The following is a 443,971-nucleotide window of genomic DNA, read 5'->3' as shown; positions in this document are numbered from 1 at the left end:
AAGCTGGCGAAGGCGTCGGCATTGAGCGCGCGGTCATGCCAGCGCACCAGGAAGGTGTCGTGCTGCCAGTGTTCGAGGGTGCCGACCAGGGCCGGCGTGTGCGCGAAGCGCATCACCAGCTTGCGGCCTTCCACGGAGAGTGTGACGTCGCCGTACCAGGCATCGCGATAGGTCGCTGCGTACGCTTCCAGCGGCAGCGAGGGCCGGCTGCGCCGGTCGCGCGCCGCCTGGTGTTTCGCCCAGGCTTCGTCGGCTTTGCCCTGCGATTTGGCGACGGAAGCGGCGTAGGCGGCCACCCAGTCGGTGTCCGGGGCCTGCAGGTAATGGTCCAGCGCCTCCAGCGTGACCGCCTGGAAAGCGGCGCCAACTTCCTGGTTGGTGAGAACCACGATGCCCAGGTCGAGCTGTGGCACGAGGGTGACCCGCGAAACCATGCCCGGCCAGCCGCCGGTGTGCCAGACCAGGCGATGCCCGCGGTATTCGCTGATCGACCAGCCTTCGCCATAGCCGGCGAACATCGGCAGCGCCGGCGCCAGTTCAGGCACCGTCGGTTCGGCGGGGATGCGGATGGGCGTCACCAGCTCCCACATGCCGCGATGGCGGGCGGCGCTGAACAGGCGGCGTTCGCTGCCGTCTTCATTCTTGCCCAGCACGCCGCCATCGAGCTGCAGCTGCATCCAGCGCGCCAGGTCGTCGACGCTGGCGTAGATGCCGCCGGCCGCCTGGTTGTTCGACCAGGTCATGGGCGGCACCGTCACCAGCTCGCCTACAAACCCCGGCTTGGCGTGGCCGGTGGCGACGTTGGCGTCCTGTGGCAGGTGGTCGCTGTTGATCACCGCGCCCTGCATGCCGACGGGCATGAAGATGCGTTCGCGCACGAAGTCGCCGTAAGACTGGCCGGACACGGTTTCGATCAGGCGCTGGGCCACCGCGTAGAGCACGTTGTCGTAGGCGTAATCGGCGCGGAAGCTGGTGGCCAGCGGCACGTGGGCCAGGCGGCGCACGATTTCTTCGGTCGAATGTTCGCTGGCCGGCCAGAACAGGAGGTCGCCGGCACCCAGGGCCAGGCCGCTTCGATGCGTGAGCAGGTCGCGCACGCGCATCTCGCGCGTGACGTAGGGATCGGACATGCGGAAGCCGGGCAGGTGGTCGATGACCCGGTCGTCCAACTCGAGTTTTCCCTCGTCGGCCAGGATCGACAGCGCCGCCGAAGTGAAGGCCTTGGTCTGCGACGCAATGGCGAAACGTGTCTGCGCGTCCACGGCCACGCCGGTGCGCTGGTCGCGTTCGCCGAAGCCGCGGGCCATCACCACCTGGCCGTCCTTGACGATGGCAATGGCGATGCCGGGTACGTCGAAGGTTTCGCGCGTGCGTTCGACGACCTCGTCCAGGGCGGGCGGGGCCGCCAGGGCCGCGGGGGCAATAAGGCAGAGGGCGAGGGCGGTCTTGCGCAAGCGGGCGGCTCCTTGGAAGGGTGCCGCCCGATTATGCCCAAGCACCTCAGTCGAGGGGCGGGAGGTCGAACACCAGCACTTCGGCGCCGCGTCCCGCGGCCACCTGCACCCGCGGCTCGTCGCGGAACTTCAGCGCGTCGCCGGCCTGCAGGCGCCGGCCATTGACCTCCAGCTCGCCGCGCACCAGGTGCACGTAGGCAAGCCGGCCCGGGGCGATCGCCAGCTCCGCGGCTTCGTCGCCGTCGAACAGACCCGCGTACAAGCGCGCATCCTGGTTGATGGTCACCGAACCGTCGGCGCCATCGGCGCTGACAATCAGGCGAAGGCGTCCGCGCTTGTCCGCCTCGGTGAAGGTCTTCTGCGCGTATCCGGGCTTCACGCCCAGGGTGCGCGGGATGATCCAGATCTGCAGGAAGTGGGTTTCACCGGCGGCGCTGTGGTTGTACTCGGAGTGGGTGACGCCGGTGCCGGCACTCATGCGCTGCACCTCGCCCGGCACGATGCTGGCGGCGTGGCCCATCGAGTCCTTGTGGCCCAGCGCGCCTTCGAGCACGTAGCTGATGATCTCCATGTCGCGGTGGCCGTGGGTGCCGAATCCCTGGCCCGGCGCCACGCGGTCTTCGTTGATCACGCGCAGCGGACCCCAGTGCACGTGCTCGGGGTCGTGGTAACCGGCGAAGGAAAAGCTGTGCCAGGAGTCCAGCCAGCCGTGGTTGGCGTGCCCGCGCTCGCGGGCCGGGCGCAGGCTGATCATCGGACACCCGCCCGGCGTTCGCCCAGCCAGCTGTCCGGCCCCAGCGAGCCGGCGAGGATGAAGATCAGGGCCAGGCCGAGCCGGGCGCCGAGGGTTGCCAGGGAAGTCATGCTGCCTCCGGGGTGGGGTAGGGGAGGCATTGTCGTTGGTGGCGATGATGGAACAAAGACATCAATTAGCAACCTATCGTTGCGAAAGCTGCACGAAATTATCGGGGCCGGCGGGACGCGACCGCGGCGTGAGGCGCGGCTTCGTCGGGTCCCGGCTTGCCCCGGCGTTTTGGCCGCCCGGGCGTGGGCGCCATCACGAAGGACAGGCTGAAGAGCTGGTCCTGGCCGGGTTGGCGCGGGCCCTGCAGCAGGGCCTGAAGGCGTTCCAGCAGCTCATTGGCTTCGCGCAGGCCGGCCTCGTCCAGCCAGCCGCGGCTGCGGCCGGCCCATAGCTCGCGATCGGGTCCGCCGGTACGCACGCCGGCCCGGGCTACGGCAGCGCGGAAGTCGCGGCCGGCGGCCTGGAGTTGCCTGGCGACGACGGCCTGCACGGCTTGAGCGCTTTCACCGCCAGGTTCATAAGCCAGGCGGAGCGCCGTGCCCGGCTGGGTGCCGATGCGGTAGCGGCGGGCGTCACCGTCGGTTTGGACGCGGGTGATCAGCCCCGCATCGGCCAGCCGTTCGAAGTGGTAATAAAGCCCGTCCGCCGCCCGCCCGAGTTCGCCGGCGACGGTTGCCACGTCCGCCTCTCCGTCCAGGGCGGCCAGGGTGTCGACGATGTCCTGGCGCACCGGGCTGGCCAGCAGGCCGATCCCGGCCGGGTCGGCCACGTCCTGGTAGCGGCGCTTTGCGGGCGGGCGGGGGAGTCGGGACCGTGCCATCGGTTGGCTTGCCTGTGTTGAAATAAAGGAGGAAATTTCAACGCACTTGCCGCGCCCTGGCAAGTGCCGGCCTTCGGTCCGGCCTTATTCGAGTCCTCGAGGTCGCCATGAACAAGCTCAAACCCTCCGCGCGCCGTACGGTTCTTGCGTGCCTGCTGGTCCTGCTGCTGCAGGGCCTGGCCGGCTGCAGCCAGACCGAAATGCTTCGCCTGTACTTCGCCAACTCGGGCACCCAGGCCCGCCTCGATCAGCCCTTGCCCCTGCGTATTCCGTTCCGCGAACACGAAGGCTGGGTGCTGGTGAAGGCCCGCATAAACGGCGCGCCGCCGCTGGACTTCGTGCTCGATACCGGCGCCGGCATGCTCACCGTGCTCACCGGGCCCAGGACCACATCGCTGCCCTTCGACATGAGCCAGGTGCGCAGGATCGGCGGCGACGGCGTGGCGGGCATCACCGCCGCCGTGCAGCGGGACCTGGACATCGATTTTGGTCCGGTGACCCTGCTGGGGCAGACCGCGCTGGCAGTGCCGCTCGAGACGGTGCTTTGCGACGCGTCGATCAAGGAGCCGCCGTTCCAGGGCGTGATCGGCCACGAGCTTTTCCATCGTTATGTCGTGGAGATCGACCACGCACGCGGCGAAGTGGTGCTGCACGATCCGGACACCTATCGCTACACGGGCAAGGGCCACGTGGTGCCGCTGGAGATCAGCAGCCGCCATGCCTACGCGAAGGCGCGGCTGCACGGCCCCGAGGGCGCGGGCTACGAAGCGCGACTGCATGTCGACAGTGGCGCCGGCATCGACCTGAGCCTGTTTCCGCAATCCCACGAGGACATCGAGGTGCCGGCGGGCGGCGAAGAGGTCGTGGCCTGTTTTGTTGGTGGCCTGGCGCGCTACCAGACGGGGAGTTCGGTGACCCTGGGGCTCGGCGACGCACCCGCTGTGGAAACACCGGCGCGCTATTCACTGGGCGACGAAATCATCGACAGCGGGCAGCACGGCCGGATCGGGGCGCGCTTCCTGAGCCGGTACAACGTGGTCTACGACTTTCCCGGTGAGCGCCTGTTCCTCTCGCCACGGGTGGCAGGCGAACGGGCAGGTCCCTAGCCGACGACTGTCAGCGCAGAAGCAGCACCGGCAGCAGGCAGCTGCGGAGCACCTGGGTGGTGGTGCTGCCCAGGATCAGGTTGCGGATGCGCGAATGGCCGTAGGCGCCCATCACCAGCAGGTCGCTGCCGCGGTCCCGGGCGACGTCGGCGATGACCGCGTCGGCAGCGCCGGCCTGGAACACCGCCCCGGGGCTGTAGCCAGCCTCGCGTAGCTTCGCCAGCGCCCAGTCCATGTGCTCCTGCGCCTCGGGGCTGGCTTCGCCGGCGGTCAGCACATCGCAGGCCAGGCCCTGCAGCAGCGGGCTGGCGCAGACCATCTCGACGCAGCGACGGGTGGTGGTGCTGCCGTCATAGGCGATCAGGAAACGCGCGGGCGCCTTGAAGGCGCGCGAGGCCACCAGCACCGGCCGGTGCACCGCGCGCACCACGCGTTCGAGGTTGCTGCCCAGGTGGCCGCTGGCGAAATCGGCGTGTTCGCCACGCTTGCCGACCACGAACAGGCGCACGCCGGCTTCGAGTTCGAGCAGGGCATCCACCAGCGAACCCTGGCGCTGGCGCGCCTGGGACGACAGGCCGAAGCCGTTTTGCACGCGCTCGCGCGCCTGGTCGAGCAGCAGGCGGCCGCGGGCCTGGTCGACGCGCCCACGCTGTTCGTCCAGGTCGGCCAGCTCCTGCAGCAGGTTCTCCTGTGCGCCCAGCGACAGGCTGCCGCTGAGGTTGGTGCCGGCGGCGGCGCCATGGCGGCGCTCGATCACGTGCACCAGTTCCAGCGGCGCCCCGAGCCGGGACGCGGCCCAGCCAGCGTGGTCGGCGACGGAATCGGCATACAGCGACGGGTCCAGCGCGGCCAGGACCTGGCCATCGGCGTGGATGAGCGGGCGGGTGTCGGTCATGGCCAGGCGTCTCCCTTAGTGGTCCATCAGCCGTTCGACGGCATCGGGCTTGTCGTGCACGCCGAGCTTGTCCACGAGCGTGGCGCTGGCCTGGTTCATGCCGATGATTTCAACCACGGTACCTTCGCGGCGGAACTTGAGCACCACCTTGTCCAGCGCGCCCACGGCGGTGAGGTCCCAGAAGTGCGCGCGACTGACGTCGATGCTTACCTGCCCGAGTACTTCCTTGAAGTCGAAGCCGGCGATGAAGCGCTCGGCCGAGGCGAAGAACACCTGGCCGGTGACCACGTAGTCGCGGCGGCCGCCGTCGGCGGAAAGGGTGGAACCCACGTGCAGCACGCGCCCGACCTTGCGCGCGAAGAACAGCGCCGACAGCAGCACGCCGGCGCCGACGCCCTTGGCCAGGTCGTGCGTGGCGACGGTGACCACGACGGTGGTGAGCATCACCAGGCTGGAACTGGTGGGGTGTTCGCGCAGGTTGCGGATCGAGCCCCAGTTGAAGGTGCCGATCGAGACCATGACCATTACCGCCACCAGCGCCGCCATCGGGATCTGTTTCACCCACGGGCCGGCGAAGACCACCAGCACCAGCAGCACGCTGCCGGCCACCAGCGCCGAGAGCCGGCCGCGACCGCCGGACTTAACGTTGATCACCGATTGGCCGATCATCGCGCAGCCGGCCATGCCGCCGACCAGGCCCGAAGCGATGTTGGCCACGCCCTGGCCCGCGGCTTCGCGGTTCTTGTTGCTGGGCGTGTCGGTCAGGTCATCGACGATCGCGGCGGTGAGCAGGGATTCGAGCAGGCCGACGATGGCCAGGGTCACCGACACCGGAAGGATGATCCACAGCGTTTCGAGTGTGAGCGGCACCTGCGGGAACAGGAACACCGGCAGGCTGTCGGGCAGTTCACCCATGTCGCCGACCGTGCGCACGTCCCATCCGAACCAGATGGCCAGGCCGGTCAGCAGCACGATGCAGACCAGCGGCGAGGGCACGATCCGGGTCAGGTAGGGCAGGCCGTAGATGATCACCAGGCCGGCGGCGACCAGGGCATAAACCAGCCAGGACACACCGATCAGCTCCGGCAACTGGGCCATGAAGATGAGGATGGCCAGCGCATTGACGAAGCCGGTGATCACCGAGCGCGAAACAAAGCGCATCAGCGAGCCGAGCTTGAACAGGCCGGCCACGATCTGCAGCACGCCGGTGAGCAGGGTGGCCGCCAGCAGGTATTGCAGGCCGTGGTCGGCCACCAGGTCCACCATCACCAGCGCCATGGCGCCGGTGGCGGCCGAGATCATGCCCGGCCGTCCGCCGGTGAAGGCAATCACCACCGCGATGCAGAACGAGGCATACAGGCCGACCTTGGGGTCGACGCCGGCAATGATGGAAAAGGCGATGGCCTCGGGGATCAGGGCCAGGGCCACGACCAGGCCGGCCAGCACGTCGCCCTTGACGTTGGCCAGCCAGTCGTCGCGAAAGTTCTTGAACATGGAGTGGGGTACATCGGACGCGGCTGCGGAGTATACCCGCCCGCCCCGGGCCGGCCCTGTCGCATGCCGGCGTCGAATCAGTCCCTGAGCCGCCTTTCGAACAGGTCCAGCGTCGCGTCCCAGGCCAGGCGCGCGGCATCTTCGTCGTAGCGTGGCGTGGTGTCGTTGTGGAAGCCATGCACGGTGCCGCCGGGCTGGAGCAGGGTGTAGTCGGTGCCGGCGGCTTCGAGGGCCGCCTGGTAAGCGGGCCAGCCGGCGTTGACGCGCGGATCGTCGGCGGCCAGCACCACCAGCAGTTCGGCCTTGATCGCCGGCACGTCGGCGACGTCGGGCGCACCGCCGTAGAACGGCGCCGCGGCCCGCAGCAAGGGCAGCTGCGTCGCGAGGAAGTTGGCGATCGCGCCGCCGTAGCAGAAGCCCACCACCCCCATCCGGCCATTACCCAGGGCATGGGCCTGCAGCCAGCGCGCGGCGGCGAGCATGTCCTGGCGGGTTTTCGCCTGGTCGAGTGTCTGGAACTTGGCGCGTGCGGCATCCTCGTCGCCCGGGTAGCCGCCAATCGGCAGCAACGCGTCGGGAGCGAAGGCCAGGAAGCCAGCGAGCGCCAGGCGTCGGGCCACGTCCTCGATGTGCGGGTTGAGGCCGCGATTTTCGTGCACGACCATGACCAATGGCAGGGGGCCAGCGTCGGCGGAGGGGTGGACCAGGTAGCCGCCGGCCTCGCCGTAACCGTGCGGTGATTCAAGGCGTGGCCGGCTGCTCACCAGGCGCGGGTCGTCGGGTTCGACCTGTCGCGCCTCGGCGAATTGCGGCGACAGCGCCGCCAGCAGCCCGGCGGCCCCGGAGGCGCCGGCGGCAAAGCCCGCGGCGGCCTGCAGGAAGCCGCGCCGGTCCAGTTGTCCGTGCACGTAGCGGTCGAACAGCCGCAGTACGTCGGGGTGGAAATCCTGGGTGGTCTTGCGGCTCATGGGTGGTTCCCCTGGTGGTTTCGGCGCTGTCCAGCCGGCAGCGTCGCAGCCGGGGCGAAAACTGGCGTGAATTCCGGATGTCACGTTTTGTTTCGTCGCGGCGTCTGAGGTTCTGTCCCTGCCGGAGAGGATTTCGTCCCAATCCGGGCCGGAGGGGTCGGCAATCGCCTACCATTCACGCTGCGATTCAAGGGGAGTCGCGGTTACACCAGCCAGGAGCCTTGCATGTCCCACCTGATCAACATCTTCCTCGAGCCGGCCAAGGTCTTCGCCGATTTGCGCGAAAAGCCCACGTTCTGGGCGCCGATGCTGTTGTTGGCACTCGCCACCGCCGTCTCGACCCTGCTGTACTTCATGACCGTCGACCCGGCCTGGTTCGCCGAACACCAGTCGGCGCAGATGCTGCTGCAGAACCCGGAAATGACCAGCGCGGAGCTGGCACAGGTCCAGTCGATCATGCCCGGCGCCCGCGCCATGGGCTGGTTCGCGGCGATCGGCGCGCTGGTGATGATCGTCGTCGTGTTCCTGGTGTATGGCGTGTATTACCTGCTGGCCGGCAAGGTCACCGGGCAGGCAGTGGGCTTCCGCCACGGCCTGGCCCTGGTCAGCTGGTCCTCCATGCCGATGGTGCTCGGCAGCCTGGTGGTGATCGGCGGCGTGTTGACCAGTTCCCCGCAGACGGCGCTCGAAAGCCTGCAGCTGACCAACATCGACCCGCTGCTGGTGCAGCTGCCGATGGACCACGACTGGTCCATGCTGGCCAAGAGCTTCAGCCTGCTCAATTTCTGGGTCTGGTTCCTGGCGGCGTTTGGCTGGAAGACCTGGTTCCGCACCGGCTGGGCCCAGGCGCTGGTCGTGGCGGTGCTGCCGTCGTTTGTCATCTTCGGCGCGATGGCGCTGTTCGCGATCCTCTGATTCGATTCCTGGAAACCTGTCCTGATGAAGCTCAACAAGAAGTGGCTGATCGGCGCCGCGATCATCGGCGCGATGGCCCTGCTGCTGGTGGTCAAGTCGCTGCGTGGCGAGTCCCGTACGGACGTCGAGGTGGTGCTGGCGTCCGAGCAGGACATCCGTCCCTCGATCCTGGCCTCGGGCCTGCTGGCATACCTGGACGAGGTCAACCTGACCGCCGAACTGGTGGCCAAGGTCGAGGAAATCCTGGTCAAGGAAGGCGACCGGGTGGAGAAGGGCCAGCTGCTGCTGCGCCTTGACCCCGAGACCTACCGCAACGCCATCGAGCGCGAGGAAGCCAGCCAGCGCCAGAGCAAGATCAGCATCGAACGCCAGCGGCTGGCGCTGGCGCTGGCCGAAACCCGGCTCAAGCGTGGCCAGGAACTGCTGGGCAGGCAGATGATCGGTCAGAGCGACTTCGACGACCTGCGCAACGCCCGCGACCTCGCGCGCGTCGAGCTTCGCAGCACGCAGGAGTCGCTGCGCCGGGCCGAGGCGATCCTGAGCGAGGCGCGCGAGCAGCTGCAGAAGACCGACATCCGCGCCCCGATCGGCGGCACCATCGTGGCCCTGCCGATCAAGGTCGGCGAGACCGCGATCCCGTCCACCATGTCCCTGGCCGGTGCCAGCCTGATGAAGATCGCCGATACCTCGGCGATCCAGGCCGAACTGAAGGTCGACGAAGCCGACATCGCGCGCATCCGCCTGGACCAGCAGGCCGAAGTGGTCGCCGCTGCGCACCAGGACACGCCGCTGGTCGGCAAGGTCGCTCAGATCGCGCTGGCCCCGAGCCTGGAGCCGGGCAGCCAGGGCCGGTCCTACCAGGTTGACGTGCTGCTGGAGGTGCCCGACGACCTGGGCCTGCGTTCGGGCATGAGCGCGCGCGCCGACATCTTCCTGGGCGATGGCGGCAAGACCCTGGCGGTGCCGGTCGAAGCCGTGGTCACCGAAGAATCGGAAGACGGGCAGGTGAAACGTTTCGTCTGGGTCGACCGCGACGCAAGCGCCCGCAAGGTCGAGATCGAAACCGGCCTGTCCGACGACCGCTGGGAAGCCGTCACGTCGGGCCTCGAGGCCGGTGACCGGGTCATCGTCGGACCGGCCAAGACCCTGCGCATCCTGCGCGAGGGTGCCGCCATCGACGCCGAGCTGCGCGACGACAAGGCCAAGGCCGACGCGGACGTCGACGAGGACGGGGACGCGTCGGAATGATCCGGCTCACCGGCATCGTCAAACGCTACATGATGGGCGAGGAAGAGGTTCTGGCACTCAACGGCGTCGACCTGTTCGTCGGCTCGAATGAATACGTCGCGCTGATCGGCCCGTCGGGCTCGGGCAAGTCGACGCTGATGAATCTCATCGGCTGCCTGGACTCGCCCTCCGAAGGTACCTACGAACTCAATGGCCGCGACACCTCGACGCTCGACGACAACGAGCTGGCGCAGGTGCGCAACAAGGAAATCGGCTTCGTGTTCCAGTCCTTCCACCTGCTGCCGCGCATGACCGTGCTCGAGAACGTGATGCAGCCACTCGTGTACCGGGGCATGCCGCGCGCCGAGCGCAAGGCGCTGGCCACCCGGGCCCTGGAGCAGGTGGGCCTGGGCAGCCGGATGGGCCACCGCCCGAACCAGCTTTCCGGCGGCCAGCGCCAGCGCGTGGCCGTGGCCCGGGCGCTCGTGGGCCGGCCGTCGATCCTGCTGGCCGACGAACCCACCGGCAACCTCGATTCCAAGACCTCGGCCGAGATCATGGCCCTGTTCGACGAGTTGCACCGCGCCGGCCAGACCGTCGTGGTGGTGACCCACGAGCCCGACATCGCCGCGCACTGCCGGCGCACCATTCGCGTCTCCGACGGCAAGATCGTCGAGGACACCGCCAATCCATCGCCCGCGCAGGTGGCCTGACATGTACGCCTTCCTCGAAGCCTTCCGCGCCGCGCTGACCAGCCTGATGGCGCACCGGATGCGCAGTTTCCTCACCACCCTGGGCATCCTGATCGGCACCGCCTCGGTGATCGCGGTGGTGTCGCTGGTACAGGGCTTCTCGCGCTCGATCTCCGACCAGTTTGCCGACCTGGGCAGCAATACGCTCACCCTGCAGGCCTACACGTCATTTTCCGACGCCAGCCTGGGCAAGGAGAACCGGCTGAGCTTCGACGACGTTGACCTGCTGCGTTATCGCATCGCGGGTGTCGGCGACGTGGTGCCGATGATGGCCGTGCCCAGCCAGGGCATCGGCTACCGCAGCCGGACCGCCATGCCACAGGTCATCGCCACGACCGCCGATTTCACCGTGGTCCGTGGCCTGTACCCGGAGGCGGGTCGGTTCATCGTCGACAGCGACGACCAGAGCCGGCGGCGCGTCGCCGTCGTCGGTGCCAAGGCGATCGAGGACCTCGAGCTGCCGGAAGACCCGGTCGGGGAATACATCCGCATCGGCACCGAATGGTTCAAGGTTGTCGGCGTGCTGGAAAAACGCGGCGAGCTGCTCGGCTTCAGCCAGGACAACCTGGTCATCATCCCCTTCGACGTGGGCCGCGCCATGACCGGAAACGAGGTGCGGCCGCGCATGAGCGTGTCCTTCACCGCGCAGGACATCGAGGACGTCGAACCCCTGCGCGAGCGGGTCAAGCGTGCCATCCGTGCATCGCACCGGATCAAGCCGGGCCAGGACGACGACTTCAAGGTCGAGGCGGCGGATTCGTTCGTCAAGCAGTTCGAACAGATAACCGGCACCGCCACGGCCGTGGTCGGCGGCGTCGTCAGCATCTCGCTGCTGGTCGGCGGCATCGGCATCATGAACATCATGCTGGTGTCGGTGACCGAACGAACCCGCGAGATCGGCATCCTCAAGGCGCTTGGCGCGACGCGGCGGGACATCCTGGTGCAGTTCCTGCTCGAAGCCGGCCTGCTGGCACTGCTCGGCGGCCTGATCGGCATCGCGCTCGGTTACGGGGCCGGCATCCTGGTGTCGTCGATGATCCCGAACTTCCCGCCGGCGCAGGTGCCGCTGTGGGTGGTGGCCGCAGCCGCGGGCTTTTCGGCGCTGGTTGGCGTGGTGTTCGGCATCATGCCGGCCTCGAAGGCCGCCGGCCTGGACCCGATCGAGGCGCTGCGCTACGAGTAGCGCAGCGCGTTACGGGCTCAGATGGCGGCCCGCGAAGGACCGTTGGGCTCGATCACGATCTTGCCGTCGCGGGCACCGGACGCCGCCGCCTGCACCGCCTCGCGTACGTGCTCGATGCCATAGCTGGCCTGGATGCGCGCGTGCAGGGTGCCATCGGCGACCAGGCCTGCGAGTTCGGCGAACAGCGCCTGGCGGCGCTCCGGCCGTGCCTTGCGGAACCACTGGGCCAGCCAGAACCCGCGCAGGCGGATGTCATTGAAGACCAGGTAGCGCGGCGACACCATGCAGCGGTCACCGCCCATGGCACCGTAGTTGACCACGGTGCCGCCGGGCACCAGGCAGCGCGCCAGGTGTTCGGTGTGCACGCCGCCGACGCAGTCGATGCCCAGTCGCACGTGCACGTCGCCGACGGCATCGCGCACCCGCTTGGGCAAGTCCTCGGCATCGACCAGCACGTGTTCGCCGCCGAGCTCCTGCACGGCCTGAATCGCCGAGCTGCGGCGCACCACGTTGATGACGTTGATGCCACGCCGGCGCGCCAGCTGCAGCAGGTAACCGCCGACGGCGGAGTTGGCGGCGTTCTGCACCACCCAGTCGCCCGGCTGCAGTTCGATGATGTCAGAGAGCATCAGCGCGGCCGTGGGCGGATTGACGGTGAGCATGGACAACTGCACCGGATCGACGTCGTGCGGCAGTTTCACCAGGGCCTTGGTCGGCAGGTTGAGGTGGGTGCTCCAGCTGCCGCAGCCCACCGGCAGCAGCACGATGTCGCCCTCGGCCAGGCCATGGGCCTCGCCCTGGATCTGTTCGACGCGACCCACGCCCTCGTTGCCGCCGACCGCGGGCAGGGGCGGCAGCTGCCCGTACTCGCCGGTCAGCGTCAGCACGTCGGACGGATTCACCGGCGCGGCCAACACCGCGACCCGGCATTCGCCGTCGGCCAGGGTCGGCAGTTCGAATTCCACCGCGTGGATCACCTCGTGCGGCACCGGGCCGCGGGACTCGTAGCGCGCTTGTTTGAGCGTGGACATGGTCAGGGTTTTTCCTGCTTGAGCCAAGTGAGGCGCCAGGAGGCACCGGATTCGCCCATGGCCTGGGCGAGGGGGCGCAGGGCCGGTTCGACCGTGCGCTCGAATTGCCAGGGCGGGTTGATCACGACCATGCCGCTGCCGTTCAGGCGCAGCGGCGAGTCGTCGGGGCGGACCAGCAGCTCGATCGCCAGCGCCGACTTCATCGGCAGGTTGGCCAGCTTGCGCATCAGCGGTTGCAGCGGCGCGCGCTGCTTGATCGGATACCACAGCGCGAAGATGCCCTGCGGGAAGCGCTCCAGGCCATCGCGCAGGGCCGCCGTGATCAGCGGGTACTCCTCGGCCTGCGACTCGTAGGGCGGATCCACCAGCACCAGTCCCCGCGCGAAGCGGGTGCTGCCTTCGCGCGGCGGCAGCAGGGCCTTGATGGCGGCATAACCGTCGCGCTGGTGCACGTGGCAGCGCGGATTGCCGGCCAGCAGCGACTTGAGGGCTTCGGCCTCCTCGGGCTGCAGTTCGCAGGCGGCCAGGCGGTCCTGCTCACGCAGGGCCCGGGCCACCAGCAGCGGCGAGCCGGGGTAGGTGTCGGCGCCGGGTGTCCAGCAGGCCGCCACCGCCGCGAGGTAGGCCGCCAGGGCAGGGGGTTCGGACGGCCGCGTGGCCCAGAGCCGGCGGATGCCGGCTTCGGCCTCGCCCGTACGCTGGGCCTGGCTGGCAGCCAGGTCGTACTGGCCCCTGCCGGCGTGGGTGTCGAGCACGAAAAAGGCTGCGTCCTTGCGCTTGAGCGCATCGAGCAGGGCCACCAGGACCAGGTGCTTGAGCACGTCGGCGTGGTTGCCCGCATGGAATCCATGGCGGTAGTTCATGGCGCCAGTGTAGCGCCCGGGAGCCCGCGTGGCGTGGCTCTGCTAAGGTTTCGGGCAGACACGGAGACCCTATGAAGACCCTGCTCAAGTTCCTCGCCTGGACCCTGCTGGCCTTGATCGCCGCCGCCACCGCCCTGGGCCTGCACACCGCCTACGGCAAGCCCCTGAAGATCAGCTGGTTCTACGAACGCGTGTTCATCGAATATGCGCTGGACGATCCGGAGATGCTGACCTCCCTGCGCATGCTGCCGCCGTGGCTGAACTGGTACGGCGACGACCTCACCGACCGTTCGCCGGCCCAGGCGCGTGCCATGCAGGAAAAACTCCGCGAGGACCTGGCCACCCTGCGCAGCTACGATCGCGCCGACCTGGACGAGTCGGGCCGGCTGTCCTACGACATCCTCGAGTATTTCCTGGCCGTGCAGCAGGACGGCGAGCGATTTGCCCAGCACGACTACCCGCTCAATCCCCTGTTCGGCGTCCAGAACGGCCTGCCCACCTTCCTGGCCGTGCAGCACGCGGTCAATTCGGCAGGTGATGGCGAGGATTATGTGGCGCGTCTGGAGAAGTTCCCGGGCATGGCCGCCCAGGTGCTCGAAGGCCTGCGCGAGCGCGAACAGGCCGGCATCCTGCCGCCCACCTTCGTGGTGGAAAAGGTGCTGGCGGAAATGCGCGCCTTCGAACAGACGCCGGCGACGCAGAACATCCTGTACACCTCCTTCGAGGAGAAGCTGGCGAAGATGCCCGAAGGCGGGATCGATGACCAGGCGCGCCAGGCCCTGCTCGACCAGGCGCAGGCCGCCATCACCGGCAAGGTGCAACCGGCCTATCGGCAGTTCATCGACTACTACGCGAAGCTGCTGCCCCAGACCCGGGGCAACCACGGCGCCTGGTCGTTGCCCGATGGCGAGGCGTATTACGCCTGGGCCGCGCGCATGCACACCAGCACCGACATGACGCCTGCGCAGATCCACCAGTTGGGCCTGGACGAGGTCGCCCGCATCGAGGCCGAGATGCACGCGATCCTGGTGGCCGAAGGGCTGGCCGAGGGCAGCATCGGCGAACGCGTGCAGGTGATCGCTTCGCGGCCCGAGCAGTTGTACCCGGATACCGACGAGGGCCGGGCGGCGATCATCGCCGACTTCACCGCCATCATCGAAGAGATCGACGCCGGGCTCGGCAGCGCATTCAACGTGCGTCCCAAGCAGGGCGTGGTGGTGGAGCGCGTGCCCGAGTTCCGCGAAAAAACGGCGCCGGGCGCCTATTACAACCCGCCGGCCTTCGATGGCTCGCGGCCCGGCATCTTCTCGATCAACCTGCGCAACACCGCCGAGGTGGCGAAGTTCGGCATGCGCACCCTGGCTTATCACGAGGCCATCCCCGGGCACCATTTCCAGACCACCATCCAGCAGGAACTGACCGGGGTGCCGACCTTCCGCAAGGTCCTGCCGTTCACCGCGTTTTCCGAAGGCTGGGCCCTGTACAGCGAACGCCTGGCCTGGGAGCTGGGTTTCCAGGACCAGCCGCTGGACAACCTGGGCCGGCTGCAGGGGGAAATGTTCCGCGCCGTGCGCCTGGTGGTGGACACCGGCATGCACGACAAACGCTGGACCCGCGAGCAGGCCATCGCCTACATGACCGAAAAAACCGGCATGCCGCAGACCGACGTGGTCGCGGAGATCGAGCGTTACCTGGTGATGCCCGGCCAGGCGCTGGCCTACAAGGTCGGGATGCAGAAGATCCTGGAGCTGCGCGCCCGCGCCAAGGCGGGCCTGGGCGAAAAATTCGACCTGGCGGCCTTCCACGACCTGGTGCTGACCGGCGGTGACCTGCCGCTGGCCCTGCTCGAGCAGCGCGTGGATGCCTGGATCGCGGAGCAGGGCGGTCAGTGAATCCCGGCATCACGGTCCGGCGCCTGTCGGGCGCCGGCATCGGTCCCTGGCTGGACGAAGTGGCGCGGCTGCGGGTGGCGGTGTTCCGCGACTGGCCCTACCTGTATGAAGGCGACCCGGCCTACGAACGCGAGTACCTGCAGGCCTACGCGAACTCGGCCGACAGCGTCGTGGTGCTCGCCTTCGACGGCGACAGGGTGGTCGGTGCCTCGACCGGCCTGCCGTTGGCCGACGACAGCGCGGAGTTCCGCAAGCCCTTCCAGGACGCGGGCCGCCCGGTGGACGAGGTGTTCTATTTCGGCGAGTCGGTGTTGCTGCCGGCGTTCCGGGGACAGGGGCTGGGCCACCGGTTTTTCGACGAGCGCGAGGCGCATGCGGCCTTGCTCGGTCGCTTCACGTGCACGGCCTTCTGCGCGGTGGATCGCGATCCGGCCGACCCGCGCCGGCCGCCCGGGCACCGGGGCAACGAGGCCTTCTGGGAAAAGCGCGGCTACGTGCGGCAGCCGGGACTCACGGTGCAACTGGCCTGGCGTGAAATCGGCGAAGACAAGCCGTCGGAAAAGCCCTTGACCTTCTGGCTGCGCCACATCCGCACCTGACACGGCTTTGTTGGAGGGACTTCAGTCCCGATGCCCTTGGCCTTTGGCCAAGCACCGCGTCGCCCTCGTTGGTTTCGCGAGTGGAGGCGCCGCGTCTTCGCCCCGACCGACACGCCGCAAGTACGTCCATGTAGGCTCCTCGTCGACATCCATGTCTCCGAGGGTCGGCCGGGGCGAAGGCGCGACACCTCCTCGATCTCCAATCGTGGCCGACGGGAAAGCCGTCGCTCGGCAAGTCGAAGCGTCAGCGCATTCGTTGCAGACAAGCGGCGCGCCTTTGATCTTCTGTCGGCCCCGACGTTCATTCCAGGAGGTAGCGTGCATCTGCCCAGGCCGACTCTCGGAGACATGGATGTCGACGAGAAGCCCCCATGGATGGGTTCACGGCGCGTCGGTCAGGGCAGATGCACGCTGCCTCCACCCGCGAAACGAGCGGCGGCGACACTTGGCCAAAGGCCAAGGGCATCGGGACTGAAGTCCCTCCCATGGACTCACACCGGAGCGACGATCCAAAGTGACAGGGAGCCCAGCGCCAGGCCGATGCCGGTGGCGGCAAGTACGTCGCTGGGGTAGTGCAGGCCCAGGACGATCCGCGAGGCGGCGACGCTGGCGGCGAAGGGCAGCAGCAGCGGCATCAGTCCCGGGTAGTGGGCGAGGGCGACCACGGAGAAGGCCACCGCGTGCAGCGTGTGGCCGGACGGAAAACTGAATTCGTCCAGCGGCACCACCCAGGGCCGGATGCGCACATCGGCGGCAAAGGGACGCGGGCGCCGTGTCCAGCGCTTGAGCTTGCGGTACATCAGCAGCGCCACCAGGCCGGTAGCGGCCAGCTGCGCCGACACGGCCAGGCCGCGCCAGCCGTCGAAGACGATCAGCGCGGCCATCAGCGCGTACCAGAAGGCGCCATCACCCAGGCGGCTGACGGCCCGGAAGTACGCCCGCACGATCGCGCGCGTGCCCCATCGGTTTGCCGCCAGGCACCAGGCTTGCTCGCGGTCCGACATGCGGCGGACCCGGGTGTTCATGCCGCTTGCTCCCGGCGACCGCCCAGCCCCCGGAGCAGCGAGGCGAAGTCGCGGGCAACCCGGCCGGGGTGGAGGTGCTGCACGGCACGCCGCGCCGCTTCCCCCTGGTGGCGCAGGCCGTCGCCGGCGGCGGTGTCCACCAGCGCCCTTACGAAGCCAGCCTCGTCGCCGAACGCCACCGCCGCGCCGTGCAGGCCGTTGCGCAGGTGTTCGCGGGCGGCACCGTAGTCGAAGGCCACCGTGGCGATGCCGCTGGCCATGGCTTCGAGCGTGACGTTGCCGAAGGTTTCCGAGAGGCTGGGGAAACAGAAGACATCGGCGCTGGCGAAATGCCGCGCCAGGTCTTCGCCGCGAAGCACGCCGGCGAACAGGAAGTCCGGGTTGGCCGCCTGCAGGCCGGCGCGGGCCGGGCCGTCGCCGACCCAGACGAAACGTGCGTCCGGGCGCCGCTTCTGCAGTTCGCGGTAGGCGCGCACGGCCAGCGGCAGGTTCTTCTCCGGGGCGATGCGGCCCACGTGTACCAGGACGGGTGCACCGTCGGCGGCACCCCAGCGGGCCCGCAGCGAAGGATCACGGAAATCCGGATGGAAGCCGTTGGTGTCCACCGCCCGGCCCAGGTGCGCCACCTGCCGGAAACCCTGCTGCGTGAGCTGGTCCCGAAGCTCCGCAGTCGGCACCAGGGTCGCGTCCGCACGGTTGTGGAAGCGCCGCAGCCAGGCGAACACCCAGGGGCTCAGGAAACCGGCCCCGTAGCGGCCCACGTAGTCATCGAAGCGGGTATGGAAGCCGGTGGCGACCGGGATGCCCAGCTGGCGGCAGGCGCGCAGCGCCGACCAGCCCAGCGGGCCTTCGGTGGCGATGTAGACCGCGTCGGGCCGCGACGCCTGCCAGCGCGCCAGCAGCCGGCGACCGGCGGGCAGGCCGAAACGCAGGCCCGGATAGCGCGGGATCGGCGCGCCCTCGACCAGCATCAGCATGGGGTCCCGGGACGGGCCGTCGTCTTCGCGTTCGGGCCGGACCACGCCCACCGCATGGCCCAGGTCGCGCAGGCCCTGTTCCAGCGCCTGCACGGTCAGGGCGACGCCGTTGACGTCGGGCGGGTAGGTTTCGGTCACCAGTTCGATGTGCAGGTGCTTGTCCATGCACCGCAGGTTGCCGCCGCCATGTGCCAGGACCGTGACCGGGGCATGACGCCGGCGTTACGGTGCTCAGGTCGTGCGCAGCACCAGCCGGTGGTCGTAGCCCGGCAGCAGTTCGCGTTCGGTTTCCAGGTCCAGCCGGGTCAGCGGGTGTCCTTCGAGCCAGCGCTTGGGCAGGCGCAGCAGCAACTGATTGCCGTCCACGTCCAGTTCGACCACCGGCAGCGGGTCGCGGTCGTGGCTGCGGTGCATCAGCACCGCCAGGCGCAGCAGCAGGGCGCAGCGCTGCACGTTGGCGACCAGGCGGTCGGGCACCTTGTCGAAACTGGCCGGGTTGGGGTTGCGGCGCTGGTTGCGCACCAGCGCCGCCAGGGTTTGCTGCTCGGTGCGCGAGAAGCCGGCGATGTCCGAGTTCTCGACCAGGTAGGCGCCGTGCTGGTGGTACTGGCTGTGCGCGATGACCAGGCCGATTTCGTGGATGCGCGCGGCCCATGCCAGCAGGCGGCGGTTGTCGGGGTCCAGGCGCCAGGGCAGCTCGGCCTGGTCGAACAGGCTCAGGGCCGTGGCTTCGACCCGCGCCGCCTGCTCGGTGTCCACTTCGTAGCGTGCCTGCAGGGCCCGGATGGATTCGTCGCGGGGGTCTTCCTGGCGGTCGCGGCCGAGCAGGTCGTAGAGCACGCCTTCGCGCATGGCGTGGTCGCTGACGTACATGCGTTCGATGCCCAGTGCGCCGAACGCCGCGTCGAGCACCAGCAGGCCGCCGGCGAAGATCGGCCGGCGCTCGCCCGACAGGCCGGGCAGCTTGATGCTCTCGAGGGTGTCGAAGTCGAGCAGCTTCTCGCGGATCGCCGCGAGGCTGTCCTGGGTGATCGAGACCTTGGTGAGCTTCATCTTCACCGAGACGTCGCAGATCGCCTTGATCGTGCCGGACGAACCCATGGCCTCGTGCCAGCCGCGGCGGCGGTAGGCCTCGGAAAACTGCTGGAACTCGGCGGCCAGTTCGGTGCGCGCTTCCTTCCAGCGTTTGCGGTTGATCCGGCCGTCGCCGAAGAAGCGCCGGGTGGTGGCGATGCAGCCCATCTGCAGGCTTTCGCGCTCCAGCGCCTCGAAACCCTCGCCGATGATGACCTCGGTGGAGCCGCCGCCGATGTCCATCACCAGCCGGCTGCGGCCCGGTTCAGGCGGGTTGCCGTGGGTCACGCCCAGGTAGATCAGGCGCGCCTCCTCACGGCCGGCCACGACTTCGATGCCATGGCCGAGCGCGGTTTCGGCCGGCATCAGGAAGGACTGGGGATTGGCCAGCTGGCGCACGGTATTGGTGGCGATGGCGCGTACACGCGGCGCCGGCAGGGTGCGGATGCGCTGGCCGAAGCGGGCAAGGCAGTCGAGCGCGCGCGGCATCACCGACGGGTCCAGCCCGCCGTGGCCATCGAGGCCTTCGGCCAGGCGTACGGTTTCCTTGATGCGGTCGACGATGCGCAGCTGGCCCATCAGGTAGCGGGCCACGACCATGTGGAAGCTGTTCGAGCCCAGGTCCACGGCCGCCAGCATGTCGCCGTCCTTGAGCGGTGGCGTGGCTTCAATCGGCATCAGGTCATCCGCAGAGTTTGGCCAGGAGCGCGCCCTGCGCAGAATAGGGCATCTCGCCCTCCGCCGGCGAGACGTGGTCGTAACTGCCGTCCTCGCGCAACTCCCAGGCCTGCTGGTTGTCGGCGAGGTAGTTGGCCAGCTCCTCGTCGTAAACGCGTTCGGCCAGGCGCGGGTCGATGATGGGGAAGCAGGTTTCGACGCGGCGTAGCAGGTTGCGCTCCATCCAGTCGGCGCTCGAGCAGAAGATCTCGGGCTTGCCGCCGTTGCCGAACCAGTACACGCGGCTGTGTTCGAGGAAGCGCCCGACCACCGAGCGCACGGTGATGTTTTCCGACACGCCCGGCACGCCCGGGCGCAGGCAGCAGGCGCCGCGCACGATGAGCTCGACCTTCACGCCGGCCTGCGAGGCCTCGTACAGCGCCCGGATGACGCTGGCTTCGTTGAGCGCATTCATCTTGGCGATGATGTGCCCGCCCTTGCCGGCGCGCGCCAGCTTCGCCTCGCGCTCGATGCGCATCAGGATGCCCTTGTGCAGGGTAAAGGGCGATTGCATCATTTTCCGCAGCTTGATCGACGGCGCCAGGCCGGACAGCTGCTGGAAGATGTCGTGCACGTCGGCGGCGATGTCCGGGTCCGAACTCATCAGGCCGATGTCGGTGTAGGCGCGGGCGGTGCCAGCGTGGTAGTTGCCGGTGCCCAGGTGCACGTAGCGCTGCAGCTTCTTGCCTTCGCGGCGCACGATCAACATCATCTTGGCGTGGGTCTTGTAGCCGACCACGCCGTACATCACCTGCACGCCGGCTTCCTGCAGCTGGTCGGCCAGGCGGATGTTGGCTTCTTCGTCGAAGCGCGCGCGCAGTTCCACCACCACCGTCACGTCCTTGCCGTTGCGGGCGGCCGTGATCAGGTGGTCGATGATCTTGCTGTCCTTGCCGGTGCGGTAGAGCGTCTGCTTGATCGCCAGTACGTCGGGGTCGTGCGCGGCGTGCTGGAGCAGGTCGAGCACCGACTGGAAGCTCTGGTAGGGATGGTGCAGCAGCACGTCGCGCTGGCGCAGCGTTTCGAACGGGGCATCGGCGTCGAGGGCCACGGCGCCGGGCTTGAACGCCGGGAACTTCAGGTCGGGGCGGTCCACCAGGTCGTAGACCTGGGTGACGCGGTTGATGTTGACCGGACCATTGATGCGGTAGACCGCGTTTTCGGTCAGGCCGAAGTTCTGCAGCAGGGTGCGCACGATCGGCTTGGGGCAGTGCTCGGCGATTTCCAGGCGCACCGCGGGCCGGAAGCCGCGACTGGCCAGTTCGTCCTTGAGCGCGCTGGCGAGGTTCTCGACTTCCTCCTCGTCGACGAACAGCTCCGAATTGCGGGTGACGCGGAACTGGTAGGCCCCCTTGACCCGCATGCCGGTGAACAGGTCGTCCACGAAGGCGGTGAGCACGGCCGAGAGCAGCACGAAGTCGTGCTCGCCGCCCGAAATCTCCGGCGGAAGCTGGATGATTCGCGGCAAGGAGCGCGGCGCCCGGACGATGGCCATGCCGCCGTTGCGCCCGAACGCGTCCTTGCCTTCCAGCACCACCACCACGTTGAGCGACTTGTTGAGGATGCGCGGGAACGGATGCACCGGGTCCAGGCCCAGGGGCGAGAGCACCGGCAGCAGCTCGTCGCGGAAGTAGCGGTGGAGCCATTTTCGCTGGCGCGCGTTCCAGGACGAGTGCGCCAGGATGCGGATGCCGGAAGCATTGAGCTCCGGACGCAGGGCTTCGTTCCAGTAGCGGTACTGCTCGGCCACCAGTTCGGCGGCCTTGTCGTGGATCAGCTCAAGCGCCCGCGACGGCGGGATGCCGTCGGGCGGCAGCGGTCCGCCGAACTGCAGGGCGGTGCGCACGGTGGCGGCACGGATCTCGAAGAACTCGTCGAGGTTGGTGCAGCTGATGCACAGGTAGCGCAGGCGCTCGAGCAGCGGCACCCGCGGGTCCTTGGCCTGGGCGAGGACCCGGAAATTGAACTCCAGCTGCGACAGTTCGCGGTTGAGATAGAGCTCTGGCGCGTGCAGGTCGGGCGTGCTGGCGCAGGCTTCGGGGCTGTCGGGACTCATGCCCCTAGCTTACGACGTCCGGGGCGTCGTCGGCGCCCCAGCCGCCCGCCTGGCCACGCATGCGCACCCGGGCCGGCCCGAACACGCAGGCGAAGGTGCTGCCGCGACCGACCTCGCTTTCCACCTCCAGCCGGGCCTGGTGCAGGCTGAGAACGTGCTTGACGATCGACAGGCCGAGGCCGGTGCCGCCGGACTCGCGCGAACGGCTGGTCGAGACCCGGTAAAACCGTTCGGTGATGCGCGGCAGGTGCTGTTCCGGAATGCCGTAGCCGGTGTCCTGCACGGCCAGGCGCACGCCCCCGCCGGCCGTGTGTTCGAAGCGGATGAGCACGTTGCCGCCGGTGGGCGTGTAGCGGATGGCGTTCGACACCAGGTTGGAGAAGGCGCTGTGCAGCTCCTTGGTCGAACCGGTGAGGTCGCAGCCGGCGCTGTCCTCGACCCGGACCGTGTGCCGGCCCTGGCTCAGGGCCTCGGCTTCGCGGCGGAGCGTGACCAGCATCGGCGCCATGGCCAGCGGCTCCTCGGGCAGGGATTCCTGGGCCTCCAGGCGTGAAAGCGTCAGCAGGTCCTCGACCAGCTGGGTCATGCGCTGCGACTGCCGGCGCATTTCCTCGACCATCACCGCCAGTTCGGGGTGCTCCTCCGGCTCGATCATGTCCAGGTAGCCGTGCACCACGGTCAACGGCGTGCGCAGTTCATGCGAGACGTTGGCGACGAAGTCCCGGCGCACCTGTTCGAGCCGCATCAACTTGGTGACGTCGCGAACGACCACCAGCCACTGCGAGCTGGAGTAGGGGATCAGGCGCAGGCTGATGCGCACCATCGGATCGGCGGGGCTGGACAGGTCGGTGAGCGGCTCGTCGGTCTCTCCGGCGGCCAGCCAGGCCTGGACGCGCGGCTGGGCCAGGAAGGTGTCGGCCAGCGGCTGGCCCAGGGCCTGCGGGTAGCGCAGGCCCAGCAGGTGCCGGGCGGTCTTGTTGAACCAGACCAGGCGGCCGTCGCGGCGGCCAATCACCAGCGCGCCATCGGGCATGGCGGTGGCGGCCTGCCGGTAGGCACGCAGCAGCTGCACCAGGCGGCGGCCCCGGCGGCGGTTTTCGGTCTGGCGACGGTGGATCAGTGTTTCCAGCGCCGCCCAGAGGCCCTGGCCATCGACGGTCTGCAGCTGCTTGCGCCAGTCCAGGAAGCGCAGCACCCGGTACAGGCGCCAGTAGGCCCGGGCGGCCACCACGGCGGTGGCCAGGCCCAGCGCCCACCAGGGCTCGCGCAGCCACAGGCCCAGCGCGATCGCCACGGCATAAAAAAGCAGCAGCCTTATCAGGGACTGACGCCAGGCCAGCCGCAGCAGCATCGATACGCTCATCCGCGCGCCCGGCCTCAGCCTGTCGCCGCGGAGAAGCGGTAGCCGGCGCCGCGTACGGTCTGGACCATGTTGTCCAGGCCGAAGGGTTCGAGCGCCTTGCGCAGGCGGCGGATGTGCACGTCCACGGTGCGTTCCTCCACGTAGACGTTGCCGCCCCAGACGTGGTCGAGCAGCTGCGTGCGGGTGTAGACGCGTTCGGCGTGGGTCATGAAGAAGTGGAGCAGGCGGTACTCCGTCGGGCCCACGTGCAGGGGCTGGTCGCTGGCGAAAACGCGGTGGGCGGCGCCGTCGATGCGCAGGCCACCCACTGCAACGGAACCGTCATCTTCGTCGTCCCGGGCCCGGCGCATGACGGCCCGGATGCGGGCCAGGAGTTCGCGGGCCGAAAAGGGCTTGACCACATAGTCGTCCACGCCCGACTCCAGGCCCGAGACCCGGTCGTTTTCCTCGCCGCGGGCGGTGAGCATGATGATCGGCACGTCGCGGGTCAGTTCGTCCTTGCGCCAGCGGCGGGCCAGCTCCAGGCCGGAGGTGCCAGGCAGCATCCAGTCGAGCAGGATCAGGTCGGGGACCTTTTCGGAAATGGCGACCTGGGCTTCGCGGGCATCGCCGGCGTGGGCGGGCTCGTAGTCGGCCTTGCGCAGGGCGTAGGCCACCATCTCGCGGATGGCGGGTTCGTCGTCGACGATGAGGATGCGTTTCTGCACTGGCGTACCGTGTCATCGGGTGGGGTCGGGTGCAAGTAGATAAAACTTTTGTGACCTCCCCGTGACACCCCCTGCCGGCGGCCCCCGCAGGCCCTAGCGCCGGTCGGGACGCTGTTCCTCGGCCCGGATGCCCTGGCGGCGCATCTCCAGCACCACCGGGGTGATCGCGGCCATGCGCGCCTCGATGCGGGCGCGCTGGTAATAGCTCAGGTCCTCGCGCTGCTTGAGGCGTTCGAGCTGGTTGAGCGCGTCCACCGCGCGGCCATTGAGGAAAGCCGCTTCGGCATAAGCCTCGCCGGCCCGGATCTCGTCGCCGGCCAGTTCACTCGCCCGGGCGAAGTTGCGCTGGAAAAGCGGGTCGTCGCCGGCGGTCGGCAGCAGCGGCCGCAGCACGTCCTGGGCCCGTCGGCCGGCGTCGGCGGTGGCCCGTTCGCCCAGGACCTCGGCATAGGCCAGGCGCACGGCCCGGCTTTCGGGGTGGCGCGAGAGCAGGGCTTCGAACAACGTCGTGACTTCGGCGTGCGGGCGGTGCAGGGCGGCGGTTTCGGCGCGCGCCAGCTCCAGCCACAGGTCGCCCGGATGTTTGGCCAGCAGGGCGTCGAGGGTGGCGGCAGCCTCGCGCGGCCGGCCGGCGCGCTGCTGGGCCAGGGCCAGGCCATAGCGCAGGGCGTCGTTGTCCTTCTGGCCGGGCGCCTTGGCCAGGGCTTCGTATTCGAGCAGCGACTGGCGCGGGCTGCTGGCGCTGAGTACGCGCAGGCGTTCGCGCGCCCAGGGGAAGATTTGATCGCGATCGAGCGCGGCGCCACCGTGGACGGCCAGGCTCAGCTCGCCGGGCAGCAGCAGCGATGTCCGCGCCGGTGCGGTCACCGGGGCGGGCACGTTCGCAGCCTGCATGCGGTTGGCCAGCTGGCGGGTTTCACTGATGCGCGTGGTGGTGACCGGGTGGGTGCGAAGGTACTCGGGGAGCTGGTAACCGCCGGAGTTGCCGCGGTTGACCCGCTGCATGCGCTCGAAGAAATCGGCCATGCCGTTGGGGTCGTAGCCGGCGCGGTCCAGGGTCTGGATGCCGATGCGGTCGGCTTCCGATTCGTTCGAACGGGTGTAGTCGATCTGGCGCTGCTGGATCAGGGCCATCGCACCGGCGACGGCAGCCATCGAGGCATTGCTGCTGGAGCTGTCGCGGCCGCCGCTGTCGCCCACGGCCTGGGCCGCGGCGATGGCGCCGAGCATGGCCAGCATGATCGGCACCTGGTCCTTGCTGGCGCGTTCGTAGGCGCGCAGTACGTGGCGCTGGGTGACGTGGGCGATTTCGTGCGCCATCACGCCGGCGACCTCGGCTTCGGTTTCGGCGGTGAGCACCAGGCCGGCGTTCATGCCGATGTAGCCGCCCAGCGTGGCGAAGGCGTTGATCTGCCGGTCGCGCATCATGAAGAAGTTGTATTCGTTCATGGGCACGTCGCTGGCGGCGGCCAGGCGGTAGCCCATGGACTGCAGCCAGTCGTCCACCAGCGGGTCTTCGACCAGCATGTTCAGCCGGCGCAGCTCGTAGCGCAGGTAAGCCCCGTATTCGGCTTCGGTGGCCGGGTCGATCATCTCGGCGGCCGACGAGCCAATGTCGGGCAGGGAGCTGTCCTGGGCACGGGCACCGCAGGCCAGGGTGATGGCCAGGCTGAGGGTGGCGGTGGCGAGGATGCGCAAGGCGGGCTCCGGACAGGGGTGGTCGAAGCATAGCGGCTGCGGGAGCCGGCGCGGGTGAACCGGTGGTTAACCCGCGCGCCGCGCGCCGCAGCGTTGCAGCCGCCGGCTGGAAAAGGCCGCCGCCCGGCCCCACACTGCGCACTGAACTCCCGGAGAGCCCCGTGTCCAAGGTCCTGATGTACACCACCGCCGTCTGCCCCTACTGCGTGGCAGCGAAGAACTTCCTGAAGTCGCGTGGCGCGCAGTGGGAGGAGGTCAGGGTGGACCTCGACCTCGAGCGCCGCCGCGAGATGATGACGCGCACCGAGCGCACCTCGGTGCCGCAGATATTCGTCGGTGACACGCACGTCGGCGGCTACGACGAGCTGGTGGCCCTGGACCGCGCCGGCGGCCTCAAGCCCCTGCTCGAGGGCCAGGCGTGAGCGCCGGCGAGGACAAGGAGGGCGGCGACCGCGTCGCCGAGTTCAGCGCCTTCCGCAAGCGCATGAACGAACGCATCCTGGCCGAGGACAACCAGGTCGTGCGCCGCTTCTTCGCGCTCGACACCCAGACCTATCGCGCCGGCGCCCTGGACGTGAAGACCAAGGAACTGATGGGTCTGACGGCCTCGATGGTGCTTCGCTGCGACGACTGCATCGCCTACCACGTGGCCCAGTGCAAGCAGGCCGGGGTCAGCCGGGACGAACTTTTCGAGGCCTTCAGCGTGGCCCTGGTGGTGGGCGGCTCGATCGTGATCCCGCACCTGCGAAGGGCGGTGGATTTCCTGGACCAGCTCGAAGGCGGCGAGGCCGGCGACGCCGCGGAGCCGGCTGGCCACGGCCACTGAACCGGGCTACGACCAAGGTCCAATCGGGCAGTGATGGGTTGATTGAGGCATAATATTGCGCCTTCGGCGGCCTGCTGGCCGCCAGAACCCTTTGGAAGAACAAGAACTTATGACCCAGACGATTGCGGTGATCCGTGGCGACGGCATTGGCCCGGAGATCATGGATGCCACCCTCAAGGTGCTCGATGCCCTCGACCTGGGCCTGTCCTACGACTTCGTCGAGGCCGGCCTGGTCGCCTACGAAAAGCAGGGCGAGCTGCTCCCCACGGCCACCATGGACGCCATCCGCAAGCATCGCGTGGCGCTCAAGAGCCCGCTGACCACGCCGGTGGGCGAGGGTTTTTCGTCGATCAACGTCGAGCTTCGCAAGCGCTTCGACCTGTACGCCAACGTGCGCCCGGCGATCAGCTTCCCGAACACGAAGTCGCGCTACGAGAACATCGACCTGATCACGGTGCGCGAGAACACCGAAGGCGCCTACATCGGCGAGGGCCAGAACCTCACCGCCGACGGCGAGACCGCCACGCTCACCCAGAAGATCACCCGTCGCGGCTCCGAGCGCATCGTGCGCTACGCCTTCGACCTGGCGCGCCGCATCGGCCGCAAGAAGGTGACGGTGGTGCACAAGGCCAACATCCTCAAGTCCACGTCCGGCCTGTTCCTGAAGGTCGCGCGCCAGGTGGCCACGGAATACCCGGACATCCAGTGCAACGACATGATCGTGGACAACACCTGCATGCAGCTGGTGATGCGTCCCGAACAGTTCGACGTGATCGTCACGACCAACCTCTTCGGCGACATCATTTCCGACCTGTGCGCCGGTCTCGTCGGCGGCCTGGGCCTGGCCCCGGGTGCGAACATCGGCACCGAAGCGGCGATCTTTGAAGCGGTGCACGGCTCGGCGCCCGACATCGCCGGCAAGGGCATCGCCAACCCGGTGGCGCTGCTGCTGGGCGCGGCCCAGATGCTCGACCACCTGGGCCACAACGACGCCGCCCGCCGCCTGCGCCAGGCCATCGTCGAGACCATGACCGCCAAGGACAACCTGACCCCCGACCTGGGCGGCAGCGGCACCACCGAGTCCTTCGCCCAGGCGATCGCGAACCGCGCCAAGGCCTGAAGACCCGGCCTTCGAGCGAGAAAAAAGAAGGGCGCCGACAGGCGCCCTTCTTGCGTCCATCCCTGGCGCGCGCGGCCAACCGCATCACAACAGATGCAGCACCCATCCGGCGACGTAGCACGAGAAGGCCAGCACGATTCCCCGAAAGGGCACGCTGAACCAATAGCGCTTGCCGAGGAATACGAAGCCGGCGAGAAAAACCAGTCCGATTCCCATCAGGTACAGCGACTCGAAAAGCAGCGCTGGCTGCATGGTTGCCAGGTAGCCGTAGACCAGGCCGAAGAGCATGGCGCCGCCGCTGTGGCTGGCATTGAAGCCGATCCAGGCCTTCCACATCGTCGTTTCGCGCGTGATGCCGGGCGAATCGGCTTCCATGCTTTGGCGCAGCGCCGGATCGCGCGGCAGGAGCTTGGGCCCGTGGAAGGTGTAGAGCAGGTGCACCGAGCCCAGCAGCAGCAGGATGGCGGCGCTGGCGATGACCAGACTAACGGCAAGGACTTCCATGGACACCCCTCCTGTGGCCACTCAGTCTGAAGCAGGCGTATCCCGGGAAGAAGGCGGCACGTAGATAGCCACCGCGCTCGCCTTCCTGCGGCTGGTGGGAATGCCCAGGCCGACGCCGACGGCGCCATGACTGCCGTAACTGGCGCCGCCCACGGACATGCCCACGGGCGAACGCGCCTGTCCCATGCCGACGATGATCAGGCCATTGGCGCCCAGCGCGGCGGCCTCGGCGCGCAGCCGGTCGATGACGGCACGCTCCTGGCCCGGGGTGCCGAATCCGATGCCACTGGCGGCCTCGAGTTGGGCCACGTCCACGGACCCGGGCGGCGCGGCGCGGTAGATGCGCACCTCGGAGGGGTCGATGGGCGCGCGAGCGGGTCCGAGCATCAAATGCTGGGTGCTGGCGCAGCCCGCCAGCACCAGGGCCGACAGCAGCAGGGCGGAAAGGAATCGTTTCATGGCGTGACTCCCGCAGGGTGGAAACCGCAGGCCTGAATGGTCGCACGGTTGGGGCTGGTCCTGGCGCGCCGGGCAAGACCCTGGGTCAGTCGGCGAAGGATGCCAAGGCGCGGAGTCGTACGACTTGGGCGGGAAGCTCCATGTGCAGCTCCGCATGGGCCAGTGCCAGCCGGGCCTGGGCGCGGGCCGCGGTGGCGAGTTCCTCGTTGCCCAGCGACGCCAGCGTGTTCAGGGTCTTCATCAGCCTCGTGCCGACCTCGATCGTACCGGCACCGTCGCGGGCGATCGCGGTAAAAGCATCCTCGACCAGGTCGGAGAGCGAAATTTCGGGAACCTGCACCAGCGGGTATTCCGGGCTGCCGGCTTCGGGCACGGTGCGCACCCATTCCACGAAGATCCTGACCAGGCGGCCGGTCACGTCAATGGCCGTGCCGGGGTCGTTCACCGCCGGCGAAAGCGCCCGGCCGGCGATCTCGGACAGCACGACCATGCCAAAGCGCGGGTCGCCGTCGAATTCACGGGTTTGCGAAATGCGAAACGCCGAGCGCAGCGTCCCGGCGACCTTCTCCGTCACTCCGGTCCGGGCGCCGTCGACCCGGACCAGCGCCCGGCCCGGGACCATGAAGGCGCCGGGCAGGGCCGTCACTTCGACCACCAGCTGGTTTTGCTTCGCACACTCCTGAAGGCAGGCCATGTCGATGGCGCAAACGAAGCCAACGTCGTCGGCCTCAACCGGCAGCGAGCCTGGCGGCAGCCCCGTCGCTGGCACCCCGCCGCGCAGCGGAGACCTGCGATAGCTTCGGATGGCGCCCGTTACCGCCTCTTCGGCGCGCTGGTTGGTATTTCCCTGGCGGCCCAGCCGGGCGATGCGGTCCACCCAGCGCACGAAGGTAAGGATCACCAGCGCGAAAACGACCGCCGTCTCGATGAACAGCACGAACCGCCCGACGGTCTCGAAACTGCTGTTTTCCAGCGCGACCAGGCCGACCACGCCGAAGATGAAGGCGCCGACGAAGATCGAATAGGCGTTCTGGGACGTGTCGTCGGCCAGTACCAGCGGAAAGGAGCGGGGCGAGGAGTGGTTGCTGGCCGAGGCATAGGCCGAAACCATCGCGCCGGCCGCGAAGATGGCGATCACCAGCATGCTCGAGGCCATGATCGACAACAGTGATTCGATCGAATCCGCCGAAACTTCCGGCGGATTCCGCATCAGCCACTCGCTGTCCAGCACCCAGGCCAGGCCCACGCCCAGCACCGACAGCAGGCAGGCGGCCAGCGGCTTGGCCCAGAGCCGCTGGCGCAGGTCCAGCAGGAGCGCGCGCAGCCGGGAGAGCAGCCGGCCGGCCATCACAGCGCGTCCCTGGCCGCCATGCCGGCGATCAGTCGCGCGACTGCAGCTTGGCCAGCAGGCGCAGGATTTCCAGGTACAGCCAGACCAGGGTGACCACCAGGCCGAAGGCGCCGTACCACTCCATGTACTTGGGCGCACCGGCTTCGGCGCCGGCTTCGATGAAGTCGAAGTCCAGCACCAGGTTCAGCGCGGCGATGACCACCACGAAGAGGCTGAAGGCGATGCCCATCGCACCCGACTCATGGATGAAGCCCATGCCCTCGAAGCCAAACATGCGCATGCCGATGTTGATCAGGTAGAGCAGGGCGATGCCACCCGTGGCGGCGACCACGCCCAGCTTGAAGTTTTCGGTGGCCTTGATCAGGCCCGACTTGTAGGCCATCAGCATCGCGGCCAGCACGCCCAGGGTCAGCATCACCGCCTGCATCACGATGCCGGGGAACTGGGCCTCGAAGAAGGCCGAGATGCCGCCCAGGAACAAACCCTCGAGCAGTGCGTAGATGGGTGCGCTGATGGGTGCCCAGGTCTTCTTGAAGACGGTGACGATGGCGACGATGAAGCCGCCGATGCCGCCCACCAGCAGCCAGGGCATCATCGCGCCCGGATTGGCGGGATCGAACAAGTTCCAGGTGTAGGCGGCCGTGGCCACGCACATCAGCAGCAGCAGGCCGGTCTTGTTGACCGTGCCGCCGAGGGTCATGACCTGGCTGGCGTCGCGGGAAACGACTTCGCCGCTGCCGACGTCGAGGAAGGTGTTCTGGTTGAGCGTGGGATTGCCGCTGCGCATGACTGGCTCCGGATGAGAGGCGGGACTGCCGCCGATGCTACCGGAGCGCAGGCCGGAACCGCCAGTTCAGGCGCCCGGGAGGTCTCCGCGACGTCGCCAGAAATGATCCAGCACGCAGGCCCCGCCCTTCCCGGGCCGGTAGGCGCCCAGCAAGGCCCCGTGCACGTAGTCGGTGGCGCTGGCGCAGGCCTCGCGCAGGTCCAGGCCGCGGCAGAGGTTGGCGGCAATGGCCGAGGCCAGGGTGCAGCCGGTGCCGTGGCCCTCGAGGTCAAGGCGGGGATGCTCGAACTCCAGCAGTGCCTCGCCGTCGTCGAAGCGGTCGACCATGGCACCGGTTCCGGGCAGGTGGCCGCCCTTGAGCAGGACGGCGCCACCACCCAGGGCGAGCAGCTCGACCAGCGCCGCCTCGGCGGCTTCGTCGTCGGGCACGGGGTGGCCAAGCAGCAGTTCGGCTTCGGGGATATTCGGGGTCAGCACCGTGGCCAGCGGGAGCAGGCGCCTGCGCAGTGCGTCCAGGGCGGCGTCCTCCAGCAGCTTCGCCCCGGACGTGGCGACCATCACCGGGTCCAGCACCACCGCGGCGGGCCGGTGCGCCTCGAGCGCGTCGGCCACCGCATTGATTATGCGGGCGTTGGCCAGCATGCCCAGCTTGACCGCCCCGATCTGGAAATCGGCGAAGCAGGCATCTATCTGCGCGCGCAGGAACCGCGCCGGCGGCACGTGCACGGCGGTTACGCCGCGGGTGTTCTGGGCGGTGAGCGCGGCGAGTGCGCTCAGGCCATGGACGCCATGGGCGGCAAAGGTCTTGAGGTCGGCCTGGATTCCCGCGCCGCCGCCGGAATCGGAGCCGGCGATGGTCAGCGCACAGACGGGGCGGTGGGTGCTCATGGGGGCATGGTCGCGGCAAGGCCGCGGCGCGTCCAGTGTCGTTTCAACGGCGCCGTCGCCACAGGCCGTAGGCCAGGCCGGTGCCGCCGGTCAGGGCGGCGGGCAGGTACAGCGCCGCATAGCCGGCGTGCGCAAACGCGAAGGCGCCGGCGACACCGCCGGCCAGGAAGGCGCTGATGATCACCAGGCACAGCCAGAGCCTTCGCCGGGCCAGCGGCAAGCCGCGCAGGGCATGGCCCAGCATGATGCCCAGGTCGGTGAACATGCCGCTGACATGCGAGGTGCGCACGACGGCGCCGCTGTAAGTGGTGGCCATGGCGTTCTGCAGGCCGATAGCGCCGGCGGCCAGCAGCGGGCCGGCGAACAGGCCGCGCTGGAACAGCGGCGCCGCCGCGGCCAGGAGCAGGGCTTCGAGGGTGAGCGCAATGCCGTAACGCCGACCCAGGCGCAGCACGCTGTCCTGGATCAGCAAGCCGCTGAGCGCGGCGCCGGCAACAAAGGCAAGCACCATGCCTGCCAGCTGCAGCGCGGCACCGCCGTCGCCGCCGGCCAGCGCCGCGCCGAGCAGGGTGGTGGTGCCGGTGAGGTGGGTGATGGCCTGGTGTTCGAAGCCCAGGTAGCCCACCACGTTCACCATGCCGGCGACAAAGGCCAGGGCGGCGGCGCCTGCCCAGACCCAGGTCGCCAGCCGTTCTGCCATGGGACTACAGGACCTCGGAGGCGTAGTCGGCCAGGCGTGAACGTTCGCCGCGGCGCAGGGTGATGTGGGCGCTGTGGCTCCAGTTCTTGAACCGGTCCACGGCGTAGGTCAGGCCCGAGGTGGTTTCGGTGAGGTAAGGCGTGTCGATCTGCTCGACGTTGCCCATGCAGATGATCTTGGTGCCGGGGCCGGCGCGGGTGACCAGGGTCTTCATCTGCTTGGGCGTGAGGTTCTGCGCCTCGTCGACGATGACCCAGCGGTTGAGGAAGGTGCGGCCGCGCATGAAGTTCATCGAGCGGATCTTGATCCGGCTGGCCAGCAGTTCGTTGGTGGCGCCGCGGCCCCAGCTGCCGTGGTCCTCGGTGTGGGTCAGCACTTCGAGGTTGTCGGTCAGCGCGCCCATCCAGGGCGTCATTTTTTCTTCCTCGGTGCCGGGCAGGAAACCGATGTCCTCGCCGACGCTGACCGTGGCGCGGGTCATGATGATCTCGCGATAGCGCTGCACGTCCATGGTCTGGGTCAGGCCAGCGGCCAGCGCCAGCAGCGTCTTGCCGGTGCCGGCGGTGCCGAGCAGGGTGACGAAATCGATTTCCGGGTCCATCAGCGCATTGAAGGCGAAGTTCTGCTCGCGGTTGCGCGCGTTGATGCCCCAGACCTGGTGCTGCGGGTTGCGGAAGTCGTCGACGATCTGCAGCACGGCCTTGTCGTCGTCCAGCCGGGCGACCTTCATCTCGACTTCGTCGTCGCCGGGCATGTACAGGAACTGGTTCGGATACCAGCCGTCGTCCTCCTTGCGCGCCACTTCGTAGAAGGTGCGGCCGCGGTCGGTCCAGCTGCGCAGGCTGCCTTCGTGCAGTTCCCAGAAATCCTCGGGAAGCTCCGTGGCGCCAGTGAAGAGCAGGTTGAAGTCGTCGATCGCGCGGTCGTTTTCGTAGTCCTCGGCCTTGACGCCGCAGATCGAGGCCTTGATGCGCAGGTTGATGTCCTTGGACACCAGGACCACCGGCACGCCGGGGTGGTCTTCGATCAGCTGCAGGATCGAACCGAGGATCTGGTTGTCCGGCAGCACGGTGCCAAAACGCTTGCCGACCTCGACCGGCTTGAGCTGGAACATCAGGCGGCCGATGGCTTCGGCCGAGCGCAGCTGCAGTCCCTGCGGGCGCACCAGCTTCACGCCTTCGTCGATGCTGTCGCTGCCGTGGGCGACGATGATCTCGTTGAGGAACCGGCTGACCTGGCGGGCGTTGCGGCTGGCTTCCGAGTGGCCCTTCTTGCCGTTGTCCAGCTCCTCCAGGACCATCATCGGGATGAAGACGTCGTGTTCCTCGAATTTGAACAGGGCGGTGGGGTCGTGCATCAGCACGTTGGTGTCCAGGACGTAGATTCGCTTGGATCGGGTCATGGGCTTCTCGGGCTAGGGGCGTGGGCCCCGGAAAGGACAGCGCCGCCGAAGCTCGCGGAGCGAGTCGGCAGCGGGGATGTTGGAGAGCAGGGTCACTTTGCCTTGGCGGCCTGCTGGTGCTGCTTGAGCGATTCGTACACGGCGTCGGCGTGGCCGGCCACCTTCACCTTGCGCCATGCGTCGGCGACGCGGCCCTGCGGGTCGAGCAGGAAGGTGCTGCGCTCGATGCCCAGCACCTTGCGGCCGTACATGTTCTTTTCCTTGATGACGTCGAAGGCCTTGCACAGGGCCTCGTCGGCGTCGGACACGAGGTCGAAGCGGAAACCCTGCTTTTCGCAGAAGTTGGCGTGCGACTTCACGGAATCACGCGACACGCCAAGCACCTCGGCCCCGGCGCGGCGGAATTTCGTGAGCAGGGCGTTGAAGTCGTTGCCCTCGGTGGTGCAGCCGGGCGTGGAGTCCTTCGGATAGAAGTACAGCACCAGCCACTTGCCGCGGTAGTCGGAGAGCCTGGCGGACTGGCCGCTGCCCAGGGTGAGCGGGAAATCGGAGGTCTTTTCGCCAATTCCGGTCATCGCGTCCTCAGAATTTCATCGGGTCCATGATGGCGTCGAGGTTGAGGTGGTCGCAGAACTCGAGGAAGTCGTCGCGCAGCGCCGCGATGTGCATGTTCGCGGGGATACCGATCGTGACCTGGGCGGAAAACATGTCGGCACCGGTCTGCATCGCGCGGTAGCGCGAACTGTGCAGGTTCTCGACGGTGATGCCCTGGCGGTCGAAGAAGTCCGCGAGCTGGAACAGGATGCCGGGTTTGTCGGCCGCCACCACCTCGACGATGTAGGGCAGCAGGTTCGACTGCGGGGCCTTGGGGCCAGTGCGGTACCAGACCAGCTTGTAGCCGTCTTCGCGCTCGAGCCGGCCGAGCATGGCCTCGAGCTTGGCCACCGCGTCCCAGGATCCCACCGCCAGCGCGGTGACCGAGACGTCGCGGCCAACGGTGGTGAGGCGGGCATCGACCAGATTGCAGCCGCTGTCCGAAATGCGGCGGCTGACCGACAACAGCGGCGACTGCGGATGCGTGGTGTACGCGCTTATCAGCAGATGGTTCTCGTTGGCGGTCGGGCGTGCGGCAGGGTCGGTCAAAGCGAAGGTCCAAGGGGGCGCGGCAGGGGGCGCGCCTGGATGTCCCGGCCAGCATACTTGCCGCCGCTTTGAGCCCGCAAGTAAGATCGCAGGCAGTCCCTGCAAGGCATTCATTTTGCAACTTTCCGGCAGCATCACCGCCCTGGCGACACCGTTCACGGCCGAGGGCGAACCCGATTTCGAGGCCTGGTCGCGGCTGATCGACCTCCAGCTCGACGCAGGCACCGCCGGCATCGTCGTCGCCGGCTCCACCGGCGAGGCCGCCGCGCTTACCGATGCCGAGTACATGGCGCTGCTTCGGGCCGCGGTCGCGCAGGTGGCGGGACGCATCCCGGTCCTGGCCGGCACGGGGCACTCCAACACCGCCAAGACCATCATCCAGACCCGCCTGGCCCGCGAGGGCGGGGCCGACATCGCGCTGGTGGTCACGCCGCCCTACGTGCGGCCGACGCCCGAGGGCCTGGTGGCCCACTACCGCGCCGTCGCCGACCAGGGCGGCCTGCCCGTGGTGCTCTACAACGTGCCTGGCCGCACCGGCTGCGACATGTCGCCGGACGTGGTCGCGCAGCTTTGCAGCCACGACAACATCATCGGCCTGAAGGAAGCGCGTGGCGACGAGGAGCGCTGGCAGGCCCTGCACCCGCTGGCGGGCAAGGGCTTCGCGCTGCTCAGCGGCGACGACCCGACCTTCGTGCGCGCGATGCTCGGAGGCGCCGCCGGCGTCATTTCCGTGGCATCGAACGTCGTGCCACGCGCCTTCGCCCGGCTCTGCCAGCTGGCCAGGTCCGGTGAGGCAGACCAGGCCCGGGCGCTGGACGCGCGCCTGGCCGGCCTGAACGACTTCCTCGGCGTCGAGCCCAACCCGATCCCGGTCAAGGCCATCCTGGCCCGCCAGGGCATCGGCCACGGGCTGCGCCTGCCGCTGCTGCCGCTTTCCCAGGCCCACGCCGCCGCCGCCGATGCGATGGCGGCGCTGTGCGAACAGATCGAATCCGAACTGAAGTAACCTTGCCGATTGAATCCCCGCGAGCGCGGACCACCGCGCCGCTCCCCAGGAGAACCCCATGACCGCCGCCACCCTTTCCTTCCGTCCGCTGATGGTCGCCACCCTGGCCGTGGCCGTGCTCGCCTCCAGCGGCTGCAGCTGGATCCGCAGCAAGTGGGGCAACGAGGCCGAATACCAGGCCAGCCGCCAGAACCAGCCGCTGGAAGTGCCGCCGGGCCTGGACGTGCCGTCCACCGCCGGTGCCGTCACCGTGCCCGCGGCCAACCCGAACGCGCCGCGCGCCGCGGTGGGCGAGGGCGTGCCCTCGGCCTCGGAGGGCCAGGCCTACGTCGAGGGCATCGAGTCCTTCATGCTGGCCGACTCCGTGAACAGCAGCTGGCGCCGCATTGGCATTGCCCTGGGCAAGATCGAGGGCGCCAGCATTGGCGAACGCGCGCAGCTGCTCAACAGCTACGAAGTCAGCTACAAGGGCGTCACGGTGCTGGTGCGGGCCGAAGCGGCCGATGGCCAGACCCGCGTCGTCGCCCTGGGTTCGGATGGCCAGCCGATTCGCAGCGGCGTCGCCACCGAACTGCTGGCGGTGCTCAAGGCCCGCCTGGGCTGAATCAGCGCTTGAGCTGGTCGAGCTTGCCCGTCTTGCCGTCCCACTCGGCGGCATCGGGCAGCGGATCCTTGCGGGTGGTGATCACCGGCCAGTCCGCGGACAGCTCGGCATTGAGCGCGATGTAGCCTTCCTGGCCGGCCGGCACGTCGTCTTCCGGGTAAATCGCCTTGGCCGGGCACTCAGGCTCGCACAGGGTGCAGTCGATGCACTCTTCGGGGTCGATCACCAGGAAGTTCGGGCCCTCGTGGAAACAGTCCACCGGGCAGACCTCGACGCAGTCGGTGTACTTGCAGCGGATGCAGTTCTCGGTGACGACGAAGGGCATTGGGTTTCCCGGTTCTGGCGAGTCTGGCCCGCCATTCTAGCGCCGGGGGCCGGCAACGAAGAAGGCCCGGCATGGCCGGGCCTTCGGAATGGGTGGCGCTCCCTAGGGGACTCGAACCCCTGTTCCAGCCTTGAGAGGGCCGTGTCCTAGGCCACTAGACGAAGGGAGCGCGGATGGCGAAGCGATGAAGCGGGCGTTAGTATAGCGGGCTTGATCGCCCGCGGGAAGCCAGATGGCCCCGGGGGTCCGCCCGCCGCGCAAGGATCCCGCGCCGCTTCCAGCCCATGACGGACACCGCCATTCCAAGCCTGAACCCGCCCCAGGTCGTGCCGCGCGCCGAGCACGGCATCTCCCGCAAGGACATCAGCCCCAACGCGCTGCGCGTGTTGTACCGGCTGCGTGACGGCGGCTTCCAGGGTTATCTGGTCGGCGGCGCCGTGCGCGACCTGCTCGCCGGCGGCCACCCCAAGGATTTCGACGTCGCCACCGACGCCACGCCCGAGCAGGTCAAGCAGTTGTTCCGCAACTGCCGCCTCATCGGCCGCCGCTTCCGGTTGGCGCACGTGGTTTATGGTCGCGAGATCATCGAGGTCGCCACCTTCCGGGCCAACAGCTCCAACGACACCGATGACCGCGAAACCGACGACGGTGGCCGCCTGCTGCGCGACAACGTCTACGGCACGATCGAAGACGACGCCGTGCGCCGCGATTTCACCGCCAACGCGCTGTATTACACGGTCGAGGATTTTTCGGTGCGCGATTACGTCGGCGGTTACGCCGACGTGCGCGACCGCGTGCTGCGGCTCATCGGCGACCCGGTCGAACGCTATCGCGAAGACCCCGTGCGCATGCTGCGTGCGGCGCGCCTTTCGGCGAAACTGGGGTTCACCATCGCGCCGGAAGCGGCGCAGCCGATCCCCGAACTGGCGGGGCTGCTGTCGTCGGCGCCGCCCGCGCGCCTGTTCGACGAGTGCCTGAAGATGTTCCTGGCCGGCCACGCCGAAAAGAGCTTCCTCACGCTCGAGCAGCTCGGCCTGATGCCGGCGCTGTTCCCTGAAACCGCCAAGGCCCTGGCCACCAACCGCAGCGGCGCGCTGCGCGCCATGGTGCTGCAGGCCCTTCGCAGCACCGACGCGCGCATCGCCCAGGACAAGCCGGTCACGCCGGCCTTCCTGTTCGCCGCGCTTCTGTGGCCGGCCTATTGCCGCGAGCTGGCCCTGCTGCAGGCCCAGGGCGTGGACAGCACCGTTGCCCAGCAGCGGGCCGCCGACCGCGTCACCCTGCACCAGGCCCAGCGCATCGCGCTGCCGCGGCGGTTCTCGCTGCCGATGCAGGAAATCTGGCTGCTGCAGACCCGCTTCACGCAGCGCGTGCGCAAGCGCGTGTTCCGCCTGCTGGCGCACCCGCGCTTCCGCGCCGCTTTCGATTTCCTCGAACTCCGCGCGAGTGCGGCACCGGACGTGGCCGAGGACCTGGCCTTCTGGCGGGATGCCCAGGCCCAGGCGCCCGAACAACTGGCCAGCCGTCTGTCGCCCAAGACGCTGCCGCGCGGCGCCCACGACGAAGTGGACGGGGAACCCGGCGACGCCGGGGATGACGACGACCGCGGGCCGCGCCGCCGGCCGCGCCGCCGCCGGCGCAAGCCCGCGGGCGGCAGTCCCGAGTGAATCCCGCCGCCCCGGTCCCGGCCTGGGTCGCCATCGGCGGCAACCAGGGCGAGGTCCGGACCACGCTGGAAGCCGCCATCGACGCCATCGACGCGCTTGCCGGCACGTGCGTGCTGCAGCGTTCGGCGCTTTACCGCACGCCGGCCTGGGGCCGGACCGACCAGCCGGACTTCATCAACGGCGTGATCGCGGTCGAAACCGTGCTCGCCGCCCCGGACTTGCTGGCGGAATTGCTGGGCATCGAGAGGCGGTTCGGTCGACGTCGCGACGAAGACGCCGGGCGCTGGGGGCCGCGCACGCTCGACCTCGACCTGCTGCTCTACGACGACCAGGTGCTTGAACTGCCTGGCCTGAGCCTGCCGCACCCGCGGCTGCACGAACGCGCCTTCGTGCTGGTGCCCCTGGCCGACATCGCGCCTGGCCTGGTGGTGCCGGGGCGGGGTCGGGTGGACGAGTTGCTCGCGAAGGTGGATGCGTCGGGCATTCAAGCGATACCTTAGACGTTCCCCACCCTGGACGCCGCCATGTACGCCAACGAGCAAAAGGCCGCGCCGCGCCCGCGGCTGACGGTACCCGGGCTGCGCCGCATGAAGGCCGAGGGCCGGCGCATCGCCTCGGTCACTGCCTACGACGCCGGTTTCGCGCGCTGCGTGGACAGCGCCGGCCTGGATTTCGTTCTGGTCGGCGATTCGCTGGGCATGGTCTGCCAGGGTCACGACAGCACCCTGCCGGTCACCGTCGCCGACATTGCCTACCACGTCACCTGCGTCGCACGCGGCCTGTCGTCGGCCTTGCTGGTGGCCGACCTGCCGTTCCAGGCCGATGCCACGCCCGGGCACGCGCTGGAAGCGTCCACGCGATTCCTGCAGGCCGGCGCGGCCATGGTCAAGCTCGAAGGGGCCGGACCGAAGCTCGAAGTGATCCGCTTCCTGTCCGAGCGTGAAATCCCGGTCTGTGCGCACCTGGGCCTGACGCCGCAGTCGGTGCTTCGCCTGGGCGGTTACAAAGTGCAGGGCCGCGAACAGGCCGCGGCCGATCGCCTTGCCGCCGACGCCCGCGCGGTCGCCGACGCCGGCGCCGACATGCTGGTGCTCGAATGCGTGCCTTCGCCCCTGGCAAAACGCATCACCGCCGACGTGGACATTCCCACCATCGGCATTGGTGCCGGCCCGGACTGCGACGGCCAGATCCTGGTGCTTCACGACCTGCTTGGCCTCAATAGCGGCCACCGGCGCCCGCGTTTCGTCAAGGATTTCCTGGCCGAAGGCGGCTCCATCGAAGGCGCCCTGCGCGCATATGCCGATGCGGTGCGCGACGGCAGCTTTCCCGCCCCCGAACACGGATACGCATGATGCAAACCCATGACACGCTGGCGTCCCTGCGCGCGCAGCTTCGCCAATGGCGTCGGGAAGGTGCCAGCGTCGGCTTCGTGCCGACCATGGGCAACCTGCATGCCGGGCACTTCGCCCTGGTCGAGCTTGCCCGCAGGCACGCCGACAAGGTGGTCGCCAGCATCTTCGTCAACCCCACGCAGTTCGGGCCAAACGAGGATTACGCGCTGTATCCACGCACCCCCCGGCACGACATCGACGCGCTGGCCGAGAACAAATGCGACGCGCTGTTCCTGCCCGACGTCGAGCAGATGTACCCCTTCGGCACCATGGGCTGCGTACAGATGCATGTGCCCGGCATCACCGACATCCTCTGCGGCGCGCACCGCCCCGGGCACTTCAACGGCGTTGCCCAGGTGGTGGCGCGGCTGTTCAACATGGTCCAGCCCGACCTGGCCGTGTTCGGCCGCAAGGACTACCAGCAGCTGCAGGTGATCCGCTACATGGCCCGCGAAATGAGTTTTCCGGTCGAGATCATTCCCGCGCCGACGCTTCGCGAGCCCGATGGACTGGCCATGAGCTCGCGCAACCAATACCTGCAGGGCGACCAGCGCCAGACCGCCACGCACATCCACCGCACGCTGCTGTTCATGCGCGACGCCGCCCGCCAGGGACTTCCGGTGCGCGGCATCGAGGACGAAGCCCTGTCGCGGCTCGAGGCCGCCGGCTTCGACGTCGACTACGTCGAGGTGCGGCGCGCCGACCTGTCGCGGCCACGTTCGCCGGACGAGCCGGGCCTGCTTGCGCTGGTCGCGGCGCGCCTGGGACGCACCCGGCTGATCGACAACCTCGCGTTCGACGACGAATGAACCGGCACGCCGCTTCCTGGAAACCCGCATGCTGAATGCCGATCACTGGCAGGCCCTGAAACAGCACGGCGAGCGCCTGGCCGCCAAGCCGCTGGCTGCGCTGATGGCCGAGGAGCCGGCGCGGGCCGGCACCTGGGCGCTGCGGGTTGGCCCGATCCACGCCTGCTTCGCGCGCCAGCGCATCGACGACGCGGCCTGGGCGCACCTGCAGTCGCTGGCCAACGCGGCGGGCCTGGGTCCGGCCCTGGTGGCCCTGTTCGACGGCGAGGTGGTCAATTCGACCGAAGGGCGTCCGGCCCTGCACAGCGCCCTGCGTGGCGACGTGGGGCAGGGCGCCGCCGCCCGCGCCGCGGCGGCGCAGGCGCGCGAGGCCCGTGATCGTGTCGACCAGCTGCATGCGCAGCTGGCCCAGGGTCCGGTGACCGACATCGTCAGCGTCGGCATCGGCGGCAGCGACCTCGGTCCCAGGCTGGCCGTGGACGCGCTGCGCGACTTCCACGACGGCCGCTTCCGCGTGCACTTCCTGACCAACGTGGACGGCAGCGCCGCCCGCCACCTGCTGGCCGACCTGGACCCGGCGCGCACGGCCGGCATCCTGGTTTCCAAGAGCTTCGGCACCCAGGAAACCCTGCTCAACGGCGCCATCCTGCGTGACTGGCTGGGCGGCGCCGACCGCCTGTACGCGGTCAGCGCCAACATCGCGCGCACGCAGGCGTTCGGCATCGCGCCGGACCGGGTGCTGCCGATGTGGGATTGGGTCGGTGGGCGGTATTCGCTGTGGTCGGCGGTGGGTTTCGCGCTGCAGCTGGCGATCGGCCACGACGGGTTTGCCCGCCTGCTCGAAGGCGCGGCGATGATGGACCGGCACGTGCGCGAAGCGCCGCCGGCACGCAACCTGGCGGCCTGGCACGGCCTGTTCGCGGTCTGGAACCGCAATGCGCTCGGCGCCGCCAGCCACGCGGTAATGCCCTACGACCAGCGGCTGGCCCTGCTGCCGGGTTTCCTCCAGCAGTTGGTGATGGAAAGCCTGGGCAAGTCGGTGCGGAAGGACGGCAGCCCGGTGCCCGTGCACACCGTTCCGGTGCTTTGGGGCGGCGCGGGCACCAATGCCCAGCACAGCTTTTTCCAGGCCCTGCACCAGGGCACGGACATCCTGCCGGCTGATTTCATCGGCGTGGTGCGGCCGGCACACGGATTCGACGACAGCCACCATGCGCTGCTGGCGAACCTGCTGGCGCAGTCCGAAGCGCTGGCCAACGGCTCGCCGTCGGACGATCCGCACAAACGTTATCCCGGCGGACGGCCGAACACGCTGCTGCTGCTCGACGAGCTGACGCCGTTTTCACTGGGCGCCCTGCTGGCGATGTACGAACACAGCGTCTATGTGCAGTCCGTGCTCTGGGGTATCAACGCCTTCGACCAGTGGGGCGTCGAGCTGGGCAAGAAGATCGCCGGCGAGCTGCTGCCGGCCGTGGCGGGCGACGCCGAGCCGGCGGACCCGGTCACCCGCGCGCTGGTCCACGAGATCCGCTCTCGGCGCTGAGGCTTCAGCTCTCGTGCCGGGCCAGGGCCCAGGCAACGTGTTCGCGAACGAGCGGGCTCGGGTGGTCCCGCCGCGAGGCCAGCGCCGAAAGCACGTCGGGTGTCGTCGGCGCATTTCCCAGGGCCACGGCGATGTTGCGCAGCCAGCCTTCGTGGCCGGTGCGACGGATCGCGGAGCCTTCGGTGCGCTGCAGGAATTCTTCTTCCTCCCACGCGAACAGCTCTGCCAGGCTGGCCTGGTCCAGGCCATTGCGGGCCCGGAAATCCGGTTCGTCGTGGCGCATGGCGAATTTGTTCCAGGGGCAGGCCAACTGGCAGTCATCGCAGCCGAAGATGCGGTTGCCGACCAGCGGGCGCAGCTCCTCGGGGATCGCCTCGCGCAGCTCGATGGTCAGGTAGCTGATGCAGCGGCGCGCATCCACCCGGTAAGGCGCGACGATGGCGCCGGTCGGGCAGACCTCGATGCAGCGGGTGCAGGTGCCGCAGTGCGCGCTGGCCGGTGCGTCCACCGGCAGCGGCAGGTCGGTGTAGATCTCGCCCAGGAAAAACCAGCTGCCGGCATTGCGGTTGATGAGGCAGCTGTGTTTTCCGATCCAGCCCAGGCCGGCGTCCCGGGCGAGCGCACGTTCAAGCACCGGTGCCGAATCAACGAAGGCGCGATAACCGAAAGGTCCAGTCTGCGCGGCGATGCGGTCGGCCAGTTTCTGCAGGCGGTTGCGCATCAGCTTGTGGTAGTCCCGGCCCAGGGCATATCGCGCCACGTAGGCGCGCTCACCGTCGGCCAGGGTCTCCCAGGCCGCCTCGTCCTCGTCGGTGCCGTAGTCGAGTCGCACCGACACCACGCGCACGGTGCCGGGCACCAGCTCGGCGGGCCGTGAGCGCTTGTCGCCGTGACGGGCCATGTACTCCATGCGGCCATGCTGGCCCTTGGCCAGCCAGTCGCGCAGGTGGCCGGCGTCCTGGTCCAGGGAAATGCCGGCGATGCCGACCTGCTGGAAGCCAAGCTCCGCGCCCCAGGCCTTGATGGCCTGGGCCAGTGCGAACATGTCGGACGGGTCGTGCATGCCGGCGAGTATAGAATCCCGGGATGGCCGACATGTTCCCCCTCTACCGCGCCGCCCAGGTGCGCGCGATGGACCGACGCGCGATCGAGCAGTGGGGCATCCCCGCGCTTGAACTGATGAATCGTGCCGGCGCCGCGGCCTGGGCGCTGCTGCAGGCCCGGTGGCCGCAGGCGCGTCGCATCGGCGTGGCCTGTGGCCCGGGCAACAACGGCGGCGATGGTTACGTGCTGGCGCGCCTGGCGCGCGAAGCCGGCTGCGTGGTGCACGCGCTGTCGGCGCCCGGCGGCCAGCCGCGCCGCAATCCGGCCCGGGCCGCGCTCGCGGCGTGGCGCGCGGCCGGCGGGCGCGTCGAGTCCTTCGACGGCATGCTGCCGGACGTGGATGTCTGGGTGGATGCGATTTACGGCATCGGCCTGTCGCGACCGCCATCGGAGGCCGTGCGCGCGCTCATCGAACGCATCAATGCCAGCCGCCGCCCGGTGCTGGCGCTGGACGTTCCCTCCGGCCTGGATGCCGACCGCGGCCATGCCGACGGGGTGGTGGTCGAGGCCCACCTGACCCTGTCCTTCATCGCAGCCAAGCAGGGCCTCTACACCGGGCAGGCACGCGACGTCGACGGCGACGTCCAGCTTGACCGGCTGGGCCTGCCGGCGATCGATACCGACCAGGACCCGCCTTCGGCCTGGCTGGTCCGGGACAGGGATCTGTCTGCCTGGCTGGCGCCGCGCCACGCCAATGCGCACAAGGGCGAACATGGCCACGTGCTGTGCGTCGGCGGCGAAGTGGGCATGGGCGGGGCGGTGCGACTGTGCGCCGAAGCCGCGCTGCGCACCGGCGTCGGCCTGGCCAGCGTCGCGACCCGCAGCGCTGGCGTCGCCGCGCTGGTGGCTGCCCGCCCCGAAGCGATGACCCATGCCGTCGAAGACGCCCAGGCGCTGGCGCCGCTGCTCGAACGCGCCAGCGTGCTGGCCGTGGGTCCGGGCCTGGGCCAGGGTGACTGGGGCCGGGAATTGCTCTCGGCCGCCCTCGCCACCGGCAAGCCGGCCGTGCTCGACGCCGATGCGCTGAACCTGCTGGCGGCCGTCCCGGAGGAGCTGCCCCAGGCGGTGCTCACCCCGCATCCCGGCGAGGCCGGCCGGCTGCTTGGCTGCAGCACCGCGGACGTCCAGGCCGACCGCTTCGCGGCCGCCGCCGCCATGGCGACGCGCTACCGCGCCGTGGTGGTGCTCAAGGGGGCCGGCAGCCTGGTCGCGGCCCCCGGCCGGGTGCCGGTGGTCATCGGCGCCGGCAATCCGGGCATGGCCACCGGCGGCATGGGCGACGTGCTTTCCGGCGTCATCGCCTCGCTGCTGGCGCAGGGGCTGCCCGCCTTCGAGGCCGCCGTGGCCGGGGCGCTGCTGCACGCGACCGCCGGCGACGCCGCCGCCGGCGTCGACGGCGAACGTGGCCTGCTGCCTTCCGACCTGTTCCCGCACCTGCGCCGCCTGGCCAACCCGGCATGAGCGAGCGCGACGTCCTCCTGGCCGACCCCGCGGCCACCGACGACCTGGCACGGCGACTGGCCGGCTGCCAGCCCGAGGGCGCGGTGGTTTTCCTCGATGGCCCGCTGGGGGCCGGCAAATCGAGCCTGGCCCGTGCCTGGCTGCGCGCCCTGGGCGTCACCGGCGCGGTGAAAAGCCCGACCTACACCCTGGTCGAGCGTTACCCGCTACCCGCCGGCGGGGAAGCGGCGCACCTGGACCTCTACCGGCTTGCCCAGGCCGACGAACTGGACTTCCTGGCCCTTGATGAACTGGCCGACGCCCGCCTGTGGCTGGTCGAATGGCCCGAACGGGGCGCGCTGGGCCTGCCGCCGCCCGACCTGCGCATCTGGCTGGCCATGGCCGGGGCCGGGCGCCAGGCCCGGCTGCAGGCCACCAGCGCCCGGGGCGAGGCCTGGCTGGCCGCGATCACCGGATAGTGTGTTTGGGAGCACCTTCTTACCCATTTCCTAGGAAGGTGGGGCAGGTCCCGGATTCCAAAGGAAAAAGTCCTTGCATTCCCTGGGGCGCGGTGCTTCAATCGGCCCCATGCGCCGGATCCGGGTCCTTGCCATCTCTTTCGCCGCCCTGCTGGGCGGCGCCGCCTCCGTGGCCCAGGCCGCGCAGCTGCGGGGCGTCACCCTGGTCGAAGGGGAAACCGGCACCCACGCCGTGCTCGATCTTTCGGCCCCGGCCGACTACAAGGTGTTCACCCTGGCCAACCCGCACCGCCTGGTGCTGGACCTCTCGGGCTCCTCGGTGGCCGGTGGTTTCCGGGTCCCGTCGCCCAATGGCCTGGTCTCGGGCGTTCGCACCGGCAAACCCGCCGAGGGTGACCTGCGCGTGGTGCTCGACCTGGGCAGCGCCGTGCAGCCTCGCAGCCGCATCGAACGCGAAGGGGACTCGGCCCGCCTGATCGTCGAACTGATTTCCAGCGAGCGCTCCAGCGGCACGCCCGCGGTCGCGCGCACGCTCGAGGACGTCATCGGCCCGGGCGAGCGCAAGCTCGTCATTGCCATCGATGCCGGCCACGGCGGCAAGGATCCGGGTGCGATCGGTCCGAGCCGCAAGTATGAGAAGGACATCACCCTGGCGATGGCGCGTGAACTCGCCCGCCAGGTGAATGCCGACCCGGGCATGGAAGCCTTCCTGGTGCGCGACGGCGACGTGTTCATCCCGCTGCACGAGCGCTACCAGAAGGCCCGCGAGGCCCAGGCCGACCTGTTCATTTCGGTGCACGCCGATGCCGCGCACAACAAAGCGGCCAGCGGCGCTTCGGTGTACGTGCTGTCGCTGCGCGGCGCCTCGTCGGAAGCCGCGCGCTGGCTGGCCGACCAGGAAAACGCCGCCGACCTGGTGGGCGGGGTTTCGCTCGACGCGCGCGACAAGAACCTGGCCGCCGTGCTGCTCGACCTCTCCCAGAACGCGACCATGCGCGTGTCCGACGACGTCGCCGACGAAGTGCTGTCGGCGCTCAAGGGCATGGGCAAGACCCACAAGAAGCAGATCGAACGCGCGAATTTCGTCGTGCTGCGTTCGCCTGACGTGCCCTCCATGCTGGTCGAGACCGGCTTCATCACCAACCCTGGTGAAGAAACCCGCCTTTCCGACCCGGCCTACCGCGGCCGCATGGCCAGCGCCATTGTTTCTGGCGTGCGCAGCTACTTTGCCAACCAGGCCCCCCCGGGGACCTGGTACGCCGCGCGCCAGGGCACGCTGGGCGGCAGCCGCCACCACGTGGTGAGCCGCGGCGAAACCCTGAGCCTGATCGCCCAGCGGCACGGCGTTCCGATGAATTCGATCCGCGCCGCCAACCGCCTGAAGGGCGACACCGTGAAGATCGGCGAGCGCCTGACCATTCCGGCGGCCAGCGCCACGCTGGCCGGTCTGCCGGAGTAAGCCGCGCCCCCGCTGTTATCATCGGGCCTGTTTCCGTACAGGCCCCACGCGACGTGCCGATCCAAGCCCTGCCCGACACCCTGGTGAACCAGATCGCCGCCGGCGAGGTGGTCGAACGCCCTGCGTCGGTGGTCAAGGAACTGGTGGAGAACGCACTCGACGCCGGCGCCAACCGCGTCGACATCGACCTGGAAGAAGGTGGCGTGCGCCTTATCCGCATCCGCGACGACGGCGGCGGCATCCCGGCCGCTGAACTGGCGCTGGCCATCTCGCGCCACGCGACCAGCAAGATCACGTCCATCGAAGACCTTGAGGAAGTCGCCACCCTGGGATTCCGCGGCGAAGCGCTGCCGTCGATCGCCTCGGTCAGCCGTTTCGCGATCAGCGCGCGGCCGCGCGGCGACGGCCAGGGTGCGCGCCTGGAGGTCGACGGTGGCAGGGTGGGCGAGGTGGTGCCGCATCCGCATCCGGAAGGCACCACGGTCGAGGTGCGCGACCTTTTCTTCAACGTGCCGGCGCGACGCAAGTTCCTGCGCGCCGAGCGCACCGAACTGGGCCACATCGAAGAGTGGCTGCGTTCGCTGGCGCTGGCGCGGCCAGCGGTGGAGCTGCGCATCAGCCACAACGGCCGTGCCAGCCGCCACTACAAGCCGGTGCGCGACGGCGGCGAGCGCCTGCGCCGCGTGGCCGAAGCCCTGGGCGAGGGTTTCACCCAGCAATGCCTGGCCGTCGAACATGCCGCCGCCGGCCTGCGCCTGCACGGTTGGGTCGGCTTGCCGACCGCGGCACGCTCCAGTGCCGACCAGCAGTACTTCTACGTCAATGGCCGCGCGGTGCGCGACCGCACCGTCGCGCACGCGGTGCGCCAGGCCTATGCGGACGTGCTGTTCCACGGCCGGCATCCGGCCTTCGTGCTGTTCCTCGAATGCGACCCGCGCCAGGTGGACGTCAACGTGCATCCGGCCAAACACGAGGTGCGTTTCCGCGAACAGCGCCTGGTGCATGAATTCATCTACCGCACGCTGCACGAAGCGCTGGCGACCACCCGCGCCGGCGTGGCCGAGTCCCCGGCCCTGGCCATGCCGGCCGGCCTGGCGGCGTCCTACGGCGGTGCCGGTGGCTCGCCGCGACAGGGCGGTCTGGGCCTGCCCGTGCGCGAGGCGATGTCGGCCTACGCGTCCCTGTACCGCGCGCCGGAGCCTGGCCAGGCGGGCGCGGCGATGGCGCCGTCGGCGGCCAACGAAGGCGAGGCGCCGCCGCTGGGTTATGCGCTGGCGCAGTTGCACGGCATCTTCGTGCTGGCGGAAAACGACCATGGCCTGGTGCTGGTGGACATGCACGCCGCCCATGAGCGCATCACCTACGAGCGCCTGAAGTCGGCGCTGGACGGCGAGGGCATCCGCAGCCAGCCGCTGCTTGTGCCGTTGTCGCTGGCGGTCAGCGAACGCGAAGCCGATGCCGCCGAGCAGCATGCCGAGGCCCTGGCCGAGTACGGTTTCGAGATTCGCCGCGCCGGGCCGCAGGCCCTGTCCATCCGGTCCGTGCCCAGCCTGCTGGCCGACCTGGATCCGCGCACCTTGGCCCTGGACGTGCTTGCCGACCTGCGCGAGCACGGCAGCAGCCGCAAGCTCGAAGAGGCAAGGAATGAACTTCTTTCCACCCTGGCCTGCCACACGTCGGTGCGCGCCAACCGGCGGCTGACCCTGCCGGAAATGAACGCCCTGCTGCGCGACATGGAAGCCACCGAACGCAGCGGGCAATGCAACCATGGCAGGCCGACCTGGGTGCAGTTGAGCAAGGCCGAACTCGACCGACTTTTCCTCAGGGGACGCTGATGCGTACGATCCTTCTGCCTGGACTGGCCCTTTTCGTTGCCCTCGCCGGCTGCGGAAGCGGGGACGGCGAAGCCACCACCGACGCCGCCGACCGTGCCGGACAAAGCGCGCGCAGCGCGTACGAGCGGGAAATCCGCACCTGGCGCGAGGAACGCGTCGAACGCCTGATGCGTCCCGATGGATTCCTTTCGCTGGTGGGGCTGCACTGGGTTGGCCCCGGCAGCACCTTCGTCGGCTCGGCCAAGGACAACGGCACCCGACTGGGCCTGGGTCCGCCGCAGGTCGGCATGCTGCACCTGGAGAAGAACGGCCGGGCCCGGCTGGACATCGCCGAAGGTGCCGAAATCTGGGTGGACGGCGAACCGGCCACCGGCAGCGTCGAACTGGTCTCCGACGCCCGCGGCAAACCCACCGTGGTCGCCTTCAACCGGGGCGACGCCAGCTTCGTGCTGATCGAACGTTCGGGCCGGCACGCCCTGCGCGTTCGCAACGCGATGGCGCGCACCCGAACTGGATTCCCGGGTATCGACTATTTCGACATCGAGCCGGGTTTCCGCTTCCAGTCGCGCTTCGAGGCGCACCCGCCCGGCAAGACCATGGACATCGTCAACATGCTGGGCATGGTCGAGCCGATGGCCAACCCGGGCCGGGTGGTCTTCGAGAAGGACGGGGTGCCCTATAGCCTGGAGGCCCTGGACGAAGGTGACGGCCGGCTGTTTTTCGTGTTCGCCGATCGCACCAGCGGCCATGAAACCTATTCGGCTTCGCGCTTCCTGTATGCGGACCCCGCCGGGCCTGATGGCACGACGGTGCTGGACTTCAACCGCGCCTACAACCCGCCCTGTGCCTTCACTGCGTACTCGACCTGCCCGATGCCGCCCCCGGAGAACCGCCTCGACCTGCGGATCGAGGCGGGCGAGAAGAAGCCCCTGCCATTTCCCCAATGAATCAAGGACCCCCGATGCGCCTGGCCTGGATCGCCTGCCTGCTGCTGCTCACCGTCACCGCCGGCTGCGCCCGCGCCGAACCGCCGCGGCCGCTGCTCTGGAAGGTCAGCGACGCCGACAACACCGTCTACCTGCTGGGTTCCTTCCACCTGCTGCGCCCGGGCGACTATCCGCTGGCGGCCAGCACCGAGCTGGCCTTCGAGGACGCCGAGTCGGTGGTGTTCGAGCTGTCGCCCCGGGAAATGAACGACCCGGCGCTCGGCCAGATGATGGGCGCGGCGGCGCGTCGTGACGACGGCAAGCGGCTTCAGGACACCATGTCGCCGGAAACCTGGGCGCGTCTTGAAGCCTGGTCGGCGCGCCGTGGCGTGCCGCTGGAGAACCTGCAGCCCTTCGAGGCCTGGTTCGTCAGCCTGACGGTGTCCCTGGTGGAAATGCAGGCCCTGGGCCTGGACCCGAAGCTCGGCCTGGACCGTCACTTCGCCCAGCGCGCCACCGAGGCCGGCAAGGCCACGGAAGGACTGGAAACAGGCGCCCAGCAGATCGCGCTGTTCGACGGGCTCGAGCCGCGCCTGCAGCAGCAGTCCCTTGAGGACGTGCTGCTGGACGCCGCGAAGATGGAAGAAAACATCAACCACCTGCACGACCTGTGGCGGCGCGGCGACGCCGAAGCCATGGAAGCGGAAACCAACCAGCGCATGCGCGATGAGTATCCCGAGCTTTACGCGCGCATCAACCGCGACCGCAACCTGGCCTGGCTGCCGGTGCTCAGGCGGCGCCTGGACCGCGGCGGCGAGGACGAGGACGTGCTGGTGGTCGTGGGCGCCCTGCACCTGCTGGGCGACGACGGCCTGGTCAGCCTGATGCGCGAAGCCGGCTACAGCGTCGAGCGGCTCTGAAGCGCGGGCCGGGGCCAGCGATATTCGCTGGCCCGTGGCGCCGGCGGCACCAGCTCGATGCAATCCACGGGGCAGGGCGGCAGGCACAGCTCGCAGCCCGTGCACAGCGCCGGGATCACCGTGTGCATTCGCTTGGGCGCGCCGATGATCGCGTCCACCGGGCAGGCCTGGATGCACTTGGTGCAGCCGATGCAGTCTTCTTCGATGATCAGCGCAAGCAGGGGCGGCTTGATGCTGCCGTTTTCCGGGTTCACCGGCTTGGGCTCGCGGCCCAGCAGTTGAGCCAGCGCCCGGACACCTGCCTCGCCGCCCGGCGGGCACTGGTCGATGTCTGCGTCGCCGCTTGCGATGGCCTGCGCGTAGGGCTTGCAGCCCGGGTAGCCGCACTGGCCACACTGGGTTTGCGGCAGCAGCCGGTCGATGCGTTCGACCATCGGGTCGGCTTCGACCCGGAAACGAACCGCGGCCCAGCCCAGCGCTGCGCCAAGAATGGCCGCCAGGCCCACGACCACCAGCACCGACAGCCCCATCAGGCCGGCACCATGCCGGTGAAGCCCATGAAGGCCAGCGACATCAGGCCGGCGGTGACCAGCGCGATCGGGGTGCCACGCCATGCGGCGGGCACGTCGGCGGATTCAAGACGCTCGCGCATCGACGAGAAGAGCACCAGCACCAGCCCGAAGCCGACAGCGGCGCCAAAGCCATAGAGCACGGCCTCGAAAAGGCCCCGGCGCGCCTGCACGTTCAGAAGGGTCACGCCCAGCACCGCGCAATTGGTGGTGATCAGCGGCAGGTACAGGCCCAGCACCCGGTACAGGCGCGGGCTCTGGCGGTTCATCACCGTTTCGGTGAACTGCACCACCGCGGCGATGACCAGGATGAAACCCAGGGTGCGCAGGTGTTCCAGGCCCAGTGGCAGCAGCAGCCAGTGGTGCACGCACCAGGCCAGGGCCGCCGACAGGGTGAGCACGAAGCCGGTGGCCAGGGCCATGCCGTAGGCGGCGTCCAACCGACGCGACACGCCCATGAAGGGGCACAGGCCCAGGAACTTCACCAGCACGAAGTTGTTCACGAACACCGCGCCGACCAGCAGCAGGGCGATGTCGTCCATGATGGCCTCAGCGCACCGGCATGCCGGCCTCGGCGCTGGCATCGGCGCCCAGCAGGGCCAGCGCGCCGCCGTCGTGGCCGGCCGAAAGGATCATGCCCTCGCTCAGCCCGAAGCGCATCTTGCGCGGCGCCAGGTTGGCGATGAACACCACGTGGCGGCCGACCAGGCTCTCGGGTTCACCGTAGCTGGCGCGGATGCCGCTGAAGATCTGCCGCTGGCCAAGTTCGCCGGCATCAAGCAGGAAGCGCAGCAGCTTGTCCGAGCCTTCGACGAAACCACATTCGATGACCTTGCCGATGCGCAGGTCGAGTTTGGCGAAGTCGTCGATGCCGATGGTGGCCGTGGCGCCGTCGGCCGGCTTGGCTTCCGCCTTGGGCGAGGGCACGGTGGCCTTGGCGACGGCCTTGGCCGGCTCCGCGGAGGGTTTGAGGTCTTCCTTGCTGGCGTCGGTCATGGCTTCGATGTTCTTGGGATCAATGCGGGTCATCAGGGCCTCGAAGGGCGCGATGGCGTGGTCGAGCAGCGGCGCGGCGACATCGTCCCAGCGCTCGGCCGGGGCGCGCAGGAAACCCTCGGCGCGCGCCACCGTGCCCGGCAGCACCGGCTTGAGCGCGGCCGCCAGCACGCGGAACAGGTTCAGGCCCTGGCTGCAGACCGCCTGCAGTTCGGCGTCGGCGCCTTCGCGCTTGGCAATGACCCAGGGCTTGTTCTCGTCGATGTAGCGGTTGGCTTCGTCCGCCAGCGCCATCACCTGGCGCATGGCCTGGCCGTATTCGTCGCGCGCGTAGCTGGCCGCGACCTCACGGGCACCGGCGACGAAACGCGCGTACATCGCCGGGTCCGGCAGCGCGGCGGCCAGTTGGCCATCAAAACGTTTGCTGATGAAACCGGCGCAGCGGCTGGCGATGTTGACGAACTTGCCGACCAGGTCGGCGTTGACGCGCGCGACGAAGTCTTCGAGGTTCAGGTCCAGGTCGACCACGCCGGCGCCGGTCTTGACCGCGAAGTAGTAACGCAGCGCCTCCGGGTCCAGGCCCTGGTCAAGGTAGGTGCGCGCCATCACGAAGGTGCCGCGCGACTTGCTCATCTTGGCGCCGTTGACGGTCAGGTAACCGTTGACGTGCAGCGCGGTGGGCGGCCGCAGCCCGGCGCCATGCAGCATCGCCGGCCAGAACAGGCCGTGGAAGTTGATGATGTCCTTGCCCAGGAAGTGGTGCATTTCCGTGGGCGCGGCGCCGGCCGGGTTGCGGGCCTCGTCGGTAAAGGCGCCGAAGTCCAGGCCGTTCTTCGCGCACAGGGCCTTGAACGAGGCCAGGTAACCGATGGGCGCATCGAGCCAGACGTAGAAATACTTGCTCGGCGCATCCGGGATGGGGAAGCCGAAGTAGGGGGCGTCGCGGCTGATGTCCCAGTCGCGCAGCCCGCCTTCAAGCCATTCCGCCAGCTTGGCCTTGACCGCGGGGTGGGCGACGTTGCCCGCCAGCCATTCGCGCAGGAAGGCCTCGAACTTGCCCAGCTCGAAGAAGTAGTGCTCCGAGTCGCGCAGCTCGGGGGTGGCCCCGGACACCACCGAGCGCGGGTTCTTCAGGTCGGTGGGCGCGTAGGCCTTGCCACAGACCTCGCAGTTGTCGCCGTACTGGTCGGCGGCGCCACAGTTCGGGCATTCGCCCTTGATGTAGCGGTCGGGCAGGAACATCTGTCGCTCGGGATCGAACAACTGCTGGATCGAGCGGCTGGCAATGGCCCGGGGGCCGTGGCTGCCGTCGCGCAGGCGCGTGTAGATGAGGCTGGCGAGCTCGCGGTTCTCTTCGGAATGGGTCGAATGGTAATGGTCGAATTCAACGCCGAAGCGCGCGAAGTCGTCTTCGTGGCCGGCCTGGATGCCGCGGATGAAGTCCTCCGGTGCCATGCCGGCCTTTTCGGCGGCCAGCATGATCGGGGTGCCGTGGGCGTCGTCGGCACAGACGAAGTGCACCTCGCCGCCGGCCATTCGCCGGGCCCTCACCCAGATGTCGGCCTGGATATAGCCCACCAGGTGGCCAAGGTGCAGGGGGCCGTTGGCATAGGGCAGGGCGGTGGTGACGAGGGCGGGGCGGGGCGTCATCGGCAGCGGTTTCGGGGCGAAGGAGGCCGGCATTATCCCATGAAAAAAGGGCCCGGCTTTCGCCGGGCCCTTGGTCATGCGACCAGTACAGCAGGTTTTACCAGTTGAACTCGGCGCGCACGAAGACTTCGCGGCCGATCGGGCTGTAGGCGCGCCAGAAGAACGGATAGCTGAAGAAGGTATCGTCCTTCGGGGCGAGCTTGTCGAGCACGTTGTTCACGACCAGGCTGGCGCGGAAGTTCTCAGTGAACTCGTAGCCAACGTTGAGGTTGTACACGTGGTAGGGCGCGATGCGACCGGTTTCGGCCCAGTTCGGCAGCGAACCGTAGCGGGTACCGAACACGGTGACGTCCAGGTCCTTGTACTTCCAGGACACGCTGCCACGCATGCGGCTGCGGAAGTCAAAGTTGGTCAGGTCGTCGCGGTAGCTGTCGCGCGGCTCACCGGCGAACTCGGCGAACTTCTGGTCCAGAACGTGCGACCAACCCAGCTGGAAGCCGAAGTTGCCCATCCGGTCGGTGTCCAGGGTGTAACGCAGGGTCGCGTCGATGCCCTCGTTGGACAGGTAGGAACGGTTGATCGGGCCGCGGTTGACCTGCTCGATGCGACCATCGTTCGGGCCACCAACGGTGCGGATCACGCTGTTGATGATGAACTGGCAGAAGGCCGAGCTGGTATCCACCGTATTGCCCTGGCGGTCCACGCCCAGGCGGCAGTCGGCTTCGTTCTGCAGGATGTAGGCCGAGCTGATGTCGCCGACCACGCCCTCGAGTTCGACCTTGTAGTAGTCAACCGTCAGCGACAGGTTGTCCACGACGTCCCAGACGAAACCGAAGGTGTAGGACTGGCCCTCTTCCTCTTCAAGCTCCGGATTACCCTGGCGGACACCAAAGGCCGTGTAGTTGTAGGCCGTCTGGTTGCCGCACTCGGTCACGGTGAAGCCGGCGTTGCGGCAGCTGAATTCGTCGAAGATGCCCGAGAAGAAGCCGCTCTCGTCCGCGAACACGAAGTGCATGTCCGGGGCGCGGAACGACGTGGAGTAGGCGCCGCGGATCAGCAGGCTGTCGATCGGACGCCACTCGAGGCCGGCATTCCAGGTGAACGCGTCGTCGACCTTGGTGATGTCGTCGTAGAGGTCGTAACGCGCCGCCAGGGTGGCCTTGAAGGTGTCGTGCAGCGGGATCGCGAACTCGGTGCCGAACGCGTAACGATCACGCTCGCCGCCGCCGCCGGTGCCCGTCAGGTTGTAGATGACGTTCTGGCCGGGGAGGATGCGCGGATCGGCGTTGAGTTCGTACTCCTGGCTGCCCACTTCAAGCACGGCGGCGAACGACAGCGGGCCGGCCGGCATGTCGAACAGGTCGCCGGAAACGACGAACTGGCCGGTGGTGGAGCTGGAGTCGGCGCGGGTCTTGACGATGGTCGACAGCGCGTTGAACTCGGCCGGGGTGATCGGGTTGAAATAACGATCCTGGTTCAGCTCATACACCGGGAAGGCGCCGAAGAACGGATCCAGGCCCGGCAGGCGCTGGCCCAGGAAGAAGTCTTCCAGGTTCTGGCGCAGGAAGCGGGGGCGGTCGTTGTCGGTCTCGTAGCGCGAATGGCTGACGGTCGCGTCCCAGGCGAAGCGGTTGTCCGCGAACGAACCACGCAGGCCCGCGGCGAACTCGATCGACTGCTCGTTGAAGATCGTGCGCTGGCCATCGAGACCGCCGGTTTCATTCGGGGTGAAGATGCGCTGGCCGTCGAGGATCGAGCCGAAGTTCGGGTCGTAGAACAGCGGCACCGACCAGAACTGGGTATTGGAGGCCGTGGAGGCTTCCGAGTCCCAGACGTTCAGGCTGATGAAGCCCTGGGTGTTGTCGGTGATGTCCAGGGTGCCGTAGATGTAAGCCGAGATGTTTTCGTCGGAGTTACGAATGGCCTGGGTCGCCGGGTAGCCGTAATAACCGCACCACGAGCCGGTCGGGCGGGCGTCGATCTCGAAGTCACCGCCCCAGCGGGCGCAGGTGGATTCGAGGTTCTGGCCCGGCTGCCAGACCTGGCTGCCGGCACCGGTGCCGACCAGGCGGTCACGCAGGCGGATGCCCTGCACGGCGGTGGCTTCCGACGGGTCGACCGTGGGGTCGTCGCGGTAGGAATCCATGAAGTCACGTTCGGACGCGAACATCTCGCCGCGGTCGTAGTACTCCACGGCGTAGGTCAGGCTCCAACGGTCGCCGGTATTGCCGCCCACCCACTGGATGTTGTTGGTCGGGGCGCCACCACGGGTCGGCCGGCCGGTCAGGTAGGACAGGTACTGGCCTTCGAAGTTGGTCTTGAGCACGATGTTGATCACGCCCGCGACCGCGTCGGAACCGTAGATGGCCGAGGCGCCGCCGGCGAGCAGTTCGATGCGCTCCACCGCCGCGGTCGGGACCGAGGCCAGGTTCACGAAGTTCGACTGGCCGTTGTAGGGCAGCGGATAGTCCGCGGCGCGACGGCCGTTGATCAGGGTCAGCACGCGGCCCGGGCCCAGGCCGCGCAGGTTCAGCACCTGGGCGTTCGGGGTGAAGCCGTTCTGGAAGAGCTCGTTCTGGAACGAACCCGTGGTCTGGGTCAGGGTGTTCAAGGCGTCATAGACGGTGTTGAAACCCTCGGCCTCGATCTGGGCGGCCGTGATGACCGTGACCGGGGACGGTCCTTCGATCTCGGCGCGCTTGATGCGCGAGCCCACCACCTCGACGGTGTCGAGCTGCGTGGTTTCCGCGGAACCCTCGTCTTCCTCATCAGCCGCTTCCTGGGCGAATGCTGCGCCGCAGGCGAACGGGATGGTCATGGCAAGGGCAAGGGAACGCGCAAGCACCGAACGACGGTAGCCGGCAATTGGAGCAGTAGTCATTGGACCCCCTAGAATGGACACGCTGTTATTTGGTTCTGGTGGTTGTTGCTGTAGGGCGGGCCCAACCCCGGCGCCGCCTTAACCGAAACGTAACACAGCGATGGGCCGAAATGCAGCATGACTTCCGGCCTATTCGCAAAGCTGAATCGCGGACCCGCGGACCCGCAACAAAGTGCCGTAAATCAGGAGTTTGAGATGCCGTTGAATGAAGAATCCGTCCGTGCCGCCCTGGCCGCCATCGTCGACCCCCATACCGGGCGCGACCTGGTCGCCCAGGGCAGCGTGCGGGGCATCGGCCTGGACGGCGACCGGGTGGCGGTGGAGCTGCTGCTTGGCTACCCGGCCGCCGGCTGGCACGACACCCTGGCCGGCCGGGTCCGCGGTGACCTGGAAGCCTTGCCCGGCGTGGCCCGGGCGACGGTGTCGGTGGCTTCCCGGGTCCAGGCCCACAAGGTGCAGAAGGACCTGACCCCGCTGCCCGGGGTGCGCAACATCATTGCCGTGGCCTCGGGCAAGGGCGGGGTGGGCAAGTCCACCACGGCGGTGAACCTGGCCCTGGCCCTTCAGGCCGAGGGCGCCGTGGTCGGCGTGCTCGACGCGGACATCTACGGCCCCTCGATCCCCAAGATGCTGGGGCTCCAGGGCCGCCCCGACAGCCCGGATGGCAAGTCCATCGAACCCAAGCGGAACCACGGGCTGCAGGCCATGTCCATCGGCCTGCTGGTCGGCGAGGACACCCCGATGATCTGGCGCGGCCCGATGGTCACCCAGGCGCTGCAGCAGCTGCTCAACGACACCCGCTGGGACGACCTCGACTACCTGGTCATCGACCTGCCGCCGGGCACCGGCGACATCCAGCTGACCCTGGCCCAGCGCGTGCCGGTCTCGGGCGCGGTCATCGTCACCACGCCGCAGGACATCGCCACCCTGGACGCCCGCAAGGCCCTGCAGATGTTCGCCAAGGTCGAGGTGCCGGTGCTGGGTATCGTCGAGAACATGGCCGTGCACACCTGCTCGAACTGCGGCCACAGCGAACACGTGTTTGGAGCCGGCGGCGGCGAACGCATGGCCGCCATGTACGACGTGCCGCTGCTGGGTGCGCTGCCGCTGGACATCCGCATCCGCGAACAGGCCGATTCGGGCACCCCCACCGTGGCCGCCGACCCGGAGTCCGCGCTGGCCCTGGTCTACCGGGACATTGCCCGGCGCACGGCGGCCAGGCTGTCGCTGGAGGCACGGAACAAGGCCATCGGCCTGCCCAATATCGTCATCCAGAACACCTGAGCGGCTAGAATCCCGCCTTTCGCCCAAGAGCCTCCCGAATGAGCATCAAGTCCGACAAGTGGATCCGACGCATGGTCGCCGAGCAGGGCATGATCGAGCCCTTCGAGCCCGGCCAGGTCAAGCATGCGGCCGACGGCCACCGTATCGTCAGCTACGGCACCTCGAGCTATGGCTACGACGTGCGCTGCGCCCGCGAGTTCAAGATCTTCACCAACATCAACTCGACGATCGTCGATCCGAAGAACTTCGACCCCTCGAGCTTCGTTGACGTGGAGTCCGACGTCTGCATCATCCCGCCCAACAGCTTCGCGCTGGCGCGCACGGTCGAATTCTTCCGCATCCCGCGCGACACCCTGGTGGTGTGCCTGGGCAAGAGCACCTATGCGCGCTGCGGCATCATCGTCAACGTCACGCCGCTCGAACCGGAGTGGGAAGGCCACGTGACCCTGGAGTTCAGCAATACCACGCCGCTGCCGGCCAAGATCTACGCCGGCGAAGGCGTGGCGCAGATGCTGTTCTTCCAGTCCGACGAAGTCTGTGAGACCAGCTACCGCGACCGCGGCGGCAAGTACCAGGGCCAGACCGGGGTCACGCTGCCGCGCACCTGAGCCCGGGCGTCGTCAGGTCTTCTTGACCAGCATGTTGATGCCCAGGGCAACCAGGACCAGCGGCCACCAGTCGAGCAGCATTTCCCAGACGCGGAAGTTGGGGACCAGGTTGTTGGCCAGGAGCAGGACGCCAAGCGCGATCAGGATGATGGCGGGGATGAGGTTGGCTTTCATGTGGGGTCCGGTTCAGCGGCCCGGGTCGTCCAGGCCTTTGCGCAGGAACGATACCAGTGCTTCGCGGGCCGCGTCCGGATAGGGCTGGCGCCGGCCACAGCCCCAGACCGGCCCCGGCCAGGCGGCGTCGCCCTCCTGGCGCGCCACCACGTGCACATGCAGCTGGCGCACGATATTGCCCAGGGCGCCGATGTTGAGCTTGTGCACCGGACCCAGGGCGCGCAGGGCGCGTCCTGCCAGGTTGATCTCGGCAAGCAGCAGGCGCTGGGCGTCGCCGTCCAGGTCCAGCCATTCCTCGGCGCCCGGAAGCCGCGGCACCAGCACCAGCCAGGGAAAGCGGGCATCGTCCATCAGCCGCAGCTGGGACAGCGGGCCGTCCGCGACCAGCACCGTGTCGCCCGCCAGCTGCGGGTCGAGGCTGAATCCGTCGGCCACGGTCAGCGCAGGTTCTTTTGCAGGAACAGCAGGGTGCGCTGCAGGGCCTGCTGGGACACTTCGGCGTTGTAGTCGGCGCGCTGGTTGCAGTCGAAGCCATGGCCGGCGCCCGGCCAGACGTGGATTTCAGCGTCCGGCAGCGCGTCGCGGTGTTTTTGCACGTCCTCGGGCGGGATGATCGGGTCGTCCTCGCCAAAGTGCAGCAGCAGCGGCGCCTTGGGCCGTTCACCGAGCAGGGGGACCGTGCGGCCGCCGTAATAGCTGACGGAGGGCAGGCCCAGGCGGGTATTGGCGAGGTAGGCGACGCTGCCGCCCCAGCAGTAGCCGATCACCGCGACCCGGTGTTCCGCCTCGAGCAGGTCGTAGGCGCCGCGCACGCCATCGAGGGCCCCGTTGAAACCCAGCTCCTCGGCGATCGCGCGGCCCTTGGCCACGGCCTCGTCGTCGTAGCCCAGCTCGGTGCCGGGATGCACGCGGTCGAACAGGGCCGGGGCGACGGTGACATAACCGTAGTTGGCGAAGCGGTCGGCCTGGGCGCGGATGTAGTGGTTCACGCCGAAGATCTCGTGCACCAGGATGATGGCGCCACGCGGCGACACGTGCGGTTTGGCCTGGTAGCCGGATATCCGCCCGTGGCGGGTGTTGATGGAGATCGATTGGGCCATCGCGGTTTCCCCCGGTTCAGCTGTCCCCGGCGCCTAGCGTACACCGGCCGGGGCGGCGGGGGAGGGTATACTCCGCGCCCCCGCCCCGCCCCGAACCCGCGCCCATGTCCGCCAGCCAGCCCAAGGTGGGCTTCGTCAGCCTCGGCTGCCCGAAAGCCCTCGTCGACTCCGAACGCATCCTCACCCAGCTCCGGGTCGAGGGTTACGACATCGTGCCCAGCTACGACGACGCCGACGTGGTGGTGGTCAATACCTGCGGTTTCATTGATTCGGCCGTGACCGAAAGCCTGGATGCCATCGGGGAGGCCCTGGCCGAGAACGGCAAGGTCATCGTCACCGGCTGCCTGGGCAAGCGCCCCGAGCAGATCCTGCAGGCGCATCCGGACGTACTGTCGATCAGCGGCCCGCAGGACTACGCCAGCGTGATGTCGGCCGTGCATGCGGCCCTGCCGCCCAAGCACGACCCCTTCGTGGACCTGGTGCCGGACTACGGTCTCAAGCTCACCCCCAAGCACTACGCCTACCTGAAGATTTCCGAGGGCTGCAATCACCGCTGCAGCTTCTGCATCATCCCCTCGATGCGCGGCGACCTGGTCTCGCGCCCGGTGGACGAGGTGCTGCGCGAGGCCGAGAAGCTGGCGCGCGGCGGGGTGAAGGAACTGCTGGTGGTGTCCCAGGACACCAGCGCCTACGGCGTCGACCTGCGCTACCCGGAGCGCGAATGGCGCGGCAAGGCCTACCAGACCCGCATGAAGGGCCTGTGCGAAGGCCTTTCCGAGCTGGGCCTTTGGACCCGCCTGCATTACGTCTACCCGTATCCGCACGTGGACGACATCATCCCGCTGATGGCCGAAGGCAAGGTCCTGCCGTACCTGGACATCCCGTTCCAGCACGCCAGCCCGCGCATCCTGAAGCTGATGAAGCGCCCCGGCGCCGTGGAAAAGACGCTCGAGCGCGTGCAGCGCTGGCGCGCCATCTGCCCGGAGCTGACGATCCGCAGCACCTTCATCGTGGGCTTCCCCGGCGAAACCGAGGAAGACTTCGAACAGCTGCTGGCCTTCATCGACCAGGCCGAACTCGACCGGGTCGGTGCCTTCGCCTACTCGCCGGTCGACGGCGCGGCGGCCAACGCCCTGCCGGACCCGGTGCCGGAAGAGGTCAAGCAGGAGCGGCTGGCCCGCTTCATGGCCCTGCAGGCCGAGATCAGCGCCGAGAAGCTCGAGCGCAAGGTCGGCACGGTGCAGCGCTGCCTGGTGGACGCCATCGACGGCGAGCTGGCCATTGCCCGATCCATGGCCGACGCGCCCGAGATCGACGGCCTGGTGCAGATCCAGGACGGCGAGGCCGCGGGCCTCAAGCCGGGCGACTTCTGCGACGTGCGCATCATGGGCAGCGACGAACACGACCTGTTCGGCCTGGTCGGCGACGGCGACGAGTGAACCGGTAGGGGCGCTTTCCGGGGCCCCTACGGAACGTCTTCGTAGATTACGGTGATGACCACGTAACGCGCCGGCCCCGCCGGCAGCTGCACTTCGAACTCATCGTCCACGCGCTTGCGCAGCGCCGCGCGCGCCAGCGGGGAATCGACGCTGATCCAGCCGGCCTTTGCGTCGGTTTCGTCCGGCCCGACGATGCGGTAACGCACGCTGTCGCCGCTTTCGACGTCCTCGATCTCGAACACCGCGCCGAAGAAGATCGCGCCCTGGTCCGAGGGCGGGCCTTCGGCGACCTTCAGCACCTCGATGCGTTTGGTCAGGTAGCGCACGCGGCGATCGATTTCGCCAAGCTGCTTCTTGCGATAGGTGTACTCGGCGTTTTCGCTGCGATCGCCCTCGGCCGCGGCCTCGGCCAGGGCCTTGACGACCGCCGGCCGCCGCACGCGCCAGAGCTCGTCGAGCTCGGCGCGCAGGCGGTCGAAGCCGGCGCGGGTGATGATCGCCGTGGATTTTTCGCCCGGCGGACGCCAGCGAGCCATGGCTCAGTTGGCGACGGGCGCGGCCGGGATGTAGGTCAGCGGTGAATCCGGACCGATCGGCAGCTCGAACCAGATCCAGATGCCGAACATGATGCTCCAGCCGATCAGGAACACGATCGAATACGGCAGCATCGTCGCCACCAGGGTGCCGATGCCGGCCTTGGGCTCGTAACGCTGGAAGAAGGCAATGATCAGCGCGAAGTAGCTCATCATCGGCGAGATGATGTTGGTGACGCTGTCGCCGACGCGGTAGGCCACCTGGGTCATCTCGGGCGAATAGCCCAGCAGCATGAACATCGGGATGAACACCGGCGCCATCAGCGCCCACTTGGCCGAGGCCGAGCCCATGAACAGGTTCACCACGGCGGTGAGCAGGATGAAACAGATGAACAGGGGGATCGTCGGCAGGCCGAGGGCCTTGAGGAAATCCGCTCCCTCGACGGCGAAGATCAGGCCCAGCTGGGTCCAGTTGAAAAACGCCACGAACTGGGCCGCGAAGAACACCAGCACCAGGTAGCCGCCAAGCGTGCTCATGCTGGCGGCCATGCCCTTGATGACGTCGCTGTCGGACTTGATGGTGCCGGCGCCGACGCCAAAAGAGATGCCCGCGATCACGCCGTAAAGGAAGATGATGACCACCACGCCGCTGAGGAAAGGCGAACGCAGAAGGTCGCCGGTCTGGGCGTCGCGCAGGAAGCCCGCGCCGGGAATCATTCCCTGTGGCAGCGCGGACCAGATCAGCAGCAGGGTGAACAGGCTGACGGCGATCGCCGCGTACCCCATGCCCCTCAGTTCGGCGGGGCTCAGGCGCTGCGACTCGGGTTCGACGTCGTCGGCCGTCTTGATGACCTGGGTCGGGGCATCGGTAAAGCGCGGCGCGACGATGCGTTCGGTGACGAACCAGCCCAGCAGCGTGATCACCGGCGTCGAGGCGATCATGAAGTACCAGTTCGCCAGCGGGCTGACCGTGTAGTTCGGGTCGACGATGCGCGCCGCTTCCTGCGACAGGCCCGACAGCAGCGGGTCGATGGTGCCGATCAGCAGGTTGGCCGAATAACCGCCGGATACGCCGGCGAACACGGCGGCCATGCCCAGGATCGGGTGCCGGCCGGCGGAGATGAAGATCAGCGCGCCCAGCGGCACCAGCAGCACGTAGCCGATTTCGCTGGCCATGTTCGACATCACGCCCGCGAACACCAGCACCGGCGTCAGCAGGAACCTTGGCGCCGCCAGCACCAGCATGCGCAGCGAGGCACCGATCAGGCCGCTGTGTTCGGCCACGCCGATGCCGATCAGCGCGACCAGGACCACGCCCAGGGGCGCGAAGCCGGTGAAGTTGGTGACCGCGCCGGTGAGCATGCGGTGCAGGCCCTCGATGCTCATCAGGTTCACGGGCGAAACAACGTCGCCGGTGGACGGGTGCGCCACGCTCAGGCCGGCCATCGACGCCACCCAGGACAGCACCACCACGCCCAGCGCCAGCAGGGCGAACAGGGTGGCGGGATGGGGCAGGGCATTGCCCCCGCGCTCGACGATGGTCAGGAAGCGGTCCATGAGGCTGCGCTTCTTGGTCGCGGAATCGGCCATTCAACTCTCCGGGGAACGTGGGTGGGCCGCCATGACCGGCCCGGGGCGCCCGACTATAACCGAGGGTGGGCAGGCATCGCCCGGGATGTGGATAATCGGCGAGGTCTCGCAGGGGGAACCGAACATGACGATGTTCCTGGCCATCGTTGGCCTGGTGCTGGTGCTCTGGGTCGTATTCACGTTCAACCGGCTGGTGCGCCTGCGCAACCAGGTGCGGGCCGGCTGGAGCGACATCGACGTACAGCTGATGCGCCGCCACGACCTGGTGCCGCGCCTGGTCGAGGCCGTGCGCGCCTACGCCGGGCACGAGAAGACCGTGCTCGAGAACGTCACCGAACTGCGCGCCCAGGCCATGCAGACCTCGTCGCCGGCGCGCCTGGCCGGGCTTGAGGGCCAGCTCGAGGCCGGGCTGGGCCGGCTGATGCTGCTCAAGGAGGCCTACCCGGACCTCAAGGCCAGCGAAAATTTCCTTAAGCTGCAGAACGACCTGGTCGAGGTCGAGGACCACCTGCAGTACGCCCGGCGCTTCTACAACGGCGCGGTGCGCGCCAACAACGACGCCGTGCAGCGTTTCCCCGACCTGGTGGTGGCACGCAGTTTCAGCTTCGGCGAGTCGGAGTTCTACGAAGCCGACGAAGGTTCGCGCGCGGCGCCGCGGGTGTCGGCATGAGCCGCCTGCTCGCGCTGGCCGCCTGCCTGCTGCTGGCGTGGGTGGCCCCGGCCGCCGCGCAGGAACGCATCAAGGCCTACCACGCCGACATCACCGTGCTGGCCGACGGATCGATGGAGGTCACCGAAAACATCACCGTGCGCGCCGAGGGCAACCGGATCCGGCGCGGCATCTACCGGGATTTCCCGACGCGCTACAAGGACCACCTTGGCAATCGCTACGTGGTGGATTTCGAGGTGCTCGGCGTCAAGCGCGACGGCGAGCCCGAGGCCTGGTTCACCGAAACCCGGTCCAATGGCGTACGGGTCAATACCGGTGGCGACAACTTCCTGCCGGTGCCCGCTGACTTCACGTTTTCGATCCGCTACCGGACCACGCGCCAGATCGGATTCTTCGACGAACACGACGAGCTGTACTGGAACGTCACCGGGCTTGGCTGGGACTTCAGCATCGAGCGCGCCAGCGCCACGGTGACGCTGCCGGCGCCGGTCGCGCCGGGAGACATGCGGCTCGAGGCCTACACCGGCCGCGGCGGCGAGCAGGGCAGTGACTACGTCGCCCGTGCAGCCAGTCCGGGCGTGGCCGAATTCGAAACCACGCGGACGCTGGGGAGCTACGAAGGACTGACCCTGGTGGTCGGGTTCCCCAAGGGCCTGGTCGAAGAGCCGTCGACGAGCCAGCGCCTGGCCTGGCTGCTGCGCGACAACGGCGGCATCCTGGTCGCGCTGGCCGGCCTGGGGCTGCTGCTGCCCTGGTACCTGCGCAGCTGGCACCGGGTTGGCCGCGACCCGGCGCCGGGCTCGATCTTCCCGCGCTACGAGGCACCGGAAGGCTTTACCCCCGGTGAACTGCGCTACCTGTGGAAGCAGGCCTACACCGACCGTTGTTTCGCCGCCGACATCGTCCACCTGGGTGTGCAAGGGCTGGTGCTTGTCCAGCAGGATGCCGCCAAGGACTGGGCGCTCGAACGCACCTCGAGCGCCGAGCCGGCCGCTTCGGAAGCGCAGCGACAGCTGCTGGAGAAGCTGTTCTCCAAGGGCAACCGGGTCGAGCTGGAAAACACCAACGCGTCGGTGATCGGCGGCGCACGCATGAAGCACCTCGCCGCGCTGGACAAGCGTTTGCACCCGGCCTACTTCAAGCGCAACGGCCTGCCGTTGCTGCTGGGCTGGCTGTTCTCCTTCGGCTACGGCGCCCTGGCCTTCCTGGTGGCCGGCGGCAGCGGTATTCCCTTCATCGTGCTGCTGCTGGTCCTGACCCTGGTGGCGCATCTGGTCTTCGGCTACCTGATGAAGGCGCCGACGCCGAAGGGCCGCGAACTGCTCGATGCCATCGAAGGCCTGCGCCTGTACCTGGGCGTGGCCGAACGCGACGAGCTGGCCCGCCTGGCCAAACCGGGTGGGCCGGAGGCGCCGTCCCCGGACCCTGCGCGTTACCAGGCCCTGCTGCCTTATGCGCTGGCGCTGGACGTCGAAGAGGCCTGGACCAAACACTTCACCGCGGCGGTGGGTGCGGCCCAGGCCGAGCAGACCGCGCGTTCGATGGGTTGGTACCGCGGTTCGACGGCGTCCATGGCCAGCCTGGGGGCCATGAGCAGTTCGCTGGGCAATGCGCTCAGTTCGCAGATCTCGTCCTCGGCCTCGCCGCCGGGTTCGAGTTCCGGCGGCGGCGGCGGCGGGTCGTCGGGCGGCGGCGGCGGCGGTGGCGGCGGTGGCGGGCGCTAGGCCCGGCTCAGCGCTTTTTCCCGCCCAGCAGTCCACCCAGCAAGCCGCGCAGGATCTGCCGGCCGATGCCGTTTGCCACCGTGCGCGTGGCCGATTTGGCCGCGGCTTCGACGGCGCCCTGGCGGCGTTTGGTGCCCCAGAGGAACTCGTCGAACTTCGAGCGTGGTTCCGGCTCGGCCTTGGCCGCCGGGCCACCCGCCTTCGCCGACGGCGCCTCGGTGGCCGCGGCCTGCTCGGCGCGCGCGGCCAGCATCTCGAAGGCCGACTCGCGGTTCACCGCCGTGTCGTATTTGCCGCCGACCGGGCTTCGCGAGCGCACCAGTGCACGCTCTTCATCGGTGATCGCGCCCATGCGGCAGCGCGGCGGGCAGATCAGCGCCCGTTCGACCGGCATCGGCACGGCCTTGGCCATCAGCATCGATACCAGGGCCTCGCCGACGCCGAGTTCGCCGATGGCCTTGGCCACGTCCACCTTCGGGTTTTGCACGAAGGTTTCCGCGGCCGCGCGCACGGCCTTCTGGTCGCGCGGGGTATAGGCGCGCAGGGCGTGCTGCACGCGGTTGCCCAGCTGGCCCAGCACTTCGTCGGGCACGTCGTCGGGATTCTGCGAGCAGAAATACACGCCCACGCCCTTGGAGCGGATGAGCCGCACGACCTGTTCCACGCGCTGGCGCAGCGCCGGCGGGCAGTCGTCGAACAGCAGGTGCGCTTCGTCGAAGAAGAACACCAGCTTGGGCACGTCCAGGTCGCCGACTTCCGGCAGGGTTTCGAACAGTTCGCTCAGCAGCCACAGCAGGAAGCTCGAATACAGACGCGGGCGCAGGATCAGCTGGTCGGCGGCGATCAAGTTGATGACGCCGCGGCCGGACATGTCCTGGCGCATCAGGTCGGCCAGCTGCACGGCTGGCTCGCCGAAGAACTGCTTGCCGCCGTCCTGCTCCAGGCGCAGCAGGGCGCGCTGGATCGCCCCCACCGACTGCGGGCTGACCAGGCCGTACTGCTTCGAGATGTCGGCCCGGTTTTCGGTGACGAAGTTCAGCAGGGCACGCAGGTCGTCCAGGTCGAGCAGCAGCAGGCCGTGGTCGTCGGCCAGCTTGAAGGCGATGTCCATCACGCCCGACTGGATGTCGTTGAGCTCGAGCATGCGCGACATCAGCGGCGGCCCGACTTCCGATACGGTGGTGCGCAGCGGGTGGCCGAGTTTGCCGTACAGGTCCCAGAACACCACCGGGCTGGCTTCGTTGGTGTATCCCTCGATGCCGATCTGCTGCACGCGCGCGGCGATCCGGTCGTTCATCGTGCCGGGCATGGCCAGGCCGGCGATGTCGCCCTTCACGTCGGCCATCACCACGGGCACGCCCAGGCGCGAAAAGCCTTCGGCCATCACCATCAGTGTTACCGACTTGCCGGTACCGGTGGCGCCGGCGACCAGGCCGTGGCGGTTGCCGTACTTGCCGAGAAGGTGCACGGGCAGCTCGCCCTTGCCGATCAGGAGGTCGCTCATCCGGGTGGAGCTCCGCTGGGGGTTGGCCTGATTCTAGCCGCTGACCGCGCCTTGCCGGCACCGCGCCCGGGCCGCTAGGCTGCGCGCCTTACCCGCCCTGTCCGTGAGCCCCGATGCCTCGTTTCCTGATCCTGGCGACCCTGCTGCTGTTGCTGTTCGCCAACGCCGAGACCGAGGCGAGGGGCACGCCCAAGCGTGTCGAGGTCCTCTACCAGGGCCTGGACCAGGCCAACGGGGCCTACCGGGCCGGGCTCGAGCAGCTGCGCGCCGGCGAGAGCGATGCGGGCCGCGAGGCCATGCGCCAGGCCGCCGCCGACCTGATGGACGGTGCCCGCCGCTGCCAGGACACCCGGGGCTGCGACGTCGAACGTTTCATTGGCGCCTACGACGCCCTGCTGCAGCACGGCGCCACCCAGCTGGCCGGCGACGGCGAAGGTTTCGGCGCCCCCCGCGAGGCTGGCGCCAGCCGGGGCGAAGGCGGCGTGCTGGCGACGATGCCGGCGTCCGGCCGTGCCGTGGCGATGCTCAACGGCCGCGACCTGCGCGAAGTGATCGAGCTCAACGAGCCGGTGCGCGCCGCCATGGCCGAGTGGCTGACCTGGATGCGCCCGCAGCTGATCACCAGCTGGGAAAACTACCAGCAGATGCGTTTCCTGATGTGGCCCGAATACGAACAGGCCGGCCTGCCCGAGGCGCTGTTGTTCGGCATCCTGGCCAAGGAGTCGAACGGCCGGGTGCACGCGGTGTCGCGTGCCGGCGCCGCCGGCCCGATGCAGTTCATGCCGGCCACCGGTGCGCGCTTCGGCCTGGGCTGGCGTGACGGGTTCGACACCCGCTACGACCCGCAGCTGGCCGCCCGCGCCAGCGTGCTCTATTTCAACGAGCGTTTCGCCGAACTCGGCGACGACCTGGCCTTCGCCGTGGCCGCCTACAACGGCGGCGAGGGCAGGGCGCTGCGGCTCAAGCGCGAAGCCGGCGACAAGTCCTTCTGGGATCCGCAGGTTTATGGCCAGCTTCCGCCGGAAACCCGCGACTACGTGCCCTACGTGCTGGCGGCGGCCTGGCTGTTCCTGCACCCGGAGGACTATGGCCTGGAGTTCCCGGCCGTGGACGGCGCCGCGACGGTGATGAAACTGCAGGCGCCGGCGTCGATCTACCAGCTCTCGATCTGCCTGGGTGGCCCGCGCGACGGCTATTTCCGCGCCCTGCGCAATCTCAATCCGCGCTACGAACCGCACGCCGCCATCGCGGCCGGGACCGAGCTGCGCGTGCCCGTGGTCGTGCCGCCCGAATACCAGGCCCACTGCGTGAGCGGTCCGCGCGCACAGATCGCCGCCAACCTGATGGCTGCCAGCAAGCCCACCGTGCTGGCCACGGCCACGCGCAAGCCGGCCAGGACCTACCGGGTCAAGTCCGGCGACACGCTGAGCGGCATCTCGCGCCGGCACGACTGCGAAGGCCCGGTGGCCCTGGCCAAGGCCAATGGCCTGCGGGCGCCCTACGTGATCCGCTCCGGGCAGCGCCTGCGGCTGGTCGGCTGCGGCTGAGCGGACGGCCTGCTTCACATCGCGGGCGGCCGACGGCGCTAGGATCGGCGGATCGACCCGTGGGAGCCGCCCATGAGCCAGCGCCAGGACCCGGACGGGCGCCGCCTGCCGATCAAGCTCGACAGCACCAGCAACGGCGAGTTCACGCCGGTTCCGCTGGCGCCGGAGCACCACCATGCCAATGCCCTGGCCCATGACCTGGCCGAGCTCAACGCGCGCCGGATGGGCGTGTCGCGGCGCGGTTTCCTGGTGTCGGCCTGCGGCGCCGCCAGCAGCCTGCTGGCGATGAACGCGGCCTACGCCGCCGCGGGCAAGCGCGGCGGGTTCTTCCAGGTCCCGGCCGAGGCGGCGCTGGAGCCCGCGGCCGCCGAAGCGGCGGTGTCGGGAAAGGAATTCATCTTCGACGTGCAGGGCCATTTCGTGAACCCGACCGGCGCCTGGACCCGGGCGCTGCCCGAGGCCGCCAGGCCGCTGTCGGGGTTCGGGACGCAGGGCTGCGCGGCGGCGGCCCTGGGTGGCCGGCTCGACCACCTGCAGTGTTTCGGTCCGGACGCGTTCCTGCGGGACATCTTCCTGGACTCGGACACCTCGCTGATGGTGCTGAGCTTCGTGCCGTCGACGCGCGAGGGCGAGCCGCTGACGATCGAGGAGGCGGCGGCGACCGCGGCGATCGTCGAGACGATGCAGGGCACGCACCGGTTGTTCCTGCACGGCCGGGTGAACCCGAACCAGGCCGGCGACCTGGAGGACATGGACCGGCTGGCGGCGACGTTCCCGATCAGCGCCTGGAAGACCTATACGCAGTGGGGTCCGAACGGCGAACGTGGCTTCTGGATGGACGACGAGGCGGGCCTGGCGATGATCGAAAAGGCGCGCAAGCTAAACGTGCGCAACATCGCGATCCACAAGGGGCTTCCGTTCGGCCCGCGGAGCTACGAATACAGCACCTGCGCGGACGTGGGGCGGGTGGGCAAGCGTTTCCCGGACGTGAACTTCCTGATCTACCACTCGGGTTTCGTGACCGACACGCCGGAGGGGCCCTACGACCCGACGCGCAAGGACGGCATCGACGCGCTGGTGACGTCGGTGCGCGAGGCGGGTCTGGGCAAGGGCAGCAACGTGTACGCGGAGCTGGGTTCGACCTGGCGTTTCCTGATGCGCGACCCGGACTCGGCGGCGCACGCCCTGGGCAAGCTGCTGTTGCACCTGGGCGAGGACAACATCCTGTGGGGCACCGATTCGATCTGGTACGGCAGTCCGCAGGACCAGATCCAGGCATTCCGGACGTTCCAGATCAGCGCGGAGCTGCGCGACGAGTTCGGTTACCCGGAGATCACGCCGACGATCCGGGCGAAGATCTTCGGGCTCAATGCCCTGAAGATCTATCCGGTGGCCCGCGATGTGCTCGACCAGCACCTGCGCGGCGACGCGGTGGCCCGGGCCCGCGAGAACTACCGCAACGACCCGGACCCCAGCTTCCTGACCCACGGCCCGCGCACCCGCCGCGAGTTCCTCAACTTCAAGGCCTGGGGCGGCTGAGCCCGCGTTTCTGCAGGAGCGTCTTCAGGCGCGAATCTCTTGCCCTTGGCCTTTGGCCAAGCAAATCGTTGCCACCGAGCGTGTCGCGAGTGGAGGCGCCGCGCATTCGCCCCGGCCGACACGCCGCAAGTACGTCCATGTAGGCTCATCGTCGACATCCATGTTTCCGATGGTCGGCCGGGGCGAACGCGCGACACCTCCTCAACGCCACGTCGTGGCCGATGGGAAAGCGGCTCCCCGGCAATCGGCGCGATGGCCGGAGCTTGCAGCGCGGGCGGGCGCTGCGTTCTTGATCTCCTGGCGGTCCCGACGCTGCCTCCACACGCGAGACGAGCGGGGGCGACACTTGGCCGAAGGCCAAGGGCAAGAGATTCGCGCCTGAAGGCGCTCCTGCAGGGAGGTGCAGGAGCGCCCGGGGGTCAGTCGGCGAGAGAGTCCCAGCCGGGGCGGGGGGTGAAGCGGTCGCCGTGTTTGGCGGCCAGTTCCTGCAGGCGGGCCTTGAGCTTGGCCGCGCCGACGGCGCGGATGTGCTGGATCGGGCCGCCGCGGAAGGGCGCGAAGCCCGTGCCGAAGATCACGCCGGCGTCCAGCAGGTCCGCGTCGGCCACCACCCCGTCGTGCAGGCAGCTCACCGCCTCGTTGAGCAGCGGCAGCAGCAGACGGTCCTCGAGGTCCTCGGGCGCCGTGTAGTCGGCCGGCACCGGCGGTTTCACCGGCTTGCCGTTTTCCCACGTGTACAGCCCCTGGCCGTCCTTCTTGCCGCGCTTGCCTTCTTCGACCTTGAACGCGTCCGGCAGCGCCTGGCCGTGGAAGTCGGCCATGATCTTGCCCACGCTCGCCGCCACGTCCAGGCCGACCGTGTCCACCAGCTCGATCGGACCCATCGGCATGCCGAACTTCAGTGCCGCCTTGTCGATCACCGGGCCCGGGATGCCCTCCGAGAAGGCGATGATGGCTTCCTGCATGTAGGGCGCCAGGATGCGGTTGACCAGGAAGCCCGGCGTGCCCGCCACCGGCACCGGCAGCTTGTCGATGGCGCGGCAGAAGGCGGCCAGTCGGCGCGCGGTTTCCTCGTCCATGGCGTCGTGCTGCACGATCTCCACCAGCGGCATCAGCGCCACCGGGTTGAAGTAGTGCAGGCCGGCGAAGCGCGAAGGATCCTTGCGGCCCTCGCGCAGCTGTTCCAGCGGGATCGACGAGGTATTGCTGACCAGCAATGCGCCCGGCTTCAGGGCTTCTTCGACTTTGGCGAACAGTGCCTGCTTGGCTTCCAGGTTCTCGAAGATGGCTTCGATCACAAGGTCGGCCTGGGCCACGCCGGCGCCTTCGACGTCGGCCTTCAGACGCTCGCTTGTTGCCTTGCGCTTGGCTTCGTCCTTGACCTTGCGCTCGAACAGCTTGGCGGCGCGATCGAGCGCCGGCTGCACGTATTTCATCTCGCGGTCCTGCAGCGTCACCTCGAAGCCGCGCAGCGCGCACCAGGCGGCGATGTCGCCGCCCATCACGCCGGCGCCGATGACGTGCACCTTCTGGATGCCGTGGTCTTTTCCGCCCAGGCTCTTGAGCCGGTCCATGAGGAAGAAGACCCGTACCAGGTTGTGCGCGGTCGGCGTGCCGGCCAGCTTCACCACCGACTTCGCCTCGGCCTTCAGCGCCGCGTGCACGCCCAGGCCGCCGCTGCGGCGCCAGGTGTCGATCAGTGCGTAGGGCGCCGGGTAGTGTTCCTTGCGCGCCTTGCGGGCGACCTGCTTGCGCATCTGCGGGGCAAGGATCGCGCGGGCCGGGCCGGTATTGGTCGCCCAGGCCAGGAAACGCTGCTTGAACGGGCGGGTGGTGCCGCGCTGCGCGAGCTTCACCGCTTCGTCGAGCAGCAGCGCCGGTTCAACGACCTTGTCGACCAGGCCCATGGCCTTGGCCGCGGACGCAGACAGGCTGCGGCCGGTGAGCATCAGGTCCATGGCCGCCGGGGCGCCGACCAGGCGCGGCGCGCGCACGCTGCCGCCCCAGCCCGGGTAGATGCCCAGTTTGATCTCGGGCAGGCCGATGCGGGTTTTTTCGTCGCGGCTGGCAACGCGGTAGCGGCAGGCCAGGGAAATCTCGGTGCCGCCGCCCATGCAGTGGCCGTGGATGGCCGCGACGGTGGGGCAGCGCAGCTCGGCCAGTTTCTGGAAGACCAACTGGCCATGGCGGATCCAGGCCTCGGTCTGGCCCTTGGCCGCGATGTCCTCGAAGCCCTTGATGTCGGCGCCGGGGATGAAGCCGGCGGCCTTGCCGGAAATGATGACCACGCCCTTGGGCGGCTCGAGCGCGATGCGCTCGACCATGGCCTCGAGTTCGTCGAGCACGGCGCGGCTGAGGGCATTGACGTTCTGGTCGGCGCGGTTGAGCGTCAGCACCAGGATGCCGTCGGGGCGAGGGTCGGCCTGCCAATGGGCAAGGCGAAGTCCGTCGAACATGGCGGGCTCCATACGTGGGGGTAGGGAAGGAAGACCGTATCATCCCGGTGGGACCCCGGGGGGTCAACGCCGGCCGCAGGCCCGGCGGAACTTTTCCGGGCCACGGATGTCCATGAAGCGGCCCGGATGGCCGCAGGAGCAGCGGCCCGGATGGGCGACAACGAACAGGACCTGGCCCTCGTCAAGCGTGTTCAGGCAGGCGACAACGCGGCTTTCGACCTGCTGGTGCGCAAGTACCAGCACCGGATCGGCGCCGTCATCTATCGCTTCGTGCCCGACCATGCCGAGGTCCAGGACATTGCCCAGGAGGCCTTCATCCGCGCCTATCGCGCGATGGCGGGCTTCCGTGGCGACGCCCAGTTCTATACCTGGCTCTACCGGATCGCCGTGAATACCGCCAAGAACCACCTCGCCGCCGCCAAGCGTCGCCCGCCCACCGCCGACATCGCCGCGGAAGACGCCGAGCACCACGCCAGCGCCGGCCGGCTGCACGACCACGACACGCCCGAGCACCAGCTGCTGCGCGGTGAAATCGAGCAGACCGTCACCGACACCGTTGCCGCGCTGCCCGAGGAATTGCGCCAGGCCATCACCCTGCGCGAGGTGGACGGCCTGAGCTACGAAGACATCGCGCAGCTGATGCAGTGCCCGATCGGCACCGTGAGATCCCGCATTTTCCGCGCCCGCGAGGCTATCGACGCCCGCTTGCGCCCCCTGATGGACACAGAGCGAGTCCGCCCATGACCCCGCCCGACCAGAAACTGCTTGAAGACCTCTGCGCCTGGATCGACGGCGAGCTGCCGCCCGACCAGGCGCGCTTCCTGGAGCGGCGCATCGGCAACGAGCCGGCGCTGCAGGCGCAGGTCGAACGCTGGCAGCTGGCCTCGGCGAGCCTGCGCGGCCAGCCGCTGCACCTGATGCCACATGGCCTGGCCGACCGGGTGGCGGCGGCCGTTCGCGCCGAGCCGGCGCCGCGCCCGCGCCATGGCTGGTCCTGGGCCGCGGGTATCGCCGCGGCGGTGCTGGGCCTGGCCTTGCTGCCGGGCCTGGTCGGGCAGGGTGGCTCGCCCGGCCTGCCGCCGGCGCCGGAGCTGGCGCGCAGCGAGGCCACCGTGCGGCCACCGCTGCTGGACCTGCCGACCACCCGCGTTTCGCCGGTGCCACGCGCGGACATTCGCGAGCTGGCGGCCGGACTGTCCGGCGAGCCCTCGGCGCGGCCCTGGCCGCGTTCGCCGCTGGGCCAGGACGATCGGGCGATGGAGGCCTACCTGGTCAGGCACAACGCGCTCATGGCCTCGGACGGCCTGGGCGGATTCATGCCGTACGTGGATGTCGTCGCACACGGCGAGCCGGGTGCCGGTGAACAGGCTGGGGAACAAGACCGCCCGTGAAACGCCTGCTGCTGATCGCCGCCCTGCTCCTGCTGGCCCCTGTCGCACTGGCGGCAACGGACGCGGCCGGCTGGCTGGCCAGGGTGGGTCCCGCGCTTCGCGGGCTGGACTACCAGGGCACCCTGGTGGTGGTGGCCGGTGGCCGCGTGGACACGCTGCGGGTGTTCCACCGGGTCGACGATGGCCGCGAACGCGAGCGCCTGGTGGCGCTGAGCGGCCCCGCGCGTGAAGTCATCCGCGACGGCAGCCGGGTGATGTGCATTGGCACCGGTGTGGCCCCGGTGGCCTATGACATGGGCCAGGCAGGCCGCTGGAGCGAAGCACTGGCGATCTCCGAAGCGGCGGGCCTGGACGGTTACCAGGCCCGGCTCGGGCAGCCCGGGCGCGTGGCTGGTCACGCCGTGCAACGCATCGAGGTGTTGGCGACCGACCCCTGGCGCTACGGTTATCGCCTGTGGCTGGAAAAACGCAGCGGGTTGCCGCTGCGCGTGGACCTGCTCGATGGCCAGGGCCGTTCCATCGAACAGGTGGCTTTCACCGACATCAGGCTCGACCAAGCGCCTGCCGACGCCGACCTGATGCCGTCGGCCCCGGCCGAACTCGAGCGGGTGTCGCCGCTGCCGCCGCACACCGGCAGCCAGGTGGGCTGGACCGTGCCGGCGCCGCCGGCCGGATTCCGGCTGCGGGCGACGCGGCCCTTGCCCGACGGGGGCGTGCATCTTCTCTACAGCGACGGGCTGGCCAGCGTGTCGGTGTACGTCGAGCGGGTCGGCGGGGGCCTGCGCGGCGACGCCCGCCGCCAGCGCGGCGCCGTGCATGCGCGTTCGTTCTGGCTCGATGGCTGGCAGGTACTGGCCATCGGCAAAGTGCCCGCGGCGACGGTGGATCGCTTCGCACGCACGGTCCGGGCGGTGACGGCGAGTGGCTGAGCGCGACGCAGAAGTCATCGGCGCGCACGGGCGGCGGCTGTCGCTGCGCTTGCTGGGCAGCGCCTGCGACGGTTGCGCCGGTGGCTGCGGCGGTCGCTGCAGCCTGTTTGCCGGCAGCGGCCGCGACGGATTCGAGCTCGAGGTGGACGACGCCGCCGATTTCCCGCCGGGCCGGCGCCTGCGGCTGCGGCTGGACGACCAGTCCCTGCGCCAGGCAGCCTGGCGTGGCTACGGGCGCGTGCTGCTGGGCCTGCTGGCCGGCGCGGCGGTCGGGCAGCTGGTGGGTCTGGCCTGGGGCCGCCACGTCGACGCGTTGACCCTTATCTGCCTATTGTCGGGAACTTTATTGGCGGCGCGCTTCTCCAAACCGCACCTGCCCGAGCCGGAGATCCTCCGGGTTGAGGCGGACACGAATACCGATCCACCAGGAGAAGCAAAGCGATGAAACCTTCCCTTTCCCGCATCCTCTTCCTGACGCTTTCGCTCGCTGCGGTTTCACCGGGCCTGCTTGCCCAGACGCGCGACACGGCACCGGCCGGGCAGACACTGCTGGAAACCCCCATCGTCAACCTGCCCGACTTCACCCGCATGGTCGAAGCCGTCGGCCCGGCGGTGGTCAACATCGAGGCCACCAGCGGCAACGAGGAGGAGCGCGACGCCGACGGCGCCCGCGGCGGCCCCCAGCCCATGCCCGAAGACATGCCCGAGTTCTTCCGCCGTTTCTTCGGCCAGCCTGGCCAGCCCGGCATGCCGGGCATGCCCGACCGCATGCCACGCGGCGGCACCTCGCAGGGCAGCGGTTTCATCATTTCCAGCGACGGTTACGTGCTGACCAACCACCACGTCGTCGCCGGCGCCGACCGCATCATCGTGCGCCTGAGCGACCGCAACGAGCTCGAGGCGACTCTGGTCGGTTCCGATCCGCTGTCCGACGTCGCACTGCTCAAGGTCGAGGGCCGCGGCCTGCCGGTGCTCAAGACCGGCGACTCGCGCAACCTCAAGGCCGGCCAGTGGGTGCTGGCTATCGGCTCGCCCTTCGGTTTCGAGCATTCGGTCACCGCCGGCATCGTCAGCGGCGTCGGCCGCCGCTCGCTCGACCCGAGCCAGCAATACGTGCCCTTCATCCAGACCGACGTGGCGATCAACCGCGGCAATTCAGGCGGTCCGCTGCTCAATACCCGCGGCGAGGTGGTGGGCATCAACTCCCAGATCTTCTCCAACTCCGGCGGCTACATGGGCGTGAGCTTCGCGATCCCGATCGAGGTGGCCATGAACGCCGTGCGCCAGCTGCGCGAAACCGGCACGGTCACGCGCGGCCAGCTTGGCGTGCGCATCCAGGACGTCGATCGCGACCGGCTGTCCGAGTTGGGCCTGGACCGGCCGACCGGTGCTTTCGTCGATTCCGTCGAGAACGGCAGCGCCGCCGACAAGGCCGGCATCCGCCCCGGTGACGTAATTACCGGCTTCAACGGTCGCGACGTGCTGCGCTCGTCCTCGCTGCCGCCGATGGTCGGCGCGCTGCCTCCGGGCAGTCGCGCCACCGTGACGGTGGTGCGCGAGGGCAGGGCCCGGGAACTGGTCGTCACCCTGTCGGCCCTGGACGTGGCCTCGGTGGGCCGGCCGGGCCGGACCGGCCGGCCGCCGACCCCGGACGCCACCCTCAATCCGCTGGGCCTGGAGGTCGCGGCCCTCGATGCATCGGCCCGTTCGGCCATGGGCCTGGGCGCCGGCGAAGGCGTGCTGGTGTCCCGGGTGACCGGGCTGGCGGCCCGCCAGGCCGGGCTGGCCCCGGGGGACGTGATCCTGAGCGTGGGCCAGGACGATGTGGGCTCGGTGGCCGAGTTCGAGGCCGCGACCGCCGACCTGGCTGCGGGTGACGAGGTCCGGCTTCTGGTCCGCAATGCCCGCAGTACGGGGTTCGTCAGCTTCGTCCTGCGCTGAACCCATGGCGTGCCCCGGTCGGCCCACGCGGGCCGGGCCGGGGGCGCTGTGCGATAATGGCGTGTTTATGGCCACGTACCGGTAACCCGACCGCCCCGCATGCAGCACATCCGCAATTTTTCCATCATCGCCCACGTGGACCACGGCAAGTCCACGCTTGCCGACCGCATCATCCAGCTTTGCGGCGGCCTGCAGGCGCGCGAGATGGAGGCCCAGGTGCTCGACTCGAACCCGATCGAGCGCGAGCGCGGCATCACGATCAAGGCGCAGTCCGTGTCCCTGCCGTACACCGCGAAGGACGGCGTCACCTACCAGCTCAACTTCATCGACACGCCGGGCCACGTCGACTTCAGCTATGAAGTCAGCCGCTCGCTGGCGGCCTGCGAAGGCGCGCTGCTGGTGGTGGACGCGGCCCAGGGCGTCGAGGCGCAATCGGTCGCCAACTGCTACACGGCGGTCGAGCAGGGCCTTGAGGTCGTGCCGGTGCTGAACAAGATCGACCTGCCCACGGCCGACATCGACAAGGTCAAGAAGGAGATCGAAGCCGTCATCGGCATCGACGCCGAGGACGCCATCGCCATCAGCGCCAAGACCGGGCTGAACGTGGTTGACGTGCTCGAGGCCATCGTCAAGCGCATCCCGCCGCCGAAGCCGCGCGAGACCAACAAGCTCCAGGCGCTGATCATCGACTCCTGGTTCGACAACTACCTGGGCGTGGTGTCGCTGGTGCGCGTCATGCAGGGCGAGATCAAGCCCGGTGACAAGATGCTGGTCATGTCCACCGGCCGCACCCACCTGGTCGACAAGGTCGGCGTGTTCACGCCCAAGCGCAAGGAGCTGGCCAAGCTCGGCGCCGGCGAGGTGGGCTGGATCAACGCGTCCATCAAGGACGTGCACGGCGCCCCGGTCGGCGACACCCTGACGCTGGCCAACGACCCGGCGCCGGGTCCGCTGCCGGGCTTCCAGGAAATGCAGCCGCGCGTCTTCGCCGGCCTGTTCCCCGTGGACGCCGACGACTACCCCGGCCTGCGCGAAGCGCTCGAGAAACTCAAGCTCAACGACGCCGCGCTGCGCTTCGAGCCCGAAAGCTCCGAGGCCATGGGCTTCGGCTTCCGCTGCGGATTCCTGGGCATGCTGCACATGGAGATCGTGCAGGAACGCCTGGAGCGCGAGTACGACCTGAACCTCATCACCACCGCGCCCACCGTCGTGTACGAAGTGCTGATGAACGACGGCAGCACGCTGCCGCTGGACAACCCGGCGAAGCTGCCGCCGCCGACCAAGGTGCAGGAGATCCGCGAGCCGATCATCCGCGCCAACATCCTCACGCCGCCCGACTACGTCGGCAACGTGATCAAGCTCTGCGAAGAGAAGCGCGGCCGCCAGGTCGGCATCAACTACCTCGGCTCCCAGGTCCAGATCAGCTACGAGCTGCCCATGGCCGAGGTGGTGCTGGACTTCTTCGACCGGCTCAAGTCGGTGTCGCGGGGTTATGCATCGCTCGACTACCACTTCGAACGTTTCGAGGCCGGCCCCTTCGTGCTGGTGGACACGCTGATCAACGGCGACAAGGTGGACGCGCTTTCCTCCATCGTGCACCGCAGCCACGCCGACCGCCGCGGCCGCGACATCTGCGAGAAGATGCGCGAGCTGATCCCGCGGCAGATGTTCGACGTCGCCATCCAGGCCGCCATCGGCTCGCAGATCATTTCGCGCTCCACGGTCAAGGCCATGCGCAAGAACGTGCTCGCCAAGTGTTACGGCGGCGACGCCACCCGCAAGAAGAAGCTCCTGGAGAAGCAGAAGGAAGGCAAGAAGCGCATGAAGCAGGTGGGCCGCGTGGAAATCCCGCAGGAAGCCTTCCTGGCCGTGCTCCAGGTGGACAACAAATAAGCGGCTCCGCCGCGAGGAAGCCACACGCGTGAAAATAGACCTAGCCCTGATCCTGACGTCCCTGGCCGCGCTGACCGGATTTGTCTGGCTCATCGACCGCCTGTTGTTCGCGCCCAAGCGCCGCCTGATGCAGGCCGAAGGCGAGGAGATCCACGAGCCGGTGGTGGTCGACTATGCCCGCCAGCTGTTCCCGATCATCTTCATCGTGCTGGTGCTGCGCAGTTTCCTGGCCGAGCCGTTCCGGATCCCGTCCAGTTCGATGATGCCGACCCTGCTCGTCGGCGACTTCATCCTGGTCAACAAGTTCGCCTACGGCATCCGCCTGCCGGTGATCAACACCAAGATCATCGACGTCGGCGCGCCCGAGCGCGGCGACGTGGTGGTGTTCCGCTACCCGGGCATGGGGCCGGACGATACCAATGCCGGTGCCGATTACATCAAGCGCATCGTTGGCCTGCCGGGCGACCAGATCACGTTTCGCGACCAGACGCTGCTGGTCAACGGCCAGCCGGTGCCCAAGCAGGCCGCCGGTGTCTACGTGGGCTCCGGCCAGGGCCGCGCCATGACCGGCGCCACCCGCTTTGAGGTCGACCTCGACGGCCGCGTGCACGCCACCCTGGAAACCAGCCCCTTCTCCAGCCCGCGCGCCGAAGGCGTGTGGGAAGTGCCGGCCGGACACTATTTCGCCATGGGCGACAACCGGGACCGCAGCGAGGACAGCCGCTACTGGGGTTTCGTCCCGGAGAAGAACCTGGTGGGCAAGGCCTTCGCCATCTGGCTCAACTGCGAGGGCTGGTTCTGCTCCGGGGCGTTTGACTACACCCGGATTGGCGATACCATCCGCTGAAAGGGGTGATCCCCGGGGGAGTGGACATGATTAGCAAGCCGCGTGGCATGACGTTGATGAGTTTCGTGATGGTCCTGGTGGTGGTCGGATTCTTCGCCTTGATCATCATGAAGCTGTTCCCGATGTACAGCGAGTACCTCAATCTCAAAGGGGTGATGGAGGAGTACGCGGCCCAGCCGAACTCCGCGTCCTCGCCACCGGCGAACATCTACCGCGACCTCGAGCGCCGCCTTGACATCGCCTACGTCAATTCGGTGAAGAAGGAGCACGTCAAGGTCTTCCGCGAGGGGGGCGTTGCCAAGCTCAATATCGCCTACGAAGTTCGCGTGCCGCTGTTCGGAAACCTCGACGTGATTGGCAAGTTCGACAATACCGTCGACCTGACCGGCCGTCCTCCGAGTGACTGACCCGATCACCCATCGATTCAGATCACCCGAACTGCTGCAACAGGCCCTCCGGCACCGCAGCGCCGGATCGCCGCACAACGAACGGCTTGAATTCCTCGGCGACGCCCTGGTCAACCTGGTCGTCGCCGAGGCGCTCTACGAACGCTGGCCCAAGGCCGACGAGGGCACCCTGACCCGCGCCCGCGCCAGCCTCGTCCGCGAATCTTCGCTGGCCGAACTGGCGCGGCGACTCCAGCTGGGCGAGCGGCTCGAACTCGGCCCCGGCGAAATGAAGAGCGGCGGCCACCGCCGCGACTCGATACTGGCCGACGCCGTCGAGGCGGTCATCGGTGCCGTGCATCTCGATGCCGGCTTCGAAGCCTGTCGCGGCATGGTGCTTGGCTGGTTCGAGGCCGCGCTGGACGACCTGCCCGCCGGCAAAGCCGAGAAGGATCCCAAGACCCGGCTGCAGGAATGGCTGCAGGGCCGCCAGCTGCCGCGTCCGACCTATCGCCTGCTCGAAACCACCGGCGACGACCACGCCCGCGTGTTCCACGTCGCCTGCGAAACCACCGATCCCCCGCTCGAGGAGCAGGCCGAAGCCAGCTCCCTGCGCGCCGCTGAACAACTCGCCGCCGAACGCGTGCTGGCGACGCTGGAGAAGAAGTGAATTCCCCCGAGTCCCCGCCCAACGCCTACCGCGCAGGCACCGTCGCCGTGCTGGGCCGCCCCAACGTCGGCAAGTCCACCCTGGTCAATGCCCTGGTCGGCGCCAAGGTGAGCATCGTGTCGCCGCGGCCGCAGACCACCCGCCACCGGCTGTTGGGCATCGCCAGCTTCGAAAACGGCCAGCTGCTGCTGGTGGACACGCCCGGCATCCATCGCGAACAGAAGCGGGCGATGAACCGCATGATGAACCGCGCCGCGCGTGGCGCCGTCGAGGGCGTGGACGCCGCCGCGCTGGTGATCGAAGCCGGCCGCTGGACCGAGGAGGACGCCCTGGCCTACGGCGCCCTGCACGCCGCCGGCGTGCCGGTGGCGCTGGTGGTGAACAAGATCGACAAGATGCCGGACAAGACCGCCCTGCTGCCCTTCATCGCCGAAGTCACCGGCGAACGCCTGTTCGCGTCGGTGCACCTGGTGTCGGCGCTCAAGTCCAAGGGGCTGGATGCCCTGGTCAAGGACCTGCTTTTCCTGATGCCGGAATCGGCACCGATCTACGGCGAAGACGAAATCACCGACCGTAGCGAACGTTTCCTGGCCGGCGAACTGGTTCGCGAACAGCTGATGCTGCGCCTGGGCGAGGAGTTGCCGTATTCGACCACCGTCGAGATCGAACGCTTCGAGGAGGATGGCGAGATGCTGCGCATCGCCGCCATCGTCTGGGTCGAGCGCGAAGGCCAGAAGCCCATCGTCATCGGCAAGGGCGGCGAACGCATGAAAGCCATCAGCACCGGTGCCCGCGTCGGCATGGAACGGCTGTTCGGCCGCAAGGTCTTCCTGGAAACCTGGTGCCGGGTGCGCGAGGGCTGGTCGGACGACGAGGCCGCGCTGCGGCGATTCGGTTATTCGGACTGAGCCATGCGCGTACTCGCGCAGCCGGCCTTCGTGCTGCACGCGCGCCCCTGGCGCGAGACCAGCCTGATCGTCGAACTGCTGACCCGTGATCATGGCCGGGTCGGCGTGGTCGCGCGTGGCGTGCAGGGCGCCAAGCGGCACCCGCTGCGCGCCGCCCTGCAGCCCTTGCAGCGGCTGCGCATCGACTTCCTGCCGCGCGGTGAACTGGCCCGGCTGCTGCAGGCCGAAGCCGTGGACGCGGCGCCGCGCCTGGCCGGCGAGGCGTTGATGGCGGCCTTCTACGTCAACGAACTGGTGCTGCGCCTGCTGCCGCGCAACGACCCGGCGCCGGAGTTGTTCGAGCGTTACGGCGAACTGCGCTCCCGGCTCGGCGACAATGCGGCACTGGCCTGGCAGCTGCGACGTTTCGAACGCGACCTGCTCGAACTGCTGGGTTACGGCCTGTCCTTCGAGGCAGGCGAGGACGGCGAGCCGCTCGACCCGGCCGCGCGCTACCTGCTCGACGCCGAACGCGGGGCGCTGCGCGACCGCAGCCATGCGCCCGGTTCCACGTCCGGGGCGGCGCTGCTGGCCCTGGCCCAGGACCGGCAGCCTCCACCCGAGCAACTGCAGGAATTGCGCGGCGCCCTGCGCGGCGTGCTGGCCACGCACCTGGGTCCGGCCGGGCTCAAGTCCTGGGGGCTGCTGTCGGAACTGGCACGGCTCGGCCGCGACTAGGGCATCGGGGCGCCTGCCAGCAGGCGCGCCGAACAGGCGTCAAATCGCTGTCGTGCGCCGGCATCCCCCGGCGTCGCGTACAGGGCCCGAACCGCTGCCAGCAGGGGCAGGGCGCCGACAAACCCGCAGCTCGCCTTGAGTCGGTGCAACTGGGCGCGCGCGGCGGTTTCGTCACCTGACTCGCAGGCGGCCAGAACCTGTCGCCGCTGCTCCGGCAACTCGTCCAGGAACAATCGGCGCAGTGTCTGCAGCGCCGTCGCCTGGCCAGCCACCGCGGCCAGGCCCGCGACCTCGTCCCAGGGGGGCAGCAGGTCCGGCGGCAGCACGGCCGCCACGGCCGCGCGCAGCTCGGACAGGGCCAGGGGCTTCGCGAGGACGCGAAGGAATCCCCGCGCGTCCGCGCCCGGGTCGGCGCTAAGCGCCAGGGCCGGCGTGGCCAGTCCGTCGGCGCGAAGCCGGGCCAGCAGCGCGTCGCCGCGGCCGTCGGGAAGCTGCAGGTCGAACAGCCAGAGCGCATGCCCGCCGCGGGCCGCCAGTGCGGCTGCCTCGGCGACGTTCGCCGCCTGGTCCACCCGGGCCGGCAGCGATTCAAGCCCCGCCCGCAGCGCGGCCGCGCTGGTGGGGTCGTCTTCGAGCAGCAGCAGGCGCGGGATCAAAGGCACTATGCTGGCCAGCATGCGGCGACCGATCCGACTCGGCAAGTTCCTCAGTGGCGCCCTGCTGGCGCTGGCGCTGCTGCCCGCGGCCGCTCGCGAATTGCAGCTGCAGGTCGGCGCCGTGCGCAACGACGTGGCCAGCCTGGAAAACGTCAGGGTGACGCTGGACTGGCCCGAGGGCGCCGCGACCGGGGAACTCGCGCTGGAAGCATCGCGCCTGCAGGTGCCGACGCTGGGACAGGATTTGCGCACGGTGCGCTGGCGCTGCCCGCTGTCGCGCGACCCGGACGGCCAGTGGCAATGCGAGGGCCCGGTCAGCGCGAAGGGCGGCAGCGGCTCGCTGGCCGTATCGCTGTCCGCGGCCCGCATCGACGCGCTGCTTGCCGCCCGCGGTAGCGGGATTGAATATGCCTGGCGCGCGGGCGCGCCCGATCGCCACCAGGTGGACCTGCGGGCGGTGCCGGTCGCCTGGCTTCGCGCTTTCCTGGCGACGCTCTGGAAGGACGGCCAATGGACCGGCGGCCAACTGGATGGCGCGGTTTCGCTGCGAACGGGCGAAGCCCTGTCCGTGGACGCGGACCTCGGGCTCGCGGACGTCGGGCTGGAAACGCCCGATGGCTGGCTTGCCGCCGCCGGCATGAAGGGCCGGCTGACGGTGGATTACCAGGGCGACGAACGCCGCCCGCGCACGGCCATTGGCTACACCGCGCGCGGCGGTGAATTCCTGGTCGGCAGCCTCTACGTGCCGCTGCCCGGGACGCCGGTGCAGGTGGAGGCCGAGGTATTTCCGCGCGAAGGCGGCGGCTGGGACCTGCCGGCCTTTTCCTGGCGCGACGGGCAGGTCTTGCAGGCCGCCGGTTCGGCGCGGCTCGATGCGGGCAATGCACTTAACGACATGGAGCTCAGGCTTTCCCTGGGCGACCTGGCGACAGCCCGTGACCGCTACTTGAGCGGTTTCCTGGCTCCCGCCAGCTTCGGCGACCTGGTACTGACAGGGGGGCTCGAAGCGCAACTGCGCCTGGACGGCGGCCAGTGGCGTTTCATGGCGCTGGGCCTGGAGCGCGTGAACGCCATCGACCCGCGCCAGCGATTCACCCTGGCCGGCATGCACGGAAACCTGCGCTGGAACGCCGGCGGCGCGCCAGAGGCAGGCGAACTTGCCTGGGACAGCGCGGCGCTATTTGGCATCGGCCTGGGCCATGCCCGGCTGGGTTTCACCAGCGCCGACGGCCAGCTGCAGCTGGCCTCGCCGGTATCGATCCCGGTGCTCGACGGTCGGGTACGCCTGGACCACCTGCACTGGCAGCCGCCCGGCGATGGCAAGGGCACCCGCTTTGCGCTGGGCGCGACGCTGCAGGACCTGGACCTGGGCAGCCTGTCCCAACGCCTGGGCTGGCCGGCCTTCGAGGGCAGCATCAGCGGCCGCATCCCGGCGGCGCGTTACCAGGACAACCGGCTGGCGCTCGACGGCGGCCTGACCATGGAGCTATTTGGCGGCTCCGTGGCGCTGTCGAGCCTGGAAATGGAGCGGCCGTTCGGCGTGGCACCGACCCTGTCGGCCGACGTGGTGATCGAGGACATCGACCTTGAACCGCTGACGGCGGCCTTTGGTTTTGGTTCCATCACCGGCCGGCTCGATGGCCGCATCGCCGACCTGCGCATGGTCAACTGGTCGCCGGTGGCCTTCGACGCGCGCCTGCAGTCGGATCCGGACTGGAAAGGCCGGCGCCGGATCAGCCAGCGCGCGGTCGAGGACATTTCCAAGGTCGGCGGCGGCGGCGGACTGATGGGCGGCCTGCAGGCGCAGGCGCTGCGCCTGTTCGACGACTTCCGCTATGCCCGCCTTGGGCTGGCCTGCCGGCTGCGCGACAACGTCTGCCAGATGGACGGCGTGGATTCAGCGGGTGATGGCTATACCATCGTGCAGGGAGCGGGCCTGCCGCGTATCCAGGTGGTGGGTTTCCGCCGCCGCGTCGACTGGCCCACGCTGGTGGACCGCCTCAAGGCGGCCACCGAAGGGCAAACCCCGGTCATCCAATAGAGGGCAAGACAATGGGCAAAAAAATCAAGCGGCTGCTGCTGGCCCCCACCGCGGCGCTGGCGATGTTCGCCCTGGGCGCCTGCGTCACCATCAACGTCTATTTCCCGGCGGCCGAAGCCCAGGAAGCGGCCGAGGAGTTTGTCGAAAAGGTGCTGGGCGAAGACGCCGCGGCCGCCGAAGGCGAACCGCAGGCGTTCGTGCCCGCCCGCCGCCCGGCTTGGAGCCCGATGTCGCTGCTCATTTCCTCGGCCCACGCCCAGCAAGCCGACATCACCATCCGCACGCCGGCCATCCAGGCCATCCAGGACCGCATGGCCGCACGCTTCCAGTCGGGCCTGCAGGCGCACTTCGATTCCGGCGCGCTGGGTTTTGGTAATGACGGCCTGGTCGTCCTGCGCGACCCGGCCAAGGTGCCGCTCAAGGACCGCGTGTCGGTGAACCAGCTGGTGGCCGAGGACAACCGCGACCGCAACGCGGTTTATCGCGAGATCGCCGTGGCCAACAACCACCCTGAGTGGGAAACCCAGATCCGCCAGACCTTCTCGCGCCAGTGGGTCGCCAGCGCCCGCGCCGGCTGGTGGTACCAGGCCGCCGACGGTTCCTGGAAGCAAAAATAAAGGCATCCGGGGCGCGGATTTGCGACAATCCGCGCCCCTTTGTTTCCGGCATCACCCGTGGCCCGTACCCGTTTCAAGCAGCGTCCGCCCTTCGACCTGGAAATCACCGACCTGAGCCACGACGGCCGCGGGGTGGGTCACCGCGAGGGCAAGGCGATCTTCGTCACCGGCGCGCTTCCCGGCGAAACCGTGCGGGTCGAACAGACCGGCCGCAACCGACACTTCGACGAAGGGCGCACCCTCGAGGTGCTGGTCGCCTCGCCGGACCGCATCGAGCCGCGCTGCCCGCACTTCGGCACCTGCGCCGGCTGCGTACTCCAGCACCTGGCCGAACCGCGCCAGATCGCCGCCAAACACGGCGTGCTCATGGACAACCTGCAGCGCATCGGCCACGTGGCCCCGGACAAGGAGCTTGAACCCCTGGTCGACGCGGCCTGGGGCTATCGGCGCAAGGGGCGCTTTTCGGTGCGTTTCGTCGAAAAGAAAGGCAAGACGGTGGTGGGCTTCCGGGAAACCAACCCGCGCTTCGTCGCCGACCTGTCGGTCTGCCACACCGTCATCCCGGAAATCGGCGAACGCCTGCCGGCGCTGTCGGCCCTGGTGGACAGCCTCGACGGCAAGCGCACGCTGCCGCAGATCGAATTCATCGCCGGCGAGCAGGGCGTGGCCCTGGTGTTCCGCCACCTCGAACCGCTGTCGGCCGACGACCAGGCGCGCCTGGTCGCCTTCGCGAGGGAAACGGGCTTCGCGGTGTTCCTGCAGCCCGGTGGCATCGAGACGGTGAAGCCGCTGTGGCCGGAACAGCTGGAGCTTTCGTTCGCGCTGCCCGACTTCGACCTGCACCTGGCGTTCCGGCCGCTGGACTTCATCCAGGTCAACGCCGGCCTGAACGACAAGATGATCCGACGTGCGCTGGAGCTGCTCGATCCGCAGCCACAAGACCGCGTGCTGGACCTGTTCTGCGGCCTGGGCAATTTCACCCTGCCGCTGGCGCGGCGATCCGGCCAAGTGGTCGGCGTCGAGGGTGACGCCGGGCTGGTGGCGCGGGCGCGGGAAAATGCCGCCCGCAACCAGGTCGACAACGTCGAGTTCCACGCTGCCGACCTGGCCAAGGACCTGGCCGGAGAACCGTGGATGAAGGCGGGCTTCGACAAGCTCCTGCTCGACCCGCCGCGTGCCGGCGCTGCCGAGGTGCTGGCCCAGCTTCCGCTCAAGGGCATCCGCCGCATCGTCTATGTGTCCTGCCACCCGGGTTCGCTGGCGCGCGACGCCGGTTTCCTTGTGCGCGAGCGCGGCTACCGCCTGGTGGCGGCGGGCGCGATGGACATGTTCCCGCAAACCGCGCACGTTGAATCGATCGCACTGTTCGAGAAATAGGGCATGGGCATCGAGATCGAACGCAAGTTCCTGGTCACCGACGAGCGCTGGCGCGAAAGCGTGCTCAAGTCGGTGCGCATGGCCCAGGGTTACATCAACGACATGGCCGCGCTGCGCGAGGCCAGGCAGAACGCCTCGGTGCGCGTGCGCATCGCCGGCGACGCCGCTTTCCTCAACATCAAGTCGCGCGAGCCCGGGCACACACGCCAGGAGTTCGACTACCCGATCCCGGTGGCCGACGCCGAAGCGCTGCTGGCACTGTGCGTGGGCGGTCGCATCCAGAAGGTCCGGCACTACGTCGAGCACGCTGGCCACACCTGGGAAGTGGATCAATTCGCCGACGACAACGCCGGCCTGGTGGTGGCCGAGCTCGAACTGGCCGCCGCCGACGAAGCCTTTGAACGCCCCGCCTGGCTGGGCCGGGAAGTCACCGACGAGACCCGTTGGTACAACCTGGCGCTGGCAGAGCGCCCGTATTCGCGCTGGAACGCGCAGGAGAAAACCTGATGCTGGTGATTGGAATCGGCGGCCTGGAACTTTCGGACGAAGAGCGTGGCTGGCTGCAGGACCCCCGGGTTTCGGGCGTGATCCTGTTCAAGCGCAATTTCGACTCGCGCAACCAGGCAGGCGAGCTGTGCCAGGCCATCCGCGAGGCCGCGCCGCGCCCGCAGCTGCTGTGCGTGGACCAGGAGGGCGGTCGCGTGCAGCGTTTCCGCGAGGGCTATTCCGAACTGCCGGCGCTGGAGGGTTTTGGCCACCTGTACGCCAGCGACCGCGACGACGCGCTGGCCCTGGCCCATGAACACGCCTGGCTGATGGCCAGCGAAATCCTGGCCACCGGCCTGGACCTGAGCTTCGCGCCGGTGGTGGACCTGGGCCGCGGCAACCTGGCGATCGGCAACCGTGCCTTCCACGCCGAACCGGTCATCGTCGCCGACTTCTGCCGCGCCTACGTCGCCGGCCTGCACGAGGCCGGCATGGCCGCGACCATCAAACATTTCCCGGGCCATGGCTCGGTGCTCGAGGACACCCACTTCGACGACGCCGTCGATCCGCGCCCGCTGGCCGAGCTGCAGGCGCTCGACCTGGTGCCCTTCGCCGCCGGCATCGAGGCCGGTGCCGAGGCGGTGATGATGGCGCACGTCAAATACCCGGCGGTGGCGCCCGAACCAGCGGGTTATTCGCTGCGCTGGATCCGCGACATCCTGCGCCGCGACATGGGCTTCGGCGGCATCGTCTTCAGCGACGACATCGGCATGGCCGCGGCTGAGTCCGCCGGCGGCGTGAAGGCGCGCATAGACGCCCACCTCGACGCCGGCTGCGACGCCGTCCTGGTCTGCGCACCGGCGCTGGTGGCCGATTCCTTGCGCGCGGTCGCCGACCGCGACCCGGCCCCGGCCGACCTGCTTGCGCCGCTCTTCGCACGCCGGTCGCCGGCCTGGGACGCGCTGCTGGCGCACGCACGTTACGATGGGGCCCGCGAAGCGCTCCGGCGCCTCGACCATGGAGTTGCCTGACATGTCCCACGATCTCGGGGCCGCGCTGGCCCGGTCCGACCTGCTGTTCGACCGCCAAACGCTGGAGGCCGGCATCCGCCGCATCGCCGGTGAAATCGACCAGGCCTACGCCGGCACCAGCGGCGAGCGACCGCTGCTGTTGACGATCATGCACGGTGGCCTGCCGTTTGCCGCCGCGTTGGCCATGGACATGAAAACCGACCTCCAGTTCGATTACCTGCACGCGACCCGCTACCGCGGCGCCACCCAGGGCAGCGGGCTGGAATGGCGGCATCGCCCAGCGACACCGTTGAAGGGGCGCCGGGTGCTGGTCGCCGACGACATCCTCGACGAAGGCCACACGCTCAAGGCCGTCCTCGGTTGGTGCCAGGAGCAGGGTGCGGCCGAAACCCGCGTCGCGGTGATGGCGCTCAAGCGGCATGATCGCCGCGTTGCCGGCGTGCAAGCCCAGCACATCGCCGTCGAAGTGCCCGATCGCTACGTATTCGGCTACGGCATGGACTATTACGAGCAGGGCCGTAACCTGCCGGGCATCTACGCGCTCAAGGAATGAACATGCCGGCAATCGACCTGGCCGTCATCGGTGGCACGGGCCTCTACCGGCTTGCGGCGCTTGCCGACGTGCAGGCGGTCGAGGGCGACACGCCCTACGGCGCGCCTTCCGGGCCGGTGCGCGTGGGCCGGCTGGCGGGTCGCCGCGTGGCCTTCCTGGCCCGGCACGGCGAAGGCCATTCACTGCCGCCGCACCGGGTGAACTATCGCGCCAACCTCTGGCGCCTGAAGGACCTAGGCGCCCGCCGCGTGCTGGCGTTGAACACCGTCGGCGGCATTACCGACGCTTATGGCCCGCAGGTGCTGGGGCTTCCGGACCAACTTATCGATTACACCTGGGGCCGTACGTCCAGCTTCTGGGACGGCGAAGGCGGCGAGGTGCTGCACGTGGACTTTGGCGAGCCCTACAGCCCTTCGCTGCGCGCCGACGTGCTGGCGGCCGCCAACAAGGCCGGCGTGGCGCTGGTGGACGGGGGCTGTTACGGCGCGACGCAGGGCCCGCGCCTGGAGACCCGTGCGGAAATCGCACGCCTGCGCCGCGATGGCTGCGACCTGGTCGGCATGACCGGCATGCCCGAGGCCGGCCTCGCCCGCGAACTGGGCCTGGACTACGCCTGCCTGGCCATCGTGGCCAACTGGGCGGCGGGTTGCGGCGACGCGGCGGAAATCACGCTCGACGAAGTGCTGGCCAACGTCGAGGTCGCCAGCGCCGGCCTGCCCGGCCTGTTTGAAGCCCTGCTGGGGTAATTGTCAGTCGTTTTGCTGTTGTTCATAATCGGGCCGTGCACGGGACCGAGGCATCGGCACGCGGAGCACGACAGTTCCTACAGCATGTGAGGGCAAGACATGAGTTTCGGTACCGTGAAGTGGTTCAACGACGCCAAGGGGTTTGGGTTCATCGCCCCCGAGGACGGCAGCGCCGACGTGTTCGTGCACTATTCGGCCATCAGTTCCCAGGGTTTCCGTTCCCTGCAGGAAGGCCAGCGGGTCAGCTTCGAAGTCGTCCAGGGGCCCAAGGGTTCCCAGGCGGCCAACGTCGTCCCGGCATGAAGCACGAGCCAGCGCTGCACCCGAAGCCCCGCCGCACGCGGGGCTTCTTTTTTTGCGGACGCCGATGAAGAACCTCGACATCGCCATCGTCGGTTACGGCAGCGGTGGCCAGGCCGCGGCGCTGGCGCTGTCTCGCGACGGCCACCGGGTCGAGGTATTCGAGCAGGCGCCTGCGCTGCGCCCCGTCGGTGCCGGCTTCCTGCTCCAGCCCACCGGCCTGTCGGCGCTGTGGCAACTGGGCCTGCTGGCGCCGGCCCTGGGCCTGGGTCGGCGGATTGATCGCCTCTACGGCGAAAACGAGGGCGGCCGGGCGGTCATGGACATGGCCTACGCCGGCCTCGATCCGCGCCTGTTTGGCCTGGGCCTGCAGCGCAACGCCCTGTTCGAATTGCTGCGCGACGCCTGGCCGGGCGCCGGCGGCGTGCGCGTCGGCACCCGCATCCAGGCACTGGCGCCCGGTGGCCGCGAACTGCTCGATTCGGCGGGCGGCCGGCACGGCCCCTACGACCTGATCGTGGCCGCCGACGGTGCGGCTTCCTGCCTGCGCGGCGCGGTCGGCGCACCCCGGCTGGACCGGCCTTATCCCTGGGGTGCGCTGTGGTGCCTGCTGCCCGAAGGCGAATGGCCCTGGCGCAACCAGCTTCGACAGCGCTACCGGCGGGCCCGCGAGATGGCGGGCATGCTGCCGGTCGGGGCGCGCCCGGGGGATGCGGCGCCGCGCCTGAGTTTCTTCTGGAGCCTGCCGGCCGCGGCCATGCCGGACTGGTCGCGTGAGGGCCTGCCGGCCTGGAAAATGCGGGCAAGCGCACTGTGGCCGGACCTGGCGCCGATGCTCGACGCGGTCGAAGACCCCGCGCAGCTCGCGCAGGCCCGCTACCGCGATGCCATCCCCGGCGCCTGGTTTCGCGGCCGCCTGGCCCTGCTGGGTGATTCCGCGCATGCGATGAGCCCGCAGCTGGGGCAGGGCGTGAACATGGCGCTGCTCGATGCCCTGGCCTTGCGCGACGCGCTGCGCGAATCAGCGCAGGTCGGACCTGCGCTGGCCGCCTACGGCGCCGCCCGGCGCCGGCACGTGGCGATCTACCAGTTCTGGAGCCGCTGGCTGACGCCGGTATTCCAGTCCGAGGCCGATAGCCTGGCCTGGCTGCGCGACCGGCTCTTCCTGCCCCTGGGACGTTTGCCCGGCGGACGCGGGCAGATGCTTCGGGTCCTGACCGGCACACAGCGTGGCTGGTGGGGCCGCTATGGCCTGCCGACGGCGTTCATGCAGACGCTGGAGCAGGCTCAGCCCGCGGCCGGCCCGTGGTCGAACTGAAGTCGCGCCAGGTCGGCGTATAGCCCGCCGCGCGCAAGCAGCTCGGCGTGCGTGCCCTGGGCGACGATGCGGCCCTGGTCCATCACCACGATGCGGTCGGCCTTGAGCACCGTCGCCAGGCGGTGGGCGATGACCAGGGTGGTGCGGCCGCGCATCAGGCGTTCCAGCGCCTGCTGCACGGCGCGTTCGCTCTGGGCGTCGAGTGCGCTGGTGGCTTCGTCGAGCAGCAGGACCGGCGCATCCTTGAGCAGGGCGCGGGCGATCGCGAGGCGCTGCTGCTGGCCGCCGGACAGGCGGGCGCCGCGTTCGCCCAGTTCGCTGTCGTAGCCCTGCGGCAGGCTGGCCAGGAAGTCGTGGGCCTCGGCGCTGCGGGCGGCGGCTTCGATCTGTTCGTCGGTGGCATCCAGGCGGCCGTAGCGGATGTTTTCGCGGGCGGTGGTGCCGAAGATGACCGGGTCCTGCGGCACCAGGGCGATCTGCGCCCGCAGCGCCACCGGGGCGATGCAGCGCAGGTCGTGGCCGTCGAGCGTGATGGAACCGGCCTCGGGGTCGTGGAATCGCAGCAGCAGCTGCAGCACCGTGCTCTTTCCGGCACCCGAGGGACCGACCAGGGCCACGGTTTCGCCGGGCTGCAGCTCCAGGCTGAAATCCTCCAGCGCCGGCGCGTCGGGGCGGGTGGGGTAGTGGAAACGCACACCGCGCAGCGAAAGGCGGCCCTGCACCGGCGTCGGCAGCGGTTCGGCCTGCTCCGGCACCGGCAGCAGGGAGCGTTCCCCCAGCAGTTCGGAGATGCGCGCCATGCCGCCGGCGGCGCGCTGCACCTCGGTCCACACCTCCGCCAGCGCGCCGACCGAACCCGCGCCAATAAGCGCGTACAGCACGAACTGGCCCAGGGTGCCGGCGGTCATGTCGCCGGCGATGACGTCGCGGGCGCCTACCCAAAGCACCGCGGTGATGGATCCGAACACCAGCACGATGACGATGGCCGTCAGCGCCGCCTGCAGGCGGATGCGCTTGCGCGCCACGCCCAGGGCCAGGCCCACGGCCTGGTCGAAGCGACCGGCTTCGTACGATTCGCGGGCATAACTTTGCACCGTATGCATCGCGCCCAGGGTTTCGCCGGCGCGGGCATTGGCGTCGGCGACGCGGTCCTGGGCAGCCTTGGCGACGCTGCGCACGCGCCGGCCGGAGAACGCCATCGGCAGGACGATCAGCGGGATGCCCAGAAGCACGAACAGCGCCAGACGCGGGCTGGTGACCGCCAGCATCACGGCGCTGCCCAGCACGGTGATGCCGCTGCGCAGCGCGACCGACATGCTCGAACCGACCACGCTGCGCAGCAGTTCGGCGTCGGCCGAGAGCCGCGAGAGCAGTTCGCCGGCGCGGGTGCGTTCGAAGAAGGCCTGGTCGAGCGAAAGCAGGTGCGCGTAAAGCGCCCGGCGCAGGTCGGCGACAACCCTCTCGCCCAGCAGGGTGACGAAATAAAAGCGCGCCGCCGTTGCCAGGCCCAGCGCGACCGCAACGCCGAACAGCAGCACGAACCAGCGATCGATCTGGCTGCCTGCGGCGAACCCCTGGTCGATCATGTATTTCACGGCCACCGGCAGCGCCAGCGTCGCGGTGGACGACAGCGCCAGCGCACCCAGCCAGGCCGCCACCAGGCCGCGGTGTGGGCGCACGAAGGGCAGCAGGTCGCGCAGCGAATTGACGGGCGGCTTTTCTGCCGGGGTGGCGGTCATGGGTGCGGGGTCTCGGCAGGACGCAGGCGGGCGGCGCCTCGACTGATGTCGCGCAGGCGCCGGGCCAGGGAGTCGATAGTGTAGTCGGGCAGGCGCACCCGCAGGCGCAGGCCGGCCTCATCGAACGCTTCGTCGAGCTTCTCGCCACCGAACTCGGCCAGCAGGCCGTGCACGGCATTGGCCAGTTCGAAGCCGCAGGCCAGGTCGGCCTCGACCCAGGGCACCAGGTCGCGGCGTGCGGCCGTGCGCAGGCATTCGGCGGCGGCGCCGCCGTAGGCGCGCACCAGGCCGCCAACGCCCAGGTTGGTGCCGCCATACCAGCGCGTGACCACCACCATCACCTGGTCGACGCCCTGGCCTTCGATGGCGGCGAGGATGGGCCGCCCGGCGCTGCCGCCGGGCTCACCGTCGTCGGATGACCGGTAATCGGCGCCGATGCGATAGGCCCAGCAGTTGTGCGTGGCCTGTGGGTCGGCGACCTCATGCAGGAAGGCCAGCGCGTCATCGGGCGACGCCACCGGCGCGGCCCTGGCCAGGAAACGGCTGCGTTTGGCCTCCAGCTCGAAGGTGGCCGGGCCGGCAAGCGTTTGTGCCACGGTCACGGCCGGAACGCGGCCAGGTCAGGCGGCAGCCTGAGGTCGGGGTGGGCGCGTTGGAAACGCTGCAGGCTTGCCTTGGCGCCGGCGCGGTCGCCTTGGCGAATGCGGTCGCGGATGCGTTCGAGCCAAGCGTCTGGGCTCAGGCGGGCGTCCTCGTCGACCGGCGGCAGCACGTCGTCGGCGCTGAAGGCCGGAGGCGACGCGGCTGCCGCCGCATCGGTGCTTTCCTGGAGGGGCGCGGACCCGGCGACGGGGGCCGCGGCAGGCGGCGTGACCGGCACGGCCGCGCGGCGGGCTTCCTGGCGACTTGTCTCCATCCGCGCGCGCTCGGCCAGGGCGGACGACTCGCGCGTCGTGACCTCATCGGCCAGGGATCGTGCGGCGGCGTCGGTGGCTTCGCGAAGTTGTTCGGTGGCAACGGCGCGCGGTGGAGCGGGTGGCGGCGGTGGCGGTGGCGGTGGGGCAAGGTCCACCACAACGGCGGGTGCAGGTTCGGGCGGCACGCTCTGTGGCCTGGCCAGCGCGGGGGCCGCGTCGGCTTCTTCGGTTTCGGTGCGCTTGAGGCGCGAACCGGTGACTTCGATCTGTTCCAGTTCGGCGTCCGTGGCCTTGGCCGACGCCGGCGCTTCCGCCATCACTCCGTCCGGCAGGGCATCACGCGCGGGCTGCAGCTGCAGGCCGATGCCAACCGCCAGCACCGCTGCGGCGGCGGTGCCCAATGCCCAGGTGGGAAGACCGCGGCGGCGGTGAGCATGCGATGGCCTCGCGGCGGTGGCATTGCGGGCAGCCGCCAGGATGGCGGCGTCCACTCCCGGCGACGGTTCGCCGCCCGGCAGGGCGCGCAAGACCCGTGCCAGGTCGACTTCGTCGTCCTGGAGCGGGTCCTTGCGCGGGTCCTGCGGGTGCTTCATCGCGATGGGTCAGTCCTGGCTGATGTGGGTGTCGGGGCCGGGCGCCGGCGCCAGAGAACGGGCCTGTGCCAGCAGCTGCAGGAACTCGCCGCGATAGCCCCAGGGGTCGTCGCCGCGGGCGCCACGCGCCAGGCTTTCCACCTGGTCCCAGCTGAAGCCCGACATGTTACGCCCCCCGCGCAGCAGGTCGGCATAGGCAGCGACCGCCGCCGCGAAACGCAGGCCTTCGCCGGCCTGCGCACGCAGATCCCGGCGACGGATGGGCTGCTCGACCAGCACGCTGCTTGCTTCGCCCGGCTGCTTGTAACGCAGCTTCAGGAAGGCGATCTCGCCGGTGCCGGCCGCCTGCGGCTTGGGCGCGCCGTAGCGCAGGGCATCGCTGGACTCGCAGCCATGGCCGACCAGGCAAAGTTCGTACAGCGCAGTGACGTCGTGGCCAGCGCCGATCTCACCGGCGTCCACCTGGTCGTTGTTGAAGTCCTCGCGCGCCAGCTGGCGGTTTTCGTAGCCAATCAGCCGGTATTCGGCGACCTGGGCCGGGTTGAACTCGACCTGGATCTTTACGTCGCTGGCGATGGTCAGCAGGGTCGAGCCCATTTCTTCGACCAGTACCTTGCGGCCTTCCATCAGGTTGTCGATGTAGGCGTGGTTGCCGTCTCCGACATCGGCGAGTTTTTCCGCCAGCGCGTCGTTGTAGTTGCCCTGGCCGAATCCCAGGGTGGTGAGCGCGACGCCGGCCTTGCGGCCCGCTTCGACTTTTGTTTCCAGTGCGCGGGGGTCGAAGATGCCAACGTTGAAGTCGCCGTCGGTAGCCAGGATGACGCGGTTGACGCCGCCTTCGACGTAGGCCTGGCGAGCCATCGCGTAGGCCAGGTCGATGCCTTCGCCGCCATTGGTCGAACCGCCGGCCTCGAGCTGGCCCAGCGCGGCCAGGATCTCGCCGTGGCGGTCGCCCGGGGTCGGCGGCAGCACCAGCCCGGCGCTGCCGGCATACACCACGATCGAAACCCGGTCCTGCTTGCGCAGGCGCGGCACCAGCTGGCGGAAACTTTCCTTGAGCAGGGGCAGTTTGTCGGGCGAACTCATCGAACCAGAGGTGTCGATAAGGAACACGAGGTTGCTGGCCGGGATCTGGTCGCGCGGCACTTCGTAGCCCTTCAGCCCCACCTGCATCAGCACGCGTTTGTCATCCCAGGGGGCCGGCGCGAGCTCGGTGCTGACGCGGAAGGGCTGGCGACGGTCGGCGGGCGCCGGGTAGCCGTAGTCGAAGTAGTTGATCATCTCCTCGACCCGCACCGCATCGCGTGGCGGCAGATTTCCCTGCGCCAGCATGCGGCGGACGTTGCTGTAGCTGCCGGTGTCGACGTCGATCGAGAAGGTGGATACGGGCTGTTCGGCGGTGCGCTGGATGCCGTTGTCGTCGAAGGCCGCGTAGTTTTCGGTATTGGGTTCGACCGCCGGCCGCGGCATCGGCATCGGCATGTAATGGGCCGGCGCGGGGGGCGGCGCGGCCGGCGCCGCGGCCGGTGAGGCCAGCAGGCGACTGCCGGTGACCTCCACGGTCTCGAGCTCGGCACGCTTCATGCGGCTGCGGTCCTCTTCGCGGCTATCGGCCAGGGCGTCGGCGCTGGCTGACTGGCGGGCGGTGCCGTCGTCGGCGCGATGGGCGCAGCCGGCGGCGATGGCGAGGGCAAGGGCGGTAACGGTGACGGTGATCTGGCGCATGGGGTGGCTCCGGTTGGGATAGGCAAACCTTCCAACGGCCCGGTGGCCGGAACGGGGTTGACCGGTCATGGCTTCAACCTCGCGCGCAGTTTGTCCATGGCGTAGCGCAGGCGGGATTTCACGGTTTCCCGGCCCACGCCCGTGATTTCGCCGATTTCCTCCAGGGTCAGTTCCTGTTCCAGCCGGAGCAGCAGAACCTCGCGCTGGTCCGGCGGCAGCTCCTCGAGCGCCAGCTGCAGGCGGCGGCGCTCCTCGAAAGCGGAAAGCTGGCGTTCCGGCGAATCTGGGTCGGGCAGCCGTTCGGCCAGTTCACGGGCCTCCTCCGGGGCGTCCGGCCGGTGCGACTTGGCGCGCCAGTGGTCGGCAAGCCGGTTGTGGGCGACCTGGTGCAGCCAGGTGCTGAACCTGGCCTCGGGCCGGTAGCGTTCGCGGGCGGCGATGACCCGCTGCCAGATGTCCTGGAACAGATCCTCGGCGAGGCTGGCATCGCGGACCTGGCGCTGCAGGTGCCGGAACAGGCGCAGCCGGTGCCGGGAATAGAGGGTTTCGAAGGCACCGGCGTCGCCGGCGCCAAAAGCCAGCATCAACTCCTCGTCGGTCGGCTCACCCTGCATCGCCTGAGGGTACGGTCTTTCCCCGGGCGGGTGAAGCACGCCCGCGCGGCCCCGGGGCAGGCGTTGTACATTGCCGGAATGGCTGGGCCCGATGCCACGACCGATTCGTTTCTCGCCGCCAGTGCCGACCCGGCGGGCGGCTGGCTGCGGCCGGGCAAACCGCTGTTCCTGGGCCTGCTGGTGCTGGCGCTGGGTACCTACCTGAGCATCAGCACGGCCCAGCTCGAGCGGGAGCGCTACCTGAGCGAACGGCAGTCGCGCGTCCAGCGCGAACTCTCCGACTTCCGTGCCCAGCTCGAGACCCAGGTGTATGCCCAGGTCGGGCTGGTGCGTGGCCTGGCCGTGCAGGTGGTTCGCCAGGAAGGCATTTCCGATGACGAGTTCAAGGCCATCGCCGCCGAGCTGATGCGAGGCCAGCCGCAGATCCGCGACCTCAGCCTCGCCCCCGGCTTCGTCATTTCCTCGGTTTACCCGGACGAAGGCAATGAAGCGGCCCTGGGCCTGGACCTGCTCGCGGACCCGGTGCAGAAACAGGCCACGCTGCGCGCCATCCGCGAGGACGGCCCGCTGCTGGCGGGACCCTTCGAGCTGCGCCAGGGAGGCCGCGCCCTGGCCATCCGCATACCGCTGTGGGTCGAGCGGGACGGGGTGCCGCGGCTGTGGGGCGCGGTGAGCCTGGTGCTCGACTACGAGCGGGTGATGCGCGACGCCGGCATCCTGGCGCTGGAAAAGGAACTGCACCTGAGTATCGTCGGCCGCGATGCCGCCGGCCCGGGTGGCGACATCATCCGCGGCGCGCGATTGTCGAGGTCGGCCAAGGCGGTGCGCGTGCCGGCCTTCCTGCCAGGCGGCAGCTGGCTGATTTCGGCGGTGCCGCTGGAGGGCTGGGACAACCGCGCCTGGTGGCAGACCCCAGGTTTCCCGACCCGCCTGGGCCTGAGCCTGCTGGCGGCGCTGGCGACCACGCGCATCCTTCACGACCGCCAGCGCATCCGCCGCCTCGCTGGCCGCGACGCGCTGACCAACCTGCCGAACCGCCGGCTTGCCCTGCACAACCTCGGCCGCCTGATCGCCCGTGGTCGCAGGGGCGATACGCGGTTCGCGCTGCTCAGTTTCGACCTCGACGGGTTCAAACCGGTCAACGACACCTACGGCCACGCCGCGGGCGACCTGCTGCTGGCCGAAATCGGCCGCCGTCTCAGCGATTCGGTGCGGCCGGGCGACCTGGTCGCGCGCATGGGCGGCGACGAATTCCTGGTGATCGTCACCGTCGAGAAGGGTGACGACGAACACTGGCTGCGTGCGGTTGCGGCGCGCGTGCAGGCCGCGATCAGCCGGCCGGTGCCGATCGACGGCCACTGGGTGGTGGTGGGGGCCAGCATCGGCATCGCCCGTTTCCCCGAGGACGGGGACGATTCGGAGAGCCTGCTCCGGCGCGCAGACGAGGCGATGTACCGGGCCAAGAACGGCCGCGCGGCCGGCGTCGAATTCGCACACTCGCTGCTCCTGGGCCATTCGTCCGAGCCCGGGGATTAGTCGCGCCGCGGCTCCACTTTCAGCGCCAGTTCGCCGTCGGCAAGCCGCGCCCGCAGCCGGTCGCCGTCGCGGGCATCGGCGGCCCGGCGAAGCACCTGGCCATCCTGGTCGAACACGATGGCGTAACCGCGGCCCAGGGTGGCCAGCGGGCTGACGCCCTCGAGCGCGCGAGCCAACCCAAGCAGCTGCAGGCGGCGCGGCTCGACCAGACGTGCCGGCAGCGCGGCCAGGGCGCGCTGGAGCAGGGCCAGGCGATGCCTGTGCGCTTCCAGGCGGCGACGTGGATGGGCCTGGTCCAGGCGCCTGAGCAGGCGCGCGAGTCGCTCGCTGCGACGGGACGCCGGGGCCTGCCAGGCCTGGCCGAGCCGGTGGCGCAGGGCGTCGAGACGGTGGCGTCCGCGTTCAAGCCTTAGCTGCGGGCGCAGGGCCTGCAGTTTGAGGAAGGCCTGGTCCACGCGCTGGGCCTGGGCGCCGAGCAGGCGGGCGAGCAGGGCATCGAAGCGCTGGCGGTCGCGGCGTAGGCGTTCGATCAGCTCGCCACGGTCGGGCACCAGCAGTTCGGCGGCGGCCGAAGGCGTAGGCGCGCGCAGGTCGGCGGCGAAGTCGGCCAGGCTGACATCCACCTCGTGGCCGATGGCGGCTACCACCGGCACCGGTGAGGCGGCGATGGCCCGGGCCAGCGCCTCGTCGTTGAAGGCCCACAGGTCTTCGAGCGAACCGCCGCCGCGGGTGAGCAGGATCAGGTCGTAACGACCGCTTCGCCCGGCGCGCTGGAGCATGTCCAGGATCTGCGCCGAGGCGCCGTCGCCCTGCACCGGCACCGGCAGCACCTCGGTGTCGAGCAGCGGGAATCGTCGCCCCAGCACGCTCAGTACGTCGCGCACGGCCGCCCCACGCGGAGACGTGATCACCGCCAGCCGGCGGATGTAGGCCGGTAGCGGCCGCTTGCGGGCGGTGTCGAACAGGCCTTCCGCAGCCAGGCGGGACTTGAGCTCCTCGAAGGCACGGCGCAGCGCGCCTTCCCCGGCTTCCTCCAGATGGTCGAGCACCAGCTGGTAGTCGCCGCGCGCTTCGTACAGGGTGAGCCGGCCGCGGGCCAAGACCTGCATGCCGTCGCGCGGCGCAAAACGCAGCCGGGCGGCATTGGACCGGAACAAGGCACAGCGCACCTGGGCGCGGGCATCCTTGAGCGTGAAGTAGGCGTGGCCCGAGGCCGGCCGGGAGAAGTTGCTGATTTCCCCCTCGACCCAGACCTGGGCAAAGCTGCCCTCGAGCAGGTCCCGCGCCAGCGCATTGAGCTGGGAAGGACGCAGGACCTGGCGTTCGCGGGCTAGGGTGGACATGGCTCGGGCCGGGGACGGCCCCACAGGATACCCGCTGCCGTTCAACGGGGGGTGGGGCCGGGCCGCGGCCCGGTCTAAACTGTGCCAGCCACGAGGAATCCGAATGAGCGAGAGCTACCGCCGACTGTGCCAGGACCTGCCGCCCCCCGTGGGTGGCGCCGTGCGCTTCCCGGCCGACCCGAAAAAGGTGAAGGCCTGGGTCGCCGGCCTGCCACGGGCCAACCCGCAGGCTGCCGAGCAGGAAATCGCCCGCGCCCTGGAGGGCCTGGCCGGCCAGCGCCTGGACGGCGGGCAACGGTTCGCCGCCCTGGAGGAGCTGCGTCCCACCGCGCTCGAAGCAATCGTCCTGCTCGAAAGCGGGTTCTCCAGCAGCTCCCTGCCGCTGCCACCGGACAAGGCCCGCGCGGCGGCGTCCGCCGGCAAGTTCCACCTCGACCTTGCGCTGGGCTATCGCCAGGCCGCCTGCGAACTGTGCGCGCCTTCGGGCAGCGTTCCCTTCCTGCGCGGCGGCAACGTGCTGTCCGCGCTTGAGCGGTCCGCCTGGCACTACGTTCGCGCACTGGCCATGGCTTGGCGCGTCTATCGTCCGGCGCCAGCGGGCGCCTGGCAGGGCCTGCACCGGCTGCATCGTTTCGCCAGCTCGCTCAAGCTCGAGCGCAAGTCGGTCGACGACCGCGCCGTCGGTGGCAGCCATGACGTGCACACGCTTTACCTGCAGGCGCTGCTGATGGCCTCGGTGAATCCCTATGCCTTTGCGCAGTCCGAACAGGACACGCTGTGGCCGGCCACCCGCGGTTACGCCGCGCGCTGCAACCTGCTCGACCGGGCCCCCGAAGGCATCGCCCCTGGGGTGCCCGAGGACGCCGACCGCGGCCCGGGTGGTGGCTCCGATCAAACGCCCTCTGCCTGGCTGGACCTGGCGCCGTTTGCGGACGACGTCGACCGCGCCCTCGAGCGTGTGCGCGATGGCCAGGGCCAGCTGTCGCCGACGCCGGGGTTGTCGGTCGCGGTCGGCAACGACCTGCTTATCCGGCTGCGCCGCGCCTTCGGCCAGATGGCGGCGCGTGGCCTGGTCCGCCTGCCGGCCGGTCACTCGCTCGATACCGTGCTTGGCCTGAGCGGCCTGCACTACCTGCTGGCCGGCCAGCGCGATTTCGATACCTTCATGCGCCAGTCCGCCCAGGGCACGGTGCATGTCATCGCCGGCGCGGCATGGACCCAGGGCAGTAACAGCATGACCCGCGTGCCGCGCTTCACCGCGCGTGTCCTCGACCAGAGCCTGGGCGGCTACCGCATGGCCTGGGACAGCGCCGAGCAGGCCCGCGCCAAGGTCGGTGAGCTGGTCGGCCTGGGGTTTGGCGAGGACGGCGATGACACCGGCTGGATGGTTGGCGTGATGCGCTGGCTGCGCTACGAAACCGATGGCAGCCTGTCGGCCGGCGTCGAACTGCTATCGCGACGATCCAGCCCCGTGGCCCTGCGCGCGGTCAGCGCCGACGGCGGCAGCCGCCAGGTGCAGCGAGCGGTCGAGGTGTTCCCGATCGACGGCACGGCCGGCCGGTGCTTCGTCTGCAGCGCGTCGATCGAATCGGGCAGCCGGGTCGAGGTGATCCATGACACCGCCGGTTATTTCCCCGAGGTCGGAGCGCAGGGACCCGACCTGCTCGAAGACGTCGAGGTGCTGCTCAACGCCGGTGACTACGTGCTGCTGGGGGAACGCCTGCCGTCGCCTGCCGGCGACGCCGACGTGGCAGAGGCCCGGGAAGGCGAGCCGGCATGAGTGAAGCGAAGGCCATGCCGCGGCGCGAAACGCGCGCCGTTGCGGTGGGTCAGGTTCGTATCGGCGGCGGTGCCCCGGTGGTCGTGCAGTCGATGACCAATACCGACACCGCCGACGTGTCCGCGACCGTGAAGCAGGTGGCGGCACTTTGGCGCGCCGGCTCCGAACTGGTGCGCGTGACGGTCAACAACCCCGAGTCCGCCGCCGCCGTGCCGCGCATCCGCGACAAGCTGGACATGATGAACGTGCCGGTGCCGATCGTCGGCGACTTCCACTACAACGGCGACCGCCTGCTGGCCGCCGAACCGGCCTGCGCCGAGGCCCTGGCCAAGTACCGCATCAACCCGGGCAATGTCGGCTTCGGAAAAAAGCGCGACACCCAGTTCGCGGCGATCGTTGAAAAGGCCATCGAGTTCGGAAAGCCGGTACGCATCGGCGTCAACTGGGGCTCGCTCGACCAGGCCCTGGCCGCCCGCCTGATGGACGAAAACGCCGCCCGCGCCGAACCCTGGGACGCTGCCCGGGTGCTGCGCGAAGCCTTGGTGGTTTCGGCCCTGGAGTCGGCCGAACGCGCCGTCGAGATCGGCCTGGCGCGCGAACGCATCGTGCTCTCGGCCAAGGTCAGCGGCGTGCAGGAGCTGATCGCCGTTTATCGCGACCTGGCCTCGCGTTCCGACTTCCCGCTGCACCTGGGCCTGACCGAGGCCGGCATGGGCAGCAAGGGCATCGTGGCGTCGAGCGCCGCGCTGGCGGTGCTGATGCAGGAAGGCATCGGTGACACCATCCGCATCTCGCTGACGCCCGAACCCGGCGCGGCGCGCACCCTGGAAGTCCAGGTGGCCCAGGAGTTGCTGCAGACGATGGGCCTGCGCGCCTTCACCCCGCTGGTCATCGCCTGCCCGGGCTGCGGCCGCACCACCAGTGAATTTTTCCAGGTGCTGGCGCAGCGGGTGCAGGAACATGTGCGTGGCCAGATGCCGGTCTGGAAGCTCAAGTACCCCGGTGTCGAAGACCTGTCGCTGGCGGTGATGGGCTGCGTGGTCAACGGCCCGGGCGAATCGCGCCATGCCGACATCGGCATCTCGCTGCCCGGCACCGGTGAAGCCCCTTCGGCGCCGGTGTTCATCGACGGACAGAAAGCCATGACCCTGCGCGGCGAAAACATCGCCGACGAATTCGTCGGCGTCATCGACCAGTACGTCGCCCGGCGCTACGGCGGGGAACAGGCCTGAACACACGCGCTCGCTTGCGTCACCACCGGTGGCTCCTGCCGGTGCCCCAGGCGGGAACCTAGGCTTCCACGCAGACCCGGTTGCGGCCTTCGTCCTTGGCCCGGTAGAGGGCCGCGTCGGCGGCTTTCATCAGCTCGGTGCGCTCCTCGCGGCCGGGCACCAGGCTGGCGATGCCGATGCTGATGGTCAGGCGGTGCGGCTCGCCGGCCAGCACGAAGGTGGCGCCGGCCACGGCCTCGCGCAGGCGGTCGGCGAAGCTGCGGGCAGCCTCGAGGTCGGTTTCGGGCAGCATCACCGCGAACTCTTCGCCGCCGATGCGCGCGGCGATGTCCTCACCGCGCACGAAGCCGCGCACGATCGCGGCCAGCTGGCGCAGCACGCCGTCGCCGGCGATATGGCCAAAGCGGTCGTTGACCGGCTTGAACAGGTCCACGTCGATGATGCACATCACCAGCGGACGGCCATGGCGGGTGGCGCGGGCGATTTCCTTGTCCACCAGCTCGACGAAGTGCCGGCGGTTGTAGAGTTCGGTCAGCGCGTCGTGCGTGGCCAGCTGGTAGACCTCTTCGTGGTAGCGGGCCTCGACGCTGGAATGGCTTATGAACTTGAGGATCGACTCGCCGAGGGTGACGTGGTCGCCGTCGGCAAGCAGCGATTCGGTGACGGGCTGGTCGTTGACCCGGGTGCGGTTGGTCGCGTCCAGGTCGCGGATGCGGTAGTCGTCGCCGTCGCGCCAGATCTCGCAGTGGTGCCGGGACACCGACTTGTGCGGGATGTGCAGGTCCGAATCCTGGGAGCGGCCGACGATGACGGGGTCATCGGCGATATCGGCCCGTTTGCCCAGGCCTTCACCGTGGATGATGACCACGCAGGCCGAGCGCGGCCCGGCGCGAAGCGGACCGTCGCTGAGCATCGTCAGTTGCGTGGTGATGGGGTCCTGGTCGTTCTGGCTCATCGTAGGCAGGCGAACGGGCGTGACAGTGAGTTTAACGGCAATTGCCGACGAAGTAGGGCGCCTCGGCCGGGCCCGGGCCGGCTGGGTTTCGCCATGCGTTAACATCGCTGACAGCGAGGGGGAGCAGGTATGACGGGTACCGAAGACGACGACCTGGCGCCAACCGAAGGCCTGCAGGCACGGGCCGCGGACCCGGGCGCGGACGCCGCGGGCGCCGCGCTGGCGCCGGGTGCCCGCCTCGGGCGTTACCGCATCGAAACCCTGCTGGGTCGGGGCGGCATGGGCGAGGTCTACCGCGCCGGCCAGCTCGAACCGGTGCGGCGCACCGTGGCGATCAAACTCCTGCATGCGCGGCGCCTGGATGCCCGCCACCTGGCGTATTTCGAAGTCGAGCGCCAGCTGCTGGCGCAAATGAAGCACCCGGCCATCGCCCAGGTTTACGACGCCGGCGCCACGCCCGGGGGTTTTCCCTACTTCGTGATGGAGTTCATCGAGGGCAGCCCGCTCACCAGCTTCTGCGAACAGCGTGGCCTGCCGCTGCGCGAGCGGCTGGCGCTCTTCATCCGGGTCTGCGAAGGCGTGCAGCACGCCCACCAGAAAGGCGTGATCCACCGCGACCTCAAGCCGGGCAACATCCTCGTGGCCGAGGTCGATGGCCGGCCGCTGCCCAAGATCATCGATTTCGGTATCGCCACCGCGGCCAGCCGTTCACTGGCCGCGGGTGAACGCGCCGGCGAACTCGAACGCGCCGGCACGCCCGATTACATGAGCCCGGAGCAGGCCGGGATGGAGGGCGTCGAGGTCGACACCCGGTCCGACGTCTATTCGCTGGGCGTCCTGCTGTATGAACTGCTGGTGGGACGTCGCCCCGGGGTCGGCGGCGACACCGCGGCGGCGGCGCACACCGCCAGCACGACAATCCGCCCGCCCTCGGCGCAGATCGAAACCCTGGCCCCGGGCAGTACCGCGGCCCGCGCGGTCCAGCTGGGCCTGAGCAAGCCGCGCCTGCGCGAGGTGCTGCGCTCCGAGCTCGACTGGGTGGTCCTGAAGGCCATGCGCCATGATCGCGCCGAACGCTACAGTTCAGCCGCGGAACTGGCCCAGGAACTGCAGCGCTTCCTCGACGACCAGCCGCTGCAGGCGGTGCCGCCCAGCCGCCGCTACGTATTGGGCAAATACCTGCGCCGCAACCGGCTGGCCGTGGCCGCCGCCGGCGCGGTGTCGCTGGCGGTGCTCGTGGGGCTGGGCCTGTCGCTTTATGGGCTGCAGCAGGCACGGGAACAGCGCGAACTGGCCGAAAGGCGCAGCGCCGAGCTTGAGCGCGTGGCGGCGTTCCAGCAGTCGATGCTCGAGGAAATCGACATCGAGGCCATGGGCGTGGAACTGGCCGCCGGCCTGCGCGATCAGCTGGGCGCGGCCAGCCCGGCCCAAGCCGCAGCCGTCGAACAGCTGCTTGCCCAGGCCAGCCCGCCCGACCTCGCGCGTCGGCTATTGGGCAGCCAGTTGCTGGCCGGGGCGGAGCAGGCGCTTGAGCGTGATTTCGCCGACCAGCCCCTGCTCGCGGCCGACCTGCGCGAATCGGTCGGCGACGTCTACGAGGCGCTGGCCCTGCACGCCGAAGCCGAAGAAGCCTTCAAGGCAGTGGCCCAGCGGCGCGCGCTGGAGCTGGGCGCCGACCATCCGGATACGGTCGACGCCCGCCGCAAGCAGGCCGCCGCCCAGGGCAACCGCGGCGACCTGGCCGGGGCGTTGGCCACGTTCGAGACCCTGGTCCCGAAAGTGGCCGGGATGAGTCCCAGCGCCGAGCTGCCGGCGGCCCTGGAGCTCAACATCGCTGGCGCGCTTGCGAGCCTTGGCCGGCTGCCGGAAGCCCGTGACCGCCAGCAGGCGCTCTACGACCGCCTGGTCGCGGCGAGGGGGGAGGACGATGCGCAGGCCCTGTCCGTGCTCAACAACCTTGCCATCACCCTCGCGCGCACCGGTGACCAGCCGCGATCCCGCGAGATCCTCGAGGGCCTGTACGCACGTCGTGCCCGCCTGCTGGGCGCCGAGCATGAAGACACGCTGGCGACGATGGCCAACCTGGCCATCCTGCGCGTGCTGTCGGGCGACATCGACGGCGCGCTGGAAATGCAGCGCGCACTGGCCGACATCTATTCGCGCAAGCTCGGCCGCGAACATCCATCCGCGCTCAACCAACGCAGCAACCTGGCCAACATGATCAACGACCTGGCCGGGCGCGAAGACGACCCGGCGCTGCGCGCCGAAGCGATCGCGATCACCCGTGAAGTGCTCGAAGCCCGCGGTAAGGTACTGGGGCCGGGCTCGCGCGACGTGCTGCGCTCGCGCCTGAACCTCTCGGCGATGCTGGCCCAGGACGGGAACCTGGACGAGGCCCTGGTGCTGGAGCGCGAGGTCATCGACGGTCGCCGCACCCTGCTGGGGCCGGATCATCCGGACACGCTGTTTATCGAGGTCAACCACCTGGGCACCTTGAACAAGGCCGGGCGCGCCGACGAGTCCTGGGCGCGGTTGCAGGAGCTCAAACCACGCATCCTGGCCGGGCTGGGCGAAAAACACCCCCAGTCACATGCGCTGCTGCGCATCGAAGGCGAACTGTTGGGCAAACAGGGCCGGCACGCGGCCGCGCGTGATGCCTACGCGGAAAGTTTCCGCATGCGCCGCGAGGCCCTGGGCGCCGAGCACCCGGAGACTTACATCGCCGCCTGGTTCCTGGCTCAGGCAGAACGGGCGGCCGGCAACCAGGCCGCCGCGGACGCGCTTCATGCCGAGCTCATCGATCCGCTGCTGGCCGTACCCGATGCCGACCTCGACCCACCGCGCCGCGGCGCCGCCACCCGCATCCGCCGCGCCATGGCCGGCGAAGACGACTGAACCCGCTCAGCGCGGTGCCGGCGTTTCCGGGTTGATCTCCGGGTCGGTCACCGCCTGCCGCGCCAGCTTGGCTTCGCGGCGGGCGATGTAGACGTTCGAACCGAAGATGATCGCGGCGCCGGCCACGGTCCAGCGGTCCAGGGTTTCACCGAACAGCCACCAGCCGAAGATGCCGACCACCAGGATCTGCAGGAAGCTGATCGGGGTCAGCATCGAGGCATCGCCCAGGCGCAGGGCGCGGGTCCAGAACATGTGCGCGATGCTTCCCAGCGAGCCGGCCAGCACGATCCACAGCCAGGTGATGCCCACCGGTGTTTCCCAGACCATCAGCGCCGGCACCAGCGACATCGGGATCCACAGCATCGTGGTCCAGATGACGATCGCATCCGGGTGTTCGGTGCGCGAGAGGAACTTGATGCTGATCGCGGCGCTGGCACTGGCCACCGCCGCAAGCACGGCTACCAGGCTGGCCGCGGTGAACGACTGGCCGAAGGGCTGCACGATCAGCATCACGCCAAGGAAACCGACGATGACCGCCGTCCACCGGCGTGCACGCACCACCTCACCCAGCACCAGCACCGCCGCGATGGTCACGAACAGCGGCGTCGAATACGACAGCGCGATGGCCTGCGCCAGCGGCAGGTTCACGATGGCCCAGAAGCCGGCCAGCATGGACACCATGCCGATGCTGCAGCGGCCGATGTAGAAGCCCAGCTTGTCGGTGCGCAGCAGCGAAGGGCCGTGCCGGAGCAGGATGGGCAGCAGGATGACGAAGCCGAAGAAGTTGCGGAAGAAGGCAATTTCGAAGGGGTGCAGCTGTTCGGAGGCCAGCCGGATGCAGACCGCCATCAGGCCGAACAGCACCGTCGACAGCGCCATCAGTCCCACGGCGCGGCCAACCTGCGAAGCCGGGGCGGCGAGGGTGTTCAAGCCGGGTCGAAGCGGGCGCCGATGATGCGTGGTTCCGGCTCGAGGCTGACGCCGAATCGTTCGCGGACCGAGCCGGCGATGCGGCGGGCCAGGTCGAGCAACTGCTGGCCGCTCGCGCTGCCGTGGTTCACGAGCACCAGGGCGTGCTGGTCGGCAACGCCGGCGTCACCTTCGCGCTTTCCCTTCCAGCCGCAGGCTTCGATCATCCAGGCGGCCGACAGCTTTTGGCCGCCGTCGGGACCGGCGAACACGGGCAGGGCGGGGTGTTCGGCCTTCAGTGCCGTGGCCGTCTTGGCGTCCACCACCGGATTCTTGAAGAAGCTGCCGGCATTGCCCAGCAGCGCCGGGTTGGGCAGCTTGCGGGTGCGGAGGCGGCTGATGGCCTCGGCCACGTGCACGGCGCGAGGGGTTTGCACGCCCATGGCCGCCAGCTCCTCGCGCACGCCGGCGTAATCGAGCCGCAGTTCGCGCTGGCGCGGCAGGCGCAGCTCCAGCGCGGTGACGACCCAGCGGTCGGGTTCGCGCTTGAACAGGCTGTCGCGGTAGCCAAAGCCGCAGTCCGCGGCCGCCAGGCGCTTGACCTGTCCGGTGTCGCGCTGGAAGGCCTCGACCGCCTCGACGAATTCGCCGACCTCGACGCCGTAGGCGCCGATGTTCTGGATCGGCGCGGCGCCGACCGTGCCCGGGATCAGGGCCATGTTCTCCAGCCCGCACAGCCCGCGGGCCAGGGTCCAGGCCACCAGGTCGTTCCAGTTCATGCCGGCTTCGGCGCGCACCACGGCGCTTTCGCCGTCGTCGCGGATGATCGCCACGCCGGCCAGGGTCAGGCAGATGGCCACGCCGGGGAAATCGCCGACGAACAACAGGTTGCTGCCTTCCCCCAGCACCAGCACCGGGCCTTCGCGCAGCATGGCGAATTCGAACACTTCGCCCAGCGCGTCGGCGCGCGAGACATCGGCCATCATCGCCGCGCGGGCGGCAACCCGGAAGGTGTTGCGGCCGGCCAGTGAAACGTTTTCGGCCAGCTGGTAACCCGTCACGCAACGCCCTCGCGGCGACGCCGGATCGACTGCACGCACTCGGCGATCAACTCCGGGCCGCGATACACCAGGCCGGTGTAGAACTGCACCATCAGCGCGCCCGCCGTGATCTTGCCGGCCGCGTCGGCGCCGCTGAGGATGCCGCCCACGCCGATGATCGGGATCGACTCGTCCAGGCGCCCGCGCAGCCGGCGCAGCACCGCGGTGGACTTGCCGTAGAGCGGCGCCCCCGAAAGGCCGCCGGCTTCGTTGGCCAGCTTGTGGCCCTCCACGGGCAGGCGGTCGAGCGTGGTGTTGGTGGCGATGACGCCGTCCACCTTCATGTCGCTCAGCACGCGCGCGCAAGCGTCGATGTCGTCGTCGGACAGGTCGGGCGCCACCTTCACGAGCATCGGGACCCGCTTGCCGTGCTGGGCGCCCAGCTTTTCCTGGGCTTCGCGCAGTTCGCCGACCAGGCGACGAAGCTGCTGTTCTTCCTGCAGTTCACGCAGGCCGGCGGTATTGGGCGAGGAGATGTTGATGGTGATGTAGTCGGCAAGCGGGTACACCCGTTCCAGGCAGTACAGGTAGTCGTCCGCCGCGTCGTCGTTGTGGGTGTCCTTGTTCTTGCCGATGTTGATGCCCAGCAGGCCATGCTTGCGGCGTGCCCGCGAGACATTCCTGACCAGCACGTCCACGCCCAGGTTGTTGAAGCCAAGGCGGTTGATCACCGCATTGTGCTCGGGCAGCCGGAACATGCGGGGGCGCGGGTTGCCTTCCTGCGGCCGCGGGGTGGTGGTGCCGACCTCGACGAAACCGAAGCCCAGGGCCAGCAGGGCATCGACGTGGGCCCCGTCCTTGTCCAGGCCGGCGGCGCAGCCGACCGGGTTCGGGAAGACCAGGCCGAAGGCCTTGGTCGGAAGCGGCTTCGGGCGGGCCGCCAGCAGCGGGCTGGTGCCCGTGCGGTAGGCGGCCTCGATGGCGCGCAGGCCCACGTCGTGGGCCCGTTCCGCATCAAGGTGGAACAGGAAGGGTCTTGCCAGCGAGTACATGGTGCTGGTCCGTCAGAGCTGGCCGCTGAGGCCCAGGAGGCCGAACAGCACCGCCAATCCGCCGAAGAAGAAAATGATGGCGAGGATCGTCAGCACCGAAATGGCGATGACCAGCCAGCCCAGCACCAGTCCGGCGATGGCCAGCCCGTCGCCGTCCAGCTGGCCGTTGCTGCGCTGGATCTCGGCACGGGCCATGTGGCCCGTGACGATGGCAACAAGGCTCCCCACCAGGGGCAGGAAGGTCCAGCCCAGCAGGCCGCTGACGAGGCTGGTGATCGCGAGGGCGCTGGTCTGGCGGGGAACCATGTTCATGGGGATAAGCCTCAGAGGTCGAACTTGATGCCCTGTGCCAGCGGCAGCGCGTCGGAGTAGTTGATGGTGTTGGTCTGGCGGCGCATGTAGACCTTCCACGCGTCGGAGCCGGATTCGCGGCCACCGCCGGTTTCCTTTTCGCCGCCGAAGGCGCCGCCGATCTCGGCGCCGGAGGTGCCGATGTTGACGTTGGCGATGCCGCAGTCCGAACCCCAGGCCGCCAGGAACTTCTCGGCCGCCTTCAGGTTCTGGGTGAAGATCGCCGACGACAGGCCCTGCGGCACGTCGTTCTGCATGGCGATGGCTTCGTCCAGGTCCGAGTAGGGCATGACGTACAGGATCGGCGCGAAGGTTTCGTGCTGGACGATGTCGTCGCTGTTCTTCAGGCCCGTGATGATGGTCGGCAGCACGAAGTTGCCCGGGCGGTCGATCGCGGCACCGCCGGTTTCAACCTTGCCGCCGGCGGCCTGGGCCTTCTTGACCGCGTCCAGGTAGGCCTGCACGCCGTCCTTGCTGTTGAGCGGGCCCATCAGGTTGGCCGGGTCGGTCGGGTCGCCGATCTTCTTCTCGACCTGCTTGTAGCCGGCGACCAGCTTGGCCAGCACGTCGTCGAAGATCGATTCGTGGATGAAGACACGGCGGGTGGAGGTGCAGCGCTGGCCGGCGGTGCCGACGGCGCCGAAGACGATGGCCGGGATGGCCAGCTTCAGGTCGGCGCTGGCGTCGACGATCATGGCGTTGTTGCCGCCCAGCTCGAGCAGGCTGCGGCCCATGCGGCGGGCGACGCGCTCGCCGACGTGGCGGCCGACCTTGGTCGAACCGGTGAAGCTGACCAGCGGGACGCGCTTGTCGTCGACGAAGGCCTGGGCCAGGTCGGTGCCACCATCATTGAACAGGAAGAAGATGTCCGGGAACCCGCCCTTGCGCAGCGCTTCGTTGCAGATCTTCATCGAGGCGATCGCCGACAGCGGGGTCTTGGGCGAGGGCTTCCAGATGCAGATGTCACCGCAGACGCCGGCCACGAAGGCGTTCCAGGCCCACACGGCAACGGGGAAGTTGAAGGCCGAGATGATGCCGACGATGCCCAGCGGGTGGTACTGCTCGTACATGCGGTGGCCCGGGCGCTCGGAGTGCATGGTCAGGCCGTAGAGCTGGCGGGAGAGACCGACGGCGAATTCGCCGATGTCGATCATTTCCTGGACTTCGCCGTCACCCTCGGGCTTGGACTTGCCCATCTCCAGCGCGACCAGCGAACCGAGCGCGTCCTTGTGGGTGCGCAGCGCGTCGGCGCACAGGCGGATGGCTTCGCCGCGGCGCGGCGCCGGGGTGCTGCGCCAGACCTTGAAGGCGGCCTGGGCGCGCTCGAGGATCTTCTCGTAATCGGCCTGCGAGGACGCATACACCTTGCCCAGCACCTCGCCGTTGCCCGGGTTCACCGGTTCGATGACGCCGGCATCGCGGGTCTGCGACCACTCGCCGTGGCCGAGGTAGGTGCCGGATTCCTGGCCGGTCAGGCCGAGGGAGGTGAGGACTGCATGGGTCATTGCTTGCTCCAGGTACTGGGGCCGCGGTGCGGCCTTGGGAATGGCGACCCCGACACGATTCGAACGTGTGACCTTCCCCTTAGGAGGGGGATGCTCTATCCAGCTGAGCTACGGGGCCTTGTGGCCTGCCGGGGGCGGGCCAGTGGCTTAACCCCGAGATTGTCTCACGGGCGACCGGGCCGGGGCCAACGGGCGGGCAAAAAGAAAGGGCCGGACGCGGGGTCCGGCCCTTTCAGGAATCGTGGTGGAGAGGATGGGGATCGAACCCACGACCTCATCGATGCGAACGATGCGCTCTCCCAGCTGAGCTACCCCCCCACGGAAGGTCCGGAAATTATAGGGGCATGTGGCGGCGAAGGCTAGCCATCGGCCAGCAGGGGGCCGAGTGCGGGTTCGAGCAGGCTCCGGCGCCAGCCTTCCAGTGCCGCCGGCCAGCCGCGGCCGGCCAGCAGCGCCTCGAGGTGCTTGCGCGCGCACAGCAGGCCCTCGGGCACGTCGTGTTCTGCGGCCACGGCAGCCACCGCCTGCTGCATGGCCTTGATGCGGGCCTTGTCCAGGCTGTCGCCTTCGGCCAGGGGCAGGTCGAGTTCGCCGTCGGCCAGGGGCGCCGAGAGCACGTCCCAGAGTTCGCCGCGCGCCTTGCGCGGGGCCTTGGGGTGGCGGTCGAGCACGGCGTGGAACTCCGAGAGGCTGCGCGGCGGGCGCCGCGACAGCGCCACGGCCAGTTCGTTGTCGAGCACCCAGGACTTGGGCTTGTCGCTGCGCCGTGCCTGCACCTCGCGCCAGCGCAGCAGCCGCGCCAGGCGGGCCTGGCCCTCCGCATCCAGGGTCTGGGCGCTGCGCAGCGCCAGGTGCGGGAACGGGTCGTCGGATTCGTCGGCGGCGTTGCGCAGGGCGCGCTCCGCATCCTGCTGCAGCCAGGCATGCCGGCCGCGCGCGGTCAGTTCGCGGTCGAGGAATTCGTGCAGGGCGTGCACATGGCGCACGTCGTCTGCGGCGTATTCCTTCTGCGACTCGCTCAGCGGCCGGCGCAGCCAGTCCGAGCGGGTCTCGCCCTTGGCCAGCTGCACGCCGGTGACCTGTTCCACCAGCTTCTGGTAGCCCAGGCCGGCCCCCAGCCCGCACAGCGCCGCCGCCACCTGGGTGTCGAACAGCGGTGCCGGCAGGGCCGCGCAACCGCGCTGGAGCGCCTGCAGGTCTTCACTGGCGCTGTGCATGACCTTGGTGATGGCCGGGTCCACCAGCAGGGGGCGAAGCGCCGCGTCCATGCCCGGGACCAGCGGGTCCACCAGCAGGATTTCACCCGGGACCGCCAGCTGCACCAGGGCAAGCTGCGGGTAGTAGGTGCGCTCGCGGATGAACTCGGTGTCCAGCGCCACCAGGGGCTGGCCGGTCCAGCGGGAGATTCGGTCGGACAGGTCGTCGGGGCGGTCGATCCAGGAAGTCACGGGGGTCCATTTGGTTGCCAGGAGCCGGCACCTTAGCCTAACTTCGGCTCGCCAGACCGAACCGAGGCCCCTGGGCGCCCGCGCCCGAGCACTGATGAGCAAGTACGCGAAAATCCTGCCGGTCGGGCTGCTGGCCGCCCTGCTGGTGGTGGCTTGTGGCGGTTCGCCGGAATCCGACGAGGCGGCCACCGGCGGCCCGGTGGCGCCGGTAACCGTCGACCCCGAGGACCTTGAGCGCGAGGTCGTGCTGGCGCCGCGGGCGGAAGAGGCCAGGGTGCCGGCGTGGACGCCGGAGATCACGCCGGTCCCGGCATCAGGCATCAGAAAGGCCCTGGCGGCCGCGGAAGACGCCGAAGAGGCGGGACGCCTGTTCGTGGAAGCCGTGGACGAGCCGGAACTGGCGCCGGTGGTCGCGGACGAGGCGGAGCCAAGCGGGGAAACCGATCAGGCGCCCCGTTCCCCGCCCGATCCCGGCGCGCTGGAGTTGCTGCTGGGCGTGCTGGCCACCGAAGGCGACAACGCCACTGCGCTGGCCGGCGTTGAACGCATCCTGGGCGAATTGATGCAGCGGGGCCGCATCGCCCTGACGGAGGGCCGCTTCGCCGACGCCGAACGTATTGAGCGCGTGGCCGCGCGGGCCCAGCCGCAGCATCCGGACCTGGCCGTCTACCGTGAAACCCTGGCCGCCGCGCGCCGCGCCCAGGACGCCGTGCGACTGGCCGAAGCCCGTGCTGTCGCCAACCGCATCTTCAAACCCGAAGGTGAAGGCGCGGTGGCGGCCTATCGCGAAGCGCTGCGCAGTTTTCCCGATTACCTGCCCGCCACCGACGGCATGGCGCGGCTGCAGGCCCGGCACCTCGACCGTGCGCTGGCCGCGGCGCAGGCGGGCGACTACCTGGCGTCCGAGCGGCTGCAGGCCGAAGCCGCCCGCATCGTTCCCGACTCGGCGGCGCTGCAGGACATGATCGCGCGCATCGTCGAGCTGCGGCAGGCGCGCACCGAAGCGCTTCTGGCCCAGGGCCACTCGGCCGTGGACGCCCTGGACCTCGAGCTGGCCGCGCGCCGCCTGGCCGAGGCCGAACAGGTTTCCCTGCAGGCCCAGGGCCTGGACGGTCTTCGCGAGCGCATCGAGCTGGCGCGCCATTACGGCCATTTCCGGCCAGGCCAGGTCTTCCGCGAGCCGCTGGCCGCCGGCGGCGAGGCGCCGGAAATGATCGTGCTCGCCTACGGCCGTTTTGGCATGGGCTCTCCCGAGGGCGAAACGGGCCGCCTGGAGAACGAAGGACCACGGCACGAGGTGGAATTCGAACGTGGCTTCGCCATCGCACGCAACGAAACCACGGTGGCCGAGTTCCGCGCCTTCGTCGAGGCCAGCGGGCACCGGTCGCTGGCCACGCGCCGCGGGCGCTCGACCGTCTACGACGAGAAGGGCGGCGTGATGGGCGAACACGGCCGCGTCGACTGGCGGCGCGACTACGCCGGTGCGCCAGCCACGCCGGACCTGCCGGTGGTGCATGTGTCCTTCGAGGACGCGCAGGCCTACGCCGCCTGGTTGTCGGCACAGACGGGCCAGCGCTACCGCCTGCCCAGCGAGGCCGAATTCGAATATGCCCTGCGTGCCGGCCGCAGCGAGCCCTGGCCCTGGGGAGTCGGCGCGCCGACGCGCGTGGTCGGCAACCTGACCGGCGACGGTGACCAATCCCGGCTCAAGCGGCGCTGGTCCAATGCCATCGAGGGTTACAGCGACGGCCACTGGGGCCCGGCCCCGGTGCGCAGTTTCCCGGCAGAAGCCTTCGGCACCTTCGACCTGGTCGGCAACGTCAGCGAATGGGTGCTCGATTGTTGGCACGACAGCTACCGGCGAGCGCCGCGCGATGGCAGTGCCTGGGTCAACCCGGGCTGCAGCGACCGGGTGATCCGGGGCGCGTCCTGGGCCAGCACGCTCGACCGCGCGCGCTCGGCTTACCGGCAGTCGACGCCCGCCGACACCACCAACGCCCGCGTCGGCTTCCGGGTCGTGCGCGAACTCTAGGGGGCGTCAGCGCCCGCGCGATTTCGGCGCGCGCTGCGATTTGCGGGGCGTGGGCGTGGTGCCAGTGCCGCCGCTGCCCAGACCCTGCTGGAACGAGCGCCACAGGTCCAGGTTGCGCTCGGCGAGTTGATTGAGCAGGGCCCAGGGCGCCTGGCCGACGATGCTGCCGATCTGGCCGCGGATCTGCTGCTGCTGTTCCAGGAAGAACTGCAGGCTGCGCTCGAGGAAATTGCCCAGGTGCCCCTGCATCGAATCGCCGCGGAAGCGAATGACCTGGGTCAGAAGTTCGGTGGTGAAGATCGGCTGCCCGTGCTCTTCATGCTCGGCGATGATCTGCATCAGCACCGACCGGGTGATGTCGTTCCCACTGCGCGCGTCGCGCACCACGAACGCCTCGCCGTCCACTATCAGCTGGCGGACATCCTCGAGCGTGATGTAGCTGGAAATCTCGGTGTCGTAAAGGCGGCGGTTCGGGTACTTCTTGATGATGCGGACATGCGACATGCAGGGCACCGGACGTTCGCGACGACGGACAGGTCACGGAGCATCCTCCACGTCACCCTGGGATGCAAGCAGCAGGCCAGTCCTTCACTTTTCCTGCACGGATTGCCAGCTGTTTTCACGTGGGGCGCGGTTCGGGTCGAACGCTGCGACGGCCGTCCGCAGCACCTGCTCGGGTGCGCCCGCGGCAGGCAGTTGGCCCGGGTCCTGGCCAAGGAATCGCCAGGCTGCGCGCAGCGCGGGCATCGGGTCCCGGCCATCCACCGGCAGGGACGCCAGAGATTTTCCAAGCTTGCGTCCGTCGCTGTCGCGAACCACGGGAAGGTGCGCGTAGTCGGGCGTCGGCAGGCCCATGCGGCCTTGCAGGTAAACCTGTCGAAGCGTCGAGTCGAGCAGGTCGGCGCCGCGCACCACGTGGGTGATGCCCTGGGCTGCGTCGTCCACGACCACCGCCAACTGGTAGGCCCAGTAACCGTCGGCGCGCCGGAGCACCACGTCGCCGACCTCGCGCCCCAGGTCCTGGCGGAATTCGCCCTGGATGCGGTCGAGGAAAGTCAGCTCGACATCGGGCATGCGCAGGCGCACCGCCGGCCGGCGGCCGGCACGCGCCTGGCCGACGCAGCGGCGGTGCACGCCGCCGCTGGCTTCGAGGTCGCTGCGGCTGCAGTGGCATTCGAAGGCGTCGCCCGAAGCCAGCAGGGCGTCGAGCGCGGTGGCATAGGCGTCGCCGCGGGCGGACTGGAACCAGGGCGCCTGGTCGGGCACCAGGCCGAAGTCGGCGAGGGTGCTCAGCTGCCCTTGGGCGGCGCCGGGAACTTCACGCGGCGGGTCTAGGTCCTCGATGCGGACCAGCCACTGTCCGCCGGCCTGGCGCGCGAACAGCCAGCTGCCCAGGGCCGCCACCAGGGAACCAAAATGCAGCGGGCCGGTGGGCGAGGGGGCGAAGCGGCCGCGGTAGGGGAGCTCGGTTTGCATCACCACTTGAATTTAACCGTCACTGCGTACATTTAACCCCAGAACGGCGGCCCCGCCGCCACCCCGCGAGAGAATCCCCATGTTCAAGCGAGTCGCCCTGTTCCTTGCCACCAACCTGGCGGTGCTGGTCCTGCTGGGCATCGTGATGAGCGTGCTGCAGAACGTGTTCGGCATCCGCCTGGGCAACAATGGTGTCCTGCTGATGTTCGCTGCTGCCTTTGGCTTCGGCGGCGCCTTCATATCCCTGGCCATTTCCAAGTGGATGGCCAAGCGCACCACCGGCCTGCATCTGATCACCGAGCCGCGCAGCGAAGGCGAGGCCTGGCTGCTGGCCACCGTGAAGCGGCAGTCGGAAGCCGCCGGCATCGCGATGCCGGAAGTGGGCATCTACGACGCGCCGGAAATCAACGCCTTCGCCACGGGCCCGAGCCGCAACAATTCGCTGGTGGCGGTCTCCACCGGCCTGCTGCGGGCGATGAGCCGGGACGAGGCCGAGGCGGTGCTCGCCCATGAGGTCAGCCACGTCGCCAACGGCGACATGGTGACCATGGCGCTCATCCAGGGCGTGCTCAACACCTTCGTGATCTTCCTCTCGCGCATCGTCGGCCGCGCCATCGACGCGGCGCTCAGCGGCAATCGCGACGGGGGTACCGGCCCGTTCTACTTCATCACGGTGCTGGTGCTGGACATCATCTTCGGCATGCTCGCCTCGGTGGTGGCGATGTGGTTCAGCCGCTGGCGCGAGTTCCGCGCCGACGAAGGCGGCGCCCGCCTGGCCGGCCGCGAGAAGATGATCGCCGCGCTCGAGCGCCTGTCGCAGACCTACGGTGAAAGCACCCTGCCCAAGGAGGTGCGCGCGTTCGGCATCTCCGGCGCCGTCGGCCACGGCCTGCGCAGGTTGTTCATGACCCATCCGCCGCTGGCCGAACGCATCAACGCCCTGCGCAACATGCCGGCGACGATCTGACCGGCGCTTAGCCGAAGTCGTAGTTCATCTGCGGACCGGGGGCGGCCAGGAAGTTGCCCTCGACGAAGTCCACGCCCATGCCGAACAGCACGCTCATGGTGCCCGCGTCGGACACGAACTCGGCCAGGGCCAGCTTGCCGGCGGCGTGGGCCTTCTCGACGATCTCGCGCACCTGTTTCTGCACGTCGGGATTCTTGCCCAGTTCGGTGATGAAGCTGCGGTCGATCTTCAGGATGGCCGGTTCGAAGTGGGTGAGCATCTGGAAGGAGTTCAGGCCGGTGCCGAACTGTTCCAGGGCAACCCGGCAGCCCAGGGCGGACACGGCCTTCTGGAAGGACTGCAGCGACTTGAGGTGGGTGAACACCTTCGACTCCGGGATCTGCAGCACCAGGCGCTCGCCGGCCACGCCGTGGGCCTTGAGCTGTTCGGCGATGTGGGCTTCCAGGCCGCCTTCGACCAGCGAGGCCGGCGTGATCTTGACGAAGAGGTTGGTGACCTTGCCTTCCTTGGCACGCTCGGCGATGACGCCGATGGCGTGGGTGATCACCCAGCGGTCGATGTCGTCGAGCAGGCCGTGCTCTTCGGCGATCGAGAGGTAGGTGACCGGCGGGATCACTTCACCGGCCGGACCCTTCATGCGCAGGTAGGCGTCGTAGTTTTCTTCCTCGGCACCGGTCAGGCTGATGATCGGCTGGTAGTGCAGCACGAACTGGTCGTTGGTCAGCGCCTCGCGGATGCGCTGCACCCAGGCCTGGATGCGCTCTTCCTCGGCGCGGTCGCGCGCGGCCGGGTCGAAGATCTCGGTGCGGTTGCCGCCCATGCCTTCGCAGGACGCCAGGCACTGGCTGGACTTGGCCATCACCTGGGTCACCGAGGCAATGCGTTCGCCGATCTGCACGCCGCCGACGCTGACGCTCAGGTTCACCGAACGTTCGCCCAGCTCCAGGATGTGGTCCTTGAAGGCTTCGCGGATGCGGTCGGCCTGGGCCTGGCTCTGGTTGTGGTCGTGGTCCTGGCAGAGCACGGCGAACCCATGGTCACTCATGCGCGCCACGAGGGTGTGCTCGTCCAGCGAGCCCTTGAGGCGGTCGGCCACGCCCTTGATCAGTTCGTCGGCGGTGGCAAGGCCAACCTCGGACAGCAGGTTTTCGTAGTGGTCGGGTTCGATCAGCAGCAGCGCCTGCTTGCCCTTGCCTTCGGTGGCCCGCATCACGGCGGACTCGAGTTCCGTCATGAAGTGCTGGCGGTTGAACAGGCCGGTGAGCTGGTCGCGCTGGCGCAGCGAATCGAGCTCGGCCACCATGTCCGCGTCCACCGTCTGCTGGCGGAAGACGATCTGCAGGCAGCTTTCACCTTCGTAGGTCGCCGGGGTGAATTCCATCACAGCGTCGAACACGCTGCCGTCGGTGCGCTGGGCCTGCAGCTCGAGCTGGCGCGGCGGAGCCTCGCCCTTGCTCATCTTCTTCAGGACCTGGCGGAAGTTGTCGGCATGCTGGGGCGCGATCAGGTCGAGAACGGTCAGGCCTTCGATCTCTTCGAAGTCCTCGAAACCGAACATTTCCAGGTAGGCGTCGTTGGCGCGGATGTGCATGCCTTCGTGCACGTAGGCGATCGGGTCGCGCGAAGAGGCGATGAGCGCGTCGCAGCGACGCTCGGTCTCGCGCAGCGCGGCCTCGAGGTGGCGCAGGCCGCGGCGTGCGTGCAGGGCGGAGAATTCCGAGCGCACCACCGCCTGCATGTGTTCGGCGCGGCCGCGGATGGCGACGTCGCGGGTGCCGGCGGCAAGTGCCGCCAGCGCGACCTTTTCATCCAGCGTGGTCACCGAAGCGATGACCGGGATGTCCTTGCCGGTTGCCGTGACGCGCTCGAGCACGGTGGCCAGCGGCAGGTAGTCGGCTTCGAACGCGGCGATGACGATGTCGATGCTCTGCTTGCCGAGCAGCTCGACCAGTTCGTCTTCTGATTCAGGGCGCTGCGGGCGCACTGCCATGCCGCCATTTCGCAGGTGGCTGATGATTTGCTCGGCGTCGTCCAGGCGGTCTTCCACCAGGAGCAAACGGATCACGGCATCCTGCTGTGCCATCCGGGGCACTCCTTTACGTATCAATGGCTTGCACGGGGGGATTGAGACAATACCAGAATGCCGGCGGGGGCAACATCCTGGACCTTCGGGCGGGACGGACTAAAGCGGGGTCTTGGCGGGCGCGCCGGCCACCTCGCGCACCAGCCGGGGCACCAGGTAGCCGGGCAGGCTGGCGGCAAGCTGGTCGTGCAGGGCCCTGGCGCGCTCGTCGGGCACCTCGAAATGGGCGGTGCCGGCCACGCGGTCGAGCTGGTGCAGGTAATAGGGTAGTGCGCCGGCGGCGAACAGCCGCTCGGACAAGTCGGCCAGCGCCGGCAGGGAGTCGTTGACCCCGCGCAGCAGCACGGCCTGGTTGAGCACCTGGGCGCCGCTGCCGCGCAGGCGCGCCAGGGCGTCGGCGACGGTGTCGTCTATCTCGTTGCCGTGGTTGGCATGGATGACCACCACCACCGGCCAGGGCAGTCCGGAAAGCCAGGCCAGCAGTTCGTCGTCCACGCGTTCGGGCAGTACCACCGGCAGGCGGGTATGCAGGCGCAGCCGGCGCACATGCGGCAGGGTGGCCAGGGCCTGGGTGAACTCGGCCAGCTTGGCCGTGGACAGCGACAGCGGGTCGCCGCCCGAGAGCAGGACCTCGCTGACGCTGGTGTCGCTGGCCAGGTAGTCCAGGGCCTCGCGCCAGCCGCCTGCGGCTGCGGTCTGTTCGGCATAGGGGTAATGCCTGCGGAAGCAGTAGCGGCAGTGGATGGCGCAGCTGCCGGTGGCCACCAGCAGTACCCGGCCTCGGTACTTGTGGATCACGCCGGTGCCGCCGCTGGCGGCCAGGTCGCCGACGGCGTCGAGGCCGAAGCCGGGGGCGGGGCGGTCTTCGTCGTCCAGGGGCAGGACCTGGCGAAGCAGCGGGTCGTTGGGGTCGCCGCGGCGCATGCGCCCGACGAAGCCGAGCGGCACCCGCAGCGGAAAGCCGGCCATGGCTGCAGGGGACAGGCGCCCGGCCAGTTCGGGCAGGTCCAGCAGCGCCAGCAGGCGGGCCGGGTCGCGGATCGCGTCGCGCCACAGCTGCTGCCACCGCGCGGGCGGTGCCGGCGAGGCGGGCTGCAGGGCAGGGGCGGGGGCGGTTATCATAGGCGGCTACACCTATTGTAACCGGGACTTCCAGGAGCAACGCATGGCCAGCTATGGCATGAACGACGTCAAGAACGGCATGAAGATCATCGTCAACGGCGAGCCGTGCGTGATCACCGACACCGAGTACGTCAAGCCGGGCAAGGGCCAGGCCTTCACCCGCATCAAGTACCGCTTCATCAAGTCCGGCCGCACGGTCGAGCTGACCATGAAGGCCACCGACAGCCTCGAGGCCGCCGACGTCGTCGATACCGACATGCGTTTCCTGTATGCGGACGGCGAGTTCTGGCACTTCATGGACCCCGATACCTTCGAGCAGGTGCAGTGCGACGAAGCCGGCATCGGCGAGACGAAGAATTACCTCAAGGGCGAGGAAGACTGCGTGGTCACGCTCTGGAACGGCACCCCGATCTCGGTGCAGGCGCCGAACTTCGTCGAGCTCAAGATCGTCGAAACCGATCCGGGCGTGCGCGGCGACACCTCGGGCGGCGGCGGCAAGCCGGCCAAGCTCGAAACCGGCGCCGTGGTGCGCGTGCCGCTGTTCGTGAACCAGGACGAGATCATCAAGGTGGACACCCGCTCCGGCGAGTACGTCTCCCGGGTCAAGTGACCTGATGACGACGAGCACCGCGCCGCAGGCCTGCGACCTGCTGATCGAAGCCGGCTGGGTGGTCCCGGTCGAGCCTGCCGGCGTGGTGCTTGAAGACCACGCCGTGGCCATCGCCGACGGCCGCATCCTGGCCGTGCTGCCGCGCGAGCAGGCGCGGGCGCGCTTCAGCGCCGGCGAGGTGGTGTCGCGGCCCGAAGCCGCGCTCATCCCCGGACTGGTCAACAGCCACTGCCACAACCCGATGACGCTGCTGCGCGGCGTCGCCGACGACCTGCCGCTGATGGTGTGGCTGCAGGAACACATCTGGCCGGTCGAAGGCCAGGTGATCGGCCCGGAGTTCGTGGCCGACGGCATCGAACTGGCCGTGGCCGAGATGCTGCGCGGCGGCACCACCGCCTGCGCCGAGAACTATTTCTTCCCGGACGTGCAGGCCAGCACCTATTCGCGCCTTGGCTTCCGCGCCCTGGTGGGCCTGCCTGTCATCGATTTCCCCACCGCCTGGGCCCGCACCCAGGACGAATATTTCGACAAGGGCCTGGAAGTGCACGACAACTGGCGGCGCGACCCGCTGGTGTCGCTGTGCTTCGTGCCGCATGCGCCGTACACCGTCAACGACGCGGGCTTCGAACGCATCCGCATGCTGGCCGACCAGCTCGACCTGGTCGTGCACTGCCACACCCACGAAACCGCGCAGGAAAACGCCGACGCCATGAAGGCCCACGGCATGCGCCAGCTGGCCCGGCTCGACCGCCTGGGCCTGGTCAACGACCGCCTGATGGCCGTGCACATGACCGACCTCACCGATGCCGAAATCGCCCTGTGCGCCGAACGCGGCGTGTCGGTGGTGCATTGCCCGGAGTCGAACCTCAAGCTGGCCTCGGGTTTCTGCCCGGTGGCCAAGCTGCAAAAGGCCGGCGTCAACCTCGGCATCGCCACCGACGGCTGCGCCAGCAACAACGACCTGGACATGTTCGGCGAAATGCGCACCGCGGCCTTGCTGGCCAAGGGCGTGTCGGGCGACCCGTCGGCGCTGGACGCGGCCAGCGCGCTGCGTGCGGCCACGCTGGGAAGCGCCCGCGCCATGGGGCTGGGCGACAGCATCGGATCGATCGAGCCGGGCAAGCTGGCCGACCTGGCCTGCGTGGACCTGTCGCCGCTGGAAACCCAGCCGCTGCACCACGTCATTTCCCAGCTGGTCTACGCCACCGGCCGCCAGCAGGTGTCCGACGTCTGGATCGCCGGCAAGGCGCGCCTGGCGGGCGGCAAGCTGCTGGACATGGACACCGACGCCATCCGCGCCAAGGCCCGGCGCTGGCGCGAGCGTATTGCCGGCCTGCGGGGGGGCGCATGAACACCGCCAGCGCCAACGTCAGCCAGGCCGAACTCGACAAGTTCGGCGCCCTGGCGCGCCGCTGGTGGGACCCGCAGGGCCCGCAGCGACCGCTGCATGAACTCAACCCGGCACGCCTGGGTTACGTCGGCAGTCACGTGGCGCTGGCCGGCGCCCGCGTGCTCGACGTCGGCTGTGGCGGCGGCCTGCTCAGCGAAGCCATGGCTGCGTCGGGCGCCCGCGTCACCGCGCTCGACCTGTCGCCGGAGCTGATCGAGGTCGCCCGCCTGCACCTGCTCGAGTCCGGCCTGGACGTCGATTACCGCCTTCAGTCGGTGGAATCGCTGGCCGACCAGGCGCCCGGCAGCTTCGACGCCGTCACCTGCATGGAAATGCTCGAGCACGTGCCCGATCCGGGTTCGGTGCTGCGCGCCTGCGCCCGGCTGCTCAAGCCCGGCGGCGTGCTGCTGCTGTCCACGCTCAACCGCACGCCGGCCGCATTCGCGCTGGCCATCGTCGGCGCCGAATACATCGCCCGGCTGCTGCCGCGCGGCACCCACGACTACAAACAGTTCATCAAGCCCTCCGAGCTGGGCGCCTGGCTGCGCGCGGCCGACCTGCAGCTCCAGGATGTTTCCGGCCTGGCCTACGACCCGCTGCGCCGCAAGGCCTGGGTGGGCGGCCCGACGGCGGTGAACTACCTCGCCAGCGCGGTGAAACCCGGATGAGCAACACGCCGGCGGTCGTCCTGTTCGACCTCGACGGCACCCTGGTGGACAGCGCCCCGGACCTGGCGCAGGCCGCCAACCGGGTGCTGGCCGAACACGGCCGCGCGCCGGTCGCCTACGAACGCCTGCGCCAGGTGGTTTCCAAGGGCGGCCGCGCCATGCTGGCGGTGTCCTTCCCCGACCTGTCCGACGCGCAGCGCGAGCCCCTGCTGCCGGTTTTCCTGCGTTATTACGGCGAGGCCCTGGCCGAGCAGAGCACGCTCTTCGACGGCGTCGACGCCCTGCTGGCGGCGCTCGACGTGCGCGGCGTGCGCTGGGGCATCGTCACCAACAAGCCCGAAGGCCTGGCCCGGGGCGTGGTCGAAGGCTTCGGCTGGCGCCAGCGCTGCGCGGTGCTGGTCGGGGGCGACACGCTGCCCACGCGCAAGCCCGATCCGGCGCCGCTGCTGCACGCCTGTCGCCAGTTGGGCATATCGCCCGGTGACGCCCTGTATGTCGGCGACGACCTGCGCGACGTGCAGGCGGCCAAAGCCGCCGGCATGCCCTGCGTGGCGGCCCTGTGGGGCTACCGCGAGGACGGCGACGACCCGCTGCGCTGGCAGGCCGAGTTCGTCGCCGCCCACGCCAGCGAGGTGCTGGAGCTGCTGCCATGAGCGCCCCCCGCGGCGAGGCCATCGAACACTTCGTGGCCAAGTGGCAGCGGCGCGAGCCCGAGATGGCCCAGGCCGAAGTGTTCTGTCCGCCGGCGCAACGCACGCGCTACCGCGCCTGGGGCAGCCTGTTGCATGAACTGCGCGAGGCCGCCTTCGAACTCAGCGACCCGCGCGTGGCGGAAGTCAAAAGCCAGTGGTGGGCCGAAGAGTTGCTGGGCCTGGCCGAGGGCCGCAGCCGGCACCCGGTGACGGCTCCGCTGGCCGGCACGCCGGCCGACTGGCCGGCCCTGGTGCATGCCCTGGTGGCGCTGCCGGCGATGCCGGTACGCCCGGGAGACACCGCGGCGGCGCTGGCGCGCTTCGCCGCCATCGCGGCCGCCATCGCCGACACCGAGGCGCGCCTGTTCGATGCGGTGCCGGGTCCGCGCGATGCCGACGCCGTGGCCGTGCACCTGTTGCTGCACCGCCTTCCCGAGGGCCTGGCCGCCGACGACCAGGCCGGCCTGCCGATGAACCTGCTGGCCCGGCATGGGCTGACCGCCGCCCAGGTCGCGTCCGGGCAGGGCGAGCCCCTGCTGCGCGACTGGGCCGGCGAGCTGCTGGCCGCGCTGCCGCCGGCGTCGGCCCATCCCGGCCTGTACCGCCGCCTGCGCGGCGGTTTCGACCGGGCGCGGCTGGCGCGCCTGGCCGCCGGGCGGGGTTTCGACCCTCCCGGGCCCTTTGCCACCCTGTTGCGCGCCTGGCGCCTGGCCCGGCGTGCCTGAGATGCAATGTTGCGTCCCGATGCGCCGACTGGCCGCGTGACTTGACGTAGCCTGCACTGCCCCCCACCTAGCTTGTCTGCGACACGAATCAGGAGAGCCACCTTGGCCCCGAGCAACTTCGAGAACACCGCCCGCGTCCTGCCCGACGTGGCCAATCAACCCCGGCTGGCCCTGGCGGGCGCGCTGGACTGGGTGGGCATGGGCGAGATCGAGATGCCGGTGAGCCTGCAGGGCGACAACGGCCGCCAGGCCAGCGCTGCGGCACGGGTCAACGCGTTCGTCAACCTGACCCAGCCGGACGTGCGCGGCATCCACATGTCGCGCCTGTACCTGCACGTGGACAAGATGCTCTCCAGCGAACCGGTGACGCCGGCCTCGCTGCGCCGGCTGCTCAAGGACTTCCTGGACTCGCACGCCGGCCTTTCCGACCGGGCGATGGTCAGCCTGCGCTTCGAACACCTGGTGCGCCGCGCGGCGCTGGCCAGCGACAACAGCGGCTGGAAGGCCTACCCGGTGAACATCACCGCGGTGATGGACCGCGGCCACTTCGCGCTCGAACTGGGTCTGTCGGTGGCGTATTCGAGCACCTGCCCGTGTTCGGCGGCGCTGGCGCGCCAGCTCATCCAGGAACAGTTCGACGCCGACTTCGCCGCCGGCAAGCCGCTCGACCGCGAGGCCGTGATGGCCTGGCTGGGCACCGAGCAGGGCATCCGTGCGACCCCGCACAGCCAGCGCAGCCACGCCGACGTGAAGCTGCGGCTGGTGCCTTCGTTCCAGGATTTCCCGATCATCGAGGTCATCGACCGCATCGAGGCGGCGCTCAAGACGCCCGTGCAAACGGCGGTGAAGCGGGTGGACGAGCAGGCCTTCGCCCTGCTCAACGGCCAGAACCTGATGTTCTGCGAGGACGCCGCCCGCCGCATCAAGACCGCCCTGCAGGATGACGAACGCATCGCCGACTTCTGGCTGCGCGCCTCGCACCTCGAAAGCCTGCACCCGCACGATGCCGTGGCCGTGGCCACCAAGGGTGTTGCGGGCGGCTATTCGGCCATGCCCGAAGGCCTGGCCTCGCGCTGAGGCCACGCCTGCCGCCGGCCCGGCGGCTAGTTGCAGTCCAGGCCCGTGGTGCGCCCCAGGCGCTCCAGCGTGAGCACCTGGACGCCGTCAGGGCCCTCCAGTTCGGCCACCGCGGTCTCGCAGCTCACCCAGGTGACCCGGGCCTCGCCCCAGGTCGGCCGCTGGATGGCGGCGGGGTCGAGGCCGTTGAAGCGCCCGCCCCGGGTTTCGTAGAGGTCGAACACCACTTCCTGGCCGAAGTCCCAGGCGCCGTCGCGCTGGCCGATCAGGAACATGTTGCTGCCGTCGTCGCGGTGGCCGTAGAAGAACAGCAGGGCGGTATTGCCGTTGATCCATTGCAGTTCGAAGCCCTGGCCGGAGGTCGCCGGTTCGTACCAGGCGCCGATCAGGCCGCGCATGTCAGCCACCGCGGTGGTGGTATCGCCGACCCGGAAAAAGTGCCGGTGGATCTTGTCCTGGTAGGTGGCCTCGTAGGTCCACAAGCCATGCGGCGCGTCGGCCGGCAGCACATTGGACCAGTACCAGTAGGCGGCGCTGTAATACTGCGGCGTGGCTCCCTGTTCGACCATGTCGAAGCTCCAGCTGGTGAACACGCTCTGGTCCGGGCGCAGCACCCGGAACTGCGTCACCTGGCCGCGGCCCTGGTCGCGGTAGGCGGCCATCAGGGTGATGGGGTCGCCGGGCAGGAAGGCGTCCTTGTAGCGCGGCTGGTCGGTGTTGCGCTGGATGGTACCGACGGCCGGGCAGCCGAGCAGCGTGGGCGCGGCCGAGTGGGTTGATAGCTGGTTGATGCTGGAGTCGCGGTAGGGGCGTTGTTCGACCCAGGCCGAGGCCAGGTTGTTGCAGGCGCCGGCATGCGGTTCGATCACCGCGGCGCCGGCGACTTCGCTGGCCCGGATCTCGACGTGCAGGTGCGGGCCGGTGGAAATGCCCGAGCTGCCGACCTTGCCGATGACCTGGCCGGCGGCGATCGCCGAGCCGATGGGCAGCGTGGTCACCGAATCCTTCTTGAAGTGCAGGTACCGCGCCACGGTGCCGTCGGCGTGGCGGATGATCACGTAGTTGGGGGTGTCGGGTGCGTTCATCGAACACGAGCGGTCGTCGTTGCCGTCGCCACGCGCGAGCAACGTGCCCGGGGCGACGGCGCGTACGTCCACGGTGCCCTGGTCCATCAGGTGCCAGGCGAAGGGCCAGATGAAGTAGTCGATGCCACGGTGGTTGTAGCCGCTGCTGGTGTCGTAGGTGCGGGTGCCGCAGGTGTAGTCGCGCAGGTAGCTCGGGAAGGCCTGGTCGAGGTCGACGTAGTTGGAAATGCCGTGCAGGTCGGTGCCGGCGCCATCCACGGGACCCAGGGGCCAGACCAGCCCGGAGACCTTGGCCTGCAGCGCCGGCAGCCGGCCCTCGCGGCGAAGCGCGGCGAGGTTGGCGATCGCTTCGTCGGCCAGGCGCTTGTCCAGCGCCGGCGTCAGGTGGTCTGAAAATCCGTCGTCGTCCAGGCCATGGCCACCATCGGGTGGCTCGGCGGAGGCGGGCAGGGCGAGCAGGGTGGCCAGGGCCAGCAGGGCGCAGGTGCGGAGCATGTGACGGGTCCTCCTGTGTTGCCGGCTGATGATACGCCTACTGGCAATCCAGGCCGTCGGTGCGGCCCAGTCGTTCGAGGTTCAACACCTGGGTGCCGTCCAGGCCGTCGAGCTCGGCCACCGCGGTGTCGCAGCTGACGAAGGTGATCCGGGCCTGGCCCCAGGCGGGCCGCTGGATCTGGTCCGGATCCAGGTCGTTGAAGCGGCCACCGAGCGTCTGGTAGAGCTCGAACACCACTTCCTGGCCGAAATCGAAGCGGCCGCTGCGCTGGCCAAGCACGAAGAAGTTGCTGCCGTCGTCGTGGTGGCCGTAAAAAAACAGCAGCGCCATGTTGTCGTTGATCCAGTGGAGTTCGAAGCCCTGGCCCGAGCTCGCCGGTTCGTACCAGGCGCCGACGAGGCCACGCATGTCGCCGATGGCGGTGGTGTTGCCGACGCGGAATTCATGGCGTCGGGTTTCGCCCTCGAAGTCCGCCTCGAAGGTCCACAGGCCCTGCGGTGCGTTGGCCGGCAGCGCGTGGGTCCAGGTCCAGTAGCCGCCGGACACGTAGTCGGTGGTGACCTCCGGGTCGTTGGCCGTGTCGAAGCTCCAGCTGGTGAAGACCGCGCCGTTGGCGTCGAGCACGCGGAACTGGCTGGCCTGGCCGCGCCGCACGTCGCGATACGAGGCCAGGAAGGTGGCCGACTGGCCGGGCTGGAAGCGGTCGCTGAAGCGCGGGATTTCGGTGGTGTCGGGGCAGGTCGGGTAATGCGGTTCGCCCGAATGCGTGGACAGGCGGGTCAGCAGCGGCTCGCGGTAGGGCCGCTGGCTGGCCCAGGTCGAGGCGCTGGCGTTGCAGGCGCCCTGGTGCGGCTCGATGACCGCCGCGTTGACGAGGTTGCTGGCGCGCAGTTCGAAGTGCAGGTGCGGCAGCTTGGAGATTCCCGAGCTGCCGACCTTGCCGATGACTTCGCCGGCGGCGATCTGGCTGCCGATGGGCCGGGCGGTGACGCTGCCGCGTTTCATGTGCAGGTAGCGGGCGATGCTGCCGTCGGCGTGTTGCACGATGACGTAGTTGGCGTTGTCCGGGCCGTCCCAGCTGCAGGCCCGGTCGTTGGCACCGTCGCGTTTTTCCACCAGCATGCCCGGTGCCGCCGCGCGCACGTCCACCGGCGCGGTGTCCATCAGGTACCAGGGAAAAGGCCAGGGCACGTAGTCGATGCCGCGGTGGTTGTAACCCGCGGCGGTGTCATAGGTGCGGGTGCCGCAGGTGTAGTCGCGCACCTGGCCGGGAAAGGCCGGGTTGAGGTCGACGAAGCCGGACGTGGCGTGCCATTCGGCGGCCTCGCCCCCGGTCGGACCCATCGGCCAGGACAGGCCCGACACCTTGGCCCCCACCTTCGGCGGCAGCCGGCCGTCCCGGCGCAGTAGCTCGAGGTTGCGGTCCACGGCCTCGACGATCTGGCGGTCGAGTTCCGGCGAGACCACGTCGGCAGCCACGTCATCAACCAGCAGGTGGCGCCCCTGGGGCGCGACCGCCAGTACGGGCAGGGCAGCCGCCAGGAAGACGGCGGCAAGGACCGGGCGGCAGGACGTCTGGAAGCGGGGGCTCATGCGCGGGCTCCATTGGCGAGCCAGTCCAGCATACGCCCGCCGCTGAGGCTGTCGCGGGCCGAAAGTAAGCTAGGGATCGGCGCTTGCCGGCCACTTCTCCAGCACCGCGCGCGGATCCACGCGGACCCCGAACCAGTTCATGCCCCAGTGCATGTGCGGCCCGGTGGCGCGGCCGGTGGCGCCGACCAGGCCGATCACCTGGCCGGCCTCGATCCGCTCGCCGACGGCGACGTCGAGCTGGCTCAGGTGCAGGAAATTCGAACTGACGCCGTGGCCGTGGTCGAGCAGCACGGTGCCACCGGTGAGGTACAGGCCGGCGTCGGCGAAGGTGACCACGCCGGCCGCCGGTGCGCGGATCGGCGTGCCCTCGGGCGCGGCCACGTCCAGTCCCGAGTGCGGCGAGCGCGGCGTGCCGTTGTAGATGCGCTGGCTGCCGTAGACGCCGCTGATGCGGCCCTGCAGCGGCCAGCGGAAGCCCGCAGCGAAGTCGCTGCGGTCGTCGTCGCGCTCCCGGGCGGCCACGACCCGGGCCTGCTCCCGGGCAATGCGGGCGGCGATCGCGGGATCGGGGGTCACCGTCTGCTGGGGCACGCCGTCGACGCGTTCGATCTTCCATTCGCGGCTGGCCACCGGGCGCTGCACCGTTTCCAGGCGGCCGTCGGGCAGCTTCACCAGCAGGTTGACGGGGCCGGCCTCGTCCCTGCCCAGGCCAAAGACGAAGTGGCCTTCCGGACCCACGCGCAGGCTGCGGTCGCCGTAGACCACCTCGCTGCCGGGCAGGGTGCGGCCCACCACCAGGTCGCCCTGGGCCAGGCTCTCGGGAAGCCGCACCGGCGTTTCGGCCGCGTTCGCTCCTGGCGGGAGCAACACCAGGCCCAGGCAAAACAGGCAGGTGGTGAGCAGTCGGTTCATTCGGGTCCTTTCTGGTTCCAGGTCTCGGGCACCGGGTCGGGCCCGCCGGGGTGCAGCGGGTGGCACTTGGCGATGCGCTTGGCGCCGAGCCAGCCGCCACGCAGCACGCCGAAGCGTTCGATCGCCTCCATCGTGTAGCTCGAGCAGCTGGGGTAAAAACGGCAGCGCTGGCCCAGCAGGGGGCTGATGGCCACCTTGTAGCCGCGAAGGAGGAGCAGGACGGGTTTTTTCACTGATTGCGCCGGCGGGGCCGTCGGCATAAGGTTGCCGCTGGAGAAGGACTAGGCTATAACACGCCGCCTTCGAGCCTCAAGGAAAGAGAGGAATCGCCCTAGTGGCCGCAAAGAAAACCACCAAGAAGGCCGGTAAGCCGGCCGCCAAGAAGCCCGCCAAGGCGGCCAAATCCGTAAAGCCCGCCAAGAAGACGGCGGCAAAGGCCAAAGCGCCTGCCAAACCCGCCAAGAAGGCGGCCAAGCCTGCTGCCAAGCCGGCGAAGAAGGCGGCTGCCAAGGCCAAGCCGGTCAAGAAGGCGGCCGCCAAGGTTGCCAAGAAGGCCGCCAAGGCCGTCAAGGCGGTCAAGAAGGTCGTCAAGGCGGCCAAGCCGTCCAAGCCGGTCAAGAAGGCGGCTGCGAAGCCGGCCGCCAAGCCGGCCAAACCGGCGAAGAAGCCGGCTGCCAAGCCCGCGGCCAAGCCGGTGGCAAAGCCCTCGGCCAAGCCGGCTGCGAAGCCGACTGCGAAGCCGGCCGCCAAGAGCAACGGCAAGGTTGCCGCCAAGGCTGCTGCGGCGCCCGCGCCGGTCGCCAAGCCGGTGGTCAAGCGCAACAGCGGCGTGGTGGCGGGTTACGTCAAGCCGACGACCCCGCGCCCCGAGCGCATCAAGCCGGCGACGGCGCGCACGGTGCGCGTGGACCTGCCGGCGGGCTACAAGCCCAGCGCGAAAGAGGAATACATGGGCCCGATGCACCTGGAATACTTCCGCCAGCGCCTGCTGCAGTGGAAGGAAGACCTGGTCGAAGAGTCCAAGCAGACCATCGAGAACCTCAAGGAAGAGGTGCGTGATGTCGGCGACGAAGCCGAGCGCGCCAGCCGCGAGTCCGAGAACAGCCTCGAGCTGCGCACCCGCGACCGCTACCGCAAGCTGATCAGCAAGATCGACAGCACGCTCAAGCGCATCGAGGACGGCAGCTACGGGTATTGCGTGGATACCGGCGAAGAAATCGGCCTCGAGCGTCTCGAAGCCCGCCTCACCGCCGAACGCACCATCGACGCGCAGGAACGCTGGGAACACCGCCAGAAGCAGATGGGCGAATAAGGCCCCCTGCGTCGTTCAGGAAGAAGGCCCCGGGAAACCGGGGCCTTCTTTTTGGCTGCGTGGCTCGGCGCCGAAGAACTAATTCCCGAAGTCGTAGAACTTCCAGTCGGCGCGCAGGTCCTGCACGGGCACATCACCCGAGAGGCGGGCGCGGACGGCGGCGACGGGCATGGGCCCGCCCATCAGGATGGCGTCGTGGAACTGGCGCTCGGTCATCTTGCCCGAGACGACGAATTCCTCGTGCAGGGCGCTGAACTGCAGGCCGCCGATCATGTAGGCGATCTGGTAGAGCGGGCCGTAGTCGCCGGCGAAGCTGCGTCGTACTTCGGCGCGGGCGTTCTCGCGTTCATGGCCGACGCGCTCGACCAGCAGGTCGACCGATTGCTCCGGCGTCATCTTGCCCAGGTGGAATCCCAGTGAGAACAGGATGCGGGCTGCGCGGTGGCTGCGCCAGAACAGCATGCCGATCTTGTCCTCGGGCGTTTTCGCGAAGCCGCGGTCCCAGAGACGGAACTCCCAATACAGCGCCCAGCCCTCGGTCCAGAACGGCGTGTCGAACAGCTCGCGGTGGGTCTGGTAGCGGTTGTTGTAGAAATATTGCAGGTGGTGGCCGGGGATGAGTTCGTGGTGCACCACCGCGCGCGAGAAGTGGCGGTTGTTGCCGCGCAGGGCCATCAGCTTTTTTTCGTGCGGCATGGTGTCGGTGGGGTAGGCCACCCACACGTCCTGGCCACCGAGGAAAAACGGCGCCTGCAGCTGGTATTCGGGCGAAAGCATGGTCATGCGCCAATCGCGCCTGGCCAGTTCGGGCACCGTCACCAGGTCGTTGCTGACGAGGTAGTCGATGGCTTCGTCGGCCAGCTCGACCACCAGCTTGGGCTGGTCGCCGGGCGCCGGGTGGCGTGCCTTCACCTGTTCAAGCGCGGCTTTCCAGTCCTTGGCGCCCATTTCGGCGGCGGCTTTGGCCAGCTCGGCCTCGCACCAGGCCAGCTCGCGTTCGGCCAGCGCCATCAGCTGTTCGGGTGTGTAGGGGATCAGCTCGTGCTGCAGCGCCGCCAGCAGGGCGTCGCGGCCAATCGGGTCGCCGATGATGGTTTCCGGGTCGCTGGCGCCGGCCAGCTTTTCGCGCAGCAGCTTGGCGTGGGCCTCGAGCTGCTTGTCCAGGGCTTCATAGGGCTGCCGCGTCCACCAGGTGAACTCCGGGTCGTAACCGGCATGGAAGCCGTGCCAGTCCTTCAGGTCCCGGCGCACGCCATCGAGCAGTCCGGCGGCGCGGTAGGCCAGGATGGGGGAGGTGCGCAGGGCCTTCGGGTCTTTTTCCAGTCGCGCCTGCAGCTCGGCCAGTTGCTGGCGGGTGCTGTCGAGCGTGGCGGCGCTGGCGCGCCCGTCCGGGTACTCGAGCGCGCGACGGGCTTCGGCCAGATCGACCAGTGCGGCGACGCCCGGCAGCAGTGGCGCCGCGTCGGTGAAGCGGCCGCGGCGGAAGTCCAGCTGTTCCAGGCGGTAGGCCAGGTCACGGCGGAACAGGGCGTGGTCGAGGCGGTCCTCGTCGGCCAGGCCGGCCGGATCGATCTGCCCAAGCCGCTGCTGCCAGTCGCCGTAGAGCCGCCTCAGCGCGGCTTCGCGGCGCGTGCCGGCGGTGGTGTCGTGCACCCGCTCAAGGCTGGCGAGGTCGGCCCGGAAGCGGGCCACCACCGGCGCCATCACCTGGGTCTGCACGGGCATGCGCGCCAGCGGCGGCGCCAGGCTGGGCAGCGCACCGGCCACGGCGGGGAAGGCGAGGGCGGCGGCCAGGCAGCTGGCGAGCAGTCGGCGGTGCGGCATGGAAACTCCTGGGGTCAGGCCGGCAGGTGCCGGCGGGCGGTGTCCTGGATGAACTGCAGCAGCGCGGCGAGGCCGTTGCTGCGCGTGGGCGAGAGGTGTTTGGCCAGGCCGATGTCGGCGATGTAGTCGGGCGAGGTGGCAAGGATTTCTTCGGCACTGCGCCCGGAGTACACACGCAGGGCGAGGTAGACCAGGCCCGAGACGATGCTCGAATCGCTGACGGCCTTGAACTCGAGGTCGTCGGCGCTGCCTTCGGCGACGATCCAGACCATCGACTGGCAGCCCTGCAGGCGGTTTTCCTCGGTTTTCCACTCTTCCGGGAAGGGCGGCAGCTTGCGGCCCAGGTCGATCAGGTACTGGTAGCGTTCCGACCAGTCGCCGAAAAAGGAAAATTCCTCGGCGATCGCGGCCTGCGCCTCGGCGGGGCTGGCTTCGGTCGGGCGCATCAGGCGCGCCTCCAGCGCACGCCCTGCGGCGTGTCCTCGAGCAGTACGCCTTCTTCGGCCAGCTGGCGGCGAATGGCGTCGGCGCGTACGAAATCGCGCGAGGCCTTGGCGGCGTTGCGTTCTTCGACCAGGGCCTGGATGCGGGCGTCGTCGCCCGCTTCGGTGCCGCGGTTGAACCAGGCTTCCGGCGACTGCTGCAGCAGGCCCAGCAGCAGGCCGGCGCCCAGCAGTTCGGCCTTGAGGCTGGCGCGGGCGATCGGCGACCCGGCCTTGCGGGCCTCGCCGGCAATGCGCGAAAGCTCGGCCAGGGCCGCCGGGGTATTCAGGTCGTCGCACAGGGCCGACTCCACTGCCACCGGCACGATCGGTTCGGTGGCCGGCACACCCGCCAGGTCACGCAGGGTGCCGTAGAGGCGGTCGAGCGTTCGCACGCTCTGTTCGATGACGGCGTCCGACCACTCCAGCGGCTGCCGGTAGTGCGCCGAGAGCAGTGCATAGCGCAGGGCCTCGGGCGGGTGCTGGGCCAGCAGGTCGTGCACCAGCGCCACGTTGCCCAGCGACTTGGACATCTTGGCGCCGCCGAAGTTGAGCAGGCCGTTGTGCAGCCAGTAGCGTGCGAATACCTGGCCACCGTGGGCGCAGGTGGACTGCGCCACTTCGTTTTCATGGTGCGGGAACTGCAGGTCGACGCCGCCGCCATGGATGTCGATGGTGTCGCCCAGGTGGGCCTCGGCCATGGCCGAGCACTCGATGTGCCATCCGGGGCGGCCCACGCCCCAGGGCGAATCCCAGCCGGGCAGGTCGGGCGTCGAGGGCTTCCAGAGCACGAAGTCGCCGGGGTCGCGCTTGTAGGGCGCCACGTCGACCCGTGCGCCTGCCAGCATTTCCTCGGGATCACGGCCCGACAGGCGGCCATAGTCGGCGTAGCTGGCCACCGAGAACAGCACGTGGCCTTCGGCGGCGTAGGCGTGGCCCGAGTCGATGAGCCGCTCGATCATGGCGATGATGTGCGGGATGTGCGCGGTGGCGTGCGGGGTCAGGTCGGGGGCTTCGACGCCCAGGCCGGCCATGTCCTGGGCGTAAGCCTCGGCAAAACGGTCGGTGATGACCGAGATCGGCACGCCCTGTTCCCGGGCGGCCTGGTTGATCTTGTCGTCCACGTCGGTGATGTTGCGGGCATACAGCAGGCGCGCGTAACGCCGGCGCAGCAGGTTGGCCAGCACGCCAAACACCACCGGTGGCCGGGCATTGCCAATATGCACGTAGTTGTAGACCGTGGGGCCGCAGACATACATCGTCACCCGGCTGGGGTCCTGGGGTTCGAAAACCTCCAGTTGGCGGGTCAGGGTGTTGTAAAGACGCAGTTCCATGGCGGGGCGGGCAGTCAAAGTCCGGAGTCTACCAACGGTTGCCCCCCGTTTAACGAAAATCTTAGGCCAGGGTTCAGCGTCAAGATGCTTGAATTCCCGGGTCCGTCCGGAGATCCACCATGTCGTTTGCCCTGCGCCTGTTCCCCCTGCTGGTCCTGGCCTCCGCGCCCGCGCTGGCCCAGTACCCGTCCGAGCCCTATCAGGAAGAGGGCTACGACCAGTACACGGCGCCCGCGGTGCCGGAAAACGTCAGCTATGGCTACGCCCAGGTGCTGCGCGCCGACGAGGTGACCGAAATCGTCCGCACCCGCACCCCGGAGGAGCGCTGCGACGGCGTCGAATACCGCCAGTCCGGCCAGACCACCGGCGGCACGATCATCGGCGCCCTGGTCGGTGCGGCCGTCGGCAACCAGGTTGGCAAGGGCAATGGCCGCAAGGCCGCGACCGTGGCCGGCGCCGTCGCCGGCGGCGCCATCGGCAACAACATCGCGCGCAACAAGGCCGAAGCCGAGGCCCGCGGCTGCCGCATCGTCGAGGTCGAGCGTGAAGAGACCCGGGTGGTCGGCTACGACGTCGAATACATGTACAAGGGCGAAAAATACATGTCGCGCCTGCCCTACGACCCCGGCAACCGCCTGCGCATCCGCGTGGCCGTGAGCCCGGACGACACCGGCTACGCCCGCTGAGTTGCGGCCGCCCCGGCCCCCCGGCATACTCCCACTCCATGACCTGCACCGTGCCCACCGCCGCCGTGATGACTTCCGCCTGGATGGCGGCGGGCATGACCTCGCGTGCGCGCCGACCGGAAGCCCACCTCTTCGCTGGGTAGCCGGGGGCGTTTGCCTGTCCGCTGATGAAAGCCCGGCCTAGTGCTGGGCTTTTTTGTTTTCCTTTTCCACAAAACCTTCTTCCTTCACGCCAGGACCCACCCCAATGAAGCATTTCCTGAACACCCAGGACTGGAGCCGTGCCGAACTCGACGCCACCCTGGCCCAGGCCGCCGCCTTCAAGCGCGGGGAGGCCGGGCGCCAGTTGGCCGGCAAGTCGATTGCGCTGGTGTTCTTCAATCCTTCGCTGCGCACGCGCACCAGCTTCGAGATCGGTGCCTTCCAGCTCGGCGGGCATGCCGTGGTGCTGCAGCCGGGCAAGGACGCCTGGCCGATCGAGTTCGAGCTGGGCACGGTGATGGATGGCGAGGCCGAGGAGCACATCGCCGAAGTGGCGCGGGTGCTTTCCCGCTACGTGGACCTAGTCGCCGTGCGGGCCTTCCCGAAGTTCCAGGACTGGGCGGTGGACCGCCAGGACCGGGTGCTGCGCAGCTTCGCCAGGTATTCGACGGTGCCGGTGATCAACCTCGAGACGATCACCCACCCCTGCCAGGAGCTGGCGCACGCGCTGGCGCTGCAGACCCACTTCGGAACCACCGACCTGCGCGGCAAGAAGTTCGTGCTGACCTGGACCTACCACCCGAAGCCGCTCAACACCGCCGTGGCCAACTCGGCCCTGACCATCGCCACGCGTCTGGGCATGGACGTGACCCTGCTGTGCCCGACCCCCGAATACGCGCTCGACGAGCGGTATCTGGGCTGGGCCCGCGACAACGTCGCCGAAAGCGGGGGCTCGTTCCGGATTGGCCATGACATCGAGTCTGCCTACACGGGCGCGGATGTCGTGTACGCCAAGAGCTGGGGCGCGATTCCGTACTTCGGCCGCTGGGACCAGGAAAAGCCCATCCGCGAGGCGCACAAGCACTTCATCGTGGACGAGGCCAAGATGGCGCTGACCAACAACGGCGTGTTCAGCCACTGCCTGCCGCTGCGCCGCAACGTGAAGGCGACCGACGCGGTGATGGATTCGCCGCAGTGCATCGCCATCGAAGAGGCCGAGAACCGGCTGCACGTGCAGAAGGCCGTGATGGCCAAGCTGGCCAACCAATAATCCCCCTGGATACGACCATGACCGACAAAAACATCGTCCTCGCCTTCTCCGGCGGCCTCGACACCAGCTTCTGCATTCCCTGGCTGCAGGAACGCGGCTGGGCCGTGCACACCGTCTTCGCCGATACCGGCGGCGTGGATGCCGAAGAACGCGCCACCATCGAGGCCCGCGCGGCCGAACTGGGCGCGGCCAGCCACGTCACCGTGGACGGTGGCCCGGCCATCTGGGACGGCTTCGTCAAACCCTTCGTGATGGCGGGCGAGGGTTACCAGGGCCAGTACCCGCTGCTGGTGTCGGACCGCTACCTGATCGTCGATGCTTCCCTGAAGCGGGCCGCCGAGCTGGGCACGCGCGCCATCGCCCACGGTTGCACCGGCATGGGCAACGACCAGGTGCGTTTCGACCTGGCGGTGAAGGCGGCGGGTGATTACCAGGTCATGGCGCCGATCCGCGAAATCCAGAAGGAACACACCCAGACCCGCGCCTACGAACAGGCCTACCTGGAAGAGCGCGGTTTCGAAGTGCGCGCCAAGCAAAAGAGTTACACGATCAACGAGAACCTGCTGGGCGTGACGCTGTCCGGCGGCGAAATCGACCGCTGGGAAGTGCCGGGCGAGGGCGCCCGTGGCTGGTGCGCGCCGCGCGCCGAGTGGCCGGCCGAGGCCCTGCGCGTGACGTTGACCTTCAAGGACGGCGAAGCCGTGGCCCTGGACGGCGAGGCCATGCCCGGCGCCAAGCTGCTGGCGAAGTTGAACGGCCTGTTCGCGAAATACGGCGTCGGCCGCGGCATGTACACCGGCGACACCACGATCGGCCTCAAGGGCCGGATCATCTACGAAGCCCCCGGACTGGCTGCACTGCTGGCCGCGCACCGCGCGCTGGAGGAAGCCGTGCTGACCAAGCACCAGAACCGCTTCAAGCCCGACGTCGCCCGCAAATGGGTGGAGCTGGTGTACGAAGGTTTCTACAACGACCCGCTGAAAACCGACCTGGAAGCCTTCCTGGCCTCCAGCCAGCGCTGCGTCAATGGCGAAGTGGTGATCGAAACCCAGGGCGGCAAGGTCGACGCCGTCGCCGTGCGCAGCCCGCACCTGCTGCACGCCAAGGGCGCCACCTACGCCCAGTCGGCCGACTGGGGCGTGGAAGAAGCCGAAGGGTTCATCCGCCTGTTCGGCATGTCCAGCACGCTGTGGGCCGAGGTCAACCGCAAGTGAGCGCGATGCTGCCCGACGTCCTCAAGCACCTTGAAGCCCTGGTCGGCTTCGACACCCGCAACCCGCCGCGCGCCATCGGCACCGGCGGCATCTTCGATTACCTGCGCAGCCAGCTGCCGGGTTTCGAGGTGCGGGTGACCGACCACGGCGCCGGCGCGGTATCCATGCTGGCCGTGCGCGGCAACCCGACGCGCGTGTTCAACGTGCACCTGGACACGGTGCCCAGCTCGCCGGACTGGAGCGCCGACCCGCACACCCTGCGGATCACGGCGGACAAGGCCATCGGCCTGGGCGCCTGCGACATCAAGGGCGCCGCGGCCGGCCTGGTGGCCGCCGCCAACGCCACCCAGGGCGACGCCGCTTTCCTGTTCAGCAGCGACGAAGAAGCCAACGACGCCCGCTGCATCGCCGCCTTCCTGGCCGGCGACCACGGCTTCAAGGAAGCGATCATCGCCGAACCGACGATGTGCGAAGCCGTGCTGGCCCACCGCGGCATCAGTTCGGTGCTGATGCGCTTCAAGGGCCAGGCCGGCCACGCCTCGGGTGCCGATGCCTTCGAACTGAGCGCCGTGCACCAGGCCATGCGCTGGGGCACCAGGGCCCTGGACCATGCCAAGGCGCAGTCGCATGCGCGCTTTGGCGGGCTGACCGGGCTGCGCTTCAACATCGGGCGCATTGAAGGCGGCATCAAGGCCAACATGATCGCGCCGGCCGCCGAGCTGCGCTTCGGCTTCCGGCCGCTGCCGTCGATGGACATGGACAGCATGCACGCCCAGTTCCGTGACATGGCCGATGCCAGGGCCCTGGCCCACTACGAAGAAACCTTCCGCGGCCCCTCGCTGCCGGCCGGCGACATCGCCCGCGCCGAAGAAAAGCGCCTGGCCGCCCGCGACCTCGCCGACGAACTGGGCCTGCCGATCGGCAACGCCGTCGATTTCTGGACCGAAGCCTCGCTGTTTTCCGCCGCCGGCCTGACCGCCTTCGTTTATGGCCCCGGCGACATCGCCCAGGCCCATACCGCCGACGAATGGGTGACGCTGGAGCAACTGGCCAACGCCGCCGCCAACTACACCCGCCTGCTGGAGCAAACCGCGTGACCGAGATGCGCACCACGATCGTCCGGCTGCTGTCGAACATGGCCAGCGCCAAGGAGATCCAGCAGTACCTCAAGCGTTTTTCCCAGGTGGACGCCGCGCGCTTCGCCGTGGTGAAGGTGGGCGGCGCGATCCTGCGCGACGAGCTCGACGCGCTGGTGTCCTCGCTGTCCTTCCTGCAGCAGGTGGGCCTGACGCCGATCGTCATCCACGGCGCCGGCCCGCAGCTGGACGAGGAAATGACAGCGGCCGGCATCGGCAAGAAGGTCGTCGACGGCCTTCGCGTCACCGACAGCGAAGGCCTTGCCATCGTGCGCCGGGTCGCCCAGCGCGAAAACCTGCGCCTGGTCGAGGCCCTGCAGGCCCAGGGCGTGCGCGCCACGTCCATCACCGCCGGCGTGTTCGAGTGCGACTACCTGGACCAGGCGAAGTTCGGCCTGGTCGGCCAGGTGCAGCGCGTGGACGACGCCGGCATCCAGGCGGCGATCAAGGTCGGCTCGATCCCGGTGATCGCCTCGCTGGGCGAAACCACCGGCGGCCAGATCCTCAACGTCAACGCCGACTGGGCCGCGAATGATCTTGTGAAGGCGCTGCAGCCCTACAAGATCATCTTCCTCACCGGCACCGGCGGCCTGCTCGACGGCGATGGCGACGTTATCGACTCGATCAACCTGAGCACCGAATACGAAGAACTTCTGGCCCAGCCCTGGCTGCACTCGGGCATGCGGGTGAAGATCCAGCAGATCCACGACCTGCTGATGCAGCTGCCGCTTTCGAGCTCGGTGTCGATCACCCGGCCCGACCAGCTGGCCAAGGAGCTGTTCACCCACCGTGGCTCGGGCACCCTGGTGCGCCGCGGCGAGCAGGTGCGCAAGGTCACGCGCTGGGACGAACTCGACCTCGAACGCGTGCGTGCGCTGGTGGAACGCGGCTTCGGCCGCAAGCTGGCGCCGGATTATTTCGAGAAGACCCCGCTGCTGAAAGCCTTCGTCAGCGAACACTACCGCGCCGCGCTGCTGATCACCGACGAAGACGGCCTGCCGCACCTGGACAAGTTCGCCGTCAGCGACGACGCCCAGGGCGAAGGCCTGGGCCGCGCCGCCTGGCAGGTGATGCGCGCCGACACGCCGCGGCTGTTCTGGCGCGCCCGCAACGGCAACCCGGTGAACGACTTCTACTTCGACGAAGCCGATGGCTGCCTGAAAGGCGAGCAGTGGAACGTGTTCTGGTACGGCCTGGAAGGCTGGGACCAGATACGCTACGCCGTGGACCATTGCCTGGCGCGTCCCGCCACCCTGAAGGGCTGACATGCAGAACCTGCACTGGACGATTCCCCCCATCCTCGAGGGCACCCACGTCAGCCTCGAGCCGCTGCAGCCGCACCACGGCGACGACCTGCTCGCCGCGGCCGCCGATGGCGAACTCTGGAACCTCTGGTACACCAGCGTGCCCAGCAGCGAGACCATTCGCGGCTACATGGCCAGGGCCATGGCCGACCGCGAAGCCGGCACCGCCATGCCCTTCCTGGTGCGCGACCCGGCGGGCGAGCCGGTGGGCTGCACGCGCTTTTTCCGCATGGACCCGGTGATCCCCAGCCTCGAGATCGGCTTCACCTGGTACTCGGCCCGCGTACAGCGCAGCGCCCTGAACACCGAGGCCAAGCGCCTGCTGCTGGGCCATGCGTTCGACGCCATGGGCTGCAGCGTGGTCGAACTGCGCACCCACGTGATGAACCACCGCTCGCGCGCGGCGATCGAGCGGCTGGGCGCGCACTTCGACGGCATCCTGCGCCGACAGATGCGCATGCCCGACGGCCACCTGCGCGACACCGCGGTGTATTCGATCCTGGACACCGAATGGCCGGTGGTGCGGCGCGGCCTTGATTTCAAGCTGGAGCACGGGGGCAGGGCGTGAGCGATCGTCTTTCCCTGGGACTGGTCGGTGCCCGCGGTTACGTCGGCGCCGAGCTGATCAAGCTGGTGGCCGCGCACCCGCGCTTCGAGCTGGCCTTCGTCTCATCGCGTGAACGCGATGGCCAGCGCCTGGCCGATCACGAAGCCGCGTACACCGGCGACCTGCATTACACCAACCTGGGCCCCGCGGCCGTGGCCGGGCAGGGCGTCGATGCCCTGGTGCTGGCGCTGCCCAACGGCATGGCCGCCGCCTTCACCGCCGCCCTGGACACGGCCGGCAAGGCCCCGGTGGTGGTGGACCTCTCCGCGGATTTCCGCTTCGACGACAGCTGGCACTACGGCCTGCCCGAGCTCACCCGCCACCATGCCGATGGCGCCCGCCGCATCAGCAACCCCGGCTGCTACGCCACCGCGATGCAGCTGGCCGTGGCGCCGATGCGCGACGTGCTGGCCGGGCCGGTGCAGTGTTTCGGCGTCTCGGGGTATTCCGGTGCCGGCACCAGTGCGTCGGACAAGAACAACCCGGAAAAGCTGCGCGACAACCTGATGCCCTATGCCTTGGTGAACCACATCCACGAACGCGAAGTGACCCGCCAGCTGGGCCACGCGGTGGAGTTCATGCCGCACGTGGCGCCACATTTCCGCGGCATCACCCTGACCGCCAACCTGCACCTGGAGCGCGCCTTCAGTCTCGACGACGTAACGCAGCGCTACCGCGACGCCTACGCCGGCGAGCCGCTGGTGACTGTGCTGGACGAGGCACCGTGGGTCAGCCGTATCGCCGGCCGCCACGGCGCCGAGGTTGGCGGCTTCACGCTGTCGGCCGACGGCCGGCGACTGGTGGTGGTGTCCACGCTGGACAACCTCCTCAAGGGGGCCGCCACCCAGGCCCTGCAAAACCTCAACCTGGCCTTCGGCCTGCCCGAAACCATGGGAATCCCGACATGAGCGACCTGCTGTGGCAAAAACCCGGCGTGCAAGTGGACCCACGCATCCAGGCCTTCCTGGCCGGCGACGACGTGGTGCTGGACCGCGAGTTCATCCAGGACGACATCACCGCCTCGGCCGCGCACGCCCGCGGGTTGGCGCGCATCGGCATCCTGACTTCTTCGGAACGTGATGATCTCTGCCGCGAGCTCGACGCCCTGTCGGAAGACCTGAAGTCCGGCGCCTTCGTGCTCGACGACCGCTTCGAGGATTGCCATTCGGCCATCGAATCACGCTTGATCGAACGGCTCGGCGATACCGGCCGCAAGATCCACACCGGCCGCAGCCGCAACGACCAGGTACTGGTGGCCACGCGCCTGTGGCTCAAGCGCAAGCTGCTTGAATTGCAGGCCCTGTGCCGCGAAACCGCCGAAGTCTGCCTGCAGCGCGCCGAGGCCGACACCATCCCGATGCCCGGCTACACCCACCTGCAGCGCGCCGTGGTGTCGTCCACCGCCATGTGGTGGGCCGGCTTCGCCGAAGCTTTCATCGACAACGCCGTGCGCGCCGGGCAGGCCCACGACTGGATCGACGGCAACCCCCTGGGCACCGCCGCCGGCTACGGCGTCAACCTGCCGCTGGACCGCGAGGGCAGTACGAAGGAACTGGGCTTCGCCCGCATGCAGGTCAGCCCGATCTACGCCCAGCTCAGCCGCGGCAAGTTCGAGATCGCCGCCGTCGACGCCCTGGGTGCAGCGGCCCTGGACCTGCGCCGGCTGGCCTGGGACCTGAGCCTGTTCACCACCGCCGAGTTCGGCTTCGTCAGCCTGCCGGCGCAGTACACCACCGGCAGTTCGATCATGCCCAACAAGCGCAATCCGGACCTGGTGGAACTGCTGCGGGCGACCTACGCCAGCATCGCCGCCAGCCGCACCGAGCTGGAACAGCTGCTGTCCTTGCCCAGTGGTTACCACCGCGACCTGCAGTTCACCAAGGGGGCGTTGTTCCATGCCTTCGGGCGTGGCCTGGGAGCGATGGCGCTGCTGCCGGACTTGCTGCGTGGCATGGCGTGGAAAGCCGACCGGCTTGCCGGTGCCTTCGACGCGGGCATGTATGCCACCGACAAGGCGGTCGAGTTGGCGGTGGCCGGCCTGCCGTTCCGTGAGGCCTACAAGCAGGCGGCCGCCGAGCCCTTGCCCAGGGCCGGAGCGGATCCGCAGGCGAGCCTGGATGCGCGGGTGTCGCCGGGTGGGGCAGGGGCATTGCAGTTGGCTGCGCTGAAGCAGCGCCTGCTGGCTATCCAGCCCTCTGCCTGAAGCCACCACCCCACGTTCCGGCGGAGCGCAAGCGGCTACTGCGCCACGCTGACGGGAGAGGTTCACTCCTTGGTCAGCGGCACGCCGCAGGGGGTCTCCCGGTACCTGCTACGCAATCGACCGGCTTATCCCATGCCGGTGGTCGGGTCGATGATCGCGCTCACGGGCGTGATCCTGTTCGCCGGGAAGCCCGACTTTTCCGCGTGCTCGCGGATCAGCTGTTCGCTCGGGGCGTTGTAGACGCAGTAGATCTTGTCGCCGGCCACGTAGCTGTGGACCCACTGGATGTCGGGGCTCATCTGAGCCAGCACGGCGTTGGAGTGTTTGGCGGCATCGCGGAGCGCATGTTCGTCCATGGCTCCCGCACCGGCGATCTCACGCTCGATCAGGTACTGCGTCATAAGGTTTCTCCAAGAAGGCGGGGCGGGCCCCGCCGGGGCTCGGTGAGCCCCTTCACGAGAGCAACGTCGCTTCCGGGGAAAGTCGGCCGCCTAGCCGTTCTTGGGGTGCCGCAGCACCTTCAGGGACACGGCCAGGACCAGGGCAGCACCCACCGCCAACACCGCCCACAACAGCCAGCGCTGCCAGTCCTCGCCCCGCTTGGGCGCCAGCGCCTGCTCGCCGCCGGCTTCCATCTTCGGGCCCAGCGTCGCGGGTTTGGGCGGCGCGCTCGAGGCCTCAAGCGCGGCCTTGACCGGGTAATCCTCGCGTTCGGCCCGCACGCTGCCGGCGACCAGGGTATAGGGAGCCGGGCCCTGGGCCAGCAGCACGAAACGTTCGGGACGGTAGCTCAGCAGCAGTTTCGGCGCCTTGCCGAGCGCGGGCTGGGTGGTCAGGCGCCATTCGCGGTCGCGGCGGGGCTGGATGCTGGGCGGGATGTGGCGGACTTCGTCCTCGCCACTACCCAGTCGAAAGGCGGCGAAGTTGGCGACGGGGCGCCACCAGTCTTCGCCGGGATTCCTGGCGCCGACCTGGGCGGCGGCCACGGAGTTGGCGTCGGCCAGGGTCAGGTCCACGCGTTCGACGGCGATCGGGCCCGGGGTGCTGAAGTCGTAAACACCGGCTTCTTCGCCGGCGTTGGTTCCGGTCAACTCGAGCTGCAGCCACTCGCGGCCGTCGCCGGCATCCACGCGGCGTTCGCCCTTGAGCGCGGCCAGCAACGGCCAGCTGCCATCCCCTTCGATGGCCAGGCGCAGGTAGCGCGCGCGCGTCGGCGGGAACGCCAGCTGCAGGCGCTCGATGCGCAGGCCGTTGTCGTCCAGGGCCACCAGCGGCAGCCCTGCGCCAATGCGCTGCCAGTCGGCCAGGTCGTCCGAGGCGCTGATGCGCACGCGCAGGTTCACCGGCAATTCGGCGGCCTCCGCCAGCTCGACGTGCAGCACGGAAACGGCCGGCGGGTCTTCGCCGCGGTCGAGCAGCAGGTCATGGCCTTCGGCGGGCGGCAGGGTGTCGTCGGTGGTGCGCAGGTCCAGGCCACGCAGCGTGCCGTCGGCGTCGCGCTCCAGGCGCAGGGCCAGGCTTTCGGGCTGGCCGGGGGCGGGCAGGGGCACGCGCAGCCACGGAATGGTGTCCAGCGCTTCCTCGTCCCGCGCCTTGGGTGGCCAGGGCGCGAAGGGCACAGGCTCGCCGTCGGCGTTGAATACGGCCAGGTCGCGCAGGTCGCCGCGGGTGACGTATTGCAGCACCTCGGCGTCGAGCTCCAGCACGTGCGCCGCACCGTCGCCTTCGGTCTGGATCGGCCACTGCCAGGCGTAGTCCTGAAGCGTCGCCGCCGGGGCGGGACCGGCCAGCACGGTGGCCAGGGCGGCGGTTAGCAGGAAGGAAGCACGCATGCGGTTACTCCGAACGACGGGGTGGGGTGGGGGCAATGCGGCCAACCACGATCAGCAGCAGGCCCACGACCACAAAGGAGACGATGCCGGCGATATTGCCGACGAACTGGCGATCAACGACCAGCAGCTTCAATAGCACCACGCCGAGCAGGCCGGCACCCAGCCACCACAGCGCGCGGTCGCCGCGGCGCGAGCCCAGGATCCAGACGGTCACGCCGGCCAGGCACCAGGCCACGGTCAGGCTGGCCTGGGCCAGGGTTTCGCCCAGGAGCACGGGCGACCAGGGCAGGTCGGCCAGCTGGTGGCAGGCACGCAGCACGCCCATGGACAGCGTGAACAGCGCCGCGCCGGCCCAGGCCAGCCAGCCCAGGCGGTGCGGATTGCTGAGTGAGCGCAGGAACTGCGCGGCGACGGCAAGGCCCAGCAGCAGGAACAGCTCCAGCGGATTCAGCACCGGCAGCCAGACCAAGGGTCGCGCGTCGCCGGGCAGGAAGTGGCCGAAGAGCCAGCCCATCGCCAGTCCGAAGCCGGCGATGGCAAGCCAGGCCGTGCGCCAGCGTGGGAACTCGCCCGCCACCGGCCAGGCGCCGATGTCCGGCCGCTTCCAGGTCAGGACGAACAGCACCGCCAGCGGCGCCAGCACTGCCGGCAGCAGCCAGCCATCGGCCAGGCCGGCCCGGTCATGCAGCACGCGCATCAGGGTGATGCCACCCGCCAACGCGACGGTGCCGAGCCAGGCGAGGTGGGCGAAGACCAGCCCCAGCGAGCGTGGCGTGCGCAGTGCGCGCAGCGTCACCAGTGCGCCGGCCAGCAGTGGCCACCACAGCAGCAGCGGCCAGTCGAACATCGTCGTGTCCCAGTGGTCCTGCGAAACCAGCGACAGGGGCAGCAGCAGCATCACCGAAGCCGCCACCGGCCACGACAGGCGCGGCCACACCATCGGCTTGCGCAGGGCCGCGGCCAGCGCCGCGGTCAGCAGGCAGAAGCCGGCGTAATACAGGGCGTCGAAGCGCGGCGACAGGTTGACTTCGATCTCGCGCACGCCAAGCACCACCCAGAAGCCCAGGCCGACCAGGAACAGCACGATCTGCAGCACCCGCGACGCGCCAGCGCGCATGTAGAAGAACGACGCGCCCAGCCAGCCCAGGGCCAGCAGGCCCAGGTTCATGGCGTGGCCGTTGATCACGAAGCGGTCTTCCCACTCCAGGTTCCACTCGAACAGGCTGATGAACCAGGCGCCGCTCGCCAGCACCAGCAGCACCAGGCCCGACCACCGGGTCAGGCGGCGGCCCTGGCGCAGGCCCAGCCAGACCATGCCCAGGCCCTGCAGTGCCCAGGCGGCGGACGTCCAGCGGGCATCGAGAGCCAGCGGGATCGCCAGCGTGGCGAACACCACGCCCATGCCCGCGGCGCTCTGCGCCAGGTCACGCAGGCGGGCATTGCGCGTGGCCCAGAGCGCCAGCCCGGCGAAGATCGCGGCCACCACCACCGCGCTGGTGGCCAGCCCGAAGCGGTCGCCTTCCAGCAGGCCCACCTGCATCGGGAAAGCCAGCAGCGGCGTGCCGAACAGCAGGGTGCCGTCGACCTTGCCGTTCTTCTGGCGCCCGGCCAGCGCGTAGAGCACCGGGATGGCGATATAGAACAGGAAGAACAGCACCAGGAAGGGTTCGACCGTGGCGAACAACTCCGGCCGGTAATACTTCGCGCCCCAGATGCCGCCGATGGCGAAGGTGAAGACGAAACCCACCAGGTTCAGCGCCCGCCAGGGTTTCTTCCAGGCGATGGCGAACACGGCGGCGTTGAGCACCGCGTAATAGCTGAAGAGCGCGACGTGGTTGCCACTGCCGGTGGAGAGCAGCACCGGCGCCAGGTAACCGCCGATGAAACCCAGCACGGCCAGCGCGGGGGCATCCTGCTTCACCGCCAGCACGCTGGCGCCGGCGACCAGGATCACCACCAGCACGAAGGCCGGCATGGCCGACAGCACGTGGTAGTTGCGGAAGGCCGCGAACACCACCAGCAGCAGGATGCCGATGGCGCCGCCCTGCAGGCTGAGCCCGAAGGCGGGCCGCTCGGCGGTGCTGCGCAGGCCCCAGACCAGCAGGGCGATGGCGGCGGCGGCGATGCCGGCCAGCCGCAGTTCGATCGGCACCACCAGCCAGCCGGCGTCGGCGGCGTACTTGATGGCGGCGGCAACGCCGAACATCAGAACCAGTACGCCCAGCTTGACCGGCACGTTGCCTTCGAACAGCCAGGCCTTGGCGGCGAGCAGGGCGCGCGTGACGGGGTCGGGTTCGGCCGGTTCGGCGGGCTCTGCCGGGGCCTCGATGCGCGGCGCGGGGGCGGTGGCGGCGACGGGGCGGACAGCGGCCGGCTCGGGCTGGGCGGGAACCGGCGGCGGCTGCGGCGCCGGGGACGGTGCGTCCACTTCGGGGCGCAGGCCCGGGGCGCCCACGTCCGCCTCGGGCATCGGCGCGGGCCGGGCCGGGGCCGCCGTTGAGGCCGCCTGGCCGCGCAGCGCGAGCACCTGCTGCTCGAGCGCGCCGACCCGGCGGCGCAGCCTCAGCAGGCCGCCTGTCAGCAGGCCCAGGCCTGCTCCGGCCAGGAAGCCGAAGAACATCCGGCTCTCGTCAGCAATCAGCGCACCCAGCAGCGCCCCAACAAACCCCAGGATCCAACTCATTCGCTTCCCCCAGCGACCAATCGGGCGAGTGTAACCAACCCCGTGGCCGCCGGTGCCGGGTCGGACTTTGCCAAACGCGTCACATTTTGACCCGGCTGCCCCCGCCCGGCTCCCGCGAACGCAGGCGTGCCGGCCATTTCCTCGCGCATTTCGAGCAATCCGGGTTGGCACGGAAATTGCTTCTGTTTTGACGACGTTTTTGGGGAACTCTCAATGTTGGATCAATCCCAGGCGCCCGCCCCTCTGGAGGGCGACGCCGGCGACATGCTGCTGGCCGACGATTCGATCGCGCGGCCCCGGCGCCAAGGCCTCTATCTGTCGGTGCCCACCAAGTTCGCCCTGGTGCTGGTGCTGGCCCTGGCATGGATGGCCGCCAGCGTCTGGCTGTCCCTTCCCTGGTTGCGCGAGCTCAGTCGCCTGGCGGGACTGCCGCTGGCGCTGGTCGCGATCGGCTTCATCGCCTACGTGCCCGGCTTCATGAATGCCTTCCTGGTCGGTTCGATCCTCAGCGACCGCCGCCCCAAACGACGCCTCGTGCTCCACTACCCCAAGGTGGACGTCCTGGTGGCCTGCTACAACGAACGCGACAACATCGCCGATACGCTGGCCAGCCTGGCCGCGCAGGACTACCCCGGGCTCATCCGCGTCACCCTGATCGACGACGGATCCACCGACGACACCCTGGCCCTGGCACGGGCCGAGACCCGGCACCTGGCCCAGCCTTCGGTGGAAATGCGGGTCATCGCGATGCCGTGCAACGGCGGCAAGGCCCGCGCCCTCAACCACGGGCTGGCACAAACCTCCGAGGCGCTGGTGATCACCGTTGACGGCGATTCCTACCTGCGCGCCGACGCCATCCGCAAGCTGGTCGAACGTTTCCTGTCCGACCCGCCCAACACCGTGGCGGTGGCCGGCGCCGTTTTGGTGCGCAACTCCCGCCGGAACTGGCTGACCCGGGCGCAGGAATGGGATTATTTCCACGGCATCGCGGCCGTCAAGCGCATGCAGAGCATGTACCACGGCACCCTGGTCGCGCAGGGCGCCTTCTCCCTGTATTCGCGGCCCGCGCTGGAGCAGGTGGGCGGTTGGCCCGAATGCGTGGGCGAAGACATCGTCGTCTCCTGGGCGCTGCTCGAGACCGGTGCTCGCCTGGGCTACTGCGAGGAGGCCTGCCTGTTCACCAAGGTGCCCGATCGCCTGGGCCAGTTCTCCCGCCAGCGCCAGCGCTGGTCACGCGGGCTGATGGAGGCGTTCGCGCGCCATGGCCGGCTCCTGTTCAAGCGGCGCCTGAGCACCCTGTTCATCTGGTGGAACCTGCTGTTCGTCCCGATGGACCTGGTCTATACGCTGGTCTTCATCCCGGGCGTGGTGGCGGCGTTCTTCGGCTACTACTGGATCGTCGGCATCATGACCCTGCTGGTCCTGCCGCTGGCGGCGATCTGGAACGCCATCATCTTCCGCGTCCAGCGCCGCATGTTGAACGGCCAGGGTATGAGCGTGCGCCGCAACATCCGTGGCTTCCTGGTCTACTCGCTGCTCTACACGGCCATTCTGCAGCCAGTCTGCGTCCTGGGCTATGCGGCCGAACTGCTGCGCCTGCGCAAGACCTGGGGCACCAAATGAGCGGCGGCGTCCACATGGTGCTGGCGGCGGCCCTGCTGGCCTCGTTTCCGGCGATGGTGCAGGCGTCGGACCCGGCGCTTCGGGCCGAGGGCTTCGTTTCCTCCGACTCCGATGGCAATGACGTGCAGCGCGCTTCGCTGGGCTGGGACTTCTCGCGCCGGGACATCGAACACTGGTGGGGCATGCGGGTGGAACACGCGCGCTATTCGGGCGATGGCTGGAGCCACGAGGAAGAACGCGTCTTCCTGCGTGCCGCCGGCGGTGAAGGCGGCTGGCGCTGGATGGGCGAGGCCGGCAGCAACGGCGACGACCTGCTGGGCAGCGCCAGCGTGTACAGCACCGACAAGCGCCGCAAGGAATTTTTCCTCGAGCGCGACGTGCTCGAAACCCGCCAGGGCGTTGAACGGGGCCTGGTCCACAGCTTTGCCGGCGCGGCCATCGACCTGCCGCTGTCCGAACGCTGGACCGCAACGGGCCTGGTCGGCCTGCAGGACTTCGGCGGCGACAACCTGCGCCGGCACCTGCGCGCCAACCTGATCTACGCGGTGGCGCCGGAGCAGGGCATCAGCTTGCAGCTGCGCCTGCGCCAGTTCAACGACAGCGACCCGAACGAAGCCGACTACTTCGCGCCCGGCCGCTACCGCCAGGCCCTGGGCGTGGTGTCCATGCGCCGGTTCTTCGGCGACGGCTACCAGCTGCGGGCCACGGCCGGCTACGGCCGCCAGGACTTCACCGGCCTTGGCAGCCAGCCTTCGCGGCTGCTGGAGCTGGATTTCCAGACCCCGAAGACCGGAGGCCACTTCCTGAGGGCCACCGCCGGTTACTCCGACGCGCCGGGCAACAACGCCAGCCAGGGCGCGGGCTACCGCTACCGCTACGTGAGGGTCGAGGGCGTCTGGGAGTTCTGATCCGGCGCAGCCCCGGGGCAGGGCGCCGGGCAAAAAAAAGGGGCTGCCTGCGGGCAGCCCTTTTTGCGATCGATGGTCGGGGAGACAGGATTTGAACCTGCGACTTCTACGTCCCGAACGTAGCGCTCTACCAGGCTGAGCTACACCCCGAGGGATCGAGCCGGCAATTCTAGGGACTCGGGCCGCTTTGGGCAAGCCCGGCGTGCCGGGCGGCAGCCCGGGGACGCGCCCCGACGGCCGCAGCCGCTAGAATGCGGGGGTTCGCCCTGGAGTCGCCCGCCTTGATCAAGCCCCGCACCACGCCCGGGGTCATGGAGCTGCTGCCCCGTGACCAGATTGCCTTCCAGCGCATGCTGGACGTCATCCGCCGCAACTACGAACGCTTCGGCTTCCTGCCGGTGGAAACGCCGGTGTTCGAGCTGTCCGAAGTGCTGCTGACCAAGACCGGCGGCGAAACCGAGCGGCAGGTGTATTTCGTGCAGTCCACCGGCGCCCTCAGCAATGCCGCCGAAAGCGGGGGAGGCCAGCCCGAGCTGGCCCTGCGCTTTGACCTGACCGTGCCGCTTGCCCGCTACGTGGCCCAGCACGAACACGACCTGGCCTTCCCGTTCCGGCGTTACCAGATCCAGCGCGTATACCGCGGTGAACGCGCCCAGCGCGGCCGCTTCCGCGAGTTCTACCAGTGCGACATCGACGTCATCGGAAAGGACGCGCTCAGCGTGCGCCACGACGCCGAGATGCCGGCCGTCATCCACGCCGTTTTCTCCGAGCTGGGCGTGGGTGATTTCACCATCCAATTGAACAACCGCAAGCTGCTGCGCGGCTTCTTCGAAAGCCTGGGCATCGCCGAGGGCGAGCGCCAGGCCCTGGTGCTGCGCGAGATCGACAAGCTCGACAAGCGCGGCGCCGACGCGGTGCGCGCGACGCTCACGGGTCCGGATTTCGGCCTGGCCGACGAGGTCGCAGACAGGATCATGGCCTTCGTGCAGGTGCGTTCGAGCTCGCACGACGATGCCCTGGCGCGCCTGGACGCGCTGGGCACCGGCAATGCCACCCTGGCCGAGGGCGTGGCCGAGCTGCGCGAGGTCATCGAGCTTCTCAAGGCCCAGGGCGTGCCGGACACCGACTACGCGGTCAACTTCTCCATTGCCCGCGGCCTCGATTACTACACCGGCACCGTCTACGAGACCACGCTAGACGACCATCCGCAGATCGGCTCGGTCTGTTCGGGCGGACGCTACGAAAACCTGGCCAGCCACTACACCAAGTCCAGGCTGCCGGGCGTGGGTATCTCCATCGGCGCCACGCGCCTGTTCTTCCAGCTGCGCGAGGCCGGCATCCTGTCCACCGCGGAAAGTTCGGTGGACGTCATGGTCGGCCTGATGGACGAAGTGCGCCTGGCCGATTCGCTCGACATCGCCCGCCAGCTGCGCGGCGCCGGCATCAATGCCGAAGTACAGATGGAAGGCAAGAAGCTGGCCAAGCAGTTCCAGTACGCCGACAAGGCCGGCATCCGCTTCGTGGTGCTGTACGGCGAAGACGAGGCCGCGCGCAACGTGGTCACGGTCAAGGACCTGCGCGCCAAGGAGCAGTTCGAGGTCGCCCGCGACGACCTGGCCAAGACCCTGCGCGTGGAAATCGAACAACAGCGCGCCATGGGAGGCGTCTGACATGAAGCCGATCACCCTCGACGGCCGCAGCCTCAACCGCGCCCAGGTCGCCGAAATCGCCCACGGCGCGCCGGTCACCCTCGATGCCGGGCAGATGCAGGCGGTGCAACGCGCCGCTGACTTCCTGGCCGACCAGGTCAAGAAGCAGGAACCGATCTACGGCGTCTCCACCGGCTTTGGTTCCAACGCCGACAAGCTGCTGGGTTCGCGCCGCGTGCGCCACGGCATGCCGGGCGCCGCCGAGACCGACGAAACCGTGCTCGAGGAGCTGCAGCGCAACCTCATCGTCACCCACGCCGTTTGCGTGGGCGAACCCTTCGCGCCCGACGTGGTGCGCGCCATGCTGGCGATCCGCATCAACACCCTGATGATGGGCCACTCGGGCATCCGCCCGCAGGTGCTCGAGGCCCTGGCCGCGATGCTCAACGCCGGCATCGTGCCGGTGGTGCCGCGCAAGGGCAGCGTCGGCGCCAGCGGCGACCTGGCGCCGCTGTCGCACCTGGCGATCGTGCTGCTCGGTGGCGGCGAGGCCTTCTACGACGGTGAACGTATTCCCGGCGCCGAGGCCCTGGCCCGCGCCGGCCTGGCGCCGGTGAAGCTGTCGCACAAGGAAGGCCTGGCACTGAACAACGGCACCGCCCAGATGCTGGCCACCGCCGTGCTGGCGATCGAAAAACTCGAAGACCTGCTCGACACCGCCGACCTGGCCGCGGCGATGACGCTCGACGCCTTCGCCGGTCGCCTGCGCGCCTTCGACCCGCACGTGCACGCGCTGCGCCCGCATCCGGGTCAGGTGCACGTGGCGCACCAGCTGCGCCGCCTGCTGGCCGGCTCCACGCTCTCGGACATCGCCTACCACCTGGTGCCGAAATTCCGCTCCTGGTTGCCCGAAAGCTGGTCCGATCCGGAGCAGCAGGCCCTGAGTTTCGACATCGGCTGGGACTGGGTGCCGCTGACCCAGCGCCACGGCCGCGAACGGTTCTACCAGCGCTTCCGGCCTTTCCGCGGCGGCAAGAAACACCAGCCCCAGGACAGCTACTCCCTGCGCTGCATCCCGCAGGTGCACGGCGCCGTGCGTGATGCGCTCGAACAGGCCAAGCGCGTGGTCGACATCGAGCTCAATGCCGTCACCGACAACCCGCTGCTGTTCCCGGGCCTGGAAGGCGCGAAGGAAATCGAGGACCAGGTGGTTTCCGCCGGCCACTTCCACGGCATGCCGCTGGCGCTGGCCATGAGCTATCTCAAGGCCGCCATCCCGGTGCTCGCATCGATTTCCGAGCGCCGACTCAACAAGCTGGTCGACCCGGCCACCAACGACGGCCTGCCGGCCTTCCTGATCGGCAACGAGGACGGCACCGAAAGCGGCTTCATGATCGTGCAGTACACCGCCGCCGCGCTGGTGAACGACCTGGCCAGCCGGGCACACCCGGCCAGCGTGTATTCCATCCCGACCTCGGCCAACGCCGAGGACCACGTGTCCATGGGTGCCAACGAAGGCCGGCACGTGCTGGAGATGGTGGAAGACCTTGCCCACGTGCTGGCGCTGGAGCTCTACACCGCCGCCCAGGCCCTGGACTATCGCCGCGACATGATCAACGCCGCCCGCGCCCTGGCGCGCGCCTCAGACGCCGAAGGGCTTGCGACCAAGGTGCAGGGCGCGCCCTTGCCCGGGCACGCCGACCGCGCGCCGTTCCTGGAAGAAGTCGAAGGCCTGCGCCGCGAGTTGGCCGAATCGGCCGAGTTCGAACCCGGTGTCGCCGTGCGCGCCGCCTGGGCCGCGCTGCGCGATGCCATCCCCTTCATGCCGCGTGACCGGGCGATGGATGGCGATGTGGCGACGGCGGTTCAGTTGGTGAAGCAGGGCAAGCTGCTCTCGGCGGCGCGCCACTCGCTCCTGTAACGGGGCGCTCGGGAATTTCCTAGGTCGTGACGTCCTCGGCCGCGTGCACGCAGTTGCGGCCGCGGTCCTTGGCGGCGTACAGGGCGTCGTCGGCACGGTGCAGGGCCTCGTCCACGCCGATGCCGGTGCCCGGGTGCAGCACGAAGGCGCCGATGCTGGCGCTGATGCCGATGTTGCTGCCGGCGTAGCGCACGGGTTCGCTGCAGATGCGCACGCGCAGCTGTTCGGCCAGGTGCAGCAGGCGGTCGCCCTGCATGTCGGGGATCACCGCCACGAACTCCTCGCCGCCAAAGCGCGCGGTCACCGCGCCGTGCACCGACAGCGTGTCGCCCAGGCAGCGGCCCAGCCAGCGCAGGCACTCGTCGCCGGCGAGGTGGCCGTAGGTGTCGTTGACGCGCTTGAAGTGGTCCAGGTCGATCAGCAGGACGCCCAGCGCCTGGCGGTGTTCGGCGGCATGGTGCATCTGGTGCTCGAAAACGTCGCGGAAATGCCGCCGGTTGAACAGGCCGGTGAGGGCGTCGCGCCGGTTCGATTCGCGCAGGCGCTGGTTGGCCTCGGCCAGTTGTTCGAGCGCGGTGCTCAACTCGGAGGTCCGGCGGGCGACGTGGCGTTCAAGCTGCTCGTTGTGTTCGCGCACCAGGGTTTCGTTTTCGCTGCGCAGGCGCGCGTAGCGGTAGGCCAGGGCGAAGGACAGCAGGATCATTTCCAGCGCCGAGCCGATCTGGATGCCGTATTCGGTGAAGAAGCCCTTCTGCAGCAGGCCGAACGACACCGAGGCATACAGCGCCGTACCCAGCAGCAGGCTTCCCCAGGCCATCAGGAAGATCTTGGCCGGTGCGTAGCCGCGGCGGATGGAGATGAAGGTCAGCACCAGGATGAACATGGCGCCCGGGAACACGGCCAGGGTCATCGGCAGGACCACGGTGCGGTATTCGAGCACCAACGAACCCAGGCCCATCAGCACGTAGAAGGCGATGATGGCCAGCGAGGCGCGGTTGGCCCAGGGCAGGCGGTCGCGCAGTTCCAGGAACACCCGGCAGAACTGGTGCATGGCGACCTGCGAGATCGCCATGGAAAGTGGTATCGAATGGTTGGCCAGCCAGGGGGAGTTCGGCCACAGGTATTCGAAGGACAGGCCATTCAGGCACAGCATGACCAGGCCGAAGCCGGCGACGTGGAACATGTACCAGAAATGGCTGGCGTCACGCAGCGACAGCCACAGCACCAGGTTGTAGAAGAACAGCGCCACCAGGATGCCGTAGAAAAGGCCGATGCCGAACTGCGAGTCGCGCTCCATCTCGGCGAAGGCGGTCGGCGTGTAGAGCACCAGCGGGACCTGCAGCGAGCTTCGGCTGGATACGCGCACCATCACTTCCACGCGGCTGCGCTGGGGCAGGTCGAGCCAGAAGTTGGGGTGCCGGTAGCGGATGCTGCGGGCCGAGAACGGCAGGCTGTCGCCCGACGCCATGTGCTCGACCCGGCCGTTGGGGTAGCGCAGGTACAGGTCGACGTTGTCGAGCAGCGGGTAGTGCAGCACCAGCAGCCAGCGCTGCAGGCTGGCGTGGCTGTTGAAGAGCTCGGCGTGGAACCAGTAAGCGCCTCCGGTGAAACCAAAGGTGCTGCTGCCGTCGGGCAGGGGTTCGAATTCGCCGCGCCCGGCGCGGGCGAACATGGCGGCGGCGTCGGCGCGGCCATCCGGGTCAACGGCATAGACCAGGTGCGGCGTCAGCCGGACGAGGTCGGTGTTCTCATCCAGCAGGGCAGGCTGGGCCCGGGCCGGGGAGGCCGCGGCGGCCAGCAGCAGCGCCAGGAACACCGTAATTAGACGCATAGCGGCTGAATTCCCCCGAGTCCGGGCCACTTTAGTCCCCGGGGGAGGGGATGACCAGCCGAAAGGGTCTCGTTTTCCTTCTTGACAATGTAATAGCGCGTTATTACATTAGCCCGACCATGAAACGCCGCGACCCCGCCACCCGCCCCGACGACGCCGACCTGGACGCCCTGGTCGGCGCCCTGCTCAGCCTGCGCGAGCCGGCGGAACTGCGCGCCTTCCTGGACGACCTGTGCACCCCCGCCGAGCTCGAGGCCCTGTGCGACCGCTGGCGGGTCATCCCGCTGCTGCAGCAGGGCGTGCCCTACCGGGAAATCCACGACCGCACCGGCGTCAGCGTCACCACCATCGGCCGCGTCGCGCGTTGCCTTGAACGCGGCGCCGGCGGCTACCGCCTGGCCGCGGAACGTCACGAACAAAACCTGCCGCACGACGCGGCGCACTGAATTTCCCTTTCAAGTAAACGGAGGCGTCATGAGGACGCACGACCGACTGCGCATTGCCATCCAGAAATCCGGCCGCCTGTCCGATCCTGCCCGCGACCTGCTCGCGCGGGCCGGCCTGGCGTTCCGGGAAAGCCGCGACCGCCTGTTCTGCTATGGCGAATCGCTGCCCATCGACCTGCTGCTGGTGCGTGACGACGACATCCCCGGCCTGATCGCCGAAGGGACCTGCGACCTGGGCGTGGTCGGCCAGAACGTACTTGAAGAGCAGGCGCTCGAGCGTGCCGCCAGTGGCCAGCCCGAGGCCTACCGGGCCATCCGCGACCTGGGTTTTGGCCGCTGCCGCCTGTCGGTGGCGGTGCCCAACGAGTGGCAATGGCCGGGCCCCGAACGCCTGGCCGGCCTGCGCATCGCCACCAGCTATCCCCAGCTGCTGGCGCGCTGGCTGCAGGGGCAGGGCGTGCAGGCCGACCCCGTGGTGCTGTCTGGCTCGGTCGAAATCGCCCCGCGCCTGGGCAAGGCCGAAGCCATCTGCGACCTGGTGTCCACCGGCGCCACGCTCATGGCCAACCAGCTCAAGGAAGCCGCCATCGTGTTCGAAAGCCAGGCGGTGCTGGCCGCACCCGCGCAGCCGTTTGGCGACGCGCGCGCGGAGCTGGCGGCGATGCTGCTGCGCCGCCTTGACGCGGTCTTGAGCGTGCGAGCCAGCAAACTGGTGCTGTTCCAGGCCGCGCGCGAGGCCGTGCCGGGCCTGCTCAAACTGCTGCCCGACGCCGAACCGCCCACCGTGATGGCCATCGAAGGCCAGCGCGACCAGGTGGCCCTGCAGGCCCTGTGCCGCAGCGCCATGACCTGGCAGCGACTGGAAGACATGAAACGCGCCGGGGCCACGGGCCTGCTGGTGCTGCCGGTGGAGCAGATGCTGCAATGAAACGACTGGACTGGACGGCCCTGGATCCACAAGCGCGCGCCCGCGCGCTCGAGCGCCCCGGCGGCGGCGAGCAGGACGACCTGGAGGCGGCCGTTCGCCGCATCTTCAACCAGGTGCGCGCCGACGGCGACGGTGCGCTGCGCGCGCTGACCCGGCGCTTCGACAATGTCGAGATCGCCGACTTCGCGGTCAGCGAGGCCGAGTTCGCCGAGGCCGAAGCCGGGCTCGACCCGGCGCTGCGTACGGCGATGCGCGATGCCATCGGCCGCCTGAAGGCCTGGCACAGCGCCGGCATGGGCAAGGGGTTTGAAGTGGAGACCGCGCCGGGGGTTTCCTGCGGACGCATGCTGCGGCCGATCGCGCGCGTTGGCCTGTACGTGCCCGCGGGCTCGGCGCCGCTGCCGTCCACCGCGCTGATGCTGGGCGTGCCGGCGTCGTTGGCGGGCTGCCCGCAGGTGGTGCTGTGCACGCCGCCGCGCGCCGACGGCCGGGCCGACCCGGCGGTGCTGGTGGCCGCGAAGCTGTGCGGCATCGGCCAGGTGTTCAAGCTCGGCGGCGCCCAGGCGATCGCCGCCATGGCCCTGGGCACCGACAGCGTGCCGCGCTGCGACAAGCTGTTCGGCCCGGGCAATCGCTACGTCACGGCCGCCAAGCAGTTCGCCGCCATGATGGCTGGCGGCCCGGCGATCGACATGCCCGCCGGCCCGTCAGAAGTCCTGGTGATCGCCGACGCCGGCGCGCTGCCGGAACACGTGGCTGCCGACCTGCTGTCCCAGGCCGAACACGGCCCGGATTCGCAGGTCATCCTGGCCACTGATTCGCCGGCCCTGCTCGACGCGGTCGGGCTCGAGGTCCGTCGCCAGCTGGCCGGCCTGCCGCGCCGGGACATCGCCGAGAGTGCCCTGCAGCACGCCCGCCTGGTCCTGGTCGACAATCTTGACGATGCCTTCTCGCTCTCGAACGACTACGCGCCGGAACACCTGATCCTGGCCCTGCGCGAACCCCGTGCCTGGCTGGAGAAAGTGCAAAGTGCCGGCTCGGTGTTCTTGGGCGACTACGCGCCCGAGGGCCTGGGCGACTATTGCTCGGGCACCAACCACGTGCTGCCGACCAATGGCGCCGCCCGCGCTTGGAGTGGCGTCAGCGTGGCCAGTTTCCAGAAGACGATCAGCTTCCAGGAGGTCAGCCGGGAAGGGCTGGCCGCCATCGGACCCTGTGCGGTGGTCATGGCGCGGGCCGAAGGCCTGGAGGCGCACGCGCAGTCGGTGCTCCGGCGCCTGGCGGGTGCGGCATGAACCCGCTGCTGGAACTGGTACGCGACGACCTGCGCGCCTTCGCCGGTTACGCCTCGGCGCGCCGCAGCGGCACCAGCGGCAGCATCTGGCTCAACGCCAACGAAAGCGCCTGGCGTAACCCGGCCGACGGCGGCCTCGGCGCGAACCGTTACCCCGATCCCCAGCCGGAGGCCCTGCGCGCCAGGCTGGGCGAGCTCTATGGTGTGCGCGCCGAGCAGGTGCTGGTGGGTCGCGGCAGCGACGAAGCCATCGACCTGCTGGTGCGCGCCCTGTGCCGCCCGGGCAAGGACGCCGTGGTGATCGCGCCGCCGGTGTTCGGCATGTACGCCGTCAGCGCGCGCCTGCAGGGCGCGCCCATGGTCGAAGTGCCGCTGCGCGACGGCGCCGATGGCTTTGAATGCGATCTCGACGCCCTGGCCAACGCCGCCATCGCCCATGGCGCCAAACTGGTGTTCGTGTGTTCGCCGGCCAACCCGACCGGCCAGGCCGTCGCCGCCGGCGACCTGCTCGATCTGGCGCGGCGACTGGCCGGGCGCGCGCTGGTGGTGGTGGACGAAGCCTATGGCGAATTCAGCGACCAGCCGTCGCTGGCCCGCGACATCGACGTCCAGCCGAACCTGGCCGTGCTGCGCACGCTGTCCAAGGCGCACGCACTGGCGGCGGCGCGCATCGGTTGCCTGCTGGCCGATGCGGGCCTGGTGCAGGTGCTGCGCAATTGCCAGGCGCCGTATCCGCTGCCTTCGCCCTGTGTGCAGCTGGCGCTGGCCGGACTGTCCGGGCAGGCGCTGGCATTGACCCGCCAGTACGTGCAGGCCGTTCGCGCCGAGCGCGAGCGCCTGCGCGTCGAGCTGGCGGCCTGTCCGGGCGTGCGCCGCGTGTATGCCTCGCAGGGCAATTACCTGCTGGCGCGGTTCGAGGACGCCGGGCTGGCCTTCGCCCGCCTGCTGGCGGCTGGCGTGGTGGTGCGCGACATGCGCGCCTCGCCGCAGCTGGCCGACGCATTGCGCATCAGCATCGGCAAGGCCGAGGAAAACGACGCGGTGCTTGCTGCCCTGCGGGCGGGGAGGGCAGCGGCATGAGCGGCCAGCGCATCCTGTTCGTCGACCGCGACGGAACGATCATCGAAGAGCCCTCCGACTTCCAGGTGGACGCCTTCGAGAAAGTGCGTTTCGTGGAGGGCGTGATCCCGGCCATGCTGCAGCTGCGCGACGCCGGCTGGCAGTTCGTCATGGTCACCAACCAGGACGGCCTGGGCACGCCGTCCTTCCCGCGCGAACAGTTCGAAGGCCCGCAGGCGCTTGTCATCCAGGTGCTGGCGTCGCAGGGCATCGTTTTCCGCGACGTGCTGGTGGACGAGAGCTTCGAACACGAGAACAAACCCACCCGCAAGCCCGAACTGGGCCTGCTGATGGACTACCTGCGCGACCGCTCCATCGACCTGGCCAACTCGGCCGTGGTCGGCGATCGCGACACCGACCTGCAGCTGGCGCGCAACCTGGGCTGCCGTGGATTCCGCCTGGCACCCGGGCCGGATACCTGGGCCGGCATCGCCCACGCGCTGGCCAACGCGCCCCGCACTGCGGTGGTGGAGCGCAACACCAAGGAAACCCGCGTCCGCGTTGCGGTGGACCTCGACCAGCCGGCCGACCCGAAGGTCAGCACCGGCCTGGGCTTTTTCGACCACATGCTCGAGCAGCTCGGTAAACACGGCGGCTTCGCGCTCGACCTGCGCTGCGAAGGTGACTTGCACATCGACGAACACCACACCGTAGAAGACTGCGCCCTGGCCCTGGGTCAGGCCCTGCGCGAAGCCCTGCAGGACAAACGCGGCGTCGGCCGTTATGGCGATTCGGTCGGCCGCGGTGCGATAACGCTTCCGATGGACGAAACCCTGGCCGGTGCGGCGGTGGATCTTTCCGGGCGGCCGTACTTCGTCTTCGAGGGCAGCTTCGCCCGCAGCGAGGTCGGCGGGCTGTCGACCGAACTGGTGCCGCACTTCTTCCGGTCGCTGGCCGACGAGGCGCGTGTGAGCCTGCACCTGCGCGTGCAGGGCGAGAACAGCCACCACCAGGTCGAGGCCTGCTTCAAGGCAGTCGCGCGTGCGCTGCGCAAGGCCATGCGTCGCGAGGGCCGCGAGCTGCCCACCACCAAGGGCGTGCTGTGAAGGTCGTGCTGGTCGATTCCGGCGGCGCCAACCTCGGCTCCGTGCGTTATGCCCTGGAACGCCTGGGCGTGGCGCCGGTGGTAAGCGGCGACGCCAAGGTCATCGCCGCCGCCGATCGCGTGATCCTGCCCGGTGTCGGCGCCGCCGCGCCCGGCATGGCCCGCCTGCGCGAGCTCGACCTGGTGCCGACCCTGCGCGCGCTGGAAAAGCCGCTGCTGGGCATCTGCCTGGGCATGCAGCTGCTGTTCGAGTCGTCCGAAGAAGGCGGGGTGGAGTGCCTGGGCCTGCTGCCCGGCCGCGTTCGCCGCATGCAGCCGGCCGCCGGCCTGCGGGTTCCGCACATGGGCTGGAACCGCCTGCGGCCGCGCGGCGACAGCCCGCTGCTTGATGGCATTCCCGACGGCGCCCAGGTGTACTTCGTGCACGGTTATGCCGCGCCCGTCGACGCCAACACCCTCGCCAGCAGCGAACACGGCGATGAATTCGCCGCCCTCGTGCAGTGCGGCCTGGTCGCCGGCGCCCAGTTCCACCCGGAGCGTTCGGCCGGCTTCGGTGCCCGCTTGCTGGCCAACTTCATCGAGCGGGGCCTGTGATGTCCGACTTCCTCCTTTACCCCGCCATCGACGTGCGCGACGGTCGCGTCGTGCGCCTGCGCCAGGGAGACTATGCGCAGGAAACCCGCTACCCGGCCGACCCCTTCGAGCTGGCGCGGCAGTACGCCCGGGACGGTGCCACCTGGCTGCACCTGGTGGACCTGGACGCCGCCCGCGCCGGGGGATACACGCTGGCGCCGCTGCTGCGCCGGCTGAAGGCCGAGACGCCGCTGAAGGTGCAAACCGGCGGCGGCGTGCGCGCCGAAGCCGACGTGGAATCGCTGCTCGAGGCCGGCGCCGATCGCGTCGTGGTGGGCTCGCTGGCCGTGCGCGAAACCGGGCGCGTGGCGTCCTGGGTGGCGCGTTACGGCGCCGCGCGCCTGACCCTGGCGCTCGATACCCGACGCGACGCCGAGGGTCGCTGGCGCCTGCCCGTGCATGGCTGGACCGAAGACGGCAGCAAGGAGCTGGACGTACTCGCCGCCGCCTACGACGAAGTCGGCCTGCGCCACCTGCTGTGCACCGACATCAGCCGCGACGGCATGCTGTCGGGCCCGAACATCGAGCTCTACCGCTACCTGTGCCTGCGTTTCCCGCGCCTGGCCGTGCAGGCATCGGGCGGCGCCCGCGACCTGGCCGACGTCGCCGCCGCCCGCGAGGCCGGCTGCAGCGGCATCGTGCTGGGCAAGGCCCTGCTGGACGGCAAGCTGGACCTGCGCGACGCGCTGGCGGAGGCCCCGCCATGCTGAGCCGCCGCATCATTCCCTGCCTGGACGTGCGCGACGGCGAGGTGGTCAAGGGCGTGCGCTTCCGCGACCACGTAGTCATGGGCGCCATCGAGGACCTGGCCCTGCGCTACCGTGACGAGGGCGCCGACGAGCTGGTGTTCTACGACATCACCGCCAGCCCGCAGGGCCGCGGCGTCGACGTCGGCTGGGTCGAACGCGTGGCCCGGCTGCTGGACATTCCGTTCTGCGTCGCCGGCGGCATCCGTTCGGTGCAGCAGGCGCGGGCCGTGCTGCATGCCGGCGCCGACAAGGTGTCGGTGAATACGCCGGCGCTGGACCACCCGGCGCTGGTGTCGGAACTTGCGGCCGAGTTCGGCGTCCAGTGCGTGGTGGTCGGCATCGACAGCCTGCGCGACGCCGACGGCGAATGGCGCGTCCGCGCCTACACCGGCGACCCCGACCGCACCCAGGCGCTGCCGCGCCGCACCCTGGACTGGGTGGACGAGGTGCAGGCCCTGGGCGCCGGCGAGATCGTGCTCAACTGCATGGGCGCCGACGGCGTGCGCGGTGGTTACGACATCGAGCAGCTGCAGGCGGTGCGGGCGATTTGCCGGGTGCCGCTGGTGGCCTCGGGCGGCGCCGGTGAAGCGGCGCACTTCGTCGCTGCCTTCGAACGGGCCGACGTCGACGCCGCCCTGGCGGCCAGCGTATTCCACGCCGGCAGCGTGCGGATCCGGGAACTCAAATCCACGCTGCGCACGCGCGGCATCGAGGTGCGTGATGACGCCTGAACAGATCGACGCCCTGGCCTGGGGCAAGCAGCAGGGCCTGCTGCCGGCCATCGTGCAGGACGCCAATGACCACCGGGTGCTGATGCTGGGTTACATGGACCGCGCCGCGCTCGACGCCACCCTGGCCACCGGCCGGGTCACCTTCTACAGCCGCAGCAAGCAGCGCCTGTGGATGAAGGGCGAGTCCACCGGCAACGTGCTGGCGCTGGTGTCGGTGCAGGCGGACTGCGACGCCGACACCCTGCTGGTGACGGCGCGTCCCGCCGGCCCGACCTGCCACCTGGACCGGGCCAGCTGTTTCCCCGATGCCCCCAGCGCCTTCCTGCCCCAGCTCGACAGCCTGGTCGCACGTCGCGAACGCGAGCGCCCGGCGGGCAGCTACAGCAGCCGGCTGTTCGCCGACGGTACCCGCCGGATCGCCCAGAAGGTGGGCGAGGAAGGCGTGGAAACCGCGCTGGCCGCCGTCGCCCAGGACGATGCGGCCTTGCTCGGCGAAGCCGCCGACCTGGCTTTCCACCTGCTGGTGCTGCTGCGTTCGCGCGGCTTGGGCCTGGCCGACGTGGAAGCCGTACTGCGCGATCGCCACGCCGCGGCGGGCTGAGGGCAGGGCGGCGGCGGATTGGCGATAATCGCGCTTCCTTTCCCGGGAGTCGTGCATGCGCCTGTTGATCCTTGCCTGGCTGTTGCCGTTGGCGGTCCTGTCCCCGGAGGCCATGGCACGCGCCTGCAATGCCGGCGTGGTGTTCGAGGACACGGACGGCGACGGCCGGCGTGACCGCGGCGAGCCGGCGCTGGCCGGCGTGCAGGTGTCCGACGGCCGCCGCATCGTGCGCACCGACGCCCTGGGTCGCTGGTCATTGCCGCCGTCGCCCGACCACACCGTGTTCGTGATCAAACCGGCCAGCCACCGGTTTCCGTCGGGCGCCGACGGCCTGCCGGTATTCTGGCGCCACGTCGTGCGCAGCCGGCAGCCGGCGCTGCGTTACGGCGGCCTGCCCAGGCAGGCAACGCGCTGCCACGATTTCGCGCTGTTGCCCGGGGCCGTGGCGGCCGCGGAGCCGCTGGAGGTGCTGGTGTTCGGCGACCCGCAGCCCAGGACCGCCATCGACGTCGACTACTACGCCCGCGACATCGTCGCGCCGATCGTGGGCGCGGCCAGGGGCGCGCCGGCGGCCGACCTGGGCCTGACCCTGGGCGACGTGGTCAGCGACGACCTGTCGCTTTACCCGGCCATGACCCGGCACACCGCGAGCCTGCGCACGCCCTGGCTGCACGCCGCCGGCAACCACGACCTGGACTTTGACGCGGCCGGCGACGAACGTTCGCTCGATACCTTCCGCCGCCACTTCGGGCCCGACACCTTTGCCTGGGAAGAAGCCCACGCGAGCTTCATCGTGCTCGACGACGTCATCTACCAGCCGGGCGCCGCCAGGCCCTATGTGGGCGGCCTGCGCGAAGACCAGTTCGCCTTCCTGGCGGCCTACCTGGACGGGCTGCCGCGCGATCGCCGCCTGGTGCTGGCCGCGCACATCCCGTTCTTCGACGAGCCGGGCCGCGAAACCTTCCGCCGCGCCGACCGCGAGCGCCTGTTCGCGCTGTTGAAGCCCTTCACCCGGGTGTTGTTGCTGACAGCCCACGGCCACGTGCAGCGCCACCACCGCCACGGCCCCGCCGACGGCTGGTCCGGCGCCGAGCCGCTGCACGAGTACAACGTCGGCGCCGCCTGCGGCGGTTACTGGAGCGGGCTGAAGGACGCCGATGGCATCCCGGATTCGCGCATGTCCGACGGCACGCCCAACGGCTACGCCAGCGCCAGGTTCGACGCCGACGGTGGCTATGCCCTGCGTTGGCACGTCGCCCGTGGCGGCGACGTGGCCATGCACCTGCACGCGCCGAAGGTGCTGCGCGCGGGCGCCTATCCGGGGGTGGGCGTCTACGCCAACGTCTACATGGGCGAACCCGACAGCCGCGTCGAATACCGCGTCAACGGCGGCGACTGGCGGGCCATGCGCCTGAGCGACCAGCCCGACCCGGCCCTGCGCACGCGGAACCTGCTCGACGATGCCGCCGGCCAGCTGCGCAGCTACGACCGCCTGCCGGAAGCGGTGGAAACGACCCATCTCTGGCGCGGCGCGCTGCCGACCGACCTGGGCCCGGGTGATTACCTGGTCGAGGTGCGCGCCTTCGACCGCTGGCGCGGCGAAATCAGGGCATCCACGTCCTACCGCCTGGAAACCGCGGCGCCCTGACCCCGGCTCAGGGGCTGATGGCGGAGAAGTCCTCGACCCGCGCGTGGCCATGCGTGGCCTCGCCGGTGCGCGCCGTCGGGTAGTCCTGGCGGCGATCCACCAGCACGGTGTCCAGGCCGGCCTGGCGGGCGGCGTCGAGCTCTTCGACCACGTCCGACAGGAACAGCACCTGCGCCGCAGGCACGCCCAGCGCCTGCACGATGCGCCGGTAGCTGTCGGCCTCGCGCTTGCCGCCGTATTCGGTGTCGAACCAGTCGGTGATCAGGCCGGTCAGGTCGCCGGCATCGGAGTGCCCGAAAAAAAGTTTCTGCGCCGGCACCGAGCCGGACGAATACACGCTGATCGAATGCCCGGCGGCATGCCAGGCACGCAGCGCCTGCACGGCGTCGGGGTAGATGTGGGCGGTGAAGTCGGCCTGGCCGTAGCCGTTCTTCCACATCATGCCCTGCAGGGCCTTGAGCGCGGTGTGCTTGCGGTCCTGGTCGATCCAGCCCTGCAGCGTCTCGACGATCATCTCGTCCTGGCAGACACCGCCGGTTTCCGCCGCCACCTGGTCCAGCCACCGGCGCACCTCCGGGTCCTTGCCCCGTGCCGCCACGAAGCCCGGCAGCGCGCGCCGCGCATAGGGAAACAGCACGTCCTTCACGAACGAGATGCTGGACGTGGTGCCTTCGATGTCGGTGAGGATGTGTTTCATCCGGCCTGCCCGGGCTCGTAGCGGGGGAAACGCCGGGCGATGTCGGTGCCGGTGAAGTGGCCGACCCAGCCGTCTGCTTCGGTGAAGAAGCGGATGGCGATGAAGCTCGGCTCCGGGCCCATGTCGAACCAGTGCGTGGTGCCGTCGGGCACGCCGACCAGGTCGCCGGCCTCGCAGCGGATTTCATAGACCCTGTCGCCCACGTGCAGCGAGAACAGGCCCGAGCCGGCGACGAAGAAACGCACCTCGTCTTCCTTGTGGTAGTGCTCGTCGAGGAACTTGGCGCGCGCCGCGTCCTTGGCCGGGTTGTCGGGCGAGATCGACACCACGTCCACGCTGTTGAAGCCGTTTTCCGCCACCAGCCGGTCGATGTCGGCGCGGTAGGCCGCCATCACGTCCTCGGGCGAAGCGCCGGGCTGCACGGGCGCGTTGGCCTGCCACTGCTCGAAGCGCACGCCGATGGGCTTCAGGCGCGCGGCGATCTCGGCAAGGTCCTCGGTGCTCGAGAGCGGGGCGGCGGGATCGTCGTGGTCAAAAATGCGAAGGCGGCTCATGCTTGCAGTCTCCGGAGGTCGAGTTCGCAGGACAGCAGGAATTCGAAGGCTTCCAGGTGCCGGCGGGCTTCGGCCATGTCCTTGCCCCAGGCGTAGAGCCCGTGGCCATTGATCAGGTAACCCCACATCGGCTGCTGGTCGAGCAGGGCGTCCACCCAACTGGCCAGTTCGTCCATGTCCTGGGTATTGGCCAGCACGGGCACGTCGACGGCCATTTCGTGGGTCTGGTTGCCGGCCAGGGCCTTGAGCAGCTCGTAGCCTTCCAGGTGCACGTGGCCCTGGGCGGCGTACAGGCGCGAGGCCACGGTCTGCACGTGCGAATGGGTGTGCAGCACGCAGCCAACGTCCGGGTAGCGGGCGTAGAGCTGGGTGTGCAGCAGGGTTTCGGCCGAGGGGCGGTGTTCGGTGGCCACGGCCTTGCCGGCCATGTCCACGACCATGATGTCCGTGGCCACCAGCCGGCCCTTGTCGCGGCCCGAGATGGTGATCGCGGCGTGGCGCTCGTCCAGGCGCATCGAAAAATTGCTGCTGGTCGCCGGCGTCCAGCCCAGGGCGGCGAGTTCGCGGGTGGCGGCGACGATTTCGTCGGCCCGGTTGGCCAGCTGGGCGGGGTCGTAGGGCAGGGTGTCCATGGGCCAAAGTCTAGCCGATGGGGCCGCGCCGGGTGGCCTTGACCTGCATCAACGTTGCGTTCACTCCAGATGGGTAAACTGCCGCCAGCCAACGGAAACCCTCCGTAGCCAAGGAGCACCCATGAACACCCCCAATACCTCCCGCCGTGGCTTCCTGGTCAAGGCCGCCCTGCTTGCCGCCGCCGTGCCCTTCGTGGCCCCGGCCCTGGTCGGCCAGGCCTGGGCGCAGGAACTCAAGCCGCTGCCGCTGGACAACCCGCAGGCCAAGGCGCTGGCCTACGCGCTTGATGCCACGACCGTTAAGCACCCGAGCTACAAGGCGGGCAGCAACTGCGGCAACTGCCAGTTCTTCACCGCCGCCACCGGCGCCTGCACGCTGTTCCCGGGCTTCTCGGTGCCCGCGGCCGCCTGGTGCAGCGCCTGGGCCAAGAAGGCCGCCTGAGGCCGCCCGGCCGGCCGTCTCGGCCGGTGAGACGCCCCGGAGGCTAGAATCCCCGGCATCCACTGATGCCGGGGTTTTCTTTTGTCCGCTACGCAGCTCGTTTTTCTCCTGATTGGCGTACTGGCCGGCGCCGTGCTGGCATTCCTGCTGGTTTCGGCCGGAAGCCGGCGCCAGCGTGAGGCCCAGCAGGCCGAACACCGCGAGGCCCAGGCCCGGCTCGACGCCGAGCTGCGTGAAAGCCGCGCCGCCCGCGACGCCAGCGAGGCCCGCGCCGCCGGCGCCGACACCCGCGCCGCCGCGCTCGAGGCCCGGCTGCAGGCCGAACAGGCCGCCGCCCACCAGCGCTACCAGGACCTCGAAAGCGCCCGCGAGCGCCTCAAGTCCGAATTCCAGGCCCTGGCCGCGGAAATCCTGGAAGACAAGTCGCGCCGCTTCGGCGAACAGAACGCCAACCAGCTGGGCCAGTTGCTCAACCCGCTGCGCGAGCAGCTGGTGGACTTCCGCAAGGTGGTTTCCGACACCTATGAAAAGGAAGGCCGCGAGCGCGTCACCCTGCAGGCCGAGCTCAAGCAGCTGCTTGAACTCAACCGCCAGCTCAGCGACGAGGCCGGCAGCCTTACCCGGGCCCTGACCACCGACAACCGCACCCAGGGTTACTGGGGCGAGCTCAAGCTCGAGCGCCTGCTCGAAAGCGCCGGCCTGGAAAAGGGCCAGCAGTACCTGACCCAGGAAAGTTTCAAGGACGACCAGGGCGACCGCTACCGCCCCGATGCGCTGCTGTTGCTGCCCGAGGACCGCCAGATCGTCATCGACGCCAAGGTGGCCCTGCTGGATTACCAGCGCGCCTGCGGCACCGAAGATTCAGACGAACGCGAGCGGCACCTGGGCAGCCACACCGCCGCGCTGAAGAACCACGTGCGCGAACTGGGCGAAAAGGATTACAGCCGCCTGCATGGCCTTTCCAGCCCGGACCTGGTGCTGATGTTCGTACCGGTCGAGGCTGCGTTCCTGGAAGCGCTGCGTCGCGATGCGTCGCTGTACGACTACGCCTTCGCCCGCAAGATCATCCTGGTGGGTCCGAGCAACCTGCTGGCCTCGCTGCGCCTGGTGGCGCAGATCTGGCGCACAGAAGCCCAGACCCGCAATGCCAAGGCCATCGCCGACCGCGGCGCGGCGCTGTACGACAAGTTCGTCGGTTTCACCGAGGACCTGGGTCGGGTGGGCGAACACCTCGAGCGTGCCCAGAAGGCCCAGCAGGACGCCCTGGGCAAACTGTCCCAGGGCCGTGGAAACCTGGTCCGCCAGGCCGAGATGCTGCGCCAGCTGGGCGTCGCGCCCTCGAAAAAGCTGCCGGCGGCCCTGCAGGACGCGTCCGCGCCGGATGAAGACGGCGTCGACGACGAGGCTGGCACTCCCGACGGTCCCGGTGGCTAGCTTCCGTCCCGCCGCCCGCCGCAGCCTTCACGGCCGGCTGTGGGCAGCAGGGCGCCGCTCGGGTTAGGCTGCGCGCTGGCTTGGGAGGAGCTGTAAAAATGCTGAATCGTCTTTTGATGGTCGCCCTGATGTGGCCGGCCGTGGGATCCGTGGCCGTCGCGCAGGAGGCCGTCGAGGGAACGGTCGCCGAGCAGACCACCGCCGAACGCATCGACGCGGCCGTGCGCCCGATCGCCGATACCGTTTCCGGCGGCATCTTCTATTCGGTGCCCATCGGTGGCGTCGAATTCCCGCTGATCGTGGGCTGGCTGATCCTGGCCGGTTTCATCTTCACGCTCTACTTCGGCTTCATCAACGTGCGCGGCTTCAAGCACGGCTTCGACCTTATCCGCGGCAAGTACAGCGACCCCAAGTCCAAGGACGCGGGCGAAGTCAGCCACTTCCGTGCGCTCACCTCGGCGGTGTCCGGCACGGTGGGCCTGGGCAACATCGCCGGCGTGGCCGTGGCCATCACCATCGGTGGCCCGGGCGCCACCTTCTGGATGGTGCTGGCCGGCCTGCTGGGCATGAGCACGAAGTTCGTCGAGTGCACCCTGGGCGTGATGTACCGGCTTGAAAAACCCGACGGCACGATCTCGGGCGGCCCGATGTACTACCTGAGCCGCGGCATCAGCGAGAACTACCCGAACCTGCGCCATTTCGGCAGCGCGCTGGCGATCATCTTCGCCCTGTGCGCCATGATGGGCGCGATCGGCGCCGGCGCGATGTTCCAGGCCAACCAGGCCTATGCGCAGATCGAAAACGTCACCGGCGGCATGAGCAACGGCAGCCTGTGGTTCGGCCTGGTGTACGCGGTGCTGGGCGGCGTGGTGGTCATCGGTGGCATCACCCGCATCGGTTCGGTGACGGCGCGCCTGGTGCCGGGCATGGCGGCGCTGTACATCCTTGGCGCGCTGTTCGTCATCTTCACGAACATCGGCCAGGTGCCGGCGGCCTTCGGCGCGATCATCGACGGTGCATTCACCGCGGAAGGCGTGACCGGCGGCGTGATCGGCGCGCTGATCCAGGGCTTCCGCCGCGCTGCGTTCTCGAACGAAGCCGGCCTGGGTTCGGCGGCGATCGCACACTCGGCGGTCAAGACCAAGGAGCCGCTGACGGAAGGTTTCGTCGCGCTCTGGGAACCGTTCATCGACACGGTGGTGATCTGCACGATGACGGCGCTGGTGATCATCATCACCAACCAGCACATCGTCGGCGGCGCCGACGGCGTGCAGCTGACGTCGAACGCATTCGCGACCATCGGCGACTGGACGCCTTATGCGCTGGCGGTGATCGTGCTGCTGTTCGCATTCTCGACCACGATCACCTGGGCCTACTACGGGGCCAAGGCCTGCAGCTTCCTGTTCAATGAATCGAAGGTGGCGCTGTACGGATTCAAGTTCTTCTACCTGGTGATGGCGGTGGTGGGCTGCACGATGCCGCTGGGCAGCATCGTCGACATCGCCGACGCACTGCTGTTCATCATGGCCATCCCCAACCTGATCGGCGTCTACCTGCTGATGCCGGTGGTGAAGAAGCACCTGGACTCGTACTGGTCCCGCCTCAGGTCCGGCGAGATCCGCAAGGTCGCCTGAGCACGCAACAGCAACGACAGGAGCGCCTCCAGGCGCGAAGGAACGGCCCGCGAGAGCGGGCCGTTTCCCTTTGATGCCGAAGGCAAGCCCCGCATCGATTTCGCTCATCCTCGTCGGCCCGTGACTTCCTGCCCGTGAGGGGGGTGCCAGACTCCGCTAGCCTGATCGGGCCGAATCTTCCGGAATGGCCTTAATCGATGCCTTGCCTTGGCTCGCCCGGCGCCCGCGCCCAGATCAGCGATTGCGAACTGCAACGGATGCAGGCGACCGTACCCGCGAAAGACGTCCAAGTGCATGAGCACGAGGAGGCGCACCTGGTCCTTGTCCTGCGCGGCACCTATGTGAGCGACGCCGTGGACATGCCCCCGGAGTGCGGCGAGCCGGCGCTTGTGTTCAACCCGCCCGGCACCCGGCATCGCGACCGGTTCGCACAGCCTGGCGGGTACTTTGTCTCCATCTCGCTGCCTCCTGCGGCCTGGGATCGCTACTGGCCGCATCAAGTGGCTTCGGTCCGAGCGCGACGACTTGGTATCGATGCCTTGGCCGCTGCACTTCGTCTTGCATCGACATTGGGCAGCTGTGATTCGGCAACGCTACTGGACAGGGAGGCGGACATGGACGCCTTGCTGCAGGTCGCTGCCTGGCGACCGCAGAAGCCGGTCCAGCGCGCACCCAAGTGGCTGGGTCGGGCACGCGATCGATTGCTCGCCGCGGACGAGCCATGCTCGCTGGGCGAGCTGGCGCTGGATTGCGGCGTTCAGCCCGCCCAGCTGTCGCGCGCCTTTCGAAGCTTCGAAGGCTGTACGCCGGGGCAATTCCTGAGGCGACACCGCCTCCAGCGTGTCATCACGCAGTGGACGCGCGAGGAATGGGGCTCGTTGACCGATGCGGCGCATGCTGCCGGGTTCTTCGACCATGCCCACATGATCCGGGCGATGCGCCAGGAAGTCGGCACCACGCCGTCCGAACTGCGATCAATGCTGTGGGCGGCCTGCGGCCCCTGAGGGCAGGCGAAGGCGTCAAATCTGTACAATTCCGCCCTTGAGGCCCTCGACTACCGTTCCGGCTTGCACAACGAACGGACAATCCAATGAAAACCTCACTTGCACTGGGCATCGCGCTTCTTTCTCTGCAATCCGCGAACGCGGCGCAGCCGCCTGACTTCGGCCCGCTGGACCAGGCCATCGAGGCCGGAGACTTCGGCAGCATTACGAGCCTGGTGGTCTCGCGCCACGGCGAAGTGGTTTTTGAGCGCTACTACGACGGGCTGGGCCCCGAGGCGCGCCGGAACACACGATCGGTAACCAAAACCGTTACTGGCATGCTGGTCGGCGCTGCGATCGCCGATGGGAAGATCAGTAGCGTGGACGACGCAGTCATGCCTTTTCTTGGGCGCGCCGAGCTTCCAGCCAATCCGGATCCGCGCAAGAGTGCGATGAGCTTCGATGCCCTGTTGAGTATGTCGGGGCCGCTGGAGTGTCATGACGAGAATTCGTTCTCGCGGGGCAACGAAGAGCGCATGTATCTCGTTGAAGACTGGGTGGGGTTTTTCCTAGACCTTCCGATCCAGGGTTATCCGGCGTGGATCCCTGCCCCGAAGGATTCACCGCACGGTCGGAATTTCCGTTACTGCACCGCGGGGGTGACCACGCTGGGTGCCGCGGTCCAGGGTGCGGTGGGGATGCCCCTGCAGCAGTACGCGCAGGAACGGTTGTTCGCCCCCATGGAAATCGAGGCGCCGGAGTGGCAGTTCTCGCCGCTGGGTCTTGCGCAGGGCGGGGGCGGCCTGTCCCTGCGTAGCCGGGACCTGCTCAAGCTGGGTGAAATCTATCTCAACGATGGACGCTACCAAGCTCAGCAGCTCCTGCCCGAGTCCTGGGTGGAGCTGTCTCGTAGCCCCAAGGCCGTCGTCGACCCCGAAGCCGGCATCGAATACGGCTATCTGTGGTGGCTGATGCAGTTTCCCGTGGAAGGCGGCGTGGTCAAGGCCTATTCGATGAACGGATCCGGCGGCAACAGTGTTCAGGTCGTCCCCGAATTTGATGCCGTCGTCGTGATTACCACGACCAATTTCAACGTGCCGCAGCCGCATCGAAATACGTTCCGCATCATGGCCGAGAAGGTCCTGCCCGCACTGCGTGGTGCCGGTGACCCGACGGTTGACTGATGACGGGCGGCAACTCCAAGGCCCCAAAGGTGGCGTCGTACGGTTTGAAGGTCCAAACCCCCGCCGCGGGGCGTTGGGGGGTTTCTGCTCCGCCTCCTCGATTGTCCGCTCCCGACCCGAAGCGGACATCGAATCCGGCGTACCGCGGCTTTTCCGGACGCGGATCTGGACGTTCCGAGACGAAATCCTGGAGCCAGCCGGCGTCCGGATTCTCGACGGATTGTTTACCGGACAAGGCCGGCCTAGACTTTCCGAGAATCATCGGCTTACCGGCCAAAAGCCCGAAGGCCGATCAGATGTATAACCGGACCCCGGGGGGTCCGCATATACGGTAGTCAGGCGCGAGGTTCTATGTCCGACCTTTTTGATGCCCTGGACCTATTCGTCAATCGGGCTTGGCGGATCACCACATCCGTTGCCGCCGGATCGGTTGCGGGCTTTATCGCGTACCTAGGAATTGGCGGAGGGACGGTGGCTCTCCTGGCTGCTGCTGCCATAGTCCTGGTGTCGACGACGCTAGGCATGCGCTGGCATAAACGAGCTTTTCCCCTGGAGTAGACCGCCATGCCTAAGCAATCATTCAAGCCGACGCCTTTGTCGTGGCTTGACTCAAGGTGTTAGAACGCGCGATCCGAGGGGGGAGGGCATGAAAGAGAGAATTTCTTGGTCGCGAGTGGCTGTCGAAGGTGTCGTGATCGTCGGGTCGATTCTGTTGGCGTTCGCCATTGACGCATGGTGGGACCAATTGGGAGAAGCCGAGGAAGAGCGGGCTGCCCTCGCGGGCCTTGAGTCCGACTTCTCGGGCTACATCGATGCGTTGGCTCGGATCCGAACAAAAAATGAGCGGCGCATTGACGCTGCGCGCCGGATAATGGCCGCGACCGGCTCGGCTCATGCACCACTCAGTGTGGCTGAATTCCAGTCGGACCTCGCGGTCGTGGTCACGTACAACCCGATCAGCCTTCAGCCGGGAACCCTTGGGTCGCTACTCGAGACCAACCGACTCTCCTGGATCAGCAACGCCCAGCTGCGCTCAAGGTTGGTGGACTGGGACCGGTACCAGCCTTTCGCGGGTGAGGGAAACCGATACATGGTGGAGCAGGCGAGCGGATTGGATGCCTTCCTGAAGCGCCGGTATCCGATGGAGGGGATTCTGCTCCTCACGCAGGACGCGCAACTTGACGCATCTGAGGCCAACTCCCGGTTTCCGGCGACGGCGGCGTCCCTCCTCACCGATGTCGAGTTTGCCAACCACATTGCGTACGCAGCAGATGCGTCCCGCATCGTTGTCAGGCGAGCCGAGATTCTCGAAGGGCAAGCCAACGAGATCCTGAATCTGTTGCGAACCGAGAACTCGGATTGAGGTGTCACCTCGGTGGCGCGGGTTCCAACGACGCTTTAGGGCGGACCGATAAGACGCGCTTTGGTGTTTCCTGAGATGGTATCGGCCAGCGGCCGCTCAATGCGGCCTTGAATGTCCGTACCTGGCCGAAGGCGGACGTCAGGGCCTTGGCATCCTTGCTGGCCAACAAGAAAACGGCCCGCTTTCGCGGGCCGCTATCGGGGTCGACGCCCCTCCCACAATGGGGCGACGTGTCAGCCCAGCAGCTTGGCCGCCAGCACGATCAGCACCAGCACCGGGGCGATGATGCAGATCAGGAAGCGCCATGCCTGGAAGCCGATGTTGCCGAGCTGCGACAGCTGGTCCTGGGTGATCTTGCGGCTGAGCACGTAGCCCGCGAACAGGGCGATCAGCAGGCCGCCGACCGGCAGCATGATGTCGGAGGCCACGAATTCGATGGCGCCCTGCAGGTCGCGGCCGAACACCCGCACGTTCTGCCAGACGTTGAAGCCCAGCGCCGTCACCAGGCCGATGGCCCAGATGACCAGGGCCGCGATGATCGCCGACTTCTTGCGCGACATCTTGCCCATTTCGACCAGGAAGGCCGTCGGCGGCTCCAGCAGCGAGATCGACGAGGTCCAGGCGGCCACGAACAGCAGGCCGAAGAAGGCCACCGCATAAGGAATGCCGAAGGGCATGTCGTTGAAGGCCAGCGGCAGCGAGGTGAAGATCAGGCCCGGGCCGCCGCCCGCCGGATCCAGGCCGAAGGCGAACAGCACCGGGAAGATCGCCAGGCCGGCAAGCAGCGCCACCGCCGTGTCCATGCCCGCCACCGTCACGGCGACGCGTGGAATGGAGATGTCGCGGGGCAGGTAGGCACCGTAGGTCATGATGCCGCACATGCCCAGGCTCAGCGAGAAGAAAGCCTGGCCCAGTGCGGCCAGCAGGGTGTCGCCGGTGACTTCGCTGAAGTCGGGCTTGAACAGGAACTCGAAGGCCTGGCCCACCTTGCCGGTGCTGATGCCGTAGGCCAGCAGGCCCAGCAGGATCAGGAACAGCAGCGGCATAAGGAACTTCACCGCGCGCTCCAGGCCCTTTTCCACGCCCATCGCCACCACGCCCACGGTCACCAGCATGAACAGGCTGTGCCAGAAGACCAGCGTCGTCGGGCTGGCGAGCATGGCGCCGAAGGTGGCGCCCGGGTCGCTGATCGGCGAGCCACCGAAGATCTGCGCCACGTAAAGCCAGACGTAGTGCAGGGTCCAGCCGCCGACCACGCTGTAGAAGCTCAGGATGGCGACCGCGGCGAGCATGCCGATCCAGCCGATCACGGTCCAGCCGCCGCTGTGGCCACCTTCGCGGGTGAGCTTGCGCAGCGTGTTCACCGGGCTCATGCGGCCTTCGCGGCCCATCAGGATCTCGGCGGCCATGATCGGCAGGCCGACAAGCAGGATGCAGCCCAGGTAGATCAGCACGAAGGCGCCGCCACCGTTGTCCGAGGCCAGGTAGGGGAAGCGCCAGATGTTGCCCAGGCCCACCGCCGAACCGCTGGCGGCCAGGATGAAGGCAAGGCGCGAGGACCACATGCCGTGGATTGAATTGGTGTCCATCAAGTTCGTCTTCCGGGTTGGATGGGGGGATCAGCCGGGGTGGCGATGTTCGACCACGACCTTCGGGCTGGTCTTGAGGATCTTGAAGCCGATGTAGGCAAAGATGCCGGCAAGGACCGGGTTCACCAGGTTGAACAGGGCGTAGGGCAGGTAGTCGAGCGTTGCCACGCCGAGGGTGGCGGCCATGTAGGCGCCGCAGGTGTTCCAGGGAATCAGCGGCGAGGTGATGGTGCCGGCGTCCTCGAGTGCGCGCGAAAGGTTCTCAGGCGCCAGGCCGCGCTTTTCGTATTCACTCTTGTAGATGCGGCCGGGCAGCACGATGGCCAGGTACTGGTCGGCGGCCAGGATATTGGTGCCGAAGGCGGTGACCAGGGTGGCGACGATCAGCGATCCGGTGGAGCGCGCCATCTTCAGCACGCTGCGGATAAGCCGCTCGAGCAGGCCGACCTTGTCCATCACCGCGCCGAAGGTCATGGCGCAGACGATCAGCCAGACGGTGTTGAGCATGCTCGACATGCCGCCGCGGTTGAGCAGGTCGTCGACGGCGGCATTGCCGCTCTCGCCCTTGTAGCCGTCGAACAGCGCCGTCCAGGCCCCCGAGAGCAGCGCCATCGGGCGGGACAGCGCCTCGTTGCCGGCCAGGGCCACGACCAGCTCGGGCTGGAAGACCACGGCGAACACGGCACCGAGCAGGGCACCGATGAAGATGGTCGGGAAGGCCGGGAAACGCCGGATGGCCAGCACGAACACCACCACCAGCGGAATCAGCAGGTGCGGGCCAAGCGCGAAGTGCTTTTGCAGCTCGTTCGACAGGTCGCCGAAACCCACCGCGGCGTCGCCGGCCGTGCTGCCCATGCTGAGGAAGGCGAAACCGACCAGGGCGATGGCCAGGCTGGGCAGCGTGGTCCAGGTCATGTGCCGCACGTGCGCGAACAGCTCGCCGCCGGCGGCCGCCGGGGCCAGGTTGGTGGTGTCGGACAGCGGCGAGAGCTTGTCGCCGAAATAGGCGCCGGAAATGATCGCGCCGGCGGTGATCGCCACGTCCAGGCCCAGGCCCTGGGCCACGCCGATAAGCGCCACGCCCAGGGTGCCGGCCACGGTCCAGGAGCTGCCGATGGTGATCGCGACGATGGCGCAGACCAGGCACACGGCCGGATAGAAGAACGACGGGTGCAGCACGGCCAGGCCGTAGTGGATCATCGTGGGCACGGCGCCGGAGAGGATCCAGGTGCCGATGAGCGCGCCGACGGCGAGCAGGATCAGGATGGCGGTGCCGGAAATGGCGATGCCGTGGATGATCGATCCCTGGATGTCGTCCCAGCGCATGCCGTTGCGCAAGCCGATGATGGCGGCGACGCCGGCCGCCAGCAGCAGCGAAATCTGGTTGGCGCCGTAGGACGAATTGTCGGCGTAGAGGTAAACCGCCAGCGGCAACAGGATGAACAGCACCAGCAGCGGCAACAGGGCCTGCAGCAGGCTCGGATCGCGACCCGGACGGGCCGGCGAGGTCTCGGACATGAACACTCTCTCCCCAGAGGTATCGCCCGAGTTTACCCGAGCGGGCGGGGCGTCGTGGGTAGACTGGGGGTCCTGTCCCCGCCCGTCCGTGTGCCATGCCCCCTGAATTCGACCTGGCCGCCGCCCTGGCCGACTACCGCCGGCACCATGCCGGGGAAACCGAGGTGGTGGACCTGTTCCAGGCCCTGCTCGCCGATCGCGGCCCGGTTTACGAACGGCGCCGGCTGGCCGGGCATTTCACCGGCTCGGCCTGGCTGGTGGACCTGGCCGGGCAGCGGGTGCTGCTGACCCACCACCGCAGGCTGGGCCGCTGGCTGCAGCTGGGCGGGCACGCCGACGGCGACCCGGACCTGGCGGCGGTGGCGCTCAAGGAAGCCGAAGAAGAATCGGGGCTGGGCGACCTGGCGGTCGAGCCGGTGATTTTCGACCTGGACCGGCACGCCATCCCCGCCCGCGGCGAGGAGCCGGAGCACTGGCACTACGACGTGCGTTTCGTGGTGCGGGCGACCGGCAGCGAAGATTTCGCGGTCGGCGAGGAGTCGCTGGACCTGGCGTGGAAGCCGATCAGCGAACTCGCGGCCGATCCGGCGGCGGATGAATCGCTGCGCCGGATGGCCGGGAAATGGCTCAGGCGCGACCGCCGAACTCACCCGTCGTCGTACTGACCAGGATCTTCTCGCCGTTGGAGATGTACTCCGGCACCATGATCTCGATGCCGGTGTTGAGCTTGGCCGGCTTCGGGCGCTTGGTCGCGGTGCCGCCCTTGAGCTCCGGCGGGGTGTCCACGACCTCCAGCACCACGCTCGGCGGCAGCTGCACGGCCACCGGGGCGTCTTCGATCAGCTGCACGTAGCAGCCTTCCAGGCCGTCGGTGATGTAACCGGCGTCGTCGCCGATGACGTCGGCGTCGAGCTGGTAGGGCGTGTAGTCCTCGGCGTCGAGGAACACGAACGCCTCGCCGTCCTTGTAGCTGAAGGTGCTGGCGCGACGGCTGAGCTCGACTTCACGCAGCTCGTCGTCGCCGCCGACGCTCAGGTCGAACTTCACGCCGCCGGGCACGCTGTACATGGTGAAGCGGAACTTGACGTTGCCACCGCGACCCTGCGGCGAGCTGCGCTCGATGTCGCGGATCTGGTAGACGGTGCCGTTGTGTTCGACGACGTTGCCTTTCTTGATGTCGGAAGCTTTCATGGGGTGGGCTCGGGGGTTACTTGGGGGCCAGGCGCACCGCGCCATCGAGGCGGATGGTTTCGCCGTTGAGGTAGCGGTTGCCGATGAGGTAGGCGACCAGGTCGGCGAACTCTTCCGGCCGGCCCAGGCGGGACGGGAAGGGGATCGAGGCCGAAAGCGACTGCTGCACCGCTTCGGGCATGCCATCGACCATCGGGGTCCAGAAGATGCCCGGCGCGACGGTGTTCACGCGGATGCCGAAACGCGCCAGCTCGCGGGCCATCGGCAGGGTCATGCCGACCACGCCGCCCTTGGACGCCGAATACGCCGCCTGGCCGATCTGGCCTTCGTAGGCGGCGACCGAGGCGGTGTTGACGATGATGCCGCGCTCGCCTTCGTCGGCCTCGTTGTGCTGCATCAGGTCGGCGGCGGCCTTGGCGACGTTGAAGCTGCCGACCAGGTTCACCATGACCGTGGTGGCGAAGTTCTTCAGCGGCATGGGCGCTTCCTTGCCCAGCACGCGGCCGGCGCCGAGGATGCCGGCGCAGTTCACGGCGGCGTTGAGCCCGCCCATGAAGTCCTTCGCGGCGGCCACGTTGGCGGCGACCTGGGCTTCGTCGGTGACGTCGGTGCGCCAGTAGCGGGCATTGGTTTCACCCAGCTCGGCAACGGCGGCCGCGCCCTTGTCGTCGTTGATGTCGAGCAGCGCGACCTTGCCGCCGGCGCCGACCAGGTGTTTGGCCACGGCCAGGCCCAGGCCGGAAACGCCGCCGGTGATGACGGCGCGGGTGTTCTTGATGTCCATCGAGGTCCCCAGGAATGCGGAAAGCCCGGCATTTTACCCGGTCAGCCGGTGGTCTGGCGCAGGTAGGCGGCGAAACCATCGGGATCCATCGGCGGACTGAACAGGAAGCCCTGGCCGGTGCGAACGCCCAGGCCCAGCAGGAAGTCGCGCTGGGCGCTGCTTTCCACGCCCTCGGCGACCAGGTCCAGGCCCAGGGCCTCGGCGATGCCGGCCACGGCCTGGCAAATGGCGGTGTCCGATTGGTTGCCGGGCACGCCCTGCAGGAAGGCCTGGGCCAGCTTCAGGCCGTGGATCGGCAGGCGACGCAGGTAGTTGAGTGCGCTGTAGCCCTCGCCGAAATCGTCGATGGTCAACACCACCCCGAGCTGGCGCAGGCCCTCGAAGGTGCGATGGGTGTCGGGGGCGTCCTCGATGAGCACGCGCTCGGTGAATTCCAGTTCCAGCACTTCGCCCGGCAGGTCGTTGTCCGCCAGGCACTGCGCCACCAGCGGGACCAGGTCTTCGGTGAGGAACTGGCGGTAGGACACGTTCACCGCCATGCGCGCCGGCGCCAGCCCGGCCTTGCGCCAGGCCGCCATCTGCCGGCAGGCCGACTGGATGACCCAGGCGCCAATGCGCACGATGTCGCCGGTGGTTTCGGCGTGGTTGATGAATAGGTCGGGGCTGAGTTCGCCCAGTGCCGGATTGCGCCAGCGGATAAGCGCCTCGGCCGAACGCACGCGGCCGTCGGCCAGGTTCACCAGCGGCTGGAACACCAGCCGGAACTCCTCGTTGTCCAGCGCCCGCCGCAGCTGCGCCTCGACCTGCACGCGGTCATGCTGCTGGCGGGCCAGTTCCGGCGTGAAGGTTTGCCAGGTGTTGCGGCCGCGGCGCTTGGCGTCGTACATGGCCGCGTCGGCGTTGTTCACCAGCTGCTGCACGGTGGCGCCGTGTTCGGGGTAGCGGGCCAGGCCGACGCTGGTGGTGATGGTGAATTCCTCGCCGGCGTAGCGGAAGCTGTCGCCGAAGGCGTGGGTGATGCGTGCGGCCAGGGCTTCGGCGGCACCGGGGTCGTCGCGGGTGTCGGCCAGCACCAGGAATTCGTCGCCGCCGAATCGCGACAGGATGTCGTTCTCGCCGATGCAGCCTTCCAGCCGCCGCGCGGCGTTCACCAGCAGCTGGTCGCCGGCGGCGTGGCCCAGCAGGTCGTTCACCAGCTTGAACCGGTCAAGGTCGATGTACACGACGGTCAGGCCGCCTTCGCCTTCCATCACCCGGCGCTCGAGTTCGGTCAACGCGCCATCGCGGTTGAACAGCCCGGTCAGGGCGTCGGTGCGGGCCTGGCTGCGCAGGGCTTCTTCGATCTGCCGTCGCTGGGTGATGTCGTGCAGGACGCCGGTGATGCGGGCGGTCATCGGTGCACGGCCCTCGGACTGGCCGATCAGGCGCGCCCAATGCGACTGGCCATCGGGCTGGCGCAGCCGGATTTCCATGTCGAAGGCGCCGCCGTCGCGCAGCACGCTCTGCAGCGCTTCCTCGACCCGCGGGCGGTCGGCGCCGTCGACCTGGGCCAGTGCGTCCTCGAGCGTGCGCGGCGGGTCCTCGCGACGGCCGATGATGCGCAGGGCCTCGTCGGTCAGGTAGAGGCGTTCCCGTCCCCCGTCCCACTCCCAGCCGCCGATCCGGGCCAGGGCCTGGGTGCGCAGGAACAGGGCGCTGTCGCGCTTGAGCTCGGTGACGTCGGAAAACAGGGAGATCACCCGCGAAGGCGAACTCTCGCCGGCGCGGAACTGGGGCACCGACGTGGCCGACAGCCAGGTGAGCTGCTTGCGGCCGGTGTGGTAAACGCCCATCAGCGTTGATTCGATGATGCGGCCGGTGCGTGCGGCCCGCTGCGGGGGCAGTTCGCCGAAGCGCAGCGGCCAGCCCCGGTGGTCCACCACCAGCCAGTCCTGCCAGCGCAGGCTGCTGGCGATGCCTTCGTCCTCTGGCAGCCCCAGGATGCGCATCGCCGCGGCGTTGGCGGAAAGGGCGTGGCCGTCCCGGTCCTGCACCAGGACGCCCTTGTCCATCACCGACAGCAGGGTGTTGAGGTTTTCTTCGGCTTCGCGGCGGCCGGTGAGGTCACGCGCCACGGCGATGACGAACTGCTGCGGGCCGTCCTCGAACCGCGCCGAGTGCACCTCGACCGGGAAGCGGCTGCCATCGGCGCGCTTGTTGTAGACCTCGACCACGTGGGTGCGTTTGCGCGCCAGGGTTTCCAGCACCGGCGCCATGTGGTCCGGCGGCAGGTCGGGATTGATGACGTGGATCAGGTTGCCGACGATCTGGTCGCGCGGCAGGCCGTAGGCGAGTTCACCGGCGGTGTTGAGGTCGACGACGCGGCCATCCGCGTCGATCAGGCTCACCGGATCGGGCACCGCGTTGAACAGCTTCTGGTAGCGCAGGCTGGCGATGTCGGCTTCCCGCCGCAGCCCGTGCAGCATGGCCAGCAGCTCGGAAAGCAGCACAGGATCTTCGCAGCCCCGGCCGTCGGCCAGCAGGGCCTCGAGCTGGGACAGCATCGCCTCGTCGTCGTGCCTTCCCTCATCCATGCCTTCGCGACTCGCGGCCCCCGAGCAATGAAGGCCGAGAATACACTGCCGGGCGTAATGCACTAGCCCGGAGCGGGCGGCTCAGGAGGTGGCGAGGGTGACCTTGCTGCCTGAGTTGCGCCCCAGCTTGCCGGCGAGCCAACGGCCCGTCTCCACAAGCTTCCCCAGGTCCACGCCGGTCTTCACGCCCAGGCCGTCGAGCATGTAGACCACATCCTCGGTCGCCACGTTGCCGCTGGCACCCGGGGCGTAGGGGCAGCCGCCGGTGCCGGACACGGATGAATCCACCACCGCCACGCCATCCTCCAGGCAGGCCAGGATGTTGGCCAGGGCCTGGCCACGGGTGTCGTGGAAATGCACGGCCAGGGCCGCCATGGGCACCTCGGCCGCGACGGCGCGCAGCATGGCCCGGGCCTTGCCGGGGGTGCCGATGCCGATCGTGTCGCCCAGCGATACCTCGTAGCAGCCGGCTTCGTGCAGGCGGCGGGCGACCCGCACCACGTCGGCCAACGGCACCTCGCCCTGGTAGGGGCAGCCCAGCACCGTGGACACGTAGCCGCGCACCTTCACGCCATCGGCGCCGGCGCGTTCGAGCACGGGCAGGAAACGTTCGATGCTCTCGTCGATCGAGGCATTGATGTTCTTGCGATTGAAGGCCTCGGACGCGGCGCTGAACACGGCCACTTCCCTGGCGCCGACGGCCAGGGCACGTTCGTAGCCCTGCAGGTTGGGCACCAGCACGGGGTAGGCCACGCCGGGGGCCTTGCTGATGCCGGTGAAAACCTCGGCGGCATCGGCCATCTGCGGCACCCACTTGGGGCTGACGAAGCTGGTGGCCTCGATGCAGCGCAGGCCGGTGGCCGACAGGCGGTCGATCAGCGCGATCTTGTCGGCCGTCGGGACCATGACCTTCTCGTTCTGGAGGCCGTCGCGCGGACCGACCTCGACGATGCGGACGTGGGTGGGCAGGCCTGTCACTGCTGGCTTCCCTCGCGGCTGAACTGTTTGGGGTCGGTGCCGAACAGGCCCTCGAGTTCCAGCAGTTCCGGGTTGGCCGGGCCGGTGATCCAGCGCAGCTGCTCGAATTCGTCCGGTTCCTCATGGCGACGCACCAGCTTGCCCTGGGCATGCAGCTGGTCCACCGCCTCGTCCTTGACCGGCCAGATCGTCAGCTGGTCACCGCTCAGGCTGTAGCGCACGACGACGACATCGCTGGGCGCCACGCGGGCGTCGGCCTTGCCGGCCTCAAGCAACCAGTTGGCCCCGAACCAGGCGTAATGTTTGCCGGCATGCTGGCCCAGGTGCAGCTGCACGGGGGCCATGGCGGTGACGTCCGCGTCGCGGATTTCCTCGACCACCAGCCGGCAGTCGGCGCCGATGCGCAGTCGGCTGCGCTCGCCCTCGCCATAGGAAGCATCCGGAACCGAGAGCCACGAGCCCACGGCCTGGGGGTCGCAGCCCCGGGAGGCCAGGGGCGGGGTTTCGAAGAACGTGGCGGTGCAAGCGGACAACAGCAGCACGGCGGGCAGGACGGTCAGGTTCTTCATGGCTCCTCCAGCGTTATCAGCACGGCGTCGGCTTCGACGAACTCGCCCTCGGCGGCCTGCACCTTGGCGATCGTGCCCGCACGCGGGGCGCGCAGGCTCAGCTCCATCTTCATGGCTTCCATCACGACCAGTTCCTGGGCTTCCTCGACGGCCTGGCCGGCCTTGGCCTTCACGACCACGATCCGGCCGGGCATGGGTGCGGTCAGGCGGTCGGCGCCAGCGGCAGCGTCGCCCTGGTCGAACAGGAAGGCCGGCACGCGTTCGAGCGTGAAGCGCTGCTCGCCGTCGTGCACCAGCACGTGCTTCTCGTCGGCCCGGGCGCGCACGCGCTGCTGCTGGTCGTCGATCCGCGCAACCAGCCGGCCTGCGACGTAGGCGGCAGCCTCGACGCGCAGCGTCACGCCGCCGCTTTCCAGGGTGTAGTCGCCGGCACTGCCGTGGGCGCGCAGTTCCAGGCGCTCGCCGCGGTAAACGAAACACAGCAGGCGTTCGCCGCCGTGGCCCAGGCGCCAGCCGTCGGCGATGCCCCAGGGCGAATGCGGGTCGCCGCTGGCGGCCGTGTTGGCGTGCGTGGCGTCTTCGTCGTGCAGCAGGCAGGCGGTGGCGGCCAGCGCCAGCAGGGCCGGCGGCAGCGGGTCTTCCTTGGGCAGGACGTCGTCCAGGTGGCGGTCGAGGTAGGCGGTATGGATGGTGCCCTCGACCACTTCCGGATGGCGCACCAGCTTTTCCAGGAAGGCGATGTTGGACTTGGGGCCGACCACTTCGCAGTCGGCCAGGGCGTCGCGCAGGCGGGCGAGGGCACGCGGGCGGTCGGCGTCGTGCACGATGAGCTTGGCGATCATCGGGTCGTAATGGATGGTGACCGTGTCGCCTTCGACCACGCCGGTGTCCAGGCGCACGTGCGCGCTGGCGGCCGGCAGGCGCAGCACCTCGAGCTTGCCCGAGCCGGGCAGGAAACCCTGCGAGGGGTCTTCGGCGTACAGGCGCACTTCGATGGCGTGGCCCTGGCGTTCGATGGCGTCCTGGGCCAGTGGCAGGGCGTCGCCCGCGGCCACGCGCAGCTGCCATTCCACCAGGTCCAGGCCCGTCACTAGCTCGGTGACCGGGTGTTCGACCTGCAGGCGGGTGTTGATTTCCATGAAGTAGAAATCGCCCTGGGGGCCGACGATGAACTCGACGGTGCCGGCGTTGACGTAGTCGATCGCGCGGGCGGCTTCGACGGCGGCCTGGCCCATGCGCTGGCGCAGGTCGGGGGTCACGAAGGGCGAGGGCGACTCCTCGACGACCTTCTGGTAGCGGCGCTGGGCCGAACATTCGCGTTCGCCCAGGTGGATGATCTGCCCGTGGCTATCGCCGAAGACCTGGATCTCGATGTGGCGCGGGGTTTCGACGAAACGCTCGAGCAGCACGCGGTCGCGGCCGAAGGCGCCGGTGGCTTCGCGCTGGCAGCTTTCCAGTGCGGCGGCGAAGTCTTCGCTGGCGCGCACGATGCGCATGCCCTTGCCGCCGCCGCCGTGGGCGGCCTTGATCATCAGCGGGTAGCCAATGCCGTCGGCCTCGATCTGCAGGCGGCCGGGGTCCTGGTCCTCGCCGGTGTAGCCGGGCACCACGGGCACGCCGCGGGCTTGCATCAGCTGCTTGGCGCCGGCCTTGCTGCCCATCTTGCGCATGGACGCGGCGCGCGGGCCGATGAACACCAGGCCGGCGGCTTCCACCGCTTCGGCGAAATCGGCGTTTTCGCTGAGGAAACCGTAGCCGGGGTGGATGGCCTGGGCGCCGGTCTTCTTTGCAACCTCGAGGATGGCGTCACCGCGCAGGTAGCTGTCCTGCGGCCGCGGTCCGCCAATCGGCCAGGCCTCGTCCGCCAGCCGCGCGTGCTGCGCACCGGCATCGGCTTCCGAATACACGGCCACCGTGCGGACACCCAGCTTGCGGCAGGTGCGGATGACCCGGCAGGCGATTTCGCCGCGGTTGGCGATCAGGATTTTATTGAACATTCTTTTTTGTTCGCGGATGGATACGGAGGCAGCGTCCGGAGTGTAACCGCCCGGTCACGACCACGAAGGCCGGCGCTTGTCGAGGAAGGCGGTCAGGCCTTCCTGGCCTTCGGGGGAAACCCGCAGGCGGGCGATGAGGGCGGCGTTTTCGATGTCGGTCGCGGCGGCCGATGCCAGGCTCATGCCGGCCATGCGCAGGGCCAGCTGCTTGGCCTCGCGCTGCGCTTCCGGGCCGCCCTTGAGCCAGAAGTGCAGGGTGCGGTCCAGGCGCTCGTCGAGCTGTGGCGGCGCGCAGGTTTCGTGCAGCAGGCCGATCGAAACGGCGTCCCGGGCGTCGATGACTTCGGCGCCGGTGAACAGGCGGCGGGCGTGGCGGCCGCCGATGGCCTGCACCACGTAGGGCGAGATCACCGCCGGCACCAGACCCAGCTTGACCTCCGACAGCGAGAACTTGGCCGTGTCCACGCCGATCGCGTAGTCGCAGCAGGCCACCAGGCCGACGCCACCCCCGTAGGCCGAGCCATTGACCCGGCAGAGCGTGGGCTTGGACAGGAAGTTGAGCGTGCGCATCAGCCTGGCCAGGCGCAGCGAATCGTCGCGGTTTTCTTCTTCGCTGGCCTGGGCCATGCGTCGCATCCAGCCCAGGTCGGCGCCGGCGGAGAAGGTGCTGCCGTCGCCGGTCAGCACCACGGCCCGAACGGCGGGGTCGGCGTCCAGGGCCTCCAGGGCCTCGGTCAGTTCGGCGATCAGGGCGTCGTCGAAGGCGTTGTGCAGGGACGGCCGGGCCAGGGCCAGGCGGGCGACGGGGCCGTCGCGGTCGAGTCGGATGGCGGAGGTCATGCGGTCTCCTTGGGGCAAGCGGCCATGATACCGGCTGGCCCGCGGGCGCCGGCACCCGCGGGCTATTGCGGCGCCCGGGACGGGTGTATAATGCGAATCATTCGCACCTAGGCCGCCACCCATGGTCCTCGCCGATCTGCCCACTGGCCACGAAGCCACCGTCTCGGACGTGCGCGATTCCAGTCCCGGCGACGCCGTCGCCCGGCGCCTGCGCGACATCGGCTTCGTGCCCGGTGAACGCGTGCGCCTGCTTACCCGCGGACCACTGGGCGGTGAACCGCTGCTGGTGCAGGTCGGTTTCACCCGGTTCGCCATGCGTCGCCAGGAGGCTGCACGCGTGAAGCTCGAGGTGCCGGCGGCCAAATGAGCGCGCTGAACATCGCCCTGGTGGGCAACCCGAACTGCGGCAAGACCGCGCTGTTCAATCGCCTCACCGGCAGCCGGCAGAAGGTCGCCAACTACGCCGGCGTTACCGTCGAGCGCAAGGAAGGCCTGTTCCGCACCCCGGGCGGCCGCAACGTGCGCGTGCTGGACCTGCCGGGCGCCTACAGCCTGGACGCCACGAGTCCCGACGAGGCGATCACCCGCGCCGCCTGCCATGGCGAACTGCCCGGCGAACCGGTGCCCGACCTGCTGGTCTGCGTCGCCGACGCCACCAACCTGCGCCTGCACCTGCGCTTCGTGCTGGAAGTGCGCCGCCTGGGCAAGCCGATGCTGCTGGCGCTCAACCAGATGGACCAGGCCAAGCGCCGGGGCATCACCATTGATGTGGCGGCGCTGCAGGCACGCCTGGGCATCCCGGTCATTGAAACGATCGCGGTCAGGCGCGAAGGCGCCAACGCCTTGCTGGCCCACCTGGACGATGCCGTGCCGGCGCCACCCGAACCCGGCGACGACCACGGCGACCTGCACGCCCAGGTTCAGGCGCTGCTGGCCGAAACCGTGTCCATGCCCGAACGCACCAGCCGCCTGGACGAACGCCTGGATCGCTGGCTGCTGCATCCGGTGTGGGGCCTGGTGATCCTGGCGGCGGTGCTGTTCCTGATGTTCCAGGCGGTTTTCAGCTGGGCCGGGCCGCTGCAGGACGCGCTGGCCGGCTGGATTTCCACGCTCGGCGGCATCGTCGGCGACCTGATGCCCGATGGGGCGCTGCGCAGCCTGGTGCAGGACGGGCTGTTTGCCGGCCTGGGCACAGTGATGGAGTTCCTGCCCCAGATCCTGCTGCTGTTTGCTTTCATCCTGGCGCTGGAGGAGTCGGGCTACCTGCCGCGTGCGGCCTTCCTGCTCGACAAGCCCATGCGCGCCGCCGGCCTGACCGGGCGCAGCTTCATTCCGCTGCTGTCGAGTTTCGCCTGCGCCATTCCCGGCATCATGGCCACGCGCTCGATCCAGGACCCGCGCGACCGCCTGGCCACGATCATGGTGGCACCGCTGATGACCTGCTCGGCGCGGCTGCCGGTGTATGCACTGCTCATCGGCGCCTTCATCCCGGACCAGACGGTGTGGGGCGTGTTCAACCTGCAGGGACTGGTGCTGTTCGGCCTTTACGCGGGCGGCATCGTCAGCGCCATGGCCGCGGCCTGGGTGATCAAGCACGTGCGCCGTACCGAAGGCGAACACGTGCTTCTGCTCGAGCTGCCCAGCTACCGCCTGCCCAACCCGATGGACCTGGCGATCGGCCTGTGGGAACGCGCCAGCATTTTCATGCGCCGGGTCACCGGCATCATCCTGTCGCTGACGGTGCTGCTGTGGTTCCTGGCCAGCTACCCGGCGCCACCGGAAGGCACCACGCTGCCGGCCATCGACTACAGCCTGGCCGGGCGCATCGGCCACTGGCTGGAACCCATCTTCGCGCCGATCGGTTTCAACTGGCAGATCTGCATTGCGCTGATTCCCGGCCTGGCCGCGCGCGAAGTAGCCGTGGCGGCCCTGGCGACGGTGTACGCGCTATCGGCCAGCAACGACAGCGAAGCCATCACCCAGCTCTCGCCGCTGATCGCCGCCGACTGGTCGCTGGCGACGGCGCTGTCGCTGCTGGTCTGGTACGTGTACGCGCCGCAGTGCCTGTCCACCATCGCGGTGATCAAGCGCGAGACCAACAGCTGGAAGCAGGCCGGCTACGCCACGGTGTACCTGTTCGCGCTGGCCTACCTGGCCTCGCTCATCACTTACCAGCTGACGATGTGGCTGACCTCATGAGTCCGCTGCTGCAATCGCTGCTGGTGCTGGCCATCGTGCTGGCCTGCAGTGTCTCGGTGCTGCGTCGGCTGGCGCCGCGGGTGGCCTGGCAGGCGCAGGCGCGGCTGTCGTACTTCCTTGAACGCCAGGGGCGGCCGACCTGGCTGCGCCGTCTCGGCCAGTCGCTGCGGCCCCCAATGCGAGCCGCGGCCAGCGCCTGCGGCACCGGCGGCTGCAACACCTGCAACGGCTGTAAATAGGCGAAAGGTCCGCTACGCCGGCGGTCAGGGCGCGAAGGTCTTCATCATGCCGAACACCCAGACGAGGCATAGCGGAGCACCCAAGGCCAGGGCTCGGATGAAACCTGCATCGTCGATCCGATCAGTGAGTGTGGTCAGAGGAGGGGGGCGCCAAAGGTTGGCCGCGCCCAGCACCAGGGCCGGGGCGAGCGCAGTCGCGAAGGCCACGGGCAGCGGCGCGAGACCCGGGCCATGCATCCACGCCAGCCATTCCGCTGCCGCGGCAACCAGCACCACGGCGCCGCTGATGAAAGGGCGAAAGCACCCGATCGCCGCCGACGCCGCCACGGCCATCAGCCACACAAAGAAGGATGGCTTGCCCGTGTCTGACGCCAGCTCGGCTGCGAAGCCAGCCACGACGATGAAGCCGAGCGTCCAGAGCCGGATCCGCCGGCGAAGGGCGGCCGGTTCGCGGGTGGAGTCGGTCGGATCAAGATCGGCCACGTAATCAGGTCCCGACCTGCGTTACATCCGGAAGACGCCGAAGCGGTCTTTTTCGATGGGGGCGTTGAGGCTGGCGGAGAGGGCCAGGCCCAGGACGCGGCGGGTGTCGGCGGGGTCGATGATGCCGTCGTCCCAGAGGCGGGCGCTGGCGTAGTAGGGATGGCCCTGGCGTTCGTACTGGTCGCGGATGGGCGACTTGAAGCCTTCCTCTTCCTCGGCGCTCCAGGTCTTGCCGGCGCCTTCGATGCCGTCGCGTTTCACCGTGGCCAGCACGCTGGCGGCCTGTTCGCCGCCCATCACGGAGATGCGGGCGTTGGGCCACATCCACAGGAAACGGCCGCCGTAGGCTCGGCCGCACATGGCGTAGTTGCCGGCGCCGAAGCTGCCGCCGATGACGACGGTGAACTTGGGTACGTGCGAACACGCCACAGCGGTGACCATCTTGGCGCCGTCCTTGGCGATGCCGGCGTTTTCATACTTCTTGCCGACCATGAAGCCGGTGATGTTCTGCAGGAACACCAGCGGGATGTCGCGCTGGTTGCACAGCTCGATGAAGTGCGCGCCCTTGAGCGCGCTTTCGGCGAACAGGATGCCGTTGTTGGCGATGATGCCCACCGGGTAGCCGTGGATATGCGCGAAACCGCAGACCAGCGTCTTGCCGTAGCGCGCCTTGAACTCCTGGAACTCGCTGCCGTCGACCACGCGGGCGATGACCTCGCGGATGTCGAAAGGCCGGCGCGTGTCCTTGGGAATGACGCCATAGAGCTGTTCGGCCGGGAACAAGGGTTCGCGCGGCGGCTGCACGGCCACCGGCAGCTGCTTGCGCCGGTTGAGGTGGCGCACCACGTCGCGGGCGATCTGCAGCGCATGGCGATCGTTTTCGGCGAAGTGGTCGGCGACGCCGCTGACGGAGGTATGCACGTCGGCGCCACCGAGGGATTCGGCATCCACCACCTCGCCGGTGGCGGCCTTCACCAGCGGCGGGCCGCCCAGGAAGATGGTGCCCTGTTCCTTCACGATGATCGATTCGTCGCACATGGCCGGCACGTAGGCGCCGCCGGCGGTGCAACTGCCCATCACCACGGCGATCTGCGGGATGTTCTTCGCGCTCAGCCGGGCCTGGTTGTAGAAGATGCGGCCGAAGTGTTCCTTGTCCGGGAAAACCTCGTCCTGCAGGGGAAGGAAGGCGCCACCGGAATCGACGAGGTAGATGCAGGGCAAGTGGTTTTCCAGCGCCACTTCCTGGGCCCGCAGGTGTTTTTTCACCGTCATCGGGAAGTAGGTGCCGCCTTTCACCGTGGCGTCGTTGGCGACCACCACCACCTCGATGCCGTGCACGCGGCCGATGCCGGTGATCACGCCCGCGGCGGGCGCGGCGTCGTCGTACATGCCGCCGGCGGCCAGCGCCGAGAGCTCCAGGAAGGGCGAGCCCGGGTCGAGCAGGGCGGCGACACGTTCGCGCGGCAGCAGCTTGCCGCGTTCGGTGTGTTTCTTGCGGGCTTTCTCGCCGCCGCCTTCAGCGACCTTGGCGAGGCGTGACTCGAGGTCCTGGACCGCGGCGCGCAGCTGCGCATCGTTTTCCTGGAACTGGGGGTCGCGGGGGTCGATGTGGCTGCTGAGGATGCTCATGCGCGGTAATCGGTGGGGTATCCCCCGGAGTTTAAGCGCCCGGGCGAAAAAAAACCGCCGGCACGGGGCCGGCGGTTTTGGGTGTTGCTGGCGCTGAGGCTTAGTTGGCCTCGTCGATCTCGCCTTCTTCGTCGGTGGTGATCGACTCGTCCACGGCCTCGGCGGCGTCGTTCACTGCTTCTTCGGCGGCGTCGCCGATGGCTTCACCGGCTTCCTGCATCTCGTTGCCGGCCTCTTCCATCGCGTCTTCGGTACGCTCGGCAGCGGCGTCCATGTCGGCGGCGGCTTCGTCGGCAGCGGCTTCCATCACGTCAGCGGATTCTTCGGCAGCGGCCTCGATGGCGGCGCCGGCTTCGTCGGCTTCCTGCTCGGTCTGCGGGCTGCAGGCGGCCAGGCCAAAGGCGAGGGCAATGGCGGTGGCCAGGGCAAAAGTCGGATTACGCATGGTGTATCTCCCCAATATTGGTGGTTGTCGCGACCTTCACGGCCGCCGTGGTGCAGCATACCCGTGTCAGCGGCCTTGGGCGCAACCGGGGCGAAAAAAAACGGGCGCGACCTGGGCCGCACCCGTTTCTTCAAAGCGACGAATGAGCCAGGCTCAGTACTCGTCAGCAGCCTCGTCGGCAGCCTCTTCGGCGGCGTCGGCGGCGTCTTCGGCCACTTCTTCAGCCTGGTCGGCCATGTCGGCGGCGGCGTCGGCCATTTCTTCGGTGCCAGCGGCAGCAGCGTCGAGGGCGGCGTCGGCGGCCACGTCGGCAGCGTCGGACGCGGCATCGGCCGAGTCAGCGGCAGCGTCGGCGGCGACGTCGGTGGCGGCGTCGGTGGCGGCAGCAGCAGCGTCGGCGGCGTCGGAGGCGGCAGCTTCGGCGGAGGCAGCGGCTTCTTCGGCCGAATCGGCCGCCTGCTCAGCCTGGTTGGAGCAGGCCGCCAGGGCCAGGCCCAGGGCCGTGGCGAGCAGGATCTTGTTCAGGGACATGGGTGAATTCCTCGTCTGGACATATGGGAAATCTGAAACGTGTCGATCAGCACATGAACACGCCGGCAAAATCATGTCAGGAACTGAAGGGGAGTCAAGCATTCGTTTGTTTTAACCAAATTTGAACGAATGGCTCGACCCCGTCCAAAGGCCGGTTGAGACCCGGTCCGGAGGGCGGGGAGGGGCCCGGCGCGGTGCTGCCCGGGCCCTCGGGCTCAGGCCAGCTCGATCGCCAGGGCCGTGGCCTCGCCGCCGCCAATGCACAGGGCGGCAACGCCGCGCTTGCCGCCGCGGCGCTTGAGCGCATTGACCAGGGTCACCACCAGGCGGGCACCGGAGGCGCCGATCGGGTGGCCCAGGGCGCAGGCGCCGCCGTGCACGTTGAGCTTGTCGTGGGCGATGCCCAGTTCCTTGATCGGCGCCATGGCGACGACCGCGAAGGCTTCGTTGACCTCGAACAGGTCGACGTCCCCGACCTTCCAGCCGGCCTTGTCGAGCACCTTCTGGATGGCCGACACCGGCGCGGTGGTGAACCACTCCGGGGCCTGGGAGTGGGTGGCGTGCGCAACGATCGTGGCGATCGGCGCCAGGCCCTGGGCCTTGGCGGCGTCTTCGGAGGCCAGCACCAGGGCGGCGGCACCGTCGTTGATCGACGACGACGCGGCGGCGGTGATGGTGCCGTCCTTCTTGAAGGCCGGGCGCAGGCTCGGGATCTTGTCGATGTTGCAGCGCCCCGGCTGTTCGTCGGTGTCGATCACGGTGTCGCCCTTGCGGCCGGCGACGGTGACCGGGGCGATTTCGTCCTTGAAGCTGCCGTCGGCCTGGGCGGCCAGGGCGCGGCGCACCGATTCGGCGGCGTAGGCGTCCTGCTGCTCGCGGCTGAAGCTGTACTTGTCGGCGCACATCTCGCCGAACACGCCCATGGCCTGCTTGTCGTAGGGATTGACCAGGCCGTCCCAGGCCATGTGGTCAAGCATCTCGGTGTTGCCGAACTTGGTGCCGGTGCGCGAGTTCATCAGCAGGTGCGGGGCATTGGTCATCGACTCCATGCCGCCGGCGACGACGACGCTGGCCGAACCGGCCTTGATCAGGTCGTGGCCCATCATGATCGCCTTCATGCCCGAACCGCAGACCTTGTTGATGGTGGTGCAGCCGGCCGACGTCGGCAGGCCGGCGCCCAGCGCCGCCTGGCGGGCCGGGGCCTGGCCCAGGCCGGCGGGCAGCACGCAGCCCATGATCACCTCGTCGACCTTGTCGCCGGCCACGCCGGCCTGTTCGACCGCCGCCTTGATGGCGGTGCTGCCGAGCTGGGTGGCGGGCACGCCGGTGAACTGGCCCAGCAGGGCCCCGAGGGCGGTGCGCTTGGCACCGGCGATGACGACCTTGGACATGGTGGCTCCGGATAACGTGGGAATCCCCCATTATAAACCGGGCCGCGATGTACCGAAGGTCACCGGCACTTTCGGGAGCGGCGCCGGGCCCGCCGGGTGCGCTTGAATACGCATCCCCCCAAAGCCAGGAAGCCCCCCCATGACGGCCCTCGACTCCCTCGGCCACCCTCTGTCCGGCGCCTCGCCCCGGGCGGCGGAGCTCTACGACACTGCCCTGGCGCAGCTTCAGTGTTATCGCGGTGATCCGGTCGCAACGGCCACCGAGGCGGTGCAGGACAGCCCGGGCTTCGTGATGGGCCATGCGCTGCTGGCCTGGCTGTATCTCACGGCTTCCGAGACGGCGCCGCTGGCCCTGGCGCAGCAGTCCCTGCAGACCGCCCGGGACCTGCCGGCGACGCCGCGCGAACAGGCCCACCTGCAGGCTGCCGGTGACTGGCTGGAAGGGTCCTGGCACCTGGCCTCGCGCCGCCTGGAAGAGCTGAGCATCGCCCACCCCCGCGACGCGCTGGCGCTGCAGATCGGCCACCTGCTCGACTTCTACAACGGCGATTCGCGCCTGCTGCGCGACCGCATCAGCCGCGCGATGCCAGCCTGGTCGGAGGCGATGCCGGGTTACCACGCGGTGCTGGGCATGCATGCCTTCGGCTTCGAGGAAGCTGGCCAGTACGACAAGGCCGAAGCCGCCGGCCGCCGCGCCGTCGAGCTCAACCGCCACGATGGCTGGGCCTGGCATGCGGTGGCGCACGTCATGGAAATGCAGGACCGGGTGGACGAGGGCATTGCCTGGCTGCGCCACGATTCCCCGGCCTGGTCGGAGGAAAGTTTTTTCGCCGTGCACAACTGGTGGCACCTGGCGCTTTATTACCTCGAACGCGATGAAACCGAACGCGTGCTGGAACTCTTCGATGGCCCCATCTTCGGCCATGGTCCGGCGACGGCGCTGGAGCTGGTGGACGCCTCGGCCCTGCTGTGGCGTCTGCACCTTCGCGGTGTCGACCTGGGCGACCGCTGGGCGAAAGTGGCGGAGGCCTGGGCGCCACAGGCCGGTGCCGGCTGGTACGCCTTCAATGACGTGCATGCCGCGCTTGCCTTCATCTGTGCCGGCCGCGACGACCTGCTGGAGCTGGTGCGTGAGGGCCAGCGCCGGGCGATGGCCGGCAAGGGCGACAACGTGATGTTCACCGCCGAGGTGGGCAGCCCGCTGCTCGAATCCCTGCTGTGCCTGGCCCGCGGTGAGCACCGCGCCGCGGCCCGCGGCCTGCGCGACGTCCGCCGCATTGCCCACCACTTCGGTGGTAGCCACGCCCAGCGCGACCTGATCGAACTGAGTCTGGTCGAAGCTTCGCTGGGCAGCGGTGACCGTGCCCTGGCCGAAGCCGTCGTCGCCGAACGTGCGGCGCTGAAGCCGGGCCGCGCGAGCACGGCCGGATTCCTAAACCGGGTGTGGAACCAGTCGGCTTAGCCGCGGTCTTCGAACAGTTCGCGGCCGATCAGCATGCGGCGGATTTCGTTGGTGCCGGCGCCGATGGCGTAGAGCTTGGCGTCGCGCAGGATCCGGCCGGTGGCGTATTCGTTGATGTAGCCGTTGCCGCCCAGGGCCTGGATGCCTTCCAGGGCCACCTGCACGGCCGATTCGCTGGCGTGCAGCAGGCAGCTGGCGGAATCGACCCGGCTGGCGTGGCCGGCGTCGAAGTCGCGGGCCACCTGGTAGGCGAAGGCGCGGGACGACTGCAGGGCCGTGTACATGTCGGCGATCTTGCCCTGCATCAGGCCGAAGGTGCCGATGGCCTGGTCGAACTGCTTGCGCTCGCGCACGTAGGGCAGGGCGATGTCTAGCGCGGCCTGCATCAGGCCCAGCGGGCCGCCGGTCAGCACCAGGCGTTCGGTGTTGAGGCCGCTCATCAGGACCTTGACGCCCTGGTTGACCTCGCCCAGGACGTTTTCCGCGGGGATTTCGCAGTCTTCGAACACCAGCTCGCAGGTGTTGGAGCCGCGCATGCCCAGCTTGTCGAGCTTCTGGGCGGTGGAGAAACCCTTCATGCCCTTCTCGACGATGAAGGCGGTCATGCAGCGCGAGCCCGCCTCCTTGCCGGCGGTGCGCATGTAGACGATCAGCACGTCGGCTTCGGGGCCGTTGGTGATCCACATCTTGTTGCCGTTGGCGACCCAGACGCCGTCGCGCAGTTCGGCGCGGCAGCTCATCGAGCCCACCACGTCGGAGCCGGCGCCGGGCTCGGACATCGCCAGCGCGCCCTTGGCTTCGCCGCTGCACAGCGCGGGCAGGTACTTGCGGCGCTGCTCGTCGCTGCCGTTGGCGTACAGGTTGGCCACGCACAGGTTGCTGTGCGCGCCGTAGCTGAGGCCGACCGAACCGGAGGCACGGGAGATTTCCTCCATCGCCACCAGATGGGCCAGGTAGCCCATGTCCGAACCGCCGAATTCCGACGGCACGGTCATGCCCAGCAGGCCCATTTCGCCCAGCTTGGGCCACAGGTCCTGCGGGAAGACGTTGTCATGGTCTATCTGGGCCGCCCGCGGGGCGATCTCGCTGTCCGCGAAGCGCCGGACGGCGTCGCGCAGGGCGTCGAGGTCTTCACCGAGGGGGAACGTGCGCATGGGATCTCCAGCTGGAACCGGGGTCAGGATCGACCTTCACGGGTGATGATGCGGCAGGGCGGGGCCAGGGTCTGTGAACGTCGACCCTGGTCCCGGTTTTCAGCCAGTGCGGCTTAGTTGCCGCGGCGGCCCTGGAAGCGCGGGGCGGCGGCGCCCAGGTGCGGCAGGCGCAGCTTGCCGATGGCGGTGATGCGCTCTTCGGCCATGCGGTCGGCGGCCTTGTAGGTCGGGATCTTGTCGCGGTTGGCGATTTCGAAGATGCGGCCAAGGTTGTAGTAGATGGTGCGCATCATGCGCATGGCGCGCTCGCGGTTGTAGCCGTCGATTTCCAGCGACACGTTCATCAGGCCGCCGGCGTTCACGGCGTAGTCCGGGGCGTACAGCATGCCGCGCTTCTCGAGCTCGACGCCGATCTCGTCGTTGGCCAGCTGGTTGTTGGCGGCGCCGCAGATGACCTTGCACTTCAGGCGCGGCAGGGTCTGCTCGTTCACCGTGCCACCCAGGGCGGTCGGGGAGTAGACGTCCGCATCCACGTCGTAGATGTCGTCCAGGGCCACGGCCTCGCAGCCGTATTCGTCGACGGCGCGCTGCACGGCAGCCTTGTTGATGTCGGTGACGAAGACCTTGGCGCCGCGCTCACGCAGCAGCTTCACGAATTCCATGCCGACGTGGCCGACGCCCTGCACGGCGTAGGAGTAGTTGCCCACTTCCTCGTTGCCGAACTTGACCTGCAGCGCGGCCATCAGGCCCTGCAGCGTGCCGTAGGCGGTGAACGGCGACGGGTCGCCCGAGCCACCGTGCACCTGGTGCACGCCGGTGACGTAGTCGGTTTCGCGCAGCACGTATTCCATGTCGTTGACGTCGATGCCGACGTCCTCGGCGGTGATGTAGCGGCCGCCCAGCGAGTTGACGAAACGGCCGAAGGCGCGGAACAGCGCTTCGGACTTGTCCTTGTTCGGGTCGCCCCAGATCACCGCCTTGCCGCCGCCCAGGTTCAGGCCCGACACGGCCGCCTTGTAGGTCATGCCGCGGCTCAGGCGCAGCACGTCCTTCAGGGCCTCTTCCTCGCTGGCATACGGCCACATGCGCGTACCGCCCAGGGCCGGGCCCAGCACGGTGTTGTGGATCGCGATGATGGCCTTCAGGCCCGCGTCCTTGTTGTGGCAGAACACCACTTCCTCGTGGTTCGAGGTCGAGATGGTTTCGAAGATCATGGAAGGCTCCGGTCTGGCGGACTGCGCGGGGCCGGCTTCGGCGCCTCGTGCGAGATTGGATTAACAAGCGTCCGCAAGTTATTGATTTGAATGGCCTGCGTATTTGGAGTGCAGGGCCTCGCCGGTTTCCGGCGCGGCGTAGTGTAAAGCAAACGCTCTAGTCGGGCAGGGCCCGCCGTCACGCCCCGGCGGCCCACGCCCGTCGGCCGGGAAAGGCCGTCCGGCGGGTGCGCGGGCCGGGATGGCCGGTCGGCCACGGGGCCGGCGTTGGTAATAGTGCTTGGCGGTTTTATCTCTCCCCGGAGAACCGCCAGCCTCCAACCCTTAGAGCAGGGTTCATTGGGCGACCACCGCGTGGTCGCCCTTTTTTTGTCCGCGGCATTCACGCTCCCTGCAACCCCGGCAGCGGTAAATGGTGGCGAATTCGCCGCGGACCCGCCATGCCCCACCTGCAAAGCCCCACACGCCAGCAGGTCCGCTGCGACGAAGCCGCGCTCGTGGCCCTGCTGGGCCGCATCCGCTTCGGCGACGCCGAGGCCCTGGGCCAGCTTTATGACCAGGCGCTGGGCCAGGTCCACGGCCTGGCGCTGCGCGTGCTCGGCAATCCCCAGGACGCCGAGGAAGTGGTTTCCGACGTCTTCCTGCAGGTCTGGGACCGGGCGGTCAGCTACTGCCCGCAGCGCGGCGCGGTCATGGCCTGGCTGCAGACCCTCGCCTGGAGCCGGGCCATCGACCACCGGCGCAAGCGTGCCCGCCGCGCGCCACCGGGGCTGCATCCAGACGACGCCGCCCTGGCGTATAGAGAAAGTGAAGACCCGGCCCCGGAGCATCTGGCGGAAAGCCACGCCCTGGCCACCCGGGTCCATCAGGCACTGGACGCCTTGGCCCCCGGCCAGCGCCGCGTGCTTGAACTTGCTTTCTACGAGGACCTTTCCCACGCTGAAATCGCCGAACGCACCGGTATGCCCCTGGGCACCGTGAAGTCGCACGCCCGTCGCGGGCTGGCGAACCTGCGTTCGGCGATGGACGGCGAGGGCCACGCACCATGAGCCGTCCCGACATCGACGACACGACGCTGCTTGCGGCCGCCCTGGCCGGCATGCTGCCCGACGACCCGCCCGAGCCTGCGCGGGCCGCGTCGCTGCGCGCGCGCATCCTCGACAGCGCCCGTCGCAGCCGGACCCAGGTGGTGCGTGCCGACGAAGGCGACTGGACGCCGTTCCTGCCGGGCATCCATATCAAGACGCTGCGCAGGGATGCGCATACGTGCACCCAGACCAGCCTTTGGCGCATCGATCCGGGCGCGGTGATCCCACCGCATCCGCACACCAGCGAAGAAGAGTGCCTGGTGCTGTCGGGCTCCGTGGTTCACGACAGCATCGAATACTGCGCCGGCGACTATCTGCTGGCGGCCCCGGGCGAACGTCACCAGGCCTTCACTTCGCCGGCGGGGGCATTGCTGCTGATCCGCGGCGAACTGCTGCCCGATCCGGCGCGTGTCCGGGCCCTGCTGGAAACGCCGCCGGACGCCTGATGCATCCAGTCGCTGCCCCGGCGGCGTAAGCAGACAAGTACGCAAACCGCGTACGCCTCACCGGCGATGCCATGAAGCCCCTGTTCCACGTCTTTTCCGCTTGCCTGCTTGGCTGCCTGTTGCCGGTCGCCGCCGCAGCGCAGGTGACACCGGCCGCCAAGCCGGCCGCCACGCCTGCCGCCACGCCTGCCGCGGCCCCGATCGTCGAGACCCCCGCGCGGCTTTCCCCGCGCGAGGTCGCGCTCAACAGCCCGGTGCCGATCTGGCAGCGGCGCGGCATCCTGGTCGAGCAGGGCGGCCGAGCGCTCTACATCTTCACCGAGGACGTACCGGGGCAGAGCCGCTGCGACCCGAAGTGCGAACGCCTGTGGCCGCCGCTGTTCGCCGAAGCCACCGCCCGCCCGCACGGTCCCTTCACCATCGCCCGCAGCTACGACGGCCGGCCGATGTGGGCCTGGGAAGGCAAACCCCTGTACCGCTGGCTCTCGGATCGCAAGCGCGGTTCCGCCGGCGGCGACGGCGTCGCCGACGTCTGGTTCCTGGTGCAGGTGCCACCCGAACTCGACGGTTACGTCGTGCCGTATTTCCCGATGCCCATGCCCCGGCGCAGCGCCGATGCACCCGCCACTTTGCCCCGACCGAGGACACCCTAGATGACCGCCAAACCACACTCCCTGCCACGCTCCGCCCTGGCGCTGGCCCTGTGCTTGCCGCTGGGCCTGGCCCATGCCCAGTCGGATGACGACGAGACCGATATCAGCGGCAAGCTGCTGCTCACCGGCGGCGTCAGCCAGGTGGAAGGCTCCGCCGGAGGCGGCCTGACGCCCTGGGCCGTGATCGGCGGCTACGGCACCCGCGACCAGATCGGCGGCAATGCCTACTTCACCCGCGTCGACGTGGACGATTATTCGCTCGACAGCTACGGCGTGCTGGTTGGCCTGTACGACCGGGTCGAACTGAGTTTCTCGCGCCAGGAATTCGACACCCAGGCCATCGGCGGGGCCTTGGGCCTGGGCAACGGATTCACCTTCACCCAGGACACGATCGGCGTGAAGGTGAAGGTGTTCGGCGATGCAGTGCTTGAACAGGACACCTGGCTGCCGCAGGTGGCCATCGGCGCCCAGTACAAGAAAAACGACCAGCCCGGCGTGCTCGCCTTCGTCGGCGCCCGCGACGACAGCGGCGTGGACTATTACGTCAGCGCCACCAAGCTGTACCTGGACAAGAGCCTGCTGCTCAACACCACGCTGCGCCTGACCAAGGCCAACCAGTTCGGCATCCTGGGTTTCGGCGGCGACCTCAACGACGACTACGAAGCCCAGCTCGAGGGTTCCTTCGCCTACCTGCTGACGCGCAACCTGGCGATCGGCGGCGAGTACCGCATGAAGCCCGACAACCTGGGCATCGCCGAGGAAAACGACGCCTGGGACCTGTTCGTCGCCTGGGCGCCGGTCAAGAACGTATCGCTGACCCTGGCCTACGTGGACCTGGGCAACATCGTCATCGCCGACAACCAGCGCGGCGTCTACGCCTCGCTGCAGGTGGGCTTCTGAGCCATGGAGATCAAAATGAATACGACCAAGACCCTGGCCCTGGCCTGCCTGCTGGCCTTCACCGCACCCGTGTGGGCCCAGCAAGCCGTCAGCGCCGAAGAGCAGGCGATGCTCGATGAAGAAGCCCGCCTGGAAGCCGAGGAAGCCGCGCTCGATGCCGGCCCACGGCTTGACCCGAACGCGCCCGACCCGGCGCCGGAATTCCCGGAGCTTCGCCCCGTGCTGGACGACTTCGGCGGCCGCGAAGGCCTGGACCGCCTGATGGACACCTTCATGGCCGGCCTGCTGGCCGACGAGCGCATGGGTCCATTCTTCGCCAACTCCGACCAGGAGCGGGTGAAGCGCCAGCTGGCCGAACAGTTCTGCGCCATCCTCGGTGGCGGCTGTGCCTACAGCGGCCGCGACATGAAGTCGTCGCACGCCGGCCTGGGCATTGACCGTGCCGACTTCAACCGCCTGGTGGAAGTGCTGCAGGTGGCGATGAACCAGCACGAGGTGCCGTTCCGCGCCCAGAACAAGCTGCTGGCCAAGCTGGCGCCGATGCACCGCGAGGTGGTCACCGAATAAGCCGGTTCATTTCATCCCGGCGCCCGGCCCCTCGTCGGCCGGGCCCAGCCGGCCCTGGCGGAGCAGGGCCGGCACGTCGGCGGCAGGCACCGGCCGGCTGAACAGATAACCCTGCAGTTCCCCGCAGCCCGCCGCCGCCGCCAGGCGGGCCTGTTCCTCGGTTTCCACGCCCTCGGCGACCACCTGGCAATCAAAGGCGCGGGCCATGCCGGTGACCGCGCGCACGATCGCCAGGTTCTTGCGGCCTTCGCCAAGCGGGGCCACCAGGCTGCGGTCGATCTTGATGGTGTCGAAGCCGAAGTGCTGCAGGTTGCCGATGCTCGAATACCCCGTGCCGAAATCGTCCATCGCCACCCGCACGCCCATCTCGCGCAGGGCCTCGAGCACCTCGCGGGTCAGGCGGGTGTCCTTCATGGCCTGCGATTCGGTGATCTCGACCGACAGGTAGCCCGGGTCGAGCTCGGTTTCGAGCAAGGTTTCGCGGATCAGCGACAGCAGGTTTTCGCCGTCGAAGCGCGCCAGCGACAGGTTCACCGCCACCGGCACCGCCAGCAGGCCCTCGTCCTGCCACTGCCGGCACTGGTGGCAGGCGGCGCGCAGCATGGCGGCGTCGATCTGGTCGACCAGGCCGCATTCTTCCGCCGTCGGGATGAATTCCCCCGGCGGCACCATCGGCCCCTCCGGCGGCTGCCAGCGCGCCAGTACTTCCAGCCCGGTGATCCAGCGGCTGTGGGCGTCCACCTTCGGCTGGAACCAGGGCAGCAGTTCGTTCGCCTTCAGGGCCCGCCGCAGGCGCCGGTCCATGTCCAGGCGGCGTTCGGCCTTTTCGCTCATCACGTTGGTGTAGTACTCGTAGCGACCGCGGCCCTGTTCCTTGGCGTGGTAAAGCGCCGCGTCGGCGCGCTTCATCAGCAGGCTGGCCTCGTCGCCGTCCTCCGGGAACAGGCTGATGCCGATGCTGGCGCCCACCTCCAGGTCGTGGCCCTGCACGTGATACGGCTGGGACACTTCGTCGATGAGTTTTTCCGCCACCCAGGCGGCGTCGCGCGGGTCGGCCAGGCGCGGCATCAGGATCACGAACTCATCGCCGCCCTGGCGGCTGACGGTGTCGTCCTCGCGCACGTTGGCCTGCAGGCGACGCGCCACCGCCTGCAGCAGCAGGTCGCCTACCTCGTGGCCGAGGGTGTCGTTGATGTTCTTGAAATGGTCCAGGTCCAGGAAGATCAGGCCGCCGCGGCGACCCTGCGGCAGTCCGGCCAGGGCCTGCGAGAGCCGGTCCTGCAGCAGCACGCGGTTGGGCAGGTCGGTCAGGTAGTCGTGCTGGGCCAGGTGCGACATGCGCAGGGCCATGGCGCGCGATTCACTGACGTCGTGGAAGACGATGACCCCACCGATGACCTCGTCGTCCATGCCGATGATGGGCGCGGCCGAATCCTCGATGGGCAGCTCGCGCCCGTCCCGGTTCACCAGCACGGTGTTGAGCGCCAGCCCCACCGCGCGGCGCTCGCGCATCGCGATGTCCAGCGGCGCCAGCCCCTGCTTGCGCGTTTCCGCATCCAGCAGCGGCATCACTTCGTTGATGGGCCGGGCCAGGGCATCCGCCAGCGGCCAGCCGGTCATTTCCTCGGCCACGCGGTTCATGTAGATGATCTTCGAGTCCGGATCCACGGTGATGACGGCGTCGCCAATGGAGCCCAGCGTGGTTTCGGCCAGCTGCTTTTCCTCGTACAGCGCCTGGCGGCTGTGGTGCAGGGCCTGGATGGCATTGCGCCGCTGCGAGGACAGCACCGACACCACCAGCGGCATGGCCACCGCCAGCGTGGCGTAGAAATTGAAGCTGATGCTGTCGAGCTGGTCCCGGGTGATGCCGCCGCCGCGGGCGCCCACCAGTTCGTTGGCGTCGAAGTAGAGCCGCAGCCCCACGACCAGCGCCAGGTTGGCGCTGCACAGCACGGTGGTGCCCAGGCGGCCGATCTGCAGGGCCGCGACCAGCAGCAGCAGGCTGGCCGGCAGGAAGGGCTGGCTGAGGTAACCCGCGCACAGGGCGGTGACCGCGAGCGTGGCCAGCGCGATGACGCCCAGCCCGGCCAGGCCCACGCCGTCGACCAGTCGCCGCCAGCCGGCGTGGTCCGCGACCAGCAGGGGCGGCGAGACCGCGACGGCGCCGAAGAAAGCCGCCACGACCCAGGTGGACCACACCGTGCCGAAAATGCCGGTGCCCATGAGGTGGTGCATGGTCGCCGGCACCAGGCCGCCCAGGGCCGGCCCCAGGAAACCCACCAGGACGATCGGCCAGGCCAGGGACGGCACGTCCGGCAAGCCCAGGGGGCGCACGTCCAGCCATCGCAGGCCGAAGCAGGCCAGGCCCACGGCCAGGGTGCTGGCGGTGGCGTGGGCCAGGATCAGGGGCAGGGGATCGCCGGCCAGCGCGCCGACGGCCAGCCGGCCGGCAAAACCGATGGCTAGGTAGATGCCGGTAAAGGCGCCACGCCGGCACATGACGGCCAGCAACATCGCGCTCGACATCCACGCGCTGGCGACATTGCCCGGTTGCCGGGTCAATTCGACGGCCAGCCAGCCCAGTGCGACGTAGGCGAGCCAGGTGCCTGCAAAGAAGGGTATTTCACGCGCCCACTTGGTGCCTGAGGCCATGCATTGTCCTGTTGGCTGTCGTGGCGTGTTCCGACTGTAGGCAATTCAGGCAGGGCCCGCCAAGCCCACGCCCGGTCACGGGCCGTTGAGGTGGGCGCAGTACACTTGCCCGCATGGCTGACACCACGCGCGTGGACGACCTTCCGGGCAGCTTCGGCTACGGTGCCGGCGTCCTGTATGGGTTGCCGCAGCCGCCGCGCTGGATGGGCGAGGTGGCGCCGGACCTGCACAAGGTCTTGCTGCTGATGGCCGGCGGCGAAATCCTCTACGGCCACCTGATCGGCCTGGATTGGGAAGGCGGCAACGTCATCCTGCGGGCCGAGGACGAAACCCTGTCAAACCCGCTGTCCGACCTGCGGGCGATCCTGCTCAGCGGTGATGCGCGCCTGGGGCGGGCGCCGGTCGCGCCCGCCGGCACGGTGGCCAGCACGCTGCGCTACCGCGACGGCGCGGACTGGATGCTGCAGGCGCACGCGGTGCACGTGGACCTGTTCGGCGCGGGTTTCTTCACCATCGACGGTGAGCAGCTGCATGCGCTGTTCGTGCCCTGGCGGGTGCTGGCGGACAACGAGCTGAACCTGCGTTCGGGACTGTCCGACCACCAGCGCGCCCGCATCCAGCGCGAGGTCGCCTTCCGCCGCGGTGCCGACATCGACCGCCTGGAAAAGGCCAGCCTGCGCCGGGTGCCGGGCGACACCCGCGACGACGCCGACATCCGCCGCAGCGCCTTCGCCAAGGCCTTCTGCAAGGCCCTGGGCGGCTAGCGCCCGGCGCCGCGGCGATTGCCAGCGCGCCCGTCGCTGGCCGACACTGCAGGCATGACCGCCGACGACGCACTGGCCACCTGGCAGGCCGCCGAGACCTTCCGCAGCCGTGGCCAGCTGCCCGAGGCCGGCGCTGCTTACGCCCGCCTGGCCGCCCACGCCGACTGGGTAGCCCCGGCCCGGCTGCGCCTGGCGCAGCTGGCGCTGGGCAAGGGCGACCTGCGCGATGGCGTCGCCCAGGCATTGCTGGCCCGTGACGCCGACGAAACCGACCCGGTGGTGCTCGAAGCCGTGCTGGAGCTGCTGTGCCAGGTGGGTGAACTCGAGGCCGCCCTGGCGCTTGCCCAATCGCGGGCCCTGTCCGAAGCACCGGACCCGGCCGTGCAACTGGGCGTGGGCCAGCGCCTGCAGGACCAGAGTTTTCCGGCCGAGGCCCGCGTATTCCTGAAACGCGCGCGCGCCCTGGGTGCCGACAACCCGGGCCTGCACTACCAGCTGGGCCTGTCGGCGCTGTATGCCGGCGACCACGACGACGCCGAATCCGCGTTCGAGGCCTGCCTGGCACGCCAGCCGCTGCACGGCGCCGCCCACCGGCAGCTGGCCAAGCTGCGCCGCGCCACGCCCGACGCCAACCACGTCACCCGCCTGCGCGCCGCCATCGCGTCCGTGCCGGCTGACTATCCCGACGCGCCGCCGCTGCATTACGCGCTCTTCAAGGAACTCGACGACCTGGGCGATACCGACGCCGCCTGGGCCGCGCTGGAAGCCGGCATGCAAGCGCGCCGACGGCAGGTCAGTTTCGACCCGGCGCAGGAACAGGCCGTGTTCGAACGCCTGATGCAGATGGACGGGCAGGACGCCAACACGCGGGCGCAGGGTGGGCCGGCGCCGGTATTCATCCTGGGCCAGCCGCGCTCGGGCACCACGCTGTTGGAGCGCATCCTGGGCGGTGCAGACGACGTGGCCGACGCTGGCGAGCTGCGCGACTTCGGCTTCCAGGTGCGCTGGTGCGCCAACCTCATGGGCCGGCCGGGACCGGACCTGGCGCTGCTGGATGCCGCGGAAGACATCGACCCCGCTGAGCTCGGCCAGCGCTACCTCAGCCACACCCAATGGCATGCGCGCGGCAAGCGCCTGTACACCGACAAGCTGCCGGCCAACTTCCTGTGGCTGGGCCATATCGCCCGCGCGCTGCCGCAGGCGCGTTTCCTGCACCTGGTGCGCGACCCGATGGACGTGGGCTTCTCCAACCTCAAGGAACTGTTCGCCGACGCCTACCCGCACAGCTACGACCAGGCCGAGATGGCCGGCCACCTGCGCCGCTACCAGGCGCTGATGGCGCACTGGCACGCGGCCTTCCCGGGCCGGATCCTGGACGTGCCCTACGATGAGCTGGTCACCGCGCCCGAGGCCACGGCCCAGCGTGTGCTCGATTTCCTGGGCCTGCCGCGCCAGGCCGGCCTGGCCGAGATCGCCGGGCGTGAAGGCGCCGTGGCCACGGCCAGCGCGGTGCAGCTGCGCGAGCCGGTGCATGCCCGCTTCCTGGGGCAGTGGCGGCGCTACGAGGGCCAGCTGCAGCCCATGCGCCAGGCGCTGGAGGCGCCGCCCGGCTGAGCCCGGGGCCGGGGTAGGGCAGACCATACGGTCGGCGCTACAATCGGGCGATTCCGTCTTTGCTGTAAGAGACCGCCCATGAGCACCCCCGCCAACCAGCTTCCCGATCGCGACCCCGAGCGCAGCCCGCTGCGCTTCGTCACCGCCGCCAGCCTGTTCGACGGCCACGACGCCGCGATCAACATCATGCGCCGCCTTATCCAGTCGCAAGGCGTCGAGGTGGTGCACCTGGGCCACAACCGCAGCGTCGAGGACGTGGTGCGGGCGGCCCTGCAGGAAGACGCCGACGGCATCGCGCTGTCGAGCTACCAGGGCGGCCACACCGAATACTTCAAGTACATGGTGGATATGCTGCGCGAGCGCGGCGCCGGCCACATCCGCGTGTTCGGCGGCGGCGGCGGCACCATCACGCCCGAAGAGATCCGGGAACTGCAGCAGTACGGCGTCGAGCGCATCTACCACCCCAACGACGGCATGCAGATGGGCCTGGTGGCGATGATCGAGGACCTGGTGCGCCGCACGAACGAGCACCGCGTGCCCGCCGGCAAGCCCGACACGGTCGACCCCAGCGACGAGATCAGCATCGGCAAGATGCTCACGGCCATCGAAGAAGGCCTGCTGGAAGAGAAGCAGCTCGAGGCCCTGCGCAAGGAATGGCAACTGGCCGGCGGCAAGACCCCGGTGGTGGGCCTGACCGGCACCGGCGGCGCCGGCAAGTCGTCGGTCACCGACGAGCTGATGAACCGCTTCCTGCAGCATTTCCCCGAGATGCGCATCGCCGTGATTTCGGTCGACCCGACCCGCCGCCGCACCGGCGGCGCCCTGCTGGGCGACCGCATCCGCATGAACTCCCTGCGCAGCCCGCGCGTGTTCATGCGCTCCATGGCCACCCGCCGCCAGCACGTTGCGACCAATGCCGTGCTCAAGGACTGCATCGCCTTCCTGCGCGCCCAGGGCTACGACCTGGTGATGGTGGAAACCGCCGGCATCGGCCAGTCCGATTCGGAAATCGTCGACCTGGTCGATTTCCCGATGTACGTGATGACCAGCGACTTTGGCGCGCCCAGCCAGCTCGAGAAGATCGACATGATCGACTTCGCCGAGCTCATCGTGCTCAACAAGTTCGACAAGCGCGGCGCCGAAGACGCCCTGCGCGACGTGCGCAAGCAGTGGAAGCGCAACCGCACCGCCTTCAAGCTGGCCGACGAAGACGTGCCGGTGTACCCGACGATCGCTTCCCAGTTCAATGACCCCGGCGTCACCTGGATGTTCGCCAACCTCTGCCGCCTGCTGCGCGAGAAGGTGTCGGCCAAGTCGCCGGGCTGCGATTTCGAGCCGGACATCGAAGAGGGCGAGAAGTCCCCGCGCGCCACCATCCTGATTCCCGGCAACCGCACCCGCTACCTGGCCGAGATCGCCGAGCAGGGCCGGCAGGTCAACACCAGCATCGAAAAGCAGGCCGACGCCGCCGAGCGCGCCCAGCACTACTGGGAATCGCTGCGCGAACTGGGCGACCCGGACATGCCCAAGGCCCTGGGCCTGTACGACCCGCACCACCTGGTGCTGCCGAGCCCCGGTTCGGCGGGCAGCACGCGCGACGCCGCCCCGTGGCCCGACTGCGGTGAGCGCCGCCAGGGCATTCCCGACCGCCGCAAGATGGTGTTCCAGTGGGAGCGCCGCCAGGGCGCCGCCGCCGGCGACAACCCGCAGGCGGCGCAGGTGGCCGTGGACCGCAGCCTGATCACCCTGCGCCAGCGCTACAACGACGCGGTGAAGGCGCTCAGCGCCCAGTCGGTGAACCTGCTGCGTGAATGGCCCGACCGCCTGAAGTCGGTCACCGACGACGTCACCGAATATTCGGTGCGCGGCAAGGCCATCAAGGTCGAGAACTACCGCGAGTCCCTGAGCCACCAGAAGATCCCCAAGATCGCCGCGCCCAAGTTCAAGAGCTGGGGCGAACTGCTGGTCTTCCTGGGCAAGGAAAACTTGCCCGGCCATTACCCCTACACCGGCGGCGTCTACCCCTACCGCCGCACCGGCGAAGACCCCATCCGCATGTTCGCCGGCGAGGGCACGCCCGAGCGCACCAACCGGCGCTTCCATTACCTGAGCAAGGGCCAGCCGGCCGCGCGCCTGTCCACCGCCTTCGACTCGGTCACGCTCTACGGCGAAGACCCGGCCGAGCGTCCGGACATCTACGGCAAGATCGGCAATTCCGGCGTGTCCATCGCCACGCTGGACGACATGAAGAAGCTGTATTCGGGCTTCGACCTGTGCGCGCCGACCACCAGCGTTTCCATGACCATCAACGGCCCGGCGCCGATGATCCTGGCGATGTTCATGAACACCGCCATCGACCAGCAGGTGGAAAAGTACCTGCGCGAAGACCAGAAGCGCTGGGACGAAGCGCACGCCAAGATCGAGAAGTTCTTCGAAGGCAAGAAGCGCCCCGAATACGGCGGCGAAGTGCCCGAGGGCAACGAAGGCCTGGGCCTGGGCCTGCTGGGCGTCACCGGCGACCAGCTGGTGGACGCCGAGACCTACGAGCGCATCAAGACCCACACCCTGGCCACCGTGCGCGGCACCGTGCAGGCCGACATTCTGAAGGAAGACCAGGCGCAGAACACCTGCATCTTCAGCACCGAGTTCGCCCTGCGCATGATGGGCGACATCCAGCAGTACTTCGTGGACAACAAGGTCCGCAACTTCTATTCGGTGTCGATCTCCGGCTACCACATCGCCGAAGCCGGGGCGAACCCGATTTCGCAGCTGGCCTTCACCCTGAGCAACGGCTTCACCATCGTCGAGTACTACCTGGCGCGCGGCATGCACATCGACGACTTCGCGCCCAACCTGAGCTTCTTCTTCAGCAACGGCATGGACCCGGAGTACACGGTGATCGGCCGCGTCGCCCGCCGCATCTGGGCCCGCGCCATGCGCGAACGCTACGGCGCCAACGAGCGCAGCCAGATGCTGAAGTACCACATCCAGACGTCCGGCCGCAGCCTGCACGCCCAGGAAATCCAGTTCAACGACATCCGCACGACCCTGCAGGCCCTGTACGCGCTGTTCGACAACTGCAACAGCCTGCACACCAACGCCTACGACGAAGCCATCACCACGCCGACCGAAGAAAGCGTGCGCCGGGCCGTGGCCATCCAGATGATCATCAACAAGGAGCTGGGGCTGAACTTCAACGAAAACCCCTGGCAGGGCAGCTTCGCCGTCGAGCAGCTGACCGACCTGGTGGAAGAGGCCGTCTACAAGGAGTTCGAAGCCCTAAGCGAGCGCGGCGGCGTGCTGGGCGCCATGGACACCATGTACCAGCGCGGCAAGATCCAGGAAGAAAGCCTGTACTACGAACACAAGAAACACGACGGCAGCCTGCCCCTGGTCGGCGTCAACACCTTCCTGCCCAAGGACCACGCCGGCGAGGTGATGACCGAGATCGAGCTGATCCGCTCGACCCCGGAAGAGAAGGGCGCCCAGATCGCCAATGTCCGGACCTTCCAGGGAGTGCGTAACCCGGCCGGGGCCGATTCCCTGAGACATCTTCAGCACACCGCCCGTGACCGCCAGAACATCTTCGCCGCGTTGATGGAGGCAGTGAAGACCCACAGCCTCGGCCAGATCAGCCATGCACTGTACGAGGTGGGTGGGGAGTACAGGCGAAATATGTAGCAGCGTGGCCACGCTGCCCATGGTTTCGCCGGCGGGGCCGTCGCCGCGGAGAATTGGCAGGTCAACCTCCAGAAGCCTGCACTCAGGGTGTCGGCGCCACAACCTCGCGAAGGGCGTTGAAGTCCTCGGGGCTCGAGATCGGGATGAGGATCGTGCCGTAGAATTTGTCCGGCGCGGTGTAGAAGGTGAAGCAGGTAAACGGCCTGCCCGGCGTGGAGCACTCGCTCCCCGCCATCAGGGTCATGCCTGCCTCGAAGCGTTTTTGCTGGGGCGTCTCGGCAGCGCCCACCGTCCGGTCCGCCTGATACCAGTGGCCAGGCTTGGGCAGGTCCACGGGGACATCCGTCCAGCCAGGCGGCTTGCCCATCTTCGCCAGCAGCATTCGTCGGATTTCCTTTCGAGCCGGCTGTGAGCCGATCCGGGCGGCGTCAAGCAGGCTGGCGCCGTCATCCCGGCGCACCGAGGTGTCCGCGCCCAATTCCAGCAGCGCGCGCACGGCCTCGGCATTGTCGTAGGCGATGGCATTGAACAGCAGCGTGGTGGTCGCCCGGTCTCCCGAATCGAATGTGACGCCGAACGAGCTCAACTTCCGCAGATCACTGGCCGTGATGAATCCAGCCGCCGTGCCCAATGCCTCGGGCACGATGCGGTCCCAATGCTGTTCGCGCATCGGTCCAGCGAACATCGCGTAGACCGCCGGGAACGTGGTTGCCAGTTCAGCCATTCGGTTCACGTGGGCCGTCGGGTCCGGGTCGTACTGAAGCATCGCGTCGAGATGGCGCGCAGCGGCGGCATGGCGGCCGCTTTTCATGGCCAGCCCGGCTTTGAGCAAGTGGGCGTCAGCCAGGGTGTGGGCGGCGACCGGGAAGCGCATTATTTCCAGGGCGGCCTGGCTGTCCTCGAGCGCGGCATCGACCCGGCCAGCATCGAGCTGGATGCGCGCGCGGGCTTCCAGCGTGAAGGCCAGATTGCGACCTTGAAAGCCGTCGATCGCCTGGGTGAGGTAGGCAATGGCCTTCTTGTCATCGCCCATGGCCGCCCAGGTTTCTCCGATTTGCCGCAGTGCTATGAATTCTTCCTCGCTGTCGATGGGTGCCTGCAGGACGAGTTCGTATTCCTTCAGGGCCAGGGGCAAGTGGGCTTCATCGCCGGTATAGGCCGCCATGGCTCGAAGCGAGTTGCCCTTGGCTAGGCGCAGATCCACGCTGGTCGGGTCAAGGGCTTCTGCGCGTTCTAGCATTTCAAGGCTCTTGCGCACCTCCGAGCGCGCCAGCGACACCTGGGCGCTGATGAGCCACGCTTCGAACAACTCCGGATCTGCGGCGACGGCCTGGGTTGCCCAGCGTCGGGCGGCGTCCATCTCGGCCTGGTCGAAGTTCATGAGCAGTTTGTCCCGCGGCTGCGCACGCCCGGCCATGGCCCGGTTGTATTCGAGCCGGGCCAGGTGGGCGAGAATCCTGGCGTTGGCGGGGAACTGCTCATTGAGTTTGCGCAGCCTGGCTTCGATGCGGTCGCCCCGGTACTGGCGGAGGGCTTCGGCAATGGCCTGCATGTCTTCCTCGGGCGGCTCGCCGACGTGCACCGGCGCAGTGGCCACCGGGGCGGGCAGGGCGGCAGGGCGGAGTGCCGGGGCAGGGCCCGTGTATCGCGGCGGCTTCGTCGCTTGCTGGTAGGCAAACACACCCGAGGCCAGAGCCAGGACAAGCAGCAGGGCGATTCGGGAGCGCATCGGCGCATTCCTCGGGGATTGGTGGGTCGTCGTTAGCCTACTGAGGAACCAGAAAATCGGAAAGCTCGGTTGGAGCTTCCGCAGAAGCCCAGCTAGCGCAGTCGCCTTATCCGCTCCCGATACGCCCGCACTTCAAGGCACACGCCCCGACTGACGGCCGGAGTGGCAGCCCTCCTGCGTTGCTTCTGCCATCGGCGAGCTACCGACGGAGTCAATGGATGCGTGCCAGGGTGATCTGCGTGTTGCTGGTGACCGGGATGTTGTCCGGCTGTTCTCCCGAAGCGCCGGAGACGCCCGCGGTCGCGCCCTCGGTTCCAGTCGTTTCGGTACCCCCCGGCGACCCGGTGGAGGGCCTGCGAATCGCCACGCGCGTCGGCTGCAACGGCTGCCACGGCGCCGACGCCGCTGGCCGCGTATTCGTTGAGGACCCGGCGCAGGGCCTCATCGTCGCGCCCAACCTCACTGAACGGCGCCACCTCTACACCGACGAAGGCCTGGCGGCCCTGCTGCACGAGGGCCGCACCCACGATGGCCACGTGCCCTGGGGCATGCCCATCCAGATGTTCCAGCACCTCAGCCACCAGGAAGTGCGGGACATCACCGCCTGGCTGCGGGCCTTGCCCGAGGTGGCCGGTAGTGCGCCCGAGGCGTCGGCCTGGTCGCCGGAACTAACGGCCGCCATAGCCGACGGCAGCCATGAGTGGCTGCCCGACATGAAGCCCAGCCCCGGCAACGTGCCGCCCGCCGCGCCGCCCGCAGGCGGCGTGGCCCTGGGTCGGCACCTGGCCTTCACCAGCTGCGGCGAGTGCCACGGCTGGGATCTCAATGGCTGGGGTGGCCCCACGGACGCGCCGAACCTGGTGGTTGCAAAGGCCTACACCCTGGAGCAGTTCACCCGTCTGATGCGCACCGGTGAAGTCGCCGCGGGCGGCCAGTCGGCCAGCGGCATGATGAGCAAGGTGGCCGCCTACCGCTATTCGGTGCTGACGGACGCGGAGATCGCGGCGCTGAAGGCTTACCTTGACGGCCGCTAGGAAGCTTGGAGAAGTGGCGGCCTAGGTGCACGATGACTCCTTCGGCCTCATCCGACTCCGGAGACCCCATGCCCGCCGTCCGCGCCCCCCAGCAAATCGCCGCGTCCCTGGACGAACTCTGGTCGCCCCGGGTCATCGCCGAGCTCGACGATGCCTACGTCAAGGTCGCCAAGGTGCAGGGCACCTTGGGCTGGCATGCCCATGCCGACGAGGACGAGCTGTTTTTCGTGCTGCACGGCCGGCTGCGCATCGAGATGGAGGCCGGTGCCGTGGAGCTGGGGCAGGGCGAGCTGTATGTGGTGCCAAAGGGCGTACGCCACAATCCGGTGGCCGAGCAGGAGTGCCACATTCTGCTGGTCGAGCGTAAGTCCACCCTGCACACTGGCGATCAGGTCACCGATAAGACGCGCAGCCTGGCGGAGCAATTGCGGGAGATCGGGTCCTGACGCACGCTGCGGGCCAGGCGGCGGCTCGTTCCGACAATGAAGCACAGGGGAAGGAAGCGCGGAGCGTCCGGCCTCAGTAACCCAGCGAAGAAAGCGCGGCGACGACGCGCGAGCGGGCGACTTCCGATTGCATGGGAAACGCCCGGAAGAAGTCCTCGCTGCGCAGGTTCGGGTTGCGCGTCTTTACGTTCTGCACCCAGGCCTGTGCCTGGGCGGGGTTGCCCGCCAGCGCGTTCGCCACCGCGGCGATCATGGCAATCAGCACGTGCGCGCCCGGCGAACGGGCGGCGCGTTCCGCCCACGCGGCGGCTTCGGCGTCTTCGCCCTGCACCATGTGCGTGAAAGATCGTGTGCCGACCATGGCGTAGTGCATCGGGTCGAGCGGACTCAGGCGCATGGCCAGGTCGACGTGCTCGCGGCTTTCCAGGCTGCGGTCGGCCAATGACTCCGCCCAGGCGCGGGCATACAGGCCCTGGGCGTAGTGCGGGCTCAGCGACGTGGCGCGTTCGAGCCAGCCCAGGCTGGTTTGCAGGTCGCCTTCCAGCCAGAAAGTGCGGCCCATCGCGAAGTTGACGAAGGGGTCGAGCGGGTCGAGCTCGACGCCGCGTTCGGCGAAGCGGCGGGACAGGGCGGTTTCGCCGGCGACGTCATCGCTGTGCCGCAGGAAGGCACTCTGGAAATGCACGAACGACAGCCCGGCATGGGCCCGCGCGAAGTCCGGGTCCTTGGCGATCGATTGTTCGAACAGCGCCAGGGCCGTGGCGTTGTCGCTGCGGTTGAAGCGGTACATGTGCTGCAGGCCCAGGTGGTAGGCCGACCAGGCGTCCAGGTTTTCGGTCACCGACAGCCGTGCCAGCGAGGCTTCGTGGGCGGGAATCCGGATCTCCAGTGCCGACAGGGTTTGCGTGCGGATGTGCTCGCGCAGCGCATGCACCTCATCCACGGGCAAGGTGAAGTGTTCGGCCCAGACCACGCCGCCGGTGCGGGTATCGGTCAGCTCCACCATCACCGCCAGCCGGGGCCCCGCCTGTTCGACGGTGCCGGACAGGTAATAACGCACGCCCAGCAGTCGGCCTATCTCGCCGGGGTCGGCCTCGGCGCCGCGCAGCCGGAACGAGGACTCGCGCGCGGTGACGAACAGCCAGTGCAGCCGGGCCAGGTCGGCGATCAGCTCGTGGGCCAGGGCGTCGGCCAGCGGCGCGTAGGGGCCCAGGACGCCCAGCACCCGAAAGGGCAGCACGGCGATCGATGGCCGGGCGGGCGCCGTCGTGTCCGGCGCTTCTTCCGGGGTGGCAATGGCGATCACGGGCTCGGAGCCCACCGCCCGGGCTTCGGCCACGAAGCGGAAGCCCTTGCGCTGCAGGGTCCGGATGAAACGCTGGGTGCGGCCGTCGTCGCCCAGGGCCTGGCGCACGCTCTTGATGCGGCTGTCGATGGCCGACTCCGACACCACGCGGCCGTCCCACACCTTGTCGATGATTTCGTCCCGCGACACCACGCGCTCGGCGTTGGCCACCAGCAGGGCGAGCAGGGAAAACACCTGCGGTTCCAGCGCCCGGACGGCGCCTCCAGCCCGCAGCTCCAGCTTGGCCAGATCCAGCTCGAAATCGTCGAAGCGGTAGATCATGGCCGGAGTATAGGCCAGCGGCCGCCGGCCCTGGCGGGGCCTGATCCGGTGCCTCCGGCAAACCTCCAGAACATCTCCAGGAAAGCTCCAAGTCCGGGATTCGGGGCGGTGGTCAAATTGTTTCCGAGGCATCCACCCCCGTGTGTGCCGCCTCTGCAAGCCAACCGCAAGTCACCTACCCAATACTTAGGAGAACGTTATGCCCATGGTCACCATCGACGTCATCAAGGACGTCTTCACCCCGCAGCAGAAGCAGGCCCTGATCAGCAAGGTCACCGAAGCCATGATTGCCGTCGAAGGCGAAAGCCTGCGTGGCGTCACCTGGGTTCGCATCAACGAGTTCGAAGGCGGCAACTGGGCCATCGGCGGCCAGCCGCTGGCCGCGGCCGACGTGCACGCCCTGGCCAAGGCCAACGCGGCCTGACCACCGGCCAGCCGGGGCGGGGCGGCAGTGCCTGCGGGTGCTGCTGCTCCGCCCCCGGTGTTTGCCGACGCGGCAAACCCCGCGACAAGCTACCCTAGTCCGACAGAGCCCCCGGCCAAACCGGCCCGCGGGACGGCACTGTCGGAGATGGCTTGGACGCATATGAATTCGCGCTATTGCTTGCCGGGCTCGCGCTGCTGGGCGCCGCCTGGGTGCCCCATCTGGTCAAGCGCAACCCGCTGACCCTGCCCATCCTTTACGTCGCGCTGGGCGCGCTGGTCTACTCGCTGCCGCTGCCCCTGCCGCTGGTGCCGGCCAATCCGGTGCGCTTCCCGCTGATCACCGAACGCCTGACCGAGCTGGCCGTGCTGGTGGCGCTGGTGGGCGTGGGCCTGCGCATTGATACGCGCTTCGGCTGGAAACGCTGGTCGCTGACCTGGCGGCTGCTGGGCATCACCATGCCGCTGACGATCCTGGCCGGGCTGTGGCTGGGCCAGGCGTGGCTGGGTTACAGCGTGGCCACGGCCATGCTGCTCGGCGCGGTGCTGGCGCCCACCGACCCGGTGCTGGCCGGCGACGTGCAGGTTCACGCGCCCGGGCAGGGTGGCGAAGACCCGGTGCGCTTCGCCCTGACCTCGGAAGCGGGCTTCAACGACGGCCTGGCGTTTCCCTTCGTCTGGCTGGCCGTGGCCCTGGCCCTGGCCACCGACGGAACGCCGGTGGATTGGACCAGCTGGATCATCATCGACGTGCTCTGGCGCGTGCTGGGCGGCGCGGCCATCGGCATCCTGGTGGGCTACGCGCTGATGCTGCTTATCTTCCGCAGCGAACGGGAGCCCACGCTTTCTAAGAGCGGAGAGGGCCTTACCGCCCTGGCGATCACGCTGATCGTCTATGGCGTGGCCGAGCTGTGCCACACCTACGGTTTCCTGGCGGTGTTCGTGGCCGCGCTGGTGATCCGCCAGAAGGAAGACACCAGCGAATTCCACGGCGTGCTCGACACCTTCGCGCAGCAGTGCGAGAAGCTGCTGATGGCGCTGATGCTGCTCCTGCTGGGCGGCGCGCTGGCCAGCGGCATCCTGTCGGAACTCAGCGGCAAGGGCCTCGTCTTCGCGCTGGTGTTCGTGCTGGTGGTTCGCCCGCTTACCGGTTGGCTGGGGCTGGTGGGTGCCAAGCTGTCGCCACGCGACCGCTGGGCCATCGCGGTGTTCGGCGTACGCGGCATCGGCTCGTTCTACTACCTGGCGTTCGCCATGAACCACGCCTACTTCCGCGATTCGCGCGAGCTGTGGTCGGTGGTGGTGATGGTGGTGGTGCTTTCCATCCTGTTCCACGGCCTGACCGCCAGCGCGGTGATGGGCTGGCTGGACCGCCGCCGCAATCGCAGCTGACGGCTGGCCGCTCCCCGGCCTAACGGCAGGTGATGTCGAAGCGCCCCTGAGCCTGCCGCGTGCCACCACGCAGGGTTCCGGCGAAATAGCCGGCACCCTTGACCTGCTTGCCGGTGATCTCGAAGTTCATGGCGTTTTCGGCATGCCACTCGGTGGTGCCGTTGGAGGGAATGACGCTGACGCCGGTCGGGCCATCGGGCAGGTTGAAGTCGACCACGATCTCGGTGCCCCGGTCTTCGGCCGCGTGGCCGGCGATGGCGACGACCGGGCCGGGCGCCACCATGCACTGCACATCGGCCACCACGGCCCAGGTCCGGCCGTCGATTTCAATGTAGCCGGCGGGGCGGGGTACCGAGGCGGTTTCGGGCGCCTGGGCGGCGGCGGGGGCTTCGTCGCCGCGGCCGCAGCCGGTGGCCATCGAAACAATCACGAACAGAGCGCCGAACGGTTTGATCAGCTTCATGCCAGTGTCCTCAGTCAAGCCATTGGATGATCGTTGCTGAAAACAATAGCGCACTCAACAGGTAGGCCGCGATGCGCGCTGCGCGCAGGCTGACCTTGCCGGTCGCCATTTGCCAGATGCCATAAACGACGATCGCTACGCCAAGGACAAAAAGACCCACCAGCAACATCAGCACCAGCGTCGCCATGCCGGGGCCGCCGGCAAAACGCACGTCGCCCACAAGTTCGCCCGGCTGCAGCAGCGCCGGCACGGTGTAAAAGAGCACGCCGCCCATGAGTGCGCTGAGGATGAGGCCGCACAGCAAAAGCATGAAACCGAAGCGACGCGACCAGCGCCGGGACTGCAGGCCCATGCCGCAGCGTTCGCACTCGGATCGGAACTGATAGGTCTCGTGGCCGCAGTTGGCGCAGCGGCTGAGGTCTTCCGGATCGTTGCCGTCCCCGCGGCCGTGGAAGAAGTCCGGGTCGCCGGGCCGACCTCCGTTGAAATGGGCCGCGGCTTTCCTCGCCTCGCGCCAGGCGGGTCCCGGCACGGGCAGGGTCAGGCGGGTGTAGCGGGCCGACTGCATCTGGCCGTCGCGGCGGCCACGCGCCGGGTACTTCAGCGTGATCTCGAGCGTGGTCGGCGCATCCGCCGGGTCCCTGATCCCGGCCTTGAGGACTTCCGGCGTACCCCGGCGAGGCAGCTCGAATCGCCTGCCATCGACCAGCACTGCATTTTCCTCGACGACGACTTCAAACCCCGCCGGGGGGATGTCACCGAGTGGTGGCAGCTCGTTGCCAGGCTCGGACCCGCCGCGCCGCGCCTCGGCGGCAACGAACTGGCTCCACAGGCCCGCATCAACGCGCCATCGGGCCAAGACCACGGGCGGTCTGGGTTTCAGCCAGCGGGGCAACCGGATCAGGGGCTTCCCCGGCGCGCTGCTTCAATGGCGGCGACATCGATCTTGCGCATCGTCATCATCGCCTCGAAGCAGCGCTTGGCGACCGCAGGGTCGGGGTCGGTATAGCCCTCGGTCAGCACCCGCGGGGTGATCTGCCAGGACACGCCCCATTTGTCCTTGCACCAGCCGCATTCGCTTTCCTGGCCGCCATTGCCGACGATGGCGTTCCAGTAGCGGTCGGTTTCTTCCTGGTCGTCGGTAGCCACCTGGAATGAAAACGCCTCGCTGTGTTTGAAGGTGTCGCCGCCGTTTAGTCCCAGGCAGGGAATGCCCAGGACGGTGAACTCGACCGTGATCACGTCACCCTGCTTGCCGGACGGATAGTCGGCGGGCGCGCGGTGCACGGACTTCACTTCGCTGTCGGGAAAGGTGGCGGCATAAAACTCCGCAGCCTCGAGCGCGGTGCCGTCGTACCAAAGGCAAACCAGGTTCTTGGGGATCATGGGGGGCTCCTCCTGGAAAGCAGGCGGCCTTCTATATAGCGAAACCTGGGATCGAGTGCACCTAACGCTTAGCTAACACCCCGAGGCGCACTCTGTGCGTCTGCACGGGCTTCTGGTCCAGTGTTGTCTTCCTGCCGCCGGCCCGCCGGCGCCGCACGTCTGCTGTACCCGCCTCCCGCTTGGCTGCCCGTGGCGCGCCTTATCAAGGACCCGCCATGACCCTTAGTCCGAATTCCATCGGCATTGTTGCTACGTCCCGCAAACCCGACGAGCGACGCTTTCCCGTGCATCCCGACCACCTGCCGCGCCTGCCCGAGGCGGTGCGGCGGCAGATGGTGTTTGAAACCGGCTACGGCGACGCCTTCGACGTCTCCGACGACGAACTCGGCGCCCAGTCGGGCGGGGTGGCGCCGCGGGCCCAGCTGCTGGCGGAGGCCGGCACGGTGGTCATCGCCAAGCCCACGGTGGCTGACCTGCAGGAACTGCGGGTCGGCGGCCTGCTCTGGGGCTATGTGCACTGCGCCCAACAGCGCGCCATCACCCAGGCCGCGATTGATCGCATGCAGACGCTGATCGCCTTCGAGGACATGTTCGTCTGGGGCCCGGACGGACGCATCGGCCGGCACACGTTCTACAAGAACAACGAAATGGCCGGTTACTGCGCCGTGCTGCATGCGCTGGCCCTGAAGGGCATCGATGGCCACTACGGCAACCAGCGCAAGGTGATCATCTTCAGCTTTGGCGCGGTCAGCCGGGGCGCCATCTATGCACTGAAGGCGCACGGTTTCCGCGACATCACCATCTGCATCCAGCGCCCCGACCACGAAGTGCGCGAGGAAGTGCTGGACTGCCATTACGTGCGCCTGGAAACCGGCCTGGCCGGCGAAGCCCGCATGGTGGTGGTCGAGCATGACGGCTCCCGTCGCCCGCTGGGTGAGCTGATCGGTGAAGCCGGCATCCTGATCAACGGCACCTTCCAGAACCCGGCCAGCCCGATGAACTTCGTCACCGAAGACGAAGCCGGCTGCCTGCGGCCGGGCAGCCTGATCATCGACGTCAGCTGCGACGAAGGCATGGGCTTCTACTTCGCAAAGCCCACCAGCTTCGGCGAGCCGATGTTCAAGGTGGGCACGGTGGACTACTACGCCGTCGACCACACACCCAGTTACTTGTGGGAAAGCGCCACGCGCTCCATTTCCGCCGCCCTGGTGGTGTACATGGAGACCATGGCCCGCGGCCGCGAAGGCTGGGAACACGATCCGACCCTGAGCCGCGCACTGAACATCGACCGCGGCGTGGTGAAGAAGCCGGGCATCCTTGCGTTCCAGGGCCGTGCGGCGGTTTACCCGCATGGGCCGGTGGCCGGCCTTGAAGCAGCCTGATCCTTCATTGGTCTTAAAATTCCGTGAAGCAACGGGAAGTCGGGGTGTTACCCTGAAGATTCATTCGTTGAAGGAGTCAGGATGACGCCGCAAGCGCCGCCGTTCGACGAAATGGGCTGGCCCGACCAGATCCGGCCGCCCTACGCAATGATCGATGCGTGGCTGAAGTCCGCCACGCCCGAGCAGCTGGCGCTCAAGCGCCGCGAGGCCGAGGTCCTGTTCCGGCGCATCGGTATCACTTTCGCGGTTTATACCGAAGGTGGCGACGCCGAACGGCTGATTCCCTTCGACCTGATCCCGCGCGTGATGGCCCAGGCCGAATGGCAGCGCCTGCGCCAGGGCCTGGAACAGCGTGCCAAGGCCCTGAACGCCTTCCTGCACGACGTCTACCACGACCGCGAGATCATCCGCGCCGGGCGTATCCCCGAGAAGCTGATCCTGCACAACGCCGAGTTCCGCCCCGAAATGAACGGGCTGGACCTGCCGGGCCACATCTATTCGCACATCTCCGGCATCGACATGGTGCGCACCGGGCCCGACGACTATTACGTGCTCGAGGACAACTGCCGCACGCCCTCCGGCGTGTCGTACATGGTGGAAAACCGCGAGGTCATGCAGCGCCTGTTCCCCGACCTGTTCCGCAAGGCCCGGGTGGCGCCGGTGGCGCACTACGCCGACGAACTGCTGGAAACCCTGCGTTCGGTCGCGCCCGCCAACTGCCATGGTGAACCCACCGTGGTGCTGCTGACGCCCGGCATCCACAACAGCGCCTATTACGAACACGCGTTCCTGGCCGACGAAATGGGCATCGACCTGGTCGAAGGCGCCGACCTGCTGGTGCGCAACGACATCTGTTACATGCGCACCACGGCAGGTCTGGAGCGCGTGGACGTCATCTACCGCCGCATCGACGACGACTACCTCGATCCGCTGGTGTTCCGCCCCGAGTCCGCCCTGGGCGCGCCCGGCCTGCATTTCGCCAGCCGGGCCGGCAACCTCACCATCACCAATGCCGTGGGCGCCGGTATCGCCGACGACAAGGCCGTGTACATCCACGTGCCGGAGATGATCCGTTTCTACCTGGGCGAAGAGCCACTGCTCTCCAACGTGCCCACCTACGACTGCAGCAAGGCCGACGAGCTCAAGTACGTGCTCGAGCACCTGGACGAGCTGGTGGTGAAGGCCGTGCACGGCTCGGGCGGCTACGGCATGTTGGTCGGCCCGCAGGCCAGCAAGGCCCAGCTGCAGGAGTTCCGCGACCTGCTCAGGACCAAACCCGAAACCTATATCGCCCAGCCCACGCTGGCCCTTTCGACCGTGCCCACCTTCGTCGAATCGGGCGTGGCGCCACGCCACGTCGACCTGCGGCCGTTCGTGCTGTCGGGCACCGACAAGGTACGCGTCGTGCCCGGCGGGCTTACCCGCGTGGCGTTGAAGGAGGGGTCCCTGGTCGTCAATTCGTCCCAGGGCGGCGGTACCAAGGACACCTGGGTGCTGGAGGAATGATGCTCGCAAGAACCGCAGGCGACCTGTTCTGGCTGGCGCGCTACATGGAGCGCGCCGACTACGTGGCGCGCCTGCTGCAGGTGGCCGGGCACATGAACGCCGTGCGCGTGGACACCAACCGCAGCAGCGAATGGGAATCGGCCATCGTCGCGTCCGGCTGCCGGGAAAGTTTCAACGCCGCCGGCGACACCCCGGACGAAGAAAGTGTCATCCGCTTCCTGGCCTTCGAGCGCGACAACCCGTCCTCGATCGTCAACTGCATAGAAACCGCCCGCCGCAATGCCCGCTCGGTGCGCACCTCGCTCACCACGGAAATGTGGGAGGCGGTGAACCAGACTTCGATCGAGCTGACCGACTTCATCCAGACCCCACTCGATGCCGACCGCCTGGCCGAGTTCCTGGACTGGGTGAAGGCGCGCGTGGGCCTGTTCCACGGGGTGTGTTCGAACGGCATGCTGCGACGGGACAGTTTCTGCTTCATCCGCACCGGGCAGTTCCTGGAGCGCGCCGACAACACCGCCCGCCTGCTGGACGTGAAGTACCACGTGCAGCTGCCCGACGTCAGCGACGTCGGCGGCGTGGTCGACTACTACCAATGGCTGGCGATCCTGCGCGTGGTCGGCGCCCGGCGTGCCTACCGGGTCCTGTTCAAGGGCCGGGTGCAGCCGGCGCATGTCGCCGAGCTGCTTATCTCGCGAGGCGTTTTCCCGCGCTCCCTGGCGTTCTGCTACGAGCAGATCACCCAGCACCTGGACGCCATCAAGGCCCAGGACCCGCAGCTGGCCTCGGACGCCAAGCGCCACGCCCATGCCATGTACGCCCACCTTCGCTTCGCCAACATCGATGAAGTGATCGAAGACGGCCTGCACGAATACCTTACCGATGTCATCGACCGCACCCGCGACCTGGGTGCCGAGATCGCCAAGGGACACTTGTTCTGATGCTGCTTACCATCGCCCACGACACGCGTTACCACTACGGCCAGCCAGCCTTGCTGGTGGTGCAGGCCCTGCGCCTGTGGCCGGCGCCCAGCGCCAGCCAGCAGGTGAAGTCCTGGCGGGTGGAGGTGAACGGCAAGCTGCTGCCCTCCACGGGCATCGACGGCTTCGGCAACCCGGTGGCCACCCATGCCATCGACCGCCAGATCAGCGACCTGCACCTGTCCGTGCGCGCCCAGGTGCGCACGCTCGACAAGAGCGGCGTGCACGGCGAAGACGCCGGTGGCCTGCCGCCCATGTTTTTCCTCAAGCCAACGCCGCTGACCCTGCCGTCCCCGGGCATCATCGCCCTGGCCGATGCCGCGGCGGGCGAGGGCGGAGGCCTGGAATGCGTGCACCGGCTGGTCAATGCCGTGCGCGACAAGGTCGACTACGTCAGCGACACCACCCATGCCGAAACCAGCGCCGCCGAGGCCTTCGAGGCCGGCACCGGCGTTTGCCAGGACCACGCCCAGGTGCTTATCGCGGCGGCCCGCCACCTGGGTTACCCGGCGCGGTATGTCAGCGGCTACCTGCTGCCCATGGAAGACGGCTACCCGGCCGCCAGCCACGCCTGGGCGGAATTGTTCGTCGATGGCCTGGGCTGGGTGGGTTTCGACCCGGCCAACCGGGTGTCCCCGGACGAACACTACGTGCGCGTGGCCTGCGGCCGCGACTACCGCGATGCCGCCCCCGTGCGCGGCCTGCGCCGGGGCGGTGACGACGAAACCCTGGATGTGAGTGTCAACATCACGCAATTGGCGCAGACTAGCCAATAGCGTTCGCGTTTGATTGGAGAACCCCCAAGTGACTTATTGCGTTGGCTTGCTGCTTGACGAGGGCCTGGTGATGCTGGGCGATACCCGCACCAATGCCGGGTTCGACAACATTTCCTGTTTCTCCAAGCTGCAGAAGTTCCATGTTCCCGGCGAGCGCCTGATGGCGACCCTGACGGCGGGCAACCTGGCGATATCCCAGGCCGTCATCAACCTTATCCAGGACGGTTTGCCCGACCCGGAAACCGGCCAGGTGGAAACCATCTACACCGTGCCCACGATGTTCCGCGCCGCGGCGCTGGTTTCCGAGGCCGTGCGCCGGGTGTACCGCACCCACGGCGAGGCGATGAAACAGCAGGACGTGACCTTCGATGTGTCCATCATGCTCGGTGGCCAGATCGCGGGGCGCACGCTGCGCCTGTTCCATATCTACGCCGCCGGCAACTTCATCGAGGCCACCGCCGACACGCCCTACCTGCAGATCGGCGAACACAAGTACGGCAAGCCGATGCTCGACCGCGCCATCACCCGCGATACTTCGCTGGAGGAGGGCGTGAAGCTGGCGCTTATCTCGATGGACTCGACCCTGCGCTCGAACCTCAGCGTCGGCATGCCGCTGGACCTGCTGGTCTACCGCAACGACAGCATCGACGGCATCGTCGAGCAGCGCATGAACGAAGACGACAAATACTTCACCAGAATCCGCGAGCAGTGGGCCAAGGCCCTCAGTGACGCGCACCGGCAGATCCCGCCGCCCGATTGGCTTTCGCCCTAGGGGGCAAGCACCATGCAAAAACTGGCTGACACCTTCTGGAACATCCGCGGCGTGTTCCGCGTCGTCGGCATCATCAACATCGGCACGCATATGTCGGTGGTGAAGCGCGGCAACGGCCGTTTCGTGGTGATTGATGGCTGCGAGCTCGACGACGCCGAACGCGACGAACTCCTGGCGCTCACCGGAAACGGCGAAAAGGTCGACTCCGTCATCCACGTGCATCCCTTCCATACGATGTACGTGGAGGACATGCACACGCTGTTCCCGGCGGCGACGCTTTACGGCACCGCACGCCACCGGGAAAAGGCGCCCACGCTGCCGTGGGCGGAAGCGCCGGTCGAAACCTGGGATGACGAACACCCGCTGGCCGACCTGTTCAACCTGTCCGTGCCCGAGGGCGTGGACTTCGTCTCCGCCGATGAACGCGTGCACGTGGCTTCGGTGCTGGTGCGCCACCGGCAAAGCGGCATCGTGCACGTGGACGACACCTTCAACGTGATGGCCGCATCCGGGACGCTGGGAAAGATCCTTCCCCAATCATCGCTGCGCATGCACCCCATGCTGTCGCGGGCGCTGAGCCAAAGCCCCGGTTCCGCCGACGCCTTCGCCGGCTGGGCCCGCTGGCTGGCTTCCGCCTGGTCCAAGACCTCCATCGTCTGCGCCGCCCATTCCGCCGTGCGGGAGTTGCCCGCCGGCGGCTTCAAGAAGGAAGTCGAAGACGCGCTGGCCAAGGTTTCCGGCATCCTCGACGGTCACCGCAGGCGTTACGGCTAGGGAAAGCTAGCCCTGGCGCTGGTCCAGTTCGTGGTGGATCAGCACCACGCACTGGGAGGCGAACAGCATCGTCTTGCCCAGCGTGATGCGGGTGGCTCCCAGGCGGTCAAGGGTGTGGAAGGTGTTCTTGGGCATGGGGATGTGGTCGGTCAGCAGGAAACAGGGCTTGCCCTGGAAGGCCTGCTCGCGGATCGGTTTGCCCTTCTTTTCCATCACGTACAGCTGGTGGTTTTCCGCCAGTTGCTGCACCAGCCGTTCGAAGCTGATCGTCTGCACCGTGACGCCGCTTTCCACCGGGCGGGTTTCTTCCTTGCCCATGCCCCGGGATGCGTCCAGCGCCTTGGCCACCTTGGCCAGCAGGGCGGCCTCGTTGAAGCCGCCGATTTCGTGCATGGCGCTGGCTTCGAAGCGGATGCTGCGCGAATAGTCCGGCGTGCTTTCCAGCACCAGGTACACCACGACGTCGGGCCGGTGCGACTGGGCCACGAAGATGGCGTTCATCAGCGTATGGGCCAGGATCTCGGCATGCGCGTCGCCGCCGACCGAAGCCAGCAGCTTCGCGCTGTCCGTGGGGGCCGCCCGGGCCCTGAGTACGAAGGTTCGCATGGGCCCATTGTCCACGATTGCGGGCCGGTCAGCGCGGGGCCACGTAGCCTCCGGGCCGGCCGCGGGGCGAGAGCACGATCTGCCAGAGCTGGATGTTCCTGACCCGGAACGCCGCCATGCTGGCGGCCAGGTAGAAACGCCACATGCGCCGGAAACGCTGGTCGTAGCGGTCGGGCAGGCGGTCCCAGCCGGCTTCGATATTGTCGCGCCAGGCCTGCAGGGTGCGGTCGTAGTCGGTGCCGAAGCTGTGCCAGTCCTCGAGCACGAACAGGCCTTCGCTGGCCGCAGTGATCTGCGCGGCCGAGGGCAGCATGGAATTGGGGAAGATGTAGCGCTCGATCCAGGGGTCGGTGTGGTTGCCCGAGACGTTGCGGCCGATGGTGTGCAGCAGCATCAGGCCGTCGGCCGGCAGGCAGTGCGCCGCGAGCTCGAAGAAGCGCCGGTAGTTGCGCACGCCGACGTGTTCGAACATGCCGATCGAAAGGATGCGATCGACGGGTTCATCGAAGTCCCGGTAGTCCTGCAGCCGGATTTCGACGGGAAGGCCACGGCAAAGTTCGCGGGCATGGTCGGCCTGCTCCCGGGAGATCGTCAGCCCGATGCCGCTCACCCCGTAGCGCTCGGCGGCGAAATTCAGCGCCTCGCCCCAGCCGCAGCCGATGTCGAGCAGGCGCTGACCCGGGCTGAGTTCCAGCTTGCGGCAGGCGAGGTCGAGCTTGGCTTCCTGGGCGTCGTCGAGGTTGGTGGCCGCCTGCCAGTAAGCGCAGCTGTACACCATGCGTTTGCCCAGCATGACCTGGTAGAGATCGTTGCCCAGGTCGTAGTGGCGCTCGCCGACCACGTAGGCCCGGCGCCGCGACTGCAGGTTGAGAAGCCAGGCGCGCAGCCAGGCCCAGTATTCGTGCAAGCCCGGTACCTGCTGGTCGAGCCGGGCGTCGAGCAGCCGGGCCAACAGTTCGTCCAGGGCATCGGTGTCCCAGTCCTCGTCCATGTAGGACTCACCCAGGCCCAATGACCCTTCGGCCAGGACGCGGGCGAACATCCTGGGGTTCCGCACCCGGATGTCCCAGGGCCTGTCGCCGTCGAGATGTACGTCTGCCCGTTCCAGCAAGGTGGCGACCCGGGCTCGCATAGGCCCCCCAATCGCGCGGGAAGTTGCCTAAGGCTAGCGCAGAAGGCGGCGTGGGTGAACGCCGCGCCGGCGGGCTCAGATGTCCAGGATCGGCCGGAACCCGCCGTAGATCATCCGCGCGCCGTCCAGGGGCATGGGGTTGGTCTTGGGATCCATGCGCGGGTCTTCCATCATCTTCTTCATGCCGGCGTCGCGGGTTTCCTTGTCGGGCCATTCGATCCAAGAAAACACCACCGTTTCGTCGTCCTTGCACTGCACGGCGCGCCGGAAGTCGGTCTGCTTGCCGTCGGGCACGTCGTCGCCCCAGCACTCGACCACGCGCAGGGCACCAAACTCCTTGAAAATCGGGTCGAACCTGCTGGCGAAATCCAGGAAAGCCTGCCGGTTGGCGTTGGGGACGGCGAGTACGAAACCATCGACATAACTCATGGGGTTTCTCCTGCAGGTGCGCGGGGCGTGGTCTGGACCGCCAGCCTACTGCCGGCCCGCGGACGCCGGAAGTCCCCTCACGCACCGGCGACGGCCGCCGCGTTGCAATGGGAGTCCCGACCACTGGCCGTCCCCATGCGTATCGCCCCCTTTGTTGCCGCCCTGGCGCTGGCCATGCCGGCCGCGACCCTGGCCACTTCGGAGCCCGCCATGACCCCCTTGTTCAGCTTTTCCGCCGGTGCCGACGAACCGCGCTGGGTGGCGGTGAACGACGGCGTCATGGGCGGGCGTTCCCGCGGTGGGCCGGAAGTGGAAGCGGGCCTGCTGCGTTTCTCGGGCGTGCTGTCGCTGGAGAACAACGGCGGGTTTTCGTCCGTGCGTACCGTCGGCCGCGATTTCGATTTCAGCGACGCCGCGGCCGTGGTGCTGCGGGTGCGCGGCGACGGCCGCCGCTACCAGCTTCGCCTTGCCACCGACGCCCGCTTCCGGGGTATCACCGTCTCTTATGGCGGCGAGTTCGGCACCGAGGCCGGGCAGTGGACGGTCGCCCGCGTGCCCCTGGCCGACCTGCGCCCGAGCGCGCACGGCTTCGCGCTGCAGGGCCCGCCGCTGGACGCCGGGCGGGTCCGCGAGATCGGCCTGCTGATCGGCGACAAGCGGGAAGGGCCGTTCCGGCTCGAGGTGGATTGGATCGGGCTGGAGTAGCCGCCCGGGGAGCGGCGAAAAAGTCGCATCCGACGCCGGGCCTGGGGTTTTCAGCCCTATACTCCGGCGACTCCATTTGCCGCGGGCCCCTTCATGCTTACTTCGTCCCTGATTCTCATTGGCCTGGCGTCCGCCGCCGGCGTTGCCCTGGTCACCGCCTTCTTCTGGGTCATCGCGCTGCGGCGGGTGGTGCCGGTGAACGAAGTGCACATCGTGCAGACGCGCAAGAACACGGTGTCCTACGGCAAGGGGTTTGACTCCAACACCTACTACGAGTGGCCCTCGCGCATCCCGATGATCGGCCTGACCCGGGTCACGCTGCCGGTGTCGAACTTCGCCATCGACCTGCCGGACTACGCGGCCTACGACAAGGAGCGCGTGCCCTTCCTGGTGCACGTGATGGCCTTCTTCCGCATCAGCGATTCCAACACCGCCGCCCAGCGCGTGGCTTCGTTCGAGGAGCTCAAGGAACAGCTGACCGCCATCGTCCAGGGTTCCGTGCGCACCGTGCTGGCCGCGCATGAGATTGACCAGATCATGCTCGACCGCAGCCGCTTCGGCGAAGCCTTCACCAAGGAAGTGCAGCCGCAGCTCGGTGGCTGGGGCGTGGAGGCGATCAAGAACATCGAGCTGATGGACATCCGCGACAGCAAGGACAGCGACGTCATCCACAACATCATGGCCAAGCGCACTTCGGGCATCGAGCGCGAATCGCGCCTGGTGGTGGCCGACAACAGCCGCCAGGCCGAGATGGCTGAAATCGCCGCCAAGCGCGAGATCGAAATGTCCCGCCAGCTGGCCGCCGAGCAGGTGGGCCTGCGCACCGCCGAAAAGGACAAGAACGTCGGCGTCGCCAATGAGCAGGCGTCGCAGCAGGTGAAGGTGCAGCAGCGCGAAACCGCGGCCAAGGAAATGGACGTGGTGCAGGTGAACACCGTGCGCGGCGCCGAGATCGCCCGCGAAGCCGCCGTCATTGCAGCGGCCCAGGCCAAGGACGTGGCCATCGTGCAGGCCGACGCCGCCAAGCAGGTGGCCGTGGTTTCGGCCGAGGCCAGCAAGCAGGTGTCGATCGTATCGGCCGAAGGCCACAAGCAGCAGACCGTGCTGACCGCCGAGGGCCAGCTCGAGGCTGCCAAGCGCAATGCCGAGGGCATTACCGCGGAGGGCCACGCCAAGGGCGCCGCCGAAACCGCCATCCTGATGGCGCCGGTGGACGCGCAGATCAAACTGGCCGAAAAGATCGGCGCCGACCAGGGCTACCAGAACTACCTGCTGGGCATCCGCAACATCGAAGCCGCGCAGGCCGTGGGCATGGCCCAGGCCGAGGCGCTCAAGTCCGCCGACGTCAAGGTGATTTCCAACGCCGGTTCGCCGGGCAAGGGCCTGTCGAGCGTGATGGACCTGTTCTCCGCCGACGGCGGCACCGCCATCGCCAGCATGCTCGAGGGCCTGGCGCAGTCGCCGGAGGGCAAGAAGATGCTGGAGAAGTTCGTCAACAAGCCCGAAGAGAAATAAGCCCGGCCCGGGAGGGGCTTGCGCCGCTAGCGCCTCCGGGTCTTCAATGCGCCATGGCCAGCGAGATCGAGGTGGTTCGCTTGGAAGGTGAATGCACCTTCGGCCAGGCCGTGGACGATATCGACGCCTGCCTGCGACGGGCGCGGCAGGACGGCGTCCGGCGCCTGCTGATCGACATCCGCGGACTGAGCGGATTCGGGAAGCCCGATGTCGCCGCCCGGATGGGCATGGTGCGTCGTTGGGCCGCCAGTGCCGGCGGTGCCATGAAGGTGGCGATGGTCAGCCCGCGATCACTCAATGACGGTGAACGTTTCGACATCGTTCTGGCCAAGGCCCTGGCCTTCGACGGGGACGTCTTCGAAACCGAGGAAGACGCCCGCCACTGGCTGGACCAGGCGCCGGCCCTGTGGACCGGTCCCCCGCCGGTGTTCTGAGTTGCCCGTGTCGGCGCCCGGCCTCCGTGCACGTCACCCGGCTCACCGCGGGCGGTGCCCGCGTTAGACTGCGCGAGCGACAGCCACGGCAGCGACGCGTGCACCGATGAGCAAACCCAAGGTTCCCGGCATCGAACGGTTCGAAGGCCCGGCCGGCGGTTGGCCGGCACTCGGGGCGGTTGCACATGCCCTGAAGGGGCAGATGGCGCTGGGGCGCGAAACGGCCGCCCTGCGCAAGGTGAACCAGCCGGCGGGCTTTGATTGCCCCGGCTGCGCCTGGCCCGACCCGAAGCACACCTCGTCCTTCGAGTTCTGCGAGAACGGCGCCAAGGCCGTGGCGTGGGAAGCCACCGGCAAGCGCGCCACGCCGGCGCTGTTCGCTGAAAACACGGTGTCGCAGCTATGGCAGTGGACCGATCACGCGCTCGAGGACGCAGGCCGCCTGACCGAGCCGATGGCCTATGACGCTGCCACCGACCGCTACCTGCCGATCGGCTGGGACGACGCCTTCACCCGCATCGGCGCGGCGCTGCGGGCGCTGCCCGACCCGGACATGGCCGAGTTCTACACCTCGGGCCGCACCTCCAATGAGGCGGCGTTCCTTTACCAGCTGATGGTGCGCGAGTACGGCAGCAACAACTTCCCCGATTGTTCGAACCTGTGCCACGAGGCCACCTCGGTGGCGCTGCCGCAGTCGATCGGCGTCGGCAAGGGCACGGTGACGCTGGATGACTTCGCGCTGTGCGACGCGCTTTTCAGCTTCGGCCACAACCCGGGCACCAACCATCCGCGCATGCTGTCCACGCTGCGCGAACTGTCCTTGCGCGGCGTGCCGATCATCGCGGTCAACCCGCTGCGCGAGCGCGGCCTGGAACGATTCGCGTCGCCCCAGCACCCGACCGAAATGCTGGGCGGGCAGGGCGCGCCCATCGCTCAAAGTTATTACCAGGTCGGGATCGGCGGCGACGTCGCCTTCCTGAAGGGCATGATGAAGTGGCTGCTGGCCAACAACGCCCTGGACCACGGCTTCATCGCGGAATACACCACGGGAATCGAAGCGCTGTGCCGGGACCTGGACGCCACGTCCTGGGACGATATCCAGGTCACGTCGGGGCTCCCGCGCCAGGACATCGAGGCCGCGGCCGCGGTTTACGCCAAGGCCGAACGGGTGATCGTCTGCTACGGCATGGGCATGACCCAGCATCGTTTCGGCACCCGCAACGTGCACCAGATGGCGAACCTGCTCTTGCTGCGCGGAAACATCGGCAAACCCGGTGCCGGCATCGCGCCCATCCGCGGCCATTCCAACGTGCAGGGCGACCGCACGGTGGGCATTACCGAGAAGCCGACGCCGGCGCTGGCCGAGGCCATCAGGCGCACCTACGGCTTCGAGGTCCCGCTGAGACACGGCCACGACTCGGTGGCGGCGGTGCGTGCCATTCGCGACGGCCGCTCGAAGGCGCTGGTCTGCCTGGGCGGCAACCTGGCCGTGGCGATTTCCGACCCGGACACCACCTTCCCGGCGATGCGAAAGCTCGACCTGGCGGTGCACATCGCCACCAAGCTCAACCGCTCGCACCTGATCACGGCGAAAGAATCGATCCTGCTGCCCTGCCTGGGCCGCACCGAAGCGGACCTCACGGCCCGCGGGCCGCAGTTCGTCACCGTCGAGGATTCGATGTCGATGGTGCATGCGTCACAGGGTGGGCTGAAGCCGGCCTCGCCGCGGCTCAAGTCCGAGCCGGCCATCGTCGCCGGCATCGCCAAGGCCCTGCTGCCTGATTCAAAGGTGGACTGGGAGCACCTGGTGGCCGACTACGACCGCATCCGTGATGGCATCGAAGCGGTGTTCCCGATCTTCCACGACTTCAACCGGCGCGTGCGCGAGCCCGGGGGGTTCCGGCTGTACGTCGGCGCATCGGTGCGCGACTGGGGACCGGGCGGCAAGGCCAACTTCCTGGTGTCGCCCGGCTTGAACGAGGACCTGCGCCTGCAGGCCGACGGCGTGCTGACCCTGACCACCGTGCGTTCCCACGACCAGTACAACACCACTATCTACGGCTACTCGGACCGCTACCGCGGCGTCGAAGGCCGGCGCGACGTCGTTTTCATGAGCGCGGACGACCTGCGCGAGCGTGGCCTGGCGCACGGCGACCGCATCGACATCGAGTCCTGCCTGGCCTCGGCCGAGGACCCCGGCGTTCGCGCCGTGCGCGGGTTCACGGCGGTGGAATACGACCTGCCGCGCGGCTCGGTGGCCATGTATTTCCCCGAGGGCAACGTGCTGGTGCCGCTGGACTGCCACGACGCCAACTCCGGCACGCCCGGCTACAAGTCCATCCCGGTGCGCATCCGCGCCGCGGCCGATGCCTGAGGGACGTCGCCGCCGCGAAGGCCTTGCCGAACGCAGCGTGCTCGAGCTGCACGGCGGGCAGGCCAGCCCACGCCAGGACCAGCTGGCTGAAGAAGTGCCGGTGGCCCTGGTGTACGACGACGCGCCATACGCCGTGATGATGGCCTCGCCGGGCGACCTGGAAGACTTCGCCCGCGGGTTTTCACTGACCGAGCGCGGCCTGGACAAGGACGACCTGCTAGGCATCGAGGTGCAGCCCGAGCTGGAAGGCTGGCGCATAACCCTGAGCACGCGAGATCCGGTGGCCTTCGATGCCCGGAATCTGCCCGGGCGCAGCGGCTGCGGCCTGTGCGGCAGCCGCGAACTTGAAGACGTGCTGCGGCGGCCGGTGCAGGTTGGCCAGGGCCCCGTCATCAGTGCGCAGGCGCTTGAATCGGCGCTTGACGCCCTGCAGCAGCGCCAGCCGCTGAACGCCGCCACCGGCGCCCTGCATGCCGCCGCCTGGTGCGACACGAACGGCAAGCTGCGCCTGGTGCGCGAAGACATCGGCCGCCACAACGCGCTCGACAAGCTGGTAGGGGCGATGCAGCAGCAGGGGCTGTCGCCGACGGATGGCTTCGCGCTGATCACCAGCCGCGCCAGCTACGAAATCGCCATGAAGGCCGCGACGGCCGGCATCACCTTCATCGCGGCGGTATCGGCGCCCACGGCGCTGGCGGTGGATCTGGCCCAGGCCTGCGGCCTGACCCTGGTAGGTTTTGCGCGGCCCGGCCGGCAGGTGGTCTACAGCCATCCGCGGCGCTTCGGCGGCGCCATCTGAATCGCTTCAAAAGGCACCACTGGCGCCGGTGATAAAGTGGGCGGCGAATCCAGACCCACGGTAAACAAGCACGTGACCAGCCCCCATTTTTACCCCATCGGAACCCCGGGCCAGCCCTGGGGCGAGCAGGAGCGCGCCCGCTGGCGCGCCAACCAGAAGGCCAGCCGCAGCTACGCCACCGACGTCCTGTCGCGCATCGAAAGCCTGCGCGCCAGCACCGACGTCGTGGCCTACGCCGTGATCGACCATGAGCCCGACGGCAGCTATCCGGTGTATGCGCTGCGCGGCAAGCACTGGGACGATTCCCTGCCCACCGCCCTGGTCACCGGCGGCGTGCATGGTTACGAAACCAGCGGCGTGCACGGCGCGCTGCAGTTCGTCGAACGGCACCTGGCCGACTACGACGGCCGGATCAACGTGCTGGTGGTGCCCTGCGTCAGCCCCTGGGCCTACGAGCGCGTGCAGCGCTGGAACCCGCTGGCCATCGACCCCAACCGCAATTTCGTGACCGACAGCCCCTGCGCCGAATCGGCCGCGCTGCTGAACTTCATCGCGCCCATGGCCGACAGGTTCGTGCTGCACATCGACCTGCACGAAACCACCGACACCGACGATTCCGAATTCCGCCCGGCCAAGGCGTCCCGCGACGGCAAGACCACCGAGCCCGAGGGCATTCCCGATGGTTTTTACCTGGTGGGCGACACCGAAGACCCCCAGCCGGCGTTCCAGCAGGCCATCATCGCCGAGGTGGAGAAGGTGACCCACATCGCCCCGGCCGACGAGAAGGGCGAGATCATCGGTTCGGAAGTCGTGGCGCACGGTGTCATCAACTACCCCTGCCACGATCTCGGCCTGTGCGCTGGCCTCACCCGGGCGAAATACCGCAGCACCACCGAGGTCTACCCGGACAGCCCGCGGGCCACGCCGCAGCAGTGCAATGACGCCCAGGTGGCGGCCGTGCGCGCGGCGCTGGACTACGCAGTGGCCAACCCCTGAGCGCTGCCCGGCCCACTGACCGGCTGCGCCTGACCGGCCTGGCCCTGTTCGCGCTGCTGCTCGGTGCCTGCGCCACCGCGCCGCGTGGGCCGTCGTTGCAGGATCTGCGGGAGGACGTAGCCCGCCGCATCCCGGCGAACGTGCCCGACCGGCAAGGCTGGGCCACGGACATCGCCGTGGCGATGCAGGCGCAGGGGATCGAGGCCACCCCCGAGAACATCTGCTCGGTGCTGGCCGTGCTCGAGCAGGAATCGGGTTACGTCGCCGACCCGGTGGTGCCGAACCTGGCCCGGGTCGCGCGCGCCGAGCTCGAACGCCGGGCAAAGGCGAAATACATCCCGGTCTTCGCCCTGAACACCGCGCTGAAGCTGCCGTCCAGCGACGGCCGCAGTTACGCCGACCGCCTGGCGGTGGTTCGTACCGAACGCGAACTGAGCGAAGTGTATGAAGACCTGGTCGGCCGCGTGCCGCTGGGCAGACGCCTGTTCGAGGACTGGAACCCAGTGCAGACCGGCGGACCGATGCAGGTGTCGATCCCGTTCGCGGAAGCCAATGCCCGCGATTACCCCTACACGGTGCAGGGCAGCATCCGCCGCGAAGTTTTCACCCGCCGCGGCGGCATGTATTTCGGCATTGCCCACCTGCTGGGTTACCAAACGCCCTACGTACGCAAGGTGCATCGGTTCGCCGATTACAACGCCGGCCGGTATGCCAGCCGCAATGCCGCCTTCCAGAACGCCGTGGCGGTGGCCACCGGCCGGGAACTGGCGCTCGACGGCGACCTGCTCAATCCGGGTGCGCCCTTGGATCGGCCCGGTGAAACCGAACGTGCCGTGCGGCAACTGGCGGGGCCGCTGGAAATGGACGAACGAAGCATCCGGCGTGCGCTGGGGCAGGGCGACCGCCTGGACTTCAATGACAGCGTTATCTTCCGCCGGGTATTCGCCCTTGCCGAATCCCGGGCCGGCAAAACGCTGCCGCGCGAAGTGCTGCCGGGCATCCGCCTGGAAAGCCCCAAGATCACCCGCGAACTGAGCACGGCCTGGTTCGCCAATCGTGTGTACGACCGCTACCGCCGCTGCCTGGCCCGCTGAATTCCGTTGGCGTGGCCTGGAGCGGACCCATGGCCAGGCGCGCCGCAGGGTTCACGCATCCTTTTTCCCTTTGCGGCACTCTGGGAAAGGGTAGCCACCCGGGAGACCCCCATGATTCGCCATGCCTTTGCCGTCCTGATGCTCACCGCCGCCAGCGGTTGGGCCGCCGCCGGGGAGATCGCCGCCTCGGCCACCGAGATCCGCCCGATCCTGCTGGGCTCGAAAATGCCCGACGTCGCCCTGCGCACCGTCGAGGGCAAACCCACGACGCTGGCCAGGCAGGTCGCCGGCAAACCGGCCATCCTGGTGTTCTACCGCGGCGGCTGGTGCCCCTACTGCAACCTGCAGCTGAGCGAACTGCGCCTGGTCGAGGACCGGGCCAAGGCCCTGGGCTACCAGATGATCGCCATCAGCCCCGACCGCCCGGAAGAGCTGTCGAAGTCGCTCGACGCCGGTGACCTGACCTATACGCTGCTGTCCGACAGCCAGGCCGATGCCCTGCGCGCCTTCGGCATCGGGTTCCGCGTCGACGACATGACCGCGGCCAAGTACAAGGCCTTCGGCATCGACCTGGAAGCCGCCTCGGGCTCAAGCCACCGGGCGCTGCCGGTGCCGTCGGTTTTCATCGTCGATGCCGAGGGCACGCTGCAGTTCAGCTACAGCCATCCGGACTACACCGTGCGCATTCCGGGCGACGTGATCCTGGCGGCAGCCAAGGCCATCGCCGAGCGCCGCGACCACCTGCGGCCGAAACGCTGACCGGGCGCCCCCCAACTTTCGCCATGTGCGGCCAGCTCCGGGGCCTGCCACTGTGCGAGCCTGTCGACGCGCCAGCCAACCCAGGGGATAGCCATGACCACCCGTCGCGACCTGCTCAAGCTCGGGGCCCTCGCGGCCGCGGGCGCCACCTTGCCGTCCTTCGCCGCCGCGTCCGCTGCCATGGCGGACATTCCCAAGGCGGAAAAGCCGCTGGACATCCTGATCCTGGGCGGCACCGGCTTCACCGGCCCTTTCCAGGTCGCCTACGCCCTGGCGCGCGGGCACAAGGTCACCACCTTCAACCGCGGCAAGCGTCCGGCGCTGGAATGGGCCGGCCGGGTTGAACAACTGGTGGGCGACCGCACTACCGGCGACCTTAAGTCGCTGGAAGGCCGCAAGTGGGACGTGTGCATCGACAACCCCACCAGCCTGCCGTACTGGGTGCGCGACGCCGGCAAGGTGCTGGCCGGCAAGGTCGGGCACTACCTGTTCATCTCCACCATCTCGGTGTACGCCGATGGCAGCGAACACGGCATCGACGAAGACTCGGCGCTGGCGCAGTACGCCGGCAAGGACGCCATGGCCGAGACCTGGGAAAGCATGCGCGCGAACATGGAGCTCTACGGCCAGCTCAAGGCCCTGAGCGAAGCCGAGGCGCACAAGCAGTTCGGCAAGAACGTCACCATCGTGCGCCCGGGTTACATCGTCGGCCCGCGCGACGAAACCGACCGTTTCACCTACTGGCCCAGGCGCATTGCCGAAGGCGGCGAGGTGATGGTGCCGGGCGACGGCGACGACCCGATCCAGATCATCGACGGCCGCGACCTGGGCGAATGGATGATCCGCCTGGCCGAAAACGGCACGACCGGCGTGTTCAACGCCTGTGGTCCCGACTACACGCTGACCATGGACGCCGCCGTACACGGCTGCCACGCGGTCACCGGCGGTCCGGCCAGCTTTACCCATGTCCCGCTGGAGTTCATCGAAAAGAACGAAGTCGCGCTGCCGATCTGGGTGCCGCGCGCCGGCTCGCCATATTCGGGCTACGGCACGGTCAGCAATGCCCGCGCCATCGCCGCCGGTCTGAGCTTCCGGCCGCTGGCCACCACGGTGGCCGACTTGCTGGCCTGGTATCGCGGCCTTCCGGAGGCGCGCCAGGCGGAAGTGCGGGCCGGCATTTCCCGCGAACGCGAGGCGGAGCTGCTCAGGGTCTGGCACGCAGGCAACGCCGCCTGATCCGGCAAGTCATGTGCCCGCCCATGGCCGGTCCACAGCCGATCGGCCGTGTGGCAAGGTAGGGACATCTCCCGCGGAGCACCTGACCGGCATGATCACGTCCAGCCCCAAAGTCCTGCTGGCAGCGCTGCTGCTGGTCTCGCCGCTGGCCCAGGCCGCCGCTCCGCGGCCCATTCCGCTGCTGCCGCCGGAAGAAGCCGCCGCGGCGGAAGCCGATTACCAGCGCTACTGCGCTCTGTGCCACGGCCCCGACCGCGCGGGCCACGCCAACGACCATGCGCCTTCGCTCAAGTCCCGGTCGCTGCTGAGCACGGCATTCCCATGGCTTCTGCGCGAGTCCATTGCCTATGGCCGGCCGGGCACCCCGATGGGGGGTTACCTGGACGAAGTGGGCGGACCGATGAGCATGGCCGAGGTCCGACGAATGATGCTCTGGCTCCACGAGAAGGGCGGTAGCCCGGAGCCGCTCCGCCTTGGCAGCGACCGCGTGGCCGGTGACGTGCAGGCCGGCGCCGCCGTGTACGGGCAATACTGCGCCAGCTGCCATGGCGAGCAGGGCGAAGGCATCACCGGAACCGCGCTCGGCAACCCGGCCATGCTGGCCACCACGCCCGACCCGTTCCTGCGTCATGCCATCGAACATGGCCGTGACGGAACGCCGATGGAAGGTTTCGCGGGCACGCTGTCGCCGACCCAGATGGACGATGTCACCGCCTTCCTGCGCAGCCGGGCCACCGGCTGGAACGCCGAGCCGCGTCCGCTGGTGCCGCCACCGGCCCTGGCCGACGCGGTGCTCAATCCCGAGGGCGAGGCACCGGCGTTCGAGTTCAAGAACGGCCACTACATCACCGCTGCCGACCTCGACCGGATCCTGAAGGAAAAGCGCCGGTTCGTGCTGCTCGACACCCGCGTGGCGTCGATGTGGCAACTGGCGCACATCAAGGGATCGGTACCGATCCCGTACTACTCCGACCGGGAGGCCGTGGTCGCGGCCCTGCCTACCGACGGAACCTGGATCATCAGCTATTGCGAATGCCCGCGCGCCGCCGCCGATTCGGTGAACAAGTGGCTGCGCGAAAAGGGCTTCACGAACACCGCGGTGCTCTGGGAAGGCATTGGTGGCTGGGTGGCGCTGGGGTATCCGACCACGGTCGGACGTGCCGAGCCCTAGGCCCGCGACACCCGTCCGGGCCGTTGCGCTGCCTTGATCCGGGTCAGGGCGCGCACGCGCCGCGCGGGCGACGCTGGGCACCTGGCGGGCGACATGCCCACGCGTAGGACGGCGATCATGGAATTCAAGGTACTCATGCAGCGCGCGGACGTGGACCTGGAGGCATTGCGCCAGGCGCTCTGCGAGGTGGATCCCTCGGCCCTGGTCGACCTCGACCCCCTGCATGGCGGTCTGCGCATCGCCGCGCAGCTGACCACCGGCGAGTTGGCCGGACTGCTGGCGGAAGCGGGCTACCCGGTGGGCCCGGGTGCCGTCGAGCCCCAGCCCTCGGTCTGTTGCGGCGGCTGCGGCGGCTGAAGCTGGCCGCCGGCTGAAGCCCGCGGAGCGCGCCGGGGGGCGCGCGACTATAATGGCGGCCCTTGTTGAATCCGTCAGGAGACCGCCATGGCGACCGGTTGGGCCGGCGACGGCGCTGTCCAGGACCAGATCGACGCGACCGTGAAGGACGCGATCAAGCGGGCCCGCAGCAAGTTGCCCACGGGCCCGAGCCTGCAGCGCTGCGAAGACTGCGACGAGCCCATCCCCGAGGCCCGGCGCCGTGCGCTGCCGGGCGTTCGCCTGTGCGTGCCCTGCCAGGAGGCCTCGGACAGGAACCAGGCCGCCAGCGGCGGCTACAACCGCCGCGGCAGCAAGGACAGCCAGCTGCGCTGAGCCCGCCGGTGGCCGTTTACGCCAGGGGGCGAACGCATTAGCCTGCTTCGTCATGCCTACGACCACCATCATCGTCGACGACTTCTTCGACAACGCCGTGCAGCTGCGCGAGGCGGCGCTGCGGCTCGACTATCCCGAGGTGCCGGGCAAGTTCCCGGGCCGTAATTCGCAGCAGCGCCTGCAGCTCGAAGGGCTGGACCAGGAGGTTTCCCGCCTGGTCGGTGAGCCGCTGGTGGCGATGCCGCCGCCGCAGGCGCACGGCAAGTTCCGCATTGCCACGGCGGGCGAGCAGGGCAGCGCCAAAGTCCATGTCGATACCGCGCACTGGTCGGGCATCCTTTACCTGAGTCGTCCCGAGGACTGCCGCGGTGGCACCGAGTTCTTCCGGCACCGGGCCACCAACAGCGACCGTGGTCCGATCAGCGACGACGAGGCACGGGCGCAGGGTTATGCCAGCGCGAGGCAGATGATTGCCGACATCCTCGAGCGCGACACGATGAACGACGACGCCTGGGAAATGACCATGCGCGTGCCCATGCGCTTCAACCGGCTGGTGCTGCTGCGCCCTTGGCTGTGGCACACGGCCGGCGAAGCCTTCGGCGACTCGCTGGCTAACGGACGCCTGATCTACCTGATGTTTTTCGCCTCGGCGGGCCAGGCACCGTCCTACAATGCCCAGCCCGGCCAGCCTTAGAGCCCCAGCACGTCCGGCCCCTGCTTGAACACGATGTCCACCGGGATGCCGGCCTGTTCGATGCGGTCGAGGTCGGCCTGCAGTTCCGGGCCAACGACGCCCATCTCGTCCAGCAGCGCCCGGGCGCCCTCGTAGTCACCGTCGCCCTGCAGGGTGAGCATCTTCGCCGACAGCGAATCGACCGCGGCTTCCATCCTGTCGTAATCGACGCGGTAGGTGCCGTCATCCGGGTCGCGGTTGAATGCGCCTTCGCGCTGCAGCCAGTTGAAGGCGACCATGTTGGCCTTGCCGTGGGCGCTGGAGGCACCGAAGCGCACCGAGCGGAAGATGCCCGCCAGGAAGGTGACGTAGTTGTCCATGCGCTTTTGCTTGTCCAACTCGCCCATGTCGCCCAGCGCGCCGATCATGTACAGGCCGAGGATGTCGGCCTTGCCTTCTTCGTAGGCGCTGGTCAGGTCGGTCAGCGCCTCGCGGACCGTGCCCTTGCCGTCGAGGGTGTTCTTGATGCCCAGGCCGTGCGCGACCTCGTGGAACATGACGTTCTCGAAGAAGGCGTCGAAAGTGATGTTTGCCTGCTGGTCATCGGCGATCAGCGCGTCGCTGATCGGCACCAGGATCTTGTCGAACTTGGCGCGCATGGCGTTCTTGAGCTGGAGGCGGCGCGAGCCCTTGGCCAGCTGGACTTCCTCGTCGTTGGGCAGGTTGATGGCGATGGTCTTGGCACCGGAGTTGGCGTCGCCGCCGTAGAAGATGGCGTCGTAGGCGTTGAGGTCGGCGTCGGTGCCGGGCATCTCCGCCTTGTAGGCCTCGTCCACCGGCAGGCCGCGCTGCAGGGCCGGCAGGTGCGCGGCGAATTTCGCCAGGCGCTCGCTCCATTCGATGTCGCGCACCAGCACGAAGGCTTCGAAGGCCGTCTTGGTGCCGAACAGCGCATCCTGGTAGCTCTCGATCGGGCCGATGACCACGTCGATCGGGCTGGTCTTCATGTCCATCCAGGCCATGTCACTGGGCTGGTAGTCCCCCGATACCAGGGCGTCGGCGCGCAGGCGAAGGTAGTCGCGGAAGCCCTCGTCGCTGGCGACTTCGGCGGCCTGGCGCAGCAGCTCGGCCGCCCGGCCAAGTTCCGCTTCCCATTGCACGTGGTAGGGCACCACGATCAGTTCGCCGGCGGCATTGCGGCGAACCAGGGTGTACAGGCCATCCTTGCCGGGCAGGTCGGCGGCTTCGAATTCCTGCTTGTCCATGTCCAGCGGATAGAACCGGGCACCGGGCGGACGCGGGCCAACGCCCTTGATGAACGGCGCGTCGCCATCCAGGCGGTCCCAGGGGCCGTAATTGATCTCGACGAAGCGGCGCGTGGCCGGGTCGTCTATGCCGGCCAGCAGCACGTCCTTGTCGCCGTAGACCTGCTGCCAGAACAACGCGTCCATGATCGTGCCTGCCTGCAGCAGCAGGCGGATGGCTTCGCGGTCACCGGTGGAAAGGTGCGAAAGGTCGGCCGTCAGCGGCACTTCGGCATAGGCGGCGACCTTGGCGGCGATGTCGGCATCGGCAGCGCCGGCTTCCGCCGCAGGCTCATCGGCCGCAGGCGCCGTGGATTCGTTCGCGGGCTGGCAGGCAGCCAGTCCCAGGGCCAGGGCGGTGGCGGCGGCAAGCAGGGGCAGGCGGCGTTTCATGGCAGGCTCCGGAGGCAGCGGGAAGGCGCCCATCGTAGTGCAATCGCGCGCCGCGGGCGCCCTGCCGTCGGTCAGGGTGTGACGCCAGCTTCGCGCGCCTGCAGCTGTTCCGTGCGGTTGCGACCGCCGTGTTTGGCCCGGTAGAGCGCGGCATCGGCGGCCTCGAGCCAGGCCCGCAGATCGCCAGCCGCGGGCGGCGCGGCCAGGCCTACGCTGATCGAAATCGCCAGCCCGGGCTGGGCCGGGAACTCGAGCGCCTGCACGGCGACGCGCAGGCGTTCGGCATGGGCCAGCGCCTGCTCGGTTGGCAGTGCGAGGGCGACGACAAACTCGTCCCCGCCCAGGCGGCCGCGGATGCCGTCGGCGGGCAGGGTGTCGCGGATGCGCTGCGCCAGGGCCCGCAGCACGTCGTCGCCGACGCCGTGGCCATGGCGGTCGTTGGTGGATTTGAAATGATCGATGTCGAGCAGCAGCAGGCTGGCGGGCACGCCTTCGTCGCGGTGGCGCTTGAGCAGCCTGCGGGCCTGGTCTTCCCAGTGGCTGCGGCTGTCGACGCCGGTGAGGCTGTCGCGATGGGTCATTTCCTCGAGCTGCTGGTTCTGCGCCTGCACCCGGCTCATGAGCCTGTAGAGGTTGGCGCTGACGGCCAGGGTATGGATGGCCAGGATCGGCAGGCAGGCCAGGACGACGGCGGTGCGGCTGGCCAGGTCGACTTCGAAATCCATGGCCAGGCCCACTGCCAGCGTTGCCAGGAGCATGGCCGGCAGGGCGCGCAGCCAAAGGCCCGGGATGCCTGAATTGACCTTGTCGGCCGTGACCACGATCACCAGTACGGCCGACGGCAGCAGGTTGAAGTGCATCATCGGCAGCCAACTGCCGGCGAGGATCGAGTCGATCAGGAAGTTGCGGGCTTCGGCCGCATAAGGGTCGGCGCTGCGGCGCGCCCACAGGTAGGCCAGGTGCGGCCAGAGCCCGCAGCTGATCACCAGCCAGGCCCAGGCGGGCCAGGCCGCCTGCAAGTCGTAAAGGACCACGCCGATCGGCAACGCGGCCAGGCCCATGCCGAGCACGCGGAAGGGATAGGTGAGGCGGTGGAGGTACGGCGGGCGGAAGGCCATAGACCCGTATCACACCACATCTGCCCGCCGCCTTGTGCGCCGGGCGGCGGCTGCCGCCCGGCGCGTGGGCTCAGCGCGGGATCTTGCGATGCATGTAGCGGTGCCCGTTGTTGGGCTTGAACTTCGAACCGTGCGGGCCCGGGAGTTCGCGCTGCAGCGGGATGTGCGCCTTCTGCGACCTGGCCTGCTGCGGCCCCTTGCCGGTTTCGTTGGCCGCCGCGGCGGCGACGGGCGGCGTCGGGGCCAGGGCGGCCGCCGCCATCGGAGTCGGTGCGGTGGCCTTGGTTTCCGGCAGCTTGGCGGCAACGGGCTTGCGGGCCGTTGGCTTGGCGGCCACCTTGCGGGCCGGGGTTCTTTTCGCCGGAGATTTTTTCTCAGGAGACTTTTTCGCAGTGACCTTGCTGGCGGCCGGTTTGCGGGCGGCCGCTTTCCTGGTCGTGGACTTGCTGGTCGTGGACTTTTTCGTGGCCGACGTCTTCGCAGTCGACTTCTTCGCGGTGGCCTTTTTCACCGCGGTCTTCTTCGTAGCGGTCTTCTTGGTTGCGGTCTTTTTCGCAGTGGCCTTCTTTGCCGTGCTCTTGCGGGCGCCCGCCTTCTTGGCGGCTGGCTTGCGGCTGGCCTTCTTCGCGGTCGCGGACTTCTTGCCCGCGGTTTTCCTGGCCGGCGTCTTTTTCGCTGCAGCCTTCCTGGGCGCGGGCTTCTTCTTTGCGGCGGCCTTTTTCGTCGAAGCTTTCCTGGCGGCCACCTTCTTGGCGGGCTTCTTCTTCGCAGGCGCTTTTTTCGCCGCTGGTTTGCGGGCCGGGGACTTGCGGGCGGTACTGGCCATTGCAACCTCCTTGGCTTCAGGGGAACGATGAATGCCAGTCTAGACCAAAGCCGCCGGAGCGCGGCCGGCTTGCCTGCGGGTTCGCGTGACCTATGATCAAGGTCCCCTCGATCGGATTTACCGCCCATGAGAGGCCTGCTGCGCACACGTTTCCCGATCCCGGACCCGGCGCGGGCCCTGGTATCCGGAGTCGCGCTTCATAAATGCCGCTTCAACGGCATGCGCGCGGCCGTAAACCGCCAGACGGGCCGATGACCTTGTATTCCCGGCTGCTGGTCGCCTGCGCCCTCTGGGTGCTTGCGCCCATGGCCCAGGCCGCGGCGCCGGTGCGGGTGGGTGGCGACCCGTATTACCCACCCCACCACTACCTGGGTGTCGACGGCGAGGCAGCTGGTTTCGACATGGCCGTGCTGCGCGGCATCGCCGGGTCGCAGGGCCTGGAATTGAGCTTCAAGTTCGGCGAGTGGGCCGCCACCCTGGACCGGCTCGAACGCGGCGAGCTGGACGTCGTGCCGATGTTCATTTCGGCCGATCGCCAGCAGCGCTTCCTCTTCAGCCAGCCTTTCATGCGCCGTAGCCACCTGCTTTACGGCCGCCGTGGGGAATGGATAGATGAACCATCGCAGCTGGCGGGCCGGCGGGTGGCCGTACAGTTCGGCGGCATGGCCTGGGAATGGCTCATCAACGAACGTGTTGATGTCGTGCTGCATCCGATCGAGGAGGAGTCCCTGGTATTGGCCGAAGTGGCGCGCGGCGACGCGGACTTCGCCCTGCTGCCGGCCGACATCGGCCGGTACGCCATCGCCATGCAGGGCCTGGAGGGCGTCGAGCCGGTCAGTGGTCCCTGGCTCGAGCGGGACTATGCCTTTGGCGTCAATCCTGCCCGCCCCGAACTGGTGGCGCAGCTGGACGCGGGCCTGTCGTACCTGGAAGTCAGCGGGGAGCTCCAGGCGCTGCGGACCCACTGGCTGGAGCCCCGGACCGGACGCGAAGACACGAGCTGGACTCCGTGGTGGCTGTTGCCGGCCGTGCCGGTGCTGCTGGCGGGGCTGGTCTACCTGGTGGCGGGGCGTCGCGCGGCCGGTGGCCGGGTGGGGCGCGGGGCTGCGTAACCCTGGGTAATGGCCCTTCGGGGCGTGGTCGTGGGCCCGTTTGATGGTGATTCGTTACCTGGTCGTCGCTGCAGGCCTGCTGGCGCTTTCCGGCTGTCTCGGTGAAGGCGGCTACGGCGGCGGCGGCGCGCCCGGTATCGTGGCGCCGCAGGAGCCGCCCGCCGGGGCCGTAGAGCCTTCGGCCGGTGGCAACCTGGTTCATTTCGAGGTCGATGGGCAGTCCTACGCCTTCCGCACGCCGGAGGTCAGGCACAGCCGCTCGCGCGTGGCCGAGAACGTCGTGGCGCACAGCTTCGAACTGGCCAACCCCGGCAACAGCCTCTATGCCCGCATGGTGCTGAACGTGGCCGAGGACGTTGTCGACCTGTCCGGCGAGTACGCCGCGGTGTCCTTGGGTGACCCCGGCCAGCATGCCCGAGCCGGCGTCGGCGAAGTCGTGCTGGCCGAAGAAGCCGACCCCGCGCGCGGGCGGCGCATGCTGCCCAGCGGCAGCGGCGTGATCGTGGTCGAGCAGGTGGCTGGCTGGCTGAGGGTCCGCTTCGAAACCCGCGGCGACGGCCTGTTCCGCGAGGCAGGTGCCGCACCGGTGACCGGGACCCTCGACTTCCACTGGCGGCCCTGACCGGCGTGGAACTGTGATGCCGCTCTTGGGCACCCCGGCTGGCTTGCGGTAACGTGGGGCGGGACCGTCACGGCAGGGGCAGCCAATGAGCGTCGAGGGCACGGGCAAGGCCCGCATCCTGGTGGTGGATGATTCCAAGCTGATGCGCAAGGCGGCGCACAAGATGCTCGGCGAGGAATTCGACGTCATCACCGCCGAGGACGGCCAGGACGCCTGGGGCCAGGTTGGGCGGGACACCGGCATCCAGGTCGTGTTCACCGACCTCAACATGCCCAATATGGACGGTTACGAACTGCTCCGCGAAATCCGCGGCGCGCAGGACCCCGGCGTCCAGGGGCTGCCGGTGATCGTGGTCACCGGCGCCGAGAATGACGAGTCGGCGCGCATGAAGGCGCTGGACCTGGGCGCCACCGACTTCATCACCAAACCCTTCACCACGTCCGACCTGGTCGCGCGCGCCCGCGCCCACTCCACTTACCAGCGCGTCACCCGGCAGCTGCAGTCGCAGGTGATGCTGGACGGCCTGACGGGCCTGGCGAACAAGGCCGGTTTCATGGACCGCCTGCGCCAGGACATGGCTTATGCGCGACGGCACGGGCAGGCGCTCTGCCTGGTCCGGCTGGAGGTCGAGGACTTCCAGAGGTTTTTCCTGCACAACGGCCGCGATGTCGCCGAGGGGCTCGTATTGCAGGTGGCGCGCTTGCTTCGCGCCCGGATCCGCAAGGAGGACACCGCGGCGCGCGTCGGACTGGGCAGCTTCGCGCTGAGCCTGCCGGGCGGCGAGGAGGCAGGCATCGCCGCCATGGTGGAGCGGGTGCAGGCCGAGGTGATGGCCAGCCCGCCGATGCACGAGGGTGAACCGCTGTCGGTGGTGCTGCACGCCGCGGTGCTCAGCCCCTTGACCGATGCCAGCCTGGGCCCGGAGCAGGCGATGGATGCCTGCCAGGCACGCCTGGACGTGGCGCGGGAGTCGGGCGTGGCCGTGCTCGCCCCGGCGGCCGGCGAAGCCGCCGCCATCGAGCCCGCTGCATCCGAGCCCGCTGCATCCGAGCCCACTGCATCCAAGCCCGCCGCGACCGAGCCCGGGGTGTCCACGCCGGCGCCACCCGTACCGGCGCCACCCGTACCGGCGGTGGCCGGGCCCACGGCGCCCGCCGCCGTTGCGTCGCCTGCGGCAGCGCCGGCCCGGGTCGTGGCAAGTGTCGACGAAGTCCTCGACCAGCTGCAGGCCGGCCGTGTCCAGGACGTGGTGCCCAAGTTGCCGGCGGTGATCGGTCGGCTGCTCCCGCTGTTGCGGCTGCTCGGTCCCAACCAGCGCAAGCAGTTGGTGGATTTCCTGCAGAAGTAGGGATCAGCCGGCGTGGATGGGATGCGTCGCGCCGCTGACCCGCACCGACTCCCCCGAACCCGGTCCGATCGCCACGTGCAGGCGGGACGGCATGCCCATGTCGTGTCCCTGCAGGATCTCCACCCCGCCGCCGTGTGGCCAGCCCAGGTCGCGCAGGGCACCGCCCAGCGCCGCCGCCGCCGCACCCGTCGCCGGATCCTCGAGCACCCCGCCGATGGCGAAGGCATTGCGGGCATGGAGGCGCCGCGGTGTCTCGGCGACCACCAGCGCGATCGTGGTCAGCCCGGCGTCCTGCATCAGCTGGCGCCCGGCCTCGAGCGAATAGGCCATGCGGGCGAGGCGGTCGCGGTCGCGCAGCATCAGCAGCAGGTGGTCGGCGCCGGCATGCATGAGGGTCGGCGGCAGGCGCGGGTCCAGATCGGCAGGCGCCAGCGCGAACAGATCCATGGCCGCGGTGCTGAGGCCAGACTCCGCGGCCCGGCTGCGGGTGGGTGGCGATTGCAGCGCCGCCTGCACCTGTCCGTCCTGATGCCAGGCCTCGATCTGGATGCGTGCCTGGTTGAGCTGCAGGGCGTACACGCCGTCGCCGTCGCGCCCGGCCAGGGCGGCGCCCAGGGCGATGGTGGCATGACCGCAGAAGGGCACTTCGGCCAGCGGCGAGAAATAGCGCACCCGCCAGGCATCGGCAGCCGGTGCGGCGAACACGGTTTCGGAATAGCCCACCTCGGCGGCCAGGGCCTGCATGGTGGTTGCATCGGGCAGGACGTCGGCCAGGACCACGCCGGCCGGATTGCCGCCGCGGCCGGATTCGGAAAACGCGGAAATTCGCTGCAGGTGCACAAGCAAGGACCGGCCGGGGGGAGGCGGCCATGCTGCGCCGGTGCACCGCGCCGCCACATGGGCCGGAAGTCCCGGCGCCAGCAAGCGGCGGTATGCTCGGCGATGTCGCCACGAGCAAGGAACGCATATCGCCATGTACCGCAATGCCCTGGTCCTGCTGCTTTTCCTGCCTGCAACCGTGTTCGCCGCGCCGGACTCGCCCGCGATGCCGGCCTTGCTGGCGCCCGAGGCTCGCATCGCGGTCGAGAACCAGGTTCTCGAGGAACGGCTTCAAACCCTGCTACCGGAATTGATGGCCGAAGCCGGCCTGGACATGTGGCTGGTGCTGTCGCGCGAATACGCCGAGGATCCGGTTTATTTCACGCTTGTGCCCCAGCCCAGCTTCGCGGCGCGCCGGACGACCCTGCTGGCCTTCCATCGCCGCGCGGACGGCACGCTCGAGCGCCTGGCGGTCAATCGTTATCCGCTGGGCGGGCCCTACGAATCAGCCTGGGCCGGCGGTGACCTGGACGAACAATGGCAGGCCCTGGGCCAGCTGATCGCCGACCGCGATCCCAAACGCATCGGCATCAATGTGTCGCGCGACTGGGCCATTGCCGACGGCCTCAGCCACGGACTGCACCAGCGTCTTCTGGCCGCGCTGCCGGAAGGCTACGAAAGCCGGCTGGTGTCGGCGCAGGACCTGGTGGTTCGCTGGACCGAGACCCGTCTCCCTTCCGAACGTGGGCACCACGCCGCGGCCATGCAGGCGGCCCGCGCGATCATCGCCGAGGCGTTTTCTAACCAGGTGATCGAACCCGGCAAGACCCATACCGACGAGGTTGCCTGGTACATCCGCAAGCGGCTCGAATCGCTGGGCATGCCGGTCTGGTTCCATCCGGACGTCAACCGCCAGCGTGCCGGCGACGACTGTGCCAGGGACAGCGTTTTCTGCGGCAGCGAGGGCGTCATCGAGCGCGGTGACGTGCTGCATACCGATATTGGCGGCTGCTACCTCAAGCTTTGCACCGACACCCAGGAAATGGGCTACGTACTGCGCGAAGGTGAAACCGACGTGCCCGAAGGCCTGCGCAAGGCCCTGGCCGCGGGCAACCGCTGGCAGGATCTACTGGCCGCGAACTTCGTCAGCGGACGCAGCGGCGACCAGATCCTGCACGCCACCCACGCCGATGTTGAAAAACTAGGCCTGGCGGCCAGCACGTACACCCATCCCCTGGGATTCTTCGGCCATGCCGCCGGGCCCACCATCGGCATGTGGGATGCCCAGCAGGGCGGCACGCCGGGCAGCGACTGGACGCTGCATCCCTCGACGGCCTACGCCATCGAAGGCAACGTGCGTTCACCCGTGCCGGAATGGGGAGAAACCTGGGTGCAGGTGAAACTCGAACAGGGCGGTTTCTTCGACGGGGAAACGCTCCGGTTCCCGGCCGGGCGGCAAACCAGCTGGCACGTGGTGCGATGAACGTGCGGCCGTTTCCCTGGGCAATCGCCGCACTGATCCTCCTGTCGGGCTGCGCGACCATGGAGCGGCGCGAGCTTGGCCGCGCCGCGGATGCGACGGCATCGCCGGTGTTGCGGAAGGTAGGCTCGGTTGCCGAACTCGACCAGCTGCTGGGTAGCGGCCATCGTCTCGCCGCACTGGAGGACGAACAGGACCGTCGGCGCAAATGCCGGCAACCGCGGGCGGAACGGCCAGCCTGGCTTCGCTGCAAGGGCGGGCGGCTCGACGACGACGATTCATCGGTGCTCGAAACCATCGAAGTCACCGGCTCCCGACTGGATCCGCGCGACCTGATCACCAACAACCAGGAAGGCGGTGTCGACGAGGGCGACTTCGTGAAGAAGTCGGGCGACTTCCTGCTGGTGCTGCGTGGCGGCACCTTGCACGTGGTGCGGATCGCGCGCGGTGACGCGGCTGTCCTCGAGCACGCCAGCAGCCTGCGTCTGGCCGACGACGACGATGAAATCTGGTTCGACGAAATCCTCACCTTCGGGCCGCGGATCCTGTTGCTCGGTTTCAATTACGGTGAAGACCAGCCGGTGGCCGAACTGCAGCTGTTCACCCTCGATTCCCAGGGTGGCCTGCAGCGGGACGCGCGTTTTTGGCTGCGCAGCAACGACTACTTCGATGGCGACAATTACGGCGCGCGGCTGCAGGGCGACAACCTGCTGCTGAGCCTGAACCTGCCGCTGGAGCTTTCCGGCGACATGGCCTGGCCGGAGTGGTCACGGCGCGATGTGGCCGTGCCGGCCTGGACGCCGCTGCTCGAAGCCACGGACCTGTATTACCCCATGCTTCCCGGCACGTTCCCGAATCTGCATGTCGTCCTCCAGTGTCCGCTCTCGGGGCTGGACGGCGAACGCCTGGCGTGCCGCAGCACCGGCTTCGTGGCCAGCGGTGATTCGGAGCTCTACGTCACGGCACGGCATGCCTACCTTGCCCTGGGTGGCCTGGCGCCGGAGGCGTATCGAAGCAGGCTGATGCACCCGTCCGACGACTCGCTGCCTCCCGATGCCTGGCCGCTGGTGCGGACGGTCATCCTGCGGGTGCCTTTCGCGCAGGCGCCAGCGGCGGTGGCGACCGTGCATGGCAGCGTCGACCAGGCCTTCCAGTTCCGCGAGGACGCAGACGGCAGCCTGTGGGTCCTGGCCCTGTCTGGAGTGCATGCCGACGAGATCGAGACCACGCGCTATGGCTTGTATCGCCTGGGCCCCGGCGATTTTTCCGATTTCGCGGGCGAACCGGGGCCGCCGCGTGCGGTCGCCGAGGTGCCGGGTGCCGCCAGCACCCTGCGCTTCGGTCGTGACGTGGTGTGGTTCGGCGAGCCAAAGGGGTGGCACCAGGATGAGCCTACCTCCGGCCTGGCGTGGGCGCTGGCCCTGGAAGACGGCCAGCTCGGCTCCGTGCAGGTGGGCCACTCCGTTCAGTTCCTGCAGCCTGCGGAGGACGCCATGCTGGCGATCGGGCTCCTGCCGGGGGGTGGTTCCAGCGTGAGCCTGCTCGCCGAATCACCGCGACCGCGGCGCCTGGATGCGCTGGCCTGGCCCGGTTACGTGACCTCGGAGAGCCGGAGCCATGCGGTGAATATCGGCCGCTTGCCCGGCGGGCCCCTGTTGCTGGGCGTGCCGGCATGGCCGGACGCCCTGATTTCAGGCGAACAGTGGCCGGATGAGCTGGCTTCCGACCTCGTTTATGCGCGCATCGAGGGCAGGACGCTGTCCGGTGCGGGGGCACTGGAAATGCAGGATCCCGAAGCTCCTGCCTGCGAGGACTGCTGGGACTGGTACGGCAACGCCCGCAGCTTCCTGATCGGCGGGCGGGTGTTTGCCTTGAGCGGAAGCCTGTTGGTCGAGGCGGCCTGGCGCGACGGTCGCGTGCAGCCGCGGGCGCGCCTGGCCTTGCCCTGATCGATTCAGTGCGCGGCAGGCTTGCCGCGCAGCTTGCCCCAGGCCGTGGTTGCCGCCACCACGACGATACCCACCAGGATGCCGACCACGGCGTCCACCAGCAGGGTGGCCGGCAGGGCGAGCGCGCCTTCGGGAATGAGACCGACGACTACGTGGTGAAGGGCAGGGATGGAGTGGGTGAAGATGCCACCGCCGACCAGGAACATCGCCGCTGTGCCAGCCACCGACAGGAACTTCATCAGCCACGGCGCGCTGTAGAGGATGCCGCGGCCGAAGGCGCGGATCGCGCGGGCGAGTCCGTCACCGGCGCGCTTGCTCAGGTGCAGGCCGGCGTCGTCGAGCTTGACGATGCCGGCGACCAGGCCGTACACGCCAACCGTCATCAGCGCCGCGATGGCCACCAGCACGCCAAGCTGCACGCTGAATTCCCTGCCCGCGACGGTGCCCAGGGTGAGCACGATGATCTCGGCGGAAAGGATGAAGTCGGTGCGGATCGCACCCTTGATCTTGTTCTTCTCGAAGGCGACCAGGTCGATCTTTTCATCCGAGGCGGCTTCCAGCAGCTGGGCGACCTCGGCTTCCTTCTCCTCGGCGGAGTGCAGGAACTTGTGCGCCAGTTTCTCGACGCCCTCGTAACAGAGGAAGGCGCCGCCGATGAGCATCAGCGTGGTGATGATCGGCAGGTCCCAGCCGCGGCCGCGCAGCCAGGCCTCGAATGCGGCGATGGCCAGGGCACCGGGCACCAGGATCAGCTTGTTGCGCGCCGAGCCCTTGAAGACCGCCCACACCACCGGCAGCTCACGATCCGGCTTCACCCCCGCAACCTGCTGGGCGTTCAGCGCCAGGTCGTCGCCCAGCACGCCGGCGGTTTTCTTGGTGGCCACCTTGGTCATCACCGACACGTCGTCGAGCAGGGTGGCGATATCGTCGAGCAGGGCAAGCAAGCTGGAGGCCATGGGCGGGTCCGCAGGAAATCAGCCCTGATTCTGTCATTCCCGCGCCGTTGAAGGGGAGGTCCGGGCTTGCCAGCGCCGGTGCCGGGCGGGCTAAATGGCGACATCCTGCTGGAGATCGGCCATGCGCCTGCCCACGATTGCCCTTTTTGCCTGCCTGCTGCCGCTGTCCGCGGCGGCCGGGGTCAAGGACAGTCAACCCGACGGCTTCACGATCGAGAACAGCGCACGCGTGCCCGCGACGGCGGACCAAGCCTGGGACGCGCTGGTCAACCACGTGGGCCGCTGGTGGCCGGCGGACCACACCTGGTGGGGCGAGGCCGGCAACCTTACGCTGGAAGCCCACGCGGGGGGCTGCTTCTGCGAACGTGCCGGCGGCCGGCAGGCCCGCCACCTCGAGGTGGTCTTCGTGGATCCGGGCCGGACCCTGCGGCTGGTCGGTGGCCTGGGGCCGCTGCAGGGCATGGGGCTGTATGGAACCCTGGAGTTCCGCCTGGCGCCGGCCGAAGAGGGCGGCACGCTTGTCACGTTGTGGTATCGCGCCGGCGGTTACAGCCCCGATGACCTGTCGGCGTTTGCCCCCGTGGTCGACCGGGTGCAGGCGCAGCAACTCGATGGCCTGGTCCGTTTCATCCAGGCCCGGCATCCGGGCACCGACGCGAAGCAGGGCGACTGAGCATGCCTACCTTGCTGCTCAACCTGCGCAACGTGCCCGACGACGAAGCCGACGAAGTGCGTTCGCTGCTCGAAGGTCACAACATCGATTACTACGAAACCAAACCCAGCCTCTGGGGTGTTTCCGGCGGTGGCCTGTGGTTGCCCGACGACAGCCAGGCCACGGTCGCCAAGGCGCACCTGGCGACCTACCAGGCGGAGCGCGGCGAGCGCATGCGCCGCGAACGTGCGGAGGCCATTGCCGCGGGTCGCGCTCCCAAAGCCTGGTCGGCCTTCCGCGAGGATCCGTTGCGCGCCCTGGCGACGGTGCTGGGCATCCTGCTGATGCTGGGCCTCGTGACCCTGCCGTTCCTGTTCTTCGCCCGTGGCTGAGTCGTCCGGTCCGGCGGTGCCCCGTTCCCTGTTCCTGCGCCTGCCGTCGGGGCTGCGCGTGCCGCTGGCCGCGCTGGGATTCATCGCCAACACCCTGGTGCACGGCCCGGTGCTGATCGTCGCGGCGCTGGTGAAACTGCTGCCGGTGCCGGCCCTGCAGCGCTGGCTCGAGCACAGGTTGCCGGGCATCGCCGAAGGCTGGATCGCGATGAACAGCGCCATGATCGACGGCTTCACCCGCACCCGTTTCCTGGTCGAAGGCCTGGAAACCCTGCGCCCGGGTGGGCATTACCTGGTGCTGGCCAACCACCGCAGCTGGGTGGACATCCCGGTGCTGCAGAAGATCTTCAACCGGCGCATCCCGCTGCTGCGCTTCTTCCTCAAGCGCCAGCTGATCTGGGTGCCGGTGCTTGGCCTGTGCTGGTGGGCGCTTGATTTCCCGTTCATGCAGCGCGCGACCAAGAGCCAGCTGGCGCGCCGGCCGGAACTGGCCGGGCGCGACCTGGCGGCGACACGACGCGCCTGCGAAAAATTCCGGCACCTGCCGGTATCGATCATGAACTTCGTCGAGGGCACGCGGTTTACGCCCGCCAAGCACGCGGCCCAGGGCAGCGCGTATCGCCATCTGCTGCGGCCCAAGGCCGGTGGCGCGGCCTTCGTGCTTGGCGCCATGGGCGACGCGCTCGACGGCGTACTGGACGTGACCGTGCACTACGACCGGTCCCAGCCCAGCCTGGCCGACCTGTTCGCCGACCGGATCCGCACCGTGCGCGTGCGGGTGGTCGAACGGCCCATTCCTGAAGGTTTCGTCGGCGCCGATTACGAAGGCGACCGCGACTACCGTCGGCGCTTCCAGGCCTGGCTCAACCAGATGTGGATCGAGAAGGATCTCTGCCTCCAGGACTGGGACAAGCAGGTCTCATGACGATGTCTCTGGTCGCCGGACTGATGCTGGTCGCCGCGGAGGCGGTCACCGGGGCGCCGCCGGGCCTGGAGTACAGCGAACGCCGTGAGACCTACCCCGTGCATGGCATCACGCGTCGCGAGCTGCGTTCGGCGCTGCGCCACGTGCAGGCCGGCGAAGTCGACGAGGGCAGTGACGGTGGTTCGGTCGCCCGCACCGCCCAGGACCTGGGCATGCGCTATGAGCTCGAACCAGTGCCGGGTGGATGCCGGCTCAAGGACCTGGTCGTCAGCCTGGACGTCATCATCCACCTGCCGGAATGGGCGCACGACGGTTCGCCGTCGAAGGCCGTCCTGGAAGACTGGCAGCGCATGCGCGACGCCCTGGAGCGCCACGAGGAAGGCCACCGGGACATTGCCCTGGACAGCGCGCACTACCTGCACCGGGGCCTGCAGGACCTGGGCCTGCAAGAGAGCTGCCAGACCTTGCGCCGCGAGGCGCAGCGGATCTTCTTCCGCGCCCAGCTGCGACATTCCGTGCGCGACGGCGCCTACGAACGCCGAACCCGCCACGGAATTGCCCAGGGTGCGGTGCTCTAGGGGCTAGCGCACCCGCACCCGGCTGCCGTCGGCGAGGGCCCGGTCCGGGTGCACGACGATGGTGTCGCCTTCGGCGAGGCCGTCCAGCACTTCGACCCAGGATCCGCCTTGCAGCCCCCGTTCGACCGGAGCGAGCGATACCTGGCCACCTTGCACGCGGAACACGGCCCAGCCGCCATCTTCGTCCCGGAACAGCGCACTGCCGGGGATCCGCATCACGTCGGTCCGGCTTTCCAGCGCGAAGTGGGCGTTGACGCGGTAGGCGTCGCCGAGGCGTCGCCAGCGCTCGCGACCGCTGGTGATCTCGACGATCACCCAGACACGCTGTTCTTCCACGCCCAGCGCCGAAACCTTGGTGAAGCCAGCCGGTTCGACGCGGCGCACGCGGCCAAGCAAGGGCTCGGCGTCGCCCCAGCGATGCAGTTCAACCGCCATGCCGTCGCGCAGCCGGACCGCGTCGGCGGACAGCACGTCCACCTCCACTTCCATGCCCGCCGGATCGCCGATTTCCAGCAGCGGGTCGCCGGCCTGCACGGGGCGGCTGCTTTCGTAGTAGCGGCGCAGCACCACGCCCGCCACCGGCGCCGCCAGCTCCATCGCCGGCGCATCGCTGGCGGACCGGCTGCCCAGGGCAAGTGCCGCGCGCGCGCCCTCGAGTTCATGGCGTGCAGTTGCCTGGCGGAAGCGTGCGCTGGCGACTTCGCGATCGGCGCGGCGTGCCGCGGTGCGCGCCTTGTCCACCAGGTCGCGTGCGACCAGGGATTGCTCCCCCAGTGCTTCGAGTCGCGCGAGCTCGGAGGCGGCTTGTTCGGCGGCGGCCTGCGCGGCACCAAGGTCTTCGCCGGCACCACGCAGCCGGCTGCTGGCGGCGTCGGCCCGCGACTGGGCCTCGGCGCGGGCGCGGGCGTCCAGGGCGGGGGCGGGCAGGGGGTCGAGAACGACCAGCACCTGGTCCACTTCGACCGGGTCGCCGACTTCAAGAAGCTGGCGGCGGGCCTGGCCGGCGATCGGGGCCGTGATCAGGTAGCGGTCGACCAGGCGGGTGCGGCCTTCGGCTTCGATGACGTCCACGACCGGGCCCCTGCCCACGGTCACGGTGTCGACCGGGATCGCGGCCGGCCGCAGGGCAAACCAGCCCAGGACCAGGACGGCTAAAGCGAGCAGGCCAAGACGCAGGATTCTGGCGCGGGTCATGGTTCAGTCCTTGGTTTTTAGTACCGCGATCAGGTCGAGCTCGTCCAGCCGGCGACGCATCAACAGCGCCGAACCCGCCGTTGCCGCCAGCACCACCAGGCCGGCGGAGCCGAGCCCCGCGGACGAAACCACCAGGGGGATGCGATAGAGCTCGGATTCGAAACCCTTCACCAGCAGGGCGCACAGCGCCACGCCCAGGGCGAAACCCGGCAACAGGGCCAGTCCCGCCAGCGTGAACAATTCGCCCCACATCAGGCTACGGACTTCGGCCCGGGTATACCCCAGCACGCGCAGGCTGGCCAGTTCGCGGCTGCGCTCGGACAGCGAGATGCGCGCACTGTTGTAGACGACGCCGATGGCGATCGCCGCCGCCATCAGGGTGGCGACCAGGGTGAAGATGACGATCACCTGCGCCATCGTGCTGCGGAAGCCTTCGATCATCGCGGAGCGGTCGCTGGCCGACGCGACGCCGGGCCGTTCGCGCAGTGCCTGCACTACGCCGGCGCGATCGGCGGGTTCGTCCAGCCGGAGCCAGGCGCCGGAAATGCTTGACTGCTCGCCGCGCAGGCGCTGCATGGCGCCCAGTTCGAGGTAGGCGCCGACGCCCAGGTACTCGTGCGAAAGCGCCCTGACCGGCAGGTCCATCGTCTCGAGCCGTCCGTCCAGGAACTCCACCTGCACCTCGTCGCCCGGCGAAAGCCCGAGCATGCCGGCCAGGTGGTCGGTCAGCACCAGCCCGTCGGCCGGCAGCGGCAGCGGTGCCAGCGAGGGCCCCAGCAGCCGCTTGAGGTCGCCATTGGCCTGCAGGCCCAGCAGGGCGAGGCGGTGGCTGCGGTGGCCGTGGCGGAGCACGATCGGCGCCTGGCGGAAGGGTTCGACGGCAGCGACGCCGGGCAGGCCGGCGAGTTCGAGCGCCGCGGCCGCCGTACGCGGCTGCACGAAGGTCACGGCCAGGTCGTCGCGCTGGGCGAAGCCCAGCTGCACTTCGATCATCCGGTTGATGGCGTCTTCCTGGAAGCGCGACATCACCAGGATGCCGCAGGCCAGCCCGATGCCCAGCACCGTGAGCGACGTCCGCAGCGGCCGGCGCGCGAGCGTGCGCAGGACCATGCGTCCGGCCGGATCGAGCAGGCGGAACAGGCCAGCACGTTCGAACAGGCCCCGACCGAACGCCGGCGGTGCCTCCGGCCGCATGCCTTCCGCGGGCGTCAGCGAGAAAGCGCGATAGAGGCCGGTTACGGTCCCGAGCAGGGCAACGGTGAGCGCGAACGCGCCGGCCAGGCCGAGCACGGCGGGATGCAGGGACCAGTCCAGGTAGGGGAACCGGAAGAAGTCGGCATACATCTTCGCCATGCCATTGCCCAGCCAGGCGCCGACCAGGATGCCCGGCGGCAATCCGGCGAGCACCATCAGGCCCACGAGGGCGGCATAGTGCCGGCCCACCTCGGTGCGGGTGTAGCCGAACGCCTTGAGCACGGCGATCTGCTCGCGCTGGGTATGCACCAGCCGGCCGATGACGATGTTGAGCAGGAACGCCGCCACGCCGAGGAACACCGCCGAGAACAGCCGCACCATCACCTGGAGCTGGGTCAGTTCCTCGTCGAGGAACCGATGTGATGTCTGCAGTTCGCGGCCATGGGCGCCCAGGCTGCCGTAGGGAGCAAGCATGGCGTCGAGCTGGTCGATCACATCGGCTTCGACGGCCCCGCGCTCGAGCGTCAGCACCAGGTCGTTGAAGGCACCATCGAGGTCGAGGGCGGCGGCCAGTGGCTCCCGCTGCATCCAGATCACCCCGTAACGAAGGTAATCAGGGAAGGCGTCACCGGGCCGGATCTGGTAGACGAACTCCGGTGAAAGGCCGATGCCCGCGATGTGCAGCACCTGCCGACGGCCATTGAGCACCGCGGCGATGCGGTCACCGGGCAGGAGCTGGTGGGCCTGCGCGAACGCCTCGCCGACCACCACCTCGTTGGCGCGCAGCGGGTCGGGCAGCCGGCCCTCGCGCAGGAACAGCCCGTTCAGACCGGCCTGGCGGGCGTCGGGCAAGGACACCACCAGGCCATTCACGGCGTCGTCGAAACCTTCGACCTCGAGGTTCACGCCGGCCACCACGCGGCCTTCGGCCGCCTGCACCCCGGGCAGGCGGCGCACGTCGTCGAGCAGCGGCCAGGGCGCGCGTTCGGCCCGGGCGAAAACCTCGGCGAACCGGTACTCGCCGTAGAACTGTTCGCGGGTGTCGTACAGCGCGCGGTAGGCCGTGAGCGACATCACCAGGGTCGCGATGCCCGCGACCAGGACCAGCGCGATGGCGACGGTCTGGCCGCGCAGCTGGCCCAGGTCGCGCAGCAGTTTGCGATCCAGGGTCTTCACCAGCTCAGCTCCGAAGGCTCGGCGCGAACCGCGTTACGTTGTTCGCCGGCAACCCGGCCATCGCTGAGCTGGATGACCCGGTCGGCCATCCGGGCGATCACCGCGTTGTGCGTGATGATGACGGTCAGCGCGCCGGTTTCCCGATGCGTGCGCGCCAGCGCCTCGAGCACCGTGATGCCGGTCTGCGAATCCAGCGCACCGGTGGGCTCGTCGCACAGCATCACCGCCGGACGCTTGGCGATGGCGCGGGCGATCGCAACGCGCTGCTGTTCACCGCCCGAGAGCTGCGCGGGGAAATGGTCCATGCGTGGCGCCAGGCCGACCATCGCCAGGGCATCCTCGGGGCGCATCGGATCGCTGGCGATCTCCGTCACCAGGGCGACGTTCTCGCGGGCGGTGAGGCTGGGGATGAGGTTGTAGAACTGGAATACGAAGCCGACGTGTTCGCGCCTGAAACGCGTGAGCGCCGCTTCACCGGCACCGGTCAGTGGGTGGCCCTGGCAGGTGACCTCGCCGGCGCTGGGCGCGTCGAGGCCGCCGAGGATGTTGAGCAGCGTGGACTTGCCGCTGCCCGAGGCGCCAAGCAGGACAACGAATTCGCCCGGCCACAGGTCCAGGTCGATGCCGCGCAGGGCCGGCACCTCGACCTGCCCCATGCGATAGGTCTTGGTCAGCCCGCGGGCGCGGAAGACGGGGGTTTGAACGGCGCCAGTGGCCATCACCCCGTCCCTGGTCGCCTAGAGTTGGTTCGCCGCGAAGGTGTCGCAGCGCTCCACGTCACCCGACTCGAAGCCGGCGCGGAACCAGCGCACGCGCTGGGCGGCACTGCCGTGGGTGAACGAGTCGGGCACCACCTGGCCCTGGCCCTGGCGCTGCAGGGTGTCGTCGCCGATGGCGGTGGCGGTGTTCATGGCTTCCTCAAGGTCACCGTCCTCGAGCCAGGCGTGCCGGCGCTGGGCGTGGTGGGCCCACAGCCCGGCGTAACAGTCGGCCTGCAGCTCCTGGCGCACCAGCGGGCCGTCGGCGCCCTCGACATTGCCGCCGCGCTGGCGGATGGCGTTCACCTGGCCGGAGATGCCGGTGAGCGTCTGCACGTGGTGGCCCACTTCGTGGGCGATGACGTAGGCCTCGGCGAAGTCGCCGCCGCCGCCAAGCCGGCGCTCCATCTGGTCGAAGAAGCTCAGGTCGATGTAGACCTTCTGGTCGGCCGGGCAATAAAAGGGTCCGACCGCGGCGCTGGCGCCGCCGCAGGCCGACTGCACCTGGCCGCTGAAGAGCACCAGCTTCGCCGGCGTGTACCGGCTGCCGCTGTCCGCGAAGATCGCGCCCCAGACGTCCTCGGTTTCCCCGAGGATGCTGGCGACGAACTGGGACGCCTCGTCGTTCACCGGCGGGGCGTCGGCGGTACCGGCGGTATCGGCGGGCATCTGCTGCTGCACCTGCGCGACCATTCCCAGAAGTTCCATGGGGCTCTTGCCCAGCAGCAGCCCGATCACCACCACGGCGGCAACGCCACCCAGGCCGAGCTTCAGTCCGCCACCGCCACCGCCGCGCCGGCCGCGGATGTCCTGGACGTTGCTGCTACGACGTGCACTTCGCCACTTCATGGGGCTGCCTCCGCGGGGTACGGGAACGATTGTGGGCTATCGGGCCGGCACAGGCGAGTGGCGGTCGGTCCTGAGCGCCTGCAGCGCCTTCTGGCCAGCACGCCCGTCCGCCGTCAGGCCCAGGCGCGCCTGTTCAAGGGCAAGGGCTTCGCGCGTGCGCTTGCCGACCATGCCGTCCACCGGGCCGATGTCGTGGCCCAGGTCCACCAGGATCTGCTGCAGCTCCCGGCGCTCTGCCCGGGAAAGGCCCGGGTCGTCAGTGGGCCAGGACGCGCGCAGACCGCCGTCGCCGCGCAGCTGCTGGGCCAGCAGGGCGATGGCCAGCGCATAACTCTCGGCGGCGTTGTAGGAATAGATGGCGTCGTAGTTGCGGAAAACGATGAACGCCGGGCCCTTGGCGCCGGCGGGAAGCAGCAGGGCGGCGGCGCGGTCATCCGCGGGCAGGTCGCCACCGTCGGCGCGTTCCAGGCCCCGGCTGCGCCAGGCCGACAGCGGCCGGCGCGTGGTGCGGCCGTTCACCGAGGCGTCGAAACCTTCGGGCAGCGTCACTTCATGGCCCCAGGCCTGGCCGGTGCGCCAGCCGGAACGTTTGAGGTAGTTGGCCGTCGAGGCCAGGGCGTCGGGCACCGAGCCCACCAGGTCGCGGCGGCCGTCGCCGTCGCCGTCCACGGCGATGCGGGCATAGGTCGAAGGCATGAACTGGGTGTGCCCGAAGGCGCCCGCCCAGGAGCCGGTGAGGTTGGCGGCCGAAAGGTCGCCGGACTGGATGAGCTTGAGCAGGGCGAACAGTTCACCGCGGAAAAAATCCTGGCGCCGTCCGGCGCAGGACAGCGTCGCCAGCGAGCGCAGCAGGTCCTTGCTGCCGAAGGTGCGGCCGTAGTCGCTTTCCACGCCCCACACCGCCACCACGGTGGCCGGGTCGACGCCGTAGTCCGACTGGATGCGTGCCAGCAGTTCGGCGTGTTCATCCAGCAGGGCACGCCCGTCGTCCACGCGCTCCTGGTCCACCAGGCCGGCCAGGTAGTCCCAGATCGGCGACCGGAACTCGGGCTGGTAATCGAGCGCCTCGAGCACCGAGGGATCGGGCAGCAAGCCTTCGGTGTGTTCGCGGAACAGCGCGTCGCCGATGCCGGCGGCGCGGGCCTTGGGCTGGAGGCGGTCGAGGCAGGCCGACAGGTCGTCCGCCGCCAGGGCGGGCAGGGTGGCGGTGGCCAGTATCAGGAAAGACAGCAGGGCTGGGGTTCGCATGGTCGCCACTTTGCCAGCCCGCGTCTGAATCGTCGCCATGGCTCGCGTTATGCTGGCGCGGACCCGTCGTACTGCCCAAGCCCGATTGATGGATCCGCACAGGAAAGGACTCCCATGGAACTGAACTTCACGATCGGCATCATCGCCGTCACCGGCCTGGTGTCGTGGCTGGCCTTCTCCAACGAAAAGCTCCTCCAGCGGCTTCTTCTGTGGCCGCCGGCGGTGACGCGCGGGCGCGAGTTCCATCGGTTCGTCACCTACGGCTTCGTGCACGGCGACTTCATGCACCTGGCCTTCAACATGATCACGCTCTATTTCTTCGGGCGCCTGATGGAAGGCTTCTACGGCGACTACCTGGGCCCGGTGGGTTTTGTCGGCTTTTATCTCTCTGCGCTGGTGGTATCGGCGCTGCCGAGCTACCTGCGCCATCGCCACGACCCCGAATACGCCACCCTCGGCGCCTCGGGCGCGGTGTCGGCGGTGCTGTTCGCCTTCATCCTGCTCCAGCCCTGGCAACTCATCTACGTTTACGTCATCCCGGTTCCGGCGATCATCTACGCGGTGCTGTACGTGGGTTATTCCATCTACGCCGAACGCAAGCAGGCCGACCACATCAACCACAGCGCCCACCTGGCCGGCGCCGCCTATGGCGTGCTGTTCACGGTGCTGATGGAGCCGCGGGTGCTGGGCCACTTCTGGCACACCCTGTTCAATCCCTGAGCGGAAGCTCCACGGTGGCGTGCGAGAATGCGCCATGACTTCCTTCTCCGCGTTCCCGCTGCCCGCCGCCCTGGCTGAAACCCTGGCTTCGCTGGGATTCGACACCCCGACCCCGGTGCAGGCGGCCAGCCTGCCGGCCCTGCTGGCGGGTCGCGATGTCAGCGCCCGCGCCCGCACTGGCAGCGGCAAGACCGTCGCCTTCGGCCTGGGGCTGCTGGCGCGTGTTGATGCCGGGGAGGGCGGCGTGCAGGCCCTGGTGCTGTGTCCCACCCGCGAACTGGCGGACCAGGTGGGCAAGGAAATCCGCCGTCTCGCGCGCCAGATGCCCAACCTGAAGGTGTCGGTGTTCTGCGGTGGCGTGCCGCTGCGACCGCACCTGGCGTCGTTGGTGCACCCGCCCCAGGTGGTGGTGGGGACCCCGGGGCGGCTGCAGGAGCTGATGGACGAAGGCGCGCTCAAGCTCGACGGACTGCGCGTGGCCGTGCTCGACGAAGCCGACCGCATGCTCGACATGGGCTTCGCCGACGCCATCGCCGGCATCCTCGGCCAGGCGCCTGCCTCGCGCCAGACCCTGCTGTTTTCGGCCACCCTGCCCGAGGCCGTGCGTGACCTGGGGGCGCGCTACCAGCGCGACCCGGAGTGGATCGAAGTGGCCGACCCGGCGGGCGAGGCCATCGAGCAGCGTTTCTACGAAGTCGAGGCGCCGCGCAAGGCCGACGCCGTGGCGCTGCTGCTGGGCGACCTGGCGCCGGAATCGGCCCTGGTGTTCTGCAATACCCGGCGTGACGTCGCGCAGCTGCACGAAGACCTGCAGCAGCGTGGCTTCGCGGCCCTGGCCCTGCACGGCGACCTCGACCAGCGCGAACGCGACGAGGTGCTGGTGCTGTTCTCCAACGGCAGCTGCCGGGTGCTGGTCGCCACCGACGTGGCGGCGCGTGGCCTGGATATCGCCGGCCTGCCGCTGGTCATCAGCCACGGGCTGGCCAGCGACGTCGACATCCACACCCACCGCATCGGCCGCACCGGCCGGGCCGGCCTGCCCGGACGGGCGCTGGCCCTGGTGTCCGGCGACGAGCGTCGTCGCGTCATCGGTATCGAAGAGGCCCTGGGCGGGGCGGTGCGGTGGGAACGTATCGACCTGTCCCGCAAGCCGGCACGACCGCCGCCGCCGGCCATGCAGACCCTGGTGATCGACGCCGGCCGCCAGGACAAGCTGCGCCCGGGTGACGTGGTGGGCGCGCTGACCGGCGCGGGTGGCCTGGACGCGGCGGCGATAGGGAAGATCGCCGGTTTCGCGACCCGGACCTATGTCGCCATCGAGCGCAGCCAGGTCCAGAAAGCCATGGACAGGCTGCGCACCGGCAAGGTCAAGGGCCGCAATTTCCGGATCCGGAAACTCGGCTGATGCCGGTGTCGGCGCCGGGCGCTGCCCCGGCGCGCCCAGCGCGTTTGCGCGTGCGTGCCCATGGCTCAGCGGGCCGGCATCGCGACCTTGGCGTTCGGTGAGCGGGCGGCGCGGCGGCGGTTGATCTCGGCGTCCAGGCGGCGGTATTCGGGGCTGCCGATTTCGCCTGCCATCACCAGCTCCCAGAGCTGGATGGCCAGTTCGTCGTCAAGGACCTGCTTGCTGGGGAAGGGGATGACAATGCCCATGGTGTTCTCCTTGGAGGTCGGGGAAGTGGCTTGCAGGCAAAGCGCTGCATATTTCGTGCCACTGCCCGGGGGGAATCCGACCTGCCTGGAGGAGAACGCCAGCCGACCCCAGCCGGGGACACCCGGGACGGCCTCCGACCCCCATATCTTCGGTTCCTGGCCGCCCCGCGGGCCCGGCGGCCGGGATGACTTGCCCGGCCCGCCGTGCCAGCATGCGCGCCACTTCTGACGCGGCGCGGCACCCATGCGAGTCAACAAGCACATCGCCGAAACCGGCTTCTGCTCCCGCCGGGAGGCCGACCGCCTGGTCTCCGAGGGTCGGGTGAGCGTCAACGGCCTGCGCGCCGGCATTGGCACCCAGGTGGGTCCCGAGGACGAGGTCCAGGTGGACGGACAGTCGCTCAAGGCCCGCGAGGCGCGCCCCGGACGCCGCCGCCATGTCTACATCGCGCTGAACAAGCCGGTCGGCATCACCTGCACCACCGACGCCGCCGTGAAAGGCAACATCGTGGATTTTGTCGGCCACCAGCAGCGCATCTTCCCCATCGGCCGCCTGGACAAGGACAGCGAGGGCCTGATCCTGCTGACCAGCAACGGCGACATCGTCAACCGGATCCTGCGCGCCGAGGAAAAGAAGGAAAAGGAATACCTGGTCGGCGTGAACAAGGCCGTCACCGAGGATTTCCTGCGGGGCATGGCCAAGGGCGTGCGCATCCACAACCAGATGACGCTGCCGTGCCGTACCCGGAAGATCGCGCGCTACGGCTTTTCGATCGTGCTCACCCAGGGCCTGAACCGGCAGATCCGGCTGATGGCGGCCGCCTTCGGCTACCGCGTGACCCAGCTGCGGCGCGTTCGCATCGCCAACGTCAAGCTCGGCGAAATCAAACCCGGGCGATGGCGGAACCTGACCGACGTCGAGCTGCGCGGACTGCTGCCCGGTGAGTCCGACTGGTAGCGCCGGCTTTGTTAGGCTGCGCGTCCCGCGTCCGTACATCGAGGCAACGAATGATCCGCCCAGGTTTTTCCGTGATCCTGCCACTCGCGCTTGCGTTCGCACTCTTGTCCGGCGGCGCACTGGCGAAGGTGGCCAGCCTGCCGGCACCGGCTCCGCTCGACGCGCCACCGCCGGAGGCGACGGGCACGGCCACCGGCATCGCCTACCGCGTGCTCAAGGCGGCGCCTGACCCGTCGGCCTTCGTGCGTGAGCCGGTCATCGCGTATCGGCTCGACGGTTGGAGCGCCGACGGCGTGACGCGATTCAACGCCCGCCAGTCCGGCACCACGACCGCGCCCATTCGCGAACTGGTGCGGTCCCAGCCGGGGCTGGCCCGCGCGCTCCTGACCACGCCCGTCGGTGAGACCCGCCGCTGGTGGTTCAGCGCCGCGGCGATGGCGCCGGGTTATCCGGGCATGCCGGCACTTGCACACGTCCTGGACGTCACCGTCATCGGCGGCAGCGACCCGACCAAGGCCCCGCCGGACGTCGCCGCCGCGCCGGACGATGTGGTTCGCACGGCCAGCGGGCTGGCCTACAAGGTGCTGGCGCGGGGGCAGGGCGGCACACGGCCGGCGCCGGGCGACATCGTGATGGTGCATTACACCGGCTGGACGCCCGACGGTCGCGTCTTCGACAGTTCGATCGCCCGCGGCAGCCGGGTCTCGCTGCCGCTGGACCGGCTGATTCCCGGTTGGCAGGAGGGCCTGTTGCTGATGGCGCGAGGCGATACGTTCCGGTTCTGGGTGCCGGGCGCACTGGCCTACGACTCCGCACCCGTGCCCGGCGCCCCGATGGGCAGGCTTGTCTTCGACATCACGCTGTACGGGTTTGCCACCCCGGCGCAGGCGCCCGATGGCGATGTCATGTCCGCGGATCCGGACGCGATCGGGGAGAGCTAGGCGCGCCGGGGCCGCCCCAGCCAGGCCGATGCGGCAGCGCCGGCCAGCCGGCCACTGGCGAAACAGGCGGTCAGCAGGTAACCGCCGGTCGGGGCCTCCCAGTCGAGCATCTCGCCGGCGGCGAACAGGCCGGGCCGGTCACGCAGCATCAGGCCTTCGTCCAGCGCTTCGAGCCGGATGCCGCCGGCGGTGGAGATGGCTTCGGCCAAAGGCCGGGCCGACTTCAGGCGCAGGGGCAGGGCCTTGATCGCCGCCGCCAGGATGCCCGGGTCGCCATTGAGCACCTCGGCCGTCAGCACTTCGCGCAGCAGGCCGGCCTTGACGCCACTGATGCCCGCCTGCCGGCGCAGGTGTTCGCTGAGGCTGCGGCCACCGCGCGGACGCGCCAGGTCGCCGGCCAGGCGGCTGGCATCGCGGCCGGGCACCAGGTCGGCCAGGAGCACCGCCTCGCCGTCGCGCGCGATGGTGTCGCGCAGTGGGGCCGACAGCGCGTAGACCAGGCTGCCTTCCAGGCCGGTGGCGGTGGCCACGCACTCGCCCTGGCGCCAGCGGGGCGGATCCTCGCCGGCCAGGGCCAGGCGCAGGGGCTTGATGGGGGCGCCCGCGAAGCGGGCGGCGAAATGTTCGCTCCAGCCCACGTCGAAACCACAATTGGCGGGCTGCAGCGGGGCGATGTCGATGCCGGCCCGGGACAGTGGCAGGGTCCAGGCGCCGTCCGAGCCCAGTTGCGGCCAGCTGCCGCCGCCCATGGCCAATACGGTGGCATCGGCGATGACGGACCGTTCGCCATCCGGCGTCTGGAATCGATGGCCGCCCTCTGGGTCCAGTCCCAGCCAGCGGTGCTGGACGTGGAAGCGCACACCCTGGTCGCGCAGCCGCCGCACCCAGCCGCGCAGGAGTGGCGCCGCCTTGAGGTCACTGGGGAAAACGCGTCCTGACGAACCGACGAATGTGTCCACGCCCAGGCCGGCGGCCCAGGCGCGCAATTGTTCCGGGCCGAAGTCGCTCAGCCAGCGGGAAACCTCGTCGCTGCGCTCGCCGAAACGACGGCAGAAGCTGGTGAAGGCTTCGCCGTGGGTGAGGTTCAGGCCGCCCTTGCCGGCGATCAGCACCTTGCGGCCGACCGAGCCCTTGGCGTCGTACAGGTCGACCTCGACGCCGGCGGCGCGCGCGGTTTCAGCGGCCATCAGGCCGGCGGGGCCGCCGCCGATGACGGCCAGGCCGGGGAGATGGGTCGATGGCATGGGGCGATTATGCTTGTACGTCCCCCTTCCTGCCGAGGACCGCGTGCCCTACACCCCGATTGTCGCCACCTTGGGTTATGTGCTTTCCGCCGATGGCCGGCGCTGCCTGATGGTGCACCGCAACGCCCGCCCCGGGGACAACCACCTGGGCAAGTACAACGGCCTGGGCGGCAAGCTCGAGCCGGACGAGGACGTGATGGCCGGCATGCGCCGGGAGATCCGCGAGGAGGCCGGCATCGAATGCCAGTCCCTGCAGCTGCGCGGCACGATCAGCTGGCCGGGGTTTGGCAAGAACGGCGAGGACTGGCTGGGTTTCATCTTCCTGGTGACCGCCTTCAGCGGGGAGCCGCCGGCCAGCAACGCCGAGGGCGACCTGCACTGGGTCCCGCTCGACCAGATGGACACGCTGCCCCTGTGGGAGGGTGACCGGCACTTCCTGCCCCTGGTCTTCGACGAGGATCCACGGCCGTTCCACGGCGTGATGCCCTACCGGCGTGGTCAAATGCTGTCCTGGGCGGTTTCTCGGTGAAAGTTCGGCTAAGATGCAGCTAAGTTCGGCAAACAGCATCGCGACAGGCGATTGAAACCCCTTCAGCCTGTGGATAACCTAATTTTTACGCGCTCCCGCGTATCCTTAACCGGTTCCAGCCGCCCGCTACGGGCACTGGCACGGCTTATGAGCTTTGCCTTCGTGATCGCCCGGTCCCGGGTTTCCGGGACACTCCGCCGCCTGGTTTGGGCCGCGGGACGATCACGCTGTCCTTCCATCACGCCAAGGAGCGCCGCATGACCGACACCACCAGCAGCATTTCCGACCTGATCGAGATCAGCGAGGATGGCACCGCGTTCTACGAAGAAGCGGCGCAGAAGGTGAAAGACAAAAAGGTCAGCACGCTGTTCGCCCGCCTGGCCAAGGCCAAGTCCGAGCTGGCCGCCGAACTCTCCGGCGAGGTCAAGCCGACGCCGAAGTCCAAGAAGCCCGCCAAGAAGCCCGTCAGCAGCCTGGTCGAACTGAGCAAGGTTTACGCCGGCATGCGCAAGCAGTGGCCCGAGTCGCCGGTCGAGCGTTTCACCCGCATGGCCGAGATCGAGGGACAGTTCCAGACCACCTTCCAGAAGGTCGTCCTGGACCGCGACCACAGCTTCGTCGTGCGCGTGCTGGCCAAGCAGTACGTGTCCAAGGCCGAAGTCCTGAACAAGGAACTGCGCGCCTGCCAGCGCAACGCCTGATCCATCCGGCACAAAAGAAAACCGCCCGAAGTGATTCGGGCGGTTTCTTTTTGCCTGGCGCCGCTACTTATTCGGTATCGGGCGTGGTTTCCAGTCCGCGGCGCTTGAGCAGCGGGCCCACTTCCGGGTCGCGGCCGCGGAAGTCGCGGAAGATCTGCATGGCGTCGGCACTGCCGCCGCGCGAGAGCAGGGTCTTGCGGAAGTGGTCGCCGTTTTCACGACTCAGGCCGCCGTTTTCCTTGAACCACTCGACCGACTCGGCGTCGAGCACTTCAGACCACAGATAGGCGTAATAACCGGCTGAATAGCCGCCCATGATGTGCGAGAAGTAGGCGCTGCGGTAACGCGGCGGCACCGGCGGGTAATCCAGGCCCGCCGCTTCGAGGGCCTTGGCTTCGAAGGCCAGGGTGTCGGTGGCGACGTTGCCGGCGGCCTGCTGGTGGATCGCCTGGTCGAGCATGGCCGCGGCCAGGTACTCGGTGGTGGCGTGGCCCTGGCCGTACTGCTCGGCCGCCAGCACCTTGTCCAGCAGTTCCTGCGGGATCGGTTCGCCGGTTTCATGGTGCTTGGCGTAGTTGGCCAGGATCGTCGGCCAGGTCGCCCACATCTCGTTGACCTGCGAGGGGTACTCGACAAAGTCGCGCGGCACCGACGTGCCGGCGAACTGCGGGTACTTCACGTCCGAGAACAGGCCGTGCAGGGCATGGCCGAACTCGTGGAACATCGTGGTGACCTCGTCGAAGCTCATCAGGGTCGGCTGGCCGTCGGCCGGCTTGGGGATGTTCTGGTGGTTGGCGACCACCGGCTTCGTGCCGGTCAGGCCGTTCTGCGGCACGTAGGCATTCATCCAGGCGCCGCCGCGCTTGCTCGGGCGGGCGTAGAAGTCGCCGTAGAACAGGCCCAGCTTGCTGCCGTCGGCCTCGAAGACCTCCCACACGCGCACGTCTGGGTGGTAGACCGGGATGTCCTTGCGCTCCTTGAAGCTCAGGCCGTAGAGCTGGCCGGCGGCGTAGAAAACGCCTTTCTCGAGCACGTTGTTGATTTCGAAATAGGGCTTGAGCTGGGCTTCGTCGAAGGCGTACTTCTGCTGGCGCACCTTGTCGGCGTAGAAGGCCCAGTCGGCGGCCTCGAGCTGGAAGTCGCCGCCTTCGGCGTCGATGATCGCCTGCATCTCGGCCGCTTCCCTGCGGGCGTTGGCGACGGCGGCCGGGGCCAGGTCGGACATCAGCTTGTTCACCGCGCCGACGGTGCCGGCGGTTTCATCCTCGAGCACGTACTGGGCGTGGTTGTCGTAGCCCAGCAGCTTGGCGCGCTCGGCGCGAAGCTGGGCGACGCGGGCGACGATGCCGGTGTTGTCCCATTCGTTGCCGCGGGTACCGCGCACCAGCGAGGCGGCCATGATCTTCTTGCGCAGGTCGCGGTTGCTGAGGTTGGTCAGCGGCGGCTGGCCGGAGGTGTTCTGCAGGGCGATGAGGTACTTGCCCTCGTGGCCGGCTTCCTTGGCCGACGCGGCGGCGGCGGTGACCGCCTGCTCCGAGAGCCCATCGAGCAGGGCGACGTCGTCCACCAGCACGGCGGAGTCGTTCACTTCCTTGAGCACGTTCTGGCTGAAGGTCGTGGCCAGGCTGGCCAGCTCGGCGTTCATCGCCTTCAGGGTTTCCTTGTCGGCGTCGGACAGGTTGGCGCCAGCGCGGATGAAGTCGGTGTGGTAGCGCTCGAGCAGGCGCTTGGATTGTGCGTCCAGGCCCAGCGAATCACGCTGCTCGTAGAGCGACCTGACGCGGGCGAACAGCTTGCTGTCGAGCAGGATGGCGTCCTGGTGGGCGGCGAACTTCGGCGCCAGGGTGGCCTGCACCTTCTGGATCTGGGGGTTGGTGTGGGCGCCGGCCAGGTTGCCGAATACTGCGCCCGCGCGGTTGAGCAGGGCGCCGGTCTTTTCCATGGCGACGATGGTGTTCATGAAGCTCGGCGCGTCCGGATTGTTGGCGATGGCGGAAATTTCCGCGCGATGCTCGGCCATGCCGCGCTCGAGCGCCGGCTGGTAATGCTCATCCTTGATCAGGTCGAAGCGCGGAGCCTGGTAGGGCAGGCTGCTGACCACGAAGAAGGGGTTGCCGGAAACCGGCTCGACGGCGACATCGGCGTCCTGTTCGGCATGGGCCAGCACGAGGCCCGGTGAAGCCGCGGCCAGGGCGGCGGCGAGGGCGAGGGAGAGCTTGTGGTTCATCGGTGGTCCTTGTGTGGCAGTAAGCCGTCGAGACTACCGCATGGCCGCTGAAGCCAACCGTGACGAAAGGCATGGCCGGGGTCCTGCCGTAAAGCCGGCGTGAAATCCGCGCCGCCCCCGCCGCCTTGCGCTAGGCTGGCAGCCCCGCCAGGAGACCGCCATGACCACCGCTTTCGACTTCTCCGCCCAGTCCATCGACGGCAGCCCGCAGTCGCTCGACGCCTACCGTGGCAAGGTTCTGCTGGTGGTCAATACGGCCAGCAAGTGTGGTTTCACGCCGCAGTACGAAGGCCTGGAACAGCTGTGGCGGGACTTCAAGGACCGTGACCTGGTGGTGCTGGGGTTTCCCTGCGACCAGTTTGGCCACCAGGAGCCCGGCGACGCCGAGGAGATCCGCAGCTTCTGCTCGCTTACCTATGACGTGAGCTTTCCGATGTTCGACAAGGTCGAGGTCAACGGCAGCGGCGCGCACCCGCTGTGGAAGTGGCTCAAGTCCGAGAAGGCGGGCCTGCTGGGCCTTGAGGGCATCAAGTGGAACTTCACCAAGTTCCTGGTCGGCCGCGACGGGCAGGTGATCAAGCGCTACGCGCCGACCGACAAGCCCCAGTCGATCCGCAAGGACATCGAAAAGGCGCTGGGCTGAGCCCAGGCCCTACTTTTCGACAAAGGCGCGCTCGAACACGTATTGCCCGGGCGTGCCGATGCGGGGCGCCGCGCTGAAACCGCGGCCGTCGAGCAGGCTGCGGAAGTCGGCCAGCATCTGCGGGCTGCCGCAGATCATGGCGCGGTCCTTGTCCGGGTCCAGCCCGTCCAGGCCCAGGTCCCGCATCATCTGCCCCGATTCCATCAGGCTGGTCAGGCGGCCGGCGTGGCGGAAGGGCTCGCGGCTCACGGCCGGGTAATAAAGCAACTTTTCGCTGATGGCCTCGCCCAGGTACTCGTGGCGGGGCAGTTCGCGGGTGATGTAGTCGTGGTAGGCCAGGTCGGCGATGTTGCGCACGCCGTGGGTCAGGATGACCCGGTCGAAACGTTCGTAGGTCTCCGGGTCCTTCACCACGCCCAGGAAGGGCGCCAGGCCCGTGCCGGTGCCCAGCAGGTACAGGTTCCGCCCCGGATGCAGGTCGGAAATGAGCAGGGTGCCCGTGGGCTTGCGGCTCACCAGCAGGTCATCGCCGGGCTGTATGTGCTGCAGTCGCGAGGTCAGCGGGCCGTCGGCCACCTTGATGGAGAAAAACTCCAGCTGCTCTTCCCAGTTGGCGCTGGCGATCGAATAGGCCCGCATCAGCGGCCGGCCATTGACCTCCAGCCCGATCATCACGAACTGGCCGTTGTCGAAGCGCAGCCCGTCGTCGCGGGTGGTGGTGAAGCTGAAGTAGGCATCGGTCCAGTGCCGTACGGACAGGACCCGCTCGGTGGCGAAGGCGGACATGGCTGACCCAGGGAAGGCTTTCTAGGGGGGGATCGGCGGGCGGCAGCGGGCGATCCATTAACCCGCCATTCTAAAGCATTCGCTTTCCAGGCCGTAAGCGCGTATGTTCAGCAAACTACGGTTGCCCGGTATGGCCGATCGTGGGTACCCAACCTTAATTGTTACAAGGAATGAGATATGTCTGACCGTCAGACCGGCACCGTGAAGTGGTTCAACGACGCCAAGGGCTTTGGCTTTATCACCCCCGAAAGTGGCGAGGACGTGTTCGTCCACTTCCGCTCTATCCAGGGCACCGGCTTCAAGTCCCTGCAGGAAGGCCAGAAGGTCTCCTTCAAGGTCGTGAAGGGCCAGAAGGGCATGCAGGCGGACGAAGTGCAGCCGGAATAAGGCGCCTTCCCGCGTGAACCCGGGGCCCCGGTCGGAAACGACCGGGGCCTCGTGTTTTGTGGGCGCCTGGTTTGCGCCCACAGGGCGCATCGCCTAGCCTATGCCCCCTCCGATTCCCCCACGCCGCCTGGTTTCCCGGCCGGCCCGTTTCCCCAAGGATCTCCAACCATGCAGATTGCCGAGCGCACCGTCGCCACCTTCCACTACACGCTGACCGACGATGCCGGCAAGGTGATTGACTCTTCGTCCGGCGCCCAGCCGCTGGCCTACCTGCACGGCGCCGGCAACATCGTGCCGGGCCTGGAAAAGGCCCTGGAAGGCCGCAGCGCCGGCGACAAGTTCGACGTCGTGGTCAGCCCGGAGGAAGGTTACGGCAGCCCCAACGAAATGCTGGTCCAGACCGTGCCGCGCGAAGCCTTCCAGGGCGTCGACGACATCGAGGTCGGCATGCACTTCCAGGCGCAGACCCCGCAGGGCGCGATTTCGGTCGTCATCTCCAAGATCGAGGACGGCATGGTCACGGTTGACGGCAACCATCCGCTTGCCGGCCAGAGCCTGCACTTCGCGGTCGAGGTGATGGACGTGCGCGATGCCAGCGTCGAAGAGCTGGCGCACGGCCACGTGCACGGCGCCGGCGGCCACGAGCACTAAACCATGGCGACCCCGGGCCGACTGATCGACGACGACGACGGCTTGCGGGCGCTGCTGGGCCGGGTGCGGCGCATCGCCGTGCTCGGCATCAAGACCGAGTCCCAGCGCGGCCAGCCGGCCATCGACGTGCCGCGTTACCTGGAGCGTGTCGGTTACGACATCGTGCCGGTGCCGGTTTACTACCCCGAGGTCGAACACATCCTGGGCCAGCCGGTGTTCCGCCGGCTGCAGGACATCCCGGGCAACGTGGACCTGGTGAACGTATTCCGCCGCCCGAAGGACCTGGCGCCGCACCTGGACGACATCCTGGCCAAGCGGCCGTCGGCCGTCTGGCTGCAGCTGGGCATCCGCGACGATGCGTTTGCCGCTGCGCTGGTCGCCCAGGGCATCGACGTGGTCCAGGACCGCTGCATCCTGGTCGACCACCGCCGCCTGCTGGCCGCGGGCTGATCCCGGCCTAAAGTCACCCTGCGCTCCGGCACACGTGCCGGCGCCCGCCTTGCCGCAGGCTCATGCCAAGGCCGTGCGGCCATGACCGCACGGCCAGATGTCGTTTCTTTCCTGGCGTGGGTAGGACAATGCACTGCGAATTACGTGTCGAAGGCGTGGGTTACCGCTACCCGAATGGCCACGAGGCCCTGGCGGGCATCGACCTGGCGCTGGGCCCGGGCATCCTGGGCTTGCTCGGTCCGAACGGCGCCGGCAAATCCACCCTCATGCGCATCCTGGCGACGTTGTCCCGGCCGGGCAGTGGCCGGATCACCTGGAACGGCATCGACATCGCCCGCCAGCCCGACGCCCTGCGCGCCGAACTGGGCTACCTGCCGCAGGATTTCGGCGTCTACCTGGCGCTGAGCGCGCGCGAGTTCCTGGCCTACCTGGCCGCAGTGAAAGGCCTGCCCCTGAAGCAGGCCCGCGAACGGGTGGACGAGTGCCTGGCGCTGGTCGGCCTGTCTGACGCCGCCGACCGACGCCTGGGCGGCTTCTCGGGCGGCATGCGCCAGCGCGTCGGCATCGCCCAGGCCCTGCTCAACGACCCGCGCCTGCTGATCGTGGACGAACCCACGGTCGGCCTGGACCCGGAAGAGCGCCTGCGTTTCCGCCACCTGATCACCGACCTGGCCGGCCAGCGCCTGGTGATCCTGTCCACCCACATCGTTTCCGACATCGAGGCCAGCGCGACGTCGCTGGCGGTGATGGCGCGTGGCCGCCGGCTCTTCCACGGCGAACCCGAACAGCTGATGGCCAGCGCCAGGGACCATGCCTGGGAGTGGACCGTGCCCGACGCCGAACTTGCCGACGTGCGCAGTCGTTTCGCCATCAGCAGTTCCCTGCGTCGCGCCGACGGCATCCGGCTGCGGCTGGTGTCGGAGCAGTCGCCGGGGCAGGGGGCGACGCTCGTCGAGCCCGATCTCGAGGACGCCTACTTGTGGCTGCTCGAGCAACACGGCGCCCGCTGACATGGACGCGCTCAGGCGTTTTGCCGCGATCGTGCACGCCGACTTCCGGGAGCGCAGCCGGAGCACCCGCTTCTGGGTCGTGCTCTGCGGCGTCGGCATCGCGACCTGGTGGCTGTTCCCGACCTCGGACGCCGGTTATGTGACGGTTGGCGTCGGCGGCGCACGCGGCCTCTATTCCAGCGCCTGGGTCGGCATGGTCCTGGGCCTGCTTTACGCCACCATGCTGTCGCTGTTCGGTTTCTACATCGTGCGCGGCACGCTGTCGCGTGATTTCGAAACCCGGGTCTGGCAGCTGCTGGTGGCGACGCCGATGACGCGTCCGGGCTACCTGCTGGCGAAGTGGACCAGCCACATGCTGGTGTTCGCGCTGCTGGTGGCCGTCGGCCTGGGCATCGGCCTGGCCGCCCAGATACACCACGCCGAAGCCACCACGATTGACCCATGGCAGCTGGTGCTGCCGTCGCTGCTGTTCGCGATGCCGGCGCTGGGCCTGGCGGGGTTCTTCGCCGTTCTTTTCGACCTGTTGCCCTGGCTGCGCCGCAGCGGCGGCAACGTCCTGTACTTCTTCCTCTGGATATTTGTCTTCATCAGCCTGGCCCAGCACTTCGACCCGGACAAATCCGCCTGGGCGGCGTCCACCTGGCTGAGCGAACCCTCGGGCATCTCGCTGGCGATGCGCGACATCCAGGGCTGGTTGGCGCAGACGCAGCCCGAACGTGCCGCCTCCGGTTTCAGCATCGGCATGAGCATCATGGAGGGCAGCATCGAAACCTTCGCCTGGGACGGCTGGCGCCCCGACGCCATGGACGTATTGGGACGTCTGCTGTGGCTGGCGGTGGCGGCGGCCGGCGTGCTCGCCCTGGCGCCGGCGCTGGACTGGGCGGCCGCGCGCACGGAGGCGCGCGGCGGAGGCCGCAGTGAGCGGGCCGGACTGCGCCTGCGCTGGCTTGACCTGCTGCTGCGGCCTTTCGAACTGTTCGCCGCCGGCCGCCTGGCCGCCGCGGAAATCCGCCTGGCGCTTCGCCAGCGCCGGCTCACTTGGTGGCTGGCGCTGGCGGTGCTGTTCGGCGTGCAGGCGTTCGCGGCCCCGAAGGGCATGGCCGTCGCGGCGATCCTGGCGTGGCTGCTGTGCGTGGATGTCTTCGCACGTGCCGCGCTGCGCGAACGCGACACCGGCACGGCCAGCCTGGTTTTCAGCGCCGCCGGCGCCGGCCGTCGCATCCTGGTGGCGAGGCTGGGGCTCGCGCTTGGCCTGGCCTGGGCGGTGGTTCTGCCGGCGCTCGTGCGCAGCGTGGGCTCCGACCCGGGGCCGTTGCCGCTGCTGGTCACCGGCGCCAGCGTCGCGATCGCCGGGCTGGCGCTTGGCGCGAGTTGCCGCAATGCCCGGCCATTCGAGCTCGCAATGGTCTTCCTTGCCTACCTCGGCATCCAGGGCGACCCGATCCTGAACGTGCTGGCCGACCCGGGCGCGAATCTTGCGCGCCACGCCTGGTTGCTGCCGGCGTCAATGCTGTTGTTGCTGTTCTCCTGGTTCCTGGGTCTGCGTCGGCGTTGATCACGGCTCCGCCCAGCAGGCTTGCAGGCCCTGTCATGGATACGTTCCAGCCGATCCAGGCACAAGAAGTGGAAAGGGGCAGCCTCTTCAAGCGGCCAGGTGTCCAGGCGAAGGGGGCAGCGAAACGCTAGAATGCGCGTCCCCCCGACGTCCGATTTCCCGTGAATCCACTGCCCCCCGATATACGGCTCGTGTTCGAAGACCGCGCCGACTACCTCTATGCGGCCGTCACCGGCCCCCGCGACAGCCAGGAAATCTCGATGGCGTACTGGCGCCAGATCGCCGTCGAATGCGAGCGCCGCAAGGCCCGGAAGCTGATGGTCGTCGAGAACCTCGGCGACTACGAAGGCGAGCGCAACCTGGCCAGGACCGTCGACTACCTGTTCGACCTGGGCATGGACAAGCTGCAGATCGCCTTCGTCGTGGGTCGCATCGAGCTGGTGGCGCACATGGAACACGGCGAGATCCTCGCCCTTGAACGCGGCGCCAACGGCCGGGTCTTCGGATCGTCGTCGGTGGCCGAACGCTGGCTGCGCCACGGCGCCGCCTGACCACACGCGGCGGGCCCGCCGCGATAGAATTGGCCCATGTCCCTGATAACCCTGCAAGGCGTCGACTACGGCGTCGGTGGCCCGTTGCTGCTCGAAGCCGTTGACCTGGCGATCGAGCCCAACGAGCGTGTCTGCATCGTCGGCCGCAATGGCGCCGGCAAGTCCACCCTGCTGCGCCTGCTGGCGGGCGAGGTCGTGCCCGACGATGGCGTGCTGCGCCGCGAGGGCCGGGTCGCCGGCCTGGCGCAGGAAGTGCCCCAGGGCCTGGCGGGCAGCGTCTTCGACGTGGTCGCCCTGGGCCTGGGCGAGGTCGGTGCCGACCTCGCGCGCTACCACCACATGCTGCACGACGGCGACGACATCGACATGACCGAGCTGGGCAACGTGCAGGCCCGCATCGACGCCGGCAACGGCTGGCAGATCGAACAGCGCGTCGAACAGGTGATCAGCAAGCTCGACCTGCCCGAGGACGCCGAGTTCTCGGCCCTGTCGGGCGGCATGAAGCGCCGGGTGCTGCTTGCCCAGGCCCTGGTGGCGGCACCCGACCTGCTGCTGCTCGACGAGCCCACCAACCACCTGGACATCGAATCGATCGCCTGGCTCGAGGAATTCCTGAAGAATTTCGGCGGCAGCGTGGTGTTCGTCACCCATGACCGCCAGTTCCTGCGCAACCTGGCCACGCGCATCATCGAAATCGACCGCGGCCAGGTCACCAGCTGGCCGGGCGACTACGAAAACTTCCTGCGCCGGCGCGAAGAGCGCCTGCACGCCGAAGCCCAGGCCAATGCGCTGTTCGACAAGAAGCTGGCGCAGGAAGAAATCTGGATCCGCCAGGGCATCAAGGCCCGGCGCACCCGCAACGAGGGCCGTGTCACCGCGCTCAAGAAGATGCGCAGCGAACGCGCCGAGCGTCGCGAACAGCAGGGCAACGTGAAACTGGCCGCCGCCGGCGCCGAGAAGTCCGGCAAGCGTGTGTTCGAGGCCAAGCACGTCGATTTCGCCTATGGCGACCGGGTCCTGGTCAGGGACTTCAGCACCGTCATCCAGCGCGGCGACAAGGTCGGCCTGATCGGCCCCAATGGGTCGGGCAAGACCACGCTGCTCAAGCTTCTGCTGGGCCAGCTGCAGCCAGATGCCGGCGAGATCCGCATCGGAACCAACCTCGAAGTCGCCTTCTTCGACCAGCTGCGCGGTGCGCTGCGCGAAGACTGGAACGCGTTGGACAACGTGTCCGAGGGCCGCGAGTTCATCGAGATCAACGGCGCCCGCAAACACGTCATGGGCTACCTGCAGGATTTCCTGTTCAGTCCCGATCGTGCGCTGGCGCCGATCACCAAACTCTCCGGCGGCGAACGCAACCGCCTGCTGCTGGCCAAGTTGTTCGCCAAGCCGTCCAACCTGCTGGTGATGGACGAACCCACCAACGACCTGGACGTGGAAACCCTGGAACTGCTCGAGGAACTGCTGGCCGACTACCCGGGCACGCTGATCCTGGTCTCGCACGACCGCGCCTTCATCGACAACGTCGTCACCAGCTCGCTGGTGATGGAGGGCAGGGGACGCGTGGGCGAATACGTGGGCGGTTATTCCGACTGGCTGCGCCAGCGGCCCATCGCCGACCGCATCGCCGCCGCGGCGGCGTCCGCGCCGAAGCTGACCCCGCAGGTGGCGCCCCTGCCCAAGGCGCCGCCGCCGCCCGCGGCCCCGGCGCCGGCAAGGCGCAAGCTCTCCTTCAAGGAGCAGCGCGAGCTTGACGAGCTGCCGGCGCGCATCGAAGCGCTCGATTCCGAAATCGCCTCCCTGACGGCGCAGATCCAGGACCCGGCCTTCTACCGCCGCCCTGCCGACGAGGTCACCGCCACCAATGCCCGCCTGGCCACGCTGCAGGCCGAGCTGGAGCAGGCCTACGCGCGCTGGCAGGCCCTGGAGCAGGCGTGACGCCGGTGGCGGGGGCAACAGGCTAAAATGGCGGCTTCCCCGCCAGCCAGCCGCCCACCGTGAGCCAGATCAAGCAGGAAGATTTCATCCAGTCCGTCGCCGACGCGCTGCAGTACATTTCCTACTACCACCCCGTCGACTACATCCGGAACCTGGCCGCTGCCTATGAGCGCGAGCAGTCCCCGGCGGCCAAGGATGCGATCGCCCAGATCCTGATCAACTCGCGCCTGTGCGCCGAGGGCCACCGGCCGATCTGCCAGGACACCGGCATCGTCACCGTGTTCCTGGAAATCGGCATGCAGGTGCAGTGGCCCGACGCCACGATGGGCATCGAAGACATGGTCAACGAGGGCGTGCGCCGCGCCTACAACCACCCCGACAACAAGCTGCGCGCCAGCGTGCTGGCCGACCCGGCCGGCAAGCGCACCAACACCCGGGACAACACCCCGGCGGTCGTGAACATGAAGGTCGTGCCCGGTGGCACGGTGGACGTGATCGTCGCGGCCAAGGGCGGCGGCAGCGAGGCCAAGTCCAAGTTCGCCATGCTCAACCCGTCCGACTCGATCGTGGACTGGGTCCTGAAGACCGTGCCGACCATGGGCGCCGGCTGGTGCCCGCCGGGCATGCTGGGCATCGGCATCGGCGGCACCGCCGAGAAGGCGATGCTGATGGCCAAGGAGTCGCTGATGGAGCCGATCGACATCACCGACCTGCAGGCCCGCGGCCCGGCCAATCGCGCCGAAGAACTGCGCCTGGAGCTTTACGAAAAGGTCAATGCGCTGGGCATCGGCGCCCAGGGCCTGGGCGGCCTGACCACGGTGCTCGACATCAAGGTGAAGGACTGCCCGACCCATGCCGCCAACCTGCCGGTGGCCCTGATCCCCAACTGCGCGGCTACTCGCCATGCGCACTTCACCCTCGATGGCAGCGGTCCGGTGCAGCTCGACCCGCCCTCGCTCGACGACTGGCCGAAGCTGACCTACGACGCCTCCAAGGGCCGCCGGGTGGACCTGGACACGGTGACCCGCGACGAGGTCGCCAGCTGGAAACCCGGCGAAGTGCTGCTGCTCAACGGCAAGCTGCTCACCGGTCGCGACGCGGCGCACAAGCGCATGGTCGACATGCTCAACAAGGGCGAGGCGCTGCCCGTGGACCTCAAGGGGCGTTTCATCTATTACGTGGGCCCGGTCGATCCGGTGCGCGATGAAGTGGTGGGACCGGCCGGCCCGACCACCGCCACCCGCATGGACAAGTTCACCGACCAGGTGCTGGCACAGACCGGGCTGATGGGCATGGTCGGCAAGGCCGAGCGCGGCCCGGCGGCGATCGAGGCCATCCGCAAACACCGTTCGGCCTACCTGATGGCCGTGGGCGGGGCCGCGTACCTGGTGTCCAAGGCGATCAAGGCATCCCGGGTGGTGGGTTTTGCCGACCTGGGCATGGAGGCGATCTACGAATTCGAGGTCCGGGACATGCCGGTCACCGTGGCCGTGGACGCCCAGGGCGAGTCAGTGCACCGTACGGGACCCCGGGAATGGCAGGCCCGTATCGGCAAGATCCCGGTCACCGTCGAGTAGCCATCGTCCGGCTCCCGAAACTGAACGGTGGGTGCGGAAACCGGACCGGAAATGCCCCAAGCCACCGAAATCGTTGGCTTTCCTGCCCGGAACGGTGTAGGGTGCGCCCGACTGTGTTTGCGAAGGGTCACTGTGAATCGTGGCCTGATGCGGTAGATCCAAAGATCCGCTACATCTTTTCACCTCGCTTCTCCTTGCAACCCCAGTCGCGCGGCGGGATGTCCCCGTCAGCGATATCCATTTAATTGTTCCAAGGAGTTAGCAATGTCGGATCGTCAGATCGGTACCGTAAAGTGGTTCAACGATGCCAAGGGCTTCGGCTTCATCAGCCGCGAGAACGGCGAGGACGTGTTCGTCCATTTCCGTTCCATCCAGGGCACCGGCTTCAAGTCGCTGCAGGAAGGCCAGCAGGTCTCCTTCAAGCTCGTGAAGGGCCAGAAGGGCATGCAGGCTGACGAAGTGCAGCCGATGTAATTCAGTCCCCACGGACTGAGCGAAGCCCCGGGTGGCAACACCCGGGGCTTTTCTTTTGCGCCGTCGGCCGTCGTATGCTTGCCGCTGACCTTCGATGGGATGGACGCATGTACACCCTGTACTACGCCCCCGGCGCCGCCAGCCTGGCCGTGCACTGGCTGCTGATCGAGATCGGTGCCCGCCACGAATTGCGCAGGCTCGACCTGGCGGCCCGCGAACACAAGCGTCCCGACTACCTGGCGATCAATCCCGCCGGCCGCGTGCCGACGCTGCTGATCCACGGCGAACCGATGACCGAGGCTGCGGCGATGGTGATGCACCTGGCCGACGCACATCCGAACTTCGGCCTGGCGCCGACGCCGGGCACCGTGGAGCGGGCGCGGTATTACCAGTGGATCGTTTTCCTGGCCAATACGCTGCAGCCAGCCTTCCGCGACTGGTACTACCCCGAGGAAGCCGCCGGTCCGGAGCACGCTGACGCCGTGCGCACCCGCGCCGCCGAAACCATCGACGCCGCCTGGGACCAGGTCGAAGCGCACCTGGCCAAACGCGGGCCCTACCTGCTGGGACCCTCGGTCAGCGCCGCGGACTTCTTGCTCACCATGCTGATGCGCTGGTCGCGCAACCTGCCGCGACAGGCCACCCAATGGCCGCAGCTCGGCGCGCTGGCCGAGCGCATGAAGGCGCGCCCGGGTTTTCGCCTGCTCTACGAACGCGAAGGCCTGCAGGAATGGGCGTGATCGCGTGACACCGCGCCCGGCGGTGCTGCTGGCCGGCGCGACGGGGCTGGTCGGTGGGCTGGCCCTGCAGCGTTGGCTGGCGATGGCCGACGGCCCGCTGCTGCTGGCGCCGGTGCGCCGGCCGCTGGCGGTCACGCACCCGCGCCTGCTGGCCTTGCCGGGCGGCTGGGACGAGACCGCGATCCGCACCGCGCTCGAAAGCCGCGACGCGCGGCTCGAGGCCTATGCGTGCTGCCTGGGGACGACGATCCGCCAGGCAGGCTCGCGCGAGGCCTTCCTCGAAGTAGACCGCGACCTGGTTTTGACGCTGGGGGGCATCGCCCATCGCCTGGGCGCACGCCAGGCGCTGCTGGTTTCATCGGTGGGCGCGAGCGCCCAGTCCGGAAATTTCTACCTTCGCGTCAAGGGCGAGGCCGAACGCGGCCTGGGCGCCCTCGGCTTTCAACGCGTGGACAGCCTGCGCCCGGGTCTGCTGCTGGGTCAACGCAGCAAGAGGCGTCCGGCCGAAGCGCTGGGCCAGGGCCTCGCGCCCCTGGCCAACCTGCTGGCGCGCGGGCCGCTGCGCCGCTACCGGGCGATTGCCGCCGACGACGTGGCCGCGGCGCTGGTGAACCTTTGCGGTCGGCCGGGCGATGGCCGCCACGTGCACGAATACGACGCGCTCAAGGCCGCTGCGAGCGGTTGAGCCTGGTTTATTCGGCTGCCAGGCCGACGCGCAGGATGTCGCCATCGGCGTCATCGGTGAGCAGGTAGAGGTAACCATCCGGCCCCTGGCGCACGTCGCGTATGCGTTCGCCAAGATCGACCAGCAGCGGCTCTTCGGTGACCACCGTGTCGCCGTCCAGCTCCAGCCGCACCACGCGCTGGAAGGCCAGGGCGCCCACGAACAGGTCGCCCTTCCAGGCGGGGAACCGGTCTGCCGTGTAAAAGGCCAGGCCGCTGGGTGCGATCGACGGGGTCCAGTGGTGGATGGGCTGTTCCATGCCCTCCATCTCCTTTTTGCCCGAACCGATCGGCGCGCCGCTGTAGTTCACGCCCAGGGTGATGACCGGCCAGCCGTAGTTCTTGCCGGCCTCCGGGATGTTGAGCTCGTCGCCACCGCGGGCGCCGTGTTCGGTCTGCCAGAGTTTGCCGGTGCCCGGATGCAGGGCCGCGCCCTGCACGTTGCGGTGGCCGTAGGACCAGATCGCCGGGATGGCGTCGTCGCGGCCGACGTAGGGATTGTCCGCGGGGATCGAGCCGTCCCTGTTGATGCGGAAGATCTTGCCCTGGCCCTTGTCGAGCAGCTGCGGGTTGTCCCAGTTGCCGCGGTCGCCGCTGGTGACGTACAGCCGGCCTTCGCGGTCGAAGACCAGGCGCGAGCCGAAGTGCTGGCCGGCGTCGAGCTTGGGCGCCTGGCGGAAGATGATCTCCACATCCTCAAGCCCGTTGCCCGCGAGCTTGCCGCGGCCGACCGAGGTGCCCGCACCGCCTTCACCGGGCTCGGAGAAACTGAAGTACACCCAGGGCGTGCTGGCGAAGTCGGGGTCGACGGCGACGTCGAGCAGGCCGCCCTGGCCGCGCGCCCAGATTTCGGGCAGGCCCGTCAGGGGCTCGGACAGCGTGCCGGCGGCATCGACGATGCGCATCCGGCCGGGGCGTTCGGTCACCAGCATGCGGCCGTCGGGCAGGAAGGCCAGGCCCCAGGGATGTTCGAGACCCGAGGCCACGGTGCTGACCTCGACCTGGCCGTGTTCGCTGGCGAAGCTGCGTCCGGCGGTGTCGCTGTCCTTGGCGGCGCAGGCGCCGACCGAAAGCATCAGGGCGAGGGCGAGGGGCGTCTTCATGCGCGGGCTCCTTGGGAAGGTGGGTTCAGTCGAGCAGCGGCGCCAGGGCCGGCCAGACATGGTCACGCAGCTTGGGCTGGGCGTCTGCGACCGGGTGCAGGTTGTCTGCCTGGAAGGCGTCGCGGTCCATGGCAATGGGTTCGAGCAGGAAGGGTAGCAGGGCGACGTCGTGCTCTTCGGCGAGCACGGTGTAGTTGCGCTCGAAGCCCTGGGTGTAGTCGGGGCCGTAGTTGGGCGGGATGCGCATGCCCAGCAGCAGCACCTGCGCGCCCGCGGCCTTGGCGGCGGTGACCATGCGTTCGAGGTTGATGCGGGTCTGGGCCAGGTCGAGGCCACGCAGGCCGTCGTTGGCGCCCAGTTCGATCACCACCACATCGGGCTGGTGGCGCTTGAGTTCACCGGCGATGCGGCTGGCGCCACCCGCGGTGGTTTCGCCGCTGATGCTGGCGTTGGCGACTTTCCAGCCCGGGCTTTCGGTGCGCAGGCGTTCGCCCAGCAGCGCCACCCAGCCTTGTTCGGGGGCCAGCCCGTAGGCGGCCGACAGCGAATCACCCATCACCAGCACGGTGCGTTCGGCGGCGAGCGCCGGGACCGCCGCCAGCCAGAGCAGCGCCAGCAGCGCGACCATGACTGAACGTTGAACCCCATGGGTGCAAGCTCCATATACTGACCCGATACGCGTCATCACATTCCTTCCTCACGAGTAAGTCATGGCCGATACCTCCGGAACGCCCGATACCCGAACATCGCTGCAGGTGGAAAACCTGGGCAAGCGGGTGCCTCTTCCTTCCGGGGACCTGACCATCCTTGATGGGGTCGGTTTTACCATTCAACAGGGTGAAGCGGTCGCGATTGTCGGTGCCTCCGGTTCAGGCAAGAGCACGCTTTTGTCGCTCATGGCCGGTCTGGACGTGCCCAGCGAAGGGGAAGTCCGGCTCGACGGCAGCGCGCTGTCGGGGCTGCACGAGGACGGCCGGGCAAGGATTCGCGGCGAGAAGGTCGGTTTCGTTTTCCAGAGTTTCCAGCTGCTGCCGTCGCTGACGGCGCTGGAGAACGTCATGCTGCCGCTGGAACTGCGCGGCGACGCCGATGCCGAAGGCCCGGCCCGGGCGATGCTGGGGCAGGTGGGCCTGGCCGAACGCCTGGGTCACTACCCGCGGCAGCTCTCGGGCGGTGAACAGCAGCGCGTGGCCCTGGCCCGGGCCTTCGTGACGCGGCCGGCCGTGCTGTTCGCCGATGAACCCACCGGCAACCTCGATACCCGCACCGGCCAGGCCATCATCGAACTGCTGTTCCGCATGAACCGCGAGTCCGGCACCACCCTGGTGCTGGTGACCCACGATGAAGCCCTGGCCGCGCGCTGCGGCCGCCAGCTGCGGCTCGAGTCGGGCCGGCTGGTGACGGCGTGAATTCGCCCGGACTGGCCTTGCGCCAGCTGCGCCGCGACCTGGCCTCGGGCGACGTCCGCATCCTGCTGGCTGCCCTGGTCTTGGCGGTGACCGCGGTGTGCGCGGTGGGTTTCATCACCGACCGCGCCGAACGGGCCCTGGCCCAGGAAGCCAACCGCCTGCTGGGCGGCGACGTGGTGGTGCGCGCCGATTCGCCGATCGAAGACCCGCTGCGCACGCTCGCCGCGGAACCCGGCCTTTCCCGCACCGAGACCTGGTCCTTCCCGAGCATGGTGCGCGTGGGTGAGTCCCTGCGCCTGGGCGACCTCAAGGCGATGGCCGAAGGCTTTCCGCTGCGCGGCGAATTCATCGTGCTTGAACGGGCCGGCGGCCCGGAGTCCGTGGCCGGCGGCATCCCGGCGCCGGGCACGATCTGGATGAGCCGCGCCGGCGCCGAAGCCCTGGACGCCAGCATCGGCGACAGCGTCGGCATCGGCAGCAGCCAGCTGCGCCTGGCGGCGCTGGTGGTGCAGGAGCCAGACGCCGCGCTCGATTATTTCAATACCGCGCCGCGCGTATTCCTCAACCTGGCCGACCTGCCGGCGACCGGCCTGGTGCAGCCGGGCAGCCGCATTTCCTATCGCCTGGTGGTCGCGGGCGACGCGTCGGCGGTCGAACGATTCACCGCCGCCGCCAGCGAAAACCTCGGGCGCGGACAGCGCCTGGAAACCGCCGCCGAGGCCCGCCCTGAAATCCGCCGCGCGCTCGATCGCGCCGATCGTTTCCTGGGCCTGGCCGCGCTGGTGTCGGTGGTGCTGGCCGCCGTCGCGGTGGCGATGGCCGCGCGCCGGCACAGTGCCCGCCACCTGCAGGGCGCCGCGGTGATGCGCTGCCTGGGCGCCAGCCAGGCCACCCTGGTGGGTATCCATGTCGGCGAACTGGTGCTGCTGGGCCTGCTTGGCAGCCTGCTCGGCGTGGTGCTGGCCTACGGATTGCAGTGGGGCGTGGCCGGATGGCTGGCCAGCGCACTCAAGCTCGACCTGCCGGCGGCCGGCCTGCGTCCGGCGCTGGAAGGCCTGGGCGTGGGCATGACCGTGCTGCTGGCCTTCGCGGTGCCACCGGTATTGGCGCTGCGCCGCGTGCCCGCCCTGCGCGTGCTGCGCCGCGACCTCGACCCGACCGAACCCGCCGCCTGGGTGGTGGGCCTGGCCGGACTGGCTGGCCTGGCCGCCCTGCTGTGGTGGAAAGCAGGTTCGGCGGCACTGGGCACGGCCATGCTGGTCGGCATCCTGGTGACGGTGGGCGTACTGGCCTTGCTGGCCTGGGGCCTGATCCTGCTGATGCGACGGCTGCGTACGCGCCTGCGTGGGCCGCTGCGTTACGGCCTGGCCAACGTCAGCCGGCGCGCCGGCGCATCCATCGCGCAGGTGACAGCACTGGGACTGGGCCTGATGGCGCTGCTGCTGCTCACCTTCGTTCGCACCGACTTGCTCGACCGCTGGCGCAATGCGATGCCGGCCGATGCGCCCAATCGTTTCATCGTCAACGTGCAGCCCGACCAGGTGCAGCCGGTGCGGGACTTCCTGCTGGCCCAGGGCGTGGCCGAACCCGAGCTGTACCCGATGATCCGCGCCCGCCTGCAGGAAGTGAACGGCGAAGCGGCCAGTGGCGAGAGTTTCCCCGAAGGCAGCCGCGGGCGCCGCATGGCAGAACGCGAATTCAACCTCTCCAGCGCCGACGCCCTGCGCGACGACAACCAGGTGACCGCGGGCCGGTTCTGGACCGGCGTGCCCGCGGAAACCGAGCTGTCGGTGGAGGAAGAGTTTGCCGAATCGATGGGCTGGACGGTCGGTGACCAGGTCGCCTTCGACGTCGCGGGTTCGCGTTACGCCGGCCGCATCACCAGCTTGCGCAAGGTGGACTGGGAAAGTTTCCGGCCCAACTTCTTCGTGATCGGCTCGCCTGGTTCGCTCGACCCGTTCTCGGGCAGCCACATCACTGCGGTCAAGGTGCCGGAGGGTCGACCGCGTTTCACCGCCGAGCTGGTGTCGGCCTTCCCGAACCTGTCGGTGATCGACATCGATGCAGTGCTCGACCAGGTCCGCGGCACGGTCGAGCAGGTCAGCCTGGTGGTCGAGGCGGTATTCGCCTTCTCCCTGCTGGCCGGGCTGCTGGTGCTGCTGGCTGCGGTAAGCGCGAGCCAGGACGAGCGCCTGCTCGAGGGCGGTGTCATGCGCGTGCTTGGCGGCAGCGGGCGGCAACTCCGGCTTGCCCAGGCCTCCGAATTCGCCGCGATCGGCCTGCTGTCGGGGGTGGTCGCGGCCCTGGCTGCCTCGGTGCTGGCTGGCGTCGTCGCGAAGGAAGTTTTCGACCTGCCCTGGCAAACCGACTGGGGCCTGGCCGCCAGCGGTGCGCTGGCTGGCACGCTGGCTGCGTTGCTTGCAGGTTTGTGGGCCACCCGGCGCATCGTCCGGGTGCCGCCGTCGGTGACGCTGCGCGAGCTCGATGCCTGAGGCTTAGTTGACCACCAGCGCGCCGATGAACAACACCAGCATCGCCAGCGCCAGGAACACCTTGAAGATGGCGCCCACCAGCAGGCCGATCCAGGTGCCGACGCCGATGCGCGAGGCGTCGCGCCAGGCGCGGCCGTGGGCCATTTCACCGGCGGCAGCGCCCAGCAGGGGGCCGGCCAGCAGGCCAGGCAGTCCGAAGAAGATGCCGACGAAGCCGCCGATGCCCGCACCCCACAGGCCCTTGTTCGATGCCCCCGCACGTTTGGCGCCGAGCAGGCTGGCAAGGAAATCCGTGGCGATCGAGATGGCGACCAGGATGCCCAGCACGACCAGCACGCCGCTGCCGATGCGCAGGTAGCCGTCGGCCCAGGCCGCCAGCCACATGCCCGCGAACATCACCGGCAGTCCGGGCAAGACCGGCAGGATGGTGCCCAGCAGGCCGACCACAATCAGCGCGCCGGCGAGGATGTACCAGGTGGTTTGCGGGTCCATGGCCGGAGCATAACAAGCGACGGCCCGCCGAAGCGGGCCGTCGGGGAACAACGCAGGGGAGGGTACAGGTCAGTCCGGGATGATGACCGTATCGATCACGTGGATGACGCCATTGCTGGCCTTGATGTCGGTCGCGGTGACGGTCGCGCCGTCCACGCGCACGGTGCCGCCGCTGACTTCGATGTCGGCAGACTGGCCGTTGACCGTGGTGGCGGAATCGAGCTTCACCACGTCGGCAGCCTTCACCTTGCCGGCGACCACGTGGTAGGTGAGGATCGCGACCAGCTGGTCCTTGTTCTCGGGCTTGAGCAGCGACTCGAGGGTGCCGGCCGGCAGCTTGGCGAAGGCATCGTCGGTCGGCGCGAACACGGTGAACGGGCCTTCGCCCGACAGGGTCTCGACCAGGCCGGCGGCCTTGACGGCGGCCACCAGGGTTTCGAAGTCGGCATTGCCGGCGGCGACGTCAACGATGGTGCCGGCGGCCTTCTCCTTGCCTTCGTGGTGGCCGGCGAGCGCCGGAGTCGCGACGAGGCCGGAAAGCATCAGGGCAAGCGCGGTTTTGCGAAGCAGGGTCATGGTCTTCTCCAGGGTGGGGGTGATGCCCTTTTTGGGCACCGTCGCAGTGTCCACGGGAGACCGTCATGGGGCCGTCGCGGGCGCGTCAGCGGCGCGTGTCGGCGGCGTGTGGCCGGCGTGAGGGGCCATGCCCGCGGGAACGCGGGCTCGGTATGCTTGCCGTTTCGCGGGGAGTCGCCGGATGCCGGTTGAACCATCAAGACTGCAAGCGCCCGACGGCCATGGCTTCGTGCTGCGCCAGTGGCGTCCGCCGAAGGCGCGCGGTGGATTGCTCTTCCTGCCCGCACTGGGCGTGCCGGCGGACAAGTACGACAGCTTCGCCCAGGCGCTCGGCGAGCACGGCGTCGCCACCGCCGTGCCCGACTGGCGCGGAACCGGCAGCAGCGATTGGCGTGCGGCCCGGGGCAGGGACTGGGGCTATGGGCAGCTGCTCGACCACGACCTGCCCACGGCCCTTGATGCGCTGCCGACAGATCTGCGCTGGTGCCTGGGTGGACACAGCCTGGGCGGGCAGTTCGCGGCCATGCTGGCGGCGTTGAAGCCCGATCGCTGCGAGGGCCTCGCCCTGGTGGCCACCGGCGTGCCCGACTGGCGCAGCTATCGCGGCGGCAAACGCTGGGGCATCGCCGGTCTTGCCCATGCGCTGCCGCTGATCACCCGCGTCGTCGGCCACTACCCGGGCGAACGGCTGGGCTTTGCCGGCCGCGAAGCCGGTGGACTGATGCGCGACTGGTCGCGCACGGTCCGTCGCGGCCGCTACGCCGACTACGGGGAGACCACGGGCCTTGAGGCAGCGCTTGCGCGGGTGTCATGCCCGGCGCTGGGCGTGCACTTCGAACACGACACCCTGGTGCCGGAACCAACCCTGCACCATCTGCTGGAAAAGCTGGGGCCGGGCTCCCGGCGCATCGAAGGTTTCGACGCCGGCCGGCTCGGCACGAAGGCCGACCACTTCCGCTGGATGCGCGAACCGGCGGCCGTTGCCGCCGTGGTGGCGGACTGGCTGCCGGTCAGCCCTTGAAGTCGCGGTGGCAGGCCTGGCAGCCGTTCTGGATGCGGTCCAGGGCGACACCGGCGGCCGCGCAGTCGGCGGGCGGGGTGGCCAACGCGGCGTCGAGCGAGGCGCGCAGCACGGTCGCGTGCTGGACGAAACGTTCGTCGTCCTGGGTCGGCAGGAAGGCGGGTTCGAGGTCGTTGGCCAGGTAGCGCAGGGTCTGCAGGCGCGGCAGCAGGTCGGTGCTGGCGCAGCGGTTCTGCTTTACGTTGGCTCCCAGGCCCTGCATCTGCGCCGACATCACCGCCATCACGCCGTTGGGGTAGGCCGTGCCCTGGCGCAGTGCGCTCATGGCGATCAATGCACAGGCGGCGCCGACGAACAGGCCGATCAGGACCAGGATCAGTGAACGCATGCAGGACTCCGGACAAGGAAAGACCGCCGGGAAGATACCACGGCGGTCTGTCCGTCAAGCCTGCGGCGTGCGTGCCGCAGTGAAGCCAGGGCTTAGCGAAGAAGCTCGAGGTTGTTGCCGTCCACGCGCACGTAGGCGCCCTCGCGGATGCCGTTGCCCAGCCTGTTGCGATTGAGCACGACCAGGCGGCCATCGTCCATGCGGACGTGGATGTCGAAGGTTTCTTCGTTCATCTTGTTCTCGATGGCGTTGCCCGCGACCGCACCGGCGACGGCACCCGCGACCGTCGCGGTGTTTTCCTTGCCTTCGCTGCCGTGGGTCGGGATTTCGCGGGCGGCCACCGCGCCGACCAGGCCGCCGAGCACCGCACCGGCGCGGCTGTTGCGGCGGGCACCATAAACCTGTTCGATGCGCTCGACGCGGCCGCAGTTGTAGCAGCGCTGTTGCGAATAGCCCTGGCCGTAGGGGGCGCTGGCGCCACGCTCGTAACCGTAGGCCGGGGAACGCGGCTGGCTGGCACAGGCGGCCAGTGAGGTGGCGATGGCGGCGACAACCAGCATGCGGGTCTTCATGGCGAACTCCTTCCATATGAATCGGGGACTCGGGGCCGACGCTAGGCTGTTCGCCCTGAACCGCGGCCGACCACTGCCGTGCCGGTTCGCGAGCCGTTCATGACGCGGGGCCCGGCTAGAATATGGCGATGAACGATTCCCGATTCGCCGGCATCGACCGGCTCTATGGCCAGGGCGCCGTCCAGCGCCTCGCCCGGGCGCAGGCCTGCGTCATCGGCCTGGGTGGCGTCGGAAGCTGGTTGGTTGAATCCCTGGCGCGTAGCGGCGTGGGTCGGCTGGTGCTGGTGGACGCCGACGAGGTTTGCGTCAGCAACACCAACCGCCAGTCGCACGCGCTGCAGGGGCAGTACGGCCGCGGCAAGGGCGAGGTGCTGGCCGAACGCTGCCTGGCCATCAATCCGGCGATCGAAGTCGAAGTAGTCCCCACCTTCCTGCTGCCGTCCAACCTCGAACAGATGCTCGACCGCGGCCATGACATCGTGCTCGACGCCTGCGACAGCTTCCGCAGCAAGCTCGAGATGATCGCCTGGTGCCGGCGGCGCAAACTGCCCCTGGTGACCTGCGGGTCGGCCGGCGGCCGCCGCGACCCGACCCTGGTGCGCGTGCGCGATCTCTCGCGCACCGAACACGACGCCATGCTGGCCCTGGTGCGCAAGAAGCTGCGCGCCGACTTCGGTTTCCCCCGTAATCCGGACCGCTATTTTGGCGTACCGGCGGTGTACTCGATGGAGAACGTGAAGTACCCGCAGGCCGATGGCAGCGTCTGCGGCGTGCGGCCGAAGCTGGGGGCGGACGCGGCGCTCAAACTCGACTGCGGCGCCGGCCTGGGTGCGGCCACCCATGTCACCGGCGCCTTCGCCTTTGCCATGGCAGGCAAGGCCCTGGAACTGCTGCTCAAGCCACGTCCCGCGGAGTGACGCCGGTCTAGCCGAACAGCCGCAGCGCGTTGGCCGACGTCGCTTCGGCGATGGCGGCGGCCGGCTGGCCGCGCAGGTCGGCGACCACGTCCAGCACCTGCCGCAGGCGCGCGGGTTCGTTTCGCTGGCCTCGCCAGTCGGCATCGGGCTGGTCCGGTGCGTCGGTTTCCAGCAGCAGGCAATCGAGCGGCATCGACGCCACGGTGCGGCGCAGGCGCCTGGCCCGTTCGTAGGTGACCGGCCCGCCGATGCCCAGGCAAAACCCCAGGTCGAACAGCTGCCGGGCCTGCTCCTCGCTGCCCGACCAGCTGTGCACGACGCCGCGCAGGCCACCGACCTGGCGCAGCGTCGCGATCACTTCCTCGACCGCGCGACGCGCGTGCAGGACCACCGGCAGGTCGAAGTCGCGGGCCAGGTCCAGCTGGCGGCGGAAGTAGAGCCGCTGGACGTCCGGGTCAAGCCCGTCGACGAAAAAATCCAGGCCGCATTCACCCACGGCGGCCGGGCGCTCGGCTTCAAGCCAGTCGCTCAGTTCGTCCAGATAGCCCGGTTGGTGGCGGTCCAGGAACATCGGGTGCAGCCCGTAGGCCGGACGCAGGCCGGGTTCGGCCGCGCACAGGGCCCGGATTGCGTCCCAGCTGGCGCGGTCCACGGCCGGCACCAGCTGCCGCGCTACGCCGGCATCGCGGGCGCGGGCGAGCACGGCCCGGCGGTCGGGCTCGAACTCGACCGCATCCAGGTGACAGTGGCTGTCGTACAGCGGACTCATTCGCGGCGCGATTCGCCTTCGATCACCTTGCCCGTGCCTGGCGGGTCGTCCTTGCGCCGCCAGCTGGCCAGCATCAGGGTCGCCAGGGCGGTGACGATCTCGTCGATGAACGGGATCGGGTCGGGCAGAAGCCAGCTGAGCAGCATCAGCGCCATCGTGATCTTGAACAGGGTGGGGAAGCGCAGCCGCGCGGCAAAGGCGGTCAGCGGGCCGGTCAGGGGGTTGGGCATGGGAGCTCCGTCAGCGTCGCTTCCAAGGAAATTAACACGCGGTGAGGGGCCTTCACGCCTTTTCGCTCTGGTTCAGGTTTACTGGCACAGATTGCACTGGCGAAAGCGGGCAAGAATCCGCCCAGAGAGGAGAACACGCATGAACAAGACGATCCTGGCTGTGGTGGCCGGCGTGCTGGTCACGGGTGGCGCCATCGCCGCCTACCAGACCTATGCCACCCCGTACGCAGAGGTGCTGTCTTCGACCCCGATCACCGAGAAGGAGCAGATCTGGGGCGAGGTGGTTGCCTCGACGCCCATTACCGAAATGCGCACCGGTGAGCGCCAGGTCTGCGAGGACCGCGTGGTCGAGGTGCGCCAGCCCGAACGTTTCGGCGACAAGGACGGCATGGTCGTCGGCGCCGTGGTCGGTGGCCTGCTGGGCAACCAGGTGGGCAAGGGTGACGGCCGCAAGCTCGCCACGGTCGCCGGCGCCGTCGGCGGCGCCTATGCGGGCCGCGAGATCGATCGCCGCCACGTCGGCGGCAAGAAGACCACCGAGGTCCAGCAGGTCTGCCAGACCGTGACCGAGCCGCGCGAGGAAGTGATCGGCTACGACGTCACCTACCGCGCCGACGGCGAGCTGGCCAGCATGCGCACCGAAAGCAAGCCCGGTGAACAGCTGCTGCTAGGCGAGCGCGACAAGATCGTGGGCTACAACGTCACCTGGCGCTACGAGGGCCAGACCGGCGAACTGGTGATGGCCGAGGACCCGGGCGACCGCCTGCCGGTCGAGGACGGCACCATCGCCGTGACGGCCTTCGATACGCCCCCGCAGGGTTGAGCCCCGCCAACGGTGTTTCCCCCGGAAGGGGCCGGCCTGTCCGGCCCCTTTCCTTTTCCGTCATGCCAGCCGGGGGCCAAACCAGCTAGAATCACGGGCTTTCCCGCCGCCCGAAAACCGCAGCCATGGCCCTGAACCCGACCGACCTGTTCGATATCCGCTCCCTGCTCAGCGAAGAGGAGCGCATGATCCAGGACAGCGTCGCCCGCTTCACCGACCAGAAGGTCCTGCCGATCATCGGCGACTGCTTCGACCAGGGTCGTTTCCCCAAGGAGCTGGTGCCGGAAATCGCGGCCATGGGCCTGCTGGGTTCGTCGCTGCCTGAAAAATACGGCTGCGCCAACCTCAATGCCGTCAGCTACGGCCTGATCTGCCAGGAGCTCGAGCGCGGCGACAGCGGCATCCGCAGCTTCGTTTCGGTGCAGAGCTCGCTGTGCATGTACCCGATCTTCGCCTATGGCTCCGAAGAGCAGCGCGAGAAGTACCTGCCGGGCATGGCCCGCGGCGAGATCATCGGCTGCTTCGGCCTGACCGAACCGCACGGCGGCTCGGATCCGGCCAACATGAAGACCGTCGCGAAGAAGGACGGCGGCGACTGGGTCATCAACGGCGCCAAGATGTGGATCACCAACGGCAACCTGGCCGACATCGCCATCGTCTGGGCCCAGACCGAAGAAGGCATCCAGGGTTTCATCGTCGAAAAGGGCACCAAGGGCTTCGAGGCCCAGGAAGTGCACAAGAAGATGAGCCTGCGCGCGTCGGTCACCTCGGCGCTGTACTTCGATTCCGTGCGCGTCCCCGACAGCCAGCGCCTGCCCAACGTCAAGGGCCTCAAGGGTCCGCTGGGCTGCCTCACCCAGGCCCGCTACGGCATCACCTGGGGCCCGATCGGCGCCGCCATCGCCTCCTATACGTCGGCGTTGGAGTACGCGAAGGAACGCGTGCTGTTCAACCGCCCGATCGCCGCCACCCAGGCCGTGCAGCTCAAGCTGGCCGACATGGCCCGCCGCATCACCCTGGCGCAGCTGCTCAGCCTGCAGCTGGGGCGCCTGAAGGATGCCGGCACCATGCAGCCGGCCCAGGTGTCGCTGGCCAAGTGGAACAACTGCCGCATGGCCATCGACATTTGCCGCGAAGCCCGCGACATCCTCGGCGGCGCCGGCATCACCACCGAGCACCCGCCGATCCGCCACGCGCTCAACCTCGAGTCCGTCATCACCTACGAGGGCACGGAAACCGTGCACCAGCTGGTGATCGGTCGCGAAGTCACCGGCATCAACGCGTTCTGATCACCGGCCCGGCGGGCGAACCCTTTCCATGGACCTCGAAGGCCTGAAGCTCGAGACCCCGCGGCTGCTGCTGCGGCCCGTGCGTGGCGAAGACTTCGACGCCTGGGCGGCGTTCTGCGCCGACCCGGTCGCCATGGTCCACCTGGGCGGGGTGCAGCCGCGCGCGGTGGCGTGGCGGTCGCTGCTGTCGGTGGTCGGTGCCTGGCACGTGCAGGGCATCTCCTTCTTTTCGGTCTTCGAGCGCGACACGGGCCAGTGGGTTGGCCGGGTCGGGCCCTGGCATCCCGAAGGCTGGCCGGGTACCGAAGTCGGCTATTCGCTTGCCCCGGCCGCCTGGGGCAAGGGCTACGCCACCGAAGCCGCCGCGGCCTGCATGGACTGGGCGGTGGACCACCTGGGCTGGACCGACATCATCCAGACCATCGCCCCCGACAACACCGCATCACAGGCCGTCGCCCGGCGCCTTGGCGCCAGCCTGCGCGGCCCCGGCCGACTGCCGGCACCGTACGAAAACCATCCCGTTGAAATCTGGGGTCAAAGCGCGGCGCAGTGGCGGGTGAATCGCCAGTGCCTGCGTTCCTGATCCCTACCAACCGAGCTGCCCATGCCTGTCGCCACGCCCATTCCCGCCCGTCACAAGGACGTCAACCGCGCCAAGGTCTGCGACGACAATTTCGTCGAATTCGTCAAGGCCTGGGACGGCCGGCCCGGCCACCGGCCGGCGCCCGACGAGGCCGTGCTCGAGGGCAGCCACTGCAGCGCGCAGGATTTCCTGGAACTGTTCGAATCGCAGCTGGTGTCGCGCCACCTCGACCTGATGGCACGCGTGCTGCGCGTGCAGCAAAAGGTTTTCTACACGATCGGCAGCTCGGGACACGAAGGCAATGCGATGGTGGCGCGGCTCACCCGCCACACCGATCCGGCCTTCCTGCACTACCGGTCCGGCGGCTTCATGGCCGAGCGTTTCCGCAAGCTGCCGGGCCTGGACCCGGTGATGGACTCGGCCCTGAGCTTTGCGGCCAGCAAGGACGATCCGATCTCGGGTGGCCGCCACAAGGTCTGGGGCAGCAAGCCGCTGTGGGTGTTGCCACAGACGTCCACCATCGCCTCGCACCTGCCCAAGGCGTTGGGCACCGCCATTGCGATCGAACAGGCGCGGCGCATCGGCCACGCGCTGCCGATCCCCGATGATTCGATCGCGGTGTGCAGCTTCGGCGATGCCTCGAGCAACCATGCCACCGCACAGACCGCCTTCAACACCGCCCAGTGGACCGCCTACCAGCGCCTGCCGGCGCCGGTGCTTTTCGTCTGCGAGGACAACGGCATCGGCATCTCGGTGAAAACCCCGGGCGGCTGGATCGGCAATGCCTTCCGCCAGCGCCCGGGCCTGGACTACTTCTTCGCCGACGGCCTGGACCTGGCCGGCGGCTACGGCCAGGTCCAGGCCGCGGTCGAGCACTGCCGCCGCACCCGCCGCCCGACCTTCCTGCACCTGCAGACCACCCGCATCATGGGCCACGCCGGCACCGACTTCGAGATCGAGTGGCGCAGCTTCGAGGAGCTGATGGCGGTCGAGGCCAGCGACCCGCTGCTGCGCTCGGCGGCCATCGCGCTCGAATCGGGCCTGATGGGCAAGGACGAACTGCTGGCGAAGTACGAGGCCATGCGGGCGCGCTGTTTCGCCGCGGCCGAGGAAGCCGACCGCCGGCCCAAGCTCGACGACCTGGCCGAAGTGATGGCGCCGCTGGCGCCGTACACGCCCGACAAGGTGCAGGCCCAGGCCACCCGCAGCGACTTCGGCGAGCGCCGCCTGGCCGTGTTCGGCAGCGAGGCGCGGCTGCCGGAGAACCAGCCCCCGAAGCACCTGGCCATCCAGATCAACCAGGCCCTGCACGACCTGTTCTGCCAGTACCCCGAGGCCCTGCTGTTCGGCGAGGACGTGGCCCAGAAAGGCGGCGTCTACACGGTCACCAAGGGCCTGCACAAGGCCTTCCGCAATGCCCGGGTGTTCAACACCCTGCTCGACGAGACCATGATCCTGGGCCTGGCCCAGGGGTATGCCAACGTCGGCCTGTTGCCGCTGCCGGAAATCCAGTACTTGGCCTATTTCCACAACGCCTGCGACCAGATCCGCGGCGAGGCCTGCAGCCTGCAGTTCTTCTCCAACGGCCAGTTCCGCAACCCGATGGTGATGCGCATTGCCTCGCTGGGTTACCAGCGCGGCTTCGGCGGGCATTTCCACAACGACAATTCGATCACTGCGCTGCGCGACATCCCGGGCCTGGTGGTCGGCTGCCCCAGCCGCGGCGACGACGCCGCCACCATGCTGCGCACGATGATGGCGCTTGCGAAGGTGGACGGACGCGTCTGTGCATTCCTCGAGCCGATCGCGCTCTACATGACCAAGGATCTCCACGAAGCGGGCGACGGCCAGTGGCTGACCACGTACCCGGCGCCGGGCGAGGCCATGGTCCTGGGCGAAGAGCGGGTTTATTCCCCGGAAGCGACCGACCTGGTCATCTTCAGCTTCGGCAACGGCGTTCCGATGAGTCTGCGCGCCGCCCGCCGGATCGAGGCCGGGAAGGGCTGGAAGGTCCGCGTGGTGGACCTGCGCTGGCTGCAGCCACTCAACGCCGAGGCCATCGCCCGCCATGCCGGCGAATGCAAACGCATCCTGGTGGTGGACGAGGGGCGGCGCTCGGCCGGCGTCGGCGAAGGCATCATCACCGCCGTGGTCGAGGCCGGGCAGGGCGCCAAGCCCCTGCGGCGCGTGGTCGGCGAGGACACCTATACGCCGCTGGCCGGCGCCGCCTTCCTGGTCATTCCCTCGGACGACGACATCGTGGCGATGGCCGCGCAGATTCCCTGATATCGTTCCCTACGTCATGAGCCAGTCCCGGCCCCAGACCATCCTGTTCGCCGACGTCAGCGGCAGTACGCGCCTTTTCGAGAACAAGGGCGACGTCGAGGCGCGGCGCCTGATCGCGTTGGTTCTCGACGCGTTGTCGGGCGTCTGCGCCCAGCATGGCGGCCGGGTCATCAAGACCATCGGCGACGAAATCATGTGCACCTTCCCGCGCGCCATCAACGGCGTGCTTGCCGCCTGCGACATGCAGCGGCGGCTGGCGCGGGACCTGGTGTTCGTGCGCGACAACCTGGCCGTGCGGATCGGCCTGCACCACGGCGAAGCCCTGGAGGAAGCCGACGGCGACGTCTACGGCGATGCGGTGAACGTCGCGGCACGCATGGCATCGCTGGCCAAGCGGGAACAGGTGGTCACCACCGCCGCGACCTTCGATGGCCTTGCCGGCAAGGTGCCCGAGGCGCGCAGCCTGGGCAAGGCGCGGGTCAGCGGCAAGCTGTTGCCCATCGCCATCGTCGACCTGGTCTGGCAGGAGGACACCTCCGGCATGACCATGGTGCAGGCGGGGCCGCGGGGCGGCGGCAAGGAAGACGCGGCCGACGAGTCGGTGCTGCGGCTCAGGCACCGCGGCGAGACCATCGAGCTACGGCCCGATTCCGAACCTTTCCTGATGGGGCGCGAACCGGGCAACCAGCTGGTGGTGGAGGCCGACTGGGTCAGCCGCACCCACGCGATGGTGGAGTACAAGCGCGGCCACTTCATGCTGACCGACCGGTCCACGAATGGCACCTTCGTGCGCGTGGGCGAGGACGACGAGCTCAAGCTGCATCGTGACGAAGTACACCTGCGAAAGGCGGGCGCGATCAGCCTGGGGCAGAGCTTCGCCGCCAACAGCGGCGACATCATCCACTTCGAAGCGGGCTGATACCGCCGGCACGCCCGGCGCGATGCCGGGCGGCCGTGCGGGGCGGATCAGTTGTCCGCGGTGACTTCCAGCCCGCCCAGGTCCTCGTCGCTGATGGAGTCGAGGTCAATGGCTTCGGGTTCGGGCTCTTCCTCGACCACCGGCGCGGCCGGGCGCGCCTTGTAGCCGAACACGCCGGCCAGCAGGCTCTCGCTGTTGGTGTAGTCCGCCGACGGCGCGTCCACGAACTGGGTGGCGCCCAGCTCGACCAGCACCTCGTAGGAGCCCGGGTCTTCGTGCAGCTTCAGCATCGCTTCCTCGACCGCATCCTGCACGTCGGACGGCACGGTGCCGGCGGCGCTGAGCGTACGGCCGATGAACTCGCGCGATTCCGAAACGACCACCAGGTTCGGGTACAGCTGGGCGATGTAGTTGGGCACCATCGCCGCGTCGGTTTCCTGCGAGAAGATCATTTCCACGCCATCGCGCCAGCCGGTACCCACCGATTTGATCTCGGGTGCGGCAATCGGATTGCGGTAGATTTCCAGCATCAGCAGGTAACCCATGCTGGGCGAAGGCATCGACACCACCGGTCGGCCAATCAGCCCGCTGGTGCCTTCATCGGCAACCACCGCGTCGGCAAGCAGCGAGTAGCGCGTCGGTTCAAGCGTGCGCACCAGCGGCGTGAAGCCCAGGCGGCCCATGCGGTAGCCGGCGAAGTGGGCTTCCTCGAAGGCGAAGTCAACCTTCATGCCGGCGCGCAGATCGCGCCAGTACACGTGGTAGTTCGACGCCGTCTTGAGCCGGAAGGTATGGCCGGTGGACGCCGAAAGGTAATCGAGCAACGGCTGGTAGACCATCTCGGCCTGGGCCGGTGGGTAGTTGGGCTCGACCGCAAGCGTGTAGTCCGCGGCCAGCGCAGGCGCCGCCGTGAAGGCGATGGCCGCGGCCAGCAAGCATTTCTTGAGCATCATGATCTGTTCCTCCCTGTGGAGGCGGGTATAACAGACAAACGCCCATGGGCCAAGGCGAGCCGGGCTTCAGCGAGCGAGTCCGTTCAGCAGTTCCAGGCGGGCCAGCCCCTGGCCGGCGGCAGTCAAGCCGTCGGTGTCCGGCGTGGCGGCCAGCACCGCCAGCAGCTCGTCGCCGTCCACGCAGACCACGCTGCCCAGCTCCCGGCCCTGCCCATCCTGGACCGGGCTGCCGGCGGGCGGGGCAGGGTCGGCCCGGAGCCGCGCCATGGTCCGCTTGGCCTGGCCCAGGTAGTGGGTGCGCGAGACGATTTCCTGTCCGGGGTAACAGCCCTTCTTCAGGCTGTACGCCGCGAGCCGGTCGAGCGACAGCATCTGCGGGGTCCAGGCTTCGCGCTGGTCCGCGGGGAGCCGGGGCAGGCCGTGCGCCAGGTCGGCCTGGCGCCAGCTCCGGGAGGTCGCCGGGTCTTCGGTGGCGATGGCCGGATCCCCGGCGGGCAGCAGCCACAGGCCGCGGTCGGCACCTTCACCGGACAGGTCCAGCACCCAGCCGGTCAGACTGTCGCCGCTGGCCAGGGCGCGATCCGGGCCCGTCGGTGCCGGCCCCGCGCAGGCACGCCAGTTTTCCAGCGGCAGCAGGTCCAGCTTGCTGCGGAAAACGAAACGTTGCAGGTGTGCGGCCATCTCCGCGGCGGCGAAGTCGGGCAGCACCATGAGGAACTGGTCGTCGGCCTCGCGGAGCAGCGCAAACAGCGCAATCACGCGGCCTTTTGGCGTCAGCAGGCCATTCCAGTGCCATCGCGCCGGCAAGAGCGCGACCACGTCGTTCATCGCCTGGGCCTGCAGGAACGCCGCTGCATCGCGCCCGGCGACACGCAACAGGCCGATGCCGGGCAGGGTGGGGCAGGTGCCCGGAGCAGGATTTGGCTTGAACGACATGGGGGTGGGACTTAACATGTTCAGATGTCCTCGGAGCCGCGCATCATAGGCGATACCCGCACCCGCCCCGAAACCCCGGCCGGCACGGCGCCCCCCGAGGAAATCGGCGGACGCGACGGTCCCGACCCCACGCGCTACGGCGATTGGGAGAAGAACGGCCGCTGCATCGACTTCTGACGCCACGCCGACATCCGGCAGGGCATCCTTCCCACTCCAACCGACGAGCGCAGCCCATGGCGACGCAAGAACGACCCCTGTCCCCGCACCTGCAGGTCTACAAGCCGCAGCTGACCACCACGATGTCCATCCTGCACCGTGCCACCGGCGTGGTGCTGGCGCTTGGCGCGCTGCTGTTCGCCGCCTGGCTGGTGGCGGTTGCCGGCGGCGCCGAAACCTTTGAGCTCGCCCGGGCAGCCCTGGCTTCGATGGTCGGAAGGATTACGCTTTTCGCGCTGTCGGCCTGCCTGGTCTATCACCTGTTGAACGGCATCAGGCACCTCGCCTGGGACGCCGGCTACGGCTACGACATTCCCAAGGCCTATGCCAGCGGCTACGCGGTGCTGGTGCTGGCCGTGCTGATCACCGCCGGGCTGTGGTGGGCCGGCCTGTCCATGGGGGGCGCGGCATGAGCCTTCGCAATCCGCTCGCCCGTGCCAAGGGCCTGGGTTCGGCCAAGGACGGCACCAGCCACTGGTGGCACCAGCGCCTCAGCGCCGTCGCCCTGCTCCTGATGGGCCCCTGGTTCGTCATCCTGATGGTTGGCCTCATCGGCGCCGACCAGGAACGGGTCCGCACTGTGCTCTCGCAGCCGCTCACCGCCATCGTGCTGACCGCCTTCGTGCTGTCGCTGTTCTGGCACGCCCGCCTGGGCCTGCAGGTGGTCATCGAGGACTACGTGCACGGCGGCGCCGAGCTGCTGCTGCAGGTGATCGTCAAGTTCGCCTTCGCCATCGCCGCCATCGCCTCCCTGCTGGCCATTGGCCGCATCGTCTTCACAGCCTGAGAACGCCATGACGTCCGCCTACAAGATCCACGAACACAAGTACGACATGGTCGTCGTCGGTGCCGGCGGTGCCGGCCTGCGCGCCACCTTCGGCCTGGCCCAGAAGGGCCTCAAGACCGCCTGCATCAGCAAGGTCTTCCCGACCCGTTCGCACACCGTGGCGGCGCAGGGCGGCATTTCCGCCGCGCTGGGCAACATGGGCGAGGACGATTGGCGCTTCCACTTCTACGACACCATCAAGGGGTCGGACTGGCTGGGCGACCAGGACGCGATCGAATACATGTGCCGCGAGGCCATCCCGGCGATCATCGAACTCGAGCACCAGGGCGTGCCGTTTTCGCGCACCGAGGACGGCAAGATCTACCAGCGCCCCTTCGGCGGCATGACCACGCACTACGGCAAGGGCACCGCCCAGCGCACCTGCGCCGCCGCCGACCGCACCGGCCACGCCATCCTGCACACGCTCTACCAGCAGTCGCTGGCGCATTCGGCCGAGTTCTTCATCGAATATTTCGCGCTTGACCTGATCATGGACGAGGAGGGCGCCTGCCGCGGCGTACTCGCGCTCGACATGAGCACCGGCGAGCTGCACCTGTTCCGCGCCCAGGGCACGGTTCTGGCCACCGGCGGTTATGGTCGCGCCTACTTCAGCGCCACCTCGGCCCATACCTGCACCGGCGACGGCGGCGGCATGGCCCTGCGTGCCGGCCTGCCGCTGCAGGACATGGAGTTCGTGCAGTTCCATCCGACCGGCATCTACGGCGCCGGCTGCCTGATCACCGAAGGCGTGCGCGGCGAAGGCGGCATCCTGCGCAATTCGGCGGGTGAGCGTTTCATGGAACGTTATGCGCCCAACGCCAAGGACCTGGCCTCGCGCGACGTGGTGTCGCGCTCGATGACCATCGAGATCCGCGAAGGCCGCGGCGTCGGCCCGAAGAAGGACCACATCCATCTCGACCTCACCCACCTCAACCCGGCCGACATCCACGAGAAGCTGCCGGGCATCGCCGAGACCGCAAAGATCTTCGCCGGCGTCGACGTGACCAAGCAGCCGATCCCGGTGCTGCCGACCGTGCACTACAACATGGGCGGCCTGCAGACCAACTACCACGGCGAAGTGGTCACCCTGAAGAACGGCAACCCGGACACCGTCGTCGAAGGCCTGTACGCCATCGGCGAAGCGGCCTGCGTGTCGGTGCACGGCGCCAACCGCCTGGGGTCCAACTCGCTGCTCGACCTGGTGGTGTTCGGCCGGGCGGTGGCCAACCGCTGTGCCGAAACCATCAAGCCCGGCGCGCCGCACAGGTCGCTGGCGCCGTCGGCCTGCGACAAGTCCCTGGCCAACCTCGACAAGCTGCGCAACGCCAGCGGCAGCACGCCCACGGCGGTCATCCGCGACAACATGCAGCAGGTGATGCAGAACAACGCCGCGGTCTTCCGCACCGGCGAAACCCTGCTCGAGGGCGTGCAGAAGATCAGCGAAGTGCAGGCTTCCTTCGCCGACGTGCGCGTCTCCGACCGGTCGATGGTCTGGAATTCCGATCTCATCGAGACCCTGGAACTGCAGAACCTGCTGGGCCAGGCCGTGGCCACCATGGTGTCGGCGGAGAACCGCAAGGAGTCGCGTGGCGCCCACGCCCGCGAGGATTTCTCCGATCGCGACGACCAGAACTGGCACAAGCACACCCTGTGCTGGGTGGACGACGCGGGCCAGACCCGCCTCGACTATCGCCCGGTGCACATGTACACGCTGAGCAAGGACGTGGACGTCGTCCCGCCCAAGGCCCGCACCTACTGACTCCTGGATAACCGAAAATGGCTGAGTTCACCCTCCCCAAGAATTCCAAGGTCGGCAAGGGCAAGCACTTCGCGGCCCAGGGCGCGAAGAACGTGCGCACCTTCAAGGTCTACCGCTGGAACCCGGACGACAGCGCCAACCCGCGCACCGACACCTACGAGGTCGACATGGACGCGTGCGGGCCGATGGTCCTGGACGCGCTGATCAAGATCAAGAACGAAATCGACCCCACGCTGACCTTTCGCCGGTCCTGCCGCGAGGGCATCTGCGGCTCCTGCGCGATGAACATCGACGGCACCAACACCCTGGCCTGCACCAAGGCCATCGAAGACTGCGGAAAGAAGGAAGTGCCGATCTACCCGCTGCCGCACATGCCGGTGGTGAAGGACCTGGTGCCGGACCTGACGCATTTTTACGCCCAGTACGCGTCGATCAAGCCCTGGCTGCGCACGCAGAGCGCGGCACCAGCCAAGGAGCGCCTGCAGTCCAAGGAAGACCGGGCCAAGCTCGACGGTCTGTACGAGTGCATCCTGTGCGCCTGCTGCTCGACCAGCTGCCCGAGCTACTGGTGGAACGGCGACCGTTACCTGGGTCCGGCCGTGCTCCTGCAGGCCTACCGCTGGATCGTCGATTCGCGCGACGAAGACACGGGCGCCCGCCTGGACGACCTCGAGGATCCGTTCAAGCTCTATCGCTGCCACACCATCATGAACTGCGCACGCACCTGTCCGAAGGGCCTGAACCCGGCGCGAGCGATCGGCGAAATCAAGAAGCTGATGCTTCAGCGGAGGGGTGCCTGAGATGGAATCACGCGACCTGCTCATGCCAGCTTTTGCCATGGCCGCACTCACGTTCGTCGTGATGGGCCGCATGGGTGCCGAGCGCCTGGGCCAACTGGCGCGCGAGCGCATCCATCCCCAGGCAGTGGCCACGTCCGCCCAGATGGCCGCGCGCCTGAAGGACAGCCGTGCCGCGGACAACTTCCGCAACCTGTTCGAACTCCCGGTGCTGTTTTACCTGGCGCTGGTCGTGGGCGTTCAGATGGACCTGGCTTCGCCGCTGACGGTGGGCCTGGCCTGGGCGTTCGTGGCCCTGCGGGTGGTGCACAGCGCCATCCACTGCAGCTACAACAAGGTCAGGCACCGCTTCCTGGCCTATGTGAGCGGTGGCCTGGTGCTGGTGGTGCTGTGGGGCGTGCTGCTGGCCGGGATTCTGTGAGCGAAGACCCCGAGCTTCGCCGGCTGCGCTGGCGCTGCCGGCGCGGCATGCGCGAACTCGACCAGCTGATGCTGCGTTATCTCGACGGCCGCTGGGCGGCCGCCGATGAATCGGAACGAGCCTTGTTCCTACGTCTGATGGACACCGAGGACGATAAGCTCTGGCGCTGGTTCATGGGCCGTGAGCGCCCGGAGGACACCGGACTTGCCACGATCGTCGAACGCATCCTTGCCCTGCCACATTGATTGGCGACCCTCGGCTTGGCTGGTGGGCGCCTTGTGCGCCATGGCGACACTGTCGGCGCTCTGTGTGATGGCGAGCAACCTGCAGGGTCCGTTCAAGCCGCTGTTGGCGGTGGTCGCGGCCCTGACGGGCCTGGCCCTGGCCCGGCGCGAGGCCCTGCGGCCTGTACTGCGCCTGGACTGGCAAGGTCCGACGCTGGTGGTGCACGACACCCGGGGCGGGAAACAGGTGCTCCAGCGACCGACCCTGTGCGAAAGGGGACCCCTGCTGTGCATCCAGGCCCGGACGGCCGGCGGCCGCCTCTGGTCGCGCAGCTGGTGGCCCGATACGCTGTCCGCCCCTGACCGTCGCCGGCTTCGTCTCGCCGGGTCCGTCAGCCCCCGTTCCGGAATCCACCTGCCATCCATGGCAGCCTAGGCCCCCATGCTCCCAAACCTCTCCCTCGCCATCGGCCTGCGCTACCTGCGGGCAAAACGTCGCAACGGCTTCATTTCCTTCATCTCGATGGCTTCGATCCTGGGGATCATCATCGGCGTGATGGCCCTGATCACCACCATTTCGGTGATGAGTGGTTTCCAGCAGGAACTTCGCGACCGCATCCTCGGCATGGTGGCGCATGCCACCGTTTCCGGCATCGGCGGACCCCTGCAGGACTGGCCACGCGCGGTCGAGCTCGCCGGCGAAGATCCGCGCGTCGTTGGCGCCGCCCCCTACGTGGAAACCGAATCACTGCTGCAGGGCCGCTCGCGTCGTGGGGCGATCATCCGCGGCGTGCTGCCCGCGCTCGAGCCCCAGGTTTCCGAACTCGCCGACAAGATGGTCCAGGGCCGCCTCGACGACCTGCAGGCCGGGGAATACCGCATCATCCTGGGCCGCGAACTGTCCTTGCTGCTGGGAGTCGGCGTTGGTGATTCGGTCAACGTCTACATCTCCGAAGCCACGGTCACGCCGCTCGGCGCCATGCCCCGGGCGCGGCGCTTCGAAGTGGTCGGTGTCTTCGAGGCCGGCGCGCAGGAATTCGACCTGGGCATGGCCCTCGTGCATCTCAATGACGCCCAGCGCCTGGGCCGCATGGGCGACGGCGTCAGCGGCGTGCGCCTCAAGCTGGTCGACCTGTGGGACGCCTGGCCGGTGGCACGCGACCTGGCCGACCGGATGCAGGGCAATTACCGCGTGCGCGACTGGACCCGGGACAACGCCAACTTCTTCCGGGCGCTCAAGCTCGAGAAGACGGTCATGTTCATCCTGCTGTCGCTGGTGATCGCCATCGCCGCCTTCAATCTGGTCTCCTCGCTGGTGATGCTGGTGCAGGACAAGCAGTCCGACATCGCCATCCTGCGGACCCTGGGCATGTCGCCCGGCTCGGTGATGCGGGTGTTCATCGTGCAGGGCATGGTGATCGGCCTGCTGGGCATCGGCATCGGCGTGGCCAGCGGCGTGCTGCTGGCCAGCAACCTGTCGAACATCGTGCGTTACATCGAGAACGCCACGCAGACCGAGCTGATGCCCTCGGATGTTTATTACATCAGCGGCGTGCCGACCCTGGTCGATCCGATGGACGTGCTGATGATTGCCTGCGTTGCCTTCGTACTTTGCCTGCTGGCCACCCTTTACCCGGCCTGGCGCGCTTCGCGCACCGATCCCGCCACGGCGCTGCGCTATGAATGAGCCCATGAACGACGTCGTCATCCGCTGCGAGAACCTGGGCAAGACCTACCAGGAAGGGGACCTGCGCACGCCCGTTTTCGACGGCCTGGAACTGTCCGTGCACCGCGGCGAGACCGTCGCCATCGTCGGCGCCTCCGGTGCCGGCAAGAGCACGCTGCTGCACTTGCTCGGTGGCCTGGACAGCGCCAGTTCGGGCGAGGTGCACGTCGCCGGCCAGCGCATGTCGTCCCTGGGCGAGCGCGAGCGCGGGCTGCTGCGCAACCGCGCCCTGGGCTTCGTCTACCAGTTCCATCACCTGCTGCCGGAATTCACCGCGCTCGAGAACGTCATGATGCCGCTGCTGATCCGCGGCGACCGCGATGGCTCCGCACGGCCCGTCGCGCAGGCCCTGCTCGAACGCGTGGGCCTGAGCCATCGCCTGGGCCACAAGCCGGGCGAACTCTCGGGCGGCGAACGCCAACGCGCCGCCGTGGCGCGCGCCCTGGTCGCACGCCCGGCCTGCGTGCTGGGCGACGAGCCCACCGGCAACCTCGACGAAAAAACCGCCGCCACGGTGTTCGATCTGCTGCTTGAACTCAACCGCGACCTGGGCACCGCCCTGGTCATGGTGACCCACGATCGCCGCCTGGCGCGGCGACTGGATCGGACCCTGGAACTGACCCAGGGACAACTGCGACCCGCCACCGGGGACTGAGTTGCCGGGCCAGCGCGCCCCGGCGCCGGCGCCCTTCGGGCCCGGAGCCGCGGCTGCCCTGCTGGCCGGTGTCGTGTGGGTGCAGGGGCTGGCCAGCCTGCCTGGGCCGGCGCTCGTCCTGGCCTGGTCATTTTGTGGGTTGCGACTATGGTGCTCGGCCACGCGATGGCGCTGGCTTGGCGCCGGCCTGGTTGGCGTCGGCCTGGCCTGCGCCCACGGCGCGCATTCGCTTTCATTGCGTCTGCCCGATGCGCTGTCGGGCACCGAACTGCGGCTCCGAGGGTACGTGACCGGCCTGCCCGAGGCGGGCGAGCACGCCAGGCGCTTCGCCTTCACCGTCGAAACCGGCGAGGGCCCCGCCGCAGCCCTGGCCGGCCGGCGACTGCAGTTGGGCTGGTACGTCCGTCCCGGCGAAAGCCTGCCGGCTATCCAGGCCGGCAGCCGGTGGCAGTTGACCGTGCGCCTGCGGCCACCGCGCGGCGTGCTCAACCCGGGCGGCTTCGACCTTGAACGCCGGGCACTGGAACGCCGGCTGGCCGCCACCGGCTACGTCGTCGAGGGGCAGCGCAGGGGCCCGCCGGCGACGCTGCAGGTCCTGGATCGCCGCCGCGAGGCCCTGTCGGCGGCGATATCGGAAGCGGTGCCCGACGCCCGCGCCCGATTCGTGCAGGCCCTGGCCCTGGGCGACACCCGCGGCCTGGTTGACCACGACTGGGCGGTATTGCGCGCCACGGGCCTGACCCACCTGATCGCCATTTCCGGTTTCCACGTCGGCCTGGTCGCCGGTTTCGGCGCGCTGCTGGGGCAGGGGCTGTGGCGCCTCTTGCCCTTCCTGGCGCGGCGCTGGCCCCGGCCGCTGGGCACCGCGGTGCTGGCCCTGGCGCTGTCGCTGGCCTACACGGCGCTGGCGGGATTCGCCCTGCCCACGGTTCGCACCGCACTGATGATCGCCGTGGTCGTGCTGGCACGACTGCTGCGCCGCCCCCAGGGCAATGGCCAGTCGCTGGCCCTGGCGACGATCGCGGTCCTGCTGGCCGATCCACTGGCCGTGCTCTCGCCGGGCTTCTGGCTCAGCTATCTCGGCGTCGCCTGGCTGCTGTGGTGCCTGCCCGCCGGGCCGGGCCAGGGGTGGTGGCGCCCCTTCGTCGGGGCCCAGGCGGTGGCGATGCTGGGGCTCCTGCCCGTCGGCGCCTGGTTCTTCAGCCAGGCGTCGCTGCCGGCGCCGCTGGTGAACCTGGTCGGCATCCCCTGGATCAGCCTGGGCGTGGTGCCCCTGGCCCTGCTCGGGCTCTTGCTGCATCCGCTGCATGAAAGCGCGGCCGCCCTGGCCTGGCAGGCAGCGGCCACGCTCATGCACTGGCTTTGGCTGGGCCTGGAGTGGGTGGCGGGCTGGCCCGCTGCGCTGGCCTGGCTGCCCGAGCCGGCGCCGGCCAGCCTGGTCCTGGCCCTGGCCGGTGCCTTCTGGCTCCTGCTGCCCCGCGGCGTACCCGGCAAGCCGCTGGCGGCGCTGCTGTTCCTGCCGCTGCTCTGGCCGGCCATGGACCGGCCCGGGCCGGGCGAAGCCGACCTGCTGATGGTGGACGTGGGGCAGGGGCTTTCCCTGGTGGTGCTGACCCAGCGCCACGTGCTGCTCTACGACGCCGGCCCGGCGCCGCCACGCGGCATGGACTTCGGCGAAGCGGCGGTGCTGCCGGCGCTGCGTGCGCTCGGGGTGCGCCACCTGCATGCCCTGGTGATCAGCCACGGCGACAACGACCACGCCGGCGGCGTCGACGCCGTGCGCGCCGGCCTGCCCGTGGGCCGGATCATCGCGCCGGCGGCCTGGGCCCGACCGGGCATGCAGGCCTGCTTGGCCGGGCAGGGCTGGCACTGGGACGGCGTGGAATTCACCTGGCTGCACCCGACGCCAGGTTTCCCCTACCTGCGCAACGACAGCAGCTGCGTGCTGCGGATCGAAGCGGCCGGGCAGGTCGCGCTGCTTCCCGGCGACATCGGGCGGCATGTTGAAGCGCGACTGGCCAGACTCCCCGCCCGGCAGGTGCGCAGCGATGTGCTGGTGGTGCCACACCACGGCAGCGACACGTCCTCGAGCCTGGACTTCCTTGCCGCGGTGCGACCCACGCTGGGGCTGCTGCCGGTGGGGCACCACAACCGTTTCGGCCTGCCCAATCAGATTGTCCTGGATCGGTACGATCGTTATGGCACGCCGTTGTTGGACAGCGCCGCGTCGGGCGCCGTGCGCCTGCGCCTCGGTCGCAGCGGCGTGCAGGTGCTCGAGCGGCTTCGCGCGGACCGCCCCCGGTATTGGCGCGATGCCCCGGCTGGCGGCACAGGCTATGCTATCGATCCCCCCCAACGGCATAGGTGAGGCGTGCTGGAACTGATCAAGGCAGGCGGCTGGGTGATGGCGCCGATCATCGCGCTGGCGGTGCTGGCGCTGGCCATCATCCTGGAGCGTTTCTGGAGCCTGCGGCGCAGGGAAGTGCTGCCCGACGGCCTGGGCGAAGAAGTCCGTGACTGGGCCCGCGGCCGCCAGCTCGACCCCAAGCACATCGACATCCTGCGCCGGAACTCGCCGCTGGGCGAACTGCTGGCCGCGGGGCTGGACGTGCGTCATCGCCCCCGCGAGATCATCAAGGAACGCATCGAGGACGTGGGCCGGCATGTCGCCCACCGCATGGAACGTTTCCTCAACACCCTGGGCACGATCGCCGCGGTGGCACCGCTGCTGGGCCTGCTGGGCACCGTGTTCGGCATGATCGAGATGTTCCTGGACATCCTCACCGCCGGCGTCGGTGATGCCAACCGCCTGGCCGGCGGCATCGGCCAGGCCCTGATATCGACGGCGGCCGGCCTGTGCGTGGCGATTCCGGCGGTCATCTTCCATCGCTACCTGCGCGGCCGGATCACGGGCTACGTGGTCGATATGGAGCAGCAGGCGACGGCCCTGCTCGATGCCCTGGAGGAGGAGCCTTCGGCAAGCCCGGGCAAGCCGCCGCGCGCCACCAAGCGGAGCAAGGCGTGAAACTCAGTACCGGCCGGATACCCGATGAACCGGAGATCAGCCTCGTCTCGCTGATCGACGTGGTGTTCTGCCTGATCATCTTCCTGGTGGTCACCACCACCTTCGACCATCGCTCCGCGCTCAAGATCGTGCTGCCCAAGACCGACTCGCGCACCGAAGTCCAGGTCGAGCAGCCACTGACCGTGCTGATCGATGCCGATGGCCGCATCTTCATCGGCAACAGCGAAGTGCTCAAGACCGACCCCGCCTCGCTGCGCGCCAGCCTGGCCAGCGAAGCCGGCGCCGACCGCACCCGCCAGATCGTCGTGCGAGCCGATGCCCGGTCCCAGACCCAGCACCTCGTGACGGTGATGGACAGCCTGGGCCAGCTGGGTTTCACCCGCATCAATCTCGCCACCACGCCCGAGGCCACGCCTTGAGTTCCGAAACCCCGGCCTGGGTCGTCTACCGGCGGCTGCTCAAGCGCGCCCGGCGCTACTGGCCGCTGCTGGTGGCGGCGGGCATCGGCATGGTGTTCGAGGCCGGCGCGGCGGCGGCCTTCACCTGGATGATGAAGCCCATCGTCGACGAAACCTTCGTCGCCCAGAACGAAGGCATGCGCTGGACCATCCCGCTGGCCATCGTCAGCCTGTTCGTCGTGCGCGGGTTCGCCACCTTCGCCACCGATTACGGCATGGCCCGGACCGGTCGCAGCGTCGTGCGCGACCTGCGCGAGGACATCCTCGCCAAGTACCTGCGCCTGCCCAGCGAACGCTTCGACCGTGAGCCGGTGCCGGCCATGGTCTCGCGCCTCAACTACGACACCGAGCAGGTCACCCAGGCCAGCTCGGACGCGCTCAAGACCATCCTCACCGACACGCTGACGATCATCGCGCTGCTGGCGGTGATGTTCTGGTACAGCCCACGGGTGACCGTGGTGATGCTGGTGCTGGCGCCCCTGATCGGCGGCATCTCGGCCGTGGTGGGACGGCGCTACCGGCGCATCAACCGCGGCATCCAGGACGGCGTGGCATCCATGGCGCAGATCGCCGAACAGGCGCTTTCCGCCCAGCAGGAAGTAAAGGTCTACGGCGCCCAGGAGTCCGAACTTTCCCGTTACCGAAAGCTGATCGGCCAGAACCTGCGCCTGGGCGTGAAGGTCGAAGCCACCCGCGCAGGCGCGTCGTCGCTGGTGCAGACCCTGGCCGCGGTGGCACTGGCGGTCATCCTGCTGGTGGCCGGCCACGAGGCCAGCGAGGGCCGCATGACCGCCGGCAGTTTCGTGGCCATCCTGACCTCGATGATGGCGATGCTGCCTTCGCTCAAGCGCATCGCCAACGTGCAGAGCGTCGTGCAGCGCGGCGTCGCCGCGGCCGACCGCCTGTTCTACATCCTCGACGAGGCCGACGAGGCCGACAACGGCCGGCGCCCGTTGGCGCGGGCCCACGGCGACGTCGAATTCCGCGACGTCAGCGTCACTTATCCGGGGCAGGACACGCCGGCGCTGGCGGGTATCAGCTTCCGTGCGGCACCGGGCACGGTCACCGCCATCGTTGGCCGCTCGGGCAGCGGCAAGTCCACCCTTATCCGCCTGCTGCCGCGTTTTTACGAGGCCAGCCAGGGCGAGGTGCGCGTGGATGGACATGCGGTCGGCGACTACCGCCTGGCCGACCTGCGCCGTCAGGTCGCCATGGTCGGGCAGCGGGTGATGCTGTTCGACGACTCCATCGCCGCCAACATCGCCTACGGTGCAGACGCCGGCGCCGACGATGCACGCATCCGCGCCGCGGCCGAAGCGGCCAATGCGCTCGAGTTCATCGAGCGCCTGCCCGGTGGCATGCAGGCCAGCATCGGCGAAAACGGCGGCCTGCTTTCCGGCGGCCAGCGCCAGCGCCTGGCCATCGCCCGGGCGATCCTCAAGGACGCGCCGATCCTGATCCTGGACGAAGCCACCGCCGCGCTCGACACCGAGTCCGAACGACTCGTGCAGGACGCGCTGAACCGGCTCATCCCGGACCGGACCACCCTGGTCATCGCCCATCGCCTGTCCACGGTCGAACACGCCGACCAGGTGCTGGTGCTCGACGGCGGCCGGCTGGTGGAGCAGGGCACGCATGCCAGCCTGCTGGCGAAGGGCGGGCTCTACGCCCACCTGCACCGCATGCAGTTCCGCGAGCCGGAGGCCGGGTGAAAGCGGCGCTCGAGCGCTGGCTGCTGCGACGCTGGTACGGCGACGTGGCGCCCGGCCCGGTGCTGGACGTGCTGTCGCGGATCTATGGCGCGCTGGTGCGCCGGCGCCAGGCGGCCTACGCCCGTGGTGCGCGGCCGGTGGAACGGCTGCCGGTGCCGGTGCTCGTCATCGGCAACCTCGTCGCCGGCGGCGCCGGCAAAACCCCGCTGGCCATCGGCCTGGCCCGGGCACTGGCGCGCCGTGGCTGGAAACCAGGCATCGCCAGCCGCGGCCATGGCCGGCGCGGCACCGGCCCGACCTGGGCGCAACCCGACTCGGATCCCGCTGATTGCGGCGACGAACCCTTGCTGATCGCCCGGCAGACCGGCCTGCCGGTGGCGGTGGACCGCGACCGCGTCGCCGCCGCCCGCCGCCTGGTCGAAGAAGCCGGCTGCAACCTGGTTATTGCCGACGACGGCCTGCAGCATCTGCGACTTGGGCGCGACGTCGAGATCGAAGTGCGCGATGGCGAACGGCGACTGGGCAATGGCCGGCTCCTGCCCGCCGGCCCCCTGCGCGAACCGGCGGGCCGCGCGGTGGATTTCCGGGTAATCAATGGCGGCGAGGCGGCCGACGGGGAATGGCGCATGGACCTTCGACTCGGCGACGCCCGGCCGCTGGGTCCCGGCGAACCACGCCCATTGGGTCTGTTCGCGTCCGGACCGGTGCACGCCATCGCCGGCATCGGCAACCCGGCGCGGTTTTTCCAGGCCCTGCGCGGGGCCGGGCTCGACGTGCTTGAGCACGCCTTTCCCGACCACCACGCCTACCGGGCCGGGGACCTTGAGTTCAGCCCACCGGCGCCGCGGCTGATGACCGAGAAGGACGCGGTCAAATGTTCCGGCTTCGGCCTGCGCGACACCTGGGCGGTTCCGGCCGTCGCCGAGCTGCCCGAAGACTTCGTCGACGCCATCAACCTTCGCCTCGCCGGGGTGCGGCAAGCCCCTTGCCCGGAAGCCAGCCCGTGAGCACACCTGATTTCATCGTCGCCATCCCCGCCCGCTACGGCGCCTCGCGGCTGCCGGGCAAACCCTTGCGACTGATCGCCGGCGAACCGATGGTCGTGCATGTCGCGCGACGTGCGCTGGCGGCCGGCGCCCGAGAAGTGGTGGTCGCGACCGACGACCCGCGCATCGCCGACGCCCTGGCCGGGCAGCCCCTTCGCGTGTGCATGACCCGCGCCGACCACGCCTCGGGCACCGACCGCCTGGCCGAATGCGCCGCGCAACTGGCCTGGCCCGACGACAGCATCGTGGTGAACCTGCAGGGCGACGAGCCCTTCGCGCCGCCGGAGGGCATCCGCGCCGTGGCCGAGGTGCTGGCCGGCGGGCAGGCCGAGATGGCGACCCTGGCCGCGCCCATCCTCGATGCCGACACCTTGTTCGACCCCAATGCCGTGAAACTGGTGCGCGACCGCAACGGCCTGGCCCTGTATTTCAGCCGGGCCCCGATCCCCTGGCAGCGCGACCGTTTTGCCCGCGACCGGGTCGGACCGGTGGCGGGCAGCGCCCTGCGGCACATCGGCATCTATGCCTACCGCGCCGGCTTCCTGCGCCTGTTCACGCAACTGCCGCCAGGCCAGCTGGAACAGCTTGAAGCCCTGGAACAGCTGCGCGTGCTGGAGGCGGGCCATCGCATCGCGGTCGGGTTGACGCCGGTACCGTTCCCACCGGGCGTGGACACCGAAGCCGACCTCGCCCGCGCCGAGGCCCGGCTCATGAATGACAAACAACATGAATAATGTGTTGTAAATAATTGAATATCCTATTTATTTGCATGGGAAACATCTGTCGCTCGCCGTTACTCGAGGGCTGGGCGGCACACAGACGCCCGGACAGCCCGGTTGCCTTCTCCGTCGATTCGGCCGGCACCGGCGGCTGGCACGCCGGCCAGCCGCCCGACCCGCGGGCCATCGCCGCCGCGCAGCGACGCGGCGTCGGTATCGCGGGCCAGCGCGCGAGGCAGCTCCAAACCGACGACTTCCAGCGTTTCGACCTGCTGCTCTGCGCCGACCGGGACAACCTGGCCGCCGTCCGCGCGCTGGCACCAGCATCGGCACATTCGCGCCTCGCCCTGGTCCTGGATTGGTGCGGCGTGGCGCGCGGCGGGGAGGTACCCGACCCGTACTACGGGCACGAGCGTGATTTCGACCATGTCTGCCAACTCGCCAGCGAGGCCGCCGACGGCCTGCTGCGTCGTTTGGCTTCAGGGGCATAATGCCCAGCACTCCCCGGAACCCGCGACCATGAACGCCGTCCACGCCGCGCCCGAACTACCTGCCCAACTGCAGTGGCTCAACGCCGACCCCCAGCGCATCGAAGCCCATCGCGGCCGGGTGCTGGGCCTGGTGTTCTGGAACGCCGCGTCACCGTATTGCCATACGCTGCTGGGCGAGCTGCTGCGGCTGCAGGCGAAGTTCCCGGTGGGCCTGTCGCTCATCGGCATCCACCTGCCGCGCTTCGACTCCGAACTCGACGGCCGCCTGGTGCTCAAGGCCGCCAACCGGCTCGGCCTGCCGTTTCCGGTGGCCAACGACCGGGGCTGGAGCACCTGGCAGCACTACGGCATCCAGGCCTGGCCCTCGGTGGCGCTGGTCGACAGCCGCGGCCGCCTGCGCGAGCTGTTCACCGGCGACGACCAGGCCGGCCGGCTGGAAACGGCCATCCAGGGCCTGATGGAGGAAACCGGCGGTGCCCTGGTGCAGGCCGAGCAGACGCGCCGGCTCGGCGCCGAGGCCCGGCTGCCGCTGTCGTTCCCGTCCGGCCTGGCGGTCGGCGAGAACCACCTCTACGTGGCCGACACCGGCCATCACCGCATCCTCGAGTGCACACATTCGGGCCGGGTATTGCGCGAGTTCGGCACCGGCCACGGCGACCTGGTGGACGGCGCCCCGGAAGACGCCGCGTTCCGGCATCCGCGTGGCCTGTGCCTGGTCCGCGAATCGCTGTACGTGGCCGACACCGGCAACCACGCCCTTCGTCGCATCCGCCTGCTCGACGGCGTGGTCGAAACCCTGGCCGGAACGGGACTCCCGGGCACGCCGCGCGAAGGCAGCGGCAAGGCCTCGGAACTGCCCTTGAACCAACCCTGGGACGTGGTGGGCAACCTCGACCGCATCTACATCGCCATGGCCGGCGCCAACCAGGTCTGGGAATACGAACTCGGGCAGGGCCGGCTCAAGCTAACCGCCGGCTCCGGCGAACTGGGCATCGCCGACGGGCCCGCCCGCGGTGCGATGTTCGCCCACCCGGCGGCGCTGGCCCAGGTGCAGCAGACCCTCTATATCGCCGACGCCGCCAGCTCCGCCATCCGTTCCCTGCAGATCACCCAGGGGCAGGTGCAGACGCTGGTGGGGCAGGGACTGTACGAGTTTGGCGACCAGGACGGCCAGCGCAGGGAAGCTCGCCTGCAGTATCCGCTGGCGATCGCGCTCGACCCCGCAAGTCCGGTTCTCTGGATCGCCGATACGTACAACGGCAGCCTGCGTCGCCTGAGGCTGGGCGGTGGCGACGTCAGCACGCACGCGCTGCCGCAACAGCTCGAACAACCGGCGGCGCTGGCGGCTGCGCCGGGTTCGCTGTGGATCGCCAACTCCGGCGCGCACGAAGTGCTGCGCTACGACCTGGGCACCGGCAAGTTGGGCCGGCTGCCGATCGGCGAATGACCGACGGGCCGGCGCAAGCCGGGGAATTCGACGGCAAGGCCTTCGTCCGGCGGCTGACCCCGGCGCCGGGTGTCTACCGCATGCTCGCCGCCGACGGCTCGGTGCTCTACGTCGGCAAGGCGGCCTCGCTGAAAAAGCGCGTCGCCAGTTATTTCCTCAAGGACCAGCCGTCGCGGCGCATTGCCCTGATGGTGGCGCAGATCGCCGGCATCGACGTCACGATCACCCGCACCGAAAGCGAGGCGCTGATCCTCGAGAACCAGCTGATCAAGTCGCTGAGGCCGCGCTACAACGTGCTCCTGCGCGACGACAAGAGTTACCCGCACATCGTGCTCACCGACGAGACCTGGCCGCGGCTGGCCTACCAGCGTGGGCCGCGGTCGGTGCCGGGACGTTATTTCGGACCTTTCACCAGCTCGGGCGCGGTGCGCGAGACCCTGGACCTCATGTTCAAGCTGTTCAAGCTGCGCAGCTGCGAGGACAGCGTCTTCCGCAACCGCAGCCGGCCCTGCCTGCAGCACCAGATAGGACGCTGCAGCGCGCCTTGCGTGGGCCTGGTGCCAACCCGCGAATACGACGCCACGGTGCGGCGCGCGGCCCTGTTCCTGGAAGGCCGGAGCACCGAGCTGGTGGACGAATTGGGGCAGGCCATGGAGGCGGCCAGCGCGCGCCTGGAATTTGAGCAGGCGGCCCAGCTGCGCGACCAGATCGCCGCGATCCGGCGCATACAGGCGCGCCAGTACGTCGAGGGTGAACAGGTCGAGATGGACGTGCTGGCTTGTGTGCTCGAGCGCGGCCAGGCCTGCGTGCTGCTCATGGCCTTTCGAAACGGCTTCAACCAGGGCACGCGGAGTTTTTTCCCCAAGGCCAACGGCGCCGAGGCCTGCGAAGAGGTCCTGGGCGCATTCGTCGCCCAGCACTACCTCGAACACCGGCCGCCGCGCGAGATCGTGCTCAGCCACGCCATCGCCGACCAGGCCCTGCTTCAGGACGTGCTGGCCAGCCAGGCCGGACGCAAGGTCGAGATCAAGTCCTCGGTGCGCGGCGAACGCGCCCGCTACCTCGACATCGCCCGCCAGAACGCCGCCCTGGCGCTGGGCACCGAAATGGCAAGCAGCGCCAGCCAGCGGGCCCGGCTGCAGTCGCTGCAGGAACTGCTGGGCCTGGAGCAGGCACCCGCGCGCATCGAGTGTTTCGACATCAGCCACACCATGGGCGAGGCCACCGTTGCTTCGTGCGTCGTCTTCGATGCCGAAGGCCCGGTGCGCGGGCAGTACCGCCGCTACAACATCAGTGGCATCGAACCCGGCGACGACTACGCCGCGATGCACCAGGCGCTGGAGCGCCGGTTCCGGCGGGGCATGGAAGATGGCGTGCTGCCCGACCTGCTGCTGATCGACGGCGGTGCCGGTCAGCTGTCGCAGGCGCGTTCGGTGCTCGAGGCCCTGGGCGTCACCGGCGTGGCCATGGTTGGTGTCGCCAAGGGCGAGGCAAGGCGGGCAGGGCATGAAGCGCTGGTCTTCCCCGACGGTCGCGAAATCCGCCCTGGCGCCGCGTCGCCCGGCCTGCAGCTGGTGCAGCAGGTGCGTGACGAAGCGCATCGTTTCGCCATCACCGGCCATCGCGGCAAACGCCAGAAGACGCGTGAGACCAGCCGGCTCGAGGACATCCCGGGCATCGGCCCGCGCCGTCGCGCCGCGCTGCTCAAACACTTCGGCGGCCTCGCCGGCCTGCGCGAGGCGGGCGTCGAGGAAATCGCGCGCGCCGAGGGCGTCAGCGCCGCACTGGCGCAGCGCATCTACGATGCCCTGCATGGACTTGAGCCATAATCGCGCCATTCCGACGCCGGCGAACCGATGACCCTGACCATCCCGACCATGCTCACCATCTTCCGGATCCTCCTGATCCCGGTGCTGGTGGTCGTGTTCTACCTGCCGTATGGCTGGACCAACATCGCCGCCGCGGCGGTGTTCGTGCTCGGGGCGGCCACGGACTGGGCCGATGGCTGGATAGCGCGCCGCTATGGCATGTATTCGGCCTTCGGCGCCTTCCTGGACCCGGTCGCCGACAAGCTGACGGTGGCCTTCGCGCTGCTGCTGGTGGTCGAGCGTTACCCGACCCCGGTGATGGCCATGCTGGCGGCGATCATCATCGGCCGCGAGATCACCATCTCGGCCCTGCGTGAATGGATGGCGCAGATGGGGGCGCACGGCCTGGTCAAGGTGGCGGCGCTGGGCAAGCTCAAAACGATCGTGCAGATGACCGCGATCAGCTGCCTGCTGTTCCAGGAAGACCTGTTGGGCCTTCCGGTGTTCCGCATCGGCGAATGGCTGCTGGCGGTGGCCGCGGCCCTGACCTTGTGGTCGGGCTGGGACTACCTGCGGGCGGCGTGGCCGACCATGCGCAAGAAGGGCTGAAGCGAAAAAAGTATTGACAGGGGCCGGCCCGATCCCCAAAATACGCGTCTCTTGCGGGAATAGCTCAGTTGGTAGAGCACGACCTTGCCAAGGTCGGGGTCGCGAGTTCGAGTCTCGTTTCCCGCTCCAGTTTCAGACAAAGCCCCGTTCGCCGGGGTTTTGTTTTTTCCGGGTCCGCCGCGCTAAGCTTGGCCCCGGATTCGCTTCCCGGCCGGGTGGCAGAGTGGTTATGCAGCGGACTGCAAATCCGCGTACGCCGGTTCAATTCCGACCTCGGCCTCCAAGCTTTCAAGCCCCGCTCCGGCGGGGCTTTTTTATTGCGCCAGGCGGCGGATCGGGCGGCTGGCCGGGTCGCGGCGATTCCGGCACCATGCCCCGATGCCCGGGTGGCGAAACTGGTAGACGCATGGGACTTAAAATCCCCCGGCCGCAAGGCCATGTGGGTTCGACCCCCACCCCGGGCACCACCTGACGCCGCGGAGATCCCGATGCTGCCCAAACGCTACTGGCCCTTCGCGAGCTGCCTGGTGCTCACCGTGCTCTTCAGCGTCGCCGCCCTTCCTTTCACCGGCGCGGCCTGGGGCGTGCTGGCCTTCGGCACCCTGTCGTTGGTGGGCCTGTGGGACCTGCTGCAGCGCAAGCACACGCTGCGCCGCAATTACCCACTGACCGCGCACTTCCGCTATGGCCTGGAGTCGATCGGCCCGGAGATCCGCCAGTACTTCATCGAATCGGATACGCACGAAGCGCCGTTCTCGCGGCTGCAGCGTGCCATCGTCTACCAGCGCGCCAAGGCGGTCACCGATACGCGGCCCTTTGGCACGATGCGCGACGTCTACGGCGATGACTACGAATGGATCAACCATTCGATGCAGCCGGCCCGCATCGACTCGCACGACTTCCGCATCCCGGTCGGCGAGGACCGCGCCCAGCCCTACCAGGCGAGCGTGTTCAACATCTCCGCGATGAGTTTCGGCTCGCTTTCAGCAAACGCCATCCTGGCGCTCAACGCGGGTGCCAAGCGCGGCGGCTTCTACCACGACACTGGCGAAGGCTCGATCTCGCGCTACCACCGCGAACACGGCGGCGACCTGGCCTGGGAAATCGGCTCGGGTTATTTCGGCTGCCGCGACGAGGCCGGTGGCTTCGACCGCGAACGCTTCCGGCGCAATGCCACCGATCCGCAGGTGCGCATGATCGAACTCAAGCTCAGCCAGGGCGCCAAGCCGGGGCAGGGCGGCATCCTGCCTGCGGCCAAGGTCAGCCCCGAGATCGCCGAGGCCCGTGGCATCCCGGTGGGCGTCGAGTGCCACTCACCGCCGGCGCACAGCGCGTTTTCGACGCCGATCGGCCTGCTCGAGTTCATCCAGGAGCTGCGCGACCTGTCGGGCGGCAAGCCCACCGGTTTCAAGCTCGCGGTCGGGCACCCCTGGGAATGGTTCGCCATCGCCAAGGCGATGCGCGAAACCGGCATCACCCCGGACTTCGTCGTCGTTGATGGCGGCGAGGGTGGCACCGGCGCGGCGCCGATGGAGTTCATCGACCACGTCGGCGCGCCGATGCGTGAGGCCCTCATGCTGGTGCACAACACCCTGGTCGGCCTGGACCTGCGCTCGCGGGTGCGGGTCGCCGCGGCCGGGAAGATCGTCACGGCCTTCGATATCGCCCGCACCCTGGCCCTGGGCGCCGACTGGTGCAACGCGGCGCGCGGTTTCATGTTCTCGCTGGGCTGCATCCAGTCGCAGAGCTGCCACACCGACCGCTGCCCCACCGGCATCGCCACCCAGGACCCGAGCCGGCAGGCGGCCCTGGACCCGGTGGACAAGGCGACCCGCGTCTACAACTTCCACCGCAACACCGTCATCGCGCTCAAGGAACTTCTGGCGGCCGCCGGCTTGACCCATCCGTCCCAGCTGGGGCCGGAACACATCGTGCGCCGGGTGTCTTCGACCGAAGTGCGATCGCTGGCGACCCTGCACCGGTTCGTACCCCAGGGCCGGCTGCTCGAGGGCATTCCGGACCACGCGGTGTTCGAAGTGTTCTGGGACCGCGCCCGTCCCGACAGCTTCGAAGCCCCGCCGGAAGCGGCCCGGATGATGGCCAGCAAGCTGCGCTGAGCCCGGTCGCCGCCTTGACCGGTTTGGCGCCCTTGGGTAAGATTCGCGGCTATTCGGGCGGTTAGCTCAGTTGGTAGAGCATTGCTTTCACACGGCAAGGGTCACAGGTTCAAGTCCTGTACCGCCCACCAGGTTCCGAAACAAAGGCCCGGCACTGCCGGGCCTTTTTTCATGCCCGCGCTGCGGGCGCGGCGTGGCCGTGGCCATGCCGGCCGAGGATGCGCTGCACCGCCGGCAGCGGCTTGATCACTTCCAGTGCCAGGCCACCGACCAGGCCCAGGGTCAGGGCCCGCGCCGCCTGGCCCGGGCTGGGCAGGCCGAAGTCGAACAACTCGCGCAGGGCCGGCACGCCGATGCAGGCACCCAGGATGGCCGCCGCGCCGAGGGTGATGACCAGGTAGGCACGCCCGTTGCCGCGCACCCAGGCCCGGCCGCGGCGCGCCAGGCTGGCCACCAGGGCCAGGTTGCCGGCTGTCAGGGTCAGGATGGCCAGGGTGCGCGCCACGTCGTCAGCCACGCCATCGGTCCTTGCCAGCAGGTAGGACGCCATGCACAGCGCCAGCAGCACGCCGCCCAGGCCCGTGGCCAGCACCAGCTGGGCGCCACCAACCAGGGATTCCGCCAGCGGCCGCGGCGGCTGCTTCATCAGGTCGGGCTCGCCGGGCTGGCCTTCGAAAGCCACCGAGCACATCGGGTCGATCACCATCTCCACCAGCACCACGTGCGCGGGCAGCAGCAGCGGGGGGAAACCCATCAGCAGCGGCAGCACGGCCAGGCCGGCGATCGGCACGTGCACGGCGACGATGTAGAGCATCACCTTGCGCAGGTTGTCGAAGATGCGCCGGCCCTGGCGCACGGCGTCGACGATCAGGCCGAAGTCTTCCTGCACCAGCACCATCGGCGCCGCCTCGCGGGCGACGTCGGTGCCGCGCTGGCCCATGGCGATGCCAATGTGCGCGGCCTTCAGGGCCGGGGCGTCATTGACGCCGTCGCCGGTCATCGCGACCACGTCGCCGCGGGCCTTGAGCGCCTGCACCAGGCGCAGCTTCTGCTCCGGCCGCACGCGGGCAAACACGCCCTCGCTCGCGGCCACCTCGGCGAAAGCAGCGTCGTCCATGACGTCGAGCTCCGGGCCCAGGTGCACATGGTCGGGCGCCAGCAAGCCGGCCTGGCGGGCGATGGCACGCGCGGTCGGCGCGAAGTCACCGGTCAGCATCACCACCCGGATCCCGGCCGCGCGGGCTTCGGCCACGGCCTCGGGCACGGTTGGTCGCAGCGGATCCTCGAATCCGATCAGGCCCCGCCAATGGGGCGTCAGGTCGGCGTGGCGGGCGGGCAGGGTACCGCCGCCGTCGAGCCGCGACTCCGCGACGCCGAGCACGCGCAGTCCACGCGCCGCAGCGTCGGCCGCTGCCTCCAGCACCGCCGCCCGTTCCGCAGGGCCCAGCCGGCACAGTCGCGCCACGGCTTCCGGCGCCCCCTTGGTGGCGACGCGCAGGCCATCGCTGGCCAGGTCATGCGCCACGCTCATCGCCGGCAACTCCGGCGCCACCGGGAAGTGGCCCACTTCCGCCTGCGCCAGGCGATCTCCCGCCAGCGCCTGCAGGGCCCGGTCCATCGGATCCATCGAATGCGCCCGGCTGGCCAGCGTGGCCACGTCGAGCAAGGGCGCCAACGCGTCCGGCGCGGGGTCGCCGGCCTCCAGGCGGGCCTCGTGCCTGCCGTCGGAAAGCCAGGCGACACGCATGCGGTTCTCGGTCAGCGTGCCGGTCTTGTCCACGCACAGCACGGTCGCCGCACCCAGGGTTTCCACCACCGCGGCACGCCGGACCAGTACGCCGACGCGGGCCATGCGCCAGGCGCCGAGTGCGAAGAACACCGCCAGCGCCAGGGGGAACTCCTCGGGCAACATCGCCATCGCCAGTGCGATCGACGACAGCAGGCCCTGCACCCATTCACCGCGGGCCAGTCCATGGAACAGCAGCAGCGACAGGCTTACCGCCAGCGCCAACAGCCCGAACAGCCGCACCAGGTGCGCGGTATTGCGCTGCAGGCGGGTGGACTCCACCTGGATGTCGCCCAGGGCTTGCCCGATCTGACCGCTGCGGGTGGCGACGCCGGTACGCGTGACCAGGGCAAGCCCGTTGCCGCCGACCACGAGGGTGCCGGCGAAAACTTCGCCGGCGTCGCCCGGTGCGTCGGCCTGTTTTTCGACGGCCAGGCTTTCACCGGTAAGCAACGACTCGTCAACGGCCAGCGAGCGCGCCGACTGGAGCCGGGCATCGGCCGGAACGCGGGAACCCTCTTCGACCACCAGCAGGTCGCCGGGAACCACCTCGCCGGCCGGCAGCCGCCGGGCGCTGCCGGCGCGGATGACCACCGCCACCGGCGCGCCAAGCGCACGCAGGGCTTCGAGTGCCCGCTCGCTGCGCCGCTCCTGGACCACCACCAGGCCGATGGTGACCATGGCGAACCCGGCCAGCAGGGCGCCTTCGGCGGGCTCGCCCAACACCAGGTAGGCCGCGGCGGCCAGGGCCAGCAGCAGGAACATCGGTTCGGTCATCACCTGGGCGGCGATGCGGCCCAGGCCACGCCGCGGCGGCGGCGGAAGCTCATTGCGGCCATGGGTGGCCAGTCGCCGCGCCGCTTCTTCAGGATCGAGTCCGCGCGGGTTATTCGAGCTGGTCACGGGCGAAGCGCGCGTCCAGGGCTTCCATGGCATCGCGGGGTTTGAGCTTGCCGGCTTTTTCAAACGCGGCGGCGGCCTGGTCTTCCTTCTTGTCGCCGTGCAGCAGCAACAGCAGGTGCGCCTGTTCGACGTGGGCGATGGGCGAGGACGGGGTCAGCTTGAGCGCGGTGGCCATGTGTTTCTCGGCGACCGCGGCCTTGGCGCCGTAGGTCAGGCCGCCAACCAGGGCGCCGACCTTGTCGATGATCTCACCGTGGTAGAGCGCCATCGCGGTGTGCGCTTCGGCGTGTTTCGGGGCCAGCTCCAGCGCCTGGTCCAGCGCCTTGCGCACCTTGCCGGCCAGGCCCATCTTCAGCGCCTTGACGATGGAGATGCCCTGGCTGTAACGGCCCATGGCATGCGCGAAGCGGTAGTGGCTGTTGGCTTCGCCGGGCAAGGCGGCGATGGCGGCTTCGGCCAGCGCGCCGGCCTGCTCGTAGCGTTTGAGCTGCTCGCCCTCGTCGCCCACCAGGTAGGAAGCGTGTATCGCCAGTGCCTTGCAGGCGACCGAGGCGCCGACCGGGCCCAGGGCGGTGCCGGCTTCGAAAGCCTGCTGGAAATCGCCGCGGTGGAAATCGCGCCAGGCGTCCTGCAGGGCCTCGGCGAGGGCAGCAGCGTCCAGGCCCTTGGGCGCGGCCTTGCCGGCGGCCTTGGCCAGGGCCGCGGCGCGCTTGTCGTCCGGGAAGGGTTCGGCATCGCCGGCGTGCAGGGCCGGCCAGGCCTTCTTGAGCTTGTCGCCCGCGTAGTCAAAGGCCTTGTCGGGATGGGGAAACCGGGTCCAGGCGGACTTCTTGGCGGCCATGCAGATGCTCCGAAGGGGATGCGGCCAGCATCACCCGAGCCACGGCCGTCCGCAAGCCGGTGCCGACTAGTGTGAAAGCTCTTGGCGCCGCGCACAGACTCGCCGCCGATACGGGGCCTTCCGCCCCCTGACAGCGAGGTTTGCCATGAGCCGTCCAACCACCCGTCGCCGCAAGACCCCCGTTGAAATCAGCCCGCGCACCCTGCTGCTGGCCGGCCTGGGCGCCGCCGTGCTGGCGCGCAAGCAGGCCCGCCGCTCTTTCGATGCCGCGGCCGCCAACGCCGACCAGCTCCGCGAGCGTGCCGAAGCCGCCGCCAACGAAGCCGGCCGCCAGGTCGCCCGCCTGCGTGGCCAGGCCGAAGCCTTCGCCGAACGTGCCCAGGCCGAATTCGAATCGCGCTTCATCACCGGCAAGCCGGTCCGCGCCCGCCGCGCCCCGCGTGCCGCGACGCCGCGCAGCCGCCGCAAGCGCGCCTGATACCTCTCTCTCTATCCCGTCAGTGGGACTTCAACGCCCCGGCCTCGCGTCGGGGCGTTTTTTTATTCGTGCCGGGCGCGGCTGGCCTCGAAGGCAGCCAGCTGTTCGGGCGTGGCGTCGCGCTGGTGCCTGGCCTTCCATTCCTGGAACGGCATGCCGTAGACCTGTTCGCGGGCCTGGTCCCGATCCATCGGCACGCCGGCGGCGTCCGCAGCCTCGCGCAGCCAGTCGGCCAGGCAGTTGCGGCAGAAGCCGGCCAGGATCATCAGGTCGATGTTCTGCACGTCGGAGCGCTCGCGCAGGTGGGACAACAGGCGGCGGAACGCTGCGGCTTCGAGGGCGGTATTGTCATTCATGTGGCGGTGCCGGGTGGGGTTCGGGGATAATCCTGCCATGAGCGCCCGCATCCTCGACGGCAAGGGCATTGCCGACACCCTCCTGGACGACCTCGCGCGGCGCGTGCAAGCCCGCCTGGCCGCGGGCAAGGCCGCGCCCGGCCTGGCCGTCGTACTGGTCGGGGCGGATCCGGCCTCGGCGGTTTACGTGCGCAACAAGCGCCGGGCCGCCAAGAAGGTGGGCATCCGCGCCGTCGACTACGACCTGCCGGCCGACACCTCCGACGCCGAACTGGCGACGCTGATCGACCGCCTCAACGCCGACCCGGCCATCCACGGCATCCTGGTCCAGCTGCCGCTGCCGGGGAACCGCGACGCCAATTGGCTCATCCACCGCATCGACCCGCGCAAGGACGTGGACGGCTTCCATCCGGAAAACGTCGGCCACTTGGCCCTGCGCCAGTTTGGCCTGCGCCCGTGCACGCCACGCGGCATCACCACGCTGCTGGCCTATACCGACCAGCCCGTGCGTGGACGCAGCGCCACCATCGTCGGCGTCAGCAACCACGTCGGCCGGCCGATGGCACTGGAACTGCTGATCGCGGGCTGCACCACCACCAGCTGCCACAAGTTCACGCCCAAGGACGTGCTGCGTCGCCACGTCGGCGAGGCCGACATCCTGGTGGTGGCGGTGGGCCGGCCGGACATCGTGCCGGGCGAGTGGGTCAAACCCGGCGCCGTGGTCATCGACGTCGGCATCAACCGGCTCGACGACGGCCGCCTGGTCGGCGACGTCGGCTTCGCGGCCGCGGCCGAGCGGGCCTCCTGGATCACGCCGGTGCCCGGCGGCGTCGGGCCGATGACCGTGGCAACGCTGATGCAGAACACGCTCGAGGCGGCCGACGCCCTCGACGCCGCGCAATCGTCACGCTGAGCCGGCACACTGGGCCCATGCCGATGATCACGCGCCTGAAACCCTGGAGCCGCCGCCTGGCCACCTGCCTGCTGGTGCTGCTGCTGGCCGGGTGCACGGCGATCGCCGGGCGGGCCGGTGACCGTCTCGCCGGACAGCTTGGCGATGCGGTCTACAACAGCAACGACCCCGCCACCGTGCGCGACGGCCTGCCGGCCTATCTGCTGCTGCTCGATGCCCTGGTGCAGGGCCAGACCCCGGGCAAGGCCGGCAACGCACCGCTGCTGTTCGCGGCCGCCGGCCTCAACGGCGCCTATGCGGGCAGCTTCACCGGCGACGACACCGTGCGTGCCCAGCGCCTGTCGACCAAGGCCCTCGATTACGCCCGGCGTGGTACCTGCCTGCGTAATGCCCGACTGTGCGAAGCCATGCCGGGACCGGTGGATGCGTTCGAGGCCCGGGTCGCCGCGACCCCGGCCGATGACATCGAAACCCTCTATGCGCTGGGCGCCGCCTGGGCGGCTTACCTGCAGGCCCACCGCGACGACTGGGCCGCCATCGCCGACCTGCCCAAGGTGCAGGCACTGCTCGAACGCGTGGCGCAGATCGAGCCCGGCCACGACCGCGGCATGGCCCGGGTGTACCTGGGCGTGCTGCACTCGCTGCGCCCCGAAGCCGTCGGCGGCCGCCCGGAACTGGGCCGCGAACACTTCGAGGCCGCCATCGAACAATCCGGCGGCCGCAATCTTTACGCCAAGGTCCTGATGGCGGAAACCTATGCCCGGCTCGTGTACGACCAGCCGCTGCACGACCGCCTGCTGGCCGACGTGCTGGCCGCCGAACCCGCCGAGCCGGGGTTTACGCTCATGAACGTGCTGGCCCAGGAGCGCGCCCGCGCGCTGGTGGTCAGCGGCCGCGAATTTTTCTGACCGGGGAAACGCCATGTTCCGCCCGCTGTTGATCTGCCTGTTGTTGGTCCTGTCGCTGCCCGCCGGCGCCCAGGCGATCAAGATCGCCACCCTGGCACCTGAGGGCTCGGCCTGGATGCGGGAACTGCGCACCGCCGCCGAGGAGGTCGGGCAGGGCACCAACGGCCGCGTGCAGGTGAAGTTCTATCCGGGCGGAGTGATGGGCAACGACGCCGTGGTGCTGCGCAAGATGCGCCTGGGCCAACTGCAGGGTGGCGTGCTGACCGCCAGCGAACTGTCCCTGGTCTATCCCGACGCCCCGGCCTACAGCCTGCCGTTCCTGTTCGACGACTGGGGCGACGTGCAGCGCGTGCGCAGCGCGGTCGATCCCCTGCTGGCCAAGGGCTTCGAAAAACGCGGCCTGCGCATGCTCGGTGTCTCGGGCGTGGGTTTTGCCTACCTGATGGGCGACCGGCCCCTGCGCAGCCGCGCCGACGTTGCCGGCATCAAGCTGTGGGTGCCGCAGAACGATGTCATCGCCATCCGCACCTTCGAGGCCGCCGGCGTCAGCCCGATCCCGCTGCCCATCGGCGACGTGTTCACCAGCCTGCAGACCGGCCTGGTCGATACCGTCGCCAATACGCCCAGCGGCGCCATCGCCCTGCAGTGGCACGGCAAGCTCAAGCACATGGTGGACCTGCCACTGAGCTTCGTGGTCGGTTACCTGGTGCTCGACGAAAAGGCCTGGAAGCGGCTCTCCCCGGCCGACCAGCAGGTGTTGGCGAAATCCTTCGGCGACGCCGCGGCACGCATGGATGCCACCGTCCAGCGCGACAACCTGGCGGCGCTCGAAGCACTCAAGAACCAGGGCCTGTCGGTGAATGCCCTGGCGCCGGAAGAGGCCGCGCGCTGGCGCGCCGCCGGCGACCGGGTCATCGCCGACATGGAGGCCAGGGGCGACCTCTCGGCCGACGTGATGTCGGCAGTCCGCAAGGCGCTGGCCGCGGACGGGGCGCCCTGAGTCATGCCCGGCCGCTGGGTCCGGCGACTGCACCAGGCCGAGGACGTGCTTCTGGCGTCGCTGCTGGCGGCGCTCTTGCTGCTGTCGCTGGCGCAGATCGGACTGCGCCTGTTCCTGGACACCGGCCTGGCCTGGGCGGAACCGGCCGGACGGGCCGGCGTGCTCTGGCTGGCCCTGCTGGGTGCCCTGGGGGCAACTCGCGGCCATCGCCACATCGCCATTGATGCGCTGCCCCGGGTCCTTCCGCCCCGGGCCCGGCGTGCGGCCTGGGCCCTGGCGCAGGCGGCCGCGGCGGTGCTGTGCGCCGGCATGGCCTGGCTGGGCTGGGGCCTGGTGCAGCTTGAGCAGGAAGCGCCGATGCCCTTCATCGCCGGCGTGCCCAGCTGGGTGCCGATGCTGGCGCTGCCGGTCGGCTTCGGGCTGATGGCGCTGCGTTTCGTCCTGGCCGCCACCGCGCTGCCGCCCGAACCCCAGGACATGGACGCGTGAGCCTGGGCCTGGGTTTGTTGGTGGTGGCGCTGCTGGCGGCGCTGGGCATGCCTTTGTTCGCGGTGATCCTGGCCGTGGCCCTGCTTGGCTTCCACCTGGCCGGCTACGACCTGATCATCGTGGCCGTCGAGGTTTACCGCCTGGGCGACCTGCCCGGGCTGGTGGCGATACCGCTGTTCACGCTGGCCGGCTACCTGCTGGGCGAAAGCGGCGCGCCGCGGCGGCTGGTGCGGCTGTCCAATGCGCTGCTGGGCTGGCTGCCGGGCGGCCTGGCGATCGTCGCCATCGTCGCCTGCGCCCTGTTCACCGCCTTCACCGGCGCCTCCGGCGTCACCATCGTCGCCCTGGGCGCGCTGCTGTACCCGGCCCTGCGCGAGGCCGGCTACTCCGAACGCTACAGCCTGGGCCTGGTGACGTCGGCCGGCAGCCTGGGCCTGCTGTTCGCCCCCTCGTTGCCGCTGATCGTCTACGGCTTCGTGGCCGGGCAGGTGGGCGGGCCGACGCCGGTGACCATCCCGGACCTGTTCCTGGCCGGCCTGCTGCCGGGCCTGCTGATGATCGCGATGCTGTCGGTGCACGCCATGTGGTCCGGGCGGGGCATAGAACGCGCCCGCCACGGCTTCGATTCCCGCGAACTGCGCGCGGCCCTGAAGGACTGCGCCTGGGAGCTGCCGCTGCCGGTGATCGTGCTGGGCGCCATCTATTCCGGCGCCCTGGCGGCCAGCGAAACCGCGGCTGTGACAGCACTTTATGTATTTGTTGTAATCGTCTGTATTAAAAGGGAAATAACCTGGGCAAAACTGCCCGGCGTGATGGCCGAATCGATGCGCCTGGTCGGCGCGATCCTGATGATCCTGGCGGCGGCGCTGGCCCTGTCGAACTGGCTGGTGGACCAGCAGGTGCCCACCCGCCTGTTCGACTGGCTCAGCCGGCACGTGGACAGCCCCTGGGTCTTCCTGGGCCTGCTCAACCTGTTCCTGCTGGCCGTGGGCATGCTGCTGGACATCTTTTCGGCCATCGTCATCCTGACGCCGCTGCTTATCCCGGTGGCGGCGGCCTTCGGCATCCACCCCGTGCACCTTGGCATCGTCATGCTGGCCAACCTTCAGCTGGGCTACTTCACGCCGCCGGTGGGCATGAATCTGTTCATCGCCGCCTACCGCTTCGGCAAGCCCATCGGCACCCTCGTGCGCGCCTGCCTGCCGTTTTTCCTGGTGCTGGGGCTGGCCGTGGCGCTGGTGACCTGGTGGCCAGCGCTGAGCCTGGCGCTGCTGTAGGACACAGCAACCCAGCCGCCCGGGCCGCCGAACGGCTATAATGCCGCGCTTCACTCTCTCCCGGAGTCGCTCCATGCTGCGCATCCAGGCCGAAGCGCTGACGTTCGACGACGTCTCCCTCGTTCCCGCCCATTCCGCGGTCCTGCCCAAGGACGTCAGCCTCGCCACGCAGCTCACGCGCGGCATCCGCCTGAACCTGCCGATCGTCTCGGCCGCCATGGATACCGTCACCGAAGCCCGCCTGGCCATCGCCATGGCCCAGCTCGGCGGCATCGGCATCCTGCACAAGAACATGTCCGTGCAGCAGCAGGCCGCACACGTCCTGCAGGTCAAGAACTTCGAGGCCGGCGTCATCCGCGAACCGTTCACCGTGGGGCCGGAAACGACCATCGGCGAAGTCATCAAGCTCACCCGCGCCCGCAACATCTCCGGCGTGCCGGTGGTCGATGGCGGCCGCCTCGTTGGCCTGGTCACCAGCCGCGACATGCGCTTCGAGAAGAAGCTCGACGATCCCGTTCGCCACATCATGACCAAGAAGGAAAAGTTGGTCACGGTGCACGAAGGCGCGAGCGACGACGAAGTGCTGGAACTGATGCATCGCCACCGCATCGAGAAGGTGCTGGTGGTGGACGACCAGTTCGCGCTGCGCGGCCTGATCACCGTCAAGGACATCCAGAAGGCCCGCGACAACCCCTATGCCGCCAAGGACGCCGACGAGCAGCTGCTGGCCGGCGCCGCGGTGGGCGTGGGCGGCGACACCGAAGCCCGCATCGAGGCCCTGGCGGCCGCCGGCGTTGACGTGGTGGTGGTGGACACCGCCCACGGCCACAGCCAGGGCGTGATCGACCGCGTCGCCTGGGTCAAGAAGACCTATCCGAACCTGCAGGTCATCGGCGGCAACATCGTCACCGGCGACGCCGCGCTGGCGCTGATGGATGCCGGTGCCGACGCAGTGAAGGTGGGCGTTGGCCCCGGCTCGATCTGCACCACCCGCATCGTCGCCGGTGTCGGCGTGCCGCAGATCACTGCGGTGGGCATGGTCGCCGACGCGCTCAAGGGCCGCATCCCGCTGATCGCCGATGGCGGCATCCGTTTCTCCGGCGACATCGCCAAGGCCCTGGTGGCCGGCGCCAGCGTCATCATGATCGGCGGCCTGTTCGCGGGCACCGAAGAGGCGCCGGGCGAAGTCGAGCTGTTCCAGGGCCGCAGCTACAAGAGCTACCGCGGCATGGGTTCGCTGGGCGCGATGGAAATGGGCAGCAAGGACCGCTATTTCCAGGACGCCTCCGACGCCGACAAGCTGGTGCCCGAGGGCATCGAAGGCCGCGTGCCCTACCGCGGCCCGGTGCGCAACATCGTGCACCAGCTGGCCGGTGGCCTGCGTTCGTCGATGGGTTACGTCGGCTGCGCGACCATCGAGGAAATGCGCACCAGGCCCAAGTTCGTCCGGGTCACCAATGCCGGCACCCGCGAGGCGCATGTGCATGACGTGACGATCACCAAAGAGCCGCCCAACTACCGGATGGGCTGACGCCTGCCATGACCGACATCCATAGCGACAAAATCCTGATCCTCGATTTCGGGGCGCAGTACACCCAGCTCATCGCCCGCCGCGTCCGCGAACTGGGCGTTTACTGCGAGATCTGGGCCTGGGACCACGACCCGGCGGAGATCGCCGCGTATGGCGCCCGCGGCATCATCCTCTCGGGTGGGCCGGAATCGACCACCGAGGCCGGCTCGCCCCGCGCGCCGCAGGAGGTCTTCGACGCCGGCGTGCCGATCCTGGGCATCTGCTACGGCATGCAGACGCTTGCCGCCCAGCATGGCGGCAAGGTCGAAGCCGGCCACCACCGCGAATTCGGCTACGCCGAGGTCGAGGTCACGGCGCCCTGCGAACTCTTCGACGAACTCAAGGACCATGCCGGCAGCCCGCCGCGGCTGGACGTGTGGATGAGCCATGGCGACCGGGTCACCCAGGTACCGCCGGGCTTCGAGGTGGTGGGCCGCACGGAGTCGGTGCCGATCATTGCCATGGCCGACAACCAGCGCCGCTGGTACGGCGTGCAGTTCCACCCGGAAGTCACCCACACCAAGTCGGGCCAGCAGATGCTGCGGCGTTTCGCCGTGGACATCTGCGGCTGCCGCACGCTGTGGACCGCGGCCAACATCATCGAAGACCAGATCCAGCGCGTGCGCGACCAGGTGGGCGAGGGCACGGTGCTGCTCGGCCTGTCCGGCGGCGTCGATTCGTCGGTGGTGGCGGCGCTGCTGCACAAGGCCATCGGCGACAAGCTGACCTGCGTTTTCGTCGATACCGGCCTGCTGCGCTGGCAGGAAGGCGACCAGGTGATGGCGATGTTCGCCGAGCACATGGGCGTGAAGGTCATTCGCGTCAACGCCGCGGACCGCTATTTCGATGCGCTCGCCGGCGTCGCGGACCCGGAGGCCAAGCGCAAGATCATCGGCCGCCTGTTCATCGAGATCTTCGACGAAGAAGCCAGCAAGCTCGATGACGTGCGCTGGCTTGCCCAGGGCACCATCTATCCGGACGTGATCGAGTCCGCCGGCTCCAAGACCGGCAAGGCCCACGTCATCAAGAGCCACCACAACGTCGGCGGCCTGCCCGAGCACATGAAGCTGGGCCTGGTCGAACCGCTTCGCGAGCTGTTCAAGGACGAGGTCCGGCGCATCGGCGTCGAGCTTGGCCTGCCGCGCGAGATGGTCTACCGGCACCCGTTCCCGGGCCCCGGCCTGGGCGTGCGCATCCTGGGCGAGGTCAAGCGCGAGTACGCCGAGCTGCTGGCCCGGGCCGATGCGATCTTCATCGAAGAGCTGCGCAAGTGGGACTGGTACGACAAGACCAGCCAGGCCTTCGCGGTGTTCCTGCCGGTCAAGTCCGTTGGCGTGGTGGGCGATGCCCGGGCCTACGAGTGGGTCATCGCGCTGCGCGCCGTGGAAACCGTGGACTTCATGACGGCGCACTGGGCGCACCTTCCCTACGAATTCCTTGACACCGTTTCTCGCCGTATAATCAACGAGATACGAGATATTTCTCGCGTTGTTTATGACATCAGCGGGAAGCCGCCCGCGACCATCGAGTGGGAATGAAACCCCGCTTTTCCCCGCAGGACGAGGCCTGGATGCAGCGCGCCCTGCAGCTGGCCGAACAGGCCGAAGGCGAGGGCGAGGTGCCGGTCGGTGCCGTGCTGGTCGGCCCCGATGGCGAACTGCTGGCCGAGGGCTGGAACCGCAACATCGGCGAGCACGATCCCACCGCGCACGCCGAGATCGTGGCCATGCGCCGGGCCGGGCAGGCGCTGGGCAACCACCGGCTGGTCGGCTGCACGCTCTACGTGACGCTTGAACCCTGCGCCATGTGCGCCATGGCCATGGTCCACGCCAGGCTGGCACGGGTGGTTTATGGCGCCGACGATCCCAAGACCGGCGCCGCCGGCAGCGTTTTCGACCTGCTGACCGATCCCCGCCACAACCACCGGCTGCAGGCCGACGGCGGCCTGCTCGGCGAAGAGGCCGGGCGCCGGCTCACCGATTATTTCCGTCGCAGGCGGGCCCGGCCCGCGCTCTGATCAGCGGCCGCCGCGCCGCGACATCTCGATGTCGAGCTCGGCGTCGAAATTGCGCACCGCCATCACCACTTCCAGGCCCATGAACAGGCTGGCCACCAGCATGCTCAACACGCCGGCGATGGCCAGGACCGTGGGCGCCAGGCCGAGACGGAAGCCGCTGAAGGCATCGATCGCCAACGCCAGGCTGGTGCCGACGAAACAGCCCAGCGAGACGTAGAGCATCACGCAGGCGCGCATCACGTGGGTGGCGCGGGCACGGTGCCGGCGGATCTGGACCTCCAGCACCGTGCGGTGTTCGCCGCTCGTGGATTCCCACTGGCCCAACAGGGCCCGCAGCCGGTCCACGACCCTGGCCAGGCGGTTGTTGGCCGAGATCAGCAGCGAGCCCGTCGCCGCCATCAGCAGGGCAGGGGCCAGCATGGAGCCGAGGATGCGGTAGTGGTCGAGGCTTTCGGTGGGGAACATCGTGGGCCTGGGTTGGCGGGTCGGCGGGGTATGATGCCGCCTCGACCATCACTGCCGCCAGCCGCATGCCCGCCAACCCGAACAACCTGGTCTGGATCGACCTGGAAATGACCGGCCTGGATCCGGACACCGACTCGGTGATCGAGATCGCCACCCTGGTCACCGACAGCGAACTCAACATCCTGGCCGAAGGCCCGGAGCTTGCCATCCGGCACCCGCTGGAGCGGCTCGAGGCGATGGACGACTGGAACCGCGGTACCCATACCCGTTCCGGCCTGTGGCAGCGCGTACTCGACAGCCAGGTGACCATGGCCCAGGCCGAGGCGCTGACGGTGGCCTTCCTGGCCGACTGGGTGCCGGCGGGCAAGTCGCCGATCTGCGGCAACTCGATCTGCCAGGACCGGCGATTCCTGGTGCGGCACATGCCGCGGCTCGAGCGCTATTTCCACTACCGCAACCTCGACGTCTCCACGCTCAAGGAGCTGTCGCGGCGCTGGTCGCCGGACGTGCTTGCGGGCGTGCAGAAGGTCGGCGCGCACACGGCGCTTTCGGACATCCGCGAATCGGTGAAGGAACTGGCGCACTACCGCCGGCACATGGGCCGGCTGGGCGGCCTGGCGGAGCTGGCCGGCCCCTCGGGCGACTGAGCCCGGCCTAGTCCTTCGCGACGCCTTCGAACGCGGCCTTGGGCAGGTCCAGCACCTGGCCGTCGGACCCGTGGTGGTAGATGTGCAGGTCGCGCTGCGGGAAGGGAATGGAGATGCCGATCTCGCCGAAGTTGCGGTGCACGGCCTCGTTCAACACGCTGCTGGTGGCGACGTAGTCGGGGGTGTTCACCCAGGCGCGCAGGACCAGGTCGACGCTGGACTCGCCCAGCCCGGTCACCAGGACTTCGGCCGGCGGATCCGCGAGCACCTTTTCATTGTCGTTGGCGATGCCCAGCAGGGCCTCGCGGGCCTTGCGGACGTCGTCGCCGTAGCCGATGCCGACCGACAGGTCGATGCGACGCTGGCCACGGGCGGTGAAGTTGATGATCGGCGAAGTGGTGATTTCGCTGTTGGGCAGCACCACGTCGTGGTTCTGGTAGGCGCGCAAGACCGTCTGGAAAATGCCCACGCGTTCGACAATGCCCTGCTGGCCGGCAGCTTCGACGGCATCACCGGCCCGGAAGGGCCGCAGCACGATCAGCATGACGCCGGCGGCGATGTTCGACAGCGAATCCTTCAGCGCCAGGCCCACCGCCAGGCCGGCGGCGCCGAGCACCGCCAGCAGCGACGTGGTGGGCACGCCGACGGCATCGAGCACCGCAACGAACACCACCACCAGGCCCACCACCCGGACGATCTTGCCCAGGAAGTCGCGCAGGATCTGCTCCATGCCCGAGCGGACCATGACCCGGTCCGCACCCTTGGTGAGCAGCTTGATCAGGAACCAGCCGACCAGGCCGACCGCCGCCGCCAGCATCAGTTTGGCGGCCCAGGGCGGCATGTTCAGCAGGTCGGCCAGCTGGGCCTCGACGCCATCTATCCGTCCGGCGGCACGCGCCGCCGCATTGGCGGCCTCGGTGGCCGATTCTGCCGCCTGCTGAGCCTGGTCGGCGACGTCGGCGGGCGCGGGAGAGGGTGGGGTCGGGGTTGCCTGGGTCATCAATTCGCCTTGATCTTGGCCAGTCGCAGCCAGGTGTCGATGACGGTATCGGGATTGAGCGACACGGACTCGATGCCCTGTTGCATCAACCAGTCGGCGAGGTCGGGATGGTCGGAGGGACCCTGGCCGCAGATACCGATGTACTTGCCCTTGGCCTTCGCGGTGGAGATCGCCATGGCCAGCAGCTTCTTGACGGCGGCGTCGCGCTCGTCGAACAGATGGGCAACGATACCCGAGTCGCGGTCAAGGCCAAGTGTAAGCTGGGTGAGGTCGTTCGACCCGATCGAAAAGCCGTCGAACATCTCCAGGAATTCGTCGGCGAGCAGCGCGTTGGACGGCAGCTCGCACATCATGATGACCTTCAGGCCGTTTTCCCCGCGCTTGAGCCCGTTGGCCTCCAGCGTTTCGATCACCGCCCGGCCCTCGGCCAGGGTGCGCACGAAGGGGATCATGATCCAGCAGTTGGTCAGGCCCATTTCATCGCGGACCTTGCGCACCGCCTGGCACTCGAGCGCGAAACACTCGCGGAACTCGGGGTGCACGTAACGGGAGGCGCCGCGGAACCCGATCATCGGGTTCTCCTCGTGCGGCTCGTACTGCTTGCCGCCGACGAGGTTGGCGTATTCGTTTGACTTGAAGTCCGACAGGCGCACGATCACGGCATTTGGCGCGAAGGCCGCCGTCAGCGTGGCGATGCCCTCGGCCAGCCGCTCGACGTAGAAGGACACCGGGTCGGCGTAGCCGGCGGTGATCTGGTCGATCTGCTTCTTCAGGTCCGCGGGCTGCTTGTCGTATTCGAGCAGGGCGCGCGGATGCACGCCGATCTGGCGGGCGATGATGAATTCCAGGCGCGCCAGGCCGATGCCCTGGTTGGGCAACTGGGCGAAGTCGAAGGCACGCTCGGGGTTGCCGACGTTCATCATGATCTTCAGCGGTGCCGGCGGCATGCTGCCAAGGTCGGTGGTGGTGACCTCGAAGCCCAGCTTGCCGCCGTAGATGTAACCCGTGTCGCCCTCGGAGCAGCTCACGGTGACTTCGGCGCCATCGGGAATGGCGCTCATCGCGTCGCCGGTGCCGACCACGGCCGGCACGCCCAGTTCACGGGCGATGATCGCGGCGTGGCAGGTGCGGCCGCCGCGGTTGGTGACGATGGCGGCGGCGCGTTTCATGATCGGCTCCCAGTCGGGATCGGTCATGTCGGCCACCAGCACGTCGCCGGGCTGGAACTTGCTCATCTCGGCCAGGCTGCGGACGATGCGCGCGGTGCCGGCGCCGATCTTGTGGCCGATGGCGCGGCCCTCGGACAGCACATCGCCGCGCTTGTCCAGGTGGAAACGTTCGATCTGGGTGGCGTGGGCGCGCGACTTCACCGTCTCGGGTCGCGCCTGGACGACGTAGAGCTTGCCGGTGTTGCCGTCCTTGGCCCACTCAATGTCCATCGGGCGACCGTAGTGCTCTTCGATGACCAGGGCCTGGCGGGACAGTTCCTCGACGTCGGCATCGGAGATCGAGAACTGGCGCTGCATCTCGGCCGGGGTGGGCTCGGTGCGGACACGCTCGCCCGGGGCGTCGGAATAGACCATGCGCAGCTGCTTGCTGCCCAGGGTGCGGCGCAGGACCGCCGGCTTGCCCTGGCGCAGGGTCGGCTTGTAGACGTAGAACTCGTCGGGATTGACCGCGCCCTGGACGACCATTTCGCCCAGGCCAAAACTCGAGGTGACGAACACCACGTCGCGGAAGCCCGATTCGGTGTCGAGCGTGAACAGCACGCCCGAGGCGCCGATGTCGGAACGCACCATCAGCTGCACGCCGGCGCTGAGGAAAACGTCCTCGTGCTTGAAGCCGTGGTGCACCCGGTAGGCGATGGCGCGGTCGTTGTAGAGGCTGGCGAAAACCTCCTTCACCTTGCGCACCACGTCGTCTTCGCCGGTGACGTTGAGGAAGGTTTCCTGCTGGCCGGCGAAGCTGGCGTCGGGCAGGTCCTCGGCGGTCGCCGAGGAGCGCACCGCGACGGCGATGTCGGCGGCGCCGGCCTCGCTGCACATGCGGCGGTAACCGTCGCGGATGGCCTGATCGAGTTCGGGCTGCAGCGGGGCGTCGATGACCCAGCCGCGGATTTCGCCACCCGCGGCGACCAGGGCGTCGACGTCCTCGACGTCGAGCGTGGCCAGGCGGTCGAAGATGCGCTGGCTGAGGTCGTTGTGGGCGATGAAGCGCCGGAAGGCGTCGGCGGTGGTGGCGAAACCACCGGGCACCGAGACCCCGAGCTGGGCCAGGTGGCCAATCATCTCGCCCAGCGAGGAGTTCTTCCCGCCGACCTGGGCCAGGTCGGACAAGCGAAGTTCGTGCAGCCAAAGGACGTCGGCGTTCAAGGGTGTCTCCATGCGCTCCAAGCTGCGTATGATGCGACCCGAGCGCACGCCATACAAGCTTGAATTCTCAGGGGAAAGCAGGGCATGGAAGGGGTACGGCCGGTTTTTTACGTCTCCGACGGCACGGGCATCACGGCCGAGACCATCGGCCACAGCCTGCTGACCCAGTTCAGCGGCACCGAATTCGCCACCCGCCGGATCGCCTTCGTGGACAGCGTCGAGAAGGCCGATGCCGCCGTCGCCGAGATCCGCGCCGCCGGGGAGGAGGCCGGGCTGAGGCCGGTGGTGGTGAACACGGTCGTGGACCCCGACCTCAATTCCCTGCTGGCCGAAAGCGGGGCGCTGATGCTGGACGTGTTCGCACCCTTCATCAGCCCGCTCGAGCAGGAATTGCAGCAAAAGCGCCACCCGCGCGTCGGCCACGCCCACGGCATGGTCGATTTCGCGGCCTACGAGCAGCGCATCAACGCCACCAACTACGCGCTGACCCACGATGACGGCATGGACGTGCACTACGACGACGCCGACGTGATCCTGGTCGGCGTGTCACGGTCGGGCAAGACCCCGACCTGCCTGTACATGGCGCTGCACTACGGCGTGAAGGCGGCCAACTATCCGCTGACCATCGAGGACCTGGAGGGACGGGAGCTGCCGCGCCGGCTTCGCGCCCACCGGCGCAAGCTGTTCGGGCTCACCATCGATCCCGAGCGCCTGTCGCAGATCCGCGAGGAACGCCGGCCCAATTCCCGCTACGCCACGCTGGCCACCTGCCGGTCCGAAGTGGTCGCGGCCGAGGCCCTGTTCCGGCAGGAGAACATCCCCGTGCTCAGCACCACCCATACCTCGATCGAGGAAATCGCCGGCAAGGTGCTGGCCAACCTGGGCATCCACCGGCACATGTTCTGAGCCCTTCCGGCGGCCCTTTTGGCGCCGCGGCCGCGTGCTAGCATCCGGTCATGCCTGCCGCCGCGCCAACCGCAAGGAACCTGCCGCGCCTGGGCCGCTTCGAGTGGCTCATGGGGCTGTATGGCGAGAACTTCACGCGCCTGACCCGCATGTTCCAGCCGCAGGCCCTGTCCGAGGGCGTCTACCTCTCGCGCGTGGCGGGTGAACTCGACCTGCGGGTGGAAGTGCTTGCCCTGCATGCGTACACGGTCGAGCTGCGCCTGAGCTACCTGATGATCGACGCCCGTACCGGCCAGCCCGATCCTTCCGCCTACGTGCGCCTGTACCGCGACGCGCGCCAGGCCGAAGCGACGCACTGTTATGTCGGCCGCCACTGGCAGGACGTCCTGGGCCTGCGCCCGAGCGTGCAGGCCCTGGTCGGCCACCGCCTGAGGATGAACAGCTTCCTCAACAAGTGGCTGGACTATCTTGAAGGGCAGGGGCACGGACCTCACTCCCTTTCCGACATGGATCCGAGCCCGGCGGAGAAAAAAAACACCGCATGCGCTTGACGGGCCCGCGGCTCATGTCTAAACTTCCGCTTCTTCCTTCGGTGGGGCTATAGCTCAGCTGGGAGAGCGCTACAATGGCATTGTAGAGGTCATCGGTTCGATCCCGATTAGCTCCACCACCGATTTGTTAGAGAACGCTGTCCCCATCGTCTAGAGGCCTAGGACATTACCCTTTCACGGTAGCGACCGGGGTTCGAATCCCCGTGGGGACGCCATCTAGCGTCGCGAAAAGCCCGGCTCCGGCCGGGCTTTTTCTTTGCCGCCGCTGCGGCGAGGATGTATCGGTTAGTACGCCGGGGAGCGTCAGCGCATGCACAACCGATTCGTGGTTTCGGACTGGTCCGCCTTCGCGCCGGGGCTGGAAAGCCGCGAGCAATGGCTGGCCTGGGCGCAGGCGCCGCGCCTGCCCGAAGGTGAGCAGGTGCCGGCGCTCGCCGACATGCCGGCCATGCAGCGCAGGCGCCTGGAAAAGCTCGGCCGCATGGCCCTGCAGGTGGCATGGCGGCTGCAGCCGGAACCGGAGCCCTCGGTGCCGGTGGTGTTTTCGTCGCGGCACGGCGACATCACCCGCACCTTCCAGATGCTGCGCGGCCTGGCCGGCGGCGAGCCGCTGTCACCGACGCACTTCGGGCTATCCACGCACAACGCCGTGATCGCCCAGTATTCGATCGCCCGCGGACTGACCGGCAACTACCTCGCCGTCTCCGGCGGCGTGGAGTCTCCTGAGGCCGCCGTCACCGAAGCCCTGGGCCTGCTGGCCGACGGTGAAGCCTCGGTGCTGGTGGTGCACTGCGACGACCTCACGCCCGCGGACTACGCCTGCTATCGCGACGAGCCCGAGGCCCCCTACGCCTGGGCCTGGCGCTTGCGCCTGCCGCGGGACGGCGAAGCGGCGCTGTCGCTGGCGCCGGGCGGGGAGGGCGCTAGCGCGCCGACCAGGCCGCCCTTGCTGCCGCACGGCCTGGAAGTAATGCGCTGGCTGCTGTCCGGCGATCCGAGCCTGTCCGCGCCCGTGTCCGGGCGACGCTGGAACCGTGATGCCTGACGGGATCAACCGCGCCTGGCGCCTTGTCGGCACCGCCGTTTCCTTCGCCGTCTTCGGTCTGGGCGGGCTGCTGCTGGGCGTGCTGGTGTTTCCGCTGCTGCGACTGTTCGTTCGTGATCCGGCGCGCCAGGGCGAAATCGCGCGGTCCCTGATACGGCGCAGTTTTGCCGGGCATGTCGGCCTGATGCACCGGCTTGGCGTGCTCAGCTATGAATTGCATGGCCTGGAGCGACTCGACCGCCGCGGCCTGCTGGTGCTGGCCAACCACCCGACCCTGATCGACGTGGTGTTCCTGGTCTCGCTGATCCCGCAGGCCGACTGCGTGGTCAAGGCGCGCCTGCTCGGCAACCCTTTCACCCGCTGGCCGGTGAAGGCGACGGGTTACATCTGCAACCACAGCGGCGCCGGCCTGGTCGAGGACTGCATCCGCACGGTGCACTCGGGCCGCAACCTGGTGATCTTCCCGGAGGGCACCCGCACGCCGCGTGGGCAGGCCCTGGGGCCCCTGCAGCGCGGCGCCGCGAACATCGCCGTCCGGGGCCGGATCGACGTCACGCCGGTGCTGGTCACCTGCCAGCCGCGCACCTTGGGCAAGGGTGAGAAATGGTATCGTGTGCCTTCACGGCGATTTCACGTCAGGATCGAGGTCCTGCCGGACATTCCGGTCGCCCCTTTCCTGGACGGCGCCGCGTCCGAGGCCCTCGCCGCGAGGCACCTGAGCGAATCCCTGGACCACTTCTTCAAGACGGAGCTGTCGCGTGTCGGCGCTGCAAACTGAAATCAAGGAACTGATCATCACCACCCTGTCCCTTGAGGACATCGGCCCCGACGACATCGACGCGTCCGCACCGCTGTTCAACGAAGGCCTGGGCCTGGATTCGATCGATGCGCTGGAGCTGGGCCTGGCCCTGCAAAAGCGCTATGGCGTGACCCTCGCGGCCGATTCGGCCGAAACCCGCCAGCATTTCGCCAGCGTCGACGCACTCTGTGCCTTCGTCGCCGCGAACCAGAAGCAGTAAGGCCCTCCGGGCCGACGTACGAGTTCCAGACCAATGACCAAGGATCAGCTCTTCCAGCGCATCGTCGGCATCCTGCACGACACGTTCGACATCGACCCGGACCGGGTCACGCCGGCCTCGCGCCTGGGCGAAGACCTGGACATCGACAGCATCGACGCGGTGGACCTGATCGTGCAGCTCAAGCCCCTGCTGGGCGGCAACCTCAAGCCCGAGGCGTTCCGTTCCGTGCGTACCGTGCAGGACGTCGTCGACGCGTTGCACGCGATGATGCACGCCGGCGACGGTTCCGTCGCGGTCGACTGAACATGCGCGCCGCGACCGGCCTGGCCTGGCTGGCGACCCTGCTGTACCCACTTGCCGTCTGGTTCGGCCTGGGCCGCTGGGAGCCGCGCTGGGTTGCACTGCTCCTGCTGCTGGCCGCCGGCCTGCGGGCCGCGACGTCACCCGAACCCATGTGGCGCGCGGCAGCCGCCGGCGCCGGCCTGCTGGTGCTGGCCAGCTTCCTGGCCAATGACGGCCTGCCACTCAAGCTCTACCCGGTGCTGGTGAACCTGGCGCTGCTGGGCGTATTCGCGACCAGCCTGTGGCGCCCGCCCACCGTCATCGAACGCCTGGCGCGCCTGCAGGAACCGAACCTGCCGCCGGAAGCCATTCCTTACGTCACCCGGGTCACCCAGGTCTGGTGCGGCTTTTTCCTGGTCAACGGCGGCATCGCGCTGTGGACGGCGGTGGCCGCGTCCGACGCCACCTGGGCGCTTTACAACGGACTTGTCGCCTACCTGCTGATCGGCGCCCTGGTCCTGGGCGAACGCCTGCTGCGCCCGCGCCATGAGCACTGAGCCCAGGCTGCCACTGGCGCAGCTGTGCGCACCCGGCCGGCTGCCCGGCCGGCGGGAAATCCTGCCGGGTCTGAGCGCTTCGGCCTGGCTGGCCCGCGTCGCCGGCTGGCGTCAGGCCCTGGCGGCGGCGCCGCCCGGCGACGTGGCCCTGTTCGACGAAGACGCCGGCGAGTTTTCCGCCGCGCTGTTCGGCGCCTGGCAAGCGGGACGCACGCCCTGGCTGCCAGGCGACGTACTGCCCGCCACGCTTGAACGCCTGGCTACGCAAACCCGGCTGGCCATCGGCGAGCTGCCCGACGCGATGGCGCCGCCGGGCATACAGGGCGATCCCGCGACCCTGGCGGCACTGGACCCCCGCGCCTGCCGGCTGGTGCTCTTTACGTCGGGGTCCACCGGCGAGCCGAGCGCGATCAGCAAGTCCCTGGCGCAGCTCGACAGCGAAGTGGCCGCGCTGGAAAGTGCCTTCGGCGACCGCCTCGGCGGGGCACAGGTCCAGGGCACGGTCTCGCACCAGCACATCTACGGCCTGCTGTTCCGCGTGCTCTGGCCGCTGTCCGCCGGGCGGACGTTCGCGCGCCGGCGGCTGGCCTTCAACGAACAACTGACAGCGCTGGGCGACCCGCCGGTGGCGCTGGTCGCCAGCCCGGCCCACCTCAAACGACTGCCGGCGAACCAGGACTGGTCGGGCCTGGCCGCTGGCCTGAGGGCGGTGTTCTCCTCGGGCGGACCGCTGCCGCCGGACGCGGCGCTGGAAGTACGCCGACTCTGGGGCCAGGCCGCGATCGAGGTTTACGGCAGCACCGAAACCGGCGGCGTCGCCTGGCGCGCCCCCGGCGGCGAGCAGGCGCCCTGGCAGGCTTTGCCCGGCGTGCAGTGGCGCATTGAACAAGGCCGCCTGCACCTGCAGTCGCCGCACCTGGACCACGACGGCTGGCAGGCCACGCAGGACCGCGCCGAAGCGTCGCCGCTGGGTGGCTTCGTGCTGCTCGGGCGCGCCGACCGCATCGTCAAGATCGAAGAGCGCCGCATTTCGCTCGAGGCCATCGACGCGACGCTGATGCGATCTCGCTGGGTCGCCGATGCGCGGGTCCTGCCGCTGCCCGGGCACCGGATCCTGCTGGGTGCGGCCGTCGTGCCGTCGGCAGCCGGCCAGGCCGTGCTGGACGCCGAAGGGCGGGGCGCCCTGGCCGGCCGCCTGCGCGAGGCGCTGGCCGGGCACATCGATCCGATCGCCTGGCCGCGGCGATGGCGCTTCCTCGAGGCGCTGCCCACCGACGCCCGGGGCAAGACCCCCCAGCGCGAGCTGCTGGCCCTGTTCCGCCCGCACATGCCGGCCCCGTCATGGCAGGAGCGGAGCAGCGAACGCGCGCGGCTGCAGCTGGACGTGGACCCCGGCCTGGCCGTGTTCGACGGTCATTTCCCGCAGGCCGCCATCCTGCCGGGCGTGGCGCTGGTGGACTGGGCGAACCGGCTGGGCCGGCAGGCCTTTCCGGTGACCGGCGACTTCGCCGGCATGGACGCGGTCAAGTTCCAGCACCTGGTGCGGCCCGGCGACCGGCTCGACGTCGAATTGACCTGGCAGGCCGCCAAGGGCCAGCTGGGCTTCCGGTTCAGCTCCGCGACCGGCGTGCACGCCAGCGGCCGCCTGCGCTACCAGACGGGTCAGGACGCATGAGCCAGGACGTGTTGCCGCTGGTCGTGGTGCCGGTCTTCGACCACCCGCAGGCCATCGAGGGCCTGGTGCACACCCTGCGTGGCCTGGGTGTGCCCTGCCTGCTGGTGGACGATGGGTCGGGGCCCGACTGCGCCGCCCTTTTGGCGCGCCTGGCCGCGGATTTCCCGGACGCGGTGTCGCTGCTTCGCCTCGACCACAACCAGGGCAAGGGCGCGGCGGTGATGGCCGGTCTGCGCGAGGCCGGTCGCCGCGGCTTCAGCCACGCCCTGCAGATCGACGCCGACGGCCAGCACGACGCCCGCGACGTACCGCGTTTCCTGGCGATGGCGAGGGAAACCCCCGGCGCCGTCATCAACGGCCGACCGATCTACGACGACTCGGTACCCAGGGCACGGCTCTACGGCCGCTACGCCAGCCATGTCTGGGTCTGGATCAATACGCTGTCGCTGGCCATCCGCGATTCGATGTGTGGCTTCCGGGTGTATCCGCTGGCGCCGACCCTGGCGCTGATTGATCGCGAATACATCGGCACGCGCATGGATTTCGACTCTGAAATCCTGGTGCGCCTCTATTGGCAGGGCCTGGATGTGCGCGACTGCCCGACGCGGGTGACTTACCCCGAACACGGCGTGTCGCACTTCCGGATGCTGCGCGACAACCTGCGCATTTCGGCCATGCATACGCGCCTGTTCTTCGGCATGCTCTGGCGCCTGCCGCGGCTGCTGGCCCGCAAGGTGCGCGGCTGATGCGCTCGCAGCACTGGGCGGACGTGGGTGAATCGACCTTCGTCGGCGGCACCTGGCTGCTTTACGGCGTGCACCGTGCCTTCGGCCGCTGGCCGTTCCTGGCCTGCCTGTATCCCGTGGTGCTGGCCTACTGGCTGGGCAGCCCGCTGGCGCGCCGCAGTTCGCTCCAGTACCTGCGACGCCTGCACGCGGCCGAGCCCGGCCTGTTCGCCAGGCGGCCGGGTTGGCGCGCGAGCCTGCGCCACTTCACCTGCTTCGCCGAAACCCTGCTCGACAAGATGCTGGCCATCGGTGGCCGCATTCCGCGCGAGCGCGTGCGCTTCACCGGCTACGAGCCGATGCTGGCCGCGTCGCAGGCGGGGCAGGGCGGCATCATCGTCACCGCGCACATGGGTTGCCTGGAGCTGATGCAGGTGGCCGCGACCTGGCGCGAAGGCCTGCGGGTGTCGATCCTGGTGCACACGGCGAACGCGCAGCGCTTCAACCAGATCCTCGACCGCATCAACCCCAAGGCCAGCGTGCGCCTGCTGCAGGTCACCGACTTTTCGCCGGCCACCGCGATGATGCTGGCCGACCGCGTTGCCGCCGGCGAGTTCATCGCCATTGCCGGTGACCGGGTGCCCGTCGCCGGCGACCGCGTCGCCAGGGCCCGGTTCCTGGGCCACCAGGCCGAGCTCCCGGCCGGCCCCTACCTGATGGCCGCCGTGCTGCGCTGCCCGCTCTGGCTGCTGTCCTGCCAGCACGAAGGCGCGGGCTACCATGCCCGCATCGAACTGATGAGCGACAAAATCACGCTTGCCCGGCACGACCGCCAGGCAAGCCTGGATGAACAGGCATCGCGGTTCGCCGCCTGGATGGCGGCGCGGCTGCGAGAATCCCCGTATGACTGGTTCAACTTCTATCCGTTCTGGGAACCCAGCCCCCATGGCAAGCGTCCTGACTGAACCACGCTCCCTCACCATCGATGGCAGCGCGCTGCGCATCGAGGACGTGGCCGACCTGGCCCGCGGCGACGCGCGCTGCCAGCTGTCGGACGACGCCGGCTTCCGGGCGCACATCAACCGCGGCGCCGAGTTCGTCGACCGCCTGATCGCCGAGGACGGCGCCGTGTATGGCGTCAGTACCGGCTACGGCGATTCGTGCACGGTGGTGATCCCGCCGGCGCAGGTCGCCGAATTGCCGCATCGCCTCTACACCTACCATGGGGTCGGCCTGGGTCGTTTCCTTGATCCCGAGGAAACGCGCGCGGTGCTGGTGGCGCGGCTGGCCTCGCTGTCGCAGGGCATGTCCGGCGTCAGCCTTGGCCTGCTGCGCCAGCTTCAGGCGCTGCTCGAGCACGACATCCTGCCGCTGATCCCGGCCGAGGGATCGGTGGGTGCCAGCGGTGACCTGACCCCGCTTTCCTATGTCGCCGCCGTGCTCTGCGGCGAACGCGAGGTCCACCACCGCGGCCGCATCCGCCCGGCCGCCGAAGCCCTGGCCGACCACGGCCTGGCGCCGCTGAAGCTGCGGCCCAAGGAAGGCCTGGCGATCATGAACGGTACCGCGGTGATGACCGCGCTGGCCTGCCTGGCGTGGCGGCGGGCCGACTACCTGGGCCGGCTGGCGACGCGCATCACCGCCTTCAACGTGCTGGCCAGCGACGGCAATGCCCACCATTTCGACGAAGCCCTGTTCGCGGTCAAGCCACACCCCGGCCAGCAGCGGGTGGCCGCGCGGCTGCGCCAGGACCTGGCCTCCGACCGGCCGCCGCGTAATGAGCTGCGCATCCAGGATCGTTATTCCCTGCGCTGCGCCCCGCACGTGATCGGGGTGCTCGAGGATGCGCTGCCCTGGCTGCGCGCCAACATCGAAAACGAGCTCAACAGCGCCAACGACAACCCGATCATCGACGCCGCCCAGGAAATGGTGCTGCATGGCGGCCACTTCTACGGCGGCCACATCGCCTTCGCGATGGACTGCATGAAGAACGCGGTCGCCAACCTGGCCGACTTGCTCGACCGGCAGATGGCCCTGCTGGTGGACGCGCGTTACAACCACGGCCTGCCAGCCAACCTGTCGGCAGCCTCGGGGGACCGCGCCGCGCTCAACCATGGCCTCAAGGCGCTTCAGATCAGCGCCTCGGCCTGGACCGCCGAGGCCCTGAAGCTGACCATGCCGGCGTCGGTGTTCTCGCGCTCCACCGAGTGCCACAACCAGGACAAGGTGAGCATGGGTACGATCGCCGCCCGCGACTGCCTGCGCATCATCGAGCTCACCGAACAGGTGACGGCGGCCCTGCTGGTCACCGCGCGCCAGGGCGTGGCGCTGCGGCGTGCGCTCGAGCGCGACACCGGCCTTTCCGCGGCCCCTGAAGAAATGCTGCAGGACCTGGGCCGGCGCATCCCGCTGGTCGTGGAGGACCGTGCCCTGGACGGCGAGCTTCGGCAGCTGATCCAGGCCATCCGTGATCGCGCCTGGAGCCTGTATGAAGACTGAGTTCAGCGCCGAGGTGGCGCTTACCCCGGCCTTCCACGACATCGACCCGATGGAAGTGGTCTGGCACGGCCACTACGTCAAATACTTCGAGCTGGCACGCTGCGCGCTGCTGCAGTCCTTCGACTACGACTACCCACAGATGCGGGCATCGGGTTACGCCTGGCCCATCGTCGACCTGCGCGCCAAATACGTGCGGTCGGCGCGTTACGGCCAGTCGCTGGTGGTGCGGGCAACGCTGGTGGAGTGGGAGAACCGCCTGAAGATCGACTACCAGGTGCGTGACGCCGACACCGGCGAAGTGCTCACGCGCGCCACCAGCATCCAGGTGGCGGTGGACGTGGCCACCGGCGAGATGTGTTTCGCTTCGCCCAATGCGCTGCTCGAACGCCTGGGCAAGGCAAGGTGATGCGCAGGTGGTTGGCCATGCTGGTTCTTGCAGCCGCGGTGGCGCAGACGCCTGCCGCCGCCAGCGATGACGCCTTGTCCGGCGTGCGCGCCCGCCTGGAACAACCCGACGTCCTACGCGGGCGTTTCGAGCAGGAAAAACACCTCAAGGGCTTCCGCAACCCGCTGCGTTCGGAAGGCCGGATGCTGCTGGTGCGCGAGCACGGCATCGCCTGGGACACCGCCGAACCCTTTGCATCGAGCGCTGTGCTGACCCGCGAGACGCTGACCAGCGAACTGCCCGACGGCAGCCGGCAAATCCTGCTCGATGCGGCCGACGGCCCGGCGGCCGGCGCCACCGCGAGCCTGCTGATGGCCCTGGTGGCCGGCGACCTGGACGTGCTGGCCGAGCGTTTCGACATTCAGGAAATACTGCTCGACGACGGCGGCTGGCGGCTCGAACTCACACCGCGGGAACCGTCGCTGCAGCGGGTTTTCACGCGTTTCGAACTGGGCGGCGACCGCTACGTGCGCGAGGTGCTGATCGAGGAGGCCGGCGGCGACAGCACGCGGGTAAGCCTGCGCGAGCTTTCCAGTGAGCCGGCGCTGCCCACCCCGGCCGAGGTAGCCCGCTTTGACTGAAGCAAGCCGTTCGCATGCCTGGGCCTGGCTGGCCCTGGCCTGGCTGGTCGCCGTCGGCGCGCTGGCCTGGCAGCAGGCCGGCTTCTGGCGCGAGGGCCGGCTCGACAGCGACGTGCTGGCACTGCTGCCGGGCGCGCACGCCGACCCGCGCCTGGCGCAGGCCAATGCGCGCCTGGCCGAGGGTGGCACGCGCCAGTTGGTCGTGCTGCTTGGCCATACCGACTGGCCGACGCTCAGGCGCGGCGCCGAGGCCTTCGCCACGAACCTTCGCGACGACCCGCGGCTGGCGCCCTTGCCCATGGACGCCGAAGCGGAAACGGCGGTGTCCGCCTACGCGCCTTACCAGCGCGCACTGCTGACCCACGAGCAGCGGCAGGTCCTGTCGACCACCGCGCCGGCCGCGCTGGCCCGACAGGCACTGGCACGCTTGTTCGCGCCGGGCTCGGCGCCGGGCTGGGCCGCCGACCCCCTGGGCCTTGAACTTGGCTGGTGGCAGGCCAGGGCAGGGCGGCAGCCGGCGCCCCGGGAAGGGCGGCTGGTGGTCGAAGACGCCGACCGGCTCTGGGTGGTGACGCGCTTCGAACACATCGGCTCGCCCTTCGCCCTCGACGGCGAGCGCCACCTGCAGCAGGCGCTCGAGCGTGCCCATGCCGCCGCCGAAACCGCTGCCGGAGAACCGCTGCAGCGCCTGCAGGCGGGCGTTCCACTGCATGCCGAGGCCGCGGCGGCGCAGGCAAGCCGGGAAGTCGCCACCATCGGCCTTGGCTCGCTGGCCGCGGTGCTGTTGCTGGTCTGGCTGGCGTTCCGCAGCCTGCGACCGATCCTGCTGGTGGCCCTATCCCTGGTGGTGGGCGTGGCCGCCGGCGTCGCCGTCACCGCCTGGTGTTTCGGGCAGGTGCACCTGCTCACACTGGTGTTCGGCGCCAGCCTGGTCGGCGTGGCCGAGGACTACGGCATCCACTATTTCGCCAGCCGCCAGCAGGACCAGGCGCCACCCCGGCCGCTGATGCGGCGCTTGCTGCCGGCGCTCGCACTGGCGCTGGCCACCAGCGTGCTGGCCTACCTGACCCTGGCGATCGCGCCGTTTCCGGGGCTGCGGCAGATGGCGGTGTTTTCCGCGGCCGGCCTGACGGCGGCTTTCCTCACGGTGGTGCTGTGGTTTCCCTTCCTCGACCGGCATTCGCCCCGCCCGAGTGCCTTCAGCCGCGCCGTGGCGGCAAGCCTGGCGCGCTGGCCGCGCTGGCCGCGTGGCCGGGCCGGGCTGGCGCTCGCGGCACTCGTGATGGCCGGCATCGGCGGCGGTCTGTGGCAGCTGCAGGTGCGCGACGACCTGCGCAGCCTGCAGGCTTCGCCGGCGGCGCTGGTGGCCGGCGAGCGCGATAGCGCCCGCCTGCTGTCCCTGCCCAGCCCCGCGCAGTATTTCCTGGTGCAAGGAGCATCGCCCGAAGCGCTGCTGCGCGCCGAAGAAGCCCTGGTGGACCAGCTCGCCGGACTGCGGGAGCAGGGCGTGCTGGCTGGCTGGCGGGCCGTCTCCGATTTCCTGCCCTCGCAGGCGCGGCAGGCCAGCGACGCGGCGCTGCGCCAGGCGGCGGATGCCGCGGCGCTCGCACTGGCCTCGGAGGTGCTGGGGGAAAACCTGGCGCCCGCACCCGCACCCGCGCAGGCCCTGAGGCCCGACGCCTGGCTCGCCGCGCCGGCATCGCTGCCGCTGCGTCCGCTCTGGCTGGGGCAGCAGGACGGTCGCTGGGCGACCGTCGTGCTGCTCGAGGGCCTGGCGCCGACGTCGGTCGGATCGCTGGCGAAGCTCGCCGAGCTCTCGGCCGACGTACGCTGGGTCGACCGCACCGCCGCCTACTCGGACCTGCTGTCGCATTACCGACGCATGATGGGCGGCCTGGTGTTCGCCGCCTATGGCGCGGTCGGCCTGGCCCTGGTGCTGCGGTTTGGCCGCCAGGCCTGGCGGGCCCTGCTGCCCACGGCGCTGGCCGGCGCGGCCAGCCTGGGCCTGCTGGGCTGGTCGGGGGTGCCGCTGGACCTGTTCGGCGTGCTGGCACAACTGCTGCTGCTGGGCTTTGGCATCGATTACGGCATCTTCCTGCTCGAGCACGACAACGACCCCGCCAGCTGGCTGGCGGTGTCCCTGGGCGCGGCCAGCACCACCCTGGCCTTTGGCCTGCTGGCGCTGTCGGCCACCCCGGCCCTGCACAGTTTCGGCCTGAGCCTGCTGCTTGGCATCGGCCTGGTCTGGCTGCTTTCACCCTGTTTCCGCCGACGCCGCGACACCGGCGCATTGGCCCACTGATGGCGACCTGCGAGACTGCCCCCGATGACTGCCCGCACTGAAACAACCCAGGTCCTGATCGTCGGCGCCGGCCCGGCCGGGTCGGTCGCCGCCGCGCTGCTGCGCCAGCAGGGCCACCAGGTGCTGATGCTGGAGAAGCAGCGTTTCCCGCGGTTCTCCATCGGTGAAAGCCTGCTGCCCCAGTCCATGGAATACCTGGAGCAGGCCGGCATGCTGCGCGCGGTGGTCGAAGCCGGCTTCCAGCACAAGAACGGCGCCGCCTTCGCCCACGACGGCCGTCACACCACCTTCGATTTCCGGCAAAAATCCAGCCTTGGCTGGGGAACCACCTACCAGGTGCAGCGCGCTGACTTCGACAACGTGCTGGCACGCGAAGCCGAACGTGCCGGCGCCGAACTGCGCTTCGAACACGAGGTCCTGGCCGTGGACGTCGCCGGCGACAGGCCCCGGGTCAGCGTGCGTTCCCCCGAAGGCGAAACCTACGAGGTGGTCGCCGACTTCCTGCTCGACGCCAGCGGCTTCGCGCGCATCCTGCCGCGCCTGCTCGACCTCGAGCGTCCCTCGCGTTTCCCGGTGCGCGGCGCCATCTTCACCCACGTGCGCGACGGCATCGCGCCGGGCAGCACCCGCTTCGACCGCAACAAGATCCTCATCACCGTGCATCCGCGCCACCCGGACGTGTGGTACTGGACGATCCCGTTCTCCAACGGCACCTGCTCGCTGGGCGTGGTGGCCGAACAGGCGTTCCTGGCGAACTACCAAGGCAGCGAAACCGAGCGCCTGCAGGCCATCGTCGGCGAGGACCCGGGGCTGTCGACGCTGCTGGCCAATGCGCAGTGGTCGATGCCGGCACGGCAGATCGTCGGCTATTCGGCCAACGTCGATTCGCTCTGGGGGCGTAACTACGCGCTGCTGGGCAATGCCGGCGAATTCCTGGACCCGGTGTTTTCCTCGGGCGTCACCATCGCCTTCAAGTCAGCCAGCCTGGCCGCCGCCTGCCTGGCACGCCAGTTCGCTGGCGAACCGGTGGACTGGGAAGCCGACTACGGTCGCCCGTTGCGCGCGGGTGTCGACACTTTCCGGACCTTCGTCGAAAGCTGGTATGCCGGCGGTTTCCAGAAAATCATCTTCCATCAGAATGCGAACCCGACGATCCGCGAGATGATCTGCTCAATCCTCGCCGGTTACGCCTGGGACACTTCAAACCCCTACGTCGCCGATTCGCGGCGGCGCCTGGGCGTGTTGGAGCAGCTGTGCGCGGCCTGATCCTCCTGCTGCTGGCGATCGTGATGGCGGGCTGTGCCGGCCTGGCGACACGTGCACCGGCCAGCGGCATGCCGGCGCTGGCGCTGGCGCCGTCGGCGCTCGGACGCACGCTGGCGCTGGAGCAGCGGCTGGTCTTCGAACATGGCCCACGCAGCGACACCGTCGACGCGCTGGTCGAAGCCGACGACCAGGTCGTGCGCATCGTGCTGCACCGCCAGGGCCAGGTGCTGCTGCGACTGGCCTGGGACGGCAGCGACCTGCGACAGGAGCGCGCACCGCAGCTGCCTGAAAACCTGTCAGCGCAGCGCGTGCTCGCCGACCTGCAGCTGGTGTACTGGCCCGTCGCGGCCATCAACCTGGCGCTGCCGGCGGGCTGGCAGCTGCGCGAAGAGCAGGGCGTTCGCCTGCTGGACCACCACGGCGAAGTCGTCGCGACCGTGCACCCGACCGGACAACACGAGGCCCGCCTCGAGAACCTGCGCGAGGGCTATCGCCTGCACATCCGTTCCGTTCCGGTGCAGCCATGAACCCGGTCTTCCTCAATGAGCTGGGCATGGCCTGCGCGCTGGGCGCCGACCTGGACACGGTGGCGGCCAGTCTGTTCGCCGCGGACGCGCCCGGTGGCCTGATCGAAAGCGACCTTGCCAGCCCGGGACGTTTCCTCGCCATCGGCCGCGTGCCGGGCGAACTGCCCTCGCTGGCCGGGCTGGACGTAGCCCTGCGCGGCCGCAACAACGCCCTGCTGGAACTGGCGCTGGCGCCGATACGTCCGGCCGTCGAAGCCCTGGTGGCCCGCCATGGCGCCTCGCGCGTGGCCGTGGTGCTGGGCACCAGCACGTCGGGCGTAGGGGAGAGCGAGGCCGCGCACCGCGCCTACCTCGCCGATGGCCGCTGGCCCGATTCATTCCACTACACGCAGCAGGAGATGGGCATGCCGGCGCGTTTCGTCGCCAGCCGGCTGGGTCTGACCGGCCCGGCCCATGTCATTTCCACGGCCTGTTCGTCCAGCGCCAAGGCCCTGGCGTCGGCGGCGCGCCTGGTCCATGCCGGGCTCGCCGACGCCGTGGTCGCGGGTGGCGCCGATTCGCTCTGCGAGTTCACCGTCGCCGGCTTCAGTGCGCTGGGCTCGGTGTCGGCCGCGCGCTGCCAGCCGTTCTCGCGCAATCGCTGCGGCATCAACATCGGCGAGGGCGCGGCGCTGTTCGTGGTGAGCCGGGACGAGGGCCCGGTGCGCCTGTCGGGCTGGGGCGAAAGTTCGGACGCCCACCACATGTCGGCGCCGGAGCCGGAGGGGCAGGGGCCCGAACGCGCGATCCGCGCCGCCCTGGAACGTGCGGGCCTGCAGCCTGGCGACATCGACTACGTGAACCTGCACGGCACCGCCACGCCGCAGAACGACGCCATGGAGGCCCGGATGATGGCGCGGGTGTTCGGCGCCGGCACGCCCTGCAGCTCCACCAAGGCGCTGACCGGCCACACGCTCGGCGCCGCCGGCGCGGTCGAAGCCGCCATCGCCTGGATCACGCTGGCCCGCAACCCGGGGCGGCACCTGCCCCCGCACTGGTGGGACGGCCTCGTCGATCCCGACCTGCCGCCCCTGCACCTGGTGGCGCCCGGCACCCGGGCACTGCAGGCGCCGCGCCGCGTGCTCAGCCAGTCCTTCGCCTTCGGCGGCTCCAACGCCGCGCTGGTTCTGGAGGCCGCATGAACGACGCCGTGCGTGCCGCGGTCGAACGCCTGGTGCCGCATCGCGGCGGCATGCTCTGGCTCGAACGCATCGTCGCCTGCGACGGCGAGGGTGCGGTCGCCGAAGCCGTGGTCCGTGACGACCATCCCTTCCTGGATGGCGACGCCGTGCCGGCCTGGGTCGGCATCGAATACATGGCCCAGTGCATCGCCGCGTGGGCCGGCGGCCAGGCCCTTGCGAAGGGCAAACCCGTGAGCCCGGGTTTCCTGCTGGGTACCCGGCGCTACGAGAGCCAGCGTGCGGTGCTCGCTGTGGGCACCCGACTGCGCATCGAAGCGCGCCGCGAACTGATGGGCGACAACGGCCTGGGCATGTTCGCCTGCCGCATCCTCGACGGCGAGCTGGAAATCGCCGTCGCCAACGTCTCGGTCTTCGAGCCACCCGACCCCGACGCCTACCTGGGAACCACAAGCGAATGAATGCCCGTACCGTCCTGATCACCGGCGCCAGCCGCGGCATTGGCCGCGGCATCGCCCTGCGCCTGGCCCGCGACGGCTTCGACCTGGTCGTGCACTGCCGCAGCCGGCGCGAACAGGCCGAGGAAGTCGCGACCCTGGCGCGCGAACTTGGCCGCGAGGTCCGCGTGCTGTGTTTCGACGTCGCCGACCGCGCCGCCTGCGCCGAGGCGATCAGCGCCGACATCGATGCCCACGGCGCCTACCACGGCGTGGTCTGCAACGCCGGCATCGCCCGCGACAGCGCATTCCCGGCCATGCCCGGCGAGGACTGGGATGCGGTGGTGCACACCAACCTCGACGCGTTCTACAACGTGCTCCAGCCGGTGGTGATGCCCATGGTGCGCCGCCGTCAGCCCGGGCGCATCGTCACCCTGTCGTCGGTATCGGGACTGGCCGGGAACCGCGGCCAGACCAACTACAGCGCCGCCAAGGCCGGCATCATCGGCGCCAGCAAGGCGCTGGCGCTGGAACTGGCCAAGCGCGAGATCACCGTCAACTGCGTGGCCCCGGGCCTGGTGGACACGGAGATGCTCGACGAGGGCATCCGCGAGGAGGCGCTGAAGATGGTTCCGCTTCGGCGCGTTGGCCGGGTCGAGGAAGTCGCCGCCGTGGTGTCCTTCCTGATGTCCGACGATGCGTCCTACGTGACGCGGCAGGTGATTTCGGTGAACGGGGGCATGCTGTGAGCCGGCACACCGTGGACCGCAGGGTGGTGGTCACCGGCCGCGGCGCGATCAGCCCGCTGGGCCACGACTGGCCGTCGGTGCTGGCGCACCTGCGCTCGGGCCGCAACGCCGTGCAGCGCTTCGACGACTGGGGCAGGTACCGCGGGCTCAATACCCGCCTGGGCGTACCGGCCGCCGACTTCGAACTGCCCGCGCACTACAACCGCAAGACCACGCGCAGCATGGGCCGGGTGGCACTACTGGCGACGCTGGCCAGCGAACGGGCGCTGGCCGATGCCGGCCTGCTGGGCGACCCGTTGCTGCAGTCGGGCAAGGTCGGCATTTCCTACGGCAGCTCCGCCGGCACGCCCTCGTCGATGAGCGACTTCGGGCGCATGCTGGCCGAGCTCAATACCCAGTACATCAACGCCACGACCTACATCAAGATGATGAGCCACACCGCGCCGGTGAACATGGGCGTGTTCTTCGGCATCACCGGCCGCATCATCACCACGTCCAGCGCCTGCACCTCCGGCAGCCAGGGCATCGGCTATGCCTACGAGGCCATCCGCGCCGGCAGGCAGGTGGCGATGCTCGCCGGTGGGTCGGAGGAGCTGGACGTCACCGCCGCCACGGTGTTCGACACGCTGTTCGCCACCAGCAACGCCAATGACACCCCCGAGCTGACGCCGCGTCCCTTCGACGCCGACCGCGACGGCCTGGTGGTGGGCGAGGGCGCCTGCACGCTGGTGCTGGAAGACCTGGAGCACGCCCAGGCCCGCGGCGCCCGCATCCACGCCGAAATCGTCGGCTTCGGCACCAACAGCGACGGCCAGCACGTCACCCAGCCCAATGCCGCGACCATGGCCGAAGCGATGCGTTTGGCCCTGGACGATGCCGGGCTGGCGCCGGACGCCATCGGCTACGTCAACGCCCACGGCACCGCCACCGGCCACGGCGACATCGCCGAAACCACCGCCACCAACGACGTGTTCGGCGAGCGCATGCCGATCAGTTCGCTCAAGAGTTACACCGGCCACACCTTGGGCGCCTGTGGCGCGCTTGAAGCCTGGGTCACGCTCGAGATGTTGCGCGAAGGCTGGTTCCATCCCACCCTGAACCTGCGCAACGTCGACCCGCGCTGCGGGCAGCTCGACTACATCACCGGCGACGGCCGCCTGCTGGAAACCGACTACGCGATGAGCAACAACTTCGCCTTCGGCGGCATCAACACCTCGCTGGTGCTGCGCCGCTGGCACGACTGACCGGTCCCGGGAGATCCGCCCTGATGAAGCTGTCCGCTCCTGTCCTGCTGATCGCGGCCTTCGCCGCGGCGACGCCAGGCTGACCCGGTCCGATGGCCGACTGCCACGTCGAACTGGCCGCGCTGGAGGCGATCGAATCGCTGGCCACGGTCGGCCTGGACTGGCTGGACGCGGCCGAACGCCGACGCCTCGATGCCATCAGCGCGCCGCTGCGGCGGCGACAGTTTCTTGCAGGGCACTGGCTGGTGCGCGACCTGGCGGCACGCTCCCGGGGCGACACGGCCACCGACTGGCGCCTGGAAACCGACGACCGCGGCCAGCCGGCGCTTCGCCGTGGCAATGCCCGCCTGGCGGCATCGATCAGCCACAGCGGTGGTTTTGTCGCCGTGGTCGTGGCGAGCCAGCCCGTCGGCCTCGACCTGGAATTCCCGGGACGTCCGCGCGACCTGGCGGCACTGGCGGCGTTCACCTTTTCGCCGCAGGAATGCCGTGCCCTCGAAAGCGCCCCGGCGGAGCAGAAGGTGCGGCAGTTCCTGTCGACCTGGAGCCTCAAGGAGGCCTACGGCAAACGTGCCGGGGACGGCCTGCAGCCTTCGCGCGCCCGGCAGACGCTTGCACGCGAAGCCGACCCGGCAACCGCCGAAGCCTGGCTGTGGAACCTGCCGGAGCAGGGCGTGCTCAGCCTGGCCGCCTGGCCCGGCGCCCGGATCGCGATGCAGGCCTCGCCGGTCCTTGCCGCGCCGAGTACCTGGCGCTACGAAAGCCTGCCGCCCCCGACCGGGGGCGACTGACTACATTTCGCCGGCCGCCAGGTCGTCGAGGATGGGGCAGTCGGGCCGGTTGTCGCCGTGGCAATGTTTCGCCAGTGTTTCCAGCGTGCGCTGCATCGCCTGCATCTCGGCGATCCGCTGCGACAGGTCTCGCGCATGCGTCAGCGCCAGCTGTTTGACCTCCGCGCTGCTGCGCCCCGGGTCGGACCACAGGCCGAGCAGTTGCTCTATCTGCTTCATGGAGAACCCCAGCGTGCGCGCCCGCTTGATGAAACGCAGGCGGTGCAGGTCGGCATCGTTGTACAGCCGGTAATTGGCGAAGGTGCGGCTGGCCGGCGGAATCAGCCCGGTCGCCTCGTAGTGCCGGATCATCTTCGCCGAGACCCCGGTCAGGGCCGAGGCCTCGCCGATGTTGTGCAGTCCCTGACCCTTGGCTTCGGAAAGTTCAGGGCGAATGACGTGACGTGACATGGTCGTCTCCTGGGGTCAGTGATGCGCACGCGGCGACCAGCGCCGCAGCAGCAGGGTGTTGGACACGACGCTGACGCTCGACAGTGCCATGGCGGCGCCAGCGACGACGGGATCGAGCAGGCCTGCCGCGGCCAGCGGAATGCCGACGATGTTGTAGACGAAGGCCCAGAACAGGTTCTGGTGGATCTTGCGGGTGGTCCGACGCGAGATGTCGATGGCATCGGCTACCAGGCGGGGATCGCCACGCATCAGGGTGATGCCGGCCGCATGCATGGCCACGTCGGTGCCGCCGCCCATGGCGAAGCCGACGTCGGCGGCCGCAAGCGCCGGCGCGTCGTTGATGCCGTCGCCCACCATTCCCACGCTTCCGTCGGCCGCCAACGCGCGCACGACATCGGCCTTGTCGCCGGGCAATACTTCGGCGCGGACGTCGTCGGGAACGATGCCCAGGGCGGAAGCCACGGCGTTCGCAGCACCAGCGTTGTCGCCGGACACCATGACGGTGCGGATGCCCTGGGCCTGCAGGAAGGCCACCGCCTCCGCCGCTTCCGGTCGCGGCGGATCGCCGAAGGAAAGCATGCCGGCCAGCGCCAGCGCGTTGTCCTGGCCGATGGCCAGCCAGGACACCGAGCGCCCGAGCTCCGCCTGTGCCTGTCCTTCGACGGCCAGGCCCGCAAGGGGCACACCGAGTTCAGCCATTAGGCGGGCGCTGCCAAGCACCGCGCGCCGACCCTGCACGCGACCCTCGATGCCACGCCCCTGCAGCACGACCGTATCCTGCGCCGGTGGCGGCAGGCCGCCTTGCGCCTTGGCGGCCGCCAGCACGGCGCGGGCGAGAGGGTGCTCACTGCCTTGTTGCAAGGCCGCGGCCAGCATAACCAGCGCCGTTTCATCGCCATCAACGGCTATCGCGGCAGCCAGTTCGGGCCGGCCCACGGTCAGGGTGCCGGTCTTGTCGAAGGCGACCGTGCGCAGGGTGCGGGTGGTTTCCAGGGCTTCGGCGTCCTTGATCAGGATGCCCGCCCGGGCGGCGACGCCGGTGCCCGCCATGATCGCCGTGGGCGTGGCCAGGCCAAGCGCACAGGGGCAGGCAATCACCAGCACGGCGACGGCATTGAGCATCGCCGCCGTCCAATCGTGGGTGGCGAACCCCCAGCCAAGCAGGGTAGCCACGGCGATGGCGACAACCACCGGAACGAAGACGGCGCTGACGCGGTCGACGATGCGCTGGATCGGCGCCTTCGTGGCCTGGGCGTCCTCGACCAGGCGGATGATCCGCGACAGGGCTGTTTCCGCGCCGACGGCGTTCGTACGCACCAGTAGGCGACCCTCCGCGTTGACGGCACCTCCCGTCACCTTGTCGCCCGGCTCCTTGGCCACCGGCAGCGATTCGCCGCTCAGGAGGGACTCGTCGGCGTGGCTGCGGCCTTCCAGGACCTCGCCGTCGACGGGAATGCGCTCGCCTGGCAGGACCACCACGTCGTCGCCGACGCGAACCTGCGAAAGCGGCACCTCGACTTCATGGCCATTGGCATGCCTGACCCGCGCGACTGAGGGTCGCAGCGCCTGCAGGGCACGAATGGCATCGGTGGTCTGGCGCTTGGCGCGCGCCTCCAGCCACTTGCCCATCAGGATCAGCGTGATGATCACCGCGGAGGCTTCGAAGTAGAGCGGTGGTTCGCCGTGGTGCGGCTGGGTGAACAGCAGGTGGTAGACGCTCAGGCCGTAGCCCGCACTGGTGCCCAGCGCGACCAGCAGGTCCATGTTGCCGGTGCGGGCCTTGATGGCTTTCCAGGCCGCCTTGTAGAAGCGCGCACCCAACCAGAACTGGACCGGTGTCGCCAGCGCCAATTGCCACCAGCCCGGCAGCGCCCAGTGCGCGTCGAAGGCCATGCCGAGCATGGGCAGCGCCAAGGGCAAGGAGAGCAGGGCGGCGATGATCAGGTGCCGACGTTCGCGATCGGCCGCCTTCGCCTGCGGCGTCGTCGGCGCGGCGGCATCGCCGGGCACGCCGCTGGCCGCCTGGGGATCCTCGGCCGCGATGGAATAGCCGGCGTCGGCGATCGCGTCCACCAACGATTCGCGGGAGGTCCCGGGCAGGACCTGGATGCGCGCGGTTTCGGTAGCGAGGTTCACGCTGGCCGATTGCACGCCCGGCACCCGGCCCAAGGCCTTCTCGACCCGACCCACGCACGAAGCGCAGGTCATGCCGAGGATCGCCATGGAGATCTCCTCGATGGCGACGCCGTAGCCCGCTTTTTCCACCGCGCTGGCAAGGGCGGCGGCCGAGGTGCTGCCGTCGGTGGCTACGGTGGCTGTTTCCGTGGCGAGGTTGACGCTGGCGGACTGTACGCCCGGCACCTGGGCCAGGGCTTTTTCAACCCGGCCCACGCACGAGGCACAGGTCATGCCGGTGACGCCAAACCGGAAATGAGACGTGGCGTCGATGGGGGGGGTGAGCAACATCGTGTTCATGGCAGGGCTCCTGCAAGGGGTGGATGCAGGCTGGGGCTTCCCATCATGGCAAGGTCAACCGGCTTGTCCAGTGGCTCGGCAGGGGCCTTGACCTTGCCCCCGGGGCAATCCGGACGATGCCGCCGTACCGGCCCCTGGCCGGCCCCACAAACTCCGGAGAAAGTCATGAAATTCAATGTCAGCCCACTCACGTGCGGTCGCTGCGTCATCACCATCACTCAGGCCCTGGTGGCTGTCGAACCGGATGCCCGGGTGACGGTCAACCTGGCGGCCGGCACCGTCGACTACGACGGCGGCCTGGACGCCGCTGCGGTCGCCGCGACCCTGGCCCCGCACGGGTACAGCGCGGTTCCTACCGACGCCCCGGCCGATCCGGCCCCGGCGACCGCCGACCACTGCTGCGGCACCTGCCACGCCTGACCCTTCGCGCTGCGCTGCGCCAGGCTTATCCTGCGCGCAGCCGGCGCCCTCCCGAGACGACCATGTACATCGCAGCTTTCCATTGGCTACCCGACCAGTACGACGAGCAGTTCCACCAGCTCAACGCGCAAATCGACGCCGTCGCGCGCGCCAATCCGGGTTTCGTCGGCGTCGAGTCCTGGCAGAGCGGCGACGGCGCCCGTCGATGCGCCACTTACTATTGGCGCGACCTCGCGTCGCTCCAGGCGTTTGCAACCGATCCCGCGCACCTGCAAGCCAAGCGCCAGTACGCGCGCTGGTACGCGGGTTACCAGATCGTCATCTCCGAAGTCGTGCGCAGCTACGGCGACGGACGCATGCCGCACCTGGCCGCCGCGCAGGGCGCTGCCGAAGTTCCGAACCGCTAGGCCCGCGTCTCAGCCGCCGTGGCGGGAGAACGCCGTGGCCTTGCCGTCTGGCGTGATCAGCTCGACGGTGTAGGGCTGCACGCGACCGTCCGGCATTTCCATGCCGGGTGAACCGGCCGGCATGCCCGGCACCGTCAGCCCGCGGGCCTCGGGACGCTCGCGCAGCAGACGCTTGACGTCGTCGGCAGGCACGTGGCCCTCGACGAAATAACCGTCCACCTCGGCGGTGTGGCACGAGCCCTTCGCGGGCGGGATGCCGACGCGGGCCTTAACCGGGCCGAGGTCCTCGGCTTCGACGACCTTCACTTCGAAGCCTTCGGCGCGCATGTGTTCCACCCATTTCGTGCAGCAGCCGCAGTAGGGGCTCTTGTGCACGGTGACCAGGGGCAGGCTGTTGTCCACCGGGCTGGCATTGGCGGAATCCGCGGGGGAGGGCTGCGCGGCGGCGACCGGCGCGGCGAACAGCAGCGCGACCAGGGCGAGGCGGATGGCGGTGATTTTCATGGGACGTCTCCTGCTCAGGTGTTGCGGCGCACGGGGGCGCCGAAAGAGGGGTCGCTGCTGACGCGGCGGGCGACCGTGCCGGGCGGGTTCGCGTACCAGCCCGGGTCGCTGTAGTCACCGGGGCGGATGTCATCGCGCACCTTGACCACGGTGAACATGCCGCCCATCTCGATGTTCCCGAACGGACCCTTGCCGGCCATCATCGCCAGTGTGTTCTCCGGGCCCTTCATGTGGCCGCTGTCGGTGTGTTCCTGGTGTTCGGCCATGCCGTGCTGGCCCATGGCCATGTAGCCGGGCAGCATCCGGCGGATCTTCTGCTCCACGCCCGACTGGTCCACGCCCTGGGTGTTGGGGACTTCGTGGCCCATCGGCCCCATGGTGTGGTGCGACATGTGGCAGTGGAAGGCCCAGTCACCGGGCACGGCGGTGAACTCGATGTCGCGCATCTGGCCGACGCCGATGATTTCGGTCACTTCCCGGCGCCACTGCGCCTTTGGCCAGCGGCCACCATCGCTGCCGGTCACTTCGAACTGCACGCCATGCAGGTGGATCGGGTGGTTCCACATGCTCAGGTTGCCCACGCGGATCCGCACCCGCTCGCCGGTGCGCGCAACCATCGGTTCGATGGCCGGAAAGACCTTGGAATTGAAGGTCCACAGGTCGAAATCCTGCATCACCGACGGATCGGGGCGGTAGGTACCCGGGTGCAGGGCGAAGTTGTGCAACAGCAGGGCGTAGTCGCGGTCGACGTGGTCGCCACCCTTGGGGTGGATGATCAGCAGTCCCATCATGCCCATCGCCAGCTGCACCATTTCGTCGGCGTGCGGGTGGTACATGTGGGTGCCGTGCTGGACCAGGTCGAACTCGTAGGCGAAGGTCTCGCCAGGCTTGATCTGCGGCTGCGACAGGCCACCGACGCCGTCCATGCCGCTGGGCAGGATCAGTCCGTGCCAGTGGATGGTGGTGGCTTCCTTGAGGCGGTTGGTGACATAGATGCGAATGCGGTCTCCCTGCACGGCTTCGATGGTCGGGCCGGGCGTGGAACCGTTGTAGCCCCAGACCACGGCCTTCGAGCCCGGCGCGAATTCGTGCTCGAATTCTTCGGCGACCAGATGGAACTCCTTGACGCCGCCATTCATGCGGTGGGGCAGGGACCAGCCGTTGAGCGTGCGCACCTTGCCGTGGGCGCGCCGCGCCGCGGGTGCGTTTTCAGTTGCCGTGCGCGCCGCCGGCGCGGTCTGGGCGAGGGCGGGCAGGGCGGCGGCACCGGCCAGGCCGGCGCCGGCGCCGATCAGAAGCTTTCGTCGGGACAGGCTCATGGGGTGGCTCCGTGGTGGTCTTGGTGTTCATCGGCTTGGGTGTCGTCGCCGGACTCTTCGGGCACGTCGGCGGGCTCAGGGCTCGCCGGCATGTCGTGGCCGGAATGGTCCATGCCTTCGTGCTTGGAGTGGTCCATCGCTTCCGGCTCGGCGGGTGGTGCCGTCTGATGCATCGAATGGTCCATGCCTTCGTGCTTGGAGTGGTCCATCGATTCCGCCTCGGCGGGCGGCGCCGCCTGGTGCATCGAATGGTCCATGCCTTCGTGCCTGGAGTGGTCCATCGCTTCCGGCTCGGCGGGCGGTGCCGATTGATGCATCGAATGGTCCATCCCGCCGTGCGCCGAGTGATCCATGGGCGGCGCTTCTTCCGGGCCCAGGATTTCCTGCACGGACGGCGTACGCGCCTGAATGCCGGCGTCGCTGGGCAGGCGGCGGCCGACCAGGCGGGCCAGGTCGACGCGGGCCAGCCAGTAGTCGCGCACGGCCTCCAGGTAGGCCTGGTAGGCATCGTATTCGGCGACCTTGGCCTGGATCAGCTCGAACACCCCGATCAGCATGAAGTTCTGGCGCTCCTGCTGGCGCGCCACGATCGATTCGCGCTGCGGCACCAGCGCGAGGCGATGCGTGTCCACCACCTCGCGCAGCGAGGCCACGGTCTGTGCGGCCATGCGCACGCCGTTGTCGGCCGCCAGTTCGGCCTGCTGCACGCGGGCCAGCGCTTCCATCAGCCGGGCTTCGGCGCGGGCCAGCTTGGCCTGGCCCTGGTTGAAGATCGGCAGTTCCAGCGAGATTTCCGGGCCCTGCAGGCGGGCGCCGTCGGCCTCGCGCTCGCGTTCGTAGCCGATCTCGCTGCCACCGAACCAGCGCAGCGTGCGCGTAAGCCCCAGGGCATCGGCGAGCACCTCCGCCTCGGCGCGCGCCGCCAGTACCGCCAGGTTGCCGTCGCGGGCCAGGCTTGCCAGTTGCTCGGGGTCGTCTTCCGTAGGTACCGGCAGGGGCAGCGACTCGCTGGCTTCCCAGTTGGTTTCTTCGCCGCGCAAGCCCAGCAGGGTGTGCAGGGCCAGCCGGTGGCGGCCGGCATCGGCGCGCGCCTGCAGGGCTTCGATGTAGGCCTGGCTGGCGGCAGCCTGTTCCTGCGCCAGCTGCAGCGCACTGATGTTGCCGGCGGCGTGGAAACGCCCGGCCAGTTCGGCGCTGACTGCGGCCGCCTCGCTGACCGCCTCGCGCATGCCCGCGACCTGTCGGGCGGTGACGTAGGCGTACCAGGCCGCTTCCACGTCGGCGACGGTGTCGAGCACCGCGCCGGCGACGTCGTAGCGCGCCCGGTCGTAGTCGGTGGCCGCCAGGCGTGCCTTGGCGGGCAGCAGCAGCAGGTCGAGCAGCGGCATCGACAGGCCGGTGGTTCGATTGTGGCCGCCGCCGTCGATGGACAGGCGCTGGAAGGACAGGCGCGGGTTTTCAATCTCCACCGCTTCGAGCACCTCGGCCCGGGCCAGGCCGAGGCGGGCGTAATGTTCGCGCAGACGCGGACTGCGCAGCATCGCCACGCGGGTGGCGGCATCGAGGGTCATCGGTTCGGACAGCCAGCGATCGAGGCTTGCGGCCTCCTCGTCGGTGCCGGCCACGGCCGACCAGTCGACGGCGGGGCCGCCGCGTTCGGCGAGCAGTTCGCTGATGTCGGCGTCACGCGGCTGCGGTGCCAGCGACGCGCAGCCGGCCAACGCGGAACCAAGGACCAGCGCCAGCATGGCGCGGGAGGGTAGGGCATTCATGGGAATCTCCAGAAGCGTCCCGGGAAGGGACCCGGCCCGGTAACGGCCGGGCAGCAGCAAGGACGGCGGACGGACGTCCGCCGGGCTTCAGGCGATGGGAGGTCGCGTGGCCGGCAGTGTCCTCGCCGGGGCACGGCTGGCGGTGGCCAGCAGCGCCTGGTCGGAGCCGTGGGCGACCGACGCCGGCTGGTGCAGCACCACCACGCTGGCCGGACTGTGCTGCAGGCAGTCGCAGCGGCAGTCGCCACCTTCGCAGCAGTCGCCGAGGCTGGCTGCATCGGGGGCCGTGCCGACCAGCTCGCCGTCCATGCCATGGCAGGGCGACTGCATCGCTGCCTCGGGTGCCGGGTGCATGGCCTGGGCAAACCCGGGCGCCACGCCGCCGGCCACGAGGGCCAGGGCGAGCACCAGGTATCTCAGGACGCGGAAAACGGACATGGCGCGGAGTTTACACCTGACGGGTGCAGCCAGCGTGAGCCTTGACCCGGGGGCAAGGTCAAGCCGGTCCGGTGCCGGCCACCGCTTCGCTGCGCACCCGATAGAAGTCCAGGATCACCTCGCTGAAATCACCGATCAGCCAGCGGGCCAGCGGCTCGGCATACCAGTCGAAATCGGTGCTGACCCGGTACTGCATTTCAATCTCGAGCACCGTCGCCTGGCCACGTGGCGTGAGCCTGTAAGTGGTGCCCACGAGGTCGAAGTAGTCGCCACCGATGCGCACGTGGTCGTCGAGCGCGCCCGGCGGCACGGAGCCGGGCCCGAACCGGTAGCGCCAGTGCACGCGGCGTCCGGGCTCCCAGTCCGAGGCAACCTGGGTGAAATGAATGCCCTTGCCCATGCGCACGTCGCGGACCAGGCCATCGGCGGTTTCTTCGGTGACCCCGGCCAGGGGCATTGGCACGCCGATGCGGTACATCCAGGCGGTTTCCACTTCGCCCGGGGCGATCCGGTCGGCGTCCAGCAGGTGCTGCCAGACTTCGCTCGCCGGGGCCTGCACCAGCACCTGGCGCCGCACGTTTTCAACGCTGTGCACACGCGGCCCCGGGTCGCCTCCCAGCGCGCCGAGCAACAAGGGCAGCGCGGCGAAGCAGCCCAGGGTGCCGCGTGGCCAGTTGGTGAACCGGCAGACCAGGCCCATCAGCAGCCCGCCCACGGCGCCGATCGCGGTGAACAGCGGCAGGATCAGGATGGCGCAGATGAGACCTTCGACCAGGATTGCCAGGCTGCCCACCACGAACAGCACGTTCGCGAAGGCCGCGGACCCGGCGTAATAGCCCCAGCTGCGCCGGTGGCTGCGCTCGGCGACATAGACCGTGACCATGCCCACCACGAGCGGCGCCAGGTAGACGAAAGCCGCCAGCATCGGCGTATACGCCTGTCCCGAATCGCCCGAGAAAACCAGCCGCAGCAGCAGGCCCGTGGCCGCACCACAAAGCAGCGGCCACCAGAACGAATAAGGCATGGAACGTGGCTTGGGCGGCGGCGGGAGGATCTGATCTTCTTTCGGGGAATTCATTCGGCGAGAAGGACCTTGGGAGGACAGTGGTGATCGCCAGCCGGCAATCGGCGAAGTTCCGGACGGTACGGCAGGTCGACGGGCAGGCGCAGGCCCGACACGAGACCGATCCGGCGCAGGCCGCAAAGGGCCCACCAGCCGGGATCCCATTCGCCGGGATACAGGCCCAGCCGCGAAGAGCCGGGAAATGCGTGGTGGTTGTTGTGCCAGCATTCGCCCATGGTCAGCAGCGAGAACAGCGGTACGTTGCGGCCCTGGACCGCGGCACCGACCACTTCGTGCTGCATGTGGCCATGGTTGTGCGCGAAGTAGCCCACCAGCCAGTGCCCGAACACCCCGGCCGTGACCCGCGCACACACTCCCCAGAAAACGAATCCCCAGCCGCCGACCGCCAGGAGCAGCAGCGCCACCCCCAGGTGATGCCACATCCAGCTGCGCTCCAGGAAACGAAGGAAAACGTCCCCGCTGATTCGCGATTCGAGTTCGATGCGCGGCGGGTGCTCGAGGCGGAGCTCGCAGTGCAACTGCCACCAGGCATCGACCAGGAAAGAGCGGCGGTGGGCCAGGAAATCATGGCAATCGGGCAAGCGCTGGGCGAAGTCGCGCAGATCGTGGGTGCGCACCATGGACAGCGGCCCCGCCAGACCGACCTGGGTGCCGCACCAGACCAGCAGGTACTCCAGCCAGCGTGGACACTGGAATCCGTCGTGCACCAGCTTGCGGTGCATGCCCAGGGAATGGCCCAGCAGCAGCACGGTGACCGTGCTGCCGACGAACAGCGCGAACGCGGCCCAGCTGAAGGTCAGCGCGCCACCGACGACCGCCGCCAGGGCCATGCCCGAGAACCAGAGCGAGCGCACCGGCTCCCAGTGCACGCGGCCCTGGCTGACGCTGCGCACGATGGCGGCGACGTCCTTCGATGTCTGTACCCGATGGGCGCCCAGGCTAGGGGGCAATTCATCGGCTGGCATGGCGTCTCCCCGGCGCGTTCCATCGGCCAAATCGCGCTCATCATGACCGACTAAGCGCAGCGGGGCGAGCCAAAGGAATGTATCGGTGGCTCAGGCGGGAGGGCGGTTTACGATCGGCGGGTCGATAAGGCCAAGCGCTTCTTCGTTGATGCCGACCACGAGCATGGCGAACTCGTAGCTCGAGTCCGTGTTGGCGGTGTCGGTCAGGGTCAGCGTCGAACTGCTGCCGGAAAGATTGAGCACGACATTGGGAAAGGCGCAGGCGCCGTTGGGGTCCTTCTTGCCCGGGTCCGTTTCCCTGAAGCAGATGCCGGCCAGCAGGTAATCGCCGGTGGCGGTGAAGACGATCTGCACCGGGCTGGCCGATGTAACGGTCAGGGTGTTGTCGGTCGGGTCCAGGCTGACCACCGAGCCCCCGTCGGCAAGCGACATGCTGTAGCTGCAATAGCGATTGTGGCCACCGATCTTGTGGAACTTGTCGATGGTGAAGGTGACGGTGGGCAGGCTCGGCTCGGTCATGGTGCGGTCCTCGTTGCTGCGGGCGAGCCCGCGGAAGGAATGGCGCAGGCCGCGGGCGGGGCGTCGAACACGCCGCCGGCCTGCCGCAGCCGCCCCAGGTTTGCCTCGGCGGCGTCGAACTCGCCAAGTTCGCGCTGGATCGAGACCAGGGATTCGAGGTGGCCGAAGGCGGGTTCGCCGGCTCCCGCATCGAGCAATCGCGCCAGCGCCTGGCGCCGAAGCGCGCTGGCGGCCCCGGTGTCCCCGCGGCGTTCCAGCAGGCTGGCCTGGAGCTGGTCATGCCTGGCGGAAAGCTGGCGCAGCGTGTCCGAGGGCTCGCGCTGCCAGGCTTTTGAAAGGGGTTCGTCCGCCTGCGCCAGCGCGGCCGCCGCGTCGCCGGAACGGTCGGCAAGCAGAGCCAGTTCGGCGTCGATCAGTGCGGCGCGCGCGAAGTAGGTGATGGCGAGATTGTCTTCCGGCGCCTCGGCCAGCGCCTGTGCCAGTACCTCACGGGCCTCGGCGACCGCCGCCTCGGCCGCCTGGGTGTCGCCGCAGGCTTTTTCGACGGACGCCAGGGACAGCAGCGTATTGCCGTGCGAGCGGCGCCAGGCGGTGTTTTCCGGATCGTGCCGCGACAGCGCCGACGCTGCGACAACGGCGTCGCGCAGGCCTTCGCGCGCCTCGGCCAGCTTTCCCTGGCGCATGCGGACCTTGGCCAGCTGCACCGAGGTATCGATGCGGTTGTCGGTCCAGGCCATCACCTTGGGCTCCTGCGCCTGGTTGGCGGCATGGCCCTGGTCGGCCTCCAGGAAATACGCTTCGGACTGGGCCAGCCGGCCCAGGCGCTCGTTCACCGCGCCGAGCCAGGAAGCGACGTTGGCGGCCTCGAAACGCAGCAGGGTGTCGTCGGGGTGCCCGGGCAGCCAGGCCCGGTAGAGCGCCAGCTCGCTTTCGAAGGCGGCGGCGGCTTCGGCGTGGCGTCCCCGGCTGTCATCGAGCACGGCCAGGTTGTGATGGCCGTAGGCCACTTCGCGCTGCCAGTCGAAACGCGTCGGGTCGAGCGCCGCCAGGGCTTCGGACCGGTCGCGATATGAGCGCAGCCAGGTTTCGGCCGTGTCGAGGTCTCGCTGGCGCCAGGCCACCAGCCCGATCCAGTACTCGGCCTGCGCGAGGTCGAACAGGCGGCCGCCGTCATCGGGGGCGCGCCGCGAGAGTTCGAGCGCACGCGCATGCGCCGCCGAGAACGCCGCCAGCGCCTGCGCATGTTCACCCTGGTCCAGGCGCACCTGGCCGATCTGCGTCAGCGCCCGTGCCTGCTGCGACAGCGCGGTGTCGGTCTGGTCGCGGGAGGGCAGGGAGTCGAAATAATCGAGCGCCTTGTCGCCGACCGCATCAAGCAGGTCGAGGCGCCCGACGCGCTCGAGCTTGGGCCGCAGGTCGTCGATCATGAAGCCCAGCAGGTCTTCGGCCTGGGCCTGGCGACGCAGGGCGTCGTTGCGTGCGACGTGCGCCTGGCCGGCCAGCACCGCGGCCACCGCCATGCCGGCCACGGAGGCCGTGGTGATCCAGGCCAGGCGCCGCTGCCGCCGCTGCGCCTCCCGTTGGCGCAGGTCGTCCAGGCCCAGGCCCAGCAGGCCCGCGATCAGTTTCTGGCGGGCGAGGGCAGGGCCGTCGCCACTTTCGCTCAGGTCGGCGGCGATGGGTTCGGGCGCTGCCTCTTCCGGGTCGATCACTTCGACCAGGGCGGGCGGGAAGAGGGGGCCCGCGCGGCCGCCAGGCTCCGCGGGCACCAGCAGGCAATGGATGCGGTCACTGCGGCCGAGGCGACGATAGCTTCGGATTTCTTCGTTGACCCAGGGCGAAGCGGCCGCGGCCGGCGAGCAGATGACCACCAGCGCATCCGAGGCGTCAAGCGCCTGGGTGATGCGGCCACCCAGGTCATTGGCGCTGGCCAGTTCCTCGCGGTCGCGGAACACCGGCGCCAGCCGGGCGGGCACCGGCCCATACTCGCCGGCCGTGCCGACCAGGCGACGCGGCACCCGGAACGACTCGAGCTGCTTTTGCAGCCACTTCGCCCAGTGCGTATCGGCGTGGCTGTAGCTGATGAAGGCGGCGTAGCGGCGCGGGGCGGTCATTGCGGGGCCTGCAGCTCAAGTGGGCGGTCGCGATGGAGCAGGATCCACTCTGCGTGTTCCTCCAGGCAGGCACGCCCGAGGGCCAGGAGCAGTTCGCGCCGCTCCTCGTCCGTCGCGGCGCGCGCCAGCCGGATGCTGCAGCTGGCGAAAAGTCGCGCCATGAACTGGAACTGCTTGATCAGCTCCTTGTCGGCCTTCTTGAAGGAGTAGGCCTCACGAATGCCGGCGATCAGCGGCAGCAGGCCCATGAAGATCACCAGGCCCGCCTGGCTGGACTCGTCCAGCAGCGGCCCTCCCACCGCCAGCACCAGCGCACCGCCCAGGCCGGCCAGCAACGCCAGGCGACCAAGGCGTTCGGTGTAGAGAAAGGCGCGGGCCCGCTGCTGGCTGCCGCGGCGAAAATAGCCGAGCTGACCGGTGGCGCCGTCGGCGTCGCCGACCCAGTTGTCTATCGTCCACTGCAGCCAGCGCGCGTCGGGGTTGGCCCCGCTGTCCTGGACCAGGCTGGTGCCGCGCATCGCGTGGCGGATCCAGCTCAGGTCGACGTCCTGCTTCTGCAGGAAGCTGTCGTAGCCCAGGCTGCCGTCGGCCGGCACCTGCACCCCGGCCAGACGCCAGTAGAGCTGCACCCGCAGGCCTTCGGACAAGCCCCGGTAGTCGAGGTACTTGCGCTGCCACTGGCGGCGCTGGCCGACCCAGGCAACCGCGTAACCGAGCAGGAAAAGCCCGAGGAAGGCGACCACAAGTTCCCGGCGCGGCACCAGGTCCGAATAGATGATGAAGGACAGGCCCATCAGCGCAGCCGCGAGGTGCGTGGCCTGCAGGTTCATCCGCACGCGCTGGCGAAAGTGCAGGGCCAGCCAGTCGGCGGCACCGAACAGGCGTTCGATGCGCACGATGCCAGCGGGTACCGGCGCCGGCGGCTCGGCCGGCAGCAGGCGAGGGTAGTTGGCCTCTATGGCATGCCAATGCCGCTGGGTGTCGAGGTTGAAGGCCGACATTTGCCCGAACATGCGGCGATAGGCAGCGGGCACCACGACGCTGTCGTCGGCAGCCCCTTCGGCCGTCAGCCAGCGGCCGACGCCGGGCACCTGCAGGGGTGACGCGCCGCCGGGTGCCAGCTGGCGTGAACAGGCGATATGGAAAACGAGGTCGCTTTCGTCATCGGCCAAAAGGTTGGGAGCGACCTCGCGGGGGCTGACCTGGGGCATGACATTGGCGATATGGAAGGCCACGACCTGCCCGGTTCCACCCAGGGCCGTGCTGGGCTTCCCGTCCCAAAGCGCCAGCAGCACCTGGCAATGGGAAGAAATGAACATCCCTAGTTGCGCGTACTGGAGGTTTCGGGCCTGGCCGCGCTCGCGGATGGCTTCTTCGGTGATACCCGGCGCCAAAGGCAGCACGCGCACCTGGCTTCCGGCCAGGAGCTCGCGGAATTCGGTGAGCGACTCCGCTGACTCGAAGTCCCGCTCGTATTCCGCCACGGAAAAGGGCAGGGGCACGAACAGGGGCACCGCCTGCGCCACGGCGGCACGGGCCGCGATGCGATCGCCGCCTTCGGCGAGCGGATTGAGCATGAGCAGCGGGAGATGGGGAAACTGCGCCCGCAGGGAGCGAATGAGATCGGTCACCCGGGCATGCAGCGCCGCATGCTCCCCGACGGGGATGTCCCTGTGCCCGGTGACGCCAATCACCAGGGTGAGCAAGGCATCGTGGACCTGCGGCATCGTTTCCCCCAGGGACGCGGCGCCCAATTGCAGCGGGCAATCATCAGGCAACGGCACATGCGTGCAAGACCGGCCAAGCGCAAGCAAGCTGCCCGATTCCGAAATCCGCGCAGGACAGGGCACCTGCCATGAGCATTCCCGGCGTTTGACACAGGGCCTGCCGCCGCCTGGACATCAGCCAGGGGCCGGGCTCGCGGGAAGCCTGGATCAGTCGGTGAGGCGCTTGAGGCTGTCGAGCCGGATGCCCTCGGCGGCCACGGCGCCCGCCATGGCCGGATGCGCAGCCATGCGCGTGCGCAGCGCTTCGCATTCGGGGCCCAGGCCCTGTGGATCGACGGCGGCGGACCAGCGCAGGAATACCGCGGTATAGAACGCCAGGAAACCTTCCGGCTCGCCCTGGCCCCAGCTTCCCTCGGCCAGGCGCTGTTCGAGTTCGCCATGGAATTCGCGCAGGCGACGGGTTGCCGTCGACCTGAGCGTGTCATGGGCCGCCGGGTCGTCGGCGAACCAGGGCGCGATCCACAGTGCGCGATACAAGGGGTGGATGTCCGATGACAGCCGCAGGATGGCCGCCATGTCTTGCGCCCGGGCGAAATCGTCGGTCGGCAGCAGCGCCGCCTGCGGGAAGCGGCGGTCGAGGTAATCGGCGATGGCGACCACTTCGACCAGCGCACGGCCATCCACCGCCAGCGTCGGAACGCGCGCCTGGGGATTGAGGCGCAGATAGTCCGGGGCCAGCTGCTGCTTCTCGCGCAGATCCACGCGAACCGCCTCGAAGTCGGCCTGGGCTTGCAGGAGCGCGGCGTGGACGGCAAGCGAACACGCACCAGGGGAGTAGAAGAACACCAGGGAAGCCATGCGGTTGCCGGGTTGGGTCGAGCAGGCGGCAATAGTGGGGCTTGCTCCCCAGGCAAGGTCAATCGCCCGGATGGGGGATCATTATCGAATTGACATAATATACATTATGCGCAATACGAAATAGATAACCAATTGATTCGATTAGGGATGATTAGAGGCGGGATCACTATAAATGTGAGTTTTCGGGCAGTAATGGTGTGAGGTGGTCTGGTTTCGAGAAACTCACATTTTTACTTACCACTCGAGTCGCTCTTCGTTTCCCCCAGCAAGTCTCGACCATCCATAACTCGCGCGCAAGCGCGGTATAGGATGAAGAAAACATCTGAGGGATCTGCGATGTCGACCTTAGGGAGCCTTCCCAGCGAGCTGCTGGATGTCAAAGAACGAATTCAAGCTGCAATCGACGCAGGCGGCCAGGCACCATCCCACTTCGATCTCGATCAATGGTTGCGAGAATGGCTGGAGCACCCACAGCCTGCGCTTGGCGGTGCACGCCCCGTACAACTCTTGGATACGGCGGAGGGTCGGGAGTCGGTCCGCAGAGCATTGGGCTCCTTGCTTAGTGGCGCCTACCAATAGGCCATGACGCAATGAAGACGGCTGAACTCACTCCGCCTGTCCGCCCGGAACTGGCTGACGTTGGCTTACGGACCTTTTTCAACATCGCCCGGAAGTGGAACCTATCCAGCCAAGAAGCGCGTTGCTTGCTCGGATCTCCGGAACCGGCTACCTACTCGCGCTGGAAGCGCGGCCAACGTGGGCCTGTGACCGTCGATGTTTTAGAGCGCATCAGCTGCATCCTAGGCATCTACAAGGCTCTCCATCTGCTCTTCGCGGAGGCTGGACAAGCCGACAGTTGGTTGAGACGGGCAAACGAAGCTTCGATATTCGGTGGGCGTAGTGCGCTCGATCGAATGTTGGCCGGCGACGTCGCGGACCTGCATGCAGTCAGGCAGTACCTTGACGCGCAGAGAGGTTAAGCTCGGCTTCCGGAGAGAACACCCTGGGAATTCTCATCCGGCTAACGGGTCACATTAGCTCTTCGGTGAGCGGCGACGCGGGGAAGCCACGGCCTTACTTGCGCGAGAGGCCGTTCGCGAGAGCTGGCGCTCCAGCACCTGAACCCGGGCCTGTGCCGCAGCGGCCTCCCGCTCGGCTTGGTTCCGGGCGGTATCCGCGGCCTGCCGTGCCTGGTCCGCGGTCCGCAGGGCTGCGGCGTGTTCCCGGTCCCGGGTGACTCGCTCACTCTTGGCGGCCTTCAGTTCTTGGCGCAGGCGGTCAACCTCGGCATGGGCGCGGTCTTCAATTCGACGAACGTGGGCTTGCAGCTCCGCGCGCTCGGCCGCTGCCGCAGCGCGCGCGGATTCCGCATCGGATAGCGACTTGCGGAGGCGGGCGTCGAGCGCATCGCCTCGCTCAGTCAGGTCCTGCACCCGCACCTCGAGCTTAGCCACTTGCCGGAGCAGATCGCTCACCCGCTGGTCACTAATGACCAGCGCCGCCTGCGACCCATCGGCCACTGCAACGGCGGCCTGCCGGGCGCGATCCGCAGCCTCGGCAGCGGCGCGCTCTCGGGCGATGGTGGTCTCCATTGCAGTGAGGGCCTCCGCCAACGCCGCTCGTTCCGGCGCGACAGCTGCCTCGGCATGCGCCTGCCCTGCTGCCAGCGCTGCCTCCCAAAGCGCGGACGCCGCATCCACAACAGCCGCCGGCGCGTCCGGTACAGCCGCGGATTGGCGCTGCTCTGCAAGTCGCTCCCCCAGACCCTGCCACCAGACGTCCAGCATGCGCGTCAGGGTGTTTGGAGACCCGGTGCCGAGCTTGGCTCGGACCCGTTCGATGGTGGGCCGCTCGCCTCCCTTGAGCAGCTGCTCAATCGCGGCATTGACCTGTTCCTGGGTGACACCCCGTGCCATTTAAAGTCCTCCTATTGCACCGCCCTACCCCACGCTTGACCTACCAACGATAAGGGATGATTATCGTTGGTACGTGTCAACTATTGTAGTACAGACTACATATTATGAAGAATAAGGATACCCTGCCCGCCCTCGCCTCACCCGCCGCCGGACTCGTGTTGCCCGAACAGCTCGCGCAACAGGCCGCGGATGCCGTACGTGAGCTGCTGGCCGAAGCGGCGGCCGCCAATACGACACGCAGCTACGCCTCGGCCCTACGTTACTGGGCCGGCTGGCACGTGGCTCGCTATGGCATTGAGCTGCGCTTCCCGACGCCCGAGGCGACCGTTCTACAGTTCCTGGTCGACCACACGGCCCGCCGGACTGACGACGGGCGCTTGGCCTGGGAGTTGCCGCCGGAGGTCGATCAGGCTCTCGTGGCTGCGGGTCTCAAAGCCAAGATCGGCGCATGGACCCTAGCCACCGTTCGGCACCGACTGGCCGTCTTGTCGACCGCCCATCGCCTTAAACACCTGGCCAATCCATGTGAGCAGCCAGCGGTTCGGACTGTTCTTAGCCGAGCTGGCCGGGCCGCCGTGAAACGCGGTGAGCGCCCGCGCAAGAAGACGGCCATCACCCTGACCGAGCTCGAGGCGATGCTGGCCACCTGCGACGACAGTCTGGAGGGACTGCGTGACCGGGCCCTGCTCTGCTTTGGGTTCGCCAGCGGTGGGCGGCGACGTAGCGAAATCGCGGCAGCGGACGTCCGGGATCTCCGTCGGATTGGCCCGCAGGGCTACATCTACCGGCTAGAACACAGCAAGACGCAGCAAGCCGGTGTAACCGCGTCCTCGACCCCGGACAAGCCGGTGCTCGATCGGGCAGCGGTGGCGCTGGAAGACTGGCTCGAAGCCTCTGGGATTGCGGAGGGGGCGATCTTCCGGCGGCTGTGGAAGAGGCGCGTCGGCCCTGCCCTGTCCCCTGCCGCCGTGGGCGAGATCGTGCAACGACGGGCACGCCAGGCGGGACTGGAGGGCGATTTTGGCGGCCACAGCCTCAGGTCCGGGTTCGTGACCGAGGCGAGCCGCCAGGGCGTGGCGTTGCCAGCCATCATGCAACTGACTGAGCACCGGGCGGTTTCGAGCGTGATTGGCTACTTCCAATCTGGTGGCGCGACGTCGAATCCTGCTGCTCGTCTTTTAGAGGACTGACCAAGCTTTTCCAATGTCTTATGTCGCTTCTCGGCCAATAGCAGTCGCGCAATTGTCCGGCGGAAGTGAGCGGCACTGGGACTTTCTGACTATTTGCGGGTACCTTCGCGCATCAATAGCATCGGGTGGTCAGGTATAGCATTCGAAGCGCGCCGCTGGCCTGCGAGCTGAATAGTCTTGGTCGTGGTATACGGATCCAGAATCTGGCGCTGACCGCGACTTTTTCCGAGGAACAAATCCGCCTACGCCAAGAGTTGAATAGATCCGACCACCTGCAACTGGAATCCCATGAAAAACTTTGATACCCGCACCTACAACATCTCAGACTTTATCGAATGGGAAAGCAAAGGGCAGCTCGAGCTTTCTCCGAAGTTTCAGCGAAAGTCCGTTTGGACGGAGCGGGCGAAGTCTTATCTTGTCGACACGGTCCTTCGTGGCAAGCCTATTCCAAAAATTCTCATTACGCAGTCATTGCGTGATGGGAAGAACATTCGCACGGTTATCGACGGCCAACAACGACTACGGGCCATCTTGGGATACTACGCCGGCGAGTTTGCTCTTTCGCGAGCACACAATGCTGAGCTGGCTGGCTATCTATACGAAAACCTGGACCAAGACATAAAAGCAGAGTTTCTAAAGTATGAAATTGGCGTAGATATGCTGTTCGATTTGAGCTACGAGGACACATTGGATGTTTTTGCTAGGCTCAACACTTACTCCGTGAAGCTCAACCCTCAAGAGCTTCTGAACGCCCAGTATTTGGGCTTCTTTAAGCAGGCTGCACACAGCCTTGGGCTTAGGCACGTACGCTATTGGATTGAAGGCGGCGTGATGAGTGAGAAACAAGTGACTCGAATGGCAGAGGCTGAGCTCGGCTCCGATCTCTTGGGAATGCTCATCGACGGCATACAGTCAAAGAAGCAAATCCCGAGCTACTTTCGAAAGTATGACGACAAAGAAGTTGAGGTCGCGGCCGCCGAGAAAAAGTTTCTCGGCACGATGGCTTACGTAGGTGCTCTGTATCCTCCTGAACAACTGAAAGTTACAAACTGGGCACGCGTCCACTTCTTCAATTCTCTCTTTTGCGCGGTAGCGCACTGTCTATACGGCCTGCCGGGGGCGAGTGATATTCCTCGAAAGAGTTTGACCAAAGGTGGTCTTAGTTCGGCCCGGGCAAAGCTGGATGAGATCACAGCTCAGTACGATGCGGTGACGGTGGATGGGGCAAGGCCGACCATGGACCTCTTGAAGTTTATTGAGACCTCTCGGCGCGCCACAACTGATGCGTCGAGCCGAAAAGCACGTGTGTCCTACATCTGCGCCCAGCTTTGAACATGGATTACGCGACGTCCTATGCTAGTTTCCTTGAGATCTTGGAAACCACCCGGAAGCTTCAGGAAAAGACCAACAGCGACGATGGAGTAGACAAGGCCGGCAGAGACCTCATTTTTGAGTCGATGTTCCTAGCGGCATTCCGCGCCCTCGAGAATCTTCTAGAAGATTGCTTCATCTACAGTATGCAGGGCATTGTCAATTTGAGTGGTTCGGCAATTCCGCGCCATGCGAGCCCAACAAGTCGCCGGCACGCTAGGGAAATGCTTATGGGGGCCCAAACCGTACTGGATTGGACAACTTCTGGAGCCATCACTCGCAGGTTTGAGACTTTTCTCCAGGACAAGAACTCTGGGCTTTATCTGGGCGTAGTAGGTGGCAGCTCCACATTGAGCACGGCAAAGGACCTGAGAAATCACATCGCTCACAATTCTGACGAGAGCGGGGTCAAATACGTCAAAGTTGTCGGGGTTTTCTACCCAACGCCGCCGTTAACCATCCCAACGCCCGGGCATCTTCTTCAGGGCACGCCGAGCGTGGGGCCAGCAAAGAATAGACAAGTGTTGACCTATTTTCGCGAGCAGTTCATTTCGATCGCCAAGAACATTACCGCTGCTCCCCCTTAGCCCAGCCAGCGCACGAACTGGTTCACATGCCGGCGGTTTAGATCCTCGATGGTCAGTTGGTCTGCTTTGGGTCGGAAGCGGCCCTTCCCTACCCCCGATAAACATCCCTAATTAAGAACGGTAGCCAAGTCCGCCTCCGGCCAGGAGCGGACGACATAGCGATTGTCCGCCCTGAGCAAGTATTCCCCTTGTACTTGCTCGAACCGCGACTTGAGTCGCACTTACCACAACGCGCCCAAGTCGATGGTGGCCAGTTCTTGGGCCTGACGCTCAACTTCCAAATCCGAAGTTCCGACGATCTGATCGATGCGCTGCACCAGCGTAATCAGCTCCGACCAGGAGCGGCCGCTGACCAAGTCATACTGACTGTGAGCGAGGTTGTTTCTAAGGTGTTCCACATTGCCCAGAACGTCTTCGGCCTGGTTGCGCGATGCGAAGCCAAGAAGCGCACGTAAAGATGCGCTCTTCACGACCAGCGTGTGCTTGTCACCGATCTCCAGGCACTGCAGCAAGGGCAGCGGTTGGCCCCGTCGCATGCGTTCACTTTGCCGTTTCCGCGTTGCCTCCATCCGCGTCATGGTCAGCTTTTCGTGCCAAGTATCGTCAGGGTATTCGACGCTGACCCAGTAGCCAAGATGAAACTCCAGCAACGAGATCAAACCGAACAGGTAGCTGCGTACTAGTGGCTTGTTGAGGTCGGCACGCGTCACGATGCCCGTGACTGTTCCGGAGGCGCCGACGAATACTACTTCATGCCGACTTAAACGATCGAGCAGGTCAGGCACTGCCAGGTCCGCCCCCACAATCAGGTCGGCATCAATGGGCCGCATGTGATCAGCGACGATGCCCGATAGCAGATCCTCGCGGCGCACATAGCCGACCACACGGCCACGCTGCGCGCGCTTGACGCCGGCGACATCAAAATCCAGAAGTCGAAGCTCGTCGGCCATCTGGGTAGCAAGCGCATGCGCGGGCGCTGAGCGAAGCGGCTCCGCCAGGGCGCTAACCAAGATTTTCTGTCCCAGCGTCTCATTCAGGTCACACAGACGCGTACCGTGGCGCCGATAGCCGGTGCGTGGTGACATCCACAGCTGGTAGCCCATGCGCGGTCTCGTTCAAGGGGGTGACCTACTTGGCCAGATTGCGGGCTATGTAGTCAATGTGCTCGCTGGCCTGACTGTCCTTCCGAAACGCCTTCTCCGCCTCGAAGTCAATCGATGGCAGCAAGTGGATGAGCTGATCATCACGATACAACTCAAGCGCGTTGGAAAATCCTTCGCCGGCCAATCGATGGCCGGTGACCACATTGGCAGAGCCGATGGCCGCCCCCACGAGCACATCGGCCAGCTGCACGGGGGCGCTGTCCAGCGAGCGTACCTGCGAAACCTCAGTCAGCTTGAGCGGATAGCGCGTGCTAGCCAACGCGGTGTGCTTGAACTGCACGGCGTCCCCGTGCGCGATCATGCGCTGCAACAACGCGTGATAGGCCAGAAGGTTCTTGGATTCGTCGTGCTCGATACGGTACGGGCCCTCGGCGGATGCTTCGAGCCGATTGACCAAGCCACTGAGCACCACAAAGGCCGCATCCGTGGTTACGCCCGGATGCGTGATGGCGGCGATGCAGTCGGAATCGGCCTGCGCCATCGGCCCCAGTGCTTCGGGCATCTGTTCCCAGTTGCAAGCGCGTACCGCCGCGACGAGTGCCGCTACGGCCTGAGGCGTCTTCTTCTTAACGGCTTCCTGGAAGGCAATGAGCACTGTTTTGAACTCAGCTTTTCCCAACAGCGCTGGACCGGCCACGTACAACATCGAGGCCAACGAATAGTTTTGGCCGCTCTCGTAAAAATTGACGCCACGGCGGTAGTAGTAGGGTTCGGCAGCGTAGTCGAGAAAATGAAGCAATAGAAGAAGGCGCTTATCGCACACGAAGGTCGTGACGGGGTAATTACCGAGCACTTCGGTCTGAAGGGCCAAGAGCCGGTCCCGATTGCCCGGCCGTCGAGCGAGTGCGGTGTACTTGAGCTCCGCCGATTTGAGCTTGGGGAAATGGGCCTGGATCAGCCGTTCGGCCTCGTCGGGCGGAATGGCGATCGCGCACGCTCCTTGAAAAGGCTGATCCGCGTTGAGCAGGTCCGCGCCGGTATACCCGCTTTCGTCGATGGACACTGTACGCATAGGAAACCCCTGAACTTCCGCAGCGGGAAATATAATCATGGGGGCACCCAGGCCCCACTCAAGGCACGCGCACCACGATTTTTCGTTTGTTTCCGATCGGTGGGCCCCTTTGTTTTGCTCAGACCTCGGACCCAGAACCAGCGGCGCGGTCATTCTCGATAGGTAGCGGCGATTATGTGCGACGAAATTAAGAGTTGTAGCTATTCAGTTCCAACTAGAGACGGTCAATAGCTGACTGTATAGGGTCGGCATCGAGTTGCCCGTCGATGAAACTCCATCTGGCAAGAACAGACCAAAGGAAGCGGCCAAGAGATTTCACTTGATCGTAGCGGTCATACTGCGAATGCTTCAGCCGGTAGACGCTCTCGTTCAATTGCTTCAACAGGGAATGGGCGTCGTCGCCGTCGATAGGAACGTGATCCAGGAAGTAGGCAACATCTCTTGTGAAGAGATCCATGGCGAGGGTTATCTCGTGTAATCGAAGGTCATCGGACTGAAGGCCGTTAATCGCGGCATACCACTGTCTATTCTCGTCGCTAGAGAAGTACGCCTTGAACTCCTTGTGGTCTGAAAGCTGCCGCGGCAGCTCGGAGTCATGGGTGCCGCCAGCGGCCCAAAGCAAGCTCTGAATAACTTCTTCTTTGAAATATTGGTACCTTCTGCTGAGGTTGGTCCGAAGCATATTTCTTCGGCGGCGCTCAGGCGAATAGACGACCATAACCCAGAAAATGAAGGCGACCAGATAGCCGGTCGATAAGCCAAAAACAATGGTGTTTGACCAGCCAAGGCTCAGAAGCACCGTCTCTACGGCACCTCCTCGAAGCATTGACGGAACCGGCTCACCGCTTGATACGAACATCGCGAGGAGTGAGAGCGCGGCGAGTGCGGGCAGTGCGATATTCTTCGGCTTGGACACAACTACCTCCCGTTTGAGTTATGTCGATCCATTCTTTGTGGTCGTTCACGTCGCTTGGGTTGACAACGGGCCGCGATCTGAATGCATCTTGCCAAGAAAAGAGTGTCCGTCCGTAACTGGCCTCATCAGGCGGCCTTGAACATCGGAGTGGCCCGTGACCGCACGAAACCCAAGGGCTAGGCAGCGCCGCTGTCCTCCCACTCAAGGGACGACTTCGTCTTCAAGTAGTAGGGCGCGGTGAACGGTTGGACATAGGGCGTCTGGCGCGCCTCATTGAGAAGACGATGGAACCACTGGTGTTCAAGAGACTCTGGTGCCACGCCTGGCAAGGGCCTGAATCGGTACATGCCTGGGAGCGGGCCGTCTACGTAGACGATGTGTTGGCGGTAGACAGGCACTATGTAGCGATAGAGCGCCCATGAAAGATTGTTGATCAGCTCTGCGAGCCAGCTGCCGTAGTAAATGAAAATGTTCTCGCCGAACTGCTCTCGGAGGTCATCCAAAACGAATGGAATCTGCTCCAGTGGTAATGAGTGCCCCTGGTCATCAAGTAGCGTCTGGACCTGCTTGCATACGCTGGTAAGCCGCGCCGCATTGTGCTTTGCCTGATTGCCGACAATTCTCAGAAGACCGATCCTCGATACCGAGAGACGCACGTTGATACTGACGCTGCCCAACCAAACTTTTGGATGGATGACTTGGTCGAGCCACCGTCTCATCGAGGAAGCAGCTTCTGCGAGCTCCTTCGCTGGTCCAGGACCTGATAGCCGCGGATTGGCGCCTGCTCTTTCAATGACGTCCAGGCAAGACAGGGGCTCACCTAAGAGCTCCTTACTGCCTTTCTCGTGAGTGAAGTCCAAGAGGCGGATGCAGAAGAGGTCGCGGTGCGGGGTGGACTTGAAGACAACCTCCGCTTCCCCCGGAGAGTCCGTGAGCTCACGAAAATCCAAGACGCAATGGTTGACCAAGTCGCGCAATGCCTCAAAGGCCACGCACAGACCTATGGCCTCTTTAACCTCAGGATGGGTTGGCATCGGGACTGCTCGGCGTGAAGTCGTGATTCCGAGAAAGCGACGGCAAGAGCGGGCTCCCGTTCCCTCCCTTCGCCAGTAAACTCGCCGCTTTTCTGCACAGCTGTGCTGTATTCGGTCTCTTGGCCCAACGTATTGCGTGCCGCAGCACAATCAAGACCGACTGCGCACGAAGCGCCTGGTGGCGTCCGTCCTACAAATCTCGTAGCCAATATAGGGACCGGTGGCGAGCGCCGTCGTGATTCGCGCCGCGCCGCGCTCGTCGAGGTAGGCCATTGCGGGGTTCAGTCGCCGAGGTTCCCAGCCATAACGGTCTGCGACCCGAGACGGCTCCTTGGGGAAATCGGGGTCGTTGACGAGTTCGGAGGCCAGTCGGAGCGCATCATCTGCCGGATTCCATGGCATCCAGTAGGCGTCAAACTCCGCATAGAAGGCTTGTTTGGGTAGGATCGTGCCATAGCCGGTTTTGAGCCAGTGCCTGAGCTCATGGAGCGCGTCGACGACATCGTCCTCGGGTAGTGACGTTTTCTGAATCAGCTCGGCTTGGTTACTTTGGACGTCGCCAAGTGTGCCATGGCGGCTCTGTTCGACGAAAACCTTGGCAATGGCCATGGCCGCTGGACTGTATCGAGCCTTTGGCAGCGTCGTAATCGCCGGCGCCGGACCCAATGCGGGCTTTCGCGAGACGCCGTGAATATCGTTGATCAGCTGCGAGATTTCGGTGAGGTCGGCGTCGATATGGGGCGAGAGCGATCCGGCCAGCAGTGGGGGCAGTTGCTTTGTCTCAATCCCATGGCGCAGGCCAATGAACTTGGCATCGCGGGATACCTTCTGCACGAAACCGGCATCCATCTCCTCCTGAACCCAAGGTCGATCGATGGACGAGGGGGTCAGCAGAACGACGAAGTGGGTGCATTCGCCAATGCCTTGGTCGACTTTGCGTCGAATGCTCTCGCCGGCAAGGATTTCCCACTCGGACCACCAGGTAGAAATGCCGTTAGATTGCAGCGCATGGGCGATGCGCCCTGCCAAGTCGCGATCCTCCCAGCCAAAACTCAAAAATACCTTCGGCGCAGCTAGCGTGATCGTGTCATCACTTTGACCACTCAAGTCAGTCTCCACACCAATATCCTCCCGAACCCGCTCCAGTAGGCTTGGAGTGCCTTCAATGCGCAGGCTCATATCCTCGAGGGACTCGCCGTCGACTACAACGGTGGCGAATTCACCAGATTCGGGGTCTCGGATGGAGGACACCCGCTCACGAAGCTCGTCTGCCACTATTTTGGTGGCCGCCTTCTTTAGCGCCCTTGAGAAGTCGTTCGCATTAAATGGTTTGCCATTGAATTTCATGACCACGACCTTCTCCCGATCTCAAGAGGCTTCTGAATTGCTGATTGGGGACGAAATCATCCCTTTCAATCCTGACCGAATGCCTCGTTGAGAAGGGTCCCGGGCCGGGAATATAAGCGATAGTCGTCTGTTGCCAGATCATATTGAATCGCCCCCAGATTCCATACACACGCGACGTCCGGTCCGGGTCGGAAGCTGCCCTCCCCTACCCCCGATAATGGTCCCTAACCGCTCCCCTCAGGGCCAACGCCAGGGAGCCCGCAAGTCGGCCATCATTGGTAGTTGGCTCAAAACTCGCGGGGCCGGAAAGGAAGCAGCCAGGGTCCATGAGGAGCCCCCCCCTCCTGGTCTGAGAGCCCGTGCCCTTCTTGGTGCTTGCCCTGGCCGGGATCAGCGCCTGTTCGGATGACGATGGGAAGCCGGCATCAGAGCATCACCTCGCCCAGAGCCGAACCTTACCTGCGCTAACCTCGCCCTGAGAATCTTTCTCAGAGTGGTTTTACCGACGCCAGGCTTCCATCCACGGTCTTGGGGTCGGCGGCGGGACCGACCAGGCCAGCAACATTGAGGACTTTAGCCACCGATCGGACGGGCTATGAATTGAGCTTGAGCTATTGCAGCCTCTGCCTCGTCCGCCCTGGCTAACGCCTTCAGAGTGAATTCGTCATCATCCTCAAGTAGGGCGAGATGACGCGGTCTATGGTGAGCGAGGCCATCTTGCGTCATTTCGTAGACTTCATCCCAAAGTGATAAAGCCTGGCGTATGCAGCCCTTTAAGAAGGTCTCATCGGACCTGAGGTGCTCTTCCTCCTCGACTAGGGAAGCTCTGAGGGATGGAGCCTGACTCTCAACCTGCTCCAGAATTCTGAGGATCCGCTGCTGCGCCTGTTCAAAGCGCTTACGTGAAGCTTCGATCCTTACTAGGAATTCAGACCTCTCTCGAGCAAAGCTCAAACGAGCCATTCTTTCATTGGTGCTGAGACTACGCCTATATGCTTGGTAGCTCACCCAGGCCGAGAAAGCCGAAACGAGAAGGGCGATAGCAGAGATTACAATCGAAGGATCCACAGCCATCGAACACCCCGCGGCACGTATTGCCAAGTCGTTTACATCAAACAGTTACCAGAGCCGGTTACTTCGTGCAGTAGGCTACCGCGATGCTGTTGTCTCCCGGCGTACAAACCATCTTCCCTGGCTCAGAATCACTGTCGCAAAGCATTCCGGACCACTTCTTGTGACTCTCGCATGAGTCAAAGTCGTTGAAGCGCGCAGAAACGAAGCAGCTACCGCCACCGGCACTGCAGATAACGTAACGAATCGGGGTCTCTCCGCGTGCCGTTTCCGGCCTGTCGCGGTGGCTGTCGTCAGTGGAGCACCCAGCCAAGGCTCCAACAAATAGCAGGACGAGAAAGCGAGAGCTCATGGGGCTGGAATGTACCGCATTTGAGGCCGCGGCTGGACGGCTTTCATGAGGGCCCCGGCCCCGCGTTGGACCCTGGTTCAATGCCTTAAGAAGTCTCCTGAGTAGTCGGCCAAACCGCTGTTTCAGCCGTCCAACCCCGTACCCCCGATAACGTGCCCTAATCCCCACACCTTCAATGGAGCGCAGTGTCGGTAGGCCCAGTAGGCCAACTTCGCCAAGGGATTCTCGCGTACTGGGACAGGGCGCCTTAAAACTGCAGCCCGTTCCAAGAATGCGCGCCCCAAGACATCAACCGTCCAACGGCATCACCAAGCGTCTGGCCCCTCGGTGGTCCTGGGCTCACTTGTCCAGAGTGGCCAAATCGGTCCATATGTCCACTCTCGCTGGCGCTAAGCCGCCGCGAAACATCTACTCTCAGGCTTTAACTAGAGAATCTCAGAACCGAACTAGAAGACTGAGCTCGAGATAGAACATCGGTTCTGCGGTACCGGTTTCCCGTAGGAAATCACCCGATTCAAAATAGGACAGCACCGTGCTTGCTTTCCATCCCGGGCGGAACTCCCACTCAGTAGTTACTGAATGGACATTCGCTACCCACCTTGCGTCGCTAGCGCCTGGTGCGCGGGACAGGCCGCCACTCGGCGTGTAAATGCCATCGGCCTTGGAGAAGCGTAGAAAGCGGCTAATGGACGCCGAAGCAGTCCAATTGGCAGCCGGATTGAACTGGAACTGAAATTGTCCATTGATGAAGTTGCGCGGGCCTAACGTGGCGTCATCACCAAAGTAGTTCCCGCGCGGGTAAAGGGGGTGGAATGTCCCGAGGCGCCCGTCTCCTGGGTCCCTGTCGCCACTCGCTGCGGCAAGAAGGATGGAGATGCGCGGCCGCGCCGCGACATTCCGCAGGCTGATTCCGGTTTCTGAGGCTAGCGTCCAGGCCGCGATTCTCCGGTCACCCCAATGCCCCCACTGCCGAATCGCCTCCCAATCCCAATCCATTGCACCACGCTGTCCAAAGGCTCGAATGCCGACGCTCCACCGCGACTCTGACGCGGGCCCTTCCAGGTAGCTCGCACGGTCGTCCCGCAGGTGGAGGGCGTAAACATCAACCCCCAATCGCTCACCCAGCCGCGTGGCATAAACGCCTGCCAGGTTCTGTCCACCGACGGTTCGGTCATCCAATACTCCCGGCAGGCTGGACCGAGGCGAAACACGGAGCGCCGTGGCGGTCCATACCCCGCTTTGGAAAATGGCCTGCCCACCCTGAAAGGCACGCCGAACATTGGGACCATCCCTTGCATCCACCAGGCGCCCAGATCCGAAGCGGAGCTCTTGGACTCCCAACCTGAGTGAAAGAACTGTGCCGCCCTTGGCCAACTCCCCCTGCCATTCGACGAACGCATTGCTCAAATCAAGGCGGTTGGCATCGACCGGCGAGGCTCCACCCGCCCGGCCTGATTGAAGGGCGGATGACATCCCGAAGAAGAGCCGCCAGCCTCTGTCGTCGCTGAGATCGACAAATGTCGCATAGCGCTGCAGGAACGCCCCCCACGGATCCTGTTGCGCAGATCCGTACTCCGGGTTGAATGTGGATTCATAGCGCCAGCGAGCTTCACCTCCCAGCGACCATTTCCATGACGATCTACGCCATGGCACGGACTTCAGGCAGCTCTCCTCGCTGGAACAGGAAGTACGCTGATTGTCGAAATCGTCGTTGTAGCGCAGCGGCTCAAAGGCCGCACGAGCGGGGACCGCCAGTGCCAGGCAAACCCATGCCCAACGCCACACCTTCATCAACTCTGGTGCTTGTTCGTATCCGCAGAGGAATTGTCGGTACTTGTCGGACCGGGAAGCGCGCCGAAAACGTGCTCACCGCATCGTTCCTTGACCCACCCGATGCTAACCGGGTCGGGAGACAGGAATCGCTTCGCGAGTGGAACGGCCTGCTCCCCCAGCAGGATACCCAGCAAGCCGATCAAGGCGACGACGGGAGGCGCTGGTGAACGCACATTGATCAGCCCGTAGACAACCCCAACGAGCAACCCAGCAAGAAGAGAAAGCATGTAGATTTTCATGACGTTAGCTCCAGATCAGCAATCAACTCAGGAAAGCCCGGCATCAACCGCCGGCATAGGGCGCAACGATCCGCTCGGTGCTCCACCGACAAAATGGCGAATCCTCGGAGGACCTTCAGTAAGCGCCAGCAGGGCCTCTTGAAACTGGCGGTCCTCGCCGGTGACGCGCTCATGCTGCCGGAGGTGTTCAAGCCATGAGGCATCAATGAAGTATTCGAAATAAGTCCCCGGTGCACTGACGTCCTCGGCGATTCCCCACTGGACCGCACCATTCCTCCGCCGCATCCGACCAAGCTCGTTTGTGTGCTTGAGAAACGCGGCGAGATTCTGTGCCGGGACCCGGTACTCCAAGGTCACTACAACCGGGCCGCGATCGCCGGGTATGTCTCCCGCCACCATGGGCACGGGCCAATGCCCACTGGGCGCCAGGTCCGCGGCTCCGGCAGGCCCAAGATGGAACCGAAGGCCAACGATCGCGGCCACTACCGTTCCGCCTGCAGCCGACAGTAGGCCGAGTTCAATGCCGACAGCCTGGCTCAGGCCGCCCCAGCCCAGGCTGCCAGACGCGAGACCTGCGGAGAAAACGACTATGTAGAGGGACAAGGCGCGGGCACGAACCCACGATGGAACCGAGGTTTGGGCGGCAACTTGAAACGAAGACAGGATGGTGATCCAAGCCAAGCCCGCAACCAGGCAGATCGCAACCAGGCCTGGCACCACGCGAACCAGGGCGAGACCCGCCATGCAGGCCGCGTAAGCAAGCGTAGCGACAGCCACGGCCCTGTCCGGTCCAAATCGGGCACGAACGCGGGGCAGAAGCAGCGCGCCGCTGACGGCACCGACTCCGATGCAACCCAAGAGAAGTCCGAATGTGCCGGCCCCGGCGCCCATTTCCCGGTTGACTACGATCGGGAGCTGCGCAGTGAACGCACTCGCAGTAACAAAGAAGAGTCCGGACTTGACCAGTACGGCCTGAAACGTGCCGGCCCTCGCTGCATATCGGAGCCCTGCCCTCAACGCCGTACCAAACCCCTCGCGCGGGAGCGGGTTACCCATTGCCGGTTCACGCCGCCAAAAAAACAGCACAACTGCCAGCACCAAGAAGCTCAGCGCATTTATGCCGAACGCCATCGCCGCGCCGGACCACGCCATAGCCAAGCCTCCGAGGGCCGGCCCAATCGAGCGCGCGATGTTCATGCTCAGGGAACCCAAGGCGATCGCACCGCTCAGCATGGGGCGCGGAACGAGATCGGGCGTTAGCGCCTGCTGTGCCGGCATCGCCATCGCCGCGCCGGTTCCCATCGCGAGTGTAAATCCGATGAGAACCCAAGGTGTCACGAGGTCGAAGTGTGCCAGCACCGCCAAACCTGAGGCACAGAAGAACATCCAGGACTGGGCAGCGATGAGATACGAACGCCGGTCGACAATATCGGCCAGGGTCCCCGCGACAATGGCGAACATCACAACCGGCAATGTCGTCGCGGCCTGCACGGCCGCGACCATGAAGGCAGAGCCAGTCTGGTCCGCCATCAGCCAGGCCGCCGCCACATCATGAACCCAGGTTCCGATGTTTCCTATCAGGATAGCCAGCCAGATGGCGCGGAACGACGGAATCCCGAGGGGGGCCCAAGGACCACTCTCGGCTGGTGGGGCGGATGCTTCCGGACCAGAGGGGACGGCCATCAGAAGGCGAAGCAGGAGCAGCCCAACGCGCCCCAGAAACCGCCGTGATCCTGGACGGGGACCGAATACTGCGCGGCATGCCCATGGTGGCCGTGGGCCGCGCAGGTTTGGCCGTGGTGCGCCCGATGGGCTGTCGCAATCGCCACCGAGGGAGGACCGCCACCATAACTGCCGTAGTGGCGCGCCGGTGACCAGTCAGGCATCGGGTCGGGTAAACGCGGAGCGAGAGGGCCGAAGGGGCCATCACCGTGCACCACCCTTCCACCCACCACTGTCAGATCGCTGGTAATCTCAGACAGCTCGGAATCCGGGATCGTCATAAAGTCGGCAGACAGCACGCAAAAGTCCGCCAGCCAGCCTGGCTGCAATCGCCCCTTGCGCTCCTGCTCACTGGAGAACCAGGCACTGCCGTGGGTCCAGAGCCGAAGCGCCTCATCGCGCTCGAGTCGATTACTTTCATCGTACAAGGCCAAGCCGCCAACCGTTCGCCCAGTCACCAGCCACGAGAGGGCCACCCAAGGGTTGAAGCTTGCAACCCGCGTGGCGTCGGTGCCGGCGCCTACCGGAACACCGGCCTGGAGCATTCGGCGCACCGGCGGTGTCTGTCGAGCTGCCTCCGCCCCATAGCGCTGAACGAAGTCCTCGCCCTGGTAAGCCATGCGGTGCTGGATCGCGATGCCTCCATTGAGCGCTCGAACCCGATCGATGTTTCGTGGCGAAATGGTCTCCGCGTGATCGACAATCCAGTGCAGCCCGTCGAAGGGCACGTCGCGATTGACCTTCTCATACACGTCCAGGACGCGAGTGATGCTTTCGTCATAGGTCGCGTGGATTCGGAATGGCCATCGGCGCTCCGCCAACAGGCGAACAACGGGCTCAAGGTCGCTCTCCAGCGCTCCGGGCAGGTCCGGTCGGGGCTCGCGAAAGTCCTCGAAGTCAGCCGCCGAGAACACCAGCATCTCGCCGGCGCCATTGTGGCGCAGCATGTCGTCGCCCTGCCCGGGCGACACCATCTTCATCCAACCCTCTAAATCCGCCAGTTCACTGCCTTTTTTCTGCGTGAACAGGTTGTAGGCGATCCTGACGGTTAGTTGGTCCTCCCGGTGCAACTCCTCGATGACCTCGTAGTCCTCCGGGTAGTTCTGGAAGCCACCGCCAGCATCAATCACCGACGTAATGCCGAGCCGATTCAGCTCGCGCATGAAGTGGCGCGTGGAATTGACCTGGTATTCCCGCGGCAACTTCGGCCCCAACGCCAGCGTGGCGTACAGAATCAGGGCGTTTGGTTTCGCGACAAGCAAGCCAGTTGGATTGCCGGCCTTGTCGCGCTCGATGAAGCTCCCCGGCGGATCCGGAGTATCGGGACCGTAGCCGATCGCACGCAGCGCCGCGCGATTGAGTAGAGCCCGGTCATATAGATGCAGGATGAAAACCGGCGTATCGGGGGCGACCGCGTTGATCTCGTCCAGTGTCGGCAGACGCTTCTCGATGAACTGGTGCTCGGTAAATCCACCCACGACCCGGACCCACTGCGGCGCGGGCGTCCGATCCACCTGGGCCTTCAGCATGGCCATCGCATCGGCGAGGGAGCGCACGCCATCCCAGCGCAATTCGTGGTTGTAGTTGAGCCCGCCCCGGATCAGGTGGGTATGACTGTCATTCAGACCCGGAACGAGTCGTCGGCCGCCCGCATCAAGGACTTGGGTGGTCGCAACCGCCAACTGCATTACTTGTGCATCGTCGCCAACGGCAAGGATCCGGCCATCGGCAACGGCAATGGCACTGGCGTCGGGGTTGTCGGGATCGAGCGTGGTGATTCTGGCGTTTCGAATGATCAACGTAGCCATGTCATTTTCTCCCTTTGTCACCGCCTGGCACCCTCCTAGCCCAACCACAGCGGCCCCAGCAGCGACGCCGCCGAGAAATCGCCGGCGCCCGGAATCATGAAGGGTTCCCATGTCGGCCCCTCCTCAGCATTACATCTACCGACAGGGCCCCGGGGCCCAGCAAGGCGATCGAAACCAGCGCCAGCGCCCAGAACAATGGAAATTCAGTGCCCTGGTGCATCCAGTACCAGCCATTGGGAATCGCCAGCCAAGCCGTGTACAGGAGGAATCCCGCGCCAACGGCGGCGGCCACGCGCGTTGCGAGGCCAGCCAGAACGAAAAGGCCGGCCATCGTCTGCACCAGCGCGAGCAGGAAGGCCACGGCCAGCCCACCGGGAATTCCAAAGTGGGCGAGCTCACCGACGAACCCACTCAGCCCTGGGCCACCGAACCATCCTGTCAACTTGCCCAGGCCGTGCGGCAGCAAGAAGCCACCGGCAACCAGGCGAAGCAGCAGTTTTCCGAGTTCCTCGGACACGGCAGGCTAGTGGCCTTCCGAGGCGCCAAACATGGACTTGGCATAGTCAATGCCCAGGCCATAGCCTCCACCGTTGACCTTGGCAATGCCGGTCGTAAGCTCATAGGTGCCTGTGCGTGCCCAGTCGCGCTGAAGTTCGAGCAGGTACTGGAGGCTGGTCATGGGTTGCGCGCCTGCTTGAACCATGCGATCCATAGCGCGATCGTGGGCCTCCTCAGAAACGTCGCCACAGGCGTCGGCGATCACGTAGACCTCAAAGCCCTGGTCAAGCGCCGACAGGGCGGGACCCACGATGCACACGCTGGTCCAGAGCCCACCAAGAACGACTCGGTTCTTGCCAATGCGATTGACCTCGCGAATCACATGCTCATCCTCCCAAGTGTTCATCGACGTGCGGTCCAATGCCGCCACACCGGGAAAGGCGGCCTTGATCTCGGAAAACATCGGTCCAGAGAACGACTTTTCGGCGACAGTCGTAAGAATGGTCGAGACACCGAATCCAGCCGCCGCCTTCGCGACCAGGGCCGCGTTGTTGCGAAGGAGTACCGGGTCGATCGACTTCGTGGCGAACGCCATTTGCGACTGATGGTCGATCAGGATGAGTGTGTGGTCAGTCGGCGTCAGCAGCGCCTTGCCGGGGGAAGCGGTGGCCTTGAGCATCGTCGTTCTCCTTGTAAACAGCCCGGAATATTCAGGCTGCTGAACGGAGAGTAGGCCGTACCCACTCGTCGATATAGTCGAGAACCTCGACAACACTGTCTCCAAAATAGAAACAGTTGATGGCTCAGCTGCGCTTCCGACCCATCCGCGGCTGTAGCGACTCCATTAGAAAATCCACGAAGCGCCGGACGCGCAAGGGCATGTTCCGAGACGGCGGAAACAAAGCGTGCACGGCGACCGGCGGCGCATGCCAGTCCTCCAGTAGAGCCACCAGCGCCCCGGAAGTCAGCGACTCGCGCACAATGAACTCGGGAAGCAGCGCGGCACCGAGCCCGGCTTCGGCCATCATCGCGAGGAAATCGCCATTGTCCGCCATAATCGGACCACGCGTTCTCACTCGCTGTACTTGTGCTTGCCGTGAGAACGACAGCGTGATCCCACCTTGCAGGCATCCGTAGTTGAGAAACGGAAGTTCAGCCAAACTCCTAGGCTCACGAGGGACACCGTGTTTCGCTACGAATGCCGGCGACGCAACCAAGCACCTCGGCGCCGGCATCATCTGTCGAGCTACCAATGATGAGTCCTTGAGTTCGCCAATCCGAATGGTTAGATCAAACCCGCCACTTACCGGATCGACAATCTGATCCGTCAACGACAACTGGAGCTCTACGTCTGGGTTCTCAGCGTGGAACTCCGGGATTAGTGGCGTGAGAACTCGCAATCCAAAGGAGATGGGTACATTGCATCGAACGCTCCCCCTAAGGCCCGCCGAATTGACCCGAGCCCGATCTTCCGCCTCATCTAGGGCGGACAGGACATCCTGGACGGACTCAAAGTAAGCTGCGCCTGCCTCAGTCAAGCGAATGCTTCGTGTCGTACGCATGAGCAGCTGGACACCCAACGACTCCTCAAGAGACTGAATTAGCTTGCTTACCTTCGATCGCGGAATATCCAACTTCCGCGCAGCCGCGGCGAACCCGTTGGCGCGGACTGTCTCTACGAACACACGCATGGCTTCAATCTTATCCACGGCCCCTCCATTTGTGCAGCCACAGTAGTTCCTGGTACCACCGACCTCCATCCAACTCAGAGGCGATGCCCCCCAAAACCCAGAAGGCCGATGTTTCAGCATATCCCTCACCCAGTCCATTGCGAATCCCTTCGCAGCGAGGTGTAGGATTCCCGCCACCCAAGACTTGCCGCCGATAAGGTCTACTCGATGGTGTATCAGTTGCCTCCCGATCAGGGAATGCCGTGACCGGCGTAAGGACCTGGCTCCTCGCGGCAGTCGCGTTGCTCGGCCCGATCTCCTTGGGGGCCTGCAGCACGATTTCTTTGCGTGAGATACCTGGCGGCGTACCTGATCGACGGGTTGATGGCTTGGTTCTGGAAGAACGCCCATCAGCGACGGCTCGCGAAGTAATCTCGATGCTTGGCCTGACCAAGGAGTGCTCCAGCCCTGGGCCGACGTGCGCAGAGGCTATCCTTGATGCGGACGGTACGGTCCGGGAGGCTAGTCGCCTGCTGGCTGCGTCCGACGTGCTCTATCGGCACGCGCGCAAGACGCCCAGCCCAGAATCAGCGCTGGGCCGCTGCGTCGAGCTTACCTATCGGTATCTAATGTCTCCGACCATGGAGGGCCGGAGGAGTGCACTAGACAGCCGGTCTCACCTAACCCTTCGGCTCCACAACGCCTGCACCGCAGGTCTCCTAGGTCTCGTCGACCAAGACCCGACTCGACTACGATGGCAAGTAGATTCACGAACATTCCCCGTCCGCTCCGTTGAACGGATTGTTGGCGCAGAAGTGTTGTCGCCAACCGGCCTAAGGACGCGCCAGATTGAGGATGGAATCGGCGTTGCCGCGGTGGCGTTCGGACATGCTGATGGAGGCGCCACCGCATTCCCCGCACAGCCCTTTGCGCTTGCGGTCAATGTTCGCGCGGAATTTTCAGAACTGAGCGACAGTGTTCATCTCGTGGTCACGGACGCCAGTCACCGAGGCGTTTTCTCTACCGCCTTTGGTGACATCGAACTGGCCCGAGACACGAGTGCGGCGTATGCCAGTGCCGCCATGGCTTTCGAAAGCGAACTTGGCTGGTGGGAGGGGTTGCGTGGCCCCTCGCCCGATCTCCAACGGCCCCAAGTCCGGTTGCTGGCACCAGTGGATCAATCCAAGACGCCCGTCCTTCTAATTCACGGCCTCGCCAGCAGCCCGATGACATGGGCAAACATGGTCAATGAACTCCAAGGCGATCCGGACATTGCCGAGCACTTTCAATTCTGGCTGGTTCGTTACCCGACTGGCCTGCCGCTTCTGCACAATCGACAGCAATTGGCCACGGAGATCGAGAACTTCCATCAACGGGTTTTCCCAAGGCTGGCCAGAGCCGATCGCGGAATGGTGGCCATTGGCCATTCCATGGGCGGCGTCCTGACAAGGCTATTGGCAACCGATTCGGGAACTTCTCTTTGGGATGCTGCCTTCTTAGCTCCCCCAGAGGCAATCAATGGTACTGAGGGAGACATCCGGTCCGCTCGCGCCCTTTTTGAGTTCACTCGCCTTGACGGATTGAATGAGATCATTCTCATTGCCGCGCCGCATCGCGGGAGTGACCGGGCAGAAGGGCTCCTGGCGCGAGTCGCGCGTCGCTTCATTGGTGGCCCGGGATTGGCCTTGGACTACTTGGCACGGTTAGCGCAATCCGATCCAATCAGCGTTCACCCCAGATTGCGGGAAATCTACATCACTGGGGGCCCGGGAAGTCTCGACACCCTCTCCCCCACGCAACCAGTGGCCATGGCGGCAAGCGGCCTCCCAGTTGCTGGCGGCGTTCGGGTCCACTCAATCATCGGCATAAAGGACCCTCTTAACCCAGACGACGGTGATGGCGTCGTCTCGCTGGAGAGTGCGTCTTGGCCAACTGGCAGCACCGTGCTACTTACGGGCGATCACGGCGTGCACGGCACCCCCGAGGCCACCGCAGTGATCAAGCGCATTCTCCTTGAACGACTACAGACCGAGAGGGACTAGGCACTTTCATCCGGGAGCGTGTTTTCTCGCAATTTGGCATCCGCAACCTGAACTGGAAAATGGGGGCAGGTCAATTGGCTACCGGATAGCTCGCTTCTGGCTCGGGCTTGCATCGAATTCGACCATTGTTGTTCCAAATGCAACGATAGGTGATTTCATATGCATATTGATGCCGTCAGTGATGACGTCTATATTTTGCGCCATGTCAGACGTACCGCAGGCACGGCACCCCGCCGGCCCGGTCTGCCGACCTCCAAAGGAGCTCCATCATGAAAGCCCTTACCCATGCCACAAACTTCGTCGGCCGGTTCGGCCTCTCCACCATATTCATCCTGTCGGGCTTCGCCAAGCTCGGCGCTGGCTTCGAAGGTACCCAAGGCTATATGGAAGCCATGGGCGTTCCGGGCGCCCTGCTGCCGATCGTGATCTTTGCCGAAATTGTCGGCGGCTTCGCCTTGGCCGCTGGGTTTCTGACCCGCTGGGCCGCATTGGGCCTGGCCGCATTCACAATCGCCAGTGCCCTCCTTTTCCATTTCCAGTTGGATGACCAGATGCAGTTCATCAACTTCTTCAAGAACATCGCCATCGCGGGTGGCTTCCTGGTCCTGGCCGCGCACGGCGGTGGCCGTTTCAGCGTTGACGGCTGGCTGTCCAACCGTCGCACCGCGAGTTCGTTGGGCGCGCGCAGCGCCATTGGCGGTGCGCAATGATCACCCTGCGCCCCGCCAGTGAACGCGGCCATGCCAACCACGGCTGGCTCGATTCATGGCACAGCTTTTCCTTTGCCGACTACCAGGACCCCGCGCACGTGCACTGGGGCCCGCTACGGGTGATCAACGAAGACCGCGTTCAGGCAGGCCAAGGGTTTGGCACGCACAGCCACCGGGACATGGAGATCATCAGCTACGTGCTTGAAGGCTCGCTCGGCCACAAGGACTCGATGGGCAATGCCGCCAATATCGTACCTGGCGAAGTGCAACGGCTGAGCGCTGGCACGGGGATCACACATTCAGAGTTCAACTACAGCTCCGCCGGCACTACACACTTCCTGCAGATCTGGATCATCCCGAAGTTCACGGGTACCAGGCCCGGTTACGACCAGAAGCATTTCAGTGCCGAAGACAAGCGCGGGCGGCTGGCCCTTGTAGTGAGCAATGACGGGGCCGAAGGATCGGTCTCGATCAATCAGGACGCGCGCATGTATGCCGGACTCTTCAATGGCACAGAAAGCGCGAAACTGGAGCTTGACTCCGGTCGCTTGGGCTATGTCCACCTGATTCGGGGCGAACTGGTCGTGAACGGGCAGCGCCTGGCGTCTGGTGATGCACTCAAATTCAAGGACGAATCGCTGGTCGCCATCGAAAAGGGGCTCGATGCCGAAGTCCTGGTCTTTGACTTGCCCCCGCTACACTAACGAGCCCACCCCACGCCAAGGAGTGATTCATGCTTTACGCGATTCACTGCCTGGATCACTCCGACGCGCTCTCCAGAAGACTCGCGAATTACGAGGCCCACAAGGCTTACCTTGTCAACGCCGCGGTCAACACCGTGATATCGGGCCCCCTATTGGGTGCAGATGCAGAAACCATGATCGGGAGTTTGTTCATTGTCGAGGCCGCCGATATCGCCGAAGCCCGCAACTTCAACGAGTCCGACCCTTTTCATCGCGCAGGCGTCTGGTCAAGAGTGGACATCCGCGCGTTTCAAATGCGCGTCGACAATCGGACACGAGGAGCCTAGGGCTTGCCTGACTGGACCCGCTAGCTAGCTGGCTTCAGAAACCCAGCCGCTCCTGGCCAGTTAGTTCGCCCGGCGTAACCCCCGATAAGCTACCCTTATCGACAGCTTCTGCAGCATCCCTCTGCGCAGTCAATCCGCCGAAACCAAGAACGAACGACCCTCACCTACGGCCAAGGGCCGCCTCCGCAGCAAGTGCGCGGTCACGTGCCCGTATCGCCGGACTCAGCCTGACTGGGCGCCCCGCGTTCCCAGCAGTGCCTCCAGCACCCCTGCCCAGCCCGCCGATCCACTGAGGCCGAGGATCAGCGGGATGGCGGCCAGCACGAGTCCGAAACCCACCCAGGTCGCCGGGTGCACGCGGCCATGCACCAGCCGGTCGTGCACGACCGGCGCGACCTGCAGCGCCAGCACGATCGGCGCGGCAAGGAACACCGAAACGTCCAGGATCTCGGGAATGCGTCCGGCGGCCGGCCCCATGAGCGACAGCGTGGCGTAAAGCATCAGGCGCTTGTGCGCCAAGGCATGGCGGCGCCAGGCGACTGCGGCCACGTAGAGCGTGATGAACATCAGCAGATTGATGCCATTGGCCGTGGGGACCAGTGGATCACCCACGCGCGCCCAGTTCAGGCGGCTCATCGCCACCGCCGTGGCCAGGAAGACCAGGACCAGCAGCGGACTCAGGGTCCCCAGGGTCCGGTGCAGCCCGAGCTTGCCGCGCCCGGCCAGCACCGGCTGGATCGCAAACAGAACGAACCAGGCGCCCATCGTCAGCGCATGCACATGGTGCAGCGGCGTCAGTGGCGGCAGGTCGGCGGTGTCGAGCACGGCCTTGCCAAGAAAGCTCAGGACCACGAACCCCAGGAGGAACAAGGCATAGCGGCGGAAAAACGGCTCGCTACCGACCTGTTTGTAAGGCATGGCCACTCCTGGCGGGCTGCGTGTTCCCCGAGGCTACCCCAAAATTCCGTAACGGGGTTTTTCGATCAACCGCGGCGTGGCGCGTCCTGCGCGCTTGCATAATGAGGATTACTCCACCCCCATCAAACAGGAGGCCGACCCATGTCCTTCATCAAGACTGGCCTGATCCTCACGGGTTTTGTCGCCGCGGCCGTGGCTGGTGCACTCTATTTTGGTGCCGTCCACCCGGGCGCGGACCAACCGCATTCGACCGTCGTCTTCAAGCTGATCGAAACCGCGCGCGACCGCGCCATCGCCGTGCGCACGCGTGATGTCAGCGTTCCGCCGCTGGGCGACGAAGCCCAGCTGAAGTCGGGCGCGGGAAACTACGCGGCCATGTGCACCGGCTGCCATCTCGCCCCGGGCATGACGGCCACCGAACTCAGCCAAGGCCTGTATCCGGCGCCGCCCGTCCTTGCCGACCTTGGCGCGCCCGACCCGGCGCGGGCATTCTGGGTCATCAAACACGGCATCAAGGCCTCGGGTATGCCTGCCTGGGGCAAGAGCATGCCCGACGAATACATCTGGAACATGGTCGCCTTCCTGCAACAGATGCCGCAGATGTCCCCAGGGCAATACCAGGCCCTGGTGGCCAGCAGTGGCGGCCATGACCACGGCGGCGGCGAGAGCATGCCCCACCACGACGGCATGTCCGGCATGGCGGGCGAGCAGATGGACCACCACGACGGCGCCGACGTCGCACCGCACGATGACGCCGGCTCGGCGCCACACGATCACGACGCCCCCGATCCCGAACCGGCGGCGCACGACGATTCCGGCTCGCCGCCGCACGAGCACTGACACGCCGCGGGTACAATGCCGCCATGGCCAAACCCAATCCCCTGCAGGAACAATTGCTCAAGGCCGGCCTGGCCAAGAAATCCAAGGTCGCCCAGGTCGCCCGCGAGCAGGACAAGGCGCGCCACGGCAAGGGCACGAAGGATCCGGACGACATCCGTCGCGAAGCCGAGCGCGTGCGCGAGGAGAAGGTCGCCCGCGACCGCGCCCTGGCCGCCGAACAGAAAGCCAGGACGCAGGCCGCCGAGCTCAAGGCCCAGGCGCGCCAGATCATCAAGGACAAGAAGCTGCCGCCCGAAGGCGAAAGCGAATACCGCTTCACCGCCGACGGTGCCATCCGCACGGTACTGGTCAGCGACGAACTGCGCCGCAAGCTCTCGGCCGGCCACCTGGTCATCGCCCGGCTGGACGATCGTTACGTGCTGTTGCCGCGCGCGGCCGGCGAAAAGGTAAGCGAGCGTGACCCCAGCCTCGTGGTGCTCGACCATGGCAAGCCCAATGCCGGAACCGGCGACGCACCCTCGTCCGAAGACGACGCCTACTACGCCCAGTTCAAGGTGCCCGACGACCTCGTCTGGTGAAGATCACGGGCCGCCGCCCCGTGCAAGCTGCAAGGGACGTCGTGCAGTTTCCAAGGTCAGGCTGACTTCTTGCGCCCCGAGCCGGACTTCCTGCCGCCGCCGTCCTCCTTGTTGACGGTGGCCCAGGCGCGCTTTTCCGCCTCGTCCTGCGACACGCCGCGCTCCTTGTAGCTTTCTTCGATGTGTCCAGCCTTGCGCTTTTGCTTGTCGGTGTAGCTGGATTTGTCTCCTCGCGGCATGGCGCCCTCCCGGTTGGTACGGAACTTGGAAGGTGTTTAATTCAATCCACGAACCATGCCAATCAGGAGTCCGCATGAATCCCTACGTTCGCTTCGCGCTGATGCTGCTCACCTCCGGCCTGTTGATGTATGGGCTGATGTACCTGCACACCTACGAAATGGGCCACGTCTTCTTCAGCCAGACCCGCGCCTGGATGACGGTGATCATGGTCGCCGGCATGGCCCTGGTGATGCTTGGATTCATGCTGAGCATGTACAAGGACAAACGCCTGAACCTGGCCATCCTGGGCCTGGCCGTGGCGGGCTTCGCCGGCAGCCTGTGGCTGGTACGCAGCCAGTCCACGGTGGACGACGTGTCCTACATGAAGGCGATGATCCCGCACCACTCCATCGCCATCCTCACCAGCAAGCGCGCCCGCATCGAAGACCCACGCGTGCGCCAGCTCGCCGACGAGATCATCGCGGCGCAGGAACGCGAGATCGCGGAGATGAAGGCACTCATCGACGATCTGGAATCGCGCTAGTCGCGACGTGCACGCAGACAGCGTTCACCCTCGGGAAACAGCCCGCGTGCAAGACTTCATTCACTTCGGGAACCATGGAGGTTCGTGTCATGAAGACCAAGCATGTATTCCTCGCGGAGGATGTGGATGTCGCCGCCAGCGCCGTCGGCGCGCTACGCCGGACCGGCGTCGCTGACGAGGACATCGCCCTGATCGCACGCTCCGACCTGGAGATGCAGGTCATCCCGGAAGAATTCCGCGAGTCGCGCACCGACTTCATGCCGGCGGCGCTCAAGGGCGCGCTCGGCGGTGGGGCCACCGGCTTGGTGGCCGGACTGGTCGCCGTGGCGATCCCCCCGCTCGGCGTCACCCTCGCCGGTGCCGCCGCCATCGCTGCGGTGGGCGCGGCCGCGGGCACCTGGTCGGCGGCGCTGATGGGCTCTGCCCTGCCCGACCCGGTTCGCCAGAAGTTCGAGGACGAGGTCAAGGCGGGCCGGGTCCTGGTGGTCGTGGATGCCAGCGATGAAGAGCACGCGAAGCTCGAGCCGGTCCTGATCCAGGCGGGCACGCGCCGACTGGCCTTTGAAGAAAGTTCGCAAATGACCTGACCCGGTTTCACGGCCTGAATGCGCGCACGGGGGCAAGCTGCAGGCCTGAAACTCCGGTCAGGTGCCCCATGTCCCGCCATATCAGAATCGTCTACGCCAGCCGCTCCACCTTCCCGCCCATCCGCGACGGCGCCGGGATCCATCCCGAGGTCGCCCGCATCCTGGTGCAGTCGCGGCGCAACAATGCCCGGCAGCGCATCTTCGGTGGCCTGTATTTCGCCGACGGCAGCTTCTTCCAGTGCCTCGAGGGGCGCGAGGCCGAGGTACAGGCCCTTTACGACCGGCTCTCGGCAGACGAACGCCACCGCGACGTGCGCCTGCTCGACCGGCGCGAAATCGACGAACCCAGCTTCGACGCGTGGGCCATGAAACACGTGCCCAATGCTCCCGAAGTGCAGTTGCTGCTGGCCCGCCATGGCCGCAGCGGCTTCGACCCGCATTCCTTCCCGCCGGCCCTGGTGGACGCGATGGTCGCCCTGCTGCTTGAGCGGCCGGACGTCGCGCCACCGGGCGAACCCGTGGGCGGCCTCGAACCAGCTGCCCGGCGCATGCTGGTGGCGCGGGTAGCCGTCGCTACCGGACTGGTAGCGGCCGTGGGTGCAGCGGCGGCGAACTGGCTGCGCTGAGCCCGCGACGGGCGCCGCCCCGGCGTTGATGCGGATCAAGCCACCGCCTCGCCAGAGGGAGTAATGTACGGGCTGCGATGAAGCACTTCCGACGCCAGCGCCGGCCTGTAACGTTCGCCATCCTGGCGATGGTCGCGCTGCTGTGGTCGCAGCTTTCCCTGGCCGGCCACCCGGCCTGCACCCTGGCCAGCATGGCGATGCAGGACGCCCATGCGATGGCCGCAAATACCGCCGACACCGACGCGGCGCCCTGCCACGGTTCATCGTCCCCGGCCCCCGACGATTCGGCCGTCTGCGACACGCACTGCGGCCGGAGCGAGCTGAGCTCCGACGTGGCCCGGACCCTGGCCGTTCCGGCCCTTGGCCCCCTGCCGGTCATTCCGGTCATGCACCTGCGGCACCTGCCGCGGCAGCCCGCCGCCGCCCAGGTCCCCGGGCCGCTGCGGTCCTGGCACCGGCCTACCCGACACCCCGCCAGTCTTCTCCTGATCTGATCGCCTGCCGATGGCCGGCCGGCGCCGCCGTGCGCCGATGCCCGCGACATCGGTTCGGCCGCGCTCCGCGGCCGCTGCCGTCCGACCCACTCCTGTGGCCCACGTGGCCTGCAGCCGTGCAAGGCGATCGACATGAGATCCCGGTTCACCCGTTCCACACCATCACCCCGCCCCACCCCGCCGCCTACCGGTGCATTGCGGGTGCTGGCACTGGCCGCGCTGCTGGGTCTCGCACCCGCGAGCTTCGCCGGCACGCCGCTTCCCGGCGCCGACCTGGCGTCGGTGCGCGACTGGCTGAAGGCGAACAACCCTGAGCTGCGGGCGATGCAGGCCGAGGCCGAGGCGGCACAGGCACGCATCCATCCTGCCGGCGCCCTGCCCGATCCCAGGGTCGAGCTCCGGCTGCAGGACACGAGCGGGCTCGGGGCGACGCAATACAGCGTCAGGCAGCCCATTCCGCTCTGGGGCAAACGTGGCCTGGCACGCGAGGTCGCGCGACAGCAGGCCGATGCCGCCGGCTTCGAGCGCGACGCGGCCGCCCTGGACCTGCTGGCCCAGGCCGAACAGGCCTATGTGCGCTTCTGGCATGCCCGCGCGGGCGTGGATGTCCTGGACCGGCAGGTCCATCTGCTGGCACGGATGGAAGAAGTCGCCCGCTCCCGCTACTCCCTCGGCGTGGCGGCACAGCAGGACGCCATCCGCGCACAGGTGGCCGGCACCACCCTGAAGGCACAGCGCATTCAGCGCATGGCGATCCGCGAAGAGGCCATGGCCGGATTGAACGCAAGCCTGGGCCGGCCCGCCGATGCGCCCCTGGCCGAACCCGACGGCGAGCCCGCGCTGGCCTTGCCCGCCGCCTCGCTCGGCGAGGCCCTGGCCTTGCTGGCCGGGTCCCGGCATCCGGCAATCGAAGCCAGCGACGCGATGGCCGGCGCGGCCGATGCCGCCGCCCGCCTCCAGCACCGCCGGCGTTTGCCCGACCTCACGCTGGGCGTGGGGCTCATGCAGCGCGACGAGCGCGCCGATACCCACGAGCTGATGTTCGAGGTGGAAATCCCGCTCCAGCAGCGCGCGCGGCGCGAGCGCGAACGCGAAGCCCTGCGGCTGGGCGACGCGGCGCGGGCACGCGCCGAAGCCACGGCCATTGCCCTGCAAGGCCAGTTGGGCCGCGCCTGGGCCCGCGCCCGCAGCGCCCGCGAGCAGCGCCAGCTGATCGAACAGACCCTGTTGCCCCAGGCGCATGCCAACTTCGAATCCGCGCTCGCCAGCTACCGCGTCGGCGAGGTCGACTTCGGCACCGTGCTCGAAGCCCTGGAGGCCTGGCAAGGCGCCGACCTTTCGCGGGTTGATGCCCGTCGCGATGAACTCATTGGCGCCGCCGCCGTGCGCGCCCTGCTCGGGAGTATCGAATGAACCGCAGCCACTGGACCCTCCTGGCCATCGCGGTCGGCGCAGCCCTCGCCGTCGGCTGGTGGAGCGGGCGCGCCTTCGCGCCCGCGCCCGCGGCCACAGCCGCCACCGAAGCGGCGCCGGCCGAACGCGAAGTGCTCTACTACCGCAATCCCATGGGCCTGCCCGATACCTCGCCTGTGCCCAAGAAGGACTCCATGGGCATGGACTACCTCCCCGTCTATGCCGATGAGGCGCCCGACCCCGAGCCCGGGACCGTCGTCCTGTCGCCCGGCAAGGTCCAGCTGCTGGGCGTGCGTACCGAGCTGGCCGTGCGCGAGGCGCTCCCGGGCACGGTGCGCGCCAGTGCCTCGGTGCAGATCGACGAAACCCGCCAGTTCGCCGTCGCGCCGCGCTTCGAAGGCTGGATCGAAACCCTGTACGCCAACCAGACCGGGATGATGGTCCGCCGGGGCGAGCCCCTGATGGCGGTCTACAGCCCGGACCTGGCGGCCGCCCGCGACGAGTACGCCATCGCCGACGCGGCCGCCACCCAACTGGCGCAGGGCGACCCCGCCAGCGCCGCCCTCATGCGCCAACTGCGGGATGCCGCCCGCACCCGCCTGCGCAACTGGGAGGTCTCGGGCGCGAGCGTTGCGCGCCGCGGCGACGAGGCGGGACTCGTGGTTTCCTCGCCCGCCGACGCCGTCGTGGTCGACAAGCTTGTCGTGCAGGGCGACCGATTCGAACCTGGGCAGACGGTCCTTCGCCTGGCCGACCTCTCCACGGTGTGGGTGGTCGCCGATGTCCCGACCTCCGCGTCGGCGGGGCTGGCCATCGGCGACAAGGCCAGCTTCGAAACACCCAGCCTGCCGGGGCAACACTTTGACGGCGAGGTGAGCTTCATCCAGCCCCTCGTGGACCGGGCGAGCCGGACCGTGGGCGTGCGCATCGTCCTGCCCAATCCCGATGGCGTGATCCGTCCCGGCCTGTTCGGCGATGTCGTGCTGGCGGGCGGCGCCGGGCAGCGCCGCGTGGTGATTCCGCGCTCGGCGGTCATCGACTCCGGGACGCGCCAGCGGGTGTTCGTCCAGGCCGCGCCCGGCCGGTTCGTGCCCCGGGATGTCGAGCTGGGTGCACGCTCCGGCGAGTGGGTGGAGGTGCTTTCGGGCGTCGAAGCCGGCGAGTCCGTGGTGGTGTCGGCCAACTTCCTGATCGACGCCGAGAGCAGCCTGCGCGCGGCGCTCGAATCGATGGAACCCGCGTCGATGGAAGCCGCCGCCCCGGAGCCGGAAGCGGATCCGCACGCCGGGCACGACGGAGACCACTGACATGCTCGCCCGCCTGATCGAATGGTCGGTCCGCAACGTCTTCCTGGTGCTGGTGATGGCGACCGCCGTCACCGCCGCCGGCCTGTACGCGGTGGCCAGGACGCCGCTGGATGCCCTGCCCGACCTGTCCGACGTGCAGGTCATCGTCTTCACCGAGGTGCCTGGCCAGGCACCACAGGTCGTCGAGGACCAGGTCACCTACCCGCTGACCACCGCCCTCCTGGCGGTCCCGAAGTCCCGGGTCGTGCGCGGCTTCTCTTTCTTCGGCGCCTCCTTCGTCTACGTGATCTTCGAGGACGGCACCGACATCTACTGGGCGCGCTCGCGCGTGCTCGAATACCTCAACGTCGCCTCCAAGCAGCTCCCCGAGGGCGTGACGCCGACCCTGGGGCCGGACGCGACCGGCGTGGGCTGGGTCTACCAGTACGTGCTCGAGGGCGAACAGTGGTCCCTGGACCAGCTGCGTGCCGTGCAGGACTGGTACGTGCGCTACCAGCTGACCAAGGCGCCGGGCGTGGCCGAAATCGCCAGCGTCGGCGGCTTCGTGCGCCAGTACTCGGTGACGGTGGACCCGGGGCGCCTGCGCCAGTACGGCGTGCCGCTCTCCCGCGTCTCCGAGGTCATCGCCGCCAGCAATCGCGACGTCGGCGGGCGCGTCATCGAGATGGCGGAAACCGAGTACATGATCCGGGGCCGCGGCTACCTGCGCGGCATCGAGGACATCGAGAACCTGGTGGTGAAAGCCGAAGGCGGCACGCCGGTCCTCGTCGGCGACCTGGCGCGGGTCGAACTGGTGCCCGACCAGCGCCGCGGCATCGCCGAACTCAACGGCGAAGGCGAAGTGGTCGCCGGCATCGCGGTGGCGCGCTACGGCGAAAACGCCCTGGCGGTGATAGACGGCCTGAAGAAGCGCATCGCCGAGATCGGCCCCGGCCTGCCCGAGGGCATGTCCATCCGCGCGGTATACGATCGCTCCGACCTGATCCACCGGGCGATCGCCACCCTGCGCTGGACCCTGGTGGAAGAAAGCCTGATCGTCGCCCTCGTCTGTTTTGTTTTCCTGCTGCACGTGCGCAGCGCGCTGGTGGCGATCATCATGTTGCCGGTGGGCGTCCTGATCGCCTTCCTGGCGATGTGGCTGCTGGGCATGAACTCCAACATCATGAGCCTGGGCGGCATCGCCATCGCCATCGGCGCCATGGTGGACGCGGCAATCGTGATGATCGAGAACGCGCACAAACACATCGAGCGTGACGGCGGCCGGACGCCGCGCATCGAGCTGGTCATCAAGGCCTGCCGCGAGGTCGGCCCGGCCCTGTTCTTCAGCCTGCTGATAATCACCGTGTCCTTCCTGCCGGTGTTCGCACTCGAGGCCCAGGAGGGACGGCTGTTCCAGCCCCTGGCCTTCACCAAGACCTTTGCGATGGCCGCCGGCGCCCTGCTCTCGGTGACCCTGGTGCCGGTGCTGATGCTGGTCTTCGTGCGAGGAAAGATCCTGCCCGAGGCCCGGAATCCGGTGAACAGGATTCTTATCGCCGTTTATCGGCCCGTGATCGCCCTGGTGCTCCGGCACAAGGTCGCCACGCTGGTCGTCGCGCTCGTGGTGATGTTGGCCTCGGCCTGGCCGGCGGTTCGACTCGGAAGCGAGTTCATGCCCAGCCTCGACGAAGGCAGCCTGCTCTACATGCCGAGCTCGCTGCCCGGGATGTCGGTGACCAAGGCTGCCGAGCTGCTCCAGCAGCAGGACCGCATCATCAAGACCTTCCCGGAAGTCGAGTCGGTGTTCGGAAAAGCCGGGCGTGCCCAGACGGCCACCGATCCGGCGCCGCTGGAGATGTTCGAGACCGTGATCAACCTCAAGCCGCGGGACCAGTGGCGCGAGGGTTTGACGGTGGACGCCTTGATCGCGGAAATGGACCAGGCCCTGCAGTTCCCGGGCGTGGCCAATTCCTGGACCATGCCGATCAAGGCGCGCACCGACATGCTGGCCACCGGCATCCGCACGCCGATCGGCATCAAGGTCTTCGGCGACGACCTGGCCGGGATCGAGACGCTGGCCCGCCAGATCGAGGCCGCGGTGCGCACGGTGCCCGGCACGACCAGCGCCTACGCCGAACGCCTGACCGGCGGCTTCTACCTGGACATTCAGCCCGACCGCGACCAGCTGGCGCGCTACGGTTTGCCCGTGGGCGACCTGCTGGCGGTGGTGGCGACCGCCCTGGGCGGCGAACGGGTCACCACGACCGTCGAGGGGCGCGAGCGATTCGCCGTGATCGTGCGCTACCCGCGCGACCTGCGCGACAGCCCCGACGCCATCGCCCGGCAGGTGCTCGTGGCCACCCCCGACGGCGCTCAGGTGCCCCTGGGAGAGCTGGCCGGCATCAGCATCCGCAAGGGCGCGCCAAGCATCCGCACCGAGAACGCCCTGATCTCGGCCTACGTGTACGTGGACACGCGCGATGCCGACCTCGGCGCGTACGTGAAGGCCGCCCAGGAGGCCGTCGCGCGGGAGGTCACCTTCCCACCCGGTTATTACGCCACCTGGAGCGGCCAGTACGAATACATGCAGCGGGCCGTCGCCAGGATGAAGATCGTGGTGCCGGTGACGCTGGCCATCATCTTCCTGCTGCTCTACCTCAACTTCCGGCGGGTCACCGAGTCGCTGATCGTCATGCTTTCGGTCCCGTTCGCCCTGGTCGGTGGCATCTGGCTGCTGTGGGCGCTCGACTACAACCTCAGCGTCGCCGTCGCGGTGGGTTTCATCGCCCTGGCCGGCGTGGCCGCCGAGACCGGCGTGGTGATGCTGATCTACCTCGACCACGCGCTCTCGGACCGCACCCGGGCCCGAGAAAGCCGCGGCGAACGGCTCACCCGCGGCGACCTCGCCGACGCCATCGTCGAGGGCGCGGTGGAACGCGTCCGCCCGAAGATGATGACCGTGGTGGCCATCATGGCCGGCCTGTTGCCGATCATGTGGAGCACGGGCACGGGTTCGGAGGTCATGCGCCGCATCGCGGCGCCCATGGTGGGCGGGATGGTGTCCTCGACCGTGCTTACACTGGTCGTGATACCGGCGATCTATGCCCTGCTCAAGCTCCGGCGACTGCCGGTTGCGGCAAAGGAGGAACGATGAGCACGCACGCGCACAATCACCCCACGCCGGAAGCCCCGGCAGCGGCGGCGCCGGGCACGATCTACGTTTGCCCGATGCACCCCCAGATCCGCCAGCCCGCACCTGGCCACTGTCCGATCTGCGGCATGGCGCTCGAACCGGAGATGCCCGCGCTCGACGACGACGAAAGCCCCGAACTGGTCGATTTCAGCCGCCGGTTCTGGTGGACCCTGCCCCTGTCCCTGGTCGTACTGGCACTGGCCATGCTCGGGCACCGCGTCGACGCCTGGCTGCCGGTGCAGACGCGCACTTGGATGGAGCTCGTCCTGACCACCCCCGTGGTGCTCTGGGCCGGCTGGCCGTTTTTCGTCCGCTGCGGGCAATCGATCCGCAATCTCAGCCCGAACATGTGGACGCTCATCGGCATCGGCGTCGCGGCCGCCTTCGGCTACAGCGTCGTGGCGAGCTTGGCGCCCGGCCTGTTCCCGGCCTCGTTCCGGGACCATGGCCGCATCGGCGTTTATTTCGAGGCCGCCGCCGTCATCGTCTCGCTGACCCTGCTGGGCCAGATGCTGGAGCTTCGCGCACGCTCACGGACATCGGCGGCCATCAAGTCCCTGCTGGGCCTGGCGCCCAAGACCGCCCGCCGCTTGCTCGACGACGGCCGCGAGGAAGACATCGAACTCAGCCACGTGCATGTCGGCGACCGGCTGCGCGTCCGGCCGGGCGAGAAGGTGCCGGTGGACGGCAGCGTGCTGGAGGGCCGGTCGAACGTCGACGAGTCCATGCTGACCGGCGAGCCCATGCCGGTGGAGAAGTCGGTTGGCGACGCCGTGATCGGCGCGACCATGAACGGCGCCGGCAGCCTGGTGATCCGCGCCGAAAAGGTCGGCTCCGAGACGGTGCTGTCGCAGATCGTGCAACTGGTTGCCCAGGCCCAGCGCTCCCGCGCGCCCATGCAGCGAATGGCCGACAAGGTGGCCTTCTGGTTCGTGCTTGCCGTGCTGGCGATCGCCGTGGCGACTTTCCTGGCCTGGGGACTGCTGGGTCCGGAACCCTCCTGGACGTTCGCCGTGCTCAATGGTGTTTCCGTGCTGATCATCGCCTGCCCCTGCGCGCTGGGCCTGGCCACGCCGATGTCGATCATGGTGGCCACCGGCCGGGCCGCACGGGGTGGCGTGCTGTTCCGCGACGCCGAGGCGATCGAGAATTTCCGCCGCATCGACACGCTCATCGTGGACAAGACCGGCACCCTGACCGAAGGTCGCCCCGCCTTCAGGACCGTGATCGCCGCCGAAGGTTTCGCGGATGACGAGGTCCTGCGGCTGGCGGCCAGCCTCGACCAGGGCAGCGAGCACCCGCTGGCCGACGCCATCGTCGCCGAAGCGCGCCGCCGCAAGCTGGCGCTCGAGACGCCCGATGACTTCGAGTCCTCCACCGGCATCGGCGTGCGCGGCAGCGTGGCAGGCAGGAAACTCGCCATCGGGAACACCCAGCTGATGCGGGAGCAGTCCGTCGACCCCGACCCGCTCAAGGTCGAGGCCGAGCGGCTTCGCCAGGAAGGCGCCAGCGTCATGTACCTGGCCGTGGACGGCCGCCTTGCCGGCCTGCTTGCCGTAGCCGATCCGATCAAGGCATCGACGCGCGAAGCCATCGCGTCGCTGCAGGACGCCGGCCTGCGCATCGTCATGGCCACCGGCGACGGCGCCACCACCGCGCGCGCGGTGGCGCGCGAACTGGGCATCGACGAAGTGCACGGCGAAGTCCGGCCCAAGGACAAGATCGACCTGGTGCAGCGGCTCAAGGCCGAAGGCGCGAGGGTCGCCATGGCGGGCGACGGCATCAACGACGCCCCTGCCCTCGCCGGGGCCGACATCGGGATCGCCATGGGTACGGGCACCGACGTGGCGATGTCCAGTGCCCAGGTGACACTGGTCAAGGGTGACCTGCTCGGCATCATGCGGGCGCGCCGGCTGTCGACGGCCACCGTGGCCAACATGAAGCAGAACCTGGCCTTCGCCTTCCTCTACAACGCGCTCGGCGTCCCGATCGCCGCGGGCGTGCTCTACCCGCTGACCGGGCTGCTGCTCAGCCCCATGATCGCCGCGCTCGCCATGAGCCTGAGCTCGGTGTCGGTCGTGGCCAACGCGCTGCGCCTTGGCAGGTCGGGGAGCAAGACCGGCTCGGCCGGGGCCGCGGACACCTGACTGGCGCGGATGCCGCCGGCCCGGCCTCAGTCGGGCCAGCGGATCTCCGGAAGCGCTTCGAACGCCGGCTTGCACAGGTAATAACCCTGGAACAGGTCGACGCCCTGGTCCTGCACGAAACGAAGCTCGTCCCGGGTTTCCACACCCTCGGCGATCAGCTGCACGCCCAGGTCGGCGCACAGGCCGACCACGTGGCGCAGGATCTTGCAGCGCCGCGGGTCGGCGGGCAGGCCGCGGACCAGCGCCATGTCCAGCTTCACCAGGTCGCAGGCCACGTCGGCCAGCAGGTTGAGGCCCGAGTAGCCGGAACCGAAATCATCGAAAGCCGTGAGGAAGCCGCGCTGCTGGTAGTGCTGCACGATTTCGCGCAGGTGGCCGTGGTCCTCGACCTTCTCGACTTCGGTGAACTCGAAGATGATCCGGTCGATCGGGAAGTCATAGGTGCGCGCCGCCTCAAGCGTGGTCCGGATGCAGAGCTCCGGCCGGTAGACGGCGTTGGGCATGAAATTGATGCTGACGTAGCCGGGCACGCCGAGCCGGCTGGCCAGCTCGATCGCCTTGACCCGACAGGCCTGGTCGAACTGGTAGCGGGTGTCGGCATTGACGTGCCTGAACACCTCGGCCGCGGCTTCCCCGCCCGGCCCGCGCACCAAGGCCTCGTGGGCAAAGACCTCGCGCCGGGACAGGCTCACGATCGGCTGGAACGCCATCGTGAAGGAAAAACCAAGTCCGGCACCTTCCCGGCATTCCCGGCAGGCCAGTTCCCGGTAATTCTTCTGTTCCCTCATGCCTTCTCCGGACCGCAGCCCGGACACTGCGGATCCACGCGCAGGCGGGTTTCACGAAACCGCATCGCCAGGGCGTCGAAATGCAGCAGGCGCCCCGACAGCGGTTCGCCGATGCCCAGCAGCAGCTTGATGGCCTCGGTCGCCTGCAGCAGGCCAATCACGCCCGGCAGCACGCCCAACACGCCGGCTTCTGCGCAGTTTGGCGCGTCTTCGGCGGCCGGTGGTTCCGGGAAAAGGCAGCGGTAGCAGGGCGCTTCGCCGCGCCGGCGGCCCGCGTCGAAAACACTGACCTGCCCTTCGAAACGATGCACGGCGCCATACACCAGCGGCTTGCCATGACGCAGGCAGGCGGCGTTGAGCACGTAGCGCACGGGGAAGTTGTCGGCGCCATCCACCACCACGTCGGCGGCCTGCACCAGGGCGTCGACGGTCTGCTCGGTCACCCGCACCCGCCGGGCCTGGACCTGCACGCGTGGATTGAGGGCCTGCAGGGCCTGGCGTGCGGAATCCACCTTGGGCTGGCCGATGCGGTCTTCGGTGTGCAGCACCTGGCGCTGGAGATTGCTGCGATCCACCACGTCGTCGTCGGCGACCACCAGCTCACCGACACCGGCCGCCGCCAGGTACAGCGCCGCCGGTGAACCCAGGCCGCCGGCGCCAACCAGCAGCACGCGTGACGCCGCCAGCCGTCGTTGCCCTTCTAGGCCGACCTGGGGAAGGCGCAGGTGGCGCGAATAACGTTCCAGGAAATCGGCGTCGTCCGGTGCCCCGGCGGTGGTCGGCAGCTGCTCGCGACACCAGCCCTCGAAACCGCCCGCCACCGAACACAGGCGGGTGTAACCGCGGGCCTGCAGCGCCTGCGCCGCCATCATCGAACGGCGGCCACTGCCGCAGATCAGCAGCAGTTCGGCATCGGTGTCGGGCGTGATGCGACCGGGCTCGGCTTCCAGCGTGGCCCGCGGTACCGGCAGCGCGCCTTCGGGGAGCCCAAGCGCGTGTTCGTCCGGTTCGCGAACGTCCAGCAGCCGGCTGCCGCGCGCCATGCGGCGACGGGCTTCGGCGGGAGTGATTTCTTCGATCGGTGGCATCGTGCCAGTCTAGCCGCGACCCGCCGCGCAAGGCAGGCAGTCGACCACGGCGCCGGCGGGAAACTCCCCGGCACCTTCGGGCAGGACCAGCAGCACGTCATTGCCGGCCGCGGCGGCCAGGCGGTGCGAGCCGGTGGCGGCATCGGGAACTACGAGCAGCTGGCCGTGCTCGTCCACCTGCAGGCGCCCGCGCATGAATTCGCGCCGGTCATGGCGCTTGTGCACGCCCTCGGTGAGCTTCGCCCGCCAGCGCGTGCGCGGCTCGGCGCGCCCCTGCAGGCCGTCGACCAGGCGGCGCCCCAGGGTCAGGAAGGTCGCCAGCACCGACACTGGATTGCCGGGCAGGCCCAGCAGCAGCGACTCCCCCAGCCGCCCCAACAGCAGCGGCATGCCGGGCTTCATGCGCACTTTCCAGAAATGGGTTTCACCGCGGGCCTGCAGCAAGGCCGGCAGGTGGTCCTTCTCGCCGGCGCTGACGCCGCCGCAGGTGATCACCAGGTCGAAGGAAAACGCGGCGTCCTCGAGCATCGCGGCGATGCGCGCCGGGTCGTCGGGCAGGATCGGCCAGGCCACCGGCTCCAGGCCTTCGGCCAGCAGCAGCGTCTGCAGCAGGGCGCGGTTGGAGTCGTGGATCTCACCCGGCGCCAGCGCCTGGCCGGGCGGCCGCAGTTCGTCGCCGGTAGTGAACACGGCCACGGTCGGGCGGCGCGCGACGGAAAGTTCCGGCAGCCCCAGCGCGGCGGCCAGGCCCAGGCGCGCCGGCGTCAGCACGTCACCGGCGGAAAGCAGGCGGGTCCCCGGCTGCACGTCTTCGCCGGCGCGGCGGATGTGGTCATTCGCGGACGGTACCTGGTCGGTGTAAAGGCGGTCGCCTTCGACCCGCGCGTTTTCCTTGATCACGATCGCCTCGGCGCCGGCGGGAAGCGGCGCGCCGGTGGTGATGCGGCTGGCCTGCCCCGGCGCCAGCACCAGGCCCCGGTCGACGCCGGCGAACTGCTCCCCCACCAGCTGCCAGCCGCGCTCGGGCATCGGCAGGCCGTGCACGGCGAAGCCGTCCATGGCCGCGTTGTCGAAGTTCGGCAATGCAATCGGCGCCACCACGTCTTCGGCCAGCACACGTCCCAAGCCGCGCTGCAGCGGGATGCGCTCGGGGGAAAGCCGGCGGCTGGCCGCGACCCGGTCGATGATCTCGGCGGCTTCGTCGAAGCTGATGCGCGTGGGGAAATCAGGCGTCATGGTGTAGGTCATAAGCCTCGGGGGTATTGGCATTGCCCAGTCGCGCGGGTGAGACGTCGAGCTGGACAGGACACAGCTTAGCGAGGGCGCGGTGTACGGCGGCTTCACCCGCGTCCAGGGCCGAACGCGAGGCAGCCAGCAGGCCCGACGCCGGCCAGAGGCCCAGCAGGGGCTGCAGGCCGCCGGCATCACGCAGCCAGGCGCCTTGCGGCGACGCCAGCGCGGCGAGCCGGTCGAAAAGGCATTCGGGCAGGCCGGTGGCGTCCACCGGCAGGACCAGCAGCCAGGGCGTCGGGCAGGCGGCGGCCAGTGCTTCGAGGCCGGCCAGCGGACCCGGCTGGTCCGGACGAAGATCCTGCACGCAGACGAAACCACGTTCTGTCCAGCGCGGATCCGGCGTCCTTACGCTGGCAAGCCGCGCGCCGAATGCCGCGTCTTCGAGTTCCCGCAGCAGGGCGTCCAGTGCGGGCATGCCGTCGCGCGACAGCCAGGCCTTGTCCCGCCCCCCGACGCGCTCGCCGCGACCTCCGGCCAGCACGCCCAGGCTGACGTCCGCCCTCGCGATCACTTCCCGCGCTTGACGTGCCGCATCAAACGTCGCTTCGCCTTGATCTGGCGATCGCTGAGCGGGTTCTTCTTGCCCTCGTAGGGGTTCTCGCCTTCCTTGAAGATGAAGCGGATGGGCGTGCCAACGAGCTTGAAGCGCTTGCGGAAGAAGTTTTCCAGGTACCGCCGGTAGCTGTCGCTGAGCACGCGCAGGCGGGTGCCGTGCACGATGAAGGTCGGTGGGTTGGCACCACCGGGGTGGCAATAGCGCAACTTCGAGACGTGCCCGCGCACGGCCGGCGGCGGGAAGCTCTGGTAGGCGATTTCCACGGCCTTGGTGACTTCCGAGGTGCTGAATTCCTTCGTCGCCGAGGCGTGCGCGCGGTGGATGGCGCGGAAGAGTTCGCGCATGCCGGTGCCGTGCAGCGCCGAGATGGTGATGCGTTCGGCCCATTCGCAGAACGAGAGCTTGCGCACCAGCATGCCCTGGGTCTGCTCGCGCTGGTACTTGCTCTGCCCGTCCCACTTGTTGACCGCGATGACCAGCGCCTTGCCGGCCTGCAGGATAAGGCCGAGCACGGTGGCGTCCTGTTCGGTCACGCCTTCGCCGGCGTCGAGCAGGACCACCGCCACCTGGCAGTTTTCGATCGCCTGCAGGGTCTTGAAGACGGAGAACTTCTCCACCGCTTCCTCGACCTTGGAACGCCGGCGCAGGCCGGCGGTGTCGATCAGGCGGTAGTCGCGGCCGTCGCGGGTCAGGTCCACCGCGATCGAATCGCGGGTGGTGCCGGGCACGTCGGAGGCGATCATGCGCTCCTCGCCCAGCAGGCGGTTCACCAACGTCGACTTGCCGACGTTGGGACGGCCGAGGAACGCGATGCGGATGCGATGCGGGTCGTCCGCCAGCACCGCGGCGTCGCCGTCCTCGGGCAGCGCCGGGATGACCTCTTCGAGCAGTTCGGGCACGCCACGCTGGTGCGCCGCAGCCACGGGGATGACCTTCTCGACGCCGTAGCGCGCGAACTCGGCCAGCACCGGCTGCAATTCCAGTCCGTCGACCTTGTTGACGACCAGGAAGAAGCGGCGGCCGGTCTTGCGCAGCCAGGCCAGGATGGCGTCGTCGACCGCCGATGGACCTTCGCGGCCATCGACCACGAACAGCACCAGGTCGGCTTCTTCCACGGCTGCACGGGCCTGGCGCGCGGTGGCGCCGGCCAGGCCTTCTTCGTCACCGGACAAACCGCCGGTGTCGCACAGGCCGAACGGCCGGTCTTCGACCAGCCGGCAAAAACCATAATGGCGATCCCGGGTGACCCCGGGTTCGTCATGAACGAGCGCGTCACGGCTGCGCGTCAACGCGTTGAAAAGCGTTGACTTGCCGACGTTGGGACGGCCCACGAGAGCAACCAATGGCAACACGCGGAACTCTCCCGTGGATTACGTCGGCCGGCTTATTGCGCCGGCGACGGGTAAGCGGACAGGCGACCTTCGGAATCCAGCACGATCAGCGTGCCGGTCGGGGTGACCTGAGGGGTGCCGCGGATAGGCGCCTTGCCGGCACGGTCGCGGCCGACGATGACGCCGTCGTCGCTGCGCAGCCAATGCACGTAGCCGTCGATGTCGCCCACCACCAGGTAGTCGCCCTGGATGGCCGGCGTCGTCAGCCAGCGACGAGCGAGGCCTTCCTGGCGCCACAGGGGCGAACCGGTGTTGCGGTCCAGCGCCCAGACGGTGCCCGCGGCATCGGACAGCACCACCCGGTCGCGCAGCAGGGCCAGGCCGGAATAACCGCCGGTGTCACGGTTCCACAGCGGACGGCCGTTCTGCGTCGAAATGGCCATGGTCTGGCCGGCGAAGCTGGTGGCGAAAAGCTCGGAGAAACCCAGGGCCAGTTCGCCGTCGACGTCGGCCATGCGGTCGAGGTCGTTGCGCCCTTCGGACTCGGCGATCAGCTGGGTCCAGGCGACCAGGCCGTCGCTGATGCGCAGCGCAACGACAGTGCCGTCGTCATAACCGAGGTAGGCCAGCTGGCCGTCGGTGACGGGCGCGCCGTTGCCGCGCACGCTCAGGGCCGGGATGCCGCGGTCGAACACCCACTTGCGGGTGCCGTCGGCCGGGTCCAGGCCGAAGGTGCGGCCGTCGTTGCTGCGAACGATGATGCGGTCGGGCGTGATCAGGGGCGCGGCGATCACCTCGGAGGTGACCTTGATGCGCCAGCGCTCGGCGCCGGTTTCGGCGTCGAGGGCCACCACTTCGCCGTTCCGGCCACCGGCGACCACCATGCCATTGGCCGCGGCCGGACCACCGCTCAGGCCACCGTCGATGGACTTGCGGCGCCAGAAGAACAGGCGGCTGCCCTCCTTGCGGGTCGGGGCGACTTCGGAATCCCACAGCACGTCGCCGCTGGTGACGCTGATCGCAAGCACGCGGCCTTCGTCGTTGGACACGTAAAGGCGGTCGCCTTCGATGGCCGGACGCTGGCGCAGGCCCAGCTTGGCGGATTCATCGCCCAGCTTGCGCGACCAGGCCTTGCCCACGGCGATGGGGCTGGCGATTTCAACCAGCTCGGCCGGTTCACTGGCCTTGTTCTTGTCGTCGCCGAACCAGCCCTTGAGGGTGGTGCAGCCCGTGGTGGACGCCAGTAGCGCCGCGATGATCAGGGTACGACGCAGCATGCGTTCAGGCCTCCGGGGAATCGGGCAGGCGGCCGCCGGCCGCGGTGAATTTCATTTCGACGATGCCGCGGGTCGGCGACGCCAGGTCGAGCGCGGCCAGGGCCTGCTCGTAGGCCACGCGGGCCTGTTCACGGTTGCCCAAGGCCAGCTCGGCGTCACCGCGCAGCTCGCCGGCCACGCCGGGGTAGCTGGGCAGCGGATGCGATTGCAGGCGCGTGAGGACGTCCTCGTGCCGCTCCAGGCCCGCCAGCAGGCGCATGGCGCGCAGCTGCAGCAGTTCCGCCATCGCCGGGTCGAGGTGTTCGGGCGACACGGCGTCGAGCTTGGCCAGGGCCTCCTCGGCCTTGCCCTCGGCCTGCAGGCGCTGCGCCTCGTTGAGCGCGACCAGGGCCACGTAGGGCGTTTCCGGGTGGTTCTGGCGCAGGGCCTGGGCGTGGGCCAGGGCCTTGTCGGTCTGCGCGTTGTCCGAGGCGCGGCTGTAGGCCAGGAACTCGGCCGCGGCCTCGACCTTGCGCACTTCGCCCTGGTTCTGCCACCACTGCCAGCCTCCCAGGGCCGCCAGGCCCAGGGCGACGCCGGTGATCAGGGAAGAGCCGTTGTTCTTGAGCCAGGCGCGAACGCGTTCGCCCTGTTCGTATTCGTCAATCTGGTCCATGGATCACTTCTTCTGGCCCGCGCGCTGACGGCGCGGACAGTGGGTCGGGTGGCCGGGGCGCCGGTGGATTACCGGGCAGGCTCGGGTTCGCCGCCAGAGGATACCGTAAAGCGGGCGACGTTCGCCGCGCGGAAAGGTTCCAGGTCCACCGGCTGGCCATCGTGCAGCACGTTCACGGCGGACGCGTTGCCCAGCGTGATGTAGCCCACTTCCCCGTCGGCGTAGCGGCGTTCGGCACCTGCGTCGAGCAGTGCGCGTTCAAGCCGGCGGCCCTGCGGGTCGTTAACTTCCAGCCAGCTCTGGCCACTGAAACGCAGCACCAGGCCATCCTGGCCGGGCATGGCGGCCGGAGGCTCCGCGGCTGGCGTCTTGACCGGGACCGGCGCCATCGAGGCCATTACCGGCTCCGGGCTGGCCGGTTCCGGATCGGCGACCGGCAGCGCGATCTCCTGCTCCGCAGCGACAAGCGCCCCGCCGGCATCGAGCGCGGGCAGGACGGACGGATCGGGTTCGAGGGTCAGCGGCTGCGGTCGATCAGCGTTCTGGTAGTGCCGGGCGACCAGCACCACGGGCACCACCAGGACGGCGGTCATCACCAGGTAGACGACGTTGCGCAGGGACCTGTCCAGCGTGCGGCGCAGCACCGAGCGCGAGGCCATCGGCACCAGGACCGGCGCCGGGGTCGGTGCAACCACCGCCTGCAGCATTTCCTGCGGCAGGTCCAGCAGGCGCAGGTAGCTGCCCAGGTAGCTGCGCACGTAGATCGGCGCGCCCAGGCGCTGCCAGTCCTCGCGCTCCATGGCTTCGATGATGGCGACCGGCAGCCTCAGCTGCTGGCCGGCCTGCTCCTTGCTCAGGCCGCATTTTTCGCGGGCCGTGCGCAGGCGCTGGCCAATGGGATCCTCAAACAAACCTTCCTGCCGGCCTTCGATACTCATGACTGCGGAGATTCCTCCCTGGCGGTTGGCGTGTGTTCCGGAAAGCCCTGCCGCAGGCGAGTGCGGTAGCGCTCGGCGGCGGCGCGGTCACCGGCGCCCTCTTCGATGGCGATGGCAAGTTCGAGCAGTTCGGCACCGACCTCGGCCACCGCTTCGCGGCGCTGGAAGAAGGCCCGTGCACCCATGAAGTTGCCTTGCTGGTACTGCAGGCGCGCCATCTGCTCGAGCAGGGCGGCGTCCTTGGGCTCCAGGTCCAGGCCCTTGCGAAGGGCGGCGTCCGCCTGGGCCGGGCGGCCACCAAGGACGGAGCAGCGCCCGGCGTTGTAGTACGCCTGCGCCTTGGCTTCGTAGAACGGGTCGAGCACGGCGCGGGCGAATACCGCGTCGGCTTCTTCGTATTTCCGGTGCTCGCAAAGCCAGGCGCCGTAGGCATTGAGCACGTGGCCGGTGTCGGGAGCCAGCTTGGCGGCCTGGGCGAAGTGTTCGCCGGCCCGGGTCTTGTCGTCCAGGGCCTGGCGGATCATGCCCATGACCACCTGGACGTCGGCCGAGCCCGGGTCGGTGCGCAGGGCGCGCTGGGCACGGTCCATCGCGACGTCGAGCTTGCCGGCGGACAGGTAGTTCTGCGCCAGGTGCAGGTTGGCCAGGCCCTTGTTGCTCATCTCAGGCTGCGCCTTCGTGGCGCGCGTGCCGCCGCCGGTACCGGCGCAACCCGCCAGGGCCAGCGCGAGTGCGCCGGCGAAGAGGAACGGGACCGACCTACGCTGCATCTGAAACCCCCTGTTGTTCGAGCTTGCGCTTGAATTCGGACTGGCGACGCGTGCGGTCCATGACCTGGCCCTTGAGCTGGCCACAGGCCGCGTCGATATCGTCGCCTCGGGTACGCCGGACCATGGCGAGCACGCCGGCGTCGAGCAGGATCTTCTGGAAGGCGCGGATTTCCGTTTCGCCGCTGCGCTCGAAGCGCGTGCCGGGGAACGGGTTGAACGGGATCAGGTTGACCTTGCCCGCGTCCGCGTACTGCATCTTGTTGGAGAACGACTTCATCAGCTTCGCCAGGTCGCGGGCGGTGGCGGGTGAATCGTTGACGCCCTTCATCAGGGTGTATTCGAAGGTGACCGAGTCGCCCTTGCGCTTGTTGCGCAGGTAACGCACGCAGGCGTCCATCAGCTCGGCCACGGGGTACTTCTTGTTGAGCGGGATCAGTTCGGTGCGAAGTTCATCGTTGGGCGCGTGCAGCGACACGGCCAGGGCCACGTCGGATTCGACGGCCAGGCGGTCGATCATCGGCACCAGGCCCGACGTGGACAGGGTGACGCGCTTGTTCGCCAGGCCGAAGCCCAGGTCGTCGCGCATCAGGCTCATCGCACGCACGACGTTGTCGAAGTTCAGCAGCGGCTCGCCCATGCCCATCATCACCACGTTGGTGAGCTTGCGGTTGAGATGGGTCTTGTTGCCCAGGTGCTTCGAGGCCACCCACACCTGGCCGATGATCTCGGCGGTGCTGAGGTTGCGGTTGAAGCCCTGGGTGGCGGTGGAACAGAACTGGCAGTTGAGGCCGCAGCCGACCTGGCTGGACACGCACAGCGTGCCGCGGCCCTTGTCGGGGATGAACACAGCCTCGATGGCGTTGCCGGCGTCCATGCCAAGCAACCACTTGTGGGTACCGTCCGCCGACGGCTTGTCGAAGAGCACGTTCGGCGGGCGGATTTCGGCGACCGCCTCGAGCTTGGCGCGCAGCACCTTGCCCACGTCGGTCATCTGGCCAAAGTCGGTGACGTGCTGGTGGTAGATCCACTTCATCACCTGGTGGGCGCGGAAGCGCTTCTCGCCGAGGATGTCGGCGAAGAAGTGCTCCATGCCCTCGCGATCGAGGTCGAGCAGGTTGGTCTTGGCGACGGCCTCGGTCACGTCATCACTCAACGCGGGCAGAGCTCGGTGGCGCTGAAGAAGTACGCGGTTTCGATCGCGGCGTTCTCCAGGCTGTCGGAACCGTGCACGGCATTGGCGTCGATGGTTTCAGCGAAGTCGGCGCGGATGGTGCCCGGCGCGGCTTCCTTCGGATTGGTGGCGCCCATCAGGTCGCGGTTCTTGGCGACGGCGTTTTCACCTTCCAGCACCTGGATCATCACCGGACCCGAGGTCATGAACTCGACCAGGGCGTTGAAGAAGGGACGCTCGCGGTGCACCGCGTAGAAGCCTTCGGCCTCCTTGCGGGAAAGGTGCTTCATCTTCGCCGCGACGATCTTCAGGCCGGCCTTTTCGAAGCGGGCGTAGATCTCGCCGATGACGTTCTTGGCGACCGCGTCGGGCTTGATGATGGAAATGGTGCGCTCCAGCGCCATGGTCTAACTCCGTAGGTTGCAGGGGTATTGGGAGCCCATGAATTTACCACAAATCCCCGGTACGGCGAGGGTTTAGCGCAATTCCCTGATTATTTCCAGCAGTATCGGCCACCCCACCCTCACCCGCTCCCGGGGAGGCTCGCGTGTTGCACTTGTTTGAATTGCCCATTTGACCTTCGCCCGCCTCCGGGTACACTCGCCAACACCTGTTTTAATCGAACGCTGGCAAGCCATGAGCACAAGCCATTTCAACACCAAGGAACGCATCCTCGGCGCCGCCGAAGAACTGTTCGCCCAGCACGGCTTCGCCGGCACGTCCCTGCGCCAGGTCACCAGCCGGGCCGACGTCAACATCGCGGCGGTCAATTACCACTTCGGCAGCAAGGAAAACCTGGTCAACGAGGTGTTCCGGCGCCGCATGGACGAGATGAGCGAACGCCGCCTTGCCCTGCTGCGGCTGGCCCAGGACAAGCAGCCCGGCGACCTTGAGGCCATCCTTTCGGCCTTCATCGAGCCACCCCTGGCGCTCACGATCGACCGCCACGGCGGCTCGGCCTTCGTCCGGGTGCTGGCCCGGGCCTTCGCCGAAAAGAACGACCGCCTGCGCAAGTTCCTGTCCGACAACTACGGCCACGTGCTGCGCGAATTCGCCAAGGCCCTGGGCCAGGCCCTGCCCGACCTGGCCAAGGAAGACTTGTACTGGCGGCTCGATTTCACCGCCGGCGCGCTGACCTATGCCATGGCCGACTTCGGCCTGATCAAGCGTCCGGCCGGCGTTTCCGAAAAGGCCCACTGCGAGAAGGCTGCCCAGGCCCTGATCCGCTTCGCCGCCGCCGGCCTGCGCGCCGGCTGACCACCCCACTTCCACCCCTTCTCCTCCCACGGAGCTGTTCCCATGCCTCAACTTCTCATTCGCAAGGTCGCCGTGCTTGGCGCCGGCGTGATGGGCGCGCAGATTGCCGCCCACCTCGCCAACGCCGACGTCGAAACCGTCCTGTTCGACCTTCCGGCCAAGGAAGGCAAGCCCAACGGCATCGTCGACAAGGCCATCGCCAACCTGGGCAAGCTCTCGCCCTCGCCGCTGGCCAGCAAGTCCAAGGTCGCGGCCATCACCGCCGCCAACTACGACCAGCACCTGCACCTGCTGCGCGACTGCGACCTGGTCATCGAGGCCATCGCCGAGCGCATGGACTGGAAGAAGGCGCTGTACGACAAGATCGAGAACCACGTGGCCCCGCACGCCATCCTGGCCTCGAACACTTCTGGCTTGTCAATCAATGGCTTGGCCGAGGTTCTTCCGGAATCACTTCACTCCCGGTTCTGCGGCGTGCACTTCTTCAACCCGCCGCGTTACATGCACCTGGCCGAGCTCATCCCATGCGTGAAGACTGACCGGGAAGTCCTTGAAGGGCTTGAGACTTTCCTCGTAACGACCCTGGGCAAAGGGGTCGTGTACGCCAAGGACACCCCGAACTTCATCGGCAACCGGATCGGCGTGTTCTCGATCCTGGCCACCCTGCACCACACCGCCGAGTGCAAGCTCGGCTTCGACGAGGTCGATGCCCTGACCGGCCCGCTGCTCGGCCGCCCGAAGTCGGCGACCTACCGCACCTCCGACGTGGTCGGCCTCGACACCATGGCCCATGTCATCAAGACCATGGCCGACACCCTGCCCGACGACCCCTGGCACAAGTACTTCAAGGCCCCGGACTGGCTCAGGGCGCTCATCGAGAAGGGTGCGCTGGGCCAGAAGACCGGCGCCGGCATCTTCATGAAGAAGGGCAAGGAGATCCAGGTCCTGGACCTCAAGGCCCAGGACTATCGCCCCGCCACCGGCGCGGCCGATGCGGAGCTGGTGGCCATCCTGAAGAACCGGAACCCGGCCGAGAAGTTCGCCCAGCTGCGCGCCAGCGAGCACCCGCAGGCGAAGTTCCTGTGGGCGATGTTCCGCGACCTGTTCCATTACAGCGCCTACCACCTGAGCTCGATCGCCGACACCGCCCGCGACGTCGACCTGGCCATCCGCTGGGGTTACGGCTGGAAGCTGGGCCCGTTCGAGACCTGGCAGGCCGCCGGCTGGAAGCAGGTGGCCGAGTGGATTGCCGAGGACATCGTCGCCGGCAAGGCCATGTCCAGCGCGCCCCTGCCCGACTGGGTGTTCGACGGCCGCGATGGCGTGCACGCCGCCGAGGGCAGCTTCAGCCCGGCCAAGGGCGAAATGCTGCCGCGTTCGAACCTGGCCGTTTACAACCGCCAGCGTTACCCCGACCCGGTGCTTGGCGAACGCGCCAGCCCGGGCGACACCGTGTTCGAAACCGACGCGGTCCGCATGTGGCATGACGGCGACGGTATCGCCGTCCTGGGCTTCAAGACCAAGATGCACACCGTCAGCGACGGCGTGCTGGCGGGCATCCAGGAGGCGGTCGGACGCGCCGAGAAGGATTTCCGCGGCCTGGTGATCTGGCAGCCCAGCGAACCGTTCTCGGCCGGCGCCGACCTGGCCGGGGCCCTGGGCTCGCTGCAGGCCGGCAAGCTCGACGAGTTCGAGGCGATGGTCGCCACCTTCCAGGCCACCAGCCAGTGCATCAAGTACTCGCTGGTGCCGGTGGTCGCGGCCGTTCGTGGCCTGGCCCTGGGTGGCGGCTGCGAGTTCCAGATGCATGCGGCGCGCAGCGTGTTCGCGCTGGAAAGTTACGTCGGCCTGGTCGAGGCCGGCGTCGGCCTGCTGCCGGCCGGCGGCGGCCTGAAGGAAATCGCCGTGCGCGCCGCGCAGGCGGCGGGCCCGGGCGGCGACGTGTTCGCCGAGCTCAAGCCCTACTTCGAGGCCGTGGCGATGGGCAAGGTCTCGACCTCGGCCTTCGAGGCCAGGGAACTCAAGCTCGCCCGCGAATCCGATCCGGTGGTGTTCAACGCCTACGAGTTGCTGCACGTGGCCAAGGCACAGGCGCTGGCGCTGGCCGAGTCGGGCTACCGCCCGCCCCTGCCCGCCCGTGCGATCCCGGTGGCCGGCGACGTCGGCATCGCCACCTTCCGGATGATGCTGGAGAACATGATCGAAGGTCGCTTCATTTCCGAACACGACTACGAGGTCAGCAAGCGCATCGCCACGGTGATGTGCGGCGGCGAGGTGGACCGCGGCGCCCTGGTGGACGAGGAATGGCTGCTGCGGCTCGAGCGCGAGCATTTCGTCGCGCTGGCCCAGATGCCCAAGACCCAGGAACGCATCGCCCACATGCTCAAGACCGGCAAGCCGCTGCGTAACTGAGCGACGACGAGGACTATCAAATGACCAAGCAAATCCAGGACGCCTACATCGTCGCCGCCACCCGCACCCCGGTGGGCAAGGCCCCGCGTGGCGTTTTCCGCAACACCCGCCCCGATGAAATGCTGGCCCACGTGCTCAAGGCCGTGGTCGAACAGTGCCCGGGCATCGACACCAGCCGCATCGACGACGCCATCATCGGCTGCGCCATGCCCGAGGGCGAGCAAGGCATGAACGTGGCGCGCATCGGCGTGCTGCTGGCCGGCCTGCCCGACGTGGTGGCCGCGCAGACCATCAACCGGTTCTGCTCCTCGGGCCTGCAGGCCGTGGCACTGGCCGCCGACCAGATCCGCCTGGGCAACGCCGACCTGGTGCTGGCCGGCGGCACCGAGTCGATGTCCATGGTGCCGATGATGGGCAACAAGGTGGCCATGAGCCCGAAGGTGTTCCAGGACGACAACGTGGCGATCGCCTACGGCATGGGCATCACCGCCGAAAAGGTGGCCGAGGAATGGAAGGTCAGCCGCGAGGACCAGGATGCGTTTGCCCTGGCCTCGCACCAGAAGGCGCTGGCCGCGCAGGCCGCCGGTGAATTCAAGGAAGAAATCTCCCCCTACGGCGTGATTTCCCGGCAGCCCGTGCTGGGCGGTGAAACGATCCAGCAGCGTGAGTTCGTGGTCGAACACGACGAGGGCCCGCGCCCGGACACCAGCGCCGAAGGCCTGGCCAAGCTGCGCACGGTATTCCGCAACGGCGGCTCGGTGACGGCGGGCAACAGCTCGCAGATGTCCGACGGCGCCGGCGCGGTGATGCTGGCCTCGGAGTCGGCGATCAAGCAGTACGGCCTGACCCCGCTGGCGCGTTTCGTCAGCTTTTCGGTCGCCGGCGTGCGCCCGGAAGTGATGGGCATCGGCCCGATCGCGGCGATCCCCAAGGCGCTCAAGCAGGCAGGCCTGAGCCAGGACCAGCTGGACTGGATCGAGCTCAACGAAGCCTTCGCCGCGCAGGCGCTGGCCGTCATCCGCACCTGCGAGCTGGACCCGGCCAAGGTGAACCCGCTGGGCGGCGCCATCGCCCTGGGCCACCCACTGGGCGCCACCGGCGCGATCCGCACCGCGACCATCGTGCACGGCCTGCGCCGGCGTCAGCAGAAATACGGCATGGTCACCATGTGCATCGGTACCGGCATGGGCGCCGCCGGCATCTTCGAAGCACTCTGACGCAAAGCCACTGATGGCGAAAACAGGCCCTTCGGGGCCTGTTTTTTTTGCTAGGCCATGCGGGTGCCGTCCGGCACCGGGCGTTCGAGGGTCGTGATGACCACGCCTTCGTCGGTCGGGAAGCCGGTGAGCAGGAACTCGGAGCGCACCGGGCCGACCTGCTTGGGCGGGAAGTTGATGACGCCGACCACCTGCCGGCCGACCAGGTCCTCGGCACGATAGAGCGCCTTGACCTGGGCGCTGGTCTTGCGCACGCCGTGCGGGCCGAAGTCCACCCATAACTTCCAGGCCGGCTTGCGTGCCTCGGGGAAGTCCTCGACGCGCTGCACGGTACCGGCGCAGAGCATCACTTTTTCGAAATCAGCCCAGCTGATCAGGCCCGTTTGCTGTTCTTGGTCAGTCATCGCGATTCCCACCTGTCCTTCCAGGCATCACGTGCCTGGTACCACCAGTAGCTTAGCTGGGCGCCGGCGAAACCGGCAGGCTTGAGCGCGGACACCAGGCCGTAGTCCGACAGCTCCCGCCAACGCGGGTCGCCGTGCGCGATCGCCGAGGCCAGCATCTCGCCGGCGAAGGTGGTGGGCGCCACGCCGTGGCCGCCGAAGGCCTGGGCCAGCCAAAGCCCCTCCTCCACCTTGCCCACCTGCGGCATCTGGTGCCGGGCGTAGCTCATCAGGCCCGACCAGGCGCGTTCGATGCGCAGGTCGTGCAGCTGCGGGAAAACCCTCAGGAGGTCGCGCCTGAGCAGGCGGCGGACGGCGTCGGCGGACCGATCGAAGATCGAAATCCGCCCGCCCCACAACAAGCGGGTGTCGGGCAGCGGCCGGTAATAGTCGAAGGCGAAGCGGCTGTCGTAGATCGCCGCGCGCGTGCGCAGCACCTCGTCCAGTCGCGGGCCCAGGGGTTCGGTGACCATCACGTAGGTCGCGATGGGCAAGACCCCGGCATCCACCTCGCGGCGCAGGCCGGCCAGGTAGCCGCCACAGGCCAGCACCACGTGGCGGGCGTGCACCTCGCCAGCGGGTGTGCGCACGCGCCAGCCGCTGCCGTCGCGGTCAAGGGATATCGCCGGGCTGGATTCGTGAACCCGGACCCCCTGCGACGTGGCCGCTTCGGTCAGCCCCCGGGCATAAGCCAGCGGATCAAAATGCAGGGCGTTGGCTTCGTACAAGCCTTCGCCGTAGCGGTCGCTGGCGATGCGATGGGCCATTTCCTCGCGCCCGAGCCATTGCCACTCGACGCCAAAATTCTTCGCCAGGAGGCGCTGGCGCTCCTTGAGCACGGCCGGGTCGCGGAACCAGTTCGCCCAGATCACGCCGGCGTCGGTGGCTTCGCAGCGGATGTCGTACTTGCGGATGCGACGACGAATCAGCTCAACGGCGTCCACCGTGCCCTGGTACAGCGCCTGTGCCCGCTGCGGGCCTAGCTCGGCCAGCAGTTCGGCCTCACCGCGCGAGAAGCCTCCGAAGACGAAGCCGCCGTTGCGGCCCGAGGCACCGTGGCCAATCTCGTGCGACTCAAGCAGCATCACGTCGCTTCCGCCGCGTTCGGCCAGGCCCAGCGCCGTGTTCAGGCCGGCGAAACCGCCGCCGACGACGCAGGTATGGACCTCATGCCGCCCGGCAAGGGGGGCGCGCGGCGGCGGCGCCGGTGACCGGGCGCGGTAGAAACTGTCGACAGACACGCAGCGAGCCGGAGCGGGTCAGCGTGCCAGCGCGGCGCGCATGTATTCGCGCGCCGGCTCGGCCAGGTCCTCGTGGTCGAGCGCGAACTCGATCGTGGCCTCGACCAGGCCGATGCGGCTGCCGCAGTCGAAGCGACGACCCTGGAAACGGTAGGCAAGCGCGCGCTTGTTCGCCATCAGCGTGGCGATCGCGTCGGTAAGCTGGATCTCGCCGCCGGCGCCGGGCGTGGTCTTGCGCAGAATGTCGAAGATGCTGCCGTCGAGCACGTAGCGCCCGACCACGGCCAGCGTGCTCGGCGCGTCTTCAGGATGGGGCTTTTCGACGATGGCTTCGATTTCACCAAAGCGGCCGGAAAAGTCACGCGTGGCGACGATACCGTAGCTGCCGGTCTGTTCCCGGGGCACGTCCTGCACCGCAATCACGCTGGCGTCCTCGGCTTCGGCCAGGTCAGCCATCTGCCTGAGCGCGCCCGGGCCCTTGTTCCAGATCAGGTCGTCGGGCAGCACCACGGCGAAGGGTTCGTTGCCGATCACGGGTTCGGCGCACAGCACGGCGTGCCCCAGGCCCAGCGCTTCGGCCTGGGTGACGAAGACGGCGCGCACGTGGCGCGGCAGGACGTCGCGGATCAGCGACAACAGCTCGGACTTGCCCTTCTTCTCGAGCTTGTGCTCGAGCTCATAGGCCTTGTCGAAATAATCGGCCACCGAATGTTTGTACCGGTTGGTGACGAACACCAGGGTGTCGCAGCCGGCTTCGATCGCTTCGTCGACGGCGTACTGGATCAGCGGCTTGTCCACCACCGGCAGCATTTCCTTGGGCACGGTCTTGGTGGCGGGCAAGAAGCGGGTGCCCAGGCCCGCAACGGGGAAAACGGCCTTTCTGATTCGGGAAGTCATGCGGTTCTCGTCAGTCGGGTTTCAGGTCCGCCGGGTACGGGTCGTCGCCCTTGCGGGCTTCCGGCCGGTATTCCGGCACGGCCTCGCGGAGCACCTCGGTCAGCGCCCCGTTGGCAACCGGGTCGGCGAGCAGTGCGTCCAGGCGCGCCAGCAGTTCGCGCAGGTGGCTGACGCCGATGTCGCGTGGCTTGGCCTGGAGGATGAGGGGGTGGCAGGTGCGCTGGTAGCGCTCCTCCGGGTGGAACAGGATTTCGTGCAGCTTTTCGCCCGGGCGCAGGCCAGTGTAACTCACCGCGATGTCGATGCCCGGACGCTTGCCGCTCAGGCGGATCATCTGTTCGGCGAGCTCGCGGATCGCCACCGGGCGCCCCATGTCCAGCGCATAAACCGCGCCATTTTCGCTCGCCAGGCTGACCGAATGCAGGATCAGCTGGCATGCCTCGGGAATCGTCATGAAGTACCGCGTCACCTCGGGATGGGTGACCGTCACCGGCCCGCCCGCGGCGATCTGCTGGCGAAACAGCGGCACCACGCTGCCGGCCGAATCGAGCACGTTGCCAAAGCGCACCACAGACAAGCGCACCGCGCTGCCGTCGAGCTCCGCCTGGCAGGCCAGCTCGGCGAAACGTTTGCTGGCGCCGAGCACGTTCACCGGGCATATCGCCTTGTCGGTGGAGATGAACACGAAATTCCCGACGCCAGCCTCGCGGCAGGCCCGGGCCAGCACGGATGAAACGATGACGTTGTTGCGCAGCGCTTCGCGCACCTGCGTCTCGAGCAGCGGCACCTGCTTGCACGCGGCGGCATGGAAGACATAGTCGACCTCGCCCGCCAGGGCGATGGCGCAGGCCACGGGGTCGCCGCAGTCGGCCAGCAGCGCCACCACGGGCACCTCCGGGAATCGCCGCTCGAGCTCCTCGGTGATCTCGCACATCGGCAGCTCGGCGCGTTCGAGCACGATCAGTTCGGCGGCCCCCGCGGCGGCACACTGGCGGGCCAGCTCCGAGCCGATCGAGCCGCCGGCACCGGTCACCAGCACGCGCTTGCCGGCCACCGAGGCCAGTCCCTGCGACGGATCGAATTCCACCGGGGGCCGGCCAAGCAGATCCTCGATGCGCACTTCGGACAGCTCAAGCCGCTGTGGCCGGCCGGCAAGCACGTCGGTCAGGCGCGGTGCCGCACGGAACGGCAGGCCGGTGTGGTCGCACAGCTCGACCACGCGCTGCATCTCGCTGGCGCTCGCCGACGGCATGGCGATCACCAGAAGGTTGGGCGCGGTTTCCTGGGCGATATACGGCAGGTCACCGATCGAACCCAGCACCGGCACCCCGCGCACTTTGGCGCCCTTCAATGCCGGGTTGTCGTCGAGCAGGCCCACCGGCGCGTAGCGGCCATCGCTGGCCAGCTCCCGGAGCAGGTTCTCGGCGGTCCGGCCGGCGCCCAGCACCAGCACGCGCTTGGCGTCGGCATGGGTGCTGCGCAGGCGATGGTCCTTCCACTGGCGGTAAAGGACCCTGGGCAGCCCCAGCATCACCACCAGCGCGACGGGATACGGGAACAGTACGCGCCGGGGCACGTCCGGCAGCAGGCCGATCAGGAACAGGATGGCGACGATCACCAGCACGCCCACCAGTGCGCCACGCACGAGGTTGGCCAGGTCGGGCACGCTGGCGAAACGCCAGAGCCCCTGGTAGAGGCCGACCAGCCGCAGCACCACGCCCTGGACCACCACGGCCACCATCAGTTCGGTGCCCAGCGACGGGGCCGGTGGCGCACCCGCCTTGGATGCCAGCCAACGCAGCGCCACCCAGACGAACACGATCATCGCCAGGTCGTGGAGGACGATCAGCAGCCGCGGCAACAATCGGGTGAAACTTCGGGTGGGGCGGGTCATCCGGCGGTACTTCCGTGGGGGGAATGCCCGGTCGCGGCCGGCAGGGGCCAGGCGCGCCCAAGGAGCGAATGGGCAATGATGCCAAAACCAAGGGCCACCACGCTGCCCAGGACGGGCCAGGGCGGCGCCTGGCGCAGCAGGTAGAGGGCCAGGCCGATCGCCGCCAGGGTCCAGGCGGCATAGAGCGCGCAGATGCCGGCATGGCTCCAGCCATGGGCGACGGCGCGCTGATAGAGGTGTTCACGATGTGCGCGCCACAGCACCTGCCGGCGCCGGGCGCGCGAAAGCAGGGTCAGGCTGGCGTCGAGCACCATCGCCGACACCGGCAGCAGCAGCAACCAGGTGGACGTTCCCGGCGTCCCGGCCACGAGCAGCAGCAGCGCCGCGATCGCGTAACCCAGGGCATGGCTGCCGACGTCGCCCAGGAACAGGCGCGCACGCGGGAAATTGAGCGGCAGGAAGCCCAGGCAGGCGGCTGCCAGCGCCACCGCCAGCCAGGCCGCCGGAGCCACCGTGGGCGCCAGCAAGGCCAGTCCCGGCGCGACGAAAATGGCCTGACTGGCCGCCAGGCCATTGCTGCCATCCATGAAATTCCAGAAGTTCACCAGGACCAGCACCACGCCCCAGGCCAGCACATGACCCAGCACCGGGCCCCAGACTTCAGGCAGCAGGGGGAAGGCGACCGCCAGGCAGGCCGCGCCGAGGGCCTGCAGCAGGCCCTTGGCCAGTGCCGGCAGGGGTCGCAGGTCGTCCACCAGGCCGGCCCCGGCGCACAGCACCAGGCCAGCCGCGAACCAGGCACTGCCCTGCCCCAGCCAGGGCGAAGCGGCCAGCAGCACGACCGCGATGCCGATGCCGCCACCGCGCGGGGTGGGCGCGGCATGCAGGCGCCGTTCGTCCGGGGCATCCACCACGCCCCGGCGCAGCGCCCACGCACGCCAGCCCAGCGCCAGCCCGGACCCTCCGGCCAGCGACAGTATCGCCAGCAGCCAAAGCGGCGGCATGGACATCACTCGCTTACCGCGCCGTGCACGGGCTTGATGCTGCCCCAGCTCTTGCAGCCCGGGCATTGCCAGTGATGGGCGCGGGCACCGAAGCCGCAGCGCTGGCAGCGGTAGCCGGGCGTGCGCACCACCAGCTGATCGGTGATCTGCTTGAGCGTCTTCAGGGCAACGGCCGGGTCGGAGTCGGCATCGCGCAGGCTGAGCTCGATGTAGGCGGCCTCGCCGCGCACGGAGGGCCGCTGGCGCAGCTGCCCGGACAGGAACTCCAGCGCGGCGCCCTTGCCTTCCTCGCGTTCGTACATGCGACTCAGGGCCAGCACCGGCGAAACGCCCGGGTAGTGTTCGATCATTTCAAGCAGGAAACCACGGGCGCGCGCCGATTCACCCCGGCGTTCGTAGCAGGCCAGCAGCGGTTCGAGGATCTCCGGCAGGAACTCGATGTCGTGGCGGGCCACGCGTTCGAAGGCGCGGATGGCCGCGGCATCGTTGCCCTGGACGAGTTCCAGCCGGGCTTCGACCAGGCCGGCGCGAACCGAATGGCTGTCCGCCGCATACGCCTCGGCCACGTGCACGCGCGCGCTGGCAAGGTCGCCACCCAGGCGCGCCATTTCGGCCAGTTCGCAGTGGAACTGCGCGATCAGCTTGCCCATGGGCTCGCCGCCGGCGTCTTCGAGCTTCCGGGCGTGTTCGATCGCCTTGGCCCAGTCGCGCTCGGCCTGGTAGACCGAAATCAGGTGCCGCAGCGCCTGCGGCGCCAGCACGCCCATGCGCACGAGATCGGTGAACAGGGTCTCGGCGCGATCGAGCAGGCCGGCGCGCATGTAGTCCTCGCCCAGCGCCAGGACGGCGCGGGTCTTCTGTTCGTCGCTGAGGCCGGGGCGGGCCACCAGGCTCTGGTGCAGGCGGATGGCGCGGTCGACCTCGCCACGCCGGCGGAACAGGTGGCCCAGCGCGAACTGGGTCTCGACCGTGTCCTTGTCCACGGCGGCGATCTGCAGGAATACCTCGATGGCCTTGTCCTGCTGTTCGTTGAGCAGGTAGTTCAGGCCGCGGAAGTAGGTGTTGGACAGGCGCGAGACGCGGTCGCCACCGCGGCGTTCGCCACCGCGGCGACCCGCCAGCCAACCGCCACCCGCCGCCACCGGCAGCAGCAGGAACAGCCAGGCGAGTTCAGTCATGGCCTTCCGGGCCAGGGGCCACGGAGGGAGCCGCGGGTTTGTCGCGGCGCATGCGATGGCGCAGCGGCCAGATGACCGATGCCGTGAGCACGAAGCCGGCTAGGATCGCGCCGGCCAGCACGGCCAGCAGCAGGCTGGTGCCCAGGGACAGGGTCTGGACCTGCCAGATGCCCAGGTCGATGCTCACCGGATCACGGTTGAGCGCGCCAAAAAGCACGCCGAAAACGACGAACAGCAGCGCGAGCAGGGCCTTGATCAGTCGCATGCGCGGGATTCCCGGTACCAGTCGTCGGCAAGCTTAGCCGATCGGAGCCGGTGGGCTCAGCCTTCGGCGTTCGGTGCGACAGCGACGGGTGCGTCGGGCGCGTTGCGCGCGTTGACCCGGTCGCGGAGTTCCTTGCCCGGCTTGAAGTGCGGGACGTACTTTCCGGGCAGGGCCACGGACTCGCCGGTCTTGGGGTTGCGACCCAGGCGCGGCGGGCGGAAATGCAGCGAGAAGCTGCCAAAACCGCGGATTTCAATGCGTTCACCCTGGGTCAGCGCGCTGCTCATCATCTCGAGCAGGGTCTTGACGGCCAGGTCCACGTCGTCGGCCTTGAGATGCGCCTGGCGCCGCGACAGCACCTCGATCAATTCGGACTTGGTCATCTCCGGGCGATCCCTCGTTCTACTTGGGTGGCGGCGTGGCCCGGGAAACCCGGGCCACGCGCCGGTACAACAATGGGGCCTGTTACTCGCCCTTGCTCAGCTGTTCGCGCAGCAGCGCACCGAGCTTGGTGGTGCCGGCGGCCGCGTCGGAAGCCTTGTTGACCTCGGCCAGGCTGTCGGCCAGCTCGGCCTCGTCCTTGGCGCGGATCGACAGCTGCATGGTGCGGCCCTTGCGGTCCATGCCCATGAACTTGGCTTCGACGGCATCACCGACCTTGAGGTAGGTGGTGGCGTCTTCGACGCGTTCCTTGGCGATGTCGTTGGCGCGCAGGTAACCCTCGACGCCGCCCTCGAGCTCGATGGTCGCGCCGCGGGCATCAACTTCCTTGACGACGCCGTTGACGATGGTGCCCTTCTGGGTACCGGCCATGTACTGGCCCACCGGATCCTGCTCGAGCTGTTTGACGCCCAGCGAGATGCGCTCGCGCTCGGGGTCCACGGCCAGAACGACGGCTTCGAGGTTGTCGCCCTTCTTGAAGTTGCGCACGACGTCTTCGCCGGTGGTGTTCCAGGAGATGTCGGACAGGTGCACCAGGCCGTCGATACCGCCGTCCAGGCCGATGAAGATGCCGAAGTCGGTGATCGACTTGATCTGGCCGGAGACCTTGTCACCCTTCTTGTGCAGGGCCGAGAAGGCCTCCCACGGGTTCGGGGTGCACTGCTTGATGCCCAGCGAGATGCGGCGGCGTTCGCCGTCGACGTCGAGCACCATCACTTCCAGTTCGTCGCCCAGCTGGACGACCTTGGACGGGTTGACGTTCTTGTTGGTCCAGTCCATCTCGGACACGTGCACCAGGCCTTCCACGCCCGGCTCGATCTCGACGAACGCGCCGTAATCGGTGACGTTCGAGACCTTGCCGAACAGGCGGGCGCTGGTCGGGTAACGACGGGCGATGTTGTCCCAGGGATCGTCGCCCAGCTGCTTGAGGCCCAGCGAGACGCGGTTGCGCTCGCGGTCGAACTTCAGCACGCGCACGTCCAGCTCGTCGCCGACGTTGACGACTTCGGACGGGTGGCGAACGCGCTTCCAGGCCATGTCGGTGATGTGCAGCAGACCGTCGATGCCGCCCAGGTCCACGAACGCGCCGTAATCGGTGAGGTTCTTGACGACACCCTTGATGACGGCACCTTCCTGCAGGCGCTCCATCAGCTGCTCGCGCTCGACGCTCGACTCGGACTCGACCACCGCACGGCGGGAGACCACGACGTTGTTGCGCTTGCGGTCAAGCTTGATGATCTTGAACTCGAGTTCCTTGCCTTCCAGGTAACCCGGGTCGCGCACGGGGCGCACGTCCACCAGGGAACCCGGCAGGAACGCACGAACGTCGCGGATGTCGACGGTGAAACCGCCCTTGACCTTGCCGGAAATACGGCCGGTGACGATTTCGCCGGCTTCCATGGAAGCCTCGAGTTCGTCCCACACCATGGCGCGCTTGGCTTTCTCGCGCGACAGCACGGTCTCGCCGAAGCCGTTCTCGAGGTACTCGAGGGCGACCTTTACGGTCTCGCCGACGGAAACCTCGAGTTCGCCTTCTTCGTTACGGAACTGCTCGATCGGGATGATGCCCTCGGACTTGAGGCCGGCATTGATGACGACCACGTCGTTGCGGATCTCGACCACGGTGCCGGAGACGATGGCACCCGGCTTGAGCTTGGAGAGGGCGCTCTGGCTCTGCTCGAACAGTTCAGCGAAAGATTCAGTCATTGTTGGATACTCGGTTGGACATACGGGTCGGCGGCTCCGCCGCGACCCACCTGTTGGCGCTTGGTGCGCGTGGGTTTACCCCGCGCCATCGGGCACGGGAACTGTTCTGCTTTGGGAAACCGCGCCCGGGGGAACGGATGCGCCGGGGAGATCAGGCCTGTCGCGGCTGGCGGAGTTTTTCCGGCAGCACCGACAGCACGCGCTCGATCACCTCGGTGATGGGTGTGCCGGTGGAGTCCACGACCACCGCGTCGTCCGCGGGTTTCAGGGGCGCCACCGCACGCCCGGCATCGCGCTCGTCACGAGCGGCGATTTCGTGCAGCAGACTGTCAAGATTAACCGAAACCCCTTTTTCCTTCAACTGCTTATGGCGCCTTTTGGCCCGCTCCCCGGCGCTGGCGGTCAGGAAGACCTTGTAGGCGGCGTCCGGGAAGATGACGGTGCCCATGTCCCGGCCGTCGGCAACCAGGCCCGGCAGGCGCCGGAAGCGGTGCTGGAGCTCCACCAGGGCCGCCCGGACCGGGGGGTGGGCGGCGATCGCGGAAGCCGCCGCGCCGGCGGTTTCCATGCGCAGCTGGCGGGTGGCGTCCTTGCCGTTCACGATCACGTGCAATTCGCCCGAATCCGCGGTTTCGAAGCGGATCTCGGTGCGGGCGGCGCACTGGGCCACGGCTTCGGAGTCGCTCAGGTCGACGTTCTCCCAGGCGGCGGCCAGGCCCACGGCCCGGTAGATCGCGCCGGAGTCGAGGTAGTGCCAACCCAGGCGATCGGCCACGGCCCGGCTGATGGTGCCCTTGCCGGAGCCGGAGGGCCCATCGATGGTCAGTACGGGGATGCGTGGCATGGCCGGGATTCTAGCCGACCGGGGCATCCGCCTGCAGGCCCAACCCTACCCCGCGGGCCAGCGCCTCGAAGCCCGGGAAGGACGTGGCGACGTTGGCGCAGTCGCGTATCCGGACCTCGCCGTCGGCCCGCTGGGCAGCCACGGCCAGGGCCATGGCAATGCGATGGTCGCCGTGGCTGTCCACTTCGCCGCCCCGCAGCCGACCGCCCTGGATGACGGCGCCGTCGGGGGTTTCGAGGATGTCAGCACCCAGGGCCTGCAGGGCACCGGCCATGGCGGCGAGGCGGTCGGACTCCTTCACCCGCAGCTCGGCGGCGCCCGAGACCCGGGTTTGGCCCTCGGCCAGGGCGGCGGCCACGAACAGCGCCGGGAACTCGTCGATCATGTCCGGCACCAGGGCCTCCGGCACGTCGATACCCCGCAGGCGGGCATGGCGCACCCGCAGGTCGGCCACCGGCTCGCCGCCCTGTTCGCCGGCGGCCTCGACGACGATGTCGGCGCCCATGGCCCGCAGGGCCTCGAGCAGGCCGGTCCGTCGCAGGTTCATGCCGACCTGGCGCAGACGCAGGTCGGAGCCGGGCACCACCGAGGCAGCGACCAGGAAAAACGCCGCCGAGGAAAAGTCGGCCGGCACGACCACCGCGGTAGCACGCAGCCGGTGCCCGCCCTCGAGGCTGGCTTCGCCGGGGGAAAACCGCAGCGGCCAGCCAAAGGCCGCCAGCATCCGCTCGGTGTAATCGCGGGTCGGATGCGGTTCCACGACCCGGGTGCAACCCCGGGCGTACAAGCCCGCGAGCAAAACCGCTGACTTGACCTGCGCACTGGCTACAGGAGATTTAAAATCAATACCTTGCAAGCTATTGCTTGCGTGGATTCTAAGTGGTGGCAGCCCGCCCTCGCCGGCCTCGATATTCGCGCCCATGGCGCGCAGGGGCGTGATGACCCGACCCATCGGCCGGCGCGAGAGCGAGGCGTCACCGACCAGCACGCTGTCGAACGCCTGGCCCGCCAGCAAACCGGCCAGCAGGCGCATGCCGGTGCCGGCGTTGCCGCAGTCCAGCGGCGCGGTGGCGGCCTGCAGCCCATGCAGGCCGACGCCGTGCACCACGCGCCGGCTGGCCGATGGCGCGTCGATGCGCACGCCGAGCCGAGCAAAGATGGCCGCGGTGGCGCGCGTGTCTTCGCCTTCCAGGAAGCCCTCGATCTCGCTGCTGCCCTCGGCCAGGGCGCCCAGCATCACCGCCCGGTGCGACACCGATTTGTCGCCAGGCACCTGCAGGTCGCCGTGCAAGGCGGTGCCCGGGCCGGCCCGCCAGTCCAGCCGGGGCGGATTCATGCCCGCACCTCGTCCAGCGCCTGCAGGAAGCGGCGGTTCTGGTCGCGGGTGCCGACGGTGACACGCAGGCAGGTCGGCAGCCCGTAACCCCCCATCGGCCGCGGCACCACGCCCCGGGCCACCAGGCCCTGCTCGACCGGCGCGGCATCACGGCCAAAGTCCACCAGCAGGAAATTGGTCTGGGACGGCGACACGCCGAGTTCGCGGGCCAGCAGGGCGTCGGCCAGGGCCTGGCGCTCGGTGGCGTTGGCCTGGCGTACGGACTCGACGTGGGCGGTGTCGGCCAGGGCCGCCTCGCCCGCTGCCAGCGCCGGGCCGTTGACGTTGAACGATTCCCGCAGCCGCTCCAGCACCGCCACCAGGCCCGGTGCGGCCACCAGGTAACCCAGGCGCAGCCCGGCCAGGCCGTGGGCCTTGGAGAAGGTGCGGGTCACGACCAGGTTCGGATGGTGCGGCAGCAGCGCCAGCGCCGAGCCGATGCCCGGCTCGGTGACGTATTCGAAGTAGGCCTCGTCCACGACCACCAGCACCGTCGGCGGCAGCGCGGCCAGGAAGGCCTTGAAGTCACCGGCAGCAAACCAGGTGCCGGTCGGGTTGTTGGGGTTGGCCAGGTAGACCAGCCGCGTGCGCGGCCCGACCGCCGCGGCCAGCGCGGACAGGTCGTGCCCACGCGCCATCGCCTGCCCCTCCGGCAGGGCCGGCGCCTGCACCAGGGTAGCGCCGGCGGACTGGGCGGCCAGCGCATACACGGCGAAGCCGAACTGGGAGGCGACGACCTCGAGCCCCGGCCCGGCAAAGGCCTGGCCCAGCATCATCAGCAGTTCGTGCGAGCCGTTGCCCAGCATCAGCTGGGACGGAGCGACGCCGTGGAAGGCCGCCAGCGCGCGCCGGAGCGCACCACCCGCAGGGTCGGGGTAAAGGTAGGCCGAATCGATGGCGGCAACAGCCGCGGCGCGGGCGGCGGCGCTGGGGCCGTAGCAGTTTTCGTTCGAGCCAAGCTCCACCAGGCCCGGATGGGAGCGGCGCAGCGCGACCAGGTCAAGGCCCGGGTCGTAGGCCCGAAGGCGCTGAAGGCCCGGCTGGGCCAGCGCGGAGAAGGCCGCCTCGTCCATGCTCAGAGCAGGGCCACGGGATAGGCCCCGAGGATGCGGATGTCGGCGGCGAACTCGCCGAGTTCGGCCAGGGCTGCCGACACGGGCCCATCCTGGGCATGGCCGTCGACGTCGATGAAAAACGCGTACTGCCACCGGCCCGTGTGGGCAGGCCGCGACTCGATGCGGTTCATGCTGACACCGTGGCGGGCAAAGGGGCTGAGCACGTTATAGAGCGCGCCCGGCTGGTCGCGGACGAACACCATCAGCGAGGTGCGGTCGTGGCCGCAGGGCGGCAGCAGTTCGCGGCCCAGCACCAGGAAACGCGTGGTGTTGTCGGGGCGGTCCTCGATGGGGCCGGCGATGGTCTTGAGCCCGTAAACGTGGCCGGCGTTCTCGCCGGCGATGGCCGCCGAATCATCGGCATTGCGCGCCCGGCGCGCCGCCTCGGCATTGCTCGAGGCCGGGATCTTTTCGGCCTTCGGCAGGTGCTGGCGCAACCAGGCCTTGGCCTGGGCCAGCGACAGCGGGTGCGAATAAACGCGCTCGATGTCCTCGATGCGGCCCGTTCGCGACATCAGGAACTGGTGCACGGCCAGCTCGACTTCGCCGCAGATCTTGAGCGGCGAGGTAAGGAACATGTCCAGGGTGGACTGGATCGTGCCCTGCCCCGAGTTTTCCACCGGCACGATGCCGAAATCGGCGTGGCCGGCCTCGACTTCCTGGAACACCTCCTCGATGCTCGCCAGCGGCAGGCCCTTGGCCGAATGGCCGAAGTGCTTGTGCAGCGCCTGCTGCGAGAACGTGCCCTCGGGGCCGAGGAAGCCGACCTTCAGCGGCTCCTGCTGGGCCAGGCAGGCCGACATGATTTCGCGGAACAGCCGCAGCAGGACCTCGTCGTTGAGCGGCCCTTCATTGCGGTCGAGCACCCGGCGCAGCACCTGGGCTTCGCGCTCCGGGCGGTAGTAGTCGATCGCGGCTTGCAGCGGTCCCTTGGCCCGGCCGACCTGGTGCGCCCAGCGCGCGCGCTCGGCGATCAGCTCCTGGATCTGGCGGTCGATGCCATCAATGCGTTCACGCACCTGCGCCAGGTCGGGGGCGGCCGGCGTGGACTTGCCGGCGCTGCCTTTGCGCACGGCCATTTCAACCGTGGCGCCGGGCGAAGTCGCCCATGAAGTCCACCAGCGCCTGCACGCCCACCTCGGGCATGGCGTTGTAGATGGACGCACGCATGCCGCCCAGGGCGCGGTGCCCCTTCAGGCCGACCAGGCCGGCCGCCTCGGCTTCGGCCAGGAAGGCCTTCTCGCGGGCGTCGTCGGGAAGGAAAAACGGCACGTTCATCCACGAGCGCGCGGCCGGCTGGACCTCGTTGCGGTAGAAACCGCCGGAGCCGTCGATGGCGGCGTAAAGGTTCTCCGCCTTGCGCCGGTTGCGTTCGCCCATCGCGACCGCCCCGCCCTGGGCCTTGAGCCACTCGAGCACCAGGCCCAGCACGTACCAGGCAAAGGTGGGCGGCGTGTTGAACATCGAATCGTTGCGGGCCTGGTTCTGCAGTTCGAAGATCGGCGGCAGCGCGCGGCCGTGCTGGCCCAGCAGGTCCTTGCGGATGATGGCGATGGCCAGGCCCGAGGGGCCGAGGTTCTTCTGGGCGCCGCCATAGAGCACGCCGAAGCGCGATACGTCGATCGGCCGGGACAATACGTTCGAGCTGACATCCGCCACCAGCGGGACGCCGCCCGTGTCGGGAATGTCGTGGAATTCGACGCCGTGGATGGTTTCATTGGGCGTGTAGTGCACGAAGGCCGCACCGGGCGTCAGCCGCCAGCCGTCACGCCCCGGGATGCCGGTGTAACCCTGGTCCTTGCCGCTGGCCGCCACGTTCGCCTTCAGCGAGGGCGCCATGTTGTCCAGGGCCTTTTCGCCCCAGTGGCCGGTCAGCACGACGTCGGCCACCTGGTCCGGGCGCGCCAGGTTCAGGGCCAGCAGCGCCGACAGCGTGGTCGCGCCGCCCTGCAGGAACAGCACGTGGTAATCGTCCGGGATGGCCATCAGTTCGCGCAGGTCGGCCTCGGCCCGGGCGGCGCACTCGACGAAGGCCTTGCCGCGGTGGCTGACTTCCATGACCGAGGCGCGTTCGCCCTGCCATTCCAGCAGTTCCTCCCGGACCTGCAGCAAGACCGGTTCGGGCAACGCGGCGGGGCCGGCGCTGAAGTTGTAGGCGCGTGTCATGGATGTCCTCGGAAAACGTGCAGTGGCAAGTTATCACGGGGCCGCGAAGCCCCGGAAGGCGGTCAGCCGACCATGCCCTCGATTCCCGAGAGCATTTGCTCGAACTGCTCGGGCGGCAGCGCCCGGGCGAACAGGAAACCCTGGCCGAACTGGCAGCCGATGTCGCGCAGGGCGTCGCGCTGCTCGGTGGTTTCGATGCCCTCGGCGGTCAGGGCCAGGCCCAGTTCCGTGGCGAAACTGTTGATCGTGCGCACGATCGCGCGGTGCCGCGGGTTGCTCTGGATGTCGCGGATGAACACCTGGTCCATCTTCAGCGCGTCGAACGGCGACGAGGCAAAGGATTCAAGCGACGAATACCCGGTACCGAAGTCATCGACCACCAGGCCCACGCCCAGCGCCTTGAGCGCCAGCAGCCGCTGCTCGGCCTGGCCGCGGCCGCTGCGGAAGGCGGTTTCGGTGACCTCCAGGCGCAGGCAGGCCGGCGGCAGCTGGTGCTTGCGCAGCAGCGAAAGCACCTCGTCGACGATGCCGGGCGAGACCATCTGGCGCTCGTCCACGTTCACGTTCATGGACAGGCCGAGCTCCGGTCGCGCCGCCCGCCAGTGCGCCAGCTGCGCGCAGGCCTGCCGGAGCACCCAGGCATCGAGGTCCATGATCAGGCCGGTTTCCTCGGCCAGCGGAAGGAATTCGGCCGGCGCCAGCAGGCCGCGGCGCGGATGCTGCCAGCGCACCAGCGCTTCGGCGCCGACCAGGCGGCCACCCTGCAGTTCGACGATGGGCTGGTAGTGCACGCGGAACTCGGCGCGCTCGAAGGCCAGGCGGAAATCGGTTTCCAGCTGCAGGCGGTTCAGGGCCTCCTGGTGCATGCCTTCGTCGAAAACGATGAAACCGGACTTGCCGGCCGATTTGGCCCGGTACATGGCGGTATCGGCGTCGCGCAGCACCTGGTCGGGCGACTCATAGTCGCGCCGCCCCAGCACGATGCCGATGCTGGCCGAGGAAAACACCTGCTGCCCGCCTATGTCGAAGGGCTGCTCGAACAGCCCGATGACGGTGCGGGCGATCTGCCGGGCGCGATCGCCGTCGCAGGGGCCGTCGGGCAGCAGGGTGAACTCGTCGCCGCCGTAGCGGGCGATAAGCACGTCCGCGAGCAGGCTGTCCTCGAGCCGCCGGGCGATCTGCACCAGCAGGCGGTCGCCGGCGCCGTGGCCCAGGCTGTCGTTGACCCATTTGAACCCGTCCAGGTCGAGGAACAGCACCGCGTAGGGCGTTCCGCCAGCGTGGCTGGCGCCGAGCATCGAGGCGGCCAGCTTCTGGTTGAACAGCATGCGGTTGGGCAGGCCGGTCAGCGGGTCGTGGGTGGCGTGGAACCGCAGGCGGTCCTCGGCCTCGCGCTGGCGGGTGATGTCGAGCACGGTGCCCATGAGGTGCTCGACGCCGTCGAGCTGTACGGGGCCGATGCTGACCCGCACGTACACCCGCTGGCCGTCCCGGTGCAGCAGGCAGCTCTCGAAATCGGGGCTGACCGCGCGGCCGGCCAGCCGGTCGGCGTCGCGGCGCTCGGACTGCACGACCGCCTCGGGCACCATGATGTCCTGGTAGCGGCGACCCACCAGCTCGGTCTCGCGATAGCCCAGCATCCTGGCGAAGGCGCCGTTGACGTAGGCGTACTGGCCGCCGTCCATGACGAACACACCCACCTGGCTGTGTTCGACCAGGGTGCGGTATTTGCCTTCCGACCGCGCCAGGGCCAGGCGGGCTTCCTGGCGTTCGTTGATGTCCAGCACCGAACCGGTGAGGTGCAGCGGCTGGCCGGTGTCGTCGGAAACCACGCGGACGCTGGTACTGACCCACTTGGTGCTGCCGTCGCGACAACGGAACCGGGTTTCGTAATGTTCGAACGCGCCGTCGCGCAGCGCCTGCGCCACCATCGCCTGGCACTCGCCCGGATCGACATAGACCGACTGCATGTTGGTGGTCGAGGCACGCAGCTCGGCGACGCTTTCGTAGCCCATGATCCGGGCCAGCATCGGGTTGGCCTCCATGATCCGGCCGTCGAGCCCCGTCCGGAACAGGCCGGCGGGCGAATTCTCGAACAATTCCCGGTAACGCAGTTCAGCATCGGCCACGGCGCGCTGCCGGGCCCGTTCCTCGGTGACGTCGCGCAGGGTGCCGGTCGAGGCGATGTCGCCCTCGTAGTCGACGGCGTCGGCGCGCACTTCGCAAAGGATCACCCGGCCATCGCGCCGGCGCAGGCGGATCTCGTAGACCTGGGGTTCGGAGGAACCGGCCTCACGCGCGGCACGGCGGGCCATCTGCGCCTCGAGGTCGGCCGGGTCGACCAGGCGCATGTACTCCATGCCGGTCAGCTCCTCGACCGGGTAGCCCAGGATGTCGGCCAGCGCCCGGTTGGCGAAGGCGACCATGCCGCGCTGGATCAGGAAGACACCGTCGCGGCTGTTTTCCACCAGCACCTGGTAGAGCGTGCGTGACTGCTGCAGGGCCTGTTCGGCCTCGACCTGGGCCGTGATGTCGACCAGCGAGCCCTCGTAGAACAGCACCTTGCCCTGTTCGTCATAGATGGCGCGGGCGTTCTCGCTGACCCAGATGATGCTGCCGTCGCGGCGCCGGACCCGCGCCCGCACCTTGTCCAGCCGCTCGCCGGCCTTCAGGCGGGCATGGCTGCGTTCGGCCTGGTCCGCGTCCACGTAGAGGCTGGCCGCGTCCCGCGCACATTCAAGCAGCATCTGGGCCGGCGATTCGAAACCCAGGATCCGGGCCATCGCCGGATTGACGTCCAGGAAACCGCCGTCTGGCAGGCTGCGATAGATGCCCTCGGCCGCCGCCAGGTAGAGCGCCCGGTAGAAACCCGCGGGCATGCCCGACGCGGCTTCGCCGGCGGCGTCTTCGTCACGGCGCGCCTCGCCGGCGAGGTGCAGCAGGCAAAAGACGACGGTGCCTTCCTGCGGGTCCTCGGCGAATTCGCAGCTCAGCTGTGCCGGGAGGATGCGACCGTCGGCGCAACGCACGTCGGCGGCGAGGCTGACGGCGCGGTGCTCGGTGCGCAGCACGCTCCAGATGCGGGCACGGAAGGCCGGGTCGGGCCACAGGCCGATCTCGTTGGGAATCTTGCCTATCACCTCGTCGCGACGGTAGCCGGTGCTACGCTCGAACGCGGGATTGACGCCAAGGAACACCCCGTCGCTGGCGCGCATCACCGCAACCACACTGGTAGATGAATCAAACGCTTCGACCAGGCGCATCCTTCCCCCCGGTAGCGACCTCTGGGGGAGTATATCCACCTGGTCCACCCGAACGTGGACAACGGAGACGCCTGATGAGCCGCCCGCGCTACCCCCGCCCCCCTTCCTCCGAAATCACCCCCGAGCCGGTTTACCGCGCCCGGCGCCAGTTGATGGGCCTGGGCCTGGCCAGCCCGCTGCTGGCCCTCGCCGGTTGTGCCGGCGCCGAGGACGCCGCGCCGGCCGCGGCCCCGGCCGCCACCGATTCGGCCGACGGTTTTCGCACCAGCGAAACCCTGACGACCTGGCAGGACGCCACCACGTACAACAACTTCTACGAATTCGGCACCGGCAAGGCCGATCCGGCGCGCAACGCCCACAGCCTGCAGCCGGCGCCCTGGACGGTGGTGGTCAGCGGCGAGGCCGAGACCACCGGCACCTTCGCCCTCGAGGACCTGCTGCGCCCGCATACGGTGCAGGAGCGCATCTACCGGCTGCGCTGCGTCGAAGGCTGGTCGATGGTGCTGCCCTGGCAGGGCGTGCCGCTGGCCGACGTGATCGCGCGTTTCAAGCCCACCTCGCGGGCCCGCTACGTGGGCTTCACCACCCTGGCCGAACCCGACCAGATGCCCGGCATCCGCTATCCGGCGCTGGACTGGCCGTATCGCGAGGGCCTGCGCATGGACGAGGCGATGAACCCGCTGACCCTGCTGGCCACCGGCCTGTACGGCAAGGACCTGCCCAACCAGAACGGCGCCCCGCTGCGCCTGATCGTGCCCTGGAAGTACGGTTTCAAGAGCATCAAGTCGATCGTGCGTATCCACTTCACCGAGCAGATGCCGGTGACCAGCTGGAACCAGTCGCAGCCCAACGAATACGGCTTCTATTCGAACGTAAACCCCGACGTCGACCATCCGCGCTGGAGCCAGGCCAGCGAACGCCGCATTTCCGGCGACGGTAACCGGGTGTTCGCCAACCGCATCGCCACCCTGCCCTTCAATGGCTACGGCGAGCAGGTGGCCTCGCTTTACCAAGGCATGGACCTGCGCAAGTGGTTCTAGGCAAGCGTGGGATCGACTGGCGCTGGGTCGGGTTCAAGGCCCTGGCCCATGCGCTGGCGCTGCTGCCCCTGGCCCTGCTGGTGCGCGGCGTGGTCAACGACAGCCTGGGCGCCGACCCGGTGGCCGAAATCACCCACGCCACCGGCACCTGGGCCCTGCGCCTGCTGTTGCTGGGCCTGGCGCTGACGCCCCTGCGCCGGCTCATCGGGCAGGCGTGGCCGATCCGCTTCCGGCGACTGGTCGGCCTGTATGCCTTCTTCTACGCCTGCCTGCACCTGGCGACCTGGCTCGTGCTGGACCTGGGCGGGTACTGGACCCAGGTCTTCGACGACCTGCTCAAGCGGCCCTACATCATGCTCGGCTTCGCCGCGTGGCTCTGCCTGCTGCCCCTGGCCGTGACCTCAACGCGGGGCTGGATGCGCCGGCTGGGCCGGCGCTGGGGCCAACTGCACCGGCTGGTCTACGGCGCCGGCGCGTTGGCGGTGGCGCACTACCTGTGGCTGGTGAAGGCCGACCTGCGCGAGCCCCTGGTCTACGCGGCCATCCTGGCCGTGTTGCTGGGACTGCGCGGGTACTGGCGCTGGCGGGGCCGCCAGGCTCAGGGCGCGTAGACCAGCAGCATCGTCAGCGCAGCCGCCAGGATGGTGGCCGCGGCAATCAGCCACCAAAGGCTGTTGGGGTCGCGCTGCCGCGGCGCACCGGGTTCGGCCGGGTCCGGCGGCAGCGGGTCCCGGGCCACCGGCACGTCCACGGCCCGCATGGTCTGGGTGTGCGGCATCGCCGCCGACCTGCCCAGGCCTTCCTGGCCGCGCAGCGGCAGACCCGGGGCCTCGAGCACGAAACGATGCTGCTCGATCACGATCTGGTCGCCCGGCGACAACACCGCGTCGGCCACGGGCACGCCGTTGACCCAGGTGGCGTCCTTGCCAGGCGCCAGCGCACGCAGGATGACCCGGTCGCCGTGCAGCTCCACCACGGCGTGGCGTTCGGCCACCGCCGGATCGTCCAGGCGGATGTCGGCCGCAGCCGACCGGCCAAGCACGCGGGGTTCGGTCAGTGTGTGGCAGCGGCCGAAATGCGCGCCGCTCAGGCCGCGCAGCACGACGCGGGATGCGGCCACACGCTGGGCATCGCCCAGGCCGGGCGGCGCCGCGGAGGGCACGCGTTGTTCGATGGCGGGCTGTTCGTCGGCCTTCACCACCAGGCGCAGCTTGTCCAGGCAGACCAGGTCGCCAGGACGCAGCTGGGCCAGGCGGAAGACCGGGCGGGCATTGAGGTGGACCCCCGGCGCCCCGTTGGGCACGCGCAGCCACAGGCCGCGGCGATCGCTGACGAAGCTGGCGTGGTGGGCGGCCAGGTCGCTGCCGGGCAGGCTTACGCGCAGCCCCGGGCGCGTACCCACGGCCACTTCGCCCTGCAGGGGCACGCTGGGGTGTTCGCCATTGGGGAACGTCAGTTGCATCCGGCCTCCTCCGGCCGCGAATCTAACATGGCCATCGCGTCCGGCCTGCTTGGTGGATACGTCGAAGCCGAGCACAATAGGCCGTCCAGGAGAAATCCATGTCCCATATCGACATCCAACGCAAGCATTCCCGCCCGCTCAAGGAAGCCCGGGCCGCGATCGAACGGGTCGCCGAACACCTGGCCGAAAAGTTCGACATCGAATACGGCTGGGAGGGCAATACCCTGGCTTTCACGCGCGGCGGCGTCGACGGGCACATCGCGGTTTCGGCCAAGGACGTGCACGTCACGGCCAAGCTTGGATTCCTGCTGGGCGCGATCAAGGGCCCGATCGAGCGCGAGATCCACCAGTACCTCGACCGCGAGTTCGGTTAGGCCCCGGGTCGCCGAAGGGGTCGGGGTGGCCGGCGAAAAGCCGGCGCGAGGCTTCGCGCTCCCGGTGCCCGATGGCCTCGAGGAAATCACCGGCGCCGCCAAGGGCGTCGAAAGCGCCGAATCCGCGTTCGAGGAAACCCTGCAACTCCGACAGCCCGGCGGCCCGTGCCGGGAAACGCGAAGCCCGCAGGATCTTGTAGACGCCGTGTTTTTTCACCGCCCCGTCCAGGGTCCAGCCCACGCCCAGGATCAGCTCGATCTGCCGGCGCCGGAGCCGTGGACAGCCCACGGCGCGGTAGGCCTGGCCGTAGTCGGCCTGCGTGATCGGGGCCGCTGGCCGCCGCCGGCCCGCCAGGTGTTCGGCCATGCGCAGGTCGAAGGCATGGCTGAGCACGGCCAGGCCGATCGCGTCGGCCGCGGCCACCAGCAGGCTGTCCGGCAGCAGGCGCGACATCAGCGGCATCACCTTGGCGACGTCGCGGTCGCGCCCCGAGAAGTCCCGTTCGCCATAGAGGTCGGTCAGGAAAAATTCCGCCGCCGGGCGCATCCGGGCGTTGTCCTTGAAGTCGGTGAAGCTCTCGGACAGGCGCCGCGCCTGCCAGGCCTGCAGGGCCTGCAGCTGTGGCAGCCGGTTGCGCGGGTCGCGGCCGGGGTCGTTGACGGCCTGTTGCCAGGCCAGCCGTTTCGCCAGGCGCTGGCGCAGCAGGGCCTGGCTCATCGGAACGTGCCCCGGCGGCGGCTATGGGCCGGGAAATGGAAGCGGTTCACACTGGGCAGGGTCGTGATGCGGCTACAATCGCCGCGCCATCAGGGAATGATTCCATAGCATGCTCGTTCTGCAGCCAGCCCGGAAGCGCCAATCCACCCGCCAGGGCCGCATCGGCCTGGCCATCGCCGGTGGCGGGCCGATCGGCGGCATGTACGAGCTGGGCGCCCTGCGCGCGCTGGACGTCGCCATCGAAGGCCTCGACCTGACCCGGCTGGAGGTTTACGTCGGCGTCAGCTCCGGCGCCTTCCTGGCCGCCGGCCTGGCCAACCGGCTGGACACCGCCGAAATGTGCCGCATCTTCATCAGCGGCGACAGCGACCAGGTGAAATTCCACCCGCAGATGTTCCTGCGCCCGGCCTTCATGGAATACGTGCGCCGGGCTTCCGCCGTGCCCCGCCTGGCCTTCGACTGGTGGAAGGACCTGCTGACCGACCCCACCGGATCGCACTTGAGCGAGCTGGTCGGCCGCTTCGGCGGCGCCATCCCCACCGGGCTGTTCGACAACCGCGGCATCGAAACCTTCCTGCGCAAGGTCTTCACCATGCGCGGCCGGAGCAACGACTTCCGGGAACTGGCGGCCAAGCTCTACGTGGTCGCGGTGGACCTCGACAGCGGCGAGGCCGTGCGCTTCGGCGGCCCCGGCTGGGACGACGTCAGCATTTCGCGCGCCGTGCAGGCCAGTTCGGCCCTGCCCGGCCTGTACCCGCCGGTGGACATCCGCGGCCATCATTTCGTCGATGGCGCGCTGCGCCGGACGATGCATGCCTCCACCGTGCTCGACCACGGCATCGACCTGATGCTGGGCGTCAATCCCTTCGTGCCCTTCAACGCCAAGACCGCCGGCCGGCCACCCGAAGGCATGAACATGATCAGCGAGGGCGGCCTGCCCGTGGTGCTGTCGCAGACCTTCCGCACCCTGCTGCAGTCGCGCATGCGCGTGGGCCTGGAAAAATACGCCGAACGTTACCCGGACGTGGACCAGGTCGTGTTCGAGCCCAACGAGGACGACGGCGAGATGTTCTTCACCAACGTCTTCAGCTATTCGTCGCGCCAGCGCGTCTGCGAACACGCCTTCCGTTCGACCATCAACGACCTGCGCCACCGCCGCGCCGAGCTGGCGCCGGTCCTGGCCCGCCACGGCCTGAAGCTGCGTGCTGAAATCATCGACGACCCCGGCGTGTCGATCATGGACGGCCTGGCGCCGCCGCCGCGTCCCACCGAAACGACCGCGCGCCTGCGCCGGGCCCTGGACGACGTCGATCTGGTCGTGCGCGAACGCCAGCCCGGGCGTGGGCCGAATGGCAAGCGCAGGGCTGGCACCCGCCGACGCTGAACGCTTGGGCCGGCGCCCCTGCACGGCGCCCGCCCAATGGTGTGAAAACTCTAGACAACAGGCCCAGATTGGGGCCTCTCGGCACTCGTGCCCAAACCGAACAGATGGAGTAACGCAGCATGGCCAAGCTCAAGAAGAACGCCCGCGCCAAGGCCTCGCCCAAGCGCAAGCCGTCCGCCGCTTCCGCCGCCGACCTGCAGGCCCGCGCCGAGCAGGTTTCCCGTTCGATCGTCGGTTCCGCCCAGCAGATCTGGATGGCCGGCATGGGCGCCTTCCACCGCGCCCAGGGCGAAGGCTCGAAGCTGTTCGAGGCCCTGGTCCACGAGGGCATGAGCATCGAGCAGAACACCCGCAAGCTGGCCACGGGCAGCGTTGATGCCGTGCGCGACGCCGTCGAGGACCGCGTCGGCGTGGTGCGCGAACGTGCCGTGGACACCTGGGACCGCCTCGAGAAGGTGTTCGAGGACCGCGTGCAGCGCGCCCTCAATCGCCTGGGCGTGCCCAGCCGCGAAGACCTGGCCGAGCTGAACCAGCGCGTGCATGAGCTCAACGGCGAGCTGCGCAAGCTCTCCCGCCCGGCCGCCAAGTCCGGTGCCGGCAAGGCCCCGGCCGCCCGCAAGCCGGCGGCGAAGAAGGCCGCCAAGAAGGCGACCAAGCCGGCCGGCCGCAAGCCCGCCGCCAAGAAGGCCGCCAAGCCGGCGCGCAAGTCCGGCCCGGCCAAGGCCGCCCGCAAGCCTGCCAAGACCGCCAAGTCCGCCAGCAAGCGCCGCCTGCCGAAGGCGCCGAAGCCGGTGGCCCCGCAGGCGCCCGCCGCCTGACCGCTTCCCGTCCGCCAGCCACCACGGGAAACCGCTAGCTCCCTCCCCTTGCGGCTCCCGGCTGGCGGACGGAATTTGATGACCTTCGGGCCCGGCATTGCCGGGCCCGTTGCGTATGCGCGGCCATCGTCCGCGGCTTTCCGCGTTATCCTCTGCAGCCCCTGCCCCCCTTGAATCGGAGTGACCGGATGTTCGGCCTCAGCCCCCTCGTTGCCGCGATCGTCGTCACCATTGCCGCGCTGGTCGCCAGCACCTGGTGGTTCGGCGTGCATCGCCGCCGCCTCGCAGAAACCCAGGTCGGCATCCAGGCACTGGCCGGCATGAAGTGGCGTGAATGCGCCGGCCTCGTGCTCCAGGCCATGGAGGAAAAGGGCTACAAGGAACTGCCGTCGAGCCGCCAGCCCGGCGACGGTGGCGCCGAGTTCCTGCTGGTCAAGGGGGACGAGCGCTGCCTGCTGGGCTACAAGCACGGTACGGCCTACCGGCTGGGCGAGGCCAACGTCCGCGACTTCGCCAACGCCGTGCAGCTGCAGGGTGCCACCAGCGGCATGCTGGTAACCCTTGGCAGCGCCGAGGGCTTTGCCCGCGACCTGGCGCGGCGCTATGGCGTCGACCTGACCGATGGCCGCAGCCTCTGGCCGCAGGTCGAACCCTTCGCGGCCCCGCAGATGGTCCTGGCGATCCGCGAACAGGCCGCCAGCGAGATCCGCAAGGGACAGCGCCTGGGCATGTTCGCCAGCATGGCCCTCGGCCTGCTGGTGTTCGCCGCCGGCTATTCCATGCAGCCCGGCGAGCCCGGCCCGGTGGCCGGCATCCCTGCCGGCCCGGCAGTCGCCGCACCCGCGGCCATCCCCGATGCAGCCCCCGCGGGCACCGCCGG

Annotated in this window: 421 protein-coding genes, 10 tRNA genes and 3 pseudogenes (2 of these 434 cut by a window edge); 251 read left to right on the top strand and 183 right to left on the bottom strand. The window is 68.4% G+C overall.

The window, feature by feature from the left end; all coding sequences use genetic code 11:
• From ACYVJH_RS05085 to ACYVJH_RS05075, 3 genes are all read right to left on the bottom strand, one after another.
• Positions 1-1,454, bottom strand: the 5' portion of a protein-coding gene (locus ACYVJH_RS05085; protein ID WP_460453553.1) for a serine hydrolase. 118 nt of this gene lie to the left of the window's left edge; 1,454 of the gene's 1,572 nt are visible here — the first part of the coding sequence; the start codon lies at positions 1,452-1,454; the stop codon falls past the left edge of the window.
• 46 nt (positions 1,455-1,500) lie between these two features.
• Entirely contained in the window at positions 1,501-2,208 is a 708-nt protein-coding gene (locus ACYVJH_RS05080) for a pirin family protein (RefSeq protein ID WP_460453552.1), read from the bottom strand.
• A gap of 208 nt (positions 2,209-2,416) precedes the next feature.
• Entirely contained in the window at positions 2,417-3,079 is a 663-nt protein-coding gene (locus ACYVJH_RS05075) for a helix-turn-helix domain-containing protein (RefSeq protein WP_460453551.1), read from the bottom strand.
• Positions 3,080-3,186: 107 nt separating this feature from the next.
• Here ACYVJH_RS05075 and ACYVJH_RS05070 point away from each other — a divergent pair, with 107 nt between their 5' ends.
• Positions 3,187-4,185, top strand: coding sequence for an aspartyl protease family protein (locus ACYVJH_RS05070; protein ID WP_460453550.1), 999 nt, complete (start codon positions 3,187-3,189; stop codon positions 4,183-4,185).
• A gap of 10 nt (positions 4,186-4,195) precedes the next feature.
• Here the strand turns inward: ACYVJH_RS05070 and ACYVJH_RS05065 are convergent, their stop codons facing one another.
• The 3 genes from ACYVJH_RS05065 to ACYVJH_RS05055 all read right to left on the bottom strand — a co-directional run bounded on the left by ACYVJH_RS05065 (position 4,196) and on the right by ACYVJH_RS05055 (position 7,542).
• Positions 4,196-5,080: a universal stress protein gene (locus ACYVJH_RS05065; RefSeq protein ID WP_460453549.1), complete on the bottom strand. Its 885-nt coding sequence runs from the start codon at positions 5,078-5,080 to the stop codon at positions 4,196-4,198.
• A 15-nt stretch (positions 5,081-5,095) separates the two neighbouring features.
• Positions 5,096-6,574 carry a SulP family inorganic anion transporter gene (locus ACYVJH_RS05060; protein WP_460453548.1) on the bottom strand — a complete coding sequence of 493 codons (1,479 nt, stop codon included), beginning with the start codon at positions 6,572-6,574 and terminating at the stop codon, positions 5,096-5,098.
• A gap of 77 nt (positions 6,575-6,651) precedes the next feature.
• On the bottom strand, positions 6,652-7,542 hold the full coding sequence (locus ACYVJH_RS05055; RefSeq protein ID WP_460453547.1) for a dienelactone hydrolase family protein: 891 nt from the start codon (positions 7,540-7,542) through the stop codon (positions 6,652-6,654).
• Positions 7,543-7,767: 225 nt separating this feature from the next.
• On the opposite strand from ACYVJH_RS05055, the gene ACYVJH_RS05050 reads away from it, so the two are divergent.
• The 4 genes from ACYVJH_RS05050 to ACYVJH_RS05035 are packed head-to-tail and all read left to right on the top strand — an operon-like array spanning position 7,768 to position 11,619.
• Positions 7,768-8,457: a YIP1 family protein gene (locus tag ACYVJH_RS05050; RefSeq protein ID WP_460453546.1), complete on the top strand. Its 690-nt coding sequence runs from the start codon at positions 7,768-7,770 to the stop codon at positions 8,455-8,457.
• A 24-nt stretch (positions 8,458-8,481) separates the two neighbouring features.
• Positions 8,482-9,705, top strand: a complete 1,224-nt coding sequence (locus ACYVJH_RS05045; RefSeq protein WP_460453545.1) for an efflux RND transporter periplasmic adaptor subunit — start codon at positions 8,482-8,484, stop codon at positions 9,703-9,705.
• Positions 9,702-10,397, top strand: coding sequence for an ABC transporter ATP-binding protein (locus ACYVJH_RS05040; protein ID WP_460453544.1), 696 nt, complete (start codon positions 9,702-9,704; stop codon positions 10,395-10,397). The genes ACYVJH_RS05045 and ACYVJH_RS05040 overlap by 4 nt, the downstream gene beginning before the upstream one ends.
• A gap of 1 nt (position 10,398) precedes the next feature.
• Positions 10,399-11,619 carry an ABC transporter permease gene (locus tag ACYVJH_RS05035; RefSeq protein ID WP_460453543.1) on the top strand — a complete coding sequence of 407 codons (1,221 nt, stop codon included), beginning with the start codon at positions 10,399-10,401 and terminating at the stop codon, positions 11,617-11,619.
• A 17-nt stretch (positions 11,620-11,636) separates the two neighbouring features.
• On the opposite strand, the gene ACYVJH_RS05030 is transcribed toward ACYVJH_RS05035, so the two are convergent.
• Positions 11,637-12,650: a zinc-dependent alcohol dehydrogenase family protein gene (locus tag ACYVJH_RS05030; RefSeq protein WP_460453542.1), complete on the bottom strand. Its 1,014-nt coding sequence runs from the start codon at positions 12,648-12,650 to the stop codon at positions 11,637-11,639.
• A 2-nt stretch (positions 12,651-12,652) separates the two neighbouring features.
• Complete coding sequence (locus ACYVJH_RS05025) at positions 12,653-13,513, bottom strand: 23S rRNA (adenine(2030)-N(6))-methyltransferase RlmJ (protein WP_460453541.1); 861 nt, start codon at positions 13,511-13,513, stop codon at positions 12,653-12,655.
• Between the two features lie 71 nt (positions 13,514-13,584).
• Here ACYVJH_RS05025 and ACYVJH_RS05020 point away from each other — a divergent pair, with 71 nt between their 5' ends.
• Positions 13,585-15,405 carry a DUF885 domain-containing protein gene (locus ACYVJH_RS05020; protein ID WP_460453540.1) on the top strand — a complete coding sequence of 607 codons (1,821 nt, stop codon included), beginning with the start codon at positions 13,585-13,587 and terminating at the stop codon, positions 15,403-15,405.
• Positions 15,402-16,004, top strand: a complete 603-nt coding sequence (locus ACYVJH_RS05015; RefSeq protein WP_460453539.1) for a GNAT family N-acetyltransferase — start codon at positions 15,402-15,404, stop codon at positions 16,002-16,004. Before ACYVJH_RS05020 ends, ACYVJH_RS05015 begins: the two co-directional genes overlap by 4 nt.
• Before the next feature lie 491 nt (positions 16,005-16,495).
• On the opposite strand, the gene ACYVJH_RS05010 is transcribed toward ACYVJH_RS05015, so the two are convergent.
• The 7 genes from ACYVJH_RS05010 to ACYVJH_RS04980 form a co-directional block, all read right to left on the bottom strand.
• Positions 16,496-17,029: a phosphatase PAP2 family protein gene (locus tag ACYVJH_RS05010; protein ID WP_460453538.1), complete on the bottom strand. Its 534-nt coding sequence runs from the start codon at positions 17,027-17,029 to the stop codon at positions 16,496-16,498.
• Complete coding sequence (locus tag ACYVJH_RS05005; protein WP_460454270.1) at positions 17,026-18,159, bottom strand: glycosyltransferase family 4 protein; 1,134 nt, start codon at positions 18,157-18,159, stop codon at positions 17,026-17,028. Before ACYVJH_RS05005 ends, ACYVJH_RS05010 begins: the two co-directional genes overlap by 4 nt.
• A 78-nt stretch (positions 18,160-18,237) precedes the next feature.
• Positions 18,238-19,758 (bottom strand): exopolyphosphatase, encoded by a 1,521-nt coding sequence (ppx, locus tag ACYVJH_RS05000; protein WP_460453537.1) that lies wholly within the window; start codon positions 19,756-19,758, stop codon positions 18,238-18,240.
• Between the two features lie 4 nt (positions 19,759-19,762).
• Positions 19,763-21,853, bottom strand: a complete 2,091-nt coding sequence (gene ppk1, locus ACYVJH_RS04995; RefSeq protein ID WP_460453536.1) for a polyphosphate kinase 1 — start codon at positions 21,851-21,853, stop codon at positions 19,763-19,765.
• A gap of 4 nt (positions 21,854-21,857) precedes the next feature.
• Positions 21,858-23,216 carry a phosphate regulon sensor histidine kinase PhoR gene (phoR, locus tag ACYVJH_RS04990; RefSeq protein WP_460453535.1) on the bottom strand — a complete coding sequence of 453 codons (1,359 nt, stop codon included), beginning with the start codon at positions 23,214-23,216 and terminating at the stop codon, positions 21,858-21,860.
• A gap of 14 nt (positions 23,217-23,230) precedes the next feature.
• Positions 23,231-23,923 (bottom strand): phosphate regulon transcriptional regulator PhoB, encoded by a 693-nt coding sequence (gene phoB / locus ACYVJH_RS04985; protein ID WP_460453534.1) that lies wholly within the window; start codon positions 23,921-23,923, stop codon positions 23,231-23,233.
• Positions 23,924-24,016: 93 nt separating this feature from the next.
• Complete coding sequence (locus ACYVJH_RS04980) at positions 24,017-25,621, bottom strand: M48 family metalloprotease (protein WP_460453533.1); 1,605 nt, start codon at positions 25,619-25,621, stop codon at positions 24,017-24,019.
• Positions 25,622-25,797: 176 nt separating this feature from the next.
• Between ACYVJH_RS04980 and grxC the strand changes: the two genes are divergently transcribed.
• The 3 genes from grxC (at position 25,798) to ACYVJH_RS04965 (ending at position 27,567) form a co-directional block, all read left to right on the top strand.
• Positions 25,798-26,043, top strand: coding sequence for a glutaredoxin 3 (grxC, locus tag ACYVJH_RS04975; RefSeq protein WP_460454269.1), 246 nt, complete (start codon positions 25,798-25,800; stop codon positions 26,041-26,043).
• A gap of 62 nt (positions 26,044-26,105) precedes the next feature.
• Positions 26,106-26,447, top strand: a complete 342-nt coding sequence (locus ACYVJH_RS04970) for a carboxymuconolactone decarboxylase family protein (protein ID WP_460454268.1) — start codon at positions 26,106-26,108, stop codon at positions 26,445-26,447.
• Between the two features lie 109 nt (positions 26,448-26,556).
• A complete protein-coding gene (locus tag ACYVJH_RS04965) occupies positions 26,557-27,567 on the top strand; it encodes an isocitrate dehydrogenase (RefSeq protein ID WP_460453532.1) in 1,011 nt (336 codons plus the stop codon).
• An 84-nt stretch (positions 27,568-27,651) separates the two neighbouring features.
• On the opposite strand, the gene ACYVJH_RS04960 is transcribed toward ACYVJH_RS04965, so the two are convergent.
• The 9 genes from ACYVJH_RS04960 to ACYVJH_RS04920 all read right to left on the bottom strand — a co-directional run bounded on the left by ACYVJH_RS04960 (position 27,652) and on the right by ACYVJH_RS04920 (position 34,801).
• Complete coding sequence (locus ACYVJH_RS04960; RefSeq protein WP_460453531.1) at positions 27,652-28,071, bottom strand: LIC_13387 family protein; 420 nt, start codon at positions 28,069-28,071, stop codon at positions 27,652-27,654.
• Positions 28,072-28,092: 21 nt separating this feature from the next.
• A complete protein-coding gene (locus tag ACYVJH_RS04955) occupies positions 28,093-28,530 on the bottom strand; it encodes a hypothetical protein (protein ID WP_460453530.1) in 438 nt (145 codons plus the stop codon).
• 85 nt (positions 28,531-28,615) lie between these two features.
• Positions 28,616-29,878, bottom strand: coding sequence for a DUF2254 domain-containing protein (locus tag ACYVJH_RS04950; RefSeq protein ID WP_460453529.1), 1,263 nt, complete (start codon positions 29,876-29,878; stop codon positions 28,616-28,618).
• 31 nt (positions 29,879-29,909) lie between these two features.
• On the bottom strand, positions 29,910-30,668 hold the full coding sequence (locus tag ACYVJH_RS04945) for a Bax inhibitor-1/YccA family protein (RefSeq protein ID WP_460453528.1): 759 nt from the start codon (positions 30,666-30,668) through the stop codon (positions 29,910-29,912).
• A 66-nt stretch (positions 30,669-30,734) separates the two neighbouring features.
• A complete protein-coding gene (gene thiD, locus ACYVJH_RS04940) occupies positions 30,735-31,556 on the bottom strand; it encodes a bifunctional hydroxymethylpyrimidine kinase/phosphomethylpyrimidine kinase (protein WP_460453527.1) in 822 nt (273 codons plus the stop codon).
• A 43-nt stretch (positions 31,557-31,599) separates the two neighbouring features.
• Positions 31,600-32,256, bottom strand: a complete 657-nt coding sequence (locus ACYVJH_RS04935) for a YoaK family protein (RefSeq protein ID WP_460453526.1) — start codon at positions 32,254-32,256, stop codon at positions 31,600-31,602.
• Between the two features lie 4 nt (positions 32,257-32,260).
• Positions 32,261-33,658, bottom strand: a complete 1,398-nt coding sequence (locus ACYVJH_RS04930) for a PhoH family protein (RefSeq protein ID WP_460453525.1) — start codon at positions 33,656-33,658, stop codon at positions 32,261-32,263.
• Between the two features lie 92 nt (positions 33,659-33,750).
• Complete coding sequence (locus ACYVJH_RS04925; RefSeq protein WP_460453524.1) at positions 33,751-34,233, bottom strand: peroxiredoxin; 483 nt, start codon at positions 34,231-34,233, stop codon at positions 33,751-33,753.
• A 7-nt stretch (positions 34,234-34,240) separates the two neighbouring features.
• Positions 34,241-34,801: a glycine cleavage system transcriptional repressor gene (locus tag ACYVJH_RS04920; protein ID WP_229668443.1), complete on the bottom strand. Its 561-nt coding sequence runs from the start codon at positions 34,799-34,801 to the stop codon at positions 34,241-34,243.
• A 115-nt stretch (positions 34,802-34,916) separates the two neighbouring features.
• On the opposite strand from ACYVJH_RS04920, the gene dapA reads away from it, so the two are divergent.
• Positions 34,917-35,807 (top strand): 4-hydroxy-tetrahydrodipicolinate synthase, encoded by an 891-nt coding sequence (dapA, locus tag ACYVJH_RS04915; protein ID WP_460453523.1) that lies wholly within the window; start codon positions 34,917-34,919, stop codon positions 35,805-35,807.
• A gap of 58 nt (positions 35,808-35,865) precedes the next feature.
• A complete protein-coding gene (locus ACYVJH_RS04910) occupies positions 35,866-36,411 on the top strand; it encodes a hypothetical protein (protein WP_460453522.1) in 546 nt (181 codons plus the stop codon).
• 1 nt (position 36,412) lies between these two features.
• Here the strand turns inward: ACYVJH_RS04910 and fdxA are convergent, their stop codons facing one another.
• Both fdxA and ACYVJH_RS04900 read right to left on the bottom strand, forming a co-directional pair.
• Positions 36,413-36,736, bottom strand: a complete 324-nt coding sequence (gene fdxA / locus ACYVJH_RS04905; protein WP_460453521.1) for a ferredoxin FdxA — start codon at positions 36,734-36,736, stop codon at positions 36,413-36,415.
• Between the two features lie 93 nt (positions 36,737-36,829).
• A tRNA-Glu gene (locus ACYVJH_RS04900) sits at positions 36,830-36,905 on the bottom strand.
• A 154-nt stretch (positions 36,906-37,059) separates the two neighbouring features.
• On the opposite strand from ACYVJH_RS04900, the pseudogene pcnB reads away from it, so the two are divergent.
• The 5 genes and pseudogenes from pcnB to pgi form a co-directional block, all read left to right on the top strand.
• Positions 37,060-38,403: pseudogene (pcnB, locus tag ACYVJH_RS04895) on the top strand (polynucleotide adenylyltransferase PcnB); the annotation flags it as partial.
• Positions 38,400-38,903, top strand: a complete 504-nt coding sequence (gene folK / locus ACYVJH_RS04890) for a 2-amino-4-hydroxy-6-hydroxymethyldihydropteridine diphosphokinase (RefSeq protein ID WP_460453520.1) — start codon at positions 38,400-38,402, stop codon at positions 38,901-38,903. The pseudogene pcnB and the gene folK, both read left to right, overlap by 4 nt.
• Before the next feature lie 24 nt (positions 38,904-38,927).
• The gene (gene panB, locus ACYVJH_RS04885) at positions 38,928-39,755 is read left to right on the top strand and encodes a 3-methyl-2-oxobutanoate hydroxymethyltransferase (protein ID WP_460453519.1); all 828 of its coding nucleotides are present in this window, start codon (positions 38,928-38,930) and stop codon (positions 39,753-39,755) included.
• On the top strand, positions 39,752-40,603 hold the full coding sequence (gene panC, locus ACYVJH_RS04880) for a pantoate--beta-alanine ligase (protein WP_460453518.1): 852 nt from the start codon (positions 39,752-39,754) through the stop codon (positions 40,601-40,603). The genes panB and panC overlap by 4 nt, the downstream gene beginning before the upstream one ends.
• Positions 40,604-40,631: 28 nt before the next feature.
• Positions 40,632-42,146: a glucose-6-phosphate isomerase gene (gene pgi, locus ACYVJH_RS04875; protein WP_460453517.1), complete on the top strand. Its 1,515-nt coding sequence runs from the start codon at positions 40,632-40,634 to the stop codon at positions 42,144-42,146.
• Positions 42,147-42,150: 4 nt separating this feature from the next.
• On the opposite strand, the gene queG is transcribed toward pgi, so the two are convergent.
• A complete protein-coding gene (gene queG / locus ACYVJH_RS04870; RefSeq protein WP_460453516.1) occupies positions 42,151-43,209 on the bottom strand; it encodes a tRNA epoxyqueuosine(34) reductase QueG in 1,059 nt (352 codons plus the stop codon).
• Positions 43,210-43,232: 23 nt separating this feature from the next.
• Between queG and ACYVJH_RS04865 the strand changes: the two genes are divergently transcribed.
• The 6 genes from ACYVJH_RS04865 to ACYVJH_RS04840 all read left to right on the top strand — a co-directional run bounded on the left by ACYVJH_RS04865 (position 43,233) and on the right by ACYVJH_RS04840 (position 50,309).
• On the top strand, positions 43,233-44,711 hold the full coding sequence (locus ACYVJH_RS04865) for an NAD(P)H-hydrate dehydratase (protein ID WP_460453515.1): 1,479 nt from the start codon (positions 43,233-43,235) through the stop codon (positions 44,709-44,711).
• Positions 44,708-45,169 carry a tRNA (adenosine(37)-N6)-threonylcarbamoyltransferase complex ATPase subunit type 1 TsaE gene (gene tsaE / locus ACYVJH_RS04860; protein ID WP_460453514.1) on the top strand — a complete coding sequence of 154 codons (462 nt, stop codon included), beginning with the start codon at positions 44,708-44,710 and terminating at the stop codon, positions 45,167-45,169. The genes ACYVJH_RS04865 and tsaE overlap by 4 nt, the downstream gene beginning before the upstream one ends.
• A 109-nt stretch (positions 45,170-45,278) precedes the next feature.
• Positions 45,279-46,628, top strand: a complete 1,350-nt coding sequence (locus tag ACYVJH_RS04855) for an N-acetylmuramoyl-L-alanine amidase (RefSeq protein WP_460453513.1) — start codon at positions 45,279-45,281, stop codon at positions 46,626-46,628.
• A gap of 53 nt (positions 46,629-46,681) precedes the next feature.
• Positions 46,682-48,463, top strand: coding sequence for a DNA mismatch repair endonuclease MutL (gene mutL / locus ACYVJH_RS04850; RefSeq protein ID WP_460453512.1), 1,782 nt, complete (start codon positions 46,682-46,684; stop codon positions 48,461-48,463).
• Positions 48,463-49,410 carry a DUF1684 domain-containing protein gene (locus ACYVJH_RS04845; RefSeq protein ID WP_460453511.1) on the top strand — a complete coding sequence of 316 codons (948 nt, stop codon included), beginning with the start codon at positions 48,463-48,465 and terminating at the stop codon, positions 49,408-49,410. Before mutL ends, ACYVJH_RS04845 begins: the two co-directional genes overlap by 1 nt.
• 14 nt (positions 49,411-49,424) lie before the next feature.
• Positions 49,425-50,309, top strand: coding sequence for a TraB/GumN family protein (locus ACYVJH_RS04840; protein ID WP_460453510.1), 885 nt, complete (start codon positions 49,425-49,427; stop codon positions 50,307-50,309).
• Here the strand turns inward: ACYVJH_RS04840 and rsxB are convergent.
• From rsxB to ACYVJH_RS04820, 4 genes are all read right to left on the bottom strand, one after another.
• Positions 50,288-50,839 carry an electron transport complex subunit RsxB gene (gene rsxB, locus ACYVJH_RS04835; RefSeq protein ID WP_460453509.1) on the bottom strand — a complete coding sequence of 184 codons (552 nt, stop codon included), beginning with the start codon at positions 50,837-50,839 and terminating at the stop codon, positions 50,288-50,290. The genes ACYVJH_RS04840 and rsxB overlap by 22 nt on opposite strands.
• Positions 50,839-51,420 carry an electron transport complex subunit RsxA gene (gene rsxA / locus ACYVJH_RS04830; RefSeq protein ID WP_460453508.1) on the bottom strand — a complete coding sequence of 194 codons (582 nt, stop codon included), beginning with the start codon at positions 51,418-51,420 and terminating at the stop codon, positions 50,839-50,841. The genes rsxB and rsxA overlap by 1 nt, the downstream gene beginning before the upstream one ends.
• Before the next feature lie 7 nt (positions 51,421-51,427).
• Positions 51,428-53,524, bottom strand: a complete 2,097-nt coding sequence (metG, locus tag ACYVJH_RS04825) for a methionine--tRNA ligase (protein WP_460453507.1) — start codon at positions 53,522-53,524, stop codon at positions 51,428-51,430.
• Positions 53,525-53,621: 97 nt separating this feature from the next.
• Positions 53,622-56,405: a TonB-dependent receptor plug domain-containing protein gene (locus ACYVJH_RS04820; protein WP_460453506.1), complete on the bottom strand. Its 2,784-nt coding sequence runs from the start codon at positions 56,403-56,405 to the stop codon at positions 53,622-53,624.
• Between the two features lie 195 nt (positions 56,406-56,600).
• On the opposite strand from ACYVJH_RS04820, the gene apbC reads away from it, so the two are divergent.
• On the top strand, positions 56,601-57,689 hold the full coding sequence (gene apbC / locus ACYVJH_RS04815; RefSeq protein ID WP_460453505.1) for an iron-sulfur cluster carrier protein ApbC: 1,089 nt from the start codon (positions 56,601-56,603) through the stop codon (positions 57,687-57,689).
• 38 nt (positions 57,690-57,727) lie between these two features.
• The gene (gene dcd / locus ACYVJH_RS04810) at positions 57,728-58,297 is read left to right on the top strand and encodes a dCTP deaminase (RefSeq protein WP_460453504.1); all 570 of its coding nucleotides are present in this window, start codon (positions 57,728-57,730) and stop codon (positions 58,295-58,297) included.
• Between the two features lie 12 nt (positions 58,298-58,309).
• Here the strand turns inward: dcd and ACYVJH_RS04805 are convergent, their stop codons facing one another.
• From ACYVJH_RS04805 to ACYVJH_RS04795, 3 genes are read right to left on the bottom strand one after another with little or no spacing between them, the layout of a single operon-like run.
• Positions 58,310-58,471 carry a LiaI-LiaF-like domain-containing protein gene (locus tag ACYVJH_RS04805; RefSeq protein ID WP_460453503.1) on the bottom strand — a complete coding sequence of 54 codons (162 nt, stop codon included), beginning with the start codon at positions 58,469-58,471 and terminating at the stop codon, positions 58,310-58,312.
• 12 nt (positions 58,472-58,483) lie between these two features.
• On the bottom strand, positions 58,484-58,912 hold the full coding sequence (locus ACYVJH_RS04800; protein WP_460454267.1) for an HIT domain-containing protein: 429 nt from the start codon (positions 58,910-58,912) through the stop codon (positions 58,484-58,486).
• A complete protein-coding gene (locus ACYVJH_RS04795; protein WP_460453502.1) occupies positions 58,909-59,571 on the bottom strand; it encodes a dienelactone hydrolase family protein in 663 nt (220 codons plus the stop codon). The genes ACYVJH_RS04800 and ACYVJH_RS04795 overlap by 4 nt, the downstream gene beginning before the upstream one ends.
• 104 nt (positions 59,572-59,675) lie before the next feature.
• Between ACYVJH_RS04795 and rimO the strand changes: the two genes are divergently transcribed.
• Positions 59,676-61,010 carry a 30S ribosomal protein S12 methylthiotransferase RimO gene (rimO, locus tag ACYVJH_RS04790; RefSeq protein WP_460453501.1) on the top strand — a complete coding sequence of 445 codons (1,335 nt, stop codon included), beginning with the start codon at positions 59,676-59,678 and terminating at the stop codon, positions 61,008-61,010.
• Between the two features lie 26 nt (positions 61,011-61,036).
• Here the strand turns inward: rimO and greB are convergent, their stop codons facing one another.
• Complete coding sequence (gene greB / locus ACYVJH_RS04785) at positions 61,037-61,546, bottom strand: transcription elongation factor GreB (protein ID WP_460453500.1); 510 nt, start codon at positions 61,544-61,546, stop codon at positions 61,037-61,039.
• A 3-nt stretch (positions 61,547-61,549) separates the two neighbouring features.
• A complete protein-coding gene (locus ACYVJH_RS04780; RefSeq protein ID WP_460453499.1) occupies positions 61,550-63,133 on the bottom strand; it encodes an AbgT family transporter in 1,584 nt (527 codons plus the stop codon).
• A 124-nt stretch (positions 63,134-63,257) separates the two neighbouring features.
• Here ACYVJH_RS04780 and ACYVJH_RS04775 point away from each other — a divergent pair, with 124 nt between their 5' ends.
• Complete coding sequence (locus ACYVJH_RS04775; protein WP_460453498.1) at positions 63,258-63,803, top strand: LemA family protein; 546 nt, start codon at positions 63,258-63,260, stop codon at positions 63,801-63,803.
• The gene (locus tag ACYVJH_RS04770; RefSeq protein WP_460453497.1) at positions 63,800-65,527 is read left to right on the top strand and encodes a DUF2207 domain-containing protein; all 1,728 of its coding nucleotides are present in this window, start codon (positions 63,800-63,802) and stop codon (positions 65,525-65,527) included. Before ACYVJH_RS04775 ends, ACYVJH_RS04770 begins: the two co-directional genes overlap by 4 nt.
• A gap of 7 nt (positions 65,528-65,534) precedes the next feature.
• Here the strand turns inward: ACYVJH_RS04770 and ACYVJH_RS04765 are convergent, their stop codons facing one another.
• On the bottom strand, positions 65,535-67,031 hold the full coding sequence (locus tag ACYVJH_RS04765; RefSeq protein ID WP_460453496.1) for a helicase HerA-like domain-containing protein: 1,497 nt from the start codon (positions 67,029-67,031) through the stop codon (positions 65,535-65,537).
• Between the two features lie 113 nt (positions 67,032-67,144).
• On the opposite strand from ACYVJH_RS04765, the gene ACYVJH_RS04760 reads away from it, so the two are divergent.
• Together ACYVJH_RS04760 and ACYVJH_RS04755 are read left to right on the top strand one after the other, a co-directional pair.
• Positions 67,145-68,578 (top strand): transglycosylase SLT domain-containing protein, encoded by a 1,434-nt coding sequence (locus ACYVJH_RS04760; RefSeq protein ID WP_460453495.1) that lies wholly within the window; start codon positions 67,145-67,147, stop codon positions 68,576-68,578.
• 72 nt (positions 68,579-68,650) lie between these two features.
• Positions 68,651-70,117, top strand: a complete 1,467-nt coding sequence (locus ACYVJH_RS04755; protein ID WP_460453494.1) for an amidohydrolase family protein — start codon at positions 68,651-68,653, stop codon at positions 70,115-70,117.
• A gap of 419 nt (positions 70,118-70,536) precedes the next feature.
• Here ACYVJH_RS04755 and ACYVJH_RS04750 read toward each other — a convergent pair whose 3' ends face one another.
• Positions 70,537-72,573 carry a 3-hydroxyacyl-CoA dehydrogenase NAD-binding domain-containing protein gene (locus ACYVJH_RS04750; protein WP_460453493.1) on the bottom strand — a complete coding sequence of 679 codons (2,037 nt, stop codon included), beginning with the start codon at positions 72,571-72,573 and terminating at the stop codon, positions 70,537-70,539.
• A 150-nt stretch (positions 72,574-72,723) separates the two neighbouring features.
• On the opposite strand from ACYVJH_RS04750, the gene rpoE reads away from it, so the two are divergent.
• From rpoE to recO, 11 genes are all read left to right on the top strand, one after another.
• A complete protein-coding gene (rpoE, locus tag ACYVJH_RS04745; RefSeq protein WP_460453492.1) occupies positions 72,724-73,317 on the top strand; it encodes an RNA polymerase sigma factor RpoE in 594 nt (197 codons plus the stop codon).
• A complete protein-coding gene (locus ACYVJH_RS04740; RefSeq protein WP_460453491.1) occupies positions 73,314-73,964 on the top strand; it encodes an RseA family anti-sigma factor in 651 nt (216 codons plus the stop codon). The genes rpoE and ACYVJH_RS04740 overlap by 4 nt, the downstream gene beginning before the upstream one ends.
• Entirely contained in the window at positions 73,961-74,893 is a 933-nt protein-coding gene (locus ACYVJH_RS04735) for a MucB/RseB C-terminal domain-containing protein (protein WP_460453490.1), read from the top strand. Before ACYVJH_RS04740 ends, ACYVJH_RS04735 begins: the two co-directional genes overlap by 4 nt.
• Entirely contained in the window at positions 74,886-75,338 is a 453-nt protein-coding gene (locus tag ACYVJH_RS04730; RefSeq protein WP_460453489.1) for a SoxR reducing system RseC family protein, read from the top strand. Before ACYVJH_RS04735 ends, ACYVJH_RS04730 begins: the two co-directional genes overlap by 8 nt.
• Complete coding sequence (locus ACYVJH_RS04725) at positions 75,335-76,834, top strand: Do family serine endopeptidase (protein WP_460453488.1); 1,500 nt, start codon at positions 75,335-75,337, stop codon at positions 76,832-76,834. Before ACYVJH_RS04730 ends, ACYVJH_RS04725 begins: the two co-directional genes overlap by 4 nt.
• A 99-nt stretch (positions 76,835-76,933) precedes the next feature.
• Positions 76,934-78,727, top strand: coding sequence for a translation elongation factor 4 (lepA, locus tag ACYVJH_RS04720; RefSeq protein WP_460453487.1), 1,794 nt, complete (start codon positions 76,934-76,936; stop codon positions 78,725-78,727).
• A gap of 34 nt (positions 78,728-78,761) precedes the next feature.
• On the top strand, positions 78,762-79,574 hold the full coding sequence (lepB, locus tag ACYVJH_RS04715; RefSeq protein ID WP_460454266.1) for a signal peptidase I: 813 nt from the start codon (positions 78,762-78,764) through the stop codon (positions 79,572-79,574).
• 26 nt (positions 79,575-79,600) lie between these two features.
• Positions 79,601-79,981 (top strand): DUF4845 domain-containing protein, encoded by a 381-nt coding sequence (locus ACYVJH_RS04710; RefSeq protein ID WP_460453486.1) that lies wholly within the window; start codon positions 79,601-79,603, stop codon positions 79,979-79,981.
• A complete protein-coding gene (gene rnc, locus ACYVJH_RS04705; protein ID WP_460453485.1) occupies positions 79,974-80,630 on the top strand; it encodes a ribonuclease III in 657 nt (218 codons plus the stop codon). The genes ACYVJH_RS04710 and rnc overlap by 8 nt, the downstream gene beginning before the upstream one ends.
• Complete coding sequence (gene era / locus ACYVJH_RS04700) at positions 80,627-81,538, top strand: GTPase Era (protein ID WP_460453484.1); 912 nt, start codon at positions 80,627-80,629, stop codon at positions 81,536-81,538. The genes rnc and era overlap by 4 nt, the downstream gene beginning before the upstream one ends.
• Positions 81,539-81,541: 3 nt before the next feature.
• Positions 81,542-82,255, top strand: a complete 714-nt coding sequence (gene recO, locus ACYVJH_RS04695; protein WP_460453483.1) for a DNA repair protein RecO — start codon at positions 81,542-81,544, stop codon at positions 82,253-82,255.
• Here recO and ACYVJH_RS04690 read toward each other — a convergent pair.
• Positions 82,252-82,932 carry a response regulator gene (locus ACYVJH_RS04690; protein ID WP_460453482.1) on the bottom strand — a complete coding sequence of 227 codons (681 nt, stop codon included), beginning with the start codon at positions 82,930-82,932 and terminating at the stop codon, positions 82,252-82,254. The genes recO and ACYVJH_RS04690 overlap by 4 nt on opposite strands.
• Between ACYVJH_RS04690 and ACYVJH_RS04685 the strand changes: the two genes are divergently transcribed.
• The 9 genes from ACYVJH_RS04685 to ACYVJH_RS04645 all read left to right on the top strand — a co-directional run bounded on the left by ACYVJH_RS04685 (position 82,931) and on the right by ACYVJH_RS04645 (position 91,380).
• Positions 82,931-84,952: a hypothetical protein gene (locus ACYVJH_RS04685; protein WP_460453481.1), complete on the top strand. Its 2,022-nt coding sequence runs from the start codon at positions 82,931-82,933 to the stop codon at positions 84,950-84,952. The genes ACYVJH_RS04690 and ACYVJH_RS04685 overlap by 2 nt on opposite strands.
• 11 nt (positions 84,953-84,963) lie before the next feature.
• Entirely contained in the window at positions 84,964-85,569 is a 606-nt protein-coding gene (locus tag ACYVJH_RS04680; RefSeq protein ID WP_460453480.1) for a YdbL family probable chaperone protein, read from the top strand.
• A gap of 57 nt (positions 85,570-85,626) precedes the next feature.
• Positions 85,627-86,946: a 23S rRNA (uracil(1939)-C(5))-methyltransferase RlmD gene (rlmD, locus tag ACYVJH_RS04675; protein WP_460453479.1), complete on the top strand. Its 1,320-nt coding sequence runs from the start codon at positions 85,627-85,629 to the stop codon at positions 86,944-86,946.
• A gap of 3 nt (positions 86,947-86,949) precedes the next feature.
• Positions 86,950-87,453, top strand: a complete 504-nt coding sequence (locus ACYVJH_RS04670; RefSeq protein ID WP_460453478.1) for a CYTH domain-containing protein — start codon at positions 86,950-86,952, stop codon at positions 87,451-87,453.
• Positions 87,453-88,463 (top strand): beta-N-acetylhexosaminidase, encoded by a 1,011-nt coding sequence (gene nagZ / locus ACYVJH_RS04665; protein WP_460453477.1) that lies wholly within the window; start codon positions 87,453-87,455, stop codon positions 88,461-88,463. Before ACYVJH_RS04670 ends, nagZ begins: the two co-directional genes overlap by 1 nt.
• A 1-nt stretch (position 88,464) precedes the next feature.
• Positions 88,465-89,016, top strand: a complete 552-nt coding sequence (locus ACYVJH_RS04660) for a hypoxanthine-guanine phosphoribosyltransferase (RefSeq protein WP_460453476.1) — start codon at positions 88,465-88,467, stop codon at positions 89,014-89,016.
• A gap of 2 nt (positions 89,017-89,018) precedes the next feature.
• A complete protein-coding gene (locus ACYVJH_RS04655; protein ID WP_460453475.1) occupies positions 89,019-89,762 on the top strand; it encodes an S-methyl-5'-thioinosine phosphorylase in 744 nt (247 codons plus the stop codon).
• Positions 89,763-89,861: 99 nt separating this feature from the next.
• Positions 89,862-90,065, top strand: coding sequence for a cold-shock protein (locus ACYVJH_RS04650; RefSeq protein ID WP_374603695.1), 204 nt, complete (start codon positions 89,862-89,864; stop codon positions 90,063-90,065).
• A 64-nt stretch (positions 90,066-90,129) separates the two neighbouring features.
• Positions 90,130-91,380, top strand: coding sequence for an FAD-dependent oxidoreductase (locus tag ACYVJH_RS04645; protein ID WP_460453474.1), 1,251 nt, complete (start codon positions 90,130-90,132; stop codon positions 91,378-91,380).
• On the opposite strand, the gene ACYVJH_RS04640 is transcribed toward ACYVJH_RS04645, so the two are convergent.
• From ACYVJH_RS04640 to ACYVJH_RS04620, 5 genes are all read right to left on the bottom strand, one after another.
• Positions 91,350-93,119: an ABC transporter transmembrane domain-containing protein gene (locus ACYVJH_RS04640; RefSeq protein WP_460453473.1), complete on the bottom strand. Its 1,770-nt coding sequence runs from the start codon at positions 93,117-93,119 to the stop codon at positions 91,350-91,352. The two genes, ACYVJH_RS04645 and ACYVJH_RS04640, sit on opposite strands and share 31 nt — an antisense overlap.
• Positions 93,116-93,715 carry an IMPACT family protein gene (locus ACYVJH_RS04635; protein WP_460453472.1) on the bottom strand — a complete coding sequence of 200 codons (600 nt, stop codon included), beginning with the start codon at positions 93,713-93,715 and terminating at the stop codon, positions 93,116-93,118. The genes ACYVJH_RS04640 and ACYVJH_RS04635 overlap by 4 nt, the downstream gene beginning before the upstream one ends.
• A 2-nt stretch (positions 93,716-93,717) precedes the next feature.
• A complete protein-coding gene (locus ACYVJH_RS04630; protein WP_460453471.1) occupies positions 93,718-94,629 on the bottom strand; it encodes a hypothetical protein in 912 nt (303 codons plus the stop codon).
• Between the two features lie 9 nt (positions 94,630-94,638).
• On the bottom strand, positions 94,639-96,354 hold the full coding sequence (locus ACYVJH_RS04625) for a vWA domain-containing protein (RefSeq protein WP_460453470.1): 1,716 nt from the start codon (positions 96,352-96,354) through the stop codon (positions 94,639-94,641).
• Positions 96,355-96,419: 65 nt separating this feature from the next.
• Complete coding sequence (locus tag ACYVJH_RS04620; protein WP_460453469.1) at positions 96,420-96,968, bottom strand: RNA polymerase sigma factor; 549 nt, start codon at positions 96,966-96,968, stop codon at positions 96,420-96,422.
• A gap of 78 nt (positions 96,969-97,046) precedes the next feature.
• Here ACYVJH_RS04620 and ACYVJH_RS04615 point away from each other — a divergent pair, with 78 nt between their 5' ends.
• Entirely contained in the window at positions 97,047-98,504 is a 1,458-nt protein-coding gene (locus ACYVJH_RS04615) for a diguanylate cyclase domain-containing protein (protein ID WP_460453468.1), read from the top strand.
• On the opposite strand, the gene xseA is transcribed toward ACYVJH_RS04615, so the two are convergent.
• Complete coding sequence (gene xseA, locus ACYVJH_RS04610) at positions 98,501-99,847, bottom strand: exodeoxyribonuclease VII large subunit (RefSeq protein ID WP_460453467.1); 1,347 nt, start codon at positions 99,845-99,847, stop codon at positions 98,501-98,503. The genes ACYVJH_RS04615 and xseA overlap by 4 nt on opposite strands.
• 103 nt (positions 99,848-99,950) lie before the next feature.
• On the opposite strand from xseA, the gene ACYVJH_RS04605 reads away from it, so the two are divergent.
• Together ACYVJH_RS04605 and ispG are read left to right on the top strand one after the other, a co-directional pair.
• On the top strand, positions 99,951-101,627 hold the full coding sequence (locus tag ACYVJH_RS04605) for a hypothetical protein (RefSeq protein WP_460453466.1): 1,677 nt from the start codon (positions 99,951-99,953) through the stop codon (positions 101,625-101,627).
• Positions 101,624-102,859: a flavodoxin-dependent (E)-4-hydroxy-3-methylbut-2-enyl-diphosphate synthase gene (gene ispG / locus ACYVJH_RS04600; RefSeq protein WP_460453465.1), complete on the top strand. Its 1,236-nt coding sequence runs from the start codon at positions 101,624-101,626 to the stop codon at positions 102,857-102,859. The genes ACYVJH_RS04605 and ispG overlap by 4 nt, the downstream gene beginning before the upstream one ends.
• 58 nt (positions 102,860-102,917) lie before the next feature.
• Here ispG and ACYVJH_RS04595 read toward each other — a convergent pair whose 3' ends face one another.
• The gene (locus ACYVJH_RS04595; RefSeq protein ID WP_460453464.1) at positions 102,918-103,814 is read right to left on the bottom strand and encodes a diguanylate cyclase; all 897 of its coding nucleotides are present in this window, start codon (positions 103,812-103,814) and stop codon (positions 102,918-102,920) included.
• A 129-nt stretch (positions 103,815-103,943) separates the two neighbouring features.
• On the opposite strand from ACYVJH_RS04595, the gene ACYVJH_RS04590 reads away from it, so the two are divergent.
• Positions 103,944-106,709 carry a protein kinase domain-containing protein gene (locus ACYVJH_RS04590; protein ID WP_460453463.1) on the top strand — a complete coding sequence of 922 codons (2,766 nt, stop codon included), beginning with the start codon at positions 103,944-103,946 and terminating at the stop codon, positions 106,707-106,709.
• A 6-nt stretch (positions 106,710-106,715) separates the two neighbouring features.
• On the opposite strand, the gene ACYVJH_RS04585 is transcribed toward ACYVJH_RS04590, so the two are convergent.
• From ACYVJH_RS04585 to rnd, 8 genes are all read right to left on the bottom strand, one after another.
• Complete coding sequence (locus tag ACYVJH_RS04585) at positions 106,716-107,588, bottom strand: DMT family transporter (RefSeq protein ID WP_460454265.1); 873 nt, start codon at positions 107,586-107,588, stop codon at positions 106,716-106,718.
• A gap of 47 nt (positions 107,589-107,635) precedes the next feature.
• Entirely contained in the window at positions 107,636-108,679 is a 1,044-nt protein-coding gene (murB, locus tag ACYVJH_RS04580; RefSeq protein WP_460453462.1) for a UDP-N-acetylmuramate dehydrogenase, read from the bottom strand.
• A complete protein-coding gene (locus ACYVJH_RS04575; RefSeq protein ID WP_460453461.1) occupies positions 108,676-109,710 on the bottom strand; it encodes a quinone-dependent dihydroorotate dehydrogenase in 1,035 nt (344 codons plus the stop codon). Before ACYVJH_RS04575 ends, murB begins: the two co-directional genes overlap by 4 nt.
• A 12-nt stretch (positions 109,711-109,722) precedes the next feature.
• Positions 109,723-110,022, bottom strand: coding sequence for a DUF4190 domain-containing protein (locus ACYVJH_RS04570; RefSeq protein WP_460453460.1), 300 nt, complete (start codon positions 110,020-110,022; stop codon positions 109,723-109,725).
• 11 nt (positions 110,023-110,033) lie between these two features.
• Complete coding sequence (gene amaB / locus ACYVJH_RS04565) at positions 110,034-111,566, bottom strand: L-piperidine-6-carboxylate dehydrogenase (RefSeq protein WP_460453459.1); 1,533 nt, start codon at positions 111,564-111,566, stop codon at positions 110,034-110,036.
• Positions 111,567-111,607: 41 nt separating this feature from the next.
• Positions 111,608-111,684: transfer RNA gene (locus tag ACYVJH_RS04560), tRNA-Arg, on the bottom strand.
• A 124-nt stretch (positions 111,685-111,808) separates the two neighbouring features.
• A tRNA-Ala gene (locus ACYVJH_RS04555) sits at positions 111,809-111,884 on the bottom strand.
• 41 nt (positions 111,885-111,925) lie between these two features.
• Entirely contained in the window at positions 111,926-113,014 is a 1,089-nt protein-coding gene (rnd, locus tag ACYVJH_RS04550) for a ribonuclease D (protein ID WP_460453458.1), read from the bottom strand.
• A gap of 94 nt (positions 113,015-113,108) precedes the next feature.
• Between rnd and ACYVJH_RS04545 the strand changes: the two genes are divergently transcribed.
• Positions 113,109-115,046 (top strand): SUMF1/EgtB/PvdO family nonheme iron enzyme, encoded by a 1,938-nt coding sequence (locus ACYVJH_RS04545; protein WP_460453457.1) that lies wholly within the window; start codon positions 113,109-113,111, stop codon positions 115,044-115,046.
• A 6-nt stretch (positions 115,047-115,052) separates the two neighbouring features.
• Here the strand turns inward: ACYVJH_RS04545 and phaR are convergent, their stop codons facing one another.
• Entirely contained in the window at positions 115,053-115,550 is a 498-nt protein-coding gene (phaR, locus tag ACYVJH_RS04540; protein WP_460453456.1) for a polyhydroxyalkanoate synthesis repressor PhaR, read from the bottom strand.
• 84 nt (positions 115,551-115,634) lie between these two features.
• Positions 115,635-116,522: a tRNA glutamyl-Q(34) synthetase GluQRS gene (gluQRS, locus tag ACYVJH_RS04535; RefSeq protein ID WP_460453455.1), complete on the bottom strand. Its 888-nt coding sequence runs from the start codon at positions 116,520-116,522 to the stop codon at positions 115,635-115,637.
• A gap of 79 nt (positions 116,523-116,601) precedes the next feature.
• Here gluQRS and htpX point away from each other — a divergent pair, with 79 nt between their 5' ends.
• Positions 116,602-117,489 carry a protease HtpX gene (gene htpX / locus ACYVJH_RS04530; protein ID WP_460453454.1) on the top strand — a complete coding sequence of 296 codons (888 nt, stop codon included), beginning with the start codon at positions 116,602-116,604 and terminating at the stop codon, positions 117,487-117,489.
• A gap of 7 nt (positions 117,490-117,496) precedes the next feature.
• Here the strand turns inward: htpX and ACYVJH_RS04525 are convergent, their stop codons facing one another.
• Positions 117,497-119,572 (bottom strand): GGDEF/EAL domain-containing response regulator, encoded by a 2,076-nt coding sequence (locus ACYVJH_RS04525; protein WP_460453453.1) that lies wholly within the window; start codon positions 119,570-119,572, stop codon positions 117,497-117,499.
• A 99-nt stretch (positions 119,573-119,671) separates the two neighbouring features.
• On the bottom strand, positions 119,672-120,694 hold the full coding sequence (gene epmB, locus ACYVJH_RS04520) for an EF-P beta-lysylation protein EpmB (protein WP_460453452.1): 1,023 nt from the start codon (positions 120,692-120,694) through the stop codon (positions 119,672-119,674).
• A gap of 43 nt (positions 120,695-120,737) precedes the next feature.
• Between epmB and efp the strand changes: the two genes are divergently transcribed.
• The 6 genes from efp to folE2 all read left to right on the top strand — a co-directional run bounded on the left by efp (position 120,738) and on the right by folE2 (position 125,856).
• Positions 120,738-121,304, top strand: coding sequence for an elongation factor P (gene efp / locus ACYVJH_RS04515; RefSeq protein WP_339828590.1), 567 nt, complete (start codon positions 120,738-120,740; stop codon positions 121,302-121,304).
• Between the two features lie 4 nt (positions 121,305-121,308).
• On the top strand, positions 121,309-122,655 hold the full coding sequence (locus ACYVJH_RS04510; RefSeq protein ID WP_460453451.1) for a TRZ/ATZ family hydrolase: 1,347 nt from the start codon (positions 121,309-121,311) through the stop codon (positions 122,653-122,655).
• Positions 122,652-123,362, top strand: a complete 711-nt coding sequence (ubiG, locus tag ACYVJH_RS04505) for a bifunctional 2-polyprenyl-6-hydroxyphenol methylase/3-demethylubiquinol 3-O-methyltransferase UbiG (RefSeq protein WP_460453450.1) — start codon at positions 122,652-122,654, stop codon at positions 123,360-123,362. Before ACYVJH_RS04510 ends, ubiG begins: the two co-directional genes overlap by 4 nt.
• Positions 123,359-124,015 (top strand): phosphoglycolate phosphatase, encoded by a 657-nt coding sequence (gph, locus tag ACYVJH_RS04500; RefSeq protein ID WP_460453449.1) that lies wholly within the window; start codon positions 123,359-123,361, stop codon positions 124,013-124,015. Before ubiG ends, gph begins: the two co-directional genes overlap by 4 nt.
• On the top strand, positions 124,012-124,779 hold the full coding sequence (locus ACYVJH_RS04495) for an isoprenoid biosynthesis enzyme family protein (RefSeq protein ID WP_460453448.1): 768 nt from the start codon (positions 124,012-124,014) through the stop codon (positions 124,777-124,779). The genes gph and ACYVJH_RS04495 overlap by 4 nt, the downstream gene beginning before the upstream one ends.
• A gap of 102 nt (positions 124,780-124,881) precedes the next feature.
• Complete coding sequence (gene folE2 / locus ACYVJH_RS04490) at positions 124,882-125,856, top strand: GTP cyclohydrolase FolE2 (RefSeq protein ID WP_460453447.1); 975 nt, start codon at positions 124,882-124,884, stop codon at positions 125,854-125,856.
• Positions 125,857-125,882: 26 nt separating this feature from the next.
• On the opposite strand, the gene ACYVJH_RS04485 is transcribed toward folE2, so the two are convergent.
• The 4 genes from ACYVJH_RS04485 to yidD all read right to left on the bottom strand — a co-directional run bounded on the left by ACYVJH_RS04485 (position 125,883) and on the right by yidD (position 130,175).
• Positions 125,883-127,436 (bottom strand): peptidoglycan DD-metalloendopeptidase family protein, encoded by a 1,554-nt coding sequence (locus ACYVJH_RS04485; RefSeq protein WP_460453446.1) that lies wholly within the window; start codon positions 127,434-127,436, stop codon positions 125,883-125,885.
• A 37-nt stretch (positions 127,437-127,473) separates the two neighbouring features.
• The gene (locus ACYVJH_RS04480; RefSeq protein WP_460453445.1) at positions 127,474-129,030 is read right to left on the bottom strand and encodes a peptidoglycan DD-metalloendopeptidase family protein; all 1,557 of its coding nucleotides are present in this window, start codon (positions 129,028-129,030) and stop codon (positions 127,474-127,476) included.
• Positions 129,031-129,099: 69 nt separating this feature from the next.
• Positions 129,100-129,942, bottom strand: a complete 843-nt coding sequence (locus tag ACYVJH_RS04475) for a M23 family metallopeptidase (RefSeq protein WP_460453444.1) — start codon at positions 129,940-129,942, stop codon at positions 129,100-129,102.
• Positions 129,939-130,175 carry a membrane protein insertion efficiency factor YidD gene (yidD, locus tag ACYVJH_RS04470; RefSeq protein ID WP_460453443.1) on the bottom strand — a complete coding sequence of 79 codons (237 nt, stop codon included), beginning with the start codon at positions 130,173-130,175 and terminating at the stop codon, positions 129,939-129,941. Before yidD ends, ACYVJH_RS04475 begins: the two co-directional genes overlap by 4 nt.
• Positions 130,176-130,276: 101 nt before the next feature.
• On the opposite strand from yidD, the gene dksA reads away from it, so the two are divergent.
• Positions 130,277-131,254 carry an RNA polymerase-binding protein DksA gene (gene dksA, locus ACYVJH_RS04465; protein WP_460453442.1) on the top strand — a complete coding sequence of 326 codons (978 nt, stop codon included), beginning with the start codon at positions 130,277-130,279 and terminating at the stop codon, positions 131,252-131,254.
• A gap of 78 nt (positions 131,255-131,332) precedes the next feature.
• Here the strand turns inward: dksA and ACYVJH_RS04460 are convergent, their stop codons facing one another.
• Genes ACYVJH_RS04460 through cysS form a run of 3 tightly spaced genes read right to left on the bottom strand, consistent with a single transcriptional unit; the run spans position 131,333 to position 134,894 of the window.
• On the bottom strand, positions 131,333-133,078 hold the full coding sequence (locus tag ACYVJH_RS04460) for a DUF885 family protein (protein WP_460453441.1): 1,746 nt from the start codon (positions 133,076-133,078) through the stop codon (positions 131,333-131,335).
• A 14-nt stretch (positions 133,079-133,092) separates the two neighbouring features.
• The gene (locus ACYVJH_RS04455; RefSeq protein WP_460453440.1) at positions 133,093-133,524 is read right to left on the bottom strand and encodes a SufE family protein; all 432 of its coding nucleotides are present in this window, start codon (positions 133,522-133,524) and stop codon (positions 133,093-133,095) included.
• Entirely contained in the window at positions 133,524-134,894 is a 1,371-nt protein-coding gene (cysS, locus tag ACYVJH_RS04450; protein ID WP_460453439.1) for a cysteine--tRNA ligase, read from the bottom strand. Before cysS ends, ACYVJH_RS04455 begins: the two co-directional genes overlap by 1 nt.
• A 119-nt stretch (positions 134,895-135,013) precedes the next feature.
• Between cysS and ACYVJH_RS04445 the strand changes: the two genes are divergently transcribed.
• The 8 genes from ACYVJH_RS04445 to argH all read left to right on the top strand — a co-directional run bounded on the left by ACYVJH_RS04445 (position 135,014) and on the right by argH (position 143,296).
• Positions 135,014-135,580 carry a glycine zipper 2TM domain-containing protein gene (locus ACYVJH_RS04445; RefSeq protein WP_460453438.1) on the top strand — a complete coding sequence of 189 codons (567 nt, stop codon included), beginning with the start codon at positions 135,014-135,016 and terminating at the stop codon, positions 135,578-135,580.
• Between the two features lie 247 nt (positions 135,581-135,827).
• Positions 135,828-136,832, top strand: coding sequence for an N-acetylornithine carbamoyltransferase (locus ACYVJH_RS04440; protein WP_460453437.1), 1,005 nt, complete (start codon positions 135,828-135,830; stop codon positions 136,830-136,832).
• 17 nt (positions 136,833-136,849) lie between these two features.
• Positions 136,850-138,046, top strand: coding sequence for an argininosuccinate synthase (locus tag ACYVJH_RS04435; RefSeq protein ID WP_460453436.1), 1,197 nt, complete (start codon positions 136,850-136,852; stop codon positions 138,044-138,046).
• On the top strand, positions 138,043-139,143 hold the full coding sequence (locus tag ACYVJH_RS04430) for an acetylornithine deacetylase (protein WP_460453435.1): 1,101 nt from the start codon (positions 138,043-138,045) through the stop codon (positions 139,141-139,143). The genes ACYVJH_RS04435 and ACYVJH_RS04430 overlap by 4 nt, the downstream gene beginning before the upstream one ends.
• Positions 139,144-139,148: 5 nt before the next feature.
• Complete coding sequence (locus ACYVJH_RS04425; protein ID WP_460454264.1) at positions 139,149-140,447, top strand: acetylglutamate kinase; 1,299 nt, start codon at positions 139,149-139,151, stop codon at positions 140,445-140,447.
• A gap of 1 nt (position 140,448) precedes the next feature.
• Positions 140,449-141,054: a GNAT family N-acetyltransferase gene (locus ACYVJH_RS04420; RefSeq protein ID WP_460453434.1), complete on the top strand. Its 606-nt coding sequence runs from the start codon at positions 140,449-140,451 to the stop codon at positions 141,052-141,054.
• Entirely contained in the window at positions 141,051-142,001 is a 951-nt protein-coding gene (gene argC / locus ACYVJH_RS04415; RefSeq protein ID WP_460453433.1) for an N-acetyl-gamma-glutamyl-phosphate reductase, read from the top strand. Before ACYVJH_RS04420 ends, argC begins: the two co-directional genes overlap by 4 nt.
• A complete protein-coding gene (gene argH, locus ACYVJH_RS04410; protein WP_460453432.1) occupies positions 141,998-143,296 on the top strand; it encodes an argininosuccinate lyase in 1,299 nt (432 codons plus the stop codon). The genes argC and argH overlap by 4 nt, the downstream gene beginning before the upstream one ends.
• A gap of 125 nt (positions 143,297-143,421) precedes the next feature.
• Here argH and ACYVJH_RS04405 read toward each other — a convergent pair whose 3' ends face one another.
• The 3 genes from ACYVJH_RS04405 to ACYVJH_RS04395 form a co-directional block, all read right to left on the bottom strand.
• Positions 143,422-143,697, bottom strand: coding sequence for a DUF4242 domain-containing protein (locus tag ACYVJH_RS04405; protein WP_460453431.1), 276 nt, complete (start codon positions 143,695-143,697; stop codon positions 143,422-143,424).
• Positions 143,698-143,787: 90 nt separating this feature from the next.
• The gene (locus tag ACYVJH_RS04400; protein ID WP_460453430.1) at positions 143,788-145,128 is read right to left on the bottom strand and encodes a DUF3999 domain-containing protein; all 1,341 of its coding nucleotides are present in this window, start codon (positions 145,126-145,128) and stop codon (positions 143,788-143,790) included.
• 4 nt (positions 145,129-145,132) lie between these two features.
• Positions 145,133-147,811, bottom strand: a complete 2,679-nt coding sequence (locus ACYVJH_RS04395) for a DUF2339 domain-containing protein (protein WP_460453429.1) — start codon at positions 147,809-147,811, stop codon at positions 145,133-145,135.
• 213 nt (positions 147,812-148,024) lie between these two features.
• Between ACYVJH_RS04395 and ACYVJH_RS04390 the strand changes: the two genes are divergently transcribed.
• Both ACYVJH_RS04390 and ACYVJH_RS04385 read left to right on the top strand, forming a co-directional pair.
• Positions 148,025-149,434 (top strand): glycosyltransferase family 2 protein, encoded by a 1,410-nt coding sequence (locus ACYVJH_RS04390; RefSeq protein ID WP_460453428.1) that lies wholly within the window; start codon positions 148,025-148,027, stop codon positions 149,432-149,434.
• Positions 149,431-150,342 (top strand): hypothetical protein, encoded by a 912-nt coding sequence (locus ACYVJH_RS04385; protein WP_460453427.1) that lies wholly within the window; start codon positions 149,431-149,433, stop codon positions 150,340-150,342. The genes ACYVJH_RS04390 and ACYVJH_RS04385 overlap by 4 nt, the downstream gene beginning before the upstream one ends.
• A gap of 73 nt (positions 150,343-150,415) precedes the next feature.
• Here the strand turns inward: ACYVJH_RS04385 and ACYVJH_RS04380 are convergent.
• Positions 150,416-150,492: transfer RNA gene (locus ACYVJH_RS04380), tRNA-Pro, on the bottom strand.
• A gap of 131 nt (positions 150,493-150,623) precedes the next feature.
• On the opposite strand from ACYVJH_RS04380, the gene hisS reads away from it, so the two are divergent.
• Positions 150,624-152,012 (top strand): histidine--tRNA ligase, encoded by a 1,389-nt coding sequence (gene hisS, locus ACYVJH_RS04375; RefSeq protein ID WP_460453426.1) that lies wholly within the window; start codon positions 150,624-150,626, stop codon positions 152,010-152,012.
• Between the two features lies 1 nt (position 152,013).
• Positions 152,014-153,912 carry an HAL/PAL/TAL family ammonia-lyase gene (locus tag ACYVJH_RS04370; protein WP_460453425.1) on the top strand — a complete coding sequence of 633 codons (1,899 nt, stop codon included), beginning with the start codon at positions 152,014-152,016 and terminating at the stop codon, positions 153,910-153,912.
• Positions 153,913-153,931: 19 nt separating this feature from the next.
• Here the strand turns inward: ACYVJH_RS04370 and ACYVJH_RS04365 are convergent, their stop codons facing one another.
• Positions 153,932-155,743 (bottom strand): sensor domain-containing diguanylate cyclase, encoded by a 1,812-nt coding sequence (locus ACYVJH_RS04365; RefSeq protein WP_460453424.1) that lies wholly within the window; start codon positions 155,741-155,743, stop codon positions 153,932-153,934.
• 119 nt (positions 155,744-155,862) lie between these two features.
• On the opposite strand from ACYVJH_RS04365, the gene ACYVJH_RS04360 reads away from it, so the two are divergent.
• Genes ACYVJH_RS04360 through ACYVJH_RS04315 form a run of 10 tightly spaced genes read left to right on the top strand, consistent with a single transcriptional unit; the run spans position 155,863 to position 164,937 of the window.
• Positions 155,863-156,189, top strand: coding sequence for a YerC/YecD family TrpR-related protein (locus ACYVJH_RS04360; RefSeq protein WP_188661753.1), 327 nt, complete (start codon positions 155,863-155,865; stop codon positions 156,187-156,189).
• Positions 156,190-156,217: 28 nt separating this feature from the next.
• Positions 156,218-157,117, top strand: a complete 900-nt coding sequence (gene hisG, locus ACYVJH_RS04355) for an ATP phosphoribosyltransferase (RefSeq protein ID WP_460453423.1) — start codon at positions 156,218-156,220, stop codon at positions 157,115-157,117.
• A complete protein-coding gene (hisD, locus tag ACYVJH_RS04350; RefSeq protein ID WP_460453422.1) occupies positions 157,114-158,412 on the top strand; it encodes a histidinol dehydrogenase in 1,299 nt (432 codons plus the stop codon). The genes hisG and hisD overlap by 4 nt, the downstream gene beginning before the upstream one ends.
• Positions 158,409-159,491, top strand: coding sequence for a histidinol-phosphate transaminase (gene hisC / locus ACYVJH_RS04345; protein ID WP_460453421.1), 1,083 nt, complete (start codon positions 158,409-158,411; stop codon positions 159,489-159,491). The genes hisD and hisC (ACYVJH_RS04345) overlap by 4 nt, the downstream gene beginning before the upstream one ends.
• The gene (gene hisB / locus ACYVJH_RS04340) at positions 159,488-160,576 is read left to right on the top strand and encodes a bifunctional histidinol-phosphatase/imidazoleglycerol-phosphate dehydratase HisB (protein WP_460453420.1); all 1,089 of its coding nucleotides are present in this window, start codon (positions 159,488-159,490) and stop codon (positions 160,574-160,576) included. The genes hisC (ACYVJH_RS04345) and hisB overlap by 4 nt, the downstream gene beginning before the upstream one ends.
• Positions 160,573-161,169, top strand: coding sequence for an imidazole glycerol phosphate synthase subunit HisH (hisH, locus tag ACYVJH_RS04335; protein WP_460453419.1), 597 nt, complete (start codon positions 160,573-160,575; stop codon positions 161,167-161,169). Before hisB ends, hisH begins: the two co-directional genes overlap by 4 nt.
• Positions 161,169-161,918, top strand: coding sequence for a 1-(5-phosphoribosyl)-5-[(5-phosphoribosylamino)methylideneamino]imidazole-4-carboxamide isomerase (gene hisA, locus ACYVJH_RS04330; RefSeq protein ID WP_460453418.1), 750 nt, complete (start codon positions 161,169-161,171; stop codon positions 161,916-161,918). Before hisH ends, hisA begins: the two co-directional genes overlap by 1 nt.
• Positions 161,912-162,688, top strand: a complete 777-nt coding sequence (gene hisF, locus ACYVJH_RS04325) for an imidazole glycerol phosphate synthase subunit HisF (protein WP_460453417.1) — start codon at positions 161,912-161,914, stop codon at positions 162,686-162,688. The genes hisA and hisF overlap by 7 nt, the downstream gene beginning before the upstream one ends.
• Positions 162,678-163,289 (top strand): bifunctional phosphoribosyl-AMP cyclohydrolase/phosphoribosyl-ATP diphosphatase HisIE, encoded by a 612-nt coding sequence (hisIE, locus tag ACYVJH_RS04320; RefSeq protein WP_460453416.1) that lies wholly within the window; start codon positions 162,678-162,680, stop codon positions 163,287-163,289. The genes hisF and hisIE overlap by 11 nt, the downstream gene beginning before the upstream one ends.
• A gap of 55 nt (positions 163,290-163,344) precedes the next feature.
• Complete coding sequence (locus ACYVJH_RS04315; RefSeq protein ID WP_460453415.1) at positions 163,345-164,937, top strand: calcineurin-like phosphoesterase C-terminal domain-containing protein; 1,593 nt, start codon at positions 163,345-163,347, stop codon at positions 164,935-164,937.
• A 7-nt stretch (positions 164,938-164,944) separates the two neighbouring features.
• Here the strand turns inward: ACYVJH_RS04315 and mtnC are convergent, their stop codons facing one another.
• From mtnC to ACYVJH_RS04300, 3 genes are read right to left on the bottom strand one after another with little or no spacing between them, the layout of a single operon-like run.
• Positions 164,945-165,634 carry an acireductone synthase gene (gene mtnC, locus ACYVJH_RS04310; protein ID WP_460453414.1) on the bottom strand — a complete coding sequence of 230 codons (690 nt, stop codon included), beginning with the start codon at positions 165,632-165,634 and terminating at the stop codon, positions 164,945-164,947.
• On the bottom strand, positions 165,631-166,188 hold the full coding sequence (locus ACYVJH_RS04305; RefSeq protein ID WP_460453413.1) for a 1,2-dihydroxy-3-keto-5-methylthiopentene dioxygenase: 558 nt from the start codon (positions 166,186-166,188) through the stop codon (positions 165,631-165,633). Before ACYVJH_RS04305 ends, mtnC begins: the two co-directional genes overlap by 4 nt.
• Positions 166,185-166,820, bottom strand: a complete 636-nt coding sequence (locus ACYVJH_RS04300) for a methylthioribulose 1-phosphate dehydratase (RefSeq protein ID WP_460453412.1) — start codon at positions 166,818-166,820, stop codon at positions 166,185-166,187. The genes ACYVJH_RS04305 and ACYVJH_RS04300 overlap by 4 nt, the downstream gene beginning before the upstream one ends.
• 121 nt (positions 166,821-166,941) lie before the next feature.
• Between ACYVJH_RS04300 and ACYVJH_RS04295 the strand changes: the two genes are divergently transcribed.
• The 6 genes from ACYVJH_RS04295 to ACYVJH_RS04270 all read left to right on the top strand — a co-directional run bounded on the left by ACYVJH_RS04295 (position 166,942) and on the right by ACYVJH_RS04270 (position 173,860).
• Positions 166,942-167,262 (top strand): high-potential iron-sulfur protein, encoded by a 321-nt coding sequence (locus tag ACYVJH_RS04295; RefSeq protein ID WP_460453411.1) that lies wholly within the window; start codon positions 166,942-166,944, stop codon positions 167,260-167,262.
• Positions 167,263-167,343: 81 nt separating this feature from the next.
• A complete protein-coding gene (locus ACYVJH_RS04290; protein WP_460453410.1) occupies positions 167,344-168,696 on the top strand; it encodes a DNA recombination protein RmuC in 1,353 nt (450 codons plus the stop codon).
• A gap of 98 nt (positions 168,697-168,794) precedes the next feature.
• Positions 168,795-170,330, top strand: a complete 1,536-nt coding sequence (locus ACYVJH_RS04285) for an alanine/glycine:cation symporter family protein (RefSeq protein WP_460453409.1) — start codon at positions 168,795-168,797, stop codon at positions 170,328-170,330.
• A 197-nt stretch (positions 170,331-170,527) separates the two neighbouring features.
• Entirely contained in the window at positions 170,528-171,334 is an 807-nt protein-coding gene (locus tag ACYVJH_RS04280) for a helix-turn-helix transcriptional regulator (protein WP_460453408.1), read from the top strand.
• Positions 171,335-171,420: 86 nt separating this feature from the next.
• Entirely contained in the window at positions 171,421-172,497 is a 1,077-nt protein-coding gene (locus tag ACYVJH_RS04275) for a serine hydrolase domain-containing protein (protein WP_460453407.1), read from the top strand.
• A gap of 646 nt (positions 172,498-173,143) precedes the next feature.
• Positions 173,144-173,860 (top strand): hypothetical protein, encoded by a 717-nt coding sequence (locus ACYVJH_RS04270; RefSeq protein WP_460453406.1) that lies wholly within the window; start codon positions 173,144-173,146, stop codon positions 173,858-173,860.
• A 233-nt stretch (positions 173,861-174,093) separates the two neighbouring features.
• Here the strand turns inward: ACYVJH_RS04270 and ACYVJH_RS04265 are convergent, their stop codons facing one another.
• Both ACYVJH_RS04265 and nhaC read right to left on the bottom strand, forming a co-directional pair.
• Positions 174,094-175,449 (bottom strand): sodium-dependent transporter, encoded by a 1,356-nt coding sequence (locus tag ACYVJH_RS04265; protein ID WP_460453405.1) that lies wholly within the window; start codon positions 175,447-175,449, stop codon positions 174,094-174,096.
• Between the two features lie 30 nt (positions 175,450-175,479).
• Positions 175,480-176,967 (bottom strand): Na+/H+ antiporter NhaC, encoded by a 1,488-nt coding sequence (nhaC, locus tag ACYVJH_RS04260; protein WP_460453404.1) that lies wholly within the window; start codon positions 176,965-176,967, stop codon positions 175,480-175,482.
• 95 nt (positions 176,968-177,062) lie between these two features.
• Between nhaC and ACYVJH_RS04255 the strand changes: the two genes are divergently transcribed.
• Positions 177,063-177,632 (top strand): NUDIX hydrolase, encoded by a 570-nt coding sequence (locus tag ACYVJH_RS04255; RefSeq protein ID WP_460453403.1) that lies wholly within the window; start codon positions 177,063-177,065, stop codon positions 177,630-177,632.
• Here ACYVJH_RS04255 and yeiP read toward each other — a convergent pair.
• The 7 genes from yeiP to ACYVJH_RS04220 all read right to left on the bottom strand — a co-directional run bounded on the left by yeiP (position 177,595) and on the right by ACYVJH_RS04220 (position 185,899).
• Positions 177,595-178,158, bottom strand: coding sequence for an elongation factor P-like protein YeiP (yeiP, locus tag ACYVJH_RS04250; RefSeq protein ID WP_374605267.1), 564 nt, complete (start codon positions 178,156-178,158; stop codon positions 177,595-177,597). The two genes, ACYVJH_RS04255 and yeiP, sit on opposite strands and share 38 nt — an antisense overlap.
• Before the next feature lie 16 nt (positions 178,159-178,174).
• Positions 178,175-178,942 (bottom strand): SDR family NAD(P)-dependent oxidoreductase, encoded by a 768-nt coding sequence (locus tag ACYVJH_RS04245; RefSeq protein ID WP_460453402.1) that lies wholly within the window; start codon positions 178,940-178,942, stop codon positions 178,175-178,177.
• A gap of 41 nt (positions 178,943-178,983) precedes the next feature.
• Positions 178,984-181,515: a sensor domain-containing protein gene (locus tag ACYVJH_RS04240; protein ID WP_460453401.1), complete on the bottom strand. Its 2,532-nt coding sequence runs from the start codon at positions 181,513-181,515 to the stop codon at positions 178,984-178,986.
• Positions 181,516-181,596: 81 nt separating this feature from the next.
• Positions 181,597-182,484, bottom strand: coding sequence for a hydroxymethylglutaryl-CoA lyase (locus ACYVJH_RS04235; RefSeq protein WP_460454263.1), 888 nt, complete (start codon positions 182,482-182,484; stop codon positions 181,597-181,599).
• Between the two features lie 5 nt (positions 182,485-182,489).
• Positions 182,490-183,062, bottom strand: a complete 573-nt coding sequence (locus ACYVJH_RS04230) for a hypothetical protein (protein WP_460453400.1) — start codon at positions 183,060-183,062, stop codon at positions 182,490-182,492.
• The gene (locus ACYVJH_RS04225) at positions 183,059-185,059 is read right to left on the bottom strand and encodes an acetyl/propionyl/methylcrotonyl-CoA carboxylase subunit alpha (RefSeq protein WP_460453399.1); all 2,001 of its coding nucleotides are present in this window, start codon (positions 185,057-185,059) and stop codon (positions 183,059-183,061) included. Before ACYVJH_RS04225 ends, ACYVJH_RS04230 begins: the two co-directional genes overlap by 4 nt.
• A gap of 54 nt (positions 185,060-185,113) precedes the next feature.
• Complete coding sequence (locus tag ACYVJH_RS04220) at positions 185,114-185,899, bottom strand: enoyl-CoA hydratase-related protein (RefSeq protein WP_460453398.1); 786 nt, start codon at positions 185,897-185,899, stop codon at positions 185,114-185,116.
• A gap of 121 nt (positions 185,900-186,020) precedes the next feature.
• Between ACYVJH_RS04220 and ACYVJH_RS04215 the strand changes: the two genes are divergently transcribed.
• The 3 genes from ACYVJH_RS04215 to ACYVJH_RS04205 are packed head-to-tail and all read left to right on the top strand — an operon-like array spanning position 186,021 to position 188,337.
• Positions 186,021-186,266 (top strand): FeoA family protein, encoded by a 246-nt coding sequence (locus ACYVJH_RS04215; protein WP_460453397.1) that lies wholly within the window; start codon positions 186,021-186,023, stop codon positions 186,264-186,266.
• Complete coding sequence (feoB, locus tag ACYVJH_RS04210) at positions 186,263-188,098, top strand: ferrous iron transporter B (protein ID WP_460453396.1); 1,836 nt, start codon at positions 186,263-186,265, stop codon at positions 188,096-188,098. Before ACYVJH_RS04215 ends, feoB begins: the two co-directional genes overlap by 4 nt.
• On the top strand, positions 188,095-188,337 hold the full coding sequence (locus tag ACYVJH_RS04205) for a DUF6587 family protein (RefSeq protein WP_460453395.1): 243 nt from the start codon (positions 188,095-188,097) through the stop codon (positions 188,335-188,337). The genes feoB and ACYVJH_RS04205 overlap by 4 nt, the downstream gene beginning before the upstream one ends.
• Before the next feature lie 24 nt (positions 188,338-188,361).
• Here the strand turns inward: ACYVJH_RS04205 and ACYVJH_RS04200 are convergent, their stop codons facing one another.
• The 5 genes from ACYVJH_RS04200 to ACYVJH_RS04180 form a co-directional block, all read right to left on the bottom strand.
• A complete protein-coding gene (locus ACYVJH_RS04200; protein WP_460453394.1) occupies positions 188,362-188,820 on the bottom strand; it encodes a hypothetical protein in 459 nt (152 codons plus the stop codon).
• A gap of 21 nt (positions 188,821-188,841) precedes the next feature.
• The gene (locus ACYVJH_RS04195; protein ID WP_460453393.1) at positions 188,842-190,449 is read right to left on the bottom strand and encodes a carboxyl transferase domain-containing protein; all 1,608 of its coding nucleotides are present in this window, start codon (positions 190,447-190,449) and stop codon (positions 188,842-188,844) included.
• Positions 190,450-190,549: 100 nt separating this feature from the next.
• Positions 190,550-190,894 (bottom strand): hypothetical protein, encoded by a 345-nt coding sequence (locus ACYVJH_RS04190; protein WP_460453392.1) that lies wholly within the window; start codon positions 190,892-190,894, stop codon positions 190,550-190,552.
• A gap of 153 nt (positions 190,895-191,047) precedes the next feature.
• A complete protein-coding gene (locus tag ACYVJH_RS04185; RefSeq protein ID WP_460453391.1) occupies positions 191,048-191,425 on the bottom strand; it encodes a hypothetical protein in 378 nt (125 codons plus the stop codon).
• 215 nt (positions 191,426-191,640) lie between these two features.
• Complete coding sequence (locus ACYVJH_RS04180; RefSeq protein ID WP_460453390.1) at positions 191,641-192,816, bottom strand: thiolase family protein; 1,176 nt, start codon at positions 192,814-192,816, stop codon at positions 191,641-191,643.
• Between the two features lie 139 nt (positions 192,817-192,955).
• Here ACYVJH_RS04180 and ACYVJH_RS04175 point away from each other — a divergent pair, with 139 nt between their 5' ends.
• Entirely contained in the window at positions 192,956-194,278 is a 1,323-nt protein-coding gene (locus ACYVJH_RS04175; protein WP_460453389.1) for a tetratricopeptide repeat protein, read from the top strand.
• Here ACYVJH_RS04175 and ACYVJH_RS04170 read toward each other — a convergent pair.
• Together ACYVJH_RS04170 and ACYVJH_RS04165 are read right to left on the bottom strand one after the other, a co-directional pair.
• Positions 194,275-195,432, bottom strand: a complete 1,158-nt coding sequence (locus ACYVJH_RS04170) for an isovaleryl-CoA dehydrogenase (protein WP_460453388.1) — start codon at positions 195,430-195,432, stop codon at positions 194,275-194,277. The genes ACYVJH_RS04175 and ACYVJH_RS04170 overlap by 4 nt on opposite strands.
• Before the next feature lie 113 nt (positions 195,433-195,545).
• On the bottom strand, positions 195,546-196,646 hold the full coding sequence (locus ACYVJH_RS04165; RefSeq protein WP_460453387.1) for a Glu/Leu/Phe/Val dehydrogenase dimerization domain-containing protein: 1,101 nt from the start codon (positions 196,644-196,646) through the stop codon (positions 195,546-195,548).
• A gap of 440 nt (positions 196,647-197,086) precedes the next feature.
• Between ACYVJH_RS04165 and ACYVJH_RS04160 the strand changes: the two genes are divergently transcribed.
• The 5 genes from ACYVJH_RS04160 (at position 197,087) to ACYVJH_RS04140 (ending at position 200,300) form a co-directional block, all read left to right on the top strand.
• Positions 197,087-197,695 carry a sigma-70 family RNA polymerase sigma factor gene (locus ACYVJH_RS04160; protein ID WP_460453386.1) on the top strand — a complete coding sequence of 203 codons (609 nt, stop codon included), beginning with the start codon at positions 197,087-197,089 and terminating at the stop codon, positions 197,693-197,695.
• The gene (locus ACYVJH_RS04155; RefSeq protein WP_460453385.1) at positions 197,692-198,180 is read left to right on the top strand and encodes a cupin domain-containing protein; all 489 of its coding nucleotides are present in this window, start codon (positions 197,692-197,694) and stop codon (positions 198,178-198,180) included. The genes ACYVJH_RS04160 and ACYVJH_RS04155 overlap by 4 nt, the downstream gene beginning before the upstream one ends.
• Before the next feature lie 71 nt (positions 198,181-198,251).
• Positions 198,252-198,833 carry a COG4315 family predicted lipoprotein gene (locus tag ACYVJH_RS04150; RefSeq protein ID WP_460453384.1) on the top strand — a complete coding sequence of 194 codons (582 nt, stop codon included), beginning with the start codon at positions 198,252-198,254 and terminating at the stop codon, positions 198,831-198,833.
• A complete protein-coding gene (locus tag ACYVJH_RS04145; RefSeq protein WP_460453383.1) occupies positions 198,834-199,733 on the top strand; it encodes a DUF3034 family protein in 900 nt (299 codons plus the stop codon).
• A gap of 15 nt (positions 199,734-199,748) precedes the next feature.
• Positions 199,749-200,300, top strand: coding sequence for a group I truncated hemoglobin (locus tag ACYVJH_RS04140; RefSeq protein WP_460453382.1), 552 nt, complete (start codon positions 199,749-199,751; stop codon positions 200,298-200,300).
• A gap of 6 nt (positions 200,301-200,306) precedes the next feature.
• Here ACYVJH_RS04140 and ACYVJH_RS04135 read toward each other — a convergent pair whose 3' ends face one another.
• Positions 200,307-202,952, bottom strand: coding sequence for a bifunctional diguanylate cyclase/phosphodiesterase (locus ACYVJH_RS04135; RefSeq protein WP_460453381.1), 2,646 nt, complete (start codon positions 202,950-202,952; stop codon positions 200,307-200,309).
• 113 nt (positions 202,953-203,065) lie between these two features.
• On the opposite strand from ACYVJH_RS04135, the gene ACYVJH_RS04130 reads away from it, so the two are divergent.
• The 3 genes from ACYVJH_RS04130 (at position 203,066) to ACYVJH_RS04120 (ending at position 209,011) form a co-directional block, all read left to right on the top strand.
• Entirely contained in the window at positions 203,066-203,716 is a 651-nt protein-coding gene (locus ACYVJH_RS04130) for a hypothetical protein (protein ID WP_460453380.1), read from the top strand.
• 54 nt (positions 203,717-203,770) lie between these two features.
• Positions 203,771-205,330: a tetratricopeptide repeat-containing sulfotransferase family protein gene (locus ACYVJH_RS04125; RefSeq protein ID WP_460453379.1), complete on the top strand. Its 1,560-nt coding sequence runs from the start codon at positions 203,771-203,773 to the stop codon at positions 205,328-205,330.
• 78 nt (positions 205,331-205,408) lie between these two features.
• Positions 205,409-209,011 carry a methylmalonyl-CoA mutase family protein gene (locus ACYVJH_RS04120; RefSeq protein ID WP_460453378.1) on the top strand — a complete coding sequence of 1,201 codons (3,603 nt, stop codon included), beginning with the start codon at positions 205,409-205,411 and terminating at the stop codon, positions 209,009-209,011.
• An 82-nt stretch (positions 209,012-209,093) separates the two neighbouring features.
• Here the strand turns inward: ACYVJH_RS04120 and ACYVJH_RS04115 are convergent, their stop codons facing one another.
• Positions 209,094-210,740: a hypothetical protein gene (locus tag ACYVJH_RS04115; protein ID WP_460453377.1), complete on the bottom strand. Its 1,647-nt coding sequence runs from the start codon at positions 210,738-210,740 to the stop codon at positions 209,094-209,096.
• A 218-nt stretch (positions 210,741-210,958) separates the two neighbouring features.
• Between ACYVJH_RS04115 and ACYVJH_RS04110 the strand changes: the two genes are divergently transcribed.
• Both ACYVJH_RS04110 and ACYVJH_RS04105 read left to right on the top strand, forming a co-directional pair.
• Complete coding sequence (locus ACYVJH_RS04110) at positions 210,959-211,774, top strand: c-type cytochrome (RefSeq protein WP_460453376.1); 816 nt, start codon at positions 210,959-210,961, stop codon at positions 211,772-211,774.
• Positions 211,775-211,842: 68 nt separating this feature from the next.
• Complete coding sequence (locus ACYVJH_RS04105) at positions 211,843-212,220, top strand: cupin domain-containing protein (RefSeq protein WP_460453375.1); 378 nt, start codon at positions 211,843-211,845, stop codon at positions 212,218-212,220.
• 73 nt (positions 212,221-212,293) lie between these two features.
• Here the strand turns inward: ACYVJH_RS04105 and ACYVJH_RS04100 are convergent, their stop codons facing one another.
• Positions 212,294-213,847 (bottom strand): winged helix-turn-helix domain-containing tetratricopeptide repeat protein, encoded by a 1,554-nt coding sequence (locus tag ACYVJH_RS04100; RefSeq protein WP_460453374.1) that lies wholly within the window; start codon positions 213,845-213,847, stop codon positions 212,294-212,296.
• 199 nt (positions 213,848-214,046) lie between these two features.
• Between ACYVJH_RS04100 and ACYVJH_RS04095 the strand changes: the two genes are divergently transcribed.
• On the top strand, positions 214,047-214,271 hold the full coding sequence (locus ACYVJH_RS04095; RefSeq protein ID WP_460453373.1) for a tautomerase family protein: 225 nt from the start codon (positions 214,047-214,049) through the stop codon (positions 214,269-214,271).
• A 152-nt stretch (positions 214,272-214,423) separates the two neighbouring features.
• Entirely contained in the window at positions 214,424-215,662 is a 1,239-nt protein-coding gene (locus ACYVJH_RS04090; RefSeq protein WP_460453372.1) for a cation:proton antiporter, read from the top strand.
• Between the two features lie 19 nt (positions 215,663-215,681).
• On the opposite strand, the gene ACYVJH_RS04085 is transcribed toward ACYVJH_RS04090, so the two are convergent.
• The 3 genes from ACYVJH_RS04085 to ACYVJH_RS04075 are packed head-to-tail and all read right to left on the bottom strand — an operon-like array spanning position 215,682 to position 217,511.
• A complete protein-coding gene (locus ACYVJH_RS04085; RefSeq protein WP_460453371.1) occupies positions 215,682-216,125 on the bottom strand; it encodes a hypothetical protein in 444 nt (147 codons plus the stop codon).
• A 10-nt stretch (positions 216,126-216,135) separates the two neighbouring features.
• The gene (locus ACYVJH_RS04080; RefSeq protein ID WP_460453370.1) at positions 216,136-216,984 is read right to left on the bottom strand and encodes a hypothetical protein; all 849 of its coding nucleotides are present in this window, start codon (positions 216,982-216,984) and stop codon (positions 216,136-216,138) included.
• A 41-nt stretch (positions 216,985-217,025) separates the two neighbouring features.
• Complete coding sequence (locus tag ACYVJH_RS04075; RefSeq protein ID WP_460453369.1) at positions 217,026-217,511, bottom strand: VOC family protein; 486 nt, start codon at positions 217,509-217,511, stop codon at positions 217,026-217,028.
• A gap of 215 nt (positions 217,512-217,726) precedes the next feature.
• Here ACYVJH_RS04075 and ACYVJH_RS04070 point away from each other — a divergent pair, with 215 nt between their 5' ends.
• From ACYVJH_RS04070 to ACYVJH_RS04045, 6 genes are all read left to right on the top strand, one after another.
• Entirely contained in the window at positions 217,727-218,893 is a 1,167-nt protein-coding gene (locus ACYVJH_RS04070; RefSeq protein WP_460453368.1) for a N(5)-(carboxyethyl)ornithine synthase, read from the top strand.
• An 81-nt stretch (positions 218,894-218,974) separates the two neighbouring features.
• A complete protein-coding gene (locus ACYVJH_RS04065; RefSeq protein WP_460453367.1) occupies positions 218,975-220,399 on the top strand; it encodes a circularly permuted type 2 ATP-grasp protein in 1,425 nt (474 codons plus the stop codon).
• Positions 220,399-221,340: an alpha-E domain-containing protein gene (locus ACYVJH_RS04060; RefSeq protein ID WP_460453366.1), complete on the top strand. Its 942-nt coding sequence runs from the start codon at positions 220,399-220,401 to the stop codon at positions 221,338-221,340. Before ACYVJH_RS04065 ends, ACYVJH_RS04060 begins: the two co-directional genes overlap by 1 nt.
• A complete protein-coding gene (locus tag ACYVJH_RS04055) occupies positions 221,340-222,155 on the top strand; it encodes a transglutaminase family protein (protein WP_460453365.1) in 816 nt (271 codons plus the stop codon). Before ACYVJH_RS04060 ends, ACYVJH_RS04055 begins: the two co-directional genes overlap by 1 nt.
• Positions 222,156-222,183: 28 nt before the next feature.
• The gene (locus tag ACYVJH_RS04050; RefSeq protein ID WP_460453364.1) at positions 222,184-222,927 is read left to right on the top strand and encodes a peptidase; all 744 of its coding nucleotides are present in this window, start codon (positions 222,184-222,186) and stop codon (positions 222,925-222,927) included.
• Positions 222,928-222,939: 12 nt separating this feature from the next.
• Positions 222,940-223,701 (top strand): hypothetical protein, encoded by a 762-nt coding sequence (locus ACYVJH_RS04045; RefSeq protein WP_460453363.1) that lies wholly within the window; start codon positions 222,940-222,942, stop codon positions 223,699-223,701.
• Positions 223,702-223,707: 6 nt separating this feature from the next.
• Here ACYVJH_RS04045 and trmY read toward each other — a convergent pair whose 3' ends face one another.
• From trmY to ACYVJH_RS04030, 3 genes are all read right to left on the bottom strand, one after another.
• Positions 223,708-224,307, bottom strand: a complete 600-nt coding sequence (gene trmY / locus ACYVJH_RS04040) for a tRNA (pseudouridine(54)-N(1))-methyltransferase TrmY (RefSeq protein ID WP_460453362.1) — start codon at positions 224,305-224,307, stop codon at positions 223,708-223,710.
• 28 nt (positions 224,308-224,335) lie between these two features.
• Positions 224,336-225,439: a cyclopropane fatty acyl phospholipid synthase gene (gene cfa, locus ACYVJH_RS04035; protein ID WP_460453361.1), complete on the bottom strand. Its 1,104-nt coding sequence runs from the start codon at positions 225,437-225,439 to the stop codon at positions 224,336-224,338.
• A 75-nt stretch (positions 225,440-225,514) separates the two neighbouring features.
• Entirely contained in the window at positions 225,515-225,868 is a 354-nt protein-coding gene (locus ACYVJH_RS04030) for a DUF1428 domain-containing protein (RefSeq protein ID WP_460453360.1), read from the bottom strand.
• A 135-nt stretch (positions 225,869-226,003) separates the two neighbouring features.
• On the opposite strand from ACYVJH_RS04030, the gene ACYVJH_RS04025 reads away from it, so the two are divergent.
• From ACYVJH_RS04025 to ACYVJH_RS03965, 13 genes are all read left to right on the top strand, one after another.
• Positions 226,004-226,573, top strand: coding sequence for a CIA30 family protein (locus ACYVJH_RS04025; RefSeq protein ID WP_460453359.1), 570 nt, complete (start codon positions 226,004-226,006; stop codon positions 226,571-226,573).
• A gap of 93 nt (positions 226,574-226,666) precedes the next feature.
• The gene (locus ACYVJH_RS04020) at positions 226,667-228,088 is read left to right on the top strand and encodes an SPFH domain-containing protein (RefSeq protein ID WP_460453358.1); all 1,422 of its coding nucleotides are present in this window, start codon (positions 226,667-226,669) and stop codon (positions 228,086-228,088) included.
• A 53-nt stretch (positions 228,089-228,141) separates the two neighbouring features.
• Entirely contained in the window at positions 228,142-228,522 is a 381-nt protein-coding gene (locus tag ACYVJH_RS04015; RefSeq protein WP_460453357.1) for an STAS/SEC14 domain-containing protein, read from the top strand.
• Positions 228,523-228,628: 106 nt separating this feature from the next.
• Positions 228,629-230,896, top strand: a complete 2,268-nt coding sequence (locus ACYVJH_RS04010) for an FdhF/YdeP family oxidoreductase (protein ID WP_460453356.1) — start codon at positions 228,629-228,631, stop codon at positions 230,894-230,896.
• Positions 230,889-231,695 carry a formate dehydrogenase accessory sulfurtransferase FdhD gene (fdhD, locus tag ACYVJH_RS04005; protein ID WP_460453355.1) on the top strand — a complete coding sequence of 269 codons (807 nt, stop codon included), beginning with the start codon at positions 230,889-230,891 and terminating at the stop codon, positions 231,693-231,695. The genes ACYVJH_RS04010 and fdhD overlap by 8 nt, the downstream gene beginning before the upstream one ends.
• Before the next feature lie 72 nt (positions 231,696-231,767).
• Positions 231,768-232,691, top strand: coding sequence for a M14 family metallopeptidase (locus tag ACYVJH_RS04000; RefSeq protein ID WP_460453354.1), 924 nt, complete (start codon positions 231,768-231,770; stop codon positions 232,689-232,691).
• A gap of 23 nt (positions 232,692-232,714) precedes the next feature.
• Positions 232,715-233,785, top strand: a complete 1,071-nt coding sequence (locus ACYVJH_RS03995) for a DUF1615 domain-containing protein (protein WP_460454262.1) — start codon at positions 232,715-232,717, stop codon at positions 233,783-233,785.
• A 111-nt stretch (positions 233,786-233,896) separates the two neighbouring features.
• Entirely contained in the window at positions 233,897-234,544 is a 648-nt protein-coding gene (locus tag ACYVJH_RS03990; RefSeq protein ID WP_460453353.1) for a peroxiredoxin-like family protein, read from the top strand.
• Positions 234,545-234,637: 93 nt separating this feature from the next.
• Positions 234,638-235,780, top strand: coding sequence for an NAD-dependent epimerase/dehydratase family protein (locus tag ACYVJH_RS03985; RefSeq protein WP_460453352.1), 1,143 nt, complete (start codon positions 234,638-234,640; stop codon positions 235,778-235,780).
• A 91-nt stretch (positions 235,781-235,871) separates the two neighbouring features.
• The gene (locus tag ACYVJH_RS03980; RefSeq protein WP_460453351.1) at positions 235,872-236,951 is read left to right on the top strand and encodes a c-type cytochrome; all 1,080 of its coding nucleotides are present in this window, start codon (positions 235,872-235,874) and stop codon (positions 236,949-236,951) included.
• Between the two features lie 117 nt (positions 236,952-237,068).
• Positions 237,069-237,308: a hypothetical protein gene (locus ACYVJH_RS03975; RefSeq protein WP_460453350.1), complete on the top strand. Its 240-nt coding sequence runs from the start codon at positions 237,069-237,071 to the stop codon at positions 237,306-237,308.
• An 87-nt stretch (positions 237,309-237,395) separates the two neighbouring features.
• Positions 237,396-237,662 (top strand): DksA/TraR family C4-type zinc finger protein, encoded by a 267-nt coding sequence (locus tag ACYVJH_RS03970; RefSeq protein WP_460453349.1) that lies wholly within the window; start codon positions 237,396-237,398, stop codon positions 237,660-237,662.
• Positions 237,663-237,714: 52 nt separating this feature from the next.
• Entirely contained in the window at positions 237,715-238,356 is a 642-nt protein-coding gene (locus tag ACYVJH_RS03965; protein ID WP_460453348.1) for a DUF6445 family protein, read from the top strand.
• On the opposite strand, the gene ACYVJH_RS03960 is transcribed toward ACYVJH_RS03965, so the two are convergent.
• The 3 genes from ACYVJH_RS03960 to ACYVJH_RS03950 form a co-directional block, all read right to left on the bottom strand.
• Positions 238,353-240,032 (bottom strand): dipeptidyl-peptidase 3 family protein, encoded by a 1,680-nt coding sequence (locus ACYVJH_RS03960; protein WP_460453347.1) that lies wholly within the window; start codon positions 240,030-240,032, stop codon positions 238,353-238,355. The genes ACYVJH_RS03965 and ACYVJH_RS03960 overlap by 4 nt on opposite strands.
• Positions 240,033-240,103: 71 nt before the next feature.
• Complete coding sequence (locus tag ACYVJH_RS03955) at positions 240,104-241,150, bottom strand: diguanylate cyclase (RefSeq protein WP_460453346.1); 1,047 nt, start codon at positions 241,148-241,150, stop codon at positions 240,104-240,106.
• Positions 241,151-241,220: 70 nt separating this feature from the next.
• Positions 241,221-241,976 (bottom strand): histone H1-like repetitive region-containing protein, encoded by a 756-nt coding sequence (locus ACYVJH_RS03950; RefSeq protein ID WP_460453345.1) that lies wholly within the window; start codon positions 241,974-241,976, stop codon positions 241,221-241,223.
• Positions 241,977-242,227: 251 nt separating this feature from the next.
• On the opposite strand from ACYVJH_RS03950, the gene ACYVJH_RS03945 reads away from it, so the two are divergent.
• The 3 genes from ACYVJH_RS03945 to ACYVJH_RS03935 all read left to right on the top strand — a co-directional run bounded on the left by ACYVJH_RS03945 (position 242,228) and on the right by ACYVJH_RS03935 (position 245,058).
• On the top strand, positions 242,228-243,088 hold the full coding sequence (locus tag ACYVJH_RS03945; protein ID WP_460453344.1) for a transporter substrate-binding domain-containing protein: 861 nt from the start codon (positions 242,228-242,230) through the stop codon (positions 243,086-243,088).
• Positions 243,089-243,131: 43 nt separating this feature from the next.
• A complete protein-coding gene (locus ACYVJH_RS03940) occupies positions 243,132-243,710 on the top strand; it encodes a hypothetical protein (RefSeq protein WP_460453343.1) in 579 nt (192 codons plus the stop codon).
• Positions 243,711-243,795: 85 nt separating this feature from the next.
• Positions 243,796-245,058, top strand: coding sequence for a GGDEF domain-containing response regulator (locus ACYVJH_RS03935; RefSeq protein ID WP_460453342.1), 1,263 nt, complete (start codon positions 243,796-243,798; stop codon positions 245,056-245,058).
• A 3-nt stretch (positions 245,059-245,061) separates the two neighbouring features.
• Here ACYVJH_RS03935 and ACYVJH_RS03930 read toward each other — a convergent pair whose 3' ends face one another.
• Positions 245,062-245,898, bottom strand: coding sequence for a PhzF family phenazine biosynthesis protein (locus ACYVJH_RS03930; protein WP_460453341.1), 837 nt, complete (start codon positions 245,896-245,898; stop codon positions 245,062-245,064).
• Between the two features lie 133 nt (positions 245,899-246,031).
• Here ACYVJH_RS03930 and ACYVJH_RS03925 point away from each other — a divergent pair, with 133 nt between their 5' ends.
• Together ACYVJH_RS03925 and ACYVJH_RS03920 are read left to right on the top strand one after the other, a co-directional pair.
• A complete protein-coding gene (locus tag ACYVJH_RS03925; protein WP_460453340.1) occupies positions 246,032-247,360 on the top strand; it encodes a M24 family metallopeptidase in 1,329 nt (442 codons plus the stop codon).
• Complete coding sequence (locus tag ACYVJH_RS03920; RefSeq protein ID WP_460453339.1) at positions 247,357-249,306, top strand: beta-propeller domain-containing protein; 1,950 nt, start codon at positions 247,357-247,359, stop codon at positions 249,304-249,306. The genes ACYVJH_RS03925 and ACYVJH_RS03920 overlap by 4 nt, the downstream gene beginning before the upstream one ends.
• A 5-nt stretch (positions 249,307-249,311) precedes the next feature.
• On the opposite strand, the gene ACYVJH_RS03915 is transcribed toward ACYVJH_RS03920, so the two are convergent.
• Positions 249,312-250,262: a DUF808 domain-containing protein gene (locus ACYVJH_RS03915; protein WP_460453338.1), complete on the bottom strand. Its 951-nt coding sequence runs from the start codon at positions 250,260-250,262 to the stop codon at positions 249,312-249,314.
• Positions 250,263-250,383: 121 nt separating this feature from the next.
• Between ACYVJH_RS03915 and ACYVJH_RS03910 the strand changes: the two genes are divergently transcribed.
• From ACYVJH_RS03910 to ACYVJH_RS03895, 4 genes are read left to right on the top strand one after another with little or no spacing between them, the layout of a single operon-like run.
• A complete protein-coding gene (locus ACYVJH_RS03910; protein WP_460453337.1) occupies positions 250,384-250,935 on the top strand; it encodes an SRPBCC family protein in 552 nt (183 codons plus the stop codon).
• A gap of 2 nt (positions 250,936-250,937) precedes the next feature.
• On the top strand, positions 250,938-251,306 hold the full coding sequence (locus ACYVJH_RS03905; protein ID WP_460453336.1) for a DUF6164 family protein: 369 nt from the start codon (positions 250,938-250,940) through the stop codon (positions 251,304-251,306).
• A 16-nt stretch (positions 251,307-251,322) separates the two neighbouring features.
• On the top strand, positions 251,323-252,231 hold the full coding sequence (locus ACYVJH_RS03900) for an acyltransferase (protein ID WP_460453335.1): 909 nt from the start codon (positions 251,323-251,325) through the stop codon (positions 252,229-252,231).
• Positions 252,228-252,809 (top strand): DUF922 domain-containing protein, encoded by a 582-nt coding sequence (locus tag ACYVJH_RS03895; protein ID WP_460453334.1) that lies wholly within the window; start codon positions 252,228-252,230, stop codon positions 252,807-252,809. The genes ACYVJH_RS03900 and ACYVJH_RS03895 overlap by 4 nt, the downstream gene beginning before the upstream one ends.
• A gap of 3 nt (positions 252,810-252,812) precedes the next feature.
• Here ACYVJH_RS03895 and ACYVJH_RS03890 read toward each other — a convergent pair whose 3' ends face one another.
• From ACYVJH_RS03890 to ACYVJH_RS03870, 5 genes are read right to left on the bottom strand one after another with little or no spacing between them, the layout of a single operon-like run.
• Positions 252,813-254,003, bottom strand: coding sequence for an efflux RND transporter periplasmic adaptor subunit (locus ACYVJH_RS03890; RefSeq protein ID WP_460453333.1), 1,191 nt, complete (start codon positions 254,001-254,003; stop codon positions 252,813-252,815).
• Between the two features lie 3 nt (positions 254,004-254,006).
• Entirely contained in the window at positions 254,007-256,373 is a 2,367-nt protein-coding gene (locus ACYVJH_RS03885) for an ABC transporter permease (protein WP_460453332.1), read from the bottom strand.
• Positions 256,370-257,092, bottom strand: a complete 723-nt coding sequence (locus ACYVJH_RS03880) for an ABC transporter ATP-binding protein (RefSeq protein WP_460453331.1) — start codon at positions 257,090-257,092, stop codon at positions 256,370-256,372. Before ACYVJH_RS03880 ends, ACYVJH_RS03885 begins: the two co-directional genes overlap by 4 nt.
• 18 nt (positions 257,093-257,110) lie before the next feature.
• Positions 257,111-257,980 (bottom strand): KPN_02809 family neutral zinc metallopeptidase, encoded by an 870-nt coding sequence (gene ypfJ, locus ACYVJH_RS03875; protein ID WP_460453330.1) that lies wholly within the window; start codon positions 257,978-257,980, stop codon positions 257,111-257,113.
• A 36-nt stretch (positions 257,981-258,016) separates the two neighbouring features.
• Positions 258,017-259,228 carry a lytic murein transglycosylase gene (locus ACYVJH_RS03870; RefSeq protein WP_460453329.1) on the bottom strand — a complete coding sequence of 404 codons (1,212 nt, stop codon included), beginning with the start codon at positions 259,226-259,228 and terminating at the stop codon, positions 258,017-258,019.
• Positions 259,229-259,342: 114 nt separating this feature from the next.
• Between ACYVJH_RS03870 and ACYVJH_RS03865 the strand changes: the two genes are divergently transcribed.
• Both ACYVJH_RS03865 and dbpA read left to right on the top strand, forming a co-directional pair.
• Positions 259,343-259,948, top strand: coding sequence for a rhomboid family intramembrane serine protease (locus ACYVJH_RS03865; RefSeq protein WP_460453328.1), 606 nt, complete (start codon positions 259,343-259,345; stop codon positions 259,946-259,948).
• 34 nt (positions 259,949-259,982) lie between these two features.
• Positions 259,983-261,353: an ATP-dependent RNA helicase DbpA gene (gene dbpA, locus ACYVJH_RS03860; RefSeq protein ID WP_460453327.1), complete on the top strand. Its 1,371-nt coding sequence runs from the start codon at positions 259,983-259,985 to the stop codon at positions 261,351-261,353.
• A gap of 65 nt (positions 261,354-261,418) precedes the next feature.
• Here dbpA and ACYVJH_RS03855 read toward each other — a convergent pair whose 3' ends face one another.
• Complete coding sequence (locus ACYVJH_RS03855) at positions 261,419-261,601, bottom strand: hypothetical protein (protein ID WP_460453326.1); 183 nt, start codon at positions 261,599-261,601, stop codon at positions 261,419-261,421.
• Between the two features lie 244 nt (positions 261,602-261,845).
• On the opposite strand from ACYVJH_RS03855, the gene ACYVJH_RS03850 reads away from it, so the two are divergent.
• Together ACYVJH_RS03850 and ACYVJH_RS03845 are read left to right on the top strand one after the other, a co-directional pair.
• Entirely contained in the window at positions 261,846-262,559 is a 714-nt protein-coding gene (locus ACYVJH_RS03850) for a pseudouridine synthase (RefSeq protein WP_460453325.1), read from the top strand.
• A 71-nt stretch (positions 262,560-262,630) separates the two neighbouring features.
• A complete protein-coding gene (locus ACYVJH_RS03845; protein ID WP_460453324.1) occupies positions 262,631-263,500 on the top strand; it encodes an FKBP-type peptidyl-prolyl cis-trans isomerase in 870 nt (289 codons plus the stop codon).
• Here ACYVJH_RS03845 and ACYVJH_RS03840 read toward each other — a convergent pair.
• The gene (locus ACYVJH_RS03840; RefSeq protein WP_460453323.1) at positions 263,497-264,744 is read right to left on the bottom strand and encodes a TIGR03862 family flavoprotein; all 1,248 of its coding nucleotides are present in this window, start codon (positions 264,742-264,744) and stop codon (positions 263,497-263,499) included. The two genes, ACYVJH_RS03845 and ACYVJH_RS03840, sit on opposite strands and share 4 nt — an antisense overlap.
• A gap of 43 nt (positions 264,745-264,787) precedes the next feature.
• On the opposite strand from ACYVJH_RS03840, the gene ACYVJH_RS03835 reads away from it, so the two are divergent.
• Both ACYVJH_RS03835 and ACYVJH_RS03830 read left to right on the top strand, forming a co-directional pair.
• Positions 264,788-265,273: an NUDIX hydrolase gene (locus tag ACYVJH_RS03835; protein WP_460454261.1), complete on the top strand. Its 486-nt coding sequence runs from the start codon at positions 264,788-264,790 to the stop codon at positions 265,271-265,273.
• Between the two features lie 257 nt (positions 265,274-265,530).
• Entirely contained in the window at positions 265,531-265,974 is a 444-nt protein-coding gene (locus ACYVJH_RS03830; protein ID WP_460453322.1) for a PA2169 family four-helix-bundle protein, read from the top strand.
• Positions 265,975-266,041: 67 nt separating this feature from the next.
• On the opposite strand, the gene ACYVJH_RS03825 is transcribed toward ACYVJH_RS03830, so the two are convergent.
• Complete coding sequence (locus tag ACYVJH_RS03825) at positions 266,042-268,201, bottom strand: M3 family metallopeptidase (protein ID WP_460453321.1); 2,160 nt, start codon at positions 268,199-268,201, stop codon at positions 266,042-266,044.
• A 160-nt stretch (positions 268,202-268,361) separates the two neighbouring features.
• Here ACYVJH_RS03825 and ACYVJH_RS03820 point away from each other — a divergent pair, with 160 nt between their 5' ends.
• Positions 268,362-268,844: a glutathione peroxidase gene (locus ACYVJH_RS03820; protein WP_460453320.1), complete on the top strand. Its 483-nt coding sequence runs from the start codon at positions 268,362-268,364 to the stop codon at positions 268,842-268,844.
• 9 nt (positions 268,845-268,853) lie between these two features.
• Here ACYVJH_RS03820 and ACYVJH_RS03815 read toward each other — a convergent pair whose 3' ends face one another.
• Positions 268,854-269,630 carry a ferredoxin--NADP reductase gene (locus tag ACYVJH_RS03815; protein WP_460453319.1) on the bottom strand — a complete coding sequence of 259 codons (777 nt, stop codon included), beginning with the start codon at positions 269,628-269,630 and terminating at the stop codon, positions 268,854-268,856.
• 177 nt (positions 269,631-269,807) lie between these two features.
• On the opposite strand from ACYVJH_RS03815, the gene ACYVJH_RS03810 reads away from it, so the two are divergent.
• The 11 genes from ACYVJH_RS03810 to ACYVJH_RS03760 all read left to right on the top strand — a co-directional run bounded on the left by ACYVJH_RS03810 (position 269,808) and on the right by ACYVJH_RS03760 (position 279,648).
• Positions 269,808-270,017 carry a cold-shock protein gene (locus ACYVJH_RS03810; protein ID WP_034220063.1) on the top strand — a complete coding sequence of 70 codons (210 nt, stop codon included), beginning with the start codon at positions 269,808-269,810 and terminating at the stop codon, positions 270,015-270,017.
• Between the two features lie 168 nt (positions 270,018-270,185).
• Positions 270,186-270,668, top strand: coding sequence for a peptidylprolyl isomerase (slyD, locus tag ACYVJH_RS03805; RefSeq protein WP_188661967.1), 483 nt, complete (start codon positions 270,186-270,188; stop codon positions 270,666-270,668).
• Between the two features lie 3 nt (positions 270,669-270,671).
• Positions 270,672-271,118, top strand: coding sequence for a CoA-binding protein (locus ACYVJH_RS03800; RefSeq protein ID WP_460453318.1), 447 nt, complete (start codon positions 270,672-270,674; stop codon positions 271,116-271,118).
• 128 nt (positions 271,119-271,246) lie between these two features.
• Positions 271,247-272,128: an ABC transporter ATP-binding protein gene (locus tag ACYVJH_RS03795; protein ID WP_460453317.1), complete on the top strand. Its 882-nt coding sequence runs from the start codon at positions 271,247-271,249 to the stop codon at positions 272,126-272,128.
• Between the two features lies 1 nt (position 272,129).
• A complete protein-coding gene (locus ACYVJH_RS03790; RefSeq protein ID WP_460453316.1) occupies positions 272,130-273,683 on the top strand; it encodes an ABC transporter permease in 1,554 nt (517 codons plus the stop codon).
• Between the two features lie 161 nt (positions 273,684-273,844).
• On the top strand, positions 273,845-274,234 hold the full coding sequence (locus tag ACYVJH_RS03785) for a hypothetical protein (RefSeq protein ID WP_460453315.1): 390 nt from the start codon (positions 273,845-273,847) through the stop codon (positions 274,232-274,234).
• A gap of 36 nt (positions 274,235-274,270) precedes the next feature.
• Positions 274,271-276,172 (top strand): ATP-binding cassette domain-containing protein, encoded by a 1,902-nt coding sequence (locus ACYVJH_RS03780; RefSeq protein WP_460453314.1) that lies wholly within the window; start codon positions 274,271-274,273, stop codon positions 276,170-276,172.
• A 59-nt stretch (positions 276,173-276,231) separates the two neighbouring features.
• A complete protein-coding gene (locus tag ACYVJH_RS03775; protein ID WP_460453313.1) occupies positions 276,232-277,749 on the top strand; it encodes a fumarate hydratase in 1,518 nt (505 codons plus the stop codon).
• A gap of 264 nt (positions 277,750-278,013) precedes the next feature.
• Positions 278,014-278,223 carry a cold-shock protein gene (locus ACYVJH_RS03770; protein ID WP_188661981.1) on the top strand — a complete coding sequence of 70 codons (210 nt, stop codon included), beginning with the start codon at positions 278,014-278,016 and terminating at the stop codon, positions 278,221-278,223.
• Positions 278,224-278,330: 107 nt separating this feature from the next.
• Positions 278,331-278,963 (top strand): glutathione S-transferase family protein, encoded by a 633-nt coding sequence (locus ACYVJH_RS03765; RefSeq protein ID WP_460453312.1) that lies wholly within the window; start codon positions 278,331-278,333, stop codon positions 278,961-278,963.
• 4 nt (positions 278,964-278,967) lie between these two features.
• Entirely contained in the window at positions 278,968-279,648 is a 681-nt protein-coding gene (locus tag ACYVJH_RS03760) for a Rossmann-fold NAD(P)-binding domain-containing protein (RefSeq protein ID WP_460453311.1), read from the top strand.
• A gap of 7 nt (positions 279,649-279,655) precedes the next feature.
• On the opposite strand, the gene ACYVJH_RS03755 is transcribed toward ACYVJH_RS03760, so the two are convergent.
• Positions 279,656-280,789 (bottom strand): PQQ-dependent sugar dehydrogenase, encoded by a 1,134-nt coding sequence (locus ACYVJH_RS03755; RefSeq protein ID WP_460453310.1) that lies wholly within the window; start codon positions 280,787-280,789, stop codon positions 279,656-279,658.
• 25 nt (positions 280,790-280,814) lie between these two features.
• Positions 280,815-281,417, bottom strand: a complete 603-nt coding sequence (locus ACYVJH_RS03750) for an arylesterase (protein WP_460453309.1) — start codon at positions 281,415-281,417, stop codon at positions 280,815-280,817.
• Positions 281,418-281,499: 82 nt separating this feature from the next.
• On the opposite strand from ACYVJH_RS03750, the gene ACYVJH_RS03745 reads away from it, so the two are divergent.
• Together ACYVJH_RS03745 and ACYVJH_RS03740 are read left to right on the top strand one after the other, a co-directional pair.
• Positions 281,500-282,198 (top strand): ABC transporter ATP-binding protein, encoded by a 699-nt coding sequence (locus ACYVJH_RS03745; RefSeq protein WP_460453308.1) that lies wholly within the window; start codon positions 281,500-281,502, stop codon positions 282,196-282,198.
• Complete coding sequence (locus ACYVJH_RS03740; protein WP_460453307.1) at positions 282,195-284,690, top strand: ABC transporter permease; 2,496 nt, start codon at positions 282,195-282,197, stop codon at positions 284,688-284,690. Before ACYVJH_RS03745 ends, ACYVJH_RS03740 begins: the two co-directional genes overlap by 4 nt.
• Before the next feature lie 3 nt (positions 284,691-284,693).
• Here ACYVJH_RS03740 and ACYVJH_RS03735 read toward each other — a convergent pair whose 3' ends face one another.
• Positions 284,694-285,182, bottom strand: coding sequence for a DUF456 domain-containing protein (locus tag ACYVJH_RS03735; RefSeq protein WP_460453306.1), 489 nt, complete (start codon positions 285,180-285,182; stop codon positions 284,694-284,696).
• 69 nt (positions 285,183-285,251) lie between these two features.
• Positions 285,252-285,758, bottom strand: coding sequence for a fasciclin domain-containing protein (locus ACYVJH_RS03730; RefSeq protein WP_460453305.1), 507 nt, complete (start codon positions 285,756-285,758; stop codon positions 285,252-285,254).
• A gap of 181 nt (positions 285,759-285,939) precedes the next feature.
• On the opposite strand from ACYVJH_RS03730, the gene ACYVJH_RS03725 reads away from it, so the two are divergent.
• Positions 285,940-286,779, top strand: coding sequence for an alpha/beta hydrolase family protein (locus ACYVJH_RS03725; RefSeq protein ID WP_460453304.1), 840 nt, complete (start codon positions 285,940-285,942; stop codon positions 286,777-286,779).
• Here the strand turns inward: ACYVJH_RS03725 and ACYVJH_RS03720 are convergent.
• Entirely contained in the window at positions 286,769-287,167 is a 399-nt protein-coding gene (locus tag ACYVJH_RS03720; protein WP_460453303.1) for a hypothetical protein, read from the bottom strand. The genes ACYVJH_RS03725 and ACYVJH_RS03720 overlap by 11 nt on opposite strands.
• Before the next feature lie 92 nt (positions 287,168-287,259).
• Positions 287,260-287,739, bottom strand: a complete 480-nt coding sequence (locus ACYVJH_RS03715) for a glycine zipper 2TM domain-containing protein (protein WP_460453302.1) — start codon at positions 287,737-287,739, stop codon at positions 287,260-287,262.
• A 128-nt stretch (positions 287,740-287,867) separates the two neighbouring features.
• Between ACYVJH_RS03715 and ACYVJH_RS03710 the strand changes: the two genes are divergently transcribed.
• Positions 287,868-288,656, top strand: a complete 789-nt coding sequence (locus tag ACYVJH_RS03710; protein WP_460453301.1) for a tRNA threonylcarbamoyladenosine dehydratase — start codon at positions 287,868-287,870, stop codon at positions 288,654-288,656.
• A gap of 7 nt (positions 288,657-288,663) precedes the next feature.
• On the opposite strand, the gene ACYVJH_RS03705 is transcribed toward ACYVJH_RS03710, so the two are convergent.
• Positions 288,664-289,425 (bottom strand): TatD family hydrolase, encoded by a 762-nt coding sequence (locus ACYVJH_RS03705; RefSeq protein ID WP_460453300.1) that lies wholly within the window; start codon positions 289,423-289,425, stop codon positions 288,664-288,666.
• Positions 289,422-289,655, bottom strand: coding sequence for a DUF6116 family protein (locus ACYVJH_RS03700; RefSeq protein ID WP_460453299.1), 234 nt, complete (start codon positions 289,653-289,655; stop codon positions 289,422-289,424). The genes ACYVJH_RS03705 and ACYVJH_RS03700 overlap by 4 nt, the downstream gene beginning before the upstream one ends.
• 139 nt (positions 289,656-289,794) lie before the next feature.
• On the opposite strand from ACYVJH_RS03700, the gene ACYVJH_RS03695 reads away from it, so the two are divergent.
• From ACYVJH_RS03695 to ACYVJH_RS03675, 5 genes are all read left to right on the top strand, one after another.
• Positions 289,795-290,478, top strand: coding sequence for a glycine zipper 2TM domain-containing protein (locus tag ACYVJH_RS03695; protein WP_460453298.1), 684 nt, complete (start codon positions 289,795-289,797; stop codon positions 290,476-290,478).
• A 125-nt stretch (positions 290,479-290,603) separates the two neighbouring features.
• Positions 290,604-291,767, top strand: a complete 1,164-nt coding sequence (locus ACYVJH_RS03690; protein WP_460453297.1) for an acyl-CoA dehydrogenase family protein — start codon at positions 290,604-290,606, stop codon at positions 291,765-291,767.
• A gap of 28 nt (positions 291,768-291,795) precedes the next feature.
• Complete coding sequence (locus tag ACYVJH_RS03685; protein ID WP_460453296.1) at positions 291,796-292,350, top strand: GNAT family N-acetyltransferase; 555 nt, start codon at positions 291,796-291,798, stop codon at positions 292,348-292,350.
• 21 nt (positions 292,351-292,371) lie between these two features.
• Positions 292,372-294,636: a thiamine pyrophosphate-dependent enzyme gene (locus ACYVJH_RS03680; RefSeq protein WP_460453295.1), complete on the top strand. Its 2,265-nt coding sequence runs from the start codon at positions 292,372-292,374 to the stop codon at positions 294,634-294,636.
• 16 nt (positions 294,637-294,652) lie between these two features.
• The gene (locus tag ACYVJH_RS03675) at positions 294,653-295,555 is read left to right on the top strand and encodes an adenylate/guanylate cyclase domain-containing protein (RefSeq protein WP_460453294.1); all 903 of its coding nucleotides are present in this window, start codon (positions 294,653-294,655) and stop codon (positions 295,553-295,555) included.
• 47 nt (positions 295,556-295,602) lie between these two features.
• On the opposite strand, the gene ACYVJH_RS03670 is transcribed toward ACYVJH_RS03675, so the two are convergent.
• Positions 295,603-296,508 carry a phosphate/phosphite/phosphonate ABC transporter substrate-binding protein gene (locus ACYVJH_RS03670; protein ID WP_460453293.1) on the bottom strand — a complete coding sequence of 302 codons (906 nt, stop codon included), beginning with the start codon at positions 296,506-296,508 and terminating at the stop codon, positions 295,603-295,605.
• A 66-nt stretch (positions 296,509-296,574) separates the two neighbouring features.
• A complete protein-coding gene (ygfZ, locus tag ACYVJH_RS03665) occupies positions 296,575-297,462 on the bottom strand; it encodes a CAF17-like 4Fe-4S cluster assembly/insertion protein YgfZ (RefSeq protein WP_460453292.1) in 888 nt (295 codons plus the stop codon).
• Between the two features lie 6 nt (positions 297,463-297,468).
• On the opposite strand from ygfZ, the gene ACYVJH_RS03660 reads away from it, so the two are divergent.
• The 25 genes from ACYVJH_RS03660 (at position 297,469) to ACYVJH_RS03540 (ending at position 317,631) form a co-directional block, all read left to right on the top strand.
• Positions 297,469-297,621 (top strand): DUF1674 domain-containing protein, encoded by a 153-nt coding sequence (locus tag ACYVJH_RS03660; protein WP_460453291.1) that lies wholly within the window; start codon positions 297,469-297,471, stop codon positions 297,619-297,621.
• A gap of 56 nt (positions 297,622-297,677) precedes the next feature.
• Positions 297,678-298,073 (top strand): succinate dehydrogenase, cytochrome b556 subunit, encoded by a 396-nt coding sequence (gene sdhC / locus ACYVJH_RS03655; protein WP_460453290.1) that lies wholly within the window; start codon positions 297,678-297,680, stop codon positions 298,071-298,073.
• On the top strand, positions 298,070-298,447 hold the full coding sequence (sdhD, locus tag ACYVJH_RS03650) for a succinate dehydrogenase, hydrophobic membrane anchor protein (RefSeq protein ID WP_460453289.1): 378 nt from the start codon (positions 298,070-298,072) through the stop codon (positions 298,445-298,447). Before sdhC ends, sdhD begins: the two co-directional genes overlap by 4 nt.
• A gap of 7 nt (positions 298,448-298,454) precedes the next feature.
• Positions 298,455-300,245, top strand: coding sequence for a succinate dehydrogenase flavoprotein subunit (sdhA, locus tag ACYVJH_RS03645; RefSeq protein WP_460453288.1), 1,791 nt, complete (start codon positions 298,455-298,457; stop codon positions 300,243-300,245).
• A gap of 17 nt (positions 300,246-300,262) precedes the next feature.
• Positions 300,263-301,045, top strand: a complete 783-nt coding sequence (locus tag ACYVJH_RS03640; RefSeq protein ID WP_460453287.1) for a succinate dehydrogenase iron-sulfur subunit — start codon at positions 300,263-300,265, stop codon at positions 301,043-301,045.
• A gap of 37 nt (positions 301,046-301,082) precedes the next feature.
• Positions 301,083-301,463, top strand: a complete 381-nt coding sequence (locus ACYVJH_RS03635) for an MAPEG family protein (RefSeq protein ID WP_460453286.1) — start codon at positions 301,083-301,085, stop codon at positions 301,461-301,463.
• Positions 301,460-301,708, top strand: a complete 249-nt coding sequence (locus ACYVJH_RS03630; RefSeq protein WP_460453285.1) for an FAD assembly factor SdhE — start codon at positions 301,460-301,462, stop codon at positions 301,706-301,708. The genes ACYVJH_RS03635 and ACYVJH_RS03630 overlap by 4 nt, the downstream gene beginning before the upstream one ends.
• Positions 301,709-301,775: 67 nt before the next feature.
• Positions 301,776-302,123, top strand: a complete 348-nt coding sequence (locus ACYVJH_RS03625) for a hypothetical protein (protein ID WP_460453284.1) — start codon at positions 301,776-301,778, stop codon at positions 302,121-302,123.
• Positions 302,124-302,129: 6 nt separating this feature from the next.
• On the top strand, positions 302,130-303,374 hold the full coding sequence (locus ACYVJH_RS03620; RefSeq protein ID WP_460453283.1) for a lipoprotein-releasing ABC transporter permease subunit: 1,245 nt from the start codon (positions 302,130-302,132) through the stop codon (positions 303,372-303,374).
• Positions 303,367-304,068 (top strand): lipoprotein-releasing ABC transporter ATP-binding protein LolD, encoded by a 702-nt coding sequence (gene lolD, locus ACYVJH_RS03615; protein WP_460453282.1) that lies wholly within the window; start codon positions 303,367-303,369, stop codon positions 304,066-304,068. Before ACYVJH_RS03620 ends, lolD begins: the two co-directional genes overlap by 8 nt.
• Before the next feature lies 1 nt (position 304,069).
• Complete coding sequence (locus tag ACYVJH_RS03610) at positions 304,070-306,436, top strand: DNA internalization-related competence protein ComEC/Rec2 (protein WP_460453281.1); 2,367 nt, start codon at positions 304,070-304,072, stop codon at positions 306,434-306,436.
• A gap of 3 nt (positions 306,437-306,439) precedes the next feature.
• Entirely contained in the window at positions 306,440-307,093 is a 654-nt protein-coding gene (locus ACYVJH_RS03605; RefSeq protein WP_460453280.1) for a MotA/TolQ/ExbB proton channel family protein, read from the top strand.
• A complete protein-coding gene (locus ACYVJH_RS03600; RefSeq protein ID WP_460453279.1) occupies positions 307,090-307,512 on the top strand; it encodes an ExbD/TolR family protein in 423 nt (140 codons plus the stop codon). The genes ACYVJH_RS03605 and ACYVJH_RS03600 overlap by 4 nt, the downstream gene beginning before the upstream one ends.
• Complete coding sequence (gene msbA, locus ACYVJH_RS03595; RefSeq protein ID WP_460453278.1) at positions 307,509-309,263, top strand: lipid A export permease/ATP-binding protein MsbA; 1,755 nt, start codon at positions 307,509-307,511, stop codon at positions 309,261-309,263. Before ACYVJH_RS03600 ends, msbA begins: the two co-directional genes overlap by 4 nt.
• On the top strand, positions 309,260-310,270 hold the full coding sequence (lpxK, locus tag ACYVJH_RS03590) for a tetraacyldisaccharide 4'-kinase (RefSeq protein ID WP_460453277.1): 1,011 nt from the start codon (positions 309,260-309,262) through the stop codon (positions 310,268-310,270). The genes msbA and lpxK overlap by 4 nt, the downstream gene beginning before the upstream one ends.
• The gene (kdsB, locus tag ACYVJH_RS03585) at positions 310,267-311,043 is read left to right on the top strand and encodes a 3-deoxy-manno-octulosonate cytidylyltransferase (protein WP_460453276.1); all 777 of its coding nucleotides are present in this window, start codon (positions 310,267-310,269) and stop codon (positions 311,041-311,043) included. The genes lpxK and kdsB overlap by 4 nt, the downstream gene beginning before the upstream one ends.
• Before the next feature lie 14 nt (positions 311,044-311,057).
• Positions 311,058-311,519 (top strand): low molecular weight protein-tyrosine-phosphatase, encoded by a 462-nt coding sequence (locus tag ACYVJH_RS03580; protein WP_460453275.1) that lies wholly within the window; start codon positions 311,058-311,060, stop codon positions 311,517-311,519.
• Positions 311,520-311,547: 28 nt separating this feature from the next.
• Entirely contained in the window at positions 311,548-312,966 is a 1,419-nt protein-coding gene (locus ACYVJH_RS03575) for a redoxin family protein (RefSeq protein ID WP_460453274.1), read from the top strand.
• The gene (gene uvrC / locus ACYVJH_RS03570; protein ID WP_460453273.1) at positions 312,963-314,795 is read left to right on the top strand and encodes an excinuclease ABC subunit UvrC; all 1,833 of its coding nucleotides are present in this window, start codon (positions 312,963-312,965) and stop codon (positions 314,793-314,795) included. The genes ACYVJH_RS03575 and uvrC overlap by 4 nt, the downstream gene beginning before the upstream one ends.
• Positions 314,796-314,822: 27 nt before the next feature.
• Positions 314,823-315,383 (top strand): CDP-diacylglycerol--glycerol-3-phosphate 3-phosphatidyltransferase, encoded by a 561-nt coding sequence (gene pgsA, locus ACYVJH_RS03565; RefSeq protein ID WP_460453272.1) that lies wholly within the window; start codon positions 314,823-314,825, stop codon positions 315,381-315,383.
• A gap of 53 nt (positions 315,384-315,436) precedes the next feature.
• Positions 315,437-315,512: transfer RNA gene (locus tag ACYVJH_RS03560), tRNA-Gly, on the top strand.
• An 80-nt stretch (positions 315,513-315,592) separates the two neighbouring features.
• Positions 315,593-315,666 (top strand) — tRNA-Cys (locus tag ACYVJH_RS03555).
• 97 nt (positions 315,667-315,763) lie between these two features.
• Positions 315,764-315,850, top strand: a tRNA-Leu gene (locus tag ACYVJH_RS03550).
• A 21-nt stretch (positions 315,851-315,871) separates the two neighbouring features.
• Positions 315,872-317,500: an FMN-binding glutamate synthase family protein gene (locus ACYVJH_RS03545; protein WP_460453271.1), complete on the top strand. Its 1,629-nt coding sequence runs from the start codon at positions 315,872-315,874 to the stop codon at positions 317,498-317,500.
• 55 nt (positions 317,501-317,555) lie between these two features.
• Positions 317,556-317,631, top strand: a tRNA-Val gene (locus ACYVJH_RS03540).
• Positions 317,632-317,669: 38 nt separating this feature from the next.
• Here ACYVJH_RS03540 and ACYVJH_RS03535 read toward each other — a convergent pair.
• Positions 317,670-320,189: a cation-translocating P-type ATPase gene (locus ACYVJH_RS03535; RefSeq protein WP_460453270.1), complete on the bottom strand. Its 2,520-nt coding sequence runs from the start codon at positions 320,187-320,189 to the stop codon at positions 317,670-317,672.
• On the bottom strand, positions 320,173-321,030 hold the full coding sequence (locus ACYVJH_RS03530) for a hypothetical protein (protein ID WP_460453269.1): 858 nt from the start codon (positions 321,028-321,030) through the stop codon (positions 320,173-320,175). The genes ACYVJH_RS03535 and ACYVJH_RS03530 overlap by 17 nt, the downstream gene beginning before the upstream one ends.
• 145 nt (positions 321,031-321,175) lie before the next feature.
• Between ACYVJH_RS03530 and ACYVJH_RS03525 the strand changes: the two genes are divergently transcribed.
• Positions 321,176-321,508: a hypothetical protein gene (locus ACYVJH_RS03525; protein WP_460453268.1), complete on the top strand. Its 333-nt coding sequence runs from the start codon at positions 321,176-321,178 to the stop codon at positions 321,506-321,508.
• 62 nt (positions 321,509-321,570) lie between these two features.
• Here ACYVJH_RS03525 and ACYVJH_RS03520 read toward each other — a convergent pair whose 3' ends face one another.
• Positions 321,571-321,864, bottom strand: coding sequence for a DUF1244 domain-containing protein (locus tag ACYVJH_RS03520; RefSeq protein ID WP_460453267.1), 294 nt, complete (start codon positions 321,862-321,864; stop codon positions 321,571-321,573).
• A gap of 37 nt (positions 321,865-321,901) precedes the next feature.
• Between ACYVJH_RS03520 and folD the strand changes: the two genes are divergently transcribed.
• The 8 genes from folD (at position 321,902) to tadA (ending at position 330,038) form a co-directional block, all read left to right on the top strand.
• A complete protein-coding gene (folD, locus tag ACYVJH_RS03515; RefSeq protein ID WP_460453266.1) occupies positions 321,902-322,777 on the top strand; it encodes a bifunctional methylenetetrahydrofolate dehydrogenase/methenyltetrahydrofolate cyclohydrolase FolD in 876 nt (291 codons plus the stop codon).
• A 23-nt stretch (positions 322,778-322,800) separates the two neighbouring features.
• Positions 322,801-323,685 carry a TRAP transporter TatT component family protein gene (locus ACYVJH_RS03510; protein ID WP_460453265.1) on the top strand — a complete coding sequence of 295 codons (885 nt, stop codon included), beginning with the start codon at positions 322,801-322,803 and terminating at the stop codon, positions 323,683-323,685.
• Between the two features lie 13 nt (positions 323,686-323,698).
• A complete protein-coding gene (dctP, locus tag ACYVJH_RS03505) occupies positions 323,699-324,685 on the top strand; it encodes a TRAP transporter substrate-binding protein DctP (RefSeq protein WP_460453264.1) in 987 nt (328 codons plus the stop codon).
• A 3-nt stretch (positions 324,686-324,688) separates the two neighbouring features.
• Entirely contained in the window at positions 324,689-325,174 is a 486-nt protein-coding gene (locus ACYVJH_RS03500) for a TRAP transporter small permease (RefSeq protein ID WP_460453263.1), read from the top strand.
• Positions 325,171-326,451, top strand: a complete 1,281-nt coding sequence (locus ACYVJH_RS03495; protein WP_460453262.1) for a TRAP transporter large permease — start codon at positions 325,171-325,173, stop codon at positions 326,449-326,451. Before ACYVJH_RS03500 ends, ACYVJH_RS03495 begins: the two co-directional genes overlap by 4 nt.
• Positions 326,452-326,524: 73 nt before the next feature.
• Positions 326,525-327,982 (top strand): IMP dehydrogenase, encoded by a 1,458-nt coding sequence (gene guaB, locus ACYVJH_RS03490; RefSeq protein ID WP_460453261.1) that lies wholly within the window; start codon positions 326,525-326,527, stop codon positions 327,980-327,982.
• An 8-nt stretch (positions 327,983-327,990) separates the two neighbouring features.
• A complete protein-coding gene (gene guaA / locus ACYVJH_RS03485) occupies positions 327,991-329,559 on the top strand; it encodes a glutamine-hydrolyzing GMP synthase (protein WP_460453260.1) in 1,569 nt (522 codons plus the stop codon).
• Positions 329,556-330,038, top strand: a complete 483-nt coding sequence (tadA, locus tag ACYVJH_RS03480) for a tRNA adenosine(34) deaminase TadA (RefSeq protein ID WP_460453259.1) — start codon at positions 329,556-329,558, stop codon at positions 330,036-330,038. Before guaA ends, tadA begins: the two co-directional genes overlap by 4 nt.
• Here the strand turns inward: tadA and ACYVJH_RS03475 are convergent, their stop codons facing one another.
• Positions 330,039-330,503 (bottom strand): DUF2721 domain-containing protein, encoded by a 465-nt coding sequence (locus tag ACYVJH_RS03475; RefSeq protein WP_460453258.1) that lies wholly within the window; start codon positions 330,501-330,503, stop codon positions 330,039-330,041. It lies immediately after the preceding gene.
• A 65-nt stretch (positions 330,504-330,568) separates the two neighbouring features.
• On the opposite strand from ACYVJH_RS03475, the gene orn reads away from it, so the two are divergent.
• Positions 330,569-331,150: an oligoribonuclease gene (gene orn / locus ACYVJH_RS03470; RefSeq protein WP_460453257.1), complete on the top strand. Its 582-nt coding sequence runs from the start codon at positions 330,569-330,571 to the stop codon at positions 331,148-331,150.
• A gap of 7 nt (positions 331,151-331,157) precedes the next feature.
• Here the strand turns inward: orn and ACYVJH_RS03465 are convergent, their stop codons facing one another.
• On the bottom strand, positions 331,158-332,150 hold the full coding sequence (locus tag ACYVJH_RS03465) for a mechanosensitive ion channel family protein (RefSeq protein ID WP_460453256.1): 993 nt from the start codon (positions 332,148-332,150) through the stop codon (positions 331,158-331,160).
• On the bottom strand, positions 332,150-334,522 hold the full coding sequence (ppsA, locus tag ACYVJH_RS03460; protein ID WP_460453255.1) for a phosphoenolpyruvate synthase: 2,373 nt from the start codon (positions 334,520-334,522) through the stop codon (positions 332,150-332,152). Before ppsA ends, ACYVJH_RS03465 begins: the two co-directional genes overlap by 1 nt.
• An 84-nt stretch (positions 334,523-334,606) precedes the next feature.
• Between ppsA and ppsR the strand changes: the two genes are divergently transcribed.
• The 23 genes from ppsR (at position 334,607) to ACYVJH_RS03345 (ending at position 353,301) form a co-directional block, all read left to right on the top strand.
• A complete protein-coding gene (gene ppsR, locus ACYVJH_RS03455; protein ID WP_460453254.1) occupies positions 334,607-335,428 on the top strand; it encodes a posphoenolpyruvate synthetase regulatory kinase/phosphorylase PpsR in 822 nt (273 codons plus the stop codon).
• A 50-nt stretch (positions 335,429-335,478) separates the two neighbouring features.
• Positions 335,479-335,979 carry a DUF1249 domain-containing protein gene (locus ACYVJH_RS03450; protein WP_460453253.1) on the top strand — a complete coding sequence of 167 codons (501 nt, stop codon included), beginning with the start codon at positions 335,479-335,481 and terminating at the stop codon, positions 335,977-335,979.
• Positions 335,980-336,022: 43 nt separating this feature from the next.
• A tRNA-Ala gene (locus ACYVJH_RS03445) sits at positions 336,023-336,098 on the top strand.
• Between the two features lie 20 nt (positions 336,099-336,118).
• Positions 336,119-336,194: transfer RNA gene (locus ACYVJH_RS03440), tRNA-Glu, on the top strand.
• A gap of 95 nt (positions 336,195-336,289) precedes the next feature.
• On the top strand, positions 336,290-337,024 hold the full coding sequence (locus tag ACYVJH_RS03435; RefSeq protein ID WP_460453252.1) for a beta-ketoacyl synthase chain length factor: 735 nt from the start codon (positions 336,290-336,292) through the stop codon (positions 337,022-337,024).
• On the top strand, positions 337,017-337,802 hold the full coding sequence (locus ACYVJH_RS03430) for a lysophospholipid acyltransferase family protein (RefSeq protein ID WP_460453251.1): 786 nt from the start codon (positions 337,017-337,019) through the stop codon (positions 337,800-337,802). Before ACYVJH_RS03435 ends, ACYVJH_RS03430 begins: the two co-directional genes overlap by 8 nt.
• Positions 337,783-338,043, top strand: coding sequence for a phosphopantetheine-binding protein (locus tag ACYVJH_RS03425; RefSeq protein ID WP_339827670.1), 261 nt, complete (start codon positions 337,783-337,785; stop codon positions 338,041-338,043). Before ACYVJH_RS03430 ends, ACYVJH_RS03425 begins: the two co-directional genes overlap by 20 nt.
• Positions 338,044-338,076: 33 nt before the next feature.
• Entirely contained in the window at positions 338,077-338,346 is a 270-nt protein-coding gene (locus tag ACYVJH_RS03420; RefSeq protein ID WP_460453250.1) for an acyl carrier protein, read from the top strand.
• A gap of 2 nt (positions 338,347-338,348) precedes the next feature.
• Complete coding sequence (locus ACYVJH_RS03415) at positions 338,349-338,882, top strand: COG4648 family protein (RefSeq protein ID WP_460453249.1); 534 nt, start codon at positions 338,349-338,351, stop codon at positions 338,880-338,882.
• Positions 338,872-340,557 (top strand): AMP-binding protein, encoded by a 1,686-nt coding sequence (locus ACYVJH_RS03410; RefSeq protein ID WP_460453248.1) that lies wholly within the window; start codon positions 338,872-338,874, stop codon positions 340,555-340,557. Before ACYVJH_RS03415 ends, ACYVJH_RS03410 begins: the two co-directional genes overlap by 11 nt.
• The gene (locus ACYVJH_RS03405; RefSeq protein ID WP_460453247.1) at positions 340,554-341,303 is read left to right on the top strand and encodes a glycosyltransferase family 2 protein; all 750 of its coding nucleotides are present in this window, start codon (positions 340,554-340,556) and stop codon (positions 341,301-341,303) included. Before ACYVJH_RS03410 ends, ACYVJH_RS03405 begins: the two co-directional genes overlap by 4 nt.
• Positions 341,303-342,247, top strand: coding sequence for an LpxL/LpxP family acyltransferase (locus tag ACYVJH_RS03400; protein ID WP_460453246.1), 945 nt, complete (start codon positions 341,303-341,305; stop codon positions 342,245-342,247). Before ACYVJH_RS03405 ends, ACYVJH_RS03400 begins: the two co-directional genes overlap by 1 nt.
• Complete coding sequence (locus ACYVJH_RS03395) at positions 342,228-343,781, top strand: HAL/PAL/TAL family ammonia-lyase (protein ID WP_460453245.1); 1,554 nt, start codon at positions 342,228-342,230, stop codon at positions 343,779-343,781. The genes ACYVJH_RS03400 and ACYVJH_RS03395 overlap by 20 nt, the downstream gene beginning before the upstream one ends.
• Positions 343,771-344,187, top strand: a complete 417-nt coding sequence (locus ACYVJH_RS03390) for an acyl-CoA thioesterase (protein ID WP_460453244.1) — start codon at positions 343,771-343,773, stop codon at positions 344,185-344,187. Before ACYVJH_RS03395 ends, ACYVJH_RS03390 begins: the two co-directional genes overlap by 11 nt.
• Before the next feature lie 17 nt (positions 344,188-344,204).
• The gene (locus ACYVJH_RS03385) at positions 344,205-344,807 is read left to right on the top strand and encodes an outer membrane lipoprotein carrier protein LolA (protein ID WP_460453243.1); all 603 of its coding nucleotides are present in this window, start codon (positions 344,205-344,207) and stop codon (positions 344,805-344,807) included.
• Positions 344,800-347,109: an MMPL family transporter gene (locus tag ACYVJH_RS03380; protein WP_460453242.1), complete on the top strand. Its 2,310-nt coding sequence runs from the start codon at positions 344,800-344,802 to the stop codon at positions 347,107-347,109. Before ACYVJH_RS03385 ends, ACYVJH_RS03380 begins: the two co-directional genes overlap by 8 nt.
• Before the next feature lie 24 nt (positions 347,110-347,133).
• Entirely contained in the window at positions 347,134-348,375 is a 1,242-nt protein-coding gene (locus ACYVJH_RS03375; protein ID WP_460453241.1) for an NAD(P)/FAD-dependent oxidoreductase, read from the top strand.
• The gene (locus ACYVJH_RS03370; RefSeq protein WP_460453240.1) at positions 348,363-348,902 is read left to right on the top strand and encodes a DUF3261 domain-containing protein; all 540 of its coding nucleotides are present in this window, start codon (positions 348,363-348,365) and stop codon (positions 348,900-348,902) included. The genes ACYVJH_RS03375 and ACYVJH_RS03370 overlap by 13 nt, the downstream gene beginning before the upstream one ends.
• The gene (locus ACYVJH_RS03365) at positions 348,899-350,083 is read left to right on the top strand and encodes a beta-ketoacyl-ACP synthase (RefSeq protein ID WP_460453239.1); all 1,185 of its coding nucleotides are present in this window, start codon (positions 348,899-348,901) and stop codon (positions 350,081-350,083) included. Before ACYVJH_RS03370 ends, ACYVJH_RS03365 begins: the two co-directional genes overlap by 4 nt.
• Positions 350,080-350,541, top strand: coding sequence for an ApeP family dehydratase (locus ACYVJH_RS03360; RefSeq protein WP_460453238.1), 462 nt, complete (start codon positions 350,080-350,082; stop codon positions 350,539-350,541). The genes ACYVJH_RS03365 and ACYVJH_RS03360 overlap by 4 nt, the downstream gene beginning before the upstream one ends.
• Complete coding sequence (fabG, locus tag ACYVJH_RS03355) at positions 350,538-351,266, top strand: 3-oxoacyl-ACP reductase FabG (RefSeq protein ID WP_460453237.1); 729 nt, start codon at positions 350,538-350,540, stop codon at positions 351,264-351,266. The genes ACYVJH_RS03360 and fabG overlap by 4 nt, the downstream gene beginning before the upstream one ends.
• Positions 351,263-352,510 (top strand): beta-ketoacyl-ACP synthase, encoded by a 1,248-nt coding sequence (locus tag ACYVJH_RS03350; protein ID WP_460453236.1) that lies wholly within the window; start codon positions 351,263-351,265, stop codon positions 352,508-352,510. Before fabG ends, ACYVJH_RS03350 begins: the two co-directional genes overlap by 4 nt.
• A gap of 92 nt (positions 352,511-352,602) precedes the next feature.
• Entirely contained in the window at positions 352,603-353,301 is a 699-nt protein-coding gene (locus tag ACYVJH_RS03345; protein ID WP_460453235.1) for a 4'-phosphopantetheinyl transferase family protein, read from the top strand.
• Here the strand turns inward: ACYVJH_RS03345 and cueR are convergent, their stop codons facing one another.
• Both cueR and ACYVJH_RS03335 read right to left on the bottom strand, forming a co-directional pair.
• Entirely contained in the window at positions 353,302-353,751 is a 450-nt protein-coding gene (gene cueR, locus ACYVJH_RS03340) for a Cu(I)-responsive transcriptional regulator (RefSeq protein WP_460453234.1), read from the bottom strand.
• 15 nt (positions 353,752-353,766) lie between these two features.
• Complete coding sequence (locus ACYVJH_RS03335; protein WP_460453233.1) at positions 353,767-356,226, bottom strand: heavy metal translocating P-type ATPase; 2,460 nt, start codon at positions 356,224-356,226, stop codon at positions 353,767-353,769.
• 165 nt (positions 356,227-356,391) lie between these two features.
• Here ACYVJH_RS03335 and ACYVJH_RS03330 point away from each other — a divergent pair, with 165 nt between their 5' ends.
• Positions 356,392-356,646 carry a heavy-metal-associated domain-containing protein gene (locus ACYVJH_RS03330; RefSeq protein WP_460453232.1) on the top strand — a complete coding sequence of 85 codons (255 nt, stop codon included), beginning with the start codon at positions 356,392-356,394 and terminating at the stop codon, positions 356,644-356,646.
• A 62-nt stretch (positions 356,647-356,708) separates the two neighbouring features.
• Positions 356,709-357,053 carry an antibiotic biosynthesis monooxygenase family protein gene (locus ACYVJH_RS03325; protein ID WP_460453231.1) on the top strand — a complete coding sequence of 115 codons (345 nt, stop codon included), beginning with the start codon at positions 356,709-356,711 and terminating at the stop codon, positions 357,051-357,053.
• Positions 357,054-357,062: 9 nt separating this feature from the next.
• Here the strand turns inward: ACYVJH_RS03325 and ACYVJH_RS03320 are convergent, their stop codons facing one another.
• From ACYVJH_RS03320 to ACYVJH_RS03275, 10 genes are all read right to left on the bottom strand, one after another.
• Positions 357,063-357,557: a DUF411 domain-containing protein gene (locus tag ACYVJH_RS03320; protein WP_460453230.1), complete on the bottom strand. Its 495-nt coding sequence runs from the start codon at positions 357,555-357,557 to the stop codon at positions 357,063-357,065.
• Between the two features lie 14 nt (positions 357,558-357,571).
• Positions 357,572-358,876, bottom strand: coding sequence for a multicopper oxidase family protein (locus ACYVJH_RS03315; protein WP_460453229.1), 1,305 nt, complete (start codon positions 358,874-358,876; stop codon positions 357,572-357,574).
• Positions 358,873-360,648 carry a TolC family protein gene (locus tag ACYVJH_RS03310; RefSeq protein ID WP_460453228.1) on the bottom strand — a complete coding sequence of 592 codons (1,776 nt, stop codon included), beginning with the start codon at positions 360,646-360,648 and terminating at the stop codon, positions 358,873-358,875. Before ACYVJH_RS03310 ends, ACYVJH_RS03315 begins: the two co-directional genes overlap by 4 nt.
• 87 nt (positions 360,649-360,735) lie before the next feature.
• Positions 360,736-361,086, bottom strand: a complete 351-nt coding sequence (locus ACYVJH_RS03305) for a CopL family metal-binding regulatory protein (protein WP_460453227.1) — start codon at positions 361,084-361,086, stop codon at positions 360,736-360,738.
• A 58-nt stretch (positions 361,087-361,144) separates the two neighbouring features.
• A complete protein-coding gene (locus ACYVJH_RS03300) occupies positions 361,145-362,110 on the bottom strand; it encodes an SRPBCC family protein (RefSeq protein WP_460453226.1) in 966 nt (321 codons plus the stop codon).
• Positions 362,111-362,160: 50 nt separating this feature from the next.
• Positions 362,161-363,135 carry an acyl-CoA desaturase gene (locus tag ACYVJH_RS03295; RefSeq protein WP_460453225.1) on the bottom strand — a complete coding sequence of 325 codons (975 nt, stop codon included), beginning with the start codon at positions 363,133-363,135 and terminating at the stop codon, positions 362,161-362,163.
• A 90-nt stretch (positions 363,136-363,225) separates the two neighbouring features.
• Positions 363,226-363,654 (bottom strand): hypothetical protein, encoded by a 429-nt coding sequence (locus ACYVJH_RS03290; RefSeq protein WP_460453224.1) that lies wholly within the window; start codon positions 363,652-363,654, stop codon positions 363,226-363,228.
• A complete protein-coding gene (locus ACYVJH_RS03285) occupies positions 363,651-365,768 on the bottom strand; it encodes a toll/interleukin-1 receptor domain-containing protein (protein WP_460453223.1) in 2,118 nt (705 codons plus the stop codon). Before ACYVJH_RS03285 ends, ACYVJH_RS03290 begins: the two co-directional genes overlap by 4 nt.
• Positions 365,765-367,495, bottom strand: coding sequence for a hypothetical protein (locus ACYVJH_RS03280; protein WP_460453222.1), 1,731 nt, complete (start codon positions 367,493-367,495; stop codon positions 365,765-365,767). Before ACYVJH_RS03280 ends, ACYVJH_RS03285 begins: the two co-directional genes overlap by 4 nt.
• A gap of 207 nt (positions 367,496-367,702) precedes the next feature.
• Positions 367,703-368,353, bottom strand: coding sequence for a glutathione S-transferase family protein (locus tag ACYVJH_RS03275; RefSeq protein WP_460453221.1), 651 nt, complete (start codon positions 368,351-368,353; stop codon positions 367,703-367,705).
• 309 nt (positions 368,354-368,662) lie between these two features.
• Between ACYVJH_RS03275 and ACYVJH_RS03270 the strand changes: the two genes are divergently transcribed.
• Positions 368,663-368,932: an MbcA/ParS/Xre antitoxin family protein gene (locus tag ACYVJH_RS03270; protein ID WP_460453220.1), complete on the top strand. Its 270-nt coding sequence runs from the start codon at positions 368,663-368,665 to the stop codon at positions 368,930-368,932.
• 11 nt (positions 368,933-368,943) lie between these two features.
• Positions 368,944-369,333, top strand: coding sequence for an MbcA/ParS/Xre antitoxin family protein (locus ACYVJH_RS03265; RefSeq protein ID WP_460453219.1), 390 nt, complete (start codon positions 368,944-368,946; stop codon positions 369,331-369,333).
• 54 nt (positions 369,334-369,387) lie between these two features.
• Here the strand turns inward: ACYVJH_RS03265 and ACYVJH_RS03260 are convergent, their stop codons facing one another.
• Positions 369,388-370,269, bottom strand: coding sequence for a DNA-binding protein (locus tag ACYVJH_RS03260; RefSeq protein WP_460453218.1), 882 nt, complete (start codon positions 370,267-370,269; stop codon positions 369,388-369,390).
• 104 nt (positions 370,270-370,373) lie between these two features.
• On the opposite strand from ACYVJH_RS03260, the gene ACYVJH_RS03255 reads away from it, so the two are divergent.
• From ACYVJH_RS03255 to ACYVJH_RS03245, 3 genes are all read left to right on the top strand, one after another.
• A complete protein-coding gene (locus tag ACYVJH_RS03255) occupies positions 370,374-371,459 on the top strand; it encodes a site-specific integrase (RefSeq protein WP_460453217.1) in 1,086 nt (361 codons plus the stop codon).
• 288 nt (positions 371,460-371,747) lie between these two features.
• Entirely contained in the window at positions 371,748-372,791 is a 1,044-nt protein-coding gene (locus ACYVJH_RS03250; protein ID WP_460453216.1) for a DUF262 domain-containing protein, read from the top strand.
• A gap of 2 nt (positions 372,792-372,793) precedes the next feature.
• Entirely contained in the window at positions 372,794-373,417 is a 624-nt protein-coding gene (locus ACYVJH_RS03245; RefSeq protein WP_460453215.1) for a hypothetical protein, read from the top strand.
• A gap of 221 nt (positions 373,418-373,638) precedes the next feature.
• Here the strand turns inward: ACYVJH_RS03245 and ACYVJH_RS03240 are convergent, their stop codons facing one another.
• From ACYVJH_RS03240 to ACYVJH_RS03185, 12 genes are all read right to left on the bottom strand, one after another.
• Positions 373,639-374,520 carry a CBS domain-containing protein gene (locus ACYVJH_RS03240; protein ID WP_460453214.1) on the bottom strand — a complete coding sequence of 294 codons (882 nt, stop codon included), beginning with the start codon at positions 374,518-374,520 and terminating at the stop codon, positions 373,639-373,641.
• A 25-nt stretch (positions 374,521-374,545) separates the two neighbouring features.
• Positions 374,546-375,583, bottom strand: coding sequence for a hypothetical protein (locus tag ACYVJH_RS03235; protein WP_460453213.1), 1,038 nt, complete (start codon positions 375,581-375,583; stop codon positions 374,546-374,548).
• 223 nt (positions 375,584-375,806) lie between these two features.
• Entirely contained in the window at positions 375,807-376,508 is a 702-nt protein-coding gene (locus ACYVJH_RS03230) for a hypothetical protein (RefSeq protein WP_460453212.1), read from the bottom strand.
• 176 nt (positions 376,509-376,684) lie between these two features.
• The gene (locus ACYVJH_RS03225; RefSeq protein WP_460453211.1) at positions 376,685-377,542 is read right to left on the bottom strand and encodes a hypothetical protein; all 858 of its coding nucleotides are present in this window, start codon (positions 377,540-377,542) and stop codon (positions 376,685-376,687) included.
• Positions 377,543-377,692: 150 nt separating this feature from the next.
• Positions 377,693-378,889 carry a toll/interleukin-1 receptor domain-containing protein gene (locus ACYVJH_RS03220; protein ID WP_460453210.1) on the bottom strand — a complete coding sequence of 399 codons (1,197 nt, stop codon included), beginning with the start codon at positions 378,887-378,889 and terminating at the stop codon, positions 377,693-377,695.
• A gap of 1,858 nt (positions 378,890-380,747) precedes the next feature.
• Positions 380,748-382,103, bottom strand: coding sequence for an alginate export family protein (locus tag ACYVJH_RS03215; protein WP_460453209.1), 1,356 nt, complete (start codon positions 382,101-382,103; stop codon positions 380,748-380,750).
• A complete protein-coding gene (locus tag ACYVJH_RS03210) occupies positions 382,103-382,384 on the bottom strand; it encodes a DUF1427 family protein (RefSeq protein WP_460453208.1) in 282 nt (93 codons plus the stop codon). The genes ACYVJH_RS03215 and ACYVJH_RS03210 overlap by 1 nt, the downstream gene beginning before the upstream one ends.
• A 27-nt stretch (positions 382,385-382,411) precedes the next feature.
• Complete coding sequence (locus tag ACYVJH_RS03205; protein ID WP_460453207.1) at positions 382,412-384,067, bottom strand: MFS transporter; 1,656 nt, start codon at positions 384,065-384,067, stop codon at positions 382,412-382,414.
• The gene (locus ACYVJH_RS03200) at positions 384,067-385,914 is read right to left on the bottom strand and encodes an amidohydrolase (protein ID WP_460453206.1); all 1,848 of its coding nucleotides are present in this window, start codon (positions 385,912-385,914) and stop codon (positions 384,067-384,069) included. The genes ACYVJH_RS03205 and ACYVJH_RS03200 overlap by 1 nt, the downstream gene beginning before the upstream one ends.
• A gap of 94 nt (positions 385,915-386,008) precedes the next feature.
• On the bottom strand, positions 386,009-386,431 hold the full coding sequence (locus ACYVJH_RS03195; RefSeq protein WP_460453205.1) for a DoxX family protein: 423 nt from the start codon (positions 386,429-386,431) through the stop codon (positions 386,009-386,011).
• Between the two features lie 6 nt (positions 386,432-386,437).
• Positions 386,438-387,091, bottom strand: coding sequence for a hydrolase (locus ACYVJH_RS03190; RefSeq protein ID WP_460453204.1), 654 nt, complete (start codon positions 387,089-387,091; stop codon positions 386,438-386,440).
• 124 nt (positions 387,092-387,215) lie between these two features.
• On the bottom strand, positions 387,216-388,103 hold the full coding sequence (locus tag ACYVJH_RS03185; RefSeq protein ID WP_460454260.1) for a LysR family transcriptional regulator: 888 nt from the start codon (positions 388,101-388,103) through the stop codon (positions 387,216-387,218).
• A gap of 794 nt (positions 388,104-388,897) precedes the next feature.
• On the opposite strand from ACYVJH_RS03185, the gene ACYVJH_RS03180 reads away from it, so the two are divergent.
• The 4 genes from ACYVJH_RS03180 to ACYVJH_RS03165 all read left to right on the top strand — a co-directional run bounded on the left by ACYVJH_RS03180 (position 388,898) and on the right by ACYVJH_RS03165 (position 391,864).
• Positions 388,898-390,124 (top strand): esterase/lipase family protein, encoded by a 1,227-nt coding sequence (locus ACYVJH_RS03180; protein WP_460453203.1) that lies wholly within the window; start codon positions 388,898-388,900, stop codon positions 390,122-390,124.
• Between the two features lie 269 nt (positions 390,125-390,393).
• A complete protein-coding gene (locus ACYVJH_RS03175) occupies positions 390,394-390,834 on the top strand; it encodes a DoxX family protein (RefSeq protein WP_460453202.1) in 441 nt (146 codons plus the stop codon).
• Complete coding sequence (locus ACYVJH_RS03170; RefSeq protein ID WP_460453201.1) at positions 390,831-391,538, top strand: pirin family protein; 708 nt, start codon at positions 390,831-390,833, stop codon at positions 391,536-391,538. The genes ACYVJH_RS03175 and ACYVJH_RS03170 overlap by 4 nt, the downstream gene beginning before the upstream one ends.
• Positions 391,539-391,567: 29 nt before the next feature.
• Positions 391,568-391,864, top strand: coding sequence for a YciI family protein (locus ACYVJH_RS03165; RefSeq protein WP_460453200.1), 297 nt, complete (start codon positions 391,568-391,570; stop codon positions 391,862-391,864).
• Between the two features lie 222 nt (positions 391,865-392,086).
• Here the strand turns inward: ACYVJH_RS03165 and ACYVJH_RS03160 are convergent, their stop codons facing one another.
• Positions 392,087-392,782 carry a hypothetical protein gene (locus ACYVJH_RS03160; RefSeq protein WP_460453199.1) on the bottom strand — a complete coding sequence of 232 codons (696 nt, stop codon included), beginning with the start codon at positions 392,780-392,782 and terminating at the stop codon, positions 392,087-392,089.
• Positions 392,783-392,923: 141 nt separating this feature from the next.
• On the opposite strand from ACYVJH_RS03160, the gene ACYVJH_RS03155 reads away from it, so the two are divergent.
• Positions 392,924-393,622, top strand: coding sequence for a c-type cytochrome (locus tag ACYVJH_RS03155; protein ID WP_460453198.1), 699 nt, complete (start codon positions 392,924-392,926; stop codon positions 393,620-393,622).
• 23 nt (positions 393,623-393,645) lie between these two features.
• The gene (locus tag ACYVJH_RS03150; protein WP_460453197.1) at positions 393,646-394,200 is read left to right on the top strand and encodes a DUF2058 domain-containing protein; all 555 of its coding nucleotides are present in this window, start codon (positions 393,646-393,648) and stop codon (positions 394,198-394,200) included.
• Between the two features lie 68 nt (positions 394,201-394,268).
• Here the strand turns inward: ACYVJH_RS03150 and ACYVJH_RS03145 are convergent.
• A pseudogene (locus tag ACYVJH_RS03145) lies at positions 394,269-394,439 on the bottom strand (HupB); the annotation flags it as partial.
• Positions 394,440-394,513: 74 nt separating this feature from the next.
• Between ACYVJH_RS03145 and ACYVJH_RS03140 the strand changes: the two are divergent.
• The 8 genes from ACYVJH_RS03140 (at position 394,514) to ACYVJH_RS03105 (ending at position 404,709) form a co-directional block, all read left to right on the top strand.
• A complete protein-coding gene (locus ACYVJH_RS03140) occupies positions 394,514-394,963 on the top strand; it encodes a DUF305 domain-containing protein (RefSeq protein WP_460453196.1) in 450 nt (149 codons plus the stop codon).
• Positions 394,964-395,052: 89 nt separating this feature from the next.
• The gene (locus tag ACYVJH_RS03135; protein WP_460453195.1) at positions 395,053-395,550 is read left to right on the top strand and encodes a hypothetical protein; all 498 of its coding nucleotides are present in this window, start codon (positions 395,053-395,055) and stop codon (positions 395,548-395,550) included.
• A 68-nt stretch (positions 395,551-395,618) separates the two neighbouring features.
• The gene (locus ACYVJH_RS03130) at positions 395,619-396,176 is read left to right on the top strand and encodes a BLUF domain-containing protein (RefSeq protein ID WP_460453194.1); all 558 of its coding nucleotides are present in this window, start codon (positions 395,619-395,621) and stop codon (positions 396,174-396,176) included.
• A 77-nt stretch (positions 396,177-396,253) separates the two neighbouring features.
• Positions 396,254-396,670 carry a hypothetical protein gene (locus tag ACYVJH_RS03125; protein WP_460453193.1) on the top strand — a complete coding sequence of 139 codons (417 nt, stop codon included), beginning with the start codon at positions 396,254-396,256 and terminating at the stop codon, positions 396,668-396,670.
• A gap of 201 nt (positions 396,671-396,871) precedes the next feature.
• Positions 396,872-398,083, top strand: a complete 1,212-nt coding sequence (locus ACYVJH_RS03120; RefSeq protein WP_460453192.1) for a TolC family protein — start codon at positions 396,872-396,874, stop codon at positions 398,081-398,083.
• Positions 398,080-399,390: an efflux RND transporter periplasmic adaptor subunit gene (locus ACYVJH_RS03115; protein WP_460453191.1), complete on the top strand. Its 1,311-nt coding sequence runs from the start codon at positions 398,080-398,082 to the stop codon at positions 399,388-399,390. Before ACYVJH_RS03120 ends, ACYVJH_RS03115 begins: the two co-directional genes overlap by 4 nt.
• A 1-nt stretch (position 399,391) precedes the next feature.
• The gene (locus ACYVJH_RS03110; RefSeq protein WP_460453190.1) at positions 399,392-402,523 is read left to right on the top strand and encodes an efflux RND transporter permease subunit; all 3,132 of its coding nucleotides are present in this window, start codon (positions 399,392-399,394) and stop codon (positions 402,521-402,523) included.
• Positions 402,524-402,597: 74 nt separating this feature from the next.
• The gene (locus ACYVJH_RS03105; RefSeq protein ID WP_460454259.1) at positions 402,598-404,709 is read left to right on the top strand and encodes a copper-transporting P-type ATPase; all 2,112 of its coding nucleotides are present in this window, start codon (positions 402,598-402,600) and stop codon (positions 404,707-404,709) included.
• Between the two features lie 26 nt (positions 404,710-404,735).
• Here ACYVJH_RS03105 and ACYVJH_RS03100 read toward each other — a convergent pair whose 3' ends face one another.
• From ACYVJH_RS03100 to ndk, 11 genes are all read right to left on the bottom strand, one after another.
• Positions 404,736-405,497 (bottom strand): EAL domain-containing protein, encoded by a 762-nt coding sequence (locus tag ACYVJH_RS03100; RefSeq protein ID WP_460453189.1) that lies wholly within the window; start codon positions 405,495-405,497, stop codon positions 404,736-404,738.
• Positions 405,494-406,585 carry a molybdopterin-synthase adenylyltransferase MoeB gene (gene moeB, locus ACYVJH_RS03095; RefSeq protein ID WP_460453188.1) on the bottom strand — a complete coding sequence of 364 codons (1,092 nt, stop codon included), beginning with the start codon at positions 406,583-406,585 and terminating at the stop codon, positions 405,494-405,496. Before moeB ends, ACYVJH_RS03100 begins: the two co-directional genes overlap by 4 nt.
• Positions 406,586-406,594: 9 nt before the next feature.
• Positions 406,595-407,821, bottom strand: a complete 1,227-nt coding sequence (locus ACYVJH_RS03090) for a molybdopterin molybdotransferase MoeA (protein WP_460453187.1) — start codon at positions 407,819-407,821, stop codon at positions 406,595-406,597.
• Positions 407,811-408,389, bottom strand: coding sequence for a molybdenum cofactor guanylyltransferase (gene mobA / locus ACYVJH_RS03085; RefSeq protein WP_460453186.1), 579 nt, complete (start codon positions 408,387-408,389; stop codon positions 407,811-407,813). Before mobA ends, ACYVJH_RS03090 begins: the two co-directional genes overlap by 11 nt.
• A complete protein-coding gene (gene der, locus ACYVJH_RS03080; RefSeq protein ID WP_460453185.1) occupies positions 408,386-409,786 on the bottom strand; it encodes a ribosome biogenesis GTPase Der in 1,401 nt (466 codons plus the stop codon). The genes mobA and der overlap by 4 nt, the downstream gene beginning before the upstream one ends.
• Before the next feature lie 32 nt (positions 409,787-409,818).
• Complete coding sequence (gene bamB / locus ACYVJH_RS03075) at positions 409,819-411,042, bottom strand: outer membrane protein assembly factor BamB (protein ID WP_460453184.1); 1,224 nt, start codon at positions 411,040-411,042, stop codon at positions 409,819-409,821.
• 4 nt (positions 411,043-411,046) lie between these two features.
• A complete protein-coding gene (locus ACYVJH_RS03070; RefSeq protein ID WP_460453183.1) occupies positions 411,047-411,697 on the bottom strand; it encodes a YfgM family protein in 651 nt (216 codons plus the stop codon).
• A 68-nt stretch (positions 411,698-411,765) separates the two neighbouring features.
• Entirely contained in the window at positions 411,766-412,635 is an 870-nt protein-coding gene (locus ACYVJH_RS03065) for a RodZ domain-containing protein (protein WP_460453182.1), read from the bottom strand.
• Positions 412,632-413,405, bottom strand: coding sequence for a type IV pilus biogenesis/stability protein PilW (gene pilW, locus ACYVJH_RS03060; RefSeq protein WP_460453181.1), 774 nt, complete (start codon positions 413,403-413,405; stop codon positions 412,632-412,634). The genes ACYVJH_RS03065 and pilW overlap by 4 nt, the downstream gene beginning before the upstream one ends.
• Complete coding sequence (gene rlmN, locus ACYVJH_RS03055; RefSeq protein ID WP_460454258.1) at positions 413,395-414,567, bottom strand: dual-specificity RNA methyltransferase RlmN; 1,173 nt, start codon at positions 414,565-414,567, stop codon at positions 413,395-413,397. The genes pilW and rlmN overlap by 11 nt, the downstream gene beginning before the upstream one ends.
• The gene (gene ndk / locus ACYVJH_RS03050) at positions 414,555-414,980 is read right to left on the bottom strand and encodes a nucleoside-diphosphate kinase (RefSeq protein WP_460453180.1); all 426 of its coding nucleotides are present in this window, start codon (positions 414,978-414,980) and stop codon (positions 414,555-414,557) included. The genes rlmN and ndk overlap by 13 nt, the downstream gene beginning before the upstream one ends.
• A gap of 232 nt (positions 414,981-415,212) precedes the next feature.
• Between ndk and ACYVJH_RS03045 the strand changes: the two genes are divergently transcribed.
• The 3 genes from ACYVJH_RS03045 to ACYVJH_RS03035 are packed head-to-tail and all read left to right on the top strand — an operon-like array spanning position 415,213 to position 419,462.
• Positions 415,213-415,833 (top strand): TetR/AcrR family transcriptional regulator, encoded by a 621-nt coding sequence (locus ACYVJH_RS03045; protein ID WP_460453179.1) that lies wholly within the window; start codon positions 415,213-415,215, stop codon positions 415,831-415,833.
• A 42-nt stretch (positions 415,834-415,875) separates the two neighbouring features.
• A complete protein-coding gene (locus tag ACYVJH_RS03040) occupies positions 415,876-418,245 on the top strand; it encodes a 3-hydroxyacyl-CoA dehydrogenase/enoyl-CoA hydratase family protein (protein WP_460453178.1) in 2,370 nt (789 codons plus the stop codon).
• 20 nt (positions 418,246-418,265) lie between these two features.
• The gene (locus ACYVJH_RS03035; RefSeq protein ID WP_460453177.1) at positions 418,266-419,462 is read left to right on the top strand and encodes an acetyl-CoA C-acyltransferase; all 1,197 of its coding nucleotides are present in this window, start codon (positions 418,266-418,268) and stop codon (positions 419,460-419,462) included.
• Between the two features lie 50 nt (positions 419,463-419,512).
• On the opposite strand, the gene ACYVJH_RS03030 is transcribed toward ACYVJH_RS03035, so the two are convergent.
• The 15 genes from ACYVJH_RS03030 to ACYVJH_RS02960 all read right to left on the bottom strand — a co-directional run bounded on the left by ACYVJH_RS03030 (position 419,513) and on the right by ACYVJH_RS02960 (position 437,295).
• On the bottom strand, positions 419,513-419,866 hold the full coding sequence (locus tag ACYVJH_RS03030; RefSeq protein ID WP_460453176.1) for a tRNA-binding protein: 354 nt from the start codon (positions 419,864-419,866) through the stop codon (positions 419,513-419,515).
• Positions 419,863-421,146 carry an NAD(P)/FAD-dependent oxidoreductase gene (locus ACYVJH_RS03025; protein ID WP_460453175.1) on the bottom strand — a complete coding sequence of 428 codons (1,284 nt, stop codon included), beginning with the start codon at positions 421,144-421,146 and terminating at the stop codon, positions 419,863-419,865. Before ACYVJH_RS03025 ends, ACYVJH_RS03030 begins: the two co-directional genes overlap by 4 nt.
• Positions 421,147-421,164: 18 nt before the next feature.
• Positions 421,165-422,043 (bottom strand): UTP--glucose-1-phosphate uridylyltransferase GalU, encoded by an 879-nt coding sequence (gene galU, locus ACYVJH_RS03020; protein ID WP_460453174.1) that lies wholly within the window; start codon positions 422,041-422,043, stop codon positions 421,165-421,167.
• Between the two features lie 10 nt (positions 422,044-422,053).
• Positions 422,054-423,937, bottom strand: a complete 1,884-nt coding sequence (locus ACYVJH_RS03015; protein ID WP_460453173.1) for a polysaccharide biosynthesis protein — start codon at positions 423,935-423,937, stop codon at positions 422,054-422,056.
• Positions 423,934-424,947 carry an MraY family glycosyltransferase gene (locus tag ACYVJH_RS03010; RefSeq protein WP_460453172.1) on the bottom strand — a complete coding sequence of 338 codons (1,014 nt, stop codon included), beginning with the start codon at positions 424,945-424,947 and terminating at the stop codon, positions 423,934-423,936. Before ACYVJH_RS03010 ends, ACYVJH_RS03015 begins: the two co-directional genes overlap by 4 nt.
• Positions 424,947-426,119 (bottom strand): lipopolysaccharide assembly protein LapB, encoded by a 1,173-nt coding sequence (gene lapB / locus ACYVJH_RS03005; RefSeq protein ID WP_460453171.1) that lies wholly within the window; start codon positions 426,117-426,119, stop codon positions 424,947-424,949. Before lapB ends, ACYVJH_RS03010 begins: the two co-directional genes overlap by 1 nt.
• Positions 426,112-426,384, bottom strand: coding sequence for a lipopolysaccharide assembly protein LapA domain-containing protein (locus ACYVJH_RS03000; RefSeq protein ID WP_460453170.1), 273 nt, complete (start codon positions 426,382-426,384; stop codon positions 426,112-426,114). Before ACYVJH_RS03000 ends, lapB begins: the two co-directional genes overlap by 8 nt.
• Positions 426,385-426,440: 56 nt before the next feature.
• Positions 426,441-426,767 (bottom strand): integration host factor subunit beta, encoded by a 327-nt coding sequence (locus ACYVJH_RS02995; RefSeq protein WP_460453169.1) that lies wholly within the window; start codon positions 426,765-426,767, stop codon positions 426,441-426,443.
• Positions 426,768-426,849: 82 nt separating this feature from the next.
• Entirely contained in the window at positions 426,850-428,532 is a 1,683-nt protein-coding gene (gene rpsA / locus ACYVJH_RS02990; protein WP_460453168.1) for a 30S ribosomal protein S1, read from the bottom strand.
• 151 nt (positions 428,533-428,683) lie between these two features.
• Complete coding sequence (gene cmk, locus ACYVJH_RS02985) at positions 428,684-429,376, bottom strand: (d)CMP kinase (protein ID WP_460453167.1); 693 nt, start codon at positions 429,374-429,376, stop codon at positions 428,684-428,686.
• 10 nt (positions 429,377-429,386) lie between these two features.
• Positions 429,387-430,712, bottom strand: coding sequence for a 3-phosphoshikimate 1-carboxyvinyltransferase (gene aroA / locus ACYVJH_RS02980; protein ID WP_460453166.1), 1,326 nt, complete (start codon positions 430,710-430,712; stop codon positions 429,387-429,389).
• Positions 430,709-431,824 carry a histidinol-phosphate transaminase gene (gene hisC, locus ACYVJH_RS02975; protein WP_460453165.1) on the bottom strand — a complete coding sequence of 372 codons (1,116 nt, stop codon included), beginning with the start codon at positions 431,822-431,824 and terminating at the stop codon, positions 430,709-430,711. Before hisC (ACYVJH_RS02975) ends, aroA begins: the two co-directional genes overlap by 4 nt.
• A gap of 2 nt (positions 431,825-431,826) precedes the next feature.
• Positions 431,827-432,945: a prephenate dehydratase gene (gene pheA, locus ACYVJH_RS02970; protein ID WP_460453164.1), complete on the bottom strand. Its 1,119-nt coding sequence runs from the start codon at positions 432,943-432,945 to the stop codon at positions 431,827-431,829.
• Between the two features lies 1 nt (position 432,946).
• Positions 432,947-434,032: a 3-phosphoserine/phosphohydroxythreonine transaminase gene (gene serC, locus ACYVJH_RS02965; RefSeq protein ID WP_460453163.1), complete on the bottom strand. Its 1,086-nt coding sequence runs from the start codon at positions 434,030-434,032 to the stop codon at positions 432,947-432,949.
• Between the two features lie 62 nt (positions 434,033-434,094).
• Entirely contained in the window at positions 434,095-437,295 is a 3,201-nt protein-coding gene (locus tag ACYVJH_RS02960) for a PAS domain S-box protein (protein ID WP_460453162.1), read from the bottom strand.
• Positions 437,296-437,369: 74 nt separating this feature from the next.
• Here ACYVJH_RS02960 and msrP point away from each other — a divergent pair, with 74 nt between their 5' ends.
• Positions 437,370-438,335 (top strand): protein-methionine-sulfoxide reductase catalytic subunit MsrP, encoded by a 966-nt coding sequence (gene msrP, locus ACYVJH_RS02955; RefSeq protein ID WP_460453161.1) that lies wholly within the window; start codon positions 437,370-437,372, stop codon positions 438,333-438,335.
• Positions 438,336-438,346: 11 nt separating this feature from the next.
• A pseudogene (locus tag ACYVJH_RS02950) lies at positions 438,347-438,989 on the top strand (protein-methionine-sulfoxide reductase heme-binding subunit MsrQ); the annotation flags it as partial.
• Here ACYVJH_RS02950 and ACYVJH_RS02945 read toward each other — a convergent pair.
• The gene (locus ACYVJH_RS02945) at positions 438,934-439,797 is read right to left on the bottom strand and encodes an FHA domain-containing protein (protein ID WP_460453160.1); all 864 of its coding nucleotides are present in this window, start codon (positions 439,795-439,797) and stop codon (positions 438,934-438,936) included. The pseudogene ACYVJH_RS02950 and the gene ACYVJH_RS02945 sit on opposite strands and share 56 nt — an antisense overlap.
• A gap of 98 nt (positions 439,798-439,895) precedes the next feature.
• On the opposite strand from ACYVJH_RS02945, the gene ACYVJH_RS02940 reads away from it, so the two are divergent.
• Positions 439,896-440,171 carry a polyhydroxyalkanoic acid system family protein gene (locus ACYVJH_RS02940; RefSeq protein ID WP_460453159.1) on the top strand — a complete coding sequence of 92 codons (276 nt, stop codon included), beginning with the start codon at positions 439,896-439,898 and terminating at the stop codon, positions 440,169-440,171.
• Here ACYVJH_RS02940 and ACYVJH_RS02935 read toward each other — a convergent pair.
• Positions 440,116-440,889 (bottom strand): FFLEELY motif protein, encoded by a 774-nt coding sequence (locus ACYVJH_RS02935; protein ID WP_460453158.1) that lies wholly within the window; start codon positions 440,887-440,889, stop codon positions 440,116-440,118. The two genes, ACYVJH_RS02940 and ACYVJH_RS02935, sit on opposite strands and share 56 nt — an antisense overlap.
• Positions 440,890-440,998: 109 nt before the next feature.
• On the opposite strand from ACYVJH_RS02935, the gene ACYVJH_RS02930 reads away from it, so the two are divergent.
• From ACYVJH_RS02930 to ACYVJH_RS02920, 3 genes are all read left to right on the top strand, one after another.
• Positions 440,999-442,273 (top strand): patatin-like phospholipase family protein, encoded by a 1,275-nt coding sequence (locus ACYVJH_RS02930; RefSeq protein WP_460453157.1) that lies wholly within the window; start codon positions 440,999-441,001, stop codon positions 442,271-442,273.
• A gap of 119 nt (positions 442,274-442,392) precedes the next feature.
• Positions 442,393-443,091, top strand: coding sequence for a phasin family protein (locus ACYVJH_RS02925; protein ID WP_460453156.1), 699 nt, complete (start codon positions 442,393-442,395; stop codon positions 443,089-443,091).
• Between the two features lie 188 nt (positions 443,092-443,279).
• On the top strand, positions 443,280-443,971 hold the 5' portion of the coding sequence (locus ACYVJH_RS02920; RefSeq protein ID WP_460453155.1) for a restriction endonuclease. The gene runs 364 nt beyond the window's last position; the window shows 692 of its 1,056 coding nt (coding positions 1-692); the start codon lies at positions 443,280-443,282; the stop codon falls past the right edge of the window.

The organism is Arenimonas aestuarii (assembly GCF_054781715.1).
The sequence above is the reverse complement of the archived record's forward strand: the minus strand, read 5'-3'. Positions and strand labels throughout refer to the sequence as shown.

Bases quoted from the DNA above. Each gene is read 5' to 3' on its own strand.
- ACYVJH_RS05080 (WP_460453552.1), bottom strand. From the start codon at position 2,208: ATGATCAGCCTGCGCCCGGCCCGCGAGCGCGGGCACGCCAACCACGGC.
- ACYVJH_RS05075 (WP_460453551.1), bottom strand. From the start codon at position 3,079: ATGGCACGGTCCCGACTCCCCCGCCCGCCCGCAAAGCGCCGCTACCAG.
- ACYVJH_RS05070 (WP_460453550.1), top strand. From the start codon at position 3,187: ATGAACAAGCTCAAACCCTCCGCGCGCCGTACGGTTCTTGCGTGCCTG.
- ACYVJH_RS05065 (WP_460453549.1), bottom strand. From the start codon at position 5,080: ATGACCGACACCCGCCCGCTCATCCACGCCGATGGCCAGGTCCTGGCC.
- ACYVJH_RS05060 (WP_460453548.1), bottom strand. From the start codon at position 6,574: ATGTTCAAGAACTTTCGCGACGACTGGCTGGCCAACGTCAAGGGCGAC.
- ACYVJH_RS05055 (WP_460453547.1), bottom strand. From the start codon at position 7,542: ATGAGCCGCAAGACCACCCAGGATTTCCACCCCGACGTACTGCGGCTG.
- ACYVJH_RS05050 (WP_460453546.1), top strand. From the start codon at position 7,768: ATGTCCCACCTGATCAACATCTTCCTCGAGCCGGCCAAGGTCTTCGCC.
- ACYVJH_RS05045 (WP_460453545.1), top strand. From the start codon at position 8,482: ATGAAGCTCAACAAGAAGTGGCTGATCGGCGCCGCGATCATCGGCGCG.
- ACYVJH_RS05040 (WP_460453544.1), top strand. From the start codon at position 9,702: ATGATCCGGCTCACCGGCATCGTCAAACGCTACATGATGGGCGAGGAA.
- ACYVJH_RS05035 (WP_460453543.1), top strand. From the start codon at position 10,399: ATGTACGCCTTCCTCGAAGCCTTCCGCGCCGCGCTGACCAGCCTGATG.
- ACYVJH_RS05030 (WP_460453542.1), bottom strand. From the start codon at position 12,650: ATGTCCACGCTCAAACAAGCGCGCTACGAGTCCCGCGGCCCGGTGCCG.
- ACYVJH_RS05025 (WP_460453541.1), bottom strand. From the start codon at position 13,513: ATGAACTACCGCCATGGATTCCATGCGGGCAACCACGCCGACGTGCTC.
- ACYVJH_RS05020 (WP_460453540.1), top strand. From the start codon at position 13,585: ATGAAGACCCTGCTCAAGTTCCTCGCCTGGACCCTGCTGGCCTTGATC.
- ACYVJH_RS05010 (WP_460453538.1), bottom strand. From the start codon at position 17,029: ATGAACACCCGGGTCCGCCGCATGTCGGACCGCGAGCAAGCCTGGTGC.
- ppx (WP_460453537.1), bottom strand. From the start codon at position 19,758: ATGCCGATTGAAGCCACGCCACCGCTCAAGGACGGCGACATGCTGGCG.
- ppk1 (WP_460453536.1), bottom strand. From the start codon at position 21,853: ATGAGTCCCGACAGCCCCGAAGCCTGCGCCAGCACGCCCGACCTGCAC.
- phoR (WP_460453535.1), bottom strand. From the start codon at position 23,216: ATGAGCGTATCGATGCTGCTGCGGCTGGCCTGGCGTCAGTCCCTGATA.
- grxC (WP_460454269.1), top strand. From the start codon at position 25,798: ATGTACACCACCGCCGTCTGCCCCTACTGCGTGGCAGCGAAGAACTTC.
- ACYVJH_RS04970 (WP_460454268.1), top strand. From the start codon at position 26,106: ATGAACGAACGCATCCTGGCCGAGGACAACCAGGTCGTGCGCCGCTTC.
- ACYVJH_RS04965 (WP_460453532.1), top strand. From the start codon at position 26,557: ATGACCCAGACGATTGCGGTGATCCGTGGCGACGGCATTGGCCCGGAG.
- ACYVJH_RS04960 (WP_460453531.1), bottom strand. From the start codon at position 28,071: ATGGAAGTCCTTGCCGTTAGTCTGGTCATCGCCAGCGCCGCCATCCTG.
- ACYVJH_RS04955 (WP_460453530.1), bottom strand. From the start codon at position 28,530: ATGAAACGATTCCTTTCCGCCCTGCTGCTGTCGGCCCTGGTGCTGGCG.
- ACYVJH_RS04950 (WP_460453529.1), bottom strand. From the start codon at position 29,878: ATGGCCGGCCGGCTGCTCTCCCGGCTGCGCGCGCTCCTGCTGGACCTG.
- ACYVJH_RS04945 (WP_460453528.1), bottom strand. From the start codon at position 30,668: ATGCGCAGCGGCAATCCCACGCTCAACCAGAACACCTTCCTCGACGTC.
- thiD (WP_460453527.1), bottom strand. From the start codon at position 31,556: ATGAGCACCCACCGCCCCGTCTGTGCGCTGACCATCGCCGGCTCCGAT.
- ACYVJH_RS04935 (WP_460453526.1), bottom strand. From the start codon at position 32,256: ATGGCAGAACGGCTGGCGACCTGGGTCTGGGCAGGCGCCGCCGCCCTG.
- ACYVJH_RS04930 (WP_460453525.1), bottom strand. From the start codon at position 33,658: ATGACCCGATCCAAGCGAATCTACGTCCTGGACACCAACGTGCTGATG.
- ACYVJH_RS04925 (WP_460453524.1), bottom strand. From the start codon at position 34,233: ATGACCGGAATTGGCGAAAAGACCTCCGATTTCCCGCTCACCCTGGGC.
- ACYVJH_RS04910 (WP_460453522.1), top strand. From the start codon at position 35,866: ATGACCGCCGCCACCCTTTCCTTCCGTCCGCTGATGGTCGCCACCCTG.
- fdxA (WP_460453521.1), bottom strand. From the start codon at position 36,736: ATGCCCTTCGTCGTCACCGAGAACTGCATCCGCTGCAAGTACACCGAC.
- panB (WP_460453519.1), top strand. From the start codon at position 38,928: ATGTACGCCAACGAGCAAAAGGCCGCGCCGCGCCCGCGGCTGACGGTA.
- panC (WP_460453518.1), top strand. From the start codon at position 39,752: ATGATGCAAACCCATGACACGCTGGCGTCCCTGCGCGCGCAGCTTCGC.
- pgi (WP_460453517.1), top strand. From the start codon at position 40,632: ATGCTGAATGCCGATCACTGGCAGGCCCTGAAACAGCACGGCGAGCGC.
- queG (WP_460453516.1), bottom strand. From the start codon at position 43,209: ATGCACGACCCGTCCGACATGTTCGCACTGGCCCAGGCCATCAAGGCC.
- ACYVJH_RS04865 (WP_460453515.1), top strand. From the start codon at position 43,233: ATGGCCGACATGTTCCCCCTCTACCGCGCCGCCCAGGTGCGCGCGATG.
- tsaE (WP_460453514.1), top strand. From the start codon at position 44,708: ATGAGCGAGCGCGACGTCCTCCTGGCCGACCCCGCGGCCACCGACGAC.
- ACYVJH_RS04855 (WP_460453513.1), top strand. From the start codon at position 45,279: ATGCGCCGGATCCGGGTCCTTGCCATCTCTTTCGCCGCCCTGCTGGGC.
- ACYVJH_RS04845 (WP_460453511.1), top strand. From the start codon at position 48,463: ATGCGTACGATCCTTCTGCCTGGACTGGCCCTTTTCGTTGCCCTCGCC.
- ACYVJH_RS04840 (WP_460453510.1), top strand. From the start codon at position 49,425: ATGCGCCTGGCCTGGATCGCCTGCCTGCTGCTGCTCACCGTCACCGCC.
- rsxB (WP_460453509.1), bottom strand. From the start codon at position 50,839: ATGGGGCTGTCGGTGCTGGTGGTCGTGGGCCTGGCGGCCATTCTTGGC.
- rsxA (WP_460453508.1), bottom strand. From the start codon at position 51,420: ATGGACGACATCGCCCTGCTGCTGGTCGGCGCGGTGTTCGTGAACAAC.
- metG (WP_460453507.1), bottom strand. From the start codon at position 53,524: ATGACGCCCCGCCCCGCCCTCGTCACCACCGCCCTGCCCTATGCCAAC.
- ACYVJH_RS04820 (WP_460453506.1), bottom strand. From the start codon at position 56,405: ATGACTACTGCTCCAATTGCCGGCTACCGTCGTTCGGTGCTTGCGCGT.
- apbC (WP_460453505.1), top strand. From the start codon at position 56,601: ATGCCGTTGAATGAAGAATCCGTCCGTGCCGCCCTGGCCGCCATCGTC.
- dcd (WP_460453504.1), top strand. From the start codon at position 57,728: ATGAGCATCAAGTCCGACAAGTGGATCCGACGCATGGTCGCCGAGCAG.
- ACYVJH_RS04805 (WP_460453503.1), bottom strand. From the start codon at position 58,471: ATGAAAGCCAACCTCATCCCCGCCATCATCCTGATCGCGCTTGGCGTC.
- ACYVJH_RS04795 (WP_460453502.1), bottom strand. From the start codon at position 59,571: ATGGCCCAATCGATCTCCATCAACACCCGCCACGGGCGGATATCCGGC.
- rimO (WP_460453501.1), top strand. From the start codon at position 59,676: ATGTCCGCCAGCCAGCCCAAGGTGGGCTTCGTCAGCCTCGGCTGCCCG.
- greB (WP_460453500.1), bottom strand. From the start codon at position 61,546: ATGGCTCGCTGGCGTCCGCCGGGCGAAAAATCCACGGCGATCATCACC.
- ACYVJH_RS04780 (WP_460453499.1), bottom strand. From the start codon at position 63,133: ATGGCCGATTCCGCGACCAAGAAGCGCAGCCTCATGGACCGCTTCCTG.
- ACYVJH_RS04775 (WP_460453498.1), top strand. From the start codon at position 63,258: ATGACGATGTTCCTGGCCATCGTTGGCCTGGTGCTGGTGCTCTGGGTC.
- ACYVJH_RS04770 (WP_460453497.1), top strand. From the start codon at position 63,800: ATGAGCCGCCTGCTCGCGCTGGCCGCCTGCCTGCTGCTGGCGTGGGTG.
- ACYVJH_RS04765 (WP_460453496.1), bottom strand. From the start codon at position 67,031: ATGAGCGACCTCCTGATCGGCAAGGGCGAGCTGCCCGTGCACCTTCTC.
- ACYVJH_RS04760 (WP_460453495.1), top strand. From the start codon at position 67,145: ATGCCTCGTTTCCTGATCCTGGCGACCCTGCTGCTGTTGCTGTTCGCC.
- ACYVJH_RS04755 (WP_460453494.1), top strand. From the start codon at position 68,651: ATGAGCCAGCGCCAGGACCCGGACGGGCGCCGCCTGCCGATCAAGCTC.
- ACYVJH_RS04750 (WP_460453493.1), bottom strand. From the start codon at position 72,573: ATGTTCGACGGACTTCGCCTTGCCCATTGGCAGGCCGACCCTCGCCCC.
- rpoE (WP_460453492.1), top strand. From the start codon at position 72,724: ATGGGCGACAACGAACAGGACCTGGCCCTCGTCAAGCGTGTTCAGGCA.
- ACYVJH_RS04740 (WP_460453491.1), top strand. From the start codon at position 73,314: ATGACCCCGCCCGACCAGAAACTGCTTGAAGACCTCTGCGCCTGGATC.
- ACYVJH_RS04725 (WP_460453488.1), top strand. From the start codon at position 75,335: ATGAAACCTTCCCTTTCCCGCATCCTCTTCCTGACGCTTTCGCTCGCT.
- lepA (WP_460453487.1), top strand. From the start codon at position 76,934: ATGCAGCACATCCGCAATTTTTCCATCATCGCCCACGTGGACCACGGC.
- ACYVJH_RS04710 (WP_460453486.1), top strand. From the start codon at position 79,601: ATGATTAGCAAGCCGCGTGGCATGACGTTGATGAGTTTCGTGATGGTC.
- recO (WP_460453483.1), top strand. From the start codon at position 81,542: ATGCGCGTACTCGCGCAGCCGGCCTTCGTGCTGCACGCGCGCCCCTGG.
- ACYVJH_RS04685 (WP_460453481.1), top strand. From the start codon at position 82,931: ATGCGGCGACCGATCCGACTCGGCAAGTTCCTCAGTGGCGCCCTGCTG.
- ACYVJH_RS04690 (WP_460453482.1), bottom strand. From the start codon at position 82,932: ATGCTGGCCAGCATAGTGCCTTTGATCCCGCGCCTGCTGCTGCTCGAA.
- ACYVJH_RS04680 (WP_460453480.1), top strand. From the start codon at position 84,964: ATGGGCAAAAAAATCAAGCGGCTGCTGCTGGCCCCCACCGCGGCGCTG.
- ACYVJH_RS04670 (WP_460453478.1), top strand. From the start codon at position 86,950: ATGGGCATCGAGATCGAACGCAAGTTCCTGGTCACCGACGAGCGCTGG.
- nagZ (WP_460453477.1), top strand. From the start codon at position 87,453: ATGCTGGTGATTGGAATCGGCGGCCTGGAACTTTCGGACGAAGAGCGT.
- ACYVJH_RS04660 (WP_460453476.1), top strand. From the start codon at position 88,465: ATGTCCCACGATCTCGGGGCCGCGCTGGCCCGGTCCGACCTGCTGTTC.
- ACYVJH_RS04655 (WP_460453475.1), top strand. From the start codon at position 89,019: ATGCCGGCAATCGACCTGGCCGTCATCGGTGGCACGGGCCTCTACCGG.
- ACYVJH_RS04650 (WP_374603695.1), top strand. From the start codon at position 89,862: ATGAGTTTCGGTACCGTGAAGTGGTTCAACGACGCCAAGGGGTTTGGG.
- ACYVJH_RS04645 (WP_460453474.1), top strand. From the start codon at position 90,130: ATGAAGAACCTCGACATCGCCATCGTCGGTTACGGCAGCGGTGGCCAG.
- ACYVJH_RS04640 (WP_460453473.1), bottom strand. From the start codon at position 93,119: ATGACCGCCACCCCGGCAGAAAAGCCGCCCGTCAATTCGCTGCGCGAC.
- ACYVJH_RS04630 (WP_460453471.1), bottom strand. From the start codon at position 94,629: ATGAAGCACCCGCAGGACCCGCGCAAGGACCCGCTCCAGGACGACGAA.
- ACYVJH_RS04625 (WP_460453470.1), bottom strand. From the start codon at position 96,354: ATGCGCCAGATCACCGTCACCGTTACCGCCCTTGCCCTCGCCATCGCC.
- ACYVJH_RS04620 (WP_460453469.1), bottom strand. From the start codon at position 96,968: ATGCAGGGTGAGCCGACCGACGAGGAGTTGATGCTGGCTTTTGGCGCC.
- ACYVJH_RS04615 (WP_460453468.1), top strand. From the start codon at position 97,047: ATGGCTGGGCCCGATGCCACGACCGATTCGTTTCTCGCCGCCAGTGCC.
- xseA (WP_460453467.1), bottom strand. From the start codon at position 99,847: ATGTCCACCCTAGCCCGCGAACGCCAGGTCCTGCGTCCTTCCCAGCTC.
- ACYVJH_RS04605 (WP_460453466.1), top strand. From the start codon at position 99,951: ATGAGCGAGAGCTACCGCCGACTGTGCCAGGACCTGCCGCCCCCCGTG.
- ispG (WP_460453465.1), top strand. From the start codon at position 101,624: ATGAGTGAAGCGAAGGCCATGCCGCGGCGCGAAACGCGCGCCGTTGCG.
- ACYVJH_RS04595 (WP_460453464.1), bottom strand. From the start codon at position 103,814: ATGAGCCAGAACGACCAGGACCCCATCACCACGCAACTGACGATGCTC.
- ACYVJH_RS04590 (WP_460453463.1), top strand. From the start codon at position 103,944: ATGACGGGTACCGAAGACGACGACCTGGCGCCAACCGAAGGCCTGCAG.
- ACYVJH_RS04585 (WP_460454265.1), bottom strand. From the start codon at position 107,588: ATGGCGCTGTCGACGGTGCTGTTCGGCCTGATGGCGGTCTGCATCCGG.
- ACYVJH_RS04575 (WP_460453461.1), bottom strand. From the start codon at position 109,710: ATGTACTCGCTGGCAAGACCCTTCCTGTTCCACCTTGATGCGGAACGG.
- ACYVJH_RS04570 (WP_460453460.1), bottom strand. From the start codon at position 110,022: ATGAACATGGTTCCCCGCCAGACCAGCGCCCTCGCGATCACCAGCCTC.
- amaB (WP_460453459.1), bottom strand. From the start codon at position 111,566: ATGACCCATGCAGTCCTCACCTCCCTCGGCCTGACCGGCCAGGAATCC.
- ACYVJH_RS04545 (WP_460453457.1), top strand. From the start codon at position 113,109: ATGAGCAAGTACGCGAAAATCCTGCCGGTCGGGCTGCTGGCCGCCCTG.
- phaR (WP_460453456.1), bottom strand. From the start codon at position 115,550: ATGTCGCATGTCCGCATCATCAAGAAGTACCCGAACCGCCGCCTTTAC.
- gluQRS (WP_460453455.1), bottom strand. From the start codon at position 116,522: ATGCAAACCGAGCTCCCCTACCGCGGCCGCTTCGCCCCCTCGCCCACC.
- htpX (WP_460453454.1), top strand. From the start codon at position 116,602: ATGTTCAAGCGAGTCGCCCTGTTCCTTGCCACCAACCTGGCGGTGCTG.
- ACYVJH_RS04525 (WP_460453453.1), bottom strand. From the start codon at position 119,572: ATGGCACAGCAGGATGCCGTGATCCGTTTGCTCCTGGTGGAAGACCGC.
- epmB (WP_460453452.1), bottom strand. From the start codon at position 120,694: ATGATAACCGCCCCCGCCCCTGCCCTGCAGCCCGCCTCGCCGGCACCG.
- efp (WP_339828590.1), top strand. From the start codon at position 120,738: ATGGCCAGCTATGGCATGAACGACGTCAAGAACGGCATGAAGATCATC.
- ACYVJH_RS04510 (WP_460453451.1), top strand. From the start codon at position 121,309: ATGACGACGAGCACCGCGCCGCAGGCCTGCGACCTGCTGATCGAAGCC.
- ubiG (WP_460453450.1), top strand. From the start codon at position 122,652: ATGAACACCGCCAGCGCCAACGTCAGCCAGGCCGAACTCGACAAGTTC.
- gph (WP_460453449.1), top strand. From the start codon at position 123,359: ATGAGCAACACGCCGGCGGTCGTCCTGTTCGACCTCGACGGCACCCTG.
- ACYVJH_RS04495 (WP_460453448.1), top strand. From the start codon at position 124,012: ATGAGCGCCCCCCGCGGCGAGGCCATCGAACACTTCGTGGCCAAGTGG.
- ACYVJH_RS04485 (WP_460453446.1), bottom strand. From the start codon at position 127,436: ATGCTCCGCACCTGCGCCCTGCTGGCCCTGGCCACCCTGCTCGCCCTG.
- ACYVJH_RS04480 (WP_460453445.1), bottom strand. From the start codon at position 129,030: ATGAGCCCCCGCTTCCAGACGTCCTGCCGCCCGGTCCTTGCCGCCGTC.
- ACYVJH_RS04475 (WP_460453444.1), bottom strand. From the start codon at position 129,942: ATGAACCGACTGCTCACCACCTGCCTGTTTTGCCTGGGCCTGGTGTTG.
- ACYVJH_RS04460 (WP_460453441.1), bottom strand. From the start codon at position 133,078: ATGCCGCACCGCCGACTGCTCGCCAGCTGCCTGGCCGCCGCCCTCGCC.
- ACYVJH_RS04455 (WP_460453440.1), bottom strand. From the start codon at position 133,524: ATGCGCCCGACCGAAGCCAGCCCCGCCGAGGCGCAGGCCGCGATCGCC.
- cysS (WP_460453439.1), bottom strand. From the start codon at position 134,894: ATGGAACTGCGTCTTTACAACACCCTGACCCGCCAACTGGAGGTTTTC.
- ACYVJH_RS04445 (WP_460453438.1), top strand. From the start codon at position 135,014: ATGTCGTTTGCCCTGCGCCTGTTCCCCCTGCTGGTCCTGGCCTCCGCG.
- ACYVJH_RS04440 (WP_460453437.1), top strand. From the start codon at position 135,828: ATGAAGCATTTCCTGAACACCCAGGACTGGAGCCGTGCCGAACTCGAC.
- ACYVJH_RS04435 (WP_460453436.1), top strand. From the start codon at position 136,850: ATGACCGACAAAAACATCGTCCTCGCCTTCTCCGGCGGCCTCGACACC.
- ACYVJH_RS04425 (WP_460454264.1), top strand. From the start codon at position 139,149: ATGCGCACCACGATCGTCCGGCTGCTGTCGAACATGGCCAGCGCCAAG.
- ACYVJH_RS04420 (WP_460453434.1), top strand. From the start codon at position 140,449: ATGCAGAACCTGCACTGGACGATTCCCCCCATCCTCGAGGGCACCCAC.
- argH (WP_460453432.1), top strand. From the start codon at position 141,998: ATGAGCGACCTGCTGTGGCAAAAACCCGGCGTGCAAGTGGACCCACGC.
- ACYVJH_RS04405 (WP_460453431.1), bottom strand. From the start codon at position 143,697: ATGACGCAGTACCTGATCGAGCGTGAGATCGCCGGTGCGGGAGCCATG.
- ACYVJH_RS04400 (WP_460453430.1), bottom strand. From the start codon at position 145,128: ATGCGTGCTTCCTTCCTGCTAACCGCCGCCCTGGCCACCGTGCTGGCC.
- ACYVJH_RS04395 (WP_460453429.1), bottom strand. From the start codon at position 147,811: ATGAGTTGGATCCTGGGGTTTGTTGGGGCGCTGCTGGGTGCGCTGATT.
- ACYVJH_RS04390 (WP_460453428.1), top strand. From the start codon at position 148,025: ATGTTGGATCAATCCCAGGCGCCCGCCCCTCTGGAGGGCGACGCCGGC.
- ACYVJH_RS04385 (WP_460453427.1), top strand. From the start codon at position 149,431: ATGAGCGGCGGCGTCCACATGGTGCTGGCGGCGGCCCTGCTGGCCTCG.
- ACYVJH_RS04370 (WP_460453425.1), top strand. From the start codon at position 152,014: ATGAAGCCGATCACCCTCGACGGCCGCAGCCTCAACCGCGCCCAGGTC.
- ACYVJH_RS04365 (WP_460453424.1), bottom strand. From the start codon at position 155,743: ATGCGTCTAATTACGGTGTTCCTGGCGCTGCTGCTGGCCGCCGCGGCC.
- ACYVJH_RS04360 (WP_188661753.1), top strand. From the start codon at position 155,863: ATGAAACGCCGCGACCCCGCCACCCGCCCCGACGACGCCGACCTGGAC.
- hisG (WP_460453423.1), top strand. From the start codon at position 156,218: ATGAGGACGCACGACCGACTGCGCATTGCCATCCAGAAATCCGGCCGC.
- hisD (WP_460453422.1), top strand. From the start codon at position 157,114: ATGAAACGACTGGACTGGACGGCCCTGGATCCACAAGCGCGCGCCCGC.
- hisC (WP_460453421.1), top strand. From the start codon at position 158,409: ATGAACCCGCTGCTGGAACTGGTACGCGACGACCTGCGCGCCTTCGCC.
- hisB (WP_460453420.1), top strand. From the start codon at position 159,488: ATGAGCGGCCAGCGCATCCTGTTCGTCGACCGCGACGGAACGATCATC.
- hisA (WP_460453418.1), top strand. From the start codon at position 161,169: ATGTCCGACTTCCTCCTTTACCCCGCCATCGACGTGCGCGACGGTCGC.
- hisF (WP_460453417.1), top strand. From the start codon at position 161,912: ATGCTGAGCCGCCGCATCATTCCCTGCCTGGACGTGCGCGACGGCGAG.
- hisIE (WP_460453416.1), top strand. From the start codon at position 162,678: ATGACGCCTGAACAGATCGACGCCCTGGCCTGGGGCAAGCAGCAGGGC.
- ACYVJH_RS04315 (WP_460453415.1), top strand. From the start codon at position 163,345: ATGCGCCTGTTGATCCTTGCCTGGCTGTTGCCGTTGGCGGTCCTGTCC.
- mtnC (WP_460453414.1), bottom strand. From the start codon at position 165,634: ATGAAACACATCCTCACCGACATCGAAGGCACCACGTCCAGCATCTCG.
- ACYVJH_RS04305 (WP_460453413.1), bottom strand. From the start codon at position 166,188: ATGAGCCGCCTTCGCATTTTTGACCACGACGATCCCGCCGCCCCGCTC.
- ACYVJH_RS04300 (WP_460453412.1), bottom strand. From the start codon at position 166,820: ATGGACACCCTGCCCTACGACCCCGCCCAGCTGGCCAACCGGGCCGAC.
- ACYVJH_RS04295 (WP_460453411.1), top strand. From the start codon at position 166,942: ATGAACACCCCCAATACCTCCCGCCGTGGCTTCCTGGTCAAGGCCGCC.
- ACYVJH_RS04285 (WP_460453409.1), top strand. From the start codon at position 168,795: ATGCTGAATCGTCTTTTGATGGTCGCCCTGATGTGGCCGGCCGTGGGA.
- ACYVJH_RS04280 (WP_460453408.1), top strand. From the start codon at position 170,528: ATGCCTTGCCTTGGCTCGCCCGGCGCCCGCGCCCAGATCAGCGATTGC.
- ACYVJH_RS04275 (WP_460453407.1), top strand. From the start codon at position 171,421: ATGAAAACCTCACTTGCACTGGGCATCGCGCTTCTTTCTCTGCAATCC.
- ACYVJH_RS04270 (WP_460453406.1), top strand. From the start codon at position 173,144: ATGAAAGAGAGAATTTCTTGGTCGCGAGTGGCTGTCGAAGGTGTCGTG.
- ACYVJH_RS04265 (WP_460453405.1), bottom strand. From the start codon at position 175,449: ATGGACACCAATTCAATCCACGGCATGTGGTCCTCGCGCCTTGCCTTC.
- nhaC (WP_460453404.1), bottom strand. From the start codon at position 176,967: ATGTCCGAGACCTCGCCGGCCCGTCCGGGTCGCGATCCGAGCCTGCTG.
- ACYVJH_RS04255 (WP_460453403.1), top strand. From the start codon at position 177,063: ATGCCCCCTGAATTCGACCTGGCCGCCGCCCTGGCCGACTACCGCCGG.
- yeiP (WP_374605267.1), bottom strand. From the start codon at position 178,158: ATGAAAGCTTCCGACATCAAGAAAGGCAACGTCGTCGAACACAACGGC.
- ACYVJH_RS04245 (WP_460453402.1), bottom strand. From the start codon at position 178,942: ATGGACATCAAGAACACCCGCGCCGTCATCACCGGCGGCGTTTCCGGC.
- ACYVJH_RS04240 (WP_460453401.1), bottom strand. From the start codon at position 181,515: ATGGATGAGGGAAGGCACGACGACGAGGCGATGCTGTCCCAGCTCGAG.
- ACYVJH_RS04230 (WP_460453400.1), bottom strand. From the start codon at position 183,062: ATGAAGAACCTGACCGTCCTGCCCGCCGTGCTGCTGTTGTCCGCTTGC.
- ACYVJH_RS04225 (WP_460453399.1), bottom strand. From the start codon at position 185,059: ATGTTCAATAAAATCCTGATCGCCAACCGCGGCGAAATCGCCTGCCGG.
- ACYVJH_RS04220 (WP_460453398.1), bottom strand. From the start codon at position 185,899: ATGACCTCCGCCATCCGACTCGACCGCGACGGCCCCGTCGCCCGCCTG.
- ACYVJH_RS04215 (WP_460453397.1), top strand. From the start codon at position 186,021: ATGGTCCTCGCCGATCTGCCCACTGGCCACGAAGCCACCGTCTCGGAC.
- feoB (WP_460453396.1), top strand. From the start codon at position 186,263: ATGAGCGCGCTGAACATCGCCCTGGTGGGCAACCCGAACTGCGGCAAG.
- ACYVJH_RS04205 (WP_460453395.1), top strand. From the start codon at position 188,095: ATGAGTCCGCTGCTGCAATCGCTGCTGGTGCTGGCCATCGTGCTGGCC.
- ACYVJH_RS04195 (WP_460453393.1), bottom strand. From the start codon at position 190,449: ATGAGCATCCTCAGCAGCCACATCGACCCCCGCGACCCCCAGTTCCAG.
- ACYVJH_RS04190 (WP_460453392.1), bottom strand. From the start codon at position 190,894: ATGCGTAATCCGACTTTTGCCCTGGCCACCGCCATTGCCCTCGCCTTT.
- ACYVJH_RS04185 (WP_460453391.1), bottom strand. From the start codon at position 191,425: ATGTCCCTGAACAAGATCCTGCTCGCCACGGCCCTGGGCCTGGCCCTG.
- ACYVJH_RS04180 (WP_460453390.1), bottom strand. From the start codon at position 192,816: ATGTCCAAGGTCGTCATCGCCGGTGCCAAGCGCACCGCCCTCGGGGCC.
- ACYVJH_RS04175 (WP_460453389.1), top strand. From the start codon at position 192,956: ATGACGGCCCTCGACTCCCTCGGCCACCCTCTGTCCGGCGCCTCGCCC.
- ACYVJH_RS04170 (WP_460453388.1), bottom strand. From the start codon at position 195,432: ATGCGCACGTTCCCCCTCGGTGAAGACCTCGACGCCCTGCGCGACGCC.
- ACYVJH_RS04165 (WP_460453387.1), bottom strand. From the start codon at position 196,646: ATGATCTTCGAAACCATCTCGACCTCGAACCACGAGGAAGTGGTGTTC.
- ACYVJH_RS04160 (WP_460453386.1), top strand. From the start codon at position 197,087: ATGCCCCACCTGCAAAGCCCCACACGCCAGCAGGTCCGCTGCGACGAA.
- ACYVJH_RS04155 (WP_460453385.1), top strand. From the start codon at position 197,692: ATGAGCCGTCCCGACATCGACGACACGACGCTGCTTGCGGCCGCCCTG.
- ACYVJH_RS04150 (WP_460453384.1), top strand. From the start codon at position 198,252: ATGAAGCCCCTGTTCCACGTCTTTTCCGCTTGCCTGCTTGGCTGCCTG.
- ACYVJH_RS04145 (WP_460453383.1), top strand. From the start codon at position 198,834: ATGACCGCCAAACCACACTCCCTGCCACGCTCCGCCCTGGCGCTGGCC.
- ACYVJH_RS04140 (WP_460453382.1), top strand. From the start codon at position 199,749: ATGAATACGACCAAGACCCTGGCCCTGGCCTGCCTGCTGGCCTTCACC.
- ACYVJH_RS04135 (WP_460453381.1), bottom strand. From the start codon at position 202,952: ATGGCCTCAGGCACCAAGTGGGCGCGTGAAATACCCTTCTTTGCAGGC.
- ACYVJH_RS04130 (WP_460453380.1), top strand. From the start codon at position 203,066: ATGGCTGACACCACGCGCGTGGACGACCTTCCGGGCAGCTTCGGCTAC.
- ACYVJH_RS04125 (WP_460453379.1), top strand. From the start codon at position 203,771: ATGACCGCCGACGACGCACTGGCCACCTGGCAGGCCGCCGAGACCTTC.
- ACYVJH_RS04120 (WP_460453378.1), top strand. From the start codon at position 205,409: ATGAGCACCCCCGCCAACCAGCTTCCCGATCGCGACCCCGAGCGCAGC.
- ACYVJH_RS04115 (WP_460453377.1), bottom strand. From the start codon at position 210,740: ATGCGCTCCCGAATCGCCCTGCTGCTTGTCCTGGCTCTGGCCTCGGGT.
- ACYVJH_RS04110 (WP_460453376.1), top strand. From the start codon at position 210,959: ATGCGTGCCAGGGTGATCTGCGTGTTGCTGGTGACCGGGATGTTGTCC.
- ACYVJH_RS04105 (WP_460453375.1), top strand. From the start codon at position 211,843: ATGCCCGCCGTCCGCGCCCCCCAGCAAATCGCCGCGTCCCTGGACGAA.
- ACYVJH_RS04100 (WP_460453374.1), bottom strand. From the start codon at position 213,847: ATGATCTACCGCTTCGACGATTTCGAGCTGGATCTGGCCAAGCTGGAG.
- ACYVJH_RS04095 (WP_460453373.1), top strand. From the start codon at position 214,047: ATGCCCATGGTCACCATCGACGTCATCAAGGACGTCTTCACCCCGCAG.
- ACYVJH_RS04085 (WP_460453371.1), bottom strand. From the start codon at position 216,125: ATGAAGCTGATCAAACCGTTCGGCGCTCTGTTCGTGATTGTTTCGATG.
- ACYVJH_RS04075 (WP_460453369.1), bottom strand. From the start codon at position 217,511: ATGATCCCCAAGAACCTGGTTTGCCTTTGGTACGACGGCACCGCGCTC.
- ACYVJH_RS04070 (WP_460453368.1), top strand. From the start codon at position 217,727: ATGACCCTTAGTCCGAATTCCATCGGCATTGTTGCTACGTCCCGCAAA.
- ACYVJH_RS04065 (WP_460453367.1), top strand. From the start codon at position 218,975: ATGACGCCGCAAGCGCCGCCGTTCGACGAAATGGGCTGGCCCGACCAG.
- ACYVJH_RS04060 (WP_460453366.1), top strand. From the start codon at position 220,399: ATGCTCGCAAGAACCGCAGGCGACCTGTTCTGGCTGGCGCGCTACATG.
- ACYVJH_RS04055 (WP_460453365.1), top strand. From the start codon at position 221,340: ATGCTGCTTACCATCGCCCACGACACGCGTTACCACTACGGCCAGCCA.
- ACYVJH_RS04045 (WP_460453363.1), top strand. From the start codon at position 222,940: ATGCAAAAACTGGCTGACACCTTCTGGAACATCCGCGGCGTGTTCCGC.
- trmY (WP_460453362.1), bottom strand. From the start codon at position 224,307: ATGCGAACCTTCGTACTCAGGGCCCGGGCGGCCCCCACGGACAGCGCG.
- cfa (WP_460453361.1), bottom strand. From the start codon at position 225,439: ATGCGAGCCCGGGTCGCCACCTTGCTGGAACGGGCAGACGTACATCTC.
- ACYVJH_RS04030 (WP_460453360.1), bottom strand. From the start codon at position 225,868: ATGAGTTATGTCGATGGTTTCGTACTCGCCGTCCCCAACGCCAACCGG.
- ACYVJH_RS04025 (WP_460453359.1), top strand. From the start codon at position 226,004: ATGCGTATCGCCCCCTTTGTTGCCGCCCTGGCGCTGGCCATGCCGGCC.
- ACYVJH_RS04020 (WP_460453358.1), top strand. From the start codon at position 226,667: ATGCTTACTTCGTCCCTGATTCTCATTGGCCTGGCGTCCGCCGCCGGC.
- ACYVJH_RS04015 (WP_460453357.1), top strand. From the start codon at position 228,142: ATGGCCAGCGAGATCGAGGTGGTTCGCTTGGAAGGTGAATGCACCTTC.
- ACYVJH_RS04010 (WP_460453356.1), top strand. From the start codon at position 228,629: ATGAGCAAACCCAAGGTTCCCGGCATCGAACGGTTCGAAGGCCCGGCC.
- fdhD (WP_460453355.1), top strand. From the start codon at position 230,889: ATGCCTGAGGGACGTCGCCGCCGCGAAGGCCTTGCCGAACGCAGCGTG.
- ACYVJH_RS03990 (WP_460453353.1), top strand. From the start codon at position 233,897: ATGATTCGCCATGCCTTTGCCGTCCTGATGCTCACCGCCGCCAGCGGT.
- ACYVJH_RS03985 (WP_460453352.1), top strand. From the start codon at position 234,638: ATGACCACCCGTCGCGACCTGCTCAAGCTCGGGGCCCTCGCGGCCGCG.
- ACYVJH_RS03980 (WP_460453351.1), top strand. From the start codon at position 235,872: ATGATCACGTCCAGCCCCAAAGTCCTGCTGGCAGCGCTGCTGCTGGTC.
- ACYVJH_RS03975 (WP_460453350.1), top strand. From the start codon at position 237,069: ATGGAATTCAAGGTACTCATGCAGCGCGCGGACGTGGACCTGGAGGCA.
- ACYVJH_RS03970 (WP_460453349.1), top strand. From the start codon at position 237,396: ATGGCGACCGGTTGGGCCGGCGACGGCGCTGTCCAGGACCAGATCGAC.
- ACYVJH_RS03965 (WP_460453348.1), top strand. From the start codon at position 237,715: ATGCCTACGACCACCATCATCGTCGACGACTTCTTCGACAACGCCGTG.
- ACYVJH_RS03960 (WP_460453347.1), bottom strand. From the start codon at position 240,032: ATGAAACGCCGCCTGCCCCTGCTTGCCGCCGCCACCGCCCTGGCCCTG.
- ACYVJH_RS03955 (WP_460453346.1), bottom strand. From the start codon at position 241,150: ATGGCCTTCCGCCCGCCGTACCTCCACCGCCTCACCTATCCCTTCCGC.
- ACYVJH_RS03950 (WP_460453345.1), bottom strand. From the start codon at position 241,976: ATGGCCAGTACCGCCCGCAAGTCCCCGGCCCGCAAACCAGCGGCGAAA.
- ACYVJH_RS03945 (WP_460453344.1), top strand. From the start codon at position 242,228: ATGACCTTGTATTCCCGGCTGCTGGTCGCCTGCGCCCTCTGGGTGCTT.
- ACYVJH_RS03940 (WP_460453343.1), top strand. From the start codon at position 243,132: ATGGTGATTCGTTACCTGGTCGTCGCTGCAGGCCTGCTGGCGCTTTCC.
- ACYVJH_RS03935 (WP_460453342.1), top strand. From the start codon at position 243,796: ATGAGCGTCGAGGGCACGGGCAAGGCCCGCATCCTGGTGGTGGATGAT.
- ACYVJH_RS03925 (WP_460453340.1), top strand. From the start codon at position 246,032: ATGTACCGCAATGCCCTGGTCCTGCTGCTTTTCCTGCCTGCAACCGTG.
- ACYVJH_RS03920 (WP_460453339.1), top strand. From the start codon at position 247,357: ATGAACGTGCGGCCGTTTCCCTGGGCAATCGCCGCACTGATCCTCCTG.
- ACYVJH_RS03915 (WP_460453338.1), bottom strand. From the start codon at position 250,262: ATGGCCTCCAGCTTGCTTGCCCTGCTCGACGATATCGCCACCCTGCTC.
- ACYVJH_RS03910 (WP_460453337.1), top strand. From the start codon at position 250,384: ATGCGCCTGCCCACGATTGCCCTTTTTGCCTGCCTGCTGCCGCTGTCC.
- ACYVJH_RS03905 (WP_460453336.1), top strand. From the start codon at position 250,938: ATGCCTACCTTGCTGCTCAACCTGCGCAACGTGCCCGACGACGAAGCC.
- ACYVJH_RS03895 (WP_460453334.1), top strand. From the start codon at position 252,228: ATGACGATGTCTCTGGTCGCCGGACTGATGCTGGTCGCCGCGGAGGCG.
- ACYVJH_RS03890 (WP_460453333.1), bottom strand. From the start codon at position 254,003: ATGACCCGCGCCAGAATCCTGCGTCTTGGCCTGCTCGCTTTAGCCGTC.
- ACYVJH_RS03880 (WP_460453331.1), bottom strand. From the start codon at position 257,092: ATGGCCACTGGCGCCGTTCAAACCCCCGTCTTCCGCGCCCGCGGGCTG.
- ypfJ (WP_460453330.1), bottom strand. From the start codon at position 257,980: ATGAAGTGGCGAAGTGCACGTCGTAGCAGCAACGTCCAGGACATCCGC.
- ACYVJH_RS03870 (WP_460453329.1), bottom strand. From the start codon at position 259,228: ATGCGAACCCCAGCCCTGCTGTCTTTCCTGATACTGGCCACCGCCACC.
- ACYVJH_RS03865 (WP_460453328.1), top strand. From the start codon at position 259,343: ATGGAACTGAACTTCACGATCGGCATCATCGCCGTCACCGGCCTGGTG.
- dbpA (WP_460453327.1), top strand. From the start codon at position 259,983: ATGACTTCCTTCTCCGCGTTCCCGCTGCCCGCCGCCCTGGCTGAAACC.
- ACYVJH_RS03855 (WP_460453326.1), bottom strand. From the start codon at position 261,601: ATGGGCATTGTCATCCCCTTCCCCAGCAAGCAGGTCCTTGACGACGAA.
- ACYVJH_RS03850 (WP_460453325.1), top strand. From the start codon at position 261,846: ATGCGAGTCAACAAGCACATCGCCGAAACCGGCTTCTGCTCCCGCCGG.
- ACYVJH_RS03840 (WP_460453323.1), bottom strand. From the start codon at position 264,744: ATGCCATCGACCCATCTCCCCGGCCTGGCCGTCATCGGCGGCGGCCCC.
- ACYVJH_RS03830 (WP_460453322.1), top strand. From the start codon at position 265,531: ATGACCGACACCACCAGCAGCATTTCCGACCTGATCGAGATCAGCGAG.
- ACYVJH_RS03825 (WP_460453321.1), bottom strand. From the start codon at position 268,201: ATGAACCACAAGCTCTCCCTCGCCCTCGCCGCCGCCCTGGCCGCGGCT.
- ACYVJH_RS03820 (WP_460453320.1), top strand. From the start codon at position 268,362: ATGACCACCGCTTTCGACTTCTCCGCCCAGTCCATCGACGGCAGCCCG.
- ACYVJH_RS03815 (WP_460453319.1), bottom strand. From the start codon at position 269,630: ATGTCCGCCTTCGCCACCGAGCGGGTCCTGTCCGTACGGCACTGGACC.
- ACYVJH_RS03810 (WP_034220063.1), top strand. From the start codon at position 269,808: ATGTCTGACCGTCAGACCGGCACCGTGAAGTGGTTCAACGACGCCAAG.
- slyD (WP_188661967.1), top strand. From the start codon at position 270,186: ATGCAGATTGCCGAGCGCACCGTCGCCACCTTCCACTACACGCTGACC.
- ACYVJH_RS03800 (WP_460453318.1), top strand. From the start codon at position 270,672: ATGGCGACCCCGGGCCGACTGATCGACGACGACGACGGCTTGCGGGCG.
- ACYVJH_RS03795 (WP_460453317.1), top strand. From the start codon at position 271,247: ATGCACTGCGAATTACGTGTCGAAGGCGTGGGTTACCGCTACCCGAAT.
- ACYVJH_RS03790 (WP_460453316.1), top strand. From the start codon at position 272,130: ATGGACGCGCTCAGGCGTTTTGCCGCGATCGTGCACGCCGACTTCCGG.
- ACYVJH_RS03780 (WP_460453314.1), top strand. From the start codon at position 274,271: ATGTCCCTGATAACCCTGCAAGGCGTCGACTACGGCGTCGGTGGCCCG.
- ACYVJH_RS03770 (WP_188661981.1), top strand. From the start codon at position 278,014: ATGTCGGATCGTCAGATCGGTACCGTAAAGTGGTTCAACGATGCCAAG.
- ACYVJH_RS03765 (WP_460453312.1), top strand. From the start codon at position 278,331: ATGTACACCCTGTACTACGCCCCCGGCGCCGCCAGCCTGGCCGTGCAC.
- ACYVJH_RS03755 (WP_460453310.1), bottom strand. From the start codon at position 280,789: ATGAAGACGCCCCTCGCCCTCGCCCTGATGCTTTCGGTCGGCGCCTGC.
- ACYVJH_RS03750 (WP_460453309.1), bottom strand. From the start codon at position 281,417: ATGGTCGCGCTGCTGGCGCTGCTCTGGCTGGCGGCGGTCCCGGCGCTC.
- ACYVJH_RS03745 (WP_460453308.1), top strand. From the start codon at position 281,500: ATGGCCGATACCTCCGGAACGCCCGATACCCGAACATCGCTGCAGGTG.
- ACYVJH_RS03735 (WP_460453306.1), bottom strand. From the start codon at position 285,182: ATGGACCCGCAAACCACCTGGTACATCCTCGCCGGCGCGCTGATTGTG.
- ACYVJH_RS03730 (WP_460453305.1), bottom strand. From the start codon at position 285,758: ATGACCCTGCTTCGCAAAACCGCGCTTGCCCTGATGCTTTCCGGCCTC.
- ACYVJH_RS03725 (WP_460453304.1), top strand. From the start codon at position 285,940: ATGCCGGTTGAACCATCAAGACTGCAAGCGCCCGACGGCCATGGCTTC.
- ACYVJH_RS03720 (WP_460453303.1), bottom strand. From the start codon at position 287,167: ATGCGTTCACTGATCCTGGTCCTGATCGGCCTGTTCGTCGGCGCCGCC.
- ACYVJH_RS03715 (WP_460453302.1), bottom strand. From the start codon at position 287,739: ATGAAGACCCGCATGCTGGTTGTCGCCGCCATCGCCACCTCACTGGCC.
- ACYVJH_RS03710 (WP_460453301.1), top strand. From the start codon at position 287,868: ATGAACGATTCCCGATTCGCCGGCATCGACCGGCTCTATGGCCAGGGC.
- ACYVJH_RS03705 (WP_460453300.1), bottom strand. From the start codon at position 289,425: ATGAGTCCGCTGTACGACAGCCACTGTCACCTGGATGCGGTCGAGTTC.
- ACYVJH_RS03700 (WP_460453299.1), bottom strand. From the start codon at position 289,655: ATGCCCAACCCCCTGACCGGCCCGCTGACCGCCTTTGCCGCGCGGCTG.
- ACYVJH_RS03695 (WP_460453298.1), top strand. From the start codon at position 289,795: ATGAACAAGACGATCCTGGCTGTGGTGGCCGGCGTGCTGGTCACGGGT.
- ACYVJH_RS03690 (WP_460453297.1), top strand. From the start codon at position 290,604: ATGGCCCTGAACCCGACCGACCTGTTCGATATCCGCTCCCTGCTCAGC.
- ACYVJH_RS03685 (WP_460453296.1), top strand. From the start codon at position 291,796: ATGGACCTCGAAGGCCTGAAGCTCGAGACCCCGCGGCTGCTGCTGCGG.
- ACYVJH_RS03680 (WP_460453295.1), top strand. From the start codon at position 292,372: ATGCCTGTCGCCACGCCCATTCCCGCCCGTCACAAGGACGTCAACCGC.
- ACYVJH_RS03675 (WP_460453294.1), top strand. From the start codon at position 294,653: ATGAGCCAGTCCCGGCCCCAGACCATCCTGTTCGCCGACGTCAGCGGC.
- ACYVJH_RS03670 (WP_460453293.1), bottom strand. From the start codon at position 296,508: ATGATGCTCAAGAAATGCTTGCTGGCCGCGGCCATCGCCTTCACGGCG.
- ygfZ (WP_460453292.1), bottom strand. From the start codon at position 297,462: ATGTTAAGTCCCACCCCCATGTCGTTCAAGCCAAATCCTGCTCCGGGC.
- ACYVJH_RS03660 (WP_460453291.1), top strand. From the start codon at position 297,469: ATGTCCTCGGAGCCGCGCATCATAGGCGATACCCGCACCCGCCCCGAA.
- sdhC (WP_460453290.1), top strand. From the start codon at position 297,678: ATGGCGACGCAAGAACGACCCCTGTCCCCGCACCTGCAGGTCTACAAG.
- sdhD (WP_460453289.1), top strand. From the start codon at position 298,070: ATGAGCCTTCGCAATCCGCTCGCCCGTGCCAAGGGCCTGGGTTCGGCC.
- sdhA (WP_460453288.1), top strand. From the start codon at position 298,455: ATGACGTCCGCCTACAAGATCCACGAACACAAGTACGACATGGTCGTC.
- ACYVJH_RS03640 (WP_460453287.1), top strand. From the start codon at position 300,263: ATGGCTGAGTTCACCCTCCCCAAGAATTCCAAGGTCGGCAAGGGCAAG.
- ACYVJH_RS03635 (WP_460453286.1), top strand. From the start codon at position 301,083: ATGGCCGCACTCACGTTCGTCGTGATGGGCCGCATGGGTGCCGAGCGC.
- ACYVJH_RS03625 (WP_460453284.1), top strand. From the start codon at position 301,776: ATGGCGAGCAACCTGCAGGGTCCGTTCAAGCCGCTGTTGGCGGTGGTC.
- ACYVJH_RS03620 (WP_460453283.1), top strand. From the start codon at position 302,130: ATGCTCCCAAACCTCTCCCTCGCCATCGGCCTGCGCTACCTGCGGGCA.
- lolD (WP_460453282.1), top strand. From the start codon at position 303,367: ATGAATGAGCCCATGAACGACGTCGTCATCCGCTGCGAGAACCTGGGC.
- ACYVJH_RS03575 (WP_460453274.1), top strand. From the start codon at position 311,548: ATGAACGCCGTCCACGCCGCGCCCGAACTACCTGCCCAACTGCAGTGG.
- uvrC (WP_460453273.1), top strand. From the start codon at position 312,963: ATGACCGACGGGCCGGCGCAAGCCGGGGAATTCGACGGCAAGGCCTTC.
- pgsA (WP_460453272.1), top strand. From the start codon at position 314,823: ATGACCCTGACCATCCCGACCATGCTCACCATCTTCCGGATCCTCCTG.
- ACYVJH_RS03545 (WP_460453271.1), top strand. From the start codon at position 315,872: ATGCTGCCCAAACGCTACTGGCCCTTCGCGAGCTGCCTGGTGCTCACC.
- ACYVJH_RS03530 (WP_460453269.1), bottom strand. From the start codon at position 321,030: ATGGCCGCCAAGAAGTCCGCCTGGACCCGGTTTCCCCATCCCGACAAG.
- ACYVJH_RS03525 (WP_460453268.1), top strand. From the start codon at position 321,176: ATGAGCCGTCCAACCACCCGTCGCCGCAAGACCCCCGTTGAAATCAGC.
- ACYVJH_RS03520 (WP_460453267.1), bottom strand. From the start codon at position 321,864: ATGAATGACAATACCGCCCTCGAAGCCGCAGCGTTCCGCCGCCTGTTG.
- folD (WP_460453266.1), top strand. From the start codon at position 321,902: ATGAGCGCCCGCATCCTCGACGGCAAGGGCATTGCCGACACCCTCCTG.
- ACYVJH_RS03510 (WP_460453265.1), top strand. From the start codon at position 322,801: ATGATCACGCGCCTGAAACCCTGGAGCCGCCGCCTGGCCACCTGCCTG.
- dctP (WP_460453264.1), top strand. From the start codon at position 323,699: ATGTTCCGCCCGCTGTTGATCTGCCTGTTGTTGGTCCTGTCGCTGCCC.
- ACYVJH_RS03500 (WP_460453263.1), top strand. From the start codon at position 324,689: ATGCCCGGCCGCTGGGTCCGGCGACTGCACCAGGCCGAGGACGTGCTT.
- guaB (WP_460453261.1), top strand. From the start codon at position 326,525: ATGCTGCGCATCCAGGCCGAAGCGCTGACGTTCGACGACGTCTCCCTC.
- guaA (WP_460453260.1), top strand. From the start codon at position 327,991: ATGACCGACATCCATAGCGACAAAATCCTGATCCTCGATTTCGGGGCG.
- tadA (WP_460453259.1), top strand. From the start codon at position 329,556: ATGAAACCCCGCTTTTCCCCGCAGGACGAGGCCTGGATGCAGCGCGCC.
- ACYVJH_RS03475 (WP_460453258.1), bottom strand. From the start codon at position 330,503: ATGTTCCCCACCGAAAGCCTCGACCACTACCGCATCCTCGGCTCCATG.
- orn (WP_460453257.1), top strand. From the start codon at position 330,569: ATGCCCGCCAACCCGAACAACCTGGTCTGGATCGACCTGGAAATGACC.
- ACYVJH_RS03465 (WP_460453256.1), bottom strand. From the start codon at position 332,150: ATGACCCAGGCAACCCCGACCCCACCCTCTCCCGCGCCCGCCGACGTC.
- ppsR (WP_460453254.1), top strand. From the start codon at position 334,607: ATGGAAGGGGTACGGCCGGTTTTTTACGTCTCCGACGGCACGGGCATC.
- ACYVJH_RS03450 (WP_460453253.1), top strand. From the start codon at position 335,479: ATGCCTGCCGCCGCGCCAACCGCAAGGAACCTGCCGCGCCTGGGCCGC.
- ACYVJH_RS03435 (WP_460453252.1), top strand. From the start codon at position 336,290: ATGCACAACCGATTCGTGGTTTCGGACTGGTCCGCCTTCGCGCCGGGG.
- ACYVJH_RS03430 (WP_460453251.1), top strand. From the start codon at position 337,017: ATGCCTGACGGGATCAACCGCGCCTGGCGCCTTGTCGGCACCGCCGTT.
- ACYVJH_RS03420 (WP_460453250.1), top strand. From the start codon at position 338,077: ATGACCAAGGATCAGCTCTTCCAGCGCATCGTCGGCATCCTGCACGAC.
- ACYVJH_RS03415 (WP_460453249.1), top strand. From the start codon at position 338,349: ATGCGCGCCGCGACCGGCCTGGCCTGGCTGGCGACCCTGCTGTACCCA.
- ACYVJH_RS03410 (WP_460453248.1), top strand. From the start codon at position 338,872: ATGAGCACTGAGCCCAGGCTGCCACTGGCGCAGCTGTGCGCACCCGGC.
- ACYVJH_RS03405 (WP_460453247.1), top strand. From the start codon at position 340,554: ATGAGCCAGGACGTGTTGCCGCTGGTCGTGGTGCCGGTCTTCGACCAC.
- ACYVJH_RS03400 (WP_460453246.1), top strand. From the start codon at position 341,303: ATGCGCTCGCAGCACTGGGCGGACGTGGGTGAATCGACCTTCGTCGGC.
- ACYVJH_RS03395 (WP_460453245.1), top strand. From the start codon at position 342,228: ATGGCAAGCGTCCTGACTGAACCACGCTCCCTCACCATCGATGGCAGC.
- ACYVJH_RS03390 (WP_460453244.1), top strand. From the start codon at position 343,771: ATGAAGACTGAGTTCAGCGCCGAGGTGGCGCTTACCCCGGCCTTCCAC.
- ACYVJH_RS03385 (WP_460453243.1), top strand. From the start codon at position 344,205: ATGCTGGTTCTTGCAGCCGCGGTGGCGCAGACGCCTGCCGCCGCCAGC.
- ACYVJH_RS03375 (WP_460453241.1), top strand. From the start codon at position 347,134: ATGACTGCCCGCACTGAAACAACCCAGGTCCTGATCGTCGGCGCCGGC.
- ACYVJH_RS03365 (WP_460453239.1), top strand. From the start codon at position 348,899: ATGAACCCGGTCTTCCTCAATGAGCTGGGCATGGCCTGCGCGCTGGGC.
- ACYVJH_RS03360 (WP_460453238.1), top strand. From the start codon at position 350,080: ATGAACGACGCCGTGCGTGCCGCGGTCGAACGCCTGGTGCCGCATCGC.
- fabG (WP_460453237.1), top strand. From the start codon at position 350,538: ATGAATGCCCGTACCGTCCTGATCACCGGCGCCAGCCGCGGCATTGGC.
- ACYVJH_RS03345 (WP_460453235.1), top strand. From the start codon at position 352,603: ATGGCCGACTGCCACGTCGAACTGGCCGCGCTGGAGGCGATCGAATCG.
- cueR (WP_460453234.1), bottom strand. From the start codon at position 353,751: ATGTCACGTCACGTCATTCGCCCTGAACTTTCCGAAGCCAAGGGTCAG.
- ACYVJH_RS03335 (WP_460453233.1), bottom strand. From the start codon at position 356,226: ATGAACACGATGTTGCTCACCCCCCCCATCGACGCCACGTCTCATTTC.
- ACYVJH_RS03330 (WP_460453232.1), top strand. From the start codon at position 356,392: ATGAAATTCAATGTCAGCCCACTCACGTGCGGTCGCTGCGTCATCACC.
- ACYVJH_RS03325 (WP_460453231.1), top strand. From the start codon at position 356,709: ATGTACATCGCAGCTTTCCATTGGCTACCCGACCAGTACGACGAGCAG.
- ACYVJH_RS03320 (WP_460453230.1), bottom strand. From the start codon at position 357,557: ATGAAAATCACCGCCATCCGCCTCGCCCTGGTCGCGCTGCTGTTCGCC.
- ACYVJH_RS03315 (WP_460453229.1), bottom strand. From the start codon at position 358,876: ATGAGCCTGTCCCGACGAAAGCTTCTGATCGGCGCCGGCGCCGGCCTG.
- ACYVJH_RS03310 (WP_460453228.1), bottom strand. From the start codon at position 360,648: ATGAATGCCCTACCCTCCCGCGCCATGCTGGCGCTGGTCCTTGGTTCC.
- ACYVJH_RS03305 (WP_460453227.1), bottom strand. From the start codon at position 361,086: ATGTCCGTTTTCCGCGTCCTGAGATACCTGGTGCTCGCCCTGGCCCTC.
- ACYVJH_RS03300 (WP_460453226.1), bottom strand. From the start codon at position 362,110: ATGCCTTATTCGTTCTGGTGGCCGCTGCTTTGTGGTGCGGCCACGGGC.
- ACYVJH_RS03295 (WP_460453225.1), bottom strand. From the start codon at position 363,135: ATGCCAGCCGATGAATTGCCCCCTAGCCTGGGCGCCCATCGGGTACAG.
- ACYVJH_RS03290 (WP_460453224.1), bottom strand. From the start codon at position 363,654: ATGACCGAGCCGAGCCTGCCCACCGTCACCTTCACCATCGACAAGTTC.
- ACYVJH_RS03285 (WP_460453223.1), bottom strand. From the start codon at position 365,768: ATGACCGCCCCGCGCCGCTACGCCGCCTTCATCAGCTACAGCCACGCC.
- ACYVJH_RS03280 (WP_460453222.1), bottom strand. From the start codon at position 367,495: ATGCCGCAGGTCCACGATGCCTTGCTCACCCTGGTGATTGGCGTCACC.
- ACYVJH_RS03275 (WP_460453221.1), bottom strand. From the start codon at position 368,353: ATGGCTTCCCTGGTGTTCTTCTACTCCCCTGGTGCGTGTTCGCTTGCC.
- ACYVJH_RS03270 (WP_460453220.1), top strand. From the start codon at position 368,663: ATGAAGAAAACATCTGAGGGATCTGCGATGTCGACCTTAGGGAGCCTT.
- ACYVJH_RS03265 (WP_460453219.1), top strand. From the start codon at position 368,944: ATGAAGACGGCTGAACTCACTCCGCCTGTCCGCCCGGAACTGGCTGAC.
- ACYVJH_RS03260 (WP_460453218.1), bottom strand. From the start codon at position 370,269: ATGGCACGGGGTGTCACCCAGGAACAGGTCAATGCCGCGATTGAGCAG.
- ACYVJH_RS03255 (WP_460453217.1), top strand. From the start codon at position 370,374: ATGAAGAATAAGGATACCCTGCCCGCCCTCGCCTCACCCGCCGCCGGA.
- ACYVJH_RS03250 (WP_460453216.1), top strand. From the start codon at position 371,748: ATGAAAAACTTTGATACCCGCACCTACAACATCTCAGACTTTATCGAA.
- ACYVJH_RS03245 (WP_460453215.1), top strand. From the start codon at position 372,794: ATGGATTACGCGACGTCCTATGCTAGTTTCCTTGAGATCTTGGAAACC.
- ACYVJH_RS03240 (WP_460453214.1), bottom strand. From the start codon at position 374,520: ATGGGCTACCAGCTGTGGATGTCACCACGCACCGGCTATCGGCGCCAC.
- ACYVJH_RS03225 (WP_460453211.1), bottom strand. From the start codon at position 377,542: ATGCCAACCCATCCTGAGGTTAAAGAGGCCATAGGTCTGTGCGTGGCC.
- ACYVJH_RS03220 (WP_460453210.1), bottom strand. From the start codon at position 378,889: ATGAAATTCAATGGCAAACCATTTAATGCGAACGACTTCTCAAGGGCG.
- ACYVJH_RS03215 (WP_460453209.1), bottom strand. From the start codon at position 382,103: ATGAAGGTGTGGCGTTGGGCATGGGTTTGCCTGGCACTGGCGGTCCCC.
- ACYVJH_RS03210 (WP_460453208.1), bottom strand. From the start codon at position 382,384: ATGAAAATCTACATGCTTTCTCTTCTTGCTGGGTTGCTCGTTGGGGTT.
- ACYVJH_RS03205 (WP_460453207.1), bottom strand. From the start codon at position 384,067: ATGGCCGTCCCCTCTGGTCCGGAAGCATCCGCCCCACCAGCCGAGAGT.
- ACYVJH_RS03200 (WP_460453206.1), bottom strand. From the start codon at position 385,914: ATGGCTACGTTGATCATTCGAAACGCCAGAATCACCACGCTCGATCCC.
- ACYVJH_RS03190 (WP_460453204.1), bottom strand. From the start codon at position 387,091: ATGCTCAAGGCCACCGCTTCCCCCGGCAAGGCGCTGCTGACGCCGACT.
- ACYVJH_RS03185 (WP_460454260.1), bottom strand. From the start codon at position 388,103: ATGCGTGTGTTCGTAGAGACAGTCCGCGCCAACGGGTTCGCCGCGGCT.
- ACYVJH_RS03175 (WP_460453202.1), top strand. From the start codon at position 390,394: ATGAAAGCCCTTACCCATGCCACAAACTTCGTCGGCCGGTTCGGCCTC.
- ACYVJH_RS03170 (WP_460453201.1), top strand. From the start codon at position 390,831: ATGATCACCCTGCGCCCCGCCAGTGAACGCGGCCATGCCAACCACGGC.
- ACYVJH_RS03165 (WP_460453200.1), top strand. From the start codon at position 391,568: ATGCTTTACGCGATTCACTGCCTGGATCACTCCGACGCGCTCTCCAGA.
- ACYVJH_RS03160 (WP_460453199.1), bottom strand. From the start codon at position 392,782: ATGCCTTACAAACAGGTCGGTAGCGAGCCGTTTTTCCGCCGCTATGCC.
- ACYVJH_RS03155 (WP_460453198.1), top strand. From the start codon at position 392,924: ATGTCCTTCATCAAGACTGGCCTGATCCTCACGGGTTTTGTCGCCGCG.
- ACYVJH_RS03150 (WP_460453197.1), top strand. From the start codon at position 393,646: ATGGCCAAACCCAATCCCCTGCAGGAACAATTGCTCAAGGCCGGCCTG.
- ACYVJH_RS03140 (WP_460453196.1), top strand. From the start codon at position 394,514: ATGAATCCCTACGTTCGCTTCGCGCTGATGCTGCTCACCTCCGGCCTG.
- ACYVJH_RS03135 (WP_460453195.1), top strand. From the start codon at position 395,053: ATGAAGACCAAGCATGTATTCCTCGCGGAGGATGTGGATGTCGCCGCC.
- ACYVJH_RS03130 (WP_460453194.1), top strand. From the start codon at position 395,619: ATGTCCCGCCATATCAGAATCGTCTACGCCAGCCGCTCCACCTTCCCG.
- ACYVJH_RS03125 (WP_460453193.1), top strand. From the start codon at position 396,254: ATGAAGCACTTCCGACGCCAGCGCCGGCCTGTAACGTTCGCCATCCTG.
- ACYVJH_RS03115 (WP_460453191.1), top strand. From the start codon at position 398,080: ATGAACCGCAGCCACTGGACCCTCCTGGCCATCGCGGTCGGCGCAGCC.
- ACYVJH_RS03110 (WP_460453190.1), top strand. From the start codon at position 399,392: ATGCTCGCCCGCCTGATCGAATGGTCGGTCCGCAACGTCTTCCTGGTG.
- ACYVJH_RS03105 (WP_460454259.1), top strand. From the start codon at position 402,598: ATGCACCCCCAGATCCGCCAGCCCGCACCTGGCCACTGTCCGATCTGC.
- ACYVJH_RS03100 (WP_460453189.1), bottom strand. From the start codon at position 405,497: ATGAGGGAACAGAAGAATTACCGGGAACTGGCCTGCCGGGAATGCCGG.
- moeB (WP_460453188.1), bottom strand. From the start codon at position 406,585: ATGCCACCGATCGAAGAAATCACTCCCGCCGAAGCCCGTCGCCGCATG.
- ACYVJH_RS03090 (WP_460453187.1), bottom strand. From the start codon at position 407,821: ATGACGCCTGATTTCCCCACGCGCATCAGCTTCGACGAAGCCGCCGAG.
- bamB (WP_460453184.1), bottom strand. From the start codon at position 411,042: ATGCTGCGTCGTACCCTGATCATCGCGGCGCTACTGGCGTCCACCACG.
- ACYVJH_RS03070 (WP_460453183.1), bottom strand. From the start codon at position 411,697: ATGGACCAGATTGACGAATACGAACAGGGCGAACGCGTTCGCGCCTGG.
- ACYVJH_RS03065 (WP_460453182.1), bottom strand. From the start codon at position 412,635: ATGAGTATCGAAGGCCGGCAGGAAGGTTTGTTTGAGGATCCCATTGGC.
- pilW (WP_460453181.1), bottom strand. From the start codon at position 413,405: ATGCAGCGTAGGTCGGTCCCGTTCCTCTTCGCCGGCGCACTCGCGCTG.
- ndk (WP_460453180.1), bottom strand. From the start codon at position 414,980: ATGGCGCTGGAGCGCACCATTTCCATCATCAAGCCCGACGCGGTCGCC.
- ACYVJH_RS03045 (WP_460453179.1), top strand. From the start codon at position 415,213: ATGAGCACAAGCCATTTCAACACCAAGGAACGCATCCTCGGCGCCGCC.
- ACYVJH_RS03040 (WP_460453178.1), top strand. From the start codon at position 415,876: ATGCCTCAACTTCTCATTCGCAAGGTCGCCGTGCTTGGCGCCGGCGTG.
- ACYVJH_RS03035 (WP_460453177.1), top strand. From the start codon at position 418,266: ATGACCAAGCAAATCCAGGACGCCTACATCGTCGCCGCCACCCGCACC.
- ACYVJH_RS03030 (WP_460453176.1), bottom strand. From the start codon at position 419,866: ATGACTGACCAAGAACAGCAAACGGGCCTGATCAGCTGGGCTGATTTC.
- galU (WP_460453174.1), bottom strand. From the start codon at position 422,043: ATGACTTCCCGAATCAGAAAGGCCGTTTTCCCCGTTGCGGGCCTGGGC.
- ACYVJH_RS03015 (WP_460453173.1), bottom strand. From the start codon at position 423,937: ATGACCCGCCCCACCCGAAGTTTCACCCGATTGTTGCCGCGGCTGCTG.
- ACYVJH_RS03010 (WP_460453172.1), bottom strand. From the start codon at position 424,947: ATGTCCATGCCGCCGCTTTGGCTGCTGGCGATACTGTCGCTGGCCGGA.
- lapB (WP_460453171.1), bottom strand. From the start codon at position 426,119: ATGACTGAACTCGCCTGGCTGTTCCTGCTGCTGCCGGTGGCGGCGGGT.
- ACYVJH_RS03000 (WP_460453170.1), bottom strand. From the start codon at position 426,384: ATGCGACTGATCAAGGCCCTGCTCGCGCTGCTGTTCGTCGTTTTCGGC.
- ACYVJH_RS02995 (WP_460453169.1), bottom strand. From the start codon at position 426,767: ATGACCAAGTCCGAATTGATCGAGGTGCTGTCGCGGCGCCAGGCGCAT.
- rpsA (WP_460453168.1), bottom strand. From the start codon at position 428,532: ATGACTGAATCTTTCGCTGAACTGTTCGAGCAGAGCCAGAGCGCCCTC.
- cmk (WP_460453167.1), bottom strand. From the start codon at position 429,376: ATGCCACGCATCCCCGTACTGACCATCGATGGGCCCTCCGGCTCCGGC.
- aroA (WP_460453166.1), bottom strand. From the start codon at position 430,712: ATGAATCCGCCCCGGCTGGACTGGCGGGCCGGCCCGGGCACCGCCTTG.
- hisC (WP_460453165.1), bottom strand. From the start codon at position 431,824: ATGGACGAGGCGGCCTTCTCCGCGCTGGCCCAGCCGGGCCTTCAGCGC.
- pheA (WP_460453164.1), bottom strand. From the start codon at position 432,945: ATGGCCGTGCGCAAAGGCAGCGCCGGCAAGTCCACGCCGGCCGCCCCC.
- serC (WP_460453163.1), bottom strand. From the start codon at position 434,032: ATGACACGCGCCTACAACTTCAGCGCCGGCCCCGCCGCGTTGCCCGAA.
- ACYVJH_RS02960 (WP_460453162.1), bottom strand. From the start codon at position 437,295: ATGCGCCTGGTCGAAGCGTTTGATTCATCTACCAGTGTGGTTGCGGTG.
- msrP (WP_460453161.1), top strand. From the start codon at position 437,370: ATGAGCCGCCCGCGCTACCCCCGCCCCCCTTCCTCCGAAATCACCCCC.
- ACYVJH_RS02945 (WP_460453160.1), bottom strand. From the start codon at position 439,797: ATGCAACTGACGTTCCCCAATGGCGAACACCCCAGCGTGCCCCTGCAG.
- ACYVJH_RS02940 (WP_460453159.1), top strand. From the start codon at position 439,896: ATGTCCCATATCGACATCCAACGCAAGCATTCCCGCCCGCTCAAGGAA.
- ACYVJH_RS02935 (WP_460453158.1), bottom strand. From the start codon at position 440,889: ATGAGCCAGGCCCTGCTGCGCCAGCGCCTGGCGAAACGGCTGGCCTGG.
- ACYVJH_RS02930 (WP_460453157.1), top strand. From the start codon at position 440,999: ATGCTCGTTCTGCAGCCAGCCCGGAAGCGCCAATCCACCCGCCAGGGC.
- ACYVJH_RS02925 (WP_460453156.1), top strand. From the start codon at position 442,393: ATGGCCAAGCTCAAGAAGAACGCCCGCGCCAAGGCCTCGCCCAAGCGC.